Below are 444523 nucleotides of genomic sequence, written 5' to 3'. Positions count from 1 at the left end.
ACCGGAAGATCACCGTGATCCCGGAATGCGGATCGAGTTTCAGTTCAGTCTGCACTATCAAGGCCAGAGCCTGATGACCGCAACGAAAGTCCACCGGTTGCGTGGCGATCAGGATGGGCAAGCGTTGACCCGCGACGATCATGCCAAACCTCGTATCGCACCAACCAAAGCCGCGACCCGACTGACAGGCACATCGCCCGGCACCTTCACCACGAGGTCGCCACTTATCTCTATCGTCACAATCCCGGCAGTCGCAGCCATCGTCTCTGGCGTCAATGAGGTAACGCCAGGTATCTGCGGCTCATCCGCAATCGACAACGGCACAAACGCAGCTTCACAACCTTCCCCATCCGGCACCGGCAGCATCAACTCTGCTGGCAAGATCAGATGGCCATCACGCGCCTGCTTGCGCCAGTAAGAAAGCTGGTTCGCACTCAGATCATAGCGTTGTGCAACTTCCACAACCCGAGCGCCAGGATGAAGACTTTCAGCGACAATCCGTGCTTTCATCTCCGTCGTCCAGCGTCGGTAGCCGCCCCGAGGATCGACAATGTCTAAACGCCCCGCAAACCCATCGCCATCTACCATCCAAAATCTCCAGCTCTTGCAAAAGACCTTCTGGCAGAAACGTCACTCAATAAAAACACGCCAAATCAATGGGACAGAGACGGCGCATACGGCAATTTGACGCCAAATATTTATTAAATGAATACTCGATTTGTGTAGGGGGGCGCGTTTGGATATTGAATATTGGCAGCGTTGGGTAACGGTAGTTGGGCTCATTGTCGGATTTTATGGTGTGCTTTTGCTTACAGCTGAGTGGCCATATATCATTATTGATGGTGTAAAAAAGTTAGCCGGCCTTCACGAAAACTTTGAATTGAAGCGGGCTAAAAAGGTCAGGGCCAGTTTTGAGAACTGGACGAAAAAGGCTTCATCTCCCTATAAGTGGGTCAGGTCATACGCGGACGGCGCTCTTAAACCTCTCCCTTATATTTCGAAGAATATACAGAGCAATCTGCATGACATCGCCAGCAAGTATGATGTGAAGCTTATCGACCTGGTTGATGAAAATGGCATTATCGTCGTCGATTTGGTTGAAAAGCAATGTTTTGAACTTAGGGAATTTATAGATGATTTAAAGGATAGTGGTGATCCTGTGAATACATCACGACGCGGTCTGGTATATGTGCTAGTTGCTCTTGGGTTCCAGACACTGGGGGCAGTGCCTATAAAAGCGACGATCGACCTTCTCTTTTGATCTCAAGCTTCCGCGCGGTTGGTTCTCTTGCTTCTTCATACATATGGCGAAAACGTGATTTTGCCATATGTTGTAATTTGTTGAAGGCTTTGCTCTTTCAGTATCTGCCAAAAGGATCGATTTCATCCCTTTTGAAAAGCTAGATGTGATCGAGCTTTTTCTAGATAACTCTGATAACAACATAGATTCTTCAATTATCATTATAGATAGAATATTTATAATTACGCGTCGCTAAGCAATATCGGAACAATTGCGGCGTTCTCCGAGTTTGTCTCACGCAGCAAAATCTATGTCTTCAACGAACATAGGGGGAGAGTGAGATGGGTGAGTTGTTGTTTTGGATTGTTCTGGTGGGACTGCCAGTGCTTCTCGTAAGCGGCTTCGCATATGCACACTATCTGAAGCGTACTGGTGGTACCAAGCCAGGCGAAGATGGCGCTTAGCGGAAGAAGGGCTAAATCGATGGCACGCCGTGCAAACTGGAAAGGGCAGTTGAAAATTGATCAGCTTTTGTGCCCCGTTGCACTTTTCACAGCGGCATCAACGTCTGATCGTGTGTCATTCAATCTGATAAATCGCAAGACCGGAAACCGCCTCAACCGGGAATTTGTTGACGGTGACACGGGCAAATCGGTGCCGCGGGAAAATCAGGTCAAGGGCTATGAAGTGTCGTCGGGCACCTATTTGAGTTTCGACGAAGCGGAAATCGCCGCGGCCATTCCCGAAAGCGACAAGACGCTGAATGTCACCCGATTTGTCAAATGCGACGAAATCGACGATGTCTATCTCGACCGGCCATATTATCTTACCCCAGTCGGCGACAGCGATGGTTTCGTACTCGTTCGCGAGGGTATGAAATCTGAAAATGTAGCCGCAATTGCCGAGACTGTCCTTTTCCGCCGCGCGCGACAAGTTCTGATCCGTGCCGACGATGATGGTCTGATAGCCACGACGCTCAATTTCGAATATGAGGTACGAGCGGCAGCGGAGGCATTTGCCGACTTGGGCATTTTCAAGTTCGATCAAGAAATGCTCGACCTGGCGCAGCATATTATCGACACCAAGATGGGCAGTTTCGACCCCGCAGGCTTCGATGACCGGTACGATGCAGCACTGGCAGATTTGATAAAGGCGAAGATTGAGGGGAAGCCGCTCAAGAAGCCGGCTGCGCCGAAGACTGCCGAGGTTATCGATCTCAAGGAGGCTCTTCGCAAGAGTGCAAACCTAGGTCGGGTCGGGCAGGCGGCGACCAAAGCAATAAAAGGCAAAGCCAAGTCCGGGGCGGCATCTGGAACAAAGTCTAGAAAAAAGGCCGGCTGATCATGGGACAGTCACTCGAAACCTATCGCAGGAAACGCGATTTTACCCTGACTAACGAGCCGCGCGGTAAGTCTTCGCGCACAAAACGCGAGCTCTTTGTCGTGCAAAAACATGATGCTCGCAGACTGCATTATGATTTTCGCCTTGAGATGGATGGCGTGCTGAAAAGTTGGGCTGTGACGCGAGGTCCAAGCCTTGTTCCTGGCGAAAAGCGACTGGCCGTGCATGTGGAGGACCATCCGCTTGAATATGCGGACTTCGAAGGCACGATCCCTAAAGGCAAGTACGGTGGTGGTACAGTTATCGTCTGGGATACAGGGCGTTGGAAATCCACTGCTGATGCACATCAGCAATACAAGAAAGGGCATCTTGAGTTCGAGCTCACAGGGGAAAAACTCAAAGGTCGCTGGCATTTGATCCGGATGCACGGAAAGCCAGACGAGAAGCGAGAGAATTGGCTCCTCATCAAGGGGGAGGACGAATTTTCCAGAAATCCTGATGAACCTGACATTCTTGTAGAGATGCCGAAATCGGTAAAAACCGGCCGCGCCATCGCCGATGTCGAACACGAAGCGCCAGGATGGTCATCGAAAACTGGTTCGATCAACAAAAAGTCGAACGCTCAAGGGGATGGTGGGGGCGCAAATATCAAAAATGCGAAGAAGCGACCGATGCCGAGTTTCGTCAAACCTGAGCTCGCTACGCTCGTATCAGTTGCTCCAGATGGAAACCGCTGGCTTCACGAGATCAAGTTCGACGGTTATCGCATCCAGGCTCATATTGCGGGGGGCAAGGTCGCCCTTTATTCGCGTGGGGGACTGGATTGGACTGAAAAATTTGGCCAGCAGATTGCCAGAGATCTTGTTGGTACGAGCGTGAACGAAGCCATATTTGATGGGGAGATCGTTGTCGAAAGCCAGTCGGGACTGTCTGACTTTTCAGCTTTGCAAGAGGATCTAAGGGAGGGACGTTCTGATCGATTCGTTTATTACCTTTTCGATCTACTGCATGTTGATGGCAAAGACCTTCGCCAGACGCCTCTGGTTGAGCGCAAAACGCTGCTCGAAAAATTAATTTCTGCATCATCGTCAACACTTCGCTTCAGCGAGGCCTTTGATGCCGATGGGGCTGCGGTACTGAAGAATGCCTGCGGACTTGGCCTTGAGGGCATTGTGTCGAAGCTCAGGGAGGCATCTTATAGAAGCGGTCGCAGCAACGATTGGCGTAAGTCGAAATGCATTGGACGACAGGAATTCGTCATTGCAGGCTATGTTCCGTCGACGGTAACGCGAGCGGCAATCGGTTCGCTCCTTTTGGGTGTACAGGATAAGAAGGGGCTGGTTCCCGTAGGCCGGGTGGGAACAGGCTTTTCGGTCAGGATTGCAAAAGAACTTTACAAACGGCTGCAAGCCATGCGGCAGGGAGGGAGCCCATTCGCCGTGCCGCTGACGGCAGATGAAAGGCGCGGAGCCAAGTTCGTTACACCGCTGCTGGTAGCGGAAATCGAATTTCGTGCCTGGACTGCCGATAAGCGATTGCGTCACGCGTCCTTCAGGGGGGTACGAGACGATAAGGCTGCCAAGGACGTCATATGGGAGAAGCAAACCATGTCACCCCGTATTTCCAGTAAAGGCCCCGAGGAGATCGACGTGAAGCTCACACATCCCGACCGGGTTTACTGGCCGGGCGAAGGTGTCACAAAACAGGGTCTCGCAGATTATTATTCCGCTATCTGGTCCAGCATCGAACCTTTCATCGTCAACCGCCCCCTGGCATTGTTACGCTGCCCAACCGGAATTGACGGAGAACACTTCTTTCAAAGGCACGCGTGGAAGGGGTTGAATGAACATATTATCGAAGTTCAAGATCCAGAGAACAAGGAAGAGGAGCCTTATATCAGCATTCGGGACTTCAACGGGCTGATCGGTCTGGTGCAAGCCGCGACGCTGGAAATTCACCCCTGGGGTTCTACGCTCAAAAATTGGGAGCTACCGGATACGTTGACAATGGATCTCGATCCGGGTGAGGGCGTTCCATGGTCGCGCGTGATCGAAGCCGCAATCGAGACCAAGGAACGTCTGGAAAAACTCGGATTGAAGACGTTTGTTAAAACGTCCGGTGGCAAGGGACTACATGTGGTCGCGCCATTGAAGCCGAAGGTCGACTGGGACGCCCTCAAGAGCTTTACAAAGGCTATTGCCGACCAGATGGCTGCAGACAGTCCTGATCGCTATGTTTCGACGATTTCCAAGGCCAAGCGCAAAGGCAAAATTCTTATTGATTATCTGCGCAATCAGCGCGGCATGACTGCTGTAGCACCCTATTCGCCGCGGGCACGTCCTGGTGCTGCAGTTTCCATGCCGCTTGGGTGGGACGAAGTGACGTCAGCAATAGGCCCCGCCCATTTTACTATTGTCAACACGCCGAACCGGCTGGCCGCATTGAATAGCGATCCCTGGCAGGATTTTCGCAGCGCGGAAACGCCGCTGCCTAAGCTGAAGAAATAGGCAGAACTCTTCGCATCAGCTTTTTGTATTTTCACCGGCAAGGCTTTTTCGTAGGGCATCCATGATGTTGATAACATTGCCTTCGGTTTCAGGTGCCGTCTTGCGCGGCTTCGATACCGATGCCGTTTTCTTTTTCTTCTTTGCAGCAATCATCGACTGAAGGTTCTTCTGCATTGGGTCCTGAAGAAAATCGGGTTTCCAATCTTCTGTCTTGCCCTTGATGAGCCTGCGGACCATGGAAAGAAGCTTCTTGTCGGGTTTGCTATCTTCAATAGTGGAAAAGTAGTCGGTGGCATTCCGCACTTCATCGCCGAAACGCAACGTCCACAAAACAATTCCGCGACCGCGCGGTTCGAGAAGCACTGCTCTTTCGCGTCGGTACATGACAAGCCGGGCCAGACCGAAGACTGCGCTTTTAACCATTGCCTCCCGGATGACGGAAAAGGCTTCTTGGCCCACCTTGTCGGAAGGCGCGAGATAATGCGGCTTGTCGTACCAGATCCAGCCGATACTGTCCCTCGGTACGAACTTGTCGATGTCTATAGTTCTTGTGCTCTCAAGCGCCACAGCCTCCAGCTCATCCTCTTCAAGAATGACATAACTTCCGTCACCTTTATCGAACCCTTTGACCTCGTCATCATCCCGCACTGGCTTGTGCGTAACCGAATCCACGTATCGGCTGATCACTCGGTTGCCGGTCTCAACATTCAGGGTGTGGAAGCGCACTTTCTCGCTTTCGCTGGTCGCAGGTGTCAGCTCCACTGCACAGGTGACGAGCGAGAGTTTGAGATAGCCTTTCCAGAAAGCGTGGGGCACGAACTGATCCTCCGGAAGAACAGGATAACCTGTTTGAAGCCCGATAGTTCCCGATTAGATTTTTTCCGTCTGGGAACCTGTTGTGGTTTGTAGTGGTTATTCGGCAAGGAAAGTACGACTGGGGTTGCAAATTGCTTAAAAAGTCTTCCGCTGTTCCGCTGCTACAAAACAATGCTGCTCATGGGTTGGTCCATGTCAGCGACACCGCGCCGGGAATTAGGCGCCTGCGTTGTGGAGCCGGGTTTCGTTATGTTCGGTTTGACAAAAAGGCGATTTCAGTCGCGGATCGAAACAGGATTGCTAAGCTTGCCATTCCGCCTGCTTGGAACGATGTCTGGATATGTTGCGATCAGCGCGGACATATACAGGCAACCGGGCGTGATACGCGCGGAAGAAAGCAATATCGTTATCACTCCGCGTGGATGGCGATGCAGGAGGAAACCAAATTTTCAAGTCTGCCAGATTTCGCCGGTGCACTCAGCCGACTGCGCAAAGTGGTCGATATCGATATGCGGCGACGCTCGCTCTGTCGTGAAAAGGTCGTTGCGACCGTCATCTGGCTGATGGATCGACTATTGCTGCGGGTCGGAAATCCAGATTATGCACGTGACAACAAGAGCTTTGGGGTCACTACGCTTCGCAATCGGCATTTGCGGGATGAGCGTGGCGGATTGCGGCTCGCATTTACTGGCAAATCGGGCAAAATGTGGAGTCTCAAGCTTTCCGATAAACGAATTGCGCGTATCATACGCTCCATACAGGAACTGCCTGGGCAGCAGTTATTTCAATATATTGACGGGGCGGGTGATCGCTGTCCCGTCTCCTCTCAGGATATAAATGACTATCTGCGAGTGACTATGCGGTCCGATTTCACGTCGAAGCATTTTCGAACTTGGGCTGCAACGGCAACTGCCCTTGAGTTGCTACGCTGTCTCGATTTGCCTGACAGTGACAGGGCGCAAAAGCAAAGGCTTAATAGCGCAATCGATAAGGTTGCGCACATGCTCGGCAATACAAGAACGGTATGCCGGCAGTCTTACATACATCCTGCCATCCCCGAACACTGGCTGGCCGGAAAACTTGGCTCGCAGATCGATGCCGCTGGAGCTATCCGGCTAGTTGCGCCCGAACTTAGCGATGCCGAGCGTCGCACTTTGAAATGGCTACTTTTCATCGATGCGGAAAAGAGCTGACCAACGGATGACGATGGCTGTTGACGGTTCGCGATCTCGCGGCACGATGCGGTTATGGATTGGCAGGCACAGAACGCCATTGGTCATCATGATGGCTAGATCAACATGTTTTAGGTTAGCGGAAAGACTTAATTAACTGCTTTTAACAGTAGGTGACGAAATGTCGGCTCTCGATCTGGTTGTGACATTAATACTACAGACATATTTCATCTATGAGTTATCTTTTAAATAACGAAATAACCTTAGGCTATTAGGTCACGGAGAAATGCCATGAAAATTAAGTCTCTTCTTTTGGCGTCAACTGTTGCTCTTATTGCTACAACGGGTGCGAAAGCTGCTGACGCTATCGTTGAGGAGCCTGCGCCGGTAATCGTTGCTGAACCTATTTTTAGCTGGACTGGCGCTTATATTGGTGGGCAGATCGGCTACGGGTGGGGAAAATCGGAATTCGAAGATGCTTTCCGTGTGAAACCGGACGGTTTTCTCGGTGGTCTTTATGCCGGTTATAACTTTGATGTCGGCAATAACTTCATTCTCGGTGTCGACGGCGATATCACCTATAATAATCTAAAGGACAACTACAGCGCTACTGACGGAGATATTGCTGGTGACCTTGAGAGCAAGTTGCGGTGGTCGGGTGCTGTTCGCGCACGGGCCGGTGTCGCATTTGATCGCTTCATGCCCTATATCGCGGGCGGGGTTGCATTCGGTAGTGTGAAAAACACGCTTTCAGCAACGGACGGTGTGGATGAAATCAGCGTATCGCAAAGCAAAACCTATACTGGCTGGACGGCCGGTGCGGGTGTGGACTACGCTGCTACTGACAACCTCATTCTGCGCCTTGAATATCGCTACACTGATTATGGTAAGAAGGACTTTGATTTTGGCACGGATGTAAGTGTCGAAGACAAGTTCAAAACACATGACGTTCGTTTAGGTGTAGCTTACAAGTTTTGACAAGCATTATCTCAGAGATATGAAAAGGCGGTCCACGAGGTCGCCTTTTTGTTGCGAAGTCTCATGAGTAACATTCGCCTGGCATTTACGCTTTGAATCCAATATGTTTTTCCTTGGTCGCCTTTGAATCTTCCGCATACCGGGATGGAAAAATTTATGGATAGTGCAGTGCTTTTCTTGCATGCGCGTGGACAGTCGGCCGATGAAATCCGGATGTTGGATTGGAACAGCAATCCAATCGGAAAGCCAGAAAACTGGCCCACCTCTCTGATAACCGCGGTTCAGATGATGCTGGCTTCGCATTTCCCAAAGGCCATTATCTGGGGACCGGAATTCACCACGATTTATAACGATGCCTTCCGACAGATTCTCGGTGAGAAAGAGAACTGCATGGGAGCTTCATTCCGCGATATTTGGGCCGAGGCTTGGGATGAAATTCAACCGATGGTCCAGAAGGCCTATGCGGGTGAAGCCATCTTCATTGAAGACTTTCCCTTGGTCATCGATCGGCACGGATACCCCGAGCAATGTTATTTTACCTTCTGCTATAGCCCGATTTATAATGAACGGGGACAAATAGCCGGCATGATGGATACTGTCATCGAGACCACGACAAAGGTTGAAGCGGAAAAACATGCTCGCATACTGAATGCCGAACTCGCTCATCGGATCAAAAATACCTTTAGCATAGTAGCGGCGATTGCTGGTCAGACTTTCAATAACAATGCTGATGAAGAGGTGATCAACACCTTTACCAGGCGCCTGTTTGCACTCGGAAATGCACACGATGTGCTGCGATTGGGCAAAAGTTCTGAAGGTTCCCTTCGTCAGATTGTGAGCGGAATAACAAACGCGCTGGCGGTGGCGGATCGCGTGCAGATAAGCGGACCGGACGTTCTGATCGGCCCTAAAGGAGCTTCAACGCTTTCGCTTCTAATCCACGAACTGACCACCAATGCGATCAAATATGGCGCTCTTTCAAACAATGAGGGTCATATGCTGTTGGAAGTAGCTGTGTCAAAAAAACAGGATGATGCAGTTTTCTCGTTGCGTTGGGCTGAATTTGGCGGGCCACCTGTTATCGCGCCAACTAAGACCGGGTTTGGTTCCAAGCTCATAAAAATGGGACTGTTAGGCGCCGGTGAGGTTGACGCTGACTATGGAACCGAAGGGTTTGTTGCGAAATTCTCTGCCCCTCTTCGCCAGTTGCAGGGTGAAGGTCGTCTTTTTGACTCTACTTAGTTGGCTCAGGAATGCTTAATTCTAGTCCCCCGCGTCATGAGCTTTATTAAACGGCTGACAGATGGATATCTGACGTGTTTAGGTCGCTTTGAGATGGATTCTGAAAGGTCATGCTCAGCCAAAGAGTTAAGCCAGAATTCTTGACATCGAAGCGGCATTTCGAAAGCAAGTCTTGCGTCTTCGGTACTCCCAATGTCGTGCGTGCATAAAAGGCAGACCGTGATAGCGACGCTGAGACTATCTAGTTTGAACCTATTCCATTGAGACAGCAATATATTCTCGGCATCTGCGACTGTTCTCACCGTCTGCGTGAAGCCGTCCGCAATTTTAATGACCAAAGCGTCATCCCGGTGTACCATTTTCCATGGCGAGCTTATAATCGCGGACAATAAGGGGTAAGGGGAGCAGGTCAAACCCTTCATCAATTTGAAAGTTCCGTGGTTTGTCAAGTCTTATCGCCAGGAGTCGATCAGCTCATCCGTGCAGACGAGTTCCAATTGCTCACTAAATCGTTGGTGACAAAGAGAGATAATTGCGTCGTGGGTTTGATCGAAAACGCTGCATACTGCATCGTGGACAATGATCACCCGATATCCGCGATCTACGGCGCCCAATAGTGTTGCGAGAACACAAAGATCGGTCTCCGCTCCGCTAACGATTAAAGTATGAACGCGCCTTTTGTGCAGATATCGCTGGAGGAAGCCTTCGGTCCAGGGGGAGTAAACAGTCTTATCGAGTACAACAGCAGGCGGCGAAAAATCTCCTAGCGGGTCCACGAGGTCGATGAATGACGGATCGATACGATTGAGAGTAAGGGTTTCCCACTTGCGGTAATAACCTCTCCATGCTCCCAGGGCAGCGTCGGGTGACCTTGGAGGTATAAAGCGGGTAAAGATCGTTTCTTCACTGCGCTGGGAGCAGATATCCACGATATTGGGCAAGATCGCTTCAATCCATGGCACGTGCCAAGGCGAAGCAGGTCCGAAAAGATTCTGCATGTCTATGCATAGATGCATGCAGCCGCCTCGCAAATCTCCGCGTAGAAGCCCGGTTTCCAGAGACATGTTATCCTTCAAGTCTTTCTACGACGATTTGCCCACAGGCTCCCTCAAGCAGACGCAACATCCGCGTCGTTGCTTCGTTCACCGCGTCGGCTGTTGACAAGTGAACATGCTGCGGGTTCTGGAAGTAGACAGAAACGGCAGTTCCTTCATCGTCAAAAAACTGAACCGAATAAGCTTCATCGTCTTCCATCGAAACGACTTGGGTTTCCATAGTCATTTGCCAAACTCCTGCCAAATATGCCGAACCCGCCAGAATTGCTTTCGTTCCAGATTGAAATACCCGAGGTTTCAGCGACGAGCGAAGCCGAATACGGCTGTGATTCCCACGCTCATCGCGCTCCGCTTCACAACCGTACGCTATCGTACAGACAGACCTTGCGGAGGAACTAACTGGCTGGCTGGGCCTTACCTTACCTGGGGAAGGAGGAGACACATGCCCTCGATATCCGAGTTCGAAGAAGAGTTGCTGGCACTTGGACCTGCGCTTCATCAGTTCGCCAGAACGATGTACCACCAGCGTTCCGACGTAGAGGATCTTGTTCAGGAAACGCTATTAAAAGCTCTGTGCAATCGCGATAAGTTCGTCCCCTATGGATCGCTCAAATCCTGGCTGTTCACGATCATGAAGAACACATTCTGCACCAGGATCAAGAGATCCCGCCGCGAAGATGCAATTGAGGATTGGGAGGGACCGACAATCAACCCATCACAGGATTGGGCCATGGAATTGCAGGATGTCGGGGAGGCTTTCTGTAAACTGTCGCCGGCATATAAGAGCGTTCTTGACCTAGTGATATTTCGCGGGCTGAGTTACGAAAAGGCTGCGATGGCGGCAGGCTGCACGGTCGGAACGATCAAGAGCAGGCTTAACAGAGCAAGAGCGCAACTCGAAAGCGACTTGTATCCGGCTGAAAAGAGTCTTCGGAAACGATAGCTTAAACGAATTTCTGCGAGTGATTGGTGTTGGCCGCGAAATCGTGATGCCGGATCTCAAATCGTGAGTGAGCGAGCCTTGCAGCTAGCTCTGAAATGTAATTAAGATCACGCAAGCCGCTTTCATATAGTCGTATTATGCACTCTGCGAGCTCAGTGGCCGAATAAGAACGGTCACTTTCTTCGAGAATTATTGCAGATTGAGCAAAACAACTACGCATGAAATTAACTTCAACTGATGAATAAATTCTGCTGGCTTCATTAAATAACGGCATGTCAGCCTCCATCAAGAAACGAAGCTTCAATGATACGCTGTTTACTGGACTTAGATAGTCTTAAAACCTGTTCTTTCGCATTGGTGCGGTAGCGTACCGAAAAAAGCGTTTACCGATTGCTTCTCGGAACCAACCATCCTTCCGCGGTGTTTCCACTTCATGATGATGGAATGAGGATCACGAAATGCCGTTTCCTCCACAGAATGCCATTGCTAACAAACTTTTGGCTTTGCTTCCGCCTTCCGATTATGAAGCCCTTATCCAGGAAACTACTTATGTGGAACTTCCGCGTGGGACGGTGCTTGCAGAAACGGGGAAACCGATCGCGAAAGTTTATTTTCTTACGACAGGTATCGGCTCGGTTATTGTGACGACCGCCGAAGGAAAACGTGCAGAAGCGGGAATTTTCGGCTTCGATGGGTATATTCCAACGTCTGCAATCGCTGGTGTCGAAAACAGTTCTTATGACGTCCTGGTTCAGGTTGCTGCGCAAGGTTATGAAATGCCTTATGAGAAGTTTCGGCGGTGGATGGACGAAAGCCGCAGTTTTTCCAGGATCATGATCCGCTCTATCGAGGCGTTTTCCGTTCAGCTTGCCTATACCGCCGTCTCGAATGCCATTCATGAAGTCACGCAACGATTGGCCCGATGGTTGCTGATGTGTGATGACCGAATATTAGGCAAAGAAATAGCAATCACTCACGAGTTCCTGTCGATAATGCTTGCAGTTCGTCGGCCAAGTGTCACGAATTCTCTTCATGTTCTTGAAGGATTGGGCTTGATCAAGTCTGAACGAGGAGTTGTCTTTATTCGTAATCGTCACGGGCTGGAACGCTATGCTCGAGATGCCTATGGCTGGCCGGAAAAGGAATACGTGCGGCTGATGCAGGGATTTGAACCTGTCGGTGACGTCTAGTTTTGAGCGCCGAAAAGCTGGCTATATTCTTCTTCGGGTTTTCCGTAGGCTTCGCCAGCAAATTCTTCGAGACCCCTACGGTCACGTATTGTGATGCGGCCTCGCTCTGATCGCACCAGTTTTTTGCCTTCCAGTAGGTGAAGTCCTGTCGTAATGCTGGGGCGTCTTACACCGAGCATGAGAGCGATGAAGTCGTGGGTCAGGATAATTTCATCCCCGTCAACTCGATCATGTGACATCAAGAGCCAGCGCGCCAGCCGCTCGTGAACATGCAAGTTTACGTTGGCCCAGACAGTATAAGAAACCTGAGAGGCAAAAGTCTGAATGTAACGGGCCAACAAACTGGCAAACACGCTGTTGCGATTGATTTCCTCTCGTGCAGCACTGACGGCAATCCGATGACCATAGCCGCTGACTTGCATGATAATTTCATGAATGCTGGTTGTAGCGCCAACCGCTCCTGACGTTGGTGAAAACCCTTCGCGTCCGACCATGCCAGCCTCTGCCAGCTGACCTCTGGTCGATACGGCGATGACCGAACTGATCCCGCCGCAAAGAAAGTATAGATAGTCGATCGATTGATTGGCCCTGACAATAACTTGACCACGCTCAAGCGTGACAGGTTCCAGGGACGAACAAATACTATTGAGAATATCTGGAGGCAGGCTCTTCAACAGGCGGTTGTGCAGTTTAGATTCGTCGTACATCTGTGCTACTTCGGGCAAAGTACCAGCTATTCGCCGTTGTGCCCCCCAACTCTCTTTGACGGTTGGGGTTCTATAACACTCTGATCCGGCAAATGATTTTTGGTACGGTAGCAGACAAATCTGGAAATGAGTTGCGACCGAATTTTCCTTTGACGGCAAGCTGAAACTTTTTGTCCCGCTATTGGTTGCATCTTCAAAACCCGAAAACAGGAGGCACAGATAATGCAATTCAAACTGTTGGGAGAAGGAGCGGGGCAGCGGATCTTCGTCGTCATTCTCGCTCCGGAAGAAGCGGTGGTCGCGACACTTACCCGGTTTGTCCAGAAAAGGGATTTAACGGCAGCCTCGGTGACCGCGATTGGAGCTTTCCGACGCGCTACGCTTGGATTTTTCGACCTTGAGCGACAAGACTATCACCGGATCGAACTTGACGAGCAGTGCGAGGTACTCAGCTTGCTGGGTGATTGCGCTCTGGGCGAAGAGGGCAGTCCGATTCTTCATTTGCATGTGGTTTTGGGAATGCGTAACGGTGAGGCGAAAGGCGGGCACCTGATTGAAGCCTTGGTGCGGCCGACGCTCGAAGTAATGATTAAGGAAAATACCAGCACTATGGTGCGGACCTATCGACCGGAATTCGGTATAGCGCTGATTGATCCACGAAAATAACAATGCAATGGAGCCATGGCCGCAAAGCGAACGAGTACGCATCACAAAATCGGCTTGCCGCCAGTGACTGCTATTGTAGCGCCGGACGTGAAACTCGATAGCGGGTCTGCCAGCATGACATATGCGGAAGCGAGTTCCGCTGGTTGGGCCGGTCTTTTCATTGGCGTCTGTCTGCCAAAATTACGTACTGCTTCATCAGGAAGGGTCGACGGTATGAGTGGGGTCCAAACCGGGCCGGGCGCGACCGCATTGGCACGGATCCCCTTTTCTGCAAGAAGCTGGGCCAACCCAGCGGTAAAATTCTGGATCGCACCCTTTGTCGTCGCATAGGCCAGAAGAGTTGGATTCGGCATATCTGAATTGATGGAAGCCGTATTGATGATCGTAGCGCCGGGTCTCATATGAGAAAGGGCGGCTTTCGTCAGATAAAACATCGCATGAATATTGACGCGAAATGTTAGCTCCCATTCTTCGTCGCTGATGTCACCGAGTTCGGAGAAACTTGCCTGATGAGCTGCGTTGTTCACTAGAATATCGATTCCGCCTAGTTCACCTACCGCACGATCAATCAGGTCACGACAGGTTTGGGCATGCTGGATATCGCATTTCATCAAGACGGCTTTTCGACCGTCTTTCTCGATAAGCGCTTTGGTTTCCAGTGCATCCTCATCCTCTTCCAGATAAGCAATCAGGATATCCGCGCCTTCCCGTGCAAATGCAATCGCAACCGCACGACCAATGCCGCTGTCTCCTCCAGTAATGATTGCCCTCAACCCCTTCAGTTTCCCCGAACCGCTATAGGTTGTTTCGCCGTGATCCGGTTTCGGATTCATCTTATTGGTTATGCCCGGCATCGGTTGCTGCTTTGTTTCGAATGGTGGCTTGGGATATTGGCTTTCCATATCGGCTTGTCCTTCCTTTTCACCCTGTCGCCCTAACAACGAAATACGCTGCGTGTTCCAGGCGTTCGGAAGCATTTGAAGGAGAAACAGTGATCAATCGATTTGGGAGGACTTTAATGTTCCACGTTACGATGAAGAAACAATGCTTCCGCTATTGTGGACAGATCTCTGTGGCGCGCGCTGAGTACAAATCCTGCGAAGCCCAGGCTGTCCAGGATGGGGTTGTCTGATAGGGCGAATATGAAGGGTATGGCGCTCTGTTCCAGTTCGGCGACAACCGGAAGCACCGCTTCCGGTTCCAGAGTGACATCCATAACAACAGCGTCTACCCTCTCACGTTCCAGATAATACAGTGCTTGATAAGCCGTGTTTACCGGACCGAGAACGACAGCGCCAGCCTTCGTCAGACAGGCTCCTGCTTCCTCTGAAAGCAGAAAACCATCTTCAAAAACCAAAATACGCTTTCCTGAGAATAAACGCATTGTATCATCGCTAGATCTAATCATTACAAACAGTTGGCCATGTCTGAAACCGAATGACAAGATGTCTCGTGCTGATTTCACATCACGAACCACAACGCGATTTTGCGAATGCAAATGCCTGGATAACATCATCTAGGCGCGTTCCACGATATCGTGGAGCTTATGACGAGCGCGATGCAGGCGGCTTTTCACCGTTCCGATCGAGCAATCGCAAAGCTGGGCCGTTCGTTCATAGCTTTTGCCCTCCAACACTACCAATGCCAGAACGCGGCGATATTTGTGAGGCAGGGTTTCCATTGCTGTTTGCACGTCGTGCGCCTCGAGCGTCAGCTCCTGCGAGGCTTTGACTGAAGCTATGGGTGAAACGCACTCGCTCACGCCCGGTGCTTCACGGTTCTGGATGCGAATACGCGTGCAGAACGTGTTGCGCATGATGGTGAAAAGCCAGGATTTCAGGGGCGAATAGGGAACGTATTTTTCTCGATTGGCCAGTGCTTTCAACAATGTTTCCTGAACAAGATCCTCAGCATCTTCTTTCTGACGGTAAAATGTGCGGGAAAACGCGCGCAAAGCCGGTATCATCTCAACGAGATGTTCCGGCTCCAGCATGTAGTCGGGATTTGGCTTGAAAGACATCGTCTTAGCCTTTCCGAACAAAAGTCCGGTTTGAGAATGGGGCGGCACGAGGCCGCCCCTTTGAATTACGAATTCTTATGGCTCTGTTGACCTGCCTTTACATGCTGCTCATGGGTTCCCCCACGGGAAGACGTCTGCTGCTGTTGCTTGTCGCCGCCTCCGCTGCTCGCATGCTTGCCATCGTTCTTGTGGCTTTGCTGGCCGGCTTTCACGTGTTGTTCGTGTGTGCCACCTTGCGTGTGGTTCTGTGCCATTCTCTTTCCTTTCAGTGGTTTTAGACCATTGATTGTTGGGAGTGGAATTTGTCGCGCGTGACATAAGCCTAACAAGACAGAGCAAATGATGTTCCGGGAAAACGACTGTAATAAACTTCACGTTTCGGCGGCGCGCTCGAACTCCGCGACTTTGGCCAGTTCTTTGAGAAACATCGCCCGTTCGCGATCAAAGCCGCTCTGGGCACGTAAGCGTAGCAGGTAGGATGGGTGGATCGTCACAAGGATAAGGTGGTTCTCGAACTCGAGAGGGATGCCGCGTATCGCTGCGATTTTCATCGGCTTTCCGAAAAGGGAACGGGCGGCAACTGCGCCCAGCGCAACGATGATGTGGGGTTCAACCAGTTCAATTTCCTGCTGGAGCCACCAGCGACAAGCTTCAATGTGGCTGGTTGACGGGCGCTGGTGAATGCGTCTTTTACCGCGCTGTGTATGTCGAAAGTGTTTTACCGCATTGGTAATATAGCATCGCTCGCGTTTGATACCGACTTCGTTTAGGCAGGCATCGAAGAGCCGACCTGCAGGGCCAATCAAGGGCCTTCCTCCAATATCCTCCTTGTCGCCAGGTTGTTCGGCAACAAAGAAAACTCGGGCGCCGGTGCGCCCTTCGCCAAAAACCGTCTGTGTTGCATTTTGATAGAGCTCACAACGCCGACAAGTCCGCGCTTCCGCGCAGACTTGTTCAAGATTCTGTTGGCGACGGGTGATTGCTGGTACTGTCATCGCCGACCTGTTGCCGAAGGCGGCGTCTGTGATTCCGTGGATGCAGGCGGCTTGCTATTGTCATCCATGAAACCGCGACCGGGGCGCATTTTCCCGTAAAATTCGACTGCGCCCCAGACAATCACGGCCAGTATCAGGCTGGAAATGAGTATCATTAGAATACGCCGTCCATTCAAACCTTGACGGGCCTTGCGCGGATCTACTTCTTTCATAGTCAATCCGCCTAGCCCCAGCGCTGACGTTCGCGTTCAATTTCGTCCGCAGTGTAGGGCGCGCCCGACGCATTGAAGCTCTCCCATCCTTCTTCGATATAAGCATCGCGTCTTTGGCCGATATTGACCCGCGCCCAATCATCAAGAATAGCTTCGACCTTCTCTCGCTCCGTCTCATCGCAACGAACGGCAACCAGAGTACTGCCACGGCGAATGGCTTCGCTATAGGCCTGCGCCTCTTCTTCGGGCACGCCGGTTTCCACGAGAGCGCCCACAATACCGCCTGCGACGCCGCCGGCAGTCGCTCCGCCGACCAGTCCGACCAGTGTGGCGGTGAGCCAACCGCCCGCCACGACCGGACCGACACCCGGTATGGATAGCAGGCCCAGCCCGGTCAACAGCCCGGCACCACCGCCTGCTACTGCACCAAGACCGGCGCCGGTTTCAGCACCTGTGACTGCGCTCTCTTCGTCCTTCAGGGCCTCGCCTGCATATCGACCATCTGTGTTATTCGAAATCAGGCTGATATTTTCAGCCGGAATCCCGGCTTCTTCGAGCGCTCTAACGGCATCGACGGCTTCGTCGTGATTGTCGAATAGACCCGTGATATAAGCCATTTTCATCTCCTTTATGGTGTTGCGACTACAACCGGTCACTGCGTGGTGATGTTTCCCTGAAAGTCGAGAAGAACTTTGACAGGCTGACCGTCACGCGCGGCTTCGGCGCGCCAGATGCCATCTTCGCCGAGTTGAAGATTCATAATGTTGCTGAACCCCTCTTCGGTCAGGCGTTCCTTTGCCTGATCCTCGGTAAAACTGTTCTGCCCAGGCACCGGTGCCTTCGGATTTTTCTCTCCGGGCGTGGTAACTGCGGGAGTCTGAGGTTCTTCAGTAGGTGTAGTTTGGGCAAACGCCGCTGGTGCGAGCAGCAAGAAGGCTGCGCCTGCGAGATTTCGAATAGACCGTTTCATCGTTGGCTCCCTTGTTTCTGAGGGACTGTCCCAACCAATGAACCCTTACATTGTTCCGTTAGCGTGCTCCGAGAACCATTTCTCTGATCCAACGGGTCAAAAGCTGATTGTAGACCTTTTGATGATGGTCTCCGGTAAGTGCGTGATCCGCGCCACCTATCATCCGAACGGTCAACGATTGAGAATTGATGAAGGCAGTTTGATAACTTGCGACCGTGGGATGTGGGACGATGATGTCGTGTTCGGACTCGACCAGCAGTACATCGCCAAGAAATTCTCGGGCCTGTCGAAGTGCGCGGTTATCATCAAACTTTACGAGTGTCGAACGATAGGATTGCAGGTCACTGCGGTCGAGCCGTGCTTTAGGGACTTGCCAAAGCTGGTCACGATAAAGTGCCGGGGCTCTTAATGCCAGCCAACGGACGGGCCGAAATTCGGTCAGCAATGTCGCGAGATACCCTCCATAGCTGCTTCCTATGACCACAATCGAACCGTCTTCGACCATTTTGAGGCTGGCCAGCCGGTCATATGCAGCAATAGCATCGTCAAGATTTTCACCGCGCGTTACGGTTTTGTTGCTGGACAGCAATTCCCCATGGCCGCGCATGTCGAAGGTAAGACAAACACAACCGAGCGAGGATATCGCATTTGCTCTTTCGATATCGCGTTCTTGGCTACCGGCCCAACCGTGCAGAAATAGAACGCCCGGAATGGTGGTATCCGGAGAGATGACAGTCGCGGCCAGCTCGTGCTGGTCGACGCTGACGGCGGTGGCGTTACGGATCATGATAGATTTTCTCTATTCGCGCATATTTGTGGAGAGGTCGTCCGAAATCGTCGTCGCCGACGTAAACGACGAAATCGTCCTCGTTGAATGTAGATGGCTGACCATAGCTCTCGCGCAATACTGCCTGTACGGCGGTAACAGTTTCGTCCTGCGCCAGTTTTTCCAATGCCAGAACTTCGGCAGGGGAGGCACCTCCCACACGCCATGATTGTTCCAATACGCCGCAGCGGACGCCATTTTCCGTTATCGGCCCGACAAGAACGTCGTAGTTTCTGCGCGACGCAACGAGACCGAGATGTTGAAGAGCTGCTTCATCGTAACGTCTGGCATTCTCTACGATCCTGCGTGCAACGGGCGATTGGACTTGGTGAAGCAGAGCGTCCCAGCCGCCGCGCACCACACGCAAACGGCTACCCGCATAAACTTTACTCCCGTCCTCGTCGTGCGAAGTATATTGACGGCCTAGATAGCTTCCGATGTGATCTTCGATCTGGACCTGTCCTACGGAATAGGTGGTAGAGTTTTCAACGTCCTCTTCGACGACGAGCCCGTTCGCAATTTCGCGATCAGATACGGTTTCCAGAAATCCGTCGAGGGCGCGAACGGTTTCGATGACGGTCTGGTCTTTGCCGCCGGACGCATAGGGATTTTTGAATCGAACCTTGTGCTTTTTTAGCAGGGCACCAGCGGCATCCAGTGCATGGCCATGTGAAAAGACCGAAAAGCCGGGTAGAACACAATCCTGTAAACAAGCTGCAAAGTTTCCTGCCCAACCTTCCGGCAAATTGTCATCGTCGTGCCAGTGTGGATGGGTAACGAGTTTCGTTGCCATAAAACCGTGGTGAACGATGCCGCCGTAGAAGTTCTCAATGCTCATTTCGGGGTGCCCGTCCTGGCGGACCAGAGCAAAAGTCGGTACGAAAAACGTTTCGTTGTTCTCGTCAAAGCTTTGCAGGGTGGGCCGCAATTGCCTGCCGGTCAGCGAACATAGGCGGGCAGCCAACGCTTCCACGCTGGCTACATTGTGAGGACTGTCAGAAGACTGGCAAACGACACGAATTTTTCCCGTAGGATCACCCCGGAATAGGGCACTTTCCATGTCATCACCTCGCTAGCGGTCTTGAAAAGTCTGCGCTCAGGCGGCTTCCGCACGGGGATTGGCAGAGGACTCCGCGAGTTTCGTCAGGTCCTTATCGGTCTGACCTTCTTCCTGCAGGGTCTGGTCGAGGAGTTTCGCCACATCCTTGTGGCCCAGGGTTTCGGCCCAACGCTTCAATGTGCCGTAACGCGTGATTTCGTAATGTTCGACCGCCTGGGCCGCAGATATCAAACCGGCATCAAGGGCGGGACTATTCGAAAACTCTTCGATGATCTCTTCCCCTTCAGCGATAATACCTTCAATGGCATCACAGGTCTTGCCTTGCGCACGCTTACCGAGAATCTCGAAGCATTGCTGCAAACGTTCGACATGTCCTTCGGTTTGTTCCCGGTGCTTTTCGAACGCGTTCTTGAGCTTTTCATCAGTGGCCGCTCGGGACATTTTGGGAAGCGTTTTCAATATCTTACGCTCCGCATAATAAATGTCCTTGAGCGTGTCGTAGAATAGGTCATCGAGATTGCGTTGCTTGGTGCTGGCCATTTCCGGCTCCTCCTTGTGGTTATGAACTGTTCTTGTCGTGCGGTTGAAAATTGCGACGACGGCGCACCTAACCCGCTAGGAATAATTTTGTTTCGCGCGATCGAAAAAAACAGGCGAGCAGTCGCGATCAGGGTTGCGTCGGGGAGCTGGACGGTTGGGTGGGACTTTCTGGAGAGACGTCCCCCTTGTCCGACGTGATGAACAGGGTTCCCAGCCCGAACAATGCGGCGGCGAACATGATGACGGCAAGCCACTTCAGGATAATCATCGTTATTTCCTGTCCGTTTTGTCAGGACTTCGACTTATGCTCCGGCTTGTCCTTCTGTCTGGTGGAGGCCAATTTTTCGAGCTCTTTCTCACTCATGGACTTGGCCATTTCCCTGGATGCTCCACGTAGTTGACTTTTTGATTTGTCTCCACGTTTTGCAGCCAAGGCCGCGCCGGCAGCCTGTTGTTGTGCTTTGGATTTCGCAGGCATCTTACATCTCCTGTAAGGGGTCGGTCAGTCTCGATCGCTGCGTTCGCGTCTCATTACACGCGGACCGGGATTGGCAAGGTCATTCGGACGCGCGCCATTGGGGTCGTCAAAATCGAAGTTCTTTTGCGGATCGTTCGGTTGGGGCTGGTGTGGATTGCCGGGTGCGTTGGACTGCTCATGCGTCGGGCGTGCTTGATGGTCCCGTGTTTCGCGCTGGGACGGTTCGCCCGCGCCGACTCGATCTTTGTTGAAAAAGAGCAACCCGCAGTTTGAAGGGTCAGTATTGAACATTGTACTTTCTCCATTGCGAAGACCCGGGTGGTTAATAATGGTCCGGAACAAGCTGGCAGATACTTTGTTCCATAAGAGCAGGAAGCTTTGCGAAGCTGCGCGTAATCCTGGGTCACGGCTGCAGAGCAGTGAAAGGGGAACATGAACTGCCCTCGACGGTTATCGAAACTTGCAACAGAGGAGTTTTGATATGGTCCAGGCAAAGAAATGGTCAGCCGACGTGACCGAACACAGCGACGCGTTAGATATCGAACCGCATGTGTTCGAGCAGGATGATCCGAAGGAAATCGCAGCTTCCCTGAAACGCTCGGCTGACAAGAGCCACAAACGCAAGGCGGAACCGTTTCGCTCGGCCATGTCCATGCTGACCTTCTACATCAACCGCGCTGGCAAGAACTTGCCGGAAACGCGCAAACAAGTGCTGGAAACCGCCAAGGAAGAATTGCGCAAGGCTTACGGCAAACCAGATCGGACTTAACCTGCTTTGGACAAGGGAGGGACCAGTGAAAATCTATATCGCTGAATGGTGGACGATCGCTTTATCTGCGGGTTCCGGGGCAGCGTCCGACCCGCCGGAAATTCCTGAAAATGAACCTGAAGGCATTCCGGTTGAGCCGCCGGAGACCATTCCGCAACCAGATAAGGGGCCGTTCAGTCCCGACGAACCTGAACAGATACCGCCCCTTCCTATACCTGAACATCCATCACCCGGGCCGGTCAATCCGGGCCAGCCGACAATGCTTTGCGCGCCACCCTCCTGTTATTCTGAACCGGGATAAGGAGCGGCCTTCAACAATCGTGCCAGATGTACGCAATTGGCAGCCAGTATTTTGGTAGCGGAAACGACTGTTTCGGGTACCTCTCCCAGATCGACGAAATTGGTTGATTGCATCGCCTCGCCCACCCAGTAGGTTACGCCGTTGGCAGGCAGGGTGAAGCCCACATCGTTCAACGCCTGATAGAGCTGGGATGACACGAAATGTGCCCCGTCCTCGTTCCCAACCACTGCCGCGACGGCGACATGCCCGTAAGACGGCATTCGGTTGGCATCATCGGTCTCTGAAAGAAATGCATCCATACGTTCCAGCACGCGCTTGCAGATGCTTGATGGTTGACCGAGCCAGATCGGCGTGCCGAAAATAAGAATATCCGCATCGAGGATTTTGGTTCTGAGTGCCGGCCACTCGTCGTCTTCGCTTTCGCGCGATGTAACGCCGGGTTCGATGTTGAATTCACTCAGCCGCACATGCTCCGTTTGCACGCCATAAGGAACAAGATGTGTATCGAGATAATGTAGCATCCTGTCGGTCGAAGATGGATTCTGGTCTGCACTTCGCTTCAAGGTGGCATTGAGCGCGATAGCTTTGAGGGGAGGAAGGGAAGACACTGTCATTTTCCACCTCCCTTTCTCCTGGTGTGCTTGGGTTCACTCAACGCATCAGCAAGGTTTTTGCGGTCAGGATCGGCAAGATTGTGCCCCGCGGCATCGCGTTTCTTTGCGGGATCGTCGTCAGCGGGTTCGTAACCACGAGGCCGGTTTTCCGGCGGGCCTTCCCATTTCGGCTTCTGATCGGTGGTGCCGGTTTTCGGATCGTGTTTCATGGAAACCTCCGTTTATTGAGACGGCGGCCCAACCTTTCAAACCTCGGATTGTTTCATTGAGTGAAGGAGCCCCGAATGATGGAGCGGGAAATGGCAAGGTTGAAGCAATGAAATTCTGCGGAACAATTGGTTTTCCTCATGGTTGGAGCTTAGAGGCCCATAATGATGAAAACAGTTCCACCGGATAAAAGCTCTGGCGCTCGCGCAAGAGGCGCGATCCAACGGGGTGAAGCCGGCGACAAGGTTCCCGGCTTTGATCCTGCGGTAGCGCCAATGGAAACAGATGCAGAGGCTGGCGGCAGCGCTCAACCGGCTGAAGATCACGGGACACGGCCGTTAGCGGCTCCGGTAAAACCCGATGACAGCAATGCTTCCAGTCATGCGTCCGGCCTGCGCGCATGGCCACCGAAAGAGAATGCGCGATCCGCAAGAAAAACTACGCAGATGCGTGAAGGTCCAGCCTACATGGTCTGGTGGTTCATCATTGCCGTGGTTGTCATCGGATATTTTATAGTCTCATGGATGTGGTCATGAACAAGCGATCAGAACGTGAACGAGGGGAGAGACAGGCTTCGCCGCGAGCGCTCCGATACTTTCCGCGCTTCGTATTAGTCATAGTGGCAGTTCTGCTCCTTCTCCTTCTCGGGTGGAGCCTGACCGGTGGTGGATCGGTAACGCAAAAGCAAGGCATCCAGACACCTCCCGCCATAGGTTCCGCCGACCAGAAGACCAAGCCGCCGGTAGAAAATGACCGACCAGAGACCGGCACGGGCGGCGACCAGCCGGTGCAGGCGCCCGCTCACCAGAAATGAGGATCAATCATGAACGAGAAATCAACTACCCCACTGACGGATGATGAAGACATCAAGTTCCTGGCCGAGAACTCGGATATTTCTCCGCTGCAGGCTCGGCAGTTGATCGAGCGTTTTGGAAGAGATCGACAAAAATTGCTTGAAGAAGCAAAGAAATTTAAAGCGGAAGGGTAGAACCATGGCTCAGATCACACGTGACCACGATGAGATCCGCCAGTGGGTTGAAGACCGAAATGGGCGGCCCGCAATGGTGGAAACCGGTAGTGAAGGCGGTCTATTGCGTATCGATTTCGCAGAAAAAGACCAGAATCTGGAGGAAATCAATTGGGATGATTTCTTCGCCATCTTTGACGATAGAAAGCTGGCTTTTCTCTACGAAGAAACGGAGGATAGCCGCTTTAACAAGTTTATAGGTGCTGAGCAGAATTCCTGATTGCAACTAACCCGCAAACCCTAGTTCGGTTCGGAATTCAGGAAGGAGCCTTCGAACCGGGCAGAACGTTCACAGTCGCTGCGACGGGCGTATCAGGCTGACGCTCCATATATTTCTTGTGAGCAAGTCGCGACGCCAGTTCCGCGATGTAGTTCAAATCCCTCAGCCCGTTCTGGTAAAGCATAACGATTGCAGACGAAAGGTCAGTCGCAGCATATTCCCTGTCGCTTTCTTCAAGAATGATCGCGGCGTTGGAAAAGCAGCTGCGCATGAAGTTCACTTCTTCTGGCTTATAAATGCGGCTCGCTTCGTTGAAGAGCGGCATCTCCTTCTCCTTTCCGAAGCATCGACGATACGCTTCCAGACTATTTAAGATAGCCCCATTTGATCACTTCGTGTTTCAAGCGCGCTGAGGGATCAAGGTAATCGTCCGCTGCCGTCTTCGGGGTGGCGTTCGAGATTCTGTCTGTTGAGACAGTCGAGAACCCGCTTTGCCTCTTCTTCGTTCAATGCGATCTGCAGCTTGCCTTCGAACGTGATCGGATTACCCTTGAAAGCGTCAATCACCGACCACGTACCATCGCCATTTTTGTGAAGTTTGTATCCGTTTTCTATCATGGTCTTCTCCCGTTCTTCGCGGCCAAAATCATATCAGTTCATGTCGGGCCAGGCCTTATTTCCCACAAGCGGTACGAACATCACACCGCCGAGATCTTCCTCGTCGAATTCCTCCGTAGATTTACGGGTGATGCACAAAAGGCGCTGGGTACCCGCCATACTGCCGACCGGTATGATGAGCCGCCCGCCTGGTTTGAGCTGCTCTTTGAGCGGGGAGGGGATTTCCGGAGCACCCGCTGCAACAATTATCGCGTCGAAAGGAGCTTCTTCTGGCCAACCATTGCTGCCGTCGCCCGTGCGCACATGGATATTATCGCAGCCGAGGTCTTCGAAGCGTTGTTGCGCGGCTTCGGCAAGGGTGGAATACCGTTCGACAGTAAATATCTGACCGGCAATCTGTGCTATGATCGCCGCAGCGTAGCCGGAGCCTGTTCCAATTTCGAGAACGTGTTCACCCCCACCCAGATGCGCCGATGCAATCATAAAGGCAGTCATATATGGTTGTGAGATCGTTTGGCCATTTTTGATTGGTAGAGGTGTGTCGTCATAGGCAAACTCGATAAAGCCTTCATCGATGAATTTCTCACGAGCCAACGTGCCCATCGCTTCCAGCACGCGCGTGTCATGGATACCGCGATGGACAAGCTGCTCCACCATTTGGACACGAGCTTTCTCAAAATTTCTCATTGTCGCTCTCTCGGGTCGAAATGGACCCAATCCATTCTCTGTAGACCTCAGCACCAAGGCCAGAGAAACAGGAAAAACGAAAGGCCCGTCCAAATGGTTCCAATGAACGGCCCATAGGCGAGCGTGGCATCAGTACTACGCTAATCAAATGTGATGCAGCATTTCATGAGAAAGGCCGTGTGCTGATTGCGAGCTTTGCTCCCGGATCATCATATCGGTATCAACTGCTGGATTTCACGATAGACGGGTAGTATCCCGCCTGGCAATGAGATGTGACGATTGAATACCGATCGTCAGAAGGAACGTCAGGGAAAATCAGCCGCGCTAAGGAGTCGGCGTTTGTCTGCGTTAGTACCAAAAAGCTATCATAATTTTCAAGTTGCTAGCGTGTTGCTAAGCTAAACTCATTCTGGGCGCAAACGTTCAGTTTGCAAAAATTATCTTAACAATTTCAAGGAGATCGAATGGTGGGCGTGACAGGGATTGAACCTGTGACCCCTACGATGTCAAGGAAGTCGTCAAGCTGAAAGCGGGAACGAAACTCAACATCATCACCACCGCGCTTGAGCCCGGCCAACCGGTCGCCTTCAAAGTTTCACTTAAAGGCTTCGGCAGCGCACTCAGCCGTATCGCGGAGCTGAAAAATAGGTGTTGATCGAAAACACTCAATCAGAAGTCCAAACCGCCAGATAACTGTAAACGGAAAAGATGAAGCCCTCCGTTCATCCGGAACGCGGGATTCAATAAGAACATTGCTGGTCTGGAGACGTCCAATTTGATTTCGGCAATGCTGTCTGTTTGTGTGCAGCAAGAGCAGGTCGCCGATTCAATATGGCAAGATGACTTTTTCCTAAGCGATCACAACTGCCCGCGGCGTGCGTCTTTCAGGGTCGTACCTCAATAATATCAAGTCCCCAGACGAAATGTTTAGTTCAACGCCTAGCGTCTTTATCGCAGGGCGCCAAAGCGCGTGCGCCGATATTCTCTCACCCAAAAACCTGCATATGAAACGTTGCTGTTGCGCTTTGCATTTTTGTATGCAAGTATCCTCGCACACATTGGTGGTGGAGGGCGGATCATTGTCTTTTTCCGTGAAATCGAATGCAAAGTCACAGGCGCAGCCCGGCGTTGTGCGCGTGGATTTCACTGAATTGATTGGCACTGCAATCCTGTCCTATAGCGAACAGGGGCGCATTACCTGCGCGATCACAGGCCATAGGGCTTGATGAGTTCAAGCATCCTAGTCTCTCTGAAGAGCAATCATTGCACGATCGGCGGGCCTGCGAGCATCTGACGAAGTCGCTGGCCGATCAGTCCGCTTCATCTCCACGGGTAACGTTTGTGCGGGGGGCACACGTCTACCCAGAAGATAATCTTTCCAAAAAACTCAGGAGGAGTAACCGTGAACATTAAGTCTTTGCTTCTATCGTGCGGAGTGCTCGTTGCAGCCAATTCTGCATTTGCGCAATCGAACGAGATTACCATTCAGGTATGGGGCTCGACGTGGGAAAATGGTTTGAAAGCCATTTCGCAGCAGTTCGAGGCTAAAACGGGTATCAAGGTCAATGCTGTAACGCAGTCTTCGTCAGGCGAGGGCCTCGTCAAGCTGCAGGTCGATCGTGACAACCCCGTCGTGGATGTCTGGTTCGCAACCAATACTATTGCGAGTGAGGCGGCGCAGGATCAGAAGCTCTTCGTCAAGATTCCGCGTGACAAGCTGAGTAACCGCGACCAGTTGATCAAGGGGGCGATTGCTGACGATTGGGTCGGTATCTATTACTATCCGATGGGTATCGTTTACAACGTAGACGCCGTACCTGTGCCTCCGACTTCGTGGGAAGATCTCTGGAAGCCGGAGTACGAGGGTCAGATCATCGCCCCTGCTATGTCAATCTATTCCGGCTCACTTCTCACGGTTGCGAACACTATCAACGGTGGCACTTCGGAGAACTACGATCCGGGGTTCAAGGCGCTTGAGCAGCTTAACAAGAATGTTTCGCTCTACTACACCTCGGACTCTCAGGCCCGACAGTCGATCGTGCAAGGTGAGGGGACCATTCTTATCGGTCAAAGTTCACACATGAATGCGGTCGCAGGCGAAGGCATCAAAATGAAGATGATTTCTCCTCGCCCGGCACCGATGTATTTCGACGTCATGATGATGACCAACGGATCGCATCAGGAAGAGGCAGCCAAGTTTATCAACTACATCATCTCGGAGGGGGCCCAGAAAGAGATGCTGGCTCGGGTGAATATGGCTCCGGTTAACCGCAATGTGGAATTGCCGAAGGAACTTGCAGAATCTCTGCCTGCTGACGGCGAAGGTATCGTGATGGATGGCAGTGTAGTCCTGAAGAACATCAGCGACTGGTCTGTCCGGTTTGACCAGATCACGACCCACTGATTCCTTCAGGTGGAGGTTACGCGATAGATCAGGTGGCAAAAGTCACCTGATCCTCTTTGCAAATCAATTTCATCATAGACAGTTGATGGCAGTTCGTTTTGGCTCGCAAGGCTGGCACCAGAGCAGGCTGCGATCTGATTGCATCAGAACGACGCTCTAACTGTTTGTCTTAACGCGCATCTTGTCCGAGAACCGTTTCACACTTTTCGGGATGCGCTCTAATATCCTTCGAGCCCCCATGATCCCCACCGCCCCGATTGTCTCCAGCAGTCTTCCCGAACTCATCACAAAGCCGTTGCCAGATATCGCAAAAGCGATTGCGGCCGGCAACGTAAGCTCGGTTGCGCTTACGCAATATTATCTTGAGCGGATCGCGCGATTGAACCCGTCGCTGCAGGCATATATCACGGTCACAGCCGAGACTGCCCTTGCGCAAGCAAGTGCAGCCGACCAGGCCCTCGCCGATGGCCGATCACTCGGGCCGTTGCATGGCGTACCTGTTGCGCTCAAGGACTTATGTGAAACGGATTGTGCGCCGACGTCCAACGGCATGGCTATCTTCCGTGATCGGCAGACTGGCCGCAATGCAAAGGTCGTCACCAATCTTCAGGCTGCAGGTGCAGTCATTCTTGGCAAACTGGCCATGGCAGAGGGAGCTTGTTCCACCCATCATCCGGAAATGCCGGTTCCGGTAAACCCATGGGGAACATCGTTCCGTGTCGGCTCGTCTTCGTCGGGATCGGGTGTTGCCGTCGCGGCAGGTCTGGCAGCCGCAGCCATTGGCAGCGACACAGGCGGCTCAATCCGGTTTCCCGCGGCTTATTGTGGGGTGACCGGGCTCAAGCCCAGCCGCGGTTTTGTCAGCACCGAGGGCATCTGCGCCATGGCGCCCAGCCTTGATCATGTCGGTCCGATGGCATCCAACGCGGATGGGTGTGCTCTGTTGCTGGAAGCGATGAGCGGGCTCGGCAATACGCTTCCATCCGGCCAAACACCGGCCCGCCGCTTTGGCTATCTTCCCTACTTACTCAGTGCGCGGCTCGATCCGGAGGTTCGGACAGCCTATTGCCGTCTGCTTGATACAGCCGAACGGGTAGGGCTCGACCTCGTCGCTTGCGCTGTTCCTGACGTCCCTGATCTGCAGGAGACATGGGACTTCATCTGCGCCAAAGAGACCGCGCGCAGCCATGCCGCCAGCTATCCAGTACAACGTAATGCCTATGGTCAGGCACTCGCTACGTTGATCGAAAAGGGATTGAGTCTGTCCGATGAGGATTATGCGGAGGCTCTCAAGCGGTATGCCGAGATTACCGTTCTCTGGAACAAGCTGTTCGATGGTATTGATTGGCTGGCCATGCCTGTACATGCAGTCATTCCGCCCCTGCTTGATAACGCGCTCGGCGCGCCCAACAAGGGCCTCGGCAATCCATTGGAATTCACAGCACCGGCCAACCTTACTGGTCTGCCCGCCCTTGCTTTTTCTGTAGGTCGCGATCCTCGTGGATGCCCGATTGGCATGCAGATCATGGCTCCCATGCAAGCTGACTTTGCATTACTGGCGCTGGGTAGCCGCCTTCAGGAAAGCGGCCTTTACCCGCTCTCGCTATTCAGCCCAAAGGCGAGCGAGTTCGAGCCGCTGAAATAGAGACCGTTTCGCGTTGGTAACTTTCTCCAGTCTGCGGGACAGTTTTCTGTTGCAAAATGAATACACGTATGCTTGTATACAAAAATACAAAATAGGAGGCTCTCTTGAATCTGGCTAGTAGATTTCGCGACGGTTTTGCGGACCGGCTTGATGCAATGCTTGCAGATATCGCCGAACTCGTCGGCATTGAAGCAGGATCCTATGACGTGGAAGGCGTAACGCGAACATCACATTGGATCGGCGAGCGGTTGCATGCTCAGGGGTTTGAACTTCATTACGAAGAGGTTCCCGAGCGCGGCAATCGCCTGTTGGCGGTTCGAAAAGGGCAGGGCAAGGGCCGATTGATGATCCTCGGCCACGCCGATACCGTTTGGCCGCGGGGCACGCTGGAGAACTGGCCCTTTGAAATCAGGGGTGAGCTTGCTACGGGTCCCGGTGTTGGTGACATGCGTGGCGGACTTGTGCTGGCTATCAATGCCATCGATGTTGCTTCAAAGGCCGGACTGGCCGAATTTGAAGAGATCAAGTTTCTTGTCGTCAGCGATGAAGAGCTGGGAAGCCCGCTCTCGCGCGGCTGGATCGAAGAGCATGCGAAGACTTCGGATTGGGTCCTGACCCTCGAACCCGGTCGCCCAGGAGGTGGCTATTTTACCTCCCGCGGTGCCGTGGGTGCCTTCTTCATTGAAGCGGTCGGGCAGACCGCGCACGCGGCGGCCAACTATCTCAAGGGTGCTTCTGCGGTTCGTCCGCTCGCAATCCTTGTGCCACAGATCGAGGCTCTGACGGATCTCGAAAATGGTGCCATCGTGAATGTTGGTGTGTTCCAAGGTGGTGATGCGAGGCAGGTCATTCCTGGTCATGCAAAACTCCATGTCGACATGCGTGCCCGCACGCCTGAAGCGGCTGCAAAGCTGCAAAGGGAAGTTGAGCGACTGATTTCCGAGGTCGCGACGGATCGCGTTTCGGTGGTTCTAAAAGGTGGTTGGACGCGGCCTGCATGGGCCAGAACGGCTGAAACGCAAGCGCTTTACGCGATCGTTGCCAAGGCTTCCGAGGAAATCGGCGCGCCCTGCTTTGAATTAACCAATATTTCGGGTGGGTCCGACGCCAGCTTCTGCGGCGCGCTCGGAGTGCCGACGATCGACGGATTGGGTCCTATCTGCAATGACATCTGCTCGCGCGACGAAACCATTGTCGTTGATAGTCTCGTGGATCGAGGCGCGGTGTTTTCGACGCTGATTGCCACACTCTCCGGGAACGGGAACAACGGGATCAAGGGATAAGACGCAAACAAGCCCTCAGGGGGCTGGCAGCCAGTGGGTGATCGCGGCATAACTAGAGCAAGTCAATGAGTATATGGAGACGAGAAATCATGGATGCCAATGGAATTGACGATCTGGGAGGTCGTCGACTGGCTGCAGTGAGCTCGGCAGATGCCGTCTATGAACTGTTGCGGTCGCTTATTCTTGACGGACGGATCGAGGCGGGCCAGCGCCTGCGGGAAGTGGAGCTGGCTCAGAAGCTGGGCGTAAGCCGCACGCCGCTGCGCGAAGCCTTCACGCGTCTCGTCTCCAACCGGCTTCTTGAACGCACATCTTCCGGCGTGGTTGTTGCGGACGTGCTGTCGGCCCTCAAAGGCATCCGTGCAATCCGGATCGCGCTTGAAGGCTACGCAACGAAGCTCGCGGTACCCCATCTGAATGAGGACGACTTCAAGGTTCTTGAGGCTTCAATCGAATTGGCGCTGACCCTCCCAGAAGAGGCCCGTACCGAGCGCGTGCGCAACAACAACGTATTCCATTGGAGGATCTATAACGCTTGCGGCGTGCCGGAACTCCAGAATGCGATCGAAAACTATGCCGGCTTTTTCATGAGCGAAGCCAGTCTCGCGGCTCTCAGTCAAGCCCAGTCGCAGGAAGTGATCCAGGATCACGTCAAGCTTCTTGAGGCGATCAAAGCGCGGGAAGCAGACAAGGCTGAGCAATTGATGAGAACTCACCTGATCCGCGGTTTCAATCAGACAGCGGAATAACAGTGAAGGACGGTGCTCATTCCCGGATCGCATATGCCGTACCCGGTGGAATGAGCCCGGACGAAGGCTAGCACGCCTCCTATCTGCAAATACAAACCAGAACGACCATTCAAGCGTTCGGCCCAGGTCGAACGCGCCTTCCCCCATTATTCTTTGACGGAACCGCAACCATGGAACATCTGCAGAGCAGCACGTTGCAACTCAGGAATCTGACCAAGCGGTACAGCTCCTTCGAGGCAGTGAGCAACCTTGACCTGGAGGTGCCACGTGGATCGCTCTTGACGCTTCTGGGGCCATCCGGTTGCGGCAAAAGTACTGTTCTGCGAATGATTGCCGGTTTTCTCAACGTGACATCCGGTGAGATTGTCGTTGATGGCAAGGACATCAGCGGAGTTGAGCCGAACTTTCGCGATATCGGCATGGTTTTCCAGAATTATGCCCTCTTCCCCCACATGACCGTCGAATCCAACATTGCGTTCGGTCTTAAGATGCGTGGTGTTTCAAAGGAAGAGCAGGCCACGCGTGTGCGTGACGCACTCGAGATGGTCCGGCTGTCCCATCTCGCGGATCGTTATCCGAGCCAATTGTCAGGCGACCAGCAGCAGCGCGTCGCTCTTGCCCGTGCCGTCGTCATCCGTCCCAAGCTCCTGCTTCTCGATGAGCCGCTTGGCGCGCTCGACCGGCATCTTCGCGAAGGGCTGCAGTCCGAGCTGCGCGAGCTTCAGCAGAAGCTGGGCATCACATCGATCCTGGTGACGCACGACCAGGATGAAGCTCTCTATCTTTCCGACTATATCGCCGTCATGAACCAGGGCCGCATCGAGCAGCTTGATACCCCGATAGCACTCTATGATAGGCCCAAGAGCGAATTCGTTGCCCGTTTTCTCGGCGTGGCCAATATCTTTGATGCGAAGGTCGCCGTGGTCAACGGCGGTGGGGCAACTTTGTCGCTCGCTGGACAGCATGTCGTTGTCAATGACGCTGGTGGGCAATTCGCAGGCGCTGATTGCAAGATTTCGATCCGTTCTTCCCATATTGAGGTTGTTGGCGCTGAAGATCCGCGAGAAGGACTCGCTGGAATCGTCAAGACCACACACGAGCTTGGCGAGCGAGTAGTCTATCGCGTTGAGGTCAACGGCCTTGATATCGATGCGAACGCTCCGCGAAACAACAATCGCGCCCGATATACTGCTGGCCAGTCCGTTAAAATGGTGCTCGATCCGGCTCATACAATTGTGTTGGGGGCATGATGGAGGCGAATAACAACCGCGCCAAATATCTGATTACGCCAGCGCTGATTATCGGCCTGCTTATTGTTGCGGCGTATAGCTATTTTGGTCTATCGAGCTTCTTCCTCAAAGGTCCGCCCGGAACGCAGTTTGCCGGGGAGGTTACACTCAACAATTACTGGCGTGTATTGTTCACGGGGGCCAATCAGTCAATCCTGTTCAGCACGCTCTGGGCGTCTCTTGTGATGTCGGTAATTACCGTCGCAATAGCCGTGCCGATGGCCATGGTAATCGTGCGTTCCAAGCGGGAATGGGTCGGGACACTGATTATGCTCGCTATCGCAGTTACCTTCCTGTCCGGTGGTGTAACGCGCGCATATTCCTGGCTTGTACTTCTTGGAAACCGGGGACTGATAAACCTGAGCCTGATCGAACTCGGTATCGTCTCCAAGCCGATCCAGTTTCTTTACAACTGGTCAGGTGTTGGCATTGCCATTACCCACTACCTGCTACCGTTCGCGGTCTTTACGCTCATTGGTGTCGTCCAGAACCTGAACGTTTCGGTCGAGGAAGCGGCGCGTAGCCTTGGTGCCAGTCGCACGACCACATTCTGGCGCATTACCATGCCGATCCTCTTGCCGGGCCTCATGGTTACGCTGGTTCTCGTCTATTCAATTGCGCTTGCCTCATTCCTTTTCCCAATGGTTTTGGGCGGCGGGAAGGTCAGGATGGTCGCAAATCAGATCTATGATCGCATGTTTACCGAATATGACGTTCCCTATGCTGCTGCAACGGCTGTCGTGTTCCTTATCAGCGCGTTCGCTTCGATCTGGCTGATCAACCTCGTTGCCAAGAAAATTAAGAAGGCCGTTTCGTGATGTTTAGGCGTGATCTTGAAGCGAAGTTTGGCGTCGTCGTAATTGCTCTGGCGTCAATCGCGGTCGTTTTCCTGCTGCTGCCGGTGGTGTTTGTCGTGCTTCATTCGTTCAGTCCGACACGCTACTTCCAGTGGCCACCTTCCGGGTTCACACTCGAATGGCACAAGAATTTTTATAATTCATCCACGTTCATGGATGCTGCGAAGAACTCCTTCACGATGGCCCTAATCGTCATGCCCTTGAGCCTGTTGATCGGGATTCCCGCGAGCTACGCGCTGGTCCGCGCTGAGTTCAGAGGCAAAGAACTGATCCAGCAAATCATCCTGTCGCCGCTGATTATTCCGGGCGTTGTAACGGGTGTCTCGCTCCTCTCGCTGCTGTCGGCAGGTGGTGTTCGTATTGGTCTTTTTGGTCTTTGCCTGGGCATATTGGTCTTCGCGCTACCCTTTGCCATTCGCGCACTTTCAGCCAATCTCCTTGGCCTTGATCCGCGGATCGAAGAGGCGGCGCGCAATCTTGGTGCTGGCCCTTTCCGCACCTTCTTTGTCATTGTCCTTCCTCAATTGAAGTCGGGCATTCTGGCGGCGTCGGTATTCATCTTCGTTGAGGCACTCGACAATTTTTCGATCGCCGTGTTCCTCACCAATGATCGGACCAAGGTACTGCCCGTGGCGGCTTATCAATACATCAAGGATTTTGACGATCCGACCGTGGCCGCCATGGCAACGGCACTGATCGTTCTCTCGGTGATCGCGGTCGCGATGCTCGAAAAGCTCATGGGCTTCCAAAAGAGCCTGAGATTGTAGCGAGGGGCCTTTTGGCGCGTTCTTGAAAATCAATGGCCCCAGGGGCCGGAAAGCTGGTGAAATAACATGGCCGATGTAATCCGTATTGAACGACTGAAGCGCACCTCGATGGTCTCGATCCATAACGGTATTGCCTATGTGGCAGGCATGTGCGGTAACAAGGACGAAACCATACAGGATCAGACCCGCGTTGCGCTTGAAAAGGTCGACCGTTGGCTGAAGGAAGCCGGAACCGACCGATCCAGGATTTTGCGCGCCACGGTCTGGATTTCAGATCAGAAGCACTTCGATGCCATGAATGAAGTGTGGGAGCAGTGGGTCGATCCAGAGAATCAGCCATCCCGCGCTGCAGGTGTCGTGCCGCCTGCGGCTCAAGGTTACGATGTCGAGATCATCGTAACGGCAGCAATCTGAGGGAACTGCCTCCAATGCAGACCAATAAGAGCGGCAAGCTTACTGTTGCGGTGATCGGAGCTGGCGTCGTGGGCCTTTCCACGGCCCGCTGGCTGCAAAAAAAGGGATTGGATGTAGTCCTCGTTGACCCGACGCCACCCCTGCCAGGTGTATCGTTTCGCAATGCTGCGTCGTTCGGCAATGCTGCAACGGTTGCGCCGTCAGGAATTTTCCCCACCGCCGCTCCCGGAATTCTCTGGAAAGTTCCCGGAATGTTGTTGCGTCGTGATGGGCCGCTTACGCTCTATTGGCGAGATCTTCTCGATCTCGCTCCATGGCTTGCTGCATTCCTTTCTGCGTCGCTGCGCAGGCGTCAGGACGGGACTATTTCCGCACTCGGTTCGCTGATGAAGGTGATAGAAGAGGGGCATGCGCCCTTGATGGAAGAAGTCGGTAACATTCATTTCGGACGCGGAACGGGTTCGATCCACCTTTACCGCACGGAAGAGGAAGCTCAGAACGCCAAGAGGTCCAATGATCGGCGGCGTGCTGAGGGAATCGAAGCGCAATACCTCTCGCTGGACGAAATAGCTGCCATGGAACCCAATCTCGCGCCGGGTTACATTGGCGGGACGATTTTTCCCGGTTGCTTTGTGATCGACAGCCCTGAAGCTTATTGCAGGGGCCTTGCCCAGATAATCCAAACGCACGGTGGCCGTTTCGTTGTGGCAAAGGCCGAGCGGATCGAAAGCGGCACCGATGGCGTGCGCGTTCATACTGGAAGCGAGGTCATTTCTGCTGACCGCATCGTAATTTCGGCTGGTGCCTGGTCGCGTGGTCTTTCCAATCAGCTTGGCGACCGCCTCAACATGAATACGGAGCGCGGTTATCACGTCGCGTTTGAACACGATGAGCCGCTGTTGACGCATCCGGTTATGTATCCGTCCGATGGGTTCTTCCTCACCCCGCTGTCTCATCAGATTCGTGCGGCAGGAACTGTAGATTTGGGCGGACTCGATAAGCCAGCACGTCAGTCACGCCTCGATGTTCTTGAAAATAAAGCTCGAAAAATGCTGCCTGCATTGGGCGACAGACAGGACACTTGGATGGGCTTCCGTCCCTCCACGCCTGACAGCCTCCCCTTTATCGGGCCATCCCGCAAGGATCCCCGCATCATCTATGCCTGTGGTCATGGCCACCTTGGGCTGACGCTCGGCGGTATTACCGGCAAATTCGTGTCCGAGCTTATGACGGGTGACAAGCCAAGCATCGATCTGTCGCCATTCTCTCCCGCCAGACATATGTTGAGGCTGAACTGATGACTTTCTCTATTGCTCTTCGCTGTCCGCAAACAGGACAGTTCGGCGTTGCAGGGGCGACCTCTTCGATGGCGATGGGTGCCCGTTGTCTGTTCGTCAATCATGACGCCGGTGCTGTCATCACCCAGCACCGCACTGATCCGCGTCTGGGTTTGACGGCACTGCGCCATCTGAGAAACGGGCTTTCAGCCCAGGAAACGCTGGACAAGATCGCTACTGCGCCCGGCATTGAATGGCGCGAACTTGCAATCGTCGATCGCAACGGTGCAACAGCGTTGCGGCAGGGCGTTCATCAGGAGCCGATCTATGCAAGCGCGTCCGCTCCAGGGATCGTCGCAGTTGGCAATATTTTGAGGAATGATCAGGTTCCGGCCGCAATGGTGGCAGCGGCGCTTGAAACAAGCGACAAGCCGGTTGCCGAGCGGCTGCTCGCGGCGCTTGATGCCGCACTGGAAGCGGGAGGCGAAATTTTCCCGTTATCCTCGGCGGCGCTCAAGGTCGCTGAATATCCGGATTTTTGTTCGATTGATCTGCGCATCGATCAGGCCGTCGAGCCGTTGGGAGAGCTGCGCAACCTCTGGAAAGCCTTTGAGCCGCAAATGGCCACTTTCGTAGAGCGGGTTCTGAACCCGGATTCAGGGGGGCGGGCAACCAACTCACTGGAAATTCTTTCATCCAAGGAGTCTAGACAATGAGAGTCACAGCGGTTCAAACGTTGATGGGTTTGTCGCCAGACGCCACGGTGCCTGCCGCGGAAGCGGCGATGGTAACGGCGATGCAGGCCGAGGATCGGCCAGACTTCCTCATTCTTCCCGAATATTTCAGCTATTACGGTCCTGACCAGAAGCGTTCGGTCGAACTTGCCCAGCCCTTGCGCGAAGCGCCCGCTTTCCGAATGGCGCAAGCATTTGCCAAGCGCCATGACGTCGCGGTGCAGGCAGGCACGATCCTTGCCAAGGTTCCCGGCGACGAGCGCGTCGCAAACGTCTCGGTCGTCTTTGATCGGCAGGGTGAGGTCATCGCCGAGTATCGCAAGATGCACCTGTTCGATATGGGTGATTTGGGCAGCGGGGCCTTCCGCGAATCCGACTATATCAAACCGGGCGATGAAATTGTCACCTGGGAGTTGGACGGCATTACTTTCGGTACTGCCATCTGCTTCGACGTCCGTTTTCCTGAACTCTTCCGTGCGCTGCGGCTCAAGGATGCTGAGATCATCACGCTTCCCGCCGCCTACACCGTGGTCACCGGTGAGGCGCACTGGGAGCTATTGGCTCGCGCACGTGCCGCAGAAACACAATGCCATTTCATTGCCTGTGGCCTTGGTGGCGCTGTGGTTGTCGATGGTCAGGAAAAACGTTGCTACGGTCATTCCGTCATTGTCGATGCCTGGGGGCAGGTCGTGGCGCGAGCCGGGCAAGGTGCAGACATCATCACAGCCAGTTTGGATATGGAGAAACTCCACTCAATTCGCAACAACATGCCGGTCATGAAGCAGCGTCGCCTCATGAGTGATGTAATACCCGGCTTCTAGAACTCAACTCAAAACACACGGATTTAACTGCCGCGCTTCTCCCAGGTGTGGCAGGGCAGGATTTTTGCGCGCTTTGTTCAGCCGATGGAAGACAGGTTTGGGCCGCGTATCATGGAAAGGTTTGAAGAATAATGGAAAAGGTTAACACGGTAGTTGTAGGGGCGGGCCAGGCTGGCTTGTCGATGAGCGAACACCTGAGCAAGGCCAATATCAGTCACGTTGTTCTTGAAAAGGGGCGAATTGCCGAGAGCTGGCGCTCAGCACGTTGGGATTCGCTGCGGGCCAATGGTCCAGCCTGGCATGATCGGCTGCCGAGCATGAGAATCCCTGACATCGAACAGGATGTCTTTACGCCCAAGGAGAAACTGGTCGACTATCTCTCGAGCTTTGCCGAAAACACCAAAACACCAGTTCGGACGGGTGTTACAGTGCTATCGGTCAAGAAATTGCCCAAGAAGCAGGGCTTTCTTGTGTCGACAACGGCAGGTGATTTCGAAGCCATTAATGTGATCGCGGCGACGGGCCCGTTCCAAGTTCCAGTAACGCCCAGGATCGTTCCTGAAACTGCTGACGTTGTCCAGATGCATTCGGTCGCCTACAAGAATCCGGATCAACTGCCCGATGGCGCAGTACTTGTCGTCGGGGCAGGTGCTTCGGGCGGCCAGATTGCTGAAGAACTGGTTGATACCGGTCGCAAGGTTTACTTGTCATTGGGGCGGCACATCCGTCCGCCGCGTTTTTATCGCGACCGCGAAGGCGCATACTGGACAGGCGTGCTGGGTCGATGGGATACCGTCAACCGCGACAAAAATGTCCAGAATATTGCTCTCGCTATCAGCGGCGTCCATACCAAGATGCCAATCGACTATCGTCTGTTGGCTTCCAAGGGCGCCGTTCTGGTGGGCCGCACAGAAGGCTATAGCGATGGAAAGCTTACATTTGCGGATGATCTCGCCAAGAACATTGAGGAAGGCAACAAGAGCTACCTCAATACGCTCGATGTGATCGATCGATATATTGAGTATAACGGGCTCGATCTGCCGGAATATCCGGATGCGCGCAACCTACTTCCGCCGACTGAATACGAAAAGAACGCTATCCTTGAGCTGGATCTGGCCGAGGCTGGCATCACCTCGATCATATGGGCCGCAGGCTTCAAGCGCGATTATAGCTGGCTTGAGCTGGATATCTTTGATGAGGACGGAAACCCTGTCCACGAACTTGGCGTCTCCAAGGAACCGGGCATCTATTTCCTGGGCTTACCGTTCCAGTCGCGGCGCCGGTCCAGCTTCCTGTTCGGGGTCTGGTATGACGCGAAATATATTTCCGACTACATTGCCATGATGCAGATGTATCACGACAAGTATAACACCTAACATGCGACCATGTTTTATTGTTTCCTCGCGGTGATTAACCGCGAGGGGCGCTTTAATCTCCTAAAGTAGAGCCAAAGTATCTTTCATTATCAAAATCGCTAAGATTCCATAAGAATAGATGCTAATGATTCGATGAGGGGCGATGATCTGTGGTATGTACCAAATTTGATATTAACGCCTCCACGCAATATATAATGAGCTGCAAACCAGTATTGTTACACCAAAAAACGTTACATTGTCGGGCAGCTCTGCGAAGAATAGCCAGCTGAAAAATGTAGAAGTGATGATTTCAATATAAGCGAACGGTGCGACAACTGAAGCTTCGCCATAGTGATAGGCTTTAATAATCAGATACTGTCCAGCAAGGCCAACCAAGGTCATTCCGACAGCCAGCATCCATTGAAATAGATCAAGCTCCTGCCAGAACATGAGCATCAAGGGTGTTACCACGATAAAAGCCGAAAAATGCGTTTGGAAAGTCAGAGCTATCGGCGCCACACTCTGCACCCCGCTGGTGCTCTTCTTGATTGCAATAACATATCCCGCCATCGCCGCACCTGAGACCAGAGCCAGAAGGCTACCTACTTCCAGCGCATGATGGGTTGGGCGGATGATGATCAAAGTGGCGGCAAAGCCAATCAGGAGAGCAACCCAGCGGGCGGCGCGCACCCTTTCCTTTAGAAATAGACCCGAGAACAAGGTCACAAATAGCGGTTGAACAAAGCTGATCGCCACCGCATCTGCGATTGAGAGAAATTTCAGAGAACTGAAAAAGCAAACACCAGCCAGAGCGCTGAAAAATCCGAGTCCGAAGGCATTCCACCAGCCTCGCGCTGGCGGAAGCATTGGATGACGACCCGCAATCATAAAGGGTACCAGAAAAAGAGTGCCGAGCAGCATGCGCAAGAAAATGACCTGCATCGCCGGTATTTGACTGGTCACCAGATATTTAGCTTGAACATCAATCATTGGAACAAGTGTCATCGCCAGCACCATCATCAAAATGCCGGATCCGTTCATATTGCTCTGACGCGTGAGCGCCACATTCAATGACATGATGTTACCCGTCCTCTGCGGAAATTTCCTGTGGGCTCGCGATACCGAGCCGAAGAAAACGCTCCGCCTGTGGTCTATGTGTTTCGTCGGCTGAAGAGATTGCTGCGTCGACGGGGAATTCCTCAGTCGAAATAACGTGCGGCTCGATCCTGAAAGCGATACCAGGTGCCCACCATAGGCAAGAACCATGGATTGCCGTTGTAGAAATATAGGCGCGGGAAATGGCTCCCGATTGTGCCGCGATCTGAGTTGGGAACCCCTAACATATACTCGGCCATTCGGTGACCGAGATAAGTTTGATTGGATATACCGCCACCGTTACAACAAGACAGATAATAGATTCCGTCTTCCATCCGTCCGCCATGTGAACAGAAATCATAAGCGAAGCAAACATTGCCAAGCCAGCCATGGCTCAATTCCACGCCACGCGTTTCGGGAAAAGTGTGTTCCATGAAGGTGCGCAATCCCGCCGCACCTTGTTCCTCTGTGGAGTTGCGAAACCGCGCTCGCCCTCCGAAAAGAATACGTTTGCCGTCCGGAGAACGGCGGAAGTAATAAAGAATATGTTTGGTATCGCCTACCGCTCGATTATTGGGGATCAGGCGTTCCAGCAAGTCGAAGGACATTTCCTCCGTAGCGATCATGTAGCTCTGCACCGGGATTGTTCGCTGGCGAAGCCATTTCACTTCCGGCCCAACATATCCGTTCAAACCCAACAGGATTTTTTCTGCTTGGATTTCCACTGTGGTTTCATTCTGGACATTCTCCAGAAACGCCACATGCCCTCCGCCGGATTTGCGAGCGCCCTCATAGCGCCAACCGGTAAAAATACGCACACCCAATGTCCGGGCGCGGTTAGCCAAAGCGCGGACATATTTGGCAGGATGAATGGTCCCTTGATCGTGTCGAACCATCGCACCGCGATAAATATCCGTCTTGAGCACGCTATGAATCTGCGTCTCGTCAAGGATTTCATACTTCGCCCGCTCTTGTGGGGCGAGGCTATCGCAAAAGGCCTTAAGCTTCGCCAGGTCTTTGCGTGAATGAGCGGCAGCGACACTTCCGGCAAGATTGAGGTCTATCGGATCTTGAAGAGTCTGCGCCCGCTTGATCATGAATTTCATGGATGAACCATAATCGTCCATGATCTCCCGTGCACGCTTTTCGCCGAAACGGGCGGTTGCTTGAGTGAGTGTGAACTTTGGCGCATTTCCGATCTGCCCGCCATTACGCGAACTGGCCCCCTCGCCAATGCGCATGGCATCAACGACCATGATATTGGTCTGCCCGGTTTCCGCCAATGTGATTGCGGCCGATAGGCCTGTATAGCCAGAGCCAATGATCAGAACGCTGCATGATGTTTTGTCGAACGCCCGTTCGCCATGCTGCGGTTCGGCTGCTTCCCACCAGAAAGGCGTGGTCTTCATGATATCCTCTCCATCATAACCTGACATTCACTGAGACAGCACGGAGCGCTTAAACGCGGCTCTCCAAAGCTGAGCCGTTATTGGTTTGTTGTGAAATAGATCTTCTTGACGGTGCTGGTGGTCTTCCAACTGCCAGTAAAACCGGGCTCAAGTACAACAAGATCGCCTGGGCCAAAATATTTCGGCTGTTCGACACCATCCTCGAACAGCATGATTTCTCCCTCAAGAATATAGAAGGTTTCAAGCGTGCTTGCGTCGCGCATGACACGATGATGACCGGTCGTTGCCGACCACACTCCACTGGCTATTGGCCCGTCGAGCAGGGGCCAGGATTGAAACTCTGGTGCTCCCTCAAGTACAAGTGTTGGGTTGGGCTGACTGGCCTCACCGGTCCCTAGATTTCCAGTTGCTGCTGATCTGAGTTTATTCACGCGTTCATTCCCCGTTTAATTGAGCAAGATGCAGTCTTTGGCGTCGAATGCGATCAGTACTGGTGCATCTGTTGAGAGGGCCCCATCGCGCGCGCTGCCGTAGGTCGCGATTGTGCGACCGTTTGGGAGAGAAACCGTATAGAGGACCCGATCCCCCGAGTATGTTGACGACGCCACCATACCGGAGAGCACGATGTCTCCAGTGGTTCGTGCTGTATCGGTTGGTAAGCCAAGTCGGATATCTTCCGGGCGCACGACCAGGTCTGCCCTGCCAATGCGGTCAGCAGCCGAGCTCAAATACGTTCCGCTCACGGTGAACTCGGCAGCATTGAACTGTGGTCCTGAGGACGTGAGACTGAGCGCACCTTCAAATATGTTCGACTTTCCGATGAAGTCGGCTACGAAGCGCGAGCCTGGTTTGCGATAGAGGTGATGCCCGGTGTCGTATTGTTCGATATGGCCATGGTTCATGACGGCGATGCCATCGGACATATGCATGGCTTCTTCCTGGTCATGCGTAACATTGATAAAGGTAGTTCCAAGCCGATGGTGGATGTCTCGCAATTGATCCTGCAAGTCGATACGCAGCTTCTTATCGAGGGCAGACATGGGTTCGTCGAGCAACAGAAGGTCTGGTTCAAATACCAACGCGCGCGCGAGCGCCACACGTTGTTGCTGACCGCCTGACAATTCATGCGGTTTGCGCCGCGCGAACTTGGTAAGCTGAACCAGCTCAAGCATGGCGTTGACCTGGCTGGAAATCTGATCGCGACTCTTGCGGCGAACTTTAAGCGGATAAGCAATATTGTCGAAGACGCTCATATGCGGGAACAAGGCATAGCCTTGAAAAACGAGGCCAAAATTACGCTTTTCTGGCTTGAGTGAGGTGATGTCACGTCCCTCCAGCCGGATTTCACCGCTTGATACATCTTCAAAACCGGCCAGAATTTTGAGCAAGGTGGTTTTTCCGGAGCCGGATGGCCCGAGTAACGTCACAAAACTGCCTTTGGCGATGCTCAATGATATATTGTGCAGGGCCTGCATGGTCCCGTAAAATTTGTTGATGTTGCTGATATTGATGAAGGCCATGATAGTGCTCCGTTTTATCGGAATTTCAGTGTTTTTCTGGTTTTCCGAGCTGCTGTAACCAGTGCATCAGTGCGAGCAATGCAAAGCTGATCAGTGATAGCAGCAATGCCACCACGACCAGTGTCGGCTGCAAGCGATCTCGCAGGCCAGAAAACAGCATAACAGGTAGTGTGGTGGATTCGGGGGAGGCGAGAAAAAGCGCTGCCACCACTTCGTCAAAGGAGGTCGTGAAGGCAAATAGAGCGCCAGCCATAAAGCCGGGAGCTGCAAGTGGTAGAGTGACTGTCATGAAACGGTGACGACGTGATGCCCCCAAAGAGGCGGCAGCCCGGTCAAGATCAGGATCGAGACCGCGCAATGACGTCATTACCGAAAGGAAAACCAGAGGTGCTGCAAGAATAGAGTGGGCAAGCACTAGTCCCCAATAGCTGCCGGACAGGCCCACTCGACCAAAGGAATAGGCAAAGGCAACACCAATGACGATGCTGGGAACAATCATCGGCGACACGAAAAGCGCGGTTAGAATGGTTTGCAGCCAGCGATTCAGAAGCATGACGCCAGTGGCAGCCAGCCCACCCACCAGCAGAGCTACAAGGGTTGTACCGACCGCCACCTTTAGACTATTGAGAAATGATCGCGCCCACTGCTCCTGCGCAAAGACTTCATGGAACCATTTTAGTGAAAAGCCTTCCATTGGATATGTCAGGAATGAGCTTTCATTGAAAGCCAATGGCATGATCAATACCAGAGGAATGACCAGAAAAGCCAGCGCCAGCAACGTCGAAGTCCAGAAGATGAAGCGGGACATTAGACGGCTCCCCCTCTGCGATTTGCAAGCCAGCGAAGCGTGCCGAAAAGGGAAACCAGTATCAGAACGGTACCGAGAAGTAGTACGGAAAGCGCCGAGGCCATACCCCAGTTTAGGGCACGCTTGACGAAGTCTGCGATATAGAATGACAACATCTGGTCTTTCGGGCCGCCCGTAAGCGCCGGTGTGATGTAAAAGCCAAGAGCGAGAATGAACACCGTTCCAGCTGCCACTCCAACGCCGCGCAGGCTTTGCGGAAAATAGACGCGCAGAAAGGATTCTACCGCACCTGCACCGAGACTTCGCGATGCATCTACTTGCGACTTCGGGATTGTGCGCATCACGTTCATCATTGGAATAATGGCGAATGGGAGCAGGACATGTGTCATGGCAACGATCACGCCGAAGCGATTGAAAATCAGCTGTAGCGGTTCATCTATCAGGCCGGTCCAGAGGAGAAAGGTGTTCAGGATGCCGGATGTCTGCAGCAGGATCACCCATGCAGTCGTGCGCACGAGGATCGAAGTCCAGAAACTCATCAAGACTGCAACGAGGATAAACGCGGCCATTCTACGTGGAGCGTGTAGCGCGGCATAGGCAAGCGGGTAACTGATCAGCAAGGTGACGAGGGTGACCTCAACCGCAATGGTCAGCGTGCGACCCATGATCTGAAGATATATATCGTCGCCACCAGCCTCAAGTCTGCCTTCTTCGTTCACCTTGAAGCCGGTGGCCCTCTCAAAGTGACGCAAGCTGATCCTGTCGGAGTTTTGTGCTATTACTGTCCAATATTTTTCTTCGTTCCAGCGCGGATCGAAGTCGGTCAAACTAGGAAGATCGGCTTTTATCGTATTGGCGGCACGGGCTGTCTTTAGAAACAGCGTTCGGAAACCGCTCAGTTCCTGATTGAGTTCGCGGGCGACAGCGGCCTGCTGGCTGGCGTGCATCGCTCGCATATCGGTCACAAGTGCTGCAGCCTGGGCATTGCGATCATGACTGTCCGCGCGGTTGAAGTTTATCAGGCTGCCTGACAGTTCTCGATTGTCGAGACTGAGCGAAATGACCGAGCCTATCGGCACCAAGTAGAGAAATGTATATAGGACGAGCGGGACAGCAAGGCAGGCAATAGCTGCCAATCCGCTGCCGCCCGGTTTGCGGGACGCTGCAATCATTCTGCTCGCCTTTTTGGGATGTTTGTTCCGGCGGATCGACCGCCGGAGGCTCTCAACAAGGAGTATTTGACTGACTGGAGTTTATTGTGTCGCCCATCGGGTCCAGCGCTCTGTCAGGTCATCCAGATGCTCTACCCAAAAAGTATCGGAATAAAAGGCCGCATCCTTGATATTGTCCGCAGCAGGCAATTCTTTCAGCATTTCCGGTGTTAGAGATTCCGCCGCTTTGGTGTTGGACGGGCCATAGGGCATCAGGGATGAGAATTTTGCCTGGTTCTGTGGGTCGTTGACGATTTTGAAGATATCGTTGATCTTGTCCTTGTAAGGCGAGCCCTTGACCATCGCCCAACCATCCATGTTAACCAGATGGTTCTTCCAGACAAATTCAATAGGCTTGCCTTCCCGCTTAGCCATGACCGCGCGACCATTATATCCGGTGGACATGGCGACATTATTGCTGGCAAGCCATTCTATGGGTTGTGCGCCCGATTCCCAAAATTGCAACAGGTCCTTGATTTTGTCGAATTGCGCAAATGCCCGATCCACTCCTTCTGGTGTAGCCAGCACTTCATAGACCTTATCTGGGGCTACACCATCGGCCATGAGAGCGTATTCGAGGTTCATGCTAGGACTATTGCGGATACCACGTTTGCCGGGAAACTTTTCGCGATCGAAAAAGTCCTTCCAATCAAGCGGCGGCTGAGGAAACGCCTTAGAATTATAGGCATAACCATTTCCTATTACCACATTGCCGACACCACATGGCGTTGCGGCCCCCGGTAACAGATTGCTCTCACCAATCGCTTTCCAATCAAGTTCTTCCAACAGGCCTTCGTCACAGGCCAGTTGCAGCTCTGAGCCTCCCATGATGAGAAAATCCCAGGTAACATTGCCGGTATCTACCATGGCCTTGATTTCAGCCAGTCCGCCAAGATAGGTCGTCTCAACTATGTTGACGTCCAATTTCTCCGCAATGGACTTGAAATAGGCCTCGCGCTGAGCATCTTGATAATTCCCACCCCACCCGGCGATAGTTAGGTCTCTTGCCATAGCAGTGGCAGAGACGGATGTCATGACGGCGCAAAGTGCTGCAATCCTGATAGCTCTCATGATGATTCCTCCCAAAATCCCGAGATACTGTTCCCCACGTTCGATCGGCCTGAATAGAGATGTTCTTGATTGCGATCCGCACGTGTTATGTTAAAATTATGACTGTATTAAAATTTTTGTCAAATATTTTTAATACAATTAAATTGATTGGTGTATTAATGAATGCAAAGATTCAGTCTTTGAGAGGGTGGCATATGTCGACAGAACTGAGTGTCATGGAATCGCAAAGCGATGCTGTTCAGGTTGGTGAAACTTTGCGGCTTCGTCGCCAGATGCGAGGTATGTCGTTGAAGCAGGTGGCTGAGCCTGCCGGGATATCCGTGGGCATGTTGAGCCAGGTGGAACGCGGATTGGCTGCTCCCTCTATCAAAACCCTCAGGGCCATTTGTTCTGCGATGGATATGCCAGTCAACTGGCTTTTCCATCGGGACAACAACCTCGAAAATCAGGCTAACGAGTTTATTGTACAGAGCAATAGCCGGCGCTCTTTGACCTATAATGATGGCGCACTGATCAAAGAATTGCTGACACCTGACACCCAGCCGCAAATTCAGATGCTTCGCTTTCTGATGGAACCGGGTGCGGATTCGGGCGAGCCCTATTCCAATGCTGATGGGGGGAAATGCGGTCTGGTGCTGCGGGGGACACTCGGGTTGGAACTTGATGAAAGGCAGTTCGTTATCAATACTGGCGATAGTTTTGCGTTTCCTGCTCGGTCCATGGTTCGGTTCTGGACAGTAGGCGAAACCACGTGCGAGGTTATTTGGGTGGTTTCTCCCGCGACCGTTTAGGTCGCTGGAGTGTGCATTTAAGTCAATAGCGTATGGAAAATCTGATCTATCTAAACTCTCTTGTTTTCGGACAAGATTAAGCCCTTCTGAACCAGTGTGTTATGTGTTTCTGCACAGATTTGCGATAGATGTTTTACGAGAGATTCAGAACTGGCAACGATCGGCCGGTTGAAGGGGCTGAGGACAGACAGCACAAAATCCTGGGCGGGTAAAAAGGGTTTCAAGACCAGGCCTTGCTGCTCGTAGCTGAGCGCTGTGAGGGGATTGACGATGGAGGCACCCAAGCCTTTCAGAACCAATTCGCATACACCGCCAGCAGATTGCGACGACAGGAACAGGCGACGCTGCGTACCCGCCATATCGAATATGCGTTCCACGCTGAGCCGATAAGGATCCCGCGGGCCGAGGCTTATAAAATTAATACCTTCAAAATCGGCTGGTTCGAGGAAGTCCCGGGTTGCGAGCGGATGCTGCGGAGGCAAAACGGCGACGAGCTTGAAAGTCCACAGAATGCGAGCATCGGCATCGCGCTCCGTGTAGACGTCCTCGATCAATCCGATATCGAAGTTGAAGCCTGAAATGCTTGATTGATTGCGTGGGTCGACGGTGCTGATTTGCAGAGTTAAATCAGGATGATCTGCATTCAACCGCTTAACCGCCTCCGGCAATATAGTCAGTGCAAAGGCTGGCAGAGAGGAAACCGTCAGGATTTCCTCCGAGGCCTCCCGCAGGCGATCAATAAAGCCGTTGATTCGATCCAGGCCAATGAATGAAGCCTGCACTTCCTCAAACAGTTTGAGCGCTCTTGCCGTCGGTACCAAGCGCTGCAAACGTCGTTCGAATAGACGAAATCCAATATGCTCTTCCAGTCTGGACAGCTCGCGAGTGATGGTGGGTTGGGATGACCCAAGAGCAGCGGCAGCGGCCGTGACAGTGCCAAATTTCATCGTGGCGCGGAAAATTTCTACTTGACGAACATTGATATGGTTTTTCCGCGATTGCATGGGTTTCTCGCTTTAATTGCGCCGTCTGGCCGCCACTTCATATCCAATATGCATGAACTTCTAATAAGTTTTCTATATCAAATAAAAAATTTCCTTGGCTAAATCAGAACAGAACAAGGGGATAGAAATGAATACTACAACTCTCATCTCAACGTCCCATCCGGCGGAGCGCGCTTTGGCAGACGCGCTGGCATCGACCGGTGGAGCGCTCGATGAAAGCCAGGTTGGGGTTGCAGCCTGCATCTACAACGCAACACTGCGTTCGTGCGACCCTGGCCCCTTCCTCCAATCGCCATGGTATGGGCATCAGGCTGACAAGCCGATTTATCCGGCAAGCGTTATCAAGCTGTTCTTTCTGGACGCTCTGGCTGCATTCCGTGAGGACGGCGTGATTGCGGAAGATGAGGAAGACGATCGCGCTGCTGCACAGATGATGGCGATTTCTTCCAATGAGGCCACTGTTTACCTCGTTGGCCGTCTAACAGGAGCGGATGACGGTGCATGCCTGCAAGGCAAAGCGCTTGAAGACTGGTGCGCCGCGCGCCACCGCGTCCAGCAATGGTACGATTCACAAAACCGTATGGAATTTGCAGGCATCAATGTCTTGCACGGTACCTACGAAGACAGTCCCTATGGGCGAGCCAAACAAATCCGCAATGGCCAGAACGGCAATCTGCTTACACCTTTGTCGGGTGCTGCACTATTGCACGACATCGCGCGCGATGCCCGTCCGCGATCAAAGTGGATGATGGGGCTGATGAATCGCGAATTTCAGCGGCATCCGAACGATGCTGAGCCGGAAGGGGATCAGGTTCGCGGCTTTCTGGTTGAGGGCTTGCCGCCTGAAGTGATGACCTGGTCGAAAGGTGGGCATACGTCCTGGACCAGACATGATCTGGTTTATGGGGAGGCGCCGGATGGCAAAAGTTTTGTCTTGTTCGTCATGTGTGACAGCAAGTGGGCGGCAGACGACAAAACCTTCCTTCCCACATTCGCGAAGCGCTTTCACGAATATGCGTTTCAAAGCTAAGCAAAGATAAAACCAATCAAACATAAGGGGAAAAGATGAATTATCGCTCGATTATCAAGGCGGCGCTGTTGGGCGCGGCATTGACGGTGGCTGTACCAGCGTTCTCAGCTTGGGCCGATGCCCCCCAGTCCGGTGGCACATTGCATTTGGCGGCGCCCTATGGCGCAGCTCTCAAGAGCCTGGATCCGCATGCGACCTATACATCGCAGGATATGGTCGTCTCCAAGGCGTTTCATCGGTCCCTCTATACGTGGGAATCGGAAAAGAACGCGCCGGCACTCGATCTTGCCAGGTTGGTAAAGATCAGCGAAGATGGCAAGACGTTCACTTATGAACTTTTCGACAATATCTATTTCCACAATGGCCGCAAACTGACGACGGACGATGTGGTGTGGTCTTACACGCGTATCATGGACCCCACGAAAGGCTATCCGGGGGCGGTACAAGTCGGAACACTGGCTGGCGCGCAGGAATATGCGAAGGGTGAAGCCAAGGAAATCAGCGGCATCAAAAAAATCGACGACCGCACTTTCTCTCTGACATTCAAGGATCTCGTCGATCCCGGAACGCAGTTCTTCGAAGCCATAACGGCGATTTTGCCGAGGGAAGAAGTGGAAAGCGGAAATTTCCTTTCTCATCCTGTGGGGTTAGGGCCATTCAAATTTGAAAGCCATGTCGAGGGTTCCAAGATTTCCGGCAAGAAATTTGATAAATACTTCAAATCGGGCAAACCTTATGCCAATGCGGTTGAATTCACCATTTCCGGTGATAATAGCGCGCTTGATATGGCTTTCCGTGCAGGTGAGCTGGACGCCACCGTTTTGTCGGAAAATGCCTATGTTCTCTACAAGGCCGATCCTGAACTTTCCAAAGGTTTGATCGAACTTTCAGAAGTCTTCACGCGGCATATGGGCATGAATACCGATAAGAAGCCTTTCGATGATGTGCGTGTGCGTCAGGCGATCAATTATGCTGTTGATCGCGATATCATCATCCGCAAGCTTCTCAAGGACAAGGCGTACAAAGCAACAGGCTGGTTACCGGCCACTGCCGCAGCTTTCGACAAGGAACGCGCACCTTATCCCTACGATCCGGCCAAGGCGAAGCAACTGCTGGCACAAGCAGGCTATCCGAACGGCTTCGAGGTCACGATCTCGGTGACGGAAGGAACTTCGAGCCTTGGAGTTTTGGAAGCAATGATGCCGTTTCTCAAGGAGGTAGGCATTACTGCCACGGCAAAAGTCGTGGATTCCAATACGCTTGTTGACGAAATGGATCAGGGTAAAGCAATGGCCTGGTTCCGCTCGGCGGGGACAGGCCCGGATTCGCTCAATGCATTGCGCTGCTTCGATAGCCGCGTAAGCCGTTCTGGCTGCAATCGCAGTGCGTTCAAAGATCCGGCTTACGATGCGATCCTCGATGAGGCTGCAGCCGAAGCGGATCCAGCCAAACGTGTGGAACTGTTGAAAAAGGCTGACGGCTATATTTTCGAAAAAGCGCCTGTTTGGTTCAACAACTACAACAAGGCTGTAGTGGCAACCCAACCATGGATTCATGGTGTTGACGCAAACGTGACCGAAGCAGCAATTATCGAGGTAGATTCGCTTTGGCTCGACGATAATGCTCCCGGCAGGCAGTGAGCCAGAATAGCCCAGCACCGTGCACCCGAAAGGATGTGCGGTGCCAGACTGCCGGGATAAGCGAAAGCGCCTCTCGAATGTCGTTCAAATACAGCGTTCAGAAGTGAACGCTTTCAGCGCTTTCGGTCCGTGCGGTCGGAGTGCGCTCCAGACACAATTATGGATATTCTTATGTTGATGGTGATTGGCAGACGAATGCTGCAATCTCTGGTCACGGTCTTTGCTGCAATAACGTTGATTTTCTTTCTATTCAGCGTGATGCCCGGCACGTTTGTGTCATCGCTTGCAGGTGATAAACGTGACATTGACCCAGCGGTTGTGGAACGTATCGAAAAAGAACTGGGGTTGAAAGACCCCCTGTTAGACCGGTTCGGCAAATATATCACCGGACTTGCAACTGGCGATCTCGGGAAGTCATTCTCCACGCAGCGCCCGGTTACGGCCATGTTGTCTGGCCGAATTGTCGCCTCGTTCAAGCTTGCCGTTGCCGCTATTTTCTTTGCCATCATCATTGGCTTGCCGCTCGGCTTTCTGGCTGCGGTGCGACAAGGTACCTGGCTTGATACAACGGCTATGATAACAGCTGTATCGGGTCTGTCTTTGCCTGGTTTCTGGTTCGGCTTGCTGGCTATGTATTTCGTTTCGCTGAAACTGGGACTGTTGCCTACCTTCGGTTATGGTAACGGCAATCTAAAGAACCTGATACTGCCAGCTCTGGCTCTTGGCATTGCCCCGATGGCGCTTTTGGCCCGCACGACCCGCGCAGCCGTTCTCGAAACCATGAATGCCGATTTTGTTCGCACTGCCAGATCAAAAGGTAATTCGGAATTCCGCATTGTGACCAAGCACATGGCGCGGAATGCATTCGTTTTGATACTGACAACGATCGGCTTGCAGTTCGGTTCAATGCTAGGCGGATCGGTGGTCATCGAAAATCTCTTTGCCTGGCCGGGTATCGGTTCGCTGCTTACGCAGTCGGTCTCCATGCGTGACATTCCAACGGTACAGGGCTGCATTCTTGTGATCGTGCTCTTCTTTCTCGTCATCAATACGCTTGTCGATATCGCATATCTCGCGATCGATCCGCGCATTCGATATCGGTGATCGCTTATGGAAAAGCGTCCTCTGCAGTTATTCAGACATTTCGATCGGGACAGGCGGTATTCATGATACGCTCCAATCTTCTCATAGGGCTCACGATATTCGTGACCATTGTTCTGGTAGCACTCTTCGCGCCATGGATTGCCCACTATGATCCGGTCTCCAATTCCAATCTCCTTTATGCCGAAGAAGCACCAAGCGCGCAGTTCTGGTTTGGTACCGATGAGCAGGGCCGGGATATTTTTTCGCGCATCGTCTATGGCGCGCGTATTTCGCTGATGATAGGGCTTGCCATTCAAATGATGAATACGTGTATCGGCGTGTTGCTCGGTCTCTCAGCGGGCTATATTGGCGGCTGGTGGGACGAATTCGTCCAAGGCCTTACCAATTTGATGCTGTCAATTCCCACCATTGTCTTTGCACTGGCGCTGATGGCCGTGCTTGGACCTGGGCTTTTGAGCTTGTTGATTGCGCTCGGTTTGACGGACTGGGCCTATAGCTGTCGAATTTCACGTGCGCAGGTTCTAACCCAGAAATCGCAGAATTATGTGCAGGCAGCCCGCACGCTGGGTTTCAACAAGCTTTACATCATGATGCGGGAAATTCTGCCCAATATCGGTGGACCTTTGATCGTGGTCGCCACGATGGGCATTGGATCGGCAATTATGGCGGAAGCATCGCTGTCATTTCTAGGACTGGGCGTCGTTCCGCCAGCACCGAGCTGGGGGGGCATGTTGGCGCGTGCTCGTGAGCAGTTGATGGTGGCGCCATGGGTAGCCATTTTCCCAGGAATGGCGCTGTTTATTACCGTTCTCGGCTTTAACATGCTGGGGGATGGACTGCGCGACCTGCTGGATCCTCATGGGAGGTCAAAGCGCTGATGACCGACAATTCAATTTTACAGGTCGATGATCTCTCGATTGCGCTTCGGGCCAAAGGACGCACGTTCCCGGCGGTCAGCAATCTGGATTTTTCCATCCGGTCTGGCGAAGTATTTGGGCTGGTCGGGGAATCCGGCTGTGGCAAAAGTCTGTGCGCGCTGACGATCGCGGGATTGCTGCGCGAGCCGATGAATGTGACCCAGGGAAGAGTTCTTCTGGAAGGCCAGGATATTGGTCGTCTGCCCAACAAGGATCTGAGGCGTTTGCGGGGTGACCGCGTCGCCATGATCTTTCAGGAACCAATGACCTCGCTCAATCCCTTGATGACGATAGGCGACCAGATCGGCGAGATGTTCGTGCTGCATAAGGGGATGAACGCCCGTCAAGCTCGATTGAAGGCCATTGAGGCTCTGGAGCAGGTCCAGGTTCCAAGCCCGGAGCGACGCATCAAGGATTATCCGCATCAGTTATCCGGTGGCATGCGCCAGCGGGTCATGATCGCCATTGCGCTGGCATGCGACCCTGCGCTGCTTATCGCCGATGAACCGACCACTGCGCTGGACGTTACGATTCAAGCAGAGATTGTCGAATTGATCCTCGACCTGTGCACAGCGCGGGGCACCGCGGTGCTCATGATCTCCCATGATCTGGGGCTGGTGGCGCGTATGTGCGATCGTGTTGCTGTTATGTATGCTGGCCACATTGTCGAACAGCGCCCTGCAAGCGAAATCTTCACCGACCCGCGCCACCCCTATACGAGCGGCCTCGTCGCATCTCTTCCTCGTCTGGGGCGGCGTTTGGAGGAGGGGCGGTCGCGACTGACAGAAATTAAAGGTGTCGTTCCAGGTTTGATGGAACGTGACATGGGGTGTGGCTTTGCTTCGCGTTGTCCGCGGGTCAGCGATGAATGCCGTGGGGCTATGCCGCCGCTCACTCCCCTCGACGCACCGGGCTCGATTAGGTGTTTCCATCATGATTGAACTGAACTCCGATCTGGTACCTGCAGCCGGTAACCTCAATGAAAATCCAGAGGAAGTGCTGGCCATTCAGAATCTTCGCGTCCATTACACGGTTCGCGAAAACTTCAGGAAAAAGACCTTGAAGGCGGTCAATGGAATCTCATTGTCCATCAACGCTGGTGAATGCCTGGGGTTGGTGGGGGAAAGCGGTTGCGGGAAATCTACTCTTGCGAGCGCAATCATGGGGCTTGTTCCGATCACCTCCGGTTCCGTACATGTTCTGGGCCACGATATGGCAGCGAATGTGCGGAACGACCCTCTTACCCAAGCCCGCAGCGTGCAGATGGTATTTCAGGACCCGTTTGCTTCATTGAATCCACGCCGTACTGTACGCGAAGCGCTTGCCGCCCCTTTACGTCTCCATGGCATGAAGGACAAGGCTGAGATCGACGCGCGCGTGGTCGATATGCTGGGCAAGGTCGGCATGAAACCTGATGCGGCGAACCGTAGGCCGCATGAATTTTCCGGCGGTCAGAGACAACGCATCTGTATCGCGCGTGCCTTGATCGTACAGCCGAAACTTCTTGTTTGTGATGAACCTGTATCGGCACTCGACGTTTCCATCCGTGCCCAGATAATCAATCTTTTGTTGGAACTGAAAGATGAGCTAGGCATTGCGCTCTTGATGATTTCGCATGATCTGGGTGTCGTTGAACACATGAGCGATCGCATCGCAGTGATGTATCTTGGCCGTATCGTTGAGGAAGGCATCTGGAGCGATATCTTCACCAAACCGCTGCATCCCTACACGCAGGCATTGATCGCTTCGATCCCCGACCCCTTGGCTCCAACTGCTGGTAAACGCCGCATGCGAGGCGAGGCTCCATCGCCCCTCAACCCTCCGCAAGGTTGTGCCTTCAATCCTCATTGCCCATCGGCATTTGTTTCGTGCCGCTCTGGCGATATTCCCGCTTTCACCAATTCGTCGGACAGCTCTTTCCATCGAGCACGCTGTCACTTGTTAGAACAAGGCTAAGATTATGAGTCAGAATCCATTTTTGGTCGGAACGCTTGAACAGCCCACCATTGTTGTGCGTACTGGGCAAGACCAACAGAATCCCCATATCGGCTTGCTCACTATTGACGAGTGGACCGTCAAATGCGCGATAGGCCGCAATGGGTTGGTGGAACCGCAGTTGAAACGTGAAGGTGATGGGAAAACCCCCCATGGTCGCTATCCTTTGCGTTATGGCTTTTACGATCCTGCGGTTTTTGGCGATGAGCCACGCAGTTTCGATTTCCCATTTTTACCCAAGCCCGAAAACTATCGCTGGGTGGAAGATGTAGACAGTCCATTTTATAACCAGCTGGTTTTTGAAACCGATGAGACACAGGCTTCCCGTCGGGGGGAGTGGCTTTTCGATCTGATCATCCCTGTCGGCTGGAACGATGCCTTGCCTGACGCACGCGGCGGGTCTGCCATTTTCATGCATTCCGCCCGCCCCGACTTTAGCGGTACATCGGGCTGCGTCGTCGTAGCCCACGAACATCTGATGGAACTGGCACGCCGAGTGCGACCCGGCATGGTTATCGATATTGCGTCGGTCGATGGGCCACAAACGACCCTCGCACCGCTGGTGGCAACCCCGTCCACAGCCATAGAGGCGGTTACGTTCCATGGCTTGAAGCCAGGTCCGCGCCTTATTGTGACCGGTTCAGTGCATGGTAACGAGCCATGCGGCCCTTATGCGATCACGCGTCTGATCAGTGAATTCCGCAGCGGACAAAGGAGCCTGGAATGTGGCGCGGTAACCTTTGTGCCCGTCGTGAACGGGCTTGCCTTTCGTAACAATACCCGCGTCGGCGACCGCAATTTCAACCGTAATCTTTCCGAAAGTGCTATCCCTCAGGACAACGAGGATCGCGTGGCCAATATCATCTGCCCATTGCTACGCGCCCATGATGTGCTGATCGATCTACATTCTTTCAGCTCGGACGGGCCGCCGTTAGCTCTGATGGGACCGCGCAACAACGACGGAACACTTGAACCTTTCGCGCATCAGGAAGCGGAAGAAAAGCTGGCTAAGGCGCTTGGCCTTCCGATCATTATTCATGGCTGGTTACCAGCGCACGAAAAGGCACTTAAGCAAAAACGTGAAGCTGGCGTAACGGAAGGGCTGTCGTCCCTGCATGCCATAGGCACTACTGAATATATGCGATTTGCGGGTGGGTACGGTGTAACCGTCGAATGCGGTCAACATCTCGATCCCAATGGGCCGCAGGTCGGTTATGATTGTGTCGTTAACGGAATGGCGGCGCTGGGTCTGATCTCCGCACAGCCAGCCGTAGCTCAGCCATCATGGGTGCTTGAAATCAGCGATGCTATTCTGGCCGATCATAAAGATGATCGTTTGCTCAAACAATTTGCAGCAGGCGAGAAAGTTGAAAAAGGGAAGATCATAGGAAAACGTGCTGATGGCAGCGATATTGTGATGCCATACTCGGGGGCTGTGCTTTTTGCAGGAATAACAGCGCCGCTGCACACAGAACTATGTTTCTTGTGTAAGCCGAGCGATCGCCTGCATACTTGAAGGGCTGCAAACTCTCATCAACATTGGGTCGGCCAGAATGACGACCTTTACGAGCTTCGTAGCTCGAAGGTCGTCAATTCGCTGAATCTTCGCCTCTTTGTGTGTCCTATGGTGTCTGACCCGCAATCCAGGAGCGTGCGATTTTGAATAATTGTTGGTCGAACGAGAGGTTTATATTCCATTTCAGGTGTATTTGAAGAAAGGATTTCATCCTAGAAAGCCATTTAAATAATATTTAATTATCGATGAAATACGAAAATAACGTAAAATCATGTAGTTATTGCTTGTCATTGATAGAATATCAAATGAATAGTATTTCTTATGTGCAATAGAATATATTTTGTGGGAATGAAATATTGAAAACTATTATATGATGGGTGACAGGCCAGGGTCCAGAATGCGCTTGCCTATCTGTTACTGCTAATGGGGTTGGAGCATATCATCTGGCGGCGTTTGCTTGGTGGTTCGCCAGCAGGCCTGTATTATTCACAGGAAGGCGCAACCTATTTCGATTTATAGTTTCTATGAGCGCAACTTCGTTGGGCAGCATACCACTGGCGACCGCCGTCGCATCGCCAGCAACAGCGACAACACCTTCTTTGTCATTACATTTGACCAGTATTAAGTCGCGATCGTCTCCCCGGGCGTGCATAATGCACTGTGGTGGTGCAGGGTGTGGGTCCAAAAACGTACCCTGATATGCGTCAAGGCAGTATTCCTTGTCGATTAGCGCCATCAGTGATGCCTGCAAATCGCGCTGCTGAAAATTTCCGGCGATCACATGCGGTAGATTGACAGCTTTGGTTGCTACGATGGCAGGTATCCTTGTGACAGCAGTTGCGCCAAACCGATCAATCTCTGCCTTTCTATATGGTTCCATGGCCCTGTGATCACCCGCAATGAACAGAATACCGTGATCCAAAAATCCCATCCTGAGAAGCCCGTCATACAGATAGCCGATTGCCTGATCGGTCGTTCGCATGACGTATTCTTCACTATGATGTGCGCTTCCGTCAGGCGCCATGAACGGACGATGACTCCAAAATGTCTGTGCCGTGATGAAGTGACGGCCAGTCCCTTTCATGTGGGCAATCTCGTCCAATACGAGATCGAAAAGTTGCTTGTCTGGAACTGAATTGAATGGCCCTCTGATGGCTTGCTTGTCAAGGCGCGGGTCATGGTTATCGATGATCCGCTGATACCCTATAGCCTGCAGCCATTCTGCTTGGCCAAGAAATCCAAGATCGCCAGCACCGAGGAAAGTGGTTTGATAATCCAGTTTAGCCAGATTTAGGGGCAGAGGTTCGGGAATGTCAATGAAGTCGTCCAGGCGGGGCGATCCCCAAGCATTGAGTTTTGCTTGTTCAGGCACGAAGGGGAACGTCCCTGTGAGAAGCGAAACCAGCCCGCCGATTGTCGTCCATCCGTTGGCATGGAAGTTTGTCAGCGCGGTTTCGTTCTGCGCAATTGCATCCAGTCGGGGCGTCCAGTCTTCTATCCCGGAAAAATATCTGGAGTGATAGGCCGACAGACTTTCCACCACGACAACCAGTACGTCCAGCGGTTTGTTGCTTCCCGGATGACAGGTGGTTGGCGCGGATGTTGAGAGGAGTGTCCGTCGAAGATCATCGCTGAATGTGGTTTTCTTAAAAAAGCTGGCGTTTCGCTCAGCAAAGTTCTCGAATAGAGGTTTGTCGCCAAATGCGTAGACATAGGCAGGTAGATGAACAAGGTAGAACGCTGCGAGCATCCCTCCCACTGACAGGATAGGTAGAGGACTTAGCCGCGCGTTTGACCGGCCAGACACGAAGACAAAGCTGAAGTAAACTACAGCCCCGACGCCAATTGCCGCAATGACTACGATCCATCCTTGCTTCGCCGTGACGATGTTGAATCCTGTTCTTAATAGCGTCCTGAAGGAATCCATTTCGCCTGAGAATGTAACCGCGTCACTAATGTAAAGGCGTGTTGCAAAAAAGAAATAAGCCAGAATATCAATGATATAGATTAAAATTATCAAGATACAAAGCGCCCTGGCCGTCGTGGCCAGATAGCGTAATTTTGAATTTTTTCTGAAATATAGATTGAATGCATAAAGAAACAGCAGGGCGGCTAGAATAGCAGCGTCGTGCTGTATCAAGGCTACTGCGAAAGAGTCGGTCGCTGCCTTTCGCATTAGGACAAACTTGCCAGCAAAGAAAATAGCGAGAAGCGTGCACAGAAAGAGTTCGGGAAGCCTCAATAGGCGCAAAATCCGGTCGCTAACATTGCGGAAACTGGTGGCCGGTGAGTTTTTGTTCGACGAGCACTGCATCATGCTGATCCCTGGCATAATGTTTGCCGACTATGGAACGAAAGGTGACCGGGAGAGTCAAGCTGACCGTATAGGTGGGTTGTACCGAAAAGGGATGCGTGACTATGACAGGCTCATGCAAAAGACTTAGCACGGGCCAACTGTAGTTTTACGAAAACTTGCTTAACATTGATCGCGACGTATCTTCAGGCGATGTGCCCTCGTTAAGTCAAGTCATTCGGAACTGGAGTTTTCCACTTATTGTTCCTTGACGAGGAGATTGAGCCGGCCAGAATTCAAGTCTGCCTGCATCCAAAAGAGGTTTCTAAGTGCCTGAGGCGGCGAACAACGGGATCGCATCGATTTGGGCTTGTCATTTTGCCGTTACGGTCGAACTGTCAAGGCGCGTATCAATTCGAGAAAACCAGCCTTGAGCGCGGTGGCATCGTCGCCTGCACGCAACGCAATCTCATTCATCGCGCCGTTGAACAAAACAGCGAGCACATCGGGGCCTGCTTCAAACCGGATCGCGTTGGCGCTGATTGCTTCAGCCACACCCGCACACAGAAGATCGAAAGACAGTTCACGGTCCAGTGCTTCCCACCGTTCGCGACCGAGCACGCCGGGCGCATCGATAACGAGAATGCGGCGGCTTTCCGGTCGCCCCATATAGTCGATCCAGGCGACGGCGCCTTTCTCTAACATGTCGACGGGGTCGGTCAGCGCGTCGGTGGCGGCCTCGACAGCTTCGGCTGCTTCTGCAGCGAGATCGCGACAGACAGCTTCAAAAAGATCTGCCTTGTCGCGAAAATGGTGATAGAGCGCACCGCGTTTCACGCCTGCTGCAGCAAGAATGGCTTCGGTCCCTGTTTGTGCATACCCGTCGCGGGCGAACAGTTTGCGCGCAGCCTCAACCAAGCGTCCCTTGGTCCGGGTAGCACGAAGTTCATTTTTGGAGATTGGTGGCTCGGACATGGCGACTCTCTCATGAGGCAATTGACAGATAGTCTGTCTGTTTTTATAACTCACAAAAACAGATAGTCTGTTTGTTTTTGATTGGCAAGGAGCGCCCAATGCATTTTTCCGATCGTTACCCGATTGTCGTCACAGGGAAGAAAGACGAGGCGCGCGACTTCTGGGTCAAGCATCTCGGTTGCGAAGTGGTCTTCGACAGTTCGTGGTTCTGTCTGCTGGTGGCCGAAGGTAATAGCGCTTCTATTGCCTTCATGACGCCCGACCATCCCTCCGCGCCTCCCGGCCCTGAAAGCTTCAGCGGAACCGGCCTCTGTTTTGAAATGGAAGTGGCGGATGCCAAAGCAGCTTATGACGAACTGATCGCAAAAGGATTACCGGTAACCTATCCTCTTACCGATGAGCCGTTCGGTCAGCGTCGTTTCGGTTTTGCGGACCCCTCAGGGCTCTGGGTCGACATCGTTGAACAGATTGCACCGCAGGAAGGTTTCTGGGACAAATACATGATTTGAGGAACGGGGGCAGGAGCGCTTTCCACAGATTGAGGAGGCGTTCAAAACCTGACCCCTTCCAATCCTGTTATCAGATGGTTGATGGCAAGCCTGATCTTTAGCGGCAATGGAGTGCTGTGCCTCCATATGATCGATATAGGGAAAGTGATACTGTTTACGGGGGCAACAATTCCACAATTTTCCCCTTGGCGATGTCCTCTCCTACGAAGAAATCAGGCAGCAACGCTGTCACCCTCTCGGACACACTGATCGATGAACTCATCGGTGCACCGATGTGCAATCTCAACGTTCCTACACAATTGAAGAACTGGTTCGATCTTGTGGCGCGCGCAAGCGTTATTTTCCAATAGACAGAAACCTATCCCATCGGACTTGTGGAAGGTGTCGACGCTATCGTATTCAGTTCGCGCGGTGGTGTGCATGTCGGCCATGACAGCGATGCAGTCACTCCTTATCTGCGATCAGTTCTCGGTCTTATGGGAATTACGAATGTGGAATTCGTTTATGCGGAAGGCATGGACGTACCTCAAAGCAGGGTTCTGGGTATCGAAGCGGCCCTGAAACAGGTTGCGAACCTGGCCCGGCATCCCATGGTCTGTGGCTGATGTGATCAAGCTTTCTATTGGAGTATTTCATTTACGGGGGGACTCGTAGTCCCACCCCGCACGTCGTTTACTGCAACTGAGATCAACAAGCAGCACGATATCTGGTTGAATTGATCTTGAATTGATCCGGTAAAACGTGGTCGCAAGCCACAATCAGGAAACGTTACCCAGCCGTCGATCCCGATGTCGTCGAGATACGCGATCATTCATCTTTGAAAGTGGCGATCTGGATGCGTTATTGCTTGTCGCGCGGATTTCTCTGAGAAGTTGCTGATGAGCCGTGGAGTGACGACCGATCTGTTTACACAACTCGGCAGAAGGCAAACGCAGCCCGATTGGCTCTCAATGAGTTTAATTGCCTGTGAAATGATTTGTGGTAGCGTAGCCGGAGTGATTGTTGGCGTCTTCGTTCGTGAATAGGAACTGCAGTGAAACGCTGGGTTTTCTACGGTCTTTCGATATTGCTAGTTGCCAGCGCTGCGTATGTTGGGTGGCTTGACCTCAAAGGGAAGGATTCCGGAGCCCCTCCTGTTGCCGGACACAGCGATGGCAGGCGCGCCAGTTCGGCGAATAGCGAACATGCGGTCAAGGCTATCGTTGCAAAGTCGGGATCGCTGCCAGTACTGCGCAATACAATCGGCACTATAGTGGCTGTGGCATCAACAGCAGTGAATAGTCCGGAGACGGGTAATGTTGCAGCATTGAATGTTAAAGATGGCGCCATTGTCAAAGCAGGCGATCTTATTGCTCAGCTTGATGATCAGGCGATCCGTGCAAACCTCGGGAAGGATGCCGCTTCCGTTGCCAAGTCTCAAGCCACGCTGAACGATGCCGAAATTCAGCTGAAGCGCACGCAGGATCTGGTACAAAAAGGGGTCAGCACATCTCAGAGCGGTGACGATGCACTGGCCGCGCTGAAGGTTGCGCAAGCGCAGCTGCAAGTCGATCAGGCTCAACTAGCTGCCGACCAAGTGACGCTTTCACATATGCGCATTGTTGCACCTTTCGACGGACAATTGGGTGTCGTTCAGGTTTCCGTGGGTGCCTATCTCGCAGCCGGAGCACCCGTTGCAACGATTACGCAGATGACGCCAGTTTATGCAGAATTTACGCTTCCCGAAACCGATCTCGCCCGTATTCGTTCGACAATGACTGCCGGAATGTTGAAGGCTAATGTGACTGCAATCTCCGCGGATGGAAGGGACGTCACCGAAAGCGGCCCCGTCAATTTCATCGACAACGCGATTGATCCGGGCAGCGGCACTGTGCGTTTGCGAGCCACACTCGACAATCATTCCGGCGACTTCTGGCCGGGGCAGTCCTTGCGTGTCTCCGTCGAAGCGGGGCAGATCGATGATCTGGTGCTGGTTCCTGATGTTGCTGTCCAGCCGCAGGAAAACGGCTCTATAAGCTATGTGGTCAAACCCGACAACTCCGTTGAAATACGACCGGTGACGGTCGCTTTGCGTGCCAACGGCATGGCGGGTTTGAGTGCGGGTCTTCAGCCCGGCGAGAGAGTGGTTACGGAAGGCCAAAGCGCGCTCTCTAATGGCAGCAAGGTAAAATTGGCCGACGCAGAACCGGATACCAAGGTTTCATCCGACTGAACCGAACGAAGGTAGACTGGCAATGAATATTTCCGAGGTCTTCATTCGTCGCCCGGTAGCGACCATCCTTCTGATGATTGGCGGGTTGATCGGCGGGATTGCGGCTTACTATCAGTTACCAGTCGCGGCATTGCCTGAAGCGGACTTTCCGACCATCAACGTCTCCGCCCAACTCGCTGGCGCGTCGCCTGACACGATGGCCTCTTCCGTCGCAACACCGCTTATCAAGCAGTTTGAGACGATTGCAGGTATCGATACGATCAGCGCCACATCATCGCTTGGAAACACGTCGATTACGTTGCAGTTCGACCTGACACGCAATATCGATGCAGCAGCAGCAGATGTACAGGCGGCCATTACGCGCGCGCAACGACAACTGCCGGATAATCTCACCACGCCACCGAGCTATCGCAAGGCAAACCCCGCTGACGCGCCTGTTATCATTCTGGCCCTGACAAGCGACGGCGCGCGGCTGACCCAGATGGATGATATCGCGCAGAACATTATCTCCCCAGCCTTGTCGACTATCTCGGGTGTGGCACAGGCGCAGGTTTATGGTTCTAAGACCTACGCGGTCCGCGTGGAAGTGGATCCTGACAAACTCGATAGCCGAAATCTGTCGCTATCGGGCCTCGGCGATACCATTGCTGCAGCGAATGACCAGACTCCGGTCGGCACGCTGCAGAACAGCTCGCAAGCACTAACGGTTAATGCCAAAACTCAGCGCACGAATGCGGCGGAGTTCAAGGACTTGATCGTTGCAGGCAGTGGTAACCGTATCGTCCGTCTGTCCGATGTAGCCATGGTGCTGGATAGCGTGGATAACGTCAATCAGGGTAGCTGGCTGGATGGGAAGCAAACGATCGCTCTGGCGGTTCAGCGCCAGCCCGGTTCGAATACTGTGGCTGTTGTCGATGCGATCCGCGCCAAGCTTCCTGAAATCGAGACGGCGCTGCCTGCACAGATGCATATTGCGGTCGTCAACGATGCTTCAGCATCGATCCGTGCAGCGGTCGCAGATGTTCAAACAACACTGGCCATAACCATCGGTCTTGTGGTGTTGGTGATTTTCCTGTTTCTGGGGCAGTTCTGGGCGACGATGATCCCAGGGCTGGCGGTTCCGCTTTCTCTAGTCACGACATTTGCAGCGATGTATGCCCTCGGATTCTCCATCGACAATATTTCGCTATTGGCGCTGACGTTGGCAGTGGGCTTGGTTGTCGACGACGCCATCGTGATGCTTGAGAATATCGTCCGTCACGTGGAGGAGGGACTACCCCCTTTTCAGGCAGCTGTTGTCGGCAGTCAGGAAGTGACAGGTACAATCATTTCCATGTCGCTGTCGCTGGTTGCCGTCTTTTTGCCGATCCTTCTGATGGGCGGTATCGTTGGTCGGGTGCTGAACGAATTCGGCATGGTGGTCACGCTGGCAATTCTGTCCTCGGCGCTGGTCTCACTGACGGTCACGCCCATGCTTGCTGCCCGTCTGCCGCACAAACAGGCAGAACCCGGACGCATCGCGCAAATGTTCGACCGGGTGACCGCAGGCTACGGACGCGCTGTTGGCTGGTGTCTCCGACATCGGCTTCTGGTGATGTTGCTTTTCGTGCTGAGTTTCTTTGGTTCGGTATGGTCGTTCATGACATTGCCACGCAGCTTCTTCCCACAGGAAGATACGGGACTGGTGACCATCTCAACCCAGGCCAGACAGGACATCTCCTATCAGGGAATGAACGAATTGCAGAAGCAGGCGGCCGCCATCGTTTCTGACAATCCTGCGGTTGAGCATGTTACGGCGTCACTTGGAAGTGGGCCGGGTGGTTCGACATTCAATACAGGCTCCATGTTTGTACAGCTTAAAGCGCGAGATGCGCGCCCGCCGCTAGACCAGACGCTGAGTGAACTTCGGAAGAAACTTGCCGGTCTTCCGGGGCTGACTGCATATCTCACCCCGGTACAGAGCTTGCGCTTTGGCGGCCGTAGCACGCAAAGCCAGTATCAGATCGTTTTGCAATCGCTAGATGCCAACGAAGCGCGTTCCTGGTCGCAAAAGCTTGGCGACGCGATGAAAGCCGAGCCGGGCACTTTCGTTGATGTCGCTTCCGACCTGCAGGACAATGCGCTACAGGCTCACATTGATATTGACGACGACAAGGCGGGAAGCCTCGGCATAACTTCGGAAGCAATCCGCAAGACGCTGGAAGCAGCTTATGGGACACTCACGGTGTCGCAGATACAGACAACTGGCAACAGTTATGATGTCATCATCGAACTTGACCAGAGCAGGCCTTGGGATGAGACGATGCTGGGCGCACTTCGTGTTCCATCCGCGTCAGGCGTGCTTGTTCCGCTTGCAAGTTTTGCGACGATCTCCCGGACAAATGGTCCGGTAACGGTCAATCAGTCCGGTCAGCTCGCTTCTGTCACGCTCTCCTACAACCTGCCAGCAGGTGTTTCCCTTGGTACAGCGACAGATCGTCTGGAAAGCCTGCGTAACGAGATCGGCATGCCGGTTTCCGTTACAATGCGTCCGTCCGGTGCGGCGCAGATATTTGCTCAATCGACCGGAAACATGGGGCTTCTCATCTTCGCGGCGATCGCAACGATCTATATCGTTCTGGGTGTTCTTTACGAAAGTTTCGCCCATCCGCTGACAATCCTGTCCGGCCTGCCATCGGCGGCTTTTGGTGCGCTGGCGACATTGCAGCTTTTCGGGTTCGATCTTTCGATCATAGCGCTTATAGGTCTTCTCATGCTGATCGGCATTGTGAAGAAAAACGCGATCATGATGGTGGACGTCGCCCTGACACTGAAACGGGATGAAAATCGTGCACCGGACGACGCCATCCATCTTGCCGCCATTCGACGGTTTCGCCCGATCATGATGACGACTTTCTGTGCGCTTCTTGCGGCGGTGCCCGTCGCACTCGGTCATGGACAAGGTTCGGAGCTGCGCCAGCCGCTCGGTGTAGCGGTCGTGGGTGGTCTGATTTTAAGCCAGGTGCTGACACTGTTTATCACACCGGTGATATTCGTGGAGATCGACCGACTGGCAAGCCGTCGCTGGTTCCGGCGGGAGAAAATTGTCGGACAACCACAGTAGTTTTTCGCGACGGCGGTTCAGTGCAGCAAATAAACGCGCCGATCAGTTGCTACTACAATTTCGGTGCGGCACGCTTCCGGACAGGATAACTCGTCAGCGGATTGAACGACAGGTGCGAGAATTCTGAGCGAAATCCGTTAAACTCGCTTGGAATGCAATATAGTATGCTTCACTCTATGGTACGTTCTCATTTCGGAGGATTGTCGCGTTGAAAAATCCGTTGATCGTAGCACTTTGCGTCCTGACACTTGTAACCTTTGGCCATTCCGCGTTCGGTGCATCAATCGGCGGGGGCAATCCTTACCCCGTCAGCAACTATAAATGTAAGGACGGTACCCATCTGGCGGTGCGCCTTTTCGGGGATCGGGCTTCTGTATCTGTCAATGGAAAAACGGCTATTGATCTACCTGCCGTGGGGAAAAAAGGTACGACCTTTTCGAATGGCAAGCGGACGCTGACCATTGTGCAGGGGCGCCTTTCATGGGGTATAGGGCGAGCTGCGCCTTCCGCCTGTACTGGCGGCTAAGGTGAAGTGTAAGCGCATTCCACTCGAAGGCTGAAAGGTCAGACGGCCTGCCACAATCGTTGGCTACTACATCAGTAAATTTGGGCTGGGTCTGCTTAAGAGGCGAATAACTTTGACATCATATCTCTCAAGTTACCTCGGGATCGACCATGTGAAAGTCCGTTCCGGGTGTAATCTTGGCTGTCTATTACTGCTGGGCAGAGCGCTGCAGGATAGGCGGCCAGCGGAACTGCCGAAACCCGCTTATAGCACTCATTGAAACAGCAAAAAGCATTGTTAGAGAGAATTCGGTTGACTCCTCTATTTATTTACTCAACTTTAGAAAATAAATAGGGAGGGGTCGCATGAGCATACACCTCGGCATGGTGTTAAAAATCCTGCGTGATGAGGGGCCGCAATCGCGCGCCGAACTGGCGCGGCGTTGCGGATTGTCAGCTACGACCCTCACGCATCTCACCGCGCAACTGCTCAAGGATGGTTGTATTGCCGAAACCGAAGCTCCTGTTCTGCCTTCCGGATCGTTGGCACCAGGCAGGCCGCCAGTCAGTGTGCGTCTGGTTCCGTCGGCTCATTATGTTGCTGGCGTGCATGTCGGCGCTGAGGTTGTGCAGGTGGCAATTTGCGATCTGACGGCACAGGTGATTACAAGCGCTACCTTTGATCACGCTGCAAACGATAATCCGCTGAAACTGACGCATCAGATAGCCGATGTTCTGCGTGATCTCGTACGGAGCAAGGGTATTTCTCTGGGTAGCCTCGTCGGCATCGGCATGGGTGTTCCAGGGCCGGTCGATCAGGCGCGCCGTCGCAATTTATTGTCGATTAATACCGGCTGGCGCGATGTCGCTTTCGCCGATGCAATGGAAGCCGAACTGAATATTCCAACCGTGGTCGAACAGAATGTTACGGCCATGGCTTTGGCCGAGGCCCATTATGGCATAGGGCAGGGCTGTCCGGCTGTCCTTTATGTTTATCTGCGCACGGGTCTCGGAGCGGGTCTGGTGGTAGACGGCATGCCGTTCCGCCCCGGCGGTCATGGGGCGGTGGAGCTGGGGCACATCCAGATCGACCCACAGGGTGCGCTTTGTGCCTGCGGCAATCGCGGCTGTCTGGAAACTTTTGTTTCAGAACGCGTGTTGCGCGAGCGTGGAGCTGACGGCGGGGAACCGCTTCTTGCGGCGGTCGCACGTGATCCGGTACTGCATGATGAAGTTGCTGGCCACTTTACAACTGCGCTTGCCAATGCGGTCAATCTGCTGACACCGGATTTGATCGTGCTCGGTGGGCATTTTGCGGAAGCGCCGGAGGCTTTCTACGAGCGTTTGCGATGCGACCTGCCGCCACGGGTGCTGCCGCATATGCGCAATGTCTTGCGGATAGAACGCGGCGGTTTCGGAGATAATGCTGGTGCAGTGGGCGCAGCTGCAGTTGCATTGGACCACTTGTTTTACTCGGGAGTATCCCGATGAACGCACGTATGACAGGCCTCGGCCTTAATCTTCTTTCCTTTGCAGTGGGGATAGGATGCTGGCACCTCCTCACGGCAACGGGTGCGGTGGTGTTGCCTGGTCCGGTCGATGTGCTCAATCGGGCAATGGCTCTGCTTCTGAACGGCCAGCTCGTGGGAGACATATTCGCCAGTCTGCGCCGGGTTCTCTCTGGCTTCGTGCTGGGCGTGGCGCTTGCTATACCTGTAGGCTTTCTCATGGGGTGGTATCGTATTGCGCGCAGCCTGATCGAGCCGTGGGTTCAGTTCTTCCGAATGATTCCGCCACTGGCAGTGATTCCGCTGGCCATCGTGACACTGGGCATTGATGAATCGCCAAAGATTTTCGTCATCTTTCTTGCATCGTTTCTGTCTTCTGTTGTGGCTACCTATCAGGGTGTAATCAGTGTGGACCGTACGCTTATCAACGCCGCTCGGGTGCTGGGTGCGAAGGATGCGACAATCTTCGCCCGCGTGATTGTCCCCGCGTCTGTTCCTTTCATTCTGGTGGGCGTGCGCATCGGACTTGGGTCTGCCTGGGCAACTGTGGTCGCTGCTGAACTGATCGCGGCCCAGTCGGGACTTGGATATCGCATGCAACAGGCGCAGCTCTACTACGATCTGCCGACCATTTTCGTGAGCCTTGTCACAATTGGTATCCTCGGGCTGTTCATGGATCGGCTGCTTCAGGCGGCTGACCGTCGCCTGACACAATGGCAGGAGCGGGCATGACACCTAAAATATCCTTCAACAACGTAGTGATGCACTATGGCGGCTTTCTCGCTCTGGATCGGCTGAACCTCGATATTGCCGATGGTGAATTCGTAACGGTGGTAGGTCCGTCCGGTTGCGGAAAATCCACTGCAATGAATATTGCGGCCGGGCTTTTGCGACCGTCGAGCGGTGATATTCTTGTTGGTGACAAGCCGGTTGCTGGTCCCGGGCCGGAGCGTGGAGTCATTTTTCAGCAATATGCGCTGTTTCCCTGGCTCACCGTGCGTCAGAACGTTGAATTCGGCCTCAGCATTGCAGGCATGTCGCGCGCGAAGCGGCGCGAGATCTCCGATCATTACCTGTCTCTGGTCGGCCTTGCGGATTTTGCCGATGCTCTGCCGAAAGCCTTGTCAGGTGGCATGAAGCAGCGCTGCGCCATTGCGCGTGCTTACGCTGCCGCACCTGAAATCCTGCTGATGGACGAACCGTTCGGCGCGCTTGACGCGCTGACGCGTGTACATATGCAGGACCAGTTGCTTGACGCCTGGAGCCGCGAGCAGCGCACGGTGATGTTTATCACCCATGATGTGGATGAGGCGGTTTATCTCGCAAATCGCGTCATCGTCATGGCGGCCCGTCCTGGCAGGCTGGATCAGATCATTCCGGTTGATCTCCCATATCCGCGCACCGAGGCCATTCGTCTTTCCCCGGAATTTGCAGCCATCCGTAACAGCGTCTGGCATGCCGTCTACCATCAGAAGCCACAAACAGGCCAACAATCGTCACACGGTCAATAATGAGGAGATGACCAGATGAAAAGACGCGCTTTTCTTGCAATGAGCTTAGCATTAACCCTTCTGCCCGCCGCTGCCCTTGCCAACAATATTCCAGTGCGTGTCGGTTATATTGCGGATTACTGGGGCACCAGCATCACGGCGATTGCCAGCGAGCAGGGGCTTTGGGAGAAGCACGGTCTTGAAGCTGACACGCGGGTATTTACCAACGGCCCCATTCAGGTACAGGCACTTGGTGCCGGTAGCCTTGATTTCGGCTATATCGGCCCCGGCGCGTTGTGGTTGCCTGCGAGTGGCAAGGCCAAGATTGTGGCCATCAATTCGGTGGGGTTTTCAGATCGGGTGATCGCGCAGGAGGGCTTCAAGTCGATGGCCGACCTGAAGGACAAGAAGATTGGTGTCCCAGAAGGCACCTCTGGCGATATGCTGCTCCGGCTCGCTCTAGGCAAGGCAGGGATGAAGCTGGATGATGTTCAGGTCGTCAAGATGGACCCATCTACGGTCGTATCGGCCTTTGCTTCCAAACAAATCGACGCTGCGGGCATTTGGTATCCGTTGATTGGCACGATCAAGGAACATGTTCCCGGTATGGTGGAGCTGGCGGCCAATAGCGACTTCTTTCCGGAGAAAACGTTTCCAAGCGCGTTCATCGCGCGCAACGAGATCGTGACCGAAAATCCAGAGGCGGTGAAGCGTATGATCGCGGTCATCAAGGAAGCCGAGGATTTCCGCACTGCAAATCCGGAGCAGTCCGTCGACATTACGGCAAAGTTTCTCCAAATCGAAAAGGCCAATCTGGAGACGGAAGCCAAAAACGGAAAGTCGCTGACGAGTGAAGAACTGGTCAAGCTCACCGGCGACGGATCGGTTAATGGCTGGCTGTCGGGCATGGCCGAGATGTTCGTTACCTTCGGCAAACTGGAAAGCCCGCTTGATCCGAAAGACTATTATCTGGCCGATTATTTCGCTGCGAAATGACGAGTCGCCGTCTGCGCGAAACGAACCACGCGCAGACGGCGGATCCCGGAGCGGCTTTGAATTGTGCAGATAGTTCAGAGCCGCTCAAACCCATGCCCGTCGGGGCTTTCCCCGCCCTCTCTTTTGCCTACAGGAAATCCACAATGAACGTCCTCTATATCGACATTGACAGCCTGCGCCGCGATCATCTGGGCTGCTACGGTTATCATCGCAATACGTCGCCGGTTATCGACGCTATCGCGCGAGAAGGCGTACGGTTTGAAAATATCTATGTTTCGGATGTTCCCTGTCATCCGTCGCGCACCGCGCTGTGGTCGGGCAGGCACGGTTTTCGCACAGGGGTGGTTGGCCATGGAGGCACGGCCTGCGAGCCTTTTCGGGAAGGTGCGAGTCGTGCATGGGCAGGCACCTTCTATGAAGAAGGCTGGATGAAAGCTCTACGTGATCTAGATTATCATACCACCACCATATCGAGCTTTGGTGAGCGCCATGGCTGCTGGCACTGGTATGCCGGTTTCAATGAAGTCATGAACTGCGGCAAGGGTGGCATGGAAAATGCCGACGAAATCGTGCCACTGGCTATAGACTGGATTGCACGCAACAAGTCACGCAAATGGTTCCTGCATGTCAATCTGTGGGACCCGCATACCCCTTATCGCGTGCCGGAGGAATGGGGTGAACCCTTTGCCGGTGAGCCGCTGCCCGATTGGATGACAGAGGAGGTTCTGGCAAGAAGCATTGCTGGGTATGGTCCGCACAGCCCACAGGAACCGACCGGGTTTTCTGCAGACAATCCACATGCGCATTACACCAGAATGCCAGCTCCTATAAACTCAATGGAGAAAGCTTCGGCCTGGTTCAACGGTTATGATGCCGGTGTCCGCTACGCAGATGAGCATATCGGCCATTTGATCGCAGCATTGAAGCAACATGGTCTTTATGATGACACGATCATTGTGATCAGTGCCGATCACGGTGAAAATCTGGGTGAACTGAATGTTTGGGGAGACCATCAGACGGCGGATGAATTCACCTGCAACGTACCACTCATCATTCGCTGGCCGGGGCAGGCTCCGGGCGTAAATCACGGACTGCACTATCATTTCGATTGGCCTGCAACATTGATTGACGGGTTGGGCGGAAAAGTGCCGTCGGTTTGGGACGGAAAGTCGTTCGCACCTGCAATGCGTCAAGGCGAGAATGGTGGACGCGATTACCTCGTGCTCAGCCAAGGCGCATGGGCCGTACAGCGCGGTGTGCGTTTCCGGCATCTGGACGAAGATTGGTTGATGCTGCGGACATGGCATGACGGGCTGAAGGATTTCGGGCCTGTCACGCTGTTCAATCTCACATCCGATCCGCATGAGCAGAAGGATCTATCCCAAAGCTGCCCGGATATCGTCGCGTATGCCAGCCGTCTGCTCGATGAATGGCACGGTACAATGGCCGAACGTAGCGACCAGGATATCGATCCTCTTATGACTGTTTTGCGTGAAGGCGGTCCCTATCATACGCTGGGTGAACTCCCTGCCTATCTCGAACGGCTTCGAGCTACGGGGCGGGGCAAGCATGCCGAAGCTCTTTCATCACGTCATCCGCAACGCGAGAAGGAAAAGGCTACTTTGCGATAATAGAAGGTCGAAATACTCCGGTTGCGATTTGGCCCGCGAAGCAAAAATATTTGTCGTCAGTAATAGTCGTATTGCCGAGACATGCGGAAAAGCAAAAAGACAGAGCATTTCTAATGATTTAATCAAAACAGGAAATGCTCTAGATTCTCGATCGGGATAAACAATTCGCGGAAGTGCCAATGCGGTCGGCACTTCGATATTGTTCACGTCGTTGCGGCAACCAGGCGTCTGCAGGCGCTGACCAGATCTGGTTCCGATAGCAACGCACCGCCGACGAGGTACATGACATCGTTGCCGTAGGCATCGCGCATTTCAGGGATGCGGGCGAAAGTCATGCCACCGCCGGGTGCCGCGACGATGGCCTTCGGGCCACCCATATCAACGGCACAGGCCTTTGCGATCGACTGGCATTCCGCGCGGGTAAAGCCGAAGCGTCCGCCGAAATTCGGATAGACCACGGCGTCCGCGCCCATCAGACGGTGCAGCGTGCCGAAAAAGGCGCGGTGCGAGAAGCCACAATCGGGTGAGACGACGTTGGCACCGGAAAAGGCTGGATGCGAGACGATGGGCAGGGAAAAGTTCGGGTCGCTGGCAAGTGTACGCACGACGTCGTAGCCTGCGAGGGCCGGAGCGATCATGACGCCCCCTGCGCCGTATTCCTGCGCCTGTCTTGCCCGCTCGATGATCGCAGTTGCAGGACCCGTGATGTTGGGAACGAAACTCGTGCGACCGCCGCTTTTTGCATTCGCCTCGCCGATAGCGTCGACACATGCCTTAAGCCGCTCCCCGAAGGGGGCCGTTTTCTGGTCGACAAGGCCGTGGTCATCCTTCACAAAATGCATGCCGCCCAGCGCAAAATCATGAGCGAGGCGGGCAAGGGCCGCAGTCGAAAGGCCGACCGGCTTGATGGCTGACATCAGCAACGGCTTTTGGCCCACGCCAGCCCGAGCCCGCAAGCCTTCGATGCCGTGGCGCGGTCCCTTGCACAGATCAAGCAGACCCGGCGACAGGTCGATATCCTCGACCTTGATGCCCGGCTTGATTGAGCTATTGCCGAAGATGATGTTGAGAAATTGCAGGAAATCTCCGCCGACATCATCCTCCGAATAGGAAATTGCGGCGAGAAAACCCGGCTTGCCTTCGGGGGCTTTGTACAGGCTTTCCAGCCGACCGAGTATCTCGTCTTCGACATAGCCTTTCGGCACGACGTTGCGTGGAATTTCTACAGTCTGTTCCAGCGCAATATCGAGTGCGCGCGCCTTGGCCTCCGCTTCGTCGGCGGCGCGCACAAAATAGGTGACTGTAAAGCGCGGCGCCATCAGAGCGCCTCGGCCTTCTGTGCAGAATGCACATGATCGAAGCGAACTTCCGCCAGTTCCTCCTCTCCGATAGCGAGCTTCTTGCCGAGAAGCCCTTCAATTGCTGAAACCAGAGCGCCTGCGTCAAGCCCATATTTCTTCATGAGATATGGCTTCGATGCACCGTGCGCAAACGTATCGTTGAGGCCAAGACGCTTGAGGCGGATGCCGAGCCCTTCTTCCGCAAGGGTTTCCGCAACCAGCGAGCCGAGGCCGCCGACGATTGTGTGGTTCTCCAGCGTAACGATGCCCTTCTTGCCACGCGCGGCTTTCAGGAGGCCGTCCCTGTCGAATGGCTTTAGCGTCGAGGCGTGAAGATGATGGATGCCCACACCACGCGCGGCGAGTGGGCCGGTGGCCCGCAGGGCTTCTTCGGTACATACGCCGGAAGAGACGACGAGAATATCTTCACCTTCCGAAAGCGTACGCAGCTTGTTGAATTCAAAGGGCGTTGAGAACAGACGGGGCACTTCGCCGCGTAGGATGCGTACATAGACCGGACCGTCGATGCTGTCGGCGACTTCCAGTACGGTCTCAACTTCTGTCGCATCGCCTGTTTCGAGGATCGTCATATTTGGCACTGCGCGTAACACGGCAATATCCTCAATCGCCTGATGCGTAATGCCACCCGGCGTGGTGATGCCGGGAAGGAACCCCATCAAACGCACCTTGCGATTGGAATAGGCAATCGAGTTGATCAGCTGGTCATACGGGCGGCGATAAAGGAAAACCGAGAAGGTATGGATGAATGGCCGGTAGCCCTGCATGGCGAGGCCGCCAGCGAAGGAGAGCATGTTCTGTTCGGCCATGCCGAGGGTGAGAAATTGCTCCGGATGCCGGTCGCGAAAGCCGTCGACCTCACAGGAAGAAGTGAGGTCAGCAGAAAGGCACAGAACTTCCGGGCGTGCGGTTGCGAAGGCTTCGAAAGCCTTGGCATAGGGGCGGTTGACGATTTCGACCATGGTCAGGCCCCTTCCATCACAGTGAGATCGATGCCGAGTTCGGCGGCAAGTGCCGTCTGCATTTCCAGCCTCTCTTCCGCGCTCTTGAAACGGACATAATGCAGGCGCGGGAAGCGCTTCTTCAGGAAATCCATGCCTTGGTAAGGCGAGGTATTGGCGAGGATGATGAGTGGCTTGCCAGACTCTGCGCTTTCAGCGGCTGCACGTAGCGCCCCCAGATCATGGCCATCCACCGAACGGCAGGTGACGCCAAAGGACGCGACACGGGACGCAAGGTCGCCGAGATCCAGCACGGAGGACATGGCCCCGTCGCATTGCTGGCGGTTCACGTCAACGATGACGCGGATGTTGTCGATCTTGTGATAGCTCATTGCTGCGAGACATTCCCAGGTTTGGCCTTCCTGGAATTCGCCGTCAGACATATAGACCCAGACTTTGCCGGGCTCCTTTTTTCGCAGTCGCGCCCAGGCAACGCCTGACGCCATAGACAGCCCCTGCGCCAGCGACCCCGTAGTTACTTCCATGCCGGGGCTATGTTCGGCACCGATCATTTCGACGGAACCGCCATCTTTGTTGAAATGATCAAGCGCGTGTTCGTCCATCCGTTCCATCTCAATCAGCGCGGAATAGATGACGAGCGCATAATGGGCAGGCGAGATGAAAAAGCGGTCGAAACTTGGCCCGACGGGGCCATGATATCCGGCACCGGTGAAAGCATCCGGATTATGGGCAGAGGGTACGCCCCCGAAAGGCAACGGTACTTTCGGCAGGGTCGGTTCACCAAGCGTCAACAACTCATTATAAAGCAGCGCAAGGCTCTCGGCAGCGGAACAGGCTTGGCTCAGATAGCCGCCATTGTTCTTCATCGTATGGAAGAAGACCCGTCGGCGAATACCGAGTGCGATATCCTCCGTGGATTTTTCGTTGGTCAGAACCATCGTCTCAGCTCCTTTCCGGGAAGAGCGCTTTCAGTCCTTCGGACGAGGGCGTGGCGATGCCGCGCTCCGTGATGAGACCTGTAATAAGGCGCGCGGGGGTGACATCGAAAGCGGGGTTAGCGGCGGGGCTGCCTTCCGGCGAAATGCGGACGCTCGCAATGGAACCGTCAGCTGCACGGCCCTGGACGAAGCTCACTTCGTCGGCAGCCCGTTCCTCTATGGGGATTTCCTTGACGCCGTCATGTACCGTCCAGTCGATGGTTGGCGAGGGAAGTGCAACATAGAAGGGCACATCATTGTCACGTGCTGCGAGCGCTTTGAGGTAGGTACCAATCTTGTTGCAGACATCACCGTTTGCCGTAGTGCGATCGGTGCCGACGATGACCATGTCTATATCGCCATGCTGCATCAGATGCCCGCCAGCATTGTCGACGATCAGCGTGTGCGGCACGCCATGGCCATTCATTTCCCAGGCCGTCAGATAGGCGCCCTGATTGCGCGGACGCGTCTCATCGACATAGACGTGGACCGGGATTCCTTCCTCGACGGCCATATAGATCGGCGCGGTCGCGGTACCATAATCGACGGTTGCAAGCCAGCCTGCGTTGCAGTGGGTAAGAATGCGCACAGGCTCGCCCTGCTTCTTCATGGCAGCAATCTTGCGAATGACATTGAGACCGTTCGCGCCAATTGCGCGATTGAGCTCGACATCTTCTTTGGCGATCTCGGCGGCGCGCTGGTAAGCAGCATCCGCGCGTTCGGCTTGCGGCAACGGGCGTAGATAGTCGCGCATCGCATTCAACGCCCAGCGCAAATTGATGGCGGTCGGGCGCGTCTCGTTCAACTCTTCCCAGACGGCATCAAGATGCGCATCGGACGAGTCTTTCGCCATGGCGATAGCCACGCCATAAGCCGCCGTGACACCGATCAACGGCGCACCGCGCACCCACATATCGCGGATCGCATCGGCGACATCGGCGACAGTTTTCAATGTTACGACACGGAATTCATGCGGCAACCAGCGCTGGTCGATGATGTCAACAGAGCGACCGTCTTCGTTCAGCCAGATCGTATGGTAGTGGCGTTCTCCGACTTTCACGCGAGAATCTCCTTTTCAAGCCGCTCCACTGTCTCGCGGATATCCCGAAGGCTATGGATGCGCTGCCGATTGACGGCGAGGTGACGCCCGAACTTCAGCGCCTTGCTCTCGCAAGAAGCGCGGCGGTCGGGGTCGACGATGTTTTCGAAATCAGCATTATGGGCAAGGCCCAGGATGCGGCGATGGGTTTCGATGCCAGCAAAGCCCAGCATTTCGTGCCATATCTCATTGATGACGATGTTGAGTGACTGTTCGGCGGCAAGCGGGTCCTGGCGATCTTCGAAGAGACTTGCCTGATAGAGGATGCCCTTGCGCTCCGTGCGCCACAGAGCGGCAAATTCGGTGCGGAACGTTTCCCACAGCATGTCGATCGTATTGAGAAGATAGGCGCGCATGCTGTCGCGAGCGCCGGGTGTAGTCTCGTGACCGGCCTGTGAAAAATAGCTCATCCAGAAATTGGCGATCAGCATACCGACGTCGAAGCTGATCGGACCGTAAAAGGCAAATTCCGGATCGATGACGCGGGTTTCGTCGTCGGTCACCATGACCGAACCGGTGTGCAGGTCGCCATGGCAGAGTGTTTCGGCCTTGGCGGAGAAGATGTGCTTCAACCGCTGCGCTTCTACCTTGAGTTCACGGTCTGCGCGCAGCTCGGCCACGATTGGATCGAGCTGCGGCGTGGTGTGATGATTGAGCTTTGCCTCGAAATAGGGATCGGAAAAGACGAGATTTTCCGTGATGTCGCAAAGCTCGACATTATCGGAGAACAGGGCGACATCCGCCTTCTTTTCTCGTGTCGCCATGGAAAGGTCGGAACCGCGAAAAAGGGTTCGAGCAACGAAGAGGCCGAGGTCACGACCGATCTTGGGAAGTTCGCGACCGTCAATCAGAGCGCGGCGCAGAATGATGTGCGGTGTCAGGAATTCCATGACGATGATTGCCTGCGCTTCGTCAAAGAACAGGACTTCCGGCACCATGCCCGGATCGCGTGCACCTTGGCGCTTCAGGGCATGATACTCGAAGAAGGAGCGCTTGAGCGGAAGCGGCCAGCTTTCGCCGACAAGTCGCACATAGGGCAGTGCTTGTTTGACGATCACAGCGCCCGCTTCGCCTGTGACGATGAAAACGAGATTGAGGTTGCCGTCACCGACTTCCCTGATGGTCCAGCGCGACGAATCGCTTCCGACCCTCTCTTTCAGGGCGGTGTTGCTGCCAAGCCGAACCGGTAATGTCTCTGTACTCAGCGCCTCGAAGACGTGGCTGTCCATAATGCTCTCCTCCTGCGCATGGGCCGCCTCCACCATGCGCCGCCATGCCGTCTTTCCCACAGCTAAGGCATCATTCTGTCAAATGTCAATGGTCTTGACATTTGATGGCAGCCTATCTTAACGTGGCGACAGTGGGAGGAATTTATGAGCGAACAGCCAGTGTTTCGCATTGAGGGCGTGCGCAAATCCTTTGGGCCGGTGACGGTCTTGCAAGGTGTTGACCTCGACCTCAAAGCAGGCGCAGTGACGGTTTTGATGGGTGCCAACGGCGCCGGAAAATCGACGCTCGTGCGCATCCTCTCCGGTGTCTATACAAAGGGCGCCGGTACCATCACGCTGGCAGATGCTGCCTTTGATCCAGCAACGCCTGCCGAGGCGATCCGGGCTGGCGTCGTCACTGTGCACCAGAACATCAATGATGGTGTCGTTGCCGATCTGGATGTGGCGACCAATCTCACGCTCGACCGGTTGAACGGGCGTGGAGCGCGGTTGTTTTTCAATCCGCGCCGGGTACGTCGTGAAGCGGCGGCGGTCGCCTCGCGCATGGGGCTTGCCATCGACCTCTCGGCCAATATCAATGACCTGACGCTTGCGGATCGCCAGATGGTGGCGATTGCGCGCGCCATGGCGCATGAACCGAAAGTGCTGATCCTCGACGAACCAACATCGTCGCTTTCCAGTGCTGAGGCGGATCGTCTGTTCGACCTTGTTGATCGGTTGAAGGCACGGGGCGTCGCCATTCTCTATATCTCGCACCGCATGTCGGATATTCGCCGCCTTGCCGACAGCATCGTGTCGCTGCGCGATGGTCGCATCACCGGTCGCTTCGAGGGGCCGGTACTCGATTACGAGGGTGCGGTCAATGCCATGCTGGGGCGCAAGGTGTCGGCTGGCGCCGTTGCCGTGCGCGACGCAAGTCGCCCGGTCTTCAGCGTGCGGGGCCTCAAACTTTCCGAACAGACGCGACCCTTCGATTTCGATCTCGGCGATGGCGAGATCGTCGCCGTCACGGGTCTTGTTGGCGTCGGCAAAACGGCGCTTGCGGAAACACTGTTTGGCGCGCGCGCCCCGGAAGCGGGCGAAATGACGTTGGATGGTGTGAACTACGCACCGAAGACGACTGGTCACGCGATAGCCAGAGGCGTTTTCCTTGTCGCCAAGGACCGTGCGATCAGCGGCATCGTACCGGATTTCAACATCTACGAGAATATCAGCTTGCCATTCTTACGTCGGCTTTCGACTTTCGGCATTTCAAGCCGACGAGCGGAGAAGGCAACGGCGCGCCAGCAGATTTCGTCGCTCGGTGTCGTCTGTCGTAGCGAGCGCGACGAGATGCAGACATTGTCGGGCGGAAACCAGCAGAAAGTCATGGTTGGTCGCTGGCTCTCCGAGCCATCGCGACTGCTCATCCTCGATGAGCCCTTCCAGGGTGTTGATATCGCTGCTCGTCGCGACATAGGTGAGAAACTGCGCGCTTCTGCGTCAGGGCGCACCACAATTCTTTTCCTGACGGAACTCGATGAAGCCTTCGAAGTCGCCGACCGCATCCTCGTGATGTCGGAACACACTATCGTGGGCGAGCACCGCAATGTCGACATCGATGTCGAGCGGCTGCTCTCCGAGATTGCCGGACAATCCCATCAACAGGTCAGTGCATGATGATAAGTGAAGAGAGCAAATCCGCCGCCACCGGTGCAGTCCCGCCTGCGGCCCTGAATATCCGGGAAACCGCGATCAAATATGGCTTCCTCGTGCTGCTTGCTGGCATGGTGCTCTATTTCTCGGCTGTGACCGGCGGTTTCGCTTCGCCCCAGAGCGCGGTCTTTATCCTGCAATCCGTGTCGATCACCGGCATTCTTGCACTTGGTGTCACCGCGACGCTCGTGGTCGGTGGCTTTGATCTTTCCATTGGCTCCGTCGCAACGACTGCCATGATGGCTTCGTCCTATGTGATGGTGGTCATGGGTGGGGACGCCCTGACGGCGACACTCGTCTGCCTTGCCGTCGGTGTGCTCGTCGGTTTGGTCAATGGGATCATCATCGTCTATATGCGCGTGCCAGATCTTCTGGCGACGCTTGGAATGATGTTCCTGTTGCTCGGCCTGCAGCGTATCCCGACCGAAGGACGCTCGATTGCAACGGGCATGACGCTCCCCAACGGCTCGACCGCGACCGGCGCCTTCAGCTCGGCCTTTCTGGCGCTCGGTCGCCATCGCTTCGATTTCATCCTGCCCAATCTGGTGCCTGTTTCGGTGGTCGTGCTGATCGTGCTGGCCATCGTCATCTGGTTCTTCCTGGAATATACCCGTTTCGGTCGGATGATGTACGCTGTCGGCTCCAACGAGCGCGCGGCAAGCCTCGCTGGCGCGCCGGTCAATGCCTACAAGATCTCGGCCTATATCATCTCCGGCGTCTTCGCCTCAATCGGCGGTATTCTGCTTGCTGCCCGTCTCGGGCGCGGGGATATCGCATCAGGCAATAATCTGCTGCTCGATGCCGTTGCCGCAGCGCTCATTGGTTTTGCGGTGCTTGGTGCTGCCAAGCCGAATGCGTTCGGCACCGCCGTCGGCGCGCTCTTCGTCGGCATCCTTTTGCAGGGCCTGACGATGATGAACGCGCCTTACTACACCCAGGATTTTGTCAAGGGCGCCGTGCTCGTTATCGCCCTGATTTTCACCTTTGCGCTCTCGAAAAGAGGCAAACGCTGAGGCGGGAACCTTCAGCGGGCTACCAATATTGATCAGTGGAGGAGACTGACATGAATTTCACGCGTAGAACTCTGGGCAAGTTGACGCTCGGGCTGATGGCTGCGGCAACATTTGCCGCACCATCCCTTGCGGCCGATATGCCGAAGCCTTTCGATAAACCGGGTGAGGTGAAGATCGCACTCGTACGCTATCTGTCGACCGGCGACTTCTTCCAGTCATACCTTGCGGGCGTTGAGGCACAGGCCAAGGCGCTGGGTGTTCAGCTTCAGGTGTTCGATAGCCGTCAGGACGCGGCCTTGCAGGCCGATATGGTCGATCAGGCTATCGCGCTTGGTGTGCAGGGCATCATCATCCAGCACGGTCTGACGGAATCCATGAAGGAAGCCGCCAAGCGTGCGGTCGACGCGGGCATCAAGGTGGTCGCATTCGATGTGAACGTTGAGAACGAGAAGATTCCGCAAGTCGAACAGTCTGATCATGACCTCGCTCGCTTGGCGCTCGAACAGGCGATCAAGGACAATGGCGAGAGCTTCAAGGCTGGTTACGTCTATGTCGCAGGCATCGCGCCGCTCGACCGTCGTGACGAGAAATGGAAAGAGTTCAAGACGAAATATTCCGGCATCAAGGAAGCTGCCCAGTTCGGCACGATGGATAATCCCATCGCCAATTCGGTTGCCAATCAGGCACGCTCGGTGATCTCCGCCAACCCCGACATCACGGTGATGTTTGCACCTTATGACGAATTCGCCAAGGGCGTGAAGATCGCAGTTGACGAAGCTGGCATGTCTTCCGACGTGAAAATTTATTCGGCGGATATCTCGACCTCGGACATCGCCGCCATGCGTGAATCCGGCTCTGCATGGGTTGCGACGGCAGCGACCAACCCGGCTGTGGTCGGTCAGGTGTCTGTGCGTTCGCTCGCCATGCTGCTGGCCGGTGAAAATCCGGGCAAGCAGGTCATCGTGCCGCCGACGCTGATTACGCAGAAAGATCTCAACGATCAGGACATCAAGAATATGGAAGAGCTCGGCACGAAACTGCCGCAGTTCGCCCATGCCGATGTTGCCATGCCTGCATGGATGCCGAAGCCCTGATTTAGAGCACTTCTAGCAAAGGTGCGAAGCGGCTCTGCGTAGGATAATGCGTCGAAACAACTGCTCTAGGCATGACGGAATGAAGAAGGGGCGGTCCAATGGACCGCCCCTTTCTGTATGTCTGGAAGGCTGAAGCAGTTGTCTGCACCAGCCCGAAAGATCAACGCATGGCTGCTGCGATATTGCCGCCATCGACGGTGGTCACATCGGCCGTCGTGCGTTCTGCAAGCGCATGGTGCACGAAGGCACGGGCGACATCGTCAGCCGTCACTTCAAGGCCAAGCAGGTTGCCGCCCATATAGTCTTTTACGGAGAGGCCGCGAGCCGCAGCCCGATTGGCAATCATTTCGTCGTTTAGCAGCCCGGAACGGATACGATCCGCATTGACGGCATTGACGCGGATGTTGTCGGCACCGTGTTCCAGCGCGTATTGGCGCGACAGGAAGAGCGTTGCCGCTTTCGGCAGGCCGTAGGCACCGAATTTCGCACCCGGATTGACGGCTTGCTTGGAGGCATTGAACAGCAGCACGCCGCCTGTTTTCTGTGCCTTCATGATGCGCACGGCATTTTGTGCGACGGTCTGATGAGCGAAGAAATTGAGCTCGAAGCTCTTGCGCAGCAGCGTGTCGTCCATCGTGGCAATAGCGCTTTCCCAGGCTGCGCCAGCATTTGACACCACAATATCGACGCCGCCAAATGTTGCGACTGCCTTGTCAAAGGCAGCTCGTACAGATGCGGGATCGGTGATGTCGCAGGCGATGCCGATGGAACTGTTTCCAGCAGCCTTCGCAACCGCCGCAGCCTTCTCGCCATCGAGATCGAGCGCAACGACATGAGCGCCCTCGGCTGCAAAGGCCTTGACGACGGCAGCACCGATGGCCCCCGCACCGCCAGTGACGACAGCGACCTGCCCAGTGAACGGTTTCGGCTTGGCACCCGCGAGCTTTGCCTGTTCGAGCGACCAATATTCGAGATCGAACAGATCGGGACGGCTGACCGGCTCAAAACGTCCAACGGATTCGGCATCGCGTGCTGCTTCGATCCACATCTCGCCGACATCGACGGCGATGGTCGCATCCTTGAAGGTTCGGCCATGGCCAAACATGCCGAGACCGGGCACCAGCGTCAGGCGCGGCATGGGGTCGAGCATGGTGCGCTTGACGTCGTCGCGCGCATCATTGCTGCGGAAATATTCGGTGTAATCGGCGACAAAGGTTGCAACGTGCTGGTCGATCACCGCGCGGTAACCGGCCAGATCGTCCGTGGTCGGTGCAGGCAACACCATTGGACCGGTCTTGATGCGGATTGAAAGATCGGGCGTGGAGACACCGCGCGCCGCCATGTCCGCTACCTCGCGGGCATTGACGAAATCGAGAATGGCGGGAGATGCGCGAAATACGCTGACCATGCGGTCATAGCGGCCTTCTCCCTTGTCGACGGCAACTGCGCCGCGCAGCATGGAGGTGATATCGCCGGCGCTTGCCAGTGAGGCGGGCAGGACAATGGGCGTGAACGGATTACGACCGTGGTTCCTGACGTGATCCTCCGCGACCGTGACATAGTGGATCATGCGGCCATAGGCTGCTTTCGCAGTGTCGCCGAAGGTGAAGATACCGTGTTTGTCGAGGATCAGGCACTCAACCGTCGGGTCCTGTTCGAACACTTCGGCTGCTGCCTTGGCAAGTGCGAAGCCGGGCATGATATAGGGTACAAAGCCCATTTTCTTGCCGAAGAGTTCCGTGCTCATCTTCTGGCTCTCGGCCTGATCTGCAATGGCGAGAATAGCCGTCGAATGCGTGTGGTCGATGAATTTGTGTGGGAGGAAGGCATGCAGCAGTGCTTCCACCGAAGGGTTCGGAGCTGCTGGATCTATGAGATTGGCGCGCAGCAGCGTCACCATGTCCTCGTCCGAAAGCTTGTCGAGTTTGCGGCTCTTGAGGAGAGCGTCGATTTTCACAGCGGGCAGGCCTGCTGGTTCGATAGTACCCATGTCCCAGCCGCTGCCTTTGACGCAGAGCACTGCATGAGTGTCGCCGACGAGATCTGTCACCTCGGTTTTTACCGACGTGTTGCCGCCGCCATGCAGCACCAGTCGCGGTTCGCCGCCTAGAAGCCGCGTCGTATAGGTACGCAGCGCCAGATCACGATTGATGCCTTTCGCGGCGTATTCGGCGACGACCTGTTCCGCTTCGTCATCGCGCCAGAGATTTTCCATGGTATTCAGCCTCCCGATAAACCGGCCCGTCCGGCATCGGCGGACCTAAACTTTACAGGCTCAAGCCTTGCTTGAACCGTCTTTGCCGCGCCCATCCTTGTTCCAGCGGGCCAAAAGCCGACGCGCCATGGAGGTCGTAATGACGAGATGGGAAGCAAAGCCGCCCTTCAATGCCGCCACCAGCGGCTCGAACTTGTTGTCTTCCTGCACGACAAGCATGCGCTTCTTGATGGCGCGAATGGAATCGAGATCGGCAGAAATGCAGCGCCTGTTGTGGGTGCAATCCAGCCATTGGCCATCGCGGTCAATCAACTGACCGGCAATGACCCCGGCAGCACCCTTTTCGCCCATGGCGTGCATGTCTGCGGCTGAAAGCGCGCCGCATTTGACGAGATGGCTGTCATCCTCGATACCGCCGACGGAATAGAGCGCGAGATTGCAGTCCGAAATCGTAGCGAGCTGTTCCTTGATAACCGGCTCGCCACGCAGTTCGTCGGCAAGGCGCTCGGACGAAAGTACGAGCGGCGCGTAGAAGTTGATGCCTTCCGCATTGAGACGGCGGGCGATTTCCGTGGTGCACTGGTCTGGCCGGTAGGAATAGGGTGCGCCGAGATTGCCGCACAACTGAACAACGGTAACGCCGCTCAGATCTGCAAAGGGCATAACGTCGGCAATATGATAGACGGTGCGGCCCCAGGCGACGCCGACCCGATCCCCCTTGTTGAGGAGCTCAAGGAAAACAGATGCTGCGACGACCGGCATTTCAGCAGCCGGGTCCATTGCCTGACGATCTTCCGGCACTAGCCAGACAGTGTTCAGGCCTGTCGCGTCTTCCAGTTCACGCGCCAGCACATCGTCTGAGAACAGTTCCGAGGAGGTTGAGATCGTGACGATCCCCATTTCGCGGGCCTTGCGCAGATACATCGCAATCGAGGCGCGAGAGATTTCGAGCCGCTGGGCTACTTCGTCCTGGCGCAGTCCATGCGTGTAATAGAGCCAGGCGGCCTTGTGGATGATCTGGTCATTCGGTCGGACAGGCATTGCGGTTCTTTCGTTGGCTGCGCTGACATTAGTCATCGATACTGACAAAAGTCAACGCTTCGGCGTTGGCGAACGCAAAAAGAACTTAAAAGGGAAGATCGGCTCGACGAGCGAGCGGTCATCAAGGCGGTTTCAGATAAGCGCTTTGAAGCCGCTTCTCCAGTCCCGTTCGCAGTTCGCTGTCGTGCAATCAGTTCCAGTGACCGTGACAAGGGCTGATTAGGCGGTGTCTGCGTTCGTAGTTCTCCCAATCTCAAAAGTTTTCCATTGACATGCACAATCAGTCAGATGCATAAAGTGCATCATGTTGCATGATACGCAACGCGATGCACTGAGAGTAGCGATATTTACGAATTGCGCCGGGTTGAGCACAATTCAAATGAGGAGTTCCATGACTAGCACAGCGCTTCCACGCAATCGCCGTTTCAAGTTGACCGAGACGCGCCGCGTTCTCTCTCGCGAAATGATCTCCGACGCTGGCAATCTTGCATTTCCTATGGCTGTCGATGCGAATATCTCCGAGCCGGTTGAATCGACCCAGATGCCAGGAACCTATCGGTATCCGCTCGAAGCTGTGGCGGACAAGGCGCGAGAACTGGTGGCGTGCGGAGTGCCGGCTGTTTACCTCATCGGCATTCCGAAGCACCGCGACGGCAAGGGGAGCGATGCCTTTTCGGCAAATGGCGTCATCGTTCAGGCCGCCAAGCGGATGAAGGATGCGGTTGGCGACAGGCTGGTCATCATCGGCGACAGCTATATGGGTTACTTTACCGATCACATGATCGGCGGCGTGCTGGATTCCGACAATCGCATTCTCGACAAGGAAACGCTCGATTCAGTTGCCAGGACCGCAGTTGCCTGGGGCAAGGCTGGCGTGGATATCCTGTGTTGCTCGACGATGGTGGATGGCCGCGTCGGCGCGGCGCGCGAAGCGCTCGATGCTGAGAATCTGGACGATATGCTGCTGATGTCATCGATCAAGTACAATTCGGCTTTCTTCAAGGCCGGTACGGGAACGACGGCAACGGGCGCTAGTTACGGCTTTGACAAAAAGGTGTTTTACCTTGAGCCGCATAACGCCAAGGATGCGCTGCGCATCATGGAAGCCGACGTGGCTCAGGGTGCGGAAATGATCAACATAAAGCCCGCCATTCCATATATGGATCTGGTGCGTATGGCGGCAGACCGTTATGAACTGCCGGTTTCTGCCTATTCGATCAGTGGCGACTACGCCATGATCCATTTTGGTGCCAACGGTGCGCAGATGGATGAGATGGAATGCGCGATGGAATTGTTCACCTGCCTGCGTCGTGCTGGTGCCGATATGGTCATTACCTATTGGGCACCACGACTGGCACAGATGATGAACCGGAAATAAGAAACACTCACGCATCAACGGGAGGGCTCATCGTGAAAAACTCTGTTTTCACTCCAGATTTTGTGGACCGGTCCTATTGGCTGACTTCGCTGCCGCAGATGGGCTCTTCCGCTGAACCGCTGCCTGCTCGGATTGATGTCCTGATCGTTGGCGCAGGCTTGACCGGACTGACTGCCGGGCATGATTTGTCGCGCAGCGGGCGTCGAGTCGTCGTTCTGGATTCCGGGGAGCCCGGTGAAGGAGCCAGTTCGCGTAATGCAGGCATGCTTGGTCGTAACACCAAACATTCCTTTTTAGGCTTGTCGAAAAGCGCGGGGCAGGACGTGGCAATCCGCTATTTCCGTGATCTGCACCGCGTGTTCCTGTCATCTGTCGAGCGCATCGAAGCTGAAAAGATCAGCTGCAATTATCAGCAGAACGGACGCGTTGTCGTTGCCCACACGCAACAGCAATTTAATGGGCTTCGCGCTGAGTATGAGGCGCGGGCCGAGTATCTTGGTGAAAAGATCAGCATACTGGATGAGGGTGTCCAGAGCGAAGTCGGTTCAAAAAGCTTCATCGGCGGTGTGTATGTTCACGACAACGGTGCGGTGCATCCAGGCCAATATACACGCGCGTTCATTGCACGCGCCAGGGCTGCCGGGGCTTCGATCATTGGTAAAACAGTCGTACAGTCGATCCGGAGAGAAAAAGAGGGCTTTCTGGTAGAGACGTCGAATGGCATGGTGCGGGCGCGTGATGTGCTTCTATGTTCCAATGGCTATACCGCAAGCCTGATCCCATGGATTGCCCGCCGTCTCATTCAGATTGAGAGCTATATCGTTGCGACCGAACCTCTTCCTACCGATGTTGTGCAAAGTGTGTTTCCGCGCAACCGCACCTATATAGACTCCACGCGCCGTCCGATGTCGATGCGCCTGTCGTCTGACGGTATGCGCATTGTGTTCGGCGCACGTACCGGCGAGCCAAAGAACCAGCCCATTCGCGAAACCGCTCGTCTGATCTATGACGATCTGACGACGACGTTCCCACAATTGCGAGGCTATCGCCTGACGAATGCCTGGGGTGGACGTTGCGGCGTCACATGGGATCACTTCCCGCATGTCGGTCAGCATGAGGGTATGCACTATGCGCTTGGTTATAATTTTTCCGGCCTGGCGATGGCGCCTTATCTTGGTGAAATTCTTGCCAAGCAGGTTCTCGGGGCAGCGCCCGATACTGATTTTCAGACGCGCAGTTTCCCAAGCGTACTCATGCCCGCCCGTGCTTTCGATGCCGCAGTGACCAGGCGGGTGATCCGCTATTACGGCTGGCGCGACCACGCTTCAATGCGTCCCGCTTCGTGATTTCGAAAGATTGAACATGTCGAATGATATCCTTTCCCGGGACTTCCGCGAAACTCCCTTCTGGAGCGACGGAATGGTCACTGTTGCGGCGCCAGAACTCCCGCGCCGGGTTGATGTTGCCATCGTTGGCGCTGGTCTGACCGGCCTGTCGGCGGCGCACCGGTTGGCTTCGGCAGGTCGTGACGTGGTCGTGCTGGATGCTGCAGAGCCGGGCATGGCTGCCAGTTCACGCAATGCCGGAATGCTGGGCAAGGCCGGTCGCCAATCTTTATTGTTGCTTTCCAGGGCGGTCGGCGAGGAGAAGGCTGTTGCTTTCTTTCAGGAACAGAACGCAATCTTTCAGGAAAGCGTTTCACGTATCAAGGATGAGCAGCTTGACTGCGATTTTCGTATGTCCGGGCGCTTCATTGGCGCGCTGAGCCAGAAGCATTATGACGGATTGGCGAGGGAATATGAGGCTCGCGGAAAGCTGCTGGGCGAAGACTACCAACTGGTGCCGGGCAGTGCAGCCGGTGAGATGGCTTCCGAGTGCTATTTTGGCGGGGTTGTCGTGCGGGAGAATGCGGCGCTTAATCCGGCTAAATATACCCGTGCAATGCTGGAACGCGCGCAGCGCGCGGGCGCTCGGATTATTGGCCATGCACGTGTAGGTGGCCTGGAACGTAAAGGTAGTGACTGGACTGTTCATGTTGGTCGGCAATCGATCGTTGCGCGCGATGTGCTCATTGCTACCAACGGCTATTCGGACGATCTGGTGCCGTGGCTTAACCGGCGGCTGCTGCCAATCAATGCCTATATGGTGGCAACGGAAGAGCTGCCACAGGGGCTGGCGCGGGAAATCCTGCCGCATAATCGCACCTATATCGATAATACGCGCGCCACGCGCTACATGCAGCTTTCAGCCGATGGCAAACGGTTGCTCTATGGCGCCAAAACCGGCAGGCGTCCAATTTTCGGATTGAAGCGCCTTGCCCGGGAGATCCATCGCGACATGAGGGCGTTTCTGCCACTTCTGCGGGATGTCAAGCTGACCCATGCCTGGACCGGGAGATGCGCAGCCACATGGGATTTCTATCCACATCTTGGAACGCATGAAGGATTGCATTACGCCCTGGGCTATTGCTTCGGAGGGCTTTTGTTCGCGCCTTATCTGGGCCGTAAGGCTGCGGAACGCATTTTGCAGAGCGACGATCAGGCAACAGCCTATGCACGGGACTTTCCGGAAGTGCCTTTGCAGGCGCGTATCATGAAGCGTTATACCACTCCGATTGCTGCGCGCTACTACGCATGGGCAGACCGACCACAGCCGAAAAGCTAGCCATTTTTGCGCGACGTGTTGTATATAGCGAAACACGTTGCAGCAAGAGAAGGAATTCAATCATGAAGGTTGCGGAAAATGTCGTTGAAGTCCTGAAACTGCTCATGCGGTCTGACGGCGAGGTTTCCGTTTCCGAAGTGGCTCGGCATCTGGGGTTGAACCGAAGCACCGCATCGCGTTTGCTGGCGTCTCTGCGTAAGGAGGGGCTTCTTTTACAGGACAGCCGCAGTGCCAAATATCAGCTTGGGGTGCTGGCGATTCAACTTGGCGCATTCGCACAGCAGAGTTTCAATTATTTCGATTGGGTTCACTCCTGCCTGCCGGAACTGGTTGAGGATGCAAAGCGGACAGCTTGTATCGGGCTTCTCGACGGAGCAGAACTTGTTATTGCCGATAGCCATCGTCATCGGGACAATGCCGTGAACCTCTCATTTGACATAGGTGCGCGTATTCCGGCGGACATCAGCTCGCTCGGCAAGGTGTTGCTCGCGCGCAAGTCGCAACCGGAATTGACTGAGTTGCTGAAAGACAGTCCCAACAAGGACAAGTTTTTGCCGAAAGTGGAAAAGATTCGCCACGAGGGGTTTGCCATGTCCCGTAATGAATTGGCGCATGGCGTTGTCTCTTATGCGGTATGCCTGACAGGGGACCCACGACTGGAAATAGCGGTCGGGATCGCGATGTTGTCTTCGCCGGAAACGCAGGAAGACGAAGGCAGGGTCAAAAAAGCGCTTCTTAATTTCAAAACACGTATGGAAGCGCGACCGGGACGATGAGGTTTTGGCTGCTCCGTCCACGCAGGTGAGGCCGGGCAGTCACGTCCGTTCAGATCGGGCAATCAACACAAAATGAGCAGATGGAAAAGCGGCGGGACAGTAGCCGGGTTGCTTGACACAAATAACCATCATGATGCAATATATGCATCATGATGTGATATACGCAACAAAAGAAAGATATGCGCGAGACGCAATTTCGCGCAAAAAAAGAGGAGGAGGAACAAATGAAGCATCTGTTTGCGCGCTTATGGGTGCCCGTGCTGGCCGGGCTTTTGATGATTGCGGCTTCGGCAATGCCGACCAAGGCGCAGGAATCTGTCTGGCAGCGTATCAATGAAACCAAAACCGTACGCCTAGGCGTAGCTCCATATGCACCGTTCTCCTACAAGGATGCACTCGGGAAGGGGGATGTCGGCGTCAAACAGGGCAGCGATACCTGGCGCGGCGTGGCTGTGATCATAGGCCAGCGCATTGCCGATTCACTCGGCGCAAAAGTAGAGATCGTCGAATTGTCGTGGTCCGGTGCAATTGCCGCGATCCAGACCGGGCAGGTTGATCTTTTCTTTGGGCTTGATGGCACCCCGCAGCGTGCCGCTGCAGTCGAGTTCATTCATACGCCGGTTTATAAATACGGCGTCGTATTCTTCGGGCGCGACGATCTGCCTGCCAATAGCTGGTCTGATCTGAACAAGTCTGAAGTGAAACTTGGGATCGTGAATGGTACCAATTTTGATTCCATGCTGCAGGAACATGCACCGAATGCGAGCGTGCAGCGTTTCCCTTCGACCTCTGAAGTCATGGCTGCTTTTCAGACCGGTCAGATCGACGGGACGATAGCGACGCCGTCCAATGCCGATGCGGCGCGTGCAAAAATGCGCAAGGGACAGGTGAAGCTTCTGGATGGCCCGGCAATCTATCTGCCTATTCTGGCGGCCATCCCGCCACAGCAAGATCAGCGCTGGCGCGATTTTCTCGAAACCGCCTTCGCCTACATGACGGACTCCGGTGAAACCAAGAAAATCTATCAGGCTGAAATCGCTGCAAGCGGCGTAAAGCCTGAAGACGTGACGGTCAACTTCATCCAGTAGTCCCTCCGCAGATACCGCACGCGGCTGGAAATAATATAGTCAAGCACCCGAGTACCTCTATGTATGAATGGAACTTTGAACCCGTCCTGCGTCAAAAGGGTCTGTTGATCGAAGGCGTACTCGGTACCTTGCAACTGTCCGCAAGCGCTCTGGCGATTGCTATCCCTTTTGGCCTCGTACTTGCGCTCATGCGTCTGTCCAAAAATGGGGTGGTTGCACGCACAGGCACAGCCGCTGTCTACATCCTGCGCTCATCGGCGCTGATGGTCATGATCTTCTGGACCTATTTCGCGCTGCCAGCCATCATCGGTCATCCAATATCACCGTTCGTCGCCGCAACGCTGGCGCTTGGAATTCAGAACTCGGGCTATTTTGCGGAACTGTTTCGAGGCGGCATCATTTCGATACCGCCCGGCCAGTATGAGGCTGCCGGAAGCCTTGGCATGACGCGGGGACAAGCCATGCGCTGGATCATCCTGCCGCAGGCCGTACGCCGCATGTTGCCCGTGTTTCTTCTCACCACGATCGATCTCGTCAAAGCCACATCGCTTGCAGCTGCAATTACCTTTCAGGATCTCACCTTTCAGGCGACGCGCATTGCAGCTGAAACCTATCGGCCCCTGGAAACCTTCGCCGTTGTTGCAGCCATCTATTTTGTCCTTTTCTCGGCCGCTTCATCTCTCACCTATTATGTCGAACGGCGTTTAGCCGTTTCGGATCGCTGATCGGGAGCGGTTTGATGAGCGAATATTTCGATATCCAGATACTGCTGAACTATCACGAACTGTTCTGGCGCGGTCTGCTCAACACCTTGTTGCTAACGATGACCACGATGGCCGCAGGGCTGACAGGTGGCTTGCTGGTTGGACTGGCAAAGACATCCAGGTCCCGTTGGTTGCGCTATCCCGCAACCATCTATGTCGGGATGATCCGCAATACACCGATCCTGATCCAGTTGTTCTTCTTCCAGGCATTTGCGCCCATTCTGCTTGGCGTGCAGAATAACCCGTTCTTCGTGGCGATTGCATCATTTGCGATCTACAACATCGCCTATTGCGCCGACATTTACCGCAGTGGTTTGCAGTCCATTCATGTCGGTCAATACGAGGCCGCGCGCGCCCTCGGCATGCGGCGCATGCAGCAGTTGATCTATATCGTGATCCCGCAGGCATTCCGCCGCATGGTGCCAGCCTTCACCAACCGCGCAATCGAGATTGCCAAGCTTACTACCGTGGCATCTGCTGTCGCATATGGCGATCTGCTCTATTACGCCAAGCTGGTCGCCGATACCGAATATCGCCCCATCGAAACCTTCACGATCGTGGCGCTCATTTTCATCATCGTCATCGTCCCCTTCAGTGTCCTTGCAAAAAGCCTTGAGGACAGACTTCATACAGCGAGGTAACAGTCCCATGACGGAAGTTCTCCGCGTCGAAGGACTTAGCAAAAGCTTTGGTCCTCTGCAGGTTCTCAAATCCATCGACCTCACCGTTAATGAAGGTGAGACCGTCGTTCTGCTCGGCTCCAGCGGTTCGGGCAAGAGTACGCTGCTGCGTTGTCTCAATCTCCTGGAAGTTCCCGGTGCAGGCCGCGTCTGGCTCAACGGCACGCAGGTTGGAGCGGCTGCATCCGGCGCCATTCAGTATCGGGAAAAGGATCTGACTGCTATCCGCACGAAAGTGGGCATGGTGTTTCAGCAGTTCAACCTGTTTCCCCATCTGACGGTGGCTGAAAATATCGCTATCGCCCCTATAAAGGTCAAAGGCGTTAGCAAGGAAAAGGCGCGCGAACGTGCGCTCGAGGAACTGGCGCGAGTAGGCATCGCCGATAAAGCAGACGTTTATCCGTCGCGCCTGTCGGGCGGCCAGCAGCAGCGTGTTGCCATTGCCCGGTCTTTGGCGATGGATCCACAGGTCATGCTGTTCGACGAAGCCACCTCAGCCCTTGATCCGGAGCTGGTGGGCGAGGTGCTGGAAGTGATGCGTTCGCTGAGCCGGGATCGCGTAACCATGGTCATCGTTACGCACGAGCTGGGCTTTGCCTATCACGTCGCAGATCGCGTCGTGTTCCTGCATCAGGGGTTGATCCATGAACAGGGCACGCCAGCCGAAGTTTTGATGGCACCCAAACAGGAGCGCACGCGTGAATTTCTACGCGGGCATGACAAATTCCGTCTGCCGGAACCTCTGCGGGCTTGAGGAAACCAACGTGAAGCTACACCATTCAGGCTTGTCGCCTTTTGTACGCAAAGTCACCATTCTGGCAGGCTTTCTGCGTATTTCGAAGAAGATCGAACTGGTTGCCGGCAAGGGCAATCTGATGCTGCGTGACCCGGAGTTCCGCAAGCTCAACCCGTCCGGCCAGATTCCCATGCTGGTGACCGACGAGGGGGAAGCGCTCTTCGACAGTCCGGTGATCTGCGAGTATCTGAACGATTTTGCCAAAGGCAAGCTGATCGGTCGCGGTGACGAACGCTGGCGTAACCTGCGCGATCAGGCGCTGGGTGACTCCATGTGCGACGCTGCACTACAATTACGCTACGAGATCGGCCTGCGCCCCAGTGAACTGCAATGGCAGCAATGGCGGAATGCATGGGCATCGAAAATTATCGATACTCTGACATGGCTCGAAACGCGGCCCGATCATCTCAGTGGACGTCATGATATAGGCGCTATTTCTATCTTCGTGCCCCTTGCTTTTATCGACAATCGTATTCCAGAATTGAGCTGGCGGGGCGACTTTCCAAAAGTTGCAGCATGGTTCGATGCGTTTTCGGCATTGCCGCAAGTCGCAGCGACCAATCCTTATTGATCCAGTCGCGTCTTCGCTGACACAACAGTGAGTAGAGCCATGTCGAACACACCTCCCAACGACGATCCTTATCTGATCGGTGCTGAAGCGCTTGTGCACACCCTGATCGCCGGGGATGTGACCACCTGCTTTGCCAATCCGGGAACGAGCGAGATGCATTTCGTATCGGCGCTTGACCGTATTCCGGGCATTCGTTGCGTGCTGGGCTTGCAGGAAAACGTTGTGACGGGCATGGCCGACGGATATTTCCGCGTCACCGGAAAACCGGCATCGACATTGCTGCATTGCGGCCCTGGGCTCGCCAACGGTATTGCCAATCTGCACAATGCACGTCGCGCGGGTGCAGGTATCGTCAATATCGTCGGCGATCATGCTGTCCCGCATGTCGCTTTCGACAGTCCGCTGACGGCCGATGTGGTTTCGCTGGCTGAAACCTGCTCTGACTGGGTTGCCTATTCCGCCTCACCGGCAAGCATAGGTGCGGATGCGGCACGTGCGATTCAGGCTGCGCGCGCTGATAACGGCCATGTCGCTTCGTTAATCCTGCCTGCCGATGTTTCATGGAATGAGGGCGGCAAGGTGGGTGGTATCCTGCCTGATATCGAGCCGCAGAGCCCATCGCCCTTGCAGATTGATCGCGCTGTCGCGGCGTGCCGCAGTGGCGGGCGCGTCGTGATGGTTCTTGGAAGTGCGGCACTTGGGGTTGAGGCGCAGCCGCTGCTGGCGGGTTTGCAGCAGGCAGGTATCGATTTGCGGATAAGCCAGCTTGCCGGGCTGGTTCCTGTCGGGCGCGGGCGGATGGCAATCCCGCGCGTGCCTTATGTTGTCGATGTTGCGCTGGAAGCGCTCGCTCCCTATGACCACGTCATTCTGGTCAATTGCCCGCCGCCGACTGCTTTCTTCCTCTATCCGGGACGTCCCAGCCGTGTCACCCGGACCGATGCCGAAGTATTTCACCTTTCGCGTCCCGAGCAGGATGCCATTGCTGCGTTGCAGGCTCTGGCCAGCAGACTGGAAATCGAACCGTGCAGCCCGCCGGTGGTTGCGCGCCCGTTTACAGAGGTCGAAGGCCGCATCACGTCTGATGGCCTGGCGGAAATTGTTTGTTCCCTGATGCCGGAAAATGCGATCATCTCCGATGAATCCCTGACGCAGGGTGCGGGCTTTCCGTCTCGCATCGCCAGCATGGCCCCTTGTCAATGGATGACGATGGTGGGCGGAGCCATTGGCGGCGGGTTGCCGATGGCAACTGGTGCTGCGATTGGTGCAGCCGAAAACGGCGAGAGTGAACGGCGAATTGTATCACTTCAGGCAGACGGCTCTGCCGCCTATACGATGCAATCTCTGTGGACGCAGGCGCGTGAAAATCTGCCCTGTACAACCGTACTTCTGAACAATCGGAAATATGAAATCCTGCTGGGCGAATATGCCAAGGTTGGCGCCAATCCGGGCGAGACGGCGCATTCCATGCTATCGCTGGACAAGCCTGCCATCGACTGGGCCGGCCTTGCACAATCCTTTGGCGTTATGGCGAAAACCGTCACCACGCTTGAAGAATTGCGCGATGCCTTTGAAGAAGCAATCGCGCATGACGGCCCGTATCTCATCAACGCGATGATGGGCTGAGCTACCCGGAACAGTGAGCACAAAAAATGCCTTTGATCGATCGGCTGGCCGTAATAGGCTACTGCCGCTGAAAACTTTCATTCTTTGCAATCAGTCTTGAAAACCGGATGGGACCGCTCCCCGATGACCAAAGATTATCCGTGGCGTGGCGTTCTCAACGACGAGCTTCACTCGCGTCCATCGATTTATTTCGATGCTCCGGCGGTGGTCTGGCACGAAGCTTTTTTCGTCGGCAATGAGGCCACACATGCTCCCGATACTCTTTTAAAGCTTGGTTTGACGAATACGAGCGACGGCAAAAGTGGCATTGCGCAAACGACGAGCGGTCGCATCAAGTGGGAAATTCACGCCGAGTTTGTATCGCTTACCTATGTCATTCAATGGAGCGGCGACTACAATGCCATTCCGCTCAGAGAAGAAATCTGGATCAAGCTCGTCAATGAAATGCCGGGACAGCGCATCAATTCCATTGAAATTGTCGTTGGTCTCGCGGGTACGCATGATGCGAAGCTTATGCTCGGTGCGGAGACGGATACGGATGTTGCGGTTTCTGCCATAGGCAATTGCGATGCTGAAATCTGGTCAACGTTCCGATTCAACGAGGCCAACGCGACGCGCTTCGTCCTGCTCAACCATAATCTCAATGCATTCCGGACCGGACGTATGGCTCGGCGATTGCTTGAAATCGAAGATTACCGACTTATGGCGCTGATCAGCCTGCCACTGGCGCAGGACACTTTCACGCGCTGTTCCGTGTTCGAGACCCGGTTGCAAACAATCGTTGATGCGCTTGGCAAAGAAGCCCACCAGCAGGAACGTCTTCTCAAGGATTTGGCACAGCTTGCCAGCGAAATTCTCGACGTATCGGTCAATACGGGTGAGCGCTTCAGTGCAACTGCAGCCTATTCAGAACTCGTGTTTGCGCGGCTTGCCGAATTGCGTGAACAGCACGTCGACGGTTATCAGAGGCTCGGCGTATTCATCGAGCGTCGTTTCCGCCCCGCTATCAGGTTTTGCGCGCAAGCCAGCAAACGCATCGAAAACTCGGCAACCCGTGTCTCGCGCGCCAGCGATTTGTTGCGGACATCGGTTCAGGTTGAACTGGAACAGCAAAACCTGCAATTGCTGGAATCGATGGAAAGGCGCGTGCAGGTGCAGACCAAGCTGCAAGAAGCAGTCGAGGGGTTCTCAATCGTCGCCATCAGCTATTACGCCATCGGTCTCTACAAGACGCTTCTGGAAAGCCTCGGCCATGTTGAGGCGATCTCCGGCATGAAGACATTCCTGACATTGGCAGGCTTCCCGGTCATCATTCTTGCCGTGTGGTACCTTGTGCGCCGGGCAAAAAAACTAACCCATCTCTGATGAGGGAACAGTTTTCGTTGCAGGTTGGATATCGTTTGGCGGAAGTTTGACTTCGAAGTAAGCATAGATGAGCGGTTGCTTAAGCCTGGAAACTCACATTTTGCCGAGATGGAGCGAGCATGACCACAGACGGTATTTCTTCACTTCCCGTTTCGCAGTCTGTTGTCGGAAAACTGACGAGAGCTGCAATCTTTCTGGTCGTGACGATCAATGAAGGCGCCGAAGCAGAGCGGACGGTGCGGGGATTGTGCGCGGACCTTTCAAGCCTAGTGCGAGGAGTTGGCTTTCGGCGGTTGAACGGACAGCTTTCCTGCGTAACCGGTTTTGGGTCAGAAGCGTGGGATAGGCTCTTTGGATCACCAAAGCCAAAGGAACTGCATGCATTTCGCGAAATCCGCGGTGTCCATAACGCTGTATCGACACCGGGTGATATTCTTTTTCACATACGCGCAGACAGTATGGACCAGTGTTTTGAACTGGCCACCCATATCATATCACGGCTTTCGGGGCATGTTGCGGTAGTCGATGAGGTGCACGGCTTCAAATTCTTCGATGATCGCGATCTTCTGGGGTTTGTTGACGGTACGGAAAACCCTGTGGATCAGGCCGCCCTGTCCGCGACTCTCATCGGCAATGAGGATGCGGGATTTTCCGGCTGTAGCTACGTGATCGTCCAGAAGTATCTTCATGACCTCGATAGCTGGAACAAAGTCTCAGTTGAGGAACAGGAGAATATAATAGGCCGACACAAGCTTTCCGACATTGAGCAACGCGATGAGCAAAAGAAACCTTACGCGCACAATGTTCTGACGAACATTGAAGAGAATGGAGAGCAGCTGCAAATTGTGCGTGACAACATGCCTTTTGGCGAGATTGGAAAAGGCGAGTTCGGAACGTATTTTATCGGTTTCGCCCGCTCGCCGTCACGTATCGAAAAAATGCTGGAGAATATGTTCATTGGCAACCCGCCTGGAACCTATGACCATATTCTCGATTTCAGTCGTGCAGTAACGGGCTCTCTGTTCTTCGTTCCTACAGTGAGCTTTCTTGATGATGTTTCCGAGGATACGAATAGGATAGAAGACGGAGCGGCCTCTATGAAACCGGCCGTCTGACCACGCCACTTTCGCAGCCCTGATCCAGATCGTTTGCGCCGCAAAGGAAATACCGTGGCGCGGCAGGCTAAAGGTGAAAAGACAATCGAGAAAAAGCCTCGTATGGGGCGTTTTATTCTAAAGCAATTCAAAAATCGCGGGGAACGATCAGTTCCGTCGGTATCATTTCGGGCAGGTTGTTCGTTTGAACTGGCTCGTCCAGAAGCTCAAAGGCGCGTTCGATCATTGCCTGAACATTTTGCCGGACCATCACAACCGGGAAGTGGAGAACTTCGATGAAGGGGTCCCAGTCAAAACATCCGATGGAGCACTCCCGAACCTCATCAACCGGTAGTGTCTTGAGAAAACTGACGACGCCCTCAAACGGGCTCGTCGAATTGACGAACAATGCCTCTGGCAACCCATTTAATTTGTTATAAATATCGCGGATCGTCATCGCGGCGGTATTGGGACCATATCCATTCGTGATGATAGCGTTGGGGTGAACGGGGATGTTCAGCGCAGCCAGCTCATCCTGATATCCACGCACACGTGCACGCGTGTTGTGGTCACTATCCACGCCACCGATGAAGTAGAAGCTGTTTTCCTTTCGATGTGACCTGCGACTGGCAATCTGTCGCGTCAGCACGCGGGCGCCTTCATAGTTATCACTGATTACGGATGCGCCGTGCTTCCCGGGAAGATCCACATTTATATGTTTCAGATGAGCCCTTTCACAGAGTTCGGCGACACTGTCCGGATCGGTTGCGCCCGCGATCAGTAAGGCGTCGACATTGTGGGCAATCAATGTTTCCACAGTGCCGCGTTCCTGTTGCGGGTCGCGTAATGTGCTGGCTACGACGGGGATAAGATTCCGTGAGCGTGCTACCGTCTCAAACGATGCGGCCATGGAGCTGAAATATCGGTTGTCCAGCATCGGCAAGATCATGCCGATCATACCGGAATTGGATATTCGCAATCCGCGTGCCTGAAGGTTGGTAGTATAGCCAAGTTCACCTGCTATTACTCGAATTCGTTCGGCTGTTGTTTTAGTAATTCTTCGATTTTCCCAAGATCCATTCATAACCGAAGCAACGGTTGATGCAGATACACCAGCTCGCTCCGATATATCGTAGATGGTTACTTTCCGGGGGCTGCTCATCAGGCCTGCTTTTCGTCTGGGTTGGGTCACGATCTTAGCGGTGCGATAGTGTTCGCTGCAAGTAGGGGAAGACATAATCCGATTTATTCCTCTGTCATTTTTCCCCTTGACCAGATGCCAGATGTTGAGCGATGGTTATGCTGCACTATCGATGGTGCAACATGATTGTATGCCGAGAGGAGCGGTGCACACATGCTGAAGCCAGAAAAAAGGCTTCCCTTCATGCGTAACAAGCCCTGCCAGCATTGCTCGATTTGATTGGTGCGCCGCAAAACAATGCGGCGCCGGAATACCGGAATTCCAGGGAACTGGAGGTCGCTATAGGGAGAACATATGGGGTGGAGTAGCGAGATAAAGTTTGTCTGCAAGATTACGTAAAATACAAAATTGAAAACCCAATGGGAGTGAGACATGAAGAATATGTTTGGTAAGGCAGCTTTTGCTGCGGTGGTGTTATCGTCGTTCGCTGGCAATGCGCAGGCGGAAGTGAAGGATGCAGTGGTCGGCTTTTTGATGCCAGACCAGGCATCGACGCGCTATGAGGAGCGCGATTATCCGGGCTTCGCCGCCGAGATGAAGAAAATCTGTGAAAGCTGCAAGGTGCTTTATCTCAATGCTGATGGCGATGCGAGCAAGCAGCAGCAGCAGTTCAACTCGGTCATTTCGCAAGGTGCGAAAGTGATCGTGCTCGACGCGGTCGATACCGCAGCGGCAGCATCGCTGGTCAAACTCGCCCAGTCGCAGGATATCAAGGTCATTGCCTATGACCGCCCGATCCCGGATGCGACCTCTGATTTCTACGTGTCGTTCGACAATGAAGCCATCGGCAAGTCGATTGCGGAATCGCTGGTAAAGCACCTGAAGGACAAGGGCGTCGCGGGTGACAAGGGCGGCGTTCTGCAGATCAACGGTTCGCCGACCGATGCTGCAGCAGGCCTCATCAAGAACGGTATTCACGCAGGTCTGAAGGACAGCGGTTACAAGACGCTTGCCGAATATGATACGCCTGAATGGGCACCAAGCAAGGCTCAGCAGTGGGCAAGCGGCCAGATCACCCGCTTCAATGACCAGATCGTCGGCGTTGTGGCTGCCAATGACGGCACCGCAGGCGGTGCCATTGCAGCCATGAAGGCGGCTGGCATCGATCCGCTTCCGCCGGTCACGGGCAATGATGCGACGATTGCAGCACTTCAGCTCATCATTTCGGGCGATCAGTACAACACGATCAACAAGCCGTCTGAAATTGTTGCTGCAGAAGCCGCACGCGTCGCGGGCCAGCTTCTGAACGGTGAAACCCCGAAGGCCGAAGCCACGCTTTACAACACGCCGTCGAAGCTTTTCGTTCCGGTGGTCGTGACGGCTGAAAACCTCAAGGCTGAAATCATCGACAAGAACATTGTTCCCGCCGCCACGCTCTGCGTGGACCGTTATGCCGAAGGCTGCAAGAAGCTCGGCATCACCAACTAAATAGCGATACGCCCGGCCGGTTATCCGGCCGGGCAATTCGATGCGCAATGGCGTATCCTGCTATATGCCAGGGAAAGTGAGATCATGTCCCAAGATCACAAAGCCGCTGCGTCGTCGCAGCAGCCAGTGCTGCGCCTAAGCGGCATATCCAAGAATTTCGGCGCCGTTTCAGCGCTGACAGATATCGATCTGGAAGTCTTTCCGGGCGAAGTTGTCGCTCTTGTCGGCGATAACGGCGCGGGAAAGTCTACCCTGATCAAGACGCTGGCTGGCGTCCATCAGCCGACATCCGGCAGTATCGAATTCAATGGCGAAAAGGTTGTGCTTTCGTCGCCGGGCGTTGCGCTCGATCTCGGCATTGCGACGGTCTTTCAGGATCTGGCGCTTTGCGAGAATCTCGACGTTGTTGCCAATATTTTCCTTGGCCGCGAAATGAGCCCCTATCGCCTTGACGAAGTGTCCATGGAGATCAAGGCGTGGAAGCTTCTGAACGAGCTTTCCGCTCGTATCCCGAGCGTACGCGAGCCGGTCGCGTCCCTGTCGGGTGGTCAGCGCCAGACGGTTGCGATCTCGCGTTCGCTCCTGCTCGATCCCAAGCTCATCATGCTCGATGAACCGACGGCCGCACTTGGCGTTGCACAGACGGCCGAGGTTCTCGACCTTATCGAGCGTGTCCGCGACCGTGGGCTCGGTGTCTTGATGATTAGCCATAATATGGAAGACGTGCGTGCCGTCGCGGACCGCATTGTCGTGCTGCGGCTTGGCCGCAATAATGGTGTTCTCTATCCGGATTCCTCGAATGAAGAACTGGTCGCAGCCATTACCGGGGCAAGCAGCAATTCCGTTTCCCGCCGTGCCGAACGGCGTCAGGCACAGCATGAAACCGGTCAGGTCCATGATCGGGGAGAAGCATAATGAATCAGGCAACCGGAAATACCCCTCTTGATCGACAGGATACACGCGTGCGCCATGACGAAGGCGTTTCAGGTGCGCTGCGCAATTTCTTCGACCGTGTTCGTTCGGGCGATCTTGGATCGCTGCCGGTTATTGTCGGTCTTGTTATCATCTGGACCGTTTTCCAGACGTTGAACCCGGTTTTTCTGTCGAGCAACAATCTCGTTAACCTGCTGTTCGATTGTTCGACTATTGGCGTGATTTCGCTCGGTATTGTCTGCATCCTGATGCTGGGTGAAATCGACCTCTCTGTCGGTTCGGTTAGCGGTCTGGCTTCAGCCATCGTCGGTGTGCTTTGGGTCAATCATGGCTGGCCCGTCGGCTTTGCGATGCTGGCGGCGCTGTGCAGCGGCGCGTTGATCGGCCTGCTTTACGCATTTCTCTATAATCGTTTCAGCATGCCAAGCTTCGTTTCCACGCTGGCTGGTCTGTTGGCGGCGCTTGGCCTTCAGCTTTATCTGCTGGGCAATACCGGCTCGATCAACCTGCCTTATGGTTCCTGGCTCGTGAGTTTCGGCCAGCTTCTGGTTATGCCGCGTCCGCTATCCTATGCGTTGGTGCTGATTGCCGGGCTTGCGATCTTTTTCACCGGGTTCCGCTCTGCGCAGCGCCGTCGTGAAGCCGGTCTGTCAGCGCCGTCGTCGGTCGGGATCGCGCTCAAGGCCATCGTCATCACGGTCATTGTTGGCGGTGCCGTGTTTTATCTCAACCAGTCGCGCGGTGTGCCGTGGATGTTCGGCCTGTTCGTGGCGCTGGTAATCGCGATGAACTACGCACTCACCCGCACCCAGTGGGGGCGGGCCATGCAGGCGGTCGGCGGCAACCGTGAAGCCGCACGCCGCGCCGGTATCAATGTGAAATTCATCTATATGTCGGCTTTCATGACCTGTTCGGTTCTGGCCGCCGCAGGTGGCATTCTGGCTGCGGCGCGTCTTGCTTCCTCCAGCCAGCAGGCAGGCACTGGCGACGTCAATCTAAACGCGATTGCAGCAGCGGTCATCGGCGGCACTAGCCTCTTTGGCGGACGTGGCAACGCCTGGTCGGCTCTGCTTGGCATTATCGTCATCCAGTCGATTGCCAGCGGTTTGACGCTGCTAGATCTCTCATCTTCGCTTCGCTACATGATTACCGGCGCAGTGCTCGCCATCGCCGTTATTGTCGACTCCCTTGCCCGCCGCTCGCGCCAGTCGCACGGTCGCGCTTAAACCTGTAAGGACTGAAAATGGCTCAGGATCTCAATGGAAAAGTCGGCGCCGTTACCGGTGCTGCTTCTGGCATCGGCTTCGAATGCGCAAAGCACATGATTGAAGCGGGCATGACGGTGTTTCTCATCGACCGTGACGAGAAGGCGCTGAAGGAAAAATGTACCGAACTCGGCGACAAGGCCAAACCGCTGGTCATCGATCTGCTCAATCCGGCATCCGTCGCCACTATGATGCCGCAGATACTCGAACAGGCAGGCCAGCTCGACGTGTTCCACGCCAATGCGGGTGCCTATATTGGCGGACCTCTCTGGGAAGGCGACCCGGATGCATGGGACCGCATGTTGAACCTCAATATCAACGCGGCCTTCCGCACCATCCATGCTGTGCTGCCGCATATGATGGAACGCAAGACTGGCGACATCATCATGACAAGCTCCGTCGCAGGCGTCGTGCCGGTAATCTGGGAGCCGATCTATACGGCATCCAAACATGCCGTTCAGGCTTTTGTGCACACAGTTCGCCGTCAGGTCGCTCCACACGGTATTCGCGTCGGTGGCGTTCTGCCGGGGCCGGTCGTAACCGCACTCATCAGCGACTGGCCGAAGGCCAAGCTGGACGAAGCGCTGGCTAACGGCAGTCTGATGGAACCGAAGGAAGTTGCGGAATCGGTGATGTTCATGCTGACCCGCCCGCGCAACATCACCATTCGCGATCTGGTCATTCTTCCACAGAGCCTCGATCTGTAAATGGGAGCGACCATGACCAGCTATTATCTGGGCGTCGATGTCGGCACCGGCAGCGCCCGCGCCGGTCTTTTCGATGCCAGCGGCACCATGCTTTCTTCGGCCAAGCGCGATATCACAATCTGGCGTGAGGCGGGCAGCATTGTCGAGCAGTCGAGCGCCAATATATGGCAGGCCGTGTGCGAAAGTGTGCGCGAAGCGGTCGCGATTGCTGGTGTCGATCCGGCTGATATTGCCGGTATCGGCTATGACGCGACATGTTCGCTTGTGGTGCTGGGCGAGGGCGGCAAGCCGCTTGCCATCGGTCCGTCCAACGATCCAGCACGCGACATCATCGTGTGGATGGATCACCGTGCAGTCGGTCAGGCTGAGCGTATCAATGTGACCAAGGCCAAGGTGCTCGATTATGTTGGCGGCACCATTTCCCCCGAGATGGAAACGCCGAAGCTGCTTTGGCTCAAGGAAAACAAGCCTGAAACTTTCGCTGCGGCCTGGCAGTTTTTCGATCTGACCGATTTTCTCACATGGAAATCCTGCGGCAGTCTTGCTCGTTCCGCCTGCACGGTCACCTGCAAATGGACCTATCTCAGCCATGAAAAGCGCTGGGACGAGACTTATTTCCGTGAAGTGGGCCTTGGCGAACTGGCGGATGAAAATTTCGCCCGTATCGGTACCGACGTTCGCGCGGGTGGCGAGAAGCTTGGCGGCTTGAGCGAACAGGCTGCGGCAGAACTCGGTCTCATGCCCGGCACAGCAATTGCCGCCGGTCTGATCGACGCCCATGCGGGTGGCATCGGCACGGTTGGAGCGCGCGGTTCGGAAGGTCGGATTTTGTCGCGCATGGCCTATGTGTTCGGCACGTCGGCCTGTACCATGACGACCACCGAACAGCCGGTTTTCGTGGATGGTGTCTGGGGCCCGTACTATTCGGCGATGGTTCCGGGCTTGTGGCTCAACGAAGGCGGCCAGTCGGCAGCCGGTGCCGCTATCGATCATCTGATCCACATGCATCCTTTCGCGGCAGAAGCTGAAAAGCAGGCGGCTGACGAAGGCAAGGGGCTTGCCGACAGTCTCGCTGCCGAAGTCGAGGCGAGGGGTGGCATTGAAAAGGCGGCTGCGATCATCGGCAACATTCACGTTGTGCCGGAATTCCTCGGTAATCGTGCACCGTTCGCTGATCCCGATGCGCGCGCGATCATTGCCGGACTTGATCTCGATGCCGGGATCGATAGTCTGACGGCACTTTATCTGGCTGGGCTGTGCGGGCTTGGCTATGGCGCACGGCAAATCGTCGAGGCGCAAAAGGCAAAGGGTATCGTGACGGATACTATCGTCGTTTCTGGTGGAGCTGCTCGTTCGCATCTGGTGCGACAGGTGCTCGCTGACACGACGGGCCTTGTCATCGCCGCTTCCACTTCGCCGGAACCTGTTCTGCTCGGCTCAGCCATGTTGGGTGCGGTGGCCGCAGGTGGTTATCCTGATCTGGCTTCTGCGATGCATGCAATGTCGGAACTCGGAGAGGTGAACAGGCCGGATGCCGAGCGCGCCAAATGGCATGAGGGACGTTTTGAGGCTTTTACACTTTTGCAGGCAACTGCACGCCAGATACGCTCCATGAATAGCTTGAACTAACTTGAAAAATGAATAGGCGGCGACGGAATATCCTGTCGCCGCCTGTTATGCAGTCATCTCATACGACCTGTTATCGTTGCGTCAGAATGAGACCTTGAAGCCCACCGTGCCGTTTTCGCCGAAACTATCACTCGGATGCGCAAGGCTGGTCTTCAGCAACCCTTCTCCATAAAGCGAATATTTTCCGCCAAACCAGCTATACGTATTGCCAAGGCCGACGCCGCCCCAGAATCTCTCGTTCCTGATGCCGAGGCCGGTCCCGGCAAGATCGGTACGGGCACCGTCCAGAAACTCATAATAGAGATTGACGATGCCATACACATTGGCGCTGGAGACCAACCCGTTCGCAGCCTGCCAGCTTTCGTGATAATCGGCTGAAAGACCAAGGCGACCGTTGAGGCTATCGCCATCCTTGAGCGATACGCGGACCCCGAATGTGTCGTTGAAGCTGTTGAAATCAACCGACGAATAGATAAGCTGTGCTTGTGGTGTCAGCGTCCAGTTTGGCGCAGCGGCAAACCGTTTTCCTGTTTCCAAGCCCACCGTAAAGCCCAAGCCCTTGTTGCCATCGGACATGCCTCTTTCCGCCGTCACAGACGAAAGATTGCTGTCGAACCAGTTAGCTTGAACCTGACCGTCGACATAAGTGCCACTGTTGCCATACCAGGTCAGTGTCGCACCAAGGCCATAGCCTTCAGTATCGATCGTACCGTCACTCCCTTGCGCAACCCAATAACGGTCACCTACGCGTTGCTGCAGTGAGGACAATCCGTTCAACGCCTGAAGCACCTGCGGATAAGCTTCATAGAGCGGCGCTCCCGCCTGATATAGCGGCTTTGTGGAGGTCGGTGGTGTTATCGGATCGGCTGCTTTGGGCTTCAATGTTGAACGCAGATACCAATCGCCGTCCGTCGTGTCGGCTTTCCCGTTCTTGTGAAGCTGATAAGCATATGCTCCGGCTACGATAGCCTGCTCGCCTTGAATTTCATAATCCCCATTGAGGGAAAACGTGCCGTCGGAACTGCCAGCGACGTCAATGATCTTGATGCCTTCGACGGTTGGCGCACCTTCACCCTTGAGGTTGTTGACCTGTAATGTTGAACTTCCTGACGTATCGCCAGTGATCACAAGCCTGTCCGTGGGAGAGCCATCGCCGCCAAGAACGGTATTGAGGACAATAACGCCGTTGCCAGTGTAGTTGCCGGCAACTGTCAGTGTGGTTCCTGCCTTTGTGCCGAATTTGATAGTTCCAGCGTTTGAAAGACCTGCAATAGTCTGACCATTGCCATTGAGATCGAGCGTGGCATTGCCTTGCATGGTGACTGTGCCACTGCCCAATGCCTTGGCATTCCCGGTATTCAGGCGTGCATCGATGATATCTGTGCCGCCGCTATAAGTGCTTTCGCCAGTAAGAGCGGAGGTGCCTTGCTGGAAGATCAGCTTTCCGGTTCCTGAAATCTGTCCGGCAAAGTCGCTCCCGCCTTCGTTCAAGGTTAGATTGCGTGCGCCGAGCAAGATACTGCCATTGCCGGCCAGGACAGCTACGCTTGTGCCACCGGGAATTCCGAGAAGATCATAGAGGCCATCGGCTGTCGCAGAAATATCGAGAATGCCGTCGACATGAACATTACTCGAATTCCGTAGGCTGGCGGTGCCTATCAGGGTCAACGTGCCTTGTTGAATCCAGGTACTTCCGAATACACAGCCGGTGATGAAGGGTGTGCCGTATTATCGGTGTATCCTTCAATGCTCAGGAGTCCCGCTCCAGTTTTGATCAGATTTCCCGAGCCAATAATTTCATACCATCGGTTACATTCATAACGTTGGCGGCATTCACCGGATCAAACGTCAACGTATAGCCATTTGTATCAAGGAACCTCTTCACGCCTGATCCAACAGGTGGGCGGGTAGAAGCTGAACCCGCCACCCGCCTCGTTGGTCGCTTGAATGGATATATTGCCGCCTAAGTTTGTCTCTCGGAAAAAATTGATCATCCGGTTGGCGTCCGATACGACGGTACCATCAACGCCATTGATTGTAATCGTGGCAGCGCTTGTAGCCTGATTGAAAGTCCTCAGAGCGCTGGTTTCGGTTATCCATATCGAACCGATAGTTGAACCTACACCAGGCAGAATTCCGGTTGCGGTGCCGGATATGATTGCCCGATCCGTGCCGCCCGGTGTCTTGCCTACAGCCCAGGAGGTTGGTTTTCCCAGTTGTCGAGAGGGACGTTTTTGCCGATAAAATGATAGTCGTCGGCCCTGACGGAACTGGTCACTGCGATTGTTGCTGCACCTACTAAAGCAATAACCGAATAGGAAGCGGTAGAGTGCAAATGCGGCGGGGCAAGTTATGAGCTATTGCCCGCGCGCACCTGTGCGCAATTCTGGCAGATGAAGTGGCGTAATTTGCTCGGGTTGAATATTTCATAATGCTCCTGTCCCTCGGCTAAATTGCAAGCCAAATAGTCTCTTAGAAAATATGGCTCACTTATCATCTTGAGCGAATATTTTATCAACAGGACGAAAGTTGTATTAATATTATTTGCTTTAGAATTTCGTATTCTAAAGTTGAATTAGTATTTTTTAATAACTCATATTAGATATATGTAAATATTATCAATTGCCTGGCTGTCGGATGGTCGGATAATATTCTTGAAGTGTATAAGCGTCACAAGGAGAATTTGCTGAGAAACCTCTTGGAGATGTTTGACGAGGATACTCCTTTGACAGCCATCTCGGTCGCATCGGAAAGGCCGATGTCATAATTCAAGCCGTGGCTGCATTTATCTGTCGCCAATTTTCCAGGCCACTGAACCAGCAAGCATTCCGGCTCCGGCAGCAGATAGGAGCAGCCGCTCTCCGGGGTGGAAAGCGCGCGATTCCGCTGCCAGCGACAACGAAAGCGGGATTGTCGCCGCAGATGAATTACCGAACGCGCCGATGGTCCTCGCCGCGATAGAAGCAGGCAGATGCAGTTGGTCGCAGACCGTATCGATCATGCGCGCATTGGCCTGATGGGGAAAGAACCTGTCCACATCGGCGGCAGCAAGCTTTGCCTGTTCAAGCACATCCGCTGCACAACGCGTCATCATGCGAACGGCCTGCGTAAAGACGGCTTTGCCGTCTCGCATGGTCATTCTTGAATCACCAGCCGGAATGGAGATCAGGCTATAATGTCCGCCATCAGATGTGAGCGCCGATCCACGCAGCCCGGCATGTGGGTCGTTTGACGGTGCGAGCAGAACGGCTCCAGCAGCGTCCGCGAAGAGAATTGCCGTGTTGCGCTCCTCCATATTGATGCGGCGGCTCAATATATTGGCAGCGACCACCAGAACCGATTTGCGGAAGTTTTTTACGAAACCATCGGCCAGCACGAGGGCATATAGAAACCCGGAACAAGCCCCTGCAAGATCGATCCCGCCGCAGTTTTCCAGACCCAGCTTGTGAGCGAGAAGGGGCGCGGAAGGCGGCAGGAGATGATCGGGCGTCGATGTAGCCAGAATGACGAGCGCCACCGAATTGTGTGGAACACCGGCGTCGTGGAGTGCCATTTGCCCGGCCTTCATCGCCATGTCCGTCAGGGTTTCGTCCGGTGCGGCCCAACGTCGTTCGTGAATGCCGGTGCGTCTTTCGATCCAGCCAGCTTCAAGTCCGAGACGCTGTTCCAGTTCGGCGTTGTCAACACGGCGCTCCGGCACATAATGGCCGAAGCCCGCTATACGGCTCGAAATGCTCATCGCGTCCCGCCCCTTATCATGTCCGCCGCCGCATCAATCGCGTCATAGGCGAGGTCCAGATCGGCAGGGGTCACGCAATAGGGCGGCATCAGATAGATCACATCGCCGAGCGGACGCAGAAGCACACCGCTTTCACGGAAGAAGGCTTTCAACTTCGGTCCCGCATCGGAAAGGTAGCCGGTCTGCTCGACGGCAAGGTCGAGGGCTGCGATGGTGCCCTGCTGGCGCAGATTGGTGAAACGACGGTCGCCCTGAAAGCGCGTAAGCCGTTCGGAATGCCATTGACCGAGCGTCTTGATACGATCCGCAACGGGTTCCGTTTGCCAGACTTCGATATTGGCGCATGCGGCGGCGCAGGCAATCGGGTTAGCTGTGTAGGAACTGGAATGAAAGAACGTTCGGCTGCGATCCTTCGAGAAATGCGCGTCGAAGATTTCAGCCGTGCTGAGCGTTGCAGCCAGCGGAAGAGCGCCGCCTGTAATGCCTTTGGAAAGACACAGAATATCCGGGGTGACGGGTGCCTGTTCGCAGGCGAACATCGTGCCGGTGCGTCCCCATCCGGTCATCACTTCATCGGCGATCAGAAGTGTTCCGTATTGTTGCGTGACCCGACGGAATTCGGCCAGCATATGCGCGGAATAGATTTTCATTCCGCCTGCACCCAGAACAAGCGGCTCTATCAGCAGGGCTGCAACCTCGCCATTGCGGCAGAACTGCTCCAGCGCATCAAGTGTTTCCTGCTCTCGGCCTGCCGACGGAAACGGGATGGTGTCGACCTGAAACAGCAAAGGTTCATACGCCGCGTTGAAAACACCACGCGCGCCAGCGGACATGGTGCCAATCGTATCGCCGTGATAGCTATGTTCCATCACGACGATGCGTGAGCGCGGTTCGTTTCTGTTGTGATGGAAACCGAGCGCCATCTTGATCGCAACTTCGACCGCTGTGGAACCACTGTCGGAATAGAACACATGGGCGAGGCCCTGTGGAGCGACCTCGACCAGTTTCTGCGCCAACCTTTCTGCTGGCTCGTGAGTGAACTCGGCAAAGATGATCTGGTCGAAGTTTTCCAGCGCATTCTGGATCGCCGTCATGATTGTCGGATGGCGGTGCCCATGGGTAATCACCCACCAGGACGATATGGCATCCAGCACCGACCTTCCGGTTTCATCCTGCAGATAGGCACCGTCAGTTTTGACGATCCTGTGGAAAGCCGGTTCGATGGCGTGTTGGGTGAAGGGATGCCAGACAGGAGACGAATGCCCGCTCATTCGGAAGCCTCGTTAAAAACGTTTATGTCGAAATGCTCGCGAAAGGCGCGGCGGAGCGTGTCCGGATCGAGTTTCGCAAGTTTGGGCAGTCGCCCCAGTCTGCGAACGCCACTCAGTTCCGGGATGATCTGCTCAGTATCCGGTTGAGGATCGCCGATGAAGGCAATGCCGAACACAGGGATATTACGCCGGTTCAATGCCTCAAACGAAAGCAGTGTATGGTTGATTGTGCCAAGGCCGGTTCTTGCACAGAGGATGACCGGCTTCTGCCAGCGCGCAAAAACATCGATGAATGTCATGCGGCGCGTCAGCGGTACATACAGTCCGCCTGCGCCTTCGATCACCAGAGGCGCATCGACTGACGGCACTTCCAGCGCATTGGTATCGATCTCGACGCCGTCAATCTGTGCTGCAAGATGGGGCGAAGCAGGCGTATTCAAGCGCCAGCTTTCCGGGATGATATTCTGACGTGAAAGTCCGGCAAGCTGGACAACCGTTTCGCTGTCGGTTGCCTCTTCCAGCCCCGACTGAACCGGCTTCCAGTAATAGGCACTGAGCGCACCCGCAAGGGCAGCAGAAAAGACGGTCTTGCCAATACCCGTATCGGTGCCGGTAACAATGAAAGTGCGGTTCATGTCATTTCCTTTGCTATGATCGCAGCAAGGCGCTCGAACATGCGCGTTATCGTGGGTTCATCGACATTGAGCGTGATGGTGATGCGCAGCCGCGCCGTACCGACAGGCACAGTCGGCGGGCGTATGGCGCGTATGTCGAAGCCTTCGGTCTGCATGCGAGCTGCGATGCGCAAGGCACGGTCGGCATCCCCGATGATGAGCGGCAGTATCTGTGTTCCGCTGCCGGGTCTGCCGAAGCGATTGGCGAATTGCACGTTGGCGAAGTCTATAAGCCGGTGCAATTCGTGCTGACGATGCTGTTCGGCGATCATGGCTTTCAGCGCAAGCCGCGTTGCGGATACTTGCAAGGGTGAAGGCGCGGTCGAATAGATGAAGGGTCGGGCGCGATTGACGAGAAAATCGCGAAGGATTGGATCTGTTCCAACCAGCCCGCCAGCGCTGCCCATCGCCTTGCCACAGGTGTGAAGCGTAATCACATTCTGTCGGTCTTCCAGTCCGGCGGCAAAGCCGCGACCGCCCGGCCCATGCACGCCTGTTGCATGGGCCTCGTCAATGTAAAGAAAAGCGTCGTGGCGGTCTGCTATCTCGATGAGGTCGGAAAGCGGCGCGCAGTCGCCATCCATCGAATAGAGGCTTTCCACCACAATCCAAGGGGAGCCAATTCCTCCCTTCTCGCGCCATGTGCGAATGGCTCTCTCGAATGCATCCGCATCGTTATGCGGGACGGAGACGATGTCTGCTTTTCCGGCCCGCATGCCTTCATGCGCGCTGGCATGGATCAATTCGTCATAGACAATCAGATCCCCGCGTTGCGGCAAGGTCGAGAGAACCGCGAGGTTTGCCGCATAACCATTGCTGAAATAAAGCATCGACGGCGCGCGAAAACAGGCTGTGGCCTCGGATTCCAGAAGTTTGTGTTCCGGGTGATTGCCGCGCAACAGCCGCGAGCCGCCAGCCCCGGTGGCGAGACCATTTTCCAGCGCGACGATCAATCCTGTGCGGATCGATGGCAAAGCGGCAAGGCCCAGATAGTCGTTCGAACTGAAGTCCGCGCCTTTGTTGCCCGAAAGCGTGCGCAGATGCCGCCGTCGCTCAAGGTTTTTCAGCTTGGCGGCGTAACGGGCCAACGGATCGGCGTTCATGCATAGCTATCCAGTGCATCGGCGGTCAGGCCGAGCCGCCGCATAAGGCTGGTGTCGCGGTCTTCGCCCGGATTGGCGGCGGTCAGCAGCGTGTCGCCGATAAAGATCGAATTTGCGCCCGCGAAAAAGCACAGAGCCTGCATTTCATCGCTCATGGAATTGCGCCCAGCTGTCAGCCGTACATGCGACTGCGGCATCATCAGACGGGCAAGCGCGATGATGCGGACAAAGGCGATAGGGTCGACGGGCGATGCTTTCTCCAACCGCGATCCGGGCATCGGGATCAGCAGATTGATTGGCACGCTTTCCGGTGGGACGGGCAGATTTGCCAGCGTTACCAGCATGTCGATGCGGTCGTCTTCGGTTTCTCCAAGACCGAGAATACCGCCGCTGCAAACCTTGATCCCGGCTTCACGGACATGGGCGAGCGTTTCCAGCCGATCATCGAAACTGCGCGTCGTGATGACCTGCGGATAAAACCGCTCCGAAGTATCGATATTGTGGTTGTAATAATCGAGACCAGCCTCCGCAAAGGTCTGCGCCTGATCCGGGTTCAGCATGCCGAGTGTCATGCAGGTCTCCAGACCGAGCGCCTTCACCTGCTTGACCATTTCGACGATGGCCGGTTCGTCGCGCGGCTTCGGGCTGCGCCAGGCGGCGCCCATGCAATAGCGGGTTGCGCCGCTATCCTTTGCCTTCTGCGCTTCTTCGAGAACCATATCCAGGCTCATCAATTTGGAAGCTTTCAGGCCCGAGGCATGATGTGCCGACTGGCTGCAATAGCCACAATCTTCGGGGCAGCCGCCCGTCTTGATGTTGAGCAGCTTGCTGAGCTGTACCCGGTTCGGGTCAAAGTTGGCGCGGTGAAGGCTCTGTGCCTCGAAAAGCAGATCGTTGAACGGGAGATCGTAGAGCAGGCGCGCGCTTGCGAACGTCCATGCGCGTTCATTCGATTTGGACGCCGTTTTCTCAATGCCTTGTGGGTTCGATTGTGCCATATCGAGCATGTTTTCTCCAGTTTATCTATAAAAACAGAAAGAATCTATGAAATATAGATTATCTGCAAGTCATCTAGTGACTCAAGCTAAATTATTATAGATAATTATAGGGTTCCCTCATGATGTACCGCGTTGTGACTGCACCGGAACGAAAAACGCCGCGATCATCGGATCGCGGCGCTATGAAATCGGCAGAAAGGAGGAGTCTGAAAAGGTTGTTACCGCGTTGGCGGCTATCCGTCTGAGGGTTCGAGCTGCCTTTCAAGATGATCTTGCCGGAGGTGATGCCGCCCCAATGGAAGCATGATGGGGCGACCGGAGGTCGGGTCGGTCATGATGCGGCTTTCCAGATGAAAGACATCGCGGATATTTTGTTCCGTCAGCACTTCGTCAGGCGTCCCGGTTACGTGCAGCCGTCCATCAGCCATTGCGACCAGAAAATCCGAATAGCGGGCAGCAAGATTGAGATCATGCAGAACCATGACGATTGTGGTTCCACGCTCCCGGTTGAGGTCGGTGAGGAGGTCCAGAACTTCGACCTGATGGCTGATATCCAGAAAGGTCGTCGGCTCGTCCAGCAGGAGAATATCGGTCTGCTGCGCCAGCGCCATTGCAATCCAGACACGCTGGCGCTGGCCACCGGAAAGTTCGTCTACCGGCCTGTCGGCCAGTTCGCTTGTCCTGGTTGCTTCGAGTGCCGCAGCGATTGCTTCGTCATCGGCCCGCGTCCAATGCGAGAAAACGCCGTGATAAGGGTTTCGACCTCGACTGACCAGATCGGCAACCAATATGCCCTCCGGCGCGATCGGCGATTGCGGCAGCAGGCCGAGCGTTTGTGCCAGTTGCCGGGAGGGGAGCGTGTGGATCGACTTGCCGTCAAGCAGCACCTGCCCGTGGCGTGGGGCCAGAAGCCGGGACATCGTTCGCAAAAGCGTGGACTTCCCGCAGGCGTTCGCCCCGACAATTGCGGTCACCTTGCCGGAGGGGGCCTCCAGATCGAGACCGTCCAGCACAAGCCTGTCACCATAGCCGGTGGTCAGCTCACGCACGATGAGGGTGTGATCGGTCATAGGGATGCCCCGCTGCGGTTGGCGCGTATGATGAGGTAGATGAGATAGGGAGCGCCCAGTGCTCCGGTGACAACGCCGACCGGATAGCGGCCCGGCAGCAGGAACTGTCCGCAATAATCGCCGGCGAGGACGAGTATAGCTCCGATCAGCGCAGACGGGACGAGCAGGGAACCGTTATTGCCGATGATGCGTGCGGCAATCGGGCCGGACAGAAAGGCAACGAAAGAAATGGGGCCTGAAACGGCAGTGGCGAAAGCTATCATACCGACGGCGGCAATGATGATGATGATCCGGGTTCGCCCGACATTGGTTCCCAATGCTGCGGCGCTGTCGTCGCCCAGCCGCAATGCTTCGAGATCGCGCGAGCGGCTTAAAAGCAACCCGCCGAAAACGATCAGGGCAACCAGAAGCGGAAGCATCTGATCCAACCTTGCGCCGTTGACGCTGCCGGTGAGCCAACGCATGGCCTCCTGCAGGCTCCAGGCGGGCGCGTTTGAAAGAATATAGGCAATGACGCTTTCGAGCATAGCCGACACGCCGATGCCAACGAGGATAAGACGGGTTCCGGCGACCCCGTTCCTGAAGGAAAGACCATAGACGGTCAGCGCGACGGCGAGCCCAGCCACAACGGCAAAGATTGAAACGATGGGGCCGCTGAGCGACAGCACAATGATTGCAAAAACAGCCGCAGCACTTGCGCCGGAACTGATGCCGATAATATCAGGGCTTGCGAGCGAATTGCGCAGCATAAGCTGGAATGCGATGCCGCCGAGACCGAAGCTCAGCCCCGCAAGTATGGACAGGACGGCGCGCGGCAGGCGCAACTTGCCGACTGTGAAGCTTGCGCCTTGAACATCTGCGCCCATAAGCACCCGCACAACATCTTTCGGCGGGGTGAATGATTGGCCCAGCATTAAAGTGAGCAGGAAGAGGGCGACGAGAATGAGCAGAAGCAGACCGATGACAAGATTGCGCTTGCGGATGCGGCTACGGCGATTTCGGGCGATAAGATCGGCGGTGGAATGTAGCATGGTCACAACTCGCGAACCCGTTGGCGCCTGACGATCCAGATGAAGAACGGCGCGCCGATCAGGGCGGTGACGATCCCGACATCGAGTTCGGCAGGGCGGGCAATGAGTCGCCCGACAATATCGGCAGCAAGCAGGAGACAGGCTCCGCTGAGGGCCGAGAATGGTAGCAGCCAGCGGTGATCCACGCCTGTCAGCAGGCGACAGAGATGCGGCACAACCAGACCCACGAATCCGATGGGACCACAGATGGCGGTGGTTGCGCCGCAGAGCAGAATTGCGCCGAGCGCCGCAACAGCGCGTGCGACGGCAACTTTTTCTCCCAATCCGGCGGCAAGTTCGTCGCCAAGCGCGAGCGAGTTCAGTTTGCGCGCCGATAGAAGGCTGACAATGAAACCGACAGCGAGAAACGGCAGCACATAAGAAAGCCGGTCGAAAGTTGCACCTCCAACGCCGCCGATCTGCCATGCGCGAATGCCGCCGGCGATGTCGTTGCGGGGCAGCACGATGGCGATAACCAACGAGGAAAATGCCACCGACGTGGCTGCACCTGCCAGCGCTAGCTTCAGCGGCGTCGCGCCGCCACGGCCAAGCGACCCAACCATATAGACAAAGACGGCGGCACAACCGGCACCGAATATGGCTGCCCAGATATAGGCTGGTGCAGAAACGATATTGAACCAGGCAACGCCGATGACGACGGCGAGCGATGCGCCCATATTGACGCCCAGAATGCCGGGATCTGCCAGCGGATTTCGGGTTATGCCCTGCATGATTGCGCCCGCCAGCCCGAGTGCCGCTCCGGCGAGAAGTGCGAGCAAGGTGCGCGGAATGCGCATGGCGACAGCGGCTTGTCCGACGGTGTCCATATGGCCACGCAAGGCCGCGACAATGTCAGGCCACGGCACGTCGCGCGTGCCGAGCGACACGGATAGAACGCAAAGGATCACGAGAAGAAGGACGACAGTGCCGAGCCAGCCGGTCCTTGCTTTGTTGGACCGATATATAGTGATCGGCTGGCTTGAGCGCCGGATGCGGGCGAAGGTCATTTTGCTTTATCTGCCGCACCGGCGAGAAGGGCGACATAGTCCTTCAGCACCCAGGAAATGGAAAGCGGTGTGGGATTGGCCGCAGTTCCGACCGGATTTCTGCCCAGCATGACCATTGCGTTGTTTTTGACCACTGGCATGCTGGCGAGAAGCGGATTGCCCTTCATGGCATCCAGCAATTCCTGACTGCCATAGGTCACGACGATGTCCACGTCATCGAACATGTCGACGCGCTCGGCGCTGATGGAGCCCGAGAACTGCCCCGGCCTGGAGGCGTCGACCACGCTTTTGGGTGAGTTCAGGCCAAGGTCCTTGAAGAATCTCACCCGCGTATCGTTGGTGGTGTAAAAATTGACCGTGCTCAGGTCCGTCGTGTCGAGATGCGTGACGAACATGGCCGACTTGCCCTTGAGATGCGGATACTGGCTGACCGTCTCGGCAATCTCGCCTTCGATCTTTGCGATCAGTGCTTCGCCTTCTTCCGCCATGCCCATGCCTGCGCTGTTGAGGCGGATCATGTCGCGCCAGTCAGTGGACCAGGGCGCTTCGGGATAGGCAACGACAGGGGCGATCTGGCTGAGTGTCTCATAGTCGGACTGGCTCAGGCCGGAATAGGATGCGAGGATGACGTCGGGCTGCGTTTCTGCCACGGCCTCAAAATCGATTCCGTCGCCTTCGTCGAAAAGTACAGGCGTATCAGCGCCGAGTTCCTTCAACTTTGCGGCCACCCATGGCAAGAGGCCATCATTGTCGTCATCACCGAAATTGGCTCGTGCAAACCCAACGGGAACCACGCCGAGTGCAAGGGGAACCTCGTGGTTCGCCCAGGCGACGGTGACGATCCGATCCGGCTTTTTTTCTATCGTTGTTGTTCCAAAAGCATGTTTGATAACAATCGGATAGGCTGTTTTCTCACCAGCTTGAACCGCTTGCGGCGCGATGATCGCCAAGCAGGACAGAGCAACGAAAACGAGAGAGCGAATGGACCAAGTCATCCGGCGCATTCTCCTTGTGTATAAAGTGGCCTTTCACTCTCAAGTTAAACCCATTGCGTCAAGGCCGAAGCTCTCACCTTGATGAAGCTGTTGCGAATTAACCGTGATTTCCTACAAAAAAGCAGTTTTCTACAATACTGGACAAAGCTTCTCAAGTTAGAGGCGATCCGGGGACAATTTCAGTTTCTTTATGGCTTCGATGATCGGGCTCATCCGGTCGTTGAGCGCAACGCTGGTCGATGTCTCCACGATTTGAAAACCGTCGCCGAAAGCGATTGCCGCAAACTGCATATCGGACCTGACCATGGACATTGAAAAGACCGCTGAGATGAAGAAAACCACCCGGGTTCGCTACCGCACGGCTATTCTTCTGGGATGCACGGCGCTTGTCGTATCGATGCCGGGTCTGGCTTTGGCACAGCAGGCGCAGACAACGGAAGCGCCGACAGTGCTCAAGACCATTACGGTTGATGGGTCTGGCGGACGTGACGACGATTCCAAGTCGATTGTCGCGACGAGAACCACCGGCGGCGGCAAGATGGCAACGGACATCATGGATACGGCAGCCTCCGTATCGGTCATCACTGCCAAGGAAATACAGGAGCGCAACGCCCAGACCGTCGAGCAGGTGCTGCAATATACGGCAGGCGTTTCCACCAATTTCTACGGGTCGGATGACCGGTTCGACTTTTTCCAGATACGCGGTTTCGATGCCAATACCTATCGCGACGGGCTGTCCCTTGGGCGTCCCTTTGGCGGCATAAGGGAAGAACCATATGCGTTTGAACGGATTGAAGTTCTGAAAGGCGCTAGCTCCACGGCTTTCGGTGTTTCCGATCCGGGCGGCATGGTCAATTATGTGACCAAGCGCCCGAAGCGCGAGCGCTTTGGCGAGGCCTATGTCACAGGTGGCTCCTTCAACCACAAGGAAGTCGGCTTCGATTTCGGTGACAATCTGACCGGCGACGAAACGCTGTCCTATCGCCTCACCGGCAAGTTCAAGGATTCCGACGCCGAATATGATTATTCGCGCGACGATGAAAAGTTCATCATGGGCGGGCTGACGTGGCGTCCGAGCGATGCGACCAATCTGACGGTGATCTTCGATCATCTTCACCGCAATGGCGTGCCCGGAAGCGGGGGGCATCCGGTTGGCACTAATTTCAACCGAAGCCGCTTTTTCGGCGAACCTGATTTCAACTATCGCGGCACTGACAGAAATACTGTCAGCGCCATGTTCGATCATGATTTCGGCAATGGTTTGAGCGTGAGCGCCAACGGGCGTTACAGCAAGCAGGACACCGATTTCGGCTATGCCTATATTTCGGCCACACCGACCGATGGCTCCACGATTGCCAAGCGCGACTTCTTCGGGAATGAAGCTTCAGCCGAGAACTTCGTGGGCGATGCGAACCTGAAATATGAGACTAGCTTTGACCGGTTTGAAAGCCGGACGATGGCCGGCGTCGAATACAATAATTATTCGGCCACCAACAAGACGCTCTGGGGCCCGGCACCGAGCATCGACTGGACCAATCCGATCTTTACCGGTGCTCCGGTCAACCTGCCGCTGATCGGCAATACATCGACCAGGCAAAAGACCAAGGCGATCTACTTTCAGCAGGATCTGACATTCGCGGAAAAGCTGATCGCCAGCGTGGGCCTGCGCAACGATTGGCTCGACCTGTCGCAGACAAACAATCTCAGCAACAAGACGACGGCTGGCGATCTGAGCGAGTTCACCAGCCGCTTCGGCCTCACCTATCGGGTAACCGATGAATGGGCGGTCTATACGAGCTATGCTGAATCGGTCGCTCCTCCGGCCATTGGCGTCGATCCTGAGAGGGGCGAACAGATCGAAGTCGGCGTGAAATACCAGCCGACCGCATTTCCGGCCCTGTTCACTGCGTCCGTTTACGACCTGACCAAGAACAATATTTCGGTTAACGATCCAATCACGCTTCAGCCATCCACGATTGGCGAGGTTCGCGTTCGCGGTATCGATCTGGAAGCCAAGGCCGAGCTGACGAACAATCTCAACCTGATCGCGGCCTATTCCTATATGGACCCGGAGATCGTCGAGAACGGTACCGGCGGCAATGAGGGCAACCGTCCGCAGTTTGTTTCCAAGCATCTTGCCTCGCTTTGGGCGAACTACAAGATCGAGGGTAGCGGTCGTCGCGGTGACATGACAATCGGTGTCGGCGGTCGCTATATCGGCGCGTATTACTTCACGCCAGCCAATACGTCGGGCACCAGCGGCAACATCGTGTTTGATGCCGCATTCACCTACGAGTTCCTGGACAACTCGGCGCTTCAGGTCAATGTCAGCAATCTGTTCGATAAGAAATACGTCGCCTATGGCGGTTTCGGAGCGGATTTCTACAATCCCGGTCGCGAGATCACGGCAACGCTTCGCCGCACCTGGTAGGATGAGCAGCTCCGCCGGAAACAGGCGGCGGAGCCTGCAATCCGGGAGTGTTTACCGGTTCGATTGGAAGCGCCGCCATGCGGCTGGCGTTTCCCCCACCACCTGACGGAAAGCCTTGGTCAGATGAGCCTGATCGGTGAACCCGAGCTGTGCTGCGATGCCGGCGACGGTCATGTTGCTATCCGCCAGCAATTGTTGCGCCAGATCGATACGCTTCGCCATTTGCCATTGCAGCGGGGTCTTTCCGGTTGTCTGCTTGAAGACATTGGCGAACCAGCTTTCCGACAGGCCCACTGCCGCCGCCATTTCGGCGACGCTTAACCGGCGATCACTGCAACTGTCGAACCGCGCGTTGAGCTTGTTCATCTGCGCCATGGTGAGGCGGCCATAGCCCTGCTTGTTGTCCTCACCCGGTATATCGAGAAGTCCGGTCAGAATGCTGCCGATGAGGTTTTCCGCATAAAGCCCGTGTTTTGTCGGGTTGGCTGTTTCATCGACAAGCAGGCGGGCAAGTGTTTCTATGGCGCCAAGGTCCTGAATTTCCACTGGACTGCGCATGGCGGCCATGGCCATGGAGGTGCCGAGTGTCGGACTTAGATATTTGAGCAGCCGATCCTTGTGGAAATGCAGGTTCAGGTGCGAAAACCGGTGAAGCGAAACCGTATTCGTCCACATCGGTACGCCAGCGGGTATGTAGATCGCACGCGTCATCGGGCGGTGATGCTGGGTAAGGACGCTGCTGTCGTTCGATATGCGAATGTTTGACGAAACATCCTGAAAAAAGATCATGATGCGGGGATCGTGCGACAGGAAATAGCCATTGGCCCCCGTCTGGCTTTCAGCCTCCCAATAGACGCTGACCAGCCCGTCCAGCACGCGCCATTGAACCGGCGCAACCACCCGGATGCCTTCGGCTTGCCAGATCATCGAATGCCAGAAGCCCAAAACGTTCCGATCCGTATGCGACAGCGTTTCATTGGAAATCCGGCTTCATGGCCGGACATGTTTCGTAAGAAATGCGTCGGGATATCGTCGCATTAACATGACTAAAATTATCATCTTTGAGCGTTAAGACAAGATAATTCTGCCAAAAATGCGAGGGGGAGGCGTTGCTCCCTATTTCACTCGAGGTCTTCCTGCTCGAAGTGTTGGGCAACGTGAATATCGGTTGTTTCCAGACGTCCGGGGCCGAGGTTGACGAATTTGTGCGGCATGTTTGCCGGACCGAAGACAACCTGGCCTTCTGTTACTTCAATCTGTTCGTCGCCAACAATGAACAGCGCATTTCCCTGACGAACGATGAAAATCTCATCATAAGGGTGCCGGTGCAGTTTGGGACCATGCCCGACAACATCGGTCGAGAAGAATATGATCGACGCATCGGTGCCAAATCTCTTACCTTCGACGCGTCCGGACCAGGCGTCGTCGCGCCTCGCCCATTCTTCTCTTTTCAAGACAACGGCTTGCTTCGTCAAAACAGTTCTCCCGGCTTTTCAAGGCGCTGGAATTTCGACCCTGCTGTTGCACATTTCCCGATCGGGAACGGAAGATCAAGTTCTAACGAGGCCGGAGCGCTTCAACAACCCCATGAGAACCAAGGGTAAAAGCGTGGTGATGAGAATGGCGATGAATGCCATGGCCATGCCAAGGCCGACCGAGCCTTGCTCAAACTGACGCCAGATGAAGATCGAGATGGTTTGCATTCCCACCGGAGCCACCAATATCGATGCGACGAGTTCACGCGTGGCCACTGCAAAGACGAGTAGCATCGCAGTTATCAGGCTGGGTGCTATCAGCGGCAGCATGATGCGCCGGAAAGCGGTGAAGCTGCTTGCGCCGCAAACACGTGCCGCGGCTTCCAGATTGTCGCCGATCTGGTGGAAGGCAGCCGATGCATAGCGGATCGGCTGCGGCAGAAGAATGCAGCAATAGGCAAGCAGCAGGATCAGCGGCGTGTTGTAAGGCGAGACAGGCAGCATGGGTTGGTTCCATGCCAGAATGAGGCCGACTGCGACGACCACACCGGGCAAGGCATTTGGCAGGACGGTCAGTATGTCGAGCCAGAAGCGCCCGCGAAAGCGCATTTTCACTACGGCATAGGCGGCAACCGCACCAAGCAACCCTGTCAACAGGGCACTTGCAACACCGAGCGACAGGCTGTTGACCAGTGCGCGCATGCCGCCAGCGCTGTTTTCGGCAATGGCGGCAAAATTGTCGAAGCCGAGGTTTGATGGCGTCAGCCCACCAGACACGGTTTTGGAAAGAGCGGTCGCGAGAATGGCCAGTAGGGGAACACCGGTCGCAGCAAAGGCGATGATAGCGAACAGAAACACCACGGGAATTGTGAGGGCTCCGAGCGGGCGCTTGTCCTTTGCCTGCGGCTTGCCGCCGGTCGTCACATAGGAGCGGCGCGTCAGTATCCAGCGCTGGACCAGAAAGGCGGCCAGCGACAGGCAGACGAGCGCCAGCGAAAAGACGGCAGCCCCCGCAAGGTCGATAGGCCAGTCGGAAATGCGGAGATCAATTTCCGTCACCAGAACGTCAAAGCCGGAACGACGTCCAAGGGCTGCGGGCGTACCATATTCTTCGATGGCTGCCGCGAAAACCAGCAGAAGACTTGCAGCGAGGCCGGGCGTTGCCAGCGGCAGGGTGATACGAAAAAAGGAGCGCCAGGGGGAAGCCCCGAACACCCGTCCGACATCGGAATAGCGAGCGCCAACTGCTTCAATCGTGCGCGATACCGCAAAATAGACGAGCGGAAACGTGTTCAGCGCCATGACGAAGCTCATGCCTGCGACCGAGAACAGGAATGGAGCCAGATTGAAACCTGTGAGCTGTTCAAGATAGCCGCGCGGCTGCAGGGTCATGATCCAGCCAAGCGTGGCGATATAAGGCGGGATCATGAACGGCACGAGCATCAGCACGTCCCACAGCACGGCGAATGGCACCTTATAGAGTGCCCGGAACACTGCAAGCGGTACGGCGATAAGGGAGGAAAGCACGACCACCGAAAGCCCGAGCAGAACGGTATTGCGGCTCATGCGCAAAAGCTTCGGGTCTTCAAACAGGGCCGAGAGATGCAGGAAAGGCTCGGCCAGCGAGCCTCTCCCCAGTTGCGGAAAGATTGCCTGAAGGACGATGAAGACGAACGGCACCGCGACGATGAATGCGAGCCCGGCTACCGCAACAAATCCGAGCGGATTGCCAGCCGCCGCACTGCCTGTCTTCATATCTGTCTGTCCCTCAAAGTATTAGTTGCTGGCTGCGAAAGCGGCGCCGAATTCCTTCAGCGTCTCGTCGCGCTTGCCATAAACTTCCTTGGCGTCGATCGGCAGGATTTTCAGATCGCCGATCAGCGGGCGATTGGCCGGGATATCGGTGCGCGATGGCATCAGATAAGTATCGGCGACCATTTTCTGACCTTCGTCGGACAGCATGTAGTCGATGAACTGCTTGGCTTCGTCCTGGTTCTTCGACCATTTGAGGATCATGGCCGGGCGCGGCGCGATCACAGTGCCGGATGCCGGGAAAATAACGTCGATGGATTCCCCCTTGGCCTTGCCCGCGAGCGAGATGTAATCCACGGCGCCGAACACAGCGGCCTTGGCGCCCTGAAGGACGGGGTTCAACGCTTCTGCATTGGCACCGGCGACAGTTGCGCCATTCTCGTGCAGGTTCCGGAACAGGTCCCAACCCTGCTGCGCCTGCAGAGCAGCGACGAGCTCGAAGGTCGCGCCCGACTGTGCCGGGTCCGGCAGATTGACGAGATCCTTGTATTCAGGCTTGGCAAGATCGGCCCATTCGGCGGGCTTCGGTGTCTTGCTGGCAGGGTTCCACGCGATACCGAGGGCAGAGACGCCCTGCGCGACCGCCGTTTCATTCTTGAGGAAATCCGGCACTTTTTCGGCGTTCGGGCTGGTATAGGCGACCAGCCAGTCACGCTTGGCGAAGTCGGTTGCCGTATCCCATGATGCCGAGATCAGAACGTCGACAACCGGATTGGCGGCTTCCGCTTCAATGCGGGCCATGACCTTGCCGGTCGTCGCCTGAAAGACGTTGACCTTCGCACCGGTCTTGGCGGTGAAGCCTGTGGCAAGCTTTTCGATCAGGCTGCCCGGACCTGCCGAATAAACCGTGATATCTGCATAGGCCGCAGTGCTGGCCAGCAAAGCGGTGACAAGCGCAAGCCCCGCGCCGAGAATGGATTTCTTCATGTTTGCCTCCTGAGATATTGCCTGATGGAAGGGTCTTATTTTGAGAACCAGCGCAACTGGCTGGCATCGACGGAAATGCCGACAGGAACGCCGGGTGAAAGGCGGATGCTGTCGAGATAGGTCAGTTCGTGGCCGTCCTGCTGGGAGCCGATGCGCACTGTGGTCAGATGGCCGTCGCCGCGAAACTGCGAGCGCAGGACCGTTGCTGGAATGGCTGCATCACTTGCGGGCACGCTGCGAACCGAGCGCGACGGCAACAAGACATGCGTTGCCTGTCCCGCATGAGAGCCATGGGCGATGTGGATTTCGGTGCGCGCAATCCTGTAGGCATTGTCGCGCTGCTCCACAGGCACGACACAGCCGAGCCGCAGAAAATCTGCAACTTCCGGTGTCGTCGGTTCTGCGACAAGCGCCTCGGGGGCGGCGAGCTGTTCGATCACACCGGCGCGCATGACGGCCACCTGATCGGCAAGCGAGAAAGCTTCGCTCTGGTCATGGGTGACATAGATTGCGGTCAGGCCGAGATTGGCGACAAGCTGGCCGATCTCCGTGACCATGTTTTCGCGCAGTTCGCGGTCGAGATTGGACAGCGGCTCGTCGAATAGTACCAGTCCTGGCTCGGCAACGATGGCGCGGGCAATCGCGACGCGTTGTTGCTGGCCGCCCGACATATCGCTGATGGCGCGCTCACCGAAGCCCGAAAGGCCGACGCGATCGAGTGCCGAGGCAACGCGTTTTTCGCGTTCCGCACGGCCGAGGCCGCGCATTTCGAGCGGAAAGGAAACATTGCCAAAAACAGTCATATGCGGCCAGAGCGCATAATCCTGAAACACCATGCCGAGATGGCGCTTCTCAGGCGGAATGAACGATCCTGTCTTGGCATCGGCGACGGTGACGCCGTTGATTGTGATTGAGCCCTTCGTCGGTGCGAGAAGGCCAGCCACGAGACGGAGCAGCGTTGTCTTGCCGCAACCGGATGGCCCGAGCAAAGCGAGCGTCTGTCCCTTCGGCAGTGAAAGATCAATGTTCTTCAATATGGTGGCCGGACCATAGGCCAGATTCAGCCCTTCGGCCTGAACGGCGATATCCGCTTTAATATTCGAGGAATGCAACATTTTCCCACAATCCAAATAGATTGGGAGCTTCTATTCCGATTGCATGACAGTGGGATGACGCTGCGGAAGCCTGCGTTGTTTGCTGTTCGGAACCAATCGCCATCACATCGGTTTGTCTCTTCATGCAACAATGGAAGGGAAGACGATGAGATTTGGAAAGCTTGCTCTTGGTCTGACAGGGCCGGCGGTGGGATATGCGCTGACGCGGGCAAGCTCACCGCAGATTCCAAAGGGTATCGTACCGGTAAAACCCTTCGATCTCACGCACTATCTGGGCCGTTGGTATGAGGTCGGGCGCCTTGAAAATCGTTTCGAGCGCGGCCTGACCCGGACGACAGCGGAATATTCATTGAACCCCGATCAAACCGTCAAAGTGGTCAATCGCGGCTTCGACCCGTGGAAGGGACGCTGGACGCAAGCCACCGGAACCGCCCGTTTTGTGCGATCTGCCGATGAGGGCGCGTTGAAAGTTTCCTTCTTCGGGCCCTTCTACGGTGGCTATAATATCGTGGATATCGATGAAGACGATTACCAGTGGTCGATCATTGTCGGGTCTACGCCGAGCTATTTCTGGGTACTTTCACGCGAGCCCGAGGCAAGCGGAGAGTTGAAGGCGCGAGCGGTCGCACAGGCTCTCCTGTTGGGGATCAATCCCGATACTATTTTGTGGGTGCCGCAATAAGCGCGAAAACCCTGCATCAAAAGGCCCGCCGGAGCGGGCCTTTCGGTTCTGATCTATGCCCCGTAAGGCACCCAGATATTCTTCACCTGAATCGCACGGCGCAGATAGTCCCGGCCCTGTCCCTCGGTCTTGTTGTGCCAGTTCGGCAGGCGGCCATTATTGACCCACGTGGCCTTAAGATTGCCTGCTGACGCCTTTTCGACCATGGCGCTGCCCTCGCGTGACCCAAAATACCAGAGCGCTGCAACGTCATCATGTTCGGCAAGCGTCTTCGTCAGAAGATCGCGTTCACCGGTGACGATATTGACCACGCCGCCCGGCACATCGGATGTGTCGAGCACCTGATAGAAATCACCGGCGATCAGCGGATGACGGCTCGATGGTACAACGACCGCTCGGTTACCCATGGCGATTGCTGGCAAGACCAGAGAGACAAGCGAAAGAAGCGGCGCTTCATCAGGGCAGACGATGCCCATCACGCTCCAGGGTTCGTTCATCGCCAGTGTCACATGACGCGATTTGGTGGAATGAACCGCTCCGTCGAATTTGTCGGCCTGCGCGGCGTAATAGAATATGCGGCGCAGTGCAGTTTCAAATTCCTCTTCCGCTTTCTTTTCGTTGATGCCGGTGCTTTCGATCAGCCGTGCCACGAAATCCGTGCGGCGCGCATCAAGGTTTTCGCCAAGATAATAGAGTACCTGAGCCCGGTTATGCGCCGTGGCTGCGCCCCAGCTTCCGGCTTTGGTCGCCGCTTCCACCGCATTGCGGATGTCCTTGCGGTTGCCGATACCAGCCTGGCCAATGACCGCACCGCCCTTGCCAGTGACCGAATAGCTGTAACCGCCATCCGGGCGTGCCTGCTTGCCGCCAATATAGTTCTTCATCGTGCGGTCGATACCGTCGATGGTGATCTTGTCATCGCCGGAGGGCGAAGCCGATGGCACGAAGGCGTCCGCAACTTTGGCCGAGGGGAGCGCTTTCTCCCAATCGGAGACGAGATATTCGTACATGCCTTCGCGTGCGCCTTCGCGACCGAAGCCGCTTTCGCGGTAGCCGCCGAAACCTGCGCCCGCATCCAGCATATTGGTGCAGTTGATCCAGACGACACCGGCTTTCACGCGCGCTGCAAGATCGAGCGCAACATTGATATTTTCCGACCAGATCGACGCGGCCAGCCCGTAGCGCGTATTATTGGCGAGCGCGACGGCCTCGTCCGGAGTGCGGAAGGTTGTTGCTGCCGCAATCGGCCCGAAGATTTCCACCTGACAGACGGTTGAGGCCTGATCCACATCGGTGAAGAAGCCGGGGGCGATATAATTGCCCTTTGCTGGCAGCGGGTTCGGCGTCTGCCAGAGCTCGCCGCCTTCCTCGATGCCTTTTTGGATGAGATCGGAAATGCGCTTTACCTGACCGGCTGAAACGATGGCGCCGACATCGCTGGATTTGTCGAGCGGATCGCCGACGCGCAAGCTTTCGAGGCGCTTTCTGAGCTTGGCATAGAAGCGGTCGGCAATGCCTTCCTGCACGAGCAGGCGTGAACCTGCGCAACAGACTTCGCCCTGATTGAACCAGATGGCATCGACTACGCCTTCAACGGCGGCATCGAGATCGGCATCTTCAAAGACGATGAAGGGCGATTTTCCGCCCAGTTCCAGCGACAGCTTCTTGCCCGATCCGGCAATCTGCTCGCGAATGACGCGGCCAACCTGCGTCGAGCCGGTGAAGGCTACCTTGTCTACGCCGTCATGGCCGCAGATTTCCGCGCCGGTGGTGCCATCACCCTGCACGATGTTGATGACACCGGCGGGCAGGCCGACTTCATGGCAGATTTCGGCAAAGGCAATGGCCGAAAGCGGCGTCAGATCCGCAGGCTTCAGAACAACTGTATTACCGGCGGCCAAAGCTGGCGCGATCTTCCAGGCAAGCATGAGAAGCGGGAAATTCCACGGAATGACCTGACCGCAGACGCCGACCGGTGAAAAGCCCTTGAACTCGTCTTCCGCCATCTCGGCCCAGCCAGCATGGTGATAGAAGTGACGGGCAGCGAGCGGAATGTCGATGTCGCGAGTTTCGCGGATCGGCTTGCCGTTATCCATGGTTTCCAACACGGCCAGAAAACGCTCGCGCTTCTGGATGTGGCGCGCGATGGCATAGAGATATTTGGCGCGATCGTAACCTGAAAGTTTGGACCATTTGCCGAAAGCGGCGCGGGCGGCTTTCACCGCCTGATCGACATCATCCACATTGCCGCAGATGATTTCGGCGAGCTTGTCGCCATTGGCCGGATTGGCAACCGCAATTGCCTTGCGGCCTTCCGGTTTGAAAAAGGAGCCATTGATATAGTGGCCGAAAGAACGCCCATGCTGTTCCAGCCACAGGTTCACATCGCCGTTTGCTTCGGGGGAAGGTCCATATTCCATGGTCTTCAGGATGTCCTTGATGGGTCGCATATTTATATTCCTTACGAGCATTTCCAGCAAAAGTGCGAAGCGGTTTTGCGTAGGAGAATGCGAAATTCCAAGTTTAAGCAGCAGCGTGACGGTTGGCGGCAGAGTAGCGCCCGGTCACGAAGTGCTCCAATTGCCGTTCGATATCGCCAAGCATCGACGATGCGCCGATGCGGAACAAATCGGGCTCCAGCCAGCGATTGCCGAGTTCTTCCTTCATCAGCGTGAGCCAGGCGAGCGCGTCCTTGGCGGTCTTGAGGCCGCCCGCGGGTTTGAAGCCGACGCTCTGACCGGAAAGCTCGCCATAATCGCGCAGTGCCCGCACCATGGTCAGGCTCACTGGCAAGGTGGCGTTGACGTCTTCCTTGCCCGTCGAGGTCTTGATGAAATCGGAGCCTGCCTGCATCGCTACCATCGAGGCGCGATAAACATTGGTCAGCGTGTTGAGATCGCCGGTGGCGAGGATCGCCTTCATATGCGCATCACCGCAGACTTCGCGCATGGCGGCAATCTCGTCGTAGAGAGCCGACCAGTTCTGCGTCAGTACATGCTCACGCGTAATCACGATGTCGATTTCATGTGCGCCCTGTTCGACAGCATAGGTGATTTCCGCAAGGCGAAGTGGCAGCGGGGTCAGCCCGGCGGGAAATCCCGTCGCCACCGAGGCAACCGGAATGCCGGACCCTTCAAGCGCCTTCACCGCATGGGAAACCATGGTCGGATAAACACAGACCGCGCCGGTGGTGATGCCCGCATCTGCAAGGCCGAGCGCTTCCAGAATATCCTCGCGCACCGGACGGCGCGCCTTGGCGCAGAGCCTGCGCACGCGCCCTGCCGTGTCATCGCCTGCAAGCGTGGTGAGGTCTATGCACTGGATGGCGCGGATGAGCCACGCCGCCTGATATTCCTTTTTCACCGAACGGCGGGCGCTGATCGTGGCGGCGCGGCGCTCGGAAGCGCTGCGGTTGACGGACACATCCTCAAACCATTCCGGCTTGAGCGGTGTCCCGTTATTGCGGGGGAGGGCGTCGGTCATTTCATTGTCCGTTCATAGGTTCAATTACGTTCAAGTGCGATCAGGCACGTTCGGTCGAGGGGGCGTGATCGCGGCAGAACGTTTCGAATTCTTCCCAACTGGCATAGGCTTTCTGCGTGCCGGGCCGGGTGATGGAATGGGCCGCGTAGAGCGCTGCTTTGCGAAGCGAGGCTTCCACATTGCCGGTCCCGGCGTAGAAGCGGGCAAAGGAGCCGATAAAAGCGTCGCCTGCGCCGGTGGTATCTTTTGGCGTGACCTTGACCGGTGGAATATTGACGATTTCGCTTGCTGTAATCATGCGCGCACCGCGTCCGCCGAGCGTGACGATGACGGTGCGGATGCCGCGTGCGATGAGCGAACGCGCCGCAGTGACGATTTCATCGTCCGTGCCGGTCGGCAGGCCGGAGAGGATTGCCAATTCGCTCTCGTTTGGCACGAGAAAGGTCACCTGCCGGATAAGTTCTGGATCAAGATCAGCGGCGGCAGGCGCTGGGTTCAAAATTGTTTCGATGCCGTTTTCAGCCGCAAAAGCGATGGTGTGATAAACGGTCTCAACCGGGACTTCCATCTGCATCAGGATAAGGCCGCAAGTTTTCAGATCGTCGGCAGCCTTGTCGACTTCGGCAGGCAGAAGATCGGCATTGGCGCCCTTGACGATCAGGATCGAGTTTTCACCCGATGGCTCGACGAAGATGGGGGCTACGCCGCTCGATTTGCCGGCAACCTTGCGCACATGGCGCGTATCGACACCGAACTGGTTCAGGTTGCGGATGGTATTGTCCGCGAAAATATCGTCGCCCACCCGCGTGACCATCATCACATCTGCGCCAAGGCGTGCGGCAGCCACGGCCTGATTGGCGCCCTTGCCGCCGCAGCCGATTTCAAATGTCGGGGCTTCCAGCGTTTCGCCGGGGCCGGGCATACGGTTCACATAGGTGATGAGGTCCACCATGTTGGAGCCGACCACTCCGATCTTTCTGGTCATGAGACGTTCCTTTGAAATTTCAGAGTGCCTTGATCGTGGCTTCGAATTCTTCGGCGGCGGTTGTATCGAGATAGCCGACGCGCACGGGGAAAACGGCGCGCTCGCCCGATGCCAGTACCTGCACATTGTTCTTGGCCTTTTCCGCCAGATAGCCTTCCGGCTCGCAGGTCGAGGGCAGGGCAAAGGCTGCAACCTGGGCATCCCCGTTCACGAGAATCCAGCGCACGGTTTTTGGGAAGATTTCGGTCGGGTAGGAAATGCCAAAGCCGTCGCCTTCGGGAAGCTGCATCATCAGATGCGTGTTGCCTTCGGCATTTTTAGGCAGTCCGCGAATATAGAAGACCTGCTCGGGATCGTAGCGCTCCGGCTCGTCCAGCACTTCCATCGCGGCTGGATCGGTGGCCAATTCGTCGATCAGCGACAGATAATCATCATTGGGCGTAACGTGGCCGGGAACAGCCGTGCGCACCTGCACGTGATCCGGCGTATAAGGCACCGGTTGCACGATCCGCGCACCTTCCGCATAGGCAAAATTGACGTGGCACATATACATCAGCTCCATCGGAGCGGATGAAAGGTTCTCCACGTCCATGGTGATGTCGAACAGCGTTTCATCGGCATGAAGCCGCACGCTTGGTCGTGCCAGATAATGCGCGCCGAAGCCCATCACATATTCATATTCACCGGTGACTTCGACGAAGCCGCCACGCTCGTCATGACCAAAGAAAAGGCCGGCCTTGTCCATTTTCGCGCAGGCCATTTCGCCGTGCAGAAGATGATTGTCCTGAGGCGAAGGACAGCCATTGCGCAGGATGCCGCTATGGAACGCAAAGCAGCCATAGGTCTCGACGATAGTGGTTGCCGGGCGCGGCATGGAGAAGCTGTTGCCCATGGTCAGATCGACGCCGTCAAACTCTGCGCCCCAGATCATCTGCCCCATGAAAGGTAGCACGATGAGGTTGCCGCGTTCGTTCTCGACCAGCAGCGCCTCGATGCCGCTTGGATAGCGAAAAGCCGTGACGCTGAGGCCATAGGTATTAGCGATGACATGCGGCTGCTCAACAAAATCCTGACGGCGAAGATGAAATTCGATGTCCTGCATAAGGGGTCACCTGCCCTGATTGCGCGATGCGTTGATCGCGATGACGAGAATGAGGAAAGCGCCCCAGATGAAATCGATGAGGTGGTTGGAGAACCGCATCATCTGAAAGCCGGAGGAAAGCAGCATCAGTGCAATCAGTGCGATCGCGATGCCCAGCACGCGCCCCTTTCCGCCTGCCGGATTGGTGCCGCCGAGAACGGCGATCAGAACGGCTTGCAGCAGATAGGATGCGCCATAGTCCGACTTGGCGGCATTGGTGCGGCCTGAAAGAATGATCCCGGCTATGGAAGCAAGTACGCCGGTGAGCATGTATGAATAAAGAATCATGCGATCCTTGCGGATACCGGCAAAGACGGCTGCGCGCGGATTGGTGCCGATCAGCATGAGATTGATGCCAAGCGTGGTGCGGGTCAAAAGAATGGCCACGACGATGCACACCGCGATGAATAGCAAGAAAGGTGTAGCGATGCCGAACAGCTTGCCATTGCCGACCCAGTTCCATGCGTCGGGAAAGCCGACGATGGCCGGGCCGCCGGTCAGAACCAGTGCCAGTCCCATCAACACTTGTCCGGTGCCGAGCGTGGCGAGGATCGGCGTGATGCGCAATTTGGCGATCAGCAGGCCGTTGACCAACCCCGCTACAAGCCCGACCAGCAGGGCAAGCAATATGCCGATGATGGTGTAGAACAGCATCCCGGAACCGGAGGTCTGTGCCGCCTGCACCATGGAAGAATGGAAATAAACCCCGGCGACGATGCCAGCCAGATTGGCGATGCCCACCACCGAAAGGTCGATACCGCCCGTCAGCATGGCAATCATCATGGCGACGGAGAGGATACCAAGCTCCGGCATGATGTAGCTGATGGATTCGAAATTGTAATAGCGCAGGAACTTGTCCGGGTTCATCCAGGTCATCAGTGCAAAGACCAGTATGGTGATGACGATGAGCTGGATGATGTTGTTGTCTCCGCCAAGGATGCGGCGCATGTCGAAAGACTGTTTCATGTCGCGTTCTCCCTAGAGCGGCAGGTGTTTAAGTTGAAGCGCCATGACGCTCTAATCCTTTGTTTGAGCATGATTTTATCCCAAAACCGGTTTCCGCTTTTGGGAATCATGCTCTAGGCGATGCTTTTGCGGTCGCGCCATGCGGTGATGGCTGTGGCGACGATGATGATGAGGCCCACCACGACGCGCTGCCATGTGGTGTCCACCTTCATGATGATGAGTGAGTTCTTGACCATGACGAGCATGAAAACACCCATCAGCGTGCCGAGAACGGTGCCGCGTCCGCCGAAGATTGACGCGCCGCCCAGAACCACGGCTGCGATCACGTCCAGCTCCAGCCCGACGAAATCGCGCGGATTGGCAAGCCAGATCATCGAGGAATGCAGAAGGCCCGCGAAGCCTGCGAGCGCTCCGGCCACGCAATAGACAAAGAAGATCGTGCGGCGCGTATTGAAGCCGACGCGCTTTGCCGCTTCCGGCGAGCCGCCATAGGCATAAACGCTGCGCCCGATCATCGTATAATTGAGGATCAGGTGGATCAGCAGGGCCAGCGCCAGATAGACAAGGAACATTGCGGTCAGCCCGAACGCCGTGCCGGAGGCCGATGTGAGTGAGATCACATCCGTCTTGCCGAATTCGATCAGTTCCTTCGGCATCTTGTTGATGTTGACGATGCTGGTGCCGACAAGGCCCAGCACCAGCCCGCGCACGATGGAACCGGTGCCGAGCGTTACGATCAGCGGGATCATCTTGAAGCGATGGATGATGAAACCGTTGAAAGCGCCAAGCAGCAGGCCGATCAGCGTTGCCGCCACAAACGGAATGAACACGCCGTCATAGCCGAGATAGACCATGGCGCGCACGGTCAGATACATGGCCGCGATGGCAAAGGCGGTGAAAGAGACGTCGATGCCGCCGGAAATCATCACCAGCAACACACCGAGCGCCATGATACCAATTACGACGTTGGAACGCAGAAGGCCGAAGATATTGTCCAGCGACCAGAAAGCCGGATTGATGAGGCCGATAATAACCATCGCCGCGAACAACACGCAGGCAATGATGAATTCGGTACTGCGAAAGAATTTCATGTGCCGGTTCCTCAATTCAGCGTCTTGAGCCGGTCATTGACGGCATCTTCGGTCATGGTTTCACCGGAAAGTTCGTCGACGAAACGTCCGCGATGCATCACCAGCACACGATTGCAGTTTTGCACCAGCTCGGGCACATCGTCGGAAATCATCAGGACGGCGAGACCTTCATCACGGGCAAGCTTGCGGATGATATTGTGGATCTGCGCCTTGGAGCCGACGTCGACACCGACAGTCGGCCCGTTGAGGATCAGCACTTTCGCGCCGGTCAAAAGCCAGCGTGCCAGCACCACACGCTGGGCATTACCGCCCGACAGGTGATTGACCGGCGTATGCGGGCCGGGGGCAACGATATGCATCGCCGAAAACATGTCGCGCGTCGTGGTGTCGGCTTGTCTGCGGTCGATGAAGAGGCCGCGCACGAATTTCTCGATCGATGTGACGATGATGTTCCGCTCGATTGATTGCGTCAGGAACAGACCTTCCGTCAAACGGTCTTCCGGCACATAGGCGACGCCACAGGCGATCCCTTCCTGAACTGTTTTCGGGTGGACTTGCCTGCCATCAATACGAACAGTGCCGGTGAAGTCCGGCTTCATGCCGAAGAGCGCGAGTGCCAGTTCCGTACGGCCTGAGCCGATCAGCCCGGATATGCCGACGATCTCGCCCGCATTGAGAGTGAGGCTGGCATTTTCCACCGAACCCGGAACAGAAAGGTTCGTGATTTCGAGGGTCGGATTGGTTGAAGCGCCTTCACGCGGGCTCCAGTGATAATGGTCCGATGTGAGTTCTTGACCGGTCATGGCGCGGGTGATCGACGGTTCGTCGAAATCGGAAATCGGGCCTTCAGCAACTTTCTTACCATTACGGAAGACGGTCAGCCTTTCGCTGATTTCCAGCATCTCGCGCATCTTGTGGCTGACGAAGAGCACCGCAATGCCCTGTGCCTGAATATCGCGCACGATCTTGAACAGCGCGTCGACTTCATGACGCGTGAGCGCGGTGGTCGGCTCGTCCATGATGATGAGGCGGGCGTCAGCCATGACGGCGCGTGCAATCGCCACGATCTGCTTGCCCGATGTCGGCAGGCTGTCCACATCCGCATCGAGGTCCATGCTGACGCCAAGCCGGTCGAGCGCCTTCTGCGCCAGTTCGCGCACGCGCTTCCAGTCGACGCCCTTGCGGCCTTCGATGAGAAAAGTATTGATTGCCAGATTTTCGGCAACAGTCAGGTTCCCGAACAGCGAGAAGTCCTGATAGATCACCTGAATGCCGTGGTGAACCGACTTGACGGGGTCGAGCTTGCCGACCGATTTGCCGTCGATCAGTATCTCGCCGTCTTCCGGTGTGTAGACGCCCGACATGACCTTGATTATGGTGGATTTGCCGGAACCGTTTTCGCCTGCGAGGCAGTGGATTTCACCGGGCTTGATGGCGAAGGAAACATCGTCCAGCGCCCTGACGCCGCCGAAGCGTTTTCCGATATGGCGCAGTTCGATCAGGTTTTCATTCATGAGGGGCCTCGTGCAAGGCTGGAATGCAATTTGTCCGGCGGGAGGGGCAGGCACCCCTCCCGTCAGAGACAGCCATGGATATTAGAAGTCGTACTTATCCATGTTTTCCTTGGTCACGCCGACCCAGCCTGCGCCATAGAGCAGGTTCGGTTTGGCAGCGTCCGGTGCCAGCAAGCTTTCATAGCCAGGCAGGCCCAGATTGAGGCCAGCCTTGATCTGGTCGTTCTTCTTCTCAAGCGCTGCGACGGCCAGCATGTTCATGGCATAGCCTGCAACGGCAGGGTCCCAGAACTGGATGTACTGAACGTCGTCGTTCTTCAGATATTCACCAGCCACCGAAACGAGGCCCGTGCCTGCGAAGAAGACCTTACCCTTGAGGCCGCCTTCGGCGATCAGGCGTCCGGCACCGGCAGAGGTCGGCATCGGCGCGCCGAGAATGCCCTTGATGTCCGGATAGGCGGTCATCGCTTCCTTGAGCTTGTTATAGTCGGTATTGGCGTCGTCATAGGTTTCGAGACGGCCGGTTGCTTCTGACATTTCCGGGAAGTTGGCCTTCTGGTATTCGACAGCACCGTCGATCCATTCCATCTGCGACTTGGAAGTCAGGCTGCCGACGGTGGTGACATATTTGCCCTTGCCGCCCATCGACTTGCCGAGTTCCTTCATGAGGTTCGCGCCATAGGCCTTGTTGTCGAAGGCTTCAATGTCGTAATCGACGTTCTGGATGTTGGATGCTTCGTGGCTGATGACGACGATGCCACGCTCGCGTGCCTTCTTCAGAACCGGCTCCACGGCTTCAACCGAGAACGGCACGATGGCAATAGCGTCGACGCCCTGTGCGATGAGGTTCTCGACAATCTGTACCTGTGCAGCAGCGTCCGCCTGGCTCGGGCCGACCATCCAGACGTCATTGCCGGTGTCAGCCTTGAACTGGTCGACGCCATCGCGCATGCGGTCAAACCAGGCAATGCCATCTACCTTCACGACGGTTGCGATAGTGTATTTCTTGTCATTGGCAGTGGTAATCAGTTCCTTGTTGATCTTCGATGTATCAACGACGCCTTCCGCGAAAGCGTGCGGAACTGCAACGGACATGGCAATCGCCACGGATGCTAGAAATTTCTTCACCGGTGTTTCCTCCCTGGGAATTCCTTGGTCGCCTGCCCTTGATGGCTTGGACAAACACAATTGTTGCTACGCCGACGCATCTCAGGAACGGTGAGTGCGTCGGCGTTCTCCTCCATGCCCGGCTTCCCGGCCGGGCGAAAATTCGATCTGTTTTCCCGCCTGTCTGACGTCCTCGAAGAATGGAATTCTGTTCGAGGCGCGCAAAACCCTGTTGTCATATCCTCCCAACAATGCGAATTATAATGTTACAATCCGATCATTATGTTTGGATCGTTTCACATTTATGTTCAGCCTGTCAAGATCGGATGATCGCATTGCGTGAAATGTGACGGACGTATAAACGGGATGAGCGGACCGTAAGGAATGGGGACAGCGTGAGCAGAATCAGCCGGAAGGAAGAGCGGATTGCCGAACTGGCGGCGCTGGTCGATGAGATCGGCGTGCTTCGCCTGCGCGATGCGGCAGCGCGTCTTGGCGTTTCTGAAATGACGATCCGCCGCGATATCGGCAGCGATGGCGGGATGCTGAATTGTTTGGGTGGTTACATTATTCCCACGCAGGACGGTGTGAATGGCGATTATGTCTTTGATTTTGAAAAAGACAGCCATGCCAATGCCAAAGCGCAGGCTTGCGCCGCAGCCGCAGCGCTGATCGAACCCTATGATACGGTTTTCATCGATTGCGGCACGACGATGCCGCACCTTGCTCACCGTATCCCGCAGAACCAGCACATTACGGTTGTCTGCTACGCTCTCAATATTGCGGAAATTCTGTCGCAGCGCAGCGATGTGCGCATCATCGTTCTGGGCGGGCTCTATCACCCGGAAGCGGCATCGTTTTCCGGGGACGAGGGGATCGACGTCCTGAAGCGCGTCAACATCAACAAGGCATTTCTGTCGGCTGGTGGTGTTGATGAGCAGCACGGGGTTACGTGCTCGCACTTCCATGAAGTGCCAATCAAGCAGATGGCAATGCAGCGCGCTGTCGAAAAACATCTCGTTGTCGACAAGAGCAAATACGGCAAGGTACGGGCTGCGCGCTTTGCGGGCATGTCCGACTTTACATCGATTGTGTCGGGCTGAGATCAGCTTACCGATACCAAGTACAAACGTAATGAAAGGGCGGCAGAAGCCCCCCTTTCATCTTCACGACCTCTGGACCAGATCGCATAGCCCCCGCGCAACTTGATATTAGGCAATCAGCCGAATGCGCCGCGCCGACCGGAAGAGATGGATGGCAAGAAATAGCGGTTCGGGCCGACGGCCAGGAGCATGGAACCGGCATGATTCTGCGAGGCTGCCGGTTGGCTTTCGGTTTTGCTGGTGGTTGGCGTCGCTGCAAAAGCTCCTGTAACGAGCATTGCAAACGCTGCCGCAGAAATCAAAGTCGTCTTCATATCGTCCTCCAAATACGTGGGCCGGTATGCGCCCACAATGGTCACCATGAACGATAGTTGGAGGACCGCCGGGCAAACAATACGGCAGATGTCGTATTTCGGAGGGTGCTATTCCACCGGCAGGCCGAGGCGCACCGCATAGGCGGTCAGTTCAGCGCTGTTGTGCTTCCCAAGCTTGCGCATCAGGTTTTCACGGTGTTTTCGCGCGGTGGGAACGCTGATGCCCAGCCGCTCCGCAATCTCCCTTGTCGTGCTGCCGCGTGGAATAAGTGCCAGAAACTGCATTTCTCTGCGGGTCAGGGCGACAGACATCGGCAGTTCGACGTCGGGAAGCGGATTACCTGCCGGGCGTTTCTCTGCGTGATGGGAAATCGTGGTGGGTACGCCGTCCAGTTTTGCATTGCGCAGCGAGCGGACCGCAGCTACCAGTTCGTCGGGATTGCCATTCTTCGTGAGATACAGATCGGCCCCGGCCTCAAGCGCCTTGTCGATCGACTGTCCGTCGGAATTGGCCGACAATATGATGATGTTCAGTCGGGGGTGGGCTGTGCGGATTTCTTCTATGAGCGTATAGCCCAGAAAACCGGGCATTCCGAGGTCCAGGACAAGTAAATCGCAGGGGCATTGATTCAGCTCAAGTAACAGCGTGTCGTAATCCCTTGCTTCTCCGACAATTGAAGTGTCTTCTATTGTCGATAGCAGCATCTTCAGGCCTTCCCGGACAACACTGTGGTCATCGGCAAGTACGACTCTGTAAGTTCCGGACATGAACTTCCCCCGCGGCAACAATCCGGCTTCAATATCACATGACGATCCATCCCGTACAAATAAATAGCTCCGTCGATATGTCGCGGAAACTGGATGAAACCAGAATCCGTGAGGAACTGACGGGCATGCTTTACAAGCATTCAGCGGGTGTCTTGCTGACAAACCTGTTGGTGCCGGTTCCAGCATTCATCGTTTTCTGGGGCAAAGTGCCGGATTGGTGGCTTTGGACCTGGGCGGCTTCCGTCTACCTTTTATCCATCGTCCGGGTATTCGTGACGCGGGCCTTCTTTCGTCGGAAGCAGCCGATCGTCAATTCCGACCGATGGGCCTGGCTGGCAGCAGGTTTTTCGTGGCTTTCGGGCCTGAACTGGGGCATGCTCGGCTGGATCGGCTTCATGTCCGGCGAACCGCATCTTCTGGCTTTTTCGATCATTGTGATGACCGGGCTTGCTTGCGGTTCGGTTCCGACGGGCTCGGCTTTCCCGCCCTCCGTGATCGGCTCGCTTTTCACCACGGTGCTGCCAGCGACAATCTTTTGCCTGCAGGCGGGTGGCGGCGTTTATAATGCCTATCTCTTTCTCATCGTGTGTCTTGTGGCAATCAATCTCCAGCACTGCCGGGTGACTTATCACGATCTCTGGGAAACCATTCGTCTGCGCTTCGAGAACTCGGCGCTGGTGGAAGAACTGCGAAGCGAGAGAGACAGGGCCTCTGCGGCCGATCAGGCAAAAACGCGTTTTCTGGCTGCGGCAAGTCATGACTTGCGCCAGCCGGTCCATGCGCTGGGGCTGTTCAATTCCACGCTTGCAGCACTTGCGTCCAGGGAGACGGTTGCCGCATCCGCAGCGCGACAGATTTCGGACAATATCAAGCGCGTCGTCGGTAGCCTGAGCGATCTTCTCAATGCCCTGCTCGATGTTTCGCGACTGGATGCGCAGCTTGTCGTGCCGAACAGGCAGGCGGTTTCGATCAACCGGATTTTCGAAGAAGTGCAGCATGAATTTGCAAGCGAAGCGTCAGAAAAGAAGCTCGACCTTCGTATCGTGCCGACCTCGCTTTATTGCGACAGCGATCCTACGCTGTTGAAGCAGATTCTCGCCAATCTCCTTTCCAATGCTATCAAATATACCGATCAGGGGCGCATCTTGATGGGCTGTCGGCGCAGGGGGCGTGGGATCGAAATTCAGGTGCTCGATACAGGCATCGGAATTCCACAAGAAAAGCACGGGCTCATTTTCGAGGAATTCGTGCAGCTCGATAATTTCGAGCGCAATCGTGACAAGGGACTGGGGCTTGGACTGTCGATCATCAAACGAACGGCAGCACTTTTGCGCCATCCGATCCGGCTTGTTTCGACGTTCGGGAAAGGATCATTATTTGCTGTAACGGTGCCCCGCGTCGAGAAGGCGGGAGGGCAGGCAATATCGCAGACAGAGCAGGGAGGAGCCCGCAATATTATCGTCATCGATGATGAACCTGCCGTCCTGGATGCCCTTTGCGGATTGCTTTCGGTGCTTGGACATAGAGTCCATGCCGGGCCGACTGCTGCGGAAGCCTATCGATCCTATCAGGCATCCGAATTGGCGGGGGAGCCGGATCTGCTGATTGTGGATTACCGGTTGCAGGGCCTGACCACCGGAACTGAAGCAGCGAGTGAAGTATTTGCGCTGCTGGAGCGGACTTTGCCGGTGATTATCCTGACGGGCGACACCTCGCCGGAAAGGCTTCGCGAGGCTTCCGCCAGTGGCTATCTGCTGCTGCACAAGCCCATTGACCCCGAAAGGCTGGTTGAGGCTATTCGCGAGAGGCGCGTAAACTGACCTTCACTTGTTCTTCCGGATCAACAGGCCTTCCAGAAACGTCCGGAACGCCTTAACGGCCCGCTTCGATGTGGCCTCTGGATCGTCGGAATTGGCAATCCACTGCGCGGCGCTACTGCTCGCCGCATTGATCAGCCGCGCGGCGGCTTCCGAATCGATATCGACGATGATCCCATCTTCCCGCAAGGCGTCGAGGCTTGTGGTGATCGTGCGGATACAGCCATTGGCGCTCGGCCAACTGGACGGGTCGCCGAAAACCGCCGGTCCGTCGCGAAACATGATCCGCTGGATTTCCGGCTCAAGCGCCATCTCGATATAGGCCGTATTTTCGTCGACAAAACCCTGCCAGCGGTCGGGCGCCTTGGCAGAAATCGTGCACAGCCTCGCGGCCATCTCGCAATCGATCTCGTTGATTACGGCCTGCAGAAGGCCCTTTTTGTCACCAAAATGATGATAGAGCGCGCCGCGCGTCAGCCCGGCAGAGGCTGTAAAATCATCCATCGAAGCCTCGGCGTAACCAACGGTTCCGAACGCCTTGCGGCCCGCAGCCATCAGCTTGGTCCTCGTTTCGGCAATCATTTCGCTTCGCGGTTTACGCATCATGATTCCTTTTATTTGCATACGCTGCGTATATTAGTTGACATACGCCGCGTATCAATTATTTAATTAACATACGGACCGTATGCAAGTGATAGAATTTCCCCTTTCAAGGACCCACTCCGATGTCCAATCCATATAGAGAAATTTTCAGTGCTCCAGGCGCTATCGGCTTTTCGACGGCGGCCTTCTTCGCTCGTCTTCCCATCGCGATGGCGCCCGTCGGCATCGTGGCCATGCTTGCGCAGACCCATGGCGAATACTGGCTGGCGGGCGCGGTGTCTGCCACCTTCGCGCTCACGAATGCATTCATATCGCCGCAGATCTCACGCCTTGTCGACCGTTACGGACAAAGCCGCATCGTCATGCCCGCCACAATCGTTTCGGTGATAGCCTTCGCGCTTCTGCTCGTAGCGACAAATCAGGGCTGGGCGAACTGGACATTGTTCGTCTCGGCATTTTTTGCCGGTGCCATGCCCAGCATCCCGGCAATGGTGCGGGCAAGGTGGACGGAAATTTTCCGCAACCGCCCTGAATTGAACACCGCTTTCGCGTTCGAGTCGGCGGCGGATGAGTTGGTCTATATTTCAGGCGCCTCCCTTTCCGTGGCGCTGGCGGTGTCGCTGTTTCCTGAGGCGGGTATGCTCATCAGCACGGCTTTCCTGGCCGTGGGCACTGTTGCCTTTCTTTTGCAGCGTTCCAGTGAACCGCCGGTTCGCGCACTCGACCACGGCAGCCCGCAACGTTCTGCAATCTGGTCGCGTCCCGTTCAGATTATCACGCTCGCGCTCATCTTTGTCGGTTCCACTTTTGCAACAGCTGAGGTCAGTGCCGTGGCTATCACAAGCGAGCTTGGTCAGCCCGGCGCGGCCAGCATCGTGATCGGCGTTTATGCCATCGGTTCGTTTCTTGTCGGCATAACGCTCGGTGCATTGTCGCTTCGTATACCCCTGCAGCGCCAGTTGATGATTGCCGTCGGCGTGCTGGCACTCACTGCATTGCCGCTACCCTTTGCCGGTACATCGACCGCGCTTCTCGCGACGGCGGTGTTCGTCAGCGGCGTTGCGATTTCCCCGACATTCATTACGGCCTTCGGCCTGATCGAACGCCGTGTGCCTGAAACAATGCTGACCGAGGGTATTACCTGGGTCATGACGGGTATCGGCATCGGAATGGCGCTTGGTGCGTTCGTTTCCGGTTGGGTTGTCGACAATTTCGGTGCGGCAAACGGTTTCTGGGTTTCGGTCGTGGCGAGCTTCAGCGCGGTCTTAACCGTTGCTCTTGGTCAGGCCAGCCTGTCCGGTGCACGGGAAGCTGTCGAATGTGATGCGCTATGCGTGGCAGAAGCAGCAGAATAAGTAAAATCGGGACGAGCGGGCTTTACCCGCTCGTCCATCTCCGGAAATACGTTTTTCCGGCGGAGCGAAAATAATCCGTCTTTGAATATTCAGATTATCCTGCCTGCTGACATGAAAAATGCAGCACGCTTTTCGTGCAGTCGCATTCGAGGTCACGCAACAAGCCGTCCTTGAGGCCATAGATCCAGCCGTGTACGACGATATCCTTGTTCTGTTTCCAGGCCGATTGCAGAACTGGCGTGCGTGACAGGCTTTCTACCTGTGAGGCGACGGTCAGTTCGCAAAGCCTGTTCAGGCGTTCTTCGGGATCGGTAAAACCGTACAGCTCCTGTTCATTTGCCTGCGCAATATCGCGAACCGGCTGGAGCCAGTTATCGATGATGCCGTGGCCATAACCGGCCATGGCGGCACGCACGCCGCCGCAACCGTAATGACCGCAGACGATGATGTGTTTGATCTCCAGCACTTCGACGGCAAATTCAAGCACTGACAGCAGGTTCAGGTCGGCGCGATGAACGAGGTTGGCGACGTTGCGGTGTACGAACACCTCGCCGGGCTGCAATCCGGTGACGACATTGGCCGGAACGCGGCTGTCCGAACATCCGATCCAGAGATATTCCGGACGCTGCATCGATGACAGGCGGCTGAAATATTCAGGGTCTTCCTGGCGCTTTTTCGCTGCCCATTGCCGGTTATGCTCGAAAAGGTCTGATATCATGAGCCCGTCTCATCCGGATGATCTTCATTCCCAGACATAGGCGGATATAGAAATACAGTAATTGATACCGATCAAGTATGAACTGTTTCGGCATAAAGGGAGCGGGACAAGCGCCCGCTCCCCCTTGTCTTATGCAGCAGGCTTCTCGCTGCGACCGATACCGAGCAACTGATAGAAGACGAGAGCTGCAAGCGTCGATGTTGCGATACCGCCAAGAGCGAAATCACCGATCTTCAGCGTGAAGTCGCCAGCGCCGAAGATGAGCGCCACGCCAGCGGTGAAGAGATTGCGGGAATCCGCGAAGTCTACCTTGTTGACGATCCAGATGCGGGCCATGGCCGAGGCGATCAGGCCGAACACCGAAACCGCAAGACCTGCCAGAACCGGGGCTGGGATGGTCTGGAGGATAGCGCCGAATTTCGGCGACATGCCGAGGATCAGTGCCATGATGGCAGCAATGACGAAGATCAGCGTCGAATAAACCTTGGTCATCGCCATGACACCGATGTTTTCGGCATAGGTGGTGACGCCGGTGCCGCCGCCAGAACCGGAGATCATGGTCGCGATGCCATCGCCGAGGAAGCCGCGGCCGATATAACGATCCATGTTCTGGCCGGTGATCGAACCGAGCGCTTTGATGTGGCCGAGATTTTCTGCCACCAGAACGACGGCGACCGGCGCGATGAGGGTGATCGCCTGCCAGTTGAATTCCGGCGTGGTGAAATGCGGCAGGCCGAACCAGGCTGCGTTGCTGACGGCGGTGAAATCGATGCCGGGCACGATGCCGAGGCCGTTGCCGAGGATCAGGACCAGCAGATAGCCGAACAGCAGCGCGAAGAGCACCGACAGGCGCTTGGTTCCACGCGGCCCATAGGCGGCGATCATCCCCATGCAGAGAACGGTGAGCAGCGCGATGGTGATGTGCGTGCCGCTTCCCTTCAACTGGCCGACAGCGACCGGCGCGAGGTTGAGGCCGATGGAAACGCCGATGGCACCGGTGACGACCGGAGGCATCAGCCGTTCCACCCAGCCCGTGCCGATGGCCATGACCACAAGGCCGATAAAGGCATAGAGCGCGCCGCAGGCAATGATGCCGCCGAGCGCGATGGCGATATTGGGATTGGGGCCGGAACCGCTATAGCCGGTTGCGGCGATCACGACCGCGATGAATGCGAAGGACGAACCGAGATAGCTCGGCACACGGCCTGCCGTCAGCACGAAGAACAGAAGCGTGCCGATACCGGAGAAGAAGACGGCCACATTGGGATCGAAACCCATCAGCAGCGGCGCAACGATGGTCGAGCCGGACATCGCAAGAAGATGCTGCACGCCCATCGGTATGGCGGCGGCGGCTGGCAGGCGCTCGTCAGGAAGCACGACGGCGTTTGATGTCAAACGCCAACTTGGAAAATAGCCCATGATGTCCCTCTGGAAAATATTATCCTGTTGCCTTTATCGCCTCATGGCGGCGATTTCCAGAGGGGAACGGCCCAATCGGCAAGCGAGTTGTTGATGAACTGTTTCTGTGATTTCACCCTGTCACGGTCACGCGGGCGGCACCTTCCGTCACCTTTCCGATGATGCTGGCAGATGGATAACCGGCAGCGTGGATGCTGTTCAAAAGTCTTTCAGCTTCCCCCGCTGCGCAGGATAGCAGAAGCCCGCCGGATGTCTGCGGGTCGGTCAGCAATTGCTGTTTCCAGAGCGGATAGTCGTCCGGAAGCTGCACATCATGGCCGTAGCTTGCCCAGTTGCGGGTGGAGGCTCCTGTTACAAAGCCGCCTTGTGTCAGATGTTCGGCCTGCTTGAGAAAAGGCAGCGCAGCATAGTCGAGGCTGATGCCTGCATTCGAACCGCGCGCCATTTCGAGCGCGTGACCAAGAATACCGAAGCCGGTGACATCGGTTACTGCATGGACGGCGTCATCCTTGCCAAGTTCGGCGCCAACCCGGTTCAGCAAGGTGACGGATGTCATCATTTCATCGTAACTGGCGCTGTCGAGTACCTGTTTCTTGAAGGCAGCGGAATAAATACCGACGCCGATTGCCTTGGTCAGGATCAGCGTGTCGCCGGGACGCGCGCCGCTGTTTTTGCGAAGGCTGGAAAGCTTGCAGGTGCCGATAACGGCTAATCCGTAGATCGGTTCCGGCGCGTCGATGGAATGCCCGCCCGCAACCGGAATGCCAGCTTCAGCACAGATGCTGTAGCCGCCTTTCAGGATTTCGCGGATCATTTCGGCGGGCATCTTGTTCACCGGCATGCCGAGGATCGCCAGCGCCATGATCGGCGTTCCGCCCATGGCATAAATGTCGGATATCGCATTGGTGGCTGCGATACGTCCGAAATCGAAAGGATCGTCCACCATCGGCATGAAGAAATCCGTGGTGGCGATCACGCAGTTTTCGTCATCCAGTTGCCAGACAGCGGCATCGTCGCCGGTTTCCGTTCCGACGAGAAGTTGGCTGAAAGGCTGCATGGCCGGTTGGTCGGCCAGCAGATCCTGCAAAACGGCTGGAGCCAGCTTGCAGCCGCAACCGCCGCCATGGGCAAGCGTGCTGAGACGAATAGGCGATGCGATATCCATGATGTCCTCAAAATTTATATCGTTATTTCGCGTGCGGTCATCGCGTAGCGGAAAGCATCCGCATCGAGACAGTCAAGACGGGCGCTGGCGACTTCGGCCTGCGGATACATCAGGAAACCGAGTTCCGGTCCTTGGGCAGATGGCAAGGCGATATCGCTGCCATCATTGAAGGCAATCCAGTTGCCTTCCCATGAACCGAAAAGCTTTTGCCGCACGGCTGCGACACGCGGGTCGTCGGCGGTCAGCCCGTCCTTTTCCTCTTCCAGCATCACCTTGCGCACATCCGCCGGATCGGTTGCGACCCAGCCAATGCCGTCAAGGTAGATTTCGGCGCGACAGTGCTGGGCCTTGGTGATGACTTCGTTCTTCGCGCCAAGGCTCTTGTAGCCGAAGGCGGAAGGCGCAACGCGCACGCCATAGAGGTCCCGGGCCGGAATTCCCGCCGCCCTGACCAGAGCCACGAACAGCGGATTGAGGTCGGCGCATTTGCCGCCGAGATCGCCGCTGTCGAGCATGGCGACGATATTGCCGTCACCGCAGCCGCGTGTCGAGGCGCGCCGATAGGTGTTGGCCACCACCCAGTCATAGATCAGGCGCGCCTTCTCCTGATCGGTGCCTGCACCTGCAACGATCTTGTCGGAGGTCTGTTTGACGATGCCATCGACCGGCGCAAGGCGCGTCCCGGCCAGATAGCGTTCGCGTTCGGCACGGGTCAGCGGCACGGCCTTTGCCGAGGCATCAAGATTGCTTGCACGGTCCCGGGTAGAGATGAGGCTGATGATCTCGGCTTGCGGTTTTGCTTCGTTTGCGTCCCATTCGAGGTAAAGCAGGCCGGTGCCGCTGGCCGGATCGCGGTCGAGCCGCGCGACCTTGGCGTTTGTCGTCCAGCGATTGCCTTCGGGACGGTTCCAGTCGTTGCCATTGAACCCCGCCATCGGAACCCATACACGAATGACTTCTCCCGAAGCGACAGGCGTAACGCTGGTGGTGATCTCGAAGCTGCGCCAGCCTGACGGCTCCGGCGCGAATGTGTTGCTGGCCGCAGACGCAAAATTCGGCAGCATGCTGAAAGCCGCGCAAGCCGCACCGGATTTAAGAAGTTCCCGACGGTTCATGACGATCCCCTTTTTGCTTTGAATTGTTCTTGTTGCAATTGCGCGAGAAAAATCGTTCCTCCCGCCTTCGGTCCGGAAAGCGGGAGGTATGCAATGATTGCAGGAAATCTGGATGAGGCTTTGCCCGATTGAAGAGAGCTTGAGATGAGGGCCGCAAAACACCGTCGCACCGGGTTAAACAAGCCGACGCGAGGCAAGAGCCACTCAAAATTCAGGCCCCGAAACTCGGGAGCAATATAAGAAGCCACACAAGCAGTCTGGCGTTTTTACACAGGAACGTCAATCAGCCAGCGCGTTTTCAAGTCATTCTCGTGATGAAGTCTATGTATTAATACATGACAATTAAAGTCATGTTATTGATAAATGCACCTTATTGTTAATTTTTTTAGCCTGCTGTTCGGTTGACAACTTGGTTTTATTGCGGTGAACTGATGTCAGGCAAGTCCAATTTAAAGAAGAGCATGCCTCGGCATTTTCTTCTGACGATCAGGGAGGTGCAGCGCAATGAATGTGGAGCTCTCACGCCGCCAGTTTCTGGGCGGAACGGGGGCGGTAGTGGCGGCTTCGGCGCTTGGGTCTTTCGGTTTCGGTGCAGTGGAAAGCGCCTATGCCGAATCCATTCGCCCCTTCAAGCTGACCAACACGACCGAAACCCGGAATACCTGCCCTTACTGCTCGGTCGCCTGCGGCATCATCCTTTATTCCAAGGGGGATGTCAGGAAAGGCGAGAAGGCCGAGCTGATCCATGTCGAAGGCGATACGGATCACCCGACCAATCGCGGCACGCTTTGCCCGAAGGGTGCGGCACTGAAGGACTTCGTCAAGGCGAAGACCCGCCTGCAATATCCACAGGTACGCGAGCCGGGTTCGTCCGAGTTCAAGCAGATTTCCTGGGAAGATGCGCTCGACCGCATTGCACGGCATCTGAAAGACGATCGCGACGCCAACTTCATCGCGAAGAACGCGGCGGGCACTACGGTCAATCGCTGGACCTCGACGGGTTTTCTCGCAGCTTCGGCAACCACCAATGAAACGGCGTTTCTCACCTACAAGGTGGTGCGCAGCACAGGCATAGTTGCATTCGATAACCAGGCACGCGTCTGACACGGCCCGACGGTGGCGAGTCTCGCCCCAACATTTGGCCGCGGAGCAATGACCAACTCCTGGACCGATATCAAGAACACCGATCTCGTCGTCGTCATGGGCGGCAATGCGGCGGAAGCGCATCCTTGCGGCTTCAAATGGGTGACGGAGGCAAAGGCCAACCGTGGCGCCCGGCTGATCGTCGTCGATCCGCGTTTCACGCGCACGGCTTCCGTGGCGGATTTCTACGCGCCTATCCGGCAGGGGTCGGATATCGCCTTCCTGCTTGGCGTCATCAATTACTGCATCCAGAACGACAAGGTGCAGTGGGATTATGTGAAGCATTTCACCAATGCCAGCTACATCATCAAGGATGGCTTCGAATACAAGGACGGGCTGTTTACCGGCTATGACGAGGAAAAGCGGGATTACGACCGCTCGAGCTGGGATTATGTGATCGGCGATGACGGCTATGCGGTCGTTGACGACACGTTGCAGAACCCCCGCTGTGTGTGGAACCTGCTGAAGCAGCACGTTTCGATCTTCACGCCGGAAATGGTTGAACGTATCTGCGGTACGCCGAAGGAGAAATTCCTGAAAGTGGCCGAGATGATGTCCGAATGCTCGGCACCAGACAAGACGATGACGTCGATGTATGCGCTCGGCTGGACGCAGCATTCCAAGGGGTCGCAGAATATTCGCTGCATGGCGATGCTGCAGCTTATCCTCGGCAATATCGGCGTGCGTGGCGGCGGCATGAATGCGCTGCGCGGGCACTCCAACATTCAGGGACTGACCGATATCGGCCTGATGTCCAATCTTCTGCCGGGCTATATGAACATTCCGGTCGAAAAGGAAACTGATCTCGAAATCTATATGTCGACACGCGGTTTCAAGCCGCTGCGCCCGAACCAGACGAGCTATTGGCAGAATTATCGCAAGTTCTTCGTCAGTTTCCAGAAGGCGATGTGGGGCAGTGCCGCAACTGTTGAAAACGACTTCGTCTATGACTGGCTGCCGAAGCTCGACGTGCCGAATTACGACATGCTTCGTATCTTCGACATGATGTATGAGGGCAAGGTCAACGGCTATGTCTGTCAGGGGTTCAATCCGCTGATGGCGGTGCCGAACCGCAAGAAGCTGACCGACGCTTTGTCGAAGCTGAAATTCCTGGTGACAATGGACCCGCTGGAAACGGAAACCTCGCGTTTCTGGGAAAACCACGGTGAATTCAACGATGTGGATTCAGCTTCCATCCAAACGGAAGTGTTCCAGCTTCCTTCTACCTGCTTTGCAGAGGATGAGGGCTCGCTCACCAATTCCGGGCGCTGGCTGCAATGGCACTGGCCTGGTGCTACGCCGCCCGGCGATGCGAAGACCGACAACTGGATCATGGCCCAGATCTATCTGCGGCTGAAGGGGCTTTATAGCAAGGAAGGCGGGGCCTTCCCCGACCCGATCCTCAATCTCGTCTGGGATTATAAGGACGAAGGCGAGCCGACGGCGGAAGAACTGGCCAAGGAACTGAACGGTCGTGCTCTTTCTACGGTGACCGATCCGGCCGATCCGACCAAGGTGGTTGCCGAGGCGGGCAAGCTTCTGTCCGGCTTTGCGGCACTGCGCGACGACGGTTCGACGGCATCTGGCTGCTGGATTTATTCCGGCTGCTTCACCGAGGCTGGCAACAATATGGCTCGCCGCGACAATCATGATCCGGATGAGACAGGTGCCTATCTCAACTGGTCGTGGGCATGGCCTGCAAACCGTCGCATTCTCTATAACCGCGCCTCTGCCGATCTCAACGGCAAGCCGTGGGACCCGAGCCGCAAGCTCATCGAATGGGACGGTTCGAAATGGACGGGCTATGACGTGCCGGACATCGCGCCGACCGCCAAGCCGGAAGAGGTCGGGCCGTTCATCATGAATGCGGAAGGCTCCTCGCGCCTGTTCAGCCGTGGCATGATGCGCGACGGTCCGTTCCCGGCCCATTACGAGCCGTTTGAATCGCCGGTCGCCAATGTGATTGCACCGAAGGTTCGGGGCAATCCGGTGGCGCGTGTCTTCAACGACGACTTCAAGCAGTTTGCGGAAACGGCATCGGAGGAGTTCCCCTATGCGGCGACGTCCTACCGCCTGACCGAACATTTCCACTACTGGACGAAGCACGTCACGGTGAATGCCGTTCTGCAGCCTGAGTTCTTCGTGGAAATTTCCGAAGAGCTGGCGAAGGAAAAGGGCATTGCCAAGGGCGACTGGGTGCGGGTGTGGTCGAAGCGCGGTTCGGTCAAGGCCAAGGCCGTGGTGACCAAGCGCATCAAGCCGCTCATCTGCGACGGCAAGACGGTGCATGTGGTCGGCATCCCGCTCCATTGGGGCTTCATGGGTGCCGCCCGCAAGGGCTTCGGCCCGAACTCGCTGACGCCTTTCGTCGGCGATGCGAACATTGAAACGCCGGAGTTCAAGGCGTTTCTGGTCAATATCGAGCGCTCAAGCGCGCCTGTAGCTTAGGAGGGATTAGAGATGTTTCCACCCGTTCCCAATCCTAGCGTCCAGCCGCAACAGCCGCGTTTCGGTGACAAGGACCTCATCAGGCGGTCGGCGTCGAATGTGACGCCGCCTGCCGAACGCCAGACCGAGGTGGCGAAGCTCATCGATGTGTCGAAATGCATCGGCTGCAAGGCCTGCCAGTCGGCCTGCGCTGAATGGAACGACACGCATGAGGAAGTCGGCATCAATGTGGGTGTCTATGACAATCCGCACGATCTGACGCCGAATACCTTCACGCTGATGCGCTTTACCGAGTGGGACAATCCCGATACCGGCAATCTGGAATGGCTGATCCGCAAGGATGGCTGCATGCATTGCGAAGACCCCGGCTGCCTCAAGGCTTGCCCGGCGCCCGGTGCAATCGTGCAATATTCCAACGGTATCGTCGATTTCATCCACGATAACTGCATCGGTTGCGGCTATTGCATCAAGGGATGCCCGTTCAACATTCCACGTGTGTCGGAAGTGACTCACAAGGCCTATAAGTGCACGCTCTGCTCTGATCGTATTGCAGTCGGACAGGGGCCTGCCTGCGCCAAGGCATGCCCGACGCAGGCCATCGTCTACGGCACCAAGGACGAGATGAAGGAATGGGCCGACGGACGCATCAAGGATCTGAAATCGCGCGGCTTCGAGAATGCCGGTCTTTACGATCCGCCGGGCGTCAGCGGCACGCATGTCATGTATGTGCTGCACCATGCCGACAAGCCCGAAATCTACGCCAATCTGCCGAACAATCCGCGCATCAGCCCGGTTGTCGAAGCGTGGAAGGGCGTATCCAAATATGCGGGCATGGCCGCAATGGGGCTGGCCGCAGCAGCGGGTCTGCTGCACTATATCTTCAAGGGTCCGAACGTCGTGACAGAGCATGACGAGGAACAGGCCGAAAAGCTCACGGGAGAGAAAAGCTCATGAGCAAGACCGACTTTGACGATGTTGAACGCGGCGACGGGATAGAACCCGGCAAGCCGGTCAGGGTGCACCGCTATTCAGGCGGAGCACGCATCAATCATTGGATCACCGCCATCAGCCTCGTGCTGCTGGCCTTGTCCGGCCTTGCCATGTTCCACCCTTCGCTGTTTTTCCTGTCGGGCCTGTTTGGCGGCGGACAATGGACACGCGCCATCCACCCGTGGATCGGCGTGGTGTTGTTCTTCAGCTTTCTTGGGCTTTTCGTGCGTTTCTGGAGCGCCAATCTGTGGAAGCGTGAAGACAGCCAATGGCTGGCACATGCCAATGACGTGATCTCCGGCAATGAGGAAAAGCTGCCCGAAGTCGGCAAATATAATGCAGGTCAGAAGCTCGTTTTCTGGTCCATGTCGCTGCTGATTATCATTCTGATCGTTTCCGGCGTGATGATCTGGAACGAGTATTTCGGTTCCTTCACCAGCATCAACCAGCAGCGCTGGGCCTTGCTTGTCCATTCCATGGCGGCGGTGGCGGCGATCTGTGTCTGGATTGTGCATGTCTATGCCGCGATCTGGGTCAAGGGCACGATCCATGCGATGACACGCGGCACGGTTACTGGTGGCTGGGCATGGCGACATCACCGCAAATGGTTGCGCGAACTGACATCGAAGCAGAAAGTGAAACAGGGCGGCGGAAAGCCTGCCGCCTGAATTTACGCGGTCGTCATTCGAGGGCGATCATATTCAGTGGTCCACGTGGCCCGTTGGGTTCGTGAGGAGTGACATGGCAGGCAAGAAAGATCTGGTGCCGGACCCGACGGTTATCGGCGAAATATCGGCCCCCCCCTTCGTACAATTGCCGGACCCCGGCGTGCTTTTCGCCGAAAGAGCAGGGCGGCTGCGCCTTTTGGGCTCGGTCAGTCCGCTGAAACCCTATCTCGAATTTATTGCCGATCTGAGCGAGGCGCAGTCCGACATAGCGGCTGGTCTCGGTCCTGTCACTGTAGCGCAGGGCGATGAGCGGGGGCGAGAATTCGGCATGCCGGCGATCGATCGTGCGGATGCCATATCGCAAGCAGCGCTCGATACCGTTTTCGACCGGCTGTTCGAGCGTGCTCGCAATATTGCCAAGCCGCAGGATGCCGCCGATGCGCTGGAGCGTGTGGCGAACAGCGATGCGGGTGAGCGTCGCCGGATGATCGAGGCACTCTTCGCCGGTGTTCTGCCGCCGGAAGCAATTGCGGAACATATTTATATCTGGGCGGGCTTGCAGCTCCATTTCACGCGGCTTGCATCGGCGCTTGATCCGAAGTCGCTGAAACCCGTTGCAGATGGCGTCTGCCCGACTTGCGGCAGCATGCCGTCAAGCTCGATGGTCGTGGGCTGGCACGGTGCGCATGGCGCACGCTTCTGCTCCTGTTCCGTCTGCAACACGCTCTGGCATTATGTGCGGGTCAAATGTGTATGCTGCGGTTCCACAAAGGGCATTGGCTACAAGGAAGTTGAAGAAGGCGGCGGCATCATCAAGGCTGAAACCTGCGACGAATGCCAGAGCTGGGTCAAGATCATCTATCAGCAGCTATCGGCGGATGCCGATCCTATGGCCGATGATATTGCAAGCCTCGGTCTTGATATGCTGATGCGCGAGACGCCTTACAGGCGAGGCGGTTTCTCGCCGCTTCTTGCCGGACTGTGAGGCAGCATGGACCAGATCAAGTCTTCGCTGCGTCACCTTCCGTCCGTGGATGCCATCCTGCAAATGCCGGAGCTTTCCGGGGCATTGGAGAGTTTTGGCCATGCGGCGGTGACGGAAGCTGTGCGAAAGGCGCTGGACGATGAGCGCGAGGCGGTGAAATCCGGAGCCTTGCTCTCCAGCAACGCGCATTTGGCTGAACGGGTTCTCCATGCGCTTGAAGCGTCGGGGCAATCGAGCCTGCGTCCGCTGTTCAATCTGACGGGAACTGTGCTGCACACCAATCTGGGGCGCGCCATTCTTGCTGAAGCGGCCATTGAGGCCGCTACGCAAGCCATGCGGCAGGCGGTTTCGCTTGAATTCGACCTGTCGTCGGGCGGGCGCGGTGAGCGGGACGACCATCTGCGCGCACTTGTCTGCGAGCTCACGGGGGCGGAAGACGCAACCGTCGTCAACAATAATGCAGCCGCCGTGCTGCTGGTGCTGAACAGCCTTGCCGCAGGCAAGGAAGCCATTGTATCGCGCGGCGAACTGATCGAGATCGGCGGCGCATTCCGCATGCCGGATATCATGACCCGCGCCGGGACACGGCTTGTCGAAGTTGGCACCACCAACCGCACGCATCCGCGTGACTACGACAATGCAATCGGCCCCGATACCGGGCTGGTGCTGAAGGTCCACACTTCCAACTATCGGATTGAAGGGTTTACGCGGGAAGTCTCCGCGTCGGAACTGGCGGCAATTGCGCGAGGCAAAGGCGTGCCGCTGGTCAATGATCTTGGCTCCGGTACGCTTGCCGATCTAACTTCCTTCGGTCTCGCGCACGAGCCGACGGTGCGCGAAGCGGTCGCCGAAGGTGCAGATATCATCACCTTTTCCGGCGACAAGCTTCTCGGCGGACCGCAGGCGGGGTTCATCGTCGGGCGGCGCGACCTGATTGCCCGCATCAACAAGAACCCGATGAAGCGCGCCTTGCGGGTCGACAAGATCAGGCTCGCAGCACTTGAAGCGACGCTGAAACTTTATCGCAACCCGGAACGGCTTGCGGAAAAGCTGCCGACCATTCGCTATCTGGCGCGTCCGCAGGCTGAAATTGCCGCGCAGGCAGCACGGATCAAGCCGGAGCTGGAGAAAATACTCGGCCCGAATTTCACCGTGGCGGTGACAGATTGCGCCAGCCAGATCGGTTCTGGCGCATTGCCGCTCTCGACCGTTCCAAGCGCCGGATTGTCGATTGTGCCGAAGGATGGCAGCGGCTCCGTGCTGACAGCGCTCGGCGGTTCATTGCGGGCACTGCCTTTGCCGGTGATCGGGCGGATCGAAAAGGGCGCATTCGTGCTCGATCTGCGCTGCCTTGATGACGAGACTAGTTTCGTTCGGAACCTGTCATCCTATGCGGCTCGCTGATCTTTTCACCCGCAAGCCGAAGCCGGACACGGCGGCGCCAGCGCTGGAAAAGGCGCTTGTCGCTGCAAAGGCGGGCGATTACGCAACGGCGCTTTCCATATGGGAGCCGCTGGCACGTGCAGGCAATGCGCGCGCGCAGAACAATATCGGCGCCTGTTTTGCGGGCGGCATGGGCGTTGAGAAAAATGTCGACCTCGCGCAGCGCTGGCTGGCGCTTTCAGCGGCGGCTGGCGATGCTTCCGGCCAGCGCAATCTCGCTTCACTCCTCTTCAAGGGTGAAGATATCGAAGCCGATTACCCGGAAGCTGCAAGGCTGTACCGGCTTGCCGCAGAACAGGGTGATCCGCAGGCGCAGGACATGCTGAGTTGGATGCTCATGGAAGGCGAGGTGATAACCGCCGACCCGGTTGAGGCGCGCGATTGGGCGCTGAAGGCGGCGGAGGGCGGTGTAGCTGCAGCCATGACCCGGCTTGGCATGATCTATCATAATGCTCTCGGCGTGCCCCGTGATCCTTCTCAGGCCGTACACTGGTGGCGGAAGGCGTCCGCCGCGGGTGACCCGGATGGCGAAGCCATGCTTGGCGCCGCGCTGCATCTTGGCATGGGCGTGGAACGCGACCCGGTGGCGGCTTACGAATGTCTCATGCGCGCCGAGGCGGGCGGCAGCGCGCTTGCCGCTCCTTTCATCGAGGCAGCGCGCAATGCGCTGAACGAAAAGCCATGATCGTCGGAACGGCGGGGCATATCGATCATGGCAAGACCTCGCTGGTGCGCGCGCTTACGCAGGTGGATACGGACCGGCTGAAAGAGGAAAAGGCGCGAGGCATTTCCATCGATCTCGGCTTTGCCTATCTGCCCTTGTCCGGTGACGAAAAGGATATACTCGGCTTTGTTGACGTGCCGGGGCATGAAAAATTCGTACATACGATGCTGGCCGGTGCGGCGAGCATCGATTTTGTCATGCTGGTTGTCGCTGCCGATGACGGGATCATGCCGCAAACCCGCGAACATCTGGCAATCGTCAATCTGCTTGGCATCCGGCGCGGTGTCGCCGTCATCACCAAATCCGACCTTGTCGAACCTGACCGTCTTGCCGAGGTTGAAACCGCTATCCGCAATGAACTGGCGCTGACAGGGCTTGCCGACATTCCCGTTCTGGCGGTCTCCATCATTTCCGGTGCCGGGATCGATGGTCTTGAAACCGTGCTGGAAACCGAAGCTCATGCATTCGGCGAGCGGCGGGCAAATGGACGTTTTCGTCTTGCGGTGGACCGCTCCTTTACGCTCAAGGGCGCAGGCACAGTGGTCACGGGGACGGTGCTTTCAGGCAAGGTTGCTATTGGCGACCATCTGGTCATCAGCCCGTCTGGCAAGGAGGTGCGTGTCCGCACCATTCATGCGCAGAACAGGCTAAGCGAGACCGCGCAGGCCGGTGATCGCTGTGCGCTCAATCTGGCAGGCGACGGCATATCGAAAGAGGCGGTGCATCGCGGCGATATGCTGGTGCAGCCCAGCCTTCATCGCCCGACGGATCGTATCGATGCATCGTTGCAAATCCTGTCCTCGGAGAAAAAGCCGCTTGGTCAGTGGTTCCCGGTTCGCTTGCACCATGCCGCAACCGAGGTTGGAGCACGCATCGTGCTTTTGCGGGATGAAGAGCTTTCGCCCGGCACCGAAGATCGGGTGCAACTGGTGCTGGATCGCCCTGTTACGGCTACAGCCGGAGACCGTTTCGTCATCCGCGATGTTTCCGCACAACGCACCATTGGCGGCGGACGGTTTCTCGATCTGCGCCCGCCGCAACGCAAGCGCCGCAGCCCGGAGCGCATGGCGCAGCTCGATGCCCACTCCATTGATGACCCGGCAGAAGCGGCACGCGCACTGCTGACTGCCGAACCTTACTATCTTGATGCGACGGCATTCCTGCGCGACCGCGCGCTGGCGGACGATCAGCGAGGTCTGGCGCAGGCGCTCGATGCCGTGATGCTTCCGCAGGCGAACTCCGTCCTCTTGCTGTTGCCGGAACGATGGGACGCTCTGCGCGAAGATATTCTGGCGCGGCTCGGCACTTTCCATGACGAAAATCCAGACCTGATCGGCATGGGTGTCGAACGGCTGCGGTTGTTGTTGAAACCGCGCCTGCCAGCACCCGCCTTTCGCGCCGCCATCGCCGCGCTGGTCGAGGCGGACCTGCTGAGGCTGGACGGCGCCTGGCTTCGCCTGCGCGATCATGAAGTGACGATGAGCGATGCCGACGAGACGCTCTGGCAGCGCATCGCGCCGCTGCTTGGCGGTGAGGCTCGTTTTCGTCCGCCGCGCGTGCGTGATATTTCGGGTCTGCTCGATGAGCGGGAGGAAGATATTCGCCGCCTTCTCAAGCTTTCAGGGCGCATGGGCCGGGTGCACGAAGTGGCGCACGACCATTTTTTCCTGCGGGCGACAATTGCTGAAATGATCGGCATCCTGTCGGATATGGATGCGGCATTTGATGGTGGCTGGTTCATTGCGGCGCGGTTTCGCGACCGGGTGGATAGCGGTCGCAAGGTGGCGATCCAGATACTGGAATTCTTCGATCGCAACAGCGTCACGATAAGGCGCGGAGACATGCGCCGCCTGAACCGCCGCAAGCTGGACTTGTTCGGCGATTTCACGCAAGGGGAAGTAGGGACAACAGGAGGAATGAAGTGAAATCTCTTTCGACGACCATCTGCCTGATACTCGTTCTGGCCGCCGTTGGCGGCTGCGCTAACCGGCCATGCAATGAGTGGCCGGGAACCTGCATCATTCAGTGACCGGCGGCTGGAATCCAGCCGTCCAGATTGACGCTTTGATTGCTGGTGCTGTAGGAATGAGGAGCGAATGAAAGAGTAGCAACAGGTTGGAAATCTGCCCGTTGCTACGGCGTGCCGATACGAATTTATGGAATGAATTCAATATCTGGAAGGGATACATGCCCGGTGGCATGTCCGGACTTCAAATCCGGGAGGGGCCGATAGACGGTCTTTGGTGGGTTCGACTCCCATTCTCTTCCGCCAATCGGCTTTCAGGTCATCTTGAACGTACGATGCTCAACACACTGCGCACCACTTCGTCCTGAAGAGGGCGCTGTTTCTCGATGTTGAAATGGCCGATATCCTTCATGCCCGAGAAGTCGCGATTGTCGAGGCTACCCCTGAAACGCGGGCCGGCGGTCAGCGGCAGGCCCCAGCCGTGCTGCTTGAAATAGAAATTCACGACACGCCTTATATTGCCGGGCAGAGGGGCAGGCGCGGTGGCGGCAAAGGTGGCCATATAAGTGACCTGAATGCCCTTCTTTTCAAGCGCGGTTGCAATGTCGATGACGGCATTGGCGCCGAGCGAGTGGCCTATAAGAATGACAGGCGCGCGTGGGTTCTTCCGCTGGTCGGCGAGTATCTGATTCAGTACGAAACGCCAGGCCTGATGCCCCTCGACATGCGCATCCACTCCGTTGGCCTGCAACTGCTTGCCAATTTCGTCGATGCCGGTGGAGAAGACATCCCCGAAACCCCGCAGAAGATAGACATCGGCCTGCGGCGAGTTTCTGGAAGGCGTTTTGGGTGCTGCCTGTGCTGCGCCGCCGGAAAGCGCAAGTGCAGCCCCCGCAAACAGCAGGCTGCGACGGGTCAGGGATTTCGAACGCAAACTATTCGGCTTTGAATTCATCTTCGATTACCTGTTGGAGCGCGTTCGGAAAATAGCTTTCGAACGAGGCGCATCGAAAGAAGTATTTAGAGCGCTGATCCGTTTCGGCCAAATCACTAGAACTTGATTCTCGGAATGACACGGCCGGTCCGGCGCGCATACTCATCATAGGATGCGCCGAATGCAGCGCGCATCATCGCTTCCTCGTGATCGACACGATAGAAATAGAGGATAGCAACGCCGGCAAGGCCAGCCAAACCGGCGAACCAGTTCGGCAGCAGGCAGAATTGGGCAATCGCCCACAACCAGAATGACAGATACATCGGATGGCGGACATATTTGTAAAGCCCATCCGTCACCAGCTTGTGCTCGCGGCGGATTTCAAGCGAGACGGACCAGTTTTTGCCCAACTGGCGGTGGCTTGCATAGAAAAGCCAGAGGAAAGCGATTTCGACAATCAGCCCGATCCAGGCCAGCCATGGCTGGAAAGCATAATCGGCAAGGGCAGGAAAGCCGGTTGCGACATAGACAATCGGGATCAGCGACAGGCCGACGCTCGCCGCACCCAGCGCCAGCCTGTCGGCCAGCGTCTTTGCATTGTTGGCGACTTTGATCTTGCGCGCACGCCGCTGATGCGGAATGCGGATAACGACCCAGGCGACAAGCCCCATAGCCCAGACGATTGCGGCCAGTGTCGGTGTCATTCGGCAGTACTTTCTTTCATTGGCAAGGCACCGATTATTCGGTCATCCGTCCGGTCTCCGAGTGAGGTCGGCCCACAGCAAATCTGAAAGAAATCATACCAATAGGGCTTTGTATTTCCGAATACATATTGATAGTGCACGCGAAAAAGATTCCGCTTCACACGTTTGTAGATTTCCGGCTGCAGCATGTCCTTTATTCGCACGGTCTTTGTCACGGGGAAAGACCGTTGCGGTTCGCGCTTCAGACCCATCTCGGCCACGGGATCGGTTTTGTAGAAGTTAATCGCGTCGGTCAGGCACTGGATTTCGACCCAGTCGATCTTGCCGTCGTCCACCAGCCGTTGCACGCCTTCGCGAAAATGATTGCCCGCCGGGTGATAGCCTGCCTTGAGCGCGGTCGATCCAAGGGTGAGGACCGTCACTTTGGGGGCGCGGCCGCTGAATTCCGGGTCGATGGCAAGACAGCGCGCAGCAACGTCCAGCATCAACATGCCGCCGGTGCTGTGGCCGATCAGAATGACTTCGTCATAATGTTTTGCGGTGATGCGCTCGACGATACCGGATGCAAAGCGCTGCATCAGGGATTCGGCGTCCTGCCGTCTTCCCCGAATGAAATTGAGCGAAAACGACCACAGGTCCATCAGATGGTTGGTTGACCATCTCTTGCCCAGAACGGCGAGTGCCGCGGAAAAAACCGCCAGGCCGACGAACCAGCTCACCGCGCCCAGCCACTGGACCGTCCAGCGCGCTACCGCATAGCCCGCGGCAGCAAACAAAGCGAGCACGAGAAACGGGTAGAGGAAATAGAGCCCGAAGCGCCAGGCTTTTGCAAAGAAGCGAAAAGCCGTGCCGGTTACGACGAAATCGCCGAAAGCGACAAGATATTTGGCCAGCCTGACAGGCAGGGGGCGGTCGAAATCCGCCAGCACTATTCTGTCCAGAACGAGAAAATTGAAGTCTGTTTCAGTGTCCCAATTATCGTCGGCGGGAGCCGTCGTGATCGACACGGAGCCGATCTCGCCGTCCGCTGATATGCTGACATCCGAAACGTCGGAGCGAACGCCCCAGAGCGCCTCGAACCTTTTGATTTCTCTATTCAATCGACCAAAAAACGCCTCCGGCGTTTTCGGATCGTAGCCGCCAATGAAGAAGACAGCGCGTTGTCGAACCGGTTGCTTCATAAGCAAACCGTAATTTGGGGCTTTCGGATTGTCGAGATCATTGCCAGTCATTCCCAAACAAATATGTTTGAACTTGCTCGCTTATCTCATGTCGACCAGACCGCGCCTTATCGCTTCACGGGTTGCCTCGGCGCGAGAAGAAACGCTCAGTTTTTGATAGATGGCCTTCACATAGTCGCTGACTGTGTGTTCCGATAGTCCAAGTTTGCGGGCGATTTCGCCATTCCTGTGTCCAGCCCCGATCTCTTTCAGCACTTCGGTTTCGCGGCGTGAAAGATGGATAAACTCGCCTTCCGGTTCTGTTGCTGCCGGATGTGCGGATATGGCTTTCACCCGCGCGACCAGATTGAGTCTTGCGCGGATCGTGAGAATGAGAACGTCGAAATCGATTGGTTTCGTGAGGTAGTCGTCAGCGCCTGCCTCCCGGCCTGTCAGCTCATGGCTGCGATCGGCAAGAGCAGTCAGGAACAGGAATGGCGTTCCGGCAAGGTCGGCGCGGGAGCCGCGAATCTGTTCCAGAAATTGCAGGCCGTTGGTGCCGGGCATCAATATATCGCAGATGATGATGTCGGGTGTCGTCGTGTCCAGCACACGCAACGCTTCGCTCGCATTGGCAGCGCCGATGGCATTGAAACCCGATGTGCTCAATTCATCGATCAGTTCTTCCAGAATATGTGTTTCGTCCTCGATGCAGAGGACGGTCGGCATGGGGAGGATTTCAGGCAGTCGCATGCTGGGCCACCTTTGGTAGAGTCAGAATGAACACCGTACCTTGTCCTTCAATGGAAGTGAAGACAAGCGTTCCGCCATGCAATTCGGCGAGCGCGCGTGACAGGCTGAGGCCGAGGCCGGTGCCAGCCATATGCGATGCGTTGCTGGCACGGAAGAAGCGCGTGAAGATGCGGCCCGCATCCTCTGCCGGTATGCCGATGCCATAATCACGAACGATGCAGCGGAACTCGTTGTCATCCTCCTCGGTGGTCACTTCGATGGGCTTGTCGGCTGGGGAATATTTGGTGGCATTGCCAAGCAGGTTGACCAGAATCTGCTCGACCAGAATACCGTCGCAATAACAGAAGGTCTCGCTGTCCGGAATGTCCGTCACCAGCTCCAGCTCGGGATGCAGTTCCTGATGATAGGCGCAGGTGTTGCGGACCAGTTCCGAAAAATCGACCGGTTGCCGGTTGATCTGAAAGCCATTCTCATCGAGGCGTTCCGCATTGGCCGTGCTTTCCAGAAGCAGGATCAGGCGGCGGCTGGCATTGCGCATGCGCTTTGCCTTGTCGATGATGATTTCAGGCGTGAACTCGTCGGCGCGGCGGATGAAGCGCTGCGCGATGATGTCGATGATCGAGACTGGCGTGCGGAACTGGTGCGACACCGTGGTGATGAAGCTCTTGTAAAGCTCCTTGGCCTTGCGTTCGCTTTCCAGCGCCTCGCGCAGGGCGGCGGTGCGGTCGGCGACGGTGTGTTCCAGTTGCTGCTTGTATTCCTGCAGCGCCTTGTGGGCGCGCTCGGCCTTGCGCATGTTGGAAAACACCTGCCATGACAGGATGGCGCCGGTGGCCATGATGCCCAGCACTGCGAACATGATCAGGTAGATCGACTGCAATTGCTGGTCGCGCTGCGCGCCGCCACGGTCACGTTCCAGGATCATTGCATCATTGGCAACCTTGGTCAGTTCCTCGCGCATGGGGACGAGTGCTTCGTAAATGGCGACCGGGTCGAATTTCTCAGGCTCGGCATCGATCATCGCCTCGATTTCGGGAAGCCGGTCGGCATTGCGCTGGATGGTTTCCGCACCGCCCGGAATGCGCGCGAAATATTTCTTCTGCGGCGCATCGGCCAGAAGCGCAAAACGGCTGTAGAGAACGTCGAGGCGAAGCGAGAGATCGGCGGTGTCCGCGTTGCCGCTCGGCAGCGTCAGCGCGGTTTCGCCCAGACGCCCGGCGTCACGCTCGGTCTGGGTGATGGCCCAGACCATGTTTTCGCCGACATAGGTTGCGAGCGATTTCTGGATGACGAGAAGCTGAATGAAAGCATAAGCGAGCAGGGCCGCAAACCCCACCATAACCAGGCCGGAAAGAATGTAGCCCCGCTTTAGTCTCATTTCACCTCGATCTGCTTGAGCTGCCATGCCCATCGATGATCATAGCGCGAATCGTTCAGTTCCTCATGCTGGTCGCGCGGGTAGACGATCCAGTATGGTCCCTTGTCACGCCGGTTCAACTCCTTGCCGTTCATCTTGTGTGCAACAAGGACGTCGTATTTATAGGCGTCTTCCAGCGGAATGCTGATGCTGTAATCGTTGAGCGCCAGCACCGTGATCGAATGGCTGGTTGCATCTTTTCCGTCGACACCCACCGTTGCCAGCACGTCGCGCAACAGCACGCCGTCGAAATTCTGCGGGCCTTCGGTCCATGCGGTGTTGGTCTGCAGCTTGTTCTGCGGCAGTTTCGTGAAATCATCGGTGCTCAGTACACGTGTCGTTCCATTCGGAGCGATAATGGTCAGCGTGATTGTCACTGCGACGGGCGGCGCAGCATTGGCCACGCCGGTAAATTGGGTGATTTGGCAGATGGCGAAAAACGCGATCAGTGCCGGGAGCGCCAGAAGACGCCGGAAAGCGAACATCCAGTTTGCGCATGACACGTGAGGTATCTCCAGAAACGAAAAATTGCGAATGTAAAGAAGCTTAAACGGGAGGATGCGTGCAATTTCAAGATTCTCTTGAGCTTGTCGCGCGAGATTCCTCTTCAAAAGCGTCAATCCACACATAACATTAAAAAATTCTGGTCCAATTCCTAATAAATATCAAACTGATTCAAGGGATATTTCAATCTGTACCGGCATTTACCAGTCCCTTTCGGGTAAAAGGGCGGGTTCTTCTTTGTGACATACCCCCCCTGAATAGGGGAATTGTTTTTCGCTACTAGAGCGTTCACTAAATGACCGCCAGCCTGTTGGGGCTTAGGAGGCTGGCGCAAAAATTGGGCGGGGGCTGCTTATCGACCGCGGGGAGTCGGGGTCGATAAGCAGCCAACCAGTCCGGATAGCGCGGAAGCAGAGACAACGGTTACTCTCGAAACGAAGCGTTCGAGCTACGAATAAAAACCGATCCTGCATTCATCGATTGCTTACCGGACAAGAATGGCCGACTGGCATCTGGTCGAGCCTTGTGAACCTGCCGTTCGGGTTCCTCGATCAGAGCGAGCTTGCACCTCTTTCGCGTCCTTCACTTGAAGGGCGCGCTTTTTTTTTGCCCTTCCGATGAAGCGCATAATATTTCCTGTCATGTTTCTCGGTTGCATGTCGATACATCTATTGGTTGCAAGTACATCGCGAAATGTTATCGAATAAATCCAATATTACTACTAGAAAATTGCAATTTTATCTTTTGTTTCAGTAATTCGCAATGTAAAAGCGATGAAACGCGTTCGCGCCGTTCAACAATATCTATGCATTTCAGGCGGGTATCCGGGGGGATTCACATGACAGGCGTATTGCGTCACAAATCCATATTGTTGATGACGACGGCGGCGCTGGGTTTTTACGTAACGACCGCACGGGGAGCAGGCGTCGATCTCGACACCGCAGGGGGTTTCTATGACATTAGCGGAGCAGGCGGAAACCAGATCATTGAATCCTTGAAAGGCGTTTCCGGTACGTCTGTTGTGCTCGGTCCCAACACACTGACATTCGGCAATGCGACCAGTCAGACCTTTGCCGGGACGATCAAGGGTACGGGTGGTATTGTCAAACAGGGTAGCGGCACACAGATACTCACCGGCACGAACACCTTTACCGGCGGCACGACAATCAATGCAGGTACGCTGGCGCTCGGTGCCGGTGGGTCGCTTGTGGCTGGTGGCTTTGTAAATCTCAGCGCGACAGGCGCTGGTTTCGATATCAGTGCAGCGGGTGATCAGACAATCGGATCGTTTAGCGGCTCCTCGGGGACAACCATAACACTCGGTTCCAATACCCTCGCATTTGGTACCGTGTTCAATAATATCTTCGCTGGAACCATTCAGGGCTTGGGCGGTATTGTCAAACAGGGCATCGGCACACAGATCATCGCCGGCGTAAACACCTATACCGGCGGCACAACGATCAATGCAGGCAAGCTGATGATCGTTAACGGTGGGGCACTTGCAAGCACCGGCAGCGTGGATCTCGCAAATGCGGGTGCGGTTCTGGATATCAGCGGGGCTAGCTGGTCACAATCTATTGGTGGACTGACCGGAGTGGCAGGAACCAATATCGCTCTGGGAGGGAACTCTCTAACATTCGGCGGCAGCGGAAACAACACATTCGCCGGAACAATTGACGGCACAGGTGGTATTGTAAAGCAAGGCAGCGGACAGCAGGTTTTCAACGGCGTCAACACCTATTCCGGACTTACCAGTGTCATGGCTGGCAGTCTCATCATAGGAGATACAAGCGGTGCGGCCGCATCGGTCGCGGGCAATGTTACGGTTGGTGCCGGCGCAACAATTGGCGGGCATGGTCGCATAGGCGGGAATCTGACCCTCGCCTCGGGCAGTCATCTAAGCCCCGGCACCAGCATCGGCACACTTACGATCGGCGGCAATCTCACCGTGGAGCGGGGCGGCCAGCTTGATTTCGAGTTTGGCGCGCCGGGTGCAAATTTCTCGACTTTCGGTCAGGGCGACAGTGTCAGGGTCGAAGGTGATCTGACCGTAAACGCTGCTGTCCTCAATGTCATCAATATCGGTGGCATGGGGCCGGGTCTGTACAATCTGTTCAGCTATGGTGGGATCCTCAGCTTCTATGGCGGTGGGTTCGCTCCGCCTGTGGGAAGCTCTCTCCAAATTCTCAACACACCCAAGCAGATCAATCTGGTCAACATGGCCCCCGGGGTCGAACTCAATTTCTGGAACGCAAACGATCTGGCGGACCTTTCCCAGATGGGTGGCGGCTCTGGTACGTGGTCCGTTACCAATTCAAACTGGACGGATAGTCAGGGCAGTTTTAAGGGACCTATGACCCCGCAGCCGGGCTTTGCGATATTCGGTGGAGCATCGGGCATCGTCACGGTCGATAACAGCGACGGTGCGGTCAGCGCGCTTGGAATGCAGTTTGCCAGCGACGGTTATCGGCTCGCTGGCGGTGTTCTGACCCTTCAGAGCCAGAACGCGACAACGCCTGAAATCCGTGTGGGCGACAGTTCGGCTGCAAGCGCAAACTGGGCGGCAACCATCGATAACGTCATCGTCGGCGTGGACGGCATCGCCAAGACCGGTGCGGGAACCCTCGTTCTCAATGCCAACAATGTCTATAGTGGCGGCACAAGGATCAGCGCCGGCGCGCTTTCTGTCTCAAGTGACAGCAATATGGGCGATGCCAACGGTGGCCTCACCCTTGATGGCGGTACGCTGCGGATTACCGGAACCGGATTTTCGCAAACAGCCCGCAGCGTGACCATGACGGGCAATGGCGGCGGCTTCGACATTGCCGATGCTGCAGCGCGCTTTACGCTCTCGCAGGCTCTTTCGGGCAGCGGCGCACTGGTCAAATCCGGTGACGGCACCCTGGTGCTGTCGGGCGCAAACAGCTATAGCGGCGGCACGCTTGTCAGCGGCGGCACCTTGCGGGGTGATGCGGCAAGCCTGCAGGGCAATATCACCAACAATGCACGGCTCGTCTTCGACCAGCAGAGCGACGGTACATTTGCAGGTGACCTTTCCGGCACTGGCGCATTGGTCAAATCAGGCGGCGGCACGCTGACCCTGTCGGGCATCAGCAGCTATAGCGGTGGCACGCTTGTCAGCGGCGGCACCTTGCAGGGCGATACGACAAGCCTGCAGGGCAGTATCGTCAACAATGCGCAGATCGTCTTCAACCAGCAGAGCGATGGTGTTTTTGCGGGCAGCCTTTCGGGCAGCGGAAGCTTTGTGAAACAGGGCTCGGGCATGCTGGTCTTCAACGGCAACGGTGCGAGCTTCACCGGCACCACCATCGTTGAAAACGGTATGCTCGAGGTCGGTGATGCGGATTCTTCGGTTGCGGTTCTGGGTGGCGATGTCGCCATTGGGACAGACGGCACCTTGCGCGGTCACGGCGTCATTATCGGGTCGGTGACCAATCAGGGTATCTTGCGTCCGGGCGGTTCCGTCGGAACGCTGACCATTGATGGCAATCTGGTGCAGACAGCAAACAGCGTCCTGCAGATCGACACCACGCCTGCGGGGGAGGCCAGCAAGCTCGTGATCGGCGGTTCCGCGCAGCTTGCGGGCAGCCTTTCGATTATCGGCGAAAATGGCAGTTGGGCGCCGCAGACTAACTATACGATCCTGACTTCGGCGGGCGGCATCAGCGGGACATTTGCGACAATCGACAGCAATCTGGCATTCCTGACGCCGACCCTGACTTATGGCGCGACGACGATCGATCTGCGTCTCGACCGCAATGACGCGAGCTTTGCCAGCGTTGGCGAGACGCGTAACCAGAAAGCGGTGGCGGGCGCTGCCGACAGGCTGGGCGGCGGCGAGGTTTACAATGCGCTCGTCAGCTTGAGTGCTGCCGAGGCGCGTGCAGGTTTCGATGCTCTTTCAGGCGAAATCCACGCCAGCGTCAAGGGTGCGCTGATCGATGAAAGCCGGTTTGCACGCGACGCCATCGGCGACCGTTTGCGCGCTTCGTTCGATGCAAATTGCAAGTCGGGCGATCCGGTATGGACCGGCAAGGGCAGCACCGGAGCCTACGGTCAGGCTTGCGCCAATACCGCTGAAACGGCCTTCTGGTTGCAGGGCTACGGCACCTGGGGTTCCAATGACGGCGATGGCAACGCCACCAGGCTTTCCAGTTCCGCAGGCGGTGTTTTCATCGGTGCCGACATGCCGGTCGGAAGCTGGCGTACCGGTCTGATGGCAGGCTATGGTAATTCTTCCTTTGATGCCGATGGCCGTTTCTCAAGCGCTTCCGTCGATACCTATACGCTCGGGGCCTATGCCGGAACGGTCGTCGAAAAGGTTGGCGCGGGCGATATCGGGCTTCGCTTTGGTGCAACCCATAGCTGGTACAATATCGACACCGGGCGTTCGGTTTCCTTTGCCGGCTTCAATGCGGCTGAAGAGAGTTCGTATGATGCAAGGGCGCTGCAACTGTTCGGCGAGGCCGGATACAAGATGCAGGCCGGTCGCGCGAGCTTCGAGCCGTTCGCCAATCTGGCTTATGTCCGGCTTCACACTGACGGATATGATGAGGATGGCGTTGCCTGTCTTCACAGCGACAGCGACAATAGCGATGTCACCTATACGACGCTGGGTCTCCGGGCAGCAACCGATCTGACGCTTGGCGGTATCGCCTCGACATTGCACGCAACACTCGGCTGGCAGCACGCGGTCGGGGACACGACACCCGTTGCCCGTCATGCTTTCACTGGTTCGGAAGCCTTCAGCGTGGCAGGTGTGCCAATTGCCGAGGATGCAGCCTTGATCGAGGCTGGTCTGAACTTCCAGTTCAGCGAAAATGCCTCGCTTGCAGCCGGTTACAAGGGACAATTCGGTGATGGAGCGGTGCGGAACGGCTTCAACGCCTCGTTCAACGTGAGGTTCTAGAGCATGTCTCCCGAAAGCGGGAACCGGTTTCGGGATAAAGACATGCGTAAAAACAAATAGATAGAGCATTTCCAATGATTCAATCAAAACAGGAAATGCTCTAGCTCATAAAATTTGTGACGATTGTTGCTCATGGCAATGATCGTCACAAATGAAGATATGAGAGTTATTTCTGTTCCGGTGCCGTTGTCTGAATGCTGGCAGTCGTTTGAGGCTTCTCCATCTTCGTGGAGGATTGAGCACTATGATAGGTGCAGTCTGCCATCGCAGCCGTAACCGACAGAGCGAGGACAGCGGTAGTCACGAATACGACTTTCATGTCTGTCTCCCTTCAGTTTGGATGTAGCATTGCAACGGGAAGTTTAGCAGAGCCCGATCGCCCTGTCGCATCACATCGTCCCTCAAAAGTCATTTGCCATCTTTTGGCCATGAATTCGCCGGGCGCTCGCCACAACTTTCGGCGGGAAATTACACCAGTTCACCATGCAAAAACGGATTTGGCGCGATAATCGCGCCAAATCATGGTTCTGCCTTGATGTGGTTCAGGCTTTGGATCTGAGGAATGACGCCGGGTTATTCCCCCGGCGCCAGATGCGGGGCCTCGATCCTGGCGCCTGCATGTTTGAGCGGACGTTCACCGCTGAGCTTGCGGATCAGCACATAGAACACCGGCGTCATGAAGATGCCGAAGGCCGTCACGCCGATCATGCCTGCAAAGACCGCGATGCCCATGGCCGAGCGCATTTCTGCACCGGCACCTGTCGATGTCACCAGAGGCACCACGCCCATGATGAACGCCATCGAAGTCATCAGGATTGGGCGCAGACGCAACCGGCTTGCTTCGACCGCCGCCTGCACGACGCTTCGTCCGGACAGTTCCAGCTCGCGGGCGAATTCCACGATCAGGATCGCGTTCTTCGCCGATAGTCCCACAAGGACTATCAGGCCGATCTGGGTGAAGACGTTGTTGTCACCTCCGGTCAGCCAGACGCCGGTGAGCGCCGCCATGATCCCCATTGGCACGATCATGATGATCGAAAGCGGCAGGGCAAGGCTTTCATATTGCGCAGCCAGCACCAGATAGACCAGCAGCAGCGCCAGCGGGAAGACGAGGAAACCGGAACTGCCAGCCAGAATCTGCTGATAGGTCAGGTCGGTCCACTCGTAAGCGATGCCCGAAGGCAAGGTTTCTTCCGCGATCCGTTCGATGGCAGCCTGTGCCTGACCGGACGAGAAGCCGGGAGCCGGGTTGCCATTGATATCGGCGGAAAGGAAGCCGTTATAACGGATGGCACGTTCTGCACCCACGGTCTGCTCGACTTTCAGAAGAGCCGACAGCGGGATCATCTCGCCTGACTGCGAACGCACTTTCAGCTTGCCGATATCCTCGGCATGGCTTCTGTAATTCGCATCGGCCTGAATGCGCACGCTGTAGGTGCGTCCAAAGGCATTGAAGTCGTTGACATAGAGCGAACCCAGATAGATCTGCAGGGTTTCAAACACATCGGTCACCGCTACGCCAAGCTGACGCGCCTTGGTGCGGTCGAGATCGGCATAAAGCTGCGGCACGTTGATCTGGTAGCTCGAATAGAGGCCAGCCAGCTCGGGTGTCTGATAGGCCTTGGCGAGAAACGCCTTGGTCGCATCGTCAAGCGCTTTGAAGCCAAGTCCGTTGCGATCCTCAAGCTGAAGCTTGAAGCCGCCTGTCGTGCCGAGACCCTGAACGGGCGGCGGCGGGAACATGGCGATGAAAGCATCCTGAATGGCGCCGAACTGCTGGTTCAGTTCTCCCGTGATCGCATTGGCCGAAAGTTCCGGTGTTTTACGCTCCTCGAACGGCTTCAGCGTCACGAAAACGATGCCGGAGTTCGACGAGTTGGTGAAACCGTTGATCGACAGGCCGGGGAAGGCGATGGCATTGGCCACGCCCGGATGCTTGAGCGCAATGTCGCTCATGCGGCGGATCACATCTTCCGAACGGTCGAGTGTTGCCGCATCCGGCAATTGTGCGAAGCCGATCAGATATTGCTTGTCCTGTGCCGGAACGAAACCGCCGGGCACTGCGCGGAACAGCACGAAGGTGACGCCAAGCAGCACGACATAGAGACCCATGACCAGCGACTTGCGCGAGAGAATGCTGCCAACACCGCGCCCATAGGCGTTTGAACTTGCACCGAAAAAGCGGTTGAAGCCACGGAAGAACCAGCCGAACAGTCTGTCCATGATGCGGGTCAGCCGATCCTTCGGCGCATCGTGACCGCGCAGGAGCAGGGCTGCCAGAGCAGGCGAAAGCGTCAGCGAGTTGAAGGCGGAGATCACCGTCGAGATCGCGATGGTGAGAGCGAACTGGCGGTAGAACTGGCCGGTCAGGCCGGTGATGAAGGCAAGCGGCACGAAGACCGCAACCAGCACCAGTGCAATGGCGATGATCGGCCCGGACACTTCCTGCATGGCGCGATAGGTTGCCTCGACCGGCGACAGGCCCTGCTCGATGTTACGCTCGACATTTTCCACTACCACGATGGCGTCATCGACCACGATGCCGATGGCAAGCACGAGACCGAACAGGCTGAGCGCATTGATGGAGAAGCCGAACACATACATCACTGCAAACGTGCCGACGATGGAAACGGGAACGGCAACCAGCGGAATGATGGAGGCGCGCCATGTCTGCAGGAACAGGATGACGACGATCACCACCAGCACGATGGCTTCGAGCAGTGTGTGAATGACCGACTCGATAGAGGCCTTCACAAAGGCTGTCGTGTCATAGACGATGTCGAAATCCACGCCTTCCGGCATGGTTTTCTTCAGGTCAGCCATGGCGGCATGGACGTTTTCGGAGATTTCGAGCGCATTGGAGCCGGGTGCCTGAAACACACCCATGCCGACCGCCGACTTGTTATCGAGCAGCGAGCGCAGGGAATAATCGGCAGCCCCCATTTCAACACGCGCAACATCGCCCAGCCGGGTGATTTCACCTTCGCTGCCCGATTTCACGACGATATTGGCAAATTCTTCCGGTGACTGGAGACGGCCTTGCGCATTGACGGAAAGCTGAAGGTCGAGGCCCGAAACTGACGGCGATGCACCGATGACACCGGCAGCGGCCTGAACATTCTGCTGACGGATGGCATTGGCGATGTCGCTTGCGGAAAGTCCGCGTTCGGCAGCTTTCTGCGGGTCAATCCAGACGCGCATCGAATAATCACCGCCGCCGAATATCTGCACCTGACCGACACCCGGAACACGGGCAATACGGTCCTTGACGTTCAAAACGGCATAGTTGCGCAGATAGTTCACGTCATATCGCCCATCGGGCGAAATAAGGTGAACGACGAGCGTGAGGTCGGGCGAGCTTTTGGCTGTTGTAACGCCAAGCGTGCGCACTTCTTCCGGCAGGCGCGGTTCGGCCTGCGAAATACGGTTCTGCACCAATTGCTGGGCCTGATCGGGATCGGTGCCGAGCGCAAACGTGACGGTCAGCGTCATGACGCCATCGGCAGTCGCCTGGCTCTGCATATAAAGCATGCCCTCGACACCGTTGATCTGTTCTTCAAGCGGCGTGGCGACGGTTTCGGAAATAACGGCCGGGTTGGCGCCGGGATATTGCGCGCGAACCACGATCTGCGGCGGCACGACTTCCGGATATTCCGAGATCGGCAGACCTGTCATGCCGATCAGACCGGCAACGAAGATCAGAACCGACAGAACGCCAGCGAAGACCGGGCGGTCGACGAAGAAGCGTGAAAAGTTCATCTTTTTATCCCCCTTTAGGCGGATGGGCAAAGACTCTCCCGGCCCGCGGGAACATGCGTTCTCGCGGGTTGATGAGGCTGAGTGTTTGCGGTTAGCGCGCGCTCAAGCGCGCACTGTTGCGATCAATTCTTGGCAAGTGTTTCGGTGACGGGTTGCGGTGCGACGACCACGCCCGGACGAATGCGCTGCAGGCCGTTCACGACGATATTCTCGCCGGGCTTCAACCCGCTTTCGATAATGCGCAGGCCGTCATAATTACGACCGAGAACCACCTGCCGGTATTCAACCTTGTTATCCGTGCCGACCACGAAGACGAATTTCTTGTCCTGATCGGAAGAAATCGCCCGGTCGCTCACCACCAGTTTCTCATCCGGTTCCGGCTCGCCGAAACGAATGCGGACAAACTGGCCCGGTATGAGCCTTCCATCCGGATTGTCGATTGCAGCGCGAACCCGGATCGTACCGGTTGTGGCATCGACTTCATTGTTGATGAGTTGGATATGGCCGGAAATCGGGGTGCCTTCATCGGAAGCCGTGCCGATCTGGACGGGAATACGCTCGATCGCGTTTCCGCCCGGCGAAGCAGCAAGCTTGGCCAGTGCCTTGGTGACGACTTCCTCATTGGCGCTGAAGCTTGCATAGATCGGATCGACCGAAACAAGCGTGGTCAGGACCGGTGAGGCGGAACTTGCCGCGACCAGATTGCCTGCCGTGACTTCCAGCCGCCCGACGCGACAGGAGATCGGCGCGCGTACTTCGGTATATTGAAGATCGAGCTCGGCGGAACGCAGCGCTGCCTTGGCAGAGCGTAAGCTTGCCTGTGCCTCGTCATAGGCGCTGGAACGCTGGTCGAGGCCGCTTTGGGCGAGCGTACGGGTGGTTACGAGCTGGCGCCCGCGTTCCAGTTCGGTCTTGGCCAGTGCAACGCGGGCTTCTTCAGCGGAAACCTGCGCTTTTGCCTTTTCGACCGCTGCCGCGTAGGGCTCGGGATCGATAGTCACGAGGAGGTCGCCCTGTTTCACCAGAGCGCCTTCGCGGAAATGGGCTTTCAGGATGGCGCCGCCGACGCGCGGGCGAATTTCAACCCGGTCAATCGCTTCCAGACGGCCGGAAAATTCTTCCCAGCTCACGATGCGTCGCGATTCTGCCTTGGCGACCGAAACCGGAACGGCAGGCGGTGGAGCGGAAATATCGGTTGCAGCATCGGCCTTGAGGTGAGGCGCGCCGAAAAGAATGGCGCCGCCGCCGGCTGCAGACAATAGGATACTCAGGCCGGCGCCCCATAGGGCCCGGCGGGCTGTGATCGATGTCATTGTTGTATCTCCTGGAGCATAATCCGACCGGAGTGGAACGAGGATCGGTCAGATTATGCTTTCAATAAAAGAGGTTAGAGCTTCGCTCTAACCGGTGGGGGCCGGCTTCAATGTGAGCACCAGATCAAAGCTTGGGAGGACTTTAAAACTGATGTTATGCTGCGATTGGCTTTGCTCCTGCCTGCCGGAAGAAATCGGAAAACAGGTCGATAAGTTTATGTTCCTGTGGCGACCAGTCGGTGTTCGCCACCTTGTTTTCGGCTATCCAGCCGGCTTTTCCGGGCAGGACATGAGACTGAACCTTCACGCCCGCCTGACGGAGACGCTCGGCATAGGCCTGCGTTTCATCGCGCATCGGGCATTGGGCGCTGGTGACAAGCAAAGTGGGTGCCAGACCAGCAAGACGCGTACACAGGGCGGGCGCAGCATAGGGGTGGGTGAAACCCGCGCACTCGCCCAGATAATGCTGCCAGCCATCCGACATCGTCTGGACGGCGCTTTCCGGGCAGTATTTGCGGAAAGACGCCGTGGCGAGGCAGGGGTCGAGCATGGGCGAAAGCAGTATCTGACCCTTGAGATCGGTCAGATATTGATCGCGCGCCATGAGGGCCACGCCGGCAGCAATATTACCGCCCGCCTCTTCACCGGCGACGAACAGCATCGACTTCTTGTGCGCAAATTCAGGGCAACGCTCGCGCATCAAAGTCAGAATGGAGTAGGCTATCTCAAGCGCCGCCGGGAACGGGTTGAGACAGGCCGACGAATATTCCGGCGACACGACCACCGCACCTGCCTCGGCAAGTGTTTCGGCAACACGCTCGCAGTCACCAAGGCAGTTGACCGAGAAAGCACCACCGTGAAGGTGCAACACCACCGGCGGCGGAGAGAGCAATTTGGCGCCCCTATAAATGCGCGCCGTGCAGTTGGTGTTACCAGCCTGCCCATGGGCTTGCCCATGAACCTGCAATGTCTCAACCGTAAACTTCTCGCACATCTTTCTTGGCCTTCATGTATAGCGGCAAACCGCCATGGTCAGATATTAGCATTGTCTATAGACTGGAATAGTCCCCTATAATTGGTTACACTGTCCAGAATCTCGAACAATGACGGCTTTTTGATAATGGACCAGCTCTCGGCCATGCGCGCCTTTCTCCGGGTTGTTGAAACCGGGAACTTCACGCGCGCGTCCACCTCGCTCAATATGCCCAAGGCAACGATCAGCAATCTTATCCAGGGATTGGAAGCCCATCTTCGTACAAAACTCCTCAATCGTACGACCCGCCGTGTTCTCGTAACACCGGATGGCGCACTTTACTATGAGCGCGCCGCACGATTGCTGGCCGATCTTGCGGAGCTGGACGGCAGCCTGTCGAGCGCCCAGACCTTGCCCAAGGGCCGCCTGCGCGTTGAAATGGCGAGCGCGGTCGCCAATCTCATCATCATTCCGGCGCTGATCGAGTTTCACCAGCGTTATCCCGATATCCAGATCGATCTCGGCGTATCGGACCGGCCTGTCGATTATGTGGCGGAAAATGTCGATTGCGCCATTCGCATCGGCGAGCTGACCGACCAGTCGCTGATTGCGCGCCGCATCGGTGACATGCATTTCATCGCCTGTGCTTCCGCCGAATATCTCGACCGTTGTTCCACGCCGCTGCATCCTTCCGATCTCGGCAGGAACTGCACAGTGGTCGGCTATTTCCGCCCATCGACTGGCCAGCAGATGCCGTTCCGTTTCAAAAAGGGGACGGAGGCAATCGAGGTCAACGGGCGCTATGTCGTGGCAGCGAACGAATCGACCACTTATCTCGCTGCCGCGCGGGCAGGGCTCGGCGTGGTGCAGGCGCCCTTGTTCATGGTGAAGGATGACATCGAAAACGGCACGTTACGCCCAGTCCTGCAGGAGTGGGAGATTGAGCCGATGCCGATCTATCTGGTCTATCCACCCAACAGGCACCTCAGCAACCGTCTCCGCGTCTTCGCGGATTGGGCGGTCAAGACGGTTGCAAAGTCTCAACTCAACGGGAATTAGCGTGCACAACGCCGCTTGTTGAGCCTGACCTTGATCTTGTCGGGAGAGCTGCTTTTCGCCTTGTGTCCCGACGAGACGATATGCGCGCGCACCGTGCAGTCGCCTGCCAGAACCTCGAAATTGTTGGAGCGGATATACATCACCGTATTGATCGGCTGATCGGGCATTTTCTGCGCGACGGCGTTGACGACAGCAGTGACTTCCTTCGCCCTTTGTTTCGAGCTGCCATTGCTGGCAGCCAGCACCGGGCTGAACGCGGATGAAAATGCGAATATGCCCGCAAACAGAAAAGCAGTCTTAGCTTTCTTCATTGGCATGGCCTCCGATTGAGCTGGAATTGAATGGACCAACATAGGCCCTAATTGCGTCAATACCAGTACCGGAAAGCCGTTTTACCCGCTCTTTGCTTCGTTTATGCCGTTTGTGATGCGCTTGACAGTGGTTACGACCAGAAGCAGGCAAAGGAGCGGCTGCAGCCAGAAAATCCATTGTGGCAGAATGCCATCAATGGCAATCCACGTGCCGAGCACGCCAAAGACCACAGCGCGGTCGCTCTTGCCCATCGGGCCGTCATAGCGGCGGCTTGCACCCACGGACGCACCGGCAACGCCTGCAAATTCCGTCAGGGTGGCGAGAAAGATAATCGCGAAAATCCATAGGCCGGTGAACGGCGCGATGATCGCGAAAGGCGCATAAAGGGCAGCATCGGAAACAACGTCTCCAATCTCGTTGAGATAGGCGCCGAGCGTCGATTTCTGTCCGTGTTCGCGCGCCAGCATTCCATCGACGGCGTTCAGCGCCATGCGCAGAAACAGCCAGATCGGGACGAGTGCAAACCATGCCGCATTTCCGCTCCACGCCAGAAAAGCGCCAAGTATGATCGAGACGAGCGCGGCGGCGACTGTAACCTGATTGGCCGTTACACCGCCTGCGGCAAGTCGCACGACAAGAGGTCTCAGTAAATTCTGGAAACGCGACTTGAGTTGATAAACCGACATCAAGAATCTCTTGGGAAACGAAGAATAAGTATTGAACAGCTATTTGCGGTTCGCTCCAGCTCGTTTATTCAAACATTTTGTTTCACTCAATAGAAATTGGGGGCAATTGTCCCATGAGGAAACATCTGGAGAGGGGATGGCATGAACGAGCACGCAAAAAACCGGCATCGCGCGGCGCAGGAAAGCCAGTTCGTCACCCATGACGGCACGTCGCTGTTCTACCGTTTCTGGCCGTCACTCTCCGACAAGCCGAAAGGCGTGATCGTCCTGCTACATCGCGGCCATGAACACAGCGGACGCGTCGCGCACCTCGTCGATGAGCTGGGACTGGACGACTACGCCTTCTACGCATGGGATGCACGCGGCCACGGCCAGTCGCCGGGCGTGCGCGGCTTCTCGCCGTCCTTCGGCGCGTCGATCCGCGACCTCGACAGTTTTGTCACCCATATCCGTCAGGAAACCGGCACGGCCATCGAGGACGTGGCAATCATCGCGCAGAGTGTCGGCGCGGTTCTGGCTGCGGCCTGGGTGCATGATTATGCGCCGAATATTCGGGCGCTGGTGCTGGCTTCGCCCGCTTTCGACATCAAGCTCTATGTGCCATTCGCCAAGGAAGGCATCGGCCTGTGGCAGAAGCTGAAGGGCACGTTCTACGTCAATTCATACGTCAAGCCGCAATTCCTGACCCATGATCCGGAGCGCATCGAATCCTATCGCACCGATCCGCTGATCACACGGCCCATCGCATCGCATATCCTGCTGCAACTCTATGAGACGGCAAAGCGCGTGGTGGACGATGCGCGGGCGATTACCGTTCCGACGCAACTGCTTATTTCCGGCAGCGATTTTGTCGTGCGTCCCGCGCCGCAACATCGCTTCTTCGAGAATCTCGGCAGCCGCATCAAGGAGCGGCATGTTCTGAAAGGGTTCTATCACGACACGCTCGGCGAACGGGATCGCAAACCGGCAATCGAACTCATTCATGATTTCATCGAGGCCCGTTTTGCAGAAAAGCCGCAGCGCGCCGATCTGACCGAAGCGCATATTGCCGGCCACACGCGCGACGAGGCCGACCGGTTGTCGAGCCCGCTGCCGCTTTTGACGGCACAGGGGCTTTACTGGGCATCGACACGCGCTTCGATAGCCTTCGGTGCGTTGTTTTCGGAAGGGTTGAAAGTCGGCAAGCGCACCGGCTTCGATTCCGGTTCGACGCTTGATTACGTCTATGAGAATGAAGCACGCGGCCTTGGGCCGGGCGGCAAGCTCATCGACAAACAGTTTCTGGAAGCTACCGGCTGGCGTGGTATCCGCCAGCGCAAGGTGCATCTGGAAGAACTGATCGGTGCGGCGATCAAACGGCTCAAAAGCGAGGGCCGCTCGACCAATATTCTCGACATTGCCTGCGGCCATGGCCGCTATGTCATCGATGCGGTGGTGCGTGCGGAAGACATGCCGGACAGCATTCACCTGCGCGATTATTCGCCGATCAACGTACTGGCGGGCAACAAGCTCATCCGGGATCGCGGGCTGGAGGCGATTGCCCATATGGAAGAGGGTGACGCATTCAACGAGGAAAGCCTCGCAGCGGTCACGCCGCAGCCGGACCTCGCCATCGTGTCCGGTCTTTACGAACTTTTCCCCGATAATGCGTTGATTAATCGTTCGCTGTCGGGGCTCGCCCGCGTGCAGAAACCCGGCTCATTGCTGATCTACACCAACCAGCCTTGGCATCCGCAGCTCGAAATGATCGCGCGGGCGCTGACGTCGCATCGTGGCGGCGAGGCATGGGTGATGCGCCGCCGCACGCAGGGCGAGATGGACCAGCTTGTCGAGAAGGCGGGTTATCGCAAGATCGAACAGCGCGTCGATCAGTGGGGCATTTTCACCGTCTCGATTGCGGAGCGGGTGGGAGACGGCGAAGCGTGACAGTGCATTTGACGGAACTTGACGGATCTTCGCGGCGGCCTGTGATCCGTCGCGCGATCCTTTGGCTTCTGTTTCTCGCGCCCTTTTTCTACCTGACCTACGGTACGGCGAACTGGCTCGCATCGCAGCAAGGCCATGTGCCGAACCTTGCTTTCGGATGGGAAAGCCAAGTTCCGTTTATCGCCTGGAGCATCGTTCCCTATTGGTCGGTCAATCTGTTTTATGCGATTGCGCTGTTCGTCAATGACAGTCCGAACCAGGTGGACCGGCTGGCAAAGCGCTATCTGACGGCACAGATCATCGCTGTTCTCTGCTTCGTCGCTTTTCCGTTGACCGCAACCTTCGTAAAACCGGCAACGGCTGGTCTTCCGGGTTTTATGTTCGATGTGCTTGGCGGCTTCGACAAACCCTTCAATCAGGCGCCCTCGCTGCATATCGCGCTCCTGATTATCATCTGGGATCAGATGCGCCGCGTGATGGGCGATACCATGCGCGTGGTCTGGCATGTCTGGTGTCTGCTGATCGGTCTGTCGGTGCTGACCACCTATCAGCACCACGCGGTCGATATTCCGGCAGGCGCTTTGCTTGGCCTGTTTGCCTTGTGGCTGTTTCCGCGCAGCGGTCCTTCACCGCTCGCTGGTTTTCAGTTCACATCAGACCCCAAAGCCAGAAGGATCGGGTTTTACTATCTGACGGGTGCAATCCTGTTTCTGGCACTCGCCATCCATGGCCTGACCGTCACCGGCTATGCGATTTTCTGGCTCTGGCCTGCAACCGCACTGGCCATCATGGCCTTTGGCTATTTCGGTGCAGGTGCTGGCATTTTCCAGAAGCAGACAGATGGTTCGGTCAGTCTCGCAAGCCGCTGGCTGCTCTGGCCCTACCGGCTTTTTGCCCGGCTGAATGTGCGGTTCTGGACACGCAAGCTGCCGCCGCATATCGAGCTTGCCGACGGGGTGTTTCTCGGGCGTTTTCCAAAGGCCGCAGAACTCTCATCCTTTGCGGCGGTCATTGATCTTGCCGCTGAAATGGTGCCGCCACCCCATTCTATCGAATGGAAAAGTTTTGGCACGATTGATCTGGTCGCGCCGTCTTCCGAAAAAGTGCAACTGGCCGCCGATGCCGTTGAAGCCGCACGCAACCACGGCCCGGTTCTTGTCTGCTGCGCGCTTGGTTTTCAACGCAGCGCAACAGTTGCGGTCACATGGCTCGTCTCTACCGGGCGTGTCGCCAATGCGCGGGAAGCCGAAGCGCTGATCCGCGCAAAAGGCTGGCCGGTGCATCTGCAATTGGCGGAGGAGCTGACATGAATCCTCCGGCAGCGTCCATGGCAATTGTTCTGCGCCGCAATGGCTTTCTCGGCATTGCTTTCGCAGTCGTTCTTCTTGCGGTCGCACCCTTCATGCGCCCGGCGCATGATCTGGCCTTCTGGCTGATCTGGCCGCTTTTGTTGGTAAGTGCACTGATCGTGCTGGGTATCGCTGCGCATCTTCTGTTCGATGCTGCGCTCTTCAGGTTGATCGCCAGTTCCGGTGAAACCGGCCTTGCTGAAGTGGATCATATTCTGGAGCGCATGGGTCTGCGTTCCAGTGACGGCGCCGTCCGTCCGCTTGCGGCAAGGATTGAAGGCTCGCGACGGATCATGGGGCGTCTGCGTTTCTTCATGGGGCTTGGTATCGTGCTTTTCATTCTGTTGGCCACAGTGCCATTGGGTCAGCCATTGGGATGGGGGCTATGACATGCGGGAACTGATCCGCCATCAGGTGCAATCGATTTTCGGTTCTTTTCTGGCAATCCTGTCGCGCGGGATTACCGGCGTGCGGCCAATCTGGAGCGGCACTGGTCCCTCGCGCAATCAGCGTATCTATTTTGCCAATCACACAAGCCATGGCGATTTCATCCTGCTTTCCTCCTGTCTTGATCAGGAAGAGCGCGCGCGTACCCGTGCTGTCGCTGGTGCCGATTACTGGCGGGGCAACCGCGTGCGCCAGTTCATGGCCGAAGTTCTGTTGCGCACTGTACTCGTTGAACGCAACTGGGTGGAACGCACGCAAGACCCAATGGAAGTGATGCTGAAGGCGCTGGCCGATGGTCATTCGCTCATCATCTTTCCCGAAGGCACGCGCAACATGACCGATGAAGCGCTGCTGCGCTTTCGTTCCGGCATCTATAATCTGGCGCTGGCGCGCCCCGATGTCGAACTGGTGCCGTGCTGGATCGAAAACATGTCGCGCGTGCTGCCCAAGGGCGCCATGCTGCCGGTGCCGCTTCTTTGCCGTGTCATTTTCGGTGCGCCGGTGCAGCTTGGCGACGGCGAGGACCGCAAGGAATTTCTCGCTCGCGCCCGCCAGAGCCTTCTCGATATTCAGCCTCAGAATGGTAATCACTCATGAGTGAAACGACCCGATTATTCCTTGGCCTCATGGGCGTTCTGATAACGGCAAGCGCCGTTGCCGGTGTTCTTTCATGGCGCGCGCCGAAGCCGCTTTCGTCCACGCTGGTCAATCTCAATGCCCGCATCAAGGCATGGTGGATCATGGTCGGGGCCATGTGCATCGCCTTCCTGTTCGGGAAGGGTGGCGTGATCGTGCTGTTCGCGCTGATCTCGTTTGCCGCCTTGCGCGAATATGCGACGCTGACGCAGACACGACGCGCCGACCACCGCGTGCTGCTCGGCATGTTCCTGCTGGTCATTCCGGTGCAATATTATCTGATCTGGATCGACTGGTACGGGCTCTATTCCATCTTCATCCCGGTCTATTGCTTCCTCGCCATGCCGGTTCTGACAGCCCTTTCAGGGGATACGTCGCGCTTTCTGGAGCGCATTAGCGAGCAGCAATGGGGCATTATGCTGTCGGTCTATTGCATAAGCCATGTGCCCGCGCTGATGACGCTGGATATTCCCGGTTTTGACGGCAAGAAGCTGCTGCTGATCGCGTTTCTGGTGGCCACGGTGCAGGGCAGCGATGTGCTACAATATATTTTCGGAAAGCTGTTCGGAAAACATCGCATCGCGCCCAGCATATCGCCATCCAAGACCTGGGAAGGGTTTGTGGGCGGGGTGGCCGCAGCCTCACTTCTGGGGGCAGGTCTTGCATGGCTGACGCCGTTTTCGCCGGTTCAGGCGGGTGCCCTTGCGGCGACGTCATGCATCATGGGCTTCTTCGGCGGGCTCGTTGCTTCCGCCATCAAGCGCGATCGCGGCGTGAAGGACTGGGGCCACATGATCGAAGGACATGGCGGTATGCTCGACCGCGCCGACAGCCTTGTCTTTTCAGCCCCGGTCTTCTTCCATATCGTGCGCTATTTCTGGACCTGAATATCCTGCGCAAAACCGCGCCGCACTTTTGCTGGAAATGCTCGGGTCGGTCAGGGCAGCTTCAAGGCGATGAACTGCGAGACCTGACCGTGGTTGAAATTGTTGTCGGAAGCGAGGATCAGCGTTTTCTTGCCGTCAACCATCGGCCCGAAGGTGACGGCCTCGATATTGTCGATGTCGAGGCCGAAATCGCCTTCGTTGAGCTGGAGGAGAAGTTTCTTGCCGAGCGGTGCCACCGACTGATTGGCCAGTGAGGGTACATTCTTCACATTGCTGGCGCCGTCGAAGGATGCGCGGTAAAGCGAAATGCGATTGCCCACGCCCATGGCGAAAGAGCGCTCGACGGTGAGGAGATCATTTCCGTCGGCAACGAATTCCGACAGGCCGTTATCGTTCCAGAAGGGCGGCAGCGTCGCCTTGGTGAAGATCGGGTCGGTGTCATAGGCATATTCTGCCGTCACATTGCCCGAGGCGAGGTCAAACGCGATGATGCGTGAACGGCTGCCGTGGTCGAGCGTCGCCTTGTCGCCATCCTGTATCAGGGCGTTTTCCGTTCCCGCCAGAAGCGTCTTTCCGTCCGGTGTGATGGTCAGGCTTTCAAAAGACAGATTGTTGCGGATGCCGCGTGTCTTGCTCTCGTCGGGGATGTAGGCTTCCGGCAAAGCAAATTCGCGAATGAAGCTGCCGTTGGTCTTTGCTTCGCCGATAAAAGGCCTGCCATTCCTATCGCCTTCGCTCGACCAGTAGAGCGTGCCGGTCTCCCCGTTGAAACGGATGCTTTCAGGGTCCACATCCTTCAGTTCAAATGGTTTGCCGGCCTTGTCCAGAAGCGTGACAGTTTCCAGAATATCAAGGCTTTGCACGCCGGAACCGTCGATGGCGAGCTTGAGCTTGTAGAAGCGCGCAGGTGCGTTTTCCGAGCGGTCGTCGGAAATGGCGTAATAGACATCCTCTCGCGGATCGTAATCGAGGCCGGAAATTCCACCGAATTCAATGCCGCCAATTTTCAAGCCGGTCGGCAGCGTGATAGCGCCGATAAGTTCCGGCTTCTGCATTTCCTGTGCTGAGGCGCTGGTGGCAAGGGCAAGAAACAGTGCAACAAAAGGTGCTTTCATGACGGATATCCGTTCGATCAGGAAAGTCACCGGATAGCTGTTCTGTTTGACAGGACGATGAAAGCCGGTCTCATACCCTGTCGGCAGTGCGTGTCGGTTCTTCCCTGTCGATCAGATGGGAAGGGGCAGCAAATTGCAGCAGCCTGTTCTTGTTCGTGATCTTGATCGCGGAGGCCTGCACGCTGACGCCATGCGAGCCAAGCGTCGCAAAATTGCGCGACAGGTTTTCCGGCGTCATGCCGAGATAAGCGGCAAGGGTTCGTTTCTCATAAGGGATCATCACGACTTCCGCGCCGTTGTTCAACAGCGATTCCTTGACGATCCAGTTGGCGAGGCGTTGCACACTGCTTCGAAGCTTCTGTGCTTTCAGTTCCTTGACCAGACGGCGATAAGAGCGTGCGGTTTCAAAGACGACGGAACGCATGAAGCCGACATCCTCGCTCATCAAATCCCGGACCAGGCTGGAGGGCACCATCAACACGCGGGTCGGCGTCAATGTCTGGGCGGTCTGCAGGCACACATCGTCATTGAGCACGGCTGCCAGAATGAAGATGTCGTCGGCGCGCAGTATCTCCAGCGCGGTCTCGCCGTCATCCGATTTCGCCGACATCAGCACAAGGCCGTCGAGGATCGCGAACAGAAAGTCCGCAGGCTCGTCTTCCTTGATCAAGGTCGTCCGAGGCGGAAATGACTGCACGAAGCTCGGACGCATGATCCGCTCGAACGTGGCGTCTGCCATGTCCATAAAGAGCGGCAAATTCCTCAATGCGTCGATGTCTTCTTTCCGCATTAAACCTCACTTTCACCCTCAAGTTTTTACCGGTCAATTATGCTTGATAAATATCAATTGCGCAATGCGAATTAATCAATACTTGGATCAAACTAAATCTATTTTTGCCGTTAACGTACGAGTATTTAAAATTCAACTTGAATAGTCTGCCGATATTGATCTTAATCAATGTATTCATCTGACAGTCGACGCATAAGTGCAAACGAAACCTTCCATGGTATTCAATTCGGAGTACGCCTATGCAACATGTCGCAGGGGAAAATCCCAGGGCGCAGACTACGGCGCTAGCGATGAGTACGACCGCTTTTACTGTCTGTTTTGCGGTCTGGACCATCTTTGCAATCATCGGCATTGAAATTCGATCCGAGCTTGGCCTGACGGAAACCCAGTTCGGCCTGCTCGTCGGCACACCTATCCTGACCGGATCGCTGATCCGTGTCATTTTGGGCATCTGGGCGGATCGCTATGGCGGTCGCGCCATTTTCACACTCACAATGCTGGTCTCGGCGGTTGCCACCTACCTTCTGACCTACGCCACCACCTACCCGCAGATGCTGATTGCAGCACTTGGCGTCGGCGTGGCGGGCGGGTCGTTCTCGGTTGGTGTCGCCTATGTCTCGCGCTGGTATCCTCCGGAAAAGCAGGGCGTCGCGCTTGGCATTTTCGGCGCGGGCAATGTTGGCTCGGCGGTGACGAAGTTCTTCGCGCCGATGGTCATGGTTGCATTCGGCTGGCATATGGTTGCCGAAATCTGGGCGGCCGCGATGGTCGTCATGGCACTGATCTTCTACTTCACCACGAGCGACGATCCGGTTCTGGTCGAGCGTCGGCGCACAGGTGAAAAGCCAACCAGCACCCTGATGGAGCTGGAGCCGCTGAAGAACATTCAGGTCTGGCGTTTCTCGCTTTACTATTTCTTCGTCTTCGGCGCATTCGTGGCGCTCGCGCTGTGGCTGCCGCAGTATCTGATCCATGTCTATGGCGTCGATATTCGCCTGGCAGGCATCATCGCGGCGTTCTTCTCCGTCCCGGCAAGCCTGTTCCGCGCCTATGGCGGGCATCTTTCGGATGTCTATGGCGCGCGCCGGGTCATGTACTGGACCTTCGCCGTCTCGCTGGTCGCGACCTTCGTGCTGTCCTATCCGCCGACGGATTATGTCATCCAGAGCGATAACGGCCCGCTGGCCTTCCATGCGGAAATGGGCGTGATCGGCTTCACCATCACCGTCTTCATCCTCGGCTTCTTCATGGCCTTGGGCAAGGCAGCCGTCTTCAAGCATATTCCGGTCTATTATCCGGGCAATGTCGGCTCCGTCGGCGGTCTGGTGGGCATGATCGGCGGTCTTGGCGGCTTCATCCTGCCGATCCTGTTCGGCGTGCTTCTGGACCAGACCGGCCTCTGGACAAGCTGCTTTATGCTGCTCTTTGTCATCGTCGCGGTTTCCTTTGCGTGGATGCATGTCTCGATCCGCCAGATGGAACGCGCAGCCGAAGGCAAGGCGACGGACGAGCTTCCACCCTTTGCCGAATTGCAGGGCCTGAAGAAGGTTGACGTCAAGCCTGCAAAGGGCGATTCCGTCCTCACCGACTGGCGCCCGGACGATCCGACCTTCTGGGAACAGAAGGGAAGGAAGATCGCCAAGCGCAACCTGTGGCTTTCGATCCCCGCGCTTCTCCTGTCCTTCGCCATCTGGCAGGTCTGGTCCGTGGTGGTGGCGAAGCTGCCGCTGGTCGGCTACCAGTTCACGACCGATCAGCTCTTCTGGCTGGCGGCGCTCCCCGGCATTTCGGGCGCGACCTTCCGCATCTTCTATTCCTTCATGGTGCCGATCTTCGGCGGCCGCCTGTGGACCACACTGACCACCTGGTCGCTGGTCATTCCGGCCATCGGTATCGGTTATGCCGTGCAGAACCCGAATACGCCTTATTTCATCTTCCTGCTGCTGGCGCTCTGCTGCGGCTTCGGTGGCGGCAACTTCGCCTCTTCCATGTCCAACATCTCGTTCTTCTTCCCGAAGCATGAGAAGGGCAATGCGGCAGCGCTCAATGCTGGCCTCGGCAATCTCGGCGTCAGCGTCGTGCAGTTCGTGGTTCCGCTGGTCATCACTGCCGGTATCTTCGGCAAGCTTGGCGGTGATCCGGCAATGGTTGCAACCGAAGCCGGCAGCACGCCGCTCTGGCTGCAGAATGCCGGTTTCTTCTTCGTGCCGTTCATCGTCGTCACGGCTTTCGCCAACTGGTTCGGCATGAACGATATCGCGTCGGCCAAGGCTTCGTTTGCCGATCAGGCCGTCATTTTCCGCCGCAAGCACAACTGGATTATGTGCTGGCTCTATACCGGTACTTTCGGCTCGTTCATCGGTTATTCGGCGGGCTTCCCGCTTTTGACCAACATCCTGTTCCCCGAGGTGAACGCGCTTCAGTTCGCCTTCCTCGGACCTCTCGTCGGCGCGTTGTCGCGGTCGGGTTCGGGCTGGCTTGCCGATAAATATGGCGGCGGTCGCGTTACCATCTGGGCATTCGTGCTGATGATGATCGGCGTGGCGGGCGTGCTGTATTTCGTCGGCATCAAGGATCAGCCGAATGCTTTCTGGGGCTTCTTTGCTTCCTTCGTCCTGCTGTTCTTCGCAACCGGTATAGGCAATGCCTCCACTTTCCAGATGATCCCGGCGATCATGTCGAAGGAAATGGTGCGGCTGATGCCAAACGCCACCCCGGAAGAACGCCGCCACGAAGCGGACAAGGAATCTGCTGCCATCACCGGCTTCACCTCGGCCATTGCTGCCTTCGGCGCCTTCTTTATCCCGAAGGGCTACGGCACCTCGATCAGCATGACCGGCGGACCGGAAGCCGCACTCTGGGCCTTCCTGATCTTCTACGTGACATGCCTCATCATCACCTGGGGCGTCTACACCCGAAAAGGCGGTCTGCTCTACGACGTGGAGCACCGCAGCAAACCAGCCGCTGCCGCTGCCTGAAGAAATAAAGTGAGGATATAATCATGAGTCTACTCCTCGATCGCCTGAATTTTCTTGCGCGCAAGAATGTCGGCACCTTCTCGGAAGGCCATGGCGTTACGACCAATGAAAACCGTGACTGGGAAGAGGCCTATCGCAAGCGCTGGCAGCACGACAAGATTGTCCGCTCCACCCATGGCGTGAACTGCACCGGCTCCTGCTCGTGGAAAGTCTACGTCAAGGGCGGCATCATCACCTGGGAAACCCAGCAGACCGATTATCCGCGCACGCGCGCCGATCTTCCGAACCATGAGCCGCGCGGCTGTTCGCGCGGGGCAAGCTATAGCTGGTATGTCTATTCTGCCAACCGGGTGAAATATCCGCTGATCCGCTCCCGCCTCCTGAAGCTGTGGCGCAAGGAACGTGCATTGAAAACGCCGGTCGCAGCCTGGGCCGCGATCCAGCAGGACCCAGCCAAGCGCGCCGATTATATGAAAGTGCGCGGTCTCGGCGGCTTCGTTCGCGCAACGTGGGAAGAGGTCAACGAGATCATCGCCGCGGCCAACGCCTACACCGCCAAGACCTATGGACCGGACCGCGTGATCGGCTTCTCGCCGATTCCGGCCATGTCGATGGTGTCCTATGCGGCGGGCTCGCGTTACCTGTCGCTGCTGGGCGGCGTCTGCATGTCGTTCTATGACTGGTATTGCGATCTGCCGCCAGCATCGCCGCAGACCTGGGGCGAACAAACCGATGTGCCGGAATCGGCTGACTGGTACAATGCCGGTTTCCTGATGCTCTGGGGTTCCAACGTACCGCAGACCCGCACGCCGGATGCGCATTTCTATACGGAAGTGCGCTACAAGGGCACCAAGTCGGTCGTTGTCTGCCCCGACTATTCGGAAGCCGCAAAATTCTCCGACCTGTGGCTGCATCCCAAGCAGGGCACCGATGCCGCGCTTGCCATGGCGCTTGGCCATGTGATCCTGCGCGAATATCACCTTGACCGGCAGGTTCCCTATTTCGAGAATTACTGCCGTAAATATTCCGATTTCCCGATGCTGGTCATGCTCTCGAAGAAGGACGGACGTTATGTGCCGGATCGCTTCCTGCGCGCTTCCGACTTCAAGGGCGATCTCGGCGAAGGCAATAATCCAGACTGGAAGACGGTCGCCTTCGATACGAAATCGGGTGCCTATGTTGCGCCGCAGGGCTCCATCGGTTTCCGCTGGGGTGATGATGGCCAGTGGAACCTTGAAGAAAAGGACGGCAAGGGCAAGGATGTGGAGCTTGCCAAGAGCTTCATCGACAAGGACAGCCACGATGCCGTTGCCGATGTGGCATTCCCATATTTCGGCAACCGCGAGCACGACTACTTCGAAGGCACGGACCATGACAGCGTGCTGGTGCGCAAGGTTCCGGCCCGCAAGCTGAAGCTCAAGGGCGGCGACGTCATGGTGGCGACGGTGTTTGATCTCTTCGCAGCCAATTACGGTCTCGATCGCGGGCTTGGCGACGAGAATTCCGCCAAGTCCTATGACGAGGGCCTGCCATATACCCCGGCCTGGGCAGAGAAGATCACGGGCGTCCCGCGCGACCAGATCATTGCTGTTGCCCGCGAATTCGCAACCAATGCCGAAAAGACCAATGGCCGTTCGATGGTCATCCTCGGTGCCGGTCTCAATCACTGGTATCACATGGACATGAACTATCGCGGCATCATCAACATGCTGGTGATGTGCGGCTGTGTGGGCCAGTCCGGCGGCGGCTGGAGCCATTATGTGGGGCAGGAAAAGCTGCGTCCGCAGACCGGCTGGACAGCGCTTGCCTTCGCGCTCGACTGGAATCGTCCGCCGCGCCATATGAATTCGACCTCGTTCTTCTATGCGCATACCGACCAGTGGCGCTACGAGACCGTGAAGGTGCAGGACATTCTCTCGCCCACCGCGCCTGAGGGCGCGTGGGACGGCACGATGATCGACTACAACATCCGTGCCGAGCGCATGGGCTGGCTGCCTTCCGCGCCGCAGCTCCAGACCAACCCGCTGGAGCTTGCCAAGGAGGCCGCCGCGTCGGGCAAGGAGCCGAAAGACTTCATCGCGAATGCTTTGAAGAACGGCACCGTCACCATGTCCTGCGAGGACCCCGACCACGAGGCCAACTGGCCGCGCAACATGTTCGTCTGGCGCTCGAACCTGCTTGGTTCCTCGGGCAAGGGGCATGAGTATTTCCTGAAGCATCTGCTCGGCACGTCGAACGGCCTGCTTGGCAAGGATCTGGGTCAGGAAGGCGCACAGGAAAGCCGTGAGGCCGTGTGGCATGAGAATGCTCCGGAAGGAAAGCTCGACCTGCTGGTCACGCTCGATTTCCGCATGTCCACAACTTGCGTCTATTCCGATATCGTTCTGCCGACTGCCACCTGGTACGAGAAGAACGACCTCAATACTTCCGACATGCACCCCTTCATCCATCCGCTGTCGAGCGCAGCCGACCCGGCCTGGGAAGCACGCAGCGACTGGGAAATCTTCAAGGGTATCGCGAAGAAGTTCTCGGAAGTGGCGCCGGAAGTGCTGGGTGTCGAGAAGGACATCGTTCTTGTGCCGACCCTGCATGACACGGCGGGCGAACTGGCGCAGCCGAAGGATGTTCTTGACTGGAAGAAGGGCGAAGTCGAGCCGATCCCCGGCAAGACCATGCCATCGGTCGTGGTTGTGGAGCGCGATTATCCAAACCTCTACAAGCGCTATACGTCCGTTGGGCCGCTTCTTGACAAGCTGGGCAATGGCGGCAAGGGCATTTCGTGGAATACCGAACACGAGGTCGAGCTGCTCGCCAATCTGAACGGCAAGGTTCAGGAACCAGGGGCAAGCGAGGGACGTCCGCGCATCTATACCGATGTTGACGCAACCGAGGTTATTCTGTCGCTTGCGCCGGAAACCAACGGCGAAGTGGCGGTCAAGGCATGGGAAGCGCTGTCGAAGTTCACAGGCCGCGACCATTCGCATCTCGCGATCCCGAAGGAAGACGAGAAGATCCGCTATCGCGATATTGTTGCGCAACCGCGCAAGATCATCTCCTCGCCAACCTGGTCGGGCATCGAGTCCGAAACAGTCTGCTACAATGCAGGCTATACCAACGTGCACGAGCTGATCCCGTGGCGCACGCTGACCGGCCGTCAGCAGCTCTATCAGGATCACCTGTGGATGCGTGCATTCGGCGAAGGTTTCTGCGTCTATCGCCCGCCGATCGATACCAAGACGGTCAACCCGGCAATCCGTGAAAAGGCGGACGGCAAGCCGCATCTGGTGCTGAACTTCATCACGCCGCACCAGAAATGGGGTATCCACTCCACCTATACGGACAATCTCCTAATGCTGACGCTCAATCGCGGCGGGCCGGTTGTCTGGATTTCGGAACCGGATGCAGCAAGGGCAGGCCTTGTCGATAATGACTGGGTGGAAGTCTACAACGCCAATGGCGCCATTGTGGCCCGTGCGGTCGTCTCCCAGCGCATGAAGGACGGAACCGTCTTCATGTATCATGCGCAGGAGAAGATCGTGAATACGCCCGGCTCGCCGCTCACCGGCCAGCGCGGCGGCATTCACAACTCCGTCACTCGCATCATCACCAAGCCGACGCATATGATCGGCGGCTACGCCCACCAGTCCTATGGCTTCAACTATTACGGAACCGTCGGCTCAAACCGTGACGAGTTCGTGGTCGTGCGCAAGCTTGAGAAAGTGGACTGGATGGAAGGTCCGCTTGAAGAAGGCAACCAGAGCTCCGCAGCGAAGGAGGCAGCAGAATGAAAATCCGTGCCCAAATTGGAATGGTGCTCAATCTCGACAAGTGCATCGGCTGCCACACCTGCTCCGTGACGTGCAAGAACGTCTGGACCAACCGTGAAGGCGTGGAATATGCCTGGTTCAACAATGTCGAGACCAAGCCCGGCATCGGCTTCCCCAAGGAATGGGAAAACCAGAAGAAGTGGAACGGCGGCTGGGTCCGCAAGAAGAACGGCAAGATAGAGCCGAAGATGGGCTCCAAGTGGCGCATCCTCGCCAAGATTTTCGCCAATCCGGACCTGCCTGAAATCGACGACTATTATGAGCCGTTCGACTTCGATTACGGCCATCTCCAGACGGCAGGCGAAAGCAGGACCATGCCGACCGCCCGTCCGCGCTCGCTGATTTCCGGCGAGCGGATGGAAAAGATCGAATGGGGCCCGAACTGGGAAGAAATTCTCGGCGGTGAATTCGCCAAGCGTTCGAAGGACTATAATTTCGAAGGCGTGGAAAAGGAAATCTACGGCCAGTTCGAAAACACCTTCATGATGTATCTGCCGCGCCTTTGCGAGCACTGCCTCAACCCGACCTGCGTTGCGGCCTGCCCGTCAGGGGCGATCTACAAGCGCGAGGATGACGGCATTGTCCTGATCGATCAGGAAAAGTGCCGCGGCTGGCGCATGTGCGTCTCCGGTTGCCCCTACAAGAAGATTTATTACAACTGGAGTTCGGGCAAGTCCGAAAAGTGCATCTTCTGCTATCCGCGCATTGAAGCAGGCCAGCCGACCGTATGTTCGGAAACCTGCGTGGGCCGCATCCGTTATCTGGGTGTGATGCTCTATGATGCCGACCGTATTTCGGAGGCCGCTTCCACGGCCAATGAACAGGATCTCTATCAGGAACAGCTCAACATCTTCCTCGATCCGAACGATCCTGCCGTGATCGAACAGGCGCGCAAGGACGGTGTGCCGGAAGCCTGGCTGGAATCCGCCAAGCATTCGCCGGTCTACAAGATGGCGATGGACTGGAAGATTGCCTTCCCGCTCCATCCTGAATACCGCACCCTGCCGATGGTCTGGTACGTACCGCCGCTCTCGCCGCTCCAGTCGGCTGCCGCCGCTGGCAAGCTTGGTATGGATGGTCCGCTGCCGGATGTTCGTTCGATGCGCATCCCGGTCCGCTACCTTGCCAATCTTCTGACGGCAGGCAAGGAAGAGCCGGTCATCTCGGCGCTGGAACGCATGCTCGCCATGCGTGCCTATATGCGGGCCAAGACCGTCGATGGTGTTATCGACGAGGCGATTGCCGACCGCGTCGGCATGAGCAGCGCGATGATCGAGGAAATGTACCACATCATGGCGATTGCCAATTACGAAGACCGCTTCGTCATCCCGACCACGCATCGTGAAATCACCGAGGATGCCTATGACGTGCGCGGCTCCTGCGGCTTTACCTTCGGCAATGGCTGCTCGGGTGGAACATCGACCGAAGACCTGTTCGGCTCCAAGCGCCAGAAGGTGGTCCAGACGCCAACCGATATTTTCAGGGAGCAGGTGTAATGAACAAGACCCTGAAAATCATATCGCTGCTGCTGTCCTATCCGACCGCCGAGCTGCAACTCGGCGGCGAGGAGCTGAAAGAGGCGCTTGCCGGGGAAAAACTTTCGCCCGGCATCCGCAGGCTTCTCGACAGTCTTGTCGATTATGTCTGCGACTGCGACCTCTACGAGGCACAGGAACGCTACGTGCATCTTTTTGACCGCACGCGGTCGCTGTCACTGCATCTTTTCGAGCATGTACACGGCGAAAGCCGCGACCGCGGCCAGGCCATGGTCGATCTCATGAAGATGTATGACGACAACGGCTTTGTTGTCGATGCCAAGGAACTGCCGGACTATCTGCCGCTGTTTCTGGAATTCCTGTCAACGCGCTCGCCGGAGGAAATCCACGATCTCCTCACCCAGACGGGCCATATCTCGGCGGCTATCGGCGAACGTCTGCGCAAGCGCCAGTCGCCCTATGCCAACGCCTTTGCGGCGCTGCTTCATGTCGCCAATGCCAAGCCGGACAAAAACCTCGTCGGAGAACTGCTTCGGCAAGAAGAAGACGACCCGAACGATCTGGCCGCGCTCGACCGCATCTGGGAAGAAGAAGCGGTAACGTTTGGCGGCAATGCAGGCGACAATTCCTGCGGCCCGGACCGGTTGCGCACGCAGATGCGTGCAGCACAGCGCAAGCCCGGCTCCCCGTCCAACCCTTCACATATATAGGAGACGGAAAATGGCTTACCTCCATACGTTTCTTTTCGGCATCTATCCCTACATCGCATTGAGCGTGCTCGTGTTCGGTTCGATCTTCCGCTATGACCGCGAGCCCTATACGTGGCGTTCCGGCTCAAGCCAGCTTTTGCGGCGCAAGCAGCTCATGTGGGGTTCGGTTCTGTTCCATCTCGGCGTGCTGTTCATCTTCGCCGGTCATTTGGTTGGCCTGCTGACCCCGATCTGGGTCTTCGACATGCTTGGCGTCAGCCATGAGGCAAAGCAGATTCTCGCCGTCGTGGCGGGTGGTATCGCCGGTGTGATGGCAATCATTGGCGCCAGCATGCTCGTGCATCGCCGTGTGTTCGATCCGCGCGTTCGGGCGTCCTCACGACCGACCGATACGCTGATTATCATTCTGTTGTGGTTGCAGCTTCTGCTGGGTCTCGGCACCATTCCGATCTCGCTACAGCATCTGGACGGCGGCGAAATGGTGACTTTCATGAACTGGGCGCAAGGCATCTTCACCTTCAATCCGGCTGCATCGAGCTACATCACCAATGCGTCGATTGTCTTCAAGATGCATATCTTCCTGGGGCTTACCATCTTCCTCCTGTTCCCGTTCACGCGTCTTGTGCATATGCTGAGTGCGCCGGTGCGCTACATCTGGCGTCCGGGCTATCAGGTCGTGCGTGAGCGCAACCATACGGCTCAGCCCTCGCATATGCGTATTCCTGCGGAGTAAGGCTCATGGTGACACTTTTTGACCGGAAACAGCCATCTGAACAATCGCATGAGCATGCTCATGCCCATAATACGGGCTACACGACCTATCAGGAGCCGGATACGCGCGTGCCACCGAAGCCGCGCCCGGTCTTCGATGCGGTGTCCGTCAATGGCGTGGCGATCAACGAAACCGACATTCTGACGGAGGCGCAAAACCATCCGTCGGACAATCCCGGCGCGGCGCTGCTTGCCGCCGCGCGGGCGCTGGCCGTGCGCGAGCTTCTTTTGCAGCGCGCAAGGGAAGCGGGCATCGTACCCGAGCACGAGAAGGATGCAGAAGGGCGCAGCGAGACCGACGAGGATGCGCTGGTGCGCATGGTGATCGAACGGGAGGTGGAAGTGCCTTCCGCCACCCGTGAGGAAGCCTTGCGCTTTTACGAAAACAACCGCCATCGCTTTACCAGTGCGCCCATTCTGGAGGCGAGCCATATCCTGATCGCCGCTGATCCGGCCGACCAGCAGGAGCGCGAGAAAGCCCGTGCAACCGCATCCCATCTGGCGTCGTCGGTGATTGCCGCACCTGCCACTTTCGCCTCGGTTGCGCATGAATATTCGTCTTGCCCTTCAGGCGCGCAAGGCGGCAATCTCGGTCAGCTCACACGCGGCAGCACGGTGCCTGAGTTCGAGCGGGCGCTGGAGCGCCTCACAGTTGGCGAAATAACGCCAGCCCCGATTGAAAGCCGCTTCGGCTTTCATATCGTGCGGCTTGACCGCCGTATCGAGGGCGAGGAATTGCCGTTCGATTATGTCGCCGACAGGATTGCCGGCTGGCTGGAGGCCTCCACCTGGTCGAAGGCCGTGTCGCAATATATCGCGATCCTCGCAGCCGATGCCGACATTACCGGCATTGATCTGCTGTCGAGCGAGGGAGCCGGGGCATGAGCCGCGAACCGACACTTGCCGCCATCCTGGCCGCAAAGGATGTGCCGGTGGACCAGCTTCTGGCTGGCGTAGCGCATCGGGCCAGGCAGGCGGGCTTACGCGTGGCGGGCTTTCTTCAGCACCGCGAAAGCAACACGGATGAATGCTGCCGCGATATCGAGATCGAGCATATTGGCACCGGCGTGACGCAGATTATCTCGCAGTCGCTTGGTTCTGGGTCGAAGGGGTGTCGTCTCGATCCGGCGGCTCTTGCCGATGTGGCAGGTTCGCTTCTGGCGGAACTGGACGGCGGCGCCGATATGCTGATCCTCAACCGTTTCGGCAAGGGCGAGACGGAAGGGCACGGTTTCCGCTCCATCATCGAAACGGCCTATGCGCGCCAGATTCCGGTGCTGACCGTGGTGCGGGAAACCTATGTCGAAGGCTGGAACGACTTCGCCGGTGATTGCGGCGTTCTTCTTGCTCCCGACAGCAAGGCAACGCTTGGGTGGTTCGACCGGGTGACAGAACTCCGGCAATTGCCGGAAGCCGTTTGACGGCGGATATGCTATTTTTTACGCATTATTCTGCGCAAAACCGCTTCGCACTTTTGCTGGAAATGCTCTACAGGTCGAGCTGGTCGCGACGGTCTTCCGCAATCAGCTTGCGGATCTGATAGACGATCTGGTCTCCATGCGCCTTGCCAAGCAGGTCGGCGGTATCCACGTCCCGTTCTTCAATGGCGCGGATCATGTCTTCATGTTCGGTGACGTAGCGCTCGGGCAGCCGGTCAGCAAAGGACTGGTAATAGAGGCGCAACAGCCTGCGTCCTTCATCGAGAAGCCTTGAAAAGAAGGTGGTGTAGAAGGGATTGCGACCCGCTTCCGCAATAGCCGCATGAAAGTCGCGGTTTGTCGCGATCATTTCCAGCGCGTTTTGTGAGCGGACTGCGCGGGCAAAAGCTTCCTGATGCGCGCGGATGTTTTCAAGATCCTTGTCGGTCCGGTTGCGGGCGGCAAGCCGCGTCGTTACGCGGTACATCAGCGTTACCGCGTCGAAAAATGCGGGGAGGCTCAGAAAGTCGATATTGGACACAACAGTCGAGCGATTGGGAAGCGTAGTTACGAAGCCGTCACTTGCCAGCCGCACCAAAGCTTCGCGTATAGGTGTCCGCGACATGGAAAAGCGTTCGGCTAGCTGGTTTTCATCAATGGGGCTACCGGGCGCAAGCGAAAGATCGATGATCTCGTCGCGCAGCACGTCGTAAACCAGCTTGACACCTGAACCCTTCTTCCGGTCGGCTGTCTGGTTTGCGTCGTCTTTGTCCATGATCTTGTCTGTCCTCAGTCGTGATGTTTTGGCGACCCGGAAATAGGTACGGCGCGGCAAATCGCGCTCCAAACACCAGTTTCAGCATAGAGCGCTTCCTGTTCTGCGAAGCGTGAGAAATGCTCTATCCATTTGTTTTTACGCATTATCCAACGCAAAACCGCTTCGCACTTTTGCTGGAAATGCGCATCCAGTCAAGCAATCCTACCTCAAACAAAAATTTTGGTCGACAAGAAAAATACAAAGTGTATATTTGATTTCAATACAAGGTTCGGCAGACCGATTGTAGATCCAGCCCGCGTGAAGAACGCTCAAGGAAAAACGTCCAAGGAACGACGCTATGACCTCTAACATTTTCTCCGGTTGCATTCCGGCCCTCATGACCCCCTGCAAGCCCGACCGCACGCCGGATTTCGATGCGCTGGTCCGCAAAGGCAAGGAACTGATCGCGAAGGGCATGTCTGCGGTTGTCTATTGCGGTTCCATGGGTGACTGGCCGCTTCTCTCGGACGAGGAACGCATGGCTGGCGTCGAAGCGCTTGCCAAGGCAGGCGTGCCCGTCGTCGTCGGCACCGGCGCTGTCAACACGAAGATCGCCGCCGCCCACGCAGCCCATGCGCAGAAAGTTGGCGCGAAGGGCCTGATGGTCATTCCGCGCGTTCTCTCGCGTGGGTCGTCGATCTCGGCGCAGAAGGCCCATTTCAAGGCGATCCTTGCGGCAGCTCCCGATCTGCCAGCCGTTATCTACAACAGCCCGTATTACGGCTTTGCGACCCGCGCCGACCTTTTCTTCGCACTGCGTGCGGAACATCCGAACCTCATTGGCTTCAAGGAATTCGGCGGTGCGGAAGCCATGCGTTACGCAGCCGAAAACATCACGAGCGCCGATGACAATGTAACCCTGATGGTCGGCGTCGATACCGGCGTTTTCCACGGCTTCGTCAATTGCGGTGCAACCGGTGCGATCACCGGCATCGGCAATGTGCTGCCGAAGGAAGTCCAGCATCTCGTGGCATTGTCGAAGGCGGCCGCCACAGGCGATGTCGCGGCGCGCAAGCTGGCGCTGGAACTGGAAGCCGCACTGGACGTACTGTCATCCTTCGATGAAGGCCCGGACCTCGTTCTCTTCTACAAGCATATGATGGTTCTGACCGGCAATCCGGAATATGAACTGCATTTCAACGAGACGGACAAGCTGTCCGATAGCCAGCGCGGCTATTGCGAAACCCAGTTGAAGCTCTTCCAGACCTGGTATGCCGACTGGAACAAGCAGGGCGGCGCAGCGGCGAAATACGCCGCCTGAAATCTAGGTCCTGACCCTTCACAGATAAAACAAAAAGGCGCCGAATTCCGGCGCCTTTTTGTTTGGGATCATGACACTGCGTCGAGACCCTTTTCCTTCAGTTTTTCCAGAAGCGCAATCTCGTCGGCGCTGAGCGTGATGCCCTTGGCCAATGAATCGCGGCGAGCGGCAAAGCGGCGCTGCGACGGCAGGCGTGCGCCCTGTCCGGCAATCGCTTCGATCAGGATTTCGCCACGCTCCTGCGGGTTGCCGCGGCCACCTGCCATGCGGGCAGGGTCGAAGGCAATGATGAGTTCGCCATGGCGCGGCGCAAGCGTCGTCGTGCCAAGGAAGTCCAGTGCCTCGGGGCTGGTGAAATCACCGATCATCACACCGGCCAAAAGCTCGATCATCGTGGAGATGGCCGATCCCTTGTGCCCGCCAAACGGCAGCATTGCTCCTGCAAGGGCGGCTTCAGGATCGGTCGTCGGATTGCCGTCCGCATCGACGGCCCATCCTTCGGGTAGCTGCTTTCCGGCACGACGGTAAAGTTCCAGTTCGCCACGTGCGGCAACGCTGGTGGCAAAGTCGAACACATAAGGGTAATCGCCGGAGCGAGGCCAGCCGAAGGCGAAGGGGTTGGTGCCGAGAAGCGGCTTCGTTCCGCCTGCTGGCGCCACGGTGGCATAGCTCGGGCACATGGCCATTGCCGCGAGGCCCTGTTCGGCAAGTGCTTCGACTTCAGGCCACAAGGCTGCGAAATGGGTGCAGTCGTTGATCGCCAGCGCTGCGATACCAAGCTTGCGTGCCTTCTCTACGAGGGCAGGCGTGCCGCGTTCGAATGCCAGATTGGCAAAGCCGCCCTTGGCATCGACGCGGACGACGGCGCTGTCGTCGGTCGTGACGACAGGGTCGGCATCGGCGACAACCTTGCCGCTCTTCAGCGTGCGCAGGCAGCCTTCGATACGGTAGACACCATGCGATTTGCAGCCGTCGCGTTCACCCGCCACAATCGTCTTGGCGATGGCTGCGGCATGATCGGGGCTGAAACCCGCCCTGTGCAGGATTTCTCGCACAAGCTTGGCGAGTTCTTCTGTCGAAATCGAAATGGTGTCGCTCATTCTGTCATTCCTATCCAATTCTTGGGCGCAATTCTTTGGACGCAGTTCTTGGGGTCGGGTCGCGTGTAGGCGAATATCGTTCGTTAAATGCATACAAGATGCATGCAGGGTTGTCATGTCGGGCGCTCATACCGGAGGCTGCGGCAAAAGGGCTGGTGGCAACATCGAATGGTGCGATGCAGAAAAGCAATCAGTTTTATTCTGAGCGTCATTATCAGGAATAACTTCACCTGTTTGATCCAGATCAAAGAGGTTGGCAGGCGACAGGTCTAAATCCCGTGACGTGGCGCGTTAAAGCCGAGACGGCAGGTGCGCCAATCGATGGAGATCAGGACGAAAATGCGTAACCTCGCGATCAAATTTGCTGCAGCAGGCATTCTTGCGATGCTGGCGGCCCCAGCCCTTGCCGAAAATATCGAAGTTCACATGCTCAACAAGGGTGCCGAAGGCGCCATGGTTTTCGAGCCCGCCTATATCAAGGCCAATCCGGGCGACACGATCACCTTCATTCCGGTGGACAAGGGACATAATGTCGAATCCATCAAGGACATGATCCCTGAAGGGGCCGAAAAATTCAAAAGCAAGGTCAATGAGAACTATGTGCTGACGGTTACCCAACCTGGCGCATATCTGGTAAAGTGCACACCGCATTATGCCATGGGTATGATCGCGCTCATCGCTGTCGGTGACAACCCGGCCAATCTCGACCAGATCGTTTCGGCCAAGAAGCCGAAGATCGTTCAGGAGCGGCTGGATAAGGTTATCGCCAGCGCCAAGTAAGAGTGACAGAAAACTCTCGATGAGCCGAACTTGAACCGGCTTCATGACGAGGACATCATGACCAGACAGCCAAGCCTGCAGGCAGTACCTGCTGCGATGCCATCCGATCAAAAAGGTATGCCGCGCGGACTGAAAATGACCGGTCCCGTCCTCCTCAGCTATGGCTTCCGCCCATTCTTTCTGGGCGGAGCCATATGGGCCGTTCTGGCCATGCTTTTCTGGATACTATCGCTGACACTCGGAATGCCGCCCGGAATGTCATTGGGCGGCTCCTATGGCGGGTTGAACTGGCACGCCCATGAAATGGTGTTCGGTTTCTCCTCCGCTGTTCTGGCAGGTTTCCTGCTGACAGCCATTCCGAACTGGACAGGCGGCCTGCCGGTATCGGGCACACCGCTCGCCATTCTCTGCGGGGTATGGCTTGCAGGACGGCTCGTGTTTCTGGAGCCTGACCTGATCGATGTGCGCTTTGCAGTCGCTGTCGAAAGTCTGTTTCTGCCCTCGCTGCTTTTCATCTGCGCGCGGGAAATCATTGCCGGGCGCCAATGGAAAAACCTGAAGGTGCTGGCTGGTGTTGCAACGGTGATGGTTGCCAATCTCGTCTTCCATTATCTGATCCTGACCGACGGCGACGTGGCATTGGCCAACCGCATCGGGGTCAGCGCCTATGTCCTGCTGGTTATGGTGATTGGTGGGCGCATTGTGCCGAGCTTCACCCGCAACTGGCTCAACAAGATGGGGAAGACACGCTTTCCGGTGCCTTTCAACCGCTATGACGGTTTCAGCATTCTCGTCGGAGTGGCTGCCTGCATCGGCTGGATCGCCGCTCCCGACCAGACGATAACGGCGGTACTGGCGTGGATTGCAGCCCTGTTTCATATTGTGCGGCTTTACCGCTGGCGGGGGTGGTCTGTGGCGCGGGAAAAGCTGCTGCTTGTTCTTCATGTCGCCTATGCGTTCATCCCGCTCGGTTTCATCGCCATCGGTCTGTCGGCCATTGATCGCCTCAATCCCTATTCCGCACTGCATGTCGTGACGGTGGGGGCGATCGGCTGCATGATGCTGGCAGTCATGACGCGGGCCACCCGCGGCCATACCGGGCGCGAGCTCACGGCTTCGCCCGTCACGCAGGTCGCTTATCTTTGCCTTGTCGCGGCAGCGCTGATCCGCCCGCTGGCGGAAGTAATGCCGAATTTCTTCCACACCATCCTCGCCGCATCGGCTTTGCTCTGGATGGGCGCTTTCGGGCTCTATGTTCTGGAATACGGTCCGATGCTGTTACGCGAGAGACGTCAGCGCATGGCCGGGGCGTAAACCGTCTCATCTGGATACCATTATAAGGAGCAGTCCGTGGTCATCTACGGGCTGCTTTTTTGTGTTTCGGGAGGTGAGTCGCGACGCCAAAGTTGCGATTCGGGCCGTTCGAGGGGGCTAAAACAGGGGTGTGGAAAGAAAAATCACACTCAAGATCACATTTAAATCGTTATAATGTTATGGCCGTATTGTTATGCTTTTGAAACGGTGTTACCGGAATTGGTGCCTGAGAGGCTGGCCTTAAAAGGGTCGCGAAATCTCGGGCAGCACGAGCGCATTGCGTCGAGTTGGCGTTACGCCCCGTTACACGATGCGCCCTGGCTTTGTTGTTTTTACGCATTTCCGCACCGAACCGGGTTTCGTTTGCCGGACATGCTCAAGGCTTTGCTTTTGGCAAGGAGGTTGCCGCCGATGAATTTCGCCCCGCCCGTATCAGATATGCTGCAACTCGCCAACTGCATTCGCGCTCTCTCGATCGATGCCGTCGATGCCGCCAATTCCGGCCATCCGGGAATGCCGCTCGGCATGGCCGACGCTGCAGCCGTTCTGTTCTCGAAGCATTTGAAATTCGACGCATCGGCTCCCAACTGGGCAGACCGCGACCGTTTTGTGCTCTCCAACGGCCACGGCTCGATGCTGCTTTACAGCGCGCTTTATCTGGCGGGCTACAAGGATGTGTCCATCGACGAGGTGAAGAACTTCCGCCAGTGGGGTTCGAAGACCGCCGGTCATCCGGAATATGGCCACACCGAAGGCGTTGAGCTGACCACCGGCCCGCTGGGTCAGGGCCTCGCCAGCTCGGTCGGCATGGCAATCGCCGAACGCGCGCTCGCCGACCAGTTCGGCAAGGATATCGTCGATCACCGCACCTATGTGTTCTGCGGCGACGGCTGCCTCATGGAAGGCGTGGGACAGGAAGCGATCTCGCTGGCGGGTCACCTTCGCCTCGGCAAGCTGATCCTGCTTTATGACGATAATGGCATCACCATCGACGGCAGCACGGAAATCGCCTTCACCGACGATATTCCCGCCAAGTTCAAGGCGTGCGGCTGGAACGTCGAAAAGGTCGACGGTCACGATCACGACGCTATCGATGCGGCGCTGACGCGCGCCAAGGCTCAAGCCGACCGCCCGACGCTGATCGCGCTCAAGACCGTCATTGGCTATGGTTCGCCAAATCGCGCCGGTACGAGCGGCGTGCACGGCGCGCCACTGGGTGCGGCTGAAAATGCCGCCACCAAGGCAGCACTCGGCTGGACCGCGGAAGCTTTTGAGATTCCGGCCCCGTTGCTCAGTGCCTGGCGTGAAGCCGGTGCGCGTGGCGTTTCCGACCGTGAAGCATGGCAGAAGCGCGTCGATGCGCTGCCTGCAACCGAACGCGCCGAATTCGACCGTCGTATTGCTGGCGTTCTGCCGGAAAGCTTTGCGGCGGTTGTCCACGACGCCAAGCAGCGTCTCCTCGACAAGCCGCAGAATGTTGCGACCCGCAAGGCAAGCCAGATCGCGCTTGAAAGCCTGACGGCGGCGCTGCCGGAAATGATCGGCGGCTCGGCTGACCTTACCCATTCGAACCTCACCCGCGTTCCTGCCGTCGACAGCGATTTCACGCCGGAAAAGAGCGGTCGCTATGTCAGCTACGGCGTGCGTGAATTTGCGATGGGCGCGGCCATGAACGGTATCGCGGTCCATGGAGGTTTCATCCCTTACGGCGGCACCTTCATGGTGTTCTCCGATTACGCCCGCAACGCCATTCGCCTTTCGGCGCTCATGGGCGTGCGTGTCATCCACGTGTTGACACATGACTCCATCGGTCTCGGCGAAGACGGCCCGACCCACCAGCCGGTTGAACATCTGGCCAGCCTGCGCGCCATGCCGAACCTGCACGTCTTCCGCCCGGCAGACACGATTGAAACGCTGGAATGCTGGGCTGTTGCGGTTTCCGATCCGCATACGCCTTCGGTTCTGGCCCTGTCACGCCAGAACGTGCCGCAGCTTCGTACCGACAATGGCGAGAACCTTTCCGCACGCGGCGCCTATGTGCTGCGTGAGGCGAAGGGCGAGCGCCAGATCACGCTGCTTGCCACGGGCACGGAAGTCTCGCTCGCTGTGAAGGCTGCCGAGAAGCTTGCCGAAGAAGGCATCGCCACGGCGGTTGTCTCCATGCCGAGCTGGGATCTGTTCGAAAAGCAGAGCAAGGACTATCGCAAGGGTGTTCTGGGCGATGCGCCGCGCATCGCTGTCGAGGCCGCAGGCAAGTTCGGCTGGACACGGTATGTCGACAGCGAAGACGATGTGATCGGTATGGATGGCTTCGGCGCTTCGGCACCTGCTGAAGTGCTCTATGAAAAATTCGGCATCACGGCCGAGGCGATTATCGCCCGCGCCAAATTCTTGCTGGAGCAGGGCAAATGACGATGGCTGGCAATTTTTCTCCACTGGTTCTGGTGGGCGATAGCGATCGCGTGGAAGCCGAAGCGGTCGGCGCCTATCTCGACAACTGGGCTGGCAAGGACGGCTTGCGTCTTGCGACCGCCGACGCCATCAAGGCTATTCTGGCTGGCGCAACGCGTCTTGCCGGTCGCATTGCACGCGGTTCGCTTCCCGGCGATCCGGGCAAGCTTGTCGGCGTCAATAGCGATCAGGACCAGCAGAAGTGCATCGATGTCGGTTCGCACAATCTGTTCGTTGAGCTGCTGATTGCTGCGGGTGCAGCCTCCATTCTTTCGGAAGAAGCGGACCTCCCGGTGGCGGGAAAGGCCGATGGGCTGATTGCCGTTGCCATCGATCCGCTTGACGGTTCGGGCAATGTGGGCCTCGGCGCACCGCTTGGCACGATTTTCTCGATTTTCCCGGCTGATACGGCTGAGCCGTTTTTGCAGCCCGGCAACCGCCAGATTGCTGCCGGTTATGTTTCCTACGGCAATTCGGTCGATCTCGGCTTTTCGGTCGGCGAGGGCGTGATCTTCGCGACCTTCGATCCGGCAAGCGGGGTTTTCCATATCACGCGCCGCAATGTGACGCTGCCGGAACGCACGTCGGATCTGGCGTTCAACGCATCGGTCCAGCGGCATTTGTCCGCTGGCATGCAGGCCTATGTCAACGACGCATTCCTTGGAAAGGATGGCCCGCGCGGGCGTAACTTCAACATGCGCTGGCTCGGTGCTGCGGTGGGCGACATGCACCGCATCATGCAGCGCGGCGGCCTGTTCTTTTACGTGAATGACAGCCGCCCCGGCTACGAAAAGGGCCGCTTGCGGCTCGTCTACGAAGCCAACCCTATTGCTTTCCTCGCCCGTGAGGCGGGTGGCAAGGCGACCGACGGTTCGATATCTATTCTCGATATCGTCCCGCAAACCTATCACGAGCGCAGTGCGCTGGTGTTCGGCGTGGCCGAAGAGGTGGATATCCTCGGCGAATACTTCGCGAAATAACCTGATCTGACATCGTCTGGAGCATTGGAAATGCTCCATCCATTTGTTTTTACGCGCATCTTGTTCCGAAAACCGTTTCACATTTTTCGGGATGCGCTCTAGGAGGCTAGAAATGGCGCGCATTACGCTGCGGCAATTGCTCGATCACGCCGCTGAACAGGGTTACGGCGTCCCGGCATTCAACATCAACAACATGGAACAGGCGCTTGCCATCATGGAAGCGGCGGATGCCGCCGATGCGCCGGTGATCCTGCAGGCTTCGCGCGGCGCGCGTTCCTACGCAAACGACATCATGCTCCGTCACATGATGGACGCGGTGACGGAAATCTATCCGCATATTCCGGTCTGCGTGCATCTGGACCATGGCAACGAAGCCGCCACCTGCATGACCGCCATCCAGGCGGGCTTCACCTCCGTCATGATGGACGGCTCGCTCAAGGCTGACGGCAAGACGCCTGCCGACTGGGACTACAATGTTTCCGTCACGCGTCAGGTCAGCGAGATGTCGCATCTTGGCGGCATCTCGGTGGAAGGGGAACTCGGCGTTCTGGGTTCGCTCGAAACCGGCATGGGCGATGCAGAAGACGGCCACGGCGCGGAAGGCGTGCTGTCGCATGACCAGCTTCTGACCGATCCGGACGAAGCTGTAAAATTCGTGCGCGAAACCAAGGTCGATGCACTGGCAATCGCCATGGGCACGTCGCATGGCGCCTACAAGTTCAGCCGCAAGCCGGACGGTTCCGTCCTCGCCATGAATGTGATCGAGGAAATCCATCGCAAGCTGCCTAACACGCATCTTGTCATGCATGGTTCGTCTTCTGTGCCGGAAGAGTTGCAGGAAATCATCAACAAGTATGGCGGCAAGATGAAGCCGACCTGGGGCGTTCCGGTCGAGGAAATCCAGCGCGGCATCAAGCATGGCGTGCGCAAGATCAACATCGACACGGACAACCGCATGGCGCTGACCGGCCAGATCCGCCGCGTCCTGCAGGAAGATCCGAGCGAATTCGATCCGCGCAAGTACCTGAAGCCAGCAATGGCTGCCATGACCAAGCTCTGCAAGGAGCGTTTCGAGCAGTTCGGCACCGCCGGTCATGCTGCCTCGATCCGTCCGATCCCGCTTTCCGAAATGGCAAAGCGCTATCGCGATGGTTCGCTGGACCCGAAGTTCAGCTAAGTTTTGCGATTATACCAAGTCTCGCTGAGACTTGGTTAAGCCCGTGCGGCGATTGAGCATCTTCAGGGCGTGATGCGTTAGCATCTTAGCGCCCTGCTATAAGCCAAAAGAAAAGCGGCCTGATGGCCGCTTTTTTTGTTTTCAAGAGACTGAATAATCAGCCCTTGTTGTACTTCGCGTCAACTTCGTTGATCGCGTTGACATTGCCAGCCGAACGGCCATTTTCGTCAAAGGTCTCAGCGAGAAAGGCGTCGGCAATGGTCTTGGCCACTTCCGAGCCGATGACGCGGGCGCCCATGGTGATGATCTGGGCATTGTTGGAAAGCGCTGCGCGCTCTGCCGAATAGGTGTCATGCGTCAGCGCAGCGCGGATGCCGGGAACCTTGTTGGCTGCAATGCACACACCGATGCCGGTGCCGCAAACGAGGATGGCGCGGTCATAGGTGCCGTCGAGAACGGCGGAAGCCACACGGTCGGAAAGGTTGGCGTAGAATGTATCTGCGCCGGCGTCTGTGCGCGAGATTTCCGAAACCTCGAAGCGATCCTTGAGGTGATCGGCCAGAACCTTGGCCAGACCCTCACCGGCGCTGTCGCCTGCTACTGCTACTTTCATAGTGGTACTCCTTGATTTACTGGATTTTGGCGGCGCACTTGGCCAGAATGTCGAGATAGCCTTCGACGTTCCATGCCGAGCGACCGATGAAAAGCCCGTCAATGTGCGGGCAGGCAATCAGTTCTTCGCAATTGCCCGGATTGACCGAGCCGCCATAGAGGCAAGGCACGCGACGACCGAGCACGCTTTCTGCAACCGCGATGATTTCCGCCTGGCGCGCATCGGCATAATCCGCTGATGCGGGGATACCATTTTCGCCGATGGCCCAGACCGGCTCATAGGCAAACAGGATTTCCGCCTGCTTCTGATCGTCGGAAAGCTTGGACAATGCGCCCCGCACTTCTTCCTCAAGCACTTCCGCTGCGCGTCCGCTTTCGCGGTCTTCCAGCGTCTCACCGATGCAGATGAGCGGGATCAGGCCGTGGCGCACAGCGGCCTCGACCTTGAGGCCGACCGTTTCGTTGGTTTCACCGAAATGTTCACGGCGCTCGGAATGACCGAGCTCGACGATATCGAGATTGCAGTCCTTGAGCATCAGCGGCGAAATCTCGCCGGTCCATGCTCCCTGATCGGCCCAATGCATGTTCTGTGCGCCGACCTTGACGGACGTGCCGGACAGGATTTCCTTCACTTCGCGCACGGCGGTAAATGGCGGGATGACGAAACGCTGAATGTCGGTCGAGCGGCTTGCATCGGCAGCTTTCAAGGCTTCGGCGAAAACGCGGGCCTCGGCCAGCGTCTTGTTCATCTTCCAGCTTGTGCCAATCCAGAACTTGGTCATGCTCAATTTTCGTCCTCTAGGTTTATGCGCAGTCGTCAGCGATGGTCAGTGCAATGCCAGCCTGTTCAAGATCGGCCAGTACAGTCGCGTCGGGGGAGGCATCGGTTATGATCGCGTCGAAATCGGAAAGATCAGCCATCACATGCAGGGCAGGGCGTCCGAACCGCTGGTGATTGACCAGAAGGCAGGTGCGGGCGGCGGATGCCGTCATGGCGCGCTTGGTGCGAACAACATTCTCATCCATGTGATAGACGAGCTTGCCATTGACTGCAGGCGAGGAAATGAAGGCGATGTCGGCGCTCAGATGCGACAGGGCCCCTTCCGTCAGGATGCCGAAAAACGCATTGAACTTGGCTGAATAGGTTCCGCCGAGCGCAATCAGATTGATCCCGTTCTCGCCCTTCAGTTCATCGATGATGACGGCATTGTTGGTGATGACTGTCAGCGGGCGCTTTTCCAGAAGCATGCCGCCAAGGACAGCCGCCATGGAGCCGTCATTAATCATCACCGTCATGCCGGGTTCAACAAGCTCGAGCGCGGCGCGCGCCATCTTCTGCTTCGCTTCGCCGTCCTGCCGTTCGCGGAAGCGGAAATCGCTTTCAAATTGTGTGCCGGTATCGATCGTCGCGCCGCCGCGTACCTTGCGCAGCACGCCGGTATGTTCCAGCGAATCCAGATCGCGATGGATCGTCATTTTGGAAACAGCAAACCGATCCGCCAGATCGTCGAGATCGACGGCCTGATTTTCGATCAGAAGGTTTATGATTGCCTGTCTTCTGTCGTCGCGCTTCACGCTTTCGTCCGATCTCATTGGCGGAACATTTATCGCGTGAAGTTAGATCACAAAATCACAAAAAAATCTATTGTAAAAATGTTATTATGTTATTTTCCGTTCGGCTGTTCAACGAGCGCTTTTGCCGTGCGCTCATCGGTGATGAGGCCGTAAAGACGACCGCTTTTCAGCACGGCGCGGATGGCCTCCGCCTTGGAAATTCCACCGGCAAGGCCCACGATTCGGCTCATATCCGCGTTTTCGACCGATGCGGCGATGGTGCGGGCGGTCAATGCTGTTTCGAGGCGCTGGCCATTGGCGTCAAAGAAATGGCCGAGCATTTCGCCAACGCCGCCGAGGCTGGCGATCTCTTCCACTTCAGCCAGTTCTATCATGCCGGATGTGACAAGCTGCGCCTGCGCATCGACTGTGCCGATGCCGACGATCTTCAGTTCGGCCTGGCAACCCATGTCGAAAACTGTGGTGACGCCGCGCTGTGCGAGCAGCACTTCGCGGTCTTCTGCCGTGTTGGCGAAGAAGGGCACCGGCATCACATAAGCAGGCATACCGGTCTTTTCGGCGATGCGGTGCATCACATCATGCGGGTTGGCGGCGAAATTGCGCGTCAGGCCGCCGAGCAGCGACACGAAGCGCAGGTCATTGGCAACGACGCGCGGCATATAGTTGACTGCAGCCGAAAGCGTGCGGCCATGACCGATGCCGATGACTTCATGGTCGCCATGCTCGATCTCGCGCCGCAGAAAATCCGCACCCGCATGGCCAAGCGCCATGAGCGGCAGGCCTTCCTCGCCAATGTCAGGCGCAACTTCGCAATAATCGAGGCCGTACATATCGGCGAGGCGGTTTTCGAGGTCAATACATTCGGTGATATCACCGTCGATACTGACCTTCACCGCACCGTCCGCGACGGCTTTGGCAATAAGGCGATGCGCTTTCACGGAGGGCAGACCAAGGCGCTTCGCAACGGCTGACTGGGTCATGCCCGCCACGAAGTGAAGCCATGCGGCGCGCAGCGCCAATGAATCGTCAGTATCTGCCATTGAAAGCGATCCGGTTCCTTAAATTGTCTATATCTTCAAGTCGTTAGCGCCGGTGTCAATGTGCGGAGCCCAGAAAGCCACACTTTCCGCAATCTGCGGAATGACTTCACGGTCGTTTGGCTCGCGTTCCTTGAACGACAGTTCGAGGCAGATTTCATTGTCCACCGCGCCGCCTTCGGCAAAGGCTTTCAGAAGCGGTTCGGGGTGAATGCGACCCTTGGCATTGAACGCGGCGGTGAACGGACGATGCCCACCCTTGTCCATCAGGCTCTGCTTGATGTGAATGATCGGCGAGACTTTCGGCACTGCACGCGCCCAGGCGTAGGGATCGAAATCGTCCGGATTGGCGGATGTCACATCGCCATGGTCGATATCGGCCATCATCCACATCGGAATTGCCATGTCGGCGGCGGTCAGGCGATCCTGAAGCTTCATGCATTCGGCAATCGTCTCGCCAAATTCACGCCCGATGCTCATCGGTTCCCAGAACACATAGTCGAGACCGGCACGGCTCGCATGTTCGGCGACTTCCGCCCAGCAGTCGATGGCGATCTTGATAAGCTCTTCGCGGCGCGTAGCGTCATCGAAATCCTTATAGGTGAAGATTGCAAATTGCGTGCCGACCGACTTGCCGCCAAGATCGCCGATAATGTCGGCAAAGGTCTTGAACCAGTCGATATAGTAGCGGCGCACTTCTGCATCCGGATGGCCGAAATGGTTGAGGCGGCCATAGGGGCCGGTCATGCCCGAAGTGACGCGGACACCGGTGCGCTGCAAGGCCTTGTCCATATCGCGGGTGAGACGGCGGATGGTTGAAGCCTGCCAGCTTGGATTGATGAACTCGTGTGTGAGCTGGAGGTCACGCAGGCGGAGATCGCGCGCAACTGTTTCGATCAGGTCGTCCGGTTCGGCAAAGCGGTTGACCAGCGGATTGGTGTTGAGCGAAAGCGTAAGGGCCATATCGTCCTCAAGCAACTAGATTGGCGTTGTCGAACCATTCCACAAAGGCGGCGCGTTCGGCTTCGGTCAGGTGCAGATAGTGCTTGGTGCGGCGATAGAGAATGTCTTCCGCCGTCTTCGCCCATTCCTTTGCCACCAGATAACGCACCTCCGCCTCATGGAAATTGCCGCCGAAATGACGGCCAAGCCCTTCGAGATTCTGTGCGCCTGCAACAACGTCTTTCGTGCGCGCGCCGTAGAGACGACCGTAATGCTGGACGAGCGCGCGCGGCATCCACGGATAGGTGTCGCGCAAACTATTGGCGAAGGTTTCATAATCGGCATTGGCGATTTCGCCGCCCGGAAGCGGTGCGCCATGCGTCCAGTCGCCGCCCATTTTCGGGAAGATGTGCTTGAGGCGATGCATGCCGCGCTCCGCCAGCTCGCGGAACGTGGTGATCTTGCCGCCAAAGACGTTGAGCAGCGGCGCGTCGTTGGTTTCGTCGAGGTCGAAGACATAATCGCGGGTGACGGCGGAAGGGTTGCCCTTGCCATCGTCGAACAGCGGGCGAACACCGGAGAAGGAATGCAGCACGTCTTCGCGCCTGAGCTTTTCCTTGAAATAGCGGTTCACCGCAGTCAGCAGATATTCGATTTCCTTCTCATCCGCTGCAACGTCTTCGGCACGGCCTTCATAGGCGATGTCGGTGGTGCCGATCAGCGCCTTGTCGCCCTCATAAGGATTGATGAAGATAACGCGCTTGTCGTGGTTCTGGACGAGATAGGCATTTGCGCCCGACCAGAATTTCGGAACGATGATGTGGCTGCCCTTGACGAGACGCACATTGCGCGACGAGTTGGAGCCAGCGACATTGTGAATGACATCCGTAACCCATGGTCCGGCGCAGTTGACGATGCAGCGCGCGCGGAATGTGCGGGTTTCGCCGGTGTCGCGGTTCTTTGTTTCCACGATCCAGCCGCCTTTTTCGCGGCGTGCGGAGACGACAGGCGTGCGGGTCAGAATGGTCGCGCCTTTTTCAGCAGCGCCTACGGCATTGAGCGCAACGAGACGCGCATCATCAACCCAGCAGTCGGAATATTCGAAGCCCTTGGTGTACTGGTCGAGGATCGGCGTGCCTTCCGGATCGCGCCGCAGGTCGAGCGTGCGCGTGCCGGGAAGCTTCTTGCGACCGCCGAGGTGGTCATAGAGAAACAGGCCAAGCCGCACCAGCCAGGCCGGACGGTCCTGCGGGCTGTGCGGCAGCACGAAACGCATCGGCCAGATGATATGGGGAGCGGCGTTCATCAGCACTTCGCGCTCGATCAGCGCTTCGCGCACAAGGCGGAATTCATAATATTCGAGATAACGCAGGCCGCCATGCACCAGCTTGCCGGAGCGTGACGAAGTTCCCTGCGCCAGATCGTCTTTTTCCGCAAGCACCACCTTGAGGCCGCGCCCGGCGGCGTCACGGGCCACGCCCGCGCCGTTGATACCGCCGCCGATGACAAAGAGATCGCAGGTTTCCGGTTCAGCCATTTCATGCTCCTTCGGATGCAATCGCATCCCACAGTCTATATGTGCCGGAAGGGAGGTCCGGCCTTATTCGTTTTGTTCACCGCATTTCCGAACGCAAAACCGTTTCACGCTTTTGCTGGAAATGCTCTATCAGAAGCCAGCTTGTCCCAGACCGGCGTCAGTGCCAGCCGGGCTTCCTGATAGGCAACGAAGAGTTCTTCATAGTGCTGTGCGCGCGGACCATCCGGGGCCTCGCAAGGGCCAAGCAGCGGCTCGACCCATTCAGCAATACATGCATCCATGCTCGGATAAGCGCCGATGGCTACCGCAGCCATCATGGCAGCACCTGCGGCTCCCGCCTCTTCACGCGAGGAAACGCGCACCGGCGCATTCACTGCTGCGGCAAGGGTGCTGCGCAAAGCCTTTGAGCGTGCGGCACCGCCGGTAATGCGCAATTCGGCGGGCATTTCACCCATGGCCGTGTAGCAATCGCGCGTCGCCATGCCGAGGCCCTCGACAACCGAGCGCACCATTTCCGGGAAACGGTCGCGACTGGAAAGGCCGACGAAACCGGCCCGGGCATAGGCATTGACGAAGGGGCCGCGTTCGCCGGCTTCCGAAATATACGGATGATAGAGGATCGTGCCCGGACGGCTGGCATTGAACCAGTCATCAAGACGGGGAATAAGGTCACCGAGCGAAACGGGCTTGTCCGGCGTCGACATGAGATCGGCAGCGACCTGCAATATCCAGTCGATATTGATCGTCGCGCCCATATTGGTCTGCACCTGCGTAACGATACCGGGAATGGGCAGGGCGATGACGTAGCCGGTGCCTTCCTTGTTCAGGTGGATGTCGGCAATCGGCTTGGCACGCATGTGCACGCCTGTGGAACCGATGGTCGAGCATCCGGCTCCTGCCGTTCCGCCGCGAACGCCTGCGCCGAGTGCGGTCATCGCCATATCGACATAGGCAAGACTCACCGGCGTTCCCGCCCGCAAGCCCGTTGCTGCTGCCGCTTCGGGGGAAAGCGGATGCTGCACTTCGGTGCCGTCGATGATTTCCGGCAACAATCCACGCCGTTTCGTCAGGCCGAGCGCGTCGATGACGACATCGTCATACTGGCGATTGCGGAAATTGCCGAAGGTGAAGCTTGCTTCCGAGGGGTCGGTGGCGCGAATGCCGGTGAGATTGAGATAGAGCCAGTCCTTGCAGTGGAGCGCGACTTCGGCATTGTCCAGAAGCTCGGGCGCGATAGCGTCCATATGCGCCATCTGCGAGCCCTGCTGGCAGGTGTTCAGCCCGGTGCCGGTCGCTTCAAAGCGCGCGCGGTTCATGGGGCCAGCGGCAAGCCGCGTGACGGTCGTTGCCGCGCGGGCATCAAGCCACAGCCAGGCATCGCCAACCGGCTGGTTGTCGCGACCGACGAGCCAGGTTCCGTCGCCCTGACCGGTTACGGCTATTGCCGCAGTGCGTTCGGCAAGGCCCGGCATTTTCGCACCAAGGTCGCGCAATGCGCGCGCGCAATCCTGCCACGTTTGGGAAAGCGATTGCGTGACGGCACCATGGTCGCCGGTATCGTATTTGTTGCGGACAGCCGCAGATTCAATCTGGCGCCCGGTGAGGTCGAAAGCGACTGCCTTGAGCACGGAGGTGCCCGCGTCGATCCCGATGATGATGTCACCTTTCTCACGCATGGCGGATATGTGCTTTCATTGACATTTGGATTCCTCCCGCGACTGAAAATGCGTCGCTCGCGGCCCCGTTTATAATGAAGTCGGGCAATGGCGTATGCAGGAGATAACATAACGCTATCGCCTTGTCTGTAAAATTTTCGAGAGAGCGAATTTTTTTTCACCAAAGAGTGAATGTGGGGAAATTCGCTATGCCTCCAAAGGCGGTTTCTGCTCCGATTCTCTTCAATCCATTACTTCATGTTGGTAGCTAAACTATACTCAAATGATTGAAAATAAATGGAAAAAATTCCGTCCCTGATTGCGGTTCAGTTGGGTGGGGCAAGAAAAGAGTGCACTGTGAATCGTGCGAGTGATAACGAATTATGTAGTGGATTTCCCTATATCGTGATCGGGATTCGGCATGAAATTGTGCTAATTCACCGGTGTTTCGAAAACATCCGATTGACAGCTTTCGAGCTTTATAACATCATTATTGGAGTTAATAACACGCCGCTATCATAAGTTCCGATTGCGGCGCATCTGTTCCAGGATGCACGGAGGAGCGGGGCCCTGGAATTCATGTGGAGGCTATCATGATCTCGTCCGTCGCATCCTGCACCGCTTTGGCGGAGGCTTTCGCCTACCCGGCAAGCACGATGGCTTTGGTCGAGGGTGGTCCCCGGGCGGTTTAATTCAGCCGCATCATCCGTTTCCATAACGACAATACGGCAGAATTGCTGAAGGCGTTTGATAATGAGTGCACAAACCAGTCAAGTTTCACAAAAACCCGCAAAGCTGAGCCGCGCCGTCGTCTGGAGCGTGATCGCTGCGGTGGTGGTTGTCGGCGCGATTGCCTTCGACACGAAGGTCGTGAAGATCGGGTCTGATTCCGATGTGCGCCAGCAGGCTTTCTCTCCCGATGCCTATGGCACGTCCGAATTCCCCAAGGTGAAGGCCAGCGTCGAGCAGCGCGCCGTGGATGCTGTGGAAGTTGGAACGGCTCTCGCCGCCGACAAGGCCGCAGCCGGAAAGAAATATGGCGTGGGCGACGTCAATCCGGTTGTCCCGGTCAAATTCACGGGCACCGTTGAAGAGCGCAAGTCCAACTACAATGTCGTGAAGGTCGATGGCCTGCCGGAAGGCATTGTCATCCGTGTCCAGACCGGCCCCGCCGTCAACGGCACTGATCTGCGCGATGCGACCGGCGAAATCCAGTTCGGCCAGTTCAAGAACCAGATCGAATATCAAAATGCCGGTTCTGCCCTGAACAACGAAATGAAGAAGCAGGTGCTTTCGGGCGTCGATGTCGAGAATCTCGTCGGCAAGACCGTGACGGTTGTTGGCGTGTTCAAGGTCGTCAATCCGAAGAACTGGCTCGTCACGCCAGTGGGGCTCGAAGTGAAATGAGCACCGCTTCTAAAATCGAAGGCAAAAACGGCGATGTCGTTCTTGCCGCGCACAACGTCGCCAAAGCCTATGGTCGCATTCATGCCTTGAAGGGCGTGAATTTCGAAATCCGCCGTGGTCAGGTGACGACGCTTTTCGGCGAAAATGGCGCCGGTAAATCGACGCTGATGAAAGTGCTTTCGGGCGTCATTCAGCCGACTTCCGGCACGATCATTCTCGACGGCGAGCCGGTAACGTTCAATTCGTCTACCGAAGCGCGCGATCTCGGCATCTCGATCATCCATCAGGAATTGAGCCTCGCGCCCAACATGAACGTGCGCGACAACATCTTCATGGGACGCGAAATTCGCACCGCCACCGGCGTTGATTTTGCCGAGGAAGAACGACTGACGCGCGAGCTTCTGAAGGAGCTGGAAGAAGACATCGATCCGTTGACGCCGGTTGAGGAACTTCGTCTCGGCCAGCAGCAGGTCGTTGAAATCGCCCGCGCTCTTTCGGTCAATTCGCGCATTCTCATCATGGACGAGCCGACTTCGGCGCTCAGTGCCTCGGAAGTGGAAGTCCTGTTCAAGGTCATTCGCGACCTGACGGCGCGCGGTGTCGCCATCGTCTATATTTCGCACCATCTGGAAGAAGCGCTGCAGATCACCAATCATGCGGTGGTGCTGCGCGACGGAACCATGACGGCCTATGCGCCGCGTGAGGAAATCGATCTGGAATGGATCGTGCGCAACATGGTTGGCGAGAACTTCGATCTCGGCTCGCCTCCGACCGGATATGACTGGGGCGATGTCGCGCTTTCTGTCGAGAACCTGACTGTTCCCGATCCGAGTGGCGCGGGCTTCTCGCTGGTCGACCGCATGTCGCTCAATGTGCGCGCGGGTGAAATCGTCTGCATTTACGGTCTCATGGGCGCTGGTCGCACAGAGCTTCTGGAAACCGTTGCCGGTCGTCTCAGGGCAAGCGGCGGACGTGTTCTCCTGAAAGGGCAGGATGTTTCCGGCCTCACCATCGCGCAGCGTATCGAGAAGGGCCTTGTGCTGGTGCCGGAAGATCGCCAGCGCGACGGTCTCGTCCAGACGATGACGGTCGGCAAGAACCTGTCGCTCGCCAGCATCGCCGAAATGACGAAGGGCCTTTTCACATCGCGCAAGCGTGAAAAGCAGATTGTCGATCAGTCGATCAAGAATGTGCACATCAAGACGGATGGCGGCGAAGCGACAATCGGTTCGCTTTCCGGTGGTAACCAGCAGAAGGTCGTGATCGGCAAGATGCTGGCAACCGAGCCGGAAGTCATTCTGCTCGACGAGCCGAGCCGCGGCATCGACATCGGGGCGAAGGCGGAAGTGTTCAAGCTTCTGGCTGAAAAGGCGAAGCAGGGTCTGGCTGTCGTCTACACGACTTCGGAAGTCGGCGAATGCCTCAGCATCGCTCATCGTATCATCGTCATGCACCGTGGACGCATCTCTGCCGAATTCGGATCGGACGTGTCCAAGGAGAAGATCATGGCCGCCTCGGGCGAAGCCATGGTCGGTCACTAAAATAGTTATGGAGCACTGATAGAATGTCAGTCACGAGCACCAACAAAGAAACAGCGGCTCCGAACGGCGCGAAGCGGAAACCCGGCATCGTGCATCTGCTGCTCGAAGGTCGTGCATTTTTTGCACTGATCGCGATCATCGCAGTTTTCTCGTTCCTTTCGCCTTATTATTTCACGGTCGACAACTTCCTCATCATGTCGTCGCACGTGGCCATTTTCGGTCTGCTTGCCATCGGCATGCTGCTCGTCATCCTCAATGGCGGCATCGATCTTTCCGTTGGCTCCACATTGGGGCTGGCCGGTGTGGTCGCCGGTTTTCTGATGCAGGGCGTGACGCTGCAGGAATTCGGCATCATTCTCTATTTCCCGGTCTGGGCCGTGGTTCTCATCACCTGTGCGCTCGGCGCGTTCGTCGGCGCGGTCAACGGCGTGCTCATCGCCTATCTGCGCGTTCCGGCCTTCGTTGCGACGCTCGGCGTTCTCTATTGCGCGCGCGGCGTGGCGCTTCTGATGACCAATGGCCTGACCTACAACAATCTCGGCGGACGTCCGGAACTTGGCAATACCGGCTTTGAATGGCTTGGTTTCAACAAGTTGTTCGGCGTGCCGATCGGCGTTCTGGTTCTGGCGGTTCTCGCCATCATCTGCGCGATCGTTCTCAACCGCACAGCATTTGGCCGCTGGCTCTATGCATCGGGCGGCAACGAACGTGCGGCCGAACTTTCCGGCGTTCCGGTCAAGCGCGTCAAGGTGTCGGTCTATGTCATTTCCGGTATCTGCGCTGCCATCGCAGGTCTGGTTCTTTCTTCGCAGCTTACGTCGGCTGGTCCGACAGCAGGCACCACTTACGAACTGACGGCAATCGCTGCCGTGGTTATCGGTGGCGCTGCGCTCACTGGGGGGCGCGGTACTATACAGGGCACACTTCTCGGCGCTTTCGTGATCGGTTTCCTTTCCGACGGCCTCGTGATTATCGGCGTGTCCTCCTACTGGCAGACCGTCTTTACCGGCGCGGTGATCGTGCTCGCGGTTCTGCTCAACAGCATTCAATACTCCCGGCGATGATCGATAGCGGCTCTGTCCACCGTTCCGGATGGAGCCGCGAAAACAGCCGGGCGTATCGAAAGACTTCCAAAAGGGCACAAGATCTCGAAAACGGCCTGATGGAAATGAGTACCGCCGGGGAACCGGCATAACGCAAACGAAAAATGTTAAGGGAGTGAGACCATGTTCAAGAAGGGAATGCGCGTTCTGTTCGCCGCTGCGGCAGCGTTGCCTCTCATCGCCAGCACGGCCTGGGCCGAAGGACTGATGACGATCATCGTCAACGATCCGTCCAATCCGTACTGGTACACCGAAGGCGAAATTGCCAAGAAGACCGCTGAAGGTCTCGGCTACAAGGCTGTTGTCGGTGGCCACAAGGGCGACACCAACACCGAAAGCAACCTGATCGACACGGCTATCACCAACAAGTCGGTTGCCATCATTCTCGACCCGGCCAATGCGGACGGTTCGGTCGGCGCGGTCAAGCGTGCAATCGCCGCCAATATCCCGGTTTTCCTCGTCAACGCGGAAATCAACCAGGAAGGCCTGGCCAAGGCGCAGCTCGTTTCCAACAACGCACAGGGCGCCGCTATCGGTGCGACCCAGTGGGTCGAAAGCGTTGGCGACAAGGGCAAGTATGTCGAGCTGTTCGGTTCGCCATCGGACAACAACGCCGCAACGCGCTCGAACGGCTATGAAACCGTTCTGTCGCAGTATCCCGATCTGGTGAAGGCCGGTCAGGACGTCGCCAACTGGGACCGTACCCAGGGTCACGACAAGATGCAGGCTCTGCTTCAGGCCAATCCGGACATCATCGGCGTTATCTCCGGTAATGACGAAATGGCTCTGGGCGCAATTGCTGCTCTGAAGAAGGCTGGCAAGCTGGATCAGGTGAAGGTCGGTGGTTTCGACGGTTCGCCGGATGCGGTTGCAGCCATCAAGGCCGGTGAACTGCAGTACACCGTTCTGCAGCCGGTTGCCGTGTTCTCGGAAGCTGCCGTCAAGCAGGCCGACAACTTCATCAAGACCGGCAAGACCGGTGTGGATCATGAAAAGCAGCTCTTCGACTGCATCCTGATCACCAAGGACAATGTTGACAAGTACACCTCGCCGTTCGTTCTCGAACAGTAAGGTTTGAAAAGGCGCATCCCGGCAGCAGAACGCTTTCGGGATGCGCATTTCCAGAAGTCCCTCTCCTCAAGAAAGTCCCATGCAATCACTCGCTGGATTTTGGGGCTGAAGACCGCGCAATATAAAGCCTCTCAGGCGATTCCGAAGCTTTTGGAACGCGCAAGCAAGGGGACAAGTGACAGGCATGGCAGTGAGCAACAAAGCAAGCATTGACAAGCTGATGGCGGAGCAAGTGCCGAACGACAGCCGGCATGCGCGTCAGCTCGTCCGGCGCCAGCAGATTGCAGAAACTGTAATGGCTGAAGGCTCGATGCGTATCGAGGACCTCACCGAACGGTTCGGCATCAGCCTGATGACAGCGCATCGCGACGTCGATGAACTGGTAAGCCGTGGCCTGTTTCGCAAGTCGCGCGGCATCGTGTCGGCTGCGCCCACAAGCCTGATCGAGGCAAGTGATCTTTATCGCGTTACCCGCCAGTCGGAAGAAAAGAAACTGATCGCCGAAGCTGCAATGCAGTTCGTTGAGCCGGGACAGGCCATTTTCTTCGATGATTCCACCACTGTTCTGCAAATGGTGCCGCATCTTCCGGGCAAGGGGCCGCTCACCGTCATTACAAACTCGCTGATTCTGATGAACGAAGTACGCGACATCAAGGATGTGACGCTGCTCGGTCTTGGCGGTCAGCTCTATAACTGGTGCAACGCATTCGTCGGCGGCATGACGATCCACGAAATTCGTCGTCTTCGCGCCGATGTGGCCTTCATTTCGATTGCAGCGATCACCGACGACCTCCTGTTTCATCAATCACCGGAAATGGTGGAAACCAAGCGTGCCATGCTGGACTGCGCCGCCAAGCGTATCCTTCTGGCCGATCACACAAAATTCGAGCGCCGCGCTTTACACAATTTCGGGGCGCTCAGCGACTTCGATGTCGTCATCGTGGATGAGGCTACGCCTTTCGCGCATATCGAGCGCATGGAGGCACAAGGCATCAACGTGGTGGTTGCCCGCGCCGGAACAGGCGGCAAGCAAGAATAGCCCGCGCATATTTATCAGGAATACGATACATGCCCTCTCTGCTCGGAATCGACAGCGGACTGACCGTCACCAAAGCCGTATTGTTCGATATTGACGGAACCACCCTTGCCGTTGCCCGCCGCCGCGTGGCGCAATCCTTTCCGCGCGCCCGCCATGTCGAACGCGACATGGATGAATTCTGGAATGCAACGGCGGATGCGATTGCCGAAGCCATCGCTAAAAGCGGGCGACCTGCTTCCGACATTCTGGCCATTGCCACCACAGCGCATGGTGATGGCATCTATATGCTCGACAAGGATCGCCGTCCGCTTGGCGCAGGCATATTGTCTCTCGACAGCCGCGCCGTTGATGTTGCGGAGCGTTGGGTCAATAGCCCCGTTGCCGAGCAGGCCATAACCATCACCGGCCAGCTTCCCCATGCATCGGCACCATCCGCCATTCTGGCATGGGTGAAGGAAAACGAACCGGAACGCTTTGGCCGCATCGCGCATGTGATCGCCTGCAAGGACTGGCTGCGCTTTTGCCTGACCGGCGATGTCGGGACGGATCGTACCGAAGCCTCGACCTCCTTCACCGATGTCAATACGCAGGAATATTCGAAAGAAGCGCTCGCCCTTTTCGGGCTGGACGCGCTTTGGGATGCACTGCCACCCATGTCGCGTTCCGATGAAATCGTGGGTAGCGTTTCTGTCGAATGCGCACAACGTACAGGCCTCGTTGCCGGAACACCGGTTGTCGGTGGCTTGCACGATGTTACCGCTTCAGCGCTTGGCGTCGGCGGGCTTGGCATCGGGACCGTTGCCGTGGTTGCCGGAACCTATTCGATCAACGAAACGCTGTCGTCCGAACCGCGCGTCGACAAAAGCTGGTTCTGCCGTAATGGTATTGCGCCGGGCGAATGGAACAATATGTCGATCTCGCCGGCATCGACGGCCAATTACGACTGGTTCCTCGACAAGCTCTGCCCGGCAGAACGGCGCGAGGCAGAGGAAACAGGGCGTTCCATCCACGACATGCTGCGCCCGGAAATCGATACGGCATTGGCGAAGCCTTCGACGGCGATGTTCCATCCCTATCTCTTCGGCTCGCCCTATGGGGCGATGGCGAGCGGTGCGTTTTTCGGTCTGCGCGGCTGGCAGGATCGGGGCGATATGCTGCGCGCAATCTGGGAAGGCATTGCCTTCAATCATCGCATCCATGTCGATCACCTGAAGGACGGGTTTGCAATCTCCGCTGCGCGCCTCACCGGCGGCGTGTCGCGTAGCCCGGCTTTCGCGCAGATGTTTGCCAATGTTCTCGGCATGCCCGTTACCGTCACGGATACGGACGAGGCTGCTGCCTGGGGGGCTGCCCTTTGCGCTGGCAAGGGCGCAGGTGTCTTTGCCAATGTCTACAGCGACCCGCGCGATCTCGACGCCATAGGCCGCACCTATGAACCGGATGCAGCGCGAAGCGCGCTGTATGAAAAGCGCTATCAGCTTTTCAAGGAGATCGCATCTGCGCTTGGGCCGGTCTGGCCAAAGATCGAAGCTCTTGCGGATTGAAGGACAAGGCGCGATGCGCCACAGACATAAAGACAGTAAGATGAATGACTTCGCAGGCAAGGCCGGAATGAAAAGCCGCATCGGACAACTGGAAGCCGAGGGCGTGGATGTGCTCATCCTTGGCGCTGGTGTCAACGGAGCAGGCCTCTATCGCGATCTTTGCGAGCAGGGCGTGAGCTGTCTCATCGTCGACAAGGCGGATTTCGGTTCAGGCACAAGTGCTGCGCCGTCGCGGCTTATCCATGGCGGCCTCAAATATCTGGAAACCGGTGAGTTCGGGCTTGTGGCCCAGTCCACACTGGAACGTAATCTGCTTTTGAAAAATGCGCCGCACAATGTCGAGCCGCTGCCGACTTTCATTCCTGTCTTCTCATGGACCAAGGGTATTACGGCGGCGTTGCGTACCCTATTGGGCTCGACGACCGCGCCACGCAGCCGTGGGGCCGTGCTGATCAAGATCGGTCTGGCGCTTTACGATTATTTTGGTGCGCGCGAGCGCGTTATGCCGCGTCACCGTTTTCTGCTGAAGGAGACGGCGACCAAGGAAATGCCCCATATCACGCCCGCAATCGTGGCGGGCGGCATCTATCATGACGCGAAGGTCAGCCAGCCGGAACGTCTGGTCTATGAACTTGTCAGCGACGGGCTGCGCGCCAATCCGAAAAGCGCTGCCGCCAATTTCACGACGCTGGTTTCCGCCGAGAACGGCCTTATCGGCTTTGAAGGGCCGGATGGTGTGAAATTCGCGGTGAGGCCGAAGCTGGTCATCAACGCGGCTGGGCCATGGATCGACCGGGTCAATGCTGCGCTTGGCAAGCCGACCAAGATGATCGGCGGCACCAAGGGCTCGCATATTCTTGTCGATCACCCTGAATTGGTGAAGAGCCTGAACGGACGAATGATCTATTTCGAGGCGGATGACGGACGCATCTGCCTTGTCTACGACTATCACGGTCTGGCGCTGGTGGGTTCCACCGATATTCCATCGGACGATCCCGACAATGTGCGCTGCGACGATCCTGAAACCGACTATTTCATCGACAGCCTGCGTTCGCTGCTGCCGAAGCTCAAATTCGACCGCAGCCAAATCGTCTACACTTACAGCGGCATTCGTCCGCTTCCGGCTTCCAATGCTTCCGAACCGGGTTTGATCAGTCGCGATCATTCCGCGCCCGTCATCGAGCCGGATAACGAACGGCCATTCGCGATCATTTCGCTTGTTGGCGGCAAGTGGACCACATTCCGCGGCTTTGCCGAGGAAGTGGCCGACAAGGTTCTGGGCCGGTTCGACAAGACGCGGCAGGTTTCAACGCGAAACCTCCCTATAGGCGGCGGCAGGGACTATCCGTCCGATGATCGCGCCCGCAAGGCTTGGGTGACGACATATGCCACCGAAACAAAGTTGTCCGCCGCACGGGTTGAGACATTGTTGAAGCGCTATGGCAGCACGGCCCTGCCGATCCTCCGGGAGGAAGCAGAAGCAACGGTCGCGATGCTGCCGGAAACCGACACGGTCAGCGCGACGGAAATCGCATGGATCGCACGCAACGAGCTTGTCGTGCATCTGGCGGACGTCGTTTTGCGGCGCACCACACTTGCAATCGACGGGGCCTTGACGACCGGCAATCTCGCCGCAATCGCCGATATTCTGGCGCGGGAGCTTGGCTGGGACGATGCGCGCAAGGCGCAGGAAATCGAAGCGGTCAACACAGAGCTTGAGAAACGGCATAACGTGATTTTGCAGCGGGATCCCGCCAAAAGGCGCTGAACAGTACGTGAAGTTGATCTATGTTGCGTTGTGAACAGGAAAGGAAACGCCTCATGGATATCAAGCGCAATGGAACTGATCCTTCGGGGAAAGGGCCTGCCGACTGGTTTACGGGCACTGTCCGTATCGATCCGCTGTTTTCTCCCAATAATGCCCGGCGTGCTGCGGCTGCGACCGTGACGTTTGAGCCCGGCGCACGCACTGCATGGCACACGCATCCGCTTGGCCAGACCCTGATCGTGACCGCCGGGCTTGGCCTTGTGCAGCGCGAAGGCGGACCGATTGAGGAAATCCGGCCCGGCGATGTGGTCTGGTTCGAACCGGGCGAGAAGCACTGGCACGGCGCATCCGCGAGCAATGCCATGACCCATATAGCCATTCAGGAACAGCTCGACGGCAAAGTCGTCGACTGGATGGAGCATGTCAGCGACGTGCAATATGGCGGTGACAAATAAATTTCGCCCCGGTTTTGCGCAGCTTTCAGAAATCGACCCGACTGATCAATGGTCAAAGGTTGCGCAAAACGCAAAGATGATTGCGTATATTGCGAACAGGCGTTTCCTGTTTCCCCTATCATGTTGTTCTCAATAAAAACAAAGGGGAGAAGATAATGAAACGCATCGTTCTTTTGCTTGCAGCAAGCGTCGCCAGCCTTGCCAGCGTGCAGGCGCATGCCGCTGAAGGCGCAAACTGCAAGGCACCCAAATTCTCCGATGTCGGCTGGACCGACATTACTGCGACGACAGCGCTCGCTTCTTTGCTGCTTGAAAAAGCCGGGTATGAGCCGCAGACAACCATTCTTTCCGTGCCGGTCACCTTCCAGTCGCTGGAAAATGGACAGATCGATATTTTCCTCGGTAACTGGATGCCGCTTCAGGAAGAAGCGCGCAAACCCTATATCGAAGGAAAGAAGGTCGAGCAGGCTGGTGTCAATCTCGAAGGCGCCAAGATTGGTCTTGCAGCAACAGGCAAGGATCTCGGCATCAAGAACTACGCTGATATCGCGAAGTTCAAGGATCAGCTTGGCGGCAAGATCTACGGTATTGAGGCTGGCAGCAGCGCCAACGCCACGATCCAGTCGATGGTCGAGAAGGACAAGTTTGGCCTGAAGGATTTCCAGCTCGCGGAATCGAGCGAGCAGGCCATGCTTTCGCAGGTTCAAAACGCGGTGCGCAAGGATGAGCCCGTTGTGTTTTTCGCGTGGACGCCGCATCCGATGAATATTCGCTATAAGCTCACCTATCTGGAAAATGGCGAAAACCTGTTCGGACCGGATGATGGCGCCGCAACCGTCGAAACATTGACCCGCAAGGGCTATGCAGCGGATTGCCCCAATGTCTCACGCTTTCTGTCGAACCTTAAGTTCAGCACGGAGATGGAAAGCACGATGATGAACATGATCCTGAACGACAGCATGGAAGCCAAGGACGCCGTCACGAAATGGATCAAGGACAACCCGGCGCAGCTTGATGCGTGGCTTGACGGCGTGACCACTTTCGACGGCAAGCCCGCGCTCGCAGAGGTGAAGTCGGGGCTTGGTCTGTAAGAAACCCGTCCGCTACTGCCGCAGCTTGCTCGGCGATTGACCGAAATGCCGCTTGAAGGCGCGCGACAGCGAACTGATCGACGAAAAGCCGGTCTGTTCCGCTGTATCCGCCATGGAGAGATGCGTATCAAGGATCAGCCGCCGGGCCGCTTTCAGCCGAAGCGACAGATAGTAATTGCCCGGTGACTGCCCGATCACATTGGCGAACAGCAATTCAAGGCTGCGCGTTGAAAGCCCAAGTCTTCGGGCGATGCTCGACACGGGGATCGGGCGGTCGATATGGGTTTCCATGATTTTTATGGCATCTGCCAGTCGTGGTTCGCGGTTAAGCAAACGGCCGAGGGATACCAGCGGCTGCGCATCGGAAGCCTGTTTCACCTCGTCGTAGATGTAGAGGCTCGCCACATCCAGCGCGATGGAATAGCCGTGGCGGGCGCGAATGAGCGCCAGCATCATGTCAAGCGCCGGTGCCGCACCTCCGGTTGTCAGAAAAGCTCCATCCCGCACCCAACGATCCGATTGCATTTCGACGTCCGGGAAGCGCTGCGAGAATGCTTCCATGTCTTCCCAGTGCGTTGTTGCCTTACGTCCGTTCAGCAATCCTGCCTTTGCCAGCACCCATGACCCGGCTTCCACACCCACGACGAGTTTCGATTGCTTGGCCGCCTGGCGCAGCATGGCGAGAAGCTTCGGCGTCGCATGTTCCAGCGCGTGAAAAGCGCTGACGATAATAAGAATATCCTGCGCGCCAGCCTCGAAACGGCCATTGGCCGCAACTTTGAGGCCGCTGGATGTGACGGGATCGCTGCCATCCGGCGACACCACCCGCCAGCGATAAAGCGAGCGGCCCGTCACGCGGTTGGCGCCGCGCATGGGGTCCAGCGTTGCAGCCAATGACATAAGCGAACAATCCGGCAGGACCAGCAAGGTAACGCTCAGTTCTTCGTCGGAGGGTTCAAAGATCATACGTTTCGCTCTTCGCCAAATAGATTTCGTAAAATGATAATCCCGGCATTTCACGACCTGTCAAGCTCGGCGAAAATTGAGGGAAACGATCATGCCTTTAAAGCCCGCCCGCGAAATATTCATCACCGCCGCCGTCACCGGTGCCGGAGCCACCACGCACCGCTCGAACAAGGTGCCGATCACGCCGCGCCAGATCGCGGATGCGGCCATTGAGAGTGCCGAAGCGGGTGCCGCTGTCGCGCATATTCATGTGCGCGATCCGGAAACGGGTGAGCCATCGCGCAAGCTGGAGCTTTTCCGCGAGGTTGTGGACCACATCCGGGCGTCTGGTGTCGATATCGTGCTGAACCTGACGGCAGGTGTCGGCGGCGATCTGGTCTTTGGGTCGGCAGAAGCCCCGCTGCCGCCCGATGCCGCCAAGACCGATATGGCGGGCGCAACGGAACGGCTTGCGCATGTTGCTGAACTCTTGCCGGAAATCTGCACGCTGGATTGCGGCACGATGAATTTCGGTGAAGGCGATTATGTGATGACCAACACGCCCGCCATGCTCAGGGAAATGGCCGGGCAGATACAGCGGCTTGGCGTGCGCCCGGAGATCGAGATTTTCGACACCGGCCATCTGCCGCTCGCCCAATGGCTGCAACAGCAGGGCCTGCTTGATGACCCGGTTCTGGTGCAGCTGTGCATGGGTATTCCATGGGGCGCGCCGGACGATCTGGCGACGCTGGTATCCATCCTCCACAACCTGCCGGATAACTGGATTTTCTCGGCGTTCTCCATTGGCCGTAATCAGTTGCCTTATGCGGCCCTTGCCGTGCTGGCGGGTGGCAATATCCGTGTGGGGCTCGAAGACAATATCTGGCTCGACAAGGGCGTTCTGGCGTCGAATGGCGATCTGGTCGAACGGGCCAAAGCCATCGCCGTCAATATGGGAACGAAGGTTCTGACGCCTGCTGAAGTCCGCGAAAAACTCAAGCTTACAAAGCGCTGGTGAAATCCATGAACAGCCATTCTCCCAAGATTGCCTGCATCGGCAGCGGCGTCATCGGCAGCGGCTGGGCCGCACGCTTTCTGCTGAACGGTTTCGACGTTGCTGTTTACGATCCGTCGCCCGATGCAAAGGCGACGACCGAACACATTCTCGATAATGCGCGCAAGGCGCTGGCAGCGCTGACCACCGTGCGCCTTCCGCAGGAGGGGCAATTGTCGTTTTCCTCTTCGCTGGCGGAGGCGGTGGCAGGCGCGGTGCTTGTTCAGGAAAGCGTGCCCGAGCGTCTCGACCTGAAACTTGCCGTGCTGGCGGAGATTGAAGCCGCTTGTGCAGACGATGCACTGATCGCTTCGTCCACCTCCGGTTTTCTTCCAAGCAAGTTGCAGGCTGGGTTACGGCATCCGGAGCGCCTCTTGATCGCGCATCCCTACAATCCCGTTTACCTGTTGCCGCTGGTTGAACTGGTGCCGGGAGGCAAGACTTCCGTATCGACAATCGAAAGTGCGTCCGCGCTCTACCGCCAGACCGGAATGGAGCCGGTCGTGCTCGAAAAGGAGATCGACGCTTTTGTTGGCGACCGGCTTCTGGAAGCGCTGTGGCGCGAGGCATTGTGGCTCGTGCGTGACGGTATCGCCACGGTCGAGCAGATTGACGATATCATCCGCTATTCGTTCGGGCTTCGCTGGGCGCAGATGGGGCTGTTCCAGACCTATCGCATTGCCGGTGGTCCGGCAGGCATGCGGCACTTCCTGGCCCAGTTCGGGCCTGCGTTGCAATGGCCATGGACGAAGCTGACAGATGTGCCCGATCTCGATGACAGCCTCATCAACCGCATCGCGGACCAGTCGGACGCGCAAAATGAAGGGCTTTCAATTCGCGATCTGGAGCGGATTCGTGACGAAAATCTGGTCGCGATCATTCGCGCTCTCGCGCATCAGCAAAATGGCAAGGGTTGGGGCGCAGGCGCGCTTCTCAACGCCTATACAGCACGGCTCGATGCGGCTGCGGGTTCTTCCAAGGCAGGTTCCGGTCCATTGCGCCTACTGGATGCGCGCGTCATCCCGGAATGGATCGACTATAACGGACATATGACCGAGCATCGTTATCTTGATGTATTTGGCCAGACGACGGACAGGTTTCTGGCGCATATCGGTGTGGACGAAGCCTATCTGAAATCCGGTCACAGCTACTACACGGTCGAAACCCATATCATGCATCGCGGCGAGGCCAAGGCAGGCGATGCGCTGCATGTCGAAACGCAGTTGCTCTCCTTCGACGAGAAGCGCGCACATGTCTTTCACAGCCTCCGGCGTGGCGATACGGAGATTGCCAGCGCCGAGCAGATGTTGCTTCATGTCGACAGCAAGGCGGGCAAGGCGGTCGCTGCGAAGACCGAAATTCTGGCCGTATTGGAGGGGCTTTCTCACACACACCGCGAGATGCCGACACCGATTGCTGTCGGTCGACATGTTGGAAGACGAGGCTGAACGACGTCTATAATTTTCAGTAGGATCCAAGGTGCTGATCCAAGATCGGCGCTTTGGGTTCTGTTATGCTTGACATTTAATCAATCGATTGATTAAATCATGATATGAGCAAAACGAAACATGCAGGACAAGAGCCTCCGTCACCTTCGGTCGATCAGACGCGGATGGCGCTGATCCATGCGGCCTTGCAACTGTTTGGTTCGAAGGGCTTTGACGCCACATCGACCCGCGAGATTGCCGGGATGGCCAAGGCGAATATCGGTTCCATTGCCTACCATTTCGGCGGCAAGGAAGGGCTGCGGCTGGCGGCGGCAGACTATATTGTCGAAACGATACAGGGCATAGCGGGGCAGGCGCTCGGGCACCACGGTGTGATCAGTGCGCCTGCCGAAACGAAGGAAACGGCCCGTCAGCAGCTTGGTCTGGCGCTGGAGCGGATGACGTATTTCATCGTCGCACAACCGCAATCCGGCGAGATCGTCCAGTTCCTTTTGCGTGAGCTGGCGCATCCGACGGCGGCGCTCGATCGCATCTATTCCGGTGTTTTCGAGCCAACGCACAAAAGGCTGTGCGCCATCTGGGAAGTCGCGACGGGCGAACCTGCCGAGAGCGAGGCTACGCGGCTTCTCGTCTTCACCCTGCTTGGGCAGGTTGTTTATTTCCGCATTGGCCGGGAGGCGGTGAAACGGCGCATGGGCTGGTCCACGATGGGTGCGGAAGAGGCGGCGGCTGTTGCGGCAATCGCACGCCAGAATCTCATGGCTATTCTTGCAGCGAAGGACGCCGCCAAAAACGGCGAGGTGTTGGCATGAGCATTCTCTGTATGGTTCCTTTTGCTTCTTATCTCTTCGCCGCATGTAGTGCGCAGCCTCTTGCCGTTGGTTATGTTGAGGGTGAATTCGTGCAGCTTGCACCGCTGGAAGTGGCGCAGGTTCAGTCCGTTGCCGTCAGGCGTGGTGATCGCGTCGAACCGGGCAAGCCGATAGCAAAGACGGAGGACACGGACGCAAAGATCGCCGTTGCGCAGGCCGACGCGGCGCTGGCGCAGGCCCGCGCGCAACTGGCGGATTTGCAGGTTGGCAAGCGTCCCGATGAAATTGCAGTTCTGGATGCGGCCGTCAGGACAGCAAAGGCACAGGCAGACGATGCCCAGAGAACGCTTTTGCGTACGCAGGACCTGACCAAACGCGGGGTGATGACGCAGGCACAGCTTGACGACGCGGCCACCAAGGTGGAAGTGGCTGAGGCCTCGATCAATCAGGCCACAGCCAATCTGGCGGTTGGTCGCTTGCCCGCGCGCCCGGAAGAGATCAAGGCGGCGGAAAATGCCGTCAAGAGCGCCGAAGCGCAGCTTGATTCCGCACGCTGGCATCTGACCAAGCGAACGATTGAAGCACCCGCGCCGGGCCGGATCACCGATGTCATCCGTAATCCGGGCGATATTGCGGGTCCGTCCGCACCGGTGCTGACCATGTTGCCGGACGGTGCGGTCAAGCTGAAGGTCTATATTCCGGAAGACAAGTTTTCGGCGGTGCGGGTGGGCGATATGCTGTCCGTGCGCTGCGATGGTTGCGCGCCTGGCCTGCAAGCGCGTGTGAGCTATGTTTCGCCCGATCCCGAGTTCACACCGCCCGTCATCTACTCGCTTGAAACGCGCCAGAAGCTTGTCTATCTCGTCGAGGCGCATCCGGTCGATCCCGCATCGCCTCTGCAGCCCGGTCAGATCGTGGATGTCGATCTGGCTGCCCGATAGGCGGAGGTGGCAATGTCGAACGCTATCGATGTCAAAGGTCTCGTCAAGCGGTTCGGTGACGCTACGGTCGTCGATCATGTGAGCATGTCGGTGGCCGAGGGCGAGATTGTCGGCTTTCTGGGGCCGAACGGTTCGGGCAAGACGACCACGATCCGCATGATGTGCGGGCTGCTGACGCCCGACGAGGGCGAAGGGAAGGTGCTGGGTTTCGATCTTCGTACCGAAGGGCTGAAGATCAAGCGCGAAGTCGGTTACATGACGCAGCGTTTTTCATTCTATGAAGACCTGACCATTGCCGAAAACCTTGAATTCGTTGCGCGTCTCTACCGGTTGAAGCCGGTGAAGGAACATGTGGCACGGACACTTGAGGAACTGGGCCTGACCTCTCGCGGAGACCAGTTGGCGGGCACGCTTTCCGGCGGCTGGAAGCAGCGGTTGGCACTGGCGGCCTGTATCATGCACAAGCCAAAGCTTCTGCTGCTGGATGAGCCGACTGCCGGGGTCGATCCGAAGGCACGGCGCGACTTCTGGGACGAGATACATCGCCTCGCCGATGGCGGGCTGACTGTGCTCGTCTCAACCCATTACATGGATGAAGCCGAACGCTGCCACCGCATCAGCTATATTTCCTATGGCAAGCTATTGGCGACGGGAACCGTCCGGGACGTCATCGATAAAGCGGGACTGACGACCTTCATCGTCAACGGTCCGACGCTGGGCGAAGTGGCGCGCGAACTGGAGGGTGAACCGGGTGTCGAGCAGGTAGCGCCATTCGGTGCGACACTGCACGTCGTGGGGTCCGACAGGGCGAAGCTTGAGGCAGCTCTGGAAAAGATCAGGCATCGTGAGGGCGTTACCGTCGAGGCAGGTGAAACCAGCCTAGAGGATGTGTTCATCCAGTTCATGGCCAATGCCCAGGACAATATGTCGAAGGGCAGAAATTCCGGGAGCAGCAAGCAATGAATGGCTGGTTCTCGTTTGAGCGTCTTGGCGCAATGCTGGTGAAGGAATTCATCCAGATGCGGCGTGACCGCATCACCTTCGCCATGATGCTGGTCGTGCCGTTGATGCAACTGCTGCTCTTCGGCTTTGCCATCAATAATGATCCGAAAAGCCTGCCGAGCGCGCTGGTTGTAACCAGCCAGGATCATTATACGCGCGCCATGATTTCCGCTCTGGAAGCCACGGGCTATTACCGCTTTAACCATGTCGTGCAAAGTGCGGCGGAAGCCGAGGCACTGATTGCCAATGGCACGGTTTCCTTCGTGGTGACGATCCCGTCGGATTTCGCAAGGCGTGTCGATGCAGGCGAACAGCCGCAAATTCTGATCGAAGCCGATGCGACCGATCCGTCAGTGGCAAGCGGTGCCGTTTCCACGCTTGGAACCGTCGCAAGTCAGGCACTCCTGCGTGAACAGGGCAAGCAGGCTGAGGCTGCAGATGCCGCGCGAAGCCAGCTACAGGTCATTGTGCATCGGCGTTATAATCCGGAAGGCGTGTCGCAGTATAATATTGTTCCCGGTCTGTTGGGCGTCATCCTGCAAATGACCATGGTGATGATGACAGCCATGGCGCTGACCCGCGAGACAGAACGCGGCACGATGGAAAACCTGCTTGCAATGCCCGCCACGCCTGCCGAAATCATGCTGGGCAAGGTTCTGCCATTTTTGGTCGTCGGCGGCGTGCAGGTTGTGGTCGTGCTGGTCGCGGCCAAGCTTCTGTTCGGCGTGCCTTTTGTGGGATCGCTGGCGCTTCTGCTGACCTGCGTGCTGATTTTCGTCCTGTCGCTGGTCCTGCTCGGCTACACGATCTCGACGGCTTCGCGCACACAGATGCAGGCCATGCAGCTTACCTTCTTCTTCTTCCTGCCATCGCTGATGCTGTCCGGTTTCATGTTCCCGTTTCGGGGTATGCCCGATTGGGCGCAGGCGCTGGGCGAGATTTTTCCGCTGACGCATTTTCTGCGGATCGTCCGTGCCGTTATGCTTAAGGGCGCGCACCTCTCCGACATTGCCGGAGAAGTGAACGCCCTCATATTCTTCGTGTTCCTGTTTGCGTCGCTGGCGCTTCTGCGCTTCAGGAGAACGTTGGATTAGCAGGCTGATGGAGCCAGCGCTGTTTTCGGGCGGCGAGACAGTGTGAACAATAGTCCTGCCGCTGCCAGAAGGCCGCCTGCGACGGGAATGGCTGCATAGCCATAGCCTGCGCTGATGACGCCGCCGCCAAGGGCCGCGCCCACCGCATTGCCGAGGTTGAACGCGCCGATATTGATCGACGATGCCAGCCCCGGTGCTTCCGATGCAGCCTGCATCACGCGGGTCTGAACCGGAGGAACGATGGCGAAAGCTGCCGCACCCCAGGCGAGCAGGCCGATTGCCGCACCGATATGGCTTCCCAGCAGGAACGGCAGTGCCAGACTGATGATGGCAAGCGCTGCAAGAAATATCCGCGTAGCACCATTGAGCGACCAGTCTGCGAGGCGTCCGCCGAGCGCGTTGCCGATAGTGAAGCCCACGCCGATAAGAATGAGCGCCAGCGTCACGAAACCTTCCGAAGCGCTTGTAAGGTCGGCCAGTACAGGCGCTACATAGGTGTAGAGCGTGAACATGGCACCAGCGCCCATGACGGTCGTTGCGAGCGACATAAGCACGGTCGGGCGCATCAGGACGCCGAGCTCACGACGGATGTCGGGCATCTTGCCTGCCTCGCCACGCGGCAGCGAAAGCCAGAGCGCCGCGATGGCGAGCAGACCCAGAACAGCAGTACCGGCGAACGACATGCGCCAGCCGATCTGCTGGCCAATCCAGGTCGCAGCCGGGACGCCGCCGATATTCGCAATCGTCAGACCCATGAACATGGTGGCAACGGCGCTTGCCCGCTTTTCAGGCGGTACAACGCTGGCAGCAACAATGGAGCCAAGCCCGAAAAACGCACCGTGATTGAGGCTCGTTACCAGGCGCGCTGCAAGCAGCGTCCAGTAATCCGGCGCAAGAGCCGACAGGATGTTGCCGAGCGTGAATATGCCCATCAGCAGCATCAGGGCCGTGCGTTTGCCGAACCGCCCGAAGGCAAGCGTCATGATCGGTGCGCCAACCATCACGCCGATGGCATAGGCGCTGACCAGAAGGCCGGCGGTCGGGATGGAAACGTCAACCCCGTCGGCAATGACCGGCAGCAGACCCATCGGTGCAAATTCCGTGGTGCCAATACCGAAGGCACCGATTGCCAGCGCCAGAAGCGGCCAGTTGAAACCGGCCGCCTTCGTTGCGCTGTCGTGAGACGTCATCGTGCTCATCATAATCTCCGTTATTTGTCCCAGACTGGAGCCAGCCCTTCAGGGCTGACCAGTCGTCCATCGGGGCGGGCGAGTTTGGAAATCGCCGTCATGTCTTCAGCACTGAGCTCAAAGTCGAAGATGTCGAAATTTTCAGCGACACGCTCGGGCTTGGCCGTCTTGGAAAGGGCGATGAAGCCGCGTTCAATCAGCCAGCGCAGACCGACCTGAGCGGCAGTCTTGCCGTATCGGGCGCCAATGGCCTGCAAGACGGGGTCGCGCGGCACTGCGCCATCAGCCATGCCGTAATAGGCGGTGATGGCAAGGCCTGCTGTCTTTGCGGCTTCTGCTACGGCATTCTGGTCGAGATAGGGATGAACCTCGATCTGGTTGGTGACGATGGGCGCGGCACTGCGAAGGATGGACTCTTTCATCTGTGCGACATTCTGATTGCTCACGCCGATGAAACGCGTCTTGCCTGCCGCTTGCACAGCGTTCAGCATGTCAATCTGGTCGGCAATAGCCACCTTGTCGGCAGGCCAGTGCAGAAGCAGGAGGTCGACCTGATCCACTTTCAGCTTGTCGAGGCTTTCGTCGACGGATGCGCTGAATTTTTCGGGGCTATAATTATCGACCCAGACTTTTGTGGTGAGGAACAGGTCTTCGCGTCGCGCGCCTGCCTTTTCCAGTGCGCGCCCGAGGGCAGCCTCGTTCTGGTAGATCTGCGCTGTATCGAAATGGCGGAAGCCAGCTTCCAGCGCTGCCGGAATGACGTTTTCCACTTCCGCGTCCGTCATGCGGAAAACGCCGAAGCCGAGCGCGGGTATGGCCGCGCCATGTGCGTTCACGATTTTCATATTATCTCCTGTCGATTGGCCTTCGGCGTTTCGCGGGGGAGCGCGAGCTTGGGAGGCTCATGCTTCGGGCCGTCATCTTGTTGATCCTGTACCAAGCAATTTTCGGTCAGGTTTGATTTCGTGAAGCAGAAATAGGATAATCGCGTGGGCTTGAAAATCCGCTCGGAATCCACATTATCTGTGAAACAGTTTCACAGATGGAGCGGGCGATGGATAATCGCGTTGGCGAAATGCAGGTCTTTTTGCGGGTGGTGGAAACGGGCAGTTTCTCCGAAGCAGCCCGTCTTCTGCGTATGAATCCTTCGACCATCAGCAAACTCATATCCCGTATCGAAGCAAGGCTTGGTGTGCGGCTTCTGGAGCGCTCGTCCCGCCGCCTGTCGCTGACGACCGAGGGGCAGATTTATTATGAGCGTAGTCAGGGGCTGCTGCGCGATTTCGAGGAAGTCGAACGCGAGCTTTCGCAAGGTTCTGCGAGCACGGGCGGCACCGTGCGCGTCAACGCTTCGGTGGCATTGGGCACGCTGGCGCTGGAGCCTTTGTTGCCGGAATTTCTGTCGGCCTATCCGAATATCGTGATCGACCTGTCCCTGTCGGATGAGCTGGTTGATCTTTATCTTGATCGCACCGACGTGGCTTTCCGCATCGGCACCTTGCCGAATTCCAGCATGATGGCGCGCAAGCTTGGCACGGCCCGGCGCAAGATCGTGGCGGCCCCCGCCTATCTGGAACGTTGCGGTACGCCGTTGACCATAGACGACCTTGCCGATCACAATTGCATCGGTTTCAATTTCCGCCGTGCAGCACCTGTCTGGCCGCTGAAGGAAAGCGGTCGCATCGTGGATCGCGCGGTCTACGGTTCACTGCTGGCCAATAATGGGGAAACGGTCAGGCGCATGGCTGTCGCGGGACTGGGGCTCGCTCGGATCGGCGATTATCACGCACGGAACGACCTCGCTTCCGGCGCACTGGTGGAGGTTCTGGCCGAGGCGGTCGAAAACGATATAGAGGAAGTACACGCCGTATTTCTTGGCGGTGCGCGACTGCCGCAGCGGGTCCGTGTATTCCTTGATTTTGTAGTGCCGCGTTTGCAGACCTATCTTGCAGCCTAGTAGGGCCGATTTGCTCGAATCATCGGCGATGATCCCCGGAAACGTCGAATTTCCGGTGCAAAACACGTGCTTCATCCAAAATAATTAGGTTTCCGATAGCCTAACGATTTCAGTTTGTTGCTGATGCGCACCCCTATGTTCACGGGTTAGTGCTCCGCTTTTGTGTTGACTATTAACACTCCGTTAACCACAGTTTGTTGCAATATGTTACAAAGCGTTATCATCCAGTTGTCAGAACGAGGTGTGGATTGAACAAAAACCGGCAGACCAGACAGCAATCCTTGCAGGCAAGGGGGAGGTCTGCCGTGGCTGACATGACGTCGTTCTGGGGGCTGATGCGCGCCTATTGGGTTTCCGACCGCTGGAAGGAAGCCTGGGCTCTCACCATCGCAATCTTCCTGATGACGGCCTTCGTGAGCAAGACTACCGTATGGGTGGCCGAGGCTTCGGGCCTGCTGATGAATTCTATTGTTAACGTCAACACTGCGCCTGTTCAGCATCCTCTCATAACCATTGCCGCCAATGCAGGCGTTCTTGTTCTGCTGATGCTGGCAAAGGACGTAATGCTGGTCGGTTCCCGCCATTTCCTGTCCACCACGCTGCACCGTAAATGGCGCAAATGGCTGAACGACCAGTTCTCCACTGCGCTTTTAAACGGCAAGCATACGCATTTCCATCTGCAACAGGGCAGGGGCAAGGATCAGCCGGACAATATCGATCAGCGCCTGCAGGAATCGATCAAGGGCATGACTGGTGGCGCCATCGGCCTCGTCATGGGCATTGTCGGCGTGTTCCTGTCTGCTTTCTTCATTGGCCAGAAGCTGATTGAAATGTCCACCCACGTAGAGGGACTGGATTTCCTCGGAAGCTATGGCAGCGCCGTTCTGGCCTTTGCTGCAATCGTGATCTATGTCCCGCTCGGAACGCTGGTCGCGATCAAGATCGGCAAGCGTCTGGAGCGCCTCAATCTCGGCATCCAGAAGGCCGAAGGTTCCTATCGTGGCGAATGGACGACGCTGCTGCGTCGCAGTTTCCAGATTTCTGCATCCGGTGGCGAGGCCGTCCAGCGGTCGGTCAATGACCGTCTTTACAAGGATGTCGATGGCACATGGAACCGGCTTAACCGTTTCGATGCTGCCTATCTCGCTTTCTCGCAGGCCTATGGCTTTCTCTCCAACCGTATCGTTGCCTATATTCCGGGCCTTCTGCCTTATATGAGCGGCTCCGTCAGTTTCCGTAACTATGTGACGGGCGCGGAACTCGTCGCTGCGATGATCAATGATTGCTCGTGGTTTATTCAGGTCATGCCGGCAATTGCCAATCTGCGCGCCAATGCGGGCCGCGTGATCGGCCTCGCGCAGGCCATCGAGAATGTTCAGGATCCGACGGAATTTTACAGCCGCTCCGGTATCAATCGCTTCGCTTTTGCCGAACAGCATCCGCGTTTCGGCCTGTCGGTACGCAATCTCACCCTCATGCAGGGAGCGGACAGCGAAGCAGCGTTCCTGCGCTCTGGCGTGATCAATATTCGTTCAGGCGACTGGGTCTATATGCGCGGTGAATCCGGTTCGGGCAAAACTTCCTTCGTAAAGGCGCTGAATGGCCTGTGGCCATATGGCACCGGCGATATCATCTATCCGCAGAAAGCCACCTCGTTTTATGCGACCCAGGAGGCCAAGTTCCCCTCCGTCTCCTTGAAGCAGCTTGTCAGCCTGCCCACCGATGAGAACCTGTTCAGTGATTTGGCTGTTGCTGCTGTGCTGCACGAGGCGGGGTTGGGCGAATTCATCGAGCGCATGAATGACGCCGATGCCGATGGCACGCCTTGGGACATGGTTCTTTCCGGAGGCCAGAAGCAGAAGATCGTGCTGGCGCGTATTCTCTTGCACAAGCCGTCGGTCATTTTCCTCGACGAGGCAACCGGAGCCCTCGATCCGGCTTCCAAGATGCGTTTCCATGAGGCGCTGAAGACACGCTGCCCGCAAGCTATCGTCATCAGCATCATGCATGAGGACAAGCTGCCGCAGCTCGAAAACGGCCAGAGCGTCTATTCGCACGTGCTGGACATCCGCAACGGCTATGTCTCGCTGCGTCCGGTCCATTTCGATACAATGCCGGACGTGGCTGCGGAAACGCCTCTTATCGCCGCCGAATAAAGCGTGTCTTACCGGCTGAAACACCGTCAGGTTGCAAAAGTCTAAATTTGGACTATATTCTGATCTGGACGATCGGAGGCAATCATGGCCAGAAGCAATGCGGTGTTGAAGTCAATGATAGGCAAGGGACCGGATATTCTCGATGCGGCCCGCTTTTCTCCGCATTCGCGCAAGCGGTTGAGCGGACCGGGCCTGCGCACCTTTCTTGCTATTGCCGATCTCTGGGGGCTGGACGAGCAGCAGCGGCTTATGGTGCTGGGACTGCCTTCAAGATCAACCTATTACAATTGGGTGAAGGCGGTGCGCGAGCATCGCGAAATCACGCTGGATGTGGACGTATTGATGCGCTTGTCCGCTGTGCTTGGCATTCATCAGGCGCTGGGCGTGCTTTATTCCGATGAGAAAGCTGGCATCCGCTGGCTGCACACGCTCAACCAGTCCGGTGTCTTCGGCGGTCATCCGCCGTTGAGCCTGATAACGAGCGGTCTGCAGGATGGCTTGCTGACGGTTCGCCGGTTTCTGGATGCGGCGCGTGGCGGCCTTTACATGGAGCCGAACGAACTGGATCGCGCGTTCCGGCCTTATCGGGATGAAGACGTGGTGTTCTCGTGAGGCGCAATCCTGCTCCACAACCAAGCTATCGTCTGATCCCGTCGCGGTTTCCGCCGATTGGTCTTTTTGATACCGTTGCTACCGCTGCCGATCTGGAAGCGGTGATGGAACTGGCAGGCTGGACGAACGATCGTCTTCTGAGTGAACGATTGCAGCGCCTTCCACACGAGGAATGGGTGTTCGGCAGGCTCAATTCCAGCATCATCATGGCGACGTTTCTGCATGTGGCGCCGGGCGGCATGCGCTTCAACGGTCCTGAGCTTGGCGCCTGGTATGCGGCGGCGCGGTTGACCACGTCCGTCGTCGAGGTTGCGCACCACATGCGTCGCGAAACCGTTGCAACGCGGCAGGACGGTCTGGCCCGTACATTTCGGGTCTATGCGGCGAAGCTGGAAGAGGATTTCGTCGATATATGCGGCGAGCAGGCAACATTACCTGCCGTCTATGATCCGACAGATTATGCCGCTTCACAGAAGTTCGGCGAAGAAATGCGCAAGGGCGGCGAGTTCGGAATTCTGTTCGACAGTTTGCGCCACGAAGGCGGCATCAATGCAGTTGCGTTTCGTCCAAGCCGTATCGCTGAGGTAACGCAAGGCGACCATTATGAAATCACGGTCGAAAGAGCATCGCCGCGCATTCAGGCGAAGAAGCTTAGTGCCTGAAAAGGCAGGCGTCGCCGCCTGCCTCGGCTAGTCCGATTATGACCAGCCATATTCCTCATCGAGATCCTGAAACTTTTTCAGATCCACGATGTCGCAATATTGCTGATACGTAATCATATCGCTGGCGCGGGCTTTCGGCGTACCGTCACGCTTGAGAACTGACAGCGTATCGCTCACTGCCTTGACCGCCGAGAACAGCGTTGAAAGCGCATAGAACACGACGTTGAAGCCCATCTGTTCGAGGTCGGTGGCCGTCAAAGCCACGGTTTCGTTGCCGTCGACAATGCTGACGACCTTCGGTCCTTCGACGTGGCGGGCGACGGCTTCGACTTCCGCAATAGTCTTGATGCCATCGACAAAGACAAGATCGACACCCGTATCCTGATACATTTTCGCGCGACGGATCGCTTCTTCCGCTCCAGCCGCAGGCATGGCGTCGGTGCGGGCGATCAGGAGCAAGTCCTTGTCGGCGCGCGCCGCAATCGCGCATTTGAGGCGACGCACATTTTCTTCTGCCGGGATCAGCCGGATACCGGCAAGCTGGCCGCAGCGTTTCGGCGCCATCTGGTCTTCCAGATGAATGGCAGCGACGCCGGACTGGATATATTCCTCCACCGTGCGCACGATATTGGCCGGGCCGCCGTAACCAGTATCGGCATCGGCGATGACCGGAATATCCACCACGCGGGTCATATCCCGCGCATGGGTTGTCATTTCTGTCTGCGTGAGGAGACCCAGATCGGGCGTGCCGAGGCGGCTTGCCGTCGCACCGAACCCGGTCATGTAGATGGCCGGAAACCCTGCCTGCTGCACAAGGCGGGCGGTCAGCGGATCGGGTGCACCCGGCGCCTGAATGATGCGACCGGTTTCGATGAGGTTTTTCAGGGCCTTTGCCTGCGTCATCGTCGTCTCCTTATCGCCCGCCCGAAACGTCAAGCACGACGCCTGTAATATAGGCCGCTCCCGGCGACAGCAGCCAGATGGCCGCGTCTGCAACTTCATCGGCAGTTCCAAGCCGCTTCAATGGAATGAGGTCAGCCATTTTGGCGATATTGGCAGGATCGGCAAAAACATCCTTCTGGATTTCCGTGTCGATCACGCCGGGCGCCAGTGCATTGACGCGGATTTCCGGCGCGAGCTCCTTGGCAAGCGCGTAGGTGTAGGAAGCGATTGCTCCCTTGGTCGTCGCATAGGCGATATTACCGACCATGCCGCCAGTACGACCGGCGATGGAGGACAGGCCGACAACCGATTTATTCGGCTTCTTGCCCTGATTGTTGAGGAAAGCGCTGGAAACGTAGAACACGCTTTTCAGATTGACGGCCAGCACGCGGTCCAGCTCATCGGCATCGAATTCCTTCACGGTCATGCGCTGGCCGATAATGCCCGCATTGTTGACCAGGTGGTCGATGCCACCCCATTTCGTGGTGATATGGTGCGCCGCGCGATCAACGGCGGCCTTGTCGGAGACATCCACAATGGCCGTCAGAACCTGCTCGCCATGTTTGTCCGCCATTTCCTGCAGGCGAGCGCCGTTCACATCCCAAAGCACGACCCTGGCCTTGAACGCGATGAGCTTTTCGGCAACGGCTTTGCCAATGCCTGATGCGCCGCCGGTAATGAGCACCACCCGGTCCGCAAAAAAATCGGCCGGAAAGGCTGTTGGATTCGTCGTCATGAAATCTTCCTCCTCGAAGAAAGGCGTCGCTTTGCGCCCACGGGTCGCCGAAGAGAATCCGCGGACTCAACCTTTCGGCAACGGTAGCTTTAAAAGCCATGGACCGGCTCCTCTGTCAATCTAGGGTACAAGATTTTGTATTCTACTTGTAAAGTTGCTGTTTGCACGCTAATCATTGCAATGGGAGTGAGACGATAACGGCCGGATCTGTGCCAATGGCCTGTCCGTGATCGGGATTGCCTGTCTGCTGGAAACATGCCGGAATGGCCCCGGCTCCGTTTCCGCAGATAAAGCTCTGAACGGGAGAGCGCATCATCACGTGTCAGCTCCCGCAACGATTATTGCATGCCGCTCATGCTGGAATGTGAGCGGAGACCTGGGAGGACATCGTGGTCAATTCCACTCTGAGTGCGGTCGGCGCAACGCCCGACCTGCGCGACAGTACCATTCGCAAGCTCAATCTGCGGATCGTTCTGTTCTGCTTTATCTGCTTCATCGTCAACTATCTCGACCGTGTGAATATAGGCTATGCCGCGCTTCACATGAACAATGATATCGGTCTGACGCCTTATATGTTCGGCGTTGGTGCGGGCATTTTCTTCATTGGCTACATGCTGTTCGAAGTGCCGAGCAACATGATGCTGCACAAGCTCGGCTCGCGCGTCTGGATTGCGCGCATCATGGTCACGTGGGGGCTTGTGTCTTGCGCCATGGCTTTCGTGCAGGGCCCGGTTTCGTTCTACATCCTGCGCTTTCTGCTGGGTGTCGCAGAAGCCGGTTTTGCACCGGGCGTTCTGCTTTATCTCACCTACTGGTTCCCGGCCAAGGAACGTGGTCGCGCAACGGCCTTGTTCATGACGGCAACCGTGCTTTCCATCGTTGTGGGCGCACCGTTCTCCGGCTGGCTGATGGATGCGGGCGAGGGGCTTTTCGGTCTGCACGGCTGGCAGGCGATGTTCATTCTCGAAGGAATTCCCGCCGTGCTCCTCGGCGTCGTGACCTTCTTCTATCTGGTCGACAGTCCTGAAAAGGACCAGCGCTGGCTGACAGCGGAAGAACGCGCATGGTTGATGGCCGAACTTGCCAAGGAAAATCAGGGCAAGCAGGCCGATACCCGTCATTCGCTGAAAGAAGTGTTCAGCGATTACCGCGTCTGGCTTCTGACGCTGGTCTATATGTTCAACGGTATCGCTGTTTACGGCGTCATCATGTGGCTGCCGCAAATCGTAAAGAGCCTTGGCGACTACACTGCGGCACAGACTGGACTGATCTCGGCCATTCCGTTCGTGTTTGCCGCGATCGGACTTGTCGTGATTTCACGCAGTTCGGACCGTACCGGTGAGCGCAAGATTCACACGGCGATTGCCGGCCTGTTCGGCGGTATCTTCCTTGCTGCCAGCGCGCTGGCTCCGTCGCCGATCATGAGCCTCGTGCTCCTGTCGGTCTGCGCGTTTTTCCTGTGGTCCTATCTCGGCGTGTTCTGGACGCTGCCGACACAGTTCCTGTCCGGCGCTGCTGCCGCTGGCGGACTTGCGGCCATCAACGGCTTCGCGCAGCTTGGCGGTTTTACCGGACCGTATCTGGTCGGATGGGTCAAATCCACCACTGACAGCTTCTCGTTGTCGCTGCTGGCCCTGTCCATCTTCCCGATCCTTGGATTCTTCCTCTGCATGAGTCTCAAGGCCAAACGGGACTAATCAGAATGACGGGCCCGGTCTTCGACTGGGCCCGTTATCGTTGACGAGTGCAATTTGAATGCGGTTTCAACCGCTCTATACGTCGCAATAAGGCGTCTGTAAGATTCGGACATGAGAGAGATTCGAGGCAAGGGCAAGAAGTCGCTGGCAAGCAGCATCGCCGAACGTATTCGCGGTGCGATTGTCGATGCTGAGTTTCAATTCGGAGAGAACCTCTCCGAGGACATGCTCGCTGCGGCCTTCGATGTCAGTCGCACGCCGGTACGCGAGGCGCTCAACATCCTGCAGATGCAGGAACTGGTTCACATCGTTCCAAAGTCCGGCACCTATGTTTTTACGCCAACGCAGGAAGATATAGCCGAACTATGTGATTTTCGCGTCGGGCTGGAAGATCAGGCCATGCGGCTGGCGCTGATCGGCAATCGCAAGAAGCTCGTCTCTCAATTGAAAAAGCAGTACGACCTCATGCGTGCAGCGATAGATGAAGACGATCTGCGCGCCTATGGGCGTTGCGACACCGAGTTCCATCTGGCTTTCTTCCGTGTCTGCGGCAACCGTTATCTCGCCCGTGCCTATGACAGTATTCTTGGGCGCGTTGCGGCGTTGCGGACGCATCTTGCCATCGGTGCGGAGGGCGAGCCTGCGCGGTCCTTCGCCGACCATGCCGCGATCATCGAGCTGGCCGATGCCGACAAGCCGAAGGAATTGCGGGAAATACTGGAGGCGCACATCATGCGCACCAAGACTAATTACCTGAATGCTTTCAACCGGCTGCCCCGTCAGCCTGGCGACAGCCGCACCATGCGGCTGCGCCGACAATTGTCGCTGACGAACGAGTAACAAGCCCTTCAGATCAGACGGCCCACTCCACATCTGTGGTAAAGGCGATGGTCAACCAGCGGTCTGGTCCTTCGCCGCCGAGTGCATCACCGATTTCGTCGCGCAACGCATCCCATTCCTCGAGCTTTCGTGGCGGAAGGTCGGGCGGTACGATGAAATAGAGTTCGATCTGCTTGCCGCGACCGACCTTGGCGACATAAGCGCGGTAGGACAGAAAGCCGTTGCGCTTGACGAACTCTCCAGCAACCGCATCGACATGCTGCTTGAGATCAACGGGCGTGACCAGGAATATGTCGGCCAGAGCCTGTTTGATTGTGCCGATGGGCATGGGAATGATGACAAGACAAACGACTGCCAGAACTGCCGGATCGATATAAGGCGTCAGCCAGCCGAGTTCTGTTCCCTCAATGGCATAGCCGACTGAAAAGGCGATCAGAAGTGCCGCGGTTATGCCGCCGGACATGATCCAGGCTTTGGCATCAAGTGCGACGAAATCTGATTTCAAGGTTCGGTTTGCACGCATTTCAAGGAGTGCCATGCCGAGACACGCAATCAGGGCAATGACGGCATAGAAAATCGCGTAGCTGAATTCGAGATCGCGTCCGCCATCCATCAGGCTGCCGACTGCATTGATGAGCGCGTAGATCGCAACGCCGGTAAGCATCACGCCATTGAGGCCAAGTACCATCGGTTCGAGATGCCAGAAGCCCATTGTGAAGCGATCACGCAATTTTCCGCGTGGCTGTTCCGGCAAGGCAGAAAGGGCGATGAGACGCGAGACGAGGAGGGCAAGCCCACTCATCGCAGCATCAGCCAGCATGTAAACGCCATCGAATACGATAGAAAATGAGCCGGATAACAGGCCGAAAACGACGCCGAAGCCAGCAACCAGAATAGTAACCGCTATGGAAATTTGAAGAATAGATTGTTCACTGCGCAATTTTTACTCCGATATAAACCGCATGCAACGCGGTTTGGTTTCGGGGGCGCATTTCTGCGTGCTGAACCAATTCCGCGTTGCACGACAAATCTACACCAGTGGCGTGAATCTGACAAATCGCGTTAAATTTTGGATATTCCTAAGCCCATTCGGGCACGCGGGTCGCGGACTCCCTCAGGATCAGTTCGACGGGCCATAATTCATGGATGTCGGTGGCTGCGCGTCCGTCGAGTATATCCATCAGGAGATCGGCGCAGCGTTTTCCCGCTGCTCGCATCGACGAGCGGGTTGCAGTCAGGGATGGCACCATATTGTCAGCGCTCAGGAACGAGATCACATCATCATGGGCGATGACGGAGATATCCTTGCCGATGGTCAGGCCGAAAGAGCGTGCGGCCCGGTATATGCCGAGCGCAGTCATCATGGAACCGGCAACAAACGCTGTCGGGCGCGGATTACGCTCCAGAAGCTTGCGCGCAAGACGGTAACCGATTTCATCCGTGAAATCGCCGTGCTCGACAAGTTCCGGATCGAAGGCAATGCCTTTGCTTTCGAGCGCCTTCCGGTAGCCTTCGTCGCGGTGAAGCGAGAAGGTGAAGCCGTAGCGACCGTTTATCATCGCGATGCGACGGTGGCCGAGGTCAAGCAGATGGGCTGTTGAGCGATAAACCGCGCCTTCATTATCGATGTCGAGCCATGCATGAGGAATGTCGGTTTCAGAGCGCCCATGCACGAGGAATGGCATGCCCAGTTCATGCAGCATGCGGATGCGCTCGTCATTGGGTTTTGGAGACGTCACGATGATAGCATCGACACGGTGGCTGGTGGCGAGGCGCCGACAGAGTTGCACTTCGTCGTCGGTGCCGTTGTTTGCAATCGGGCTGACGAGAATATCGACTTCATCCTGACTGAGCCGTTCCGCCATGCCGCGCATGAACTCGGCGAAGTGAAACTCGCTGTTGCGGCCCATCACCACGCCGATTGCACCGGCACGTCCGGTAACCAGCCTGACCGCATTGACATTGGGCCGGTAACCGAGACGCACTGCCTCGTCCATGACCCGCTTCCGCGTGCTTTCCGCCACTTCGGGATAGCCGCTCAACGCCCGGCTGACGGTCGTGGCTGAGAGGCCGAGATGTTTGGCGAATTCACGGAGCTTCATTTGGCTTTCGAATTATTCAGGCAGGCAAGGCAGCGGATTATAGCCGCTTCCTTGCGATTAACAATTGGTCGGTTGAGTTCTTTGAACTGCTGCAACATATAGGGTGCACGAAATCCAAACCGATTTCAAGTTTGTTTCAATTTTCATTTTGGCACGTTTGAGAAAGCATGCCCCTTAAGCGCTAAGAAATACCGATTGAGAATGGTAATATATTGAATTTACAATATATATTGGGTGATGAGATGTGAGATGGAATAGCGTGCAAAATCTGCTGCTTGACAGAAATGCGGTCCTCTGCAACCTTTTCGTCATCCAAACCGTTTTCGATTTTATCAAACCGCTTACAGAATGGATGGGAGGAGGGAACTATGAAGGCATTCCAAGGTATACTCGCGGCTTGCGCGGCTTTTGGCCTGGCGACGGTAAGCGCCCATGCGGTGGAGATTTCCATTGCGGCCAATTCAACGGGCAATAACATCAAGTTTCTGCAGGAGCAGATCGTCAAGTTCGAGAAGGATACCGGCAACAAGGTCAATATCGTCTCGATGCCGCCATCGAGCAGCGAGCAGTTCAGCCAGTATCGCCTATGGCTCGCGGCAGGTAACGCCGATATCGACGTCTACCAGACGGACGTGGTCTGGGCGCCGCAACTATCCGATCAGTTCGTCGATTTGACGGAAGCGACCAAGGATGTCACGGGCGCGCATTTCCCATCTATTATCGCGTCACAGACCGTGAACGGAAAGCTGGTTGCGCTGCCATTCTATACTGATGCTCCGGCACTTTTCTATCGCAAGGATCTCCTCGAAAAATACAACAAACAGGTTCCCAAGACCTGGGATGAGATGACGGCGACTGCTAAGGAAATCATGGACAAGGAGCGGGCCGAGGGAAAGTCCGATCTCTGGGGCTTTGTGTTTCAGGGCAATGCCTATGAGGGCCTGACCTGTAATGCGCTTGAATGGGTGAAGTCGTCCGGAGGCGGCCAGATCGTTGAAGCCGACGGTACGATCTCCATCAACAATGAAAAGGCAGCAGCGGCGATCGATCGCGCCAAGGGCTGGATCGGTTCGATTTCGCCACAGGGCGCGCTTGCTTATCAGGAAGAGGAATCGCGCGGCGTCTGGCAGACTGGCAATGCCGTCTTCATGCGCAACTGGCCCTATGCTTATGCGCTCGGCAACAGTGCCGATAGCGGCGTGAAAGGCAAGTTCGACGTCGCGCCACTGCCTGCCGGTGCAGAGGGCGATGCGCCATCCTCAACGCTCGGCGGCTGGAACCTTGCCGTTTCAAAATATTCCACCAAGCAGGATGCGGCCATCGCGTTGGTCAAATATCTCGCATCGCCGGAAGTGCAAAAGGTGCAGGCCGTCGAAATTTCGCGTCTGCCAACCATTCAAACGCTTTATGATGACAAGGATGTCATTGCAGCGCAGCCTTTCATGGCCAATTGGAAGCCTATCTTCCAGAATGCCGTGCCGCGCCCATCGGCTGCGACGAAGGTGAAATATAACGAAGTCTCGTCAAAGTTCTGGACTGCCGTGCACAAGACGCTCTCGGGCAACGGTACGGCTGCGGAGAATCTGGAAATGCTTGAGGTCGAGCTGACTGAGCTGGAAGGCTCCGGCTGGTAGGGACCGATCAAGCCGCGTTCGGGTTGTCCTCCCAAGCCCCCATCGGGCAACCCGAACGCCCTTCTCATCCGATGACCCGGAGCAGGATCATGACGGAGACTTCCCTTGATGCGCCGAGGAGCCTGCGGACACGGCTTCACTCCGATCTGCGCGCGCAGCGTATCCGGTCGGCATGGGTGTTTCTCGCACCCTCGCTGATAGTGCTGGCGCTGGTGGCTGGCTGGCCGCTGCTGCGGACCATCTATTTCAGTTTCACCAATGCATCGCTGACGAGCCTGGGCACCGCTGAATTCGTCGGCTTCAACAACTATCTGTCGTGGGTGACGCTCAAGAGCGGGCGCACCGTCTATCGCGGTCTTCTGGCCGATCCCGCCTGGTGGGGCGCGGTCTGGAATACGATCAGGTTCACTATTCTGTCGGTCAGCCTCGAAACGATCTTCGGATTGATCGTCGCTCTGGTGCTGAATGCGAATTTCCGGGGGCGTGGGCTTGTGCGCGCCGCAATCCTGATCCCATGGGCAATTCCGACGATTGTTTCGGCCAAGATGTGGGGCTGGATGCTCAATGACCAGTTTGGCATTCTCAATCATATCCTGCTCAATCTCGGCCTCATCAGCCAGAAGATCGCCTGGACGGCCAATCCCGACACAGCGATGATTGCGATCCTGATCGTCGATGTCTGGAAAACGACGCCCTTCATGGCGCTGCTTATTCTGGCCGGTCTGCAAATGGTGCCATCCGACATTTACGAGGCGGCGAAGATCGATGGCGTGCATCCGGTCAAGGTGTTCTGGCGGGTGACGCTGCCGTTAATCCGTCCGGCGCTGATGGTGGCGATCATCTTCCGTATGCTGGATGCGTTGCGCATCTTCGACCTGATCTATGTGCTGACGCCGAATAATGCGCAAACCAAGACCATGTCGGTTTTCGCCCGCGAAAATCTCTTCGATTTCGACAAATTCGCCTATGGTGCGGCGGCATCCACGATGTTGTTCCTCATCATCGCGGCCATCACCGTGCTCTACATGTTCTTCGGGCGCGTCAATATTGGCAGCAGGGGGGAATAGCATGATGCATTATGTGAAAACCCTCGGCTTCTACCTGCTGGTGGCGCTCATCATTTTGATCGCGGTGTTCCCCTTCTATTATGCGATCATTACCAGCCTCAAATCCGGGACGGCGCTTTTTCAGGTCGATTACTGGCCAAGCAGTTTCTCACTTGAAAATTATGCCGGTGTTCTCACACAGGGCAGCTTCCTTCGCAGTCTCGGCAATTCGTTGCTGGTGGCGACCGTCGTGGTGGCGATCTCGCTGTTGCTGGCGGTGACGGCGGCCTATGCGCTGGCGCGCGTGAATTTTCGTGGTCGCGGACTGTTACTGCTCACCATTCTTTCAGTGTCCATGTTTCCGCAGATCGCCGTTCTGGCGGGGCTGTTCGAGCTGATCCGTTTTCTCGGTATCTTCAACACACCGCTGGCGCTGATCTTCTCCTATATGATCTTCACGCTACCCTTCACGGCTTGGGTTCTCACCACCTTCATGCGTGACCTGCCGGTCGAGATCGAGGAAGCGGCCATTATGGACGGCGCCTCGCCATGGGTCATCATCACGCGGGTTTTCATGCCGCTGATGTGGCCGGCGCTGGTGACGACCGGACTGCTCGCTTTCATCTCGGCATGGAACGAATTCCTGTTCGCGCTCACCTTCACCTCTTCGGGCAGCCAGCGCACAGTACCTGTGGCTATCGCGCTTCTGTCCGGCAGCAGTCAGTTTGAAATCCCCTGGGGCAACATCATGGCGGCTTCCGTCATCGTGACGGTTCCTCTCGTCATACTCGTACTCATCTTCCAGCGGCGGATCGTATCCGGTCTGACGGCAGGCGGCGTAAAGGGTTAGGTACAACCATGGCAGAACTTCAGTTGCGCGATGTGCGCAAGTCTTTCGGTAACTTCGAGGTCATCAAGGGCGTGGATATGGATATCCGGCCCGGCGAGTTCATGGTCTTCGTCGGCCCATCCGGTTGCGGAAAGTCCACGCTACTGCGCCTCATTGCAGGCTTGGAGGAAATCTCGTCAGGCAGCCTCTCTATCGATGGCAAGGTGGTCAACAGCTTCGCACCGTCGAAGCGCGGCATCGCGATGGTCTTCCAGTCCTATGCGCTTTATCCGCATATGACAGTCTACGAGAACATGGCCTTCGGCATGCAGCTTGCGGGCAAGAGCAAGGATGAATGCAAGAGCCGCATTCATAAAGCCGCAGAAATGCTGCAGCTGACGCCCTATCTTGAGCGCCTGCCACGCCAGCTTTCCGGTGGGCAGCGGCAGCGTGTCGCGATTGGTCGTGCCATCGTGCGTGATCCGAAAGTGTTCCTCTTCGACGAACCCTTGTCCAACCTCGATGCGGCACTACGTGTGGCTACAAGGCTTGAGATCGCCAAGCTCCACCAGAGCATGGAAGACACCACCATGATCTATGTGACGCACGATCAGGTGGAGGCGATGACGCTGGCCGACCGCATCTGCGTGCTGCGCGACGGACGCGTGGAGCAGATCGGCACGCCGCTTGAGCTTTACGAAAAGCCAAATTCGCTTTTCGTCGCCGGGTTCATCGGATCACCGAAGATGAATTTCCTGTCCGGCAGATATAGTGAGCCTTTTGGCGCGCATACGGTGGGCTTACGTCCTGAACACCTCGCCATTGTGTCCGAAGGAGGCCATTGGACCGGTCAGGTGATCCACACCGAAATCCTCGGTTCCGATACCTATGTCTATATCGATCTCGGCCTGGAGGAGCCGCTGGTGGTCCGCGAAAGCGGCGTGGCAGCGCGCAGGTCAGGAGAGACACTCTCGGTTTCCCCAATGGGGGAAAATGTTCATCGTTTCGATGAAAAGGGCCGTGCCGTCTGACGCTGACCTCCCAAGCTTGATGATACATGAGACAAATGGGCCGTGATTGCCCGCAGCAAGGAGAATACTCGTGCCTATTCGTACTGTCGTCTGGGGTGAAAACATTCACGAGCAGATCAATGAAACCGTACGTTCGGTTTATCCGGACGGCATGCACAACACTATCGCCAGGGCGCTGAACGAGGATAGCGCAATCGAGGCGACGACCGCCACCTTGCAGGAACCGGAGCATGGCTTGACCGAAGACCGTCTCGCCAAGACTGATGTGCTCGTCTGGTGGGGTCACAAGGATCATGGTGGCGTCAGTGACGAGATTGTGGAACGCGTTGCGAAGCGCGTTTTCGAAGGTATGGGACTGATCGTGCTCCATTCCGGGCATTTCTCCAAGATATTCAAGCACCTGATGGGCACGCCCTGCGCGCTCAAATGGCGTGAGGCGGGTGAGCGCGAGCGGCTCTGGGTGGTCAATCGCGGTCATCCGATCACGCAGGGGCTGGATGAAAATTTCGTGCTTGAGAATGAGGAAATGTATGGCGAACAGTTCTCTGTGCCGGAACCGCTGGAAACCGTGTTCATTTCGTGGTTCGCGGGTGGTGAAGTGTTCCGCTCCGGCATGACTTGGCGTCGCGGTGCGGGCAATGTGTTTTATTTCCGCCCCGGCCATGAAACCTACCCGACCTATCACGATGCCAATGTGCAGACGGTTCTGCGCAACTCGGTCAAATGGGCCTACAATCCGCAACCGGCATGGACAGGCATCCACACCGCGCCGAATGTTCCGGTCGACAAGGCGCCGGAGCCTATTGTCGAGCGCGGACCCAAACTGCACAAGCCGGGCGAAGCCGGTTATCGTTGAGGTGCATGATGCGTCTTCTTATTCTGGGAACAGGCGGCATGGCAAAAAACCATGCCGAAGCCTTCAAGGCCATCGAGGGCGTCGAGGTGGTTGCTGCATGTGACGTTTCGGCGGAGCGTGTCGATGCCTTCTCCGAAAATCACGACATCCACAACCGCTTCACGCGGCTTGAGGATGCGTTGGAATGGGGCCGCTTTGATGCGGTTGCCAATGTCACGCCGGATGCCATTCATCATCCGACCACTCTTGCGCTGGTCGGCGCGGGCAAGCATGTCTTCTGCGAGAAACCACTTGCAGAAAGCTATGAAAAAGCCGCTGAAATGGCGGATGCGGCCGAGCAGGCCAACGTCATCAACATGGTCAACCTGACCTATCGCAATGTCGCACCTCTGCAAAAGGCGCGTGAAATGGTGATGGCGGGAGAGATCGGCCAGGTGCGCCACTTCGAGGCGTCCTATCTGCAAAGCTGGTTGGTCTCGAAGACATGGGGGGACTGGAAGACCGAGAGCAAATGGCTCTGGCGCCTTTCGACCCGGCACGGTTCGAACGGGGTTCTGGGCGATGTCGGCATTCATATTCTCGACTTCGCCAGCTATGCCATCGGCAGCGATGTGGAAAGAGCCTCGGCTCGCCTCAAGACTTTCGAGAAGGCCGAGAACAACCATATTGGTGAATATGTGCTCGATGCGAATGACAGCTTCGTCATGATGGCGGAATATGCCAATGGCGCGCTGGGTGTCATTCATGCCAGCCGCTGGGCGACAGGTCACCTGAACGAGCTGCGGCTGCGTATCCATGGTGACAAGGGCGCGCTCGAAATCCTGCACACACCCACTGGTTCTAGCCTGCGCGGTTCCATCGGCGAGGACATCGAAGCTCCAGTCTGGCGGGATATCGATGCGGGTACGGTGGAGACCAATTATCAGCGCTTTGCGCGTGCTGTGGCCGATGGTGCAGAACTGGAGCCGAGTTTCCGGCATGCCGCCAATCTGCAACGAGTGCTTGACCATGCGATGATCGTTGACCGACCGTTGCCGGAAGTCGTTGCCAGTTAACGTAGCAATAAAGTACGGCCCCCTCCGGCATAGAGAGCGAGAGGGTAGTCTGGCAGGTGGAATACATCGCGCTGATCTGCGATCTGGCTATCGCGCAAGGTCTAAATCACTGGACGCACGGATTGCCCTGCCTGTACCTTGCCTGTCATCTGATCGACAGGCAGGGAGGGCCTCGCATGGATGTGACGATCATAACGGGAGCATCGGAAGGAATCGGCGCAGAAACTGCACGGCAGATTGCCCGGCGTGACCGCGCCAATGCTGCTCTTGTGCTCGCTGCGCGTAATGTGGAAAAGCTGGAAAATCTGGCCGCCGAGTTGCGGCAACTGGGCAGCTCCGTGCTGGTGGTGCCGACCGATGTGAAAGTTCGTGCAGCCTGCATCGCTCTGATTGATAAGGCGGCGTCTGTTTTTGGGCGCATCGATACGCTGATCGTGAATGCTGGCATGTCGGCCCACGCCAATTTTGCCGAAATCACGCCGGAGGATCTCAACTGGATGCATGATCTGATGGAGTTGAATTACTGGGGTAGCGTCTGGCCCATTCATGCCGCACTTCCGCATCTTGCCGCCAGCAAGGGACGGATCGTGGCTGTCTCATCTGTTGCCGGATTGATCGGCGTGCCGGGACGTACGGCCTATAGCGGAACGAAGTTCGCTCTTTCGGGTTTCTGCGAGGCGCTTCGTGCAGAACTGGAACCAAGCGGGATATCGGTTACCATCGTCTATCCGGGCGTCGTCAAAACCGACATTCGAAAAGTGGGCTATAGTGCAAGCGGTGGCGCTCTTGGAACGAGCGGTGTCCGTGAAGATGACATGATGCCGGTCGAAGAAGCCGTACGACTGATGCTGGAAGGTGTGCAGGCACGCAAGCGTGAAGTGTTGATGACGCGCCAGATGCGATTCGGGCGCTGGTTGAAACTTGTCGCTCCCGCGCTGGTGGATCGCATGGCCCTCAAGGCAATCAAGCCGGAATTCAGGCCAAAGCCGATCAAACCCCCAAAATAAACAGCGATAATCCCTGCTATTCACAGGGCTGCCAGAATGGCCCGCTAATTTTACGTTTTGCCGCCAACTATCCGTTGACGGCTTTTTAACTTCGACTACTATATATAGTGTTCTAGGTTCTTTCGATTCGTTGGGTCGAAAGCTAAGACGGGAATCCGGTGCGTTTCTTTCATGATGGATGGGACAATGCCGGAGCTGCCCCCGCAACTGTAAGCGGAGAGTTCTGTTCATCACGTCACTGGCTTTGGCTGGGAAGGCGGACAGGACGTTGATCCGTGAGCCAGGAGACCTGCCTTGAACGAGTACGTCCACGGGCGGGGTGTCCGGTTGGCGCGCAATTATGTGTGGCAAACTATTGCCTTGCAGATTGCTGCCCCGAACTTCCCGCTCATAGCTTCGGGGTGAAGTCCATGTCCAGTATATTCAGTTTCGGTTCCGGTCCTCCCTTCGAGGCATAGTTTGTTGCGGTCAGGCTGCTTGTTGTTGCGGCCGGCCGATCCCGTTTCTCATGTCTTTCGACGCGCATCTTGCGATGCGCGAACGGCTCTTTGCGTCTCCTATCGAGAGTATTCCAGTTTAAACCGAACCGTTGGAAATGCTCTATCTCTTTGTTTTTATGCATGTCTTGACCCCAAAACCGGTTCCCACTTTTGGGAGACATGCTCCAGTGAGGAAAAAATGAACGTCACCGTTTACAGCAAGCCCGCCTGCGTTCAGTGCACCGCCACCACACGCGCCCTCGACCGCCAGGGCATCGAATATGAGGTCATCGATATCTCTGCCGATGCCGATGCTTTCCATCTCGTTCAGGGCATGGGTTATCGCCAGGTGCCGGTTGTTGTGGCAGGTGAATCCCATTGGGCGGGCTTCCGGCCGGACATGATCAGCGCGCTCGCCTGAGGGCTGCGGTCACATGAGCCTGATCGTCTATTTCTCCAGCCGGTCGGAAAATACGCACCGGTTTGTCGAGCGGCTTGGAATGCGGTCGAACCGTATCCCGATGGACGGTTCAGGCGGATTGCAGGTGCGCGAGCCATTCGTGCTCGTGACGCCCACATATGGTGGTGGCGGCTCTAAGGGCGCTGTCCCAAAGCCTGTGATCCGCTTCCTCAACGATGAGACCAACCGCTCTTTCATCCGCGGCGTGATTGCCGCGGGAAATAGCAATTTCGGCGAGGCATTCTGTATCGCCGGTAACATTATCTCTGCCAAATGTCAGGTTCCCTATCTCTACCGCTTCGAGCTTCTGGGAACCGATGAGGACATTGGCAATGTCAAAAACGGGATGGAACGATTTTGGACACGGCAGACACGACCTTGATCCGAGAGCGCGAGGCACGGCCAGTGGCGCAGGATGCGCCTCAAGCGGCGACTTCCAACAGCAACAAACCGGCAAAATCCTCGGACGGGCTGGATTATCACGCGCTCAACGCGATGCTGAACCTTTACGATGACGAGGGAAAAATCCAGCTTGATCGCGACCGGCAGGCTGCACGCCAGTATTTCCTTCAGCACGTGAACCAGAACACAGTCTTTTTCCATAACTTGCGGGAAAAGCTCGATTATCTGGTGGCCGAAGGCTATTACGAACAGGAAGTACTGGACCAGTATTCCTTCAATTTCGTGCGTGATCTTTTCGACGAAGCCTATGCGAAGAAATTCCGTTTCCCGACCTTTCTCGGCGCATTCAAATATTACACCAGCTATACGCTGAAGACCTTCGACGGAAAGCGCTATCTGGAGCGTTATGAGGATCGCGTCTGTATGGTGGCGCTGGCGCTGGCGCGCGGTAATGAGCAGCTTGCGCGCGATCTCGTTGATGAGATCATTTCAGGCCGCTACCAGCCTGCGACGCCTACATTCCTTAATGCGGGAAAGAAACAGCGCGGCGAACTCGTCTCGTGTTTTCTGCTGCGCGTTGAGGACAATATGGAGTCCATCGGCCGCTCCATCAACTCGGCTCTGCAATTGTCGAAGCGGGGCGGCGGGGTGGCCCTGAGCCTCACCAATATTCGCGAGGCGGGCGCCCCTATCAAGCAAATCCAGAACCAGTCGTCCGGCATCATTCCGGTGATGAAGCTTCTTGAGGATTCCTTTTCCTACGCCAATCAGCTTGGCGCGCGGCAAGGCGCTGGCGCTGTCTATCTGCACGCACACCACCCGGATATCATGCGTTTTCTGGATACGAAGCGCGAAAACGCGGACGAGAAAATCCGCATTAAAACCTTGTCGCTTGGTGTGGTCATTCCAGACATTACCTTCGAACTCGCGAAGAACAACGAGGATATGTACCTCTTCTCGCCCTACGATGTGGAGCGGGTTTACGGCGCACCACTGACCGAGATTTCGGTTACCGAAAAATATCGGGAAATGGTCGACGATGCGCGTATTGCCAAGAAGAAGATCAATGCACGCGAGTTCTTTCAGGTGCTGGCGGAAATCCAGTTCGAGTCCGGTTATCCCTACATCATGTTCGAGGACACGGTGAATCGCGCCAATCCGATCGACGGGCGCATCACCATGAGCAATCTCTGTTCGGAAATCCTGCAGGTGAGTGAGGCGAGCATCTTCGGCGAAGACCTTTCCTATGATTATCTCGGCAAGGATATTTCGTGCAATCTGGGTTCGCTCAACATTGCATCGGCGATGGACTCGTCAGATTTCGGCAAGACCATCGAGACCTCCATCCGCGCCCTGACTGCAGTTTCCGATATGAGCCATATCGGTTCCGTGCCGTCAGTCGCCCGAGGGAATGATGAAAGCCATGCTATCGGTCTCGGCCAGATGAATTTGCATGGTTATCTCGCCCGCGAGCGGATTTACTACGGTTCCGATGAAGGTGTCGATTTCACGAATATCTATTTCTATACGGTGACCTATCACGCGATCCGCGCATCGAACCTGATTGCGGTGGAAACGGGGAAATCGTTCAAGGGTTTCGAGAAATCCAAATATGCGTCGGGTGAATATTTCGATAAATATACCGAGCAGCTTTGGGAACCGGCGACGGAAAAGGTTCGTGAAATCTTCGAAAAGGCTGGCATTGCGATCCCGTCGCAGGACGACTGGCGCGACCTGAAAAACGCGGTGATGGAGGGCGGGCTTTATAACCAGAACCTTCAGGCCGTGCCGCCAACAGGTTCGATCTCCTACATCAATCATTCGACGTCATCGATTCATCCGATTGTGTCGAAGATCGAGATACGCAAGGAAGGAAAGATCGGCCGCGTCTACTATCCGGCAGCTTTCATGACCAATGACAATCTCGACTACTATCAGGATGCTTATGAGATCGGGCCGGAAAAGATCATCGACACTTACGCGGCGGCGACGCAGCACGTCGATCAGGGCCTGTCTCTGACATTGTTCTTCCGCGATACGGCAACCACCCGCGACATCAACCGTGCGCAGATCTACGCGTGGAAGAAGGGCATCAAGACTATCTATTACATTCGCCTGCGCCAGATGGCGCTTTCCGGCACGGAAGTGCAGGGCTGCGTTTCCTGCGCCCTCTGACCACTGGTGATGACCATGAATATTCAAGTGAAGACCAAGAACCCGAAGCCTGCAGCCGTGCGCGCCATCAACTGGAACCGGATCGAAGATGAGAAAGACCTTGAGGTCTGGAATCGTTTGACCGGCAACTTCTGGCTCCCGGAGAAAGTACCGCTTTCCAATGACATTCAGTCGTGGGAGACGCTGAAACCGCAGGAAAAGCAGCTGACGATCCGCGTTTTCACCGGACTGACGCTGCTCGATACGATCCAGAACGCGGTCGGTGCCGTGAAGCTGATGGATGATGCCGTGACGCCGCATGAAGAGGCGGTGCTGTCCAACATCTCCTTCATGGAAGCGGTTCACGCGCGCTCTTATTCGTCGATTTTCTCGACGCTGTGCCTGACGCCGGATGTTGACGATGCCTATCGTTGGTCGGAGGAAAACGAGTTTCTACAGCGCAAGTCTGTGCTGATCCTGGACCAGTATCGCGCGGATGATCCGCTGAAAAAGAAGATCGCCAGCGTCTTTCTGGAAAGCTTTTTGTTCTATTCTGGCTTTTATCTGCCCATGTACTGGTCGAGCCGGGCAAAACTGACGAATACGGCCGATCTTATCCGGCTCATCATTCGGGATGAAGCCGTGCATGGCTATTACATTGGTTATAAATTCCAGCGCGGACTGGAGCGGCTGAACGAAGAGCAGAAGCAGACGATCAAGGATTTTGCTTTTGAGCTTCTGCTGGAACTTTACGACAATGAGGTTCGTTACACGGAAGCGCTCTACGACGGCGTGGGCCTGACCGAAGACGTCAAGAAGTTCCTGCACTACAACGCCAACAAGGCCCTCATGAACCTTGGCTATGAGGCACTCTTTCCGGCGGAGGCGTGCAAGGTCAATCCGGCGATCCTGTCCGCTCTTTCACCGAATGCAGACGAAAACCACGATTTCTTCTCCGGTTCCGGCTCGTCTTACGTTATCGGCAAGGCGGTTGCGACCGAGGATGAAGACTGGAGTTTCTGATGGCATTTCGGCGCCGCGGGACACCGGCGCCGAAGCCTTCCGTGATGGAGAAGGCGTTGACGTTGCGGTCTCGTTTTGCGACACATGAGTGATGCAGACCGTTGGCATTATGTCGTAACCTGGCTATTGAGAAAATTTTAAGCAGAAATTGTATTCAGCTAATCAATTATTGATTGTATCGAAAAAATTCATTTTTCATTTGGTTTCTGCCTCTATCCCTTTACGACAGGGGGCTTAGGCGAAAAAGGTTGATCGAACCGCATTCACGCCTGAGCGAAAAAAGGGCTGAAAATGGACACGCGGGGGCAGAACAGCAAGGATGTGCCGCTGGCAGTCGACCTGGACGGAACGCTGGTTTCGACCGATCTGCTGTGGGAGGGCATTTTTCTTCTTTTGAAGAAGAACATCCTGTTCGTCTTCATGCTGCCGGTTTGGCTGTTCTCGGGTAAGGCCTATCTCAAGCGGCAGGTGGCCGAACGCATCACGCTCGATGCATCGCGACTTCCCTATCGAACCGAGTTTCTGGAGTTTCTGCGCAGCGAACACGCATCGGGACGAACTTTGGTGCTGGCAACAGCGGCGGCAGAACCGATGGCCAAGGCCGTTGCGTCCGAGCTTGGGATTTTCAGCGCCGTCTATTCGACCTCCGGCACGACCAATCTTTCGGCGGAACGCAAGGCCAATCTGCTTGTCGAACACTATGAACGACAGGGGTTTGACTATGCCGGAAATGATCGTGATGACCTGCCGGTTTTCGATGCAGCCCGACAGGCGGTCGTTGTCGCGCCCGATCGCGCGGCGGCACATTTCCAGCAACGGACTGGCTGCAAACTTTTCAGTGGTGAGAAGCCGACTATTAGAACCTATGTTCGTATGCTGCGTGTTCATCAGTGGTTGAAGAACCTGCTTGTCTTTGTGCCGGCCATTCTGGCGCATGACATATTGAAACCCGACGTGTTGATTGCGTCTTGTCTGGCATTCATCGCCTTCTCTGCTACAGCGTCTGCGATCTATATCGTCAATGACATTGTTGATCTTCCGGTGGATCGAAGACATGCGCGAAAAAATCAGCGACCTTTTGCACGCGGACAGATATCCATTCCTTTTGGTCTAGGTGTTGCGGCGCTGTTATTGGTTCTGACGGCTTTCGTCTGCTTCTTCCTCCCATCCGCCTTTACGCTCGCAATTGTCACCTATCTGGCTTTCACGACCGCCTATACTTTCGCCTTGAAACGCATGTTGTTGGGAGATGTGATTTGCCTCGCAGGGCTTTACAGCCTGCGGCTGTTGGGAGGGTCGGCGGCTTCCTATATTCCGCCGTCGTTCTGGCTGATGGCATTTGCCATGTTCTTCTTTCTGTCGCTGGCGCTGGTGAAACGTTATGTCGAGTTGCAGGGCGCTACAGTGACAGAAAAGGACCGGATTTTGGGGCGAGGCTACCGCCCTGAAGATCGCGATATTGTTGGGCAGTGTGGGGTTGCGGCTGCATTTACCGCAGCACTGGTTCTGGCGCTTTATATCAATAGCGATGCCGTCAAGACGCTCTACACCTATCCCTGGCTGATATGGCCGCTTGGTCCGATAGTACTCTATATCAATGTGCGTGTGTGGATATTGGCGCATCGGGGCGACATGGATGACGACCCGGTGCTCTTCATTGCCAGGGATTGGCGCAGTCAGGTTGTCATCGCGCTTGGTGCGGTGCTGCTTCTTGTGGCTGGTATGCGCTGATGGAACGATCCTTCGACAGTTTTGGCCGCATTGATCGACGAAAGCGGCAGTACCTTCCGCTGGAGAGGCTGGAAACTGATTTCACGCGAGCCTTGCCCGGCGATGCGAGCTTGTTGCCGTTCGGGAATGGTCGCTCCTACGGCGATAGCTGCCATAATGATGCGGGCTTCCTTGTGCCCATGCAGGCGCAAAAAAAGATACTGCACTTCGATCGCGATAAGGGATTGCTGACGGCTGAGAGTGGCGTGCTTTTGAGTGAGATCATCGCCCATATTGGCCCATATGGTTATTTCGTGCCTGTCACACCCGGCACCCAGTTTGTGACGCTCGGTGGCGCCATCGCCAATGACGTGCATGGCAAAAATCATCACCGGCGGGGTAGTTTCGGGTGTCATGTTGAGTGGGTGGAACTGCTTCGCTCGGACGGTGTCCATTACAGATGTTCCGATGCGGAAAATATTGACCTGTTCCGGGCCACAATCGGCGGGATGGGGCTGACTGGATTAATTCTTCGCGCAACGATCCGGCTCATGCGGGTGGGCGGTCTCGACGTCGAAGAGAAGGTTCGGCCTTTCCGCGATCTTGAGGCATATTTTGATATGGCCGAGGTGGCGGATCACGAAAATGAATATGCTGTTGCCTGGGTGGATCAGCTCTCCGATGGCCGGGGCCTGTTGATAGTTGGTAATCATGTGGCCGCGCGGAATGGCTCTTTTTCGCCAGCCGGGCGGTTTGGGGTGCCGTTTGAATTGCCATTCTCGCTTTTGAACAAGTCAAGTCTGGCGCTTTTCAATGCGGCCTATTTCCAGCGCAAGAAGCAACTGAAGACAGCGCGTAGAGTGCCGTATCAAAGCTTCTTCTATCCACTCGACGGCGTCAGAAACTGGAACAGGCTTTACGGTCCGGCAGGGCTTTACCAGCATCAAAGTATCATTCCGTTCGACGCAGCCCGAACGATTATTCCTGCGATGCTGGAGGCAAGCCGTGTTGCGGGGCAGGTCTCTTTCCTGACTGTGCTCAAGCGTTTCGGCTCAGTGAAATCTCCTGGCCTCATGTCATTTCCGATGCCGGGATATACGCTGACGATGGATTTCCCCAATCGTGGCGGCAAGACGCTGGAACTGTTGGATCGTCTGGACCGGATGACCGTGGAAGCCGGTGGCCGGGTCAATCCGTATAAGGATCACAGGATGAGCGCGGAAGTTTTTGCTGCAAGTTATCCGCGTTGGCGCGCTTTCGAAGCTTTTCGCGACAAGGCTTTCAACTCCAATTTCTGGCGCCGCACGGCATTGATGCTCGGTGCAGCAGGTTAGGAAACGTGATGAAATATATTCCCTTCATCCTGTTCACGGTCATGACCAATGCCGCCGCGCAGTTGATGCTGAAATATGGTATGCTGACGCTCGGACCAATCAGCTTTTCGGCCGAAACATTGATCCAGCGCATGTTCCAGATTGTCTTCAATCCCTGGATTTTTGCCGGTTTGCTGACCTTCGTGATCTCGATGGCGTCACATCTTTACGTGCTGTCGAAAGTCGATCTTTCGTTTGCCTATCCGTTCCTCAGCCTTGCCTATGTCGCGGTCGCCCTGTTCGCCTGGCTTTTGTTCAAGGAGGAACTGGGTGCCTACAAGATCGCAGGCATCGCATTCATCTGCATCGGGACAGTGCTGATCGCACAAAGCGGCAAGTCATCCGAACCGCCGGCGGAAGCCAATATAAAACAGCAGACGCATAGTTAAACGGGGGCGGCACGATGAGACATATAATCTTCGGCGGCGATGGATTTGTTGGTCGTTATCTCGCTCCAAAACTCCTTGCCGATGGCCATGAAGTCATTGTCGCGGATATCGTGAAAAACGATCTGCCGCACTATGCCGATGCTGCTTTCGTCGCGACGGATGTAACCGATCCCGAAGCAATCCGCAGGGTTGGTATCCGTGCAGACGACATGGTCTACAATCTCTCCGCCAAGATGCTTTCGCCAATTCAGGTCCGGGCGAAGCGTCATGATTTCTTCTTTCCTGTCAATTATTACGGGGCGGAAAATATAATCAAGGCAATGGATGCGGCTGGTGCGAACAAGCTCGTCCATTTCACCACCGATATGGTTTATGGGCACACCTATGCCTGGCCGCAGAAAGAAGACCATCCGTGCAAGCCGCTTGGTGAGTATGGCTTGTCCAAACTGAAAACCGAAGAACTCGCTGTTGAATGGCGCGCACGGGGTATGGATATCTCCCTGTTTCGTCCTCGTCTTATCATTGGGCCGGGCCGTCTCGGTATTCTGGAAAAACTGTTCAAGCTGATTGATAACAACCTGCCAGTGCCGATGATTGGCTCGGGCAGGAATCCCTATCAGTTCATTTCTGTGTTTGATTGTGCGGAGGCAGCACGTGCTGCTTTCAAGGCTGGCGTTCTAAACGAGGTCTACAATCTCGGTTCGCTCAATCCGCCTCCCGTCCGCAAACTGCTCGGTGACCTGATCCGCCATGCAGGGTCAAAATCCATTTTGTTGCCAACACCCGCCTGGGCAGTGAAACGCACGCTGGGCCTGCTCGACTGGATGAACATGCCGATCATGGACCCGGAGCAATATCTGATTGCCGATGAAATGTGCGTTCTGGATGTTTCGAAGGGCGAGCGCGAGCTTGGCTGGATACCGCAATATCGTGATGAGGACATGCTGATCGCGGCCTATAGCGAATATCGCAAGAAAATTGGAGCTGCATCGTCGGATGTGCGGGCTTCCGAAACGGCATAGGGGCAGAAATGAACAAGACGAACACAACGCCAAAGCCGAAGCTGTTGACGGTTGCCGAGGCGAAAGCGCTCGATCTGCCGCGGATGACGGAACTGTTTACAGCTCATCTCAATCCAGGCCAGCTTCACTTCATGAAGCTGCTCGGCTTTCACAAAGTGAAGATCGAACGTGCTGAGGGCATGTATTATTATGATCAGAATGGGCGCGCCATTCTCGATTTTTTCGGCGGGTTCGGATCGCTGGCTTTTGGCCATAATCACCCGCGTATTCTCGAAGCACGGCGTCAATTTCAGGAAGAAATGCGCCACGAGATCGCAATCGCCTTTATGTCGCAATATGCGGCCGCTCTTGCTTATGACATAGCGGCCTGCTCGCCGGGCGATCTCGATATGGTGTTTCTGGGGTCTTCTGGCTCGGAAGCGATGGAAGCCGCGGTCAAGGTTGCTGAACGCGCCGCCGGTCCGAAAAAGCCCAAGATCGTCTATGCGGAAAATTCGTTCCACGGCAAGACCAAGGGTGTTTTGTCCATAACGGATGGCGGGCTCTATCGAGGCGAATTCAAGCTGGTCGATAACACCGTTCGGGTGCCCTTCGGTGACATAGCCGCCATTGAAAATGCATTTCGCTCTGACCCCGAGATAGGGGTGATTGTGCTTGAAACGGTGCAGGGCGGCGGCGGCATCATTCAGGCTGATGCTGAGTTCTGGCAGAAGTTGCGAAGCCTTTGCGACCAGTATGGTGTGATCTGGGTTGCCGATGAAGTGCAATGTGGGTTGGGACGAACCGGGAAGTTTTATGCTTTCGAGCATTATGGCGTCATACCGGACGTCACCGCCCTGGCGAAGTCGCTGGGCGGCGGAAAGACGGCAATGGCCGCTATGATCGCGCGCCGCGACATCTATATGAAGGCCTACGGCACGCCCAAGACGGCTATGATCCATGCGATGGCGACTTTTGGCGGGATTGGCGAAGCCTGCGTCACGTCGATTGAAGCATTGAACGTGCTCTACGACGAGCATCTGATCGATAACGCAGCCGATGTTGGAGAATATCTTCTGGATCGTCTGGATGAACTGCAAAGCCGCTATCCTGCGCTTTTGAAAGATGTGCGCGGGAAGGGGATGATGGTGGGGCTGGAGTTCCATGATTTCTCACAGACCATGCCGGTCGTGCTGCGACCTGTCCTGGCGATGCTAGACGAAAAGCTGAAAGGGTCGCTTCCAGGATTTATCGGCAGTCATCTGCTGCGCGATCATGGGGTGCTCGTCGCCTTTACCGAGTATAATCGAAACGTCATCCGTCTTGAGCCGCCGCTGATCTGCGGGCGGGAGCATGTGGACGCATTCATCCAAGCACTGGATGAGGTACTTTCACGCGGCATCGTCCGGATCGTGCGGGATTTCGTCAAGGCTCAGATCAAATGAGCCGTTTCTGATTAAGGAATGAGACCGGGGCGAAGCAGCAAATCCCAACAGGGGTTCAAAGCGACGACGGCACGATCCTGTAGCGCTTCGGCATATATTTTCTGCAAGGCAAGGCGATTGGTCGTCGTTGGACATTTCGGGCGCAATATGCCGTCGGTTGCTTCTACGGCAGCTTTCGTTTCCTTGGATAACGCCGGGACTGTGCGGAAGGGATCGGCGCCGATCTGGATATGCCGCGTCGCATCGCGATCCAATATCCACGCAAATGGATTGACGAAGTCGAGCGACATGATGCTTTGCAGGTGAAGATTCTTCTGGGTCTCGAAGGATTTCAGATCCTTTACCACCTGGTTTGCAGAAACGAGCCAGTACACCTGGAAATCGATTTCCGAATAAAGCTGCCAGCTCGGTAGCTGGCCTTGTGCTGCCAGCGCGTCATAGGCTGTATTGTTTTCCGGGTAATGGGTTTCGAAAAGTTCTGCCCGCTGGAGGAAGTCGGGCCGGGTTAGGACCTGCCCGAGATTTTTCAGTTCCGGCAAAGACGGTTCTACATAAGTTGGGGCTACGGCAACGGCGCGCAGGGTACGGTGCACAACCTTGGTGAATGTCGGAATGACACAGAAGGCAGCGAGCAAGACGAAGGCGATTTTGAGCTTCTCCGAGACGGCTTTGATCCGCTGAAAGATCAGAAGCAGGATAGGCCAAAGGAATATGAATTCCTGACTTCCGGTGTTCTGCGTTTCAAGGATGATGCCGCCCAGAAGCCCAATGGCGAGCCAGACAGAGCTCCGGTCGAAGAAGCGATTTTGTTCACTGGACTGGCGCTGTTCATTCCAGAAAAGGGCCAGAACAAGGATTACTGTCGGTAGAATAACGTCCAGCTTCAAGGATATGACGGTCAGGAAACGGGGGAGCAGGGCTTCTTCGTTCAGTGTGACCAATGTAGCAATATCGCGAATATATCCGCTGATAATCCCATTGTGCAGTTCAAGGGCAAGCAGAAATGCTGCGGTAGCGGCTGCGGCCAGCAGAACGTTGCGGGTTGAGATTCGCCCAGCGAGAAGTGCTGCAAGTCCGAACAGCCCGCCTGCAAGGAAGCCTGTCACCTTCATCAAAAGCAGGGTGAGCATCACTGCCGCGCAAAAGAGCGCGAGCTTTGTGCCGTTGCGCATAAACAGCAGTCCGCACATCAGCACGTAGAGCAGAAGCGATGTATGGCGGTTATAAATGCCAAACCCATCGAGTCCGGGATAGGGGTAAAAGCTCTGTGTATTGGCTGGAAAGATTGCGAAAACCAGAAATGGAACAAGGATCAGAAACCCGGTTGTTCGATTGTGGGGGCGAATCTCTGCCAGTACCCATGCCATCAGAGGGGCCGCAACGGCCAATATTGACCATTGAACGAGCAAAAGCGGTTGCGCCTGCGGGAACAGGGCGTGCCCCCATCCAAAAAGATAATAGCCAAGTGGCCCGACAGGTGTGGAAAAATCAACGCCTGGAATCTGGCCCATTCTTATGCGCTGGGCCGCATCGAAATAGATATAGCTGTCCCAATACATCGGCCCAATAGGGGCATTGAGCCTGAATGACAGAAGCGCGATCAGCAGAACCAGAACAAAACCCAGCCAGAACAAAGGCGCGCATAGCGGCGATGGTCTGGCCGATTTGAAGGTCGTGCTGAAGAACATGGAACCCCGCTCCCTGGTGCGTCACGTGCAGAAATTATCTGCAAACCCTTAAAACTACTGAAATAGCCACAGGGTCGTCCGATTGGGTTCAATTTTTTATATGTGTGACGAGGTTCAGAAAAGAGAACGCCCACTGCACTGGGAGGAGGAGTGTGCAGTGGGCGGATCTATAAAGCGCGACTGGGAGGAGGAGTATCGCGCTTTGGGTTCGGTTTTTGGGAGGAGGAGTAAAACCGAACAAGTCCAAAATAGGAATAAGGGCCGCTGCTTACAAGGGGCAACGCTGCAATGCAGATATGCATTTTTGGGTAGCTAAAAAAGAAACCGCCCCGCAGCGGTCTAGCGCGCTGGGGCGGTACTCCCTCCTCCAAGTGAGAGGAACAATAACCGTGCTCGTGGAGAAAGCAACCCCCTAATAGAACTCTATGGTTTTCAGAAAATACTGAAATTTGTGTAAGATATTTGAATGATACTCATTCAGATTCTAACCGGCTTAAGAGCATTTTGATCGCACTGCAGCACTGAACTATATCTGATCGTGAACAATGTTTAATCGAACGGCTGGAGACGCGGAAAAGTTCGTTGAAGTAAGGGTCTTCAACCATTGGCTGATATTGTTCACCAGATTTTCAAGTGCGCGTGCAGATTGTCTATTTATTTTCGTCAAAGCTATGAGTAAGTTCCTCCATCTTCTTCGATTGGGGGCTTTCGGGGGAGGTATGCCGCCTCAGCGCGTTCATTCGCTGCGAGGCGGTTTTCATTTTGGGTCTGTTGAAAGTGCATATCAGCAATGCAAGCTTGTTGATTGAGCGGATCGGCTGGGCAGGCTATTAAAGATGCGTCCGGTTCACTCCTCCTCCCAAAAACCGAACCCAAAGCGCGATACTCCTCCTCCCAATCGCGCTTACAGATTAAGCCCACAACGCTCTCCTCCTCCCAGGCGTTGTGGGCTTTTCTATACTCTGCTCACGTAATTTTTCAGGTTGGAACGTATTGTTAATTCCAGAATCGGAGCTAACGTTCCATTTTCCCTGTGCGTGCACTCCTGAGAGCTCGCCCGCCTCGCGCCCCTAAGCCCCCCGCCCAAACGCGAGGCGGTTCCTTTGAGCGGAACCTTCCAAACCAATCTATATTCTGTGCTTCAGTCAGGGATCATTCCTACTGACGAGGACGGCATTCGAAGAGAAAAGAAAACGATCAGAAAGATCGCTGTTGCTTCGTTGAGTTATACTCACTTGTTGCATCGACCGGGTCGGTTGATAGGTCGCCTGAAGGTCTTTCATGGCGCATATTGTTCATGAAATTCTTGATGAAACGCTGGCAATATCAGAAAATGATCTAGCTGATCTGCAAATGTCTGCTAATTAGAAGAAATATGATTTAAAAAGAATCGGATAGATTTTCATTGGTTTCCACTCTATGGAAGATATTCTCGCTTTATGGCTAAATAAAAATATATTATAAAAATATAATACATTACGCAGCGTCACATTTGATCGGAATTTAATTTTATATTTTTGCAACGTCTTCTGTGGACGGACTAAGAAACCGCAATAATCGATCCAATTGTCCGTTTATAATTAAGAATAGGCTGAGTCGCTTTCGAGCTGGAAGTGCCTTTGGCTTTTCAATTGGGCGCAATGTTGCGTTCCGTGTCCGACGGCTACCGCATCGGTCCGAAACTCGGAATCGCTTTTCGGAAAGCTTGATGTGTAGTTTCAATAGCTTGGAGTGCCCTGCGTGCGCCCATAAGGACACGCAGCACTTTAATGCCCGCTGATAGTTATGTTCTGATCGTCAAAAAAGGGACCGGTTGCTCCAGCAGTTGGAACTATTTGGGCTTCAGAAATTAACCATCTGTTAACCATTGCGCATATAGACCGGATAAACCGTTTTTTAACCAAGATGAATCAAGTGCTAACACAGTCTCGTCCAATCCGCTTGAAAGGGAGGTCCTTTCTTGCGCTGGTACTCTCGCCTGAACTGCCGCTCGATGGCTGGCTCGACAAGCTGGACGATCTTGCAGCCCGTTCAGTGGGGTTCTTTCTGAATCGCCCGATCGTTCTCGATCTGGAGAATGTTTCGATCGAGCGTCCCCAATTGGTTCAGTTGCTTGAGGATCTGGTTAAACGTGGCGTCTGGATTACGGGCTTTGAAAATGCGCGGCCCTCTCTATTGGGCCCAGGCATGCCGCCCGCAATGCGTGGTGGGCAGCCTGCAGCAGATTTCGACCCGGAGATCACAGAGCCGAAACCGCAGGAGCGTGCACCGGTTGCCTCCGCGTCGGTGCAACTTGTCAAGGCTGTTCCGTCCATGGTCGTCACCGAGCCGGTTCGGTCTGGCCAGTCGGTCTATTTTCCGGACGGTGATGTAACGATTGTTGGCTCTGTAGCGTCCGGTGCGGAAGTGGTGGCAGGTGGTTCGATCCACGTTTATGGCGCGTTGCGCGGTCGTGCGATGGCCGGAACAGCCGGAAATGCCGATGCGCGCATTTTTTGCCGCAAGATGGAAGCAGAACTCGTTGCCATCGACGGCCTCTACAAGACGGCCGAAGACATGGAGAGCCGATTGCGTGGACAGGCGGTCCAGCTTTGGCTCGACGGCGATTATATGATGGCAGAAACGCTGAGTTAGCATTGCCCTCAGAGCTGAGAAGCTTTGAGAGAAGCAGATTCCAATTGGATTTAAGGCACTTTTGGGTGTCGTAAAAGAAAAGCAGAGCACTTCATATCCCGGGTAACGAATGCTCTGGAGGCGCGCGGGAGATACAGGAGACAAATATGGCAAAAGTGATTGTTGTAACTTCCGGTAAGGGTGGCGTTGGCAAAACGACATCAACCGCTGCAATCGGCGCTGCGCTGGCACAACGCGGTGAAAAGACCGTCGTTATCGATTTCGATGTCGGTCTGCGTAACCTCGACCTCGTCATGGGCGCAGAACGCCGCGTCGTATTCGATCTCGTCAATGTCATTCAGGGTGACGCAAAGCTTCCGCAGGCTTTGATCCGCGACAAGCGCCTTGAGACACTGTATTTGCTGCCTGCCTCCCAGACGCGCGACAAGGATAACCTGACCACCGATGGCGTTGACCGCGTCATGGAAGATCTCAAGAAAGAGTTCGACTGGATCATTTGCGACAGCCCTGCCGGGATCGAACGCGGTGCCACGCTCGCCATGCGTCATGCGGATATGGCTGTGGTCGTCACGAATCCTGAAGTGTCGTCCGTGCGCGATTCCGACCGTATCATCGGTCTGCTGGATGCCAAGACACTCAAGGCCGAGCGTGGCGAACGCGTGGAAAAGCATCTTCTGCTGACCCGCTATGACCCGGTGCGCGCCGAGCGCGGCGACATGCTGAAGGTCGATGACGTTCTCGAAATTCTGTCCATCCCGCTTCTGGGTATTATTCCGGAAAGCCAGGATGTTCTGCGGGCATCCAATATTGGTTCGCCCGTAACGCTTGCCGATCAGCGCAGTGCGCCTGCATTGGCTTATCTCGACGCAGCCCGCCGCCTCGCCGGTGAAGAAGTGCCGATGACTGTTCCATCCGAAAAGCGCGGCCTTCTGGGTAAACTTTTCGGAAGGAGAGCGGCATGAGCCTGTTTCGTTTCTTCAGTAAGCCTGCTTCCGCGCCGCAAGCGCGCGAACGGTTGCAGGTTCTGCTTGCCCATGAAAGGGCGTCACACGAACATTCTGATCTTGTTGCGGTATTGCGAGAGGAAATTCTCGCCGTTATCGCCAAACATATCCAGATTGATCGCGACAAGGTTAGCGTGAAAATGGATCGGGGCGATCAGATGTCGACGCTCGAAGTCGATATCGAACTTCCGTTGAAGACGAAAGCGAAGGTGCGGGCAGCCTGATTAGTACCAAATTTGCGGATAGCCGAAAAAGATGGAGGGAAAAACCATGAACCGCGGTGCACTTCTCACCAGATTGAAGGAGCTTCAGGAACTTCCAAAGTTTCAGAAGCGGGATATCTGTACCATAAGCGCTTTCTTGCAACTCGAGGCACTGGCAGAGCATGTCAGGGTCTGCGAAGAGGCGGCAGGCGTTGCACAAACAGGGCAGGATCATTGATCCTGCCTTTTTTCTTGTAAGGCTCAGCTTTATTGAGTGCTCCGAGCTCCTCGGCTTTAGGCGGGCGGATCAGGGGTGCCGCTTTTATGGCACGGCAAAAAACATCTGCAAATAGCAGCCGAGGAAGACAAGGGCGATCAGCGCCGCGATGAGGAACAGGAGCTTCATTCATCATGCATCGCTCAATCGCTGTTCACGTTCAAGAAAACAGATGGTGATTGACGGGATCAGTGAAGAAAATCCTTCTCTATCCCATTGTTTTAATCTAATTTTTGGAAGTGGTGGCTTGCCTCATTTGTTTGAGATGGGTGCAAGCTCCTGTCGTGCCGTTGTCAAAACCGCCTGTGTCAGGCTTGCAAGCCTGTCAGCCGCAAGGCGGTTGACCTGCCAGAATAAAGGAATATCCAACGGTGTGTCCGGGATCAATTCGATGAGCCTGCCTGATTGCAAATGGTCACCCACCAACTGCATCGGGTTCATCCCCCACCCCATGCCTGATAGGCTTGCATCGACAAAAGCCTGTGTCGAGGGAAGCCAATGTGTCGGGCATGCTATGTCGGCTCTGAGGGCAGCGCGCACCCACTGATCCTGCAATCTGTCCTTCTGGTTGAATGTCAGAGCCGGGGCCCTGGCGATAGCATCGCGGGTTATTCCACCTGGAAAGTGGCGAGCGACGAAATCTGGTGATGCCGTGGCGCGATATTGGAGAATACCAAGCGGCGTCAGACGGCAGCCCTGAACCGGTTTGGACAGGGAGGTTACGGCAGCAACGACGCGTCCGCGCCGCAGCCATTCGGCAGTGTGATCCTGATCGTCTACCGCAATGTTGAAGAGATACTCCGATGACGTGCTGAAATGCGAAATCGCTTTCAGAAACCACGTGCCGAGACTATCGGCATTGGTCGCTATATGAAGCGTTACGCGCTGTGCAGTATTCTCACTGCCGGACAATCCAGGCAATTCCGCCAGAAGTTCGCGCTCAAGCATGCCCACCTGCTCGATATGCCGGCATAGCCAGTCGCCTTTCTCTGTGGCCATGCAAGGAGAACCTCGTTCAATGAGCACGGCACCAAGCCGCTCCTCGAGATGTTTGACACGTTGTGAGATCGCTGACGGGGTCACGTTCAATGCCCGTGCGGCCTTCTCAAAACTGCCTGTCTGAACTACCATCGCCACTGCTCTTAAGGCGGAATAGTCGATCATTAGAATTCCTAAATTGAAGTTATCAAGTTTAACTATTCTAACTCTCTAACTTCCGGTATCCAAGTGCCAACTGACCCCAGATGGCGACCATTTATGAATCCTTCAGTCTATGTAACCGGCCTTACCATGGGCCTCACTCTCATTGTTGCCATCGGTGCACAGAACGCCTTTGTCTTGCGGCAAGGACTGCGCGATGAGCACGTGTTTGCCGTAAGCCTTGCTTGTGCCGTATCGGATGCCATCCTGATCCTGATCGGCGTCACAAGCTTCCAGAAGATCGCTGCTATCATGCCTGCGCTTGATCCCATTATGCGATATGGCGGTGCGGCTTTTCTGATCTGGTATGGTGCGCGCAGCCTCTATTCCGCTTTTACCTCGTCGGCTGTTCTGGCCACTGCAAACGGGGCGTCTGTGAGTCTCACCAAGACACTTGCAACCTGTCTGGCGCTGACATGGCTCAATCCGCATGTCTATCTGGATACTGTCGTCCTTCTCGGAACGATCTCCACGCAGTTTCAGGGTTTGGAAACATCGTTTGCCGCAGGTGCGATCACGGCGTCTTTCGTGTTCTTCTTTTCGCTTGGCTTTGGTGCTCGCTGGCTGCGCCCGATTTTTGCCCGCCCATCTTCGTGGCGTATTCTGGAAGGCGTGATTGCCGTCACGATGTGGTCAATTGCGCTGAAGCTCGTGATTGGCATGTAAGGAAAAAGCCGGACGCGATAAATGCATCCGGCTTTTTGAGTTTTCGGAGGGACGTTGTCTATAGCCCCATGGCCTTCAGTTCCTGAAGCGGAGGGATCGTTTCGTACATGACAGGGTCGAGACGATCCCAGATGATGCCGCAGGTTGGCTTGTGCGGGTCCTTCACCTCGATTGTGCGGGTGGGGGTGAAAATCACGTCCGCAACTGTATCGTAGACATCCGGCGTCAGCTTTTCACTTAGAACCTGACAATCATGCACGACCGCCGCTGCTGGCGTTGCGGCGGTGATGCGGCCCAGACGGTAAAGCATGCCCCATTCGGCATCGAAGAAACCATGTCCTTTGCCAAAACGGACCCCTTCGAGATTGATCGCGCCGGTGCCGGTAACCATGTAGTCGACGACCGGCATGGCCGAGATATCTTTCAGCGTTACCGGCTGTCCTACACGCTCCATGCCGTCGAGCGTCGAGGCATAAAGATAATAGTCCGGCGAAATCAACTTCGGATCGAGAACCCAGAAGCCGCGCTTGATCGAATATGTGGTTATCAGAACGGTCTTACCGTCTTTCAAAGCTTGAAGACGCAGGCGGTCGAGACAATTATCTGGCGTGATGAAGATGAAATCTGCATTCTGATAATAGTGATGGCTTGTCAGACGGGCTACCGCATCCTCTCCACCTTCGAAATCCGCGATGAACTCACCAAAGTCGAAATGGAAACGGCTATCCGGGACAGCAACCTTGCGCAACTCGCTCCACACACGTTCGCGAACGGAAGCTTTGTGATCGGTGATTTCCATGGGGACTCCTTGCATTTTAGTCTGCCGGGCTCATGCCGCGGCGTGCGAGCACCTGGCGCTCGCAGAGGGCTACGATTTGATAGAAAAAGACGGACAGCATGACGGACACCACCGCAACGGCCCAGATCATGCCGTAGTCGAGATATCCGCGTGACTGGTTGAGAAGGTTTCCGAGCCCCGTACCCGTGGCCAGCCATTCGGCAATCATGACACCAAGCAAAGCGCGGGGTACGGCAAGGCGAATGGCAGCGAAGAGATAGGGCAGGGAGGCGGGTACGGATACCAGACGGATTTGTGTCCAGATGCTCGCACCATAGGCGCGGGGCACGTCCAGCGCCGCACGAGGAACCAGTGACATACCCTGCGCCATGGTCACGAAGGCAGGGAAGAATGTGACCGACACCGTGATCCAGAGGATGACGGATGGTCCGCGTCCCAACAACAAAACGAGCAGGGGCGTCAGGGCGACGAGCGGCATCGTCTGCGTGACAAGAGCGACAGGCATGAAGCCGCGCACGATGGCAGGTTTGGCAACGGAGGCGATAGCGAGTGCAAAGGCGAAAAGGATGCCTGCTGCCATACCCAGAAAGGTAAGCGGCAAGGTCTGCGAAAGCGCCGTCAGCAATTTTGCCTGCGCGGGAGCTGCCGACGGAGCGAGGAATAGATAGTCGAACAGTCCGGCCGGCGTTTTGGCAATCATGGCCGGTGTTCCCATGGCCACAAGCAGTAGCCACCACAAGACGAATGGAAGCGCGATCGAACAAATGACGAGAATAAAATTCAAACCGCGCGAGCTGCGCGGGGTAGCGTTCGGAGCGTTGGCTGGGACGGTGATGGCCTTGGTGCTGCCGGTCAGCATTTTTGCAAGGATGGAAAAGAGCGCATAGGCCAATCCTGCAAGCAAGGTAGCACACAAACCGATACCCCAGAGCCGGGTCGGTTCAGCTCTCCCGAGAGAGCCGATCAGATAGGCGCCGAGACCAAAGCGTCCGCCGCCACCAAATTCGGCCAGAATGGAGCCCAGAACTGCATTCGGAGCCGCAATTCGCAGACCGGCAAGGATCGACGGCAGGGCGGATCGCAATTGCGCCAGACGCAGCACTTTCCATCGGCTGCCGCCATAGGCACGAACAATATCCACCACGCGGCGGTCTGTCTGGCTGATGCCGGTCACGGTAGCGGCCATGGTGATGAAATAACAACCGAGCGCCGCCAGCGTGATACGCGGCGTCATTCCTGAGAAAGTCAGCACCAGAATGGGCGAAATGGCAATTGGAGGCAGTGCAAAAATCGCGATGTTGACGCCACGTCCCAGTTTCGCGGCAGCCGGAAAGAGAGCGAACAGAATGCCTGCAGCAACGGCAACAAGGTTGCCGATGACAAAGCCAGCACCTGCGCCCTGAAGCGTGGCCAGTATGTGGGCTGGATAATCGGCTCGGTCGATCCACAGGCGGGCCAGAATTGCCGAAGGTGCCGGCAAGGCGCCACCTGCGATCAGGGAAAAGCGGCCGCATATCTCCCAGGCTGCAATGAGGATGACCCAGTTGCGCAAGGTAGAGAAATGGTTCGATGGCTTCATGTCAGCCATGCAGAGCCTCCGCGACTGCGTCCTCCAGCGCATGGAACTGCGATGTGCTGAATATTTCGGGGCTGCGTGGGCGTTCCAGCGGAATATTGATGATCTGCGCGATGCGTCCGGGGCGACTGTGCATCACCACGATCCGGTCGGCGAGAAAAACCGCCTCGTCTATGCCATGGGTAACGAGCAGGGTGGTCGCCTTGCTTTCAAGCCAAATGCGCTGAAGCTCGATGTTCATCTGGCGGCGCAATATCTGGTCAAGCGCGCCGAAAGGCTCGTCGAGAAACAGAACGCGCGGATCGGTGACCAGGGAGCGGGCAATTGCCACACGCTGGCGCATGCCACCTGAAAGCTCACCTGGAAGCGCCTTCTCGAAGCCTTTGAGGCCAACAAGGGCGATCAATTCGGCAATCCGCTCAGCCTTTGCGGAACGAGACTGGCCAAGTACATCCAGCGGCAATGCAATATTGTCTTCGACACTGCGCCAGGGCATGAGCGCCGCATCCTGAAAAGCCACACCGGTCAGTCCGGCCTTTGCTGCTTCTGCAGGGCTTTTGCCCATGACCGAAATCGAGCCGCTATCGGGTTGGTCGAGGCCGAGTGCCAGCCGCAACATGGTCGACTTGCCACAGCCGGACGGCCCGATAAGTGCAGTGAGCGAGCCGGTCGGGCATGCGAGCGAGACATCGGATAATGCAATTACATTCGTGCCGCGCCCCGAAAAAGAGCGCGTCACATTTTCAAGTTTGATCCCGGACATCTCAGGCATCAAATCTCTTCTAGAAGCGTAGTGTCGAAATGATCCCGCTTGGCGGCGATACCAATCGTACCGAGCGCCTTGATCGTGTTCTCGATGGCTTCTTCGCTCATGGAGAATACACCGTTCGGCGACTCGATCAGCGGCTTCTGGGCGGTGTTGAAATAGATTTCATTTTCAATCGACCGGCCCGTACCCTGGAACCAGCTGTCGGCAAATTTTGGCGGGTAGGCTGCCGGGTCCTTGAGGTTTTCATCCCAGCCCTTGCGGCTTGCGCGAAGGAAAGCAACGAGATCCTTGCGCTTTGCCTTGAGTGTTTCTTCCGTCACGACAACCGTATCGTTGAAGATCGTAAAGCCGAAATCATAGACCAGGAAGGAAACGGCCTCTTCGCCTGCCTGCTTGATGGTGAAAGGAACATTGGTCGTAAAGTCGAGCGAAGCGTCGATTTCACCCTTGATGAGCGGCGTTGGATCATAGGCGTAAGGAACGATGTTGACCTGAGAAGGTTCGATGCCCGAAATCTTCAGCATGGCTTCGACCGAGATGACATTGACCGGCGGCACAGCCAGCGTCTTGCCAATCAGGTCCTTTGGCTCCTTGATCGGGTTTTTGGCGAGCGAAATAATGCCGATAGGGTTCTTCTGATACTGGGCGCCGATGATCTTGAAAGGCGCCCCCTGTTCGACGATTGCCTTGATCGTCGTGTCAGGAGTGGTAAGGGTCAGGTCGGCCTTGCCCGCGATGATCGTGCTTTCCGGGATGACGTCGGGCCCACCGGAGATATAGTTCAGGTTGAGGCCTTCTTCGCGATAGAAGCCCTTGTCGACTGCAATGAAATAACCGCTGAATTCTGCGTCATTGATCCAGGAGGCCTGAAAGTTGAACGGTGCATCCGCTGAGGCAAAACGGCTCATAGCTGGCAGAGCGGCTGCGGCGCCCATAAGTCCTAGAAAACGGCGGCGATCCAGGGCAATATTCATTGAATTTTCCTTTTGGTGCTGAACTGTCAGGCAATGCCGCGCATGCGTGCAAGTTCACGCAGCGGCGGGATGGACTGGATTTCTTCGGCTGAAACGTCGTTCCAGCGAATACCGCGCGGCCTGCGACGGTTACGTGTTATCTCAATCAGGCGGCTGGGCGTGGCAATGAAATCAAGAGCAATATCGTTCTCCGATACGTTGAGGCGCTCTTCCACGATCTGTACGTCATGCACGGCTGCTGCGATCAGAGACTGCTCGTCAGCAAGACCCAGATCCGTGAACATGCCCCATTCCAGATCAAAGAACGCATGGCCTTTGCCAAAGCGGACTCCATCAATGGAAACAGCGGATGCGCCAGTCGCAATGACATCAAAACGGCCGATATGAGTCAGGTCTTCGAGACTGACCGATCGACCGAAATGTTCCATACCGTCAAGCCAGGCCGCGGCTTTCTCCAACCCCGGGGGAACGGATCCCGGTTCCAGCAGGAGAAAGCCGCGCTGCATGCCGTAGGTCGGCATGATGAATGGTGTACCCGACATGATCAGGCGACGGCGCAACTCGATCATGGAATTATCTGGCGTCACAAAAACCAGTTTGGCTTTCGCAATTCCTTCGACCGCCAGCAAGCGATCCGTAGCTGCCTCTACACCTTCAAAGTCCGGTATGAATTCCGAGAATTTGAAGTGGAAGCGTGCATCAGGGCGGGCGACGTCTTTCAGCCGATCCCAGATGCGCTGCCGTATACTGCGGGAATACGCCATGGAGATTCCATGAATTTCAATGTTTCATTATCAATGAAACAAATGTTTCAGTATTGCAAGAGGCGATGATAAGCTTTTTTAGTGCACAGAGAGATTCGGAATAAACGCACATGGCTTCACGTCTGGTACTGCGCATACAGGAGCGCTACGCAAAGCTCACCGCAGGCGAGCAGAAAATCGCGCAGCTCGTTCTCGAGCGCGAGGACGACATCCTGATACATTCCGCTACTGAAATCGCGGAGATGGCTGGCGTATCCAAGGCGACCACAGCTCGTTTCTTTCAGCATCTGGGCTATGCCGATTTCAATGAAGTGAAACTTCAGGCGCGTGAGGAGCGCAATCGCACCGAACCTTTTGAATATTCAAGTACGGTTGACGAAGAAGTGCCGCTGGTGCGTACCATCAGTGCGCATCTTGATCTGGAGATCGCCAATATAACCCGAACATTCGAGGCGCTTCGGTCCGACAAGATGCGTGAAGCTGCCGAACTTCTCGCAGAAGCGCCGCGTGTCTGGGTGGTCGGGATAGGCGACGAGGAAGGGTTCGCGCGTTATGCGCGGCTCTTGTTCTCAAGGTTACGTCACAGTGTGATGATCCTTGGTATCAATCAGGGTTCGTGGGCTGAAGACCTTGCCATGACTGGTCCGAAAGATGTGTTGTTGCTGATTACGCTGCCGCCGCATCGGGCATTGTTGAAACAAATTCTTGGTTATGCGGCTACGAGCCGGTTGAATATTGTGACCATTACGGACCGGGGATCGGTTTCGGAGGTCCAGCGTTATGCGCGCGTCGTGCTGCCCTGTCATGTAGACAGCTTCGCATTGGGAGCATCTTATACCGCCGTCAGCAGTGCCATTCGGCTTCTCGCTTTGACCTATGCTTCGCATGCAGGCAAATCGGCGCAACAGCGGCTGGAGATCGTTGCTGGTATTCACGACGAACTTGACGATATGGACTGAAGCTCACCGCTTAGTTGTTTCGGACGTGTTCCGGGCGGAAGCCGACCCCGATCAACCTGCCCGCCAGATGTGCAAGAATCGGCCAGCGTGCGAGGTGGCGCATAAACGAAGGTGGCCCGTCGCGCCTGGTATTGTTCGTTTCGCGCTTGCGGCGATCACTGCGCATCATCAATTGAAGCTTCTGAGTTGCCTTTGTCGGAAAACGACGCCGCGCTTCGACTGCAGCGAGATGCGGTTCTAAAGTTTGGTTTTCCTGAAGCGGTGCGGACAGAATATTTGCAGCTGCAACGGCGTCCTGAATGGCGAGATTGACCCCAAAGCCGCCGATTGGCGACATGGCATGAGCGGCATCGCCGATACACAGAAGCCCCGGCTTCCACCATGTTTTGAGTCGGTCGATGCTGACACTCAGGAGATGAACGTCATCCCATGTGCGTATTTCATCCATTCGGTCGGCGGGCAACGGGGAGACTTCTGCAACTGCCTTGCGGAGTGCATCGAGTCCTCCTTGTCTGACGTCAGCAAAGGTCTGTTTGCGGAGCACATAACCGCATTGCCAGTAATCGCCGCGATCGATCATGACGAAACCCTGCCGAGGACCGCCGTGGCCCATCGTATAGGGCGGGTCATTGGGGGCGTGTGACAGCTTGATCCAGAGAATTTCGCTTGGCGAGCCAAAGCTTTCGACCTCCAGACCGGCCTTTGTGCGAACCGTGGAGTTTCGCCCGTCTGCCCCTACGACGAGTCTGGCATTAATCCTGATCGATTCATCGGATGTTGTCGCAAGGAGGCCGGTGACCTTCCCATTCCGTTCGATCAGGTCGACCACGCTCGCAGACATAATGAGTCTGAAGTTCGAATATTTCGCGGCTTCGCGTGCAATATAATCCAAAAACTCCCATTGCGGCATGAAAGCGATGAAACGACACTGAGCGGGAATTTTCGAAAAATCGGCTATTGTGATGTCCTTGCCGCCGATTTCCGCATGTAGCCGATGCGCTTTGGTATGGGGCAAGGCAAGAAGGCCATCCAGCAAGTCGAGTTCATGCATGATCTGAAGGGTGGACGGGTGAATTGTATCGCCGCGAAAATCGCGCAGAAAATCTGGGTGCTTTTCGATAACGGTCACGTTGACACCTGAGCGCGCCAGCAGAAGCCCCAGCATCAGCCCTGCTGGCCCACCACCTGCTATCACGCAATCGGTTTCGATATGACTGATATTCGATGGGGCTGGCTGCATCATGACTGTTTCACTCGACCGCGCTTGTTTTACACACAAGACATAAAAAGACCGGCGCTCTCAGTAGGTCAAGCGCCGGCTGGAAGTCTACGCGACCAATAGAGGTCAAAACATGAATTAAATTATCAAGTTTAATTTGTCAACCGGGCGAGCCACGCCAGCGAGCAATGCCGTTCAGCTTGACTTGCCGGCTTATCCAGCATTGAGAATTGGAACCTATCCGAGCGCGGGCGGCGTTCTTTTGCCAAGTTGTCGTTCGCGGAAGACCGAGAACAGCCCGGCGCCGACAACGATGATCGCACCGGCGATGATGTTCCATGTCAATTGTTCGTGGAACACCGTGACTGCGATACATGCGCCGATAACGAGTTGCAGATAGGTGAGTGGCTGTACTTCTCCGGCCTCCAGAATGTTGTAGGCGCGGATAAGAAAGTAATGGCTTGCAATGCCACAGGCACAAAGCGCTGCCATCCAGAACCAGTCGCTTCTGGCAATCGGCATGAGATAGAAGCTGCCGACAAATGTGAGGGCAACAGCACCGGCCACGCCGGTATAGAAGAAACTCGTCATGGCATCGTCACTCTTGCTGACGGCGCGTGTCGCAACCGCGTAAATGGCGAACATGACCATTGCAGCCACGGGCAAAAGCAGGCTTGCATCGAATGTCGCGTTCACTGGATTGATAATCAGCAAGACGCCAATCAACCCCACGATGATGGCTGTCCAACGTCTCCAGCCCACCTTTTCGCCAAGGAATGGTACGGAGAGCATTGTCACCAATAGCGGTGCACCTTGAAAGATCGATTGTGTCGTTGCCATGCCCGCGCGGCTGAGGGCGAATATGAACGTGACGATTTCAGCAGCAAGCAGGATACCGCGGAAAACCTGCAAAAAAGGACGTTTCGTTGCTGCGGCCTTGGCTATGCCGCCGGAGCGGATTGCAAGCAGGAGAACGAACGCTGCAAAAACCCAATAGCGGATCATCGTGATGAGGATCGGTGAATAATGGGTGCCAAGATACTTCGAGATACCATCCTGCGTTGCAAAAATGGTAACCGCGAGGAGTGTGAAGAGATAACCTTGGCCTTTGCGTGTCATGGCGCACTCATATCGATACAGCCTCGGAGCTGCCACCCATAAAATCTGAAATGCGCACATAGTATGAGTATTCCATCTTTATCGACGGAAAGATTTCCAGGCGATGTGCTTTGATGGATTGACACCCTCACGTTCTCGGTTATTCTGTTATAAAAGCTTATATAACATAATTGTGGAACTATTCAAAAATGGGGGTTATGCCTTGCGGATCAAACTAGCACTCCTTCTGGCTTCTGCCATGATCTTCAGTCCCGGTGTTTCGCTGGCGCAGGACAAGGGCGGCGTCATCAATGTCGCGACCATCGGTGAGCCGCCGACGCTCGACCCGATGGTATCCACTGCCGATCTTGTGGGTATCGTGACGCAGCATATTTTCGAAACGCTCTACACCTTCGACAAGGAATGGAAGCCGACGCCATTGCTGGCAGAAAGCCTGCCCGAAATCAGCGCGGACGGAAAAACCTATACGATCAAGCTGCGTTCCGGCATCAAGTTCCATGACGGTAGCGACATGATGTCGGAAGACGTGGTTGCGTCGTTGGAGCGCTGGACGAAGCTCGCTTCGCGCGGAAAGCAGGCGTCAGCCTTTATCGAAAATATTGCGGCGACTGATCCGGCCACAGTGACGATAACGCTCAAGCAGCCCTATGCGCCATTGACCTCTTTGCTTGCCTTCAACAATTCTGCGGCGATCATCATACCCTCGGAAAAGCAGGCTGAGCCTATGAACGAGTTTATCGGCACCGGTCCCTATATGCTCAAGGAGCGAAAGGCAGATCAGTATATTCAACTCGTGCGTTTCGACGGTTACAAGTCGCGCGACGGCGAGAGCGACGGTTATGGCGGTGCGCGTCATCAATATCTCGACGAAATCCGCTTCGTATCGGTCCCGGACGCCAACACTCGCGTCGAGGCAGCGGTTTCCGGACAGTATGATTATGTCGATTCCATTCCGGTTGAGTCATTTGACAAGATCAAGTCTTCGACAGCTTCCCAGCCATTGCTTCTCAAGCCCTTCGGCTACCCTGTCTTTGTTTTCAACACCAAGGAAGGCGTGGCGTCGAAACTGCCTGTGCGCAAGGCCGTAACCCACGCATTGAGCATGGAAGACATGCTTGCGGCTGCGTTTGGCAGTACGGAATTCTACGCATTGGACGGTGCCTTCTATCCGTCCAATTTCGTCTGGAGTACTGACGCTGGCGTTGAAGGCAATTATAATGTGGCCCAGCCGGAAGCTGCAGCCGAAGAATTGAAGGCTGCTGGCTATAATGGCGAGCCGTTACGCATTTTGACCAGCCGCCAGTATGAGTTCCATTATAAGATGGCGCAGGTGGCTGCAGAATATCTGAAGCTTGCCGGTTTCAACGTGGATTTGCAGGTTGTCGATTGGGCGACACTGACGCAGCGCCGCGCTGATCCCAAGCTCTGGGATATCTACATAACGCACAGCCCTTTCCTGCCCGAGCCTGCTTTGATGGGTTCTCTGTCGACCAGTTCGCCGGGTTGGTGGGACACGCCAGCGCGTAAAACCGTAGTCGATGCATTCACGTCTGAATCCAATCCGGAAAAGCGCATTGCGCTGTGGGCAGACGTTCAGAAGACCATTTATGACGAACTGCCCCTGATCAAGATCGGCGACTTCAATGCTGTTGCGGCAATGTCCACCAAGCTGGAGGGCGTTGAGCCCGCGCCGTGGCCTTACTTCTGGAATGCTTCGCTGAAGAAGTAACTTCCGGGCAATGCAAATGCCGTCCGTCCGGTCGGCATTTGCTGAAGTGTTCAATCTGGAGAATCTGATCGCATGGTGCGCTACATCCTTCAGCGGTTTGTCGGCATGGCTGTCGTCATGTTTCTGGTCGTGACGATCGTATTCGTGATTGTCCGGGTGACGCCAGGTGATCCTGCCGCTGTCATGCTTGGACCGGATGCATCGGCGCAGGACATTGCCGATCTGCGCGCCCGACTTGGCCTCGATCAGTCGCTGGTCATTCAATACTTTTACTACATCGGTCAGCTACTGAAGGGCGATCTCGGTCAGTCGATCTTTCTCAACATGCCGGTCGGTGCGGCATTGCTTGACCGGGCCGAGCCAACATTCTTCCTGACCGTTCTTTCGCTTCTGATTGCCTGCATCATTGCTCTGCCGGTTGGAGTTTATGCAGCTTATCGGCGTGGTTCCTTTGTCGATCAGGCTGCAACGACGGTTGCCATGCTTGCAGCGAGCATACCGAGCTTCTGGCTCGGCCTTATCCTCATGCAGTTTTTTGCGGTCCGGCTGAACCTGTTTCCTGTGTCCGGCTATGGCGGTCCGGGTTCGAGCTTTATGGATCGAATGTATCATCTGATCCTGCCAGCCATCGCACTGGGGTTGGTTTCCTCTGCTCTGATCCTGCGCTTCACACGTGCCTCGATGCTTGATGTTCTCGGTGACGACTACATTCGCACGGCGCGTGCAAAGGGTTTGATTGAGCGACGTGTAATCATGAAGCACGCATTGAAGAATGCGCTGATCCCGATCCTGACTGTTGTCGGTCTCACCGCAGCCGTCCTGATCTCCGGAGCCGTTGTGACGGAAACGGTATTCGGCCTGCCGGGGGTTGGCAATCTTGTCGTGTCTGCGGTCCTGCGACGGGATTATCCGGTAATTCAGGGCGCGCTGCTCGTCATAGCAGGGCTCTATGTCCTGATTAATTTCATCATCGATATGCTCTATCTGTTCGTAGATCCGAGGGTTCGCTACTGATGGCCGATCTTGTTACGACCACGCAAAAAGCCCCTTCGGAACGGGCTTTGTTCATCCGTCGGCTGTTCAAACGCAAGACGGTAGCGGCCGGCATTATTGTGCTTGCAGTCTTTGCTATCCTCGCGCTGCTGGCGCCCTGGATCGCACCTTATTCACCGTCGAAGCTATCCATCGTCAACCGCCTAAAGCCGCCAAGCGAGATGTTCTGGTTCGGTACGGATGAGTTCGGGCGTGACGTCTTTTCTCGTACGATCTATGCCGGACGGTTGTCACTTATGGTGGGCGCGGCTGTTGTCGTCCTGTCGGCGATCATAGGGGTGACACTAGGATTGCTCGCAGGCTTTTTCCAGCGTCTGGATACGCCCATCGCTCGCCTGATCGACGCGATGATGGCGTTCCCCGATATTCTGTTGGCCATTGCGCTGGTCGCTGCGCTTGGCCCATCGCTGGCGACGGTCATCGTTGCACTGTCTGTCGTCTACGCACCGAGGCTGGCGCGCATCGTGCGCGCCTCAACGCTGGTGATCCGTGAATTGCCTTATGTCGAAGCGGCTCAATCGCTTGGAATTTCGACATTCCACATCATGACGCGGCACGTGCTGAGAAATCTGATCTCGCCCATCATCGTGCAGTGCACTTTCCTCTTTGCGAGCGCAATGCTCGCCGAAGCGGGGCTCTCCTTCCTTGGTTTGGGCGTAAGCCCCGAGATCCCAACCTGGGGAACCATGATTGCCGCAGGACGCCAATATATCGGCCAAGCCGACTGGATGACCTACTTCCCCGGATTCGCCATCATTCTTTCTGTCCTCTCGCTCCAGATGGTTGGCGACGGACTACGCGACATGCTCGATCCAAGACTGCGAAGGGATTTGTAATATGATTTCCGGTGAACAGGCGAAGCCGCTTCTCATCACCAATGTCAAACCGGTAGCTTTCGGTGCAGAACATTCAGATACGACGACCGATATTCTGGTCGGAAAAGACGGCAACATCAACGCCATCGGCAAGTCGTTGAACGCACCGGCAGAGGTGGAGCGTGTCGATGGCAAGGGAGCCTGGATTTCGCCGGGTTGGGTCGATCTGCATGTCCATATCTGGCACGGCGGTACGGATATTTCGATACGTCCTTCGGAGTGCGGTGCTGAGCGAGGGGTGACAACGCTCGTTGATGCCGGTTCGGCGGGAGAAGCCAATTTTCATGGTTTCCGGGAGTATATCATCGAACCGTCCAAGGAACGGATCAAAGCCTTCCTGAATCTCGGCTCCATCGGCCTTGTCGCGTGCAACCGGGTTCCGGAATTGCGAGACATCAAGGACATCGATCTCGACCGTATTCTCGAATGCTATGCAGCCAACAGTGAGCATATTGTCGGGATCAAGGTCCGGGCCAGCCACGTCATAACCGGGTCATGGGGCGTTACGCCAGTCAAGCTTGGTAAAAAGATCGCCAAGATACTCAAAGTGCCTATGATGGTGCATGTAGGCGAGCCGCCCGCGCTCTATGACGAGGTTCTTGAAATTCTTGGCCCTGGCGATGTGGTCACGCATTGCTTCAACGGCAAATCCGGCTCCAGCATCATGGAAGACGAAGACCTGTTCAACCTCGCGGAACGCTGTGCAGGCGAGGGTATCCGGCTGGATATCGGCCATGGCGGGGCGTCCTTCTCGTTCAAGGTCGCTGAAGCGGCAATTGAACGTGGCCTCCTTCCATTCTCAATCTCGACGGACCTGCATGGCCATTCGATGAACTTCCCTGTCTGGGATCTGGCGACAACCATGTCCAAGCTGCTGTCGGTCAACATGCCGTTCGAAAATGTCATCGAAGCTGTCACGCACAATCCGGCGTCGGTGATCAAGCTCTCTATGGAAAACCGGCTTTCGGTAGGACAGCGCGCAGATTTCACGATCTTTGATCTGGTCGACGCCGACCTGGAAGCGACGGATTCCAATGGCGATGTGTCTCGCCTGAACAGGCTTTTTGAACCCCGCTACGCAGTCATCGGTGCCGAGGCCATTACGGCCAGCCGCTATATACCGCGTGCGCGCAAACTTGTTCGTCATAGCCATGGCTATTCGTGGCGCTGATACCGTCGGCGCAGCATTGAATTTGCGGGAACGTCCCGTGACGAAATGATGAGGAAAATTCGTGTCTCATTCTCCCCAAACGACCGAAGTACAGCATTCCCCCTATGACCGGCTGGCTTCGCTTGGCATAACTTTGCCACCACCGCCACCGCCTATCGCGAATTTTGTCACACATGTTCGGGAAGGCAATATCCTTTATCTTTCCGGGCAGGGGCCGCGGGAAGAGAGCGGACATTTGCGTGCGGGTAAAGTCGGTGGCGATATCGGCGTGGATCAAGCCTATCAGGATGCCCGACTGACGGGTATCAATCTGCTGGCCGTCATGCACGAGGCGCTTGGCGATCTTTCCCGTGTGAAGCGTGTCGTGAAGCTGTTGGGGATGGTCAATGCCGTGCCGGACTTCGAGCTGCACCCCAACGTCATCAATGGCTGCTCCGATCTTTTCATCGAAGTATTTGGCGCTGCCGGACAACATGCGCGTTCAGCCGTCGGCTTCGGTTCCTTGCCGGGCAATATCACGGTTGAAATCGAAGCGATCGTCGCCCTGAACGACTAGGACAGCGTCAATGATTGCGCCAACCCATCAGCTTTTCGATCTTCGCTGCCGACGCGCGCACCTGACTGGTGTAACGGCCTTCGTCGGAAAGCACTTTCTGTTCCGGGAGCACGATGGAGATTGTCGCAACGCATTGTCCATCGCGGTCGCAGATCGGGGAAGCAATACAGGCAACCGCATAATCGGATTCCGCAATCTGGATCGAGAGCCGCTCATCGAAGGCTTTCGCCGCAGCCTCCGAAAGACTTGCGGCGTCGATTTCGGCTCGACCGGTTGGAGAAGTTCGGGCGCAGCGCTTGAAAAGCTCTATGCGTTCATTTGCAGCCAGGTGACCGACCAGCAGACGTCCGGACGCGGTCCAGTTCAAGGGCACTCTTGTGCCGACACGCGAGGCGACTTGGAACGGGCTTGGCCCGTCCGCCATGGCCAGAACGAGCATATGATCTCCGTCCCGTCCACACAGCTGCACCGCTTCGTTCGCTTCGCGGCAAAGATCATGCATCTCGTGCGTGGCGACGCTCATGAAATCAAGCGAGCGCGCATAAGCAAGACCGTAGTGATAGAGCCGCGCACCGAGCCAGATTGCGCCATCCGCGTTGCGGGCGAGCATATTCTTTTCAACGAGATCATCGATGGTCACATAGACCGTCGACAAGGGCGCCTTGATCGCCTTTGCAATCGCATAGGGACCAGCCGGAGCTCCGGTTTCATAAAGATAATCAATCACCTGCAACGCGCGATCTATGCCGCTCACACGCGAGCGACGTGTCGACTTGGCTTCGGTGTCGTCTGCAGGGGCCGTTTCAGCGGGGGTGGTGGATGATGATGCGCTCACTCATGTGCTCCATGTGAATTCGAGAAGTTATTACATTATTATGGTATATTCGTCTATGCCTGAGACAGCGAAAGAAATGGGAGAATTGAAATGACCGATGATATCCGCCGCAAGATCGGGCTTCGACCGGTCATCAATGTTTCCGGTACGATGACATCGCTTGGCGCGTCCATCGTTGTGCCTGAGGCGGTAGAGGCGATGGCGGCCATCCTGCCGCAATTCGTCGAGGTCAATGATCTCCAGCGCAAGGCAAGTGAAGTGATTGCGCGATTGACAGGCGGCGAAGCTGGTTTCGTCACGGCGTCCTGCTCGGCAGGCATTACGCTTGCTGTTGCCGGAGCTATGACAGGCAACAACCTTCTCGCAATTGAAAAGCTACCGGACACTACACCGGAAAAGAACGAAGTTCTGGTGCAGACCGGTCACGTGGTCAGCTACGGCGCACCGGTCGATCAGGCAATCAGGCTTGCGGGTGGCAAGGTCGTTCTGATCGGACAGGCAACATCGATGCATCGCTATCACATGGAAAATGCGATTACCGAAAAGACGGCTGCGGCGGTTTATGTCGTATCGCACCACGTCGTCGACTATGGCCTTTTGCATCTCAGTGAGTTTGTCGAGATCGCGCATGCCAAGGGCGTGCCAGTGATCGTGGATGCCGCATCTGAATACGACTTGAAGCTGTTTCTGGAAAAGGGCGCAGACGTCGCAATCTATTCGGGACACAAGTTTCTGGGCGGTCCGACCTCCGGCATTGTTGCAGGTAAGAAGGAGCTCGTCCGCAATGCGTTCCTGCAAAATCTCGGCATCGGGCGCGGCATGAAAGTTGGTAAAGAGAGCATTTATGGCGTTATGGCGGCGCTGGAAGCGTGGGAAAAGCGCAACCATGCCGGAATTCGCGAGAGGGAGACTACATATCTGGAACTGTGGAAGAAGACGCTGGATGGCCGTCCCGGCATCACGGCTCTGATCGAACCAGATCCGACCAACAACCCGCTCGACCGCCTGCGAGTGATCGTATCGGCCACTGACGCCCACATCACAGCCTGGGATCTGGTAACCGTTCTTGCCCGAGGGAACCCACCGATCATCACCCGAGATCACGAGGTGGAACACAATTATTTCTATCTCGATCCCTGCAATCTCCATCCAGGGCAGGAGACCATTGTTGCTCAACGTCTTGGGGAGGAACTCGACAAAGCCCGGGCATCGAACGAGATTATCGCCACTCCCTTTGAGGATCGAAGCAGGCATCGCTTCGACAGCTTGCTGCGTTGGCCGGATTGATTGGCGGAGCCTGAGTAAAGCGGAGGAACATCATGACGTCTGAGAAAATTGCGACGGTTGGAAAACACGAACCTGTTCTATCCGTTCAAGGGCTGAGCACCTCTTTTCTGGTCGATGGTGCCTGGAAACCGGTTGTGGATGACGTTTCCTTCGATGTCCATCCCGGAGAAACCGTCGCAATCGTCGGGGAATCCGGCTCAGGCAAGAGTGTCACCTCACTGTCGATCATGCGTCTTTTGCAAAAGGATACGAGCCGCATCGAAGGCAGTATCAGGTTAGGAGATAGGGAGCTTCTGACGCTTCCAGAAGAGAAAATGCGCCGGATACGCGGCAACGAAATCGCTATGATTTTTCAGGAGCCGATGACGAGCCTCAATCCGCTCTTCACAATCGGAGACCAGATTTCGGAAGCATTGCTCTGCCATTCGCAAATGTCAAAGGCAGATGCGCGTGCTGAAACGATCCGCTTGCTTGAAAAGGTCCGCATCCCGTCCGCAGTATCCCGCTTCGATGAATATCCGCATCGCTTTTCAGGCGGTATGCGCCAGCGTGTCATGATCGCGATGGCTCTGGCATCCAGACCCAAACTGCTGATCGCCGACGAACCGACGACGGCTTTGGATGTAACCATTCAGGGCCAGATACTCGATCTTATCAAGACGTTGCAGGAAGAGGAGGGCACGTCCGTTCTTTTCATCACGCATGACATGGGCGTGGTGGCCGAAATATCGGATCGTACAGTTGTCATGTTTCGTGGAAAGCAGGTTGAGACAGGGCAGACAGTCGATATCTTCCGGCAGAGCAAACATCCTTACACACGTGCACTTTTGTCGGCAGTTCCTGTACTGGGTTCAATGCAGGGCTATCAACGTCCTCTGCGGTTTCCGATAGTAGACAATGCGACCGGCCTTTCGGAAAAGCCGGTCGAGGTGGCGGATACGGTCGACAAGGTCGATGTACCCGTGTTGGAAGTGAAAGGCCTTACCAAGCGCTTCGAGATTTACTCAGGTTTCATGTCTCGCCTGAGCGGGCGTGTCCATGCCGTGGAAAATGTGTCCTTCGATCTCCGCAAGGGAGAAACCCTTTCGCTGGTTGGCGAGAGCGGGTGCGGTAAATCGACGACTGGACGCGCCATCATGCGACTGACCGAACCGGATTCCGGTGAGGTTTTGGTTGAGGGCCAAAATATTCTGGCCCTCGACAAGCAGGCCATGCGCGGGATGCGGAGAACGGTTCAGATGATCTTTCAGGATCCCTATGCATCGTTGAACCCGCGCATGACGGTGGGAGTCGCTATTGCGGAACCTTACATCGAACACCGGCTGGGAAGCACACGGGACGCGAAGGATGTTGTTGCAGACATGCTGGAAAAGGTTGGCCTGACGCCGGATATGGCAAAGCGCTACCCGCATGAATTCTCTGGCGGGCAAAGGCAGCGTATTTGTATAGCCCGGGCGCTGGCCTTGAAACCTAAAGTCATCGTGGCAGATGAAAGTGTGTCCGCGCTCGATGTCTCGATCAAGGCACAGGTCATCAACCTCATGCTGGATCTCCAGCAGAGCCTCGATCTGGCATTCCTGTTCATCTCGCACGATATGGCCGTCGTTGAGCGTGTAAGCCATCGTGTGGCGGTGATGTATCTGGGCGAGATCGTAGAAATCGGGCCGAGGTCGTCGGTGTTTGAGAACCCCCAGCACGACTATACACGCAAGCTGATGGCGGCTGTGCCGGTTCCTGACCCTGACCGACGCAGGACCAAGCTTTCAAGCGAAACGGGGGAACTCAAGAGTCCCATCCGTCCGGCGGATTTCGCGGTGCCTTTACGCGAGTATCGCGAGGTATCGCCTCAGCATTTCGTGGCGTTGTAGCGCACGCAATTCGTCATGGAGCGCCTAGACGATCCAGCGCAGTGCGAAGTGGAGCTTCAGAAATGTGGATCAGTCCGGCATAAGGACTCGCCATGTCCGAAATCACGAAAATCGCGCCGGCGACGGACAATGAGCATACGATTATTATCAATATGACAGTACTGTTTAGCGGAGCCTGTAGCCCAAAAGTTGCGAATAAAAGCGCCAACCATGAAATCAGTACGATGAGAAATGGGGCAGGCAGCCCCTCATCTGTTGTTTCCACCAATTGCCAGTGACCTTCGGCAATCATTCCGCTGACTTCCAGCGCACGTGCTTGGAGGGAGCTTTGCGCGGCGTCCGTCGGGTTCAAAGCACGCAGACTGGCCTGAATATCCTCGATATCCTTGAACTCCGGCAAAGCTCCATCGGAAAGCTCGTCGGCTCGCTCGGCATTCCACGCTTGATCAAGACGTTTCTGGATGATTTGCTTGAGTACGGCACGTGGATGCTCCGTTTCAGGGCCGTAGCGCGCCATGATCCGATCCAGCAAGACAATGCGAGCCGCCGATGTTTTCATCTCGGCTTGTGCATCGTCATAATCGGATTTTGCCGAAGCTATCAGAAGTCCGAGAGCAAGGGCGGAAAGTGTTCCGACAACGGCGGTGGCAAGCCGGATGACATCCTTGGACTCGGAGTTGAGGTGATGCTCAGGCAAACGCATTCGAGCGAACATGCCAAGCATGGTCGCTAATATCAGGATGAAGAATACCAGTGCTCCAAGCAATAAGGAGTTCAACTTCGCCTTCCGCGACTTGTTCCCGAATGATTGCCTTTTGGAACTCAGTATATCATCTGTGAGTTGAGATGCAGCTTCACCAAAAGGATGGCTTACACTGCCGTCACAGAAAAAAGGTCGGCACAATATGGCCGACCTTTCTGGCGTTGAAACTGCTTTCAATCAACTCTCTGTATGTTGCTGCTTGGCGAGATTCTCGACGCTCATGTCCGGTTCATTCCGGGTTTTATACAGCGAGTAAAGTACACCGCTTGCGAGGATAGTCAGCGTTACGACAAGTGACAGCAGCGTATTGATGTGAACGCCAAGCGGCACAAGGAAAATCTTGATGCCGATCAACACCAGAATGATCGCAAGCGACACCTGTAGGTAGCGGAACCGGTTCATCGCCGCAGCCAGCGCGAAATAGAGCGCGCGCAAACCCAGAACGGCAAAGATGTTCGAAGTGTAGACGATAAAAGTGTCCTGGGTGACAGCGAAAACCGCTGGGACAGAGTCGACCGCGAAGATCAGATCGACTGTTTCCACCATGATAAGTGCGACCGCCAATGGCGTCAGCCAGATGACCATCTTGCCCGTTTTGGGATGTGGCTGCTTGACTGTGAAATTGCGGCCATGCAGTTCGCGAGTGATATTGAACCGGCGACGCAGGAATTTGAATATGGCGTTCTGTTCGATGTCGGGCGTCTCGTCCTGATGGCCGAACATCTTGAAACCGGTGAAAACAAGGAACGCGCCGAAAAGGAAGAGAATCCAGTTAAACTCGTGCACAAGTGCGGCACCGAGCCCGATCAGGACTGCTCTGAAGGCGATAACGCCGAGAATACCCCAGAACAAGACACGGTGCTGGTAAAGACGGGGAATGCCAAGAAAGCCGAAGATCGTTGCGATAACAAACATATTGTCCATCGCAAGGCTCTGCTCGATCAGATAGCCGGTATAAAATTCCAGCCCGGATTCCGCCCCGCGCTGCCACCAAACCCAACCACCGAAGGCCAGTGCGATCACGACATAAAAGCCATAAAGCAGAAGGCTTTCCTTGGCTTCGATCTCGTGCTCGTCACGATGCAGAATCCCGAGGTCGAAGACAAGCAAGCCGACGACGACAATGATAAACGCCGCCCAGAAATATACAGGTGTGCCAAGAAATTCGCCCGAAAGGGCTACAATAAGCGAATCCATCGCCGGACCATCTCCATTTGAACAAGTGGAGCAGCCCCGACATCGCCATAGCGGTAGCCATGACCAGAGGGGCCCGGCGCTGCATTTCTTCAAATGTGTATGGTTTTGCCAAGTTCAAGAGTGGAACCTGAATTTTTTGTAATGTTCGACCGGTACGCGTCCCGTTTGATGCCTCTTAATACAGGCTATGATGCTGAAGCGGAGAACTGGAAGTTAGATGCCGCTAAACGCGACATGAAAGAAGCCAGAAAACGTTATAATATTCTGTATATAATATTGATTTTATTGAGGAAAATTTGTTTACTTTTTCTTGTGTGGACGAGCCTCGCGAAAGTGCGGCCTGAATAGAACCGCGTGTCATCGTCAAAGACAAGCTGTGCTCTTGCGATGCCGCAAAGCGGGAGATCATACCGTCGGCAACGGTATGAAAAAATTACCAAGCCTGCTCTCTATCAAAACCGACAAAGTTGGGGTGGCTCTGCCTCGGAAAAGTGGAGAGGTTTTGATGAGTTGAAAGGAAACCTTTATGACGAAGCGAGTGCCCTTTACGAAGGAATCTGAACGGGAGGCCGTTCTTCTTGCCGAGACGAGCGGTCGGACCGGCAAGGAGCTTGCTGAGGATGTTGGCATCGGCCTGTCGACACTGACACGGTGGATTTCGCGTAATCGGGATACAACCATTGATGCTCCTGAACTGATTGACGCAAATGAAGATATGGCTGCTGAGCTCAAACGGCTCCGTCGGGAGAATGAGATATTGCGCCAGGAGCGGGATATCCTGAAGAAGGCGACGGTTTTTTCGCCAAGGAGGGAAGTCGATGAAGTTTCGTTTCATCGACAAGGCGAAGACGGAATTCCCGCATATCGTCTTTGCCATCATTGCCCGGCTGATGCGTGAGAATGGAATGCAGGCGCGTCAGAAACGCCGCTTCAAGAAAACCACGGACAGCCATCATGCTTTTCCAGTCGCGCCAAGCATCATTGCGCAGGATTTTGCGGCAACCGGCCCTAATCAGAAATGGGGTGTCGACATATCCTATATTTGGACGAAAGAAGGGTGGCTGTACCTCGCTGTCGTCATCGACCTCTTTGCTCGCCGTGTCGTTGGTTGGGCTGTCAGCGACAGACTGCATCGCCGATTGGCTCTCCAGGCTCTCGAAAAAGCCCTAACAATGCGGCGACCGCCAAAAGACCTGATCCATCATTCGGATCGCGGAAGTCAATATCGCTCACTGGATTACCAGAAAGTGCTGCGTGCCAACGACATCATAATTTCCATGTCGGGTAAGGGAAACTGTTACGATAATGCTATGGTCGAAACATTCTTCAAGACCTTGAAATCAGAGCTAGTCTGGAGAACAGTATTCCAAACAAGGCGCGATGCCGAAATAGCTATTGCCCGCTATAGTGAGCGCTTCTACAATCCAATCCGGCGTCATTCTTCTCTCGACTATCTGAGCCCGGCTCAGTTCGAACGAATGCCTGCCTAAATGGGAAAAGGCCTCTCCACTTGTCCCAGGCAAGTCCAAGTACGACCTGTTACAATTCAATACGTTATGTTGCATCGAATTTCAGTGTTAGGCGACATGAAAACGAGGGGAAATGACAGCTAAGTCATTGATTTTAAAGTGGCTGGGGAACCTGGATTCGAACCAAGACTAGCGGAGTCAGAGTCCGCTGTTCTACCCTTAAACTATTCCCCAGCAGGAATTTGCAACTGCCTTCGATCTGGAGGCCTGCAAGCGCGATAAAGCGTCAGCTCGTTCGCGACGGCCTCCATCTAGCGAACTCAAACGCCGAACGCAACACTTTTCTTCGAAAAATTTCAAAGCGATTTACGTTATCCAGCAATTGCTGATTTCATGCGGTGGGCGCGCCGCAAATTGACGCGTAGAGGAATGCTTCCCTGAAGCAGGTGCATAAAAAAAAGCCCGGCCAGCGGAGGAGCGGCCGGGCAAAGGGCAGGCTGACCGGGAGGGGACCCGGTATGTGAAGGTGGCGCCTGCCAGATTATGGGTCTTCGGGTTCGAAAAAGGCGGCAGCCTATCGAGTCCCGCAGAGATATTGGTTCAGCAGATCAGACGGGTAGCCTTGATCCGTAGCCGAGCGTCTGCCAGTTCACTCAGAACCTGTGTGGGGTCGGCCGCGCCGCGATAATGAGCTGCCGTGTAGATATCCTCACGACGAAGTCCAATATCGCGCAGCATGTGGTCGTCAAAGCTGCTCAGGTTCAGCACTTGCCGTCGACCACTGGAAAACGTCCAGCGACGCATGATCGACGTAAACACGGTCTTTACCATCTGCAGGAACGTGGAGGTCTGTCCGCTCACTGCCGGTAAATGCGCTGTCGTTATCTTGCTCGTCGCTGTCATGTCCGCTCTCCTTTGATTTGGCGGGGCTAAGTGATCCTTATCGTCAGGGTCATTCGCTTTCGCGGCTCCTTTTCCTTTACGATGGCGGCTTTATCCAACAATCGAATTGATTGTTCCAACGAATGTTTTTAATGTAATCCTTCAATAATAGTGATGGATGACGCCGATGAGCACGCCTCTTGATCTCGATCAGTTGCAGACTTTCATAGCCATTGCGGATATGGGTAGTTTTACGCGTGCTGCGGATGCTGTTTTCAAGACGCAGTCCGCTGTTTCCATGCAGATGCGCCGACTGGAAGAGCGTATTGGCAAGCCGTTGTTTGAACGTGATGGACGGACCAATCGTCTTACCGAGGAGGGCGAGCGGCTCTTGCTTTATGCGCGTCGCATGATGCAGCTCAATGGTGAAACCATCGCTGCGTTTGATGACACACAACTGGAAGGCCACGTACGCATCGGCACACCGGACGATTATGCCGATCGGTTTTTGCCGGAAATCATGGCACGTTTTGCACGGTCAAACCCACGCGTTGAATTGTCGGTCGTCTGCGAACCAACAGTCAATCTGGACGAGATGATCCGCCGCGGAACACTGGATATTGCCCTGGTTACCCAATGCGATGACAAACGTCGCTCGGAAGTTGTTCGAACGGAGCCATTGCTTTGGGTGACTTCAGCCAATCATGCGGTGCACGAAGAGGCTGTCCTGCCACTTGCTGTTGGACGCCCGACCTGTATCTGGCGTCATGCAGCTATCGATGTGCTGGAAGCGGCCAGACGCGATTATCGCATCATCATCACCAGTTGGTCAGCGACTGTTCTCGCGGCGGCAGTTCTCTCCGGCCTTGCGGTCTCTGTTCTGCCAGAGTGTGCACTGCGTCCCGGTATGCGGGTTCTCGGTGAAGCAGACGGGTTTGGAATGCTACCGGAATTCGGCATTGGCATCATGCGCGGTCATACAAAACAGAATGCTGTCGTCGATGCACTTGCGCAGCATATTATTGAAAGTCTAGACAATATATCTTCACCGCAGCCTGGCGCGATGGCTTCGGCGGAAATTTCGCCGTTTCCGGCGGTTCGTACGAGGAGGGTGCGAGCCAACGAATTGCTGCCAGGCTGGTGATGAGACTGTAAATCGCCGCATGGCTTCTTGACCAGTCATGCCACCTGGTTGCCTATGATGGGATGAGCATGGGTTCCGATTCGAGTTTTACCGGCGCGTCGTCCAATGTCGCCGAGTATAGCGTTTCCGAGATTTCCGGCGCGTTGAAGCGCACGGTCGAGGATACGTTCGGGCATGTGCGCGTGCGCGGCGAAATTTCCGGCTATCGAGGTCCGCATTCGTCGGGGCATGCCTATTTCGCATTGAAAGATGATCGTGCGCGTCTTGAAGCCGTAATTTGGCGGGGCTCGATGAGCCGTCTGCGCTTCCGTCCCGAAGAGGGGATGGAAGTGATTGCTACCGGCAAACTCACGACCTATCCGGGTTCATCGAAATATCAGATCGTCATCGAACAGATGGAACCTGCCGGTGCGGGCGCGCTGATGGCGCTTCTGGAGGAGCGTAAGCGGCGGCTAGCTTCGGAAGGTCTGTTCGACCCTGCCGTAAAGCAGCTCTTACCCTTTATGCCTCGTGTGATCGGGGTGGTGACCTCTCCGACCGGGGCGGTTATTCGGGATATAATTCACCGGATTGCAGACCGTTATCCGTTACATGTCATTGTCTGGCCTGTGCGTGTACAAGGCGAGACGAGCGGGCTTGAGGTGGCTGCCGCAGTTGATGGCTTCAATGCTTTGCCCGAAGATGGTCCTATTCCGAGGCCGGATGTGGTGATCGTGGCGCGTGGCGGTGGCAGTCTGGAAGACCTGTGGGGGTTCAATGACGAGATCGTTGTTCGTGCCGTTGCTGCGTCGCATATTCCAGTAATTTCTGCAGTCGGTCACGAAACCGACTGGACCTTGATCGATCTTGCAGCCGACATTCGTGCTCCGACGCCGACGGGCGCGGCGGAAATGGCGGTGCCTGTAAAGGCGGACCTGTTGGCAGCGCTGGTAGGGCAGTCCGCGCGGCTTTCATCGGCCATGTCCCGCTTTATCGATCTGAAACGACAAGCACACCGTTCGGCAGCACGTGCTCTTCCGTCAGCTGACCAGTTGTTGGCTTTGCCTCGACGCCGTTTCGACGAAGCCGCTTCGCGCCTCACGCGGGCGCTGTTCGTCAATACGCAAAAGAAGCGAGTTCACTTTGAAGGCCATGTGCGACAGTTATCGCCGCGCCTCCTTCAGCGCCGGTTTATGGAACTGGAACGCGGGATTTCCGTTCTTGGGCAGAGATTGCCTCGCGCGCTTGAGGCATTCCTGCGGGAGAGGCGAACGGCTTTCACTCATCGGGCAAATCGTCTTTCGGCTGAACCGATACTGCGGCGAACAAAGCTTACAACCGTTGCGATAGAACAGCTGGATCGCCGTCGCGACCAAGCCGTACGGCTTCTCATAGAAAGAGCCAAACGGCGCGGGCAGGAACTGGAGCGTCTTATGCGCACGCTTTCCTATGAAAGCGTTCTCGAGCGTGGCTTTGCGGTTGTCTTCGACGCTGAAGGGAAGCCGGTGAAGCAGGCTGCATCCGTGTCGGCTGGAGATGCTTTGTCCATTCGGTTTCGCGATGGTGACGTTGCAGTCGTTGCGGGTGAGGGGGACGGGAGTGAACCCGCAAAGCTTGTACAAACAAAAAAGGTTCAGTCTCCCGGCTCCGGCAATCAGGGATCGTTATTTTAGCAACAGTCAGTCGCGGTATTTTTCGCTTTCTGCTGAGATTGCTTGGCCTTAAGGCTGGCTTAAGCTTGGCCGTCTTCTTCTCGCGCATCTGTCATTGTTAGAGATTCAGGATGTCGCGTAAAAAATCCCAGGACGACCTCACAAACGGCTTTGCGAGGGCTGCTTTCAGCCGCCGCGGCTTTCTTATAGGTGTAAGCGCGGTTGCGTTGTCGGGCTGTGTTTCGACGGCGCAACAGCCACCTCAACCGGTGAAGAAATTGCCTGAACCTGCGCTGTCGCGACCTGTGCCGCTGATGTACCAGGCTCTGCCGGAAGAACAATTCCCGATTCCTGCCGTCGATACGAGTAAGGTTGATCCAAAGTTCTGGCGGCAGGAGGTCGATTATCCGACGGACGAAGTCAGAGGCACTGTTATCGTCGATACGCCGAACAAGTATCTCTATCATGTACTCGGCAATGGCCGGGCCATGCGCTATGGCATCGGTGTCGGGCGTGACGGTTTTGCTTGGGCTGGACGCGCGAAGATCGCTTATAAGCGCCAGTGGCCCCGCTGGACGCCACCGGATGAGATGGTCGCACGTCAACCCGCGCTGGAGCCCTACAGCATCGCCAATGGCGGGATGCCTCCCGGTATCAAGAACCCGCTCGGTGCGCGAGCGATGTATATTCACAAGGATGGGCGCGATACACTCTATCGCATTCACGGATCGCCGGAAGCCTGGAGCATCGGCAAGGCCGTGTCGTCGGGATGTATCCGCATGCTTAATCAGGATGTAATTGATCTTTACAACAATGTGCGCGATGGCAGCACGATTGTTGTGATACCTGATCCAAGCAAAGGCCAGCAGGTCGCGAGCTGACTAATACAAAAAGGGCGCGGATAACGCGCCCTTTTTTGTCGGATGTGCTCGATGCTCGATGCTCGATGCTCAATAGGCATATTCCAGAAAGATTGGATCAACTGACCCTGCCCATACGCTGTTATATGCCTTCAGCATGCGCTCAGCATCCGTAATGCCAGCCGCAACGATTTCCTCAAGCGGTGCAAGGAAATGCGTTTCGTCATGACCTTCGCTGTTGAGCTTGTTGCGGTTTAGGAGGCCGAGACGCGAAATTTTCAAAGTCTCGCGAGCGATCTGTTCCAGCGGTTTGCCCCGGAAGGTCGTGTTCAACGCCTTGGCAGGAACTTCGTTACGAAGTGCAAGCACCTCTTCGTAGGTCCAATCCTTGGTGAGGAGCTCGGCAGCGGTCAGAGCTTCTTCGTCATAGAGCAGTCCGACCCAGTAGGCTGGAAGCGCACAGATACGGCGCCACGGACCTCCGTCAGCTCCCCGCATTTCCAGGAAACGCTTGAGGCGCACTTCAGGGAACAGTGTCGAAAGATGATTGGTCCAGTCGCCCATATTGGGGACCGGGTCGCTCACTTCACCTTTCAGCGCGCCGTTCATGAATTGGCGGAAAGTGACATGCGTACAGTCGTGATAATGACCGTCACGCAGAATGAAGTACATAGGTATATCAAGTGCCCATTCGACATAATCGGCAAACCCGAAGTTTTCCGAGAAAACGAAAGGCAGCACGCCCGAACGCTGATTGTCGGTATCGCGCCAGATATTCGAACGCCATGACAAAAGGCGGTTCGGTTTACCTTCGGTGAACGGCGAGCTCGCGAAAAGTGCTGTTGCCACGGATTGCAGCTTCATCGAAACCTGCATCTTGCGGCGCATGTCTCGTTCCGAGCTGAAGTCCAGATTAACCTGAATGGTCGAAGTGCGATACATCATGTCCAGACCTTCATGCCCGACTTTCGGCATGTAGTTGGTCATGATCTTGTAGCGTGACTTCGGCATGACGGGTGTTTCGGCCAAAGTCCATTTCGGGCTGCCGCCAACACCTAAAAAGCGAATACCAAGGGGCTCCGCTATTTCGCGGACCTGAGATAGATGCGCGTTCACTTCACGGCATGTCTGATGAATGGTTGAAAGAGGCGCTCCGGAAAGCTCAAACTGACCGCCGGGCTCCAGTGAAATCGCCCCCTGTCCGGTTGGCTCCACCAGACCGATGATATTGCCTTCATCGATAATAGGTTCCCAGCCAAGCGTTGCCTGCATACCTTCAAGGATGGCTTTGATGCCGCGTGGCCCCTCATAGGGAACGGGACTGTTATCGACCGTGTAGAATGGAAATTTTTCATGCTCGGTGCCGATGCGCCAGGCATCTTTGGGCTTGCATCCGCCAGCCAGATAGCCAGCCAGTTGTTCAACGCCCGTCAGTGCCGTTTCATCAGTCGTATCGCGCGCCATGCAATCTATCCCTAGCCTATTTTTTGCTTTTCAGCGTGATTGGACAAATTTGTCAAATCGCGCAAGTCAATTCCATTGAACATCAGATTTCGAGAATGTCATCCTGCATTCCGCCAGTCTCCAAGCACAGATTGTACCAGAGCTATCGCGGCGACGGCAGCCGTGTCGGCACGCAGGATTCGAGGGCCGAGCGGTATAGCTGTCACGAAGGGAAGTTTTCGAAGCGTTCGACGTTCTTCCTCTGAAAATCCTCCTTCCGGGCCGATCAGTAGGGCGGCCGGGCCGGGCGTCATGTTCTGCAAGATGGTCAACGGATCATCCGATTCGTGCCCTTCATCGCAGAAGATGAGGTGTCGGGCTTCGTCCCATTGTTTGATAAAATGGTCGAAGCGGATGGCCTCGCGACAGTCAGGTATGGAAAGTACGCCGCACTGTTCAGCAGCTTCTATCGCATTGGCCTTGATGCGATCAGTTCCGAGTTTTGGTACCTGAGTGTGCTGTGTGATGACCGGCTGCAAAACGCTTGCGCCCATCTCCACAGCCTTTTGTACCATATAGTCCAGTCGCCCCTGCTTCAGCGGGGCGAAGCAATAGACCAGATCACTCGGCAAAGGTTGCGGACGTGTCTGTTCGAAGGGCAGGAGGAAAAGCCGCTTCTTACCCTCAGGCTTCAGCCGCGATTTCCATTCGCCGTCGCGTCCATTGAAGGCGAGAATTTCATCGCCATCCTTCAATCGCAGGACATGGGTAAGATAATGTGCGGACTGCGGGACGACTTCAATCTGGTCGCCTTCTTCGAGGCCGTCTTCAACATATAGTCTCTGCATTTTATAGTTTGCGCGCATGTCAGCATCGATGGCAGAGGGCAGGGGCGGTGGTCAAGCGCTTTGGTAATGCATCAAGAGACAATTAATTAGCATTCCTACACAAACAATTGATGGGAAACATCATGTCTGTTGCATTTAATTAGATTGTATCCATATAGATATGAAGCTATCTATTTGAATGGAACTGATGTGATGAAACAAACGTGGGTCGAATTCGCACCGCTTCTTGCAAGTACCGCCAGAGGATGGCGGAAGGCTTTCGATGCAGCGATGGCGGAGCATGGTCTTTCCGACGCGAAAGCCATACCGCTAATGACCCTGTTGCGGCACGGAGATCACGTCCCTCAAGGTGTGCTGGCTGAACGAGTCGGTATTGAGGGAGCAACGATTGTCCGGGTCGTCGATGAGCTGGAAAAGGATGGCCTGATCCAGCGCGTTGCCGACGATGCCGATCGTCGCGTCAAGCTCATTCAATTGACAGAGGACGGTCGCGCTCTTGCCGCCAAGGTGGAAAAGTCGGCTGTTCGTCTTCGCGCTCGTTTCCTTGGTGATCTCGATTCCGATGCGGTCGATGTCGCCATGGAGGTTTTGCGCAAGCTGAATGAGAAATTTCAAACATAGTCTTTCTGATCGGCCGTCTGACCGGAAAGACGCAAAGCGTTCAACCGGTGCATCCACAAGCCATGATGAAACCTGCCGAAACAACCCCGAAATTCTGGGACGTAGTCTTTTCACTGAAGACTTTTGCTGCGGCCATGCTTGCGCTGTGGATCGGCCTGATGGCCAATCTGCCTAATCCCTACTGGTCTATTGCTGCTGTATATATCGTTGCGCATCCGCTGTCAGGTGCGACCACGTCAAAGGGTTTTTACCGTTTGATCGGTACTATCATCGGCGGTGCAGTGACCATTCTGTTCGTACCGCATCTGGTCAATTCACCTGAGATTCTGACATTGGCGATCGGTCTGTGGATGGGTCTCTGCCTTGCGATCAGCTTACTCGACGGTACACCGCGCAGCTATTTGTTCATGCTGGCTGGTTACACCGTGGCAATCGCGAGTTTTGCGGTTGTTTCCGTGCCTGAGACGACGTTCGACTATGCCGTCGGTCGAGTGGAAGAGATCGCAATCGGCATCATCTGTGCTGCTGTCGTCAATCGACTTGTTTTTCCGCGTCATAGCGGTCCTGTGCTCGTCAGTCGTATCGATAACTGGCTGCGTGACGGTTCAAAGCTGGCGCTGGCAAGTATGCGGGGTGAAGGCGCTACACCTGAATTTCTTCGGGATCGCCAGCGTCTCGCCGCCGATGCGCTCGAGCTGCGCAATCTAACCACGCATGTTGCCTATGACACTTCATCAATCAGAAATGTTGGTACTCTGCTTCACGTGTTGCAGCAGCGCATGGTGGCTGTTCTCCCGATTATATCGAGCCTGCATGACGTGCTGGCGCTGAAGCCCGGTGAAAACGAAAAGCCCTGGCATCCAGCCGTACAGAAGCTTCTGGACGAGGCTTGCGACTGGATAGAAAGTGGTGAGAACCTGACTGAGGAACGCCGTGCCATTCTGTTGCGGTTGATTGAAAAGATCGACCGTCATGGGAAGGACGCAACAAGCTGGGGCGAATTGCTGCCTTTCAATGTGGCTGCTCGTGTTCGCGATCTCGTTCAGATATGGAGCGATTGCATCACGCTGCGTCAGGACATTGTGTCCGGTTCCCGGCATTCGCTGCGCTGGCGCCGCTACGACGCGCACCTGAAAGCCCGCCCCATGCATCGTGATTATGGCATGGCGCTTCTCTCTGGATTCTCGGCCTTTCTCGCAACATGCGTAGCAACCGCTTTCTGGATTGCGAGCGGCTGGTCTCAAGGCAGTGCCGCAGCCATGATGGCCGGCATCTTCTGCTGCATTTTCGCAACCATGGATGATCCGGTACCGGTGATGCGCAAGTTCAACTGGTTGCTTTTGATTGTCATTGTTGCCGCCTTTATATTTGAATTTGCGTTGCTCCCGCTGGTGGACGGCTTCTTCCCGCTGGTTCTAGTGCTGGGGCTATTCCTCATCCCGGCGGGCCTGCTGCTTGCCATTCCTTCGCAATTTCTGCTGGGCATGGTGCTCTGCGTGAACTTGCCGAATATGCTCATGCTCCAGGGGCATCTGACACATGATTTCGTCAGTTTTGCTAATGCCAATCTGGCCACCGTTGTGGGGATCGTAATCGCTGCCGTAGTGACTTCAATCGTCCGGTCTGTCGGTGCTGAATGGAGCGTGCGTCGGCTAATCAAGGCGGGCTGGAACGATATTGCACTTGCTGCTGAACGTCGTCCTGGGCGTCACCGCCGCCAGCGTATGAACCGTCTTTTGCTCCGGATGATCGACCGTATCGGCATGATGACACCGCGTCTGGCGCTGGTTCCGGCGGCAGATGTCGCGAAGGTCGATCTGTTGCGCGATCTGCGAAACGGTATGAACACGATTGATCTCCAGCAATATCGCTCCAAACTGCCCGAAAATTGTCGGTCAATTGTCGATGAAGTGTTGGATGGCGTTAGTGCGCATTACCGTGCTCTGGCTGACAAACCGCATGAGGCAGGCGATATCGACCGATATCTGCTCATTTCCATCGATGCGGCAATCACCACCATTATCGAGAGCGGATCGCCTGCAATAGCCAAACGTACACGAATGGCGCTGGTCGCTCTGCGCTTCAATCTTTTCCCGAAAGCCCCGCCTTTCGTCTTGCCGCCGCGTCCGCTCATGGAACTCCCACAAGCAGCCTAGAAGAACAATGTGATTTGTGATGCAACCTGAACTCGACATCTACGGAATTTACATTCCGACCCTCGGCGTGCTGGCGCTCGGTGCCTATTTCGCGAACACAGTCATGCAGCGTCTTCTGGCGCGCGCACGCTTCTATCGTTTCGTATGGCACCGGCCTTTGTTCGATGCTGCGATGTATTTTTGCATTCTCGGCGCTGCTGCCGTCATTCTCAATGGAATACCGCTATGAAAAAGCTCTTTGCACATTCTGGCCGTGTCTTTGTAACCGTCGTCATGGTCACTATGGCGGGGCTTCTTGGCTGGCATTTGTGGGACTATTATATGAATGCGCCGTGGACCCGCGACGGCAAAATTCGCGCTGATGTGGTGCGCGTTGCGCCTGATGTCTCAGGTCTGGTCGGAGAAGTGCTTGTCCACGATAATGAAAGCGTTCATCAGGGCGATGTGATCTTCCGTATCGATCAGGCACGTTACAAGCTCGCCCTGCAAACAGCGGAAGCAAAGGTTGATAGCAGCAAGGCGGCACTTGATATGGCAAACCGCGATCTGGTCCGCTATCGCCAGCTCAACGACACGACCGTGACACGTCAGAAGCTGGAGCAGATCGAAACGACGGCTCAGCAAGCGGAAGCTTCCTACCGTCAGGCGCAACTGGATCGCGATCTGGCGACACTCAATCTGGACCGGTCTTCGGTAAAGGCGCCCGTCAACGGAGTGATTACAAACTTCTCACTTCAACCGGGTGATTATGTTTCCGCTGGATCGGCAGTGACGGCCCTCGTTGATACGGACTCGTTCTACGTTTCCGGCTACTTTGAAGAGAACAAGCTCGAGCGTATCCGGATTGGTGATCCGGTGGTGGTCGATATCATGGGCAGCAAAGTGCAACTTAAAGGAAAGGTCGAGGGTATTGCCGGAGGGATTGAAGATCGTGAGCGTAGCGATTCTTCTAGTCTGTTGGCTAATGTCTCACCGACCTTTAACTGGGTGCGCCTGGCGCAACGTGTGCCGGTGCGTGTGAAGCTTGAAGATGTGCCGGACAGTGTCCACCTCGTTGCCGGTCGAACGGTCAGCGTTTCGGTGGTGAACTGATTTAAAGGCCCGGCTGTCGTCCGGGCCTTTTCCATGTTAGCAAAGATAAAAAGAGGTCGGGGATTTCTCATGGGTGTACTGGTCGTTCAGAACTACGAAGGCTCTGGATTGGGACAAATTGAACCCGTTCTGGCAGATGCCGGCTATTCGATTGATCTGCGTCATCCATACAGCGGGGATGCATTGCCCGGTGACGACGATGGATATCAAGCCTTGATTGTGCTTGGGGGCGAGCAGAATGCGCTAGCCGACGCTGAATGTCCTTATTTTCCGTATTTGCTTGAGCTCATACGTCGGTTTGGCGACAGCGGTAAGGCCGTTCTTGGTATTTGTCTGGGCAGTCAGCTCATCGCTCGTGCTTATGGAGGCGCAAATGTTCTGGACCGGCCCATGGAGTTCGGCTGGCAAGAAGTTCGGCTTACCGAGGAAGGCAAAGGCGACCCGGTATTGTCCGCCGCAGGAGATGCCTTCCCAATCTTTCATTGGCACCGCGATACCTTTTCGCTTCCGAAGGGCGCATTGCATATGGCGACGAGTGATATGACGCCTCATCAGGCCTATCGCATCGGGCGCGCAGTTTATGGCACGCAGTTTCATTTTGAAGCGAACACACAGCTTGTCGCTGAATGGAACGAACAGCTAAGTGAGATGATTGCGGGTTTCGCACCGGATTGGGCAGTAGAGCACCCAGTGCAGGCAAATAAGTTCGGAATACAGGCGGATGCTGCAGGCGCTGCATTAGCCAAGGCGTGGGTAAACCAAATTTAGAGGCTTCGTAACTGCGTCTTAACCTTAAGTCGAAGTATCGCGTTGCCGCTTTGCCACAGCGTTCAACCAATTCGATTTTTCAAGAGAAAAGCGGTGGCTTGGCTGGAACCGTTCAGTTGCGGGTAACTTTTTTCGGGTGTAACTGAACGCCGTCTCCCCGGGCAGCAACCGAACGAGCAGGGCTGATTGCCAGGCTCTCAAGTGGCGGCTCGTCTGACGAATTTCGTCCGGCCCCAGTCGAAAGAGTTTCTGAATATGACCGCCAAGCATGCCGCTCTCCTCACCGTATTGATGGTTTCCGCGATTGTATTTATGGCGGTCGGCATATTCACCGTCGATGCGGGCAATAATGCGATGTCCACCGACGGCTACGGCATTTCCAGCGCCCACTAAGCGCACTATTTCGCTTCGATAAAACGCTTTTCCGAACCGTCTATTACGATGGCTGAAAGCTGTCCGCTTTTCCAGGCATATGTATCGAGATTGACCCTGTTGGGCTGAATATCGATAGCGCTTTGCGGTGTATGCCCGTGGATGATGACCTTTTCGAAGGGGGCGGTCCATTTGAGAAAAGCTGTGCGAATCCAGATCAGTTCTTCCGGGTCTTGTGCGTCTAGCGGTACTGCTGGGTTTATTCCTGCGTGACAGAAGAAAAATTCGCCGAATGCTACTGAGCACGGCATGGCGCGAATGAAATCGATATGCTCTTGCGGGACAGTTCCCACCAGAGCGGTATGAGCTCGGCGCGCCGAAGCCGCATCAGCAAAATCAACCTCTACCCCGTAAGAGCGAGCGGTATCGACGCCGCCATGCAGTGCGAATATCCCTGCGACGTCTCCGGTTGCTAGATAAGTAAGAAAACCGTCGTCATGATTGCCCAGCAGCGAAATGATGCGCTTATCCCGACGCGATACATCAATCAGAAAATCCAGCACTTCCTTTGAGCCCGGACCGCGATCTATGTAATCACCAAGGTGAATGATACGCCAGTCATGAGCAGGGCGCTGGTCTAGGTCGGCATGGATTAGCCCGTGCATGTCCTGTAACAAGTCGAGACGGCCATGCACGTCCCCAATGGCATAGAGGCGGATATTGTCCGGCCCTGTCGCATCCTTGAAAACCACGCTCATTCGCCGTCATCTTCCTTCATGTCTTTGCCGGTCTTCACGCCCGCCCGCTGTCGGTAGCGCAAACGCGAGACGCGTTCGCGTTCTTCGTGCAGTTCGCGATCATGTGTTGCCTGTTCCACGAAACGAATGTGCTTCTGAACCGCCTCGCGGGCCGCCTGCGGATTGCCGGCCATGACGGCATCGTAAATGGCGCGATGTTGCGACAGGAACATGTCAGCGACGCCTGGATAGCTGTAGATAAGGCTGCGATTGTAAAAAACCCCATCCTTCAGCAGTTGATAGCAAGACCGTAGTGTGTGCAGCAGAACGATGTTGTGTGCTGCTTCGCCAACAGCATTGTGCAATTCCACGTCGAGGCGCGCTTCCGTATCGAAGTCACTGACACCGTGAGCCTTTTCCATGGCTTCCATGATTTCGGTCAGAAGTGCCTTGTCAGCGGGTGTGGCTCGAAGTGCTGCATATTCTGCGGCAATGCTTTCGATTTCCCGGCGATATTCAAGATAGTCGGCTGTCGCCTTTCGGTGATCCGCAAAAAGCTTGACCACTGGGGCGCTGAATACCTGTCCGATCACGTCCGCGACGAAAGTGCCACCGCCATGCCTCGAAATCAGGAGCTCGGCCGTTTCAAGCCGTTTGAGAGCATCACGCAATATCGGGCGCGATATATCGAACTGGCGCGCCAGCTCACGCTCACCAGGAAGCCGGTCGCCGCCACGCAGGACGCCTTCAAGAATGAGCGTTTCGATCTGGTGCACGACATCGTCTGCCGTGCGGCTTGCCTGTATGCGGGAAAAAATCGTGTCGGCCATGCCGTCTGAAGCCCTCTCCATAACGGCGGCAAAGTAGCCTTTAGCAGGGCGCCCGGCAACGGAATATATATTGAAAAGGAAAGCCCGATCGATGATGCAACCGGGCTTTCGGAACAAAGAATTAGACCTTTTTGCGCTTACGTGTCGCGACGAGTACGAAAAGACCTGCGACAAGGCCATACATGGCCCATTTGAACGGAAGTGCGTCGGCTGTTTCGCTGCGGATCGGAAGGACAGTTACTGTGCCGGGACGGCTTTCGATGCCGGATTTGCCGTCAGCTTTGGCTTGCTCAATTTGCTGCGGAGAAACGACCCATTCAGCGCCGCGCGATTTGTCGTAGAACATGAAACCACAGCCAACGATAACAGCGACTATGATTGCTAGAATAAAGCGTACAGGTGTGTTCATCATTTTTCCCAGAAAATCAGGACAATGGGAGGAAATCATCCGATTCGCTTGAATAACGGATTGCGAGATAGCTAATTCTTTTAGAATCAAAAGCTTAGTTAGCTTTATATGCTGGCGCGCTAATATAGCGCGCGTGGCTTATTAACCGACGAATGAAAGCCAGTCTATTTTTTTGCTACTTCGTAAGGAGATGTACCGCTTTCCCAGTAGGGAACAGGGCCGTAAAGATCAGCCAGATAGTCGATGAACAGTCTAACCTTTGCCGGAAGGAACTGTTTTGATGGATAAACGGCATGAATTGCAACGTTTCGAGATGCTGCATAGTCGGGCAGCACTTGCACCAACTTGTCCGCGGCAAGTTCCGGGCCGATATCCCAGGTTGAGCGTTGCGCTATGCCGAGGCCTGCCAGGACGGCTTCCCGTACCATTTCGCTGGAATTGGTTTGCAGTGGTCCTACCGGGCGAATGACGATGGGTCCTTTGGGGCCTTCCAGCCGCCAGGGGTCGTTGTTATGCGGTGCCAGACAGATATGGTCCTGCAGGTCTTCAATCGTCTGTGGTGTGCCGCGTTCCGCGATATAGCCGGGTGAGGCGACGAGAATACGACGCACTGGGGCAAGACGGCGCGCGACGAGAGTTGAATCGGAAAGCTCCGCGATCCGAATGGCCAGATCATATCCATCGCCCACGATGTCGACCATCTCGTCGGTAAGCTGCATATTGACGGTAAGATCGGCATTAGCGCGCATGAATGGCACGAGATAAGGCGCAATGTGCATGCGACCGAAAGTCGTCGGAGCTGAAATTTTCAGTGTTCCGCGCGCATCGGCTGAACGGCGGGCGACAAAGGCTTCCGCTTCCTCGATGTTAGAGAGAATGGCGAGAACCCTCTCATGATAACCCTGACCTGCCTCAGTCAGCGCGATCTGGCGGGTTGTGCGTTGAAGCAGTCGGGTTCCGAGACGTTCTTCCAACCGTCCCAGGCGCTTCGATACGACTGCTGGCGAGAGACTCAGATCGCGAGCGGCTGCTGACATGCTGCCCGTTGCCACAACGCGGGCAAAAATTTCCATATCTGCCAGACTGCTCATCATGTTCTGCTACCCCACTCCCTGCCGTGCTTTTGCTAAAGCTTTGGGTATAAAGCATCTAGCCGAGCGCTAGGAAACTAGGCAAGCAATTATGCCGCAGCGTGGAAACTGTTTAGCCGCCGACTAAAGTGGTAAAAATGATTTACCACTTGACGAAAATGGTACGGGGTGCACTTTGGCCACATAAGTGGTGGAGGAGAATATGAGCGGACTTATCATGCCGGAACCAGACGCATCCGTCATGCAGCGGCGCGAGCAGATTGTCGCTGATCTGCGCGGTATCGTGCCGGGCGAGGGCGTTGTCGATGCCATCAATGCAATGCGCGTGTTTGAGAGCGATGGCCTGACCGCGCACCGTTCGTTGCCGCTGGTCGTTGTGCTGCCAGAAACGGTAGAACAGGTTTCGCAGGTTCTGCGCTATTGTCACGATAATAATATTCGCGTGGTGCCGCGCGGCGCGGGCACATCGCTGTCCGGTGGCTCAATGCCGTTGCAGGATGCAGTTCTGCTTGGCATGTCGCGCTTCAATCGCATTCTCGAAATCGATTATCCAAATCGTGTCGCGGTGGTGCAGCCGGGCGTGACCAATCTCGGCATCACCAAGGCTGTTGAACATGAGGGCTTTTATTACGCGCCCGATCCGTCGTCGCAGATTGCCTGCTCCATTGGCGGCAATGTCGCTGAAAACGCAGGTGGTGTGCACTGCCTCAAATACGGTCTGACAGCGAATAATGTACTCGGCATTGAGATGGTGCTGATTACCGGTGAGGTGATCCGGCTTGGCGGCAAGCATCTCGATAGCGAGGGCTATGATCTTCTCGGTCTTATGACCGGATCGGAAGGGCTGCTCGGCATCGTGACAGAAATTACGGTCCGTATCCTGCAAAAGCCGGAAACGGCGCGTGCTGTCATGGTTGGCTTTCCATCCAGCGAGCAGGCTGGTCAGTGTGTGGCTGACATTATCGGTGCAGGCATCATTCCCGGTGGAATGGAGATGATGGACAGACCGGCTATCAAAGCGGCGGAAGATTTTGTCCGTGTAGGCTATCCACTGGATGTCGAAGCATTGTTGATTGTCGAACTGGATGGACCTCCAGTTGAGGTGGATTATCTGATCGGTCGGGTCGAAGCGCTGGCGCTGCGCAATGGTTCCACGACCTGTATTCTGTCGCAGTCGGAAGAGCAGCGTCTCGCTTTCTGGGCCGGGCGCAAGGCAGCTTTCCCGGCAGTGGGGCGCATTTCACCCGATTATCTGTGCATGGATGGCACCATTCCGCGCAAGGAGCTGCCGCGTGTGCTGTCAGGCATGCGCGACTTGTCCGAAAAATACGGATTGCGGGTGGCCAATGTGTTTCATGCGGGCGATGGCAATCTGCATCCGCTGATCCTCTATGATGCGAATATACCGGGCGAACTGGAAGCAGCCGAGAATTTCGGCGCGGATATTTTGCGGCTTTGCGTAAAAGTCGGCGGTGTCCTCACCGGCGAGCATGGCGTCGGCATTGAAAAGCGCGATCTGATGCCGGAAATGTTCAACGATGTCGACCTCGACCAGCAGATGCGCGTCAAATGTGCTTTCGATGCCAAGCATCTGCTCAATCCCGGCAAGGTGTTTCCGCAATTGCGCCGCTGCGCCGAGCTTGGCCGCATGCATGTGCATCGCGGCGAACTGGCCCACCCGGATATTCCCCGATTCTGAATTGTGGTTTTGATCATGAGCAATGCAAATATTCTCAAGCCGCAGGATGAAGCGGGCGTTCTGGATGCGGTGCAGGATGCGCTGGCCAGCTCCACCCCGCTGGAAATCATCGGCCATGGCTCCAAGCGCGGTATCGGACACAGGGTCGATGCGGGCCGCGTGCTCGACGTGTCGCGGTTGACAGGCGTGACATTGTATGAGCCAGACGAGTTGGTGCTTTCGGCAAAGGCCGGAACGCCGATGGTCGCGATCGAAAAGCTTCTGGCTGACAACAATCAGTGTTTTCATTTCGAGCCGATGGATTACGGCCCGTTGCTGTCGGGCGAGGCTGGTCGCGGCACGATCGGCGGTGCGCTTGCCGCCAACCTGTCCGGTCCGCGCCGTCTCAAGGCGGGTGCTGCCCGTGATCATGTACTTGGCGTGCGCGTTGTGTCCGGGCGTGGCGAATTGTTCAAATCCGGCGGTCGTGTGGTCAAGAACGTGACGGGTTATGACTTGTCCAAGGGCATGGCCAATTCCTGGGGCACGCTGGGCGTCGCCACAGAGGTGACATTCAAGGTTCTGCCAAAACCGGAAACGGTAGCCACGCTCGTCGTGCGCGGGCTGACCGATGAACAGGCGGCGCGCGTCATGGCCATGGCGATGGGATCGCGCGAGGAAGTCGCTTCCGCAGCGCATTTGCCGCCGACTGTTGCCAATCGCTTTCTCGATGGAAAGCTTGGCTGGGAAGCGGCGACCGTGTTGCGGCTTGAAGGTTTCGCGCCTTCGGTCGAGCATCGCAGCCGCCAATTGCAGGCGCTGCTTCGCCAATCCGGCACGGTGGAAGCGCTCGACGGGGCGCAGTCGCAACAGCTTTGGCGCGAAGTGCGCGATGTTCTGCCTTATGCCAATGCGGGCGACAATCGCGCTGTCTGGCGCGTTTCAATGACGCCGATGCAAGGCTGGCAGATGGTGGACGAGTTCCGCCGCCATGCGGGTGTCGACGCTTATTACGACTGGCAGGGCGGCTTGATCTGGATGCGGATGGAAGCCGATCCGGAAGCGCAGATCTTGCGCAAACTCATTGCCAGATATGGTGGCGGTCACGCGACGCTGGTCCGCGCGCCGGAGGCGATCCGCGCTGGCATCGATGTGTTCGAACCGCAGCCAGCAGCCCTTGCGGCCTTGTCGCAGCGGTTGAAGCAGCAATTCGATCCGGAGAATATTCTCAATCCGGGCCGTATGCATTCTCATCAGGTTGGAGCGTGACACGATGCAAACTCATTTCAGCCCCGACCAGCTGCGCGATCCTGGTGTTCAGGAATCGGAAAAAATCCTGCGCAAATGCGTGCATTGCGGCTTCTGCACGGCCACATGCCCGACATATGTGACGCTCGGCAACGAACTCGACAGTCCCCGCGGACGCATCTACCTGATTAAGGACATGCTGGAAAACGGCCGTCCGGCGGATGAAGAAGTCGTGCGCCATGTCGACCGCTGCCTGTCGTGCCTGTCCTGCATGACGACCTGTCCTTCGGGCGTCAATTACATGCATCTGGTCGATCATGCCCGCGCGCATATCGAGAAGACCTACAAGCGCCCATTCATGAACCGCTTTCTGCGCGGTGTGCTGGCGCAGATTCTGCCCTATCCGGGCCGGTTCCGCGCCGCGTTGAAGCTGGCGAAACTGGGCAAGCCGTTTGCTCCGCTGTTGCGCAAGAGCGACGCCCTGAAACCCATGGCGGCCATGCTTGATCTCGCGCCGCAAAACCTGCCAGCCGCAGTCCCTATCGAAACCGTCAGCGCCGCCAAGGGCGAAAAGCGCGGTCGCGTGGCAATTCTCAACGGCTGTGCGCAGCCAGTGCTCAATCCGGGTATCAACGCCGCCACGTTGCGGCTTTTGAACCGCTTTGGCATCGAAGTGGTGACGCCGAAGGGCGAAGGCTGCTGCGGTTCGCTGGTTCACCATATGGGCCGTGAAGAACAGGCGCTTGAACAGGCGCGGCACAATGTCGATGTCTGGACGCGCGAGATTGAGGCGGGCGGTCTCGATGCGATCATCATCACGGCGTCTGGCTGCGGCACGACGATCAAAGATTATGGTTACATGTTGCGGCTTGATCCGGCTTATCAGGACAAGGCTGCGCGGGTTTCGGCGCTGGCAAAAGACATCACGGAATATCTGGTCGGCATCGACCTGCCGGAACCGGATGCGCCGCAGGCGCTGACGGTCGCCTATCATTCGGCCTGCTCGATGCAGCATGGGCAGAAAATCGTGCGGCAGCCGAAAGACCTGCTTTCCAAGGCGGGCTTTACGGTGAAGGAACCGCTGGAAGGGCACCTCTGCTGCGGATCGGCTGGCACCTATAACATCATGCAGCCGGAGATTGCCGCCAAGCTGCGCGACCGCAAGGTGAAGAATATCGAGGCAACCGGCGCTGCTCTGATCGCAACCGGCAATATCGGCTGCATGACGCAGATCGCGACCGGCAGCAAACTGCCGATTGTTCATACGGTGGAGCTGATCGACTGGGCCTATGGTGGTCCGAAGCCGCAGGGGTTGTCACAAATCGCAGCATAAAAAAACCGGGCGTTTGCCCGGTTTTTCCTCGATGTCTGTTCAGCCAGCCGAGAATGTACTCGGGTTCGGGCCTATCCGGCCATCGGCCTTGTCTAGTTTCGTAATCGCATCGTGATCGGTTCCGTTGAGATGGAAATCGAAAATATCGAAGTTTTCCTTGATGCGGGCAGGTGTAACAGACTTCGGGATGACGATATTACCTGTCTCGATGTGCCAGCGCAGAATGACCTGCGCGACCGACTTGCCGTGTTTCTCCGCGATGGTTTTCAGCGTGGCGTCCTCCAGAATCTTACCCTGACCGAGCGGGCTCCAGGCTTCTGTTGCGATGTTGTGTTTGCTGTGGAACAGACGCAACTCGTCCTGCTGGAATTGTGGATGCAATTCAATCTGATTGAGAACTGGCGTAACACCGCTTTCCTTGATGATGCGTTCGAGATCGGCTGTACGGAAGTTGGATACACCAATGGATTTTGCACGGCCTTCCTCTTTCAGTTTGAGAAACGCGCGCCATGTTTCCATGAAAAGGTCTTTTGATGGCATTGGCCAGTGGATGAGATAAAGATCCACATAGTCCGTGCCAAGCTTTTTCAGGCTGGTGTCAAATGCTTTCAGCGTCGATTCATAGCCTTGTTCGCTGTTCCACAATTTCGTGGTGAGGAAAATGTCGCCACGCTCGATACCGGAACTCTTGATCGCCTTACCGACGCCCTCTTCATTACCATAAATGGCAGCGGTATCGATATGGCGATATCCTGCTTTCAACGCTTCGCTGACAGCGGCGACCGCTTCGTCGTTACCCACTTGCCAGACACCGTAACCGAGCTGCGGAATGTGATTGCCGTCGTTCAGTTTAACTGTCGGTACGGTCATGATTTATCCTTTCCCTCCGAAGCATTCGGCGCGGGGTGGCCCCCTTTATGCGCATAAATGCTATTGACCTACATGCCGGTTTTCTTCTCCGGCACAACTGCCATCCGGCAGCTTTTTCCATATCTTTCTGGACTTTGCCATGGTCAGCATATGGGTGTTCGGGGCAAAAGGAAAAGCCCTTTCAAGCAAGTTTCAAAGTCTGCGATCATTCTTTCTGTGCAGAAATTTTGATCTTTTCAGATTTGTGAAAACAATGCGACCGCCTTCGGGAGAAGACGGTCGCAAATGGCATGGGAAATGGTTTGGTTAGCGGACAACGACCTTTGCACCAACTGGAACACGTTCATAAAGATCAGTGACGTCTTCGTTACGCATGCGAATGCAGCCGGACGACATCGCCTTGCCAATGGTCCATGGCTGATTGGTTCCGTGGATGCGATAAAGCGTCGAACCGAGATAAAGGGCGCGTGCGCCGAGAGGATTGTTGACGCCGCCTTCCATACGTGCAGGCAGAATACGTCCCTTCTTGCGCTCGCGTGCGATCATTTCCTTCGGTGGCGTCCAGGTTGGCCATTCAGCCTTGCGGCTGATGCGCTGCGACCCCTTCCAACTGAATCCCTGCTTGCCGACGCCAACACCATATCGCATCGCCTTGCCGCCAGGTTGAACGAGATAAAGGAAGCGCTTGCCTGTATCGATGACGATTGTTCCCGTTTTTTCGTTGCCGGAATAGGACACCATCTGCGGCAGATAAGCGGGATCAATCTGGTGCTTTCGTACCGTGGTTGCCGGATTTGCAGCCGGCCGTTGATACGAAACCTGACGATAGTTCGGTTTGACTTTTTGTTTCTGCCTGGCAGCAATACGCGGTGCTGTCTGTAAAGACTGCGGTACGGCCTGTATGCGGGCAGGTTGTCCATGCAACTGAGCTACCCAAGGGGCAGAGAGGTCGGGACTCACACTTACCGGCGGCAGGGTTGCATAGCGGTCATTGGCAAACGCCATACCCGTGCTGACGATGGAAACAGCAATCGCCGCAAGCGATCCGATTAAAAGAAGATGACGTGGTTTCATTATCCAGATCCGTCTCTTTGCGCCGGAAAATCTTTGTGGCGCTGTTGCCCGTTGCAGCTCCTGACATCGGCTGTCAGGAGAGCGACCCTCATGCTCGTGTAAGGATTGTGTGCTGGAATGGAATCGTAAAGGTAAATTTTGGTCGCGTGTTTCGCCTGATGGCCCTTCCAATTAAAGTTGTGGTTAGTGTCAGGTTGCGCGACATAATTAATTATGGATGAAACCTGAGAGGCGGAACAATGAGCGATGTTGCTGAGGCAAAAACCGGTCTGATCGTCGGCGCCGATGGTATGGCACGTTGCTTCTGGCCGGGCGAGTTACCGGATTACCTTGCCTATCATGACAATGAATGGGGTGTTCCTGTCTCTGACGATTTCCGGCTTTTTGAGAAAATCTGCCTCGAAGGTTTCCAATCAGGCCTGTCATGGCTCACGATTTTGCGCAAACGCGAGAATTTTCGTGCAGCTTTCGATGGCTTCGATTTCCATCGTGTTGCGCAGTACAATCAAGAGGATGTGGAGCGCCTGCTGGCCGACAAGGGAATTGTGCGTCACCGCGGCAAGATTGAATCCACGATTAATAACGCCAAGCGCGCAATTGAACTGGTCGCAGAAAAGGGTTCACTTGCGGCCTATTTCTGGTCTTTCGAGCCGGGGGCGAAAGACCGCCCTGCCGTGGTGGACTATCCAACTCTTGTCGCCAACCCGAAGACCGAGACATCGATCCGCATCTCTAAAGATCTGAAGAAGCGGGGCTGGTCATTCGTTGGGCCGACGACCGTTTATGCCTTCATGCAAGCCATGGGACTGGTGAACGACCACATTGAGGGTTGCCATTGTCGGACTCACATTGAAAAATTGCGACAGAGTTTCAAACGACCGAGCTAGAGCAACGATTGCTAAGCCGCATCATTTCTGCGAGAAACGTCCATCTTTGAGTATGGGAGACGATCATGGACTTGGTGTCGTTGTTGGCATTTGCCGGTATTCTGGTCGTGGCGGCGGGTACACCGGGGCCGAATGTCGGCGCGTTGGTGGCACGTGTCATCAGCCGCGGCCACAAGGGCGTTTTTCCATTCATGTTCGGTCTGTGGCTCGGTGATGCCATCTGGCTTTCACTAGCGGTTTGGGGACTGGCCGCGCTGGCAAATACGTTTCACACAGCGTTTCTCATCCTCAAATATGTCGGCGTAGCCTATCTGGCCTATCTTTCGTGGAAGATGTGGATCGCACCGGTAAATGAAGTCGCAGATGAAGATGCCATTCCGCGTCAGGGTGAAGCGGGGAAGCTCTTCCTCAGTGCGCTGGCGATTACACTCGGCAATCCGAAGATCATGGTTTTCTACCTCGCCATCTTGCCGACGGTGGTTGATATCACCCATGTTTCGCTGGTTGGCTGGGCCGAATTGCTGCTGGTCATGTTTGCGGTTCTCGCTGCAGTCGATACCGCATGGGTCGTGCTCGCAGCACAGGCACGACGGTTTCTGCGCAGTCCCCGCATGATGCGAATTGCCAATAGAACCAGCGCTGGCATGATGGCAGGAGCGGCTGTCGCCATTGCGACACGCTGAACACGCTTCCCGCACTTGCCGCAACGGACTTGATCGGTTAGGAAACCGGCAACAGAATTGATGCCGGTTTCAATCGGCATGTATGTATAAATCAGCGATCAGGCAGGAAAAATGGCCGATAAAGCGGACAAGATGAAGGCGCGGTTGCCGCGCGGGTTTGTCGATCGGGTGCCGGATGATTTGCGCGCCGCTGAAAAGATGATGGCGACAATCCGTGAAGTTTACGACCTGTATGGCTTCGAGCCGGTGGAAACTCCGCTCGTGGAATATACGGACGCGCTTGGCAAGTTTCTTCCGGATCAGGATCGCCCGAACGAAGGCGTGTTCTCGTTTCAGGACGACGATGAACAATGGCTGTCACTGCGCTACGATCTGACTGCGCCGCTGGCACGCTTTGTTGCCGAAAACTACGAGTCGCTGCCAAAGCCTTATCGTAGCTATCGTAATGGTTGGGTGTTCCGCAATGAAAAGCCGGGACCGGGCCGCTTCCGTCAGTTCATGCAATTCGACGCTGACACGGTCGGTGCACCGAATGTCTCTGCTGATGCTGAAATGTGCATGATGATGGCCGACACGCTGGAGCGCCTTGGTATCCGTCGTGGCGATTATGCGATCCGCGTCAATAACCGCAAGGTTCTCGACGGCGTGCTGGAAGCCATCGGCCTTGCAGGCGAGAGTAATGATGCAAAACGCCTGAATGTGCTGCGCGCCATCGACAAGCTCGACAAATTTGGTCCGGAAGGCGTTCGCCTTCTGCTCGGTAAAGGTCGCCTCGACGAAAGTGGCGATTTCACCAAGGGTGCAGAGCTGACCGATGCCGCGATTGAAAAGGTGCTGGCTTTCACCGCCGCCGGTGGTTCGACGGGCACCGACACGATTGCCAATCTCCGTGCCGTCGTCGCAGGCAACGCCAAGGGCGAAGAAGGTGTGACCGAACTCGCCGACATGCAGGCGCTGTTCTCTGCGGGCGACTATGATGGTCGTGTGAAGATCGATCCATCTGTCGTGCGCGGTCTTGAATATTACACCGGTCCGGTTTTCGAGGCAGAACTTCTGTTCGATGTGACCAACGAGGACGGCCAGAAGGTCGTGTTCGGTTCGGTGGGTGGCGGTGGCCGTTATGATGGTCTCGTGTCACGCTTCCGGGGTGAACCAGTTCCAGCGACAGGCTTCTCCATTGGTGTTTCGCGTCTGATGACGGCTTTGAAGAACCTCGGCAAACTGGATGTTTCCGATGTCGTCGGGCCGGTAGTGGTTCTGGTCATGGACAAGGATACGGAAAGCCTTGGGCGCTATCAGAAAATGGTCTCCGATCTGCGTCAGGCTGGCATTCGCGCTGAAATGTACGTTGGCGGATCTGGCATGAAGGCGCAGATGAAATATGCTGATCGTCGTGAGGCGCCGTGCGTCATCATTCAGGGTTCGCAGGAGCGTGAGGCCGGTGAAGTGCAGATCAAGGATCTGGTCGAGGGCAAGCGTCTTTCTGCGGAGATCGAGGACAATGTAACCTGGCGTGAAAGCCGTCCGGCGCAGATCACGGCCAAGGACGATGGCCTCATCGACGCAGTTCGTGAAATCCTTGCCAGTCAGGCGCAAGATCGCGCAGAACAGTCGAAGTGACGGAAATCATGGCTGGATCGAGCGCGTCTGGTGTTCTCAATTCTCTTCGTGCAACGCTTGATGCGCGCGAAGCCGAACTTGTCGAAATTCCGCTGATCCAGCCAGCCGATCCATTTCTGGATATGGCGGGTGAGGATTTGCGCCGCCGTATTTTTCTGACCGAAAACGAGAATGGCGATAGTTTATGCTTGCGACCGGAATTTACAATTCCCGTCTGCCGCAACCACATCGCTCTGAATGCGGCCACGCCGAAGCGCTATGCTTATCTGGGCGAAGTGTTCCGTCAGCGTCGTGACGGAGCGGCTGAATTCCTTCAAGCGGGTATCGAAGACTTGGGCGCTTCAGACGAAGCCGCATCGGATGCGCGCTCGATTGCTGATGCGCTTTCCTGTGTTCGTGCGGCGGCTCCTGAAGCAGAGCTCGATATCGTTTTGGGCGATCAGTCGGTTTTTGCTGGCATGCTGAAAGCGCTGGGCCTGCCACAAGGCTGGCGCAAGAAGCTTTTGCGTTCTTTCGGCGATGCGAATTCGATGGAGCAGGTACTAGCCGAGCTGACTGGCGCACAGCGGCGTGATCCATTGCCGGAAACCCTTGCCGTTCTGGTCGCAGAAGGCGACGAAACCGGGCTTGCGCGCATGCTGGAAGCGGAAATGCTCGAAGCTGGCATTTCGCCTAGCTCTGGACGCTCGCCCGCAGAGATTGCACGGCGGTTGATCGAAAAGGAAGATTTGGCGGCCACGCGCTTCCCGGCATCTGCGCTCGATCTCCTGAAGCAGTTTCTCGAAATGCGTGTATCGCTTGATTCCGCAGCCGTTACCTTGCGGGCGTTCGCATCGGAACACGCCCTTGATCTTGCTGCGGTATTACAGAAGTTTGAAGCGCGTAGTGAAGCTGTTGCGAATGCGGGGATTGCCACGAAAGATATTCTCTACGACGCCTCCTTCGGACGCCCGCTCGATTATTACACGGGCCTCGTCTATGAGATTCGTGCCGCAGGCGTGGAGAAGGATGCTGTTCTGGCAGGCGGTGGCCGCTATGATCGCCTTCTGACCATGCTTGGCGCTTCCGAAAACATTCCCGGCGTTGGCTTTTCCATCTGGCTGGACCGGCTTCAGGCCCTGGCGGGAGAGAAAAAATGAGTGTCACCCTCGCATTGCCGTCCAAGGGACGGTTGAAGGAACAGACGCTCGCAGTGCTCGAAAAGGCGGGCTACAAAGTGGTTCTGCCAGACGACTCGCGTAATTACCGAGCGCGTGTCGAGGGCGAACCTGATCTGGATATTCTGTTCCTTTCAGCTTCCGAAATTGCTCGCGAGTTGGGATATGGCAGCGTTGATCTGGGCGTTACAGGCGAAGATCTTGTTCGCGAAACATTGGCGCATTCGGAAGAACGCGTGGCTATAGAAGCCGAATTGGGATTTGGTCATGCCGACGTGATCGTGGCAGTGCCTGAAGTCTGGCGTGATGTGACCAGCATGGCCGATCTGGATGATGTAGCGGCGGATTTCCGCCAGCGCCATGGTCGTCGTCTGCGCATCGCCACCAAATATTGGCGACTGACACAGCAGTTTTTTTCGCAAAAGCATGGCATTCAGGTCTACCGCATCGTTGAAAGCCTGGGTGCTACTGAAGGCGCTCCGGCGGCTGGTTCTGCGGACATGATCGTTGATATCACATCGACCGGTTCAACACTGCGAGCCAACCGTCTCAAGGTTTTGGAAGATGGCGTTATTCTGCGCTCGCAGGCTTGCCTTGTTTCGGCGCGCCGTAGCCAAGAGAATGCACGAGTTACGGAAGTTGCGACCCGTATTCGTAAAGGGTTGGACGGGTAGATAACTTCGACTTTGTCTTTTATGTTACGATTTCACAATTGGCACTCGGAACAGTCCAGATGAACGGTGTGCGGAGATTGATTGGTCGTTGTGCTTGTGAAACCGTCCGTTTCACCGTACCAGATGAATTCGAATATGCTCTGAATTGCCATTGCTCACTATGTCGTCGTGCCACTGGCAGCGCATTCAAGGCTTTTGGCGGAATAAGAACCAACGCATTGGAAGAGGCGAACGACAGAGCGTTGCTCATGTTTGTCGGCAACGAGACCGATCACGACGTGCGCTGTGCTGCTTGCGGTTCCTTTCTATATTCTATTGTGCGCGATGGGGAATATGTTCACGTCAATTATGGTGTGTTGGCTGAGGAGCCAAGCCTGAAGCCGTCGGCCCATATTTTCGTTGGCTCGAAAGCTCCATGGTATGACATTCTGGATGACTTACCGCAATTCGAGGAGCATCCTCCTTTGTAGCCATTAGCGGTAGGAAGTGGAAATAAAAACCGCGCCATCCGAATGGCGCGGTTTTTTCATTCTCTTGACTGTACTTGATCAGCCGCGCTTGGCGTCAATCGAAAGCGAACCTGCGCCATGCAGGGCAAGGATGAACAGGCCACCGGCAATTGCGATGTTTTTCTGTGCCATCAGGGCATTCATGCCTTGCGAGTGTCCATATGAGCAACAAGCGTCGCGCCGATGGTGAACAGACCAACGATGGCTGCTGCGATGCGCGTCTGAAAGCCAACAAGAATTGCGAGGCCGCCGACAAATTCCACCAGGCCGACAATGACAGCCGTAGCGGTTGGAACCGGAAGGCCGAGGCCAGCGAAGTAACCTGCGGTGCCCGAGATGGCGGTCAGTTTGCCATAGCCGGCAAGGATGAAGAGAATCGAAAGAAAGATGCGGGCGATGAGCGTTACAACGCCATTGGACTGCGGAGTGATAGAGGACATGCGGGGCTATCTCCTGTTGAACTGGGGCATCAATTAACGATTGCGGACTGTCAAGGAAAGCCGTCTAATCCTCGACAGTTCGTTTACAGTATGAATACAATTCATTCTGGCGCAATCATTCTCTCCGCGCGCACCAGCCGCTCATAGTCTTCTTCCGACACCAATCCGCTCGCCAGTGCCTCTTCGCGCAAGGTCGTTCCATTCTTGTGAGCAGTCTTGGCGATCTTGGCTGCATTGTCATAACCGATGGCCGGGGCCAATGCGGTCACAAGCATCAGCGAGCGGTCCAGCAGTTCCTTGATACGGTTCAGGTTCGGTTCGATTCCGTCTATACAATGATCAGCAAATGACACCATGGCGTCGCTAAGAATGCGGATTGATTGCAGGACATTATATGCGATCACCGGTTTGAACACATTGAGCTCAAAATGGCCTTGGCTTGCGGCAACCGTAACTGTTGTCTGATTGCCGAATACCTGTGTTGCCACCATCGTCAGAGCTTCGGCCTGAGTCGGATTGACCTTGCCCGGCATGATGGAAGACCCTGGTTCATTTTCCGGCAATGAAAGTTCACCCAAGCCGGAGCGCGGACCTGAACCAAGGAAACGGATGTCGTTGGCTATCTTGAACAGGTCTGCCGCCAAGGCGTTCAGGCTGCCGTGGAAGTTGAGAATGGCGCCATGGCTGGCAAGAGCCTCAAATTTGTTGGGTGCAGTCTTGAAAGTCAGTCCGGTAATTTCGCTCACAGCTTCGGCGAAGCCTGTATCAAAGCCGATTGGTGCGTTCAGGCCTGTGCCGACGGCGGTTCCGCCTTGCGCAAGCAAAAAGACGTCTGCGAGTGATTGCTCAACGCGATGACGCGCATATTCCAATGCGGCGCGATAACCGGAAAATTCCTGTCCGAGTGTGACCGGCGTCGCGTCCTGCGTATGGGTACGGCCGATCTTGATGATATCTTTAAAAGCCTCTTCCTTGGCCTGGAGCGCCTTGGTCAGATGTTCAAGCGCCGGATAAAGCCGATTGACTGCTTCAACCGCCGTGGCGATATGGATCGCCGTCGGGAAGCTATCATTGGACGACTGGCTCATATTCACGTGGTCATTGGGGTGGACCGGCTTCTTGGACCCCTTTTCACCGCCAAGAAGTTCGATAGCCCGGTTTGAGATGACCTCGTTGGCATTCATGTTCGATTGCGTTCCCGAACCGGTCTGCCAGACGACCAGTGGAAAATGGTCATCGAGCTTGCCCTCGATGACTTCTGAAGCCGCTACAGCAATGACCTGACCGAGAACTGGATCGAGTTTGCCGAGCGCAATATTGGTTTCCGCTGCCGCGCGCTTGACGACACCCAATGCATGAACCAACGGTAGTGGCATGCGCTCTCCACCGATCTTGAAGTTTTGCAATGAGCGTTGCGTTTGTGCGCCCCAGTAACGGTCTGCAGGAACATCAATCGGTCCGAACGTATCTGTCTCGGTACGCAAAGCGGTCATTTCAGGTCTCCGGGTAGCTTGGACTCGAAACCGAGCCATTCAAAGCAAATATAGCACCGCTAAGTCCTTGGCGGGCTAATGTTTCTTCGTGAAATTTTTATATCGCTATCACTTGATAAAATATGACGGTAAAAGTCAAATTTTATTGACCGGACCTGCACGGTCAAGCGTCATCCTCATCGTCACTGTCGTCCGTTTCGGAAATCCAGGCGGTCGGTTCGATTTTGCGCTGGGTCTTGCTATCGGTGAATGTCCACCAGCCTGTATCTGTCTCATCCCATTGACCGCCGCCGGCCTGCAATTGGGCTAGCGTTCGATACTGTGCAATTGACTCATTGCGCTGGTCATCTTCATCGGTCCAGACGACTGTTATCTTACGGCCGTCTTTCGGAGCTGTGGTGATGGGAAGTTCTTTGCGCATATGATCATCCATTCCATTGTGACTGCAGATAATCATAGGGCATACAATGCCAGCGGCAAGCCGGAACCCCAACGTTCCGGCCTGCCGTCTTGTTTATGCTGAACGTGCAGACTTAAGAGCCTTGCCCCACCAGATCAACTGATCCAGCATATTCTTGGCGGCTTCCCCAAGATGCGGGAAATCGTCCAGCTTATTCTCGTTTTTGACGACAGCGAGATAATCAGGGAAAAGGATATGAACGCCGGTTTTGACTGACATAGAAGACATTTCGACGGCAATCATCCGCAGTTGTTCGACAGCGCGAGCGCCACCGACGCCGCCATAACCGACAAACCCCATTGGCTTCTGAATCCAGTCACCGTAGTCGATGGCATTCTTCAGAACGGCAGTAGGAGCGTGGTTGTATTCAGCTGCGGTCAGAATGTAGGCGTCGAACTCGCGCAGCTTGGTTTTCCATTTGTCGGCAGTTTCTGCTTGTGCAGTCGTAGTGGACGTGTCGCCATAGAAGCCCATCGGATAGTCGGCAACATCGAGGATTTCCACGTCCAGTTCGGGTCGTTCGGCAGCGAGCTTTGCAATCCACTGGGCGGGAACTGGGGCAAAACGTTGTTCGCGCGTGCTGCCGACGATGACTGCGACTTTGAGCTTAGACATAGATAGCACCTTTATTAGAGTGGTAACCATTGGAAACCGACGCTATATAAGTGACTGACAGGCGGCGCAAGGAGGCACTTTTATGAAACCCGGTGACTTCAAGGAAACCAGTGCATGCAGGACCGTAACAGAGATTTTGTCTCGCGTTGGCGATAAATGGACGGTGTTTGTGGTGAGTTATCTTGGCAATGGTCCAATGCGGTTTAACGAATTGCGCCGAACAGTGGATGGGATTTCGCAAAAAATGCTGACGACGACGTTACGTAATCTGGAACGGGATGGTTTCGTCAAGCGCACGCTCTTCCCGACAATCCCGCCAAAGGTCGAATATGAATTGACTGAATTGGGGTGCGATCTTTTGCGCCCTGTGCGAGCGCTGGGTGAGTGGGCCATAGCCAATGAAGCAAAGGTGATGATGGCTCGCGCTCGTTACGATGCCTCGGCATCAGCCAAGACAAATATCCACGCCGCGGAATAAGGGCCGATCTTCAAACGGTGCAAGTGGAAAGACAGGCCGAAGCCTGCCTTTCCTGTTGCCTGAGACAGGACTTCCAAAGTGCGGGGGCAAACAGGAAGTCCATCTCTATGTCATTCGGGATTGATCATGATTGGCGGTTATGAGTCAATCAGAAGTTTCTAAAATAAAGACTTTACTGCCGCAAAGCGCGAGCAGAGTAAATTTTTCATAAATCACAAATGGTTACGCAGCAGAAAAAGAAAGGCGGCCCAAGGCCGCCTTTCTCGCATTTTCATCAAAGTAAGCTTTGTGGACTTTTTAGAAGTCCATGCCGCCCATGCCGCCCATGCCGCCAGGCATGCCAGCCGGAGCTGCATCCTTCTTAGGCAGTTCGGCGATCATGGCTTCTGTCGTGATTAGGAGGCCAGCAACCGATGCTGCGTTCTGCAGAGCGGTGCGGACAACCTTGACCGGATCGACAACGCCAGCCTTGATCAGGTCGCCGAATTCGCCATTGGCAGTGTTGTAGCCATAGGTTTCAGAGGCATTTTCAAGGATCTTGCCAACAATAACCGAAGCTTCTTCACCGGCATTGGTCGTGATCTGGCGAGCCGGAGCCTGCAGAGCGCGACGAACGATGTTGATGCCAGCTTCCTGATCGGCGTTGATGCCCTTGGCAGAGATCTTGGCCGAAGCGCGGAGGAGGGCGGTGCCGCCACCAGCAACGATGCCTTCTTCAACCGCAGCGCGGGTTGCGTTCAGGGCGTCGTCAACGCGGTCCTTCTTTTCCTTCACTTCAACTTCCGTTGCACCGCCGACGCGGATCACGGCAACGCCACCAGCGAGCTTGGCAAGACGTTCCTGAAGCTTTTCACGATCATAGTCCGAAGAGGTTTCTTCGATCTGCTGCTTGATCTGCGAAACGCGAGCGTCGATTTCAGCCTTCTGGCCTGCACCGTCAACGATCGTGGTGTTTTCCTTCGAGATCGAAACCTTCTTTGCACGGCCGAGCATGTCGAGCGTAACGGTTTCGAGCTTGATGCCGAGGTCTTCGGAGATAACCTGACCGCCGGTGAGGATCGCGATGTCTTCCAGCATGGCCTTGCGGCGATCGCCGAAACCAGGAGCCTTGACAGCAGCAATCTTCAGGCCGCCACGCAGCTTGTTGACGACGAGCGTTGCAAGAGCTTCGCCTTCGACGTCTTCAGCGATAATGACGAGCGGCTTGGAGGTCTGAACGACAGCTTCCAGAACCGGCAGGAGGGCCTGAAGGTTCGAGAGCTTCTTTTCGTGCAGGAGGATGTAAGCGTCTTCCAGGTCAGCAACCATCTTTTCCGGGTTGGTGACGAAGTAAGGGGACAGATAACCGCGGTCGAACTGCATGCCTTCAACGACTTCGAGTTCGGTTTCAGCGGTCTTGGCTTCTTCAACCGTGATCACGCCTTCATTGCCGACCTTCTGCATCGCGTCAGCGATCATCTTGCCGATTTCGGCTTCGCCGTTGGCAGAGATCGTGCCGACCTGAGCAACTTCTTCCGACGTGTTGATCTTCTTGGCCTTGCCGAGAAGTTCAGCAACAACTTCGGTTACTGCGAGGTCGATACCGCGCTTCAGGTCCATCGGGTTCATGCCGGCGGCAACAGCCTTTGCACCTTCCTGAACGATTGCCTGACCGAGAACGGTAGCGGTCGTCGTGCCGTCACCGGCAGTGTCGTTGGTCTTTGAAGCCACTTCGCGCAGCATCTGTGCGCCCATGTTTTCGAACTTGTCTTCCAGTTCGATTTCCTTGGCGACCGATACGCCGTCCTTGGTGATGCGCGGTGCGCCGAAAGACTTGTCGATGACAACGTTACGACCCTTGGGGCCGAGCGTTACCTTAACAGCGTCAGCGAGGATATCGACGCCGCGCAGCATCTTTTCGCGCGCAGTGCGGCCGAATTTTACGTCTTTTGCAGCCATTTTACTCTCCTGGGAATATCCCGGTCAGATTATGGTGAATTGGATTTCTAGGATAAAAGCGAAACGCTTCCGGCTAATCAGCCAACGATACCCAGAATGTCGGATTCCTTCATGATCAGCAGGTCTTCGCCGCCGATCTTGACTTCGGTGCCCGACCACTTGCCGAACAGAACCTTGTCGCCAGCCTTGACTTCCAGAGCGATCAGCTTGCCAGCTTCGTCACGGGCGCCTGCGCCAACAGCGACGATTTCGCCTTCCTGCGGCTTTTCCTTGGCGGTGTCAGGGATGATGATGCCGCCAGCGGTCTTGGCTTCCGATTCAACGCGACGAACGACGACGCGGTCATGAAGCGGGCGGAACTTGATATCAGCCATGGTATAACCCTTGGTGTTATAGACGTTGAACCCTGTTAACGGATCGAGCCGATCCGCGCTTGTTAGCACTCATCATCTGAGAGTGCTAACGTGGCTCTGAGATAGAAGCCGGACCTTATCTTGTCAAGATTGCCTGAGAAATTTGACAGACAAATGATGGTTAATTTGCACCATCCTTAACGCGGAACGGCGAAGAGGTGGCTCTGTCCAACCCGGCATATGGTGATGTCGTTGGCAATATCAATCGACGAGACGCAAGTTTGACAATTCGTCGCCTATCTGCCGGAAGGTTTCTGCAAGATTTCCACCGGTAGAGTTCCAGAAAAGTTTTGCAGGCTTGCCGCCTTCCATGCGAACGCGCGAGTTCGAAGAGCAGGATTTGAGCAGATCGATCTGGGCTTTCTCATCGGTTTTGCTGGCGCTGAGATCAAGCGCCACGGTCATGATGATGACATTTGCAGCTTTTGCGTTGTTGCAAAGAGTATCGAATTTCGCATTCATAGCTTTGCCATAGACCGTGTTGTCCTGCGACACACCCACGCTCGTCTCCTGAAATAGGCGCGTACGTTCATATTCGGCAGGAACTTCACGTGTATATCCGTAGGCTGAATAATAAGACTGATTGCCAGCCCGATCCGAGCCGTTGTTCCCAAGTAGAGATTTATAAGTGTAGTAAGTGTTTGCGCCGTCGGTCAGAACAATCACGACTTTATCGTTTCCACGCTCGCTTTCCGACCGGCCCTCGGTAAAGGGAGCTGCATGAGCAACTGTTCGCCATCCCCACGCTAACCCCTCAGGCACGTTCGTGCCTCCATTCGCTTTCATGGCATTAATGGCATTCAGAATCGCAGTTTTGCCCTCATCCTTGGAAACGTCGGTAAGCAGCGTCAGAGGAGAGGTCGTGCAGCTATAGTTCGGGCCACCGTTCTCATCGAGACGGCCCGTTTTTCCTTTAAGATAATACTTGGTGATGTCTCGCTGTAGTTTTGCATAGTCACTACCGGTCAGATTTTCTTGCCACCAGTAGTTCAATCCTCGATCCTTGCCGCTAATATAATATTCGGCTGGCGCAAACATTGGCACAAACATGGTGGCCGGATTGGTTATGACGGGGGCAGAAACATCGAGTGCGTATTTGCCACTGCGAGCTTCAACACATCCCGTCCATTTCAGCCAAGATGTCGCATCTTTCGTGACAATATCATTGTAAAGAACTGTACGAGAGAAAGGCTTTCCGTCATCTAGCCCCCAGCCGGAACCGGATTTGTAGAAGCGTTTACTTCCCACCGGGTCCTCAACGATCTTGCGTGTGTTGTCGATTGTGGCGGGCAGATTGAAGTTTTCGAAGCTGACTTTATTCAGCCCTGCTGTATCCATCCATGGCGCATTCAGATATTGCGGACCGACATTTACTGAGCCAGCGAACGGAACAAGCGAAAACTGTACGGGTTTTTGAACGCGCGTAATGATGGAGGATTGCGCGGCCATGGTTTCTACCAGCTGCTTGGCTGCATCCTTGAGCAAATCCATGCGCTTTTTGTTCGAGCCGCTTCCGTAGTAATCCATTGAACCGGAGTTATCGAGGACCAATGCAACTTCAATCGTGTTCTTAAGTCTGACAGAAGAGTTAAGCGTATATTGGTATTGATCCCAGTTATCTCCTGTAAGGCGGGAAGCGACTATGCCAAACAGGGATTTGTATCTGAAGCCGGCGGTTGCTTGTACTTGCTGCTCTGTTTCCCTGCTTTCTGGAAAACTGACCTGAAACTGAACGGCGTTGACGCTCAACGCTGTGAGATTTGCGTTAAATATCTGTGCTCCATAGACTTGCATGTCAGATTGTGGGGCACCAGTGGAAAACCTTTTGCCCACAGCAAGTGCCGCAGCATCAAGCGAGGCCTGCACATTGTTGCGCACGCGCATGAGATTGGCTGTGTCAACCGCAACCATGCCAGCCAGAAGCAGAGGCACCAGCAATAACGCCGTTATCATTGCAAAGTTACCACGCTCGTCCCTGATGAAGAACGCGCTCGGTGATTGAAGCAAATGTTGACGAAGCCTGAGGGCTTGAGTGATCCAGTTTTTCAATTTGGCCCCCGCCGACGGTTGTGTCTGCGACACATGAAATGAAAAGTTGTATCCGCTCCTATCAGCATCTTTCTAACAGTCAGTCACGAAGCACGGTAAATGATCAATGAAACACACTATGGGATAATTGGACGCGCTCTCTCGGTCGGATATCCAGGCCAAAGGCCGTGACAGAAGTGGTCGGCTGGGTTAGATGGAGCGCTGGCTGCTTTTTCGGCAGTCTTCCAGAACTCCTATAGCGGTTCTCGCATTACAGATGAATTATCAAGAGGAAGCCATGAAGCAGCTCGAACGCCTCGACGATCTGACCGGCCAGTACGATGTGCTCTTCTGCGACGTATGGGGCGTAGTGCATAACGGCGTGTCGGCTTATCCGGCTGCAATCGAGGCACTAAAGCGCGCGCGGGCCAAAGGTGTTACGGTCATTCTCGTGACGAATTCTCCAAGACCTCATCCAGATGTGGAGAAGCAGATGCTAGGTCTTGGCGTTCCCGCCGATACTTATGATCGCGTAGTTACTTCGGGTGACGTAACCCGCGATCTGATCGCGGAAGGTCCGCGCAAGGTATTTCATATCGGCTGTGAACGCGAGCTGACCATCTATGACGGTCTCGATGTTGAACTGGTCGAAGAATTTGAAGCTTCAGGCGTCGTCTGCACCGGGCTTTATGATGATGAAAGCGAAACGCCGGACGATTACAAGGAATTGCTGGCCCGGTTGCGCTCCCGCAATCTTCCGTTCATCTGCGCCAATCCGGATATTATGGTTGAGCGCGGCACGCGACTGATCTGGTGCGCGGGTGCCCTTGCGCGCGAATATGGCCAGCTCGGTGGGCGCACACTTATTGCTGGAAAGCCGCATCGTCCGATTTACGAGGCAGCATTGCGGTTTGCCGAAGAGATTCGGGGTGAAAAGGTCGAGAAAAGTCGAATTCTCGGTATCGGTGACGGGGTTCTGACTGACGTGAAGGGCGCCGCGGACTTCGGTCTGGACGTGCTTTACATCTCCGGCGGAGTTCACGCAGCGGACTATACAACCGACGGTACGGTTGACATTGGCCGAATGGAAGCGTTTCTCCAGAAGCATGGCAACCGTCCGGTTGCTGCGCTTAATGCTCTTATTTGAACCTCAGCAATCTCGTTACGATCAATCGAAGTCCAGATTAAGATGACCAAATCCCACTTTCTGCGCCTTTCTGGAACGGATTCCTTGCCGGAACGCTTGCGGAATTGTGTGGTGGCAATCGGTAATTTCGATGGTGTCCATCGCGGCCATCAGGCCGTACTCGAGCGCGCGCTGGAGATCGCCGGAAAGCACGACCTGCCAGCGGTGGTTCTGACTTTCGAGCCGCACCCACGCAGTTTTTTCAAGCCCGACGCGCCAATCGATCGTCTGACTGCGGCGGCGAAGAAGGCAGAAATACTGCGTCTGATGGGATTTGATGCCGTTGTTGAACAGCCGTTTACCGGTGAGTTCTCATCCCGCTCGGCGGAAGATTTCGTCGAGCACATTCTGGTCGAGCGATTGCACGCAAGCTGTGTGGTCACCGGGTACGATTTTCATTTCGGCAAAGGCCGGCGCGGGACACCGGAGTTTCTTCAAAAGGCCGGTAAAGATGCTGGTTTCACGGTTACTCTGGTTGATGCCTTCACTGATGAAGGTGCCAATCTTGTCTCATCCACCCGCATAAGAAATCTGCTTTGCGAAGGTGATGTTGTTCAAGCAGCAGGACTTCTTGGTTATCGCTATATGGCCTGCGGCGAAGTTATTCACGGGAAGAAGCTCGGTCGAACACTCGGATTCCCGACCGCCAATATGAAAATCGACGCGCAGGCAGGCCTGAAGCACGGAATCTATGCCGTCAGGTTCAGGCGCGAGAATGGCGACCTTTACGATGGGGTCGCAAGTTTCGGTCGTCGCCCGACTGTCGATAGTGACGGTATACCCCTTCTGGAAACCTTCCTGTTTGATTTTTCGGGCGATCTTTATGGTGAGACCGCTTGTGTATCTTTCTTCGGGTTTCTACGTGGCGAGATCAAGTTTGACGGCCTTGATCCGCTTATCGAGCAGATGAGGCACGACGATGCAGAAGCGCGAGCCCTGCTTGCAAGTGCGAAACCACTTTCGGAACTGGATCGTTTGCTTTCTTTTGAGTGAGGCGAAATCCTGGTTTCGTTTTCCACTTAAGATTTAAATCAAATTTTACTTATTCTCGACAAAAAGGGATAAATGCCTCAAAACTTGTTGGGGCGCTTTTTGTTGGAGTTTAATGTGGCACGTATTGTTTCTCTGGCGCTCGTTGCAGGTGCTGCATTCCTGACGTGTAATTCGCTCGCTTTTTCTGCCGATGTACAACAAACTGATATTTATGCAGCAGAAACGGTTCAACCTGCCCGCAAGCATTTCTGGTCCGGAGATTGGTATCTCAAGGTTGGTGCGGCGGGCCTCGTCGCTCCGAAGTTCGAAGGCTCGAATAAATATCGCTTTTCTGCTCAGCCGCTCATCTCGCTTGGCCGACAGGGGGAAGCGACGCGCTTCTCGTCAAGAAATGACAACGTATCCTTCGCTGTGATTGACAATGATCGCTTCCGCGTGGGTCTCGCTGGAAAGCTGTTGTTCGAACGAGATGATGATATTCACGGCCTGAAAGATACAAAGTTCGGTGGTGAAGCCGGTGCGTTTGTTGACGTTTATCCTACCGACTGGCTGCGTGTGCGCGGCGAAGTGCGTCAAGGTATTCGTGCACATAAGGGCGTGGTGGCCGATATTGCTGCCGATGCATTCTATGATGTTACGCCGACTGTTCGCGTTTCGGGTGGCCCGCGAGCTACCTTCGCTTCAAAGGATTACTTCAAGACTTATTTCGGAGTAGATGCCGAAGAAGCAGCCGCATCCGGCCTATCAGAATATAACCCGGGCAGTGGCTTTAAGTCCGCAGGCGTTGGCGGAGCGATCACGTGGAAGGCGACTGACAAGATCGATACCAGTCTGTTTGGTGAATATAGTCGTCTGCAAGGACCTGCGAAGGATTCAAGCATCGTGAAGGAACGCGGATCCCCGAACCAATTCATGGTTGGCGTTTCTGCGACTTACCGTTTCGATTTCTCGCTGGACTGATCTCAGCGGCATAAATGTGAACATTTTCAGGGGCGGGGATGCAGTTTTATTGCGTCTTTGCCCCGATGGCCTCTTTATTCCTGCGAAGCTCATTGCTAAAAGCGTGCCCATGATGACGGATTTTCGGCTTATCATGACGGCCATACGAATTATTGGCCCGGCCTCCCGCTTTGCCTGAATGGCTGCTTTGCCAGGCAATTTCTGGCGCGGAGGTCCGGGAGCGACCGGCTGTGCTCTACAGTCCCTGTTTTCTTTGATCCACATGCCCGCCACCTCTGGCTGGGGCTTTACAGGCGAATACCCTCATGACTGAGACGACCAAAATCGATTATTCCAAAACCCTTTATCTGCCGCAGACCGAATTCCCGATGCGTGCTGGCCTGCCGCAGCGCGAACCGCTCTTCGTTGAGCGTTGGGAGGGTATGAACCTCTATAAAAAACTTCGTGAGCAGGCGAAAGACCGCCCACTTTACGTACTCCACGACGGTCCGCCCTATGCTAACGGCAACATCCATATTGGCCACGCGCTGAACAAAATCCTCAAGGATGTCATCACGCGCTCCTTCCAGATGCGCGGATACAATTCGAATTACGTTCCGGGTTGGGATTGCCACGGTCTGCCGATTGAATGGAAGATCGAGGAAAAATATCGCGCCGAGGGCAAGAACAAGGACGAAGTTCCGATCAACGAATTCCGCCGGGAATGTCGTGAATTCGCTTCCAACTGGATCAAGGTCCAGACGGAGGAGTTCAAGCGCCTTGCAATTCTTGGCGACTTTGAAAATCCGTACACCACGATGAACTTCCACGCTGAATCGCGTATCGCTGGCGAACTTTTGAAGTTTGCGGCTTCCGGGCAGCTTTATCGCGGTTCCAAGCCGGTGATGTGGTCGGTCGTGGAACGCACTGCACTCGCGGAAGCCGAAGTCGAATATCACGATGTCGAGTCGGATATGATCTGGGTCAAGTTCCCTGTCGCCGGACAAAACGATCTCTCCGGCAGCGCCGTGGTGATCTGGACGACCACACCGTGGACCATCCCCGGTAACCGCGCCGTGTCCTATTCGTCGCGTATCGAATATGGGCTTTACGAAGTCACGGAAGCCGAGAACGATTTTGGCCCGCGTCCGGGCGAAAAGCTCATCTTCGCCGACAAGCTGGCTGAAGAAAGCTTCGCCAAGGCAAAACTCCAGTTCAAGCGCCTGCGCGGTATTTCCGCAGACGAACTTGGCAAGATCGTCCTCGATCACCCACTGAAGGGTTTTGCGGGCGGCTATGAGTTCGCGGTTCCGATGCTCGACGGTGATCATGTGACCGACGATGCCGGTACGGGCTTCGTCCACACCGCGCCAAGCCATGGTCGTGAAGACTTTGAAGCCTGGATGAACAATGTTCGTGAACTGGAAGCACGAGGTATCGATCCGAGCATCCCGTTCCCTGTTGGTGATGACGGCTTTTATACCAAGGATGCACCGGGATTCGGTCCGGACCGTGAAGGCGGCGCCGCACGCGTGATCGACGATAACGGCAAGAAGGGCGACGCCAACAGGTCGGTGATGGATCAGCTTATCGCCGATGACAAGCTCTTCGCCCGCGGCCGCCTGAAACACTCCTATCCGCATTCGTGGCGCTCGAAGAAGCAGGTCATCTTCCGCAACACGCCGCAGTGGTTCGTCTATATGGATAAGAATCTCGGTGACGGTACGACCTTGCGTTCGCGCGCGTTGAAGGCAATTGACGATACGCGTTTCGTACCAGCAGCCGGTCAAACCCGCCTGCGCTCGATGATCGAGGGTCGTCCGGACTGGGTTCTGTCGCGCCAGCGCGCCTGGGGTGTGCCGATCTGCGTTTTTGTAGATGAAGAAGGCAATATTCTTCAGGATGATGCAGTCAACAAGCGTATTCTCGATGCTTTTGAGGCCGAAGGGGCGGATGCCTGGTTTGCTGAAGGCGCGCGCGAGCGCTTCCTCGGAAGCCGATCCAATGAAGGCTGGACGCAGGTGCGTGACATCCTAGACGTGTGGTTCGATTCCGGTTCGACGCACACGTTCACGCTGGAAGACCGTCCAGATATGAAATGGCCGGCTGATGTCTATCTGGAGGGCTCTGACCAGCATCGTGGCTGGTTCCACTCGTCGCTTCTGGAAAGCTGCGGCACGCGCGGCCGTGCGCCGTATAATTCCGTCGTGACCCATGGTTTCACCATGGATGAGCACGGCAAGAAGATGTCGAAGTCGCTCGGCAATACCGTCACGCCGCAGGACGTCATCAAGGAATCCGGTGCGGATATTTTGCGTCTCTGGGTTATGACCACTGATTATTGGGAAGATCAGCGCCTCGGCAAGAGCATCATCCAGACCAATATCGACGCCTATCGCAAGCTGCGCAATACCATCCGCTGGATGCTGGGCACGCTGGCACATGACGAAGGCGAAAACGTCGCTCATGCTGACCTGCCCGAACTTGAGCGCCTGATGCTACACCGTCTGACAGAGTTGGATGAGGTTGTACGCTCCGGCTATGACACGTTCGATTTCAAGCGCATTGCCCGTACGCTCATCGATTTCATGAATGTCGAACTTTCGGCTTTCTATTTCGATATCCGCAAGGATGCGCTTTACTGTGATGCTCCGTCGAGCACCCGCCGCAAAGCTGCACTCCAGACCGTGCGTGAAATTTTCGACCGCCTGACGACCTGGCTCGCACCGATGTTGCCTTTCACCATGGAAGAAGCTTGGCTCGACCGTTATCCGCAGTCAGTTTCGGTTCACGCCGAACAGTTCCGTCTGACACCCGCGGAATGGCGGGATGATGTATTGGCCGAAAAGTGGCGCAAGGTTCGTGCAGTTCGTCGTGTCGTGACCGGGGCTCTCGAACTGGAGCGTGCGGACAAGCGTATTGGGTCGTCGCTGGAAGCCGCTCCGGTCGTCTATATTTCCGACAAGAGCTTGACCGATTCGCTCGACGGTCTCGATTTCGCGGAAATCTGCATCACCAGTGGCATATCATTGAGTGACGCGGTAGCACCGGAAGGCGCTTTCACACTCGGTGATGTGAAGGGCGTGGCTGTTGTGTCCGCACGCGCCGAAGGTGAGAAGTGCGCTCGCTCATGGCGGTATACAACGGATGTTGGTTCTGATCCCGAGTTCCCAGAGGTCTCGGCGCGAGATGCCGGTGCGCTTCGTGAACTCAAGGCGCTCGGCAAGCTGGACGTCTGATTGAATTCAAAGGATTTGCCCTCGGTGTCACTTATGCCGGGGGCGTTTTGAGCGGAAACGGGGTTGCAAACCTCGCTTCAGACATGGTGAAATAGCGGTTAACATCGGATTGCCGCATGGGGTGCACTCATGTACAAGGCATTCCTCAGATAATTTCAATATCTGCCTTGGAGTTGCCGGTTTCTTCAGTCAGGGCTTGCGAGAGCAAATTTTGGTGAAGATAAGATCGACAAGCGTAAAAGAAGTGGCGCTAATGAAGATTGAAGGACGAGTTCTGGTACTTATCACAGCGATAGCGGGCGTTTCGCTGTCTGGCTGCGTTTCTTCGCCGACCTATGGAACTGACAAGACCGCAGGGGCCCAGCTCTTTGACGACGTGTCGAATATGGCGAGCTTCGGACAGGGCAAGAACAAGAAAGAGCGGATCGATTATAAGCCGCGTCCCGATCTGGTTCGGCCTGCTCCGGGTGATAAAGGCCAGTTGCCAGCTCCTCAGCAAAGCGTCGCCAATGCCAACGATCCAAATTGGCCAGAATCACCGGAACAGCGCCGTAAACGTTTGCGTGACGAGATTACTGCGAACCGCGACGATCCGAACTTTGTGTCGCCGGTCGTGCAGGACGGCCCGGTAGCATCCAACATTCAGGCAGCCTTGCCGCGTGGTAATAGCCGCCGTGAAGACTATGAATCCCGTACACCGACATTCGACCCGGCAAAGGTTGCAGCTTACAAGGCAGCTCGTGAGCAACAAACTCAAGGCTCCTCAACGACACGTCGCTATTTGAGTGAGCCACCTCTTACTTATCGTGAACCAGCATCAACCGCAGCAGTCGGCGAGTTGGGTACGGACGAGGCGCAAAAGGAACGTGAGCGCAAGAAAGCCGCAGGGAAATCCAAAGGTTGGCGTGATTATCTGCCTTGGAACTAATCGTTCCTTGAGTATATCTTCTTGACAATAAGCCGCGGTAAATAAAATTGCTGCGGCTTATTTTATGGGAAGAAACTGTCGTTTCTTTGGTTGCTGCTCTCCTTCAAGAATAATTAAATTTTTTTAATGTTTATGGTTCTGACGTATATTTGATTTCAATCAAAGATTTCTTTGATGCAAATCGTACCATACCAACTTGAGATACAAGGTGCGATTTGATGAACAATACGAACACTATCTGGGACACGCCGTCAGGATATGGCCGGATCAGTAGAGCTCTTCACTGGCTGATGGCTTTTTTGTTTCTTTGGCAGTTTCTGTCCGCAATCTTGCGCGTCGTAGCTAAAGATACAACGATTTATAGTGTCTTCTGGTCGGCTCATCACCAGCTTGGCTTTGCGCTTCTGGTGTTGGTGCTATTGCGCGGAATATGGGGAGTGCTGAATTCGGGTCGACGTCCGCATAAGTCGGGCCATGTTGGCAAGTTGGCTGCCCTTGGGCATCTTGTTATCTATGGACTGATGTTCGCCGTTCCGGTCTTGGCTTTGCTGCGTACCTATGGCAGCGGGCGAGCCTTCTCGTTCCTTGGCATTCGGATTTTTGAGCAGACCGGTGTGCAAAATGCCATGCTGACCGCTCCTGGTAACGCATTGCACGGCTTATTGGGATGGGCTTTGCTCGCAGTCGTTGCGGGACATGTTCTGATGGCTCTTATTCATCATTTTGTGCTGCGAGATAATACCTTGCACTTTATGGCAGTAGGGAAAAAGTCTGGTACCTAAAGTCAATGTGCAGCGCATAATGGGGTATAAGGTGTCCATTTTTTCTGGCCTGTAATTATTAAGCGTAAAAATTGTAATTGATGTTCTATCGAAATAAGCGTTTAATTTTATCTGTAAGTTGAAATTAAAAGGATATTTGTGATGAAGAACATTTTTAGTTATATTGTTATTTCTTCCGCTATTTTCACAACTATTCCAGCAATGGCTTGTGAACAACTTCCATTTGGAACGGACATATGTAAAGCGGCTTGCAAAATCATCTACAAGGACGGGATTCCGGAAAAGATTTGCGAGATGGCGGCGCAGCCGCCTCACAGCGGAAATTGATGAATAATATTATTATTGATCTTGGCAGTCGACTCATGAGTTGATTGCCAAGATCAGTTGTCATTTTAAGTTTATCTGAGTTAAGTGCGTTTGTTTCTAAAAAAATCTCTTAGTATCCTGCTGACATCACCTTCCGAAAACCCTGTGTAAACATCCGGAATGTGATGGCAGGTAGGCTGCGTATAAAAGCGCGACCCGTGCTCCACGCCCCCTCCTTTCGGGTCGGAGGCGCCATAATAGAGACGACGGATACGGGCAAAAGAAATGGCCGCTGCGCACATCGCGCATGGTTCCAGCGTCACATAAAGATCGCAGTTGATCAGGCGCTCGGATTGTAGAACTCGTCCAGCATCGCGAATTGCAAGCACTTCAGCATGTGCGGTTACATCATTGAGTTCACGTGTGCGGTTGCCCGCCCGCGCGATGATTGTACCCTGATGCACGATGGCTGCGCCAATCGGAACTTCGCCGCGGATACCCGCAGCCCGTGCTTCTTCAAGTGCGATCTCCATGGGAATAGCCACATTTTGGCTCAGGGCTTCGGCACTCTTTTTCACGCCTGTTCCATTTCATGCACTCTTTCGGAAATTTCGCTCGCAAGCCATGGAACGATTTGTTACTGCATATTTCTCGAAATCGAAACCGATTTGCGAACGGATTTATACGGCGTTCCTGTTTCCGGCTGTCCCTTGCCTGTCATTAAAGGTGTAAGGTGACACGGCAGCGCTGCTGAAAGGCCAATACCAGATGACTACAGATGACGACAACAAGGACGGCAAGCGTCCCTATGGCCGAGGAGGGCGCTCCGATCGTCCCGGCCGGACAGATCGCGATAAAGACCGGGATAGCCGTCCGCGCCGCGATGATGGTGGGAGTGACAAGCCACGAAAATTCGGACCGCGCAGCACTGAAGCGCCTGAGGATACGAGTGAGCGTATTGCCAAGCGTCTGGCGCGGGCAGGCATAGCTTCACGTCGTGAAGCTGAGACGATGATTGCTGCTGGCCGTATTGCTGTGAACGGCAAGGTGCTGGAAAGCCCGGCTGTCAATGTCAAGCGTACTGACATTATCACGGTCGACGGCAAGCCGTTGAAGCAAACCGAGCGTACCCGTCTCTGGCTGTACCATAAGCCAGCAGGCTTGGTGACCACAAATCGCGATCCCGAAGGCCGCGCAACGGTTTTTGAGGCATTGCCAGCGGAAATGCCGCGCGTGCTATCGGTCGGTCGGCTCGATATCAATACCGAAGGGCTTCTTCTTCTGACCAATGATGGCGGGTTGTCACGTGTTCTGGAGCTGCCGTCCACCGGATGGTTGCGCCGTTATCGTGTGCGCGCTCATGGCAAGGTGACCCAGCCGCAACTGGATGAGCTGAAGAACGGCATAGCGGTTGATGGCGTGTTCTACGGCAGCATTGAAGCCGAACTTGAACGCGTACAGGGTGCTAACGTCTGGATTTCCATCGGGTTGCGTGAAGGCAAGAACCGCGAAGTGAAGAACATTCTCGGCGCGCTGGGCCTTACGGTTGGGCGGCTTATTCGTGTTTCGTTCGGCCCGTTCCAGCTTGGCGATCTTGAAGAAGGCGCCGTCCGCGAAATCAAGGGACGTACCCTGCGGGATCAGTTGGGTGACAAGCTGATCGAGGAATCGGGCGCAGATTTTGATGCCCCCGTTCTCAACGAGTTTTCGAACGCTGCTGTGCAGGGCCGCACTCGCCGCGAGATGGAAGAAGGTCAGCCGGAGCAGGAGGGCGAAACCCGTCGGGCACCGCGTGAGCGGGAATGGATTTCGAGCCGCCCCGAACGTCGTCGCGGACGGGAAGAAAAGACAGAGAAGGTCGAGCCGCGCCGTAGAGGGAACGCCAATGTCTGGATGGCTCCCGGTGCGCGACCCAAGGGCGAAAAGGCCGCTGCAAAGCCCCCTCGTGTAGAGCACCAGGTTCCGCATCGTTCGGCAAAATTCAGTGGCGACCTGCAAATGCGGCCGCGCCGGGCTGGCGAAGAGGAGCAGGGCCGCGACCGCGAAGACGGTGGCGAACGCCGCTACAACAAGCGTCCGGAAGGCCGTTTTGACAGGGATTCCCGTCCACAACGTCCGCGCCCGGAAGGAAATCGTTCGGAAGAAGGACGTCCAGAGCGCCGTGAGCCGCGTGAGGATGGACGCAAAGAACGTCGTCCCGGCAAGCGCGAGCGTGCGGAATTGCGCGACACGGAAGGGCGGTCTGCAGAGCACGGTAAAGGTGGCTTTGAGGGTCGCAAGACGGGTAAGCCGGGCGGGCCGCGTGGAGAAGGCCGTTTTGGTGCGTCCGACCGTGATACGCGTTCAGGCCCGCGCAGCAGCAGCGGACCGGGCAATAAGACTCGTCGTTTTGATGATCGCCCGAACGATGGGCCGCGTCGGGGACCGGGAAACAAGCCGGGCGATAAACCAGGTGGAAAGCCGGGAGGCGGCAAGTCAGGCGGTGGCAGAACTGGAGGCGGCGGTGCGGATCGTCGGCGGTAAGTTCCGCGGGCGAGCGCTCGTAACACCTTTGACCAACGCCATTCGTCCCACAACCGACCGCACTCGCGAGAGCCTGTTCAATATTCTCGCACATAATTTTCCCGATAAGGTGGAGGGCGCGCGCGTCCTCGACCTGTTCGCGGGAACTGGGGCGCTCGGTTTGGAGGCTTTGTCGCGCGGCGCGCGCTATACGACCTTCGTGGAAGAATCTGCAGAAGGACGGGGATTGTTGCGCCAGAATATCGAGGCTTTCAGTCTTCAGGGGCATACCAAGATTTTACGGCGTGACGCTTGCCAGCTAGGTATTGTGGGAACGATGGAGCCGTTTGATCTGGTTTTTGCTGACCCGCCTTATGGACGGCGCATGGGGGAAAAGGCTTTTTTATCAGCACTTGAAGGCGGCTGGCTTAATCCTGACGCACTTTTGGTGCTTGAAGAAGATGCGGAGGCGGTGCTCGAACTCGACGAACGATTCGTTGTGTTGGAAGAGCGCAACTACGGGGGCACGATTATTCGGCTGATCCAGTTGAAAGCCGCCGGTTGAATTAGCGGACGATTTCGTTCGCATAAAATATAACATGTCGCCCGGAACAACCTGGCGGAAATGAAACCGATTGGAGATGTCGCTTGGTGAATAACCCCTCACTCCGGCGTTTGCTGTTGTCTACCGCCTTGGGTTTCGTGCTGGCTTTACCACTGGCAAGCGGCGCAGTCCGGGCAGAAAGCCAACCAGCCGCTGCCACTGAACCGCAGCCAGCGCCTGCTTCACCACAAGCTATTGAACAAGCTGCGCTTCCAGAAATTATCCAGTCGGATGGAGTCAGTCACTTCTCATTGCCAAATGGTTTGGAAGTGGTCGTTATTCCCGATCATCGTGCTCCGGTCGTGACCCAGATGATTTGGTACCATGTGGGATCGGCCGATGAGGCGCCCGGCGTTTCGGGCATTGCGCATTTCCTCGAACATCTGATTTTCAAGGGAACGAAGAACCATCCAGCTGGTGAGTTTTCGGCGAAAGTTGCCTCAATCGGCGGGCAGGAAAACGCCTTCACATCTTATGATTATACGGCTTATTTCCAGCGTGTATCTCCAGAAGCTCTGGAAATGGTGATGCAGTTTGAGTCGGACCGGATGGAAAATCTGGTGCTCAATGAGGAAGCCGTGAAAACCGAACGGGACGTCATTCTGGAAGAGCGCCGCATGCGGGTGGATTCCAATCCGGCGTCGATGCTGATGGAAAATACCGACGCTGTCCTTTTCTATAATCATCCTTATCGCAAGCCTGTCATTGGCTGGCAGCAGGAAATGGAAAAGCTAAGCCTCAAGAACGCCATCGACTTTTATCAGCAATACTACACACCGAATAATGCGACGCTCGTTATAGCCGGAGACGTTTCGCCGGAACGCGTGCGTGATCTGACCTTGAAAACATGGGCAAATGTGCCGAAACGCGCTGAAGTTCTGCCGCGTGACCGCCCGCAGGAACCCGCGAAGCATGCCGCCCGCGTCGTGACACTGCACGATGAACGTGTAAGCACGCCTTCCTTCCGTGTGTCCTGGCTCGTACCATCCTATGCGAATGAAAAACGGTTTCCGAATGTGAAGCCGGGAGATGCTCCCGCTCTTGATCTGCTGAGCGAAATTCTCGGCGGTTCGCTGCGTTCACGCCTTTATCAGGAATTGATCGTCAAACAGGGTATAGCTGCTAATACGGGCGCGAGCTATGGCGGTGATGCGCTCGATGACGGTACGTTTTCCGTCTACGGCGCACCGCGCAATGGCGCAACGCTTGGTGATGTCGAAAAGGCCGTTGATGCCGAAGTTGCGCGGATCATCAAGGATGGCGTCAGCCAGACCGAGCTAGATCAAGCTCGCAATCGTTTCCTGAAAGCGATTATCTTTGCGCGTGACAGCCAGACAGGTATGTCCCGGATTTATGGCTCGTCGCTGTCTGTTGGACAGACGATTGACGATATCCAGAAATGGCCGGAGGTCATCAAGGGTGTCACTGTCGACCAAATCAAGGATGTCGCGACACGTTATCTTGTCAAAGACCAGTCGGTAACCAGTTACTTGCTTCCACCAGACGCCGAGCCGGAAAGTGCTCGCGAGAACCCGGCTGCGTCAGCAGAAGGCGCCGATGGCAATGGTGCTGGAGGAGCGATCCAGTGAAGAACATTCTGATGCTGAACTTCAAACGTGTTTTCGGCTTTCGCTATGCAGGGTCCGCTGTGGGTATTCTCGCGGCATCCATGACATTGTTGATCGTGTGCGCCTTGCCGGCGCGCGCAATCGAAATTCAGGAAGTTGTTTCGCCAAAGGGTATTCATGCCTGGCTGGTGGAAGACGATTCGGTCCCGCTTATTTCTATGCGGTTCTCCTTCAAGGGTGGTACATCACAGGACCCTTCGGGCAAGGAAGGGCTGGCTAACCTGATGACCGGGCTATTCGACGAGGGTGCTGGCGACCTGAAATCGGATGCGTTTCAGGAAAAGATCGACAATCTGGGTGCGGAAATGAGCTTTTCCGCTACGCAGGATTCTGTTTCGGGCGGCATTCGCATGCTCGCGGAAAATCGCGACGCAGTGACAAGTTTGCTCGCTCTTGCCGTCAACAAGCCTCGCTTCGATCAGGATGCAATCGATCGTATTCGACAGCAGGTGGTTGCAAGTATCGAATCCTCTCAACGCAACCCTTCGACGATTGCGTCGCGTAAGTTCGCCGAAGTTCTGTACGGCAACCATCCTTATGCGCGTCCCGATGACGGCACGGTGAAGTCGCTGCAGTCGATCACGCGTGATGATTTGGTGAACTTTCATCGCAAGAACTTTGCACGTGACCGTCTGACCATTGGCGTGGTGGGTTCCATCAATGCGAAGGATCTTGGTGTATTGCTGGACAAGGTGTTCGGTGATCTGTCTGCTATGGCCGAACTGGTTCCCGTACCGGATGCCAAACTGGCACTCGGTACGACGACCAGCCTCAATTTCGACATGCCGCAGACCTCGATCAGTTTCGTCTATCCGGCTATTCCACGCAAAGATCCCGAATTCTTTGCAGCCTACCTGATGAATCATATTCTGGGTGGTGGCTTTACTTCGCGGCTCTATGCCGAGGTGCGCGAAAAGCGTGGCCTTGCCTATTCGGTGTCGTCATCCATGGTCATGCGTGATCACGTTTCGGCGCTTATGATTTCGACCGCAACCCGTCCAGATAAAGCACAGGAATCCCTGAAGATTATTCGTGAGCAGGTCGCAGCTATGGCTGCCGACGGACCGACGGAAGAGGAACTTGCTGCCGCCAAAAGCTTCCTCAAAGGGTCTTATGCAGTCAACAATCTGGACTCGTCTGCAGCAATCGCAGAGACTCTCGTCAGCTTGCAGGAAGCAGAACTTCCGCGTGATTATATAGACAAGCGCTCGGAGTTGATCGATGCTGTGACGCTGGATCAGGTCAAGGCTATAGCGAAGAAGCTACTTGAAGCAGAACCGGCTATTCTGATCTTCGGTCCAGCTCAAAGCTAAAAGGTGCCACATTGGAAAAGGCCGTGCCGTCATCTCCCCGAATTGCCGTCGCTTTCGGCGGAGGCGGGGCGCGCGGCATTGCTCATATCCACATCGTCGAGGTGCTTGATGAACTTGGTATCAAGCCGGTTGCAATTGCAGGCTCTTCGATAGGCTCGATCATCGGCGTCGGGATGGCCAGCGGCATGACCGGCAAGGAAATTCACGAATATATGGCGGCGATCTTCAATCGCCGTTCCGAAGTCGCAAAGCGCATGTGGCAAACTCGTCCGGCTCACTGGGCAGAGTTGTTGAAGGGGGGGCTACGCGTCAGCCAGTTCAATATCGAAAAGGTGCTGGACGTCTTTTTGCCTGCCGGCTTACCAGCCAATGTGGAAGAGTTGAAAATCCCGATGAGCATTACGGCGGCGGATTTCCATGCTGCTCGGGAAATTCATATTTGCGATGGCGATCTACATTCCGCCATCGCGGCATCCTGTGCCATACCGCCAGTGTTCGCTCCGGTGCGCAGAAATGGCCGCATACTGGTCGATGGTGGTTTGTTCAATCCAGTGCCCTTTGACTTGCTGTTCGACGAGGCCGATATTGTCATAGGCATCGATGTTGTCGGTACCCCGGTCGGACCAGACGACTACATGCCAACGACGTTTGAGGCGGTGATCGGCGCGAACCAGCTGACGATGTGCTCCATCATCGAAAACAAATTTCGCATTCGCCCTCCGCACATTTTCATTCGCCCTGATGTCGAGCGGATTGGGCTTCTCGATTTCCTGAAGTTCGAGCAAATCCTGTCACAAAGCGCCAGCGTTCGCGACGAATTGAAACGCGCTATAGAACTGGCAGTTGAGGGAAAAGTGATGCCGTTAAATTCAACTCTTGCGACCTGAATTTAACGGCTTCCCGTACGTTTTCTATTCCGCCGGAACCGGTGATCCGACTGTGCCGGTAGATGACGAGGCGGACACTATATCATCCGCACCTTTGTCGATGCGTTGACCTTCACGGGTGGGTTTGACCAGAGGTTCTGGTGTGACCGGCTTGTTGAAGAGCAGATGGCGGCCGGCCATGATTCCTTCCGAAGCCTGCACGTGGAGGCGATCTTCGTCGCGCTGGCGAACATCTTCACGAATTTCGTAGGCTTGGGTTTCGGCTATGCCGAGCCCTTCGAGCGTCCGTTGGCCAAACAGCAAACCGGATTCGAACGTTTCGCGCAATTCATACTCGACACCCTGAGCGCGCAATTGCAATGTATGTTCGCGATCATATGAACGAACAAACAAACGAACGTCCGGATACTCCGATTGTATGAGATTGACGATGTGGTTGGTCGTTTCCTTTTTGTGGGTACAGACGGCGACAATCTTTGCTTTTCGAATTCCCGCGGCTTCCAGGACGTCCTTGCGGGTACCGTCACCGAAGTAAATGCGGAAGCCAAATTTTCCCGCTGCACGGACACGATTGGGCGAACTGTCAATCACGGTTACGTCGATACCGCCTGCAAGAAGGATCTGCGATGCAATTTGCCCGTATCGTGAAAAGCCGATCATCAAGACGTCAGAACCTGCGCCTTCATAGTTCTCTTCAATGACGTCGATAGTCTTATCCTTGATAAGCAGCTTCGACCCTATCGCGACAGAAAGCGGCGTTAGAGCCATGGATACGGTGACGGCCGCGACGAGCTCTGAACCAAGAGCGCTTGAGATGATGGCTGCAGCCGAGGCTGCCGAGAACAGAACGAAAGCAAATTCACCGCCCTGCGGCAGAAGAAAAGCGATTCGCACTGCATCGTTATGGCTGGACCTGAAGATGCGGCACAGCAGATAAATGATGGCGATCTTGGTGGCCATGAAGATGGGCACTGCAAGAAGGATAATCTTCCAGTATTGCAGGATCACCGTGAGGTTTAGCGACAAGCCGACCGCAACAAAGAACAATCCAAGGAAAATACCGCGAAAAGGTTCGATGTCCGCTTCCAGTTCATGTCGATAGGACGATTCTGCAAGCAGAACGCCTGCAATGAATGCGCCCATGGCCATCGAAAGGCCTGCAGCCTGAAGCAGACTGGCTGATCCGAGCACTACGAAGAGCGCTGCGGCGATCATTACTTCGCGAGCGCCGGTGTTGGCGATAATGCGAAACATCGGATTGATGAGATAGCGCCCTGCAATCACCAGTGCCGCAATAGCTGCAATAGCTGTGGCGAGATGAAAGCCAGCGCTCGCCTGTGATGGCTCGTTTGGTGAGAGCGCCGGAATAATTGCAAGAATTGGTACAATGGCGAGGTCCTGGAACAGCAGAATCGAAAAGGCACGCTGGCCATGCTTCTGGTTCGTTTCGGCCCGGTCCTCCAAAACTTGCATCGCAAATGCCGTAGACGAAAGCGCAAGGCCGAAACCGATGATGATCCCTGCTTCAGGGCTGAGGCCCGCAAAGTAGATGCCAAGGGCTGTCAAAGCTGCTCCACAAAGCAGAACCTGGGAGGTGCCAAGACCGAAGATCGATTGGCGCAATGCCCAAAGTCTTGAGGGTTTCAGCTCCAGCCCGATAATGAAGAGAAGAAAGACAACCCCGAGCTCGGAGAAGTGCAGAAAATCTTCTCCGTCTGCAATCAGGCGAGCCACAGGTCCAATCGTGATGCCTGCCGCAAGATAGCCGAGGACTGTACCAAGTCCTAATCGCTTGAACAGCGGCGCTGCGATAATCGCTCCGCCCAAAATCATCAGACACTGTAGGTAGAGACTTCCGCCAGTTGCAACCATGCCAAGCTCTTGGAATTTGGAGAAATGTAGGAGGGCTTGCCTTGAAGCCCTTGGATTTCAGCAATATAGAAACAAGATATGGCTGTAATCAGCCCAATGTCGAACAATTTGACGATATTTTTTAGCAAGTCCCGGTTTCGAATCCGCTGCAAATTGTAGTTCGAGGTTGAGCCGCGATGAACTTGGGAAACTCGGATTATATAATGATTTCAGATAATTCGGCAGAGAAAATTGTTGATCGAGCAGCCGCTCTCGTGGCGGCAGCCAAACGTGCCGGTGCCGATCAGGCTGACGCAGTCGTGATGCGCGCGCGGTCTGTAAGCGTGTCGGTGAGGCTGGGCAAGGTTGAGGGAACCGAATCGTCGGAAAGTGACGATTTCGCTTTGCGCGTTTTTGTGGGTGGTCGCATTGCGAGTGTTTCGGCCAATGCGAGCGCCGATCCAGGCCGCCTTGCTGAGCGGGCGGTCGCCATGGCGCGTGTTGCGCCGGAAGACCCTTATGAACAACTGGCCGATCCATCGCTGCTTGTGGTTTCGCCTCGTGATCTTGATCTCTACGATTCAACGGAAATTGATTCCGAACGTCTGACAAAGGATGCGCTTGTGGCGGAAGCTGCGGCGCTTGCCGTTAAAGGTGTGACAAATTCGGGTGGTGCCGGCGCTTCATGCAGTCTGGGTGGTCTGGTGCTGGTCACGTCCACCGGGTTTTCAGGCCAATATGCTGCCACACGCTTTGGACGATCGGTCTCGGCGATTGCAGGCGAGGGCACGAAAATGGAGCGCGACTACGATTTTAGTTCGCGACTGCATTTTTCCGATCTGGATACACCTGATGATATCGGGCGTCGCGCTGGTGAACGGGTTGTGCGAAGGCTGGGTGCGCGTCAGGCAAAGACGGGGCCGGTTACTGTTGTCTTTGATCCTCGCCTTGCGCGCGGTATCGCGGGACATCTTGCAAGCGCTATTAACGGCGCTTCGGTTGCGCGCAAGACGAGCTTTCTTCGCGACAGTCTCGGTAAGCAGATTCTCAAACAGGGTATAAACGTTACCGACAATCCGCTGCGTGTGCGTGGTTCTTCTTCGCGTCCGTTCGACGGCGAAGGGATTGAGGGGCAGCCGTTGACAATGGTTGAGGACGGCGTTCTCAATTATTGGCTGCTTTCCGGTTCGAGCGCTCGCGAGTTGGGTCTGCGAGGCAATGGTCGTGGTGTTCGTTCAGGCTCCAGCGTTTCGCCTGCGTCAACCAATTTTGCCATCGAACCCGGTTCGCAGTCGCCGGAGGAATTGATCCGGGCAATAGGCACAGGTTTTTATGTGACGGAAGTGTTCGGGCAGGGTGTTGACATGATTACTGGCCAGTATAGCCGCGGCGCGTCCGGATTCTGGATCGAAAATGGCGAACTCGCCTATCCTGTCAGCGAAGTGACAATCGCTTCGAACCTCAAGGACATGTTCCTCAATATGACACCAGCGTCCGATATCGACCGAAATTTCGGGATGACGGCGCCGACACTCGTAATCGAAGGCATGACCCTTGCCGGAAACTGACAAACAAAACGACGTTTCCGGGGAGCTGGCGCTTCTGCGTGATGCTGCGCGCGAAGCCGGACGTATCGCAATGCGCTACTTCGGTCGTTCTCCGGAAGTCTGGCTGAAGGATGGTTCATCGCCCGTCAGTGAAGGCGACCTGGCTGTCGACCGCTATCTGAAGGATGTCCTTTTGAAAGCGCGGCCGGATTATGGCTGGATATCGGAGGAGACCGTCGATGAACGAGCGGCTCAAAAACGCAGCCGCGCCTTCGTCGTCGATCCGATCGACGGCACCCGCGCTTATATCGCTGGACAGGATCAATGGTGTGTTAGCATAGCCATTGTTGAAAATGGCCGCCCTTTGGCTGGCGTTCTGGAATGTCCGGCACGTAACGAACTCATAGAGGCAGGGAAAGGCGTCGGCGCTTCGCAAAATGGTGTGGCTATTCGTGTCAGATTGCCATCGCCCGGCGAACAGGTGACAATTGCATCAGCCCGCAACATGGTAACGGCTTTGCCGGAAAGCTGGCGAGATCGTGCAAAGATTCATCCCTATGTTCCCTCTCTCGCCTACCGTATAGCTATGGTTGCACGTGGAGATATCGCAGGCACCTTCATTCGGCCAAATTCGCATGATTGGGATTTGGCCGCAGCTGATCTGATACTGAGTGAGTCGGGCGGGGCAATCCTGACAAGTGATGCCTTGCCGATCGCATATGGTGGTCCGACGTTGAGCCATGGCGCTCTCGTTGCCGCCAGCGGGGACCTTCTGCAAGAAATGTTGAGTGTTGTCGCGGACTGACCCTTGGGTTAATCATGCCGCGAACCAAATTTGTTCAGGGATAATTGTCATGAGCGTCGAAGGCGACAAAAAGCAGCTTCTTCATCTGGTGTTCGGCGGCGAGCTGAAAAAGCTCGGTACTGTTGAGTTCCGCGATCTTGAAAACGTCGATATCGTTGGCATCTACCCGGATTACGAATCGGCCAAGACTGCATGGAAGTCGAAGGCCCAGCAAACCGTTGACAATGCTCATATGCGCTATTTCATCGTGCACCTGCATCGGTTGCTCGATCCAGAAGGCGTAACGTTGAAGGCGGATTGAGCAGTTTGCCTGCTCCCGGTCATTATCGGATGCAAAGCGGAGATAGTCCGGGTCAGACCACCGGGCATAAGAAGCAAGGGTTCGCGAAACGCCTTTGGCGACGTATTCGCGGACCACTGGCGCAATCCGCCGTGGTTAAGGCCATGCTGGTATGGCTGATCACCAGCTACTTCAAGTTCGTCTACATCACCAATTCACGCCTGAAAGAGTCGGCCGATCCGCAAGCGCTGGTTGGCAAGGACGATCCTTTCATCGTGACTTTCTGGCACGGACAACATCTCATGGGGCCGTTCATCTGTCCCAAGGGAATTGAGCTGGTGGCCATGTTTTCGAAAAGTGCTGATGCGGAGTTGAACGCTCGTGTTGCAGAAAAACTCGGATTGTTGACGGTACGTGGTTCTGGAGGACGTGGTTCTCGTTCCAAGCCTGAGAAAGGTGGAGCACGCGCGCTCCTGACGTTGAAGAATGCTCTAAAAAAAGGCCAGTCGGCGTCAATAATTGCAGACATTGCTCACGGCAAAGCGCGTGAAGCGGGAGACGGCATCATTTTATTGGCGAAATTGTCCGGTCGTCCGATAATACCGGTTGCTTATGCTTTCTCGCGGAACCATGTTTTGGAAAAGTCCTGGGACAAGACGGCGATTCCGCTGCCCTTTGGGCGCTCGATTATCGTGCGCGGCGACAATGTATGGGTCGACGCGGATGCCGATGAAACGCAATTGGAAGAAAAACGCATGGAGCTAACGCGCCAACTCAACGACGCGACCGTCAAGGCCTATGCTGCGTTGGAGAAAGCGAAATGAGCGAACGCTGGGCGCGCAATATGTTGTCTGCCTACCGTGCACTCGGCTCCGCGGCCTATCCTTTTATGGGGCCTTACATCGCCTATCGCGCGTCGCGCGGTAAAGAAGAGCGCATGCGTCGCGGCGAGCGCTACGGCAAATCCGCCATCGCGCGTCCGCAAGGACCGGTTATCTGGGCCCATGCGGCAAGCGTTGGTGAAACCGTCGCGATTACGCCATTGATTGAGCGGATTGCCGCAACGGGTATTCATATCGTGCTGACGACAGGTACCGTGACGTCGGCAAAAGTTGTAGCGGATCAGTTGGGTAGCAAAGTTATCCATCAATATGCGCCTTTGGATTTGCAACCAGCGGTCAACAAGTTTCTCAACCATTGGAAACCTGATCTTGCCATTGGTTGTGAGTCCGAAGTCTGGCCTGCAACGGTACTTTCGCTTGGCAGTCGCCATACGCCGCAGGTTCTGGTCAATGGGCGCATGTCTGACCGCTCCTTCGCTGCCTGGCAGAAGAGACCGGCACTGGCCGAAGCACTCTTTGAAAATTTCGCCTATGTGGTTGCACAGTCGGAACTTGATGCAGATCGCTTTCGGACGCTGGGGGCACGACCGGTCAGTGTTTCAGGGAATCTCAAGGTCGATACGAATCCTCCGCCGGCCGATCCACAGGCTCTGGCCGCGTTGCAACGCCAGATTGGTGGACGGCGGACATGGGCCGCAATTTCTACCCATGACGGTGAAGAAGCGATCACAGCGGAAGTTCATCAGATGCTGAAAGTGCGCTATCCTCATCTCATTACGATTATTGTTCCGCGTCATCCGGATCGCGCTCCGGCCATTGAGGCTATGCTGGTTGAAAAGGGGCTCAAGGTTGCGCGTCGCAGCGCCAATGAGCCGATTGAAGCCGATACCGATATCCTGCTGGGAGACACCATCGGAGAGATGGGGCTTTATCTCCAACTGACCGAAATAGCATTTATTGGCAATTCGCTGACCAAGGAAGGCGGACACAACCCGCTGGAACCGGCGATGATGGGGACTGCCGTGCTAACCGGGCGGAATGTCCAGAATTTCCGTGAGTCCTTCCAGCGTCTCATCAAGAATGGTGGCGCGCGCATTGTGAAGGATCGCAATATGCTCGCGGGAGCGATCAATTTCCTGTTCAACAATCCTCAGCATCTGCGTGCCATGATCAATGCAGGAGTGAGCACGGTCAGGGATATGCGCGGTGCACTGGATCGTACACTTGTTGCACTCGAGCCGTTTATCCAGCCTTTGATCCTGCAGGCACAGTTACCTGGCAATCGCAATGAGGCTGCCTATCAGACGGGCGGTCACTGAGCATGGTGAGTGAAGCGCCGCCTTTCTGGTGGGAAAAACCTGATTGGCGCGCTTTGTCTTTGGCGCCTGCTGCTTGGCTCTACGGAGTGGTGGCAGGGCGTCGGCTTTTGAAAGCGGAACCACCAAAAATTTCTCTGCCGGTCCTTTGCGTGGGCAATTTCACCGTAGGTGGAGCGGGAAAAACGCCGACTGCTATTGCTTTTGCTTCTGGCGCAAAGGCACGAGGTCTAAACCCCGGCATCGTGTCACGTGGCTATGGCGGCGCTTACAAGGGACTGCACGTTGTTGATCCCGCGCATGACAGTGCGCGTTATGTCGGCGATGAGCCACTCCTGCTGGCACGACATGCCTCGGTGGCTCTTTGTCCTGATCGGCTAAAGGCGGCTCGCCATTTACAGACGCTCGGTTGCGATTTCATCATCATGGATGATGGTTTCCAGAGCGCGCGGCTTTTTGCCGATTTTTCGCTGCTGGTTGTTGATGCCGCGCGTGGTATTGGCAATGGAAAGGTCATACCGGCAGGCCCACTGCGTGCTCCGCTGACAGACCAGATGCGTAAAACCGACGCTTTGCTGCGTATTGGCAAAGGCGATGGTGCTGATTTCGCTATCCGTCAGGCGGCACGGGCTGGTCGGCCGATATATGAAGCGCATCTTGAGCCGTCATCGACCGCTTCGGTAGCGGGCAATCGATGGCTCGCATTTGCGGGTATAGGCAATCCAGAAAAATTCTATGCAAGTGTTACACAGGCAGGCGGTGAGATTGTGGAGACGCACTCATTCCCCGATCATCATAGTTTTGATGCGGATGATATTCGCACTCTGATGGACGCAGCCCGCCGTCAGGGATTGGGATTGATTACCACGGCGAAAGATCAGGTACGCTTGGCCACGATGATTGGCGTTCCTACCGGCTTTCTGGCAAAACTCGCTGTCCTCGATGTCGATCTCAAATTTGACCGCAACGACGGGCTTGACCGCATACTGGATACAGTCATCGAACGTTTCAAAAGCCGTGTTGCGAGCTAATTTTAAGCCTTCTTACGGCTACGCAGTTCAGGATTGACTTCCAACTCACGTTCAAAAGAAATCAGGCCGGTTGCGTAGGGTTCCTGCCGCGCAACGCTCCAATATTTGAGTTCATCGAGCGGGATATGGGCGCCGGTCACTGCGCACGCGACATAGGCTCCGTGTCTGACGATCTCATAATCACCGTCAAGATAACGCAGAACAGCTTCAGAAGAGCGGGGCGATTCAAATTTATTCATGTGTCTAAAACCTTTGTGGTTGACTCTAGCAACTGCCGCGCGTTGCGTCCAGCAGTACCGGCATCTGGCTTGGTCGTAATTCTATCAACGCCTGCCAAAAAGCCGTTCGATATCTGTCAGTTTCAATTCGATGTAAGTCGGGCGACCGTGGTTACATGTGCCTGAACCGGGGGTGGCTTCCATTTCACGCAGAAGTGCATTCATTTCTTCAGGCTTCAACCGCCGTCCCGAGCGAACGGAACCATGACAGGCCATCGTTGCGGCCACATGGTTCAACATGGCCTTCAATCCTTCAGATGTATCGTGCTCCGCAATCTCATCCGAAAGATCGCGGATCAACTGCTGTACATTCATTTCTCCGAGCATTGCCGGCGTTTCCCGCACTGCAATGGCACCCGGCCCGAATTGCTCGATGCCGAGGCCAAAGCGTGAAAGCGTTTCTGCGTGGGTTGTCAGTCGCTCTGCATCTTCTTCCGGCAAATCCACGATTTCAGGAATAAGCAGCATTTGTCCCGGTATGGGGCGGGAATGCAGGGCATTTTTCAATGCCTCGTAAACAAGGCGCTCGTGAGCCGCATGCTGATCTACAATAACGAGGCTGTCTTCCGTCTGCGAAACAATATAATTCTCATGGATTTGTGCGCGGGCCGCACCAAGCGGCTTCTGCTGGAGTTCCACCGGCACTTCGTCAAGCGTCGCCCGCGTGTCCGCTGCAAAAACATTGACGGTGGCGAGTGTCGCCTGATCACTTTCCTGAAAGGAGGGTGCCACTCCCAAGTCCAGCGGCCGATGCGCTGGATGCGCGGTCTGCGGTGACCATTCATTTCTCGGGGCTGAAGGCGCAGGGCGCCAGTTTCCAGATGAATAACCAGCCGAAGGAGGCCGTGATGTGGATGATGGCGTGGCTGGCTGGAATCCTTCTGCGCGGAACGCTTGCAGCATGGCATCGGCACCACTGGTTGCAGGCCGAATGCCCGACTGAGCCAGTGCCTGTTTGATTGCGCCAACAATCAGTCCACGTACAAGACCCGGATCACGGAAACGTACGTCAGCCTTGGCCGGATGCACATTAACGTCGACCAGTGCAGGGTCCAGCGTCAGAAACAATACGGCAACCGGATGGCGATCACGTGCCATGACATCCGCATAAGCTCCGCGCAATGCCCCGAAAAGCTGTTTGTCACGCACCGGGCGCCCGTTCACATAAGCGAACTGATGCAGGGCATTGCCGCGATTATGGGAGGGTATGCCGACAAAACCGGCCAGACGCACACCGTCACGCTCGGCGTCGATGGCGAGCGCATTTTCGCCGAACTCTTTCCCGAGTATTTGGTTGATACGCTCGAGCGTTGCCTCTGCGCCGCTACCGGTTGCGGACAACTCCAGTGGTGTCCGGTCGGTGCCTGCAAGCGAAAAGCGGACATGCGGAAAGGCAATTGCAATGCGCTTTACGACATCGGTTATCGCTGAAGCTTCCGCGCGGTCCGTCTTCATGAATTTTAGACGGGCGGGGGTCGCGTAGAAAAGATCGCGGACCTCCGCAATTGTTCCGCGATTCAAAGCAGAGGGGCGAGGGCCGTCGAGATGCCCGCCTGAGACCGAAACTTCGAAACCGGAATCAGCGTCCTGCGGACGAGATTTGAGAGTCAGTTTTGCGACCGAGCCGATGGATGGCAGAGCCTCCCCACGAAATCCAAGCGCGCGAATGTCATGCACATCATCGGAAAGCTTGGAGGTGCAGTGGCGGGAAACTGCCAATGGAAGCTCATCAACAGGAATTCCCGAGCCGTTATCAGTCACGCGCAACAATGTCTTGCCGCCGCCACCTGTTACGACCTCAATGCGGGTCGCGCCAGCGTCGATTGCATTCTCGACAAGTTCTTTGATAACGCTGGCGGGGCGTTCGATGACTTCCCCCGCCGCGATCTGATTGATGATGGTTTCGCTTAAGTGTCGAATTGGCATGGCCGGACTATAGAAGGATTCGCTTCTGTAAAGAACATGCTTCTAAACCCCGTCCGTCCAGACCGCCTTTTGTGCATTCACGGATGCTGCCGAATACACAATGTTGTCTGCAGATAATCGCCTTATTGCGAAGCATAATCCTTATGTGCTGGCAAATTCAAATCCTTAAGGCTGTCTGCATTGACAACTGCACGTGCCACGGCTTCTGCCATAACCGTCGCCGCAATCGCTCCAATCGCAGTTACATCGGCTTCCACGTTTTTTGCCTTGCCTGTGGAAAGTGCGAAGATCGTGTCGCCGTCCCACATCGTATGGATTGGGTTGATCGTGCGTGCAAAACCGTCATGCGCCATGCCCGCAATCTTTTTGAGCTGCGCCTTGTCGAACGAGACGTTGGTCGCTATTGCGCCGATCGTTGTGTTGGCGCCGCCTGACTTTACTACACCGTGGCCCTGCATGATGGCGGACATTGTATCACGGAAGCCCTTGCCGTCCTCTGTCCTTGCACCAGCCAGAATCTGGCGTGAGTTTGGCGCATAGACATCACCGACAGCGTTGACAGCAACGATTGCGCCGACAACGATTTCGGTGCCGGGCACCTTGTAACTGGCAGTGCCGAGTCCGCCCTTCATGGCGTAATCCATGCCAAACATTTTGCCGACAGTCGCGCCTGCACCAGCACCGATATTGCCTTCTCCAGAAGCCTCGGCCTTTGCGGCCTTGCATGCCAGATAGCCGGCTTCTTCATCGGGGCGCACGGAAAAATCTCCGACGCCGAGATCCATCAGGATTGCTGCCGGTACAATCGGAACGACGCCTTTGCCGATCTTGAAGCCGAGATTGTTTTCTTCGAGGTAACGCATGACACCGGTTGCAGCCGCCAGACCATAGGCACTACCGCCGGAAAGCAGGATGGCCTGAACCTGTTGCACATAATTGATGGGATCGAGCAGATCAGTTTCGCGCGTACCAGGGGCTGAACCGCGCACGTCGACACCCGCAGAAGCGCCGTCCTCGCATAGAAGGACGGTGCAGCCGGTCGGACGTTTTGTCAGTGTGTGGTGTCCCAGCTTGATTCCGGGTACATCCGTGATGCTTCCACCCATAAGTTTCAGCATATTCGCTCCTCCCTCAGTAGCTGCCGATGCGGCATTGACGACAAAGGACATTGCCCCAAGTCCCGCAAGCGACTTGGTAAATGTTCTGCGATCCATGAACAGTTTTCTCCTCCATTTTTTGCTCTATTGAGAGAGCGTATTCTTTTCGCGTGCCCGGCGCTGGCGCAGAACGTCGGCCACATAGTCACGTGACAGGGCATGATAGAGGGGCTCGTGAGAAATCAGCCGCGCAGTGCCGTAGCCCAGCATTGATGCACACATGAGTGGAATGACATTGTTATGATTGCCGGTCATTTCCAGAATGATGACGAATGCCGTCATGGGCGCTTGCACGACACCGGCAAAATATCCCGCCATGCCAAGAACGGCAGCAAGGCTGGCGCTGGTTCCAAGAACAAGGCCGATTGTGCTGCCCAATCCTGCGCCGACCGATAAAGACGGCGCAAATATCCCGCCCGGTATTCCCGAAATCATGGAGAGGAGTCCGGCAAGAAACTTCGCGATAAAGTAGAGAGGCGGAAGAGCCAGCCCTTCGACAGCGCTCCGTGCCTGATCGTAGCCTGCACCGAAGGTCGATCCGCCGGATGCAATGCCAATGATTGCGACGAGGAGGCCGCAAATTCCTGCGAAAAGCACGGCATTGCGAAGTGGAGCTTTTTGAACACGACGTCGCACACGGCGTCCTAGTTCAAGCGCGAGCGCACTGAAGGCTGCCCCGAATGCTCCGCCGATTACACCGCAGGCAATAACCAGAACCCAATCCTTGCCAGTCGAAGCCGTAACGGTGGTCAGTCCGAAGTAATTATAATTTCCAACAAGACCAAGCGAGGCGAGACCCGCGAGAATGACAGCGGACAGCACAAGGCCGTTGGTTCGGGCTGCATAGGCACGCCCCATCTCCTCGATCGCGAAGACGACACCCGCCAGAGGTGTATTAAATGCTGCGGCGATACCTGCAGCAGATCCTGCAAGGATGAGGCCGCGTGCCTGCTCCATGCCGCCGAAACGCGCTGACTGCATCATAATGGATGCGCCAATCTGCACTGTCGGGCCCTCGCGTCCGATGGAAGCACCGCTAAAAAGCCCCCCGAGAGTGAGAATGATTTTCCCGATTGCGGTCTTGAGCGAAAGCAGAAGAGTTCGATCTTCGTGATCGTGCAAGTGGCGTGCAGCAATTGCTTGTGGAATGCCGCTTCCGCCTGAGTTCGGGAACCAGGAGAGGGCGATCCAGGAACAGACCATAAATCCCAGCGGTGTGATAAGCAGAGGAAGCCAAGCGCGCCAGCTGTTTCCACTTGTTAGTGTCTTGAACCAGTCCTGCGCAATGTCAGCGGCTTCTGCAAAGCCGACGCTGATCAGACCGATGGCTAATGCGCCGCACCAGAAGACCAGCCGTGGTTTCCAGACATGCGGCGACATCCACATGGCTTTTGACCGTCTGACAAGCGGAACACGTCTATAGGATTTTCTCACTTTGCCCCTGCAAATCTGCTGCTGCCCGTTTTTGACGTGCAGAGATTTATCACGCAAATCCTTATCGGTAACTGAAACTTGTCAGCGAAAGGCTTTCCATTTGGTCATAACCGTGTTACCAGCCGGTGCCAATTCAACCTAGCAAACCAGATGTGTCGCTGCTCTCGGACCTATTCCGGAGAGGCGGCTTTTCTCATTCGATAAAATCGGCAAAGGAATTGGCAATGGCTAAAATCGTGGAATCGCCCACTGGCGCTCTCGCTCTCACATTCGACGATGTACTGTTGCAGCCGGGCCATTCCGAAGTGATGCCGGGGCAGGTTGATCTGCGCACACGCATCGCGAAGGATATCGAGCTTAACCTTCCCCTTCTTTCTGCTGCCATGGATACAGTGACAGAATCTCGTCTGGCCATTGCGATGGCACAGGCTGGTGGCATTGGCGTCATTCACCGCAATCTGACGCCGGAACGTCAGGCCGAAGAAGTCCGCCAGGTCAAGAAGTTCGAATCGGGTATGGTCGTAAATCCGGTCACCATTGGGCCGGATGCCACACTTGCCGACGCTCAGGCATTGATGAAGGCACATGGAATTTCCGGTATTCCGGTCGTTGAGAATGCTACCAAGGGCCCAGGGCGTCTTGTCGGTATCCTGACCAATCGCGATGTCCGTTTCGCTTCTGATCCGAAGCAGAAAATCTACGAGCTGATGACCCGTGAGAACCTCATTACGGTTCGTGAGAATGTCAATCAGGACGAAGCAAAGCGTCTCTTGCATGCTCATCGCATTGAAAAGCTTCTCGTTGTCGACGATCAAGGACGTTGCGTCGGTCTCGTTACCGTCAAGGACATTGAAAAGTCGCAGCTCAATCCTAATGCAGCCAAGGATGCTCAGGGACGTCTGCGCGCCGCCGCTGCTACGAGCGTCGGCGAAGACGGTTATGAGCGCGCAGAACGTTTGATAGAAGCAGGTGTCGACCTTCTAGTCGTGGATACGGCGCACGGCCATTCGCAGCGTGTTCTCGATGCTGTGGCTCGTATCAAGAAAGCCTATCCGAACGTTGCTATCCTTGCAGGCAATGTGGCAACGACTGGCGGTACACAGGCACTGATTGATGCGGGTGCGGATGCGGTGAAGGTGGGTATCGGGCCGGGTTCAATCTGCACTACGCGTATCGTCGCCGGTGTTGGCGTTCCGCAGCTTTCGGCCATTATGTCAGCCGTTGAGGCAGCGCAGAAGCAGAATATCCCGGTGATCGCTGATGGAGGCATCAAGTTCTCTGGCGATTTCGCTAAGGCACTGGCTGCCGGAGCCGTTGCAGCGATGGCTGGTTCCTTGCTGGCCGGTACGGAAGAAAGCCCCGGCGAAGTCTATTTGCATCAGGGACGTTCATTCAAAGCCTATCGCGGCATGGGCTCGGTTGGTGCCATGGCGCGTGGCTCGGCTGATCGTTATTTCCAGGCGGAAGTGCGCGACGAGCTGAAGCTCGTGCCCGAAGGGATTGAAGGACAGGTCGCCTATAAGGGGCCAATTTCTGCAGTTCTTCACCAGCTTGCAGGCGGCTTGCGTGCTTCCATGGGGTATGTTGGCGCCAAGACGTTGGAAGAGTTCCGTGAAAAGGCAACGTTCGTGCGAATTTCCAATGCCGGTCTTCGGGAAAGCCATTCACATGGCGTTGCTATCACCCGTGAAAGCCCCAACTATCCGGGCGGCATGTAAGGTCAGTTCCTGATGTATTTATAAAAGGCGGCTTAAAGCCGCCTTTTCATTTTGCGAGAGCTTCTAGTTCCTTTGGATTGATGAGAAGCCCATTGGCGCTTTCCATAATGCAGTCACCGAGCGCCTGAAAATCCTTCCGACGCATACTCTGGCGCCGCCAGAACAAGGCGATTTCCCGTTTCGGCTGGTCGCCTTCAAAAGGCACGATGCGCATATGATTGCTGCGTGCTTCCGCGCGCACCGCGATTTCGGGAATGAGAGTAAGACCCATGCCATGACTCACCATTTGTAAAAGGGTGGTCATGCTGGTAGCGCCATATTTTACGAGCTGGCGTTGCGAAGGCAGCGAACAAACGGCCAAGGCTTGATCCCGCATACAATGCCCTTCTTCCAATAAGAGTAGGCGATCGAGAGCGACGTTGTCCTGCGTCATCGGTGAAGACAGAACCGTTTGATCATTGGTGGAGGTCGCTATCAGAAAGCGATCATCGAACAGTTTTCTCTGAGCAAGTCGTTCATCATCGATAGGAAGGGCGGCGACAATCGCGTCGATTTCACCCGCAAGCAGTTCATCAAGAAGTTTGGCGGTTATGCTTTCTCGCAATTGGAGGCGGAATGACGGATGCCGTTCGCGCAAAAGCGGGATGAGAACCGGGACCAAATAGGGTGCAACGGTCGGAATGATCCCCAGCCGCAACCGTGTCTGCAGCAATCCCCGGCTTTGCGCGGAAATTTCCTCAAGTGCATGGAGTTCACGCAGCACTGTCTTGATACCCGGATAAAGTTGCCTGCCGAGCTCCGTCATTATTACCTGTCGCTGAGAGCGCTCGAAGAGTGGTGCGCCTGCGACTGCCTCCATTTCCGCGATTTGAGCTGAAAGCGCGGGCTGGGAGACATGTGCCAATTGAGCAGCTTTGCGGAAATGCAGCGTGGTGGCAAGCGCTTCGAAATAGCGCATCTGACGTACTGTAAACATGATAGGAAAAACTTATCGAAAATAATCGGAAAAGCAATTGGAGATTATGATTGGAATAGGTCTAATCTGAGCCAGTTACCTAGCCAAGGCGTGACACGGACGAATTGTGCCATGCTTTTAGCAAGGCTAGATGTATTCCAATATCGGCTTTTCAGGAGGGAATTCTCATGACAGATCGCCCAATTATGACGACGAGTGCAGGTGCTCCGATACCGGACAACCAGAATTCCCTAAGCGCGGGTGAGCGCGGCCCGCTTTTGATGCAGGACTATCAGCTCATTGAGAAACTGAGCCATCAAAACCGCGAACGTATTCCGGAACGTGCTGTCCATGCCAAGGGCTGGGGCGCTTATGGTACGCTGACGATCACTGGCGATATTTCGAAATACACTAGGGCCAAGGCTCTGCAGCCGGGTGCCAAAACGCCGATGCTGGCACGGTTTTCGACTGTGGCTGGCGAGCAGGGTGCCGCTGACGCCGAGCGCGACGTGCGCGGCTTTGCTCTCAAGTTTTATACCGAGGAAGGCAACTGGGATCTGGTCGGAAACAACACGCCTGTGTTCTTCGTGCGCGACCCGGTCAAGTTTCCGGATTTCATCCACACCCAGAAGCGTCATCCCAAGACGAACCTGCGTTCGGCGACCGCCATGTGGGATTTCTGGTCGCTCTCGCCGGAAAGCCTACATCAGGTGACGATCCTGATGTCCGATCGTGGCTTGCCAACCGACGTACGCCATATCAACGGATATGGCTCTCACACCTATTCGTTCTGGAACGATGCCGGTGAACGCTATTGGGTCAAGTTCCATTTCAAGACCATGCAGGGCCACAAGCACTGGACCAATGCCGAAGCCGAGGGGGTGATTGGTCGCACGCGAGAATCCACACAGGAAGACCTGTTCACGTCCATCGACAAGGGCGATTTCCCGAAGTGGAAAGTCCAGGTGCAGATCATGCCGGAACTCGACGCCGACAAGACACCATATAACCCGTTCGATCTTACCAAGGTCTGGCCGCATGCAGACTATCCGCCGATTGATATCGGCATCATGGAGCTGAACCGTAATCCGGAAAACTACTTCACCGAGATCGAGAATGCGGCTTTTTCGCCGTCGAACATCGTGCCAGGCATCAGTTATTCGCCTGACAAGATGCTGCAGGCGCGCATTTTCTCTTATGCGGATGCGCATCGTCATCGCCTTGGTACGCATTACGAAAGCATTCCGGTCAACCAGCCGAAGTGTCCGGTTCATCATTATCACCGCGATGGTCAGATGAATGTCTATGGCGGGATCAAGACTGGCAACCCGGACGCCTATTACGAGCCTAACTCGTTTAATGGTCCGGTTGAACAGCCGTCGGCCAAGGAGCCGCCGCTGCGTATCTCTGGTGATGCCGCTCGCTATGATCATCGTGTGGGCAATGACGATTACGCGCAGCCGCGGGCCTTGTTCAATCTGTTCGATGGGGGGCAGAAACAGCGTCTGTTCTCCAACATTGCAGCCGCAATGGGCGGTGTGCCGGGCTTCATCGTTGAGCGTCAGCTCGGTCACTTCAAGCTCATCCATCCCGACTATGAGGCCGGTGTGCGCAAGGCCTTGAAGGACGCACATGGTTATGAAGCCAACACGATTGCCACGAATGAAGAGGCAACGGCGGCTGAATAAACCGTCTTTATAAGATGGAAGGAAGGCCGGAGCTCATCGCTCCGGCTTTTTGTTTTGATTTGCCGATTGCCTTTTCCCTGCAAGGAAGGCTATGCCCGAGCAGGCATTCGAGAAGGAGACACAATGCGGCTTGGCGGACGCCTGCAGGCGGCTATCGAGGTATTGGATCAGATTGAAGCGGGCACACGCCCGGCTTCTGATGTGTTGAAGGATTGGGGCGCTTCCCATCGTTTCGCAGGCGCGGGTGATCGCGCTGTGATCGGCAACATTGTCTATGATGCACTGCGCCGCAAATTATCCATCGCATGGCGAATGGATGCCGATGACGCACGCGCTCTGGCTTTTGGCGCACTATTGGCCGACGGCGGCATGGATATTGCGGCCATCGACGCTGCTCTCGATGGAGACAAGTTTGCGCCGGAAGTGCTGGAGCAGCCGCGTCGTATTGCTTGGAAAAGCAGGGATGTCACCGAAGCGCCTGCCCATGTTCAGGCGGATGTGCCCGAATGGTGCGCATTGTCGCTGGAGGAACTTTTCGGCGCACGCTGGGTGGAGGAAGGCAGGGCGCTGGCAACGCGACCGCCAGTCGATCTTCGTGTCAACAGTTTGAAGGCGACGCCTGAAAAAACACTTGCAGCGCTTGAAAAAGCCGGTGCTACACCCGCGCCGTTCCTTGCGCAGGCGCTACGTATCCCGCCGATTGAAGCACTTGGCCGCCACCCGAATGTGCAGGGCGAGCAGGCCTTTCTCGACGGCTGGTTCGAGGTTCAGGATTTGGGATCACAGCTTGCCGCGCTCTTTGCTGGTGCCACACCAGGCCAGCAAGTGCTGGACTATTGTGCTGGCGCTGGTGGCAAGACATTGGCTCTGGCTGCTGCGATGCAAAATAGTGGTCAAGTCCACGCCTACGATGCGGAACGCTCCCGGTTATCGCCGATGCATGAGCGACTGCAGCGTGCAGGGGTGCGCAATACGCAGGTCCATGGAAATCTCGATGCACTCGACCCGCTCACAGGGCAGATGGACCTCGTTCTGACTGATGCGCCTTGCACGGGTTCCGGCACATGGCGCCGCCGCCCGGATGCGAAATGGCGGCTGAACGACCAGCAGCTTGAGCGGCGCGTTCAGGACCAGAAGGAAGTGCTGGAATCTGCCAAGCATTATGTGAAACCGGGTGGGCGACTTGCCTATGTTACCTGTTCTCTATTTGCGGAAGAAAACACGCAACAGGTTGCGAGGTTTCTCACAGATAACGCTGATTTTTCGGAAGTTGCGCCACAGGCGATCTGGAACACAATTGTTGCCGATGCCGGTGAAGTGGAGCCGGTATTTCCGTCGCATGGTGCGGTATTTTCGCCATTGTCCACTGGCACTGACGGTTTTTATGTGAGCATTCTGCAAAGATCAAAATAAAGCGGGGGAGACGATGTCAGCGCATCGTGTAGCAGAACCGGATTTTAAAGAGCGCGTCGAGGAAAGCTTTGGTCGGCAGGCGGCCATGAAGCTGATCGGCGCTGAACTGACACGGTGTGAGCCTGGCATCGTTGAAGTTGAAATGCCGTTTCGTGAGGAGCTGACACAACAGCATGGCATTTTGCATGCGGGCATGATTTCTGCCGCTCTCGATTCTGCCTGCGGCTATGCAGCGCTGACGCTGATGCCTTCCGATGCGGCAGTACTGACTATCGAATTTAAAGTGAATCTGCTTGCTCCAGGCAAAGGGGAACGGTTCCTCTTTCGCGGTGAGGTTACCAAGCCCGGTCGTACCATCATGGTTAGTGATGGGCAGGCGTTTGCTGTTACCGACACGGAAGTGCGCCTGATCGCAACGATGACTGGAACAATGATGGTCGTGCAGGACAGAAAAGGCCTGCAGGGATGATGAAGATCGTCGCCGGAAAGCGTCTGCTCTACGTTATGGCTGTTGATGCCGAATATGGACGTCATCTGGCGAAGCTCTTCACGCCGGTCATGATCGGGGTAGGGCCGGTCGAGGCGGCTGCCAATCTCGCCTATGCTCTTGCAGCTCTGATGCACGCGGGAGAAAAGCCTGATCTTGTGATTTCACTCGGCTCTGCAGGCTCAGCCAGACTATCGCAAGCGGAAGTGTTCCAGGTATCTTCCGTTTCCTATCGCGATATGGATGCTTCGCCGCTTGGGTTTGAAAAAGGCGCGACGCCTTTTCTCGATCTTCCCAATGTGATCGAACTTCCGGTTTCCGTACCGGAAATCCCTGCCGCATCGCTTTCAACAGGTGCGAATATCGTTTCCGGCAAAGCCTATGCGGCGATTGATGCGGATATGGTCGATATGGAAACCTATGCCTGTCTACGCGCATGCCAGCTTGCAGGAGTTTCGCTTTTTGGGCTTCGCGGTATCTCCGATGGTGCAAGCGAGTTGCAGCATGTCGGGGACTGGACACAGTATCTGCACATTATCGATGAAAAACTGGCCCATGCGGTTGAGCGACTGGAGGCTGCAATCGCGGATGGCCTCTTGTCGGCTCCTGACTATGGTATGTCAGTATAGGTCGATTTTTGGCAACGCACTTGTTGAGCATGGCATCGATAACCCATATAGGCATTGCATCCCGGTCACTTTTTAAATAGATGCTGCACATGAGCACCACGGCACATCCCGACACAATCTTAATCATCGACTTTGGCAGCCAGGTTACGCAGCTGATTGCGCGTCGCGTGCGCGAAGCCAACGTCTATTGTGAAATCGTCCCTTTCCAGTCTGCGGAAGAGGCTTTCAAGCGGCTGAAGCCGAAAGGTGTCATCCTTTCAGGCAGCCCTCATTCGACGACTGATATCGGGTCGCCGCGTGCGCCCCAGGCCGTTTTCGAAGAAGGCATTCCGGTCCTCGGCATCTGCTATGGCGAACAGACGATGTGCGCCCAGCTGGGTGGTAAGGTGGAAAGTGGCCATGATCGCGAATTCGGTCGTGCTTTCCTGGATGTACAGGAAGATAGCCCTCTCTTCGAAGGCATATGGGCAAAGGGCACCCGCCATCAGGTCTGGATGAGCCATGGTGATCGCGTTACATCGCTGCCCGATGGTTTTACCATTATCGGTACTTCGCCAAACGCGCCTTTTGCAGTTATCGCTGATGAGAAGCGCAAATATTACGGCGTACAGTTCCACCCGGAAGTCGTGCATACACCGGATGGCGCCAAGCTGTTGCAGAATTTCGTTCATCGTATCGTCGGCGTAAAGCCGGGTTGGACGATGGGTGCCTATCGCGAGCAAGCTGTCGAAGCAATTCGTAAACAGGTCGGTAGTGGCAAGGTTATCTGCGCGCTTTCCGGCGGCGTGGATTCGTCCGTTGCGGCGCTTCTGGCGCATGAAGCTATTGGCGATCAGCTGACCTGCATTCTCGTTGACCACGGGCTGATGCGCAAGAACGAAGCTCAGCAGGTCGTTGAAATGTTCCGCGAACATTACAACCTGCCACTCATTCTCGTTGATGCTGCTGATCGTTTCATCGGCGAGCTGGAAGGCGAAAGCGATCCGGAAAAGAAGCGTAAGACGATCGGCCGCCTCTTTATCGAAGTGTTCGAAGAAGAAGCCAAGAAGCTAGGCGGCGCGGATTTCCTCGTGCAGGGCACGCTTTATCCGGACGTCATCGAAAGCGTTTCGTTCACCGGCGGCCCTTCGGTCACGATCAAGTCGCACCACAATGTGGGTGGCTTGCCTGAGCGCATGAAGATGCAGCTCGTTGAGCCGCTGCGCGAATTGTTCAAGGACGAAGTACGCCTGCTCGGCAAGGAACTCGGCCTGCCGGACAGCTTTATCGGTCGTCATCCGTTCCCAGGACCGGGTCTTGCGATCCGCTGTCCGGGCGGTATTACGCGCGAGAAACTGGAAATCCTGCGCGAAGCCGACGCCATCTACTTGGACGAAATCCGCAAGGCTGGCCTCTACGATGCCATCTGGCAGGCTTTCGCCGTTCTGTTGCCGGTTCAGACCGTAGGCGTGATGGGCGACGGTCGTACCTATGAATTCGTCTGTGCGCTGCGCGCCGTGACTTCGGTGGACGGTATGACGGCCGATTTCTACCACTACGACATGAACTTCCTTGGCAATGCGGCAACCCGCATCATCAATGAGGTCCGTGGCATCAATCGCGTTGTCTATGATGTGACTTCAAAGCCGCCCGGCACGATCGAGTGGGAATGATTTGGCGTCTGCCTGTTACCCAAATCTGATCTAAACTGCTCAAAACTCCTCCGATTTATGCCCGTCAGTTCTTGCTGACGGGCATATCGTTTTTATAGCTGGCGCTGGTCGCTCCTGATCAGAACGAAACGTCAGCCTGATTAAAAACTAGCAGCGTTTCAAGCTTTGAACTGCATAGGGATTGAGAACAATCTCGGTAAATTGAGCGATGCTCACAGTTTGAGGCTGTGAAGTGATGTTCACCAGCCAGAATTCTTGCTCTGTCGCAAAGGCTAGAACGTGATTAGGCCGCGACGAAACAAGCTGTTGCCATTTCTTTCCTGCCAGCCCGGCCAAAGCTTTTATCGTATTGAAGAGCGGACGTTTTCCGCCTACGGGCGTTGGTTCGCCTTCATCTGCAATAAGCCCGAACGGACCAGTCAAGGCCGAAAGTGTCAGACGATCAAGGCCTGCATTTAGCACTGATATGGCATAGGCCAATGCGAAGCTTTCCGCGAACTTCCCATTATGGCGCGGATCACGATTGGCCATCGCAATGCGCTTGCCATTCGGGTTTTCCATCGTTCTGCTGCCATAAGGGTTCTGGCGCATGGGGATGGTCGATGGCCCGATGCGATAGGGCTTGTCGCCGTAGATCGCGCGCGCTGAACGGGTAATGAACGGCAGCGCCTCCAGTGTTTGCATAACGCTCAGATCATCAGCGGCATGAACAATTGGATTGGTGCAATGGGTGACGAAATCAACAAGCTCGCCCGGAATGCGCTTGCGATTAAGTTCGGTGAAATAGCTCAGCATTCCGCCGCCAAGCCGCGCATTCGTGAAGGCTGCTCTTGCTGCTGCATAAACATCTTCAAGCGGCGGGCAGGGTGGCCATTCACTGCCGGGTGGTGTTGACTGCCGATCTATAGCCGGTGAAACAATGACCGCATCTGGGGTAAAGCCAGTCGCTTTCATGTCTGAAGCGATTGCTGTCGTCTCTTCGATGAGTGATTTCTCGCAAGGCAATGCAATTTCGAGCGAAACGCGCCCGTTATGCTTCGCAGCCAGGGCTGCAAAATCCGCAAAGGTCGAACCTTTGTGCCCTGCCAGTGGATCGTAATGAAATAACAGATCCTGCGGACCAATCTCCTGCAACAGATCAATTGCGGCGAGGCTTGCTTTGGCTTCTTCCGGTGTGATGATAATGCCGATATTCGGCATTCTGCCGCTTGTGTCACCAAACGTGATGCTCACCGGCTCCGCATAACGGGTGTTATTTGGTGTCACCGCGCGAGTGTCGGAAATGTTGAGCACGACGCGCTGATGTTGGGGTTTGGCGGCTTCGATTTGGTAAGGCCATGGCAAAGCCAGCGGACGTACATAGGTCTTGTAAGATGCATCGGACCAGTTGCGCTGATCTTCCATCTCAAACGTATCGCCTTCCATGCGGCATTCGGCCGTAACGCCAGGCATGGCCTCATGGGTGATCGCACGCATGTCTTTGAAAGGCTGCCATGGCTCGATCAGATCGGGCAGGCAGGCCTTGTTGAGTTTACCGTCAACATGCTCGACGCTTACAGGTGCACCTGCAACGCCGACGATTGGATGCAGGATGCAAAAGCCGCACCGGTTGGTTTCAAAGCCTGTCGCTGTATTCGCTACGGCGTCGAAAGTGAGCGTACCGCCACTCTCTGCCTGAATGCGAACATTAATGGTGAGTTGGGTCGCATCCGGGCCTTCGCAACGTGCCTGATAGGTGACGATGAAACCGCTGCCGTTTTGCTCGACGTTCAGATCATGGATTTCCGGGTTGTAGGTTCCCCAGTCTCGATCCCGCACGAGATAGGAGACCGCGCGCAAAACTTCGACGCCGTCATAAGTGATGGTGCGGAGATTGCCGTCGCTTAAATCCAGGCCAAGCAAGCCTGCTTTCAGATGCGTTGGCTGAGCTTCGGCTTCTCGCGTTCCATAGAGTAGGAAAGGATCGACGTTGCTCATTTGAGCAACGCCGTAATGTCGACGCGATTGCCGCTTGTGGCACTGTCGTAGGCGGCTTCGACGAGCGCGAAAGTCTTGAGATTATCCGCACCCGATGTCGAGGTTTCTTCGCGAGTTTCCAGCTTGTCCACCCAATGCTGCTGAATGGCAAAAACGCTTTCCTGAATATTGTGCCAAGGACGTGAGGCCCATGAGAGCAGTTTTGGCGAAACGTCGGAAACCGTGGTGCCGTTCGGCGTAATCACTTCAAGGCGATAACCCTGATAAAGCCGGATCGAACCTTCAGTGCCATCTATTTCGATGAGCGTTTCCGGAAAAGGGTCGGTTTCGAGCTTGGTGGCATAGCTTACATCAACAATGGAAGTAGCACCATTTTCATGGTCCATGAGGATGGTTGCTACATCTTCACCCTTGATCTTCGGGTTCACACGCTTTGTGCGTGCAACAAGGCTGGTCACATCGCCCAGAATGAAGCGTGCAATATCAAGCGTATGAATGCCTAAATCTTCGATGATGAAGCGTTCGCCTTCTGCAAGATATGGCTGGCCGGAAAACACGTCGAAGCCCGAGCGGAAGGAGAAACGTCCCCAGAACGGCGTGCCGATGACGCCACTGTCGAGTGCCTTGCGCACTGCCTGAATAGGTGTCTGCCAGCGGAAGTTTTCATGCACCATGAGCGGAATACCTGCTTCATCGCAGACCTTCACCATGGCCTTGGCATCATCAAGCGTTTTGGCAAAAGGCTTCTGGCAGATTGCTGGCACCTTGTGGGCGGCAGCAAGTTCCACCAGAGCACGATGGCTTGAAACCGTGGTGGCGATATCGACAAAGTCGATGCCGCCATCTGCAAACAGCGCTTGCGCATCCGTGTAGCGGCGTTCGATGCCAAACTGGTCGCCGACAATCTTCAACCGCTCAGGATCGCGGTCGCAGATTGCCACGATTTTGGCACCCGAAACGTCATTCCATGCGTGCATCTGGTTGATTGCGAAGAAACCGCAGCCGATCAGAGCGCCATTCAATTCTGCCATTGACTGAGCCTTTATCCTGCTTTTGCCATTTGCATGAGTGTAACGCGCTGCTGGAGGCGGCGCTGTGCCTGATCAACCACCACGGCAATGATGATGACAAGGCCCTTGATGACCATCTGCCAGAAGGACGATACGCCCATCATGACCAGACCATCGGAGAGAATACCGATGACGAATGCACCGATGATTGTGCCGCCAATGGTGCCGCGTCCGCCCGACATCGAAGTGCCGCCGAGGACGGCTGCCGCAATGGCGTTCAGCTCGAACGAGTTGCCGGTTGCCGGATGCGAAGACATTAGTTCGGACGAGATGATAAGCCCGGCGATCGCAGCACAGAAGCCCGAAAACATGTAAACGAACATCTTTACGCGGTCGACGCGGATACCTGACATGCGTGCCGCACGTTCATTGCCGCCGACAGCAAAAATCTGGCGACCAAGTGGTGTGTATCGCGCGATATAGGCTGCTGCCAATGCGACGACGATCAGAATCCAGATTGAGACCGGAAGGCCGAGAATGCTGCCAGATCCGAGGAAGGCGAAGCCGGTTGTGCCCAGGTCTTCGCGGCCTACAAGGTTCGGGAAGGTCTGGCCGTCCGAGGACAGAAGTGCCAGGCCACGCGCTACATAAAGCGTGCCAAGTGTCGCAATGAAGGGCGCAACATTCAGTTTGGTGATCAATAGCCCGTTTATGAAGCCGACTGCGACACCAACGGCCAATGTGATCAGCGAGATTTCAATGATGTTGAAATAGATCGTATAGCCGATGCCAAGATCGATACCGTAGATCAGAAGACCACCGGCAACCATGCCGCAAAGCCCGACAATGGAGCCGACGGAAAGGTCGATGCCGCCTGTGATAATGACGAAGGTCATGCCCATTGCAAGAAATGCATTAAGCGCAACGTGCTTCGACATCAGGATCAGGTTGGCGGCTGAAAGGAAGTTCGGTGCTGCGAACGAGAAGAAGATAAACACCGCGAAAAGCGCGATAAAGGTTCTCAGTTTCATCAGCGTCAGCAGGGCCGAGCCGCTGTTAAAGGTTGAGTCAGTGGCGGCCGTCGTCGTGTTGGCTGTCATGACGCGAGTTCCCTTGTTTGTTTGTTGTGGTCGTTGTCATGTGTGTGCCCGTGGCCCTTGGCCGATGCGGCAACAATGTCGGCTTCCGTCGCTTTATCGCGGTCGAATATGGCAATCAGCTTCCCATTGCTGAGCACCGCGATGCGATCAGAGAGCGCCATGACTTCTTCCAGATCAGAGGTTGAAAAAAGAATGGATAGACCTTCGGCAGCAAGCCTGCGCATGGTGCGAAAGACATCGGCCTTTGCACCCACGTCGATGCCGCGCGATGGCTCGTCCATCAAAAGAACTTTCGGGTTGGTCATCAGCGCCTTGCCGATGACAACCTTCTGCTGATTACCGCCAGACATCGAAGTGACTTCGAATTCGGGGTTCGGTGCCTTGATCGAAAGGTCTTTGATTGCCTGTTGAATGGCCTGCTTTTCACGCTTTGGCGTGATGTGGAAGAAGCGAGCCAGCCGGTCGAGACTTGCCAGTGTCAGATTGCTGGCAATCGACAAAATCTGTACCAGACCTTCGCGCTGGCGGTCTTCCGGTATGAGGGCAAGACCACGCCGGATGCGACGGGTCGTATCGCGCTCCTTCACTTCCTGGCCATCGATATAGATATGGCCGGTGGAATGCCCATGCTGGCCCATCACACATTCGAAAAACTCGGAACGCCCGGCGCCCATAAGGCCATAAATGCCCAGAACTTCGCCTGCACGCACAGTCAGGGAGACGTCATCAACTGCAAGCCCACCGGTTGCACGCGGCAGGGTGATATTTTCAGCGCGAAACCGTTCTGCACCGATTTTGTGGGTCACAGGCTTGGCAAAATCCTTGGCATCGGAACCGATCATCGAACGCACGATCCATTGCGTATCGATATTTTTGACCTCTTCCTGGCCGGTGATTTTTCCGTCACGCAGAACCGTGATGTAATCGCCAATCCGCATCAGTTCTTCGAGACGATGCGAAATATAGACGATTGCCACGCCCTTCTTTTTAAGCTCGGCGATCACCTTGAACAGAATGTCGACTTCGGCTGCAGAAAGGGCCGATGTCGGTTCATCCATGATGACGATGCGTGCATCGAGCGAAATAGCCTTGGCGATTTCGACAAGTTGCTGCTGACCGATCGGCAGATCGGCAACGAGCGAACTTGCACTGATACCTGCGTCAAGGCGGTCGAGATATTCATTGGCCTTGACGACCTGCGCCTTGTGATCAATGCCGCGCATACCGCGTGTAATTTCGCGCGTGGCAAAGATGTTCTCTGCCACCGTCATGTTTGAAAACAGGTTGAGTTCCTGAAAGATCATCGCAATGCCGCGCTTCTGCGCGTCGGCGGGGCTGTCGAATGACACTTCCTCGCCATCAAGAATGATCTTCCCCATGGTCGGACGCTCAACGCCCGCGATGATTTTCATCAGCGTTGACTTGCCAGCTCCGTTTTCGCCGACAAGCACATTGACCGAACCACGGCGCAATTCAAGATTGGCTCGCTTAACCGCGACAATGCCCGAATAGACCTTGGAAACATCCTCAAGCTTGAGGACGATATCGTCCTTTGGGTTCAATTCCGTTTCCATCGCTTATTTCTCCAAAGAGATGGAAACAGGCGTGACGAGCGGAAGCTGGCCCTTCGATGGCAACGGGAAAGCACCTTCGGCTTTCACCTTCATGCCAACCAAATCTTCGCGCGGGACCTTTGAAAGAACATCGTCATTGACGCGGGTGTTGAACGCCTTGCCAAATTGAGCCCAGTCGATCTGATTGCGAAACTCGTTGAAGTTCACAAAGGAGAGGCTGTCGCGAATTGCGCTGCCGCGAACGGTCGGCCCGATCTGCACCCGTGCATCGGCCTTGCCATCGCCATTGCTGTCGACATCAACATAGGCTGCGCGCGATTTCGTTTCGGCGGCGACCACCGTGCCTTCAAGCTTGGCCGCAAAGGTCCAAGGGGCATTGCCCTGCTTTTCGCGATGGCCGTATTTTGCTCCCGCGACATCCGCATCTGCGTTTATTGCCTGCATCACTTCATCGAGCGTTGCAGTTTTCTCGGCAAAGAACGGCTTAACTTTTGAATCCCAGATGTCGGCAACCGAACGATCGGGATTGAAATTATCGCCGCGTGCTTCTGCGGCTTCTTCTGCTGTCGGAGTCTTGATGATTTTGCAGCCCGAAAGCGCGACACCGCAGGCCAGCACGATAATGGAAGCTGACTTCAGCACTGACATGAATTTATCCTCGATACAGGAAATAGTACCGGGAGCGCTGGCGCTCCCGGCCAAGCCGCGCTTGATTAATCCTTCAAAGCGAAGGTTTCGAGCTTGTCTGCATTGTCAGGATTGATGAGGACGCAGTCCATCAACTGCTTTTCTTCAGCAGGTCCCTTGCCGGTCTTGATATATTCGTCAGCCTGTACGACAGCCATCTGTGCCTGAGCATAGGCTGGCTGAAGAACAGTTGCCTTGATGCCGCCTGCCTTGATCGAGTCACGAACATCATTGGAGCCGTCAAAGCCGACAACGATAACGTCCTTGCGACCGGCAGCTTCAAGAGCTGCCCATGCGCCCATGGCCATGGTGTCGTTTCCGGAAATCACGCCCTTAATATCAGGGTTTGCCTGCAAAATGCTCTGCATTTTCGTGAAGGCTTCAGTCTGACTCCAGTTGGCAGACTGCTGCGCAACCATCTTCATGTCTGGATATTCGTCGATAACGTCGTGATAGCCCTTGGAGCGGGTGCCAGCATTGAGATCGGATTCACGGCCGAGCAGCTCGACATAATTGCCGGCTTCGCCCATCAGCTTGACAAATTCTTCAGCGCCGAGCTGAGCGCCCTGATAGTTGTTGGATACGATCTGCGAAACAGCAACACCCGAGGCGTTGATTTCACGGTCGATCAGGAAAGAAGGAATCTTCGCGTCTTTTGCCTTCTGAACGGCAGCAATCGATGCTTCCGAACCGGCATTGTCAAGGATAATAGCCTTTGCGCCACGGCCGATGGCCGTATCGACGAGCTGCGACTGCTTGGTCGCGTCGTCGTCATGCTGAAGGATCAGCGTATCGTAGCCCAGTTCCTTGGCTTTGGCTTCAGCGCCGACGGCTTCAGCCTTGTAGAATGGATTGTCGTGCGATGGCGTGATGATCGCGATCAGATCAGCAGCCCATGCTGGCATGACAACACTGCCTGCCAATGTTGCCGAAACGGCTGCAATAGCAAAACCGCGTGCAATTTTCCTGCGTGTGAACTTCATGTAGACCTCCCAATAAGCCCCATTTCCCAAAAGGGCGGAAAAGGGGAGAGCGTGTGACGCCCTCCCAAGTGACGTCACGTAATGCGACGGATGCTTTCTGCGATTTCTGCCGGTTCGAATACGTCTTTCCAGTCGTCGCGCATCAGCGCCGGGATACCAAATTCGATTGCCTTGTTGCAGGCATCGGAGAATGCGCCTTGAACTTCGCCGAAAATGACCGCTCCAAGGACATTCATATGCCCCAGCAGGAAGTCTCGGGCCGCCTCTTCAGGAACGCCACGCCGGACGCTTTCATCCATGGCCTGCTTCATGACAACCAGAAGCGAGGCGCAAACGGTTTCCGACAGGCCCGGCTCGAGGATTGCGAGCTGCTCGACGGTTACGCGGTGCGAGCGCATGACCGGTGCCCAGATGACCTTCGCGATTTCTTCACCCAGCGCATAAGCTTCTTCCGGCCCCTGCATCAGAGCCGAAACGATGTGCTGCTTTGCAAACAAACCGCCGAAGTGGTCCTTTTTTGCCTGCATGTCCGTTTCGTCGTTGAAAATCGGCGGATGGCAAGGATGGGTTACGAAATAGGTGAGGTCTGCGCGTTCTGGCAGATGACCGGCAAATGGTGCGGCTGCGTCGAGCGCAATAACCATTGTGCCTGGCTTCAGCTTGTCAACGATGCCAGCAGCAACCTTACCGATGATGGTGTCCGGCACAGCCAGAATGACGACATCAGCACCTTCAAGACCTGCATCCGCATCGATAGTGTCGATGCCGAGGTCGCTCTTCAGGCGTGCCTTGCCTGCGTCGCTGACTTCGATGTGACGGACGTCGAAGCGCGAACTTTGAAGGTTCTTGGCCAGACGGTAACCCATCTTGCCGCCCGCCCCGAACAAAGCGATTGCTGTCATGATTAATATTTCCTTCCCATATTTTTGGTAGCGTAACTGGTATAACCAGTCAATGAGTATTCCAGACTAGGTGAGGGTTCCATCGCGAATCTGACTGAAATAATGGTCTGAGCCGACCTGACCGCCCTTGAGAGCGATCTGAAGACCGTTGGTGGCGACGTGTGAGCCGTGTGCCGTGCAAAGCGGCGAGCCTGGTGTTTGCGGAAGCGGCAAAAGTGTGGTGAGTGCATCGACATGCAGTTCACGCAATGCGTGGCTAGAAGTGTCGCCGCCCGCAATAACTGCGCGGGTAAGCCGTTCGCGTTCGACGAGGCTGCGGAGGATGAAGCCGAGGCTACGCGCCAGTTTGTGACGGCTGCCTGTGATTTTATCGATTTCGGTGCCGCGATCAGCTGAAGGGCCAAGCGCAGTGCTGAGGATCACGCTGTTGCCGTGCTTGAGCGCCTTCTGGCCTTCAGCAATGGCAGTTTCGATTGCCTGATTACCGTTTTCGCCGAGAAGATCGAGCGGATTGAGATCAATGCCGATAAAGCCTGATGCTGTCGCATGACGGATCTGGCGTTCTGTCGTTGGCGAGACACTGCCAGAAACGACCGCGATACGGTCAGCCTTGCCGGGAAGCGGAAACTCTTTTTTCGCGCCGATTAGTCCGGCCTTGGCCCAAGCAGCGAGAAGCGCATATTCAACACCGGACGAGCCGGCAACGAACCAACCCATATCAGGGCGCAGACGCCAAAGCTGTTGGCCTGCCTGCAGTTGGCTTTCATGGCTGTCGACGTCGAACAGCAACATGCCGTCCGCATTTTTGGCAATGGCGTTTACGCGATAATCTGCATCTCGGGCTGAAAGCGTTGCGAGATCAGCAAGAACAGCTTTAAGCACGGTCTGCTTAGCCAGATGCTCGCGCAGGTCCGCTTCGTGCATTGGCGTGACCGGATGGCGGCTCATGACCGGATGGCGGTCAATACGATAGACCTCGCCCTGATAGGCGGCAAAGAGATTGCCGAAAGTGGTGTAACGCTTGAGCTGCGGTGCACCGACAACGAGCGGCACATAGGCTTGATCAAAGATCGCTTTGCCGATTTCAACAGCCTTGCCGATACTCCCGACACGCGGTGCGGAATCAAATGTCGAGCAGACCTTATAATGCGTAATCGCAGCATTCAGGCTTTTGAGCCAGTTGAATGCAGGTGTGAGATATTCCTGCATCCATTCTGGCGTTTCGCTGCGGCTCGTTCCTGCAAGACCGATAGCCTTACAGTGCGAAAAGCGTGAAAGAAGCTTTTCATCGGGCACATTCATGAACAGCACAGTGTCAACACCGTTGGAAGCCATGGCTTCCATAACATCGGTAGAGCCGGTGAGGTCGTCGCCGTAATAAGACAGAAGCAATTCGTTGGAAGCTTGTGTCATCTACTCACCTACCGTCCCGAATTTTGCGAGCGAAGCTGCAAGTTCAGGATGGTCTGCTGCATAAGCTTCAAGCGGGATGCCCGCGACCGCTGCTTCCCAAGCCTGCCGTACAGCGCGGACACCAGCGGCCGGGCCGCCCGGATGGCTGACAATGCCGCCACCACACAGATAAAGCAGATCCGTCGTGCGACCTGTGCGCTCATAGGTTTCAGGTGCCTGTCCGCCCCACTGGCCAGAACCAGCAACAGGAAGTGGGCAATCTGATGGGTCGAACAGCGGCCTGCTGATAGCTTTGAACGAATTGACGAAGCTTTCGTCCGACTCCCAGTATTTCACGCGGATGCCGTTGATCTGGAACTGATCGACACCGAGCAGGCGCCAGAACTGCTGATAAACACGAAAATCCATGCCTGAGCCCGGATTACGGGTTAGAATATCCCAGCCATTACGATGTGCGTGCAGAACAAGGCCGGAGCGCTTGCGCAGGAAGCTCATGCCGCCAAAGCCGACCGAATTGATGTTGACCACAGCGCAATTGCCGCCAGCCTCCAGCACCATGTCATGGTTGCGCATCATCTCGTCAGGATCGGTGTGCGAAATGCCGAAAGCATACATGACCTTTTTGCCGGTCTTCTGCTCATGATTGAGAATAAGCGGCATGATAGCGGCGATGCGCTCTTTGAGCGGCGAATAGGCCGGGCTCATCAGCTTTTCATCGTCCTTGATGAAATCGACGCCGGATTCAATCAGTTCACCGACGAGTTCCGCTGTTTCATGCGGGCGGAGACCCAGCGCGGGCTTCACGATGGTGCCAATGATCGGACGCTTTTCAACGCCTGTCAGACGACGGCTTCCGGCAATGCCGAATTGTGGGCCGGGATGGGCTGTGCGGAAAGCTTCCGGCAGCTTCATATCGACCACGCGGATGCCGGTCATGCCCTTGATCGAGTAAACACCGCCAACTGCAATCGTCATCAGCGCTGCAAGATCAGTACCGATTGCGTCGAGCGGAAAAGCAATATCGATATCGGCGCGCTTGATCGGGCTGTGGCCGGGCTCAAGCTCTGGCCATGCAGGGGCCGTTGCGTCTCCAAGTGGACGAATTTCGAGCACGCGTGCTGCAACGCGCGCCCTGAGCTCCTCGGTCTCGCCGGGGAGGGCGACAAAAGTGCCGGTCGACTGATCGCTCGCAATTTTGGCTGCCATCTGTTCGATGCTGCCGGTAGTCTCAATGCGATAGGTCAGGCTGATGTACATGGTTGTTACCGGAACGGACATTGGTTCGTTGCCAGTCGTAATCGTCTGGCGTATACGGAATAACTGGTATAATGAGTATTCCATTATGCGCAAGTGAAAAATTGTGAGACGCTTCGACTGCTGTGGGTAAATAGCTTTTCTCCACGCATTCGAAGATGCATAAGAGGGAAAAGCGCGTGAGGGGTGAGATGTAATGAACCAGCCAATCGAACCTATTGTTCGTCGCAAATTGTCCGACGAAGTTTTTGACCGGCTCGAAAACATGATCACCTCCGGCGAATTGGAGCCGGGAGACGAAATGCCGTCGGAGCGAGTCTTGATGGAGCGTTTCGGTGTTGGGCGCCCTGCAATTCGTGAGGCAATGCAGTCGCTTGCCAAAATGGGGTTGGTCAGTATTTCGCACGGAGAGCGTGCCAAGGTGCTGAAGCTAACGGCAAAGTCGATCTTTCAGCAGGTAGATCCGACTGCGAAGATCATGCTTGCGCAATCAATGGACACGCTGGAGGATTTGAAGAGTGCAAGAATTTTCTTCGAACGCGGTATTGTTCGCGAGACTGCGCAGAAGATAACGGAAAATGATATTGCGGAACTGCGAGAGATCATCGAACGGCAGCGGGAGTCGCTCGGTGACGCGGATGCATTTATCGCCGCCGATATGGAGTTTCATGTCCGTATAGCCAGAATTGCCGGTAATCCGATATTGGTTGCAGTGAGCGAGGCCATGTTGGCCTGGCTGAAAGAGTATCATACTCATATGCTTATCTGGACGGGTAAGGAGAAGTATACCCTCGTTGAGCACGAGGAGATATTGGATTGCCTGTCCGGTAAGGATGCAGACCGCGCCGAGGCTGCCATGCTCCGTCATCTCGAGCGGTCGCGTACACTTTACAAAAAGGAATAGAGCCTTCGCGAGAAGGTTATTGTCGTTTCATCAGGCGGTATACCAGAAGCGAGGAGACGATGGCGACTGTTGCGGAAACCAGCAGCGCAACTGAGAAACCGGCGGAATAACCCCGCATGGCAAGTTCAGATGCGACAGTTCTGGCTGACGGTGCCACCATGTAAAGCGCATTGGGCAGGTCGCCTGCCACTATCGCATCGGCAAAATCTCCGCTGCATGTCGGATCGCTGCAATCCGTTTGAATTAGATGAGTTCGGACAGCACTTGCTAACACACCGCTCAAGACCGCGAAGCCGAGCAGAATGCCAGTAAACCGAGCGGTTGTGCTGATGCCAGATGCCATCCCGGCCCGTTCGCGCGAAACCGTGCTCATAATCGCCTTCTGGGTCTCACCGTTCAGCAGGCCGCCACCGCTCCCGATAAGAAACATGCCGCACATCACGATAGACCAGTTTCCAGAATGTGCACCGAGGCTTGTCACAAGACTGCCGACGCCCACGATCATGAGGCCGAGGGCAAGAATTTCTCGCGATGATACTTTCTTCCCGAGAAAGCGCCCGACATTGGGGAAGATCAACATTGCGCTTGCAAATGGAAGCATGGCAAAACCAGCTTGCAATGGTGGTTGACCAAAGCCGTTCTGAAGGAACAGTGGCAGCATGGATGCCATCACCTGCGCGCAGGCGGCATAGGTGAACATCGCCCAGACACCACCAATGAAGCGGGGATTGCGAAACAGGCCGAGATCGAGCATCGGGCGCTGCTGGGCAGTTTCGGCGATAAGAAAAATCACCAACCCGGCAACGCCGCTGACAAAACCTGTCACAGCGATTGGAGATGTCCAGCCATGTGCCTGCCCATTGATGAGCCCCCATGTTAATGCAAACATGGTCGCCGCAAAGGAAATGATCCCGATAGGATCGAGACGTCGCGCATTTTCATCATTTGAATCCGCGACGAAACGCAGTGTAGCAAGTGCCAGAACAATGCTGATGGGTATGTTTATGTAGAATGCCCATCGCCAGCCAAGCGCATGGGCAATGATGCCGCCGATAACTGGCGACAGGACCATGGTCAGGCCCATGATACCACCCCAGATTGACCATGCACGGTTACGTTCGTCTTCGGTATGGAACGTATGGCCAATGATTGCGAGTGCGGGTGCGAGCTGGAAGGCCGCGCTTGCGCCTTGCAATGCACGGGCGAGATAAAGTGTACTGGCAGAATTTGCCACACCGCAAAGCCAGGACGACAATGCGAACGCGCCAATTCCGATCAGGAAAACAGTGCGGCGTCCGAACCGATCGGCCAGGGCGCCGGCTGGTAAGAGGAGTGATGCAAAACAAAGAACATAAGTGCTGATAACCCACTCGACATCCGCAAAACTTGCTGAAAATTCGCGTGAAATAGTCGGTAGGACCATCGCGACAACATTCGTGTCCAGCACGGTCATCGCGCAACCGGTTGAGGCTGTCAGCAAAATGAAAGTTGAATTGATAACGCGCGGCGTGGATGCAAGAGCTGTCGTCATTTTGTTGTCAGCGCTGCCACACCAGCCTTCGCGATCTGCTGGTCATGATCTGGTGTATCGGCTGATACACCGATAGCCCCGACCATTGTGCCATTCACGGTGATGGGAACTCCGCCGCGCATAAGCACGAAGCCGCGCGCGGTGATAGCGGCAGGGCGTGCCCCATTAATAGCGTCTTCGAGAACGCCGCTTTCCCGACGGAAAAGAGCGGCTGTGCGAGCTTTGCCGGGTGCAAGCTCGATACCGGCAGGTACTGACGCGTTGTCCATACGTACAGTGAGAATCGGCAGCCCTTCAGCATCTACGACCGAGATCACGCAGGGCCAGCCCTTCGCTGCTGCTTCCTTTTCGGCAGCGGCCACAACAGAGCGTGCCGCTTCAAGGGTGAGATAGGGTTTGGTGGGTAGCTCCAATGCTGATACCGGGCTGGCGAGAACTATCGTTGCGATCATCGAGACTATAACCGTGGCAGGACGTGGAGGCATCAGGCTTTCCTTCATAGCGATTGAGCTGCCAGTAAACAGGATATTTGAATTTCTTTCATTCGCGGTATTTTGAAATAATATTAGTTCTTGCCTAATTATGGGATTCGCATATGGAACTCAGACACCTTCGTTATTTTGTGACACTCGCCGAAGAGCTTCATTTTTCAAGAGCAGCAGAGCGGTTGAACATAGCTGCTCCGACGCTCACGGTTCAGATACAGGAAATCGAGCGGCGGCTCGGTGCGAAGCTTTTTCTCAGAACCAAACGTTCAGTCACAATCACCCCGGCGGGCGAGGTCTTTCTCAAGGAAGCAAGATTGGTGCTGGATCAGTTCGACAAGGCAGAAAGTGTCGGACGCAGAGCCGGGCGGGGGGAAATCGGTCGGATCGAAATAGGCTATGTCGGTTCGGCGGCTTATGCCGGAGCCTTGCAGATGCAGATCGGCCATTTCTCGCATGATTGGCCCCAAGTGGAACTTCACTCGCGCGAATTTCCGATGGAGGATCTACCGAAGCTCATTGAGGACGGGCATCTCGACATCGGCTTCGTCCGTATGCCGATGTCGCTCCCACCATCACTCAGCGCTCATGTTTTGCTACAAGACTATTTTTGTCTGGCGCTGCCCTCCGACCATCGGCTTGCGGTTGCTGAGTTGGAGGATCAATATGCTCTTCTTGTGGAAAGCCGGTTTATTCTGCCGGAACAGGAGGCAGGCACGTATGAAGTCGCGAAGCGCGGAGGATTCACTCCAAGGATCGTTGCAAAGCCGGGCGGTCTTCTTGCTGTTCTGACACAAGTGTCTTTGGGTGCAGGCATATCGGTAATACCGGGCGTGGTGAGAAACGTCGTGCGCATGCCCAATACGGTTTTTCGTCCAATAGCGGGAAAGCCGATCATGTCGGAAGTGGTTGCTATTTTTAGAGATAGGGAACATGCGGGCAGCGTCAAAAATTTCATCACCCAGATATGCGCTTCGCCACCGATCCAGCTTGACCACAGGCAAAATGAACAAATGTTATGAAATATATTTCATTATATGAATTATATTGACAGGTGCGTTTCTTTGCGATTAGCTATCAATACTGGTCTTCGAGGAGGAGGACCGGTCTTCATAAAGATCAACGGCGTTTTTGGGACGCTATCCGCGCGTTTGGGAGGGGCTTCGGCCTCGAGGAGGACACTTGCGCAATTTTCTGAGCACAACCGCGATGGCGGTTCTTGCGGCAACGCTTCTGGCCGGTTCCGCAACGGCAGCCGAGACGGAAAATCCGTTCCGCTGTAAACCGGGCGAAAAATATGTGATGAACGTCATGGTTTCTGGCGTTGAATACTGGTTTCCCGTCTATGAAATGTTTAAGCAGGCCGGTCAGCAGTTCGGCTGTGAGACGGAATATACCGGTACGCCGGAATATGATGTGAACAAGCAGATCGCCACGTTCGATCAGGCTTTGGCGCAGAACCCAGCTGGCATTCTCGTTCATCCAATGAATTCCGACCCGTTCATCGAGCCTATCAACCGGGCGATTGATCAGGGCACGGCGGTCGTCACATTCGCAGCAGACTCACCGCTGTCGAAGCGTGTGTCCTTCATCACTTCGGACAATACCCGCGAAGGCACTTATGCGGCCGATGCCATTGCCCAGAAAATGGGCGGCAAAGGCGAATATGCAGTTCTTGAAAATCCGGGACAGGATAATCACGACAAGCGGATTGCAGCCTTCATTGCCCGTATGGAAGAAAAGTGGCCGGACATGAAACTGGTCGGTCGCGCTGCTTCCAATCAGGACCCGACCAAGGCTTATCAGGGTCTGTCGAGCCTCATTCAGGCAAATCCAAACCTCGGTGCGGTTTTCATGCCAGAGGCTAACTCCGCAATTGGGGCTGCGCAAGCGAACAAGGAAGCAGGCGGTAAGGTCCTCGTCATGTGTGCGGACGTCAACGCCAATATCCTCGACATGATCAAGGCTGGAGAAGTCTTCGGTTCGATCAATCCGAACCAGGGTATGCAGGGCTATATGGGCTTCATGTTGCTGTGGCTCGCCAAGCATCCGGAACTGATTGACCCGATGAACGATGCCAAGCGTTCCGGCTTCAACCCTATGAGCATTCCTGTCGTCGATAACGGCCTTTCGATTGTTACGGCGGAAAATGCTGACGACTTCTATTGGGATAAATATCTGAAGCGTCGCGGTACCAAGGGCATTGAGGAGTAGGCTCTGTTCAAGAAGCCATCCGCGCCCCGCGGTGCGGATGGCTATGACGAAGAGGGAGGAAAAGATGGCTGAACCGGTGCTGACCATCCATGGCGTAACCAAGCATTTCGGAGCGGTGAAAGCGCTGACGCAAGTAGATTTCACGCTTGAACGTGGCGAGGTTCATGCGCTGTGCGGCGAGAATGGTGCGGGAAAATCAACACTGATGAGCATTATCGCTGGCGTTTTGCAACCGACCGAAGGTGAAATACGCATCGACGGAAAGACCGTTCATATTGCTTCTCCCGCCGCGGCCCAGTCGATTGGTATCGGTCTGGTGCATCAGGAAATAGCACTTTGCCCGGACGCAACAGTGGCCGAAAACATGTTCATGGCGACGACCAATCGCCGCCGTTCGCCTTTCATGAATTACCGCACGCTGGAACGAGATGCCCAGATCGTGATGAATCGCCTGGCAGCTATTGATGTTCGACAGAAGGTCGCCGACTTGCCGATTTCCAGCCAGCAGCTTGTGGAGATCGCCAAAGCACTAACACTCGATTGCCGCGTATTGATTCTGGATGAACCGACAGCAGCGCTCACGGAAACGGAGGCCCAGCAGCTCTTTTCGATCATCCGTGACCTCAAGGCAAACGGCATTTCTATCATCTATATCAGTCACCGGATGGCCGAGATTTTCAGCCTTTGCGACCGCGTGACGGTTTTCCGCGATGGTCGTTATGTCTGTACCGATCATATTGCAGATGTGACACCCGACGATGTGGTGCGCCGGATGGTGGGACGTGAGATCACGCAGCTTTATCCGGATAAACTCGGACCGAACGAGCTAGCAGGCGAAGTCATTCTTGAAGTTGACGGTATTAGCGATGGCGTGCGCTTTAATGACGTGGGCTTTGCCGTTCGCAAAGGTGAAATTGTTGGGATCGGTGGCCTTATCGGATCTGGGCGAACGGAGATTGCCGAAGGTATCTGCGGCCTTCGTCCGCGCACCGCAAGAACAGTTCGCCTCCATGGCAAGACACAGAAGATAAATTCATATTCTGATGCCACCAAGGCCGGCATTGTTTATCTTTCCGAAGACCGCAAAGGTTCTGGTGTATTTCTCGAAATGTCCATCGCCCAGAATATTTCCGTGCTGGACCTGAAATCATTGACTAATGGCGCCGGGCTTCTGAATGGGCGGGCGGAGGCCGCACTTGCAGAGGATTTTGCGAAACGGCTTTCCGTACGTATGGGCGGCATCGAAGCGCCGGTGAAATCACTTTCGGGCGGCAATCAACAGAAAGTGGCAATTGCCAAACAACTGGCTGTGAAACCTAAAGTCATTCTGATGGATGAACCAACACGGGGCATTGATGTCGGCGCAAAGGCGGAAATTCATCGCCTGCTGCGGGAGCTTGCGCGCTCCGGTATCGGTATCATCGTCATTTCGTCGGAAATGCCGGAACTGCTTGGTCTTTCTGATCGTGTACTAGTCGTTCGGGAAGGGCACATTGCGGGAGAGCTTTCTGCGGACACCATGTCGGAAGAGGCGGTAATCCTTCTTGCTTCAGGCATTGGCGCGGAACGGGCATCGCACCATGCCGCATGAAAAGAAAATGGGAGAGGGTGAAATGGCAATCGACACAATGGCAGCAGTTGCGCCGAAAAACTCGTCGATAAGGCGCATTGGGACCATGCGTGAAGCCGGTCTGATTGCAATCATTCTGGCATTGGCCGTGGTGATGAGTTTTGCGTCGCCGCACTTTCTGACGCTCGGCAATTTTCGTGCGATGTTGATGAGCTTCTCGGTGGAAGGCATCGTCGTGGTGGGGATGACGATCCTGCTGATTGTCGGGGGCATCGACCTTTCGGTGGGCTCGGTGGTCTGTTTCTCCATGGTCCTCTCCGGTGCGCTCTTTCTTGCCGGGCTCGATCCGTGGACAGCGTCGCTTGTCGGTATTGCGGCAAGCGCTGCGATCGGCGGTATTATGGGTTTCTTCGTAACAGTCGTTGGCCTCAACCACTTCATTACGTCGCTGGCAGCCATGGTAATTGTACGCGGCCTCTGCCTTATCATTACCAAAGGAACGCCACTGTCGCTTTTCACGCTGCCTCCTAGTTTTAAGGCGGTGGGGCAGGGTACCTTTTATGGCATCCCTTATGTCATCCTGATTTTCGTCGCTGTCGTTATTCTGTTCGATTTTCTGCTGCGCCGGGCCACGGCCTTTCGCAAGGTGTTCTATACCGGCAGCAATGAGAAGGCTGCGCTTTATTCCGGCATCAAAACGAACCAGGTCAAATTCTGGGTGACGGTGCTGTGTTCGACGCTCGCCGGTGTTGCAGGCGTCATCTATATGTCCCGCTTCGGTGCCGCGACGCCTACTTTCGGCGTTGGCATGGAGCTGAATATTATCGCTGCCGCAGTTATCGGCGGTGCATCGCTCAGCGGTGGTTCCGGCACGATCCTTGGTGCTATTCTTGGTATGGCACTGCTGTCGCTGGTCACATCCTCGCTGATCCTGCTCAATGTTTCGGTGTACTGGCAGGATATGATCAAGGGCTGCATCCTTCTCGCCGCAGTTTCCATCGACCATTTCCTGCACAAGCGGAAGGCGTCCTGATATGTCCGTTGCTAAACTGAAGCCGAAAGGAATAGCGCCACGTGAGGAAATCGTCGTTGCCCGCCAGATGCATCAGGCACTTGTGCTGCATTTTCTGGAAGGACTGACACAGGCGCAGATTGCTGACCAACTTGGGATTTCTCACGCAACTGTCAACCGGCTCATCAAACGCGGCCGCCAGCTTGGTCTCGTGGAAATCAAGATCAAATCGCCAGTCGAGCCTCTTGTCGATCTGGAAGAACGACTGTTGGGAATTGGCGGTATCAGTCGGGCAGTCGTCGTGCCGACCGTATCCGACAACCCGCAAACAGCTCTGCTGTCGGTGGGGGAGGCAGCCGCCCGAATGCTTCTCGAAGAGATTGCCGATGGTGACACGATTTGCATCACGGGTGGAAAAGGCGTCAGCGCAGTGGTCGCGGGAATTCAAGCGCCGCGCCGTTTCGATGTCGAGGTTATTCCAGCAACGGGCTGTGTGCAGGGAAAACACTATACTGACGTGAATCACGTCTCGACGTTGATGGCCGAAAAACTCGGTGGGCATTCTTATCAAATACACGCGCCCTTGTTTGCAGATGATGCTGCGCAGCGCGCAATGCTGATGAACATGCGTTCTGTAGCTGACGTGTTTCGGCGGGCGAGGGAAGCCAAGGTAGCCATCGTCGGTATCGGCTCCATTATGAGCACGGATTCGACCTATTACGACCTGCACCCGTCATCGAGCGAGGATCGTACTGCTATCGAACATTCCGGTGCCAGTGCGGAACTTCTCGCTCATCTGCTCGATGTTGGCGGTCAGGTATGTGAATACAGCCTTAACCGGGCGCTGGTCTCGCTTACGCTGGATGAGTTTGCGCATATCCCGACGAAGATCGGTGTCGCCAGCGGATTGAACAAGGCCGAGTCTATCCTGAGCGTTCTTCGCGGCAATCATCTCGATACGCTTGTCACCGACGAAGCGACTGGTACCCGCATTCTAGAACTCGCATCCCAAGAAGGATATTCCGCATGAGCGGCGAACAGTTGATCCGCGAAATCGGGCGCTCCGGCGTCAAGGCTTCCGCAGTCGGTCTCGGTACATGGGCCATAGGCGGCTGGATGTGGGGCGGAACGGATGAAGCCCAATCTATCGCAGCTATCCAGTCATCACTGGACGCTGGCGTGACACTGATCGATACGGCGCCAGCCTACGGCCTCGGACGCTCTGAGGAAATTGTAGGCAAAGCAATTGCCGGACGCCGCGACAAGGCCGTAATTGCTACCAAATGCGGCCTCGTCTGGCATACCCAGAAAGGTAAGCACTTCTTCGATCAGGATGGAAAGCCAGTCCATCGCTATCTGGGGCGGGATGCGATCATCCATGAGGTCGAGGAAAGCCTGCGTCGCCTTGGTACCGATTATATCGACCTCTACATCACCCATTGGCAGGACTCGACGACGCCAATCGAAGAGACTGTAGCGGCGCTCGAAGAACTGAAACAGGCCGGTAAAATCCGGGCTGTTGGTGCCAGCAACGTCAATCCGCCGGAACTGGAACAATATATCCAGACTGGCGCGCTTGATGCGATCCAGGAGCGGTTCAGCATGATCGATCGCGAGATCGAGCAAGACCTGCTGCCGCTTACGACGGCAAACAACGTATCGACGTTGAGCTATTCTTCACTCGCGCTTGGTCTTCTGTCTGGCATGATCGGACCGGAACGTGTGTTTTCCGGGGACGATCAACGCAAGGACAATCCACGCTTTTCCGTTGCCAACCGGCAGAAGGCAAAGGATTTCGCGACGGCTATAAAGCCGGTCGCCGATCGCCATGGCGCGACGATAGCCCAGATCGTGATTGCTTGGACGCTGGCGCGGTCGGGAGTGACCTTCGCACTTTGCGGGGCGAGAAATCCAGCGCAGGCCCTCGACAATGCGCAGGCAGGAAGGCTCCGGCTTTCGTCCGATGACCTTGCGGCTATCGACACGGCCATTTCGGCACAACTGGTTAACATGGACGGATAACGGACGGCCATCATGAACCGAAAAGAGATATTAGACGGGCTCCGCCAGAGCCCGAAGGTGGACGTTTGTGTCGTCGGCGGTGGCATTAACGGGCTCAGCGTTTTCCGTGAGCTTGCGCTGCAGGGCGTGAACGTGCTGCTGGTTGAGCAGTCCGATTATTGCTCAGGTGCCAGTGCAGCGCTCTCGCGCATGGTTCATGGCGGATTGCGTTATCTGGAGAATGGCGAATTCAGTCTCGTGAAGGAATCCCTGGTCGAGCGTGACAGATTGCTGCGCAATGCTCCCCATTATGTCGCGCCATTGCCGACGACGGTTCCGATCTTCGACATTTTTTCGGGGTTAGGAAATGGGATTGTGCGTTTTCTGGGGCTTACCCGCCGTCCGAGCCGACGCGGTGCAATCGCTATCAAGGCAGGGCTAGGCATCTACGATTTTCTGACGCGTAAACGAGCGCTTATGCCGAAGCATCGTTTTCGCAGTCGCAAAACGACACTTGCAAAATGGCCTTCGCTCAATCCTGCGATCCGTAGTTCTGCCACCTACTTCGATGCGTGGGTCAGCCACCCGGAGCGGATTGGGATCGAACTCCTGCGCGATGGCCTTTCTGCTGGACCAAATGCCAATGCGCTGAACTATGCGACAATTCGGGAAACCGGCGATGGTAATTTCCAATTATTCGATGGCGTTTCCGGTGAAATAATATCCATCCAGCCGCGTCTGGTCATAAACGCCACGGGCGGCTGGATCGATATCGCGAATGGCACGCTGTTTCCAAAAGAGGCTCAGCCTGCTCCGTTGATGGGAGGCACCAAAGGATCGCATCTTATTGTCGATAATTCTGCTCTTAGTGACAGTCTTGATGGGCACATGATCTATTACGAGAACGAGGACGGGCGCATTTGCATCCTGTTCCCCTATCTCGGCAAAGTTCTCGTCGGCTCGACCGATATTCGCGTTGACGATCCCGGCACGGTGCGCTGCGAGACTGACGAACGGGACTACATTTTGCAATCGCTCGCCTTCGTGTTGCCGGAAATCAAAGTACGTCCTGAGGAGATTGTCTTCCAGTTCGCAGGTGTGCGCCCGTTGCCAGCCAGCAATGACAGTTTTACAGGGCGTATCCCACGCGACCATTTCTGTACGGTACTCGAAGGGCAGAATGGGCGTCCGCCGGTCCTCTGCATGATCGGCGGAAAATGGACGACTTTCCGCTCCTTTGGCGAAATGGCGGCCGATATGGCGCTGAAGCGGCTCGGTTTGTCGCGACGGATCGACACAACGGAACGCGCCATAGGTGGTGGACGCGAATTTCCGAAAAACCGTGCAAGCTGGATCTCAAAAACGGCAACCGCCACCGGACTTCCCGTAAACCGCGTTGAAACACTCTTTGAACGTTACGGCACAGATGCCGTCAAAATCGCTCGTTTCATCGTGGAAGGGTCGGATTATGCCTTGCCCAAACCTGACTATAGCAGGCGGGAGCTTTCCTATCTCATCCAAACCGAGGCGACTGAGCATCTCGACGACTTGCTTCTCCGTCGCACGACATTGGCGATTTCCGGCGAACTCTCTCTCGCCATGGTCGAAGCTGTGCTTGATTTACTGGCGACGGAGAAAAGTTGGTCGCCAAAGCACCGCGACGCAGAGCTGACGCGATTTCTAACCCTCATGCGCGAGCACCACGGTGTCTCCAAGGAAACCCTTTCCGCAAGGAACGATCAAAGGAGTGAATTATGCGAGAAAACTGCAAAGTCCGGATGAACCGGTTGTTCGGCAACGGTCGTTGTCTGGATGTGGCTGTCGATCATGGCGTGTGCAATGAACCATCTTTTCTCGACGGATTGGAGAATATGCCAGTTGTCGTTAAGGCATTGGTTGACGCAAAGCCTGATGCCATCCAGATGAACTATGGTCAGGCTGATCTGCTGCAGGATATTCCCGGCAAGGATAAGCCAGCGCTGGTCATGCGCCTCGACATGGGCAATCCCTATAACCGAAACCGCCATCGCGACATGTGGGCGGTGCTACAAAACGAGGCCGATCCGCTGATTGGAGCGCTCCAAATGGATGCGGCTTGCGTGGTGGTGAACCTCTTCATGCTGCCGGACGAGCCGGCTCTCTTTCGTCAATGCGTACAGAACATTTCCCGCGTCCGGGCAGACTGTGAAAAATATGGCATGCCGCTCATGATCGAACCGCTCGTCATGCAGCCAGTCACAGAGCGCGGTGGCTACATGGTCGACGGTGATGCCGACAAGATCGTGACACTCACACGGCTCGCCCGTGAAATGGGAGCTGACATCATCAAGGCAGACCCGACAACAAATGCAGAGGATTTCCATCGTGTCGTAGAGACGGCGCGCTGTCCGGTGCTGGTGCGTGGCGGCGGCAAGGAGGATCTCTCCGCCGTGTTTGCTAAATCTGCAGCCTTGATGCAGCAAGGTGCAATGGGCATGGTCTATGGGCGTAACATATATCAGCATGCCAATCCAAGCGCCGTGGTGCGCGGATTGATGGCGATTATCCATAAGAATGCGAGTGGCGAGGAGGCCTATTCGCTCTATCAGCAGGGCTGAGTTACTGGATTGGTTGGACCTTGGGAGGGGTTCTGCATGCAAAAATATCTGTTGGGGCTCGATGCGGGCAACACTGTCATCAAGGCGGTGGTTTTTGATCTTTCGGGACGGGAGCTCGCGCATGCAGGTGAAGAAGGACATAGCCGTATGCCGCATCCTGGTCACGTCGAGCGTGACCTTGGCGAGCTCTGGTCCAATGCCAAACGGGTTATAGGGGCTTGCCTCGATAAGGCGGGTATAGCGGCGAGCGATATTGCCGCTATCGGCTGTGCCGGACATGGTAACGGGCTCTATGCGCTCGACCGGGAGGGAGAACCGCTCATAGGCATCCAGTCGCTCGACACCCGCGCGACCGGTCTCGTTGAAGAGTGGGTGGCGGAAGGGGTGGGCGCGAAGACGTACCCGATAGCGCGCCAGCGTCCATGGCCCTCCCAAACCCCGACACTGCTCGCCTGGCTGAAGCGCTATCAGCCCGAACTGTTCGGTCGGATTGGCACTGTATTCTTCTCCAAGGATTTCGTAGTCAATCGCTTGACAGGCAAACGTTTCAGCGAAGTTTCCGACATGTCAGGGGCGGGCTTGCTCGATCTTGCAACGCGCCGTTACAACAGTGCTTTGATGGACGCTTATGGTTTGGGTGACAGTATGGACATCCTGCCGCCGCTCATCGAAAGCGATAATATTGCAGGTAATGTAACTGAGGCTGTGGCACGGGAGACTGGGCTTGCGGCGGGTACGCCCGTTGTTGGAGGCCTCTTCGATGTTGTAGCGTCGGCGCTGGGGTCTGGCGTCTCGCGCTCAGGAAGTGCATCGATCATCGCGGGTACCTGGAGCATCAACCAGATTATTGTCGATAGTCCTGATCTCAAGGGGCCAGTCTTCATGACCTCTACTTTTGATCGCAACCGTTACATGGCTATGGAAAACAGCGCGACGTCGGCTGCAAATCTGGAATGGCTGGTACGGGAGTTCTTTGAAGGTGACCATCATGCCGATGTCTCGCCATTCGATGTTTGCTGCAGCCTGGCCGCAGCGATAGAGCCAGCAAATGATGATCCGCTTTACCACCCTTATCTCTACGGCGCGCAACAGGACGGTCACGCCCGCGCTGGGTTTTACGGTATTGCGGGCTGGCATACGAAGGGACATCTGATACGCGCTTTGCTTGAGGGTGTTGCCTTCGGTCACCGCCAGCACGTGGAGACAATTCGAAAAGCAGGTGCAACTTTCGAGGAGGCAGTGCTTTCCGGCGGCGGCTCGCGTAGTCGTCTCTGGCCCCAGATATTTGCCGATGTGCTCGGCGTGCCTGTAACCGTTGCCGTCTCACGAGAAACGGGCGCACTTGGCGCAGCCATCGCAGCAGGCACGGGGGGTGGTCTGTTCTCAGATTTCACAGAAGGCGCCAATGCCATGGTGCGCGCTGATCGGCACTACAAGCCGAACGCCGCGCTGGATGGACACTATAATCGCCGTTACGCGCTTTATAGAGACATCACAGCCGCAATGACGCCTCTCTGGCGTCAGATTCAGGCCAATCCGATACAAACCTTACAGTTAGCGGAGACTGTCTAGCCGGTCGTGGGTCTCAGCGGCGATTCCCCACGCTGCCTACTCACCTCCCGGCTCGCTGAAACTGGTATAGATGTCCGCTCTCGTCTGCGGTACAGCGGAAATGCCGCGTTTGCGTTTTGAAGCCACCGTCTGGTTGATCTGGACGGTGCCTCTCTCAAATGCCAGCGAACATCCCGCGAGATAGAGTAGCCAGAGACGCGCTTTCGGATAACCGATTTCGGCAACGGCTTTGTCGAAATTGGAATACAGTCGTTCACACCATAACCGGCAGGTGCGGCCATAATGTTCGCGCAGATTTTCGACGTCGTGGACTTCGAACCCGTGTCCTTCAAGGTTCTCTACGGTCATTCCAAGATGATCGAGTTCCCCACCGGGGAAAATGTATTTCACAAGAGCCTTATGCTCTGCACTTTTTCGTTTGAAGGATTTCTTGTCCTTCTTCATACGCCTTGTGATTGCGTGATGCATGTAAAGCCCACCGGGGCGTAGAAGCCGGTTCACAGCGCTGAAATAGCTATCGTAGTTGGCGATTCCCACATGCTCGAACATTCCCACAGACGAAATCTTGTCGAACTGACCGTCGAGCTCTGCATAGGATTTGACGTGGATGGTAATCCTATCTTCAAGTCCTGCCTGCTTGATCCTCTCGCGGGCCAGCGCGGTTTGCGCTTCCGACAATGAAACGCCAGTTCCGATGACGCCAAAGTTCTGCACTGCATAGATTAGGAGGGCACCCCAACCGCAACCGATATCCAGAAGACGGTCGCCGGGTTTCAATCGTAGTTTACGGCAGATGAGCTCCAGCTTGTCCTTCTGTGCCTGGTCGATATCATTGGCCCAGTCCGTGAAGTAGCCGCATGTGTAAACCATTCGCTCATCGAGGAATAAGCGATAAAACTCGTTGGATACATCATAATGATGGGTAATCGCCTCCTTGCTCGACCCGCTGACGAACGGCTCCTTGCCGTCAAGAACTTCCCGCGCATCGGTTTTGCCAGCCAACAGAAGAGCCGGAAGATCCTTGAGCAGTTGCCATTTTGGCAGTTCTTTCAACCTGTTCTTCACACTCCCGTCGGTCTTGGCTTTAGCGAGATCGAAGATCGTACCGTTGCTGATATCGACGCGACCGGATGTCCAGATATCAATCAGGGAATCATAGTTGGGCTTGAGAAGAAGCTGTCGAACGATTGTCGGGTCGTTGATTACCAATGATGGGCCATCGAATGCACCGATGCGTGTGCCGTCCCAGAGTTCCACGTTGAATTGTGGGCGCAGTGTTTCGACAACTGTCCGGATAATACGAACCGACCTGGATTCAACCGTCATGCCATGCCTCTCTATTGAGGTTTCAGAAGGTAGTCTTCTCGCGCTGACCCTAACCTAAGGTATTAACGATTGCAGTCATAAAATCGTGACAGATACTGCTGTTCTTTCAACAGGAGCAGCACTTGATATGCAGGATTGCCTGCGTGTCGCGTTTCGGTCAAAACAACGCTGCTGACTTGCGATTCAGGGAAAGGAACAGCCGATGGATAAACGTTCGAATACAATTCGATGGCTTGCGATATTCTCGGTCATATCCTGTATTCTGAATTTTCCAACGCGTTTGCATGCGCAACAGGCTGCAGATGCAGAGGTGTCGGCGATGACTGAAGAGACATTGCATCATCCTGCACCGGCAACCGACACATTCGGTCAGACGCAGTTCGTTCTCAGCGGCGATCCCATTGTCCCTCCGCGCGACTACGCAAAAGGGTCGGAGATACCGAATCCCGATGAGTATGATCCGATCGAGTCCGGCACGATTTTTGATATCGTTTATCTGGGCATTATCGATGGCAGAATGCGTTTCGAGATTCGCGGTTATACCGCGACTGACTTGCTAAACCCGGATACGGGACAAACAGTCGATTTTCCGGTCGAGCAACAATCTATCGAAATCAGGAATATTCGAATTGAGGTGGAGGCTGCGGAATCGGGAAGTCTGACTTACAAGGCAAGCAGGTTTTCTGAAGCTTCGGGAGACTAGTTCTCCGGTGTATCCCAACCGGGATACACGCCTGAACGCATATTGCCCCAAGTTGAATCAATGTCGTGATACTCGTGATAAAGTCTGACAATGATGGCAGTCACAAGGAAAGCTGCGCATAAAGCCAGTATGATTTTAAAGAATAAGTCCGGCTTCAAGCCCTGCCTCACCCGTTGTTAGATGCAATTCTCAATATGTTATATCCGTGTGGATCAGTGTTTTTCGTTAACGGTCGCTGTCGAAAGGAAGTTTCGTTCAATGCGGCATTGTTGAGAAGTGCCTGATGTTTTGAATTGTGAAACGATAGAAATAGCGGGTAAGTGCTTGCGATTCGACGAGCCGAAATTTTGCGCATTGAACCACGTGAAGAGGCGAACAGCATGGAATTTCCCCGTGACATCGAAGATGCGGCCAGAAATTTGTGGCTGGAAGTCTCCGAAGAGAACGAAAAAGTTGTACCCGTCGATGTGATCGCGCTTGCTATCCTCAGGGAAAGGCAGCGATGTGCGACAATTGCACTTTGCGTCTTTGATGACGAAGAGTGGTCGGATGAATACCGCATGGCAGGTGGGCTGACCGCAGATGCGATACTTGCAGGTAATAGCAATAGTTCAGAATAGAGCGGTGGCGTCGTACATGAAGCTTGTCGCACGGAGAAACGGAATAAAATGGTATTAGAGCGTTTAGCGGTGGTGTGTGTTTGCCTGCTGTCATTGACTTTGGTTGGATGCACGACATCGCCGCAGAATTATGCAGCGTCGCTTTCAACGCAGGATCCCAAATGGCAGTCGCCGCAGTGCGAATAAATTCGTGCGGAGGCCACGAACTATGAGGCCAGAGAAACGAAAGCTTCTGATCTGGCTCCCGGACTTCTCATCGGCCCATATGGGCTGGGTATCGCGGCGGCAATAAAAGAGAACGACGAGAAGCGGCGGAAAATTTTCGTTCGTGAGATGCATCTGCGTTGCTCAAGCGCGCCTCTTCCAAGGGAACTTGAAAATACGCAGAACGAAACGAACCAGTCAAAACTGACTGATACATTTCGATAGTTCGTATAGGTCTTCAGGTCATTCCAGTCCGTGATAACGTCTTCAACAGCGAGTTAAAATGTCCAAATTTGTACCCGTAATTGCGTTGCACGGCGGCGCTGGAACCATTCTCAAGGCCAATATGACGCCGGAGAAAGAGGCCGCCTATCACGCTGGCCTGCGTGAATGCCTGCAGGCGGGACTGGACGTCTTACGTAAGGGGGGCAAAGCTATCGACGCTGTCACGGCATCTGTAATTGCTCTGGAAGAAAATCCGCTTTTTAACGCCGGGCGAGGGGCTGTTTTCACCGCAGACGAAACGCATGAGATGGATGCGGCCATTATGGATGGCACAACTCGGGCATGCGGAGCAATTTCCGGAATTTGCAGACCACGCAACCCTATTCTGGCGGCACGTGCGGTTATGGAGCAGACCGAACACGTTTTTTTTGCAGGCGAAGGGGCGAAGCGGTTTTGCGAAGCTGCCGGTCTGGAAATGATGGCACCGGATTGGTTTTCGACGGAACAGCGTCGCAAGGCATTGCATGACGAAATGGAGCGTCGTCGCAGTGGCGCAGCCGACGATGGCGATCCAGCCCGCAAGCACGGGACCGTAGGTGCTGTTGCACTGGATAGTTTAGGGCATCTGGCTGCAGCAACATCGACAGGGGGCATGACGGCCAAGACGCCGGGACGTGTTGGAGACAGTCCGGTCATCGGCGCTGGAACCTGGGCTGATGACCAGACGGTTGCGCTTTCTGCAACAGGTCACGGAGAATATTTCATCCGCTGGGCGGTGGGTCACGAAGTGGATGCGCGGATGCGCTGGGCCGGGCAATCGCTCAGCGAAGCGGCTGGTACTGTTGTCCGCGAACTTGGCGAAATCGGCGGTTCTGGTGGTCTTGTTGCGGTGGACCGCAAAGGCAATATCAGCCTGCCGTTTAACAGTCCGGGCATGTATCGTGCCTGGTGCGGTGCAGACGGTGAGATTTATACCGGAATCTATGGTCAGGATTGAAGTATTTGCTTGAGATTGCAGAGCTTGTCAGGATGTTGCCAGCTCTGTTGTTTTGAAACGGTTGTTCATATGCGTATGGGGATTGGTGCCATACGCCATAAATCTCTTTCCCGATATGCATGGCAACGTTTGCCCCGGACATATTGCGGGCTCAATATTACCCAATCCCTTAAAGACAGGCTGCCAACGATATGGCCGCCTATAGACACGTATTCCAGATTGGAATGGCAAGTCTAAAATTGCATTGGCCAAAGCCCAAATTTGCTGCCTATAAATTTCAAATAACAAAACTGACAGTCAGGGGAGAATGCTCCTCAGCTTTTCCTTAAGCTTTTGAAAAAGCGAGAAGATCAGCTCCGAGCAACGATGACTGGCGCGCCTTTCAAACGAGCGCAAAAATGGGGAAATGAATGACGGAAGCCAAGTGCGTTCCGGAGGGACAGATTTGCCCTTCTGGCGAAAAGGCGCAGCTATTCAACAATATGGAGCCGCAAAGCGGTGCCAATGGAGCGGCAAATGTTGCGCAACCGACGCAGGAGTTCCGCTTGCCGGTCAGCGATCTACATGAGCTTTCCGTTTTGGAATATGGCAATCCGAAAGGCATCCCAGTCGCTTTTCTGCACGGCGGTCCTGGTGCGGGGGTGTCGGCCAAGCAGATAGCCAGTTTTGATCTCGATATCTATCGTGTCATCACCTTCGATCAGCGTGGCGCGGGTCGTTCCACTCCAGTCGCGGAAATTGCTGAAAACACCACACAGCATCTGATTGCGGACATGGAAACCTTACGCGAAAAACTGGATATCGAGCGCTGGCTCGTGGCCGGTGGTTCTTGGGGATCGTGTCTTTCGCTTGCTTATGGCATCGCGCATCCGCAGCGTTGCCTCGGCTTTCGGCTGCACGGCATATTTCTCGGGGGGCAGGAGGATGTCGATTGGTGGTTCCATGGCTGCCGGGCCATTTTTCCAGACCACTGGCAGAAATTTGCCGAATTCGTGCCAGCAAGCGAGCGCAGCAATCTACTTACCGCTTATTATAAGCGGCTCACCTCGGGCGATCCCGTACAAGAACAGGAAGCGGCCCAGAGCCTGCGCGGGTTCTCGGCGCGCACGCAGACCTTCGAACCGGACACGGACCACGTTTCCAAGCTTCTGAAGCCGGAAGCGGCTTTGGCCGTATCACGCATTTTTACGCACTATTGCGTCAACCATGCTTTCCTCCCGGACAATTATCTCATCGATAATATCGATCGTATCCGCCACCTTCCCGCTGAAATTGCGCAGGCGCGCTACGATACCGTCACTCCGATGATGACGGCGTGGAAACTCAAGGAAGCTTGGCCGGAAGCGAATTTCACCATCGTCACGCTTGCCAATCATCAGTCGACAATTGGCCCGATGGCCGATGCACTGACCGCCGCATCAGCCCGGCTGGCGCGGCAATTGAGGTAAGCCCACACTTTCAATGCTTGGAATTGAGGACAGTTCGATGTTCGATACAAAGACCGCCGATACATCGCTTTCGATGACGCACTACATCGATATCTGCAAGGCCGTAAAGCCCGTCGTCTCGCCGGACGGTGAGCTTCTGGTCTATCTCAGCGATGAAAGCGGCACGGCGCAGGTCTGGGGGCGCCCGCTTGCGAGCGGCGTGCCACGCCAGATCACCAATCTGCCGGAACCGGTCGGCAATCTTGCCTTCAATCCGAAGAGCCGTGATCTGCTTATCACTACCGACTGGGGTGGTGATGAGCGTCATCAGCTCTGGTTGATCGAAAACGCCGAAGGTGAGCCACGTCTCCTCACCACCGATACTACGGTGGTGCATGCCTGGGGGTGCTGGTCGCCGGACGGCACGCAGATCGCCTATGGTGCCAATTATCGCGATCGTTCGCACATGGACATTCATGTGATGACCGTTGCAACTGGCGAGACCAAATGCGTCTACAAGGGTATCGGTTGGCGCACTCCCGCCGCTTTTGCGCCCGATGGCAAGTCGCTTCTGGTCAATGATTGCCGGCGTGCCATGACGGATCAGGATTTTTGCCGTCTCGATCTCGAAACAGGCGTTTATGAAAACATTCTGCCGCATGAAGGCCGGGCGCGCTATCAGGCACCGAAATTCTTCAAGGATGGTTCCGGCATTCTGTTGATTGCCGATCAGGAACGCGAGTATCTCTCAGTCATGGTAAAGCCGCGTGACGCGGCATCGCTGACCGAACTCGCGGCTTTCGAGGGGCAGGATGTCGAAGCGCTTGCAATCTCACCCGATCAAAGCAGGATGGCACTCGTCCTGAACCGTCAAGGCTGGAACGATGTGGTTCTGATCGACCGCGGTGGAGCTGTACTGCAACAGATAGAGATGCCCGTTGCCGGGGTCGTTGCTTCGATTGCGTGGACGCCGGATGGCATGTCGCTGATCATGCCTGTGGAAGGTGCAGCGACATCGGGTGACATCTGGCGCTGCGACGTTGAAGGCGGTGTTTTTAAACGCCTGACTGATGCGCCGAAAGCCACGGTGAAATTGCCAGCCTTCATGGAACCTACGGTAACGAGCGTTGCAAGCTTCGACGGTCTGGACGTTCCGTACTTCGTCTATAAGCCGGAGCGTGCACCGGGTCGTGACGGCTATCCAGTTATGATCATTGTGCATGGCGGTCCTGAAGCTCAGTGGAAGCCGGATTTCCGTGCCGATATCCAATATATGCTTGCGCGGGGCATCATGGTCATCGCGCCCAATATTCGCGGCAGCACTGGCTATGGCCGCGCCTATCAGCATCTCGACGACCGTGAATTGCGCATGGACAGCGTCGCAGATCTCAAGGCTGTACGCATGGCGGTCGCGGCGCGCGGCGATGTGGATGAGAGCCGTATCGGCGTGTTTGGCCGTTCCTATGGCGGGTTCATGGTCCTGTCGGCTATGACGGAATATCCCGACCTGTGGAAGCTTGGCGTCGAATATTACGGGATCGCCAATTTTCTCACCCTGCTGCAGACTACAGGACCGTGGCGCAAGGAACTGCGCGCCATCGAATATGGTGATACCGAAACCATGCGCGATGAGCTGGAGCGGTTCTCGCCAATCAATCGCATCGGTAGTATCGCCGCACCATTGATGATCGCGCATGGTCTGAAAGACCCACGTGTCACGCCTTGCGAAAGCGAGATGGTCTATTCGTGCCTACGCGGGCTCGGTAAACCGATCGAATATCTGCGTGTACCGCATGAGGGCCATGGTTTCGCGCGTATCGAAAATCGCCGCCGGGTGTTTGGCGCGCTTGCCCGTTTCATCGACGAGAATCTTTAAAAGCACTGTTGGGAGAGTACGCCGTGAAGAATGGTGAAGAGATCTGGGATCTTGTGGACGCGAAAAAGGCTGATTTTGAAGCCTTGAGTGATCGAGTCTGGGGCATGCCGGAGATCGCTTATACCGAATATCGGTCCTGTGCTGAGCATACTGAAATGCTGAAGGAACAAGGGTTCCGTATTGCCGAGAACGTGGCTGGCATTCCCACCGCCGTGATGGGCGAGGCCGGTGAGGGCGGACCAGTCATCGCAATCTTGGGCGAATACGATGCTCTTCCGGGCCTCAGCCAAGAAGCGGGTATCGCGGAACCGCGTCCGATCCCTGGTACGGGACATGGCCATGGCTGCGGCCACAACCTTCTGGGTTCCGCTGCCATTCTGGCCGCGACGGCGGTCAAGGACTGGCTGGAACAGACCGGCAAGAAAGGCCGTGTACGCTATTACGGTTGCCCAGCAGAAGAAGGCGGCGCGGCCAAGTCGTTCATGGCGCGCGCTGGCGCTTTCGACGATGTCGACATCGCCATCTGCTGGCATCCGGCTTCGTTCACGCAGGTGGATGACGCACAGTCGCTCGCCAATACGCGCATGGATTTCGAATTCACCGGACGAGCCTCCCACGCCGCCGCGGCACCGCATCTGGGGCGTTCGGCTCTGGATGCGGTGGAACTGATGAGTGTCGGCTGCAATTATCTGCGAGAACACATCCCTTCTGATTGCCGTCTTCACTATGCCTATCTCAATGCGGGCGGTATCGCCCCAAATGTCGTTCAGGCCAAAGCCAAGGTGCGCTATGCCATCCGCGCCACCGACCTGTCGGGCATGTTCGCCCTCAATGAACGAGTGAAGAAGGTTGCCGAGGGCGCTGCGATGATGACGGAAACGACCGTCGATATCTCCATTATGAGCGCGGTTTCGAACCTGCTCGGCAATACGCCGCTGGAAATTGCGATGCATTCGAACATGGAACGTCTGGGCGGTGTGCCGTTTGATGATGCAGATCGCGCATTCGCAGCCGAGATCCAGGCAACCTTGTCGAAGGAAGATATAGAAACTGATTATCTGCGCGTCGGCCAGCCGCTGGCGGAAAATGAACCGCTTTGCGACTACGTCTTGCCGCGTGAGCAGAAAGGTGTGCCGATGATCGGTTCCACTGATCTGGGTGATGTGAGCTGGGTCGTGCCAACCGTTCAGGCGCGCGTGGCAACGCATGCGATCGGTTCGCCCGGTCATTCGTGGCAGATCACCGCTCAAGGCAAAATGCCGGCCGCGCATAAGGGCATGGTCTATGCCGCCAAGGTAATGGCGGGCACTGCGCTTGATGTTCTTCAGAACGAGAAAATCCTGAGCAACGCCAAAGCTGATCACAAGGCCCGTACGGCAAAGACGCCCTACACTTGCCCGATCCCGCCAGAGGTCAATCCGCCACTTCAGCCGCGCCCGGCAAATTAGAGCACAAACCGACCGGAGTGAAACGAGGATCGATAAGATTTTGCTTTGGAAAGAGAAACTTAGAGCGCCGATCTGATCCTATCGGATCGAAACGCGCTCTAACTGGCAGAATGATTGCATTTCGTGCTGTGCGTCCGCGCGCAGCACATTTCGAAAATGCCCAACCATAAAAAGGGGACAGCAATGCAAAGACAGAAGACATCCATCCTGCGTCGCACGACAGCACTTGCGCTTGCCGCCGGCATGGGCGCTGCGACGTTCGCGGCTGAAGCCGCCTCACCGCCGAATGCGCTTGTCATGGCATGGAACATCGACGCTATCAGCACTTTTGATCCCGCGCAGATCGGCGAGGCGGCTACCAACGAGATCATCCAGAATATCTGTGACCCGATGGTGGATTTCGATCCGGCTGACGAAACCAAGATCGTGCCGCAACTCGCCAAAAGCTGGGATGTCTCGCAGGACGGCCTGCAGATCACGTTCCACATGCGCGATGATCTGAAGTTCGACAATGGCGACAAGGCGACGGCAGGCGATATGGCCTGGTCGCTCCAGCGCGCGGTCAAGCTCGGTTTCGGAAATGCTGCGACGCTGACGGAATATGGTTTCACCAAGGAGAATGTGGATCAGACCATCTCGGCGCCGGATGACAACACTGTCGTTTTCAAGCTGGACAAGCCCTATCCGGTCAATCTCATCCTGGCGGCCATTGCCGCCAACCGGGTTGCCAGCCTTCTTAATCAGAAGGTGTTGATGGAGAACCAGGTCGATAATGACATGGGCAACAAATATCTGGCCACTCGGTCGGAATGCGTTGGCCCCTACAAGTTGATGCGGTGGAACCCCGCCGAAGTGGTTATCCTTCAGGCGACCGACAATTACTGGGGAGAAGCACCGAAGCTCAAGCAGGTACTGATCCGCCATGTTTCGGAAGCGGGAACTCAACGGCTGCTGCTTGAAAAAGGTGACATAGACATCGCCCGCGATCTGACGCCGGAGGACCTGCGCGATCTGGAAACCCAGGACAAGGTCACCGCTTCGCGCTCGTTGAAGCCTTCACTGTTCTACTGGAACTTCAACAATGCCGATCCGATCTTCGCCAATGAGAAGGTGCGCCTCGCGATGCGCTATCTCATCGACTATGATGGTCTTGGCAAGACGGTCATCAACAATGTCGGCGTGCCACGTGCGAGCTTCGTGCAACTTGGTGCCTTCGGCGCACTGGATGAGAAAGAAGGCCAGCCCTTCCAGCTCGACGTCGAAAAGGCTCGCGAGTTGTTGAAGGAAGCCGGTTACGAGAAGGGCTTTGAGACGACGATGTTTATCAGCACCGCGCCTTATGCGGCTCCGATTGCCCAGAGCATTCAGGATGCCGCTGCCAAGGTGGGCGTGAAGATCAAGATCGAGCGCATGGCCAATGCGCAATTGTTCAGCCGTATTCGCGGTCGTGAATTCCAGACCTCCCTGATGGGCTGGCAGACTACCGTTCCGGACGCCCATGGCAATGCTTCGCGTCAGATATTCAATCCCGACAATCGGACTGAAGCAAAGCAGACGATGTATCCGAGCTGGCGTGCAAGCTATTTCAATGAAGCAGTGAACAAGGAAGTCGACGCGGCTTTGTTTGAGAAAGACGAGGCGAAGCGCAAGCAGATGTATATCGATCTACAGAAAGAGATGATGGAGAAGGGGCCGCACGCCTTCATTTTCCAGATCTACAATGTCGCTGGCGTCAACAAGGCCATGAAGAACTGGAGCTGGAACGGCTTCCGCGTCTATTACGATCTGGCCGCGAAATAGCGAAAATAGCTCTACCGGCGGCTTCCCTCGAAGTCGCCGGGCGTTCTTCGATTTGATGGATGACCATATGGCCACTTGTGATTACAGCGCAATCCCGGCCCGGCATCCCGTTTTTCTCTTTCGGGAATTTGCAGATGACGACGCACGAAATCATGGAAGACGTGGAGGAGGCCGACCGCGACAGGGAGGCCGGTCCAGTGCTTCAGTTTCTCGCCGCCACAGCGCGCCTGATTATCTCAGTGGCGATTACGCTTCTGGGGCTGATCACGCTGACCTTTTTCATCAGCCGCCTTTTGCCGCTCGATCCGGTTATCGCCATGCTGGGGGACAATGTTTCTCAGGAAGCCTATGACACGATGTATCGTAAGCTGGGTCTTGATCAGCCGTTGATCGTGCAATACGGCCTTTACCTCAAGAATGCGCTTATGTTCGATTTCGGCAATGCGCTGACTTCTGGCCGTCCGGTACTGGAAGATATCGCACGTGTCTTCCCCGCCACCATCGAACTGGCGACTGTGGCTATTCTCATTGGCACCACGCTTGGCATTCCGCTTGGTGTCTTCTCTGCCATGTATCGCAATTCGCCGCTGGACCATGCCGTTCGCATGGTCAGTCTGCTCGGCTATTCAACACCAAACTTCTGGCTCGGCCTGATGGCGCTCTTGATATTTTACGCCACACTCGGCTGGATCGGTGGGCCGGGACGGATAGATTTCATCTACGAATACTCCGTCGAGCCGACGACCGGATTTCTGCTTGTGGACAGTGCAATGCAGGGGCAGTGGGACGCATTTTGGAACGCCGTAAGCCATATCATCATGCCAGCCCTGATCCTCGCGTTTGGTTCAATGGCTTACATTAGCCGCATGACGCGCGGCTTCATGATCGAGCAGCTCAATCAGGAATATATCATCACTGCGCGCGTCAAGGGATTGTCCTGGGCGCGCACCGTCTGGGGCCACGCATTTCGCAATGTCGCGGTTCAGGTCGTGACGGTCGTGGCGCTGTCCTATGCCTTCCTGCTGGAAGGTGCGGTGCTGACCGAGACGGTGTTCGCATGGCCAGGCTTTGGGCGTTACCTCACCAATGCGCTTCTGGCAGGCGACATGAACGCGGTGGTCGGCTGTACGCTCGTCGTCGGCATTCTATTTGTCGGCATTAATCTGATCAGCGATCTCCTGTATCGCGTTTTCGATCCCCGCACACGATAGGAAACTGCCGATGAACACGCACACCAGCACATCACCGGCGCAAACTTCCGGTTCCCTGCGGGCCTGGCTGACTGCTCCGGTACCTACTTCTGCCTTTCAGGCCAATATACAGCAGTTGCGCCGGTCCTGGTTCAAGCTGATGGCCAATACATCCGCCGTCTTCGGCATGGCAGTGATCGTGCTTCTGGTATTGATAGCAATTTTTGCACCTTTGATCGCCACACACGATATCGGCGCCAACAATCTCGCGAACCGTCTCCAACCACCGTCTCTCGACCATTTCTTTGGTACCGACGAGTTGGGTCGCGATATTTTCAGTCGTCTTGTCTATGGCTCGCGCATCACACTTTACATCGTGACGCTGACCGCCGTTATCGCTGCGCCCATCGGTCTCGTCGTTGGCACCACCGCAGGCTATATGGGCGGCTGGGTCGATACGGCGCTGATGCGCATAGTCGATATCTTCCTTGCCTTTCCCAGTCTGGTACTGGCGCTAGCCTTCGCTGCGGCACTTGGTCCGGGTATTGAGAATGCGGTTATCGCCATCTCCCTCGCCGCATGGCCACCGATAGCACGCCTTGCCCGTGCCGAAACATTGACCATTCGCTCGTCCGATTACGTGGCCGCAATACGTCTGCAAGGGGCTTCCACGATACGGGTGATCGCGAAGCATGTCGTGCCCATGTGCATTCCCTCGGTGGTAATCCGCATCACACTCAACATGTCTTCGATCATTCTCACAGCCGCTGGTCTTGGCTTTCTTGGCCTTGGTGCTCAGCCACCAAGCCCTGAATGGGGTGCGATGCTTTCCAGTGGTCGGGAATTCATGATGACCTCGTGGTGGCTTGCCGCCGTACCCGGCACCGCAATCCTGCTCGCAAGCCTCGCCTTCAACCTTTTCGGTGATGGTTTGCGCGACGTGCTCGACCCCAGAAACGGATAAGATCAATGACGAAACCATTGCTTGAAGTTGACGATCTTTGGGTGTCTTTTCCCGGCGCAGACCGCAACATCGATGTTGTTCGAGGTATCAGCTTTTCTATCGGGCGTGAAAAGGTCGGTATTGTAGGCGAATCCGGCTCCGGCAAATCAATGACCGGGCGCTCGATCCTCAAGCTGACGCCAAAGGTGGCACAAATCCGTGCCAAGCGCCTGCGTTTCGGCGAGATTGACCTGCTGTCAGCCAGCGAGCGCCAGATGCGCAGCGTGCGGGGCAACCGCATTTCGATGATTCTCCAGGACCCGAAATACTCACTAAACCCGCTGATCCGTATCGGCGATCAGATCATGGAAGCCTATCGGATACACCATCGGGTGAAATCGGCAGAGGCGCGACAGAAGACAATTGCCATGCTCGAGGCCGTGCATATCCGCGATCCCGAACGTGTCATGCGTCTGTTCCCGCACGAAATTTCCGGCGGCATGGGGCAGCGTGTAATGATCGCGATGATGCTGATTCCCGAACCGGACATGATTATTGCCGACGAGCCGACTTCCGCGCTCGACGTGACCGTCCGGCGCCAAGTTTTGACAATTCTCGATGAGCTGGTCAGCCGTTCAGGCACCGGGCTGATGTTCATCAGCCATGATCTCAATCTGGTGGCTGATTTCTGTGACCGGGTACTGGTCATGTATGCGGGGCGCATCATGGAAGATCTACCAGCCAAGGAGCTGCATAAGGCGCGTCATCCTTATACGCAGGCGCTTCTGGCGAGTCTTCCTCGGTTGGACCAGCCGGTCGATATGCTGAAGGTGCCCGAACGCGAGAAGAGCTGGCTCACCGAGCCGACGCTGGCGGGAGAAAACTTATGACACATGCGGCCAACTCTTCCTTTGTGGATGTTTCGGACCTTTCCATCAGTTTCGGCAAAGGGCGAAAGCGCGCCAATGTCGTCAGGAAGGTAAAATTTCATATCGAGCGCGGTGAAGCCTATGGCCTGATCGGCGAATCCGGTTGTGGCAAGTCCACGATCCTGCGCGCGCTAGCAGGTCTCATCCCGCATTATCAGGGCAACTTTGTCTTTGACGAACAGAAAATAGATGGCGAGCGGGACAAGGCGTTTTTCCGTCGCGTGCAGATGGTGTTTCAAGACCCTTATGCTTCGCTGCACCCGCGCAAGCAGGTGCACAAGGTGCTGGCGGAATCGCTTGCTATTCACGGCATGGATCGCAAGGACGAACGCATTCGTGACGTATTGCAAGCGGTCGGTCTTGGTCCAAGCTTCCTCTATCGCTATCCGCATGAACTGTCCGGCGGCCAGCGTCAGCGCGTTGCCTTAGCGCGTGCGCTTATCATCGAGCCGGACGTACTGCTGCTCGATGAACCGACATCCGCTCTCGATGTTTCAGTGCAAGCGGAAATTCTCAATTTGCTCAAGGTGCTGCGCCGCGAGCGCAATCTCACCTACCTCATGGTTTCGCACGATCTCGCCGTAGTGGCCCATATCTGCGAGCGTGTCGGGGTTATGCATAAGGGCATCATTCTGGAAGAACTGACGGCGGACGATCTTCGTCATTCACGTGCCAAGGCCGAATATACGCAGGAATTCCTGCAGGCCAGCGTGGAAGCCGTCGCACATAATCAGGCTGGGGAAATACGGGTATGAACTATCATTCGGTGGCCAATCCTGGACAGGAATGGGAACGTTTGAAGAGCCCTGCTGCGGCGGGCTGGTCGGAAGCTGGATTAAGTGCCGTCGATGCTTGCGCGGACCAACAAGAAACCGATGCGTTGATGATCGTCCAAGGTAACAAGATCGTCCACACATATGGCGACATCACGCACAAATATCTCTGCCATTCTATTCGCAAGAGCATCCTTGCCGCATTGATGGGACAGGATGTGACTGATGGCACCGTTGATCTCAGCTTGACGCTTGAGCAGCTAGGCATTGATGACAATGAAGGCTTGAGCGAAGTTGAGAGACAGGCGACGGTTTATGATCTCTTGACCGCGCGTTCCGGCATTTATCATCCGGCGGGCTACGAGACCCCGTGGATGCGGATGATCAAGGAAAAGCGTCATTCCCATGCACCGGGCACCTTCTGGTGCTACAACAACTGGGATTTCAACGCACTAGGCACTATTTTTGAGCAGTTAACCGGCAGGACCGTGCACCAGGCTTTCGATGAGCGTATCGCAAAGCCGCTTGGCCTTGAGGATTTTAGACTCGACGGTGACAAGCCGGACGGTTGGCATGACCGTTTTATGGAAAGCCGACACGCCGCTTACCCGTTCCGTCTGTCGACACGCGATCTGGCGCGCTTCGGTCAGCTTTATCTGCGCAATGGTCGCTGGAATGGTGCGCCCGTCCTACCTGAGGGGTGGGCGCAGGAATGTGTGATGCCTTACTCTCATGCCGGTGCACGTGGCGCTTATGGCTATATGTGGTGGCTGGAGCGAGACGGCGTGTTTTTCCCCGGTGTGGTGACACCGAAAGGCAGTTATGCAGGTTTCGGTGCCGGCGGCCATTTCTGTATCGTATTGCCCGCGCTCGACATGGTGATTGTGCATCGTGTGGATACGGACATTGCTGGGCGTCAGCTGAACCGACACAAGTTCGGGCGTCTCTTGAAGCTCATTCTGGATGCTTTTCAGGGGTAATGTCATGCAGCGGGAAAAGGTGACAGTCGCACTCGCGATTGCTTCGGCATGTGCAAAACCGGTGGTGAGCCCCGATGCGCGGACACTCGCGCGTGACGCCATTTTAGATACGTTGGCCTGTATGGTGGCAGGCCGCGACGATATCAGCACGAAAAGCGTTGCGAAAGCCTTTGCAGAATTCAGCGCTGGCGGAACTGCTTTGTTGGCTGCGGGAGGAACAGGCAGCCCGATGTTCGCTGCGCTGGTCAATGGTACAGCAGCGCATGCGCTCGATTTCGACGATAATTTCCTGCCCGGCATGAGCCATGCCTCGGCGGTGATTGTGCCCGCTATCTTGGCGCTGACTGATCTGGATGAAACCGCAGGAGCGCGTCTGATTGACGCCTATCTGGCAGGACTGCAGGCACAGGCCCTGGTAGGCGAGGGCCTGGGACAGGTACATTATACAGCTGGCTGGCACGGCACCTCAACGGTGGGGAGTATTGGCACGGCTGTCGCTACGGCTCATATGCTCGGTCTCGACATCGCGACGACCACACAGGCGATCACTATCGCTGCCAGTTTCGCATCCGGCACGAAAGGTCAGTTCGGCACGCTGATCAAGCCGTTTCATGCAGGCATGGCCGCGCGCAATGCCGTTGAAGCTGCATTGCTCGCAAAAGCCGGAATGGAGGCCCGGCACGATATTCTGGAAGGGGAGCAGGGTATTCGTGAGCTATTTGCGGGGGATCCACGTCTCGGTTGGGATATCGAAGATATCCTTACCGATAAGGCGCATGTGATCGAAACGGCCGGTGTCATGCCGAAACGGCATCCTTGCTGTGGGTCCACCCATATGATCGTCGACTCATTGCTTGATCTTAAGGAAGAACACGGGTTTGATGCCGAGGATGTCGTGGCTGTAGATACATTGGTTGGGATCGCGAACTATCGCAATCTTGCCTATATGCAGCCGGCCGACCAGATGCAGGCACGCTTCTCCATGCAATATTGCGTCGCACGTGCCCTGCGGCAGGGATATCTGGCACTTGCAGATTTCACCCCGGAGGCTGTGGGTGCTTTCCGGGACGATTCACTGCTCGGTGTTATCGCCATGCGAAGTTATTCAATGGAGGAAGAACGGGCATCAGCGGAAAAGCTGCCGCATGTCGCAACCGTTACACTGAAAAACGGGCGTGTTTTACAGGCGTCGCGCAGCTTCGCCGTCGGTACTCTACAGCAACCGTTCAGCGCCGATGACCGGACGCGGAAATTTCTTGATTGTTGTGCGGCGCTTCCAGCCGCGGATCAGATCTATGGGGATTTGCGTGATCTTGACGATGCAGAGAACCTGAAAGCTGTTGCGACACTTTTCACCCAGCCTTGATGTCTTAATTCGGCGTAAAACTTCCGGCGTTGTGGCCATTTTTCTGGGCAACCAGTTGCGAGGCACGACGCCAGAAGAGTTCCGCCTGCTTGTTCCTGAATTGGGGTGTTCGGTAAACGCGGATTTCAATCAACAGATCGGTGTTTGTTTCACCGGCGCGGACGAGCACGCCACGCTTGAGTTCATCGTCGACAAGGCTTTCCGGTATCCATGCAACACCATGTCCGGAGACCGCCATTGCCTTGAGCGCAACAGACATTCCGTTTTCGTAAACCGTGTTCAATTCGAAACCATGTTTCTCAAACAACCAGGGTAGTGCGAGGGAAAAGAACGAGTTGCCACGATAGCTGAGGAAGTCGATCGGTAGCGACTTTTCCTTCAGGCTATGCAAGGCCTGTCCATTCGGCGCAGGAGCGGATACAGGGATGACCCTCTCGGTGCCCAGTGCCAAAAACGGATAACCGCCAAGATCATCCATCTGTGGAACTGCCGGATGCGCATAAGTCAGGAAGAAGTCGCAGTGCCCGCTGACAAGCGTGGAAATATTTCCGACGAATGATGAATGCGGATCGGCAAAACGGGCACGGAATGACGCGCCGGAGGCTTCAATCTGCGCCATCCAGTGTGGAAAGAATGTGAGTGACAGCGTATTGAGTGTAGCAAAAGAAATGATTTCCCACGATGCGCTATAACCGTCGCTGACGGTCTTACGGGCGGTAAGCAGCATTTCAAGAGCATCGTGTGCTCGCGGAAGAAAACACTCTCCTGCCTTCGTCAAGCCAATAGGATTCGAAGAGCGGTCGATCAGGGGGAGGCCAATCCAGTCTTCCAGTTGCTTGATGCGCTTGCTGAGGGCAGACTGCGTGATATTGCGGTCACCTGCCGCGCGAGAATAGCTCTTGTGCTCTGCAAGACTGACGAAATCTTCAAGCCATTTCAGTTCCATAGTCTGCACCGATACATCAGATAAGCAAAAAAGTTCACAGCCTATCTATAACGCGATCCGATTGGATTGAGATAGACTTCATCTGATGTTTTCGATCAAACGATGATCTGGCCGATAGCGGCGGACAGACAAACGAGACGTCCGGTGCCTTTACATCGAGTCGCGTACGCGCTCCCATGCTTTGGTCAAATGGCGTCCCAGTACTTCAGACAGTCGGGTCGCGTCGCGGGCTTCCAGCGCCTCGATCATTTCCTGGTGCTCTGATACAGCCGCCGCCCATTTTTCGGCGCCTTCGTGGCCGACGAAACGGATTCGTTTCAATCGTGTCTGCAGCATCTGGTGAATGTCTGCCAGCGTCGGGTTTTTGGCAAGACGAACGATGGCAAGATGAATCTGCTGGTTCAGTTTGTAATATTGCAGTCGGTCGGCATGCTTGTAGCGCTCGATCATTGCATCGTGCAGTGAACGAACCTCAGCAATTTCCTTGTCGGTAGCAAGCTCGCAGGCGAGTTTACCAGCAAGTTCTTCCAGCGTGCGCAGGACTGTGAGCATGTCCCTGACATCAGCTGCACTGAACCGTTTCACAACTGCGCCGCGGCTTGGAACAAGCTCAACCAATCCCTCGCTGGCCAGATACTTGATAGCTTCACGCAGCGGCGTCCGGGACACGCCGAGTTGTTCTCCAAGCTGGCCTTCATGCAGGCGCGTGCCTGGCTCCAGCTGCCCTTCAATAATCATGTCGCGCAGATGGTTGACGAGCATATCGTGCAAGGCAGTACGGCGGAACGCTTGTGAGCCGTTTTCGGCTTGTTCGTTTTTCTGAATTTCGTCCATCGGCCTTTTTTCTCAAAGAGTGAGCTCGAATCCTCACCTCACCGTTTGAGGCGAAGATGGCTGGCCTGTTCTCAACCGTCAATATAAAATGCTGCATACAGAATACAAAATGCTTGCGTCACGTGGGTGGATGTCATATGCATGCTGCATACAAAATGCAGATGAGGAGGATGCTAATGACCGTTACTGGCGCTGAACCGAGCGTAATTGCGCTTGCAATGGGGGATCCAGCCGGTGTCAGTCCCGAGCTGACGGCACGTCTCCTCGCTTTGCCGGATGTCCGAAAAGAAGCGCATATCATCGTCTTTGGTGATCGCCGCGTTCTGGACGAAGGTGCGCGTATAGCGGGTGTTGAGCTTGATCTGCAGGATTCCACTCTCGAAAATGCGCCTAACATGCCGGTCGGCAAACACGTCTTCGTTGACTTGAAAAATCTCGATCCGAAGGATGTTGTGTGTAGTGAAGCCACGTTGGTCGGCGGAACTTTTGCAACTCAGAACTTTCGTACTGCATTGAAATTTGCTGATGCCGGACATGCGCAGGCTGTTTGCTTTACGCCATTCAACAAGCAGGCCATGCGGTTTGCCTATCCGGGTTACGACGACGAAATCCGCTTTGTTGCGGATGTGCTGAGCTTCACAGGCAAGGTGCGTGAGTTCAACGTTCTGGAGAAAGTCTGGAACGCGCGCGTGACGTCGCATATTCCGCTCAAGGATGTGGCCTCGACCCTGACTGTTGAAGGAATTCTCGCCGAGCTGGAACTGGCCTGGATGTGCTTGAAGAAGGCGGGATATGACAATCCGAAGATTGCAGTGGCTGGGCTCAATCCACATGCTGGCGACGGCGGCAGCTTTGGCATGGAAGAAATCGACATCATTGAACCTGCCGTCAAGGCAGCGAAGACCAAGGGGTTCGATGTCGATGGTCCGTTCCCGGCTGACACAGTGTTCCTGCGTGCTCTGAAGGATGGCTTTCAGGCGGTACTGACCATGTATCACGATCAGGGGCAGATCGCGATGAAGCTGATGGGGTTCGACAAAGGCGTGACAATGATGGGTGGATTGCCATTCCCGCTCTGCACGCCTGCCCATGGCACTGCCTACGATATTGCCGGGAAGGGCATCGCCGACGTGGGAGCCACGCGCGAAGCAATCCTACTCGCGGCACGAATGGCGAAAAGAGCGGCTGCACTTTCAGACGCTGCCTGATTTTCGACATTTTGACACTATCGGCATGGGGGGAGGCCCGTGCCGCTTAACTGGGAGGATAGACCATGAAGAAGTCTCTACATATCGCATGCCTGGCAGCGGGGGTGGCAGTGATCGCATCATCTGCCCTGGCATTTGAACCGACACGGCCTGTGGAGTTTGTCGTGACAGCCGGACCGGGCGGCGGTACGGATATTTTCGCGCGTACGATCCAGTCGATCATCGGCAAATATGACCTGATGAGTGCGCCAATCGTCGTCACAAACAAGGGCAGCGCAGGCGGGGCGGAAGGCTTTGTCTATACTGCTGGCTATAAGGGCGATCCATACAAGCTCGCCTTCGGCACGAACAACGCCTACCTTTTGCCAGTACGCGCCAAAGTTCCTTATAAGTCGGCAGATTTGCTCCCAGTCTCGGCGCTTGCTTCGGACGAATTCATTCTTTGGGTCAACGGAAAGTCTGACTTCAAGACGGCCGCAGAGTTTATCGCCAAGGCGAAAGATGATGCGGACATGAAGGTTGGCGGCAGTCAGTCCAAAGACGTTGACCAGATTTTGACATCCATGATCAACGATGCCACGGGTTCGAAACTCGGCTATATCCCGTTCAAAAGCGGTGGCGAAGCCGCTGTTCAGCTCGCGGGCGAGCACATTGCAGCCAATGTCAACAATCCGAGTGAGAACCTCGGTCAATGGCAGGCGGGCATGGTGAAGCCGCTTTGCGTCTTCAAGGGTGAAAAACTCAAGGGTGATGGCAAGGTTGCTGGCGATATGGGATGGAGCGACATCCCGACCTGCAAGGAAGCAGGGATCGCTATCGAAAATTACTCCATGCCACGCACGGTATGGCTTCCCGCAGGTGTCGATCAGGACGTCGTCGATTACTATGCAGGCATACTCAAGAAGGTTGCCGAGACACCTGAATGGGCGAAGTATCTTGCCGATAGTTCGCAATCTGCCGCCTATATGAGCGGTAATGAACTCTCATCCTTTATCAAGAACGATGAAACAGCGGTAACGGCCGTGTTGAAGCGAGAAGGTTGGCTTGCCAACTGACGTTTTGTGCATTCATGCAGACGCCAATGGCGTCTGCATCATTCATCGAAGGAGCTCATCCCATGAGTGAGAAAGGTGAAGGCGGCGTTTCCCGATTCGTCATCGAAGCGGGCGTTGCTCTCCTGACAGGCGCGCTGGGAGCGGCGGTCTGTTACGGCTCACAACAGGCTGGTACAGGCTGGACGGAAATGGGGCCGGATGCGGGTTATTTCCCGTTCTACATCGGACTGCTGATCATGTTCGGAAGTGCGGTCAATCTCGTTGTTGCATTTATTAAACATCGTGGCAGCGGAGAAGTCTTTGTTGAACTCTCCCGGTTGAAGCCGGTTCTCGGTTTCGCCTTGCCGCTGGTTGCCTTCGCTGCCATATCCACGGTTCTCGGACTTTATGTCGGCACGGCACTCTACATCGCTGGAGCGATGATGTTTCAGGGACGCTACAAGTGGTGGGCTTCCGTGCCAGCCGGTATTGCCGTTTCCCTCTTCTTTTTCGTCATTTTTGAAATCGGCTTCAAGGTTCCGCTCCTTAAAGGCCCGGTCGAGGCTTTCTTCGGCATTTATTGATACCGGAAAGTCCGATGTCTTTGGAGGAAAGACATGGAAAATTTCAGTCTCCTGATGGATGGCTTCGCCCACATACTCAGTTTCAATCATGTTCTGCTGATGATGCTGGGTGTGACGCTAGGAATTCTGGTAGGTGTCCTGCCGGGTTTGGGCGCGCCCAACGGTGTTTCCCTGCTTTTGCCGCTAACATTCACGATGGACCCTATCTCCGCGATTATTCTGCTTTCCTGTATGTATTGGGGGGCATTGTTCGGTGGATCGACCACGTCCATTCTGTTCAATATTCCAGGCGAGCCTTCGTCCGTTGCCACCACTTTCGATGGATATCCGATGGCGAAGGCCGGACATGCGAGCCGCGCCCTGACGCTGGCATTCGTTTCGGCTGGTATCGGCGCACTGGCTGGCGTGGTGATGATTACACTGCTTTCGAGCTGGGTCGCCAATTTCGCCCTGCGGTTTTCATCACCGGAATATTTCGCTGTCTATTTTCTGGCTTTTGCCAGCTTCATATCCATGGGCGCTCAATCGCCTTTCAAGGCACTCGTTTCTATGATGATCGGTTTTGCTTTTGCTTCGGTGGGCATGGACACGATCTCCGGTAACTTGCGCCTGACATTCGAAATACCGGAACTCATCAAGGGTATTTCCTTTCTGATTGCCGTGATGGGCCTGTTCGGGATCGGCGAACTGTTGCTGACGACGGAGGAGGGGTTACGCTTTGACGGCATCAAGGCACGGGTGCGTCTCGGTGAGATTGGGCGTACGCTTCTTGAAATGCCGCGCTACTGGTTCACGCTTGCGCGCTCAACGCTGATCGGTATCTGGATGGGCATAACGCCCGCCGGGCCAACGGCTGCATCCTTTATGAGCTACGGTGTGGCTCGTCGTTCCGCTCGCGATAAGTCGAAGTTCGGCCAGGGAGACCCACGCGGTATTGTGGCGCCGGAAACTGCGGACCATTCGGCAGGTACATCTGCGCTTCTCCCCATGCTGGCACTTGGTGTGCCGGGCTCGGCTACCGCTGCTGTGATGATGGGCGGCCTGATGATCTGGGGCCTCACTCCTGGCCCGACATTGTTCACGGATCGCCCGGATTTCGTCTGGGGCCTGATTGCCTCCATGTATCTCGGCAATATTGTTGCCGTCATTCTGGTAATTGCGACTGTACCGCTCTACGCATCTATCCTGCGCGTGCCGTTCTCGATCATTGGACCGATTATTGTCGCGGTCATTTTCTCTGGCGCTTATCAGGTCGCCAACTCGATAGCCGACGTCTGGCTGGTGATCGCATTTGGTGTGCTGGGCTATATCTTTAAGAAACTTGACTATCCATTGGCACCGTTGGTTCTCGCCATGGTTCTGGGCGATAAGGCAGAAGATGCCTTCCGTCAGTCGATGATGATGTCTAACGGTGAGCTTTCGATATTCTGGTCGAATGGTTTGGTTGCGTCGCTGATGACGCTCGGCGTCTTCCTGCTTGTCTCGCCCGCGATCTTCTGGGGCATTGGCAAACTGCGTAGCCGGAAACCCGAAATGCCCTCCGGTAAGGGTAACGTGGCCTGATTTCGATGGATTACTCAATAGAACGGGAATGTAAGTTGAAACAGACGACTTCGAAATGGACACGCAAAAACTGGCCAATTGCGGCAGCGATGATCCAGTATCCCAATATGCTGCCGGATGGCAGTTCGGTGCAGGATCAGTCGGCAGAAGATTGGGCTCGTACTTTGTCCGACGTTGCGGATGCAGGGTTTACCGAACTCGATCCGACTGACAGCTGGTTGCGGCTGGCGGATTTGCCACCCCCTCGTCTTGATGAATTTGTGGCGGCCGCCAAATCGCTTGGTTTCACTATTCCTGCGATTTCGACTTCGCGGCGCAGCGTGATCGATGCACAACATGGCGATGAATATCTGGCCTATGGGCACAGGGTTATCGACACGGCAAAGGAAATCGGTGCCAGTTGCGTTTCTTTCGGGCTTTTTGAACCGCTGACAGACGCGCAGAAACAGGCATTATGGTTCTGGACGGTCGACGGAGCGAAGAACCCGGACGATCCGGCTGTCTGGAACAAGGCTGTTGAACGAATTCGCGAACTCGGTCGCCACGCAGAGGAGCTTGGCATAGAGCTGTCTCTTGAAATGTATGAGGATACTTATCTCGGTACTGCGGACAGTTCGGTTCGTTTTGTCGAGGAAGTCGGCCTCGATAGTGTCGGGATCAATGCCGATCTGGGTAATCTCATTCGTCTGCACCGTCCGGTCGAGCATTGGCAGCAGATGATGGAGAAGGTCGCGCCTTACGCAAAATTCTGGCACGTCAAGAACTACACCCGTGCAGAAGATCCAGCCTCCGGTGTTATCGTCACACATCCTGCTCCCCTCGAAAGCGGGATCATCAATTATCGTGCAGCGATCAGAATGGCGCTGGATCACGGATTTGCCAGCCCGTTTTTATGCGAACATTATGGTGGCGACGGGCTTTCCGTTTCGGCTACAAATCGTGACTACCTGCGCCGCATCCTGCCACGCGGCTAATGACCCAGACCAAGGACTGTTTCAATGACGACGATTTTCGACGCGCCGGAGGAGTTTGCCTCGACCGCTCTTGCCGGGTTTGCCAGCATCTATAACCGCTATGTTCGCCACGTGCGTGGCGGCGTTGTTCGTTCCACAAAGGTCCCTCAAGGCAAGGTCGCTGTGGTCGTCGGAGGCGGCTCCGGTCATTACCCGGCGTTTGCCGGATATGTGGGGCCGGGCCTCGCGGATGCAGCCGTCGCAGGCGACGTATTTGCGTCGCCTTCCACGGCGGCAGTGGCGCGTGTCTGCCGACAGGCCCACAAGGGCGGCGGTATCCTGCTGGGCTTTGGCAATTACGCCGGGGATGTCCTCAATTTTGGCGTTGCTGCCGAACGTCTGCGTGCCGAGGGTATCGACGTTCGTATCGTGCCTGTAACCGACGACGTGGCCAGCGCTTCGGCGGAAATGCATGAGAAGCGGCGCGGAATTGCGGGCGATCTGGTTGTGTTCAAGATTGCGGGCGCGGCTGCCGAAGCCGGTCTGTCACTGGACGAGGTCGAACGGCTGTCACGTCACGCCAATGCGAACACCGTGTCGTTTGGTGTCGCCTTTAAAGGCTGCACACTGCCGGGTGCGCCGCACCCACTCTTTACAGTGCCGGAAGGCCAGATGGCGCTTGGTCTCGGCATTCATGGCGAGCCGGGGATCAAGGAAGAGGCGATCTTGCCTGCTTCTGGTCTGGCAAGCCTGCTGGTGGAGAAGCTTCTGGCAGAGCGTCCAAAAGGCGTGCAGAAAGTTGGTGTTATCCTGAACGGCCTTGGTGCAACCAAGTACGAAGAACTGTTTGTCCTGTGGACGGCGATTGCGTCGCTGCTGGAAAAAGCTGGTCTTGACGTTGTAGCTCCGGAAGCTGGTGAGTTTGTTACCAGTCTTGACATGCAAGGCTGTTCGCTGACCCTTCTTTGGCTCGATGACGAACTCGAGCGCTATTGGACGGCAGCTTGCGATACTCCGGTTCTGCGTCGCGGCGAAGCGATCACAGTCGAGCCCGCATGCGATGTCATTGCCAACGAGGATGCGGCGCCCGATTTTGCTCAGGCGGATGAGGCCGGGCGTGCCGGTGCCGTTTGCATGCAGGGTATTTTGCACGCCGTCGCCGATGTGCTGGTCGAGGCCGAAGAAGAACTGGGTCGCATCGATGCCTTCGCAGGCGACGGCGATCATGGGCAAGGCATGCGACGTGGCTCTACGGCTGCAAAAGATGCAGCTGACCAGGCCGTCAAGGCCGGGGCGGGGACCGCAAGCGTATTGGCTGTTGCAGGCGACGCCTGGGCGGACCGGGCTGGAGGAACATCCGGAGCGCTATGGGGACTTCTGCTGCGCTCATGGAGCGCGGAGCTTTCCGACAATGGCAACATTGATGATGGTGCGGTCGTTCGCGGTGGCAGGCGCGCGCTTGATTCAGTGACAATCCTTGGCCGGGCGAAGCCTGGTGACAAGACATTGGTGGATGCGTTTGTTCCTTTTGTGGAAACGCTTGAAAGCGAATTTGCATCTGGCAAGACGCTGGCCGATGCTTGGAATAAAGCGGCGGAGACTGCAAAGGTCGCAGCCGACGCGACGGCACCACTTGCTCCGAAACTCGGTCGGGCGAGACCGTTGGCGGAAAAGAGCATCGGTCATCCCGATGCGGGAGCCGTTTCGCTGGCGCTGGTCGCGGAAACCATCGGCAAGAAGCTTAAGAACTGAATGGCCGATCAGGGAAACTGGCTTGAAGTCAGCCCCTGATAGGCAAAAGGTAATTATTTCATTAGCAATTAGGCCGGGAGGATTTGATAGAAATTATCAAGTTTTCCTGGCTTCGAGTGTGCTACCAGTATGACCAGTTTTTCCCTGTCGAAAACGCGAAACCAGTCGTCCCATTCCACGACTTCAAGTCCTCCTGCATCCAAGGGCCGTTCGACATCGGCAACGAATTCCGGCTCGAAAACAATTCGCAATACCGGCGCTGCATCGGGATCTGTGGATGTGCTGACAAATGCTGGGTTTCCGTTGCGAGCGGCCACCCAGTCCCGAATGGCTTCATGCGTATCGAGGGTGATAGTTTCACTCATCGGGGGTATTCCTCCGGTTACTGTCATTAAGGACATCTTTGGCTCGGTTGGCAGGTGAGCCAAATGGAAGCTTTTGTTATTTGCCATAGTAATCAGATAGGTCCGCCGGGGTTTCTGAAAAGGCGCAGCTCTATTCACTTTCTCCGTGAATCTGCAATTGGGGTAAAATCTTTCAACACATCCTGTTGACGACGGCTTTGCGTTCATTCATGTCGTAAACCGACTATCTGCTGTTACAGCCTGGAAATCCCCAAAATGACTGAACGTCTCTCACTCGCACGCGACCGCATCAATGTTCTTCTACTAGAGGGCATCAATCAAACGGCCGTCGATTACTTCAAAGCTTCCGGTTACACCAATGTCACGCATCTGCCGAAGGCACTGGATAAAGCCGATTTGATTGAAGCGATTTCGTCAGCGCATATCGTTGGCATTCGTTCCCGGACGCAACTGACTGAAGAGATTTTTACTGCGGCTAACCGCCTGATCGCAGTCGGTTGCTTCTCGGTTGGGACTAATCAGGTTGAGCTGAAAGCTGCACGCAAGCGCGGCATTCCGGTCTTCAATGCACCATTTTCGAACACCCGTTCCGTTGCGGAATTGGTTATTGGCGAAATCATCATGCTGATGCGCCGGATTTTCCCACGCTCCGTCTCCGCACATGCAGGCGGTTGGGACAAGACGGCAACCGGCAGCCGTGAAGTGCGCGGCAAGACGCTTGGTATCATCGGCTATGGCAATATCGGTTCACAAGTCGGCAATCTGGCCGAAAGCCTCGGCATGACTGTGCGTTATTTCGATACGTCCGACAAGCTGCAATATGGCAATGTCAAACCAACTGCGAGCCTCGACGAACTGTTGAAGATTTCAGACGTTGTCAGCCTGCACGTGCCGTCAAATAAATCGACTTCGAAGCTGATTACCGAAGCGAAACTGCGCAAGATGAAGAAGGGAGCCTTTCTCATCAACAATGCGCGCGGTACGGTTGTTGATCTGGAAGCTCTGGCAAAGGTTCTGCAGGAAGGTCACCTCGCAGGTGCTGCCATCGACGTGTTCCCGGTTGAACCAGCCTCCAACAACGACAGGTTCGTTTCACCCATTCAGGGACTGGAAAACGTCATTCTCACGCCTCACATCGGCGGATCGACGGAAGAAGCGCAGGAACGTATCGGTTTGGAAGTCACCAGAAAACTGGTCGAATATTCTGATGTCGGTTCCACGCTGGGCGCTGTCAACTTCCCGCAAGTCCAGCTGCCGCCGCGCCCTACGGGCACGCGCTTCATGCACGTTCATGAAAACCGTCCGGGCATCCTCAACAGCCTCGTGAATGTTTTCTCGACGCATAACATCAACATCGCCAGCCAGTTTCTGCAAACCGACGGCGAAGTGGGCTATCTTGTGATGGAAGCTGATGGCGTCGGTGAGGCCAGCGAAACGGTGTTGCAGGCCATTCGCGAAATTCCCGGCACTATCCGCGCCCGTCTACTCTATTGAGTGTATTTCGCAGCGCCAACTATCTCGGGCGCTGCGATTTCTCATAGCGCTTGATGAGGCGGTCTCGGCGCAATCGCGAAAGGCGCTGAATCCAGAAAATACCGTCAAGCTGGTCGATTTCGTGCTGATGGCAAACGGCGAGCAGACCTTCCGATTCCTCGGTTTGCTCGTTGCCATTGAGATCCTGATAGCGAATTGTGATGCGGGCGTGGCGCTCGACCTCATCGACAACACCCGGCATCGAGACGCTGCCTTCCTGATGATGGATTTTTTCTTCTGAAGCCCAGACGATTTCCGGATTTACATAGAATTTTGGGCCTGGTTCGGTTGGTAGTTCCAAAACCACCAAACGTGTTGATATGCCGATATGCGGTGCGGTTATACCGATGCCCGGTGCTGCGCGCATTGTATCGAGAAGATCGGTGCCTAGCTCCTGCAAAGCGCCGTCGAACAGGGTGACTGGCTCGGCTGCAACGCGAAGCCGTTTATCCGGATAGTTTACAATCGGGCGAACAGTCATCAGGCCTCACATTTTGCGTGCAGATATACCTCGTATCCGCACGCGATCTTTTGGCCGATTTTCACCACGACTTGCAAACATTATCGCAAGTGGCCTTCACATTCCTCGCGCAATTACAAGACGCTGCACGTCGCTGGTGCCTTCGTAAATCTGGCAGACGCGAACATCGCGATAAATACGCTCAACTGGATAATCAGCCAGATAACCGTAACCGCCATGAATCTGGATCGCGGCAGAGCTGACCTGTTCAGCCATTTCAGAGGCAACAAGTTTGGCCATTGATGCTTCAGTCAGGCACGGTTTGCCTGCCTCGCGCAGCGCAGCTGCATGGAGAACCATCTGACGGGCTGTCTCAATCTTCGTTGCCATGTCGGCAAGCCTGAAAGCGACGGCCTGATGCTCGATAATTGGCTTGCCGAATGTGATGCGCTCTTTGGCGTAAGTACATGCAGCTTCGAATGCTGCGCGGGCCATGCCGACTGATTGAGCAGCAATGCCGATGCGCCCGCCCTCCAGATTGGCAAGTGCGATTTTGTAGCCCTGGCCCTCATCGCCTAGCCGGTTTTCTACTGGAATGCGCATATCGGTGAAAGCGAGCGCACAGGTATCCGATGAATGCTGGCCGAGCTTGTGTTCCACGGAAACAACTTCGTAGCCCGGAGTATCGGTCGGCACGATGAACGCCGAAATGCCTTTTTTGCCTGCCGACGGATCGGTAACGGCGAACACGATCACCACGCTGCCATTCTTGCCCGACGTGATGAACTGCTTGGAACCGTCGATCACGTAATGATCGCCGTCGCGGCGTGCGCGGGTTTTGAGCGCAGACGCATCCGAACCGGCCTGTGGTTCGGTCAATGCGAACCCGCCAATCCATTCACCGGAAGCCATCTTGGGCAGGAAACGCTGTTTCTGCTCTTCGGTACCGAAACGCAGGATCGGAACGCAGCCGACAGACGAGTGGACCGAAACAATGGTCGAACATGCCCCATCGCCTGCAGCAATTTCTTCCAGCGCCAGAGCGTAAGCAACCGCTCCCAGATCGGAACCGCCCCATTCTTCCGGTACCAGCATTCCCATAAAGCCAAGCTCGCCCATTTCGGCAAGCTCTGCGCCCGGGAAAGAATGCTCTCTGTCGCGTGCGGCAGCACCCGGCGCGAGCCGTTCCTGTGCGAACTGCCGGGCGGCTTCGCGAATCTGCTCCTGCGTATCGTTCAAGAGCATCAGACGATCCTCTCAATGCCGACCGCAGTTGCTTCGCCACCGCCCAGACAGATGCCGGCAACGCCGCGCTTCAGACCATGGGTTTCGAGGGCTGAAAGCAGGGTGACAAGAATACGCGCGCCGGACGCGCCGATAGGATGGCCAAGGGCGCAGGCGCCACCATGAATATTGACCTTGTCATGCGGCAGATCGAGATCACGCATCGCCGCCATGGTTACGACCGCAAAAGCCTCATTGATCTCAAAGAGATCGACATCTTTCAGGTTCCAGCCGATTTTCGCCGAAAGTTTGTTTATCGCGCCAATGGGCGCGGTCGGGTAGAGGTTCGGTTTGTCGGCATGGGTCGCATGGCCGACCAGAACCGCACGCGGGGTGAGGCCGCGTTTTTCCGCTTCGGAAGCACGCATGAGAACGAGGGCTGCCGCACCGTCCGAAATCGAGGAGGAGTTGGCAGCCGTCACGGTGCCGCCGTCACGAAATGCCGGGCGAAGGGTCGGAATTTTGTCCAGTTTCGCCTTACCGGGCTGCTCATCGATGGAAATGTCGACTTCGCTACGCCCGGCCTTCACGGTAACGGGCGTAATTTCGGCGGCAAAAAGACCATTCTTGATGGCATTCTGGGCGCGTGTCAGCGAGGCAATGGCGAACTCATCCTGAGCTTCCCGCGTGAACTGATAAGCTTCCGCGCAGTCTTCGGCAAAGGTGCCCATGAGGCGGCCTTTGTCGTAGGCGTCTTCGAGACCATCGATGAACATATGATCGATAATCTGTCCGTGCCCCATACGATAGCCGCCACGTGCCTTAGGCAGCAGATAGGGGGAGTTTGTCATGCTCTCCATGCCGCCGGAAACAATGACATCGGCAGAACCCGCCAGCAGCAGATCATGCGCCAGCATGGTTGCCTTCATGCCCGAACCGCACATCTTGTTGACCGTCGTTGCGCCAGTGGAAACAGGTATCCCGGCCTTGATCGAAGCCTGACGCGCCGGAGCCTGTCCCTGACCAGCAGGCAGGACGCAGCCCATATAGACATCCTCTACTGCTTCCGGCGCAAGGCCAGCGCCTGCAAGTGCACCGTGAATGGCTGCAGCACCGAGATCGGTCGCCTGAGCATTGGCGAAATCACCTTGAAAGCCGCCCATGGGAGTACGGGAAGCACCGACAATGACAATAGGATCGCTGTTGGACATGATTGTTCCTCGTTACTTTGCTGCCATGCGAAGTGCGCCGTCCAGACGGATGACTTCACCGTTAAGCATCTGGTTTTCCACGATGTGGCGGGCAAGAGCCGCATATTCGTCCGGTCGACCGAGGCGGGGCGGGAATGGCACGGAAGCGCCGAGGGCATCCTGCACCTCCTGCGGCATGCCAGCCATCATAGGTGTGGCGAATATTCCGGGCGCGATGGTCATGACGCGGATGCCGTGACGTGCAAGTTCGCGGGCCACTGGCAATGTCATGGCAGCGACGCCGCCCTTGGAAGCTGAATATGCCGCTTGGCCGATCTGGCCGTCGAAGGCTGCAACGGACGCCGTATTGATGATGACGCCTCGTTCTCCACCTTCGCCGGGCTCGTTCTTTGCCATGGCTTCGGCAGCGAGACGCAGCATGTTGAATGTGCCAATGAGATTGATCGAAATTGCGCGCGTGAAGCTTTCCAGCCTATGCGCGCCATCACGTCCGAGAATCTTCTCACCCGGTGCCACACCGGCACAGTTGACAAGTGCATCAACGCGCCCGAAAGCCTCCAGTGCAGCAGCGATGGCAGCCTTGCCATCTACGTCGCTGGTGACGTCGGTGCGGTGAAATTTTGCCATCGCACCAAGTGCTTTGGCCTGTGCTTCACCGGCTTCTGCATTCACATCGAGAAGCATGACTTTCCCGCCGGCATCAATGGCCATTTTTGCAACCGCAGCACCGAGGCCAGAGCTTGCACCGGTAATAAGAAATACCCGATCTTTAATCTGCATATGCTTGTCCTCAGGCCTTCGTCTGTTGCTGTTTGTCGATTTCCGCCTTGCGAAGGAGGAAACGCTGGATTTTTCCACTTGGCGTCTTGGGAAGTTCGCTCAGGAAGTCAATTTCACGCGGGTAGGAATGGGCGGAGAGCCGCTTCTTCACATGCAGTGCCAGCTCATCCTTCAATTTCTGCGTACCTTCGAAACCGGGCGCAAGGATAACGAATGCCTTCACAATTTCGGTTCGCTGCGGGTCCGGTACGCCGACAACCGCCGCTTCGTTGACGGCGGCGTGCTCAAGAAGAGCACTTTCGACGTCGAATGGTCCGATGCGATAACCGGATGATGTTATAACGTCATCAGCGCGACCAATGAAGCTGATCGAACCATCCGGCTCGAACTCCACGGTGTCTCCGGTGCGATAGTAACCGCCCGCAATGGCTGGCGTTTCCTGCTTGTAATAGCCGGAAAACCAGAGAAGCGGCGATTTTGCTATATCCACAGCGAGAATACCGGGCTGATTAGGGCCAAGTTCATTGCTCTCTTCATCTAGAACCGCGACACGATAGCCGGGCATTGCATAGCCAGCCGAACCATGCCGAACGGAATGTTCAAGGCCGTGATGATTATTCACGACCATGCCAAGCTCGGTCTGGCCGTAGTGATCGTAGATTGGTGTACCAAGATATGCGTCGAACCAGCGAATGACTTCCGGATTAAGCGGCTCTCCGGCACTGGAGACTACACGCAGGCGCCCCTTGATACGTTTCGCAGCTTCCGGTCCCTCTGCCATCAGCAGACGGAAAGCAGTCGGCGAACCGGCGAGGCTGGTGACACCAAGGCGTTCGATGATGTCATATGTGCTTTCAGCAGTGAAACCACCTTCGTAAAGCGTGGTTGCCATGCCAAGCTGCAATGGTCCAGTCACGGCATAATAAAGGCCATAGGCCCAGCCTGGATCAGCAATATTCCAGAAAATGTCGTCTGAACGCAGACCGATGGCTTCGCGCATATAGGCGCCGAATGCCATCAGCGCATAAAGCGGAACCGGTACGCCTTTCGGTAGACCCGCCGTGCCGGAGGTCGACATCATCATGAACAGATCGCTACTCTGGCGAAGTATAGGCGCGCAATCGACCGAAGCGGAAGCCGTTGCAGCACGAAAATCGATGTCATTGGCTGGCAGGTTTTCGCCGGGCGCCAGCACGATTGCGACGTTGGGGCAGTTTTCAACTTCTGTCAGTTTGGAGCGGTTGGCTGTGTTGGTGACGACCAGCTTTGCGCTGCTGGTCTTCAGACGGTGCTCGATTGCTTTCGGGCCAAAGGCGGTGAAAAGTGGCTGATAGATCGCGCCGATACGCCATGCGCCGAGAATGGTTGCAATGAGTTCCGGTGTGCGTGGCAACAGGCCTGCGACTACGTCGCCAGCGCCGATACCTGCATCTTTCAGTACATTACCGACACGAGCGGCCATATCCCTCAGGTTCTCGAAGGTGAATTCGGAAAGTTCGCCATTGGCTGCAATTGCACGGAGGGCTACGCGGTTATCGCCAGTGTGCCGGTCGCAGCATTCAACACAGGCATTGATGCCGGTTTCAAGATTGCCGTGAAGCTTTGCAATGGCATCTTCGATGCGAAATTGCGCAACGGCATAATCATAACGCGCCGGTCGCGTTGAAACGGACGTTTCAGTCATCCAGTTTAACCTCCCTGACAGCCACCTCCTCGTGGCCAACCATTCCTGAAGGTTAACGCGTCATGCATTGCAAACAATGACATTAGATGCATTAATGTATGATCGATTTTGCAATATAGAGAAACCATGGAACGCCATAATATTGCGCCGGGCTTCGTCGAGGATGCGCTCGAAAGCGTGCGTGTTCGGGGGATGGACACGGCTCCCCTGATGGTGAAGATCGGCCTGCCGGAAACAGTGGTGGAACCGATCACCAATGTGGAATATGGCCGTTTGTGGTGGCTGATTGCTGAAACGATCAACGACGAATTCTTCGGGCTGGCTGCAAGGCCGATGCGCCCCGGCAGCTTTAATCTGCTTTGTCATGCTGTGCTGCATGCCGGCACGCTGGAACGGGCTTTGCGACGGGCGTTGCAGTTTCTCAATGTGGTACTGGATGATCCGCAAGGTGAATTGCGGATCCGCGATGGCATGGCCCATATCGTTCTGACCGACGCCGGATCTCCAAGACCTGCTTTTGCCTATCGTGCCTATTGGCTGATCCTGATGGGGGTGGTCTGCTGGCTGATCGGGCGGCGTATCCCGTTGCGGACGCTCGACTTTGCTTGTCCAGCACCGGTCCACCGGCAGGATTATCACAAGTTCTTCGGAGCACCGGTATTATTCGATCAGCCGGTGACGCGGCTGGTTTTTTCATCGTCCTATCTATCGCTGCCGATTATCCGCAGCGATGTGGCGTTGGAGAGTTTTTTACGAGAGGCTCCGGCCAATATTCTGATCCGCTATCGTTATGATAATGATCTTTCCGCAAGGGTACGCGCACAACTGAATGCTTTGCCATTCACAGACTGGCCGTCTTTTGAAGGGCTGGCGAAGGGGCTTGGCATGTCCGGGCCGACCTTGCGGCGCAGGCTGCGCGGGGAGGGGCAGAATTTCGGGACGATCAAGGATGAGTTGCGTTTCGTGATAGCCGAAAGGCTTTTACGGGAAAACAAGCTAAGTGTAGCGGAAGTGGCTGCCGAACTTGGTTACAGTGAGCCAAGTGCCTTCTATCGCGCATTTCATAAATGGATGGGGCAAAGCCCAGGGCGGTTTCGGACTGTACAACAAGAGGAATAAAAAATGCCGGGCTTAAGCCCGGCATCTTGTCGCTTGGGAGGCGCGTCAATCTTCCTTGATCATGCTGTCCTTACTCGTATCCCGCATACGCAGATAAACGATCAGGGAAATGCCGATCATGATGGTGACGTACCAGTAGAAGCCACGTTCCCATCCGCCATTCTTAAAGCTCAATGCAACATACTCGGCAGTACCACCGAAGAGAGTGTTGGCCAGTGCGTAGGGCAGCGCTACGCCGAGTGCACGGATATGCGCCGGGAAAAGCTCCGCCTTCACGACAGCATTAATGGAGGTGTAGCCGGTGACGATGATGAGCGCGCCCATGACCAGCAAACCGGCCGTGATCGGATCGCGGGTCTGTTCCAGCGTCGTGAAGATCGGATAGGTGAAAAGAACACCTGCGGCACCGAAAGCGATCATCAATGGCTTGCGACCGATCTTGTCCGACAAGGCACCAGCGATCGGTTGCAGGCACATGAAGACGAACAGCGTCACCGCGTTGATCTGACTTGCCACTTCGCGGCTGAAGCCAGACGTGTTTACGAGAAACTTCTGCATGTAGATCGAGTATGCGTAGAATGCGAGCGTACCGCCAGCAGTCAGAAGCATGACGAGAGCGGTTTCCTTTGGATGATGCTTGATAAGCGTCCAGAAACCGGATTTCGGAGCGTTCTTGGCCTTTGCATTCTTGAAGCTCTCGGTTTCTGCAAGACCGCGACGCAGCCAGAATACGACTACTGCAAGCAAGGCGCCGATGAAGAACGGAATACGCCAGCCCCAGGATTCCAGCGCAGGGGTTTCCATTGTCGACTGAAGCACGATCAGAAGCAGGATTGCGAGAAGTTGCCCAGAAATGAGCGTGACGTACTGGAACGAGGAGAAGAAGCCGCGACGGTCTTTGCCTGCCATTTCCGACAGATAGGTGGCGCTGGCGCCATATTCACCGCCGACCGACAGGCCTTGCATCAAACGTGCGAGTACGAGGAGAGCCGGGGCTGCAAGGCCGATGGTCTGGTAATCCGGCGTCAGTGCGATGATGAGCGAACCTGCACACATCAGCGTCACGGACAGCGCAAGGCCTGCCTTGCGACCCTTGCGGTCGGCATAAACCCCCATGATCCATGCACCGATGGGGCGCATGACAAAGCCAACGGCGAAGACTGCAGCGGCACTCATGAGTTGCGCGGTCTGGCTTTCGGACGGGAAGAAATGCGGTGCAAAGTAAAGCGCAAATGCTGCGTAAACGTACCAGTCGAACCATTCGACCAGATTGCCGGTCGAGCCACCGATAATGGATTTCAGGCGGCTATTGGTACTTTGCACTTCACTCCGTTCGTTAGTAATTGAGACCATGGGTTGCTCCTTCAAATCACTCGATTTTTGAATCTCACCCCTTGTTGTGGAACCGGATCGGCGAAACGGTTTCAGGGTGTTTTTCCGTTGCCTTCAACTCGTCTCTCTGTCTTCCGTTTGGATGCGTGAGGGACGGCCTGTTTGGCGCTGGTGAATAATCTCAGTCCGTGCTCCGCTTCAGCTTCGAGCACGCAATTTCAGTGATCCGGTCGATGAGAACGGTCCCGGAATTGGGTGCGATGCAGGGGCTATGTTGATGTGGTTCACGGGTAAACTCCTCCCTTCGAAACTCCCATTTTCGAATTGGCGCTAACATGCGGTAGAGGAACATTGATCGCCAGAGAGCAGGATTAAAAAGATTAAAGTATTGAAATAAAAAGATTTTCGATAGATTTCAATATATTCCCGTTAAAATCTTGTGCAAGATTCTGCGTGACTTTTTGTGTGAGTTTGCATAAATCAGCACAAATGAAGGTCCCATCGAAGATTGCAAAACTCCTGTTGGTTGCCCTCGCTTCCTTGCTGGCTATCGGTGTGTGGTTTTCCGCCCGGCTGTGGGCCGAAAGCGGGGCGTTGGATGGTCTCCGTCAGGATGCAACGTTGATAGCGCGTCAGCAAACCCGCCTCATCGATAGCGAACTGGCAAAGTTCCGGTTGTTGCCAGTGGTGTTGAAGGAATATAGCGATCTGCGCGATGTGCTCGCTGGTGGTTCGAAGGACGCGACCGCTCGTTTGAACCAAAAGCTTGAACTTCTTGCACATCAGATCGGTTCGCCAATCATCTATGTGATCGCTCGTGATGGTACGGTTATCGCGTCATCTAATGCTACTACCCCGGAGAGCTTTGTCGGACGCAATTACGATTTCCGGCCTTACTTCAAGGGCGCGATGGCGGCAGGTTCGGCAGAGTATTATGCCATAGGTGATTTGAGTGGTCGCTTCGGTCTTTTTCTGGCGCGGCGCATCGGTGATCAGACTGACCCGGTTGGTGTGGTCGTGATCAAATTTGAATTCCACAGACTGGTGCAAACATGGGCAAACGACCCCGGCCAGACCTTCGTCGTTGATCCTCGCGGAATCATACTGGCCTCCACCGATAAGGCCGAAGACCTTCGCTCCTTTCAGCCGATATCAACTACAGAACGCACCAAGATTATCGAGAGCGGGCAGTTCAACGCTGCGGACATGAAACCCAGCAATTATCGCTTTGCGCCGGACGGGATGATGATCGAGCCTTCCGGGCAATATTCAGTTGCTGTCGATGAACCAATCGCCGAAACGCCCCTGAAACTGGTTCATATCGAACCTATGGGGCGAGCCTTGCGCGCTGCCAACGACCTTGCGCGACTGATAACGGTGGCGGCCATACTTGTCTTTGTCGTGATTGCTGGTGCCGTTTACTGGCGAGTGAGTCGCGCAGCGCGTGCGGCAGCCTATCGTGCCGAGCTTGAGACTGCAGTTGAAGAGCGCACGGCAGCATTGAGTGCAGAAATGGCAGAGCGTGAACTGGCTGACAAACGCTTTCGCGATGCGCGGGAAGAGCTTGCCCAGGCGAATAGGCTCGCATCTCTCGGATCGATTACCGCAGGGCTGGTGCATGAAATTAACCAACCCGTCGCGACTATTCGGACACTCGCCGAAAACGCGCAGCATCATCTTGCAAACGGCAAGTTCGATAAGGTCGCCAGTAACCTCGATACATCCGTGGAACTGACGGCGCGTATAGGCTCTATCACACAGGAAATGCGCCGGTTTGCGCGCCGTCGCAGCGGTGTCGTTCGCCCGCTCCCGCTAAATGAACTGGTGGATGGCACGATGCTGCTGATGGGAGACCGGTTCCGCAACGCCAAGGTTCAACTGGATATACCGGGACGTTCCGACATGGTGATCCTTGCCTGCCGCGTCAGATCGGAGCAGGTGCTGGTGAATTTGCTGCAGAACGCATTGGATGCGGTCGTGAACAGCGAGCCCCCCCGTGTTTCGTTCAGCGTCCGTGATGAGGGCGACCAGATTTCTCTTGTCGTGGACGATAACGGACCTGGCATTGATCCCCAATTGGCCGACGAGATTTTCAGCCCATTCGTAACGGGAAAGGCGGATGGCCTCGGTCTGGGACTGGGTATCGCACGAGATCTCATGGTCGAACTGGAAGGTACGCTGCGAGTCATTCCATCACAGCTTGGCGGTGCAGCTTTTGCGGCAACTTTGAAGAGGGCAGAGCGCAATGGAAATTGAGCCTTTGCGGGTGATGCTGGTCGATGACGATGCAGCATTTCGTGTGGCCTTGGCCGATTCATTTGAGATCGCAGGTCTCGATATTGAAACCCATGGTGACGGTCAGTCCGCTTTGACCAGTTTGACGCCCGATTATCCTGGCATCGTTGTGACCGATATCCGCATGCCGCGGGTCGATGGACATGCGGTGATGGAAGCATTGTTGGCGCGTGATCCGGAGTTGCCGGTTATTTTGATGACCGGACATGGTGATATCGGAATGGCTGTCGCTTCTCTCAAAAAGGGCGCGTTTGACTTCATAGCCAAACCATTCGCAGCCGATCACCTGATATCGAGCGTGCGTCGTGCACTGGAAATGCGTCGGCTGGTGCTGGAAAATCGCCGTCTTCGTCGTGCTGCGGCAGATGCGGAACAGGACTACCCACTGCTTGGCGAGACGCCGGTGATGGTACGGCTGCGTGACACGATCCGCCAGCTTGCCAGTGTCGATGTCGATGTATTGATAGAAGGTGAGACTGGGACCGGAAAAGAACTGGTGGCTCGCCTCCTGCACCGCTGGAGCACGCGTCACGCCCGCAGTTTTGTTGCCATTGATTGTGCTGCCTTGCCGGATGCTATCGCTGACGAGTTTCTTTTCGGCAGCCGCATTCAACGTGGAAGAATAGCTGACGCGGACCGCGGTACATTGTTTCTCGATGAAATTGACAGCATGTCGCCGTCCGTTCAGGGCAAGTTGCTACGTGTTGTTGAAGAGCGTGAGTTACCCTCACTTACTGGAGAGCCCCGTGCGGTCAATCTAAGGATCATTGCGGCTGCGAAAGGTAATCTGGAGGAAGCTGTAGCCAGCGGTCGCTTTCGTTCCGATTTGTTTTATCGCCTTGAAACGGTCAGGTTACGTGTTCCGCCTCTGCGCGAGCGGCGAAAGGATATAGGTCTACTTTTCTCCTATTTCCTTGATGAAGCAGCAGCCCAATTCGGCCAAACGCGACCTGCAATCGACGCTGTAATGGAAGCGCGACTGAATTCCGATGAATGGTCGGGGAATGTCCGCGAATTGCGCAATTATGCAAAGCAAATGGTATTGGGCCTACGTCACGACCAGATCACAGAGCCAAGCCCGTTTTCTCTGTCGGAACAGATGGGTCGTTTTGAAGACGGTGTCATTCGCGCAACGCTGGATAGGTGCAACGGCGATGTTGGAGCGGCCTCGGCGTTGTTGCAGTTGCCGCGCCGAAGCCTCTACGCCCGCCTGCAAAAGCTTGCTATTGATGCATCGACCTTCAGGAAGCGCGATTAGTGTTTTCATTCCAGGTCCGGGTCTGGTAGCGATGCCAGCCAGTTCGCTGATATTGACACCAATTTTTTGCCGGACGGCGGCTTGGCAATGAGGACGTAATGGCACTCCCCCTTGATAAAACGCATATCCGTTCGCTGTCAGTCTTCGCCGGTATGGATGATGCGAGTTTTGACCAGTTTCTTGGTCAGGCTACACAGCGTGTTGTGTCCAAAGGTACTGCTGTCTTCAATCAAGGTGACGATGCCCGCCATTTTTTTGTGTTATTGCACGGACGGTTAAAAGTTATGCAAGTTACCGCCGACGGGCAGCAGATTATAGTGCGGGTCGTCAATCCGGGAGAACTTTTCGGTTTTGCAGTGGCGCTAGGACGCAAGGACTATCCGGGTACGCCTCTGGCTGCCGTCGATAGCGCAGTACTTGCCTGGCCGATGGAAATGATGACTGATTTCATGGCGCGTAGTCCCGCACTCGCGGTCAATACGATGCAGATGATCGGGCGCAGGCTGGATGCCGCACACAATCGCATCAGAGAGATTTCAACACAGGAAGTCGAGCCACGTGTGGCACATGCAGTACTGAGGCTCGTTCGTGAAGCAGGGGTAAAAGAAGGCGCCGGCGTGCGTATCGATTTTCCGGTTTCCCGCCAGGATATTGCTGAACTGACCGGGACAACCCTGCATACAGTTTCGCGCATCATTAGCCAGTGGCAGGCTAAAGGCTGGGTGGAAGGTGGCAGGCAGTCATTACTCGTTCGCGACCTTCGGCATTTGCAATCGATAGCCGACGGCGAAAGCTAGAGAACGTCTGCTGAAAGTAGGAATTGCCTCATCTAGTGGTCTGATTCCGACATTTACGTCCCTCGGATATGAGTGCTGAGCAAATGTCGGAAGCAAAAAGACCACTAGTAACTTTATGAATTTAGTGGATTTTTCGAATTTGACGTTTGAAACGGGATTTATATCGGATGGGTATCAAACATCAAATTCAATCCACTAGTTTGCTGCGGCTGAACGTTGACGACTGATCCAAGCCGCACCGATACTACCGTGCAAAAAGCCATTCGAGAGCGGTACGTCCGGATAGACCTTTCGCAAACGTAAGATCCCTTCGTCAGGACTGATAAATCGGTTCAACACCTCGTCATGGATGCGGGCTACTTCCACCATATCGCAATCCTGCGGTGACAGTCTGAAACGCCTGATGCCCGCTTCTTGTAGGTCAGGCAGGTCCTCAATCAGTGACTGACAGGTATGCGAGAGTGTCTGCACGCCGTTGAGAGCCAGGAAGGGTTGGCTATCGAGTGTCTTGACAGGCAGCCCGTCCGGTTCTTCGCCGCATACAAACTGGCAATTATCTTTTATGTGGCCCTTGGATCGCGCATGCGCACACCGGGCTGAAATGGCGAGCGGCACCCGTCCGAACGTGAATATCTCGAAAGCAATATCCGGAGCAGCTTTGACAATCTCGCGGATTGAACTGATCGGTAACTCTGGCGGAAGACAGATCGATTGTGCGCCGCGGGCCGCAAGAACCTTGGCGGTTGCAGCATTATAAACATTGACCAGTGGACCGACTATGTGCGGCACACCGGATAAAAGCCCCAATGCCGACAGATCGTTTGCCTCCACGGGCAGTGTTGCTTCCTTGATCGTTTGACGGACCTGTTTTGCTTCCCGTTCGAGCATAACGAGTGCCAGCGAACCGAGGTTCACCGTTTTTCCTGCGCGTTGCAGCCGCTCGATCACAGCGTCTATATACGGTGTCAGGAAATGGAACCGTTTGGAGCAGACGATTTCACCGACCGTGACACGGTCGATTGGGGCTTCATCGGCGATACGGAAATAAAAATCCCGCCATTTTGGACCGTCCCACAGGAAGAGAACAGGACCAAGGCTGAGGCTGGGTGCTGACATATCTATCTCCAGCGTTTGTCGTATGCGCCCGAAGTCGTCTGCTGGCCTTCGCTCAGCAGCCGGAGGCGGGACAAAAGTGCTGCGCGGCTTTCGGGGCTTGCGGCGAGTGTCTGACGAAGTGTCGAGACGACTTCACCAACGTAAGCCTTGCCGCGCTGGCGGCCTTCAATCTTGAGTGCTGAGACGCCTGCCGCTCGCAACTCGTCGATATGATTCATGACATCAAGCGAAACCGGATCTTCGAACGCATAACCTTGATCGTCTGCGATATTGAATCGGCCTTTGCAGAGTGTTGGATAGCCGGTGGGCTCGCCCAAAGGAAAACGGTTGATCGTATAGTCACCGAGTTCGGAGACGAGTTGGTCTCCGTCTTGACGGTAACGCACATGACTTGCCGGTGAGCAGACACCGTTCATGTTGGGCGATCTGCCGGTCGCGTAGGAAGACAGCGAGCATCGTCCTTCTGCCATCACGCATAGTCCACCGAATACGAATACTTCCATTTCGCAGCCGATCTTGCGGCCGAGTTTCGCAATATCGGCAATGGTCAGAACGCGTGGCAACACGACTCGCTTTGCCTTGAACGCATCGACGAGAAACTGGATTGCATCTGCATTGGAGGCGGAAGCTTGTACGGATACATGAAGCCGCTGTGTTGGATGTTTCTCGGCGGTATAGGCCATCAGCCCGAAATCGGCGAGGATGACTGCGTCTGCACCAAGGGAGGATGCATCGTCTACGGCTCGGTACCAGATATGCTCATCGCCTGCACGCATGAACGTGTTGATGGCTACGAAAACCTGCGTTTTGCGCGCATGGGCAAACTTGATAGCATCGCGTAATTCGTCGCGGCTGAAGTTCAGGCCTGGAAAGTTGCGCGCATTCGTTTCGTCGCGAAAGCCGCAATAGACGGCATCTGCCCCTGCACCAACTGCTTCACGCAAGGCCGACGGGGTTCCTGCAGGACAAATCAGTTCCATCCGGTGGCTTCCTTGCCGAGAGCCTTGCTGCGTACATAATTTGCGATGCCACGAACCATCGGGGCAAATGGTCCCGCACTTGTGCCGAGATCGGATGGAAGGTCTATGTTGCAGTCATCCAGCGCATTGCGAAGCGCCAGCATGGCTTCCATATCTCCCGTCACGGTAATATCCCGGGAGAAGAACAGCGCATCTCCATCAAGCTTACCTTCGAGAAGTGCGAGCAGCATGACCAATGGTCCCTCGATGCCTGCGTCAACTTCCGTTGCTTCGTCTTCACGCACGATTGTGATGCGCGGCTTGTCCGGTTCGATCACAAAAGCGAATGGTATGTCAGACGGGCGAAAACGGAACCGCTTTGTCGCATAGTCTCCGAGACGCTCAAAAAGACCCGGATGCGAGCGCATTACCTGAAAGAAAATGCGCGAAACAAAAGGGGCGATCAGAAATGGCGGAACAAGCCGGGCTGGAACAGCCACGGCTGGAGGTATCTTCATCATCACTCAGCTCCGGTGAGCTTTATAAGGTGAATTCAGAAATAGGCGATTCAATACAAGGACAGTTTGATTCAGATCAAAGACGGCGAAAGAATTCGATATTCAAAGCTAGGGACATGAAAACGGCCCAATCTCTTCCGTCACATTACGACTGCCTGCAAAGCTTTTTGTCGGAGCTTGAACGGCGCAATGATCTCATTCGGATTAAACGTCCGGTATCTCTGGTCCAGGAGATAACTGAAATCCATAAGCGTGTGCTTGAGGCGGATGGTCCGGCATTGATCTTCGAGCAACCGGTCGATGCTGACGGGCGGCTGCATTCAATCCCTCTCGTGGCCAATCTTTTCGGTTCCGAACGACGTATTGCATTGGGACTTGGTCGTGCCGTCGAGGAAATCCCTGACCTTGCGGAGATGCTTGCGGAACTGCGCGCACCAAAGCCGCCCCGTTCGGCAGGCGAAATATGGAACAAGCTGCCTTTGGCGATGGCTGCGTTGAATATGCGCCCTCGGCAAGTCCGTCGCGCACCGGTGCAGGCGAATATACTGGAAGGCGAAGCCGTCAATCTCGATCTACTACCGATCCAATGGTGCTGGCCGGGAGAGCCTGCGCCGCTTGTTACCTGGCCGCTGGTTATCACACGGGCACCAGACGATCCATCTGATATCAATGTTGGAATTTACCGGATGCAGAAGCTTGGCCGGGATAAGTTGATCATGCGCTGGCTCGCCCATCGCGGCGGTGCGCGTCATCACCGCATGTGGCAAAAGCGAGGCGAGGATATGCCTGTTGCCGTTGCTATCGGGGCTGATCCGGCGACAATCCTTGCAGCCGTTATGCCCTTGCCTGAAGGGATGAGCGAACTTGCCTTCTCGGGCCTGCTTGCTGGACGAAGACCTTCCGTCGTTGATGCGCACACTGTGCCGCTCTCCGTACCCGCCAACGCTGAAATCATTTTGGAAGGGCGAGTTTCCGCATCTGTCACCGCGCCAGAGGGGCCCTATGGTGATCACACGGGCTATTACAACAGTGTCGAGGAATTTCCGGTCATGCAGGTGATGGCGATCACCACGCGGAAAAACCCGGTATATCTTTCGACCTACACCGGTCGCCCGCCCGATGAGCCCTCAAGGCTTGGTGAAGTGATGAACGAGCTGTTCGTGCCAATTGTACGAAAGCAGTTTCCGGAAATCGCGGATTTGTGGCTGCCTCCGGCGGCGTGTTCTTATCGTGCAATGGTGGTCTCGATCGACAAGCGCTATCCCGGTCAAGCGCGGCGGGTGATGATGGGGCTTTGGTCGATGCTGCCCCAGTTCAGTTATACGAAGCTCATAATCGCGGTCGATCCCGACATAAATGTTCGCAACTGGGATGATGTCATGTGGGCGCTCGCTACGCGTTTCGATGCGAGCCGCGACGTCATTACGCTTGCCGATACACCGGTGGATTATCTCGATTTCGCATCGCCGCGCTCAGGCTTGGGCGGAAAGCTTGGGCTTGATGCGACCAACAAGATCGGCTCCGAAACTGACCGGGAGTGGGGCGCTGTGCTGAAGATGAGCGAGGATGTGGTCGCCCGTGTAGATGCCATGTGGGGCGAGCTTGGGTTGAATAAGGAAAACATGTGATGAAACGGGTTGTGGTCGGTATTTCCGGTGCATCGGGCGCCCTCATCCCGCTCAAGCTGCTGGAGCAGCTTTCGACTTTAAACGACGTTGAGACGCATTTGGTCGTGTCGGATGCTGCACAGCAGACCTTGCGTCACGAGTTAGGCCCCGACGGTTATGCGCTTCTGCACAGGCTTGCGCACAGAAGCTATTCTGTCGGCGATATTGGTGCTTTGATTGCAAGCGGATCGGTCGCCACCGCCGGTATGATCGTTGCGCCGTGCTCCATGCGGACGCTCGCGGCGATCGCGACGGGCCACAGCGATAGCCTGTTAACCCGCGCCGCTGACGTTCATTTGAAGGAACGGCGCAGGCTGATCCTGATCGCACGAGAAACGCCGCTGCATCTGGTCCATCTGCGCAATATGTGCACGGTGACAGAAATGGGCGCGATTGTGATGCCGCCGGTTCCAGCCTTTTACTTCAAACCGCAATCGGTCGATGAAGTGGCTGATCAGATCGCGGCGCGAGCCATCGATCTGATCGGTATTGGCGAAAAGCAATCGAAAAGCTGGGCGGGAATGCCCGGCAATCGCTAGCAGCAGTGGTGGCATTATGCGAAAGGTTCGGTTGGGCCTTTCGCTGGCTGGGTAAACCATTTCGGTCCGGTCGCCGTCATATGGATATGGTCTTCCAGACGAATACCGAACTGGTCCGGGACCACGATCATCGGTTCGTTGGAAAAGCACATGCCTTCAGCGAGCGGGAGTGAATTCCCGCGAACGATGTATGGGACCTCGTGAATTTCCAGACCAAGGCCATGACCGGCGCGATGCGGAAGGCCTGGCAAAGCGTAATCTGGTCCCAGTCCATGCTTCACGAGTGTAGCGCGTGCCGCATCGTCAAGGGTTGAACAGGCCGCACCAAGCTTTGCCGCATCAAAAACGGCTTGCTGCGCTTCACGTTCGATTGCCCAAATGCGTGAAAACTCTGCGCTTGGCTCTTCCAGCATGTAGGTACGCGTAAGATCGGAGTGGTAGCCATCGATACGGCATCCGGTATCGACAAGAATAACGTCACCGTGCTGATAGAACTGTTCTCCATCTGCACCATGCGGCAGCGAGGTCGCTGCGCCGAAAGAGACAATGCAGAAAGTCGAACCGCCAGTAGCGCCGAGGGCACGGTGCTGTTCATCGATAAAGCGCACCACTTCGCTTGCGGCGATGCCGGGCTTTATCAATGCATGTGCGCGGCGATGGACTTCAAGCGTCAAATCCATCGCGTACTGGATGATTGCGATTTCATTGTCCGACTTGCAGATGCGCTGCTCACGGATCAGTTCGCCGCCGTCAAGCAAGCGCTCCGGCGAGATTTCGTGTTTAAGGGCATTATAGACGAACAGCGGCACGGCATCATCTACAGCAAGTGTAGCGCTTGCCGGAATGAGTGACGCTATCAGTTCAGCGCTACTTTCTTCTTCCTGCCATACGCGGATTTCCCCTGGCAGATGCGGCAGGCTCTCGACACGGCTTTGTTCAAAGCCGGGAACGATATAAATGACTTCCGACGGTGTGACGAGGGCGCCCAGAAAACGTTCGCTGATGTGCCAGACAAGCCCGGTATAATAACGCAAACTTGCTGTTGGCCCGAGCAGAAGCCCGCCAATCCCGCGCTCTCTCAACTTGCCTTGCAACAATGCCAATCGTTCAAGACGTTCTGCCTGTTCGATGCGTGGAGGAGATGACGGTGAAGTCATAATGCATACCTTTGTGATTTGTTTCTGGCAAAGCCTGCGTCCGAACGCAGCTTGCTTCTGGGCAGATATATCACGGCTTTGGCTATCTGAAAGCCATCTCTCCGCTATTGCGTTCAAAAGTTCAGGACGGCAAGGCTGATCTGCGAAACACGACACAAGGCACCATTCAAGGGGACTTTTGTGGGATAACGGCGAGGCCGTTGCCTGGACTGTCTGAGTGAGTGCACGATCACAAAGTGATGATAATCAGTCCGTTTTCTTCGTGGCACATTGCGAGCCGGAATTGAACTCATTAGGTGAGGTCACACTGCGGTAACAAAGTTTCGGTAAAAGGTCGTAGTTTCAAAAATGACTTTAGCGTCTGTGAGGTTTCATGCCTGAGTTGTGGCAGTGGGTTTCCGCTTTCGGTTTTTCGATTGTTATCATCGTTGCGGCGCTGGTCTATCTCAACATGTCTAACCGTGAAACGCCTGGTGATATGTTTAATCTCTTCACGAAAGTTGGTGCTGTCGCAGTAGCGCTCGTTGCTGCCTTCGCTAGCCTGGCCGCTGCCGCCATTATTGATTGATCTTGCTGCTCATATTTTCAACGAAGACACTGCGGCTTCGCTCTTATGCACATAATCGTTCGCATCCTGTTGCCGTTGAAACAACAGGATAAAGAGTAAGTCCGTCAGAACCAGTTGTGCATCGCGTGCCGTGATTGACGATGAGCGCACCCGTTCTTCATCGGCAACTGTATATAGACGAATATCAGCGATCTTGTTGAGCGGGTTTTCGTTGAGGCCTGTAACAGCGATCACGGTTGCTCCCCACTTCTTGGCCTGCTCGGCGATGCGAAGGGTTTCGATGCTCGTTCCCGAATAGGAAAGGGCAAACAGAACGTCGCCCTCATGCAATGTGGAAACATTGGCCATCTGGATATGGCTATCGCTGTCGTGCATCACATTGCGCCCAAGCTTCATCAGCTTGTAGGAAAAATCACGCGCAACGAGTGACGATGCGCCAACGCCGGCGAGATGAATGCGCCGGGCGCTGATCAGCGCTTGCAATGCGCCGTCGATACCTTGTTCATTGTTGACGGAAATCGTCTGCTGCATGGATTGCAGCTTGCTGCCGATCAGCTTTTGCAGAACCGTAATATAGCTGTCACTGGTTTCGATGCTGCCGTGGACCATGCCTGCCGGAACCTGCCATTCCTTGGCCCGAGCCTCGCTGACCGCGAGTTTAAGTTCCTGATAGCCGTCAAAACCGAACTTCTGGCTGAATTTGACGACGCTGGATTGACTGCGGCCGGTCTCGACCGCGAGCGCGGAAGAGGAAAGCTTCAATACCTGTTCTGGATGATCGACGATGAACTGGCCGATCTTTCGGTCTGCAACGGTCAGCTCGTTCAGTTTGGCGTTGATCTTCTGTAGGATCGACATGCGCGATTAATCCCCATTCCGGCGTCGGAAGGCTCGATATTCGATTGCCTTGCCTCATAAGACAACCGAAATTGATTTGGAATATAAAATTCCAATCTTTTAAAATTTACGGAATGAGCTAACTATCCACAAGATGGTACATGGTGGAGAGACATGGAACGATTGCGAATTGTCGGTGGACGAGCGCTACAGGGAGCGGTCAATATCTCCGGGGCGAAAAATGCTGCGCTGCCTCAGATCGCGGCTTCCCTGCTAAGTCCCCACCCCGTTGAACTTACTAACCTTCCAGCGGTGAGTGATGTTGAAAACATGCTCAATGTCGTGCAGTCGCATGGGGCACAGGTCTCCCGCGCGCCGCATTCGACGACAATTGCCGCCACTGAACTTGTCGAAGGAGAAACGCCTTATGACACTGTGAGGCGAATGCGTGCGACGGTTCTGGTGCTGGCACCTTTGTTGGCGAGACTGGGTAAAGTTCGTGTTTCCTTGCCGGGCGGATGCGCCATTGGCGCGCGGCCTGTCGATATGCACTTGAAAGCGCTCTCCACACTTGGCGCAGATGTTTCCATTGATCGCGGCTGGATCGTTGCTTCGACCGATAGCGGCCTGATCGGAAGCCGGATTGTATTGCCCGCACCGTCCGTTGGCGCGACGGCGACAGCGATGATGGCGGCGACCTCCGCTCGCGGCGAGACAGAAATATTGAACGCAGCCCGTGAGCCGGAAATTGCTGACCTTGCAGCGTGTCTTGGGGCCATGGGCGCGCAGACTGAAGGGGCGGGTACGCATCGCATTCTGATTCAGGGCGATACATCTTGGCGTCCTGCACGCCATCACGGCATACCGGATCGTATCGAAGCCGGAACTTATGCAGTTGCTGCGGCGATTACCGGCGGCACGCTCGAATTGACGCATGCTCGTCTTGAGCATCTCGCTTCTGTTGTGCAAATGCTTGAAACTATGGGCGTCAGTGTATGGCCGAGCGACCGCGGTCTGGTTATTTCGCGTAATGGCGCCTTGCGTGGCGCTGATTTGACGACCGAACCCTATCCCGGATTCCCTACCGATTTGCAGGCCCAGTTCATGGCGTTGGCAGCTTGTGCCGAAGGAGCATCGCTCATTCGCGAGACAGTGTTCGAAAGCCGGTTCATGCATGTGCCGGAACTGATGCGGCTTGGCGCTGACATCAAACTGCAGGGAACAACTGCTCTGGTACGTGGCGGGCGCCCGCTGCATGGCGCACAAGTCATGGCAACGGATTTGCGGGCGTCCGTGTCGCTTGTTCTCGCAGCACTGGTTGCCGAGGGAGAAACTGTTGTTAATCGCATCTATCATCTGGATCGCGGGTATGAACAGCTTGACCGCAAACTGAAACTTTGCGGTGCAGATATAGAACGGCTCTCAGAATGATGTCGGACAGGGTTGGGAAAAATCAGTTCTATCTTGGCGTAGATGGCGGCGGTACGGGCTGTCGAGCCCGGTTGGAAGATGAGACCGGCAACGTGCTGGGACAAGGATTGTCTGGCCCGGCGACTACACGGCTCGGGATAGACAAGGCATGGGAATCCATTGCGCGCGCGTTTGACGCAGCGATCAGCGAGGCAGGTCTGGGGGCTGAAGAACTGACCCGAACGCATGCAGGTATTGGGCTGGCGGGCATAGGCAGGCAAGGTGCGATCGAAGCACTTCAGGCTATACAGCATCCCTTTTCGAGCATTCATTTCATAAGCGACGGTAAAGGCGCTTGTCTCGGTGCGCATTCGGGTAATGACGGGGCTATCGTTATTGCTGGGACCGGATCAATTGGCCTTGGCTTCGTGAATGGCACTGACATTCGTGTCGGCGGTTATGGCTTTCCAATTTCAGACGAGGGCAGCGGTGCCTTTCTCGGGCTGTCAGCAATTCAGCAGGCGCTTCAGGCCCATGATGACCGAATAGAGCGTACGCCGCTCCTCAACGAGGTCATGGACCGTTTTAATCAGACCCCGATGGAAGCTGTGGCGTGGATGGACCAAGCAACAGCTACGGAATATGCGTCTCTGGCACCCATGGTCATGCGTCATGCAGACCAGGGAGATGCGGCGGCACGTCGGATCGTCCAGACGGCTGCGAGCCACATCGATACCATTGTGCGTGCGCTTTTCGAAAAGGGAGCACCGCGCGTCACATTGCTTGGCGGACTTGCGACCCCACTAGAACCGTGGTTGGCGCCCGATGTCCGCAGGCGGTTGAAGCCTGCCGATGGCGATGCTGTTTCCGGCGCGATCATTCTCGCTCGAAACATGGCCTCTGCGAATACGGAATAAATTATTCCTAATTTTGATTGACTGCTGGAATTTATAATCCTAAAATTTATTAACCATAAGGCAGCGCGCTTTGAACGTTGCTCGACAAGCAGGCAGAGGCATGACGGAACAGGCGTTGTTATCTGAACTGGATAGGCTGGTTTCAGAAGAGCGAAATCCACGCACGATGGATATCGATCTCTTGTCGAGCCTTGCTATCGTGCGCCGTATCAATGATGAAGATCATCTGGTTCCCGCCGCCGTCGAGCAAGTGCTGCCCCAGGTCGCGCAAGCCGTTGATAAGATTGTCGACTCATTTCGGGTCGGCGGTCGACTGGTTTATTTGGGCGCAGGAACAAGCGGACGTCTTGGGGTTCTCGATGCATCGGAATGTCCGCCAACCTTCAGCGTGCCGGAAGGCATGGTGATAGGGCTGATTGCAGGTGGCGTGGATGCGCTGCAACACGCAATCGAAGGGGCAGAAGATGATCCGTTGCTTGGGGAATCTGACCTACGCAACATAGGTTTGTCTTCACACGATGTTGTTGTGGGAATCGCGGTCAGTGGGCGCACGCCCTATGTGATAGGCGGTCTGGCTTACGCAGCAACCATCGGCGCCACGACCGTGGCGCTCTCCTGCAATCCCGATTCGACCATTGCGACCATGGCTGAAATCGCCATATCGCCGGTTGTCGGACCTGAAATACTGACAGGCTCAACACGCCTTAAGTCCGGTACGGCGCAGAAGCTCGTTCTTAATATGCTGACGACGGCGAGCATGATCCGAATCGGGAAAACATACGAGAACCTCATGGTGGACGTCAGTGCCACCAACAATAAGCTTGTTGCGCGGGCATCGCGAATTGTCATGCAGGCAACCGGATGCGGGGCGGGGGAGGCGAAACGCGTTCTCGCTCTGACGGATAATGACGTCAAGCTTGCAATCCTCATCACGATCACTGGAATGCCAGTGGATGAGGCAAGAAAGGCATTAAAGGATGCTGGGGGATTTCTTAGACAGGCAATAAATGCCAATAAAGCGTGAGCCGAAGCGGGGAAGCAGTCGGACATCAGTATTGCAGTAATTTGCGAGGGAAGAAAATGGGAGCGAGTTTCAAGAAAAGCCTTATTGTGGGCGCTGCCGCATTGGCGTTGAGCATTGGAAGCTTTGGCGGGTTAGGTGTTTCGTCGGCTTTTGCCGCGACGCTGCGAATGGCGTGGTCGCAGGATGCCACCGGTCTCGATCCGCATAAGCAGCCGGCATTTTCATCGATTCGCCTGCTTGAGCTCATCTATGAACCGCTCGTTCGTCTTGATTCCAACCTTCAGATTGCGCCTGCCATTGCAAAAAGCTGGGAATTTTCCGATGGCGGAAAGGTTCTCACATTCAAGCTCGATAAGAATGCGAAATTTCAGAACGGTCAGTCGGTGACGCCAGCCGATGTGAAAGCATCCTTCGAGCGCATTCTGGATGAAAAGACAGGCGCAGTGGCGCGTGCCAATTTCGGTTCCATTGCTGCTATTGAAACGCCGGACGCCGAAACGGTCGTCTTCAAACTCTCTCAGCCTGACGTTCCTCTATTGGCAGCCATTGCCAGCATCAATGCGGCAGTCGTTCCGGAAAGCGAGATCAAGGCTGGAAATATTGGGACGAAAGCAGTTGGATCAGGCCCATTCATCCTTGAGCGCTGGGAGCCGAACTCCAAGGAAGTGCTGAAAGCCAATCCCGATTGGGCGGGCGGTAAAGTAGCGATCGATGGGATCGACATCAGCGTCCTGCCGGACGAAACAGCAATTCTCGCGGCGCTTCGCGCCAAGCAGATCGACTTTGCATTTCTAAACGACCCGCTGGTTGCAACGATGGTTCCGCGTGAAAGCTCTCTGGAACTGGTGCGTACTCCAGCTCTTGCCTATCATGTCCTCCAGCTCAATCCTTCGCGCAAGCCAATGACAGAGCTGGCCGTGCGTCAGGCGATTTCCTGTGCCGTTGACCGTCAAGACGTGCTGGATACAGCATTGCTCGGCGAAGGCAAGGTGACAGGCCCGCTGACAATGCCTGCCTACGCAAGCGATCCGAACACGCTTTTCTGCTACAAGCGCGATGTCGAAAAAGCAAAGAAGTTGATGGCGGATGCCGGTTATGCGGATGGTTTTTCGGCGACGGTTATCGCCGCAAACGGAGAACCTGCAACCGCTGCGGCTGAAGCCCAGGTTCTCCAGTCGCAACTTGCCGAAATCGGCATTAAGCTCGATATCCGCATGATGGAACTCAACGTCTATGTCGATACGTGGTTGAAGGGCGACTTCGACATGGCGGTGGCGCTTAACGGTGGTTCGGCTGATCCCTATACAATGTATGGCCGTTATTGGACAAAAGCCGGTAATCTGCAGAAAGTCGCGCAGTATATTGACGATACGCTTGACGATCTGATGCAGAAGGGGAGAACTGAGACGGACCCTGAAAAGCGCAAGGTTATCTTCTCCGACTTCGAAAAACACATAACGGAAGTTTCTCCGTGGATATGGCTCTATACGGCCAACAACTATGTTGCCTACCAGAAGAACGTTATCGGTTTTGAGCCTCGCGCTACCGGTTCGCTATTCGGCGTAACCAAGTTGCAGATCGGGCAGTGATGTCATGAAATCCGCCACGTCTTCAATATAGAGGCGTGGCTTTCCAGTGCCTGCCTTGATAGCAGGCCGTGAGTAATCTGACATGAATTATCTGACACGTCGGCTGCTGACATTTCCTCTGGTTATGCTGGGGGTGTCGATCCTTGTCTTCGTTGCGATCCGTATGGTTCCAGGCGATTCCATCACGGCTATGCTTGGAACGGAAGCAGGACTGCTGACGCCGGAACAGCGGCAGTCTTTGGCGCAATACTTTGGTATCGACCAAAGCTGGACCACGCAATACTGGCGCTGGCTCGGCGACGTGCTGCAAGGTAATCTGGGTGTCTCGGTCACGTTCGGAAAGCCGGTTTTGACGGTTATTCTGGAACGCTTCCCGCTGACACTGCAACTGGCATTGATGTCGATGATTATTGCGTTGCTCATTGGCCTTCCGGCTGGTGTCTATGCGGCGACGCGCAACGAGAAAATGTCCGATCTTGCCGTCCGTATTTTCGCAATGATTGGCCAATCGACCCCCAGCTTTGTTCTGGGCCTCCTCTTTATCTATATTCTGTCGGCCGGGTTTGGTGTGTTACCGACCATGGGCGAATTCACGCCTATATGGGTCGACCCGTGGCAGAATTTTTTGCAGATGATTTTGCCTGCCATAACACTCGGCTTTGCATTTGCTGCATCGGTCACACGCATATCGCGTTCGGCCATGCTGGATGTTCTCAGCGATGATTACGTTCGCACCGCTCGCAGCAAGGGAGCTTCGGCGCGCTCTGTCGTCTGGCGGCACGCATTGCCGAACGCACTTATCCCTGTGGTGACGCTGAGCGGTGTGGAATTCGGTTACCTTCTGGGCGGGGCTGTGCTGGTCGAGCAGATCTATGCTCTGCCGGGACTTGGACGCATGGTGCTCGACGCCATTTTGCAGCGGGATTATGCGTTGGTGCAGGGCAGTATTCTCTTCATCGCCCTCAACTTCATGATCGTCAATCTGCTTGTTGACCTCCTTTACGTAGCGCTCGATCCGCGTATTCGCCTGGGGGAAAACTAATGCAGATATTGCGTTCCGTTTTTGCTCATCCGAGTGGCCGTATTGGCGGGCTCATCGTATTGATCTATCTGATCGTCGCGTGTCTGGGGTATTTCGGTTTCACGCCGCATGACCCGCTGATGCAGTACCGGATAGATAGGCTGCGTCCTCCAAGTGCTGCCCACTGGATGGGAACGGACCTCTTCGGACGGGATGTGATGAGCCGCCTGATGGCAGGCATAGCGCAATCATTTGTGGTGGGCTTTTCTGCTGTCGGAATTGCCGCCTTTACTGGCACCATTATGGGATTGACCGCGGCATGGTTCGGGCGCTGGTGGGACGGCACGGTCATGCGCGTCATGGACGTGCTTTTGGCGTTTCCGGCTATCTTGCTTGCGCTTCTCATCATCGCCGTCGTTGGACCGGGCACTGGAACAAGTATCGTTGCCATCGCCATTGTCTACACCCCGATTTTTACGCGGGTTGTACGTGGTCCGGCCTTGTCGATTAAAACACGCGAATTCGTCGATGCGGCACGTACGTTCCACAGCAGCAACCGTTATATCCTTTCGCGCCATCTGCTGCTTAATCTGGTCGCGCCTCTGACCGTGCAAATCACTTTGGCGCTGGCCTGGTCGCTGCTGACAGAGGCGGGCTTGAGCTTCCTCGGCCTCGGCACACAGCCACCTGCTTCGTCGCTTGGCCTCATGCTGGCAGATGCGCGTAACCTCATGGAAACCGCGCCATGGCTGCTGGCCTTTCCGGGACTGGCGATCATGATCGGTATTCTTGGCTTTAACCTTCTGGGTGATGCCCTGCGCGACATTCTCGATCCCAGGATGCGGAGGGTAGCGGCATGAACAAGCTTCTGTCTGTCTCAAACCTTCGCGTCGGTTTCGGGCGTAATCCTGAAGCCAATGAGATCGTGCGCGGTGTGAGTTTCGATCTTGCCGCCGGCGAAACCCTGGCTATTGTCGGAGAAAGCGGTTCCGGTAAATCTGTAACGGCCTTGTCGATCAATCGCCTTGTGGATTTTGGCGGTGGGCGCATTATCGATGGAACGATCAAGCTGAACCGTGCGAACGGCACCACCATCGATCTTGCAACTGCACACGAAGCTGAGCTTACGAAAATCCGCGGTGCGGAAATCGGTATGATCTTTCAGGAGCCCATGACGTCGCTCAATCCAGTGCTCACAATCGGAACACAGATTGAGGAGTCGTTTCGTCTGCACCGTGGGCTTACCGGAAAGCAGGCAGCTTCCGCTGCCAAGGACGCACTTGATCGCGTACGCATTCCGGATGCTGCACGGCGTCTTAGATACTGCCCGAACCAGCTTTCGGGCGGCATGCTGCAGCGAGTGATGATTGCAACGGCGCTTGCCTGTAATCCGCGTCTCATGATCGCCGACGAGCCGACCACAGCGCTTGATGTTACGGTACAGGCACAGATCATGGCGCTGCTGGCAGAGCTGAAGCGCGAAACTGGCATGGCGATGATCTTCATTACCCATGACATCGGCCTGGTCGCAGGGATGGCCGACAAGGTCATGGTGATGCAGCATGGCGAGGCGGTGGAGCAAGGTGAACTGAGTGCCGTCCTTGACCAGCCTCAGCATTCTTACACGCAACATCTCCTGAAAGCTGTGCCGCATTTTGAAAGTGGCAATGCGGTACGAACGGATAGCGTGCGAGCAGCCAAGCCCGGAACAAAGCCAATTCTGGCTGTTGAAGGGCTCACAGTCCGGTTTCCGGTTAGGGGAAGTATTCTGGGCCGTAGACTCGGTGCAGTTCATGCCGTGGAGAGTGTCGATTTCGATCTTGTTCCAGGCGAAACACTTGCGGTCGTCGGGGAGAGTGGTTCGGGTAAGTCGACGACTGCGCGGGCGATCCTCGGACTTGTCAAAGCTTCGGGCGGCAAGCTTGAAGTCGGCGTGGCAGATACATCTGATGCTCGAAACTCCTCCTCGGTGCAGATGGTTTTCCAGAATCCCTATGCATCGCTCAACCCGCGCCTGCGAATAGACAGCATCCTTGCCGAACCGGTTATCGCCGCTGGTGGGTGCGATGGGCCGGAAGCACGGCACCAGATGCTGCAGTTGCTTGACCGCGTGGGCCTGCCCGCAAACAGTCTGGAGCGCTACCCACACGAGTTTTCTGGCGGACAGCGCCAGCGGCTTTGCATTGCCCGCGCGTTGATGCTGAACCCTTCGATTGTCGTTTTGGACGAAGCCGTTTCCGCACTGGATGTTTCAGTGCAGGCGAAAGTTCTGGAACTGCTGATTGATCTCCAGAAGGAACGCGGCCTCGCATATCTGTTCGTATCGCATGACATGGCGGTGGTGGAACGTATCGCGCATCGCATTGCGGTCGTCTATGCCGGCCAGATTGTCGAAATAGGCGATGCCGCATCAATCCTGTCTGCGCCGAAACATTCCTATACGAAGCGGCTGATATCTGCTGTTCCAAGTATTGATCGGCGCAACGAGCATTTCACCCTCGACACGCGGCAGGTGCCGTCACTCGTACGCCCGTTGGGATATGAGCCCGCACCGGCAAACTGGCAGACATATGGTCATGATCACGTGGCCAGGACCGAGGTATAATCATGATGGCAGAACCAAATGTACGCCACTCCGTGGATATCGCCTTTACGGCGCGTTTTGAAAGAGCTTTCAGCCTGTTAACAGGCGCGTGCGACTCAGGTCGAATTCCGGGAGGTGTGCTCGGAATGGTCGATCTCTCCGGCAACCGGGCTGTCCGGGCGACGGGCTATGCGCAGACTGTACCGGTCCGGCGCGCGATGACAACCGATACGTGGTTCGATCTCGCCTCGTTGACCAAAGTGATTTTCACGACACCCCGCATTCTTGCGCTGGCCGAGGCAGGTGTCATTGATCTCGACGCGCCGTTGATCACGTTGCTTCCCGATCTTCGGCAGTATGACAATGATGCGTGGGAGCGCAAAGTCACTTTCCGCGAATGTCTTGGCCATCAGACACCGTTCCCATCGGTCGAACCGGTCTACACCTACGGACGGGACCCGGAATTGTTGCGTGCATTCGTTCTGCAACGCGAATGGCGAAAATCCCCACCGGTTTATTCGGATATCAATTTCATCCTGCTCGGTTTTGCGATGGAACGGCTTTGCGGCAAGACCATTCGCGAGATGGACCCCGGCGAGGGCTTCGCCTTTTCCGCGGAGCCGGAGATCAGTGCCGCCACCGAAGATTGCACCTGGCGCAATCGCGTACTTTGCGGTGAGGTCCACGACGACAATTGTTCAGCGTTGCAGGGTGCTGCACATGCGGGGCTGTTCGGCACGGCTGCATCCATACTCGATTTCGCAGTTGGTTTGCTCGACGGCACTGGCGCATCGCAACACGTTATAACGCAGATGCGCCAACCAATATCCGCGACCCGGACGCATGGCTGGGAACTGCCTTATGACGGCTGGTCGGGCGGCAATTTCAATTCGAAGGACACGATCGGCCATACCGGTTTCACGGGTACCGGTTTGTGGATCGATTTTGAAGCGGGCAGGGCGTGGACCTTGCTTACCAATCGCATTCATCCGACACGCCATTTCGACAGTGGTATTCTTTCGCTACGTCAGGGCGTTGGCGACGCAATTTCATTGGAATAGGAGACGTCTATGCAGCCAATATGGGCCGTTGGCCTGATGACCGGCACTGTTCTTGATGGGAACATCGATGTTGCCCTTTTGAAGACTGATGGCGAGACCATCACGGAATTCGGCGCTTATGCGCTGAAACCTTATCCGCGCTGGATTCGTGATCTTCTGGAACGAGCGCAGGCGGAGGCTCGCGGCTGGAATTTTGAAGGTGCGGAACCTTCCGTGTTTAGCGATGCTGAGGAAGCGCTGACGCGCGCACAGTCTGCGGCTGTGCGCGAACTGGTCGAGGAAAGCGGGCTGTCGATGGAGAATATCGGCGTTGTCGGCTTTCATGGACAGACGGTTTTGCATCGCGCACCGCAGGCAGGCAAGCTTGGTGACACAAGGCAACTTGGTGACGGAAGGCTTATGAGCGAATTGCTCGGAACCAAGGTTGCTTATGATTTCCGGACAGCAGATATTCGTGCTGGCGGGCAGGGTGCTCCGCTTGCGGCCGTCTATCACGCTGCTTTGCTGCGCAGTGCCGATTTGAGTGGCAATACTGCGATTCTCAATCTTGGCGGCGTCGGCAATATCACATGGTGGGATGGCGATGATGCACTTGTGGCATTCGATACAGGGCCAGCCAATGCACCCATCAACGATTTCATGAAGACTCATGGGTTGGGTGAGATGGATCGCGACGGAGCGCTGGCGGCAAGGGGCAGGGTAGACGAGGCCCGGCTCACGGAACTGCTCAAACACCCTTATCTGACTGCGCCATACCCGAAGTCATTGGATCGCTTCGATTTCACTGATGCAATGGCCGACGGTCTGAATGAGGAAGACGGCGCGGCAACATTGACCGCGTTCACCACCTCTGCTGTTGGGAAGGCCCTGGATATTTTGCCGCGTCGGCCAAAGCGGCTGGCCGTCAGCGGTGGTGGCCGTCGCAATCCGACCATGATGCGCATGCTGGTCGAGCGCGCGAAAGTGGAACTCGTTCCCGTTGAAACACTTGGCTGGCGGGGCGATGCCGTGGAAGCTGAATGCTTTGCATTCCTTGCCGTACGGGTTCTGCGCGGACTACCCATAAGCTTTCCGAGCACGACCGGCGTTCCGGAAGCCATGACTGGTGGCAAACTAGCCGGCTGAAAACCTGATAATCATCCAACTTATCCAAAAGGCAGCGTCAACGACGTTGCTTTTTTTGCTTTAAAGGGCGCGAATTGGGCCGGGTCACCACGTACTTAGCTGATATGGCGGATTAAAAGCGTTACTATCCTGCAAAAGCGATCTAACACTAGGGCAATTCACTAACTGCGGTCATTTGAAGTTACGTTGCGTCAAGATTGTCGTTGATATTTCATTTCTATTGCATATGAACACGAAAAAATACAAAACTCATGCAATCTTCACGTTGATTTAGGCAATTCTCTTTATTGATCTAATTTATCATGGAGAAATGCAATGAAACTCGCTCGACTCTTTTTCTGTCTGATCGTGCCCTTTGTCTGGCTATCCGGGGCAGTGGCCGAACCTTTGGCCAAGCCAACGGGTAAACCCATTCTGGTCATATCCGGTAATATCTCGAATACAAATGTTGGCGATACGGCGCAATTCGACCGGGACATGCTGGAAGCCATCGGTTTGGTGACGGTGGAAACGGCCAATCCATGGTATGATGGCCGTGTGCGTTTCGAAGGCGTATCGATGGACAAGCTTATGACGCTCGTCGGCGCCAAGGGAACGAAGGTGACTGCGGTAGCGTTGAACGATTATGTCAGCACGGTGCCGATGGAAGATTTCAAGAAGTTCAACGTTATTCTTGCCATGAAGCGAGATGGCAATTACATGCCGGTTCGCGACAAAGGACCATTGTTTATAATCTATCCGTATGACAGCGACCCACAGCTCCAAAGCCAGACCTATTACACACGTTCCGCGTGGCAGGTTGCCAAGCTGACAGTTGAATAGAGGCAAAGTGTGAGACGAATTCTAGGCGTTATAATCTGTTGTTTCGTGGTGGCAACGGCCTACATCGCCTATGTCATTGCTGAACGACAGACAGCGCTTCAGAAATTCTCCCGTTATAACGACTCTTGGGCTGTTGGTCAGACAGTGTCGGAATATATGCGGCTTGAGCATGTTCTGGCCGGATATGCCTTGAATATGAATGAGGATCGGCATGACGAAGTGCGACTTCGTCTCGATATCATGCTGGGGCGACTGGAACTGCTGCAGCAAGGTAATCTACGATCTTTCATCCAGAATGACCCGCAGCGACGTGATCTGTTTTTGAAGCTGAGCGATGTCCTGAAGGCACTCGACGTTCAGCTTGATAAGCTGGACGCTGACAGTATCAAAACCGTTCTGCAATCAATGAGCGAGCTTGACGGGCCGATGACTGCGCTTGCATCGTCGGCTGTTGAGTATGATGTTGGGCTTATTGATGCTGCACAGGCCGAAGTTCGTCAGCTGCATCTCATTTACACGGGATTGGCGGCAGGTCTCATCCTCTGTGGCGTGGTGCTTGTCATTCTCCTGCTCCGCCACAATAAGCTTCTCGACCGGGCGCATGGCAGCATGCAGCGCCTGACAAGCGATCTTCGGCAAGCAACGGGTGAATTGCAGTCGCAGAACTTTCGGCTTGAGCATGACGCACATCACGATGCCCTGACCGGTTTGCCCAATCGTGTTCTGTTCCGGCAGGATTTGGAGAAAAGGCTTGAAGCAGCACAGTCGGGAAGCCTGTCGGCGATCATTCTCCTTTTGGACCTTGATGGGTTCAAAGACGTCAATGACACACTCGGACATGATGTCGGCGATGCGCTTTTGCAGGCAGTCGCACGGCGCCTCACCAAACTTGGTGAGCGTGGCGATATGGTGTGTCGCTTAGGTGGAGACGAATTTGCTCTGCTTTCCACAGGGTTGCAGGAAGAGGAAGCTTTGGAGCTTGCAGATCGTTTGATGGAAGCGATCAGCCAGCCTTATCATGTCGGTGAGCTGGAAATAAAAATTGGAACCTGTGTCGGCGTCGCGATCTCCGAGGGAGAACCGGATACGGAAGAGCTTTTCAAGCACGCTGATTTAGCACTATATGAAGCAAAGGCGCTCGGACCTGGACATGCGAGCGTGTTCAAGTCTCAGATGCAGACGCGTTTGCGGGAGAAAAAGTCATTCGAAGCCGATCTTCAGAAGGCACTGGAGAACGGTGAGATGGAAGTTCACTATCAGCCGCAAGCCTGCACGATCACGCGCGAAATATGCGGCTATGAGGCCTTGCTCCGCTGGACCCATCCTATCCGTGGGTCAGTTTCACCGGTTGAATTTATTCCGGTTGCCGAAAAGATCGGTTTTATTCATGCTCTTGGAGACTGGGTGCTCAAGACAGCCTGTCTGGAAGCAGCCCATTGGAACAAGCCGCTCAAGATTGCGGTCAATCTCTCTCCTGTTCAGTTCCGTAGCCTTAACCTCATTCAAAGTGTGGTGGATGCACTTAAACAAAGCGGGCTTAATGCAGAGCGCCTCGAACTCGAGATCACAGAATCAGTTCTGCTGGACAAGAATGAGCAGACCTTGAGTACGCTCCGGCAGTTGAAAGCATTAGGTATCCAGATCGCTATGGACGATTTCGGAACGGGCTATTCCTCGCTCGGCAGCCTCAGCGGATTTCCGTTTGATAAGATCAAGATCGACCGGTCTTTCGTGCGCGATGTGACGACGCGACCGGATGCTCTGGCGATTGTCGAACTCGTAACTGGGGTAGGGCGCAGCCTCAGAATGGTGACAATTGCAGAAGGCATTGAAACCGAGGAGCAGTTTGAGTGTCTGAAACGACTAGGGTGCGATCAGGTTCAAGGCTATCTCATAGGTAAGCCAATGCCCGCATCAAAGCTCAAACATCTGCATGCCCGCAGCGGACAGAACGCGAAGACGGTCGGTTTAGCTTCAGATCGTTGACGATATAGTGGCGTGACAACTGGCTTCAGAGACGCAAATCAGTTTATGTTCATACGCTAATCACATCGCAAAGTTACGTGTGATGCATTCAATAAGTTGGAGCGCATTTGATTGTTCGTTCGGGCGCAATGCTCCGACATTGGGGAACTGGGGCGTAGGAATTGCTGAAAGTACATGAGATTAACGTGCCGATCGCATCTGACGAAGTTTCGCCGGTTATCTGGCAGGCTTTGACGAGCGGCAGCTATGAGGCCAAAGAAGCGCGTTCGATTTTCAAGGCAGTGAAGCCGGGGGATCGCGTGCTTGAACTCGGCTCAGGCATAGGAATTATAACATCCATTATTGCCAAGATTGCCGACGTGTCTGTCTGGGCTTTTGAGGCAAATCCCTCTACAGCAGCACTCGCCCGCCGAGTTATCGATGCTAACGGCCTGGATAATGTTGTCCTTTCGCAGGGGATTCTCACAGCCGGGGAACCTTGCTCGTTCCGCTTTTATGTGCGGCGCGATCTCTGGATGTCATCCATGGATGAGAATCAAGGACCGTATGAATACGCGATAGAGCTATCCTCCACGAATATTGACGAATTTATCGCTCAGCACGACATCAATGTTCTGGTCATGGATATTGAAGGTGCTGAACGCGACCTGTTGCAAAATGCCGATTTGACGGGTGTGCAGCGCATTTTCCTCGAACTGCATGATCATCTTTATGGCTTAGCGGGCATTCGAGACATGACGCATGCACTTGCGGCTAAGGGTTATGCCTATGATCCGCGTGGGTCCCAGGGACCATGTGTGTTGTTTGCCAAGGACGACGGTGTTCGCGAATACGAACCCGAATAGAGCATTGCGCTCCTAATATACGTGTTTCTGAAAAGAGTCGCTTAGAGCGGCTCTTTTTATTTTTTGGACTGTTGAAAGATTTTTTGGAAAAGTTTGGATTGGTCGTTGACAGTTTTGGTTTGTGGGGTCTATATGGCGCCACAACGAGGGCGGCGACGCTGCTAGCGGCAGACAGGTTCGTCCCTTGAGTTGGTTGAAAGAGTTTGACAGCGATGTTTGATTTGAGTAGA

Annotated in this window: 403 protein-coding genes, 2 tRNA genes, 6 pseudogenes and 1 riboswitch; of the genes and pseudogenes, 242 read left to right on the top strand and 169 right to left on the bottom strand. The window is 55.7% G+C overall.

The genetic code is table 11. From position 1 onward, the window contains the following. Both tnpB and tnpA read right to left on the bottom strand, forming a co-directional pair. The coding region (gene tnpB, locus F9K91_RS26685) for an IS66 family insertion sequence element accessory protein TnpB (protein ID WP_167522154.1) at positions 1-142 on the bottom strand (142 nt) is incomplete at its 3' end. Further along, the gene (tnpA, locus tag F9K91_RS02050) at positions 139-588 is read right to left on the bottom strand and encodes an IS66-like element accessory protein TnpA (RefSeq protein WP_040129708.1); all 450 of its coding nucleotides are present in this window, start codon (positions 586-588) and stop codon (positions 139-141) included. The genes tnpB and tnpA, both read right to left, overlap by 4 nt. 148 nt (positions 589-736) lie before the next feature. Between tnpA and F9K91_RS02045 the strand changes: the two genes are divergently transcribed. The 4 genes from F9K91_RS02045 (at position 737) to ligD (ending at position 5088) form a co-directional block, all read left to right on the top strand. Further along, on the top strand, positions 737-1261 hold the full coding sequence (locus F9K91_RS02045) for a hypothetical protein (RefSeq protein WP_151677049.1): 525 nt from the start codon (positions 737-739) through the stop codon (positions 1259-1261). 320 nt (positions 1262-1581) lie between these two features. Next, positions 1582-1704 (top strand): hypothetical protein, encoded by a 123-nt coding sequence (locus tag F9K91_RS26555; RefSeq protein ID WP_255412162.1) that lies wholly within the window; start codon positions 1582-1584, stop codon positions 1702-1704. Between the two features lie 19 nt (positions 1705-1723). Continuing rightward, positions 1724-2581 (top strand): non-homologous end joining protein Ku, encoded by an 858-nt coding sequence (gene ku / locus F9K91_RS02040; protein ID WP_012093603.1) that lies wholly within the window; start codon positions 1724-1726, stop codon positions 2579-2581. A 2-nt stretch (positions 2582-2583) separates the two neighbouring features. Then, on the top strand, positions 2584-5088 hold the full coding sequence (ligD, locus tag F9K91_RS02035; protein WP_012093602.1) for a DNA ligase D: 2505 nt from the start codon (positions 2584-2586) through the stop codon (positions 5086-5088). A 15-nt stretch (positions 5089-5103) separates the two neighbouring features. On the opposite strand, the gene ku (F9K91_RS02030) is transcribed toward ligD, so the two are convergent. Further along, positions 5104-5904, bottom strand: coding sequence for a non-homologous end joining protein Ku (gene ku / locus F9K91_RS02030; RefSeq protein ID WP_012093601.1), 801 nt, complete (start codon positions 5902-5904; stop codon positions 5104-5106). Positions 5905-5996: 92 nt separating this feature from the next. Between ku (F9K91_RS02030) and F9K91_RS26640 the strand changes: the two are divergent. From F9K91_RS26640 to F9K91_RS02015, 4 genes and pseudogenes are all read left to right on the top strand, one after another. Further along, positions 5997-6275, top strand: a pseudogene (locus F9K91_RS26640) (DNA topoisomerase IB); the annotation flags it as partial. Between the two features lie 57 nt (positions 6276-6332). After that, positions 6333-7097 (top strand): DNA topoisomerase IB, encoded by a 765-nt coding sequence (locus tag F9K91_RS02025; RefSeq protein ID WP_235912725.1) that lies wholly within the window; start codon positions 6333-6335, stop codon positions 7095-7097. Between the two features lie 270 nt (positions 7098-7367). Further along, on the top strand, positions 7368-8054 hold the full coding sequence (locus tag F9K91_RS02020) for an outer membrane protein (protein ID WP_012093599.1): 687 nt from the start codon (positions 7368-7370) through the stop codon (positions 8052-8054). 156 nt (positions 8055-8210) lie between these two features. After that, on the top strand, positions 8211-9296 hold the full coding sequence (locus F9K91_RS02015; RefSeq protein WP_235912723.1) for a PAS domain-containing sensor histidine kinase: 1086 nt from the start codon (positions 8211-8213) through the stop codon (positions 9294-9296). Between the two features lie 452 nt (positions 9297-9748). Here F9K91_RS02015 and F9K91_RS02005 read toward each other — a convergent pair whose 3' ends face one another. After that, on the bottom strand, positions 9749-10360 hold the full coding sequence (locus F9K91_RS02005; RefSeq protein WP_012093597.1) for a cysteine hydrolase family protein: 612 nt from the start codon (positions 10358-10360) through the stop codon (positions 9749-9751). 1 nt (position 10361) lies between these two features. Beyond that, entirely contained in the window at positions 10362-10577 is a 216-nt protein-coding gene (locus tag F9K91_RS02000; protein WP_125301828.1) for a hypothetical protein, read from the bottom strand. A gap of 216 nt (positions 10578-10793) precedes the next feature. Between F9K91_RS02000 and F9K91_RS01995 the strand changes: the two genes are divergently transcribed. Next, positions 10794-11294: a sigma-70 family RNA polymerase sigma factor gene (locus F9K91_RS01995; RefSeq protein WP_012093596.1), complete on the top strand. Its 501-nt coding sequence runs from the start codon at positions 10794-10796 to the stop codon at positions 11292-11294. A gap of 458 nt (positions 11295-11752) precedes the next feature. After that, positions 11753-12484 (top strand): Crp/Fnr family transcriptional regulator, encoded by a 732-nt coding sequence (locus F9K91_RS01985; RefSeq protein ID WP_036588053.1) that lies wholly within the window; start codon positions 11753-11755, stop codon positions 12482-12484. Here the strand turns inward: F9K91_RS01985 and F9K91_RS01980 are convergent. After that, the gene (locus tag F9K91_RS01980; RefSeq protein ID WP_012093593.1) at positions 12481-13191 is read right to left on the bottom strand and encodes a Crp/Fnr family transcriptional regulator; all 711 of its coding nucleotides are present in this window, start codon (positions 13189-13191) and stop codon (positions 12481-12483) included. The genes F9K91_RS01985 and F9K91_RS01980 overlap by 4 nt on opposite strands. A 222-nt stretch (positions 13192-13413) precedes the next feature. On the opposite strand from F9K91_RS01980, the gene F9K91_RS01975 reads away from it, so the two are divergent. Continuing rightward, a complete protein-coding gene (locus tag F9K91_RS01975) occupies positions 13414-13857 on the top strand; it encodes a PPC domain-containing DNA-binding protein (protein WP_012093592.1) in 444 nt (147 codons plus the stop codon). 41 nt (positions 13858-13898) lie between these two features. Here the strand turns inward: F9K91_RS01975 and F9K91_RS01970 are convergent, their stop codons facing one another. From F9K91_RS01970 to F9K91_RS01910, 14 genes are all read right to left on the bottom strand, one after another. Beyond that, positions 13899-14759 carry an SDR family oxidoreductase gene (locus F9K91_RS01970; RefSeq protein WP_036588051.1) on the bottom strand — a complete coding sequence of 287 codons (861 nt, stop codon included), beginning with the start codon at positions 14757-14759 and terminating at the stop codon, positions 13899-13901. 113 nt (positions 14760-14872) lie between these two features. Beyond that, positions 14873-15373: a response regulator gene (locus tag F9K91_RS01965; protein WP_235823034.1), complete on the bottom strand. Its 501-nt coding sequence runs from the start codon at positions 15371-15373 to the stop codon at positions 14873-14875. Then, on the bottom strand, positions 15374-15877 hold the full coding sequence (locus F9K91_RS01960) for an RNA polymerase sigma factor (protein WP_043061987.1): 504 nt from the start codon (positions 15875-15877) through the stop codon (positions 15374-15376). 65 nt (positions 15878-15942) lie between these two features. Next, positions 15943-16131 carry a hypothetical protein gene (locus F9K91_RS01955; RefSeq protein WP_080514361.1) on the bottom strand — a complete coding sequence of 63 codons (189 nt, stop codon included), beginning with the start codon at positions 16129-16131 and terminating at the stop codon, positions 15943-15945. A 117-nt stretch (positions 16132-16248) separates the two neighbouring features. Next, positions 16249-16872 carry a UdgX family uracil-DNA binding protein gene (locus F9K91_RS01950; protein WP_012093587.1) on the bottom strand — a complete coding sequence of 208 codons (624 nt, stop codon included), beginning with the start codon at positions 16870-16872 and terminating at the stop codon, positions 16249-16251. Then, positions 16869-17084, bottom strand: coding sequence for a hypothetical protein (locus F9K91_RS01945; protein WP_036588045.1), 216 nt, complete (start codon positions 17082-17084; stop codon positions 16869-16871). Before F9K91_RS01945 ends, F9K91_RS01950 begins: the two co-directional genes overlap by 4 nt. A gap of 11 nt (positions 17085-17095) precedes the next feature. Continuing rightward, entirely contained in the window at positions 17096-17701 is a 606-nt protein-coding gene (locus F9K91_RS01940; protein WP_012093586.1) for a hypothetical protein, read from the bottom strand. Between the two features lie 35 nt (positions 17702-17736). Next, positions 17737-18054: a PepSY domain-containing protein gene (locus F9K91_RS01935; protein WP_012093585.1), complete on the bottom strand. Its 318-nt coding sequence runs from the start codon at positions 18052-18054 to the stop codon at positions 17737-17739. A gap of 58 nt (positions 18055-18112) precedes the next feature. Beyond that, positions 18113-18841, bottom strand: a complete 729-nt coding sequence (locus tag F9K91_RS01930) for an alpha/beta hydrolase family protein (protein WP_036588041.1) — start codon at positions 18839-18841, stop codon at positions 18113-18115. Beyond that, positions 18831-19940, bottom strand: a complete 1110-nt coding sequence (locus F9K91_RS01925) for a DUF3182 family protein (protein WP_080692087.1) — start codon at positions 19938-19940, stop codon at positions 18831-18833. Before F9K91_RS01925 ends, F9K91_RS01930 begins: the two co-directional genes overlap by 11 nt. Positions 19941-19976: 36 nt before the next feature. Beyond that, entirely contained in the window at positions 19977-20480 is a 504-nt protein-coding gene (locus tag F9K91_RS01920) for a YciE/YciF ferroxidase family protein (protein WP_012093582.1), read from the bottom strand. A gap of 127 nt (positions 20481-20607) precedes the next feature. Continuing rightward, the gene (locus F9K91_RS25870) at positions 20608-20748 is read right to left on the bottom strand and encodes a hypothetical protein (protein WP_155269255.1); all 141 of its coding nucleotides are present in this window, start codon (positions 20746-20748) and stop codon (positions 20608-20610) included. Between the two features lie 21 nt (positions 20749-20769). Beyond that, positions 20770-20958 carry a DUF3008 family protein gene (locus F9K91_RS01915; protein WP_012093581.1) on the bottom strand — a complete coding sequence of 63 codons (189 nt, stop codon included), beginning with the start codon at positions 20956-20958 and terminating at the stop codon, positions 20770-20772. A gap of 24 nt (positions 20959-20982) precedes the next feature. Further along, complete coding sequence (locus F9K91_RS01910; RefSeq protein ID WP_036588037.1) at positions 20983-21249, bottom strand: hypothetical protein; 267 nt, start codon at positions 21247-21249, stop codon at positions 20983-20985. Positions 21250-21439: 190 nt separating this feature from the next. Between F9K91_RS01910 and F9K91_RS01905 the strand changes: the two genes are divergently transcribed. Beyond that, positions 21440-21727 carry a DUF3175 domain-containing protein gene (locus tag F9K91_RS01905; RefSeq protein WP_012093580.1) on the top strand — a complete coding sequence of 96 codons (288 nt, stop codon included), beginning with the start codon at positions 21440-21442 and terminating at the stop codon, positions 21725-21727. Positions 21728-21752: 25 nt separating this feature from the next. Next, positions 21753-22028, top strand: a complete 276-nt coding sequence (locus F9K91_RS01900; RefSeq protein WP_012093579.1) for a hypothetical protein — start codon at positions 21753-21755, stop codon at positions 22026-22028. Here the strand turns inward: F9K91_RS01900 and F9K91_RS01895 are convergent. Next, positions 22010-22642: a flavodoxin family protein gene (locus F9K91_RS01895; RefSeq protein WP_012093578.1), complete on the bottom strand. Its 633-nt coding sequence runs from the start codon at positions 22640-22642 to the stop codon at positions 22010-22012. The genes F9K91_RS01900 and F9K91_RS01895 overlap by 19 nt on opposite strands. Continuing rightward, positions 22639-22851, bottom strand: coding sequence for a hypothetical protein (locus F9K91_RS01890; RefSeq protein WP_012093577.1), 213 nt, complete (start codon positions 22849-22851; stop codon positions 22639-22641). Before F9K91_RS01890 ends, F9K91_RS01895 begins: the two co-directional genes overlap by 4 nt. A gap of 162 nt (positions 22852-23013) precedes the next feature. On the opposite strand from F9K91_RS01890, the gene F9K91_RS01885 reads away from it, so the two are divergent. Further along, on the top strand, positions 23014-23385 hold the full coding sequence (locus tag F9K91_RS01885) for a hypothetical protein (RefSeq protein WP_012093576.1): 372 nt from the start codon (positions 23014-23016) through the stop codon (positions 23383-23385). 74 nt (positions 23386-23459) lie between these two features. Here the strand turns inward: F9K91_RS01885 and F9K91_RS25865 are convergent, their stop codons facing one another. Further along, positions 23460-23654, bottom strand: a complete 195-nt coding sequence (locus tag F9K91_RS25865) for a hypothetical protein (RefSeq protein ID WP_155269254.1) — start codon at positions 23652-23654, stop codon at positions 23460-23462. Between the two features lie 18 nt (positions 23655-23672). On the opposite strand from F9K91_RS25865, the gene F9K91_RS25860 reads away from it, so the two are divergent. Together F9K91_RS25860 and F9K91_RS01875 are read left to right on the top strand one after the other, a co-directional pair. After that, positions 23673-23837 carry a hypothetical protein gene (locus F9K91_RS25860; protein ID WP_086000501.1) on the top strand — a complete coding sequence of 55 codons (165 nt, stop codon included), beginning with the start codon at positions 23673-23675 and terminating at the stop codon, positions 23835-23837. A 4-nt stretch (positions 23838-23841) separates the two neighbouring features. After that, complete coding sequence (locus F9K91_RS01875) at positions 23842-24096, top strand: hypothetical protein (RefSeq protein ID WP_012093574.1); 255 nt, start codon at positions 23842-23844, stop codon at positions 24094-24096. A gap of 37 nt (positions 24097-24133) precedes the next feature. Here F9K91_RS01875 and F9K91_RS01870 read toward each other — a convergent pair whose 3' ends face one another. From F9K91_RS01870 to F9K91_RS01860, 3 genes are all read right to left on the bottom strand, one after another. Next, positions 24134-24421 (bottom strand): hypothetical protein, encoded by a 288-nt coding sequence (locus tag F9K91_RS01870; protein WP_151677047.1) that lies wholly within the window; start codon positions 24419-24421, stop codon positions 24134-24136. Between the two features lie 92 nt (positions 24422-24513). Continuing rightward, positions 24514-24714, bottom strand: coding sequence for a hypothetical protein (locus F9K91_RS01865; protein WP_036588034.1), 201 nt, complete (start codon positions 24712-24714; stop codon positions 24514-24516). 33 nt (positions 24715-24747) lie between these two features. Further along, positions 24748-25401: a protein-L-isoaspartate(D-aspartate) O-methyltransferase gene (locus F9K91_RS01860; protein WP_012093572.1), complete on the bottom strand. Its 654-nt coding sequence runs from the start codon at positions 25399-25401 to the stop codon at positions 24748-24750. Positions 25402-25900: 499 nt separating this feature from the next. Here F9K91_RS01860 and F9K91_RS01855 point away from each other — a divergent pair. The 14 genes and pseudogenes from F9K91_RS01855 to F9K91_RS01795 all read left to right on the top strand — a co-directional run. Then, positions 25901-26056: pseudogene (locus F9K91_RS01855) on the top strand (invasion associated locus B family protein); the annotation flags it as partial. 424 nt (positions 26057-26480) lie between these two features. After that, a complete protein-coding gene (locus tag F9K91_RS25855) occupies positions 26481-26627 on the top strand; it encodes a hypothetical protein (RefSeq protein ID WP_167522153.1) in 147 nt (48 codons plus the stop codon). Positions 26628-26803: 176 nt separating this feature from the next. Further along, complete coding sequence (locus tag F9K91_RS01850) at positions 26804-27805, top strand: ABC transporter substrate-binding protein (protein ID WP_167522152.1); 1002 nt, start codon at positions 26804-26806, stop codon at positions 27803-27805. Between the two features lie 238 nt (positions 27806-28043). Then, a complete protein-coding gene (locus F9K91_RS01845; RefSeq protein WP_167522151.1) occupies positions 28044-29450 on the top strand; it encodes an amidase in 1407 nt (468 codons plus the stop codon). Between the two features lie 104 nt (positions 29451-29554). Further along, positions 29555-30733, top strand: a complete 1179-nt coding sequence (locus tag F9K91_RS01840) for a M20/M25/M40 family metallo-hydrolase (protein ID WP_151677044.1) — start codon at positions 29555-29557, stop codon at positions 30731-30733. 89 nt (positions 30734-30822) lie between these two features. Beyond that, positions 30823-31482 (top strand): GntR family transcriptional regulator, encoded by a 660-nt coding sequence (locus tag F9K91_RS01835; RefSeq protein WP_061346837.1) that lies wholly within the window; start codon positions 30823-30825, stop codon positions 31480-31482. Between the two features lie 170 nt (positions 31483-31652). After that, positions 31653-32732, top strand: coding sequence for an ABC transporter ATP-binding protein (locus F9K91_RS01830; protein WP_151677043.1), 1080 nt, complete (start codon positions 31653-31655; stop codon positions 32730-32732). Next, a complete protein-coding gene (locus F9K91_RS01825; RefSeq protein WP_151651325.1) occupies positions 32729-33589 on the top strand; it encodes an ABC transporter permease in 861 nt (286 codons plus the stop codon). The genes F9K91_RS01830 and F9K91_RS01825 overlap by 4 nt, the downstream gene beginning before the upstream one ends. Next, the gene (locus tag F9K91_RS01820; protein ID WP_151556287.1) at positions 33589-34395 is read left to right on the top strand and encodes an ABC transporter permease; all 807 of its coding nucleotides are present in this window, start codon (positions 33589-33591) and stop codon (positions 34393-34395) included. The genes F9K91_RS01825 and F9K91_RS01820 overlap by 1 nt, the downstream gene beginning before the upstream one ends. A 66-nt stretch (positions 34396-34461) precedes the next feature. Beyond that, on the top strand, positions 34462-34809 hold the full coding sequence (locus F9K91_RS01815) for a RidA family protein (RefSeq protein WP_151556288.1): 348 nt from the start codon (positions 34462-34464) through the stop codon (positions 34807-34809). 14 nt (positions 34810-34823) lie between these two features. Beyond that, positions 34824-36107, top strand: a complete 1284-nt coding sequence (locus F9K91_RS01810) for an NAD(P)/FAD-dependent oxidoreductase (protein ID WP_151556289.1) — start codon at positions 34824-34826, stop codon at positions 36105-36107. Further along, positions 36107-36802 carry a DUF1028 domain-containing protein gene (locus F9K91_RS01805; protein ID WP_151556290.1) on the top strand — a complete coding sequence of 232 codons (696 nt, stop codon included), beginning with the start codon at positions 36107-36109 and terminating at the stop codon, positions 36800-36802. Before F9K91_RS01810 ends, F9K91_RS01805 begins: the two co-directional genes overlap by 1 nt. Next, positions 36799-37641 (top strand): carbon-nitrogen hydrolase family protein, encoded by an 843-nt coding sequence (locus F9K91_RS01800; RefSeq protein ID WP_151677042.1) that lies wholly within the window; start codon positions 36799-36801, stop codon positions 37639-37641. Before F9K91_RS01805 ends, F9K91_RS01800 begins: the two co-directional genes overlap by 4 nt. A 131-nt stretch (positions 37642-37772) precedes the next feature. Further along, positions 37773-39017 carry a flavin-containing monooxygenase gene (locus F9K91_RS01795; protein WP_151677041.1) on the top strand — a complete coding sequence of 415 codons (1245 nt, stop codon included), beginning with the start codon at positions 37773-37775 and terminating at the stop codon, positions 39015-39017. 171 nt (positions 39018-39188) lie between these two features. Here the strand turns inward: F9K91_RS01795 and F9K91_RS01790 are convergent, their stop codons facing one another. The 7 genes from F9K91_RS01790 to F9K91_RS01760 form a co-directional block, all read right to left on the bottom strand. Continuing rightward, on the bottom strand, positions 39189-40073 hold the full coding sequence (locus F9K91_RS01790) for a DMT family transporter (protein ID WP_167522150.1): 885 nt from the start codon (positions 40071-40073) through the stop codon (positions 39189-39191). Positions 40074-40195: 122 nt separating this feature from the next. Next, positions 40196-41500, bottom strand: coding sequence for an NAD(P)/FAD-dependent oxidoreductase (locus tag F9K91_RS01785; RefSeq protein WP_167522149.1), 1305 nt, complete (start codon positions 41498-41500; stop codon positions 40196-40198). Between the two features lie 77 nt (positions 41501-41577). Further along, entirely contained in the window at positions 41578-41931 is a 354-nt protein-coding gene (locus F9K91_RS01780; RefSeq protein ID WP_151556295.1) for a cupin domain-containing protein, read from the bottom strand. Between the two features lie 15 nt (positions 41932-41946). After that, complete coding sequence (locus F9K91_RS01775; RefSeq protein WP_167522148.1) at positions 41947-43020, bottom strand: ABC transporter ATP-binding protein; 1074 nt, start codon at positions 43018-43020, stop codon at positions 41947-41949. Between the two features lie 25 nt (positions 43021-43045). Beyond that, positions 43046-43828 carry an ABC transporter permease gene (locus F9K91_RS01770; RefSeq protein ID WP_151677039.1) on the bottom strand — a complete coding sequence of 261 codons (783 nt, stop codon included), beginning with the start codon at positions 43826-43828 and terminating at the stop codon, positions 43046-43048. Beyond that, a complete protein-coding gene (locus F9K91_RS01765) occupies positions 43828-45000 on the bottom strand; it encodes an ABC transporter permease (RefSeq protein ID WP_151677038.1) in 1173 nt (390 codons plus the stop codon). The genes F9K91_RS01770 and F9K91_RS01765 overlap by 1 nt, the downstream gene beginning before the upstream one ends. A gap of 81 nt (positions 45001-45081) precedes the next feature. Continuing rightward, positions 45082-46110: an ABC transporter substrate-binding protein gene (locus F9K91_RS01760; RefSeq protein WP_151651314.1), complete on the bottom strand. Its 1029-nt coding sequence runs from the start codon at positions 46108-46110 to the stop codon at positions 45082-45084. A gap of 65 nt (positions 46111-46175) precedes the next feature. Here F9K91_RS01760 and F9K91_RS01755 point away from each other — a divergent pair, with 65 nt between their 5' ends. Then, on the top strand, positions 46176-46901 hold the full coding sequence (locus F9K91_RS01755; protein ID WP_235912719.1) for a helix-turn-helix domain-containing protein: 726 nt from the start codon (positions 46176-46178) through the stop codon (positions 46899-46901). A 50-nt stretch (positions 46902-46951) separates the two neighbouring features. Here the strand turns inward: F9K91_RS01755 and F9K91_RS01750 are convergent, their stop codons facing one another. Beyond that, positions 46952-47905 carry a LysR substrate-binding domain-containing protein gene (locus tag F9K91_RS01750; RefSeq protein WP_151556300.1) on the bottom strand — a complete coding sequence of 318 codons (954 nt, stop codon included), beginning with the start codon at positions 47903-47905 and terminating at the stop codon, positions 46952-46954. Positions 47906-48032: 127 nt separating this feature from the next. On the opposite strand from F9K91_RS01750, the gene F9K91_RS01745 reads away from it, so the two are divergent. The 7 genes from F9K91_RS01745 (at position 48033) to F9K91_RS01715 (ending at position 56107) form a co-directional block, all read left to right on the top strand. Beyond that, on the top strand, positions 48033-48935 hold the full coding sequence (locus F9K91_RS01745; RefSeq protein ID WP_151677037.1) for a serine hydrolase: 903 nt from the start codon (positions 48033-48035) through the stop codon (positions 48933-48935). A gap of 35 nt (positions 48936-48970) precedes the next feature. After that, on the top strand, positions 48971-50575 hold the full coding sequence (locus F9K91_RS01740) for an ABC transporter substrate-binding protein (protein WP_151677036.1): 1605 nt from the start codon (positions 48971-48973) through the stop codon (positions 50573-50575). Positions 50576-50746: 171 nt separating this feature from the next. Continuing rightward, entirely contained in the window at positions 50747-51679 is a 933-nt protein-coding gene (locus F9K91_RS01735) for an ABC transporter permease (RefSeq protein ID WP_151677035.1), read from the top strand. 62 nt (positions 51680-51741) lie between these two features. Then, complete coding sequence (locus F9K91_RS01730; protein ID WP_061346818.1) at positions 51742-52557, top strand: ABC transporter permease; 816 nt, start codon at positions 51742-51744, stop codon at positions 52555-52557. Further along, positions 52557-53537, top strand: a complete 981-nt coding sequence (locus tag F9K91_RS01725; RefSeq protein ID WP_151556304.1) for an ABC transporter ATP-binding protein — start codon at positions 52557-52559, stop codon at positions 53535-53537. Before F9K91_RS01730 ends, F9K91_RS01725 begins: the two co-directional genes overlap by 1 nt. Beyond that, positions 53530-54552 (top strand): ABC transporter ATP-binding protein, encoded by a 1023-nt coding sequence (locus F9K91_RS01720; RefSeq protein WP_151677034.1) that lies wholly within the window; start codon positions 53530-53532, stop codon positions 54550-54552. The genes F9K91_RS01725 and F9K91_RS01720 overlap by 8 nt, the downstream gene beginning before the upstream one ends. Positions 54553-54556: 4 nt before the next feature. Further along, positions 54557-56107 (top strand): L,D-transpeptidase family protein, encoded by a 1551-nt coding sequence (locus F9K91_RS01715; RefSeq protein ID WP_151677033.1) that lies wholly within the window; start codon positions 54557-54559, stop codon positions 56105-56107. A gap of 439 nt (positions 56108-56546) precedes the next feature. On the opposite strand, the gene F9K91_RS01710 is transcribed toward F9K91_RS01715, so the two are convergent. Then, positions 56547-58439 (bottom strand): LTA synthase family protein, encoded by a 1893-nt coding sequence (locus F9K91_RS01710; RefSeq protein ID WP_151677032.1) that lies wholly within the window; start codon positions 58437-58439, stop codon positions 56547-56549. A gap of 345 nt (positions 58440-58784) precedes the next feature. Beyond that, positions 58785-59375 carry a TetR/AcrR family transcriptional regulator gene (locus tag F9K91_RS01705; protein ID WP_151556308.1) on the bottom strand — a complete coding sequence of 197 codons (591 nt, stop codon included), beginning with the start codon at positions 59373-59375 and terminating at the stop codon, positions 58785-58787. Between the two features lie 98 nt (positions 59376-59473). Here F9K91_RS01705 and F9K91_RS01700 point away from each other — a divergent pair, with 98 nt between their 5' ends. The 9 genes and pseudogenes from F9K91_RS01700 to F9K91_RS01655 all read left to right on the top strand — a co-directional run bounded on the left by F9K91_RS01700 (position 59474) and on the right by F9K91_RS01655 (position 71328). Then, a complete protein-coding gene (locus F9K91_RS01700; protein ID WP_151556309.1) occupies positions 59474-59884 on the top strand; it encodes a VOC family protein in 411 nt (136 codons plus the stop codon). A gap of 191 nt (positions 59885-60075) precedes the next feature. After that, positions 60076-60489, top strand: a pseudogene (locus F9K91_RS01695) (FMN-dependent NADH-azoreductase). A gap of 614 nt (positions 60490-61103) precedes the next feature. Further along, entirely contained in the window at positions 61104-62096 is a 993-nt protein-coding gene (locus F9K91_RS01690; protein WP_235912734.1) for an efflux RND transporter periplasmic adaptor subunit, read from the top strand. 22 nt (positions 62097-62118) lie between these two features. Continuing rightward, positions 62119-65199: an efflux RND transporter permease subunit gene (locus tag F9K91_RS01685; protein WP_151677031.1), complete on the top strand. Its 3081-nt coding sequence runs from the start codon at positions 62119-62121 to the stop codon at positions 65197-65199. A gap of 870 nt (positions 65200-66069) precedes the next feature. After that, positions 66070-67194 carry an ROK family transcriptional regulator gene (locus F9K91_RS01675; protein ID WP_151556312.1) on the top strand — a complete coding sequence of 375 codons (1125 nt, stop codon included), beginning with the start codon at positions 66070-66072 and terminating at the stop codon, positions 67192-67194. Then, entirely contained in the window at positions 67191-67943 is a 753-nt protein-coding gene (locus F9K91_RS01670; RefSeq protein WP_151677030.1) for an ABC transporter permease, read from the top strand. Before F9K91_RS01675 ends, F9K91_RS01670 begins: the two co-directional genes overlap by 4 nt. Beyond that, a complete protein-coding gene (locus F9K91_RS01665) occupies positions 67940-68722 on the top strand; it encodes an ABC transporter ATP-binding protein (RefSeq protein ID WP_151556314.1) in 783 nt (260 codons plus the stop codon). Before F9K91_RS01670 ends, F9K91_RS01665 begins: the two co-directional genes overlap by 4 nt. A gap of 15 nt (positions 68723-68737) precedes the next feature. Then, on the top strand, positions 68738-69697 hold the full coding sequence (locus F9K91_RS01660; RefSeq protein WP_151651304.1) for an aliphatic sulfonate ABC transporter substrate-binding protein: 960 nt from the start codon (positions 68738-68740) through the stop codon (positions 69695-69697). Between the two features lie 143 nt (positions 69698-69840). After that, the gene (locus F9K91_RS01655) at positions 69841-71328 is read left to right on the top strand and encodes a sulfatase (RefSeq protein WP_151677029.1); all 1488 of its coding nucleotides are present in this window, start codon (positions 69841-69843) and stop codon (positions 71326-71328) included. 203 nt (positions 71329-71531) lie between these two features. Here the strand turns inward: F9K91_RS01655 and F9K91_RS01650 are convergent, their stop codons facing one another. From F9K91_RS01650 to mtnK, 5 genes are read right to left on the bottom strand one after another with little or no spacing between them, the layout of a single operon-like run. Further along, complete coding sequence (locus F9K91_RS01650; RefSeq protein ID WP_151677028.1) at positions 71532-72647, bottom strand: RuBisCO large subunit C-terminal-like domain-containing protein; 1116 nt, start codon at positions 72645-72647, stop codon at positions 71532-71534. Next, positions 72647-73648 (bottom strand): transketolase family protein, encoded by a 1002-nt coding sequence (locus tag F9K91_RS01645; RefSeq protein ID WP_151677027.1) that lies wholly within the window; start codon positions 73646-73648, stop codon positions 72647-72649. Before F9K91_RS01645 ends, F9K91_RS01650 begins: the two co-directional genes overlap by 1 nt. A gap of 2 nt (positions 73649-73650) precedes the next feature. After that, a complete protein-coding gene (locus tag F9K91_RS01640) occupies positions 73651-74586 on the bottom strand; it encodes a transketolase (protein ID WP_151651300.1) in 936 nt (311 codons plus the stop codon). Positions 74587-74590: 4 nt separating this feature from the next. Next, complete coding sequence (mtnA, locus tag F9K91_RS01635) at positions 74591-75685, bottom strand: S-methyl-5-thioribose-1-phosphate isomerase (RefSeq protein WP_151677026.1); 1095 nt, start codon at positions 75683-75685, stop codon at positions 74591-74593. Further along, positions 75682-76953: an S-methyl-5-thioribose kinase gene (gene mtnK, locus F9K91_RS01630; RefSeq protein WP_151677025.1), complete on the bottom strand. Its 1272-nt coding sequence runs from the start codon at positions 76951-76953 to the stop codon at positions 75682-75684. The genes mtnA and mtnK overlap by 4 nt, the downstream gene beginning before the upstream one ends. A 144-nt stretch (positions 76954-77097) precedes the next feature. Here mtnK and F9K91_RS01625 point away from each other — a divergent pair, with 144 nt between their 5' ends. Genes F9K91_RS01625 through F9K91_RS01615 form a run of 3 tightly spaced genes read left to right on the top strand, consistent with a single transcriptional unit; the run spans position 77098 to position 80755 of the window. After that, positions 77098-78612, top strand: a complete 1515-nt coding sequence (locus F9K91_RS01625; RefSeq protein WP_151651299.1) for a sugar ABC transporter ATP-binding protein — start codon at positions 77098-77100, stop codon at positions 78610-78612. Then, on the top strand, positions 78612-79661 hold the full coding sequence (locus F9K91_RS01620) for an ABC transporter permease (protein WP_208852674.1): 1050 nt from the start codon (positions 78612-78614) through the stop codon (positions 79659-79661). Before F9K91_RS01625 ends, F9K91_RS01620 begins: the two co-directional genes overlap by 1 nt. Positions 79662-79711: 50 nt before the next feature. Then, a complete protein-coding gene (locus F9K91_RS01615) occupies positions 79712-80755 on the top strand; it encodes a substrate-binding domain-containing protein (RefSeq protein WP_151677024.1) in 1044 nt (347 codons plus the stop codon). 160 nt (positions 80756-80915) lie between these two features. Here F9K91_RS01615 and F9K91_RS01610 read toward each other — a convergent pair whose 3' ends face one another. Then, complete coding sequence (locus F9K91_RS01610) at positions 80916-82970, bottom strand: bifunctional aldolase/short-chain dehydrogenase (protein ID WP_151677023.1); 2055 nt, start codon at positions 82968-82970, stop codon at positions 80916-80918. Positions 82971-83030: 60 nt separating this feature from the next. Then, positions 83031-84011 (bottom strand): sugar-binding transcriptional regulator, encoded by a 981-nt coding sequence (locus F9K91_RS01605; protein ID WP_151556325.1) that lies wholly within the window; start codon positions 84009-84011, stop codon positions 83031-83033. A gap of 391 nt (positions 84012-84402) precedes the next feature. Here F9K91_RS01605 and F9K91_RS01600 point away from each other — a divergent pair, with 391 nt between their 5' ends. The 12 genes from F9K91_RS01600 (at position 84403) to F9K91_RS01545 (ending at position 96834) form a co-directional block, all read left to right on the top strand. Further along, positions 84403-85389 carry a hypothetical protein gene (locus F9K91_RS01600; protein ID WP_167522147.1) on the top strand — a complete coding sequence of 329 codons (987 nt, stop codon included), beginning with the start codon at positions 84403-84405 and terminating at the stop codon, positions 85387-85389. 32 nt (positions 85390-85421) lie between these two features. Next, positions 85422-86735 carry an NAD(P)/FAD-dependent oxidoreductase gene (locus F9K91_RS01595; RefSeq protein ID WP_167522146.1) on the top strand — a complete coding sequence of 438 codons (1314 nt, stop codon included), beginning with the start codon at positions 85422-85424 and terminating at the stop codon, positions 86733-86735. A gap of 16 nt (positions 86736-86751) precedes the next feature. Then, on the top strand, positions 86752-88053 hold the full coding sequence (locus tag F9K91_RS01590; RefSeq protein ID WP_151677020.1) for an NAD(P)/FAD-dependent oxidoreductase: 1302 nt from the start codon (positions 86752-86754) through the stop codon (positions 88051-88053). Between the two features lie 62 nt (positions 88054-88115). Beyond that, on the top strand, positions 88116-88829 hold the full coding sequence (locus tag F9K91_RS01585; protein WP_167522145.1) for an IclR family transcriptional regulator: 714 nt from the start codon (positions 88116-88118) through the stop codon (positions 88827-88829). 224 nt (positions 88830-89053) lie between these two features. After that, a complete protein-coding gene (locus F9K91_RS01580) occupies positions 89054-89917 on the top strand; it encodes a transporter substrate-binding domain-containing protein (RefSeq protein WP_167522144.1) in 864 nt (287 codons plus the stop codon). Between the two features lie 59 nt (positions 89918-89976). Continuing rightward, positions 89977-90642 carry an amino acid ABC transporter permease gene (locus tag F9K91_RS01575; RefSeq protein ID WP_151556331.1) on the top strand — a complete coding sequence of 222 codons (666 nt, stop codon included), beginning with the start codon at positions 89977-89979 and terminating at the stop codon, positions 90640-90642. Between the two features lie 14 nt (positions 90643-90656). Then, a complete protein-coding gene (locus F9K91_RS01570; RefSeq protein WP_151651291.1) occupies positions 90657-91322 on the top strand; it encodes an amino acid ABC transporter permease in 666 nt (221 codons plus the stop codon). A gap of 7 nt (positions 91323-91329) precedes the next feature. After that, on the top strand, positions 91330-92115 hold the full coding sequence (locus F9K91_RS01565; RefSeq protein ID WP_151677018.1) for an amino acid ABC transporter ATP-binding protein: 786 nt from the start codon (positions 91330-91332) through the stop codon (positions 92113-92115). Between the two features lie 10 nt (positions 92116-92125). Continuing rightward, positions 92126-92728, top strand: a complete 603-nt coding sequence (locus F9K91_RS01560; RefSeq protein WP_151644802.1) for a glutathione S-transferase family protein — start codon at positions 92126-92128, stop codon at positions 92726-92728. 39 nt (positions 92729-92767) lie between these two features. Continuing rightward, positions 92768-94354 carry an acetolactate synthase large subunit gene (locus tag F9K91_RS01555; RefSeq protein ID WP_151677017.1) on the top strand — a complete coding sequence of 529 codons (1587 nt, stop codon included), beginning with the start codon at positions 92768-92770 and terminating at the stop codon, positions 94352-94354. Between the two features lie 123 nt (positions 94355-94477). After that, the gene (locus F9K91_RS01550; protein ID WP_151677016.1) at positions 94478-95719 is read left to right on the top strand and encodes a DUF3422 domain-containing protein; all 1242 of its coding nucleotides are present in this window, start codon (positions 94478-94480) and stop codon (positions 95717-95719) included. 119 nt (positions 95720-95838) lie between these two features. Continuing rightward, positions 95839-96834 carry a Dyp-type peroxidase gene (locus tag F9K91_RS01545; protein ID WP_151677015.1) on the top strand — a complete coding sequence of 332 codons (996 nt, stop codon included), beginning with the start codon at positions 95839-95841 and terminating at the stop codon, positions 96832-96834. A gap of 127 nt (positions 96835-96961) precedes the next feature. On the opposite strand, the gene F9K91_RS01540 is transcribed toward F9K91_RS01545, so the two are convergent. Beyond that, entirely contained in the window at positions 96962-97975 is a 1014-nt protein-coding gene (locus tag F9K91_RS01540; protein ID WP_151677014.1) for a LacI family DNA-binding transcriptional regulator, read from the bottom strand. A 420-nt stretch (positions 97976-98395) separates the two neighbouring features. Here F9K91_RS01540 and F9K91_RS01535 point away from each other — a divergent pair, with 420 nt between their 5' ends. The 5 genes from F9K91_RS01535 (at position 98396) to F9K91_RS01515 (ending at position 103976) form a co-directional block, all read left to right on the top strand. Next, positions 98396-99442 (top strand): ABC transporter substrate-binding protein, encoded by a 1047-nt coding sequence (locus F9K91_RS01535; RefSeq protein WP_235912730.1) that lies wholly within the window; start codon positions 98396-98398, stop codon positions 99440-99442. A gap of 84 nt (positions 99443-99526) precedes the next feature. After that, positions 99527-100357, top strand: coding sequence for an ATP-binding cassette domain-containing protein (locus F9K91_RS01530; RefSeq protein ID WP_151677013.1), 831 nt, complete (start codon positions 99527-99529; stop codon positions 100355-100357). Further along, positions 100357-101601: a sugar ABC transporter permease gene (locus F9K91_RS01525; protein ID WP_061346779.1), complete on the top strand. Its 1245-nt coding sequence runs from the start codon at positions 100357-100359 to the stop codon at positions 101599-101601. Before F9K91_RS01530 ends, F9K91_RS01525 begins: the two co-directional genes overlap by 1 nt. 17 nt (positions 101602-101618) lie before the next feature. Beyond that, on the top strand, positions 101619-102347 hold the full coding sequence (locus F9K91_RS01520; RefSeq protein ID WP_151677012.1) for an SDR family oxidoreductase: 729 nt from the start codon (positions 101619-101621) through the stop codon (positions 102345-102347). A 12-nt stretch (positions 102348-102359) separates the two neighbouring features. Beyond that, a complete protein-coding gene (locus tag F9K91_RS01515) occupies positions 102360-103976 on the top strand; it encodes an FGGY-family carbohydrate kinase (protein WP_151677011.1) in 1617 nt (538 codons plus the stop codon). An 81-nt stretch (positions 103977-104057) separates the two neighbouring features. Here the strand turns inward: F9K91_RS01515 and F9K91_RS01510 are convergent, their stop codons facing one another. From F9K91_RS01510 to F9K91_RS25850, 11 genes are all read right to left on the bottom strand, one after another. Next, positions 104058-105644 (bottom strand): autotransporter family protein, encoded by a 1587-nt coding sequence (locus tag F9K91_RS01510; RefSeq protein WP_151677010.1) that lies wholly within the window; start codon positions 105642-105644, stop codon positions 104058-104060. Positions 105645-106761: 1117 nt separating this feature from the next. Beyond that, positions 106762-107715, bottom strand: a complete 954-nt coding sequence (locus tag F9K91_RS01505; RefSeq protein WP_151677009.1) for a beta-ketoacyl-ACP synthase III — start codon at positions 107713-107715, stop codon at positions 106762-106764. Beyond that, positions 107712-108986: an adenosylmethionine--8-amino-7-oxononanoate transaminase gene (locus F9K91_RS01500; protein ID WP_151677008.1), complete on the bottom strand. Its 1275-nt coding sequence runs from the start codon at positions 108984-108986 to the stop codon at positions 107712-107714. The genes F9K91_RS01505 and F9K91_RS01500 overlap by 4 nt, the downstream gene beginning before the upstream one ends. Then, positions 108983-109621 (bottom strand): dethiobiotin synthase, encoded by a 639-nt coding sequence (gene bioD / locus F9K91_RS01495; RefSeq protein ID WP_151677007.1) that lies wholly within the window; start codon positions 109619-109621, stop codon positions 108983-108985. The genes F9K91_RS01500 and bioD overlap by 4 nt, the downstream gene beginning before the upstream one ends. Further along, positions 109618-110763, bottom strand: a complete 1146-nt coding sequence (locus tag F9K91_RS01490; protein ID WP_151556346.1) for an 8-amino-7-oxononanoate synthase — start codon at positions 110761-110763, stop codon at positions 109618-109620. The genes bioD and F9K91_RS01490 overlap by 4 nt, the downstream gene beginning before the upstream one ends. Continuing rightward, the gene (gene bioB / locus F9K91_RS01485) at positions 110760-111770 is read right to left on the bottom strand and encodes a biotin synthase BioB (protein WP_151556347.1); all 1011 of its coding nucleotides are present in this window, start codon (positions 111768-111770) and stop codon (positions 110760-110762) included. Before bioB ends, F9K91_RS01490 begins: the two co-directional genes overlap by 4 nt. 224 nt (positions 111771-111994) lie before the next feature. Further along, positions 111995-112831 carry an ABC transporter ATP-binding protein gene (locus F9K91_RS01480; protein ID WP_151677006.1) on the bottom strand — a complete coding sequence of 279 codons (837 nt, stop codon included), beginning with the start codon at positions 112829-112831 and terminating at the stop codon, positions 111995-111997. Then, positions 112828-113862: a FecCD family ABC transporter permease gene (locus F9K91_RS01475; protein ID WP_151677005.1), complete on the bottom strand. Its 1035-nt coding sequence runs from the start codon at positions 113860-113862 to the stop codon at positions 112828-112830. Before F9K91_RS01475 ends, F9K91_RS01480 begins: the two co-directional genes overlap by 4 nt. 2 nt (positions 113863-113864) lie before the next feature. Then, the gene (locus F9K91_RS01470; RefSeq protein WP_151556350.1) at positions 113865-114908 is read right to left on the bottom strand and encodes a FecCD family ABC transporter permease; all 1044 of its coding nucleotides are present in this window, start codon (positions 114906-114908) and stop codon (positions 113865-113867) included. Further along, positions 114905-115903 (bottom strand): iron-siderophore ABC transporter substrate-binding protein, encoded by a 999-nt coding sequence (locus F9K91_RS01465; protein WP_151556351.1) that lies wholly within the window; start codon positions 115901-115903, stop codon positions 114905-114907. The genes F9K91_RS01470 and F9K91_RS01465 overlap by 4 nt, the downstream gene beginning before the upstream one ends. Before the next feature lie 156 nt (positions 115904-116059). Beyond that, complete coding sequence (locus F9K91_RS25850; protein WP_167522143.1) at positions 116060-116215, bottom strand: hypothetical protein; 156 nt, start codon at positions 116213-116215, stop codon at positions 116060-116062. On the opposite strand from F9K91_RS25850, the gene F9K91_RS01460 reads away from it, so the two are divergent. After that, positions 116208-118334: a TonB-dependent siderophore receptor gene (locus F9K91_RS01460; RefSeq protein WP_151677004.1), complete on the top strand. Its 2127-nt coding sequence runs from the start codon at positions 116208-116210 to the stop codon at positions 118332-118334. The genes F9K91_RS25850 and F9K91_RS01460 overlap by 8 nt on opposite strands. Positions 118335-118385: 51 nt before the next feature. Here the strand turns inward: F9K91_RS01460 and F9K91_RS01455 are convergent, their stop codons facing one another. The 5 genes from F9K91_RS01455 to F9K91_RS01435 all read right to left on the bottom strand — a co-directional run bounded on the left by F9K91_RS01455 (position 118386) and on the right by F9K91_RS01435 (position 123663). Further along, positions 118386-119279 carry a helix-turn-helix domain-containing protein gene (locus tag F9K91_RS01455; RefSeq protein WP_151556353.1) on the bottom strand — a complete coding sequence of 298 codons (894 nt, stop codon included), beginning with the start codon at positions 119277-119279 and terminating at the stop codon, positions 118386-118388. 176 nt (positions 119280-119455) lie between these two features. After that, the gene (locus tag F9K91_RS01450) at positions 119456-119809 is read right to left on the bottom strand and encodes a cupin domain-containing protein (RefSeq protein WP_151677003.1); all 354 of its coding nucleotides are present in this window, start codon (positions 119807-119809) and stop codon (positions 119456-119458) included. A gap of 75 nt (positions 119810-119884) precedes the next feature. After that, positions 119885-121564: an ABC transporter permease gene (locus F9K91_RS01445; protein WP_151677002.1), complete on the bottom strand. Its 1680-nt coding sequence runs from the start codon at positions 121562-121564 to the stop codon at positions 119885-119887. A gap of 21 nt (positions 121565-121585) precedes the next feature. Continuing rightward, positions 121586-122548 carry an ABC transporter substrate-binding protein gene (locus F9K91_RS01440; protein WP_151677001.1) on the bottom strand — a complete coding sequence of 321 codons (963 nt, stop codon included), beginning with the start codon at positions 122546-122548 and terminating at the stop codon, positions 121586-121588. Positions 122549-122583: 35 nt separating this feature from the next. Then, entirely contained in the window at positions 122584-123663 is a 1080-nt protein-coding gene (locus tag F9K91_RS01435) for an ABC transporter ATP-binding protein (protein ID WP_151677000.1), read from the bottom strand. 145 nt (positions 123664-123808) lie between these two features. On the opposite strand from F9K91_RS01435, the gene F9K91_RS01430 reads away from it, so the two are divergent. Beyond that, positions 123809-124345 carry a lipocalin family protein gene (locus tag F9K91_RS01430; protein WP_151676999.1) on the top strand — a complete coding sequence of 179 codons (537 nt, stop codon included), beginning with the start codon at positions 123809-123811 and terminating at the stop codon, positions 124343-124345. A gap of 53 nt (positions 124346-124398) precedes the next feature. Here the strand turns inward: F9K91_RS01430 and F9K91_RS01425 are convergent, their stop codons facing one another. The 8 genes from F9K91_RS01425 to F9K91_RS01390 form a co-directional block, all read right to left on the bottom strand. Next, a complete protein-coding gene (locus tag F9K91_RS01425; protein ID WP_167522141.1) occupies positions 124399-126795 on the bottom strand; it encodes an aldehyde dehydrogenase family protein in 2397 nt (798 codons plus the stop codon). 73 nt (positions 126796-126868) lie between these two features. Further along, entirely contained in the window at positions 126869-127828 is a 960-nt protein-coding gene (gene deoC, locus F9K91_RS01420) for a deoxyribose-phosphate aldolase (RefSeq protein ID WP_151556265.1), read from the bottom strand. A 40-nt stretch (positions 127829-127868) separates the two neighbouring features. Then, entirely contained in the window at positions 127869-128813 is a 945-nt protein-coding gene (gene rbsK / locus F9K91_RS01415; RefSeq protein ID WP_151676998.1) for a ribokinase, read from the bottom strand. Positions 128814-128832: 19 nt separating this feature from the next. After that, positions 128833-129915 (bottom strand): aldose 1-epimerase family protein, encoded by a 1083-nt coding sequence (locus tag F9K91_RS01410; RefSeq protein WP_151676997.1) that lies wholly within the window; start codon positions 129913-129915, stop codon positions 128833-128835. Positions 129916-129921: 6 nt separating this feature from the next. Beyond that, positions 129922-130920: an ABC transporter permease gene (locus F9K91_RS01405; RefSeq protein ID WP_151556262.1), complete on the bottom strand. Its 999-nt coding sequence runs from the start codon at positions 130918-130920 to the stop codon at positions 129922-129924. 113 nt (positions 130921-131033) lie between these two features. Continuing rightward, on the bottom strand, positions 131034-132011 hold the full coding sequence (locus F9K91_RS01400) for an ABC transporter permease (RefSeq protein WP_121995424.1): 978 nt from the start codon (positions 132009-132011) through the stop codon (positions 131034-131036). A gap of 11 nt (positions 132012-132022) precedes the next feature. Further along, positions 132023-133525 (bottom strand): sugar ABC transporter ATP-binding protein, encoded by a 1503-nt coding sequence (locus F9K91_RS01395; RefSeq protein ID WP_151676996.1) that lies wholly within the window; start codon positions 133523-133525, stop codon positions 132023-132025. 81 nt (positions 133526-133606) lie between these two features. Next, the gene (locus F9K91_RS01390; protein WP_029928229.1) at positions 133607-134653 is read right to left on the bottom strand and encodes an autoinducer 2 ABC transporter substrate-binding protein; all 1047 of its coding nucleotides are present in this window, start codon (positions 134651-134653) and stop codon (positions 133607-133609) included. A gap of 374 nt (positions 134654-135027) precedes the next feature. On the opposite strand from F9K91_RS01390, the gene F9K91_RS01385 reads away from it, so the two are divergent. Next, on the top strand, positions 135028-135735 hold the full coding sequence (locus F9K91_RS01385) for a DeoR/GlpR family DNA-binding transcription regulator (RefSeq protein WP_151556259.1): 708 nt from the start codon (positions 135028-135030) through the stop codon (positions 135733-135735). 116 nt (positions 135736-135851) lie between these two features. Here the strand turns inward: F9K91_RS01385 and F9K91_RS01380 are convergent, their stop codons facing one another. Together F9K91_RS01380 and F9K91_RS01375 are read right to left on the bottom strand one after the other, a co-directional pair. Further along, entirely contained in the window at positions 135852-136049 is a 198-nt protein-coding gene (locus F9K91_RS01380) for a hypothetical protein (RefSeq protein WP_061346753.1), read from the bottom strand. Between the two features lie 108 nt (positions 136050-136157). Then, positions 136158-136817 carry a response regulator gene (locus tag F9K91_RS01375; protein WP_151676995.1) on the bottom strand — a complete coding sequence of 220 codons (660 nt, stop codon included), beginning with the start codon at positions 136815-136817 and terminating at the stop codon, positions 136158-136160. Between the two features lie 125 nt (positions 136818-136942). On the opposite strand from F9K91_RS01375, the gene F9K91_RS01370 reads away from it, so the two are divergent. Next, positions 136943-138637 carry an ATP-binding response regulator gene (locus F9K91_RS01370; protein ID WP_235912717.1) on the top strand — a complete coding sequence of 565 codons (1695 nt, stop codon included), beginning with the start codon at positions 136943-136945 and terminating at the stop codon, positions 138635-138637. A 3-nt stretch (positions 138638-138640) separates the two neighbouring features. Here F9K91_RS01370 and F9K91_RS01365 read toward each other — a convergent pair whose 3' ends face one another. Next, on the bottom strand, positions 138641-139237 hold the full coding sequence (locus F9K91_RS01365; protein WP_167522158.1) for a TetR/AcrR family transcriptional regulator: 597 nt from the start codon (positions 139235-139237) through the stop codon (positions 138641-138643). Between the two features lie 122 nt (positions 139238-139359). Between F9K91_RS01365 and F9K91_RS01360 the strand changes: the two genes are divergently transcribed. After that, the gene (locus tag F9K91_RS01360) at positions 139360-140592 is read left to right on the top strand and encodes an MFS transporter (RefSeq protein WP_151676993.1); all 1233 of its coding nucleotides are present in this window, start codon (positions 139360-139362) and stop codon (positions 140590-140592) included. A 94-nt stretch (positions 140593-140686) separates the two neighbouring features. Here F9K91_RS01360 and can read toward each other — a convergent pair whose 3' ends face one another. From can to F9K91_RS01340, 4 genes are all read right to left on the bottom strand, one after another. Then, positions 140687-141310: a carbonate dehydratase gene (gene can, locus F9K91_RS01355; protein ID WP_151676992.1), complete on the bottom strand. Its 624-nt coding sequence runs from the start codon at positions 141308-141310 to the stop codon at positions 140687-140689. A 129-nt stretch (positions 141311-141439) separates the two neighbouring features. Beyond that, the gene (locus F9K91_RS01350) at positions 141440-142729 is read right to left on the bottom strand and encodes a solute carrier family 23 protein (RefSeq protein WP_151676991.1); all 1290 of its coding nucleotides are present in this window, start codon (positions 142727-142729) and stop codon (positions 141440-141442) included. Positions 142730-142841: 112 nt separating this feature from the next. Further along, a complete protein-coding gene (gene selD, locus F9K91_RS01345) occupies positions 142842-143894 on the bottom strand; it encodes a selenide, water dikinase SelD (RefSeq protein ID WP_151676990.1) in 1053 nt (350 codons plus the stop codon). A 14-nt stretch (positions 143895-143908) separates the two neighbouring features. After that, positions 143909-145009 (bottom strand): transglutaminase-like domain-containing protein, encoded by a 1101-nt coding sequence (locus tag F9K91_RS01340; protein WP_151676989.1) that lies wholly within the window; start codon positions 145007-145009, stop codon positions 143909-143911. 504 nt (positions 145010-145513) lie between these two features. On the opposite strand from F9K91_RS01340, the gene fdnG reads away from it, so the two are divergent. The 8 genes from fdnG to F9K91_RS01295 all read left to right on the top strand — a co-directional run bounded on the left by fdnG (position 145514) and on the right by F9K91_RS01295 (position 155682). Then, complete coding sequence (gene fdnG / locus F9K91_RS01330; protein ID WP_151676988.1) at positions 145514-148600, top strand: formate dehydrogenase-N subunit alpha; 3087 nt, start codon at positions 145514-145516, stop codon at positions 148598-148600. 12 nt (positions 148601-148612) lie between these two features. After that, positions 148613-149554, top strand: a complete 942-nt coding sequence (fdxH, locus tag F9K91_RS01325) for a formate dehydrogenase subunit beta (RefSeq protein WP_061346744.1) — start codon at positions 148613-148615, stop codon at positions 149552-149554. Beyond that, positions 149551-150258: a formate dehydrogenase subunit gamma gene (locus tag F9K91_RS01320; RefSeq protein WP_151556249.1), complete on the top strand. Its 708-nt coding sequence runs from the start codon at positions 149551-149553 to the stop codon at positions 150256-150258. Before fdxH ends, F9K91_RS01320 begins: the two co-directional genes overlap by 4 nt. Before the next feature lie 73 nt (positions 150259-150331). Beyond that, a complete protein-coding gene (fdhE, locus tag F9K91_RS01315; RefSeq protein ID WP_151676987.1) occupies positions 150332-151243 on the top strand; it encodes a formate dehydrogenase accessory protein FdhE in 912 nt (303 codons plus the stop codon). Between the two features lie 6 nt (positions 151244-151249). Next, a complete protein-coding gene (selA, locus tag F9K91_RS01310) occupies positions 151250-152647 on the top strand; it encodes an L-seryl-tRNA(Sec) selenium transferase (RefSeq protein ID WP_151676986.1) in 1398 nt (465 codons plus the stop codon). Continuing rightward, positions 152634-153371: a tetratricopeptide repeat protein gene (locus tag F9K91_RS01305; protein WP_151676985.1), complete on the top strand. Its 738-nt coding sequence runs from the start codon at positions 152634-152636 to the stop codon at positions 153369-153371. The genes selA and F9K91_RS01305 overlap by 14 nt, the downstream gene beginning before the upstream one ends. Then, positions 153368-155335: a selenocysteine-specific translation elongation factor gene (gene selB, locus F9K91_RS01300; protein WP_151676984.1), complete on the top strand. Its 1968-nt coding sequence runs from the start codon at positions 153368-153370 to the stop codon at positions 155333-155335. The genes F9K91_RS01305 and selB overlap by 4 nt, the downstream gene beginning before the upstream one ends. Positions 155336-155586: 251 nt before the next feature. Further along, positions 155587-155682 (top strand) — tRNA-Sec (locus tag F9K91_RS01295). Positions 155683-155695: 13 nt separating this feature from the next. Here F9K91_RS01295 and F9K91_RS01290 read toward each other — a convergent pair. The 6 genes from F9K91_RS01290 to F9K91_RS01265 all read right to left on the bottom strand — a co-directional run bounded on the left by F9K91_RS01290 (position 155696) and on the right by F9K91_RS01265 (position 160847). Then, positions 155696-156331, bottom strand: coding sequence for an alpha/beta fold hydrolase domain-containing protein (locus F9K91_RS01290; protein ID WP_412842128.1), 636 nt, complete (start codon positions 156329-156331; stop codon positions 155696-155698). 95 nt (positions 156332-156426) lie between these two features. Then, positions 156427-157014, bottom strand: coding sequence for a protein-S-isoprenylcysteine O-methyltransferase (locus tag F9K91_RS01285; RefSeq protein WP_151676983.1), 588 nt, complete (start codon positions 157012-157014; stop codon positions 156427-156429). Beyond that, a complete protein-coding gene (locus tag F9K91_RS01280) occupies positions 157011-158195 on the bottom strand; it encodes an alpha/beta fold hydrolase (protein ID WP_151677058.1) in 1185 nt (394 codons plus the stop codon). The genes F9K91_RS01285 and F9K91_RS01280 overlap by 4 nt, the downstream gene beginning before the upstream one ends. Positions 158196-158276: 81 nt before the next feature. Continuing rightward, positions 158277-158927 carry a response regulator transcription factor gene (locus tag F9K91_RS01275; protein ID WP_151556170.1) on the bottom strand — a complete coding sequence of 217 codons (651 nt, stop codon included), beginning with the start codon at positions 158925-158927 and terminating at the stop codon, positions 158277-158279. Next, complete coding sequence (locus tag F9K91_RS01270; protein WP_061346736.1) at positions 158914-160305, bottom strand: sensor histidine kinase; 1392 nt, start codon at positions 160303-160305, stop codon at positions 158914-158916. Before F9K91_RS01270 ends, F9K91_RS01275 begins: the two co-directional genes overlap by 14 nt. After that, positions 160302-160847 carry a putative pterin-binding protein gene (locus F9K91_RS01265; RefSeq protein ID WP_235912715.1) on the bottom strand — a complete coding sequence of 182 codons (546 nt, stop codon included), beginning with the start codon at positions 160845-160847 and terminating at the stop codon, positions 160302-160304. The genes F9K91_RS01270 and F9K91_RS01265 overlap by 4 nt, the downstream gene beginning before the upstream one ends. Before the next feature lie 839 nt (positions 160848-161686). Between F9K91_RS01265 and F9K91_RS01260 the strand changes: the two genes are divergently transcribed. After that, positions 161687-165778 (top strand): autotransporter domain-containing protein, encoded by a 4092-nt coding sequence (locus tag F9K91_RS01260; RefSeq protein WP_167522140.1) that lies wholly within the window; start codon positions 161687-161689, stop codon positions 165776-165778. 166 nt (positions 165779-165944) lie between these two features. On the opposite strand, the gene F9K91_RS25845 is transcribed toward F9K91_RS01260, so the two are convergent. The 4 genes from F9K91_RS25845 to F9K91_RS01245 form a co-directional block, all read right to left on the bottom strand. Continuing rightward, on the bottom strand, positions 165945-166097 hold the full coding sequence (locus tag F9K91_RS25845; protein ID WP_155723819.1) for a hypothetical protein: 153 nt from the start codon (positions 166095-166097) through the stop codon (positions 165945-165947). 254 nt (positions 166098-166351) lie between these two features. After that, positions 166352-169537 carry an efflux RND transporter permease subunit gene (locus F9K91_RS01255; protein WP_151676981.1) on the bottom strand — a complete coding sequence of 1062 codons (3186 nt, stop codon included), beginning with the start codon at positions 169535-169537 and terminating at the stop codon, positions 166352-166354. 122 nt (positions 169538-169659) lie between these two features. Continuing rightward, positions 169660-170850, bottom strand: a complete 1191-nt coding sequence (locus tag F9K91_RS01250; RefSeq protein ID WP_151676980.1) for an efflux RND transporter periplasmic adaptor subunit — start codon at positions 170848-170850, stop codon at positions 169660-169662. A gap of 154 nt (positions 170851-171004) precedes the next feature. Continuing rightward, on the bottom strand, positions 171005-171844 hold the full coding sequence (locus F9K91_RS01245; RefSeq protein WP_151676979.1) for an alpha/beta hydrolase: 840 nt from the start codon (positions 171842-171844) through the stop codon (positions 171005-171007). Between the two features lie 126 nt (positions 171845-171970). On the opposite strand from F9K91_RS01245, the gene F9K91_RS01240 reads away from it, so the two are divergent. Then, on the top strand, positions 171971-172882 hold the full coding sequence (locus F9K91_RS01240) for a LysR family transcriptional regulator (RefSeq protein WP_151557055.1): 912 nt from the start codon (positions 171971-171973) through the stop codon (positions 172880-172882). Here F9K91_RS01240 and F9K91_RS01235 read toward each other — a convergent pair. Next, a complete protein-coding gene (locus F9K91_RS01235; protein ID WP_151676978.1) occupies positions 172879-173193 on the bottom strand; it encodes a hypothetical protein in 315 nt (104 codons plus the stop codon). The genes F9K91_RS01240 and F9K91_RS01235 overlap by 4 nt on opposite strands. Positions 173194-173274: 81 nt before the next feature. Further along, entirely contained in the window at positions 173275-173880 is a 606-nt protein-coding gene (locus F9K91_RS01230) for a CDP-alcohol phosphatidyltransferase family protein (protein WP_151676977.1), read from the bottom strand. 141 nt (positions 173881-174021) lie between these two features. Between F9K91_RS01230 and F9K91_RS01225 the strand changes: the two genes are divergently transcribed. The 5 genes from F9K91_RS01225 to F9K91_RS01205 are packed head-to-tail and all read left to right on the top strand — an operon-like array spanning position 174022 to position 179125. Further along, on the top strand, positions 174022-175806 hold the full coding sequence (locus F9K91_RS01225; RefSeq protein ID WP_151676976.1) for a bifunctional alpha/beta hydrolase/class I SAM-dependent methyltransferase: 1785 nt from the start codon (positions 174022-174024) through the stop codon (positions 175804-175806). Next, positions 175803-177116 carry a phosphatase PAP2/dual specificity phosphatase family protein gene (locus tag F9K91_RS01220; protein WP_151676975.1) on the top strand — a complete coding sequence of 438 codons (1314 nt, stop codon included), beginning with the start codon at positions 175803-175805 and terminating at the stop codon, positions 177114-177116. Before F9K91_RS01225 ends, F9K91_RS01220 begins: the two co-directional genes overlap by 4 nt. Next, positions 177113-177544: a hypothetical protein gene (locus tag F9K91_RS01215; protein ID WP_151676974.1), complete on the top strand. Its 432-nt coding sequence runs from the start codon at positions 177113-177115 to the stop codon at positions 177542-177544. Before F9K91_RS01220 ends, F9K91_RS01215 begins: the two co-directional genes overlap by 4 nt. A gap of 1 nt (position 177545) precedes the next feature. Further along, positions 177546-178199 (top strand): lysophospholipid acyltransferase family protein, encoded by a 654-nt coding sequence (locus tag F9K91_RS01210; RefSeq protein WP_151557045.1) that lies wholly within the window; start codon positions 177546-177548, stop codon positions 178197-178199. Further along, positions 178196-179125 carry a phosphatidate cytidylyltransferase gene (locus F9K91_RS01205; RefSeq protein WP_151676973.1) on the top strand — a complete coding sequence of 310 codons (930 nt, stop codon included), beginning with the start codon at positions 178196-178198 and terminating at the stop codon, positions 179123-179125. Before F9K91_RS01210 ends, F9K91_RS01205 begins: the two co-directional genes overlap by 4 nt. A 50-nt stretch (positions 179126-179175) precedes the next feature. On the opposite strand, the gene F9K91_RS01200 is transcribed toward F9K91_RS01205, so the two are convergent. Then, a complete protein-coding gene (locus F9K91_RS01200) occupies positions 179176-180240 on the bottom strand; it encodes an esterase-like activity of phytase family protein (protein WP_151676972.1) in 1065 nt (354 codons plus the stop codon). Positions 180241-180310: 70 nt separating this feature from the next. Next, a complete protein-coding gene (locus F9K91_RS01195) occupies positions 180311-181030 on the bottom strand; it encodes a cyclic nucleotide-binding domain-containing protein (RefSeq protein WP_061346722.1) in 720 nt (239 codons plus the stop codon). Positions 181031-181269: 239 nt separating this feature from the next. Here F9K91_RS01195 and F9K91_RS01190 point away from each other — a divergent pair, with 239 nt between their 5' ends. Genes F9K91_RS01190 through F9K91_RS01160 form a run of 7 tightly spaced genes read left to right on the top strand, consistent with a single transcriptional unit; the run spans position 181270 to position 192233 of the window. Then, positions 181270-184008: a nitrate/nitrite transporter gene (locus F9K91_RS01190; RefSeq protein WP_151676971.1), complete on the top strand. Its 2739-nt coding sequence runs from the start codon at positions 181270-181272 to the stop codon at positions 184006-184008. 23 nt (positions 184009-184031) lie between these two features. After that, entirely contained in the window at positions 184032-187796 is a 3765-nt protein-coding gene (locus F9K91_RS01185; RefSeq protein ID WP_151676970.1) for a nitrate reductase subunit alpha, read from the top strand. After that, positions 187793-189331, top strand: a complete 1539-nt coding sequence (narH, locus tag F9K91_RS01180) for a nitrate reductase subunit beta (RefSeq protein WP_151557035.1) — start codon at positions 187793-187795, stop codon at positions 189329-189331. Before F9K91_RS01185 ends, narH begins: the two co-directional genes overlap by 4 nt. After that, a complete protein-coding gene (narJ, locus tag F9K91_RS01175; protein ID WP_151557033.1) occupies positions 189331-190041 on the top strand; it encodes a nitrate reductase molybdenum cofactor assembly chaperone in 711 nt (236 codons plus the stop codon). Before narH ends, narJ begins: the two co-directional genes overlap by 1 nt. A 10-nt stretch (positions 190042-190051) precedes the next feature. Continuing rightward, on the top strand, positions 190052-190774 hold the full coding sequence (gene narI, locus F9K91_RS01170) for a respiratory nitrate reductase subunit gamma (protein WP_151676969.1): 723 nt from the start codon (positions 190052-190054) through the stop codon (positions 190772-190774). A gap of 5 nt (positions 190775-190779) precedes the next feature. Next, the gene (locus tag F9K91_RS01165; protein ID WP_151557030.1) at positions 190780-191697 is read left to right on the top strand and encodes a peptidylprolyl isomerase; all 918 of its coding nucleotides are present in this window, start codon (positions 190780-190782) and stop codon (positions 191695-191697) included. Then, complete coding sequence (locus F9K91_RS01160; protein WP_151557028.1) at positions 191694-192233, top strand: DUF2478 domain-containing protein; 540 nt, start codon at positions 191694-191696, stop codon at positions 192231-192233. Before F9K91_RS01165 ends, F9K91_RS01160 begins: the two co-directional genes overlap by 4 nt. Positions 192234-192300: 67 nt before the next feature. Here the strand turns inward: F9K91_RS01160 and F9K91_RS01155 are convergent, their stop codons facing one another. Further along, positions 192301-193005 (bottom strand): GntR family transcriptional regulator, encoded by a 705-nt coding sequence (locus tag F9K91_RS01155; protein ID WP_006468363.1) that lies wholly within the window; start codon positions 193003-193005, stop codon positions 192301-192303. 340 nt (positions 193006-193345) lie between these two features. Between F9K91_RS01155 and F9K91_RS01150 the strand changes: the two genes are divergently transcribed. Continuing rightward, entirely contained in the window at positions 193346-194308 is a 963-nt protein-coding gene (locus F9K91_RS01150; protein ID WP_109986713.1) for a dihydrodipicolinate synthase family protein, read from the top strand. A gap of 68 nt (positions 194309-194376) precedes the next feature. On the opposite strand, the gene F9K91_RS01145 is transcribed toward F9K91_RS01150, so the two are convergent. Beyond that, on the bottom strand, positions 194377-195408 hold the full coding sequence (locus F9K91_RS01145; RefSeq protein ID WP_151557026.1) for an Ldh family oxidoreductase: 1032 nt from the start codon (positions 195406-195408) through the stop codon (positions 194377-194379). A 339-nt stretch (positions 195409-195747) separates the two neighbouring features. On the opposite strand from F9K91_RS01145, the gene F9K91_RS01140 reads away from it, so the two are divergent. The 5 genes from F9K91_RS01140 to fba all read left to right on the top strand — a co-directional run bounded on the left by F9K91_RS01140 (position 195748) and on the right by fba (position 202110). Continuing rightward, positions 195748-196188 (top strand): pseudoazurin, encoded by a 441-nt coding sequence (locus F9K91_RS01140; protein ID WP_151557023.1) that lies wholly within the window; start codon positions 195748-195750, stop codon positions 196186-196188. A gap of 57 nt (positions 196189-196245) precedes the next feature. Continuing rightward, complete coding sequence (locus F9K91_RS01135; RefSeq protein WP_151676968.1) at positions 196246-197502, top strand: NnrS family protein; 1257 nt, start codon at positions 196246-196248, stop codon at positions 197500-197502. A gap of 411 nt (positions 197503-197913) precedes the next feature. Next, a complete protein-coding gene (gene tkt / locus F9K91_RS01130) occupies positions 197914-199914 on the top strand; it encodes a transketolase (RefSeq protein WP_151676967.1) in 2001 nt (666 codons plus the stop codon). Further along, entirely contained in the window at positions 199911-200933 is a 1023-nt protein-coding gene (locus F9K91_RS01125; protein ID WP_151676966.1) for a class 1 fructose-bisphosphatase, read from the top strand. Before tkt ends, F9K91_RS01125 begins: the two co-directional genes overlap by 4 nt. Positions 200934-201045: 112 nt before the next feature. Next, on the top strand, positions 201046-202110 hold the full coding sequence (gene fba, locus F9K91_RS01120) for a class II fructose-bisphosphate aldolase (protein ID WP_109986723.1): 1065 nt from the start codon (positions 201046-201048) through the stop codon (positions 202108-202110). Positions 202111-202267: 157 nt separating this feature from the next. On the opposite strand, the gene derI is transcribed toward fba, so the two are convergent. The 8 genes and pseudogenes from derI to F9K91_RS26680 all read right to left on the bottom strand — a co-directional run. Beyond that, positions 202268-202723 (bottom strand): D-erythrulose-4-phosphate isomerase, encoded by a 456-nt coding sequence (gene derI / locus F9K91_RS01115; RefSeq protein ID WP_029928121.1) that lies wholly within the window; start codon positions 202721-202723, stop codon positions 202268-202270. A gap of 16 nt (positions 202724-202739) precedes the next feature. Beyond that, on the bottom strand, positions 202740-203504 hold the full coding sequence (locus tag F9K91_RS01110) for a triose-phosphate isomerase (protein ID WP_151557011.1): 765 nt from the start codon (positions 203502-203504) through the stop codon (positions 202740-202742). Positions 203505-203526: 22 nt separating this feature from the next. Beyond that, positions 203527-204297: a DeoR/GlpR family DNA-binding transcription regulator gene (locus tag F9K91_RS01105; protein WP_029928117.1), complete on the bottom strand. Its 771-nt coding sequence runs from the start codon at positions 204295-204297 to the stop codon at positions 203527-203529. A gap of 89 nt (positions 204298-204386) precedes the next feature. After that, entirely contained in the window at positions 204387-205337 is a 951-nt protein-coding gene (locus F9K91_RS01100; RefSeq protein WP_151676965.1) for a sugar-binding transcriptional regulator, read from the bottom strand. Positions 205338-205364: 27 nt separating this feature from the next. Continuing rightward, entirely contained in the window at positions 205365-206297 is a 933-nt protein-coding gene (locus F9K91_RS01095; protein WP_151676964.1) for a sugar phosphate isomerase/epimerase family protein, read from the bottom strand. A gap of 7 nt (positions 206298-206304) precedes the next feature. Continuing rightward, on the bottom strand, positions 206305-207813 hold the full coding sequence (locus F9K91_RS01090; RefSeq protein WP_151557003.1) for a glycerol-3-phosphate dehydrogenase: 1509 nt from the start codon (positions 207811-207813) through the stop codon (positions 206305-206307). A 104-nt stretch (positions 207814-207917) separates the two neighbouring features. Beyond that, positions 207918-209489, bottom strand: coding sequence for an FGGY-family carbohydrate kinase (locus F9K91_RS01085; RefSeq protein WP_151676963.1), 1572 nt, complete (start codon positions 209487-209489; stop codon positions 207918-207920). A gap of 664 nt (positions 209490-210153) precedes the next feature. Then, positions 210154-210242, bottom strand: a pseudogene (locus tag F9K91_RS26680) (ATP-binding protein); the annotation flags it as partial. On the opposite strand from F9K91_RS26680, the gene F9K91_RS01075 reads away from it, so the two are divergent. The 9 genes from F9K91_RS01075 (at position 210222) to choX (ending at position 220487) form a co-directional block, all read left to right on the top strand. Further along, the gene (locus F9K91_RS01075) at positions 210222-210875 is read left to right on the top strand and encodes a DUF2291 family protein (RefSeq protein ID WP_061346702.1); all 654 of its coding nucleotides are present in this window, start codon (positions 210222-210224) and stop codon (positions 210873-210875) included. The pseudogene F9K91_RS26680 and the gene F9K91_RS01075 overlap by 21 nt on opposite strands. Beyond that, the gene (locus F9K91_RS01070) at positions 210872-212416 is read left to right on the top strand and encodes a sugar ABC transporter ATP-binding protein (RefSeq protein ID WP_151557000.1); all 1545 of its coding nucleotides are present in this window, start codon (positions 210872-210874) and stop codon (positions 212414-212416) included. Before F9K91_RS01075 ends, F9K91_RS01070 begins: the two co-directional genes overlap by 4 nt. Positions 212417-212439: 23 nt before the next feature. Then, a complete protein-coding gene (locus F9K91_RS01065) occupies positions 212440-213480 on the top strand; it encodes an ABC transporter permease (protein ID WP_061346700.1) in 1041 nt (346 codons plus the stop codon). Positions 213481-213642: 162 nt separating this feature from the next. Then, positions 213643-214590 carry a D-ribose ABC transporter substrate-binding protein gene (locus tag F9K91_RS01055; RefSeq protein WP_061346699.1) on the top strand — a complete coding sequence of 316 codons (948 nt, stop codon included), beginning with the start codon at positions 213643-213645 and terminating at the stop codon, positions 214588-214590. Between the two features lie 184 nt (positions 214591-214774). After that, a complete protein-coding gene (locus tag F9K91_RS01050) occupies positions 214775-215629 on the top strand; it encodes a DeoR/GlpR family DNA-binding transcription regulator (RefSeq protein ID WP_151556997.1) in 855 nt (284 codons plus the stop codon). Between the two features lie 29 nt (positions 215630-215658). Then, on the top strand, positions 215659-217173 hold the full coding sequence (locus tag F9K91_RS01045) for an FGGY-family carbohydrate kinase (protein WP_151676962.1): 1515 nt from the start codon (positions 215659-215661) through the stop codon (positions 217171-217173). Positions 217174-217213: 40 nt separating this feature from the next. Then, entirely contained in the window at positions 217214-218941 is a 1728-nt protein-coding gene (locus tag F9K91_RS01040) for a glycerol-3-phosphate dehydrogenase/oxidase (protein ID WP_151676961.1), read from the top strand. A gap of 53 nt (positions 218942-218994) precedes the next feature. Continuing rightward, entirely contained in the window at positions 218995-219396 is a 402-nt protein-coding gene (locus tag F9K91_RS01035; protein WP_151676960.1) for a (R)-mandelonitrile lyase, read from the top strand. Positions 219397-219551: 155 nt separating this feature from the next. Continuing rightward, positions 219552-220487, top strand: coding sequence for a choline ABC transporter substrate-binding protein (gene choX, locus F9K91_RS01030; RefSeq protein WP_151556990.1), 936 nt, complete (start codon positions 219552-219554; stop codon positions 220485-220487). Between the two features lie 12 nt (positions 220488-220499). Here choX and F9K91_RS01025 read toward each other — a convergent pair whose 3' ends face one another. After that, positions 220500-221453 carry a GlxA family transcriptional regulator gene (locus F9K91_RS01025; RefSeq protein ID WP_151676959.1) on the bottom strand — a complete coding sequence of 318 codons (954 nt, stop codon included), beginning with the start codon at positions 221451-221453 and terminating at the stop codon, positions 220500-220502. Positions 221454-221544: 91 nt separating this feature from the next. On the opposite strand from F9K91_RS01025, the gene F9K91_RS01020 reads away from it, so the two are divergent. The 6 genes from F9K91_RS01020 (at position 221545) to F9K91_RS00995 (ending at position 227783) form a co-directional block, all read left to right on the top strand. Further along, positions 221545-222450 (top strand): beta-keto acid cleavage family enzyme, encoded by a 906-nt coding sequence (locus F9K91_RS01020; protein ID WP_104755611.1) that lies wholly within the window; start codon positions 221545-221547, stop codon positions 222448-222450. Positions 222451-222455: 5 nt separating this feature from the next. Next, positions 222456-223934, top strand: a complete 1479-nt coding sequence (locus F9K91_RS01015) for a carnitine 3-dehydrogenase (protein WP_151556986.1) — start codon at positions 222456-222458, stop codon at positions 223932-223934. Between the two features lie 104 nt (positions 223935-224038). Beyond that, positions 224039-224746, top strand: coding sequence for a DUF1956 domain-containing protein (locus tag F9K91_RS01010; protein ID WP_151556984.1), 708 nt, complete (start codon positions 224039-224041; stop codon positions 224744-224746). Then, positions 224743-225687 (top strand): HlyD family secretion protein, encoded by a 945-nt coding sequence (locus F9K91_RS01005; RefSeq protein ID WP_151676958.1) that lies wholly within the window; start codon positions 224743-224745, stop codon positions 225685-225687. The genes F9K91_RS01010 and F9K91_RS01005 overlap by 4 nt, the downstream gene beginning before the upstream one ends. 12 nt (positions 225688-225699) lie before the next feature. Beyond that, the gene (locus F9K91_RS01000) at positions 225700-226650 is read left to right on the top strand and encodes an ABC transporter ATP-binding protein (protein ID WP_151676957.1); all 951 of its coding nucleotides are present in this window, start codon (positions 225700-225702) and stop codon (positions 226648-226650) included. Further along, complete coding sequence (locus F9K91_RS00995) at positions 226647-227783, top strand: ABC transporter permease (protein ID WP_151676956.1); 1137 nt, start codon at positions 226647-226649, stop codon at positions 227781-227783. The genes F9K91_RS01000 and F9K91_RS00995 overlap by 4 nt, the downstream gene beginning before the upstream one ends. Here F9K91_RS00995 and F9K91_RS00990 read toward each other — a convergent pair. Both F9K91_RS00990 and F9K91_RS00985 read right to left on the bottom strand, forming a co-directional pair. Next, positions 227780-228982 carry an MFS transporter gene (locus F9K91_RS00990; protein ID WP_151556976.1) on the bottom strand — a complete coding sequence of 401 codons (1203 nt, stop codon included), beginning with the start codon at positions 228980-228982 and terminating at the stop codon, positions 227780-227782. The genes F9K91_RS00995 and F9K91_RS00990 overlap by 4 nt on opposite strands. Before the next feature lie 11 nt (positions 228983-228993). Next, complete coding sequence (locus F9K91_RS00985) at positions 228994-229818, bottom strand: aldo/keto reductase (protein ID WP_151653131.1); 825 nt, start codon at positions 229816-229818, stop codon at positions 228994-228996. A 209-nt stretch (positions 229819-230027) separates the two neighbouring features. Here F9K91_RS00985 and F9K91_RS00980 point away from each other — a divergent pair, with 209 nt between their 5' ends. From F9K91_RS00980 to F9K91_RS00965, 4 genes are all read left to right on the top strand, one after another. Continuing rightward, entirely contained in the window at positions 230028-230930 is a 903-nt protein-coding gene (locus F9K91_RS00980; protein ID WP_061346684.1) for a LysR family transcriptional regulator, read from the top strand. Positions 230931-231235: 305 nt separating this feature from the next. Further along, complete coding sequence (locus F9K91_RS00975; RefSeq protein WP_167522139.1) at positions 231236-233086, top strand: ABC transporter ATP-binding protein/permease; 1851 nt, start codon at positions 231236-231238, stop codon at positions 233084-233086. A gap of 84 nt (positions 233087-233170) precedes the next feature. Then, positions 233171-233698, top strand: a complete 528-nt coding sequence (locus tag F9K91_RS00970) for an MbcA/ParS/Xre antitoxin family protein (protein ID WP_151556968.1) — start codon at positions 233171-233173, stop codon at positions 233696-233698. Continuing rightward, on the top strand, positions 233695-234360 hold the full coding sequence (locus F9K91_RS00965; RefSeq protein ID WP_151676954.1) for an RES family NAD+ phosphorylase: 666 nt from the start codon (positions 233695-233697) through the stop codon (positions 234358-234360). The genes F9K91_RS00970 and F9K91_RS00965 overlap by 4 nt, the downstream gene beginning before the upstream one ends. A gap of 36 nt (positions 234361-234396) precedes the next feature. Here F9K91_RS00965 and F9K91_RS00960 read toward each other — a convergent pair whose 3' ends face one another. Further along, positions 234397-235263 (bottom strand): isocitrate lyase/PEP mutase family protein, encoded by an 867-nt coding sequence (locus F9K91_RS00960; RefSeq protein WP_151676953.1) that lies wholly within the window; start codon positions 235261-235263, stop codon positions 234397-234399. Positions 235264-235273: 10 nt separating this feature from the next. Beyond that, on the bottom strand, positions 235274-236038 hold the full coding sequence (locus tag F9K91_RS00955; RefSeq protein ID WP_151676952.1) for an SDR family NAD(P)-dependent oxidoreductase: 765 nt from the start codon (positions 236036-236038) through the stop codon (positions 235274-235276). Positions 236039-236427: 389 nt separating this feature from the next. Here F9K91_RS00955 and F9K91_RS00950 point away from each other — a divergent pair, with 389 nt between their 5' ends. Further along, entirely contained in the window at positions 236428-237735 is a 1308-nt protein-coding gene (locus F9K91_RS00950; RefSeq protein WP_151676951.1) for an MFS transporter, read from the top strand. A gap of 111 nt (positions 237736-237846) precedes the next feature. Next, positions 237847-238575, top strand: a complete 729-nt coding sequence (locus F9K91_RS00945) for a GntR family transcriptional regulator (RefSeq protein ID WP_151555037.1) — start codon at positions 237847-237849, stop codon at positions 238573-238575. Positions 238576-238588: 13 nt separating this feature from the next. Here F9K91_RS00945 and F9K91_RS00940 read toward each other — a convergent pair whose 3' ends face one another. Together F9K91_RS00940 and F9K91_RS00935 are read right to left on the bottom strand one after the other, a co-directional pair. Continuing rightward, positions 238589-239515, bottom strand: coding sequence for a cation diffusion facilitator family transporter (locus F9K91_RS00940; protein WP_151676950.1), 927 nt, complete (start codon positions 239513-239515; stop codon positions 238589-238591). A gap of 139 nt (positions 239516-239654) precedes the next feature. Then, positions 239655-240677, bottom strand: a complete 1023-nt coding sequence (locus tag F9K91_RS00935; RefSeq protein ID WP_151676949.1) for a substrate-binding domain-containing protein — start codon at positions 240675-240677, stop codon at positions 239655-239657. Between the two features lie 368 nt (positions 240678-241045). On the opposite strand from F9K91_RS00935, the gene F9K91_RS00930 reads away from it, so the two are divergent. From F9K91_RS00930 to F9K91_RS00855, 16 genes are all read left to right on the top strand, one after another. Then, positions 241046-242311, top strand: coding sequence for an ABC transporter substrate-binding protein (locus tag F9K91_RS00930; RefSeq protein WP_151676948.1), 1266 nt, complete (start codon positions 241046-241048; stop codon positions 242309-242311). An 89-nt stretch (positions 242312-242400) separates the two neighbouring features. Continuing rightward, positions 242401-243378, top strand: a complete 978-nt coding sequence (locus F9K91_RS00925; RefSeq protein ID WP_151676947.1) for a carbohydrate ABC transporter permease — start codon at positions 242401-242403, stop codon at positions 243376-243378. Position 243379: 1 nt separating this feature from the next. Next, positions 243380-244207 (top strand): carbohydrate ABC transporter permease, encoded by an 828-nt coding sequence (locus F9K91_RS00920; protein ID WP_151676946.1) that lies wholly within the window; start codon positions 243380-243382, stop codon positions 244205-244207. 8 nt (positions 244208-244215) lie between these two features. Next, a complete protein-coding gene (locus tag F9K91_RS00915) occupies positions 244216-245217 on the top strand; it encodes an ABC transporter ATP-binding protein (protein WP_151676945.1) in 1002 nt (333 codons plus the stop codon). Between the two features lie 70 nt (positions 245218-245287). Next, entirely contained in the window at positions 245288-246073 is a 786-nt protein-coding gene (locus F9K91_RS00910) for a ThuA domain-containing protein (protein WP_151676944.1), read from the top strand. 8 nt (positions 246074-246081) lie between these two features. Then, positions 246082-247128, top strand: coding sequence for a Gfo/Idh/MocA family protein (locus tag F9K91_RS00905; protein ID WP_151555186.1), 1047 nt, complete (start codon positions 246082-246084; stop codon positions 247126-247128). 56 nt (positions 247129-247184) lie between these two features. Beyond that, complete coding sequence (locus tag F9K91_RS00900; protein WP_235912710.1) at positions 247185-248135, top strand: SDR family oxidoreductase; 951 nt, start codon at positions 247185-247187, stop codon at positions 248133-248135. 97 nt (positions 248136-248232) lie between these two features. Further along, positions 248233-248446: riboswitch (cobalamin riboswitch) on the top strand. Between the two features lie 367 nt (positions 248447-248813). After that, positions 248814-249035 carry a glutaredoxin-like protein NrdH gene (gene nrdH / locus F9K91_RS00895; protein WP_061346668.1) on the top strand — a complete coding sequence of 74 codons (222 nt, stop codon included), beginning with the start codon at positions 248814-248816 and terminating at the stop codon, positions 249033-249035. A gap of 13 nt (positions 249036-249048) precedes the next feature. After that, positions 249049-249456 carry a class Ib ribonucleoside-diphosphate reductase assembly flavoprotein NrdI gene (gene nrdI / locus F9K91_RS00890; RefSeq protein ID WP_151555045.1) on the top strand — a complete coding sequence of 136 codons (408 nt, stop codon included), beginning with the start codon at positions 249049-249051 and terminating at the stop codon, positions 249454-249456. After that, a complete protein-coding gene (gene nrdE / locus F9K91_RS00885) occupies positions 249432-251651 on the top strand; it encodes a class 1b ribonucleoside-diphosphate reductase subunit alpha (protein WP_151676943.1) in 2220 nt (739 codons plus the stop codon). Before nrdI ends, nrdE begins: the two co-directional genes overlap by 25 nt. Before the next feature lie 15 nt (positions 251652-251666). Continuing rightward, entirely contained in the window at positions 251667-252653 is a 987-nt protein-coding gene (gene nrdF, locus F9K91_RS00880) for a class 1b ribonucleoside-diphosphate reductase subunit beta (RefSeq protein WP_151555047.1), read from the top strand. Positions 252654-252944: 291 nt separating this feature from the next. Beyond that, complete coding sequence (locus F9K91_RS00875; protein WP_151676942.1) at positions 252945-254384, top strand: UbiA family prenyltransferase; 1440 nt, start codon at positions 252945-252947, stop codon at positions 254382-254384. After that, the gene (locus tag F9K91_RS00870) at positions 254384-255697 is read left to right on the top strand and encodes an FAD-binding oxidoreductase (protein ID WP_151676941.1); all 1314 of its coding nucleotides are present in this window, start codon (positions 254384-254386) and stop codon (positions 255695-255697) included. The genes F9K91_RS00875 and F9K91_RS00870 overlap by 1 nt, the downstream gene beginning before the upstream one ends. A gap of 8 nt (positions 255698-255705) precedes the next feature. Further along, the gene (locus F9K91_RS00865; protein WP_061346664.1) at positions 255706-256125 is read left to right on the top strand and encodes an EamA family transporter; all 420 of its coding nucleotides are present in this window, start codon (positions 255706-255708) and stop codon (positions 256123-256125) included. 14 nt (positions 256126-256139) lie between these two features. After that, on the top strand, positions 256140-257147 hold the full coding sequence (locus F9K91_RS00860) for an NAD-dependent epimerase/dehydratase family protein (protein ID WP_151676940.1): 1008 nt from the start codon (positions 256140-256142) through the stop codon (positions 257145-257147). Between the two features lie 8 nt (positions 257148-257155). After that, entirely contained in the window at positions 257156-258571 is a 1416-nt protein-coding gene (locus F9K91_RS00855; protein ID WP_151676939.1) for an aspartate aminotransferase family protein, read from the top strand. 11 nt (positions 258572-258582) lie between these two features. Here F9K91_RS00855 and F9K91_RS00850 read toward each other — a convergent pair whose 3' ends face one another. After that, positions 258583-260259, bottom strand: coding sequence for a hypothetical protein (locus F9K91_RS00850; protein ID WP_151676938.1), 1677 nt, complete (start codon positions 260257-260259; stop codon positions 258583-258585). A 1905-nt stretch (positions 260260-262164) separates the two neighbouring features. On the opposite strand from F9K91_RS00850, the gene minC reads away from it, so the two are divergent. From minC to minE, 3 genes are all read left to right on the top strand, one after another. Next, positions 262165-262893, top strand: coding sequence for a septum site-determining protein MinC (gene minC / locus F9K91_RS00840; RefSeq protein WP_061346660.1), 729 nt, complete (start codon positions 262165-262167; stop codon positions 262891-262893). Between the two features lie 146 nt (positions 262894-263039). After that, complete coding sequence (gene minD, locus F9K91_RS00835) at positions 263040-263855, top strand: septum site-determining protein MinD (RefSeq protein WP_010660936.1); 816 nt, start codon at positions 263040-263042, stop codon at positions 263853-263855. Further along, positions 263852-264121 carry a cell division topological specificity factor MinE gene (gene minE / locus F9K91_RS00830; RefSeq protein WP_006468449.1) on the top strand — a complete coding sequence of 90 codons (270 nt, stop codon included), beginning with the start codon at positions 263852-263854 and terminating at the stop codon, positions 264119-264121. The genes minD and minE overlap by 4 nt, the downstream gene beginning before the upstream one ends. A 164-nt stretch (positions 264122-264285) precedes the next feature. On the opposite strand, the gene F9K91_RS25840 is transcribed toward minE, so the two are convergent. Further along, positions 264286-264513, bottom strand: a complete 228-nt coding sequence (locus tag F9K91_RS25840) for a hypothetical protein (protein WP_167522133.1) — start codon at positions 264511-264513, stop codon at positions 264286-264288. 116 nt (positions 264514-264629) lie between these two features. Then, on the bottom strand, positions 264630-265541 hold the full coding sequence (locus tag F9K91_RS00825; protein ID WP_109986785.1) for a LysR family transcriptional regulator ArgP: 912 nt from the start codon (positions 265539-265541) through the stop codon (positions 264630-264632). 93 nt (positions 265542-265634) lie between these two features. Between F9K91_RS00825 and F9K91_RS00820 the strand changes: the two genes are divergently transcribed. Next, positions 265635-266243: a LysE/ArgO family amino acid transporter gene (locus F9K91_RS00820; protein WP_151676937.1), complete on the top strand. Its 609-nt coding sequence runs from the start codon at positions 265635-265637 to the stop codon at positions 266241-266243. 58 nt (positions 266244-266301) lie between these two features. On the opposite strand, the gene F9K91_RS00815 is transcribed toward F9K91_RS00820, so the two are convergent. The 5 genes from F9K91_RS00815 to F9K91_RS00795 are packed head-to-tail and all read right to left on the bottom strand — an operon-like array spanning position 266302 to position 271125. Further along, complete coding sequence (locus F9K91_RS00815; protein ID WP_010660940.1) at positions 266302-267042, bottom strand: 5-formyltetrahydrofolate cyclo-ligase; 741 nt, start codon at positions 267040-267042, stop codon at positions 266302-266304. A 16-nt stretch (positions 267043-267058) separates the two neighbouring features. Then, positions 267059-268630: an ABC transporter permease gene (locus F9K91_RS00810; RefSeq protein WP_151676936.1), complete on the bottom strand. Its 1572-nt coding sequence runs from the start codon at positions 268628-268630 to the stop codon at positions 267059-267061. After that, positions 268623-269390 carry an ABC transporter ATP-binding protein gene (locus F9K91_RS00805; RefSeq protein ID WP_151676935.1) on the bottom strand — a complete coding sequence of 256 codons (768 nt, stop codon included), beginning with the start codon at positions 269388-269390 and terminating at the stop codon, positions 268623-268625. The genes F9K91_RS00810 and F9K91_RS00805 overlap by 8 nt, the downstream gene beginning before the upstream one ends. After that, positions 269390-270361 (bottom strand): ABC transporter substrate-binding protein, encoded by a 972-nt coding sequence (locus F9K91_RS00800; protein WP_151676934.1) that lies wholly within the window; start codon positions 270359-270361, stop codon positions 269390-269392. Before F9K91_RS00800 ends, F9K91_RS00805 begins: the two co-directional genes overlap by 1 nt. A gap of 26 nt (positions 270362-270387) precedes the next feature. Next, complete coding sequence (locus tag F9K91_RS00795) at positions 270388-271125, bottom strand: 5-formyltetrahydrofolate cyclo-ligase (protein WP_061346653.1); 738 nt, start codon at positions 271123-271125, stop codon at positions 270388-270390. Between the two features lie 110 nt (positions 271126-271235). Here F9K91_RS00795 and F9K91_RS00790 point away from each other — a divergent pair, with 110 nt between their 5' ends. Further along, complete coding sequence (locus tag F9K91_RS00790) at positions 271236-272084, top strand: MurR/RpiR family transcriptional regulator (protein WP_151676933.1); 849 nt, start codon at positions 271236-271238, stop codon at positions 272082-272084. A 10-nt stretch (positions 272085-272094) separates the two neighbouring features. Here the strand turns inward: F9K91_RS00790 and F9K91_RS00785 are convergent, their stop codons facing one another. Then, positions 272095-273327 carry an FAD-dependent oxidoreductase gene (locus F9K91_RS00785; RefSeq protein ID WP_151676932.1) on the bottom strand — a complete coding sequence of 411 codons (1233 nt, stop codon included), beginning with the start codon at positions 273325-273327 and terminating at the stop codon, positions 272095-272097. Positions 273328-273540: 213 nt separating this feature from the next. Then, a complete protein-coding gene (locus tag F9K91_RS00780) occupies positions 273541-274422 on the bottom strand; it encodes a DMT family transporter (protein WP_151555060.1) in 882 nt (293 codons plus the stop codon). A 238-nt stretch (positions 274423-274660) separates the two neighbouring features. Between F9K91_RS00780 and F9K91_RS00775 the strand changes: the two genes are divergently transcribed. From F9K91_RS00775 to F9K91_RS00755, 5 genes are all read left to right on the top strand, one after another. After that, a complete protein-coding gene (locus F9K91_RS00775) occupies positions 274661-276151 on the top strand; it encodes an ABC transporter substrate-binding protein (protein WP_412842131.1) in 1491 nt (496 codons plus the stop codon). A gap of 72 nt (positions 276152-276223) precedes the next feature. Beyond that, the gene (locus F9K91_RS00770) at positions 276224-277165 is read left to right on the top strand and encodes an ABC transporter permease (RefSeq protein ID WP_167522138.1); all 942 of its coding nucleotides are present in this window, start codon (positions 276224-276226) and stop codon (positions 277163-277165) included. After that, positions 277165-278040, top strand: coding sequence for an ABC transporter permease (locus F9K91_RS00765; protein WP_010660950.1), 876 nt, complete (start codon positions 277165-277167; stop codon positions 278038-278040). Before F9K91_RS00770 ends, F9K91_RS00765 begins: the two co-directional genes overlap by 1 nt. A 1-nt stretch (position 278041) precedes the next feature. Next, complete coding sequence (locus tag F9K91_RS00760; RefSeq protein WP_151555062.1) at positions 278042-279250, top strand: amidohydrolase/deacetylase family metallohydrolase; 1209 nt, start codon at positions 278042-278044, stop codon at positions 279248-279250. A gap of 61 nt (positions 279251-279311) precedes the next feature. Next, positions 279312-279806: a RidA family protein gene (locus F9K91_RS00755; protein WP_036577528.1), complete on the top strand. Its 495-nt coding sequence runs from the start codon at positions 279312-279314 to the stop codon at positions 279804-279806. A 7-nt stretch (positions 279807-279813) separates the two neighbouring features. On the opposite strand, the gene F9K91_RS00750 is transcribed toward F9K91_RS00755, so the two are convergent. Next, the gene (locus F9K91_RS00750; protein ID WP_151555063.1) at positions 279814-280641 is read right to left on the bottom strand and encodes an IclR family transcriptional regulator; all 828 of its coding nucleotides are present in this window, start codon (positions 280639-280641) and stop codon (positions 279814-279816) included. A gap of 90 nt (positions 280642-280731) precedes the next feature. Here F9K91_RS00750 and F9K91_RS00745 point away from each other — a divergent pair, with 90 nt between their 5' ends. After that, a complete protein-coding gene (locus F9K91_RS00745; RefSeq protein ID WP_151676930.1) occupies positions 280732-281928 on the top strand; it encodes an aminotransferase class V-fold PLP-dependent enzyme in 1197 nt (398 codons plus the stop codon). A 32-nt stretch (positions 281929-281960) separates the two neighbouring features. Next, complete coding sequence (locus F9K91_RS00740) at positions 281961-283796, top strand: ABC transporter ATP-binding protein (RefSeq protein ID WP_151676929.1); 1836 nt, start codon at positions 281961-281963, stop codon at positions 283794-283796. Between the two features lie 13 nt (positions 283797-283809). Here F9K91_RS00740 and F9K91_RS00735 read toward each other — a convergent pair whose 3' ends face one another. Together F9K91_RS00735 and F9K91_RS00730 are read right to left on the bottom strand one after the other, a co-directional pair. Next, positions 283810-284574, bottom strand: a complete 765-nt coding sequence (locus F9K91_RS00735) for a bestrophin-like domain (RefSeq protein WP_151677056.1) — start codon at positions 284572-284574, stop codon at positions 283810-283812. A 162-nt stretch (positions 284575-284736) separates the two neighbouring features. Further along, positions 284737-285756: a TerC family protein gene (locus F9K91_RS00730; protein WP_151676928.1), complete on the bottom strand. Its 1020-nt coding sequence runs from the start codon at positions 285754-285756 to the stop codon at positions 284737-284739. A 526-nt stretch (positions 285757-286282) separates the two neighbouring features. Here F9K91_RS00730 and F9K91_RS00725 point away from each other — a divergent pair. Further along, positions 286283-287246 (top strand): annotated as a pseudogene (locus F9K91_RS00725) (IS3 family transposase). A 139-nt stretch (positions 287247-287385) separates the two neighbouring features. Here the strand turns inward: F9K91_RS00725 and F9K91_RS00720 are convergent. After that, positions 287386-287459 (bottom strand) — tRNA-Gln (locus F9K91_RS00720). Positions 287460-287825: 366 nt separating this feature from the next. Continuing rightward, entirely contained in the window at positions 287826-288128 is a 303-nt protein-coding gene (locus F9K91_RS00715) for a DUF1127 domain-containing protein (protein ID WP_151676927.1), read from the bottom strand. Between the two features lie 166 nt (positions 288129-288294). On the opposite strand from F9K91_RS00715, the gene F9K91_RS00710 reads away from it, so the two are divergent. The 3 genes from F9K91_RS00710 to F9K91_RS00700 all read left to right on the top strand — a co-directional run bounded on the left by F9K91_RS00710 (position 288295) and on the right by F9K91_RS00700 (position 291763). Further along, positions 288295-289251: a LysR substrate-binding domain-containing protein gene (locus F9K91_RS00710; protein WP_006468463.1), complete on the top strand. Its 957-nt coding sequence runs from the start codon at positions 288295-288297 to the stop codon at positions 289249-289251. A gap of 68 nt (positions 289252-289319) precedes the next feature. Further along, positions 289320-290903 carry an exodeoxyribonuclease VII large subunit gene (xseA, locus tag F9K91_RS00705; RefSeq protein ID WP_151676926.1) on the top strand — a complete coding sequence of 528 codons (1584 nt, stop codon included), beginning with the start codon at positions 289320-289322 and terminating at the stop codon, positions 290901-290903. A 110-nt stretch (positions 290904-291013) separates the two neighbouring features. Then, a complete protein-coding gene (locus F9K91_RS00700) occupies positions 291014-291763 on the top strand; it encodes a L,D-transpeptidase (RefSeq protein WP_151676925.1) in 750 nt (249 codons plus the stop codon). A 69-nt stretch (positions 291764-291832) separates the two neighbouring features. Here F9K91_RS00700 and F9K91_RS00695 read toward each other — a convergent pair whose 3' ends face one another. Continuing rightward, positions 291833-293206: a glutamate--cysteine ligase gene (locus tag F9K91_RS00695; protein ID WP_151555070.1), complete on the bottom strand. Its 1374-nt coding sequence runs from the start codon at positions 293204-293206 to the stop codon at positions 291833-291835. Positions 293207-293304: 98 nt separating this feature from the next. Then, positions 293305-294051, bottom strand: coding sequence for a 16S rRNA (uracil(1498)-N(3))-methyltransferase (locus F9K91_RS00690; protein ID WP_151676924.1), 747 nt, complete (start codon positions 294049-294051; stop codon positions 293305-293307). 174 nt (positions 294052-294225) lie between these two features. Here F9K91_RS00690 and F9K91_RS00685 point away from each other — a divergent pair, with 174 nt between their 5' ends. The 6 genes from F9K91_RS00685 (at position 294226) to F9K91_RS00660 (ending at position 299063) form a co-directional block, all read left to right on the top strand. Then, the gene (locus F9K91_RS00685; protein ID WP_151555072.1) at positions 294226-294654 is read left to right on the top strand and encodes a MarR family winged helix-turn-helix transcriptional regulator; all 429 of its coding nucleotides are present in this window, start codon (positions 294226-294228) and stop codon (positions 294652-294654) included. Between the two features lie 62 nt (positions 294655-294716). Beyond that, complete coding sequence (locus F9K91_RS00680; protein ID WP_151555073.1) at positions 294717-296810, top strand: FUSC family protein; 2094 nt, start codon at positions 294717-294719, stop codon at positions 296808-296810. A 19-nt stretch (positions 296811-296829) separates the two neighbouring features. After that, the gene (locus F9K91_RS00675) at positions 296830-297039 is read left to right on the top strand and encodes a DUF1656 domain-containing protein (protein ID WP_151555074.1); all 210 of its coding nucleotides are present in this window, start codon (positions 296830-296832) and stop codon (positions 297037-297039) included. Further along, on the top strand, positions 297036-297902 hold the full coding sequence (locus F9K91_RS00670) for an efflux RND transporter periplasmic adaptor subunit (RefSeq protein WP_151555075.1): 867 nt from the start codon (positions 297036-297038) through the stop codon (positions 297900-297902). Before F9K91_RS00675 ends, F9K91_RS00670 begins: the two co-directional genes overlap by 4 nt. Before the next feature lie 69 nt (positions 297903-297971). Next, positions 297972-298670 (top strand): type 1 glutamine amidotransferase, encoded by a 699-nt coding sequence (locus tag F9K91_RS00665; protein ID WP_151676923.1) that lies wholly within the window; start codon positions 297972-297974, stop codon positions 298668-298670. Between the two features lie 186 nt (positions 298671-298856). Beyond that, positions 298857-299063: a hypothetical protein gene (locus tag F9K91_RS00660; protein WP_151555077.1), complete on the top strand. Its 207-nt coding sequence runs from the start codon at positions 298857-298859 to the stop codon at positions 299061-299063. Between the two features lie 5 nt (positions 299064-299068). Here the strand turns inward: F9K91_RS00660 and F9K91_RS00655 are convergent, their stop codons facing one another. The 4 genes from F9K91_RS00655 to F9K91_RS00640 form a co-directional block, all read right to left on the bottom strand. After that, a complete protein-coding gene (locus F9K91_RS00655; RefSeq protein WP_151676922.1) occupies positions 299069-299800 on the bottom strand; it encodes a metallophosphoesterase in 732 nt (243 codons plus the stop codon). Continuing rightward, positions 299797-300609 (bottom strand): FCD domain-containing protein, encoded by an 813-nt coding sequence (locus tag F9K91_RS00650; RefSeq protein WP_061346622.1) that lies wholly within the window; start codon positions 300607-300609, stop codon positions 299797-299799. Before F9K91_RS00650 ends, F9K91_RS00655 begins: the two co-directional genes overlap by 4 nt. Before the next feature lie 121 nt (positions 300610-300730). After that, the gene (locus tag F9K91_RS00645) at positions 300731-301018 is read right to left on the bottom strand and encodes a hypothetical protein (RefSeq protein WP_151677055.1); all 288 of its coding nucleotides are present in this window, start codon (positions 301016-301018) and stop codon (positions 300731-300733) included. Positions 301019-301182: 164 nt separating this feature from the next. Beyond that, positions 301183-302112, bottom strand: a complete 930-nt coding sequence (locus tag F9K91_RS00640; protein WP_061346620.1) for a LysR family transcriptional regulator — start codon at positions 302110-302112, stop codon at positions 301183-301185. A 199-nt stretch (positions 302113-302311) separates the two neighbouring features. On the opposite strand from F9K91_RS00640, the gene F9K91_RS00635 reads away from it, so the two are divergent. From F9K91_RS00635 to glcF, 3 genes are read left to right on the top strand one after another with little or no spacing between them, the layout of a single operon-like run. Then, positions 302312-303808: an FAD-linked oxidase C-terminal domain-containing protein gene (locus F9K91_RS00635; RefSeq protein WP_151676921.1), complete on the top strand. Its 1497-nt coding sequence runs from the start codon at positions 302312-302314 to the stop codon at positions 303806-303808. Positions 303809-303823: 15 nt separating this feature from the next. Next, complete coding sequence (gene glcE, locus F9K91_RS00630; protein WP_151676920.1) at positions 303824-305056, top strand: glycolate oxidase subunit GlcE; 1233 nt, start codon at positions 303824-303826, stop codon at positions 305054-305056. 4 nt (positions 305057-305060) lie between these two features. Beyond that, a complete protein-coding gene (gene glcF, locus F9K91_RS00625) occupies positions 305061-306368 on the top strand; it encodes a glycolate oxidase subunit GlcF (protein ID WP_151676919.1) in 1308 nt (435 codons plus the stop codon). Positions 306369-306407: 39 nt separating this feature from the next. Here glcF and F9K91_RS00620 read toward each other — a convergent pair whose 3' ends face one another. Both F9K91_RS00620 and F9K91_RS00610 read right to left on the bottom strand, forming a co-directional pair. Then, complete coding sequence (locus F9K91_RS00620) at positions 306408-307238, bottom strand: aldo/keto reductase (protein WP_151555082.1); 831 nt, start codon at positions 307236-307238, stop codon at positions 306408-306410. Between the two features lie 306 nt (positions 307239-307544). Further along, entirely contained in the window at positions 307545-308312 is a 768-nt protein-coding gene (locus F9K91_RS00610) for a L,D-transpeptidase (RefSeq protein WP_151676918.1), read from the bottom strand. A gap of 239 nt (positions 308313-308551) precedes the next feature. On the opposite strand from F9K91_RS00610, the gene F9K91_RS00605 reads away from it, so the two are divergent. The 6 genes from F9K91_RS00605 (at position 308552) to F9K91_RS00580 (ending at position 313803) form a co-directional block, all read left to right on the top strand. Further along, a complete protein-coding gene (locus F9K91_RS00605) occupies positions 308552-309199 on the top strand; it encodes a DNA-3-methyladenine glycosylase I (RefSeq protein ID WP_151676917.1) in 648 nt (215 codons plus the stop codon). A gap of 65 nt (positions 309200-309264) precedes the next feature. Beyond that, positions 309265-309882 carry a LysE family translocator gene (locus F9K91_RS00600; protein ID WP_151676916.1) on the top strand — a complete coding sequence of 206 codons (618 nt, stop codon included), beginning with the start codon at positions 309265-309267 and terminating at the stop codon, positions 309880-309882. Between the two features lie 111 nt (positions 309883-309993). Next, positions 309994-311502, top strand: a complete 1509-nt coding sequence (gene hisS, locus F9K91_RS00595) for a histidine--tRNA ligase (protein ID WP_151676915.1) — start codon at positions 309994-309996, stop codon at positions 311500-311502. 8 nt (positions 311503-311510) lie between these two features. Then, complete coding sequence (locus F9K91_RS00590) at positions 311511-312641, top strand: ATP phosphoribosyltransferase regulatory subunit (protein ID WP_151555087.1); 1131 nt, start codon at positions 311511-311513, stop codon at positions 312639-312641. Then, positions 312638-313333: an ATP phosphoribosyltransferase gene (gene hisG, locus F9K91_RS00585; protein WP_151555088.1), complete on the top strand. Its 696-nt coding sequence runs from the start codon at positions 312638-312640 to the stop codon at positions 313331-313333. Before F9K91_RS00590 ends, hisG begins: the two co-directional genes overlap by 4 nt. A gap of 59 nt (positions 313334-313392) precedes the next feature. After that, positions 313393-313803: a GFA family protein gene (locus tag F9K91_RS00580; RefSeq protein WP_151555089.1), complete on the top strand. Its 411-nt coding sequence runs from the start codon at positions 313393-313395 to the stop codon at positions 313801-313803. Positions 313804-313881: 78 nt separating this feature from the next. Here the strand turns inward: F9K91_RS00580 and F9K91_RS00575 are convergent. The 4 genes and pseudogenes from F9K91_RS00575 to F9K91_RS00560 form a co-directional block, all read right to left on the bottom strand. Then, positions 313882-314282: pseudogene (locus tag F9K91_RS00575) on the bottom strand (DoxX family protein). A gap of 101 nt (positions 314283-314383) precedes the next feature. After that, positions 314384-315775: a class II fumarate hydratase gene (fumC, locus tag F9K91_RS00570; RefSeq protein WP_151676914.1), complete on the bottom strand. Its 1392-nt coding sequence runs from the start codon at positions 315773-315775 to the stop codon at positions 314384-314386. A 163-nt stretch (positions 315776-315938) separates the two neighbouring features. Then, positions 315939-316196: a hypothetical protein gene (locus F9K91_RS00565; protein WP_061346866.1), complete on the bottom strand. Its 258-nt coding sequence runs from the start codon at positions 316194-316196 to the stop codon at positions 315939-315941. A gap of 93 nt (positions 316197-316289) precedes the next feature. After that, complete coding sequence (locus F9K91_RS00560) at positions 316290-316850, bottom strand: NADPH-dependent FMN reductase (RefSeq protein ID WP_151555092.1); 561 nt, start codon at positions 316848-316850, stop codon at positions 316290-316292. Positions 316851-316932: 82 nt separating this feature from the next. Between F9K91_RS00560 and F9K91_RS00555 the strand changes: the two genes are divergently transcribed. Further along, the gene (locus tag F9K91_RS00555; protein WP_151555093.1) at positions 316933-317328 is read left to right on the top strand and encodes a winged helix-turn-helix transcriptional regulator; all 396 of its coding nucleotides are present in this window, start codon (positions 316933-316935) and stop codon (positions 317326-317328) included. A 297-nt stretch (positions 317329-317625) separates the two neighbouring features. On the opposite strand, the gene groL is transcribed toward F9K91_RS00555, so the two are convergent. The 3 genes from groL to F9K91_RS00540 form a co-directional block, all read right to left on the bottom strand. Continuing rightward, positions 317626-319266 carry a chaperonin GroEL gene (gene groL / locus F9K91_RS00550; RefSeq protein ID WP_061346604.1) on the bottom strand — a complete coding sequence of 547 codons (1641 nt, stop codon included), beginning with the start codon at positions 319264-319266 and terminating at the stop codon, positions 317626-317628. 77 nt (positions 319267-319343) lie between these two features. Then, a complete protein-coding gene (groES, locus tag F9K91_RS00545; RefSeq protein ID WP_006472506.1) occupies positions 319344-319640 on the bottom strand; it encodes a co-chaperone GroES in 297 nt (98 codons plus the stop codon). 240 nt (positions 319641-319880) lie between these two features. After that, positions 319881-321728 carry a TadE/TadG family type IV pilus assembly protein gene (locus tag F9K91_RS00540; RefSeq protein ID WP_235912704.1) on the bottom strand — a complete coding sequence of 616 codons (1848 nt, stop codon included), beginning with the start codon at positions 321726-321728 and terminating at the stop codon, positions 319881-319883. A 277-nt stretch (positions 321729-322005) separates the two neighbouring features. Between F9K91_RS00540 and F9K91_RS00535 the strand changes: the two genes are divergently transcribed. From F9K91_RS00535 to F9K91_RS00505, 7 genes are all read left to right on the top strand, one after another. Then, positions 322006-322854, top strand: coding sequence for a TIGR01459 family HAD-type hydrolase (locus F9K91_RS00535; RefSeq protein ID WP_151676913.1), 849 nt, complete (start codon positions 322006-322008; stop codon positions 322852-322854). Positions 322855-322896: 42 nt separating this feature from the next. Further along, complete coding sequence (locus F9K91_RS00530) at positions 322897-323886, top strand: bifunctional riboflavin kinase/FAD synthetase (RefSeq protein ID WP_151555095.1); 990 nt, start codon at positions 322897-322899, stop codon at positions 323884-323886. A gap of 72 nt (positions 323887-323958) precedes the next feature. Next, entirely contained in the window at positions 323959-324846 is an 888-nt protein-coding gene (locus tag F9K91_RS00525; protein WP_412842124.1) for a MipA/OmpV family protein, read from the top strand. A gap of 305 nt (positions 324847-325151) precedes the next feature. Beyond that, positions 325152-328064, top strand: coding sequence for an isoleucine--tRNA ligase (ileS, locus tag F9K91_RS00520; RefSeq protein WP_151676912.1), 2913 nt, complete (start codon positions 325152-325154; stop codon positions 328062-328064). Between the two features lie 253 nt (positions 328065-328317). After that, positions 328318-328992, top strand: a complete 675-nt coding sequence (locus F9K91_RS00515) for a hypothetical protein (protein ID WP_061346600.1) — start codon at positions 328318-328320, stop codon at positions 328990-328992. A gap of 218 nt (positions 328993-329210) precedes the next feature. Continuing rightward, entirely contained in the window at positions 329211-329774 is a 564-nt protein-coding gene (locus F9K91_RS00510) for a cytochrome b (protein ID WP_151555099.1), read from the top strand. A gap of 141 nt (positions 329775-329915) precedes the next feature. Next, on the top strand, positions 329916-330101 hold the full coding sequence (locus tag F9K91_RS00505; protein ID WP_151555100.1) for a hypothetical protein: 186 nt from the start codon (positions 329916-329918) through the stop codon (positions 330099-330101). A gap of 80 nt (positions 330102-330181) precedes the next feature. Here F9K91_RS00505 and F9K91_RS00500 read toward each other — a convergent pair whose 3' ends face one another. Continuing rightward, positions 330182-330613 carry a nucleoside deaminase gene (locus F9K91_RS00500; RefSeq protein WP_412842130.1) on the bottom strand — a complete coding sequence of 144 codons (432 nt, stop codon included), beginning with the start codon at positions 330611-330613 and terminating at the stop codon, positions 330182-330184. 235 nt (positions 330614-330848) lie between these two features. On the opposite strand from F9K91_RS00500, the gene F9K91_RS00495 reads away from it, so the two are divergent. From F9K91_RS00495 to F9K91_RS00475, 5 genes are all read left to right on the top strand, one after another. Then, on the top strand, positions 330849-332603 hold the full coding sequence (locus F9K91_RS00495; protein WP_151676911.1) for a pseudouridine synthase: 1755 nt from the start codon (positions 330849-330851) through the stop codon (positions 332601-332603). Beyond that, positions 332584-333147 carry a 16S rRNA (guanine(966)-N(2))-methyltransferase RsmD gene (gene rsmD, locus F9K91_RS00490; protein WP_151677053.1) on the top strand — a complete coding sequence of 188 codons (564 nt, stop codon included), beginning with the start codon at positions 332584-332586 and terminating at the stop codon, positions 333145-333147. Before F9K91_RS00495 ends, rsmD begins: the two co-directional genes overlap by 20 nt. Before the next feature lie 86 nt (positions 333148-333233). Next, positions 333234-334775 carry a M16 family metallopeptidase gene (locus tag F9K91_RS00485; RefSeq protein ID WP_151676910.1) on the top strand — a complete coding sequence of 514 codons (1542 nt, stop codon included), beginning with the start codon at positions 333234-333236 and terminating at the stop codon, positions 334773-334775. Between the two features lie 11 nt (positions 334776-334786). Beyond that, positions 334787-336127: a M16 family metallopeptidase gene (locus F9K91_RS00480; RefSeq protein WP_235912726.1), complete on the top strand. Its 1341-nt coding sequence runs from the start codon at positions 334787-334789 to the stop codon at positions 336125-336127. Between the two features lie 11 nt (positions 336128-336138). Further along, positions 336139-337014 carry a patatin-like phospholipase family protein gene (locus F9K91_RS00475; RefSeq protein WP_151676908.1) on the top strand — a complete coding sequence of 292 codons (876 nt, stop codon included), beginning with the start codon at positions 336139-336141 and terminating at the stop codon, positions 337012-337014. A 24-nt stretch (positions 337015-337038) separates the two neighbouring features. Here the strand turns inward: F9K91_RS00475 and F9K91_RS00470 are convergent, their stop codons facing one another. Then, positions 337039-338886 (bottom strand): monovalent cation:proton antiporter-2 (CPA2) family protein, encoded by a 1848-nt coding sequence (locus F9K91_RS00470; protein WP_151676907.1) that lies wholly within the window; start codon positions 338884-338886, stop codon positions 337039-337041. A gap of 203 nt (positions 338887-339089) precedes the next feature. On the opposite strand from F9K91_RS00470, the gene F9K91_RS00465 reads away from it, so the two are divergent. The 6 genes from F9K91_RS00465 to lpxK are packed head-to-tail and all read left to right on the top strand — an operon-like array spanning position 339090 to position 344686. Next, positions 339090-340433, top strand: a complete 1344-nt coding sequence (locus F9K91_RS00465) for a TldD/PmbA family protein (protein ID WP_151676906.1) — start codon at positions 339090-339092, stop codon at positions 340431-340433. Next, on the top strand, positions 340420-341217 hold the full coding sequence (locus F9K91_RS00460) for a 3'(2'),5'-bisphosphate nucleotidase CysQ (RefSeq protein WP_151645166.1): 798 nt from the start codon (positions 340420-340422) through the stop codon (positions 341215-341217). The genes F9K91_RS00465 and F9K91_RS00460 overlap by 14 nt, the downstream gene beginning before the upstream one ends. A gap of 49 nt (positions 341218-341266) precedes the next feature. Then, complete coding sequence (locus tag F9K91_RS00455) at positions 341267-341518, top strand: DUF4170 domain-containing protein (RefSeq protein ID WP_010661008.1); 252 nt, start codon at positions 341267-341269, stop codon at positions 341516-341518. A 29-nt stretch (positions 341519-341547) separates the two neighbouring features. Then, complete coding sequence (locus tag F9K91_RS00450; RefSeq protein WP_151555192.1) at positions 341548-342321, top strand: lysophospholipid acyltransferase family protein; 774 nt, start codon at positions 341548-341550, stop codon at positions 342319-342321. Further along, positions 342318-343658: a lipid IV(A) 3-deoxy-D-manno-octulosonic acid transferase gene (gene waaA, locus F9K91_RS00445; protein WP_151555109.1), complete on the top strand. Its 1341-nt coding sequence runs from the start codon at positions 342318-342320 to the stop codon at positions 343656-343658. Before F9K91_RS00450 ends, waaA begins: the two co-directional genes overlap by 4 nt. A 2-nt stretch (positions 343659-343660) precedes the next feature. After that, complete coding sequence (lpxK, locus tag F9K91_RS00440) at positions 343661-344686, top strand: tetraacyldisaccharide 4'-kinase (RefSeq protein WP_151676905.1); 1026 nt, start codon at positions 343661-343663, stop codon at positions 344684-344686. Positions 344687-344688: 2 nt separating this feature from the next. On the opposite strand, the gene F9K91_RS00435 is transcribed toward lpxK, so the two are convergent. The 4 genes from F9K91_RS00435 to F9K91_RS00420 all read right to left on the bottom strand — a co-directional run bounded on the left by F9K91_RS00435 (position 344689) and on the right by F9K91_RS00420 (position 349481). Continuing rightward, on the bottom strand, positions 344689-344925 hold the full coding sequence (locus tag F9K91_RS00435) for a DUF2093 domain-containing protein (protein ID WP_104755504.1): 237 nt from the start codon (positions 344923-344925) through the stop codon (positions 344689-344691). An 84-nt stretch (positions 344926-345009) separates the two neighbouring features. Further along, the gene (mutL, locus tag F9K91_RS00430) at positions 345010-346890 is read right to left on the bottom strand and encodes a DNA mismatch repair endonuclease MutL (RefSeq protein WP_151676904.1); all 1881 of its coding nucleotides are present in this window, start codon (positions 346888-346890) and stop codon (positions 345010-345012) included. 122 nt (positions 346891-347012) lie between these two features. Further along, positions 347013-348104: a P1 family peptidase gene (locus F9K91_RS00425; RefSeq protein ID WP_151676903.1), complete on the bottom strand. Its 1092-nt coding sequence runs from the start codon at positions 348102-348104 to the stop codon at positions 347013-347015. A gap of 27 nt (positions 348105-348131) precedes the next feature. Further along, on the bottom strand, positions 348132-349481 hold the full coding sequence (locus F9K91_RS00420) for a chloride channel protein (RefSeq protein WP_151676902.1): 1350 nt from the start codon (positions 349479-349481) through the stop codon (positions 348132-348134). Between the two features lie 224 nt (positions 349482-349705). Between F9K91_RS00420 and guaB the strand changes: the two genes are divergently transcribed. Further along, positions 349706-351199: an IMP dehydrogenase gene (gene guaB / locus F9K91_RS00415; RefSeq protein WP_061346583.1), complete on the top strand. Its 1494-nt coding sequence runs from the start codon at positions 349706-349708 to the stop codon at positions 351197-351199. Between the two features lie 46 nt (positions 351200-351245). Here guaB and F9K91_RS00410 read toward each other — a convergent pair whose 3' ends face one another. Continuing rightward, on the bottom strand, positions 351246-352175 hold the full coding sequence (locus F9K91_RS00410; protein ID WP_151676901.1) for a hydrogen peroxide-inducible genes activator: 930 nt from the start codon (positions 352173-352175) through the stop codon (positions 351246-351248). A 167-nt stretch (positions 352176-352342) separates the two neighbouring features. Between F9K91_RS00410 and katA the strand changes: the two genes are divergently transcribed. The 5 genes from katA (at position 352343) to guaA (ending at position 358023) form a co-directional block, all read left to right on the top strand. Further along, a complete protein-coding gene (gene katA / locus F9K91_RS00405; RefSeq protein WP_151676900.1) occupies positions 352343-353842 on the top strand; it encodes a catalase KatA in 1500 nt (499 codons plus the stop codon). A 123-nt stretch (positions 353843-353965) separates the two neighbouring features. Next, entirely contained in the window at positions 353966-355255 is a 1290-nt protein-coding gene (locus F9K91_RS00400; protein WP_151676899.1) for an RsmB/NOP family class I SAM-dependent RNA methyltransferase, read from the top strand. Between the two features lie 13 nt (positions 355256-355268). Further along, a complete protein-coding gene (locus tag F9K91_RS00395) occupies positions 355269-355724 on the top strand; it encodes a PaaI family thioesterase (protein WP_010661020.1) in 456 nt (151 codons plus the stop codon). Next, complete coding sequence (locus F9K91_RS00390) at positions 355721-356371, top strand: 5'-methylthioadenosine/S-adenosylhomocysteine nucleosidase (protein ID WP_151676898.1); 651 nt, start codon at positions 355721-355723, stop codon at positions 356369-356371. The genes F9K91_RS00395 and F9K91_RS00390 overlap by 4 nt, the downstream gene beginning before the upstream one ends. A gap of 89 nt (positions 356372-356460) precedes the next feature. Then, positions 356461-358023 (top strand): glutamine-hydrolyzing GMP synthase, encoded by a 1563-nt coding sequence (guaA, locus tag F9K91_RS00385; protein ID WP_151676897.1) that lies wholly within the window; start codon positions 356461-356463, stop codon positions 358021-358023. Positions 358024-358170: 147 nt separating this feature from the next. On the opposite strand, the gene apnL is transcribed toward guaA, so the two are convergent. The 9 genes from apnL to oiaX all read right to left on the bottom strand — a co-directional run bounded on the left by apnL (position 358171) and on the right by oiaX (position 368926). Then, positions 358171-360000 carry a D-apionate lactonase gene (apnL, locus tag F9K91_RS00380; protein WP_151676896.1) on the bottom strand — a complete coding sequence of 610 codons (1830 nt, stop codon included), beginning with the start codon at positions 359998-360000 and terminating at the stop codon, positions 358171-358173. Next, on the bottom strand, positions 359997-361031 hold the full coding sequence (locus tag F9K91_RS00375; protein WP_151676895.1) for a Gfo/Idh/MocA family protein: 1035 nt from the start codon (positions 361029-361031) through the stop codon (positions 359997-359999). The genes apnL and F9K91_RS00375 overlap by 4 nt, the downstream gene beginning before the upstream one ends. A gap of 11 nt (positions 361032-361042) precedes the next feature. Continuing rightward, positions 361043-362110 (bottom strand): ABC transporter permease, encoded by a 1068-nt coding sequence (locus F9K91_RS00370; RefSeq protein WP_010661025.1) that lies wholly within the window; start codon positions 362108-362110, stop codon positions 361043-361045. Then, complete coding sequence (locus tag F9K91_RS00365; RefSeq protein WP_151676894.1) at positions 362107-363684, bottom strand: sugar ABC transporter ATP-binding protein; 1578 nt, start codon at positions 363682-363684, stop codon at positions 362107-362109. The genes F9K91_RS00370 and F9K91_RS00365 overlap by 4 nt, the downstream gene beginning before the upstream one ends. 3 nt (positions 363685-363687) lie before the next feature. Continuing rightward, positions 363688-364332, bottom strand: a complete 645-nt coding sequence (locus tag F9K91_RS00360; RefSeq protein WP_151676893.1) for a DUF2291 family protein — start codon at positions 364330-364332, stop codon at positions 363688-363690. 65 nt (positions 364333-364397) lie between these two features. After that, on the bottom strand, positions 364398-365354 hold the full coding sequence (locus F9K91_RS00355) for a D-ribose ABC transporter substrate-binding protein (RefSeq protein WP_007878322.1): 957 nt from the start codon (positions 365352-365354) through the stop codon (positions 364398-364400). Positions 365355-365428: 74 nt separating this feature from the next. After that, positions 365429-366256 carry a phosphogluconate dehydrogenase C-terminal domain-containing protein gene (locus F9K91_RS00350; RefSeq protein ID WP_151676892.1) on the bottom strand — a complete coding sequence of 276 codons (828 nt, stop codon included), beginning with the start codon at positions 366254-366256 and terminating at the stop codon, positions 365429-365431. Positions 366257-366322: 66 nt separating this feature from the next. Continuing rightward, positions 366323-367669, bottom strand: coding sequence for a four-carbon acid sugar kinase family protein (locus F9K91_RS00345; RefSeq protein WP_151676891.1), 1347 nt, complete (start codon positions 367667-367669; stop codon positions 366323-366325). After that, on the bottom strand, positions 367670-368926 hold the full coding sequence (gene oiaX, locus F9K91_RS00340; RefSeq protein ID WP_151677052.1) for a 3-oxo-isoapionate-4-phosphate decarboxylase OiaX: 1257 nt from the start codon (positions 368924-368926) through the stop codon (positions 367670-367672). A gap of 193 nt (positions 368927-369119) precedes the next feature. On the opposite strand from oiaX, the gene F9K91_RS00335 reads away from it, so the two are divergent. Beyond that, positions 369120-369827, top strand: a complete 708-nt coding sequence (locus F9K91_RS00335; RefSeq protein ID WP_151555124.1) for a transcriptional regulator NanR — start codon at positions 369120-369122, stop codon at positions 369825-369827. A gap of 16 nt (positions 369828-369843) precedes the next feature. Here F9K91_RS00335 and F9K91_RS00330 read toward each other — a convergent pair whose 3' ends face one another. Both F9K91_RS00330 and F9K91_RS00325 read right to left on the bottom strand, forming a co-directional pair. Then, positions 369844-371358 carry an MFS transporter gene (locus tag F9K91_RS00330; protein ID WP_151676890.1) on the bottom strand — a complete coding sequence of 505 codons (1515 nt, stop codon included), beginning with the start codon at positions 371356-371358 and terminating at the stop codon, positions 369844-369846. Then, the gene (locus tag F9K91_RS00325; RefSeq protein ID WP_151555126.1) at positions 371355-371843 is read right to left on the bottom strand and encodes a GlcG/HbpS family heme-binding protein; all 489 of its coding nucleotides are present in this window, start codon (positions 371841-371843) and stop codon (positions 371355-371357) included. The genes F9K91_RS00330 and F9K91_RS00325 overlap by 4 nt, the downstream gene beginning before the upstream one ends. 110 nt (positions 371844-371953) lie before the next feature. Here F9K91_RS00325 and F9K91_RS00320 point away from each other — a divergent pair, with 110 nt between their 5' ends. From F9K91_RS00320 to F9K91_RS00280, 9 genes are all read left to right on the top strand, one after another. Continuing rightward, positions 371954-372865: a LysR family transcriptional regulator gene (locus F9K91_RS00320; RefSeq protein ID WP_151676889.1), complete on the top strand. Its 912-nt coding sequence runs from the start codon at positions 371954-371956 to the stop codon at positions 372863-372865. A gap of 160 nt (positions 372866-373025) precedes the next feature. Then, complete coding sequence (locus tag F9K91_RS00315) at positions 373026-374057, top strand: substrate-binding domain-containing protein (protein ID WP_061346567.1); 1032 nt, start codon at positions 373026-373028, stop codon at positions 374055-374057. A gap of 64 nt (positions 374058-374121) precedes the next feature. Further along, positions 374122-375648: a sugar ABC transporter ATP-binding protein gene (locus F9K91_RS00310; RefSeq protein WP_151676888.1), complete on the top strand. Its 1527-nt coding sequence runs from the start codon at positions 374122-374124 to the stop codon at positions 375646-375648. A gap of 22 nt (positions 375649-375670) precedes the next feature. Continuing rightward, on the top strand, positions 375671-376660 hold the full coding sequence (locus F9K91_RS00305; RefSeq protein ID WP_167522137.1) for an ABC transporter permease: 990 nt from the start codon (positions 375671-375673) through the stop codon (positions 376658-376660). A gap of 1 nt (position 376661) precedes the next feature. Next, on the top strand, positions 376662-377669 hold the full coding sequence (locus F9K91_RS00300; protein WP_151676886.1) for a sugar-binding transcriptional regulator: 1008 nt from the start codon (positions 376662-376664) through the stop codon (positions 377667-377669). Then, positions 377666-378661 (top strand): aldo/keto reductase, encoded by a 996-nt coding sequence (locus F9K91_RS00295; RefSeq protein ID WP_151555131.1) that lies wholly within the window; start codon positions 377666-377668, stop codon positions 378659-378661. Before F9K91_RS00300 ends, F9K91_RS00295 begins: the two co-directional genes overlap by 4 nt. Before the next feature lie 12 nt (positions 378662-378673). Beyond that, entirely contained in the window at positions 378674-380422 is a 1749-nt protein-coding gene (locus F9K91_RS00290) for a glycerol-3-phosphate dehydrogenase/oxidase (protein ID WP_167522136.1), read from the top strand. Beyond that, complete coding sequence (locus tag F9K91_RS00285) at positions 380395-381237, top strand: class I fructose-bisphosphate aldolase (protein WP_151555133.1); 843 nt, start codon at positions 380395-380397, stop codon at positions 381235-381237. The genes F9K91_RS00290 and F9K91_RS00285 overlap by 28 nt, the downstream gene beginning before the upstream one ends. Before the next feature lie 36 nt (positions 381238-381273). Next, positions 381274-382809, top strand: coding sequence for an FGGY-family carbohydrate kinase (locus F9K91_RS00280; protein ID WP_151676885.1), 1536 nt, complete (start codon positions 381274-381276; stop codon positions 382807-382809). Between the two features lie 36 nt (positions 382810-382845). On the opposite strand, the gene F9K91_RS00275 is transcribed toward F9K91_RS00280, so the two are convergent. Then, the gene (locus F9K91_RS00275; protein ID WP_151676884.1) at positions 382846-384135 is read right to left on the bottom strand and encodes an SAM-dependent methyltransferase; all 1290 of its coding nucleotides are present in this window, start codon (positions 384133-384135) and stop codon (positions 382846-382848) included. Between the two features lie 202 nt (positions 384136-384337). Here F9K91_RS00275 and F9K91_RS00270 point away from each other — a divergent pair, with 202 nt between their 5' ends. The 13 genes from F9K91_RS00270 (at position 384338) to F9K91_RS00205 (ending at position 399616) form a co-directional block, all read left to right on the top strand. After that, entirely contained in the window at positions 384338-384838 is a 501-nt protein-coding gene (locus tag F9K91_RS00270; RefSeq protein WP_151676883.1) for a hypothetical protein, read from the top strand. A 380-nt stretch (positions 384839-385218) separates the two neighbouring features. Further along, positions 385219-385458 carry a hypothetical protein gene (locus F9K91_RS00265; protein WP_151555137.1) on the top strand — a complete coding sequence of 80 codons (240 nt, stop codon included), beginning with the start codon at positions 385219-385221 and terminating at the stop codon, positions 385456-385458. 487 nt (positions 385459-385945) lie between these two features. Beyond that, entirely contained in the window at positions 385946-386884 is a 939-nt protein-coding gene (locus F9K91_RS00255) for an isoaspartyl peptidase/L-asparaginase family protein (protein ID WP_151676882.1), read from the top strand. Between the two features lie 410 nt (positions 386885-387294). Further along, positions 387295-388332 (top strand): prolyl aminopeptidase, encoded by a 1038-nt coding sequence (gene pip / locus F9K91_RS00250; protein WP_151555139.1) that lies wholly within the window; start codon positions 387295-387297, stop codon positions 388330-388332. A gap of 37 nt (positions 388333-388369) precedes the next feature. Continuing rightward, on the top strand, positions 388370-390187 hold the full coding sequence (locus tag F9K91_RS00245) for a S9 family peptidase (protein WP_151676881.1): 1818 nt from the start codon (positions 388370-388372) through the stop codon (positions 390185-390187). 23 nt (positions 390188-390210) lie between these two features. Then, a complete protein-coding gene (locus tag F9K91_RS00240; RefSeq protein ID WP_151555141.1) occupies positions 390211-391635 on the top strand; it encodes a M20 family metallopeptidase in 1425 nt (474 codons plus the stop codon). Between the two features lie 183 nt (positions 391636-391818). After that, positions 391819-393435, top strand: coding sequence for an ABC transporter substrate-binding protein (locus F9K91_RS00235; protein WP_151676880.1), 1617 nt, complete (start codon positions 391819-391821; stop codon positions 393433-393435). A 134-nt stretch (positions 393436-393569) separates the two neighbouring features. Then, positions 393570-394646, top strand: a complete 1077-nt coding sequence (locus F9K91_RS00230; RefSeq protein WP_151555143.1) for an ABC transporter permease — start codon at positions 393570-393572, stop codon at positions 394644-394646. Positions 394647-394656: 10 nt separating this feature from the next. Continuing rightward, a complete protein-coding gene (gene nikC / locus F9K91_RS00225; RefSeq protein WP_061346552.1) occupies positions 394657-395589 on the top strand; it encodes a nickel transporter permease in 933 nt (310 codons plus the stop codon). Positions 395590-395594: 5 nt separating this feature from the next. Continuing rightward, complete coding sequence (locus F9K91_RS00220; protein WP_151555144.1) at positions 395595-396458, top strand: ABC transporter ATP-binding protein; 864 nt, start codon at positions 395595-395597, stop codon at positions 396456-396458. After that, positions 396455-397252: an ABC transporter ATP-binding protein gene (locus F9K91_RS00215; RefSeq protein ID WP_151676879.1), complete on the top strand. Its 798-nt coding sequence runs from the start codon at positions 396455-396457 to the stop codon at positions 397250-397252. Before F9K91_RS00220 ends, F9K91_RS00215 begins: the two co-directional genes overlap by 4 nt. Next, positions 397249-398250 (top strand): serine hydrolase domain-containing protein, encoded by a 1002-nt coding sequence (locus F9K91_RS00210; RefSeq protein ID WP_151676878.1) that lies wholly within the window; start codon positions 397249-397251, stop codon positions 398248-398250. The genes F9K91_RS00215 and F9K91_RS00210 overlap by 4 nt, the downstream gene beginning before the upstream one ends. A 4-nt stretch (positions 398251-398254) precedes the next feature. After that, a complete protein-coding gene (locus F9K91_RS00205; protein ID WP_151676877.1) occupies positions 398255-399616 on the top strand; it encodes an MmgE/PrpD family protein in 1362 nt (453 codons plus the stop codon). A gap of 4 nt (positions 399617-399620) precedes the next feature. On the opposite strand, the gene F9K91_RS00200 is transcribed toward F9K91_RS00205, so the two are convergent. Next, on the bottom strand, positions 399621-400562 hold the full coding sequence (locus tag F9K91_RS00200; protein ID WP_151676876.1) for a LysR family transcriptional regulator: 942 nt from the start codon (positions 400560-400562) through the stop codon (positions 399621-399623). A gap of 150 nt (positions 400563-400712) precedes the next feature. Continuing rightward, entirely contained in the window at positions 400713-401396 is a 684-nt protein-coding gene (locus F9K91_RS00195; RefSeq protein ID WP_151555149.1) for a GntR family transcriptional regulator, read from the bottom strand. A 176-nt stretch (positions 401397-401572) separates the two neighbouring features. Here F9K91_RS00195 and F9K91_RS00190 point away from each other — a divergent pair, with 176 nt between their 5' ends. The 6 genes from F9K91_RS00190 (at position 401573) to F9K91_RS00165 (ending at position 408490) form a co-directional block, all read left to right on the top strand. Further along, positions 401573-402604: a 4-hydroxythreonine-4-phosphate dehydrogenase PdxA gene (locus tag F9K91_RS00190; RefSeq protein ID WP_151676875.1), complete on the top strand. Its 1032-nt coding sequence runs from the start codon at positions 401573-401575 to the stop codon at positions 402602-402604. Between the two features lie 65 nt (positions 402605-402669). Then, complete coding sequence (locus F9K91_RS00185; RefSeq protein WP_151651428.1) at positions 402670-403659, top strand: Bug family tripartite tricarboxylate transporter substrate binding protein; 990 nt, start codon at positions 402670-402672, stop codon at positions 403657-403659. 62 nt (positions 403660-403721) lie between these two features. Beyond that, positions 403722-404222, top strand: coding sequence for a tripartite tricarboxylate transporter TctB family protein (locus tag F9K91_RS00180; RefSeq protein ID WP_151555152.1), 501 nt, complete (start codon positions 403722-403724; stop codon positions 404220-404222). Between the two features lie 33 nt (positions 404223-404255). Then, positions 404256-405785, top strand: coding sequence for a tripartite tricarboxylate transporter permease (locus tag F9K91_RS00175; RefSeq protein ID WP_151676874.1), 1530 nt, complete (start codon positions 404256-404258; stop codon positions 405783-405785). 5 nt (positions 405786-405790) lie between these two features. Next, positions 405791-406759 (top strand): sugar phosphate isomerase/epimerase family protein, encoded by a 969-nt coding sequence (locus tag F9K91_RS00170; RefSeq protein ID WP_167522134.1) that lies wholly within the window; start codon positions 405791-405793, stop codon positions 406757-406759. Between the two features lie 24 nt (positions 406760-406783). Further along, entirely contained in the window at positions 406784-408490 is a 1707-nt protein-coding gene (locus tag F9K91_RS00165) for a dihydroxyacetone kinase family protein (RefSeq protein ID WP_151676873.1), read from the top strand. Positions 408491-408558: 68 nt separating this feature from the next. Here F9K91_RS00165 and F9K91_RS00160 read toward each other — a convergent pair whose 3' ends face one another. After that, the gene (locus tag F9K91_RS00160) at positions 408559-408855 is read right to left on the bottom strand and encodes a hypothetical protein (protein WP_151676872.1); all 297 of its coding nucleotides are present in this window, start codon (positions 408853-408855) and stop codon (positions 408559-408561) included. Between the two features lie 255 nt (positions 408856-409110). Here F9K91_RS00160 and serA point away from each other — a divergent pair, with 255 nt between their 5' ends. Further along, on the top strand, positions 409111-410349 hold the full coding sequence (gene serA, locus F9K91_RS00155; protein ID WP_151555156.1) for a phosphoglycerate dehydrogenase: 1239 nt from the start codon (positions 409111-409113) through the stop codon (positions 410347-410349). Positions 410350-410368: 19 nt separating this feature from the next. Here the strand turns inward: serA and F9K91_RS00150 are convergent, their stop codons facing one another. The 5 genes from F9K91_RS00150 to F9K91_RS00130 form a co-directional block, all read right to left on the bottom strand. Then, positions 410369-410869: a peptide deformylase gene (locus F9K91_RS00150; protein WP_151555157.1), complete on the bottom strand. Its 501-nt coding sequence runs from the start codon at positions 410867-410869 to the stop codon at positions 410369-410371. A 96-nt stretch (positions 410870-410965) separates the two neighbouring features. Next, positions 410966-412093, bottom strand: coding sequence for an acyl-CoA dehydrogenase family protein (locus F9K91_RS00145; protein WP_151676871.1), 1128 nt, complete (start codon positions 412091-412093; stop codon positions 410966-410968). Then, positions 412093-413283 (bottom strand): acetyl-CoA C-acyltransferase, encoded by a 1191-nt coding sequence (locus F9K91_RS00140; protein WP_151676870.1) that lies wholly within the window; start codon positions 413281-413283, stop codon positions 412093-412095. Before F9K91_RS00140 ends, F9K91_RS00145 begins: the two co-directional genes overlap by 1 nt. A gap of 12 nt (positions 413284-413295) precedes the next feature. Further along, positions 413296-414063: a 3-hydroxyacyl-CoA dehydrogenase gene (locus tag F9K91_RS00135; RefSeq protein WP_151555160.1), complete on the bottom strand. Its 768-nt coding sequence runs from the start codon at positions 414061-414063 to the stop codon at positions 413296-413298. Between the two features lie 10 nt (positions 414064-414073). After that, positions 414074-415747: an acyl-CoA synthetase gene (locus tag F9K91_RS00130; RefSeq protein ID WP_151555161.1), complete on the bottom strand. Its 1674-nt coding sequence runs from the start codon at positions 415745-415747 to the stop codon at positions 414074-414076. 126 nt (positions 415748-415873) lie between these two features. On the opposite strand from F9K91_RS00130, the gene F9K91_RS00125 reads away from it, so the two are divergent. Next, a complete protein-coding gene (locus F9K91_RS00125; RefSeq protein ID WP_151555162.1) occupies positions 415874-416866 on the top strand; it encodes an AraC family transcriptional regulator in 993 nt (330 codons plus the stop codon). Between the two features lie 45 nt (positions 416867-416911). Here the strand turns inward: F9K91_RS00125 and F9K91_RS00120 are convergent, their stop codons facing one another. After that, positions 416912-418219, bottom strand: coding sequence for an MFS transporter (locus F9K91_RS00120; RefSeq protein WP_151555163.1), 1308 nt, complete (start codon positions 418217-418219; stop codon positions 416912-416914). Positions 418220-418687: 468 nt separating this feature from the next. On the opposite strand from F9K91_RS00120, the gene F9K91_RS00115 reads away from it, so the two are divergent. The 3 genes from F9K91_RS00115 to F9K91_RS00105 all read left to right on the top strand — a co-directional run bounded on the left by F9K91_RS00115 (position 418688) and on the right by F9K91_RS00105 (position 422548). Beyond that, positions 418688-420454: a sensor histidine kinase gene (locus F9K91_RS00115; protein WP_151676869.1), complete on the top strand. Its 1767-nt coding sequence runs from the start codon at positions 418688-418690 to the stop codon at positions 420452-420454. Beyond that, positions 420444-421751, top strand: a complete 1308-nt coding sequence (locus F9K91_RS00110; RefSeq protein ID WP_151676868.1) for a sigma-54-dependent transcriptional regulator — start codon at positions 420444-420446, stop codon at positions 421749-421751. The genes F9K91_RS00115 and F9K91_RS00110 overlap by 11 nt, the downstream gene beginning before the upstream one ends. Before the next feature lie 98 nt (positions 421752-421849). Beyond that, complete coding sequence (locus F9K91_RS00105; RefSeq protein WP_151555166.1) at positions 421850-422548, top strand: Crp/Fnr family transcriptional regulator; 699 nt, start codon at positions 421850-421852, stop codon at positions 422546-422548. Positions 422549-422743: 195 nt separating this feature from the next. Here F9K91_RS00105 and ubiV read toward each other — a convergent pair whose 3' ends face one another. The 3 genes from ubiV to ubiT are packed head-to-tail and all read right to left on the bottom strand — an operon-like array spanning position 422744 to position 425144. Further along, complete coding sequence (ubiV, locus tag F9K91_RS00100; protein ID WP_151676867.1) at positions 422744-423664, bottom strand: ubiquinone anaerobic biosynthesis protein UbiV; 921 nt, start codon at positions 423662-423664, stop codon at positions 422744-422746. A gap of 2 nt (positions 423665-423666) precedes the next feature. After that, the gene (gene ubiU, locus F9K91_RS00095; RefSeq protein ID WP_151555168.1) at positions 423667-424644 is read right to left on the bottom strand and encodes a ubiquinone anaerobic biosynthesis protein UbiU; all 978 of its coding nucleotides are present in this window, start codon (positions 424642-424644) and stop codon (positions 423667-423669) included. Then, positions 424635-425144, bottom strand: a complete 510-nt coding sequence (gene ubiT, locus F9K91_RS00090) for a ubiquinone anaerobic biosynthesis accessory factor UbiT (protein ID WP_151555169.1) — start codon at positions 425142-425144, stop codon at positions 424635-424637. Before ubiT ends, ubiU begins: the two co-directional genes overlap by 10 nt. A 113-nt stretch (positions 425145-425257) precedes the next feature. On the opposite strand from ubiT, the gene F9K91_RS00085 reads away from it, so the two are divergent. Further along, on the top strand, positions 425258-426769 hold the full coding sequence (locus F9K91_RS00085; RefSeq protein WP_151555170.1) for a UbiD family decarboxylase: 1512 nt from the start codon (positions 425258-425260) through the stop codon (positions 426767-426769). Beyond that, positions 426769-427347, top strand: coding sequence for a UbiX family flavin prenyltransferase (locus tag F9K91_RS00080; protein ID WP_151676866.1), 579 nt, complete (start codon positions 426769-426771; stop codon positions 427345-427347). Before F9K91_RS00085 ends, F9K91_RS00080 begins: the two co-directional genes overlap by 1 nt. Positions 427348-427361: 14 nt before the next feature. On the opposite strand, the gene F9K91_RS00075 is transcribed toward F9K91_RS00080, so the two are convergent. Then, positions 427362-428504 carry a M24 family metallopeptidase gene (locus F9K91_RS00075; protein ID WP_151676865.1) on the bottom strand — a complete coding sequence of 381 codons (1143 nt, stop codon included), beginning with the start codon at positions 428502-428504 and terminating at the stop codon, positions 427362-427364. Positions 428505-428877: 373 nt separating this feature from the next. On the opposite strand from F9K91_RS00075, the gene F9K91_RS00070 reads away from it, so the two are divergent. Then, positions 428878-429072: a hypothetical protein gene (locus F9K91_RS00070; RefSeq protein WP_151555173.1), complete on the top strand. Its 195-nt coding sequence runs from the start codon at positions 428878-428880 to the stop codon at positions 429070-429072. 9 nt (positions 429073-429081) lie between these two features. Here the strand turns inward: F9K91_RS00070 and F9K91_RS00065 are convergent, their stop codons facing one another. After that, the gene (locus tag F9K91_RS00065; protein ID WP_151676864.1) at positions 429082-429930 is read right to left on the bottom strand and encodes a MurR/RpiR family transcriptional regulator; all 849 of its coding nucleotides are present in this window, start codon (positions 429928-429930) and stop codon (positions 429082-429084) included. A 153-nt stretch (positions 429931-430083) separates the two neighbouring features. Here F9K91_RS00065 and murA point away from each other — a divergent pair, with 153 nt between their 5' ends. The 12 genes from murA (at position 430084) to F9K91_RS00005 (ending at position 444293) form a co-directional block, all read left to right on the top strand. Next, complete coding sequence (gene murA, locus F9K91_RS00060) at positions 430084-431340, top strand: UDP-N-acetylglucosamine 1-carboxyvinyltransferase (protein ID WP_151651436.1); 1257 nt, start codon at positions 430084-430086, stop codon at positions 431338-431340. Beyond that, positions 431337-432236 (top strand): glucosamine kinase nucleotide-binding domain-containing protein, encoded by a 900-nt coding sequence (locus F9K91_RS00055; RefSeq protein ID WP_151651437.1) that lies wholly within the window; start codon positions 431337-431339, stop codon positions 432234-432236. The genes murA and F9K91_RS00055 overlap by 4 nt, the downstream gene beginning before the upstream one ends. 100 nt (positions 432237-432336) lie before the next feature. Next, positions 432337-433260: an N-acetylmuramic acid 6-phosphate etherase gene (gene murQ, locus F9K91_RS00050; RefSeq protein ID WP_151651438.1), complete on the top strand. Its 924-nt coding sequence runs from the start codon at positions 432337-432339 to the stop codon at positions 433258-433260. Between the two features lie 56 nt (positions 433261-433316). Then, positions 433317-434849 (top strand): ABC transporter substrate-binding protein, encoded by a 1533-nt coding sequence (locus tag F9K91_RS00045; protein ID WP_151676863.1) that lies wholly within the window; start codon positions 433317-433319, stop codon positions 434847-434849. An 82-nt stretch (positions 434850-434931) separates the two neighbouring features. Beyond that, complete coding sequence (locus tag F9K91_RS00040; protein ID WP_151676862.1) at positions 434932-435891, top strand: ABC transporter permease; 960 nt, start codon at positions 434932-434934, stop codon at positions 435889-435891. Next, positions 435891-436730, top strand: a complete 840-nt coding sequence (locus tag F9K91_RS00035; protein WP_151555180.1) for an ABC transporter permease — start codon at positions 435891-435893, stop codon at positions 436728-436730. Before F9K91_RS00040 ends, F9K91_RS00035 begins: the two co-directional genes overlap by 1 nt. Then, positions 436727-438475: an ABC transporter ATP-binding protein gene (locus F9K91_RS00030; protein ID WP_151676861.1), complete on the top strand. Its 1749-nt coding sequence runs from the start codon at positions 436727-436729 to the stop codon at positions 438473-438475. The genes F9K91_RS00035 and F9K91_RS00030 overlap by 4 nt, the downstream gene beginning before the upstream one ends. A 5-nt stretch (positions 438476-438480) precedes the next feature. Then, positions 438481-439515, top strand: coding sequence for a serine hydrolase domain-containing protein (locus tag F9K91_RS00025; RefSeq protein ID WP_151677050.1), 1035 nt, complete (start codon positions 438481-438483; stop codon positions 439513-439515). A 9-nt stretch (positions 439516-439524) separates the two neighbouring features. Continuing rightward, the gene (locus tag F9K91_RS00020) at positions 439525-440640 is read left to right on the top strand and encodes an anhydro-N-acetylmuramic acid kinase (protein WP_151676860.1); all 1116 of its coding nucleotides are present in this window, start codon (positions 439525-439527) and stop codon (positions 440638-440640) included. A gap of 315 nt (positions 440641-440955) precedes the next feature. Then, the gene (locus F9K91_RS00015; protein WP_151676859.1) at positions 440956-441462 is read left to right on the top strand and encodes a putative pterin-binding protein; all 507 of its coding nucleotides are present in this window, start codon (positions 440956-440958) and stop codon (positions 441460-441462) included. Between the two features lie 9 nt (positions 441463-441471). After that, positions 441472-443448, top strand: coding sequence for a putative bifunctional diguanylate cyclase/phosphodiesterase (locus F9K91_RS00010; RefSeq protein WP_151676858.1), 1977 nt, complete (start codon positions 441472-441474; stop codon positions 443446-443448). Between the two features lie 161 nt (positions 443449-443609). Further along, positions 443610-444293, top strand: a complete 684-nt coding sequence (locus F9K91_RS00005; RefSeq protein ID WP_151555185.1) for an FkbM family methyltransferase — start codon at positions 443610-443612, stop codon at positions 444291-444293. Positions 444294-444523: the final 230 nt, after the last annotated feature.

The organism is Brucella tritici (assembly GCF_008932295.1).
GTDB lineage: Bacteria > Pseudomonadota > Alphaproteobacteria > Rhizobiales > Rhizobiaceae > Brucella > Brucella tritici.
This window is presented reverse-complemented; position numbering and strand designations above follow the sequence as displayed.

Bases quoted from the DNA above. Each gene is read 5' to 3' on its own strand.
- tnpA (WP_040129708.1), bottom strand. From the start codon at position 588: ATGGTAGATGGCGATGGGTTTGCGGGGCGTTTAGACATTGTCGATCCT.
- F9K91_RS26555 (WP_255412162.1), top strand. From the start codon at position 1,582: ATGGGTGAGTTGTTGTTTTGGATTGTTCTGGTGGGACTGCCAGTGCTT.
- ku (WP_012093603.1), top strand. From the start codon at position 1,724: ATGGCACGCCGTGCAAACTGGAAAGGGCAGTTGAAAATTGATCAGCTT.
- ligD (WP_012093602.1), top strand. From the start codon at position 2,584: ATGGGACAGTCACTCGAAACCTATCGCAGGAAACGCGATTTTACCCTG.
- F9K91_RS02025 (WP_235912725.1), top strand. From the start codon at position 6,333: ATGCAGGAGGAAACCAAATTTTCAAGTCTGCCAGATTTCGCCGGTGCA.
- F9K91_RS02020 (WP_012093599.1), top strand. From the start codon at position 7,368: ATGAAAATTAAGTCTCTTCTTTTGGCGTCAACTGTTGCTCTTATTGCT.
- F9K91_RS02015 (WP_235912723.1), top strand. From the start codon at position 8,211: ATGGATAGTGCAGTGCTTTTCTTGCATGCGCGTGGACAGTCGGCCGAT.
- F9K91_RS02005 (WP_012093597.1), bottom strand. From the start codon at position 10,360: ATGTCTCTGGAAACCGGGCTTCTACGCGGAGATTTGCGAGGCGGCTGC.
- F9K91_RS02000 (WP_125301828.1), bottom strand. From the start codon at position 10,577: ATGACTATGGAAACCCAAGTCGTTTCGATGGAAGACGATGAAGCTTAT.
- F9K91_RS01995 (WP_012093596.1), top strand. From the start codon at position 10,794: ATGCCCTCGATATCCGAGTTCGAAGAAGAGTTGCTGGCACTTGGACCT.
- F9K91_RS01985 (WP_036588053.1), top strand. From the start codon at position 11,753: ATGCCGTTTCCTCCACAGAATGCCATTGCTAACAAACTTTTGGCTTTG.
- F9K91_RS01980 (WP_012093593.1), bottom strand. From the start codon at position 13,191: ATGTACGACGAATCTAAACTGCACAACCGCCTGTTGAAGAGCCTGCCT.
- F9K91_RS01975 (WP_012093592.1), top strand. From the start codon at position 13,414: ATGCAATTCAAACTGTTGGGAGAAGGAGCGGGGCAGCGGATCTTCGTC.
- F9K91_RS01970 (WP_036588051.1), bottom strand. From the start codon at position 14,759: ATGGAAAGCCAATATCCCAAGCCACCATTCGAAACAAAGCAGCAACCG.
- F9K91_RS01965 (WP_235823034.1), bottom strand. From the start codon at position 15,373: ATGATGTTATCCAGGCATTTGCATTCGCAAAATCGCGTTGTGGTTCGT.
- F9K91_RS01960 (WP_043061987.1), bottom strand. From the start codon at position 15,877: ATGTCTTTCAAGCCAAATCCCGACTACATGCTGGAGCCGGAACATCTC.
- F9K91_RS01955 (WP_080514361.1), bottom strand. From the start codon at position 16,131: ATGGCACAGAACCACACGCAAGGTGGCACACACGAACAACACGTGAAA.
- F9K91_RS01950 (WP_012093587.1), bottom strand. From the start codon at position 16,872: ATGACAGTACCAGCAATCACCCGTCGCCAACAGAATCTTGAACAAGTC.
- F9K91_RS01945 (WP_036588045.1), bottom strand. From the start codon at position 17,084: ATGAAAGAAGTAGATCCGCGCAAGGCCCGTCAAGGTTTGAATGGACGG.
- F9K91_RS01940 (WP_012093586.1), bottom strand. From the start codon at position 17,701: ATGGCTTATATCACGGGTCTATTCGACAATCACGACGAAGCCGTCGAT.
- F9K91_RS01935 (WP_012093585.1), bottom strand. From the start codon at position 18,054: ATGAAACGGTCTATTCGAAATCTCGCAGGCGCAGCCTTCTTGCTGCTC.
- F9K91_RS01930 (WP_036588041.1), bottom strand. From the start codon at position 18,841: ATGATCCGTAACGCCACCGCCGTCAGCGTCGACCAGCACGAGCTGGCC.
- F9K91_RS01925 (WP_080692087.1), bottom strand. From the start codon at position 19,940: ATGGAAAGTGCCCTATTCCGGGGTGATCCTACGGGAAAAATTCGTGTC.
- F9K91_RS01920 (WP_012093582.1), bottom strand. From the start codon at position 20,480: ATGGCCAGCACCAAGCAACGCAATCTCGATGACCTATTCTACGACACG.
- F9K91_RS25870 (WP_155269255.1), bottom strand. From the start codon at position 20,748: ATGATTATCCTGAAGTGGCTTGCCGTCATCATGTTCGCCGCCGCATTG.
- F9K91_RS01915 (WP_012093581.1), bottom strand. From the start codon at position 20,958: ATGCCTGCGAAATCCAAAGCACAACAACAGGCTGCCGGCGCGGCCTTG.
- F9K91_RS01910 (WP_036588037.1), bottom strand. From the start codon at position 21,249: ATGTTCAATACTGACCCTTCAAACTGCGGGTTGCTCTTTTTCAACAAA.
- F9K91_RS01905 (WP_012093580.1), top strand. From the start codon at position 21,440: ATGGTCCAGGCAAAGAAATGGTCAGCCGACGTGACCGAACACAGCGAC.
- F9K91_RS01895 (WP_012093578.1), bottom strand. From the start codon at position 22,642: ATGACAGTGTCTTCCCTTCCTCCCCTCAAAGCTATCGCGCTCAATGCC.
- F9K91_RS01890 (WP_012093577.1), bottom strand. From the start codon at position 22,851: ATGAAACACGATCCGAAAACCGGCACCACCGATCAGAAGCCGAAATGG.
- F9K91_RS01885 (WP_012093576.1), top strand. From the start codon at position 23,014: ATGATGAAAACAGTTCCACCGGATAAAAGCTCTGGCGCTCGCGCAAGA.
- F9K91_RS25860 (WP_086000501.1), top strand. From the start codon at position 23,673: ATGAACGAGAAATCAACTACCCCACTGACGGATGATGAAGACATCAAG.
- F9K91_RS01875 (WP_012093574.1), top strand. From the start codon at position 23,842: ATGGCTCAGATCACACGTGACCACGATGAGATCCGCCAGTGGGTTGAA.
- F9K91_RS01870 (WP_151677047.1), bottom strand. From the start codon at position 24,421: ATGCCGCTCTTCAACGAAGCGAGCCGCATTTATAAGCCAGAAGAAGTG.
- F9K91_RS01865 (WP_036588034.1), bottom strand. From the start codon at position 24,714: ATGATAGAAAACGGATACAAACTTCACAAAAATGGCGATGGTACGTGG.
- F9K91_RS01860 (WP_012093572.1), bottom strand. From the start codon at position 25,401: ATGAGAAATTTTGAGAAAGCTCGTGTCCAAATGGTGGAGCAGCTTGTC.
- F9K91_RS01845 (WP_167522151.1), top strand. From the start codon at position 28,044: ATGATCCCCACCGCCCCGATTGTCTCCAGCAGTCTTCCCGAACTCATC.
- F9K91_RS01835 (WP_061346837.1), top strand. From the start codon at position 30,823: ATGGATGCCAATGGAATTGACGATCTGGGAGGTCGTCGACTGGCTGCA.
- F9K91_RS01830 (WP_151677043.1), top strand. From the start codon at position 31,653: ATGGAACATCTGCAGAGCAGCACGTTGCAACTCAGGAATCTGACCAAG.
- F9K91_RS01825 (WP_151651325.1), top strand. From the start codon at position 32,729: ATGATGGAGGCGAATAACAACCGCGCCAAATATCTGATTACGCCAGCG.
- F9K91_RS01820 (WP_151556287.1), top strand. From the start codon at position 33,589: ATGTTTAGGCGTGATCTTGAAGCGAAGTTTGGCGTCGTCGTAATTGCT.
- F9K91_RS01815 (WP_151556288.1), top strand. From the start codon at position 34,462: ATGGCCGATGTAATCCGTATTGAACGACTGAAGCGCACCTCGATGGTC.
- F9K91_RS01810 (WP_151556289.1), top strand. From the start codon at position 34,824: ATGCAGACCAATAAGAGCGGCAAGCTTACTGTTGCGGTGATCGGAGCT.
- F9K91_RS01805 (WP_151556290.1), top strand. From the start codon at position 36,107: ATGACTTTCTCTATTGCTCTTCGCTGTCCGCAAACAGGACAGTTCGGC.
- F9K91_RS01800 (WP_151677042.1), top strand. From the start codon at position 36,799: ATGAGAGTCACAGCGGTTCAAACGTTGATGGGTTTGTCGCCAGACGCC.
- F9K91_RS01795 (WP_151677041.1), top strand. From the start codon at position 37,773: ATGGAAAAGGTTAACACGGTAGTTGTAGGGGCGGGCCAGGCTGGCTTG.
- F9K91_RS01790 (WP_167522150.1), bottom strand. From the start codon at position 40,073: ATGTCATTGAATGTGGCGCTCACGCGTCAGAGCAATATGAACGGATCC.
- F9K91_RS01785 (WP_167522149.1), bottom strand. From the start codon at position 41,500: ATGAAGACCACGCCTTTCTGGTGGGAAGCAGCCGAACCGCAGCATGGC.
- F9K91_RS01775 (WP_167522148.1), bottom strand. From the start codon at position 43,020: ATGGCCTTCATCAATATCAGCAACATCAACAAATTTTACGGGACCATG.
- F9K91_RS01770 (WP_151677039.1), bottom strand. From the start codon at position 43,828: ATGTCCCGCTTCATCTTCTGGACTTCGACGTTGCTGGCGCTGGCTTTT.
- F9K91_RS01765 (WP_151677038.1), bottom strand. From the start codon at position 45,000: ATGATTGCAGCGTCCCGCAAACCGGGCGGCAGCGGATTGGCAGCTATT.
- F9K91_RS01760 (WP_151651314.1), bottom strand. From the start codon at position 46,110: ATGAGAGCTATCAGGATTGCAGCACTTTGCGCCGTCATGACATCCGTC.
- F9K91_RS01750 (WP_151556300.1), bottom strand. From the start codon at position 47,905: ATGCAATCGCGGAAAAACCATATCAATGTTCGTCAAGTAGAAATTTTC.
- F9K91_RS01745 (WP_151677037.1), top strand. From the start codon at position 48,033: ATGAATACTACAACTCTCATCTCAACGTCCCATCCGGCGGAGCGCGCT.
- F9K91_RS01740 (WP_151677036.1), top strand. From the start codon at position 48,971: ATGAATTATCGCTCGATTATCAAGGCGGCGCTGTTGGGCGCGGCATTG.
- F9K91_RS01735 (WP_151677035.1), top strand. From the start codon at position 50,747: ATGTTGATGGTGATTGGCAGACGAATGCTGCAATCTCTGGTCACGGTC.
- F9K91_RS01730 (WP_061346818.1), top strand. From the start codon at position 51,742: ATGATACGCTCCAATCTTCTCATAGGGCTCACGATATTCGTGACCATT.
- F9K91_RS01725 (WP_151556304.1), top strand. From the start codon at position 52,557: ATGACCGACAATTCAATTTTACAGGTCGATGATCTCTCGATTGCGCTT.
- F9K91_RS01720 (WP_151677034.1), top strand. From the start codon at position 53,530: ATGATTGAACTGAACTCCGATCTGGTACCTGCAGCCGGTAACCTCAAT.
- F9K91_RS01715 (WP_151677033.1), top strand. From the start codon at position 54,557: ATGAGTCAGAATCCATTTTTGGTCGGAACGCTTGAACAGCCCACCATT.
- F9K91_RS01710 (WP_151677032.1), bottom strand. From the start codon at position 58,439: ATGCCAGGGATCAGCATGATGCAGTGCTCGTCGAACAAAAACTCACCG.
- F9K91_RS01705 (WP_151556308.1), bottom strand. From the start codon at position 59,375: ATGTCCGAGCCACCAATCTCCAAAAATGAACTTCGTGCTACCCGGACC.
- F9K91_RS01700 (WP_151556309.1), top strand. From the start codon at position 59,474: ATGCATTTTTCCGATCGTTACCCGATTGTCGTCACAGGGAAGAAAGAC.
- F9K91_RS01685 (WP_151677031.1), top strand. From the start codon at position 62,119: ATGAATATTTCCGAGGTCTTCATTCGTCGCCCGGTAGCGACCATCCTT.
- F9K91_RS01675 (WP_151556312.1), top strand. From the start codon at position 66,070: ATGAGCATACACCTCGGCATGGTGTTAAAAATCCTGCGTGATGAGGGG.
- F9K91_RS01670 (WP_151677030.1), top strand. From the start codon at position 67,191: ATGAACGCACGTATGACAGGCCTCGGCCTTAATCTTCTTTCCTTTGCA.
- F9K91_RS01665 (WP_151556314.1), top strand. From the start codon at position 67,940: ATGACACCTAAAATATCCTTCAACAACGTAGTGATGCACTATGGCGGC.
- F9K91_RS01660 (WP_151651304.1), top strand. From the start codon at position 68,738: ATGAAAAGACGCGCTTTTCTTGCAATGAGCTTAGCATTAACCCTTCTG.
- F9K91_RS01655 (WP_151677029.1), top strand. From the start codon at position 69,841: ATGAACGTCCTCTATATCGACATTGACAGCCTGCGCCGCGATCATCTG.
- F9K91_RS01650 (WP_151677028.1), bottom strand. From the start codon at position 72,647: ATGGCGCCGCGCTTTACAGTCACCTATTTTGTGCGCGCCGCCGACGAA.
- F9K91_RS01645 (WP_151677027.1), bottom strand. From the start codon at position 73,648: ATGGTCGAAATCGTCAACCGCCCCTATGCCAAGGCTTTCGAAGCCTTC.
- F9K91_RS01640 (WP_151651300.1), bottom strand. From the start codon at position 74,586: ATGGTTCTGACCAACGAAAAATCCACGGAGGATATCGCACTCGGTATT.
- mtnK (WP_151677025.1), bottom strand. From the start codon at position 76,953: ATGGACAGCCACGTCTTCGAGGCGCTGAGTACAGAGACATTACCGGTT.
- F9K91_RS01625 (WP_151651299.1), top strand. From the start codon at position 77,098: ATGAGCGAACAGCCAGTGTTTCGCATTGAGGGCGTGCGCAAATCCTTT.
- F9K91_RS01620 (WP_208852674.1), top strand. From the start codon at position 78,612: ATGATAAGTGAAGAGAGCAAATCCGCCGCCACCGGTGCAGTCCCGCCT.
- F9K91_RS01615 (WP_151677024.1), top strand. From the start codon at position 79,712: ATGAATTTCACGCGTAGAACTCTGGGCAAGTTGACGCTCGGGCTGATG.
- F9K91_RS01610 (WP_151677023.1), bottom strand. From the start codon at position 82,970: ATGGAAAATCTCTGGCGCGATGACGAAGCGGAACAGGTCGTCGCCGAA.
- F9K91_RS01605 (WP_151556325.1), bottom strand. From the start codon at position 84,011: ATGCCTGTCCGACCGAATGACCAGATCATCCACAAGGCCGCCTGGCTC.
- F9K91_RS01600 (WP_167522147.1), top strand. From the start codon at position 84,403: ATGACTAGCACAGCGCTTCCACGCAATCGCCGTTTCAAGTTGACCGAG.
- F9K91_RS01590 (WP_151677020.1), top strand. From the start codon at position 86,752: ATGTCGAATGATATCCTTTCCCGGGACTTCCGCGAAACTCCCTTCTGG.
- F9K91_RS01585 (WP_167522145.1), top strand. From the start codon at position 88,116: ATGAAGGTTGCGGAAAATGTCGTTGAAGTCCTGAAACTGCTCATGCGG.
- F9K91_RS01580 (WP_167522144.1), top strand. From the start codon at position 89,054: ATGAAGCATCTGTTTGCGCGCTTATGGGTGCCCGTGCTGGCCGGGCTT.
- F9K91_RS01575 (WP_151556331.1), top strand. From the start codon at position 89,977: ATGTATGAATGGAACTTTGAACCCGTCCTGCGTCAAAAGGGTCTGTTG.
- F9K91_RS01570 (WP_151651291.1), top strand. From the start codon at position 90,657: ATGAGCGAATATTTCGATATCCAGATACTGCTGAACTATCACGAACTG.
- F9K91_RS01565 (WP_151677018.1), top strand. From the start codon at position 91,330: ATGACGGAAGTTCTCCGCGTCGAAGGACTTAGCAAAAGCTTTGGTCCT.
- F9K91_RS01555 (WP_151677017.1), top strand. From the start codon at position 92,768: ATGTCGAACACACCTCCCAACGACGATCCTTATCTGATCGGTGCTGAA.
- F9K91_RS01550 (WP_151677016.1), top strand. From the start codon at position 94,478: ATGACCAAAGATTATCCGTGGCGTGGCGTTCTCAACGACGAGCTTCAC.
- F9K91_RS01545 (WP_151677015.1), top strand. From the start codon at position 95,839: ATGACCACAGACGGTATTTCTTCACTTCCCGTTTCGCAGTCTGTTGTC.
- F9K91_RS01540 (WP_151677014.1), bottom strand. From the start codon at position 97,975: ATGAGCAGCCCCCGGAAAGTAACCATCTACGATATATCGGAGCGAGCT.
- F9K91_RS01535 (WP_235912730.1), top strand. From the start codon at position 98,396: ATGTTTGGTAAGGCAGCTTTTGCTGCGGTGGTGTTATCGTCGTTCGCT.
- F9K91_RS01530 (WP_151677013.1), top strand. From the start codon at position 99,527: ATGTCCCAAGATCACAAAGCCGCTGCGTCGTCGCAGCAGCCAGTGCTG.
- F9K91_RS01525 (WP_061346779.1), top strand. From the start codon at position 100,357: ATGAATCAGGCAACCGGAAATACCCCTCTTGATCGACAGGATACACGC.
- F9K91_RS01520 (WP_151677012.1), top strand. From the start codon at position 101,619: ATGGCTCAGGATCTCAATGGAAAAGTCGGCGCCGTTACCGGTGCTGCT.
- F9K91_RS01515 (WP_151677011.1), top strand. From the start codon at position 102,360: ATGACCAGCTATTATCTGGGCGTCGATGTCGGCACCGGCAGCGCCCGC.
- F9K91_RS01505 (WP_151677009.1), bottom strand. From the start codon at position 107,715: ATGAGCATTTCGAGCCGTATAGCGGGCTTCGGCCATTATGTGCCGGAG.
- F9K91_RS01500 (WP_151677008.1), bottom strand. From the start codon at position 108,986: ATGAGCGGGCATTCGTCTCCTGTCTGGCATCCCTTCACCCAACACGCC.
- bioD (WP_151677007.1), bottom strand. From the start codon at position 109,621: ATGAACCGCACTTTCATTGTTACCGGCACCGATACGGGTATTGGCAAG.
- F9K91_RS01490 (WP_151556346.1), bottom strand. From the start codon at position 110,763: ATGAACGCCGATCCGTTGGCCCGTTACGCCGCCAAGCTGAAAAACCTT.
- bioB (WP_151556347.1), bottom strand. From the start codon at position 111,770: ATGCTCGATATGGCACAATCGAACCCACAAGGCATTGAGAAAACGGCG.
- F9K91_RS01480 (WP_151677006.1), bottom strand. From the start codon at position 112,831: ATGACCGATCACACCCTCATCGTGCGTGAGCTGACCACCGGCTATGGT.
- F9K91_RS01475 (WP_151677005.1), bottom strand. From the start codon at position 113,862: ATGCTACATTCCACCGCCGATCTTATCGCCCGAAATCGCCGTAGCCGC.
- F9K91_RS01470 (WP_151556350.1), bottom strand. From the start codon at position 114,908: ATGACCTTCGCCCGCATCCGGCGCTCAAGCCAGCCGATCACTATATAT.
- F9K91_RS01465 (WP_151556351.1), bottom strand. From the start codon at position 115,903: ATGACTTGGTCCATTCGCTCTCTCGTTTTCGTTGCTCTGTCCTGCTTG.
- F9K91_RS01460 (WP_151677004.1), top strand. From the start codon at position 116,208: ATGGACATTGAAAAGACCGCTGAGATGAAGAAAACCACCCGGGTTCGC.
- F9K91_RS25850 (WP_167522143.1), bottom strand. From the start codon at position 116,215: ATGTCCATGGTCAGGTCCGATATGCAGTTTGCGGCAATCGCTTTCGGC.
- F9K91_RS01445 (WP_151677002.1), bottom strand. From the start codon at position 121,564: ATGAAGACAGGCAGTGCGGCGGCTGGCAATCCGCTCGGATTTGTTGCG.
- F9K91_RS01440 (WP_151677001.1), bottom strand. From the start codon at position 122,548: ATGAAGAAATCCATTCTCGGCGCGGGGCTTGCGCTTGTCACCGCTTTG.
- F9K91_RS01435 (WP_151677000.1), bottom strand. From the start codon at position 123,663: ATGTTGCATTCCTCGAATATTAAAGCGGATATCGCCGTTCAGGCCGAA.
- F9K91_RS01430 (WP_151676999.1), top strand. From the start codon at position 123,809: ATGAGATTTGGAAAGCTTGCTCTTGGTCTGACAGGGCCGGCGGTGGGA.
- F9K91_RS01425 (WP_167522141.1), bottom strand. From the start codon at position 126,795: ATGCGACCCATCAAGGACATCCTGAAGACCATGGAATATGGACCTTCC.
- deoC (WP_151556265.1), bottom strand. From the start codon at position 127,828: ATGACCGACGCCCTCCCCCGCAATAACGGGACACCGCTCAAGCCGGAA.
- rbsK (WP_151676998.1), bottom strand. From the start codon at position 128,813: ATGACCAGAAAGATCGGAGTGGTCGGCTCCAACATGGTGGACCTCATC.
- F9K91_RS01410 (WP_151676997.1), bottom strand. From the start codon at position 129,915: ATGCAGGACATCGAATTTCATCTTCGCCGTCAGGATTTTGTTGAGCAG.
- F9K91_RS01405 (WP_151556262.1), bottom strand. From the start codon at position 130,920: ATGAAACAGTCTTTCGACATGCGCCGCATCCTTGGCGGAGACAACAAC.
- F9K91_RS01400 (WP_121995424.1), bottom strand. From the start codon at position 132,011: ATGAAATTCTTTCGCAGTACCGAATTCATCATTGCCTGCGTGTTGTTC.
- F9K91_RS01395 (WP_151676996.1), bottom strand. From the start codon at position 133,525: ATGAATGAAAACCTGATCGAACTGCGCCATATCGGAAAACGCTTCGGC.
- F9K91_RS01380 (WP_061346753.1), bottom strand. From the start codon at position 136,049: ATGAAGACGACTTTGATTTCTGCGGCAGCGTTTGCAATGCTCGTTACA.
- F9K91_RS01375 (WP_151676995.1), bottom strand. From the start codon at position 136,817: ATGTCCGGAACTTACAGAGTCGTACTTGCCGATGACCACAGTGTTGTC.
- F9K91_RS01370 (WP_235912717.1), top strand. From the start codon at position 136,943: ATGCTTTACAAGCATTCAGCGGGTGTCTTGCTGACAAACCTGTTGGTG.
- F9K91_RS01365 (WP_167522158.1), bottom strand. From the start codon at position 139,237: ATGCGTAAACCGCGAAGCGAAATGATTGCCGAAACGAGGACCAAGCTG.
- F9K91_RS01360 (WP_151676993.1), top strand. From the start codon at position 139,360: ATGTCCAATCCATATAGAGAAATTTTCAGTGCTCCAGGCGCTATCGGC.
- can (WP_151676992.1), bottom strand. From the start codon at position 141,310: ATGATATCAGACCTTTTCGAGCATAACCGGCAATGGGCAGCGAAAAAG.
- F9K91_RS01350 (WP_151676991.1), bottom strand. From the start codon at position 142,729: ATGGGCTATTTTCCAAGTTGGCGTTTGACATCAAACGCCGTCGTGCTT.
- selD (WP_151676990.1), bottom strand. From the start codon at position 143,894: ATGGATATCGCATCGCCTATTCGTCTCAGCACGCTTGCCCATGGCGGC.
- F9K91_RS01340 (WP_151676989.1), bottom strand. From the start codon at position 145,009: ATGAACCGTCGGGAACTTCTTAAATCCGGTGCGGCTTGCGCGGCTTTC.
- fdxH (WP_061346744.1), top strand. From the start codon at position 148,613: ATGTTTCCACCCGTTCCCAATCCTAGCGTCCAGCCGCAACAGCCGCGT.
- F9K91_RS01320 (WP_151556249.1), top strand. From the start codon at position 149,551: ATGAGCAAGACCGACTTTGACGATGTTGAACGCGGCGACGGGATAGAA.
- fdhE (WP_151676987.1), top strand. From the start codon at position 150,332: ATGGCAGGCAAGAAAGATCTGGTGCCGGACCCGACGGTTATCGGCGAA.
- selA (WP_151676986.1), top strand. From the start codon at position 151,250: ATGGACCAGATCAAGTCTTCGCTGCGTCACCTTCCGTCCGTGGATGCC.
- F9K91_RS01305 (WP_151676985.1), top strand. From the start codon at position 152,634: ATGCGGCTCGCTGATCTTTTCACCCGCAAGCCGAAGCCGGACACGGCG.
- selB (WP_151676984.1), top strand. From the start codon at position 153,368: ATGATCGTCGGAACGGCGGGGCATATCGATCATGGCAAGACCTCGCTG.
- F9K91_RS01290 (WP_412842128.1), bottom strand. From the start codon at position 156,331: ATGAATTCAAAGCCGAATAGTTTGCGTTCGAAATCCCTGACCCGTCGC.
- F9K91_RS01285 (WP_151676983.1), bottom strand. From the start codon at position 157,014: ATGACACCGACACTGGCCGCAATCGTCTGGGCTATGGGGCTTGTCGCC.
- F9K91_RS01280 (WP_151677058.1), bottom strand. From the start codon at position 158,195: ATGAAGCAACCGGTTCGACAACGCGCTGTCTTCTTCATTGGCGGCTAC.
- F9K91_RS01275 (WP_151556170.1), bottom strand. From the start codon at position 158,927: ATGCGACTGCCTGAAATCCTCCCCATGCCGACCGTCCTCTGCATCGAG.
- F9K91_RS01270 (WP_061346736.1), bottom strand. From the start codon at position 160,305: ATGAGACTAAAGCGGGGCTACATTCTTTCCGGCCTGGTTATGGTGGGG.
- F9K91_RS01260 (WP_167522140.1), top strand. From the start codon at position 161,687: ATGACAGGCGTATTGCGTCACAAATCCATATTGTTGATGACGACGGCG.
- F9K91_RS25845 (WP_155723819.1), bottom strand. From the start codon at position 166,097: ATGAAAGTCGTATTCGTGACTACCGCTGTCCTCGCTCTGTCGGTTACG.
- F9K91_RS01255 (WP_151676981.1), bottom strand. From the start codon at position 169,537: ATGAACTTTTCACGCTTCTTCGTCGACCGCCCGGTCTTCGCTGGCGTT.
- F9K91_RS01250 (WP_151676980.1), bottom strand. From the start codon at position 170,850: ATGACATCGATCACAGCCCGCCGGGCCCTATGGGGCGCCGGCCTGAGT.
- F9K91_RS01245 (WP_151676979.1), bottom strand. From the start codon at position 171,844: ATGTGCGAGAAGTTTACGGTTGAGACATTGCAGGTTCATGGGCAAGCC.
- F9K91_RS01240 (WP_151557055.1), top strand. From the start codon at position 171,971: ATGGACCAGCTCTCGGCCATGCGCGCCTTTCTCCGGGTTGTTGAAACC.
- F9K91_RS01235 (WP_151676978.1), bottom strand. From the start codon at position 173,193: ATGAAGAAAGCTAAGACTGCTTTTCTGTTTGCGGGCATATTCGCATTT.
- F9K91_RS01230 (WP_151676977.1), bottom strand. From the start codon at position 173,880: ATGTCGGTTTATCAACTCAAGTCGCGTTTCCAGAATTTACTGAGACCT.
- F9K91_RS01225 (WP_151676976.1), top strand. From the start codon at position 174,022: ATGAACGAGCACGCAAAAAACCGGCATCGCGCGGCGCAGGAAAGCCAG.
- F9K91_RS01215 (WP_151676974.1), top strand. From the start codon at position 177,113: ATGAATCCTCCGGCAGCGTCCATGGCAATTGTTCTGCGCCGCAATGGC.
- F9K91_RS01210 (WP_151557045.1), top strand. From the start codon at position 177,546: ATGCGGGAACTGATCCGCCATCAGGTGCAATCGATTTTCGGTTCTTTT.
- F9K91_RS01205 (WP_151676973.1), top strand. From the start codon at position 178,196: ATGAGTGAAACGACCCGATTATTCCTTGGCCTCATGGGCGTTCTGATA.
- F9K91_RS01200 (WP_151676972.1), bottom strand. From the start codon at position 180,240: ATGAAAGCACCTTTTGTTGCACTGTTTCTTGCCCTTGCCACCAGCGCC.
- F9K91_RS01195 (WP_061346722.1), bottom strand. From the start codon at position 181,030: ATGCGGAAAGAAGACATCGACGCATTGAGGAATTTGCCGCTCTTTATG.
- F9K91_RS01190 (WP_151676971.1), top strand. From the start codon at position 181,270: ATGCAACATGTCGCAGGGGAAAATCCCAGGGCGCAGACTACGGCGCTA.
- F9K91_RS01185 (WP_151676970.1), top strand. From the start codon at position 184,032: ATGAGTCTACTCCTCGATCGCCTGAATTTTCTTGCGCGCAAGAATGTC.
- narH (WP_151557035.1), top strand. From the start codon at position 187,793: ATGAAAATCCGTGCCCAAATTGGAATGGTGCTCAATCTCGACAAGTGC.
- narJ (WP_151557033.1), top strand. From the start codon at position 189,331: ATGAACAAGACCCTGAAAATCATATCGCTGCTGCTGTCCTATCCGACC.
- narI (WP_151676969.1), top strand. From the start codon at position 190,052: ATGGCTTACCTCCATACGTTTCTTTTCGGCATCTATCCCTACATCGCA.
- F9K91_RS01165 (WP_151557030.1), top strand. From the start codon at position 190,780: ATGGTGACACTTTTTGACCGGAAACAGCCATCTGAACAATCGCATGAG.
- F9K91_RS01160 (WP_151557028.1), top strand. From the start codon at position 191,694: ATGAGCCGCGAACCGACACTTGCCGCCATCCTGGCCGCAAAGGATGTG.
- F9K91_RS01155 (WP_006468363.1), bottom strand. From the start codon at position 193,005: ATGGACAAAGACGACGCAAACCAGACAGCCGACCGGAAGAAGGGTTCA.
- F9K91_RS01150 (WP_109986713.1), top strand. From the start codon at position 193,346: ATGACCTCTAACATTTTCTCCGGTTGCATTCCGGCCCTCATGACCCCC.
- F9K91_RS01145 (WP_151557026.1), bottom strand. From the start codon at position 195,408: ATGAGCGACACCATTTCGATTTCGACAGAAGAACTCGCCAAGCTTGTG.
- F9K91_RS01140 (WP_151557023.1), top strand. From the start codon at position 195,748: ATGCGTAACCTCGCGATCAAATTTGCTGCAGCAGGCATTCTTGCGATG.
- F9K91_RS01135 (WP_151676968.1), top strand. From the start codon at position 196,246: ATGACCAGACAGCCAAGCCTGCAGGCAGTACCTGCTGCGATGCCATCC.
- tkt (WP_151676967.1), top strand. From the start codon at position 197,914: ATGAATTTCGCCCCGCCCGTATCAGATATGCTGCAACTCGCCAACTGC.
- F9K91_RS01125 (WP_151676966.1), top strand. From the start codon at position 199,911: ATGACGATGGCTGGCAATTTTTCTCCACTGGTTCTGGTGGGCGATAGC.
- fba (WP_109986723.1), top strand. From the start codon at position 201,046: ATGGCGCGCATTACGCTGCGGCAATTGCTCGATCACGCCGCTGAACAG.
- derI (WP_029928121.1), bottom strand. From the start codon at position 202,723: ATGAAAGTAGCAGTAGCAGGCGACAGCGCCGGTGAGGGTCTGGCCAAG.
- F9K91_RS01110 (WP_151557011.1), bottom strand. From the start codon at position 203,504: ATGACCAAGTTCTGGATTGGCACAAGCTGGAAGATGAACAAGACGCTG.
- F9K91_RS01100 (WP_151676965.1), bottom strand. From the start codon at position 205,337: ATGGCAGATACTGACGATTCATTGGCGCTGCGCGCCGCATGGCTTCAC.
- F9K91_RS01095 (WP_151676964.1), bottom strand. From the start codon at position 206,297: ATGGCCCTTACGCTTTCGCTCAACACCAATCCGCTGGTCAACCGCTTT.
- F9K91_RS01090 (WP_151557003.1), bottom strand. From the start codon at position 207,813: ATGGCTGAACCGGAAACCTGCGATCTCTTTGTCATCGGCGGCGGTATC.
- F9K91_RS01085 (WP_151676963.1), bottom strand. From the start codon at position 209,489: ATGCGTGAGAAAGGTGACATCATCATCGGGATCGACGCGGGCACCTCC.
- F9K91_RS01075 (WP_061346702.1), top strand. From the start codon at position 210,222: ATGAGTGCACAAACCAGTCAAGTTTCACAAAAACCCGCAAAGCTGAGC.
- F9K91_RS01070 (WP_151557000.1), top strand. From the start codon at position 210,872: ATGAGCACCGCTTCTAAAATCGAAGGCAAAAACGGCGATGTCGTTCTT.
- F9K91_RS01065 (WP_061346700.1), top strand. From the start codon at position 212,440: ATGTCAGTCACGAGCACCAACAAAGAAACAGCGGCTCCGAACGGCGCG.
- F9K91_RS01055 (WP_061346699.1), top strand. From the start codon at position 213,643: ATGTTCAAGAAGGGAATGCGCGTTCTGTTCGCCGCTGCGGCAGCGTTG.
- F9K91_RS01050 (WP_151556997.1), top strand. From the start codon at position 214,775: ATGGCAGTGAGCAACAAAGCAAGCATTGACAAGCTGATGGCGGAGCAA.
- F9K91_RS01045 (WP_151676962.1), top strand. From the start codon at position 215,659: ATGCCCTCTCTGCTCGGAATCGACAGCGGACTGACCGTCACCAAAGCC.
- F9K91_RS01040 (WP_151676961.1), top strand. From the start codon at position 217,214: ATGAATGACTTCGCAGGCAAGGCCGGAATGAAAAGCCGCATCGGACAA.
- F9K91_RS01035 (WP_151676960.1), top strand. From the start codon at position 218,995: ATGGATATCAAGCGCAATGGAACTGATCCTTCGGGGAAAGGGCCTGCC.
- choX (WP_151556990.1), top strand. From the start codon at position 219,552: ATGAAACGCATCGTTCTTTTGCTTGCAGCAAGCGTCGCCAGCCTTGCC.
- F9K91_RS01025 (WP_151676959.1), bottom strand. From the start codon at position 221,453: ATGATCTTTGAACCCTCCGACGAAGAACTGAGCGTTACCTTGCTGGTC.
- F9K91_RS01020 (WP_104755611.1), top strand. From the start codon at position 221,545: ATGCCTTTAAAGCCCGCCCGCGAAATATTCATCACCGCCGCCGTCACC.
- F9K91_RS01015 (WP_151556986.1), top strand. From the start codon at position 222,456: ATGAACAGCCATTCTCCCAAGATTGCCTGCATCGGCAGCGGCGTCATC.
- F9K91_RS01010 (WP_151556984.1), top strand. From the start codon at position 224,039: ATGAGCAAAACGAAACATGCAGGACAAGAGCCTCCGTCACCTTCGGTC.
- F9K91_RS01005 (WP_151676958.1), top strand. From the start codon at position 224,743: ATGAGCATTCTCTGTATGGTTCCTTTTGCTTCTTATCTCTTCGCCGCA.
- F9K91_RS01000 (WP_151676957.1), top strand. From the start codon at position 225,700: ATGTCGAACGCTATCGATGTCAAAGGTCTCGTCAAGCGGTTCGGTGAC.
- F9K91_RS00995 (WP_151676956.1), top strand. From the start codon at position 226,647: ATGAATGGCTGGTTCTCGTTTGAGCGTCTTGGCGCAATGCTGGTGAAG.
- F9K91_RS00990 (WP_151556976.1), bottom strand. From the start codon at position 228,982: ATGAGCACGATGACGTCTCACGACAGCGCAACGAAGGCGGCCGGTTTC.
- F9K91_RS00985 (WP_151653131.1), bottom strand. From the start codon at position 229,818: ATGAAAATCGTGAACGCACATGGCGCGGCCATACCCGCGCTCGGCTTC.
- F9K91_RS00980 (WP_061346684.1), top strand. From the start codon at position 230,028: ATGGATAATCGCGTTGGCGAAATGCAGGTCTTTTTGCGGGTGGTGGAA.
- F9K91_RS00970 (WP_151556968.1), top strand. From the start codon at position 233,171: ATGGCCAGAAGCAATGCGGTGTTGAAGTCAATGATAGGCAAGGGACCG.
- F9K91_RS00960 (WP_151676953.1), bottom strand. From the start codon at position 235,263: ATGACGCAGGCAAAGGCCCTGAAAAACCTCATCGAAACCGGTCGCATC.
- F9K91_RS00955 (WP_151676952.1), bottom strand. From the start codon at position 236,038: ATGACGACGAATCCAACAGCCTTTCCGGCCGATTTTTTTGCGGACCGG.
- F9K91_RS00945 (WP_151555037.1), top strand. From the start codon at position 237,847: ATGAGAGAGATTCGAGGCAAGGGCAAGAAGTCGCTGGCAAGCAGCATC.
- F9K91_RS00935 (WP_151676949.1), bottom strand. From the start codon at position 240,677: ATGAAGCTCCGTGAATTCGCCAAACATCTCGGCCTCTCAGCCACGACC.
- F9K91_RS00930 (WP_151676948.1), top strand. From the start codon at position 241,046: ATGAAGGCATTCCAAGGTATACTCGCGGCTTGCGCGGCTTTTGGCCTG.
- F9K91_RS00925 (WP_151676947.1), top strand. From the start codon at position 242,401: ATGACGGAGACTTCCCTTGATGCGCCGAGGAGCCTGCGGACACGGCTT.
- F9K91_RS00920 (WP_151676946.1), top strand. From the start codon at position 243,380: ATGATGCATTATGTGAAAACCCTCGGCTTCTACCTGCTGGTGGCGCTC.
- F9K91_RS00915 (WP_151676945.1), top strand. From the start codon at position 244,216: ATGGCAGAACTTCAGTTGCGCGATGTGCGCAAGTCTTTCGGTAACTTC.
- F9K91_RS00905 (WP_151555186.1), top strand. From the start codon at position 246,082: ATGCGTCTTCTTATTCTGGGAACAGGCGGCATGGCAAAAAACCATGCC.
- nrdH (WP_061346668.1), top strand. From the start codon at position 248,814: ATGAACGTCACCGTTTACAGCAAGCCCGCCTGCGTTCAGTGCACCGCC.
- nrdI (WP_151555045.1), top strand. From the start codon at position 249,049: ATGAGCCTGATCGTCTATTTCTCCAGCCGGTCGGAAAATACGCACCGG.
- nrdF (WP_151555047.1), top strand. From the start codon at position 251,667: ATGAATATTCAAGTGAAGACCAAGAACCCGAAGCCTGCAGCCGTGCGC.
- F9K91_RS00875 (WP_151676942.1), top strand. From the start codon at position 252,945: ATGGACACGCGGGGGCAGAACAGCAAGGATGTGCCGCTGGCAGTCGAC.
- F9K91_RS00870 (WP_151676941.1), top strand. From the start codon at position 254,384: ATGGAACGATCCTTCGACAGTTTTGGCCGCATTGATCGACGAAAGCGG.
- F9K91_RS00865 (WP_061346664.1), top strand. From the start codon at position 255,706: ATGAAATATATTCCCTTCATCCTGTTCACGGTCATGACCAATGCCGCC.
- F9K91_RS00860 (WP_151676940.1), top strand. From the start codon at position 256,140: ATGAGACATATAATCTTCGGCGGCGATGGATTTGTTGGTCGTTATCTC.
- F9K91_RS00855 (WP_151676939.1), top strand. From the start codon at position 257,156: ATGAACAAGACGAACACAACGCCAAAGCCGAAGCTGTTGACGGTTGCC.
- F9K91_RS00850 (WP_151676938.1), bottom strand. From the start codon at position 260,259: ATGTTCTTCAGCACGACCTTCAAATCGGCCAGACCATCGCCGCTATGC.
- minC (WP_061346660.1), top strand. From the start codon at position 262,165: ATGAATCAAGTGCTAACACAGTCTCGTCCAATCCGCTTGAAAGGGAGG.
- minD (WP_010660936.1), top strand. From the start codon at position 263,040: ATGGCAAAAGTGATTGTTGTAACTTCCGGTAAGGGTGGCGTTGGCAAA.
- minE (WP_006468449.1), top strand. From the start codon at position 263,852: ATGAGCCTGTTTCGTTTCTTCAGTAAGCCTGCTTCCGCGCCGCAAGCG.
- F9K91_RS25840 (WP_167522133.1), bottom strand. From the start codon at position 264,513: ATGATGAATGAAGCTCCTGTTCCTCATCGCGGCGCTGATCGCCCTTGT.
- F9K91_RS00825 (WP_109986785.1), bottom strand. From the start codon at position 265,541: ATGATCGACTATTCCGCCTTAAGAGCAGTGGCGATGGTAGTTCAGACA.
- F9K91_RS00820 (WP_151676937.1), top strand. From the start codon at position 265,635: ATGAATCCTTCAGTCTATGTAACCGGCCTTACCATGGGCCTCACTCTC.
- F9K91_RS00815 (WP_010660940.1), bottom strand. From the start codon at position 267,042: ATGGAAATCACCGATCACAAAGCTTCCGTTCGCGAACGTGTGTGGAGC.
- F9K91_RS00810 (WP_151676936.1), bottom strand. From the start codon at position 268,630: ATGGCTGACATGAAGCCATCGAACCATTTCTCTACCTTGCGCAACTGG.
- F9K91_RS00805 (WP_151676935.1), bottom strand. From the start codon at position 269,390: ATGCCTGAGATGTCCGGGATCAAACTTGAAAATGTGACGCGCTCTTTT.
- F9K91_RS00800 (WP_151676934.1), bottom strand. From the start codon at position 270,361: ATGAATATTGCCCTGGATCGCCGCCGTTTTCTAGGACTTATGGGCGCC.
- F9K91_RS00795 (WP_061346653.1), bottom strand. From the start codon at position 271,125: ATGGCGTATTCCCGCAGTATACGGCAGCGCATCTGGGATCGGCTGAAA.
- F9K91_RS00790 (WP_151676933.1), top strand. From the start codon at position 271,236: ATGGCTTCACGTCTGGTACTGCGCATACAGGAGCGCTACGCAAAGCTC.
- F9K91_RS00785 (WP_151676932.1), bottom strand. From the start codon at position 273,327: ATGATGCAGCCAGCCCCATCGAATATCAGTCATATCGAAACCGATTGC.
- F9K91_RS00780 (WP_151555060.1), bottom strand. From the start codon at position 274,422: ATGACACGCAAAGGCCAAGGTTATCTCTTCACACTCCTCGCGGTTACC.
- F9K91_RS00775 (WP_412842131.1), top strand. From the start codon at position 274,661: ATGATCTTCAGTCCCGGTGTTTCGCTGGCGCAGGACAAGGGCGGCGTC.
- F9K91_RS00770 (WP_167522138.1), top strand. From the start codon at position 276,224: ATGGTGCGCTACATCCTTCAGCGGTTTGTCGGCATGGCTGTCGTCATG.
- F9K91_RS00765 (WP_010660950.1), top strand. From the start codon at position 277,165: ATGGCCGATCTTGTTACGACCACGCAAAAAGCCCCTTCGGAACGGGCT.
- F9K91_RS00760 (WP_151555062.1), top strand. From the start codon at position 278,042: ATGATTTCCGGTGAACAGGCGAAGCCGCTTCTCATCACCAATGTCAAA.
- F9K91_RS00745 (WP_151676930.1), top strand. From the start codon at position 280,732: ATGACCGATGATATCCGCCGCAAGATCGGGCTTCGACCGGTCATCAAT.
- F9K91_RS00740 (WP_151676929.1), top strand. From the start codon at position 281,961: ATGACGTCTGAGAAAATTGCGACGGTTGGAAAACACGAACCTGTTCTA.
- F9K91_RS00730 (WP_151676928.1), bottom strand. From the start codon at position 285,756: ATGGATTCGCTTATTGTAGCCCTTTCGGGCGAATTTCTTGGCACACCT.
- F9K91_RS00715 (WP_151676927.1), bottom strand. From the start codon at position 288,128: ATGACAGCGACGAGCAAGATAACGACAGCGCATTTACCGGCAGTGAGC.
- F9K91_RS00710 (WP_006468463.1), top strand. From the start codon at position 288,295: ATGAGCACGCCTCTTGATCTCGATCAGTTGCAGACTTTCATAGCCATT.
- xseA (WP_151676926.1), top strand. From the start codon at position 289,320: ATGGGTTCCGATTCGAGTTTTACCGGCGCGTCGTCCAATGTCGCCGAG.
- F9K91_RS00700 (WP_151676925.1), top strand. From the start codon at position 291,014: ATGTCGCGTAAAAAATCCCAGGACGACCTCACAAACGGCTTTGCGAGG.
- F9K91_RS00695 (WP_151555070.1), bottom strand. From the start codon at position 293,206: ATGGCGCGCGATACGACTGATGAAACGGCACTGACGGGCGTTGAACAA.
- F9K91_RS00690 (WP_151676924.1), bottom strand. From the start codon at position 294,051: ATGCGCGCAAACTATAAAATGCAGAGACTATATGTTGAAGACGGCCTC.
- F9K91_RS00685 (WP_151555072.1), top strand. From the start codon at position 294,226: ATGAAACAAACGTGGGTCGAATTCGCACCGCTTCTTGCAAGTACCGCC.
- F9K91_RS00680 (WP_151555073.1), top strand. From the start codon at position 294,717: ATGATGAAACCTGCCGAAACAACCCCGAAATTCTGGGACGTAGTCTTT.
- F9K91_RS00675 (WP_151555074.1), top strand. From the start codon at position 296,830: ATGCAACCTGAACTCGACATCTACGGAATTTACATTCCGACCCTCGGC.
- F9K91_RS00670 (WP_151555075.1), top strand. From the start codon at position 297,036: ATGAAAAAGCTCTTTGCACATTCTGGCCGTGTCTTTGTAACCGTCGTC.
- F9K91_RS00665 (WP_151676923.1), top strand. From the start codon at position 297,972: ATGGGTGTACTGGTCGTTCAGAACTACGAAGGCTCTGGATTGGGACAA.
- F9K91_RS00655 (WP_151676922.1), bottom strand. From the start codon at position 299,800: ATGAGCGTGGTTTTCAAGGATGCGACAGGGCCGGACAATATCCGCCTC.
- F9K91_RS00650 (WP_061346622.1), bottom strand. From the start codon at position 300,609: ATGGCCGACACGATTTTTTCCCGCATACAGGCAAGCCGCACGGCAGAC.
- F9K91_RS00645 (WP_151677055.1), bottom strand. From the start codon at position 301,018: ATGAACACACCTGTACGCTTTATTCTAGCAATCATAGTCGCTGTTATC.
- F9K91_RS00640 (WP_061346620.1), bottom strand. From the start codon at position 302,112: ATGATGAGCAGTCTGGCAGATATGGAAATTTTTGCCCGCGTTGTGGCA.
- F9K91_RS00635 (WP_151676921.1), top strand. From the start codon at position 302,312: ATGAGCGGACTTATCATGCCGGAACCAGACGCATCCGTCATGCAGCGG.
- glcE (WP_151676920.1), top strand. From the start codon at position 303,824: ATGAGCAATGCAAATATTCTCAAGCCGCAGGATGAAGCGGGCGTTCTG.
- glcF (WP_151676919.1), top strand. From the start codon at position 305,061: ATGCAAACTCATTTCAGCCCCGACCAGCTGCGCGATCCTGGTGTTCAG.
- F9K91_RS00620 (WP_151555082.1), bottom strand. From the start codon at position 307,238: ATGACCGTACCGACAGTTAAACTGAACGACGGCAATCACATTCCGCAG.
- F9K91_RS00610 (WP_151676918.1), bottom strand. From the start codon at position 308,312: ATGAAACCACGTCATCTTCTTTTAATCGGATCGCTTGCGGCGATTGCT.
- F9K91_RS00605 (WP_151676917.1), top strand. From the start codon at position 308,552: ATGAGCGATGTTGCTGAGGCAAAAACCGGTCTGATCGTCGGCGCCGAT.
- F9K91_RS00600 (WP_151676916.1), top strand. From the start codon at position 309,265: ATGGACTTGGTGTCGTTGTTGGCATTTGCCGGTATTCTGGTCGTGGCG.
- hisS (WP_151676915.1), top strand. From the start codon at position 309,994: ATGGCCGATAAAGCGGACAAGATGAAGGCGCGGTTGCCGCGCGGGTTT.
- F9K91_RS00590 (WP_151555087.1), top strand. From the start codon at position 311,511: ATGGCTGGATCGAGCGCGTCTGGTGTTCTCAATTCTCTTCGTGCAACG.
- hisG (WP_151555088.1), top strand. From the start codon at position 312,638: ATGAGTGTCACCCTCGCATTGCCGTCCAAGGGACGGTTGAAGGAACAG.
- F9K91_RS00580 (WP_151555089.1), top strand. From the start codon at position 313,393: ATGAACGGTGTGCGGAGATTGATTGGTCGTTGTGCTTGTGAAACCGTC.
- fumC (WP_151676914.1), bottom strand. From the start codon at position 315,775: ATGACCGCTTTGCGTACCGAGACAGATACGTTCGGACCGATTGATGTT.
- F9K91_RS00565 (WP_061346866.1), bottom strand. From the start codon at position 316,196: ATGCGCAAAGAACTTCCCATCACCACAGCTCCGAAAGACGGCCGTAAG.
- F9K91_RS00560 (WP_151555092.1), bottom strand. From the start codon at position 316,850: ATGTCTAAGCTCAAAGTCGCAGTCATCGTCGGCAGCACGCGCGAACAA.
- F9K91_RS00555 (WP_151555093.1), top strand. From the start codon at position 316,933: ATGAAACCCGGTGACTTCAAGGAAACCAGTGCATGCAGGACCGTAACA.
- groL (WP_061346604.1), bottom strand. From the start codon at position 319,266: ATGGCTGCAAAAGACGTAAAATTCGGCCGCACTGCGCGCGAAAAGATG.
- groES (WP_006472506.1), bottom strand. From the start codon at position 319,640: ATGGCTGATATCAAGTTCCGCCCGCTTCATGACCGCGTCGTCGTTCGT.
- F9K91_RS00535 (WP_151676913.1), top strand. From the start codon at position 322,006: ATGAAGCAGCTCGAACGCCTCGACGATCTGACCGGCCAGTACGATGTG.
- F9K91_RS00530 (WP_151555095.1), top strand. From the start codon at position 322,897: ATGACCAAATCCCACTTTCTGCGCCTTTCTGGAACGGATTCCTTGCCG.
- F9K91_RS00525 (WP_412842124.1), top strand. From the start codon at position 323,959: ATGCCTCAAAACTTGTTGGGGCGCTTTTTGTTGGAGTTTAATGTGGCA.
- ileS (WP_151676912.1), top strand. From the start codon at position 325,152: ATGACTGAGACGACCAAAATCGATTATTCCAAAACCCTTTATCTGCCG.
- F9K91_RS00515 (WP_061346600.1), top strand. From the start codon at position 328,318: ATGAAGATTGAAGGACGAGTTCTGGTACTTATCACAGCGATAGCGGGC.
- F9K91_RS00510 (WP_151555099.1), top strand. From the start codon at position 329,211: ATGAACAATACGAACACTATCTGGGACACGCCGTCAGGATATGGCCGG.
- F9K91_RS00505 (WP_151555100.1), top strand. From the start codon at position 329,916: ATGAAGAACATTTTTAGTTATATTGTTATTTCTTCCGCTATTTTCACA.
- F9K91_RS00500 (WP_412842130.1), bottom strand. From the start codon at position 330,613: ATGGAGATCGCACTTGAAGAAGCACGGGCTGCGGGTATCCGCGGCGAA.
- F9K91_RS00495 (WP_151676911.1), top strand. From the start codon at position 330,849: ATGACTACAGATGACGACAACAAGGACGGCAAGCGTCCCTATGGCCGA.
- F9K91_RS00480 (WP_235912726.1), top strand. From the start codon at position 334,787: ATGCTGAACTTCAAACGTGTTTTCGGCTTTCGCTATGCAGGGTCCGCT.
- F9K91_RS00470 (WP_151676907.1), bottom strand. From the start codon at position 338,886: ATGGTTGCAACTGGCGGAAGTCTCTACCTACAGTGTCTGATGATTTTG.
- F9K91_RS00465 (WP_151676906.1), top strand. From the start codon at position 339,090: ATGATTTCAGATAATTCGGCAGAGAAAATTGTTGATCGAGCAGCCGCT.
- F9K91_RS00455 (WP_010661008.1), top strand. From the start codon at position 341,267: ATGAGCGTCGAAGGCGACAAAAAGCAGCTTCTTCATCTGGTGTTCGGC.
- F9K91_RS00450 (WP_151555192.1), top strand. From the start codon at position 341,548: ATGCAAAGCGGAGATAGTCCGGGTCAGACCACCGGGCATAAGAAGCAA.
- waaA (WP_151555109.1), top strand. From the start codon at position 342,318: ATGAGCGAACGCTGGGCGCGCAATATGTTGTCTGCCTACCGTGCACTC.
- lpxK (WP_151676905.1), top strand. From the start codon at position 343,661: ATGGTGAGTGAAGCGCCGCCTTTCTGGTGGGAAAAACCTGATTGGCGC.
- F9K91_RS00435 (WP_104755504.1), bottom strand. From the start codon at position 344,925: ATGAATAAATTTGAATCGCCCCGCTCTTCTGAAGCTGTTCTGCGTTAT.
- mutL (WP_151676904.1), bottom strand. From the start codon at position 346,890: ATGCCAATTCGACACTTAAGCGAAACCATCATCAATCAGATCGCGGCG.
- F9K91_RS00425 (WP_151676903.1), bottom strand. From the start codon at position 348,104: ATGGATCGCAGAACATTTACCAAGTCGCTTGCGGGACTTGGGGCAATG.
- guaB (WP_061346583.1), top strand. From the start codon at position 349,706: ATGGCTAAAATCGTGGAATCGCCCACTGGCGCTCTCGCTCTCACATTC.
- F9K91_RS00410 (WP_151676901.1), bottom strand. From the start codon at position 352,175: ATGTTTACAGTACGTCAGATGCGCTATTTCGAAGCGCTTGCCACCACG.
- katA (WP_151676900.1), top strand. From the start codon at position 352,343: ATGACAGATCGCCCAATTATGACGACGAGTGCAGGTGCTCCGATACCG.
- F9K91_RS00400 (WP_151676899.1), top strand. From the start codon at position 353,966: ATGCGGCTTGGCGGACGCCTGCAGGCGGCTATCGAGGTATTGGATCAG.
- F9K91_RS00395 (WP_010661020.1), top strand. From the start codon at position 355,269: ATGTCAGCGCATCGTGTAGCAGAACCGGATTTTAAAGAGCGCGTCGAG.
- F9K91_RS00390 (WP_151676898.1), top strand. From the start codon at position 355,721: ATGATGAAGATCGTCGCCGGAAAGCGTCTGCTCTACGTTATGGCTGTT.
- guaA (WP_151676897.1), top strand. From the start codon at position 356,461: ATGAGCACCACGGCACATCCCGACACAATCTTAATCATCGACTTTGGC.
- apnL (WP_151676896.1), bottom strand. From the start codon at position 360,000: ATGAGCAACGTCGATCCTTTCCTACTCTATGGAACGCGAGAAGCCGAA.
- F9K91_RS00375 (WP_151676895.1), bottom strand. From the start codon at position 361,031: ATGGCAGAATTGAATGGCGCTCTGATCGGCTGCGGTTTCTTCGCAATC.
- F9K91_RS00370 (WP_010661025.1), bottom strand. From the start codon at position 362,110: ATGACAGCCAACACGACGACGGCCGCCACTGACTCAACCTTTAACAGC.
- F9K91_RS00365 (WP_151676894.1), bottom strand. From the start codon at position 363,684: ATGGAAACGGAATTGAACCCAAAGGACGATATCGTCCTCAAGCTTGAG.
- F9K91_RS00360 (WP_151676893.1), bottom strand. From the start codon at position 364,332: ATGTCAGTGCTGAAGTCAGCTTCCATTATCGTGCTGGCCTGCGGTGTC.
- F9K91_RS00355 (WP_007878322.1), bottom strand. From the start codon at position 365,354: ATGAAGTTCACACGCAGGAAAATTGCACGCGGTTTTGCTATTGCAGCC.
- F9K91_RS00350 (WP_151676892.1), bottom strand. From the start codon at position 366,256: ATGACAGCAATCGCTTTGTTCGGGGCGGGCGGCAAGATGGGTTACCGT.
- F9K91_RS00345 (WP_151676891.1), bottom strand. From the start codon at position 367,669: ATGACACAAGCTTCCAACGAATTGCTTCTGTCTTATTACGGCGACGAC.
- oiaX (WP_151677052.1), bottom strand. From the start codon at position 368,926: ATGTACATCAGCCTGACCTATCGCATTGAGACTACCGGCAGCATCGAA.
- F9K91_RS00335 (WP_151555124.1), top strand. From the start codon at position 369,120: ATGAACCAGCCAATCGAACCTATTGTTCGTCGCAAATTGTCCGACGAA.
- F9K91_RS00330 (WP_151676890.1), bottom strand. From the start codon at position 371,358: ATGACGACAGCTCTTGCATCCACGCCGCGCGTTATCAATTCAACTTTC.
- F9K91_RS00325 (WP_151555126.1), bottom strand. From the start codon at position 371,843: ATGCCTCCACGTCCTGCCACGGTTATAGTCTCGATGATCGCAACGATA.
- F9K91_RS00320 (WP_151676889.1), top strand. From the start codon at position 371,954: ATGGAACTCAGACACCTTCGTTATTTTGTGACACTCGCCGAAGAGCTT.
- F9K91_RS00310 (WP_151676888.1), top strand. From the start codon at position 374,122: ATGGCTGAACCGGTGCTGACCATCCATGGCGTAACCAAGCATTTCGGA.
- F9K91_RS00305 (WP_167522137.1), top strand. From the start codon at position 375,671: ATGGCAATCGACACAATGGCAGCAGTTGCGCCGAAAAACTCGTCGATA.
- F9K91_RS00300 (WP_151676886.1), top strand. From the start codon at position 376,662: ATGTCCGTTGCTAAACTGAAGCCGAAAGGAATAGCGCCACGTGAGGAA.
- F9K91_RS00295 (WP_151555131.1), top strand. From the start codon at position 377,666: ATGAGCGGCGAACAGTTGATCCGCGAAATCGGGCGCTCCGGCGTCAAG.
- F9K91_RS00290 (WP_167522136.1), top strand. From the start codon at position 378,674: ATGAACCGAAAAGAGATATTAGACGGGCTCCGCCAGAGCCCGAAGGTG.
- F9K91_RS00285 (WP_151555133.1), top strand. From the start codon at position 380,395: ATGCGAGAAAACTGCAAAGTCCGGATGAACCGGTTGTTCGGCAACGGT.
- F9K91_RS00280 (WP_151676885.1), top strand. From the start codon at position 381,274: ATGCAAAAATATCTGTTGGGGCTCGATGCGGGCAACACTGTCATCAAG.
- F9K91_RS00275 (WP_151676884.1), bottom strand. From the start codon at position 384,135: ATGACGGTTGAATCCAGGTCGGTTCGTATTATCCGGACAGTTGTCGAA.
- F9K91_RS00270 (WP_151676883.1), top strand. From the start codon at position 384,338: ATGGATAAACGTTCGAATACAATTCGATGGCTTGCGATATTCTCGGTC.
- F9K91_RS00265 (WP_151555137.1), top strand. From the start codon at position 385,219: ATGGAATTTCCCCGTGACATCGAAGATGCGGCCAGAAATTTGTGGCTG.
- F9K91_RS00255 (WP_151676882.1), top strand. From the start codon at position 385,946: ATGTCCAAATTTGTACCCGTAATTGCGTTGCACGGCGGCGCTGGAACC.
- pip (WP_151555139.1), top strand. From the start codon at position 387,295: ATGACGGAAGCCAAGTGCGTTCCGGAGGGACAGATTTGCCCTTCTGGC.
- F9K91_RS00245 (WP_151676881.1), top strand. From the start codon at position 388,370: ATGTTCGATACAAAGACCGCCGATACATCGCTTTCGATGACGCACTAC.
- F9K91_RS00235 (WP_151676880.1), top strand. From the start codon at position 391,819: ATGCAAAGACAGAAGACATCCATCCTGCGTCGCACGACAGCACTTGCG.
- F9K91_RS00230 (WP_151555143.1), top strand. From the start codon at position 393,570: ATGACGACGCACGAAATCATGGAAGACGTGGAGGAGGCCGACCGCGAC.
- nikC (WP_061346552.1), top strand. From the start codon at position 394,657: ATGAACACGCACACCAGCACATCACCGGCGCAAACTTCCGGTTCCCTG.
- F9K91_RS00220 (WP_151555144.1), top strand. From the start codon at position 395,595: ATGACGAAACCATTGCTTGAAGTTGACGATCTTTGGGTGTCTTTTCCC.
- F9K91_RS00215 (WP_151676879.1), top strand. From the start codon at position 396,455: ATGACACATGCGGCCAACTCTTCCTTTGTGGATGTTTCGGACCTTTCC.
- F9K91_RS00210 (WP_151676878.1), top strand. From the start codon at position 397,249: ATGAACTATCATTCGGTGGCCAATCCTGGACAGGAATGGGAACGTTTG.
- F9K91_RS00205 (WP_151676877.1), top strand. From the start codon at position 398,255: ATGCAGCGGGAAAAGGTGACAGTCGCACTCGCGATTGCTTCGGCATGT.
- F9K91_RS00200 (WP_151676876.1), bottom strand. From the start codon at position 400,562: ATGGAACTGAAATGGCTTGAAGATTTCGTCAGTCTTGCAGAGCACAAG.
- F9K91_RS00195 (WP_151555149.1), bottom strand. From the start codon at position 401,396: ATGGACGAAATTCAGAAAAACGAACAAGCCGAAAACGGCTCACAAGCG.
- F9K91_RS00190 (WP_151676875.1), top strand. From the start codon at position 401,573: ATGACCGTTACTGGCGCTGAACCGAGCGTAATTGCGCTTGCAATGGGG.
- F9K91_RS00185 (WP_151651428.1), top strand. From the start codon at position 402,670: ATGAAGAAGTCTCTACATATCGCATGCCTGGCAGCGGGGGTGGCAGTG.
- F9K91_RS00180 (WP_151555152.1), top strand. From the start codon at position 403,722: ATGAGTGAGAAAGGTGAAGGCGGCGTTTCCCGATTCGTCATCGAAGCG.
- F9K91_RS00175 (WP_151676874.1), top strand. From the start codon at position 404,256: ATGGAAAATTTCAGTCTCCTGATGGATGGCTTCGCCCACATACTCAGT.
- F9K91_RS00170 (WP_167522134.1), top strand. From the start codon at position 405,791: ATGGATTACTCAATAGAACGGGAATGTAAGTTGAAACAGACGACTTCG.
- F9K91_RS00165 (WP_151676873.1), top strand. From the start codon at position 406,784: ATGACGACGATTTTCGACGCGCCGGAGGAGTTTGCCTCGACCGCTCTT.
- F9K91_RS00160 (WP_151676872.1), bottom strand. From the start codon at position 408,855: ATGAGTGAAACTATCACCCTCGATACGCATGAAGCCATTCGGGACTGG.
- serA (WP_151555156.1), top strand. From the start codon at position 409,111: ATGACTGAACGTCTCTCACTCGCACGCGACCGCATCAATGTTCTTCTA.
- F9K91_RS00150 (WP_151555157.1), bottom strand. From the start codon at position 410,869: ATGACTGTTCGCCCGATTGTAAACTATCCGGATAAACGGCTTCGCGTT.
- F9K91_RS00145 (WP_151676871.1), bottom strand. From the start codon at position 412,093: ATGCTCTTGAACGATACGCAGGAGCAGATTCGCGAAGCCGCCCGGCAG.
- F9K91_RS00140 (WP_151676870.1), bottom strand. From the start codon at position 413,283: ATGTCCAACAGCGATCCTATTGTCATTGTCGGTGCTTCCCGTACTCCC.
- F9K91_RS00135 (WP_151555160.1), bottom strand. From the start codon at position 414,063: ATGCAGATTAAAGATCGGGTATTTCTTATTACCGGTGCAAGCTCTGGC.
- F9K91_RS00130 (WP_151555161.1), bottom strand. From the start codon at position 415,747: ATGACTGAAACGTCCGTTTCAACGCGACCGGCGCGTTATGATTATGCC.
- F9K91_RS00125 (WP_151555162.1), top strand. From the start codon at position 415,874: ATGGAACGCCATAATATTGCGCCGGGCTTCGTCGAGGATGCGCTCGAA.
- F9K91_RS00120 (WP_151555163.1), bottom strand. From the start codon at position 418,219: ATGGTCTCAATTACTAACGAACGGAGTGAAGTGCAAAGTACCAATAGC.
- F9K91_RS00115 (WP_151676869.1), top strand. From the start codon at position 418,688: ATGAAGGTCCCATCGAAGATTGCAAAACTCCTGTTGGTTGCCCTCGCT.
- F9K91_RS00110 (WP_151676868.1), top strand. From the start codon at position 420,444: ATGGAAATTGAGCCTTTGCGGGTGATGCTGGTCGATGACGATGCAGCA.
- F9K91_RS00105 (WP_151555166.1), top strand. From the start codon at position 421,850: ATGGCACTCCCCCTTGATAAAACGCATATCCGTTCGCTGTCAGTCTTC.
- ubiV (WP_151676867.1), bottom strand. From the start codon at position 423,664: ATGTCAGCACCCAGCCTCAGCCTTGGTCCTGTTCTCTTCCTGTGGGAC.
- ubiU (WP_151555168.1), bottom strand. From the start codon at position 424,644: ATGGAACTGATTTGTCCTGCAGGAACCCCGTCGGCCTTGCGTGAAGCA.
- ubiT (WP_151555169.1), bottom strand. From the start codon at position 425,144: ATGATGAAGATACCTCCAGCCGTGGCTGTTCCAGCCCGGCTTGTTCCG.
- F9K91_RS00085 (WP_151555170.1), top strand. From the start codon at position 425,258: ATGAAAACGGCCCAATCTCTTCCGTCACATTACGACTGCCTGCAAAGC.
- F9K91_RS00080 (WP_151676866.1), top strand. From the start codon at position 426,769: ATGAAACGGGTTGTGGTCGGTATTTCCGGTGCATCGGGCGCCCTCATC.
- F9K91_RS00075 (WP_151676865.1), bottom strand. From the start codon at position 428,504: ATGACTTCACCGTCATCTCCTCCACGCATCGAACAGGCAGAACGTCTT.
- F9K91_RS00070 (WP_151555173.1), top strand. From the start codon at position 428,878: ATGCCTGAGTTGTGGCAGTGGGTTTCCGCTTTCGGTTTTTCGATTGTT.
- F9K91_RS00065 (WP_151676864.1), bottom strand. From the start codon at position 429,930: ATGTCGATCCTACAGAAGATCAACGCCAAACTGAACGAGCTGACCGTT.
- murA (WP_151651436.1), top strand. From the start codon at position 430,084: ATGGAACGATTGCGAATTGTCGGTGGACGAGCGCTACAGGGAGCGGTC.
- F9K91_RS00055 (WP_151651437.1), top strand. From the start codon at position 431,337: ATGATGTCGGACAGGGTTGGGAAAAATCAGTTCTATCTTGGCGTAGAT.
- murQ (WP_151651438.1), top strand. From the start codon at position 432,337: ATGACGGAACAGGCGTTGTTATCTGAACTGGATAGGCTGGTTTCAGAA.
- F9K91_RS00045 (WP_151676863.1), top strand. From the start codon at position 433,317: ATGGGAGCGAGTTTCAAGAAAAGCCTTATTGTGGGCGCTGCCGCATTG.
- F9K91_RS00040 (WP_151676862.1), top strand. From the start codon at position 434,932: ATGAATTATCTGACACGTCGGCTGCTGACATTTCCTCTGGTTATGCTG.
- F9K91_RS00035 (WP_151555180.1), top strand. From the start codon at position 435,891: ATGCAGATATTGCGTTCCGTTTTTGCTCATCCGAGTGGCCGTATTGGC.
- F9K91_RS00030 (WP_151676861.1), top strand. From the start codon at position 436,727: ATGAACAAGCTTCTGTCTGTCTCAAACCTTCGCGTCGGTTTCGGGCGT.
- F9K91_RS00025 (WP_151677050.1), top strand. From the start codon at position 438,481: ATGGCAGAACCAAATGTACGCCACTCCGTGGATATCGCCTTTACGGCG.
- F9K91_RS00020 (WP_151676860.1), top strand. From the start codon at position 439,525: ATGCAGCCAATATGGGCCGTTGGCCTGATGACCGGCACTGTTCTTGAT.
- F9K91_RS00015 (WP_151676859.1), top strand. From the start codon at position 440,956: ATGAAACTCGCTCGACTCTTTTTCTGTCTGATCGTGCCCTTTGTCTGG.